Source organism: Rhizobium sp. 01L410, from assembly GCF_056400165.1.
In genome coordinates this window covers 115,344-478,991 of the sequence record NZ_JBFTST010000004.1, presented here as the reverse complement: position 1 = coordinate 478,991, position 363,648 = coordinate 115,344, and the positions used below count along the sequence as shown (strand labels likewise).

Sequence of the window (363,648 nt, the reverse complement as noted above, 5' to 3'; positions counted from 1 at the left end):
CCGAAAGCCTGGGAACAAATCAGCCTCAAAGGCCAACCTTCAAGAAATCCTAGAGCGAAAGACTTCGTCGCCTGCAGCGCCGCCGCCCTCGTTCAGTGACGCGGCTTATACGGCTATCACCGCTGAGCAGTCAACACTGACACGTAAAGAATTCCAATGTTTCGTGTAACTCATTGCAATTGTACGATAATTCGAAATGGATGGCGCGGAGCACGATGATGGACGTGCTGAAAGCAGCCAGAGCGCCCGGTATTTGCCCGCTTACCCCTTCAAAATTGTGGGGCGCCATCATTCTGCCGTGACAGGAGCACAATCGATACGGATAAGGACGCAGCATTCGAGCCAGTTTCAGGTCTTACAGTCATAAGGCACCTGATTTGACTCGCGTGCGCAAAATATGCACATCTTCAGGCCCAGCCGGTACGGCCCCGAAGAAGCCCATGAAAGGACGCGGACGCAGCTGCCATGATGACGGAGAAGATGATGATCCGCTCGTTGGGCAACGAGCCGCCGCTTCTCGCCGATGGCAGGCGTGCGCCCGACAAGCGCGAGGTTTCGCTCCGCTGGCTTTCCGGCACCTTTCTGACGGGTATCACCTCGAGCATCCTGATGGGCGTCGCCCTGTTCGCCGCCCTTGACGGCCGCCAGCAGCTGGCGATCCCGGCGGAAGCCTATGCCAACGTCAATGCAGACAGCCATGACGATGCCGCGGTAACCCGTGGCGGACGGCTGATCGCGCCGGCAATTGCCGCCAAGCCTTCCGACAAGGCGATCATGGAAGTCTCGACAGTCGTTCACGATGGCGACAAGGAAGTGGTGCGCCGCCAGCCTTTCTCGCATGTGAAGATGCGCCTCGCCGCGAACCATGTCGCAACCGAGGATTATCCCGATTTCGACGCGCTCTCGATTTTTTCCGCTGACGAGCCGCTACCGGCACCAGCACAACGCACCGGCGCCATCTACGGCTCCGATGTCGAATCCGAAGTCGCCCTTAAGTCCGTGCCCTTCCCGACCGGCAAGAGCGACCTCAAGGTTGCCGCCGGCATGTCTTTGGAAGAAGTCGAAGAAAATGTCCGTTCCAACGGTTCCGTTCTAACGGACGGCTCATCGCAGGTGGCTGCGCTCTACTACGTCGATCCGCAGCGCTTCTCCAACGAAGACAACGATGTCGATCTGACCGCCGGTCTTTCCGCCCGCGTGCTCGAGCAGAACATGACCGTCTCAGCGCCTGAAACGATCACCCCGCAAACCGAAGAATTTGCCGACGATATCATCCCGGCGCGCCAGGATGTTCCGATCGCCAAGGCGCTGATCGATGCCGGCTATCCCGAGCCGCAGGCCACGATGCTGTCGGGCTACCTCTCTCAGCCGCTCGGCAGCGAAGAGCTCTCGAAAGGCGACGTGCTGCGCATCGGCATCATCCAGAAGGGCGAACAGGCAAGGCTGATCCGCGCCAGCGTCTATCGTGGCGCAAGGCATCTGGTCACCATCGCGCTCGATGACAAGGGCCGTTTCGTCGTCGCCAGCGAACCGCCGCATCTCGACGCTGTGGCGACCGCCTTCAGCGACGACACGCTGTCGGTTCCATCGGGCCAGAATCTGCCGCGTGTCTATGACGGTATCTATCGGGCCGCTCTGTCCTACGGCATGACCAAGGACATGACGGCGCTGATCATCAAGCTTCTGGCCGCCAATGTCGATTTCCAGGCACAGCTGAAATCGAGCGATTTCCTCGAAGCGTTCTTCTCGGTCGCCGACTCGACAGGCAAGGCCACAGACGATTCCGAACTGCTCTATGTCAACGCCCGCTTCGGCGACACGGCGATCCGCTTCTACCGTTTCCAGGCCGATGACGGCAGCGTCGACTACTTCGACGAAGACGGCAAGAGCATCCGTCAGTTCCTGCTGCGCAATCCGGTTCCGAACGGCATCTTCAAATCCGGCTTCGGCATGCGCCGTCACCCGATCCTCGGCTTCGCCCGCATGCATACCGGCGTCGATTGGGCGGCACCCCGCGGCACGCCGATTATCGCCACCGGCAACGGCGTCGTCGAGAAGGCTGGCTGGGATTCCGGCGGTTACGGCAACCAGACGATCGTCCGTCATGCCAATGGCTATGAATCCTCCTATAACCACCAGAGCGCCATCGCCAAGGGCGTCGTTCCCGGCGCCAAGGTCCGCCAGGGTCAGGTGATCGGCTGGGTCGGCACGACAGGTGAATCGACCGGCCCGCATCTTCACTACGAAATGATCGTCAACGGCACCAAGGTCGATCCACTTCGCATCCGCCTACCCGGCGGAAAATCGCTGGATGGCGAGGCGTTGGCGAAGTTCCAGGACGAGCGCAAGCGTATCGATACGCTGCTCAACAACCAGCCGGTCGATCAGGTCGCAAGCAAGTAGCCTTTACTACTCCGGAGAGCGGCAATGCTCCTGATTGCGAGTAGAAATCACCCCAAAATTTTCGATTCAAGTAAAATCCGTTTGAAGTAGAATATTCGAAAGTGATTCGGCATCGGTTTAGCTAAATGATTTGGCGGGCGACATGGAATCGAGCGATACATTCGAAACGTGGGCATTGTGCAAGGCGCATGAAATCCTTTCGAAAGAAGGATTTCTCCTGATGGACGCGGCACAGGCCCTGGACAAGAAACGAACCAAATCCAACGCCTTTCTGCTGCGCAATGCCATTGCCCGCTCCCTGATGGAAGCGGCAAGCCTGCGCGGCGTTCAGGCGGCTGGCGAAACGGCCTGACACGTCGGAAGACCGCAAAATGACCGATCGGCGCGCATGAAAATGCCGTCCCGGATGTCTCGCGGGACGGCACATCATCTCATCATCAAGCGCGTGCGGTTTACGCCGCTTCGCTGACGGTCTGCCGGGTCCGGAACAGCAGCCGGTCGGAGCCATTCGTCACCTTGACCGTCGAACCATCGGGCACTTCACCCGACAGGATCTGTTCGGCCAGCGGATCCTGAACATATTTCTGGATCACGCGCTTCAGCGGACGGGCGCCATAAACCGGATCGTAGCCCTTGTTGGCCAGCCAGTTGCGCGCATCCTCGTCAAGATCGATGATGATCTTGCGCTCGGAGAGCAAAGCCACCAGCCGCTTCAGCTGGATATCGACGATTGCGCCCATTTCCTCACGCTTCAGGCGGTGGAACAGGATGATCTCGTCGATACGGTTCAGGAACTCCGGACGGAAGTGCGCCTTGACGACGTCCATCACCTGTTCGCGAACGTTTTCGCTGTCCTCGCCCTCGGAAAGCTGGGTCAGATAGTCGGCACCCAGGTTCGAGGTCATGATGATCATCGTGTTACGGAAATCGACCGTGCGGCCCTGACCATCGGTCAGGCGGCCATCATCGAGAACCTGCAGCAGGATGTTGAAGACATCGGGATGCGCCTTCTCGATCTCGTCGAACAGCACGACCTGATAGGGCCGGCGGCGAACGGCTTCGGTCAGCGCACCACCTTCATCATAGCCGACATAGCCGGGAGGGGCACCGATCAGCCGGGCCACGGAGTGCTTCTCCATGTACTCGGACATATCCATGCGCACCATCGCCGTCTCGTCGTCGAACAGGAAGCGGGCGAGCGCTTTCGTCAGCTCGGTCTTGCCGACGCCGGTCGGGCCGAGGAAGATGAACGAGCCGATCGGCCGGTTCGGATCCTGAAGACCCGCGCGGGCACGGCGCACCGCGCGCGACACGGCCTGTACCGCATCACCCTGACCGATCACCGACTTGGCCAGCTCGTCTTCCATCCGCAAGAGCTTGTCGCGTTCGCCTTCCAGCATCTTGTCGACGGGGATCCCGGTCCAGCGGGAAACGATATGGGCGATATTGTCGGGGGTCACGACCTCCTGCACCATCGCGCCACGATCGCCATCCTGCTTTTCCGCGTCGGTAAGCTGCTTCTCGAGCTCCGGGATCACCCCGTAGGTCAATTCGCCGGCGCGCTGGAACTCGCCCTTGCGCTGGGCGATCGCCAGCTCATTGCGGGCTTCGTCGAGCTGCTTCTTGATATCGGCGGCAAGGCCAAGCTTCTGCTTCTCCGACTGCCAGCGAGCGGTCAGGGCATCGGCTTCCTCTTCGAGATCGGTGAGTTCGGTCTCCAGCCGCTTCAGCCGGTCGGCGGAGGCGACGTCGGTTTCCTTCTTCAGCGCTTCGCGCTCGATCTTCAGCTGCATGATGCGGCGATCGAGTTCGTCGAGCTCTTCCGGCTTGGAATCGACCTGCATGCGCAGACGGGCAGCAGCCTCGTCCATGAGGTCAATCGCCTTGTCCGGCAGGAACCGGTCGGTGATGTAGCGGTTCGACAGCGTCGCAGCCGCGACCAGGGACGAATCCGAGATACGGACCTTGTGATGCTGTTCGTATTTTTCCTTCAGGCCGCGCAGGATCGAGATCGTATCCTCGACCGTCGGCTCATCGACGACGACGGGCTGGAAGCGGCGGGCAAGAGCCGGATCCTTCTCGACATGCTTGCGGTATTCGTCGAGCGTGGTCGCGCCGACGCAATGCAGCTCGCCGCGGGCAAGCGCTGGCTTCAGCAGATTGGAGGCATCCATGGCGCCATCGGCCTTGCCGGCGCCGACAAGCGTATGCATTTCGTCGATGAAGAGGATGATCTCGCCGTTTTCGGACTGAACTTCGTTCAGCACCGCCTTCAGGCGTTCCTCGAATTCACCGCGGAACTTAGCACCGGCAATCAGCGCGCCCATATCGAGCGCCATCAGCTTCTTGTCCTTGAGGCTTTCAGGGACGTCGCCATTGACGATGCGCAACGCCAGACCTTCGACGATGGCCGTCTTGCCAACGCCGGGTTCGCCGATCAGCACCGGGTTGTTCTTGGTGCGGCGCGACAGGACCTGGATGGTGCGGCGGATTTCGTCGTCGCGTCCGATCACGGGGTCGAGCCTGCCTTCGCGGGCCTCGGCAGTCAGATCGCGTGCGTATTTCTTCAGGGAATCGAAGCCCTGTTCGGCATTGGCAGAGTCTGCCGTGCGGCCCTTGCGGATTTCGTTGATGACCTGGTTGAGGCTCTGCGCCGAAACGCCGGCACTCTTCAGCGCTGCAGATGTCGAAGCCGAAGACTCGATCGCCAGCGCCTGCAGCAGCCGCTCGACGGTGACGAAGCTGTCGCCAGCCTTCTTCGCAGCTTCTTCGGCCGTCGAGAACACCTTCGCAAGCGGTGCCGCGAGATAGATGTTGCCACTACCGCCTGACACTTTGGGAAGCTTTGCAAGAGCGGCATCATTGGCGAGACGCGCGGCCTTGGCGTCGCCGCCGGCACGCTCGATCAGCGAGGCAGCCATGCCTTGATCGTCGTCGAGCAGCACTTTCAGCACATGCTCGGGCGTAAACTGCTGGTGACCCTGGGCCAAAGCGTAGGTCTGAGCGGACTGGACGAAGCCGCGAACGCGCTCGGAGTATTTTTCGATATTCATGCTGTACCTCCATGGATCGCCCTGCCCTGAAGAGGCACAGGCCGATGATTGAGATTGAGCTCCCTGAAAAGGCAAGCCCGGCTCCACCGCTATGGGATTTCGGCGAAGCAATCGGAGACGAATATGGTGGGATATCGCAGCAGTTTAAAGGGGGATTACATTGAAAAGCGGCAGCGATTGCTGCCGCTCGCTCAGGATTTTTCAAGAGCCGCGAAACGCATCGCGCAGAACGCCGAAGACCTATTGAAGCTGCGGCTTCTTGAGGAAGCTGTTGCGGTCGGCGGACTTGATGCGCAGCCAGGCTTCGCGCCCGTCGCGCAGCACGCGCATAGGGATTTCGGCACCGGCCGAACCGCTTTCCCAGACCTTGCGATAGAAATCCGCAAGTCCTTCCACTTCGCCGTCCCGGATTTCGGAGATAACGTCACCCCGCTTCAGCCCCGCCTTGGCAGCAGGACCATCCGGCGCCACGCTCATGACGATGACCTCGCCGTTGTTCTCCGCCGAAAAAGCGCCGAGCCAAGGCCGCGCAGGCTTGTTGATCTGGCCGCGATTGAGCAGGTCGTCGAGGATCGGGCGCAGAAGATCGATCGGCACCGTCATGTTGATATCCGCGACGTCACCATCCTTTGCCATTTGCAGCCGGAGCGAACCGATGCCGAGCAGCTTGCCCTCGGCATCGACAAGAGCAGCGCCGCCCGAGGAGGGATGGGCGGGCGCCGTGAAAATCGCCTCGTCGAGCAGATATTCCCAGTAGCCTGCGAACTCCTGTTTGGCGACGATATTGGCCCGGACGAATTGCCCAATACCATCAGCCAGCATCACCGGATCACCGACCCTGGCGTCCGATGAATTGCCGAGCGGCAGTGCAGGAAGGTCGAGCGCACCGAGCGCCTGGATCAGGCCGAAGCCGGTTTCCTGATCATAGGCAAGCGCGTGCCCGGCAACAACATGACCATCCTGGCGCGTCAGCCAGACCTCTTCGGCTTCAGTGATCAGGTAGCCGATGGTCAGCACAAGGCCGTTTTCGCGAATGACGACGCCGCTGCCCTCTCTGACTGTGCCGAGCGTGGCAGCGGTAAAGGCATCCTCGGCTATGGAGGAGCGAACGGCCACAATTGACCGCAAAATCTGATCTGTATTCATCTCTTTATCCTGACCGCAGATGCGCTGGCCGAAAGCGGGGCTGTCAGGACAGCGCACTGACATAAAGGTATGAACTGGGCGCCGCGAGCGCAAGCTTTGCAATCACAGATCCGTGCGGGGATGACACCCCGCCATGGCTAAGCCGGTGATTTTCCGTATCTATCAGCAGAAAATTCGGATATTCGCGATTCCGTGATCGCAATGAGGGGAAGCAGATGGAAACAAGCGACCGGGCCTCTGCCGTGCTCAAGCAGCATTTCGACCAGCATAGAACGCAGCTGAGCCGCTCGGAGCTTGCCGTTGCCGAATATCTGGTTGCGCTGCCGATCGACGTGCTGATCTTCAAGAGCGCCGAAGAGATTGCCTCCGATGCGGGCACCAGCGACGCCACCGTCATCCGCACGGCGCGCCGCCTCGGCTTCAGTGGCCTGCCGGAGCTGAAACGCGTCTGCAGCCGCACGATGGCGAAGACCATTCCGACCAGCGACCGCCTGGAACAGCGCTTTCGCGGCACCGGCAGCGAATTGCCGAAAGTGGCGCATCAGATGTTTGCGACAGCCCGCGAGGTTCTGACCTCAACCGAGGAGCAGCTCGATGAACACATGCTCTCCGCGGCCGTGTCGGTCCTGGAGGGGGCCGATACGGTCTGGTGTCTTGGAATGGGGACCGCCGAGATCGAAGCCCGCCATTGCGCCATGGCGCTCAGCCGCGCCGGATTGAGAACAAGATGGTCCGGCGCATCGGGCTTCACGCTTGCCAACGATCTGCTCGATCTCCGTGCAAGCGATGTCGTCGTGCTTTTCAATGCGGTGCATGAAACACCCGAATTTTCGATGGTTGCCAGCCAGATGAGCGAGATCGGCTGCAAGCTCATCCTCGTCTGCGGCGTTCAGCTGCGTGCGCTTTACAAAGATAAGGTCGATGCGCTGCTGACCTGCATCGGTTCGCCCTCCAAGCTCGCAAGCTGGACCCTCGGCGCCATCGTCACCGGCGACATGCTTGCCTACGGCGTTGCCGTCAGGAATCAGCCTCGTGCGATCGAGACAAAGCGCCGGCTTGCAGGCTTGCGGGCAAAGGTAGAGCGCAAGAACTGATGCGACAACCGCGGCAAATTTGTCAGCCACCCGCGGACATTCTTCCTCAATGCCTCGATCGCTTTCTAGAACGGGAAGACTCAACGAAAAAGGCCGCCCTCAAGGCGGCCTTTCTTATTCCGTTAGCAGAAATGCTTATTCCGAAGCGGCGTCAGCCAGTGCGGGAGCGTCGGCTGCGGCCTCGCCTTCACCCTCACCGCTGGCGCGGCGCGGACGACGGGGGCGGCTGCCGGTGCTGCGGCGGCGCGGCTGGCGCTCGCTCGACTGGCCGCCTTCCTCTTCCATCGAAACCTCGACAGGAATGCCCTCGATCTCAGGCTGCGGACCCGTGCCGTCGATAACCTCGGCAGCGACGGCCGGAGCCGGCGCTTCGCGGCGTGGCTCACGTTCGGCGCGCGGTTCCCGGGGCTCCCGCTGCTCGCGGGGTTCGCGTTGTTCACGGGGCTCGCGCTGTTCACGCTGCTGATGCTGTTCGCGCGGCTGCTGCTGATCGCGGGGCGGCTGAACAACGACGACATCGTCGTTATCGCCATCCGAATCGTCGCCATTCTCGGCGCCGTCCTGGTATTCGCCGCGCTCGTCGCGCTGGAAGCGCTCCTGCATCTGCGCCTGAGCACTCGCGATGATGCGGTTATAATGCTCGGCATGCTGAAGATAGTTTTCGGCCATGACGCGATCGCCGGAGCTCTGGGCATCACGGGCGAGCTGAGCATATTTTTCAGCAATGTTCTGGGCCGTACCGCGAACCTTTACGTCCGGACCCGAGCTGTCGTAGGTCCGTGTCAGCGGATTGCCACCCTTGCGGTTGAAGTTGTTGTTATTATTGCTTCCGCCGCCGCCATTGTTGTTGCTGCCACGCCCTCGACCGCGCTTGTTCTGCTGTCCTGGCCTCATCGATCGTTCACCTGAATTCTCTGTTTGTGTGGAGTTAAGGCACCGACCGCAATGCCGGAAACCGGTCAGAGCTTTCGTGCCGCAAGCATGATGCGCCTTCGCGCCGACCTGCCGCTTGTTCTCAAGTCATATTGACTGATTCACGCATTGGGTCGTGTTCAACCTTTGAAACTCTCGTTTAAAAGAGTGGACCCCCCGAGGCTGACCAAGTACCGAACGAATCTTCGTTCCTTCTTGGGTGCCCAACGCGTGAGCGCAACCTATCTTGCTTCCCGGGGAAATCCAAGCCTTTTCTTCGCAATAGCAATATCGTCCTGTTTAATGCTGCAATTTGTGGCTCAGACATTAAGTGCGAACACGAGCACCCGGTCATTCTGGCCGTAATCTTTGATGGACGCGAGACGCTGGAAGCCTGCAGCTTCGAAAACCGCAGTGACGTCGTCCCGCTGATCGTATCCGATCTCCAGTCCGACGATACCGTCTGGCCGCAAGAACCTCGCTGCATCCTTGGCTATCGCTCTGTAGGCGTCAAGCCCATCCGGACCGCCATCCAAAGCAGCCACAGGATCAAATTTCGTCACTTCGGGAGCGAGATCGTGAACGACCTTGGAAGCAATATAGGGCGGATTTGAGACGATCGCGTGAAAGCGCCCATCGATGTTCTCGAACCAGCTGGATTGCAAAGCCTCGAAGCGTCCCTGAAGCCCGTTTCTTGCGGCGTTTGCTTTCGCTGTTGCCAGTGCATCAGAAGAGATATCGCTGCCAATTCCCTTGGCTTGCGGGAATTCGCTCAAAAGCGCTAGGCATATCGCCCCCGTTCCCGTGCCGATATCAAGGATATGGAGATCGGCGCCCGAACTTGCAAGGCTCCTTAAATAGGGAAGCATCACGTCGACGAGGATTTCGGTATCGGGCCGCGGCTCTAACGTGCCTGCCGACAGCGACAGCGGCAGGCCGTAGAATTCACGCTCACCGAGAATACGATGAACGGGTTCGTGCTGCAGCCGCCGCTCGATGGCGGCGTCGATCGCCGCAATCCTGTCGTTCGCCGGAGCCTCGTTCGCCCGCGTCAGCATTTCCGTCGCCGAGAGGCCGAGCAATCCGGCCACGAGCAAACGGGCATCCGTTGCGGGATCGGCGATCCCGGCCTCCGTGAAGCGGCGGCGAGCTTCGGAAAGAACCGCCGAAACCGTTCGCCCGCTTTCCGTCATTGCTGTTCGCCGAGGCTGGCGAGCTGGCTTGCCTGATAGTCGGCCAGCAGCGCATCGACGACTTCATCGATCTCGCCGACCATCATCCGGTCGAGCTTGTAGAGCGTCAGGTTGATGCGGTGATCGGTGATGCGGCCCTGCGGGAAATTATAGGTTCGGATGCGTTCGGAGCGATCGCCGGAGCCCACCTGGCTCTTACGGTCGGCAGAACGCTCGCTGTCGGCCCTCTGGCGCTCCGCGTCGTAGAGACGCGACCGCAGAACCTGCATCGCTTTCGCCCGGTTCTGGTGCTGCGACTTCTCGGAGCTGGTGACGACGATACCGGTCGGCAGGTGCGTGATGCGCACAGCAGAGTCCGTCGTGTTGACGTGCTGGCCGCCGGCACCGGACGAGCGCATCGTATCGATGCGGATATCTTCCGCCCGGATTTCGATATCGATTTCTTCGGCTTCCGGCAAAACCGCCACCGTCGCGGCCGACGTGTGGATACGCCCGCCTGCTTCCGTCTCCGGCACGCGCTGAACACGGTGTACGCCGGATTCGAATTTCAGCTTGGCGAACACGCCGCGGCCAGTGATCGTCGCAATGATTTCCTTGAAGCCGCCGGCTTCCCCCTCGCTCGACGACAGGACCTCGACCTTCCAGCCATTGGCAGCCGCAAAGCGCTCGTACATGCGGAACAGATCACCGGCAAAAAGCGCGGCTTCGGAACCACCGGTTCCGGCACGGATTTCCAGGATGGCACTCTTTTCGTCGGCGGCATCTTTCGGCAGCAGCAGGATCTGGATTTCCTGCTCCAGCCCCTCGATCCGCTCCTTCACATCGGGATATTCAAGCTCCGCAAGCTCGCGCATATCGCGATCGACAGACTTGTCCTCCAGCAGCACTTCCAGATCGGCAAATTCATCCACGGCCTTCTGATAGGCGCGGATCTTGCCGACCACGGGCTGCAGCTCGGAATATTCGGAGGCGAGCTTCACATAGACGTCGGCCGCAGGACCGGCGGACATGCGCGCTTCGATCTCGCCGAAGCGGCGTTCCAGCTCGCGCATCTTTTCCAGGGGAAGCTTCGCCACCCTTCACTCCAATTCTTCTTATCGTTCTCTAAAGGGGAATATTGTGGCTGCTGGCGAAACGGACAAGAATGTCGCGCACGGATTCTGTGGCATGCGTATCGTCAAGCGCCTCGTCCATCAGCTTCGAAAGCGCCGAAACGTCAAGCCCGAGCAGCATCGCCTTCACCGGTCCGATCGAGGCCGGCGACATCGAGACCGAGCGGAAGCCGATCCCCAATAGCGCCATTGCCGAGATCGGCTTGCCGGCCAACTCGCCGCACAGCGTCACGGTCGTGTTGTTGCGTTCGCCGGCGCGGGTGATGTCGCGCAGGATACGCAGGAAGGGACGTCCGAGCGTATCGAAACGGTCGGAAACGCGCGCATTGCCGCGGTCGACGGCCATCGAGAACTGGAACAGGTCATTGGAGCCGACAGAAACGAAATCCGCCGCTTCCATCAGTTCATCCAGCTGCCAGAGCAGCGCCGGAACCTCTAGCATCGCGCCGAACTGCAGCTTGCGCGGCAAGCCGTGGCCGAAGCGAGAAAGATGCTGCACTTCCTTCTGCAACAACTCGCGGACTGCCTTCAGTTCCGAAACCTCGGTCACCATCGGCACCATGATCTTCAGCTCGGTTCCGGCGGCAGCCTTGAGCATCGCACGAAGCTGGGTGCGCAGAAGGCCAGGACGGTCGAGCGACAGGCGGATAGCCCGCCAGCCGAGTGCCGGGTTTTCTTCCTCGTGGCCACGGAAATAGGGAACGACCTTATCGCCGCCGATATCCAGCGTGCGAAACGTCACCGGACGCCCGGCCGCCTGTTTCAGGACGTTGCGGTAGAAGGTTTCCTGCTCATCCGCCTTCGGCATCGTCGAAGCGATCATGAACTGCAGCTCGGTGCGGAACAGGCCGATGCCCTCGGCACCGGATTCCGCCAGCTGCGGCAGATCCACCAGCAGACCGGCATTCATCTGCAGTGCGATGCGCTTGCCGTCCTTGGTAACGGGTTCGACAGCGCGCAAGGCGCGGAACTGCTCCTGCTTGCGGGCGCGGAAGCGCACCTTCTCCTCGTAAGAGCGCTGCAGGTCCTGCATCGGGCGCAGGTGAACATGACCTTCGTCACCATCGACGATCGCCGCATCGCCGTTTTCAGCGAGCGCAACGACGCCCGCTGCCTGGCCGATAACAGCAATGCCCATGGCGCGTGCAACGATGACCACGTGGCTCGTCACCGCACCTTCTTCCAGCACGAGGCCGCGAACATTCGCCCGCGGATAGTCGAGTAGTTCGGCAGCCCCCATAGCGCGGGCAAAAATGATTGCATCGTTCGGGAAGCCGTCGGCGGTGGTCCGGCCGCTATAGCCGGTCAGCTGCCTGAGAAGACGGTTGGCCAGATCCTCAAAATCATGCATCCGTTCGCGGAGGTAGGGATCTGTTAGGCGCATCATCCGCGCCTTGGTGTCCGACTGCACCTTCTCGACCGCCGCTTCCGCCGTCAGGCCGTTGCGGATCGCTTCTTCCAGCTTGCGCACCCAGCCCTGGTCATGCGCAAACATCCGGTACGTCTCGAGAACCTCTCGGTGCTCGCCTTCCATGGAGACGTCACGGCGCGACAGCATGTCGTCGATCGACAGCCTGAGCGAGCCCATTGACTCCGCGAGCCGCCGGATTTCTTTATCCGAATCCTCGTTGAGAAGATTGGTGACGACGATGCGCGGCTCGTGCAGCACGACGTAACCGAGACCGATGCCTTCATTATAGGTATCGCCGTCGATCGTCACGGCACGCGTCAGATCGAGTTCGAGGCCCGGCTTGGTAATTTTCTTGAGCTCGCCGGTGGCGATCATCTCGGCGAGCACCATCGCCGTCGTTTCCAGCGCTTCCAGCTCTTCGTCGCGATAATTGCGGCTGGCCTTGTTCTGCACGACGAGAACGCCGAGCGAGCGCCCGGTTCTCAGGATCGGCACACCAAGGAAGGAATGATAGATCTCTTCGCCGGTTTCCGGCAGGTAGCGGAAGGCCGGGTGCGACTGCGCATCGGAAAGATTGAGCGGCTGCGCGGAAGCGGCAATCGTACCGACGAGACCCTGTCCCATCTTCAATTGCGAAAGGTGAACGGCTTCCTTGTTCAGACCTTCGGTCGCATAGAGCTCGAGCACGCCGTCGGCGCGCAGCACGTAGACCGAGCAGACCTCGGCAACCATGTTGCCGGCAATCTGGCGAACGATCCGGTCGAGTCGCTCCTGCGGCTCCAGCGGTTCCGCCATCAACTCGCGCAACCGCTTGAGCAGTACGCGCGGACCACCGGACAGGTCTCTCATTGCGTCTCAAGCTCCCCGAAACAAACGCCTAATGCGGCCAGCAGAACCGGCCGCATCTCTTCATCTCGAAGGGGCGGCCCGCCCGCTGGGAATCAATTCTTATCCAGACCGTAGCAGGAATGCAAAGTTCTGACAGCGAGTTCCGCATACGGACCGTCGATCAGGATAGAAATCTTGATCTCCGACGTGGTGATCGCCTTGATGTTGATACCCTTTTCCGCGAGCGCGCGGAAGGCCGTTGCGGCAACGCCAGCGTGCGAACGCATGCCGATGCCGATGACGGATACCTTCACCAGACCGGATTCGTGCTGAACCACGTCATAACCGATAGCCGGCTTGTTGTCGGAGAGTACCTTGATCGCCTTGTCGACGTCACCCGACGGAACCGTAAAGGTCATGTCGGTCTTCGAGCCGTCCTCGGAAATATTCTGGACGATCATGTCGACATTGATATGGTTTTCGGCCAGCGGTCCGAAGATCGCGGCGGAAACACCCGGCCGGTCGGCAAGACGGCGAAGCGAGATCTGAGCTTCATCCTTGGCATAGGCGATGCCGGTGACTACTTCCTGTTCCACGATTTCATCCTCGTCACAAATCAGCGTTCCGGGCGGATTCAAGAAGTCACCCATGCCCGGAGCATCGGGATCTTCGAAAGAGGAGCGCACGAAGGTACGAACCTTGTGCACCATGGCAAGCTCGACCGAGCGAACCTGCAAAACCTTGGCGCCGAGCGATGCCATTTCGAGCATTTCCTCGAAGGCGATCTTCTTCAGGCGGCGCGCCTGCGGCACGATGCGCGGATCGGTCGTGTAGACGCCATCGACGTCTGTATAGATATCGCAGCGGTCAGCCTTCAACGCCGCGGCAACGGCAACGGCAGAGGTATCAGAACCGCCGCGGCCGAGCGTCGCGATGCGATTATCGGGGCCGATACCCTGGAAGCCGGCGATGACGGCAACCTGTCCCTCGCCCATGCGCTTGACGATATCGGCACCGTCGATTTCCTGAATACGGGCGGCGCCATGGGCATTATCCGTGCGGATGGCGATCTGCCAGCCCTGCCAGGAGCGCGCATTGATGTCCATCGCCTGCAGCGCGATTGCCAGCAGGCCGGCAGTCACCTGCTCACCCGAGGCAACAACGGCATCATATTCGCGCGCATCGTAGAACGGGGAGTTGGCGCCGACGACCTTCGGCATGTTCTGCACCCAGCCGACCAGCTCGTTGGTCTTGCCCGACATCGCCGAAACGACAACCGCGACCTCGTGGCCCGCGTCGACTTCGCGTTTCACATGGCGGGCAACGTTCTTGATGCGGTCCAGATCGGCGACGGATGTTCCGCCGAATTTCATAACGATGCGTGCCATAAGCCTCTACCACAGCCAGCGCCTGATACCGGATCGGGATTTTCCGGAAGCTCGCGCGCCATTGACAAACCACCGGGAGAGACGATCGCCAGACCCGGCATCCAGAGCCGTCAGGACCACCGGCCGGAGCGCTCGAATTGGGAGTTCTGGAACGCTTCTGAAGCCTTGGCGCCCAAGGGCTCAAGTTGGGGCGTCTCTTAGCGGCTTTGCAGGGGGGTGGCAAGGTCGCCTTCAGGCGATTGGCGGTACGGTGGCGCAAAGTTTTCGATCGTGAGCCGGACAGGCATTTGGAAAGGCCCGCAGGCATCTTTTACAGCCGTTCGTCATAACACCTTGGGGTTATGTTCGATCCCGTTCCGCTCATTCATCTTTTCTTCATAAATAAAAAATGCGGGCGGTGACCTGCGCGGAACAGCTATAAGAATTGCACTGCGCAGCTCCCGGGAAGATCAATCAACAACTCTTCGCGGAGGCGGAACATGAACAACACAGTAAAACTCGACCGCGCATTGGGCCTCTGGTCCGTTGTGCTCTTCGGTCTGGCCTATATGACGCCGATGATCGTCTTCGGCACCTTCGGCGCACTTGCCGCAGCAAGCCAGGGCACGACGGCGATGGCCTATCTCGTTGCCGCCGCCGCCATTCTGCTGACGGCAATCAGCTATGGCGTCATGGCCCGCGTCTACCCGGTTGCCGGCTCCGCCTACACCTATGCGCGCCGCTCGATCAGCCCCAGCATCGGTTTCCTCGTCGGCTGGGCGGTTCTGCTCGATTACTTCTTCCTGCCGATGGTCATCTGGCTGATCGGCGCCGCCTATCTGACCTCGGCATTCCCGACGATCCCGGCCTATGTCTGGATCATCGGATTCATCGTGCTCACCACGCTGGTCAATGTCGTCGGCATCGCCTTCGCAAACCGCGTCAATTTCATCCTGATGCTGGTGCAGCTCGCCGTTCTGATCGCCTTCGTGTTCCTGGCTGCCCGTTACGTCATGGCCGCCAGCGGTCCCGCAGGCCTCGTCTCGGCAACGCCGTTCTTCAAGACTGACGTGCCCTTCTCGGCATCGATCGCCGGCGCCGCGATCGCCGCCTATTCCTTCCTCGGCTTCGACGCCGTCTCGACGCTGACCGAGGAAACCAAGGATGCCAAGCGCACCATGCCGCGCGCCATCCTCATCACCGCCCTTGCCGGTGGCCTGATCTTCGTCGTGGCTGCCTACATCACGCAGCTCGCCCATCCCGGCATGGACTTCGTCTCGGTCGATGCCGCCGCCAGCGAAATCGCCAAGATGATCGGCGGCGACGTCTTCGTCACCATCTTCCTCGCAACGCTGGTCGTCGCCCAGTTCACATCGGGTCTCGCTGCCCAGGCAAGCGTCGGCCGTCTTTTGTTTGCCATGGGCCGCGACAACGTGCTGCCCTCATCGATCTTCGGCAGCCTGCATCCGAAGTGGCACACGCCCATCATCAACCTGATCCTCGTCGGCATCGTCGGCCTGCTGGCGCTGACCATGGACGTCACCACCTCGACCTCCTTCATCAACTTCGGCGCCTTCCTGGCCTTCACCGCCGTCAACATCTCGGTCATCGCGCTCTACATGAAGGGTGACCAGCAGGTGAAGCCGCTCGGCGCACTTGTCGGCCTCGTCATCCCGGCTCTGGCCGCCGTCTGCGACCTGTTCCTGCTCTGGAACCTCGACGAGCATGCCAAGGTTCTCGGCCTGATCTGGCTGGTAATCGGTATCGGTTATCTCGCCTACCTGACGCGCTTCTTCCAGTCCGCGCCTCCCGAAATGGATTTTGCCGAATAACTTCCGCCAAGCGTCAGCCCGGCCGGCAACGGCCGGGCTATGCCAGAAACAGCCTGAATAGCTCGGCCTGGCTGGAAATATTGAGTTTCGAGTAGATCTGCCGGCGGTGCACCTTGACGGTATTGGGCGAAAGCTCCAGCACGGCGGCAAGCGAGAGGTTGGAATGCCCCTTGAGGATCAGCGTCACGATCTCGAGTTCACGCTTGGTCAGCAGCGGATGCTCGATCCGCGCCGCCGGAGCCGCGTTCTTGATCTCCAGCGACAGGCCGGAGACATGGAACCAATGACGGCCAGCCAGAGAGCAAACCAGCGGCGCTGCCGACCGCAAGCGCTGCAAGTCCTCTTCCGAAAACAGCGCCGCATTGCCGGTCCGCGACAGGGAAAGCACGGCGATATAGCCATTCTCCAGCGTCAGGACGAAGCCGATCTCGTCGAGGATCTCGGTGGTCGCGTAATGAATGCGGAAATACTCGGTCTGCGCAAAGTCGTCTGGCGCGATCTCGCGCATCACGATCATCCGCGCACTACTGTCGGCACGCACCGCATCGTAGAAGGGATCGAGCACGAAGGCGCCGGCCAGATATCGGTCGACGATCAGCGCCCGCTCGGCCACGATCTTCTCGTTATAGAGGTCGAAGGCGTGGGCATCGGGCGAGTAGATGAAGCCGTTCATCATCTGGAACGGCGAAAGCAGCCTGAGCGCCGCGGCAAGCGCATCCGGAAAGGACCGCGACCCGATGGCATTCGCTGCCTGAGCGAGAGCAGCATTCCAGACGTCGAAGGCCGGCATCTGGGCAGTTGGTCTCGAAACGGAATTCATGGATCGTCCTGGAAATCACAGGCCCGATAGGCCTTTAAACACAGCAAGCACTCTTTCAAAGCGAAATGCAATGACCCCGATGGAACATGCTCACATGACGACGAAACCGGCAGAAGGCGCCGCTTCTCACCCGCTGGACCTTTCCGCAACCGAGATCGCCCGCGGTATTCGCGAAGGGCAGTTCAGCTCGGAATCAGTCGTTTCGGAATCAATCCGCCGCGCCAGGCTGGTGACCGCGAGGCTGAACGCCTTCACCGTCATTCGCGAGGATCAGGCGCTGGAAGCCGCCCGCGCCGCCGACCGCGTGATAACGCGTGGCGAAGCCACCGCGCCGCTTCACGGCGTACCCTTCGCAGCCAAGGACCTGACACCGACAGAAGGCGATCTGACGACACTCGGCTCCTGGACCAGGGGTGATTGGGTTCCCGGCGAAACGGCGCTCGTCGTCCGCCGCTTGCAGGAGGCCGGCGGCATCCTGATGGGCAAGACTGCTACCCCCGAATTTGCCTATGCAAGCTTCACCCACAGCCCGCGCTGGGGCGTGACCCGCAATCCCTGGAATTCCGAGCATACGCCCGGCGGTTCGTCCGGCGGCTCGGCCGTGGCTGTCGCAACCGGCGTCGTGCCCTTCGCCGAAGGCACGGATATGGGCGGCTCGGTCAGAATTCCGGCAGCGCTCAGCGGCACTGTCGGCCTGAAGCCCAGCCTCGGCCGCATCCCGATGACCATTCTTCCCAGCGTCTTCGACAACATCTCGCATTTCGGCCCGCTGGCCCGCACCGTCTCCGACGCCGTCTCCTTCATGGAAGCTGCCTCCGGCCCAAGCGACGAAGACATCTCCTCGTTGCCCATTGGCTTCGCTTCTGATGCGGCGAGAACAGGCAGCCTCAAGGGCAAACGCTTCGCGCTGTCGATCGATCTTGGCTACTACCAGATCGAGCCCGAGGTCGAACGTCTTGTCCGCAATGCCGCTGAGGAGCTTCGCCGTGCCGGCGCTGTTGTCGATGAGGTCCCTATGCAATGGACCCGCGCCGTCAATGACGAGTGGTTCGACATCTGGTGCGTCTTCATGTCGGGTTTCTTCGGCGATACGATCGAGAGCCACCGCGAAAGGATGGATCCGGCCGTCGTCTCGATGATCGAACGCGGTCTGGCGATGAACGCCACGGCCTACAAGCGCGTCGAGCTGCTGCGCACCCGCATGTGGCGGGACATGGCCGCCCTCTTCCAGACCTACGATGCCCTGCTCTGCCCGACCTGCGCCGTCACCGCACCGCTCGCCACCGAATGCGACGACGACTATGTCGCGACCGGCGCTGACGGACGCTTCATCGGTCTCGACATGACCTGTCCCTTCAACATGCTGCCGCAGCTGCCTGCCCTCTCGCTGCCTGTCGGCCTTGCGTCGAATGGCCTGCCTGTCGGCCTGCAGATTGTCGGGCGGCGCTTTGCGGATGAGAACGTGCTTTCGATGGCCGCGGGACTTGAGGCCCGGCTCGCCGTGCCGAGACTGCCCGCCCCTTGACTTATGCTGCCGATCGTCCGACTTCACTGCTGACGAATGCAAGGAGCAGACCGATGAGCGAAGCCGCGAAGAGCACGATCGACCAGAGCGAAGTTGACCGCTTCTCGGCGATGGCGGCTGAGTGGTGGAGCCCGACCGGCAAGTTCAAGCCGCTGCACAAGTTCAATCCGGTGCGGCTGACCTACATCCGCGACAAGGCGGCGGAGAACTTCGGGCTTGATCCGAAAAACCCGAAGCCGCTCGAAGGACTGCGCGTTCTCGATATCGGCTGCGGCGGCGGACTGCTGTCGGAGCCCGTAGCGCGGATGGGCGCCACAGTCGTCGGCGCCGACCCCTCTGAGAAGAACATCGGCATCGCCTCCACCCATGCCAAGGCATCGAGTGTTTCAGTCGACTACCGCGCTGTCACGGCCGAGCAGCTTGCGGAGGCCGGCGAGACCTTCGATATCGTCCTGAACATGGAAGTCGTCGAGCACGTAGCTGACGTTGAATTCTTCATGACGACCTGCGCCAGGATGGTCCGCCCCGGCGGGATGATGTTCGTCGCCACCATCAACAGAACAATGAAGGCCGCCGCACTGGCGATCTTTGCCGCTGAAAACATCCTGCGCTGGCTGCCGCGCGGCACACATCAATATGAGAAGCTGGTGCGTCCGGAAGAGCTGGAAAAGCCGATGACGGAAAACGGCCTCGAAATCATCGACCGCACGGGCGTGTTCTTCAATCCGCTTTCCAATCAATGGAACCTGTCGAAGGACATGGACGTCAATTACATGCTGCTGGCGAAACGCCAGCGGTAAGAGAGACGCCTTCAGACCTTCAGCTTGCCGACCCGTTCGAGCAGATCCTGCTGGCGTTCGGCGTTACGCGCTGCAAGCTCCTTGACCCGCTCCCGATCGATCGACAACTCGGCACCATCAGGCCCGAAAGGCTGCTTGAACGTGAATGCGTGCGGGCTTGGTCCGTGGTCGCCGAGATGCTCGAGCCGCTGAGCACCCTCCCCCCAATCCGGCCGATGCGTTGCGGAAACCCACCAGAGCACGAGCGGCGGCCATGCCGGCTTCACATTCCAGCTGCGGGCATTCTTGAGCGCCTCGGCATGCACGCCATTGTAGCTGAACGCCATCAGCGACTCGATATCAGCCCAGAGTGAGAGCGATGATGGCGCGGACGTGAAGCCGCTGCCCTCGATGTAACGCGGAAAGACTTGCCCACCCCAGCTTCTGGTGCCGGGCACGCCCGGATAACCCGAGCGGCCGAGGAAGCCGCTGGCACGCGTCGCCGCCTCGAAGTTCAGCGGCTCGCGCAGGACAAAGCCCTGGATGGTCTCGCTTTCCTGAGGAGCGACGTGGAGGCCAAAATTGTAGAAAGCCAGGCGCTCCGCCGTCATGTCAGTTCACATCATCTGGCAGAACCGGCAGCGCCGCTATCTCGATGCCTTCGTCAATCAGCTCTTGCGCCTCGTGCGCGGTGGCTTGACCGATGATACCGCGTGCATCCGCCTCGCCGTAATGGATCTTGCGCGCCTCTTCAGGAAACTTGGTGCCGACGTCTTCAGAGTTCGCCTTGACCTCGGCAACCGCCTGCTTGAGCTTCTGGAACGCTTCGCGGCGCATCGCATCCATGGCGACGGTCTTGATTTCATCCTTCTTCCGCGCCGTCGAAACCGAAGGCGCCATCAGCACCTTCGAGATCGTTGCCGACTGACAGACCGGACAGGTCAGAAAGCCGGAGGCGAGCTGACGATCGAAATCAGCACTCTCGGAGAACCAGCCTTCAAATTCGTGCGCATTCTCGCAACTGAGGGAATAGCGGATCAAGCGGCCGCGCCCCCGCTCATTGCTGCCGGTATTTTCTCGATCGAAAACTCACGGCCATTCTTCAGGTTAGGGATCTTGTCATGCGCCGCCTTGACGGCGGCCGGATCGATATCGGCGACGATGACGGCCTCGCCGGTTCCGCCTGCAGAAGCCAGCACGCAACCCCAGGGATCGATGATCATCGAATGCCCGAAGGTCTCGCGTCCATCCTCGTGAACGCCGGCTTGCGCCGCCGCAATGACGAAGACGCCATTTTCGATGGCCCGCGCCCGCAGCAGGATCTCCCAATGCGCCTCGCCGGTCTGCTTGGTGAAGGCGGCAGGCACCGTCATGACCTCAGCACCGGCAACGGCCTGTGCCCGGAAAAGCCCGGGGAAGCGGACGTCGTAGCAGATGGTGAAGCCCATTTCGGCAAACGGCAGCGACACGACGCGCGCCTCCGAGCCTGGCCGATAGGCCGCGCTCTCGCGCCAGCTCTCGCCGTTATCGAGATCGACATCGAACATGTGGATCTTGTCGTAGCGGTTCAGCACCTTGCCATCGGGCCCGAACAGGAAACCACGATTGGCCATCTTGCCGTCGTCGAGCGCAATCGCCGTCGAACCGACATGCATGTGGATGCCGAGTTCGGCAGCAAGCTCGGACGCCGTCTTGACGATGATATCATCAGCCTCGCCGCGTAGAACCGCCTTGGCGGCGGCTCGGTCCCGCTGCAGCATTCCGGTCATCTCGGGTGTCTGGATATAGGTCGCGCCCTGTGCGGCGCCCTCACGAACCAGCCGCGCCATCGACACGGCGTTTCGAGCCGGATCGACACCTGAACACATTTGAACGGCAGCAGCCTTGAAGACCATGGTTTCGGCTCAGGCTGCGAGCATCGGGTCGAGCTTGCCGGCCCGATCGAGTGCGAAGAGGTCGTCGCAACCGCCGACATGTTCGCTGCCGATGAAAATCTGCGGGAATGTCGACCGGCCATTCGACTTGCCGATCATCTCCTGACGGAGATCGGGAGAGAAGGTCGCGTCATGCTCGACATAATCGACACCCTTCTGTTCGAGAAGGGATTTTGCGCGTGCACAATAGCCGCAAGCCTGCCGCGTATAGATCGTTACCGGTGTCATCTTTGTCTCCAGACGGGTGCCTGTTTTCACTAGTCATATAGGTTCTGAAAGGGCCCTTGCAAAGGTCAAAACACTGATGTCGGCGGCCCCTCCCTTGCGCAAGGCGCGCGTTGCCGCAGCCACTGTCGCCCCTGTCGTATAAACGTCATCGACGAGCACGACACGTTTGCCGAAGACATCGTTTTCGTGGCCGCGCGCCAGCGCGAAGGCTCCCCGGACATTGTCCTCGCGGGCACGGGCGCCGAGACCAACCTGCTGCTCGGTCCGTTTGACGCGCAAAAGCGTTGCCGGAAGCAGCGGCTTGCCGGATAGGCTGGCAATATGCCGCGCCAGCTCGGCCGCCTGATTAAACTTGCGCGACAACAGTCGCGAGCGATGCAAGGGCACCGGAATGATTGCGTCGCAAATCTCGACTGTGCCGTCAGCCGCTCGCAGCATCCAGCCCGCTATCATCGGCGCCAGATCGACACGGTCGCGATATTTGAGGCCATGAACCAGATCGCGGACGGCCTCGTCATGAATGGCGGCAGAGCGCAGCCGGTCGAAGGGCGGCGGGTTTGCGATCGCTTCGGCACAGAGAATTCCGGCGCCAAGATCGTGCGAGAAGGGAAGTCCGAGAACCTCGCAATAGGGCCGCTCGATGAAGCGCACGCCAGACCAGCATTTGGCACAGAGCCCTCGATGCCCAGCGGTCAGCGCCCCGCAGGCCGAACAGGCCGGTGGATAAACCAGATCCGCAAGCATGCGAAAGGGCTGGAGGACAAGCGTCCGTCCGGATTCTCTCAGCCTGCCGAAATCGATCGCCCCCATAGACGAAAGCTAGCTGGTTTTCCAGCAAAGGAAAATCCGTCTTGCTGCTTGAGAATGACGGGACTATTCACGTCGCATGGATATCATTTTCGACAGGGCGGCGATCGCCGCACACCGCCACCGCGCCTTGCAGGCAGGCGATCCGAAGGCCGCGTTCCTTCTCGATATCGCCGCCGAGGAGCTGGCCGAGAGACTGTCGGTGGTCGAGCGCACCTTCGAGCACGCCGTCGAACTGCACGGCGCGACGGGCGCGGCGGCGCGCGCCGCATTGGCAACCGGCAAGATCGGCGATCTCAGGCGCATCGAAGTGCAGGATGTTTCCGGCGCTCCCGGCGAACTTCAGGTCGCGCCGCTGGAGGACGTTCCGCTCGAACCGCAATCCGCCAACCTCGTCATCGCGCCGCTCAGCCTGCATTTGACCAACGACACCCCCGGCGTCTTCATCCAGATCAAGCGTGCACTGCGGCCTGACGGCCTGTTCCTGGCAGCCATTCCCGGCGCTGGAACGCTGCAGGAACTTCGCGACGTTTTGTTGGCGACCGAGGCCGAAATGACCGGCGGCGCCAGCCCCCGCGTCATTCCCTTTGCCGATGTGCGCGATGTCGGCGGATTGTTGCAGCGCGCCGGCTTCTCGCTGCCTGTCATCGATGCCGAAACCTATACCGTTCGCTACGACTCGATCTTTCCCCTGATGAAGGATCTGCGGGCGATGGGGATGGCGAACCCGCTCGCCGCGCGCAGCCGCAAGCCACTGACCCGCGCCTTCTTTCTGCGCGCAGCCGAAATCTACGCCGAGCGCTACTCCGATCCGGATGGCCGGATCCGCGCGACATTCTCGATCATCTACGTCTCGGGATGGGCTCCTCATGAGAGCCAGCAGAAGCCGCTGCAGCCGGGATCGGCGAAGGCACGCCTCGCCGATGCTCTACGCGTCGAAGAGCACAAGCTGAAGCAATGAAGCGCTGATTTACGGGTTGTGGGCGGCTATCGTGTTGCTGACATTCGTCAGCATGGTCTGGAGATTGTTGCCGAAGGTACCGACACCGGCAATGATGCCGACGGAGATCAATGCCGCCAGCAAGCCATATTCGATGGCGGTAGCGCCGCGGATATCCGCGATCAAAGCCTTCAGAGAACGCATTACCCCCAACCTTTCCCGCATATGGCGGTGACCTTTTCCTCTGCGCCCGGCAGACGGTCGTCCCTCAGCAGCCGGCGCCCGAACCGTACCCCTGGACGACGCAGACGGAGCCAGGGCTTTCCTGGAGCACACTGCGGCGGATTGTGTAGCGCTTGCCGTTCTCGGTCTTGGGGATCGAGCCCGTCGTGATGTTGTCGAATTCCGTCGGCACGCTGGCAAAGACGCTGGACTTCGATTTATCGGCGAGCATCGGCGTGAGGATCAACGTCAGGGCGACCGCGGCTGTGCCGAACAGCAAGGCAAGATTAAGCGCACCCGTCCTGCGCGAGGCATTCGAGCTCTGCTGCTTCTCTCTGACTGCTTTCCAGAAATCGTCGTCCATCCGTCAAGCCTTTACACACACACGCCGGTTGCTTGATTGAGGCCGATCTTTGGCAGAAGGTGATAAACGATCGATTAATATCCGCGGACAAAAACCATCCGCGAAAGTAAATCGTGAGAAATCTCTAAAGTAGATCCTGCAGCATCGGTATCAGCGGCTCGTCGGCCGGTGGCATCGGATAATCGCGCAATGCCATGGGCTTAACCCATTTCAGCGCCTGGCCTTCGCGGCCCTGCGGAACGCCTTCGTAGCGGCGGCACACATAAAGCGGCATCAGCAAATGAAATGTGTCATAGCTGTGGCTGGCGAAAGTCAGCGGCGCCAGACAGGCGACCTTGGTCTTGATGCCGAGCTCTTCCTCGAGCTCCCGCACCAGCGTTTCCTCCGGCGTCTCGCCGGGCTCCAGCTTGCCGCCCGGAAATTCCCAGAGCCCTGCAAGCGATTTTCCCTCCGGGCGCTGCGCCAGAAGAATGCGCCCATCGGAATCGATCAGCGCGCAGGCGACGACCAGAAGGATCTTCTTGCCGGCCTCGCTCATCCGCAGCGATCCTTGCGCCAGTAGCTGTAGCGATAGGCTTCGCGAAAGCCGATCCGCCCGTAAAGAGCGAGCGCCGGCACATTATCCGCCTTTACCTGAAGCCAGGCGGAGCGCGCAGAGCGCATCCGTGCCCAGCGCAGCGCCGATGTCAGGATTTCGAGACCCAGCCCCTCGCGGCGGCGTTCCCGCGCGACCGAAAGCGACATGATGCCCGCGAGATCGTTGTCCTGAACGCAGAGCACCGTCGCCAGCGGACCGGTCTCCGGATCCTCGATCATGAACAAGCCGGATGGCGGCTTGATCGCATTGATGATTTCGGCAAGCGCCGGCTTCAGTTTCGCCGAGACCTGATCGGTCGCCAGATTGGCATCGACGAAGCGGCCGATATCATGGGTCGGGAGATGATCGAGTGTATCCGGAAGATCTGCCTGTGTCAGATCGCAGGTCATGACGATCGTCTCGTCGAAATGCGTCCAGTTCTGCGCTGCCACCAGATCCACCAGCAAGGGCGAGCAGAGCGGCGTTTGCCTCAAAACCGCCGGGCGGCCATAGGCCTCGAACTTGCGGCTCGCCTTTTCCACGCGGATTTCGATGTCGCGATGATCGGACGGATCGAGCGGCACGATGGAATTCAGACGGTTGGACGGATGACCGGCCGTCAAACGCACCTGCCAGCTGCCGTCATATTGCACGGACGAGGCCGGCCAGGCCCGGAACCCGACGGCCTCGAGCCTGCGCACCAGCGGCAGATTTGCACTTTTTGAAGAAGTCTCAGTCAATGAACGATCAGCTCCGGTAGTCGCCGTTGATCGCCACATACTCCTTAGTGAGGTCGCAGGTCCAGACCGTTGCGTGACCATTCCCGAGGCCGATATCGACTTTGACAGGAATATCCTGCTCCTTCATGACATTCGAGGCCGCCTCTTCGGAGTAGCCGGGGTCACGCTCGCCGTTGACGGCAACGCGCACGTCACCGAACCAGATCGCCAGCCTGTCGCGGTCCGCCATCTCGCCGGCCTTGCCGACAGCCATGACGATACGCCCCCAATTGGCGTCTTCGCCGGCAGCCGCCGTCTTCACCAGCGGTGAATTGGCGATCGAAAGCGCGATGCGCTTTGCGGCAGCGTCGCTCTCGGCGCCGGTCACGGTGATCTCCAGCATCTTCGTGGCGCCTTCGCCATCGCGACAAACCTGCAGGGCGAGATCCTTGAGCACTTCGTTGAGCGCTACGCGGAAAGTCGCGAGGCGGGCATCGTCGGCGCGCTCGACGCGGGCCTGACCGTCTGCCGTAGCCGCACCCGTTGCAAACAGCATCAGCGTATCGGATGTCGAGGTGTCGCTATCGACGGTCATCGAGTTGAAGGTCGGGCCGACGCCCTCGGACAGCATCGCCTGCAGGGCAGCCGGGGCGATATCGGCGTCGGTCACCACGAACGACAGCATCGTCGCCATGTCGGGCGCGATCATGCCGGCGCCCTTGGCGATGCCGTTAATGGTGACGGTCACGCCACCGATCTCGGCGCTGCGCGTGGCGACCTTCGGATAGGTATCGGTCGTCATGATCGCCTTGGCAGCTTCGAACCAGAAATCGCCGCTCGCATCGCGATGCATGGCATCCAGAACACCAGCAAACTTGGTCGCATCCAGCGGCTCACCGATAACGCCGGTCGATGCCAGGTAGATTTCATTCTCGCCGCAGCCGACGGCGGCGGCAGCCGACTTCGCCGTCAGCTCGGTCGCAGCGCGACCCTTGAGGCCAGTAAAGGCGTTGGCATTGCCGGAATTGACAACGACGGCGCGTGCAATGCCATGCGGCAGGTTGGCGCGGCAGAAATCGACAGGCGCCGAAGGGCACTTCGAACGCGTGAAAACGCCCGCAACCGAGGCAGGCTTGTCGAAGACCATCATCAGCACGTCGGTCCGGTTCTTGTATTTGATGCCTGCGGAAGCGGTCGCCATGCGCACACCGCGTAGCGCAGGCATGGATGCGAAGGTCTTCGGGGCGAGTGGAGAAACGGAACCGGACATTGTGATGGACCTGCCTGATAGTGAAGGGCCCGGAAGAACCGGGCCCGAATAGTGATGATTACTGCTGCGGCTGAACGACGGGCTCTTGACCCGGCGCCGGCTGCTTGTTCGCATCCTCGTAACCCTTGCGCAGGGTTTCGTCCATGATATCGACCTTGGACTTTTCCTTCGCGGAAGCGAGAAGAGCAAGATACTTGTCGCGCATGACGAGCTGACGAACCTGATCCTTGACCTGGTCGAACGGCGGCGGAGGTGCGTCGCGCTTATCTTCGACCTTGATGACGTGATAGCCGAAATCGGTCTTCACAGGGGTCTTCGAGTAGGTTCCCTTGTCGAGCGCGAAGGCTGCGTCTTCGAATTCCTTGACCATGCGGCCCTTGGTGAAATAGCCGAGATCGCCGCCGTCAGCCTTGTTCGGGTCGGTGGACTTTTCCTTGGCGAGCTCTGCGAAATCCTTGCCGGCGTCGAGCTGCTTGATGACGTCCTTGGCTTCGTCCTCGGTCTTCACCAGGATGTGGCGGGCGTGGACTTCTTCCTGCTTCGGAAGAGCGGCGACTTCCTTGTCGTAGCGCGCCTTCACTTCGTCATCGGTGACGGTGTCGACAACATGCTTCTTGAAGTAGGCGTTGTGCAGTTCGCGGTCCGTCAGATACTGAAGGCGCTTCTTGAACTCGTCGGTCTGATCTAGCTTTTCCGTGGCGGCATCGCCGGCGAGCAGCTTTACGTCGATGGCGGCGGACAGCGCTGCGACCTTCTTCTGATCGTCAGGCAGCTGGGCCAGCTGCGGATCGAGATTGGCGATCGCCAGATCCAGTTCCGACTGATGAATTTCCAGAGTGCCAACCTTGGCAATGACGGCATCCGGCTTGTCTTCAGCATAGACCGGCGCATGGAACGCAACGAAGGTCGCGACCGCCATCACGGCAAGTTTGTTGTAGCTCAACATCAAATAACCTTTCAGAGTTACACCGCCGGCTTCAGCATCATGTGTGAATCCAGCCCAAAACAGCGTTCAACACTGGAATGTGGCCTTTCTATATCAGCCAAATCCGTTGACATCATTCGACCCCCCTCTTATCTGTCACGCAACCTCGCGTCCAGAAAAGTTTCCTGGCGTTTCGAGACGCGTGCCTGATTTTCGGCTGGGCATTCGTATAAGAAAAGCCGGGGAAGAATATTGAGAAAGGACCAGTCATATGGTCAGCTTTGGCGGCCTTGCCCGCAAGATATTTGGCTCTGCCAATGACCGCCGCGTGCGGTCTTTCCAGCCGAAAGTCGCAGACATCAATGCGATTGAAGAAAAGACGCGGGCATTGAGCGACGAACAGCTCGCCGCTCAGACGGTCGAGTTCCGCAAGCTCCTCGCCGAAGGCAAGACGCTCGACGACATCCTGGTGCCCGCCTTCGCGGTCGTCCGCGAGGCCTCGCGCCGTGTACTCGGCATGCGACCTTTTGACGTACAGCTCGTCGGCGGCATGATCCTTCACTCCGGCGATATCGCAGAGATGAAGACTGGTGAAGGTAAGACACTGGTCGCAACCCTGCCGGTTTATCTGAACGCGCTTTCCGGCAAGGGCGTGCACGTCGTCACCGTCAACGACTATCTGGCGCAGCGCGACGCGGCGACCATGGGCAAGGTCTACGGCTTCCTCGGGCTGACCACGGGCGTCATCGTCCACGGCCTTTCCGACGAGGAACGCGCCGCCGCCTATGGCTGCGACATCACCTACGCGACCAACAACGAGCTCGGCTTCGATTATCTGCGCGATAACATGAAGTACGAGAAGAACCAGATGGTTCAGCGCGGCCATAACTTCGCGATCGTCGACGAAGTGGACTCGATCCTCGTCGATGAAGCGCGCACGCCGCTGATCATCTCCGGTCCGCTGGACGACCGCTCCGATCTCTACAACACGATCGATGCCTATATCCCGCTCCTCTCGGACGGCGACTATGAGATCGACGAAAAGCAGCGTTCTGCCAATTTTTCCGAAGAAGGCACCGAAAAGCTTGAGAACCTGCTGAAGCAGGCTGGCCTGCTCAAGGGCAACGCACTCTACGACATCGAAAACGTCGCGATCGTCCACCACGTCAACAACGCGCTGAAGGCCCACAAGCTGTTCCAGCGCGACAAGGACTATATCGTCCGCAACGACGAGATCGTTATCATCGACGAATTCACCGGCCGCATGATGCCGGGACGCCGTTATTCGGAAGGCCAGCACCAGGCGCTCGAAGCCAAGGAAAAGGTCAAGATCCAGCCTGAGAACCAGACACTGGCGCAGATCACGTTCCAGAATTATTTCCGCATGTACGGCAAGCTCGCCGGCATGACCGGTACGGCGCAGACGGAAGCGGAAGAATTCGGCAACATCTACGGCCTTGAAGTCGTCGAAGTACCGACCAACCTGCCGATCCAGCGTATCGACGAAGACGACGAGGTCTACCGGACCTTCGAAGAGAAGTTCAAGGCGATCATCGCCGAGATCGCCGAGGCGCAAAAGCGCAACCAGCCCGTTCTGGTCGGTACCACCTCGATCGAGAAGTCCGAACTGCTGGCCGACATGATGCGCAAGCAGGGCTTCAAGGACTTTCAGGTCCTCAACGCCCGCTATCATGAGCAGGAAGCCTATATCGTCGCACAGGCCGGCGTTCCCGGCGCCGTTACGATCGCCACCAACATGGCCGGCCGCGGTACCGACATTCAGCTCGGCGGCAATCTCGACATGCGTGTCGAGCGCGAGCTCGATGGCGTCGAGCCCGGCCCGGAATACGACGCGAAGGTCGAGGCGATCCGCGAAGAGATCAAGCAGCTCAAGGAAAAGGCGATTGCCGCAGGCGGTCTCTACGTCATCGCGACAGAGCGTCACGAAAGCCGCCGTATCGACAACCAGCTGCGTGGCCGTTCCGGCCGCCAGGGCGACCCTGGCCGTTCGAAGTTCTACCTGTCGCTTCAGGACGACCTGATGCGCATCTTCGGCTCCGACCGCATGGATTCGATGCTGACGAAGCTCGGCCTCAAGGAAGGCGAAGCGATCGTCCATCCCTGGATCAACAAGGCCCTCGAGCGCGCCCAGAAGAAGGTCGAAGCCCGCAACTTCGACATCCGCAAAAACCTGCTCAAGTATGACGACGTTCTGAACGACCAGCGCAAGGTCATTTTCGACCAGCGCCTGGAGCTGATGGAATCGGCCAATATCGCCGAGACCGTTTCGGACATGCGCCGCGAAGTCATCGAAGACCTCGTAGAAAAGCATATTCCGGAACGCGCCTATGCCGAACAGTGGGATGCTGCCGGCCTGAAGGAACAGGTCGTCAGCCTGCTGAACCTTGATCTGCCCGTCGAAGACTGGGTCAAGGAAGAAGGTATCGGCGAAGACGATATCCGCGAGCGCCTGACCGAAGCCTCCAACGCCGCCTTCACGGAAAAGGCCGAACGCTTCGGTGATGACATCATGCGCTATGTCGAGCGCTCGATCGTCATGCAGACGCTCGACCATCTCTGGCGCGAACACATCGTCAATCTCGATCACCTGCGCTCGGTCATCGGTTTCCGTGGCTATGCGCAGCGCGATCCGTTGCAGGAATACAAGTCGGAAGCCTTCGAGCTCTTCCAGTCGCTGCTGAACAACCTTCGCCAGGCGGTGACGGCTCAGCTGATGCGCGTCGAACTGGTCCAGCAGGCGCCTGCCGAACCGGAACTTCCGGTCATGCATGCACAGCACCTCGACCCGGCGACCGGCGAGAACGAATTTGCGACGGCCTACCAGGCTTCGGAAGTCATCGTCGCTCCCGAGAACCGCGACCCGAACGACCCCTCCACCTGGGGCAAGGTCGGCCGCAACGAAGCCTGCCCTTGCGGCTCGGGCAAGAAGTTCAAGCACTGCCACGGCGCATTTGCCGAAGCGTAAGAGCTTGGATAGACAATGAAGATGCCGCCTCCGGGCGGCATTTTCTTTTGCGGCACAGACAACCGCGATATTAAGCGCCGCGGACGCGCCACAACCGTTTCTTAACCCTGATCTGGCAAGACTGACGATACGATTTGCCTGAGTTCTGGGTTGTGCGTGTTCATTATGGCAGTCATTGAGACGGCGGAAAAAATGCTGCCCGCGAGCCTGCGTCCCGCCGGCAGCCGGGTTCTGCATATGCTTGCCGCCGTGCTGACCCAGCGGGATGGCAAGGCGACCGCCCAGCGTATGGCGCTGACGGCCTTCGCAATCCGCATCCTCAGCGCCGCCCTTGCTTTCGTTTCCCAGATCATTCTTGCGCGGCTGATGGGCGAGTGGGAATACGGCATCTACGTCTTCATCTGGGTACTGATCGTTCTTTTCGGTGATCTCTCCTGCCTCGGTTTCCACACCGCGATCGTTCGCTTTCTGCCGCAATACAAGGCATCGGGCGCTTTCGAGGAAATCCGCGGTCTGACTGGCACCGCCCGCATTTTCGCGATCCTTTCCGGTTCGCTGCTGATGGTGTTTGGCATGGCAGGCCTGCATTTCTTTGGCGACAGGATTGCGACCTACTATCTGATCCCCGGCTTCCTTGGCCTTCTCGCTCTGCCGATGATTGCGCTCGGCGACGTTCTGGAGGGCACTTCGCGCGCCAATCACTGGCCGGTCATGGCCCTGAGCCCGATCTATATCATCCGGCCGGTACTGATTATCGTCTTTATGCTCATCGCGAACGCGATGGGTGCCGATCACACCGCGGTCACGGCGATGCAGGCCGCCCTCGCCGCTACCTACGTCACGGCGCTTGGCCAATATGCCGCAACGCTGCTGCGCCTGCGCCACCACTACGACACCGGAGACCGCAAGGTTGATTTCATCGTTTGGCTGAGCGTCGCCTTCCCGATCTTTCTGATCGAGGGTGCCAGCTTCCTGCTAACCAACTCCGATGTCGTCATCGTCGGCATCTTCCTTGAGCCGCATGATGTCGCAATATATTTCGCTGCAGCCAAAACCATGGCGCTGGTGCAGTTCATCATGTTTTCGGTAAAGGCTGCCTCCGGCCCGCGTTTCTCCAGCATCATCGCCGACGGCACGAGGGGCGAGCTCGCCTCTGCCGCCGCCGACGCTGCGCGATGGACGTTCTGGCCGGCACTTGGCGTCGGCCTCGCGGTCCTTGCCGCTGGCCACCTGCTTCTATCGCTGTTCGGTGGAGCCTTCACCGCTGGCTATGTGCTGATGGCGATCCTGCTTGCCGGCATTCTTGCCAAGGCGCTGGTTGGTCCGGCCGAAATGCTGCTGATGATGGCAGGCAAGCAGAACCTCTGCGCTGCCCTCTATGCCGGCGCGCTGACGGCCAATATCACGCTGAACCTGACCCTTATCCCCCACCTCGGAACCATCGGCACCGCGATCGCCACGGCATCGGCGATGGCCGTCGAGGCAACACTTCTTCATATCGCTGTGCGGCGCACGCTTGGCATCGTACTTTTTGCATTCAGCCGCCCGGCGACTGCGCAGGCAGACAGGAAGGCCCCTTGATGGTGCGCACCCCTCCGAATACCGAGTCCACCGACGCTACCACCAACCGAATGGTTCACGAGCTCGCCTCGCTGAATTTCGAGGGACCGCAGGCCGAGGCCCGCGTCGAGATCGGCCGCCCGGGTCGCGAGCTTTGCGTCTATCCCGGCAAGCTCGGCTACGAGCTGCAGGATGAACTCGACTTCCTGTCGAACCGGGCGATCGAACCGAACGTCTTCTTCACCGGCCGCTTTCTGGCGCCCGCCATGCCGCGCCTCGACGACCGGCAGGTCAGCTTCGCTCTGATGCGCGATACCGGCGGCAACCGCAGCCGTATGCGCTTCCTGATGCCGTTCTCCGTCGAGAAGCCGGGCTTTGCCGTCGGCCCGTCGATCATCCGTGCGTGGTCGAACAGCTTCGCGCCGCTTGGAACACCGCTTGTCGATGCCGAGGATGCTGCCGAGACGCTCGACAATCTCTTCGAGGGCCTGACGATCCGCGATCTCAGGCTGCCCCCCATTCTGGTCCTGCCGGATCTGCGGCTGAACGGCATTTTCGCCCGGCTCGTCAAAGCCGTCGCGCTGAGCCGCAACCTGCCGATCACCATGACCAACCCCTTCGAGCGTCCGATGCTGCAGAGCGAGGAAGACGCCGCCGTCTATCTCACAAGCTCCGTATCCTCGTCGCACATGCGCGAGATGCGCCGGCAATGGCGGCTTCTCGAAGACAAGGGCACGGTGACCTACAGCGTCGCCCGCCAGCCGCGCGACGTGCATATGCGCTTCGAACAGTTTCTCGCCATGGAAGCCGGCGGATGGAAGGGCAAGAAGCGCAGCGCGCTCGCCACCGACCGCTACCACACCGCCTTCGCCCGCGAAGCCGTCTCCAATCTGGCAGCCATCGACGCGGTCCGTATTCACACCATCGATTTCAACGGCAAGGCGATTGCCGCCATCGTCGTGCTGATGATGGGCGGCGAAGCCTACACTTGGAAAACCGCCTATGACGAGGAGTTTGCCCGCTATTCGCCCGGCAAGCTGCTAGTGGGCGAGCTGACTGAATGGCATCTCGACGACGCCAACATCATCAGGTCCGATTCCTGCGCCATTCCGGGCCACCCGATCATGAGCCGCTTCTGGAAGGAGCGCGAAGAGATGGGAACGCTGGTCATCGGCCTGTCGCAGAACGGCGACCGGGATGTGCGTCAGGCAGCAACCCAGTTGCACATGTACAGCAACACCCGCAACATGGCGAAAATGCTGCGCGCCAAGATCATGTCGCTGGCCGGACGCGGCTAGGCGGTCTTTGCGGCGGCGCGCTCCCGCAGCGTCCGCCGGATCACCTTGCCAGTCGTCGTCAAGGGCAGCGCATCGACGAATTCCACTTCACGCGGATATTCGTGCATCGAGAGCCGCATCTTCACCCAGTCGCGGATTTCGGCGGCAAGTTCCGCGCTCGGCGCAAAACCCTGTGATAGCACGACATAGGCCTTGACGATCTCGGTGCGGACCGGGTCCGGCTTGCCGACCGCCGCCGCCAGCTGCACCGCGGGGTGGCCGGACAGACAATCCTCGATCTCCGCCGGCCCGATCCGGTATCCGGAGGAGGTGATGACATCGTCGTCGCGGCCCTCGAAGGCGATGAAGCCTTCTTCATCCTGATGCCCCAGATCTCCTGTCAGCAGCCAGCCGTTGGCGAACTTGCGCTCCGTCGCGTCCTCATCGTTCCAGTAGCCGAGAAACATCACCGGATCCGGCGCCTTGACACCGATCTGCCCGGTCTGCCCTACCGGCAGCTCGTTGCCTTTGTCATCGACGATGGCAACACGATGCCCCGGCGCTGGCCGCCCGATCGCCCCCGCCTTCGAAACGCCGGCGGCGGCACTCGAGGAGATGACGAAATTGCACTCGGTCTGACCGTAGAATTCGTTGACGGTCATTCCCAGCGCATCGCGCACCCAGTTATAGGTCTCGCGGCCGAGAGACTCGCCCGCCGAACCGATCGTGCGCAGATCAAGATGGTATTTCCGGTGCAGATCGCCGCCAGCCTTCAATAGCCTGAGCGCCGTCGGTGGGATGAAGGCGTTGCGCACATGCATCTCCGCCATGATCCGGTAGGCCGTATCCGCATCGAATTTCTGGGCCGGCGATGAAACCACGGGCACGCCGAGCAGCAGGCTTGGCAGCAGCGCATTCAGCAATCCGCCCGCCCAAGCCCAGTCGGATGGCGTCCACACCTTGTCTCCCGCCTGCGGGAACCCCTCATGGGCAAACTGCATGCCCGGAACATGGCCCGCGAGCACGCGATGGCCATGCAGTGCGCCTTTCGGCGGACCAGTCGTGCCCGAGGTGAAGATCATCAACGCCGGATCGTCAGGCCCGGTCTCGGCAACCTCGAAGACAGGCGAATGCGTTGCGACCAGATCCGAGAAGGACAGTGCTTCTCCGCCGTCGATCGAAATGACCGTCTTCAGTTCGGGAAGCCGGTCGCGGATTTCCGCGATCCGTGTCATCCCGAAGGCATTGGTGATTACAACCGATGCGCCTGCCGTCTTCAGCCGGTATTCCAGCGCCTCGACACCGAAAAGCAGCGCCAGTGGCAGCGCGATGGCGCCCATCTTGTAGATCGCGACATGCGAAATGACCGTCTCGAAAGATTGCGGCAGCAGCAATGCCACGCGATCGCCGCGCCGGATACCGAGCGAAACCAGCGCGTTGGCGAGTGACGCCGACCTCTGAGAAAGCTCACCATAGCTCATCGCTTGATGGCGGCCGTCAGGGTTGAAATGTTCGAGACAGGTCCTGCTAGGCTCTTTCGCAGCCCAATCGTCGCTGACCGCCCGGCCGATATTGAAATCACCTGGAATGTCCCACGCAAATTCACGGTAGAGATCGTCGTACCGATCGAAGTCGGGCAATTTCATAGGTCAGGTCCAGTCGATGCTGCACCAGCTAACACCCTGTAGCACCGAAGCGCAAGCGGGTGGCCGGGCACTGCGAATTTCTGCCCGCAGCCTGCTGACACTTCGCCCGGATTCGCCCTAGATTATCCGGCAGGCGGCGGCGTTTATTCAATCACGGAGTCATTTCAATGGATTATGTAAAACTCGGCAAGACCGGCCTCGAAGTGTCGAAAATATGCCTGGGATGCATGACCTTCGGCGATCCCGGCCGCGGCAACCACGCATGGACGCTCGGCGAAGAGGAGAGCCGCACGATCCTCAAGCAGGCGATCGATCTCGGCATCAACTTCCTCGACACCGCCAACACCTATTCCGACGGCTCATCCGAAGAAATCGTCGGCCGGGCGATCAAGAGCTTTTCCAAGCGTGAAGACATTGTGCTCGCCACCAAGGTCTTCAACCGCATGCGCCCCGGCCCGAACGGCGCCGGCCTGTCGCGCAAGGCGATCTTCGACGAGATCGACAACAGTCTCCGCCGCCTTGGCACCGACTATGTCGATCTCTACCAGATCCATCGCCTCGACTATTCGACGCCGATCGAGGAGACGCTCGAGGCACTGCATGACGTCGTCAAGGCAGGCAAGGCCCGCTATATCGGCGCCTCCTCGATGCATGCCTGGCAGTTCGCCAAGATGGTCTACACGTCGCGCCTCAAAGGCTGGACGGAGTTCGTCAGCATGCAGGACCACGTCAATCTTCTCTACCGGGAGGAAGAGCGGGAAATGCTGCCCTTCTGCGAGGACCAGAAGATCGCCGTCATCCCGTGGAGCCCGCTTGCCCGCGGCCGGCTGACGCGCGACTGGGATGAAAAGACGGCCCGTACCGAAAGCGACGAATTCGGAAAGACGCTCTACCGCCAGGCCGAAGAATCCGACCGCAAGATCATCGACACCGTCGGCCGGCTGGCCAAGGAACACGGCGTGCCGCGCGCGCAGATCGCAACGGCCTGGATCCTGCAGAAGAGCGCCATCACCGCTCCTATCATTGGCGCCTCGCGGCCGGGTCATTTGAGCGATGCCGTCGCCGCGTTGGCGGTCAAGCTCACGCCGGAAGAGATCGCAGCCCTCGAAGAGCCCTATATTCCCCACCGCGTCGAAGGCTTCAAGTAAGCAAACGGCCGGCGCCGTCTCAAACCTTGAGCGGCGCCGATTTCGGCGCCAGCTTTTCACGCATCGACGAGAGGAATTGCGCCGCCAGTTCGCGGCTCTGGACGGCCCGCGCCAGGCTGACCGCCCCCATCATCGACGACAGCGTGGTAAAGCCGTTCTTGCGCCGTTCTTCTGGCGTGTCGCCGGGGACGACTTCAGCCAGGATTGCCGCAAGCTTCTCGAAGCCATCGTTGAAAATTTCGCGTACCGCGCCAGTGCTTCGCCCGACCTCGTCCATCAGCGAGACGAAGACACAGCTGTTGCCGGGATCATCGACGGCCCGCCAGGAGACATAGTGCTCGACCAGCGCCTCCAGCGGCCGATCAGGAGACTGCGCGATCAGCTCCTTCCAGCGCACTTCAACCCGCGCGACCAGCGCGCGGCTGACCTCGATCTGCAATTCGTCCTTCGACTGAAAGTGGCCGTAGAAACCGCCATGCGTCAGCCCGCAGGCCTTCATGATGTCGGCAACACCAACGCCGTCGAAGCCGTTCTCGCGAAACATCACACCCGCCGCCTGGATGATCTTCTCACGGTTTTCGGCAAATTTTTCGCGGCTGACACGCATCAAAACAATTCCTGAAATTGGTCGCTTGACAATTTATATGATGCCGATCATCAATACGCAACAAATATGATGGTCATCATCTAAATCGGTGATGTATTGATCAGCTCGATAAATGGAACACGCCCCATGGTATCCACAGCGCTAGCCTCTACCCTCGCCCGGCGAAACATTCACTATGGATGGATCATCGTCGCCGCTACCTTCCTGACCATGCTGGTGACAGCAGGCGCCATGGGCGCACCCGGCGTTCTCATCAAGCCGCTACAGGACGAATTCGGCTGGGAGACCTCGCAGATTTCCTCTGCCCTAGCGATCCGCCTCATCCTCTTCGGCCTGATGGGTCCGTTCGCCGCCGCCTTCATGAATTACTTCGGCGTCCGCAAGGTCATCGTCTTCGCCCTCGGCCTGATCGGCGCGGGCTTTATCGGCTCGCTGTTCATGACCTCGCTCTGGCAGCTGCTGGTGCTCTGGGGCATCGTCGTCGGTTTCGGCACCGGCCTCACCGCCATGGTCCTTGCCGCGACGGTCTCGGCCCGCTGGTTCACCAAGCATCGCGGCCTCGTCGTGGGCATGCTCTCGGCCAGCTCGGCCACCGGCCAGCTCGTCTTCCTGCCGCTGATGGCGGAGCTGACCGAGCGCTTCGGCTGGCGCTCGACGGTCTTCTTCGTCTGCGCCATGATCATGGTCGCCGCCCTCGTCGTCCTTCTTTTCATGCGCGACCGGCCATCCGACCTGAACCTGCCGTCTGTCGGCGAGGCACACGTGACGGCGGCGCCCGCCCGCGGCACGCTGATCGACGCCCTGAAGATGCCGCTTGTCGTCCTCAAGGAGATTTCGGGAACCTCGACCTTCTGGATCCTGTTTGCCACTTTCTTCATCTGCGGCCTCAGCACCAACGGCTTGATCCAGACGCATTTCGTCACGCTCTGCGGTGATTTCGGTATCCTTCCGGTCGCAGCCGCCAGTGTTCTGGCCGTCATGGGCATCTTCGACTTCTTCGGCACGATCGGTTCCGGCTGGCTCTCCGACCGTTTTGACAATCGCTGGCTGCTGTTCTGGTACTATGGCCTCCGCGGCCTCTCGCTGCTCTTCCTGCCCTTCAGCAACTTCACCTTCTACGGCCTGTCGATCTTCGCCGTCTTCTACGGCCTCGACTGGATCGCCACGGTGCCGCCGACCGTCAAGATCGCCGCCGATCGCTTCGGCAAGGAGAAGGTCGGCCTGGTCTTCGGCTGGGTCTTCGCGGGCCATCAGCTGGGCGCAGCAACCGCCGCCTACGGCGCCGGCCTGTCGCGCACCGAGCTTCAGAGCTATCTTCCGGCCTTCTTCATCGCCGGCGCCTTCTGCCTGCTCGCCTCGATCCTGGCGATCACCCTGAAGAAGCCGGGCCTTGGCAGCGCCGGATCCGCCGTCGCCCATTAACGAAAATGGCTTCCGGCGCATTTGCGCCGGAAGCCATATCAAATCAGCCGGATAACCCGCCCGCCGTCTTGCATGCGCGGGCAATCGCATGTTAGACACCCGCCCGTCGGTATCCGTTGCCCCATTGGCGGAATTGGTAGACGCGCTCGACTCAAAATCGAGTTTCGAAAGAAGTGCTGGTTCGACTCCGGCATGGGGCACCACTTTACTTTGCGGCCTTTGATTTCACTGCGGAATTCACGATATTCCCCGCACTACAACTGAGCGAACGGAAAATTTTTCTTGTTCTGCTCTGCAGCCAGCTGAATTTTTGACGCCGACCCGCGAGGTTTACGCTGCAGGGAGCGGATAACCACCCGAACGGGTCGCCTTGCTATCTTGGAGGAGCGTTCTCGCGAAGGCGCCATGTTTCGCGTCAGGAGCACCCCTGCGTAGCGCGATCAAGTATGCGGATCAAGCCAACCGGTAATGCTGCGGGCATCATGCAGGCTGATACGGACACTCTCCCGCCATCTATCAGTTAGGAGCTCTGCATACTGGAAGGCTCGCCAAGGCGGCGAGTATTTAGAGCCTCTTTTTGACCCTGCAAATATTGGCAATGGAAGCAAGCCGCCTAGCAGCGCCAAAAGCACCTTCTGATTGATACGCCAGAGCCTACAATTAAAAGCGGGAAAAATTAACGCATAACACCAATAATAAAACGACTTTTGATTGCACTTATTCGGTTGCATCCCTATACGCGAAGGCATGCATTCTAGAAAGTTTTCAACTTTAAAGATTCTTTTTGCGGCGCTAGTTGTGACGCTTGCTTCTGCCGGGCTCAAGCCCACGGGTACCACGCTTGTCGTGGATATGCATTTCGGCGCCCTCTTGGGCGTCGGCTGGACCTCGAAAGATTTTGGAAAAGTCTCAAATCACGTGGCCACTGCGGACGTTCCTGCGGGAGCGACAGCCATACCGGTGGACGGGAACTTCGGTCTGAGCGATGGCATCCTCGCGGCTTACATGGCCGCAAACAATGAATGGTATTCTTTCCGCATTCGCTCTTCGAGCCCGACAAGCATCACAGCGGACCGGCCTCTTGAGGCCATTCGCGCTGGGGCGACAATAAGCAACGCCTACGTCAATGACGCTCACCCGAACGTCAATGGCGGCGCGGTTGTGGCGGATTACATCATTCGACAGTTGGCCGATCCTGTCTTCGGTCGAAAGCGCGAAATCGAGAAGGTTTACCGGGACACTGCGTCATGGGTTTCGATCGGTGGCGCAGCTATCGACTACACGCCCGTGGATAGCTATTCTTACCCAGATGGAAACGTCGCTAATAACGACAGATCTGCCAACCTCAGCGGCTCTCTAGCTGGAGGCGCCCGAGCTGCAGTCGCATATACCCCTGCAGGCGGCGACTATATCCTCAAGACAGTTTTGAACACGGGGGATCGCGCTGGCGGCATGAACACCGTCAAAATCTTCATCGATGAGATACAACCCGATGGCAGCGAAGTTGTTGTCGGATCCAAGACCATCGTGGGGTGTAGCGCAAACTACCTGATTGAAATTCCGTTCTCGTCAGCGGGCAGCAAACCGGTTAGACCTCGCATCGAGGTCGATGGTGGCGCAGCGTGGACATTCCGCGCGGGACAAATCGAATTCCATCGTGTTGTAGGAGCCCCGATCGACCTAAACAGTGGCAAGGTGGTCCTGTTTGGGGATAGTTGGGTTACTCCCAACTCGGCGATTGCCGCAAGGATCGCGGCTCGGTTGACCGGCGCCACTGTGATTGCCAAGGGTATCGGCGGCAACCGGACAGACCAGATGATTGCCCGGTTCGCGACTGATGTGGCGCCCGAAGCGCCCATAGTCGTCATCAACCTTGCGGGGACGAACGATTACTACGCGCCGGTCACGCCGGCGGCCTACGAGAGCAACATGAAGACGATTCGATCGAAAGAGATTGAGATCGGAGCTCAGCCAGTGACTGTGACCGCATCTGTTGGCGCTGCCGCCTATTCGCCTTCGCAATTGTTCCCGTCACGCCGATACGAGAACTCGGTTCAATACCTTGACCCCAATTCGGCGCCTGACCTTTCCGCGGAAGGGTGGAAGACATTGTCTTCCAACGCCAGCAAGATCAAGTCGCTCGCATATTAACCGGACAGCGTTTTCCGAGCGCCGAGCGAAACCAACGCGGATGGGCTTTTTTTCTTTTCCTCAGTGCGACAATGAGGATGTCTTTCCTCATGCCGACTTCAGCCAAAATGTGGACGGGAGCGGCATGACGAATTGTCCGGGATTTTATCGGACCGTCCTCGCAAGAATTCCAAAGCCGCGGCTCCATCTCCGTGGCCGTCAGGATCAACACGACAAACGATCTGGAATTTGCCTGTCGCCTGACATCGCCTCGAAGAGCGATATTTCCCCTCAGTTGTCGGGTACTGGACGTTAGTCAATCAGAAACTCGGCATCGAATAGCCGGTAGTGCTTATCGAGGGAGTTAACCTTCCAATCTTCCTTCCCGAACCCCTCGATAGAAAATGCCATGGAGGTCATCACATAATGCTGCGATGGGGGAGTACGTGTCTCGGCGTAAGGCGTAAAGTAATGCATCTCTCGATCGTTCCCGCCAAAGAAATCCTGAGCAAAAAGCAGGTTGTTAGAGTCGAGGAAATGCTCTCTGCCGTCGATCGTCACCTTTACTGCTTGGTGACCGGCATTGATAACGGCTTCAGTATCGAAATCGAGATGATCTAAGAACGAAGCGAGCATCAATGTGAAGTCGGTACAACAGCCGATATCGCTTTTCGTCATCGCCGTGAAGGAAAGGTCTCCAATAGATGTGAAGTTGGTTTCCTGGTTGATAGAAACACATCCGACTTTTGCATCATTAGGGGCCGGGTTGCCGAAATCATAAAAGCCAGCGACAACCAGCATAGCTCCGATTGCAAGATCTCTTCGGTCTCCATATCGGTGATAAGTGGCAGCCATCGGCTCAAGTCGAGACCACATAGCGTCCATGGAGGCCGACGACTTCTTAACGCGCCGGATTTCACTGATCTTCTCCAGGTACGGATTGTTCTCTGGAATGATTTCTATGCGTGCCGAGTCAATCTGAGATTGAGAACGGTAACGGTAGGCGTACAGTTTTTTCACCTCGGTCTTCAAGAGGGAAACTTCTTGCCTAGCCACAACAGCCCAAGCGCCGCTACCAGCGACCGCGGCTAAGAGACAGCCGATAACAATATAGCTCTTTTTCATGCAAGCCCGGTTACCACAGGAACCCAATTTCCGCAACGTTACGGCTCCCAGTGAAAACCGAGATCCACTTCTTTCCCCATGACCAGCTCACATCGACCGGCAACCTGTGGCATATCAAAGCGGGTCGCTCATTGGGCACAGAAGCAAGTCAAGACGCTCGGATCCGGCATCAGCAGCCTGCCAGACGAGCCATTCACAGGCCAACGCGGCCCGCCATGACGTGCTGGCAGATGGAAGTCATCACAACGGACGGCGAGAGTCATGCGACACAAGTCGTGATCGCATCTGAAAGCGGTTGCAATACCAAGGATGTTGCTGTAGCTGGAACTAAATCTCGCTAAGCGATAAAATTCCTACACAGTCAACGACGAGTTGCTCGGCGCCGTTTTTTTGCTGCTGGACAAGATGGAAATATGTTTTCAGCAAATCGAGGCGACGATGAGGCCTAGGCAGATCCCGTTCGCAATCTGGTGGAAATTGTGTGTACTGACGGTATTCCTAGCCATAGGGATCGCTAGCAAGTATGTTTCGGGCGGGGGAGTGCATCACAGGCTCGACGCCAGTGAGCGTGTCGGCAGCGCAACCTTCAATGCATCCTTGAGGTTCCGAAATGATGCGCTTTCGGAGCCACAGCTCGCAAATCTGAATTGGGCCTTACAGCGGCTACAAGGAAGCGACCTGCAGGCCAGATACGGCAGCCAGCCGACGATTAGAACCGTCGTGCTAGGCGAATTGATGCGAGCCGCCGACCCACTATATGTCACCTCGCGCTCTGCCCTTTCCACCCAAGAGGAGCGATCGGACGCAGCAAAAGCTATGAAGGCTGTGCTAGACAACAAGGCATGGTTCTAAGAGCCCAATTGCCCCGGCAATTGGGCGGCCGTTTGCCGAGTAGTGTGATTAGCGCTTTATACTTTATTGTCCTGCAGTAACCGGACGAACGAGTTCAGAGGACATCCAAACCCGCCTCGAGTGTCTAAGTATTTTGAAAATGCCGCAATATTCTGCAACGGCATGGGGCACCACCTCCCGGAAAAGCAGCCCTCAGGGCTGCGTCCCGTAGCGTGCCGGCGAAGCCTGCCGAACCGTCTGCGCCTACTTGTTCTTCAGCAGCCACATCTTACCGGCCATGGTGATGCCGTAGACATCCTTGGCGGCGTCGGTGTCGAGGTTGCGGCGCTCGATGAGGCCGGATCCGCTCAGTTCTTCGATCGACTTCGGCGTCACGGACTTGATCTTCTGCGGACGCTCTTTCCACCGGTCGTTCTTTGCGTAGGTCACGGTGGCGTTCTCATGAGTCCACTTGTTCGTGGCCTGGGGATGAAGGTCGCCGTCCTTGGCAAGCTTCAGCGCAGAGATGAGGGCGGGGGTAAGTTCGATCATAATTGTAAAAGGCCTGTTTTAAGTTTCTGAGGGGCCCTTAGCACATATTTGGCGAACACCCTCAAAAAAGCGGCCGGATTCGTATTTTTTGCAAAATTACACGGCAATTCGGTTACCGGCGCCTCATAACAGGCCAGCGGCAAAAACGCTGCACGGTGCCGTCTCTAGTGGATCAGCTGTATCCGTATCTCTTCCTTCGCAGCGAAGGAGCGGCATTCATCGAGATCATCGCCAACGAAGATGACGTCGCCGTCGGCGTCGAAGACGCCCCAGCAGGCCTCATCCTCGAGAAAGACCTCTCTGACATAGCCGAATTCGACAGTATCATCGCAGTAGTGGCTGGCGGCCGCCGCAACAGTTCCTAATTCTCGCATGGAATTCTCCAATGAGATGGCATCGACTGTTTTAGTGCGAGCTCATATTGAGCGCCGAAACTGGCTTCAGGCTGTTGCAACCTTGACGGAATGCTTGCGCGAGGGGTCACTCTAGATGCCGCGCAGGCACATTTCCCGCCAAAATTCCTGCGCGCCGCGGCCATGCCGTCCAAATCAAGTGTTTAATTTTGCTTGCCCTTCGTTCAAAGTGGCGCCGCAACGAACGGCAAGGGGACGACGTGCATCAGGAAGCAGGCCTTATCGCAACAGTCGCCGTAAGCTTCGTCTTTGCGGCGGTGCTCGGCTATGTCGCCGACCGGCTGCGGCTGCCGCCGCTGGTCGGATATCTGATGGCCGGGATCCTGATGGGGCCATTCACGCCCGGCTTCGTCGCCGACACAGGACTGGCAAGCCAGCTTGCGGAAATGGGCGTCATCCTGCTGATGTTCGGCGTCGGCCTGCATTTTTCGGCGAGCGACCTCCTGGCCGTGCGCGGCGTGGCGGTTCCGGGCGCCATCATCCAGATCCTGCTTGCGACACTGCTTGGCGTGGCGCTCTGCTCCTATTGGGGCTGGAGCCTGGGAGCCGGGATCGTTTTCGGCCTTAGTCTCTCGGTCGCCAGTACCGTCGTGCTTCTGAAAGCCCTGGAAGAGCGGAATCTCATCAACACGGCCAGCGGCCGCGTCGCGATCGGCTGGCTGATCGTCGAGGATCTGGCGATGGTGCTGGCGCTCGTGCTGCTTCCGGCGCTCGCCGAGCTGCTGGGCGGCCACGCGAGCGATGCGGTCGCTCATGGCGCGGGTCTGCCCCTGCCGCTGACGATCGCACTGACGTTGGTGAAAGTCGCCGCCTTCGCCATCATGGCCGTCGTGCTCGGCCCCAAGGTCGTGCCCTGGCTTCTGACCCTCGTGGCCCGCACCGGCTCGCGCGAACTCTTTACCCTGACGGTTCTGGCGATCGCTCTCGGCATCGCCTTCGGCTCGGCGGCGATCTTCGGCGTTTCCTTCGCGCTCGGCGCCTTCTTCGCCGGCGTCGTCATGAGCGAGTCCAACCTCAGCCATCGCGCCGCCGCAGATTCCCTGCCGCTCCAGAATGCCTTCTCGGTGCTGTTCTTCGTTTCGGTCGGCATGCTTTTCAATCCCTCGATCCTGTTGCAGGAGCCGATGGCAGTCTTCGGCGCGCTGGCGCTGATCATCATCGGCAAGGGGATCATTTCCTTCGGTATCGTCATGCTGCTGCGCTTCCCTGTCGGCATGGGCCTGACGGTGGCGGGCGGTCTGGCGCAGATCGGCGAATTCTCCTTCATTCTTGCAAGCCTCGGCGTCTCCCTCGGCCTCATGCCGAAAGAGGGACAAGATCTCATCCTCGCAGCCGCCATTCTGTCGATCACGCTCAATCCGCTGGTCTGCCTCGCAGCCGAGGTCGCGCACAAGCGCGTCCACAGGAAGTGGCCGCATCTCTACGACGGCTATGGCCGCAAGCGCCTTGATGTGCTGGGGCGCGAGCTCGAGAAGAACCGGCTGCTCGGCGAGGAGCGCGAGCGCGAGCACCAGCTGGAAATGCAGAAGCTGGTCGAGACCTTCCCGATGTTTGCGGAGGTCGACGAGCATTCGCAGGAAGAATTGCTGCTCCTCTTCCGGCCGAAATCGGCGCTCCCCGGCGAACGCGTGGTCCGCAAGGGCGATCGCGGCGACGGCATGTATTTCATCTCCTCGGGCGCCGTCGAAGTGCGCGTCAATGGCGGGCCTGTCCGGCTCGAGCCGGGCTCGTTCTTCGGCGAGATGGCGCTGCTCTCGGGCGGGCGCCGCACGGCCGATGTCATCGCCATCGACTTCTGCCAGTTCCTGGTTCTGGAACGCCGCGATTTCAACATGTTCACGGCACGCCACCCGGCTTTGAGGGCAGCGGTCAGCGATATGGCGCGCGAACGCACGGAAATGAACGTGATGCGCGCCAAACGCGCCGCCCATCCCGAACCGCGCGAGCCTTCGACCGAAACCTGAACAGGGTCATCTGTCGCCGGATCACGAAAAATTTCACCGCCGGCGCCACTATCATTGCCACAGTGAGCATTTACAGCGCCTAACCCGCCGCCTAATGCTCTTGCACCGCAGCACGAAAGGAATGGAATGCTCCGCAGACTTTACGACTGGACCATGTCTCTCGCCGCCCGCAAGTCGGCCGAAGTCTGGCTCGCCGTTATCGCCTTCGTCGAAAGCTCCGTCTTTCTCGTTCCGGCTGATGTCCTTTATCTGCCGATGGCGCTTGCCAAGCCGGAGCGCGCCTATCGCTACGCTTTGGTGGCCACCGTCGCCTCCGTGCTCGGCGGCATAGCCGGCTGGGCGCTCGGCTATTACGCCTATGATGCGCTCGCCCGTCCTGTGCTGGAATTTTACGGCAAGCTCGAAGCCTTTGAGCAGCTCAGGATGTATATCCATGACGAGTGGGAAATCCTGCTGCTACTCCTGGTGACATCGGGTTTGGCGCACCTGCCGCCGATCAAGATCGTCACCATTCTCGCCGGTGTCATCCACATGAACCTCGGCTTCTTCGTCATCTCGGCGATCGTTGCCCGCGGCGCGCGCTTCTTCTTCCTCGCCTGGCTGCTACGCCGCTACGGCGAGCCGATCCGCCATTTCATCGAGAAGCGTCTCGGCCAGATCGCCGCCATCGCGGCCGTGGTTCTGATCGCCCTCGGCGTTGCCTACAAGCTCATTGCCCACTGAAACTCCGCGGAGCCCCGCCATGACTGCCATTGCCCCATCCGTCAGCCGTCCGGTCTTCATCTATTCGCTGGTCCTCGCCGTCGCCATGGCGGTCGTGGTCGGCACTGCGCTCGGCTTCCAGTATATCGGCGGCTACATCCCCTGCGCGCTCTGCCTGATGCAGCGCCAGCCCTATTATTACGCCATTCCGATCGCGCTCCTTGGCGCGGTCGGTTCGCTCTTCGGCCTGCCGAACTGGATGTCGCGTGCGCTCCTCCTTGCAGCCGGTGCCCTGATGGTCGTCGGCGCCGGCATGGGCGTCTATCACTCAGGCGTCGAATGGCACTTCTGGGCTGGGCCCACCACCTGCTCGACGACGGCAGGCAGCATGACGCAGAATGCCGGCGATCTGCTGACCGAACTCAACACCATCAAGGGACCATCCTGCACCGACGCGGCTTTGCGCGTGCTCGGCCTGTCCTTTGCGGGCTGGAACGTGATTGCAAGCCTCGTGCTCGCGGCCTTCGCCTTTATCGGCGTCCGCAAGTCGGCCTGAGAAAGGCGGCTGCCGTTACGGCTGCAGTTCGGTATCCCAGTAGAGATAATCGAGCCAGCTGTCGTGCAGATAGTTGGGCGGGAAAAGGCGGCCGTTATTGTGCAGATCCTGCACGGTCGGCTGGTACGGCTTTTGGTGTGGGACCATGCCTGCCTGCTTCGGTAGCTTGCTGCCCTTCCTGAGATTGCAGGGAGAGCAGGCCGCCACGACATTCTCCCAGGTCGTCTCGCCGCCATGGGCGCGCGGGATGACATGGTCGAAGGTCAGGTCGTTGTGATCGCCGCAATACTGGCATTCGAACTTGTCCCGAAGGAACACGTTGAAGCGCGTGAATGCGGGATTGCGCGATGGCTGAACATAGGTCTTGAGGCAAACGACGCTGGGTAGCCGCATCGAAAAGCTCGGCGAAGAAACCGAGTGTTCGTACTCTGCGATGATATTCACACGGTCAAGGAAGACCGCCTTGATCGCGTCCTGCCAGGACCAGAGCGACAAGGGATAATAACTCAAGGGCCTGTAGTCAGCGTTCAGAACGAGCGCCGGCAGGGCCTGGGGGGAGACTGCAATCGTCAAGGGACTCTCCTGATCGATTCGGCATCTGCATCCTTATATTAGGCCGGTTGTGACAGCCTTGTGAAGTCCAATAAATTCAGTCAATAACGGCAATTCGATGAGTGTTGCCGATCAAGCCATCGGCACGAGCCCGCGGCCGAGTTTCTGCGCATAATACGCCCAGAAAAGCCTTGCGGCCACGGATCTCCACGGTGCCCAGACTTCCGCCATTGCCGCTAGCGCCTTGGCTTGCGGCCGTTCAGCGAGACCGAATGCCGCGGCGACCGCATTCTGCAGAGCAACGTCGCCGGATGGAAAGATATCGGCATGGCCACAGCAGAACATCAGATAGACCTCTGCCGTCCACGGACCGACGCCCTTCAACGCCGTCAACACATGCCGCGCCTCGTCAGGCGGCAGCACCGAAAGCACGGTCAGATCCAGATGTCCGGCGGCAACCGCGGTCGCGATTCCTGACAGCGTAGAAGCCTTGGCGCGGGAGAGCCCGAACTCCCGCCACGCCTCCTCATGCAGCATCACGTAGCTCTCGGCCGTCAGCTCGCCATCGGCAGGCAGCATTCGCCGCCAGATCGCTTCGGCGCTCGCCCGCGAGACCATTTGCGAAACGATGATATGCGCGAGACCGGAAAAACCCGGCTCGCGCAGCCGCAAGGGCAGCGGCCCGGCATCGGCGGCGACGGCTGAAAGACGCGGATCGAGCCGCAGCAATTCAGCCAGCCCCTGCTCGACATCGCCCTCGTTTCGAATGATCTGCACGTCGCCTCGCGGTGGTTTCGAATCCATGGCAGAAGAAAGCATGACCACGACTCAGCGTCAAAAGCCCGTCTTCCGTTTTGCCCCCAGCCCCAACGGGCCGCTGCATCTTGGCCATGCGCTGTCTGCGTTGATCAATCAGGACATGGCCGGGAAAGCTGATGGCCGGTTGCTGTTGCGCATCGAAGACATCGATCTGACGCGCTGCACACCCGATTTCGAAACCGGCATCTACCACGACATGGAATGGCTGGGCATTTCATGGGAGAGGCCGGCGCGCCGCCAATCGGAGCATTTCGGCGAGTATCAGGCAGCGCTCCAACAGCTGATCGGCCGCGGCCTCGTCTATCCGTCCTTCATGACCCGCGGCGAAGTGAAAACGAAGGTCGCATCCCATGAGGCAGCAGGCGTGCCATGGCCGCGCGATCCGGATGGTTCACCGCTCTATCCAGCTGAAGACCGCGAACTGAGCGAGGTGGAGCGAGCGGAAAGGCTGAGCGCAGGCCTCAAGCATGCATGGCGGCTCGACATGCACCGCGCGCTGGAGGCCGCCGGTTCAAACCTGAGCTGGACCGACACCGGAGACGGCGAACGCGGCATCGTTGAAGCCGACCCGGCCGCCTGGGGCGATGTCATCCTCTCCCGCTCCGATGCGCCTTCCAGCTACCATCTTTCCGTCGTTCTCGACGACGCGCTCCAGGGCGTCACCCATGTTGTGCGCGGGCTCGATCTTTTCCATGCGACGTCGGTCCACCGACTGCTGCAGGTTCTGCTCGGCCTGCCGGAGCCCGCGTATCACCACCACCGCCTCGTGACGGACCCATCCGGCCGCAAGCTCTCGAAAAGCGAGGGCGATAGCGGGCTTGCCGAACTACGGGCAAAGGGTCTTTCAGCCGCCGATATCCGGCAGCTTGTCGGCCTCTGAGCGCTTGTGGCCATTGCCACTGAGAAAATTGCGCTTGAAGATCGCCCGAACCCGAAACTTCAGCAGCGCCGCGTTCAGTTCAGCGCCGATAATGAAGATCACCCCGACCATATAAAGGAAGATCAGCACCACCATCACCGAGGCGAGACCGGCATAGGTCGCGGTGTAATTGGCGAAGGTTGCCAGATAATAGGCGAAGATCAGCGCGCCCGCGAGCCAGAGAAGCAGCGTCAGCAACACGCCCGGTATGACGTCGAACACCTTGCGTCGCCCGGACGGAAGCCAGAGATGCACGACCAGCAAGCCGAGCGTCAGCATCACCAGGGTGCCGTAGATACGCCAGCTGAAGACCACCTCCAGCGTATCGACGATAAGTGGCAGCCACTGGCGAACGGTCGGCGGTATCCACTCAAAAGCATCGTTGTGGAGCAGCCATTCGCGGGCATAGTCGAGGCCAACGGGCACCGCCACAAGCAGGATGCTGATGGCCGCAAAGATGATGACGGCGACGAGGACATATCCGAGACTGGCAAGGCGCGTGAAATACCAGGGCCTCGTCTCCTGCACGCGATAGGCGCGGTTCAGCGAGATGCGCAGCGCCTCCACGCCATTCGAGGCGAAGTAGGCGGCAGCGAGAACCGAAATGGTGAGCAGCCCGCCGCGCGGCACAGTCAGGACCTGCACAACCTGATCGGCCAGCGGCTTGGCGATCGCTTCCGGCCAGGTATCGAAGATGATGTGGATCGCCGTCATCGAAAACTGATCGGCGCCAAGGAAATTGGCGAGTGCCGTGCCGAAGATCAGGAAAGGAAAGACGGCAAGCAGGGTGGAAAGTGCCACATGGCTCGCCATCGCGAAGCCGTCGTCCTCGATGAGATGGCAGATCGCGTCGTAGACCACCTCATAGAGCATACGCAGTATCTTCGGCATTCCATCTCCGGCGCTGGCGATTGTAACCTCGGTGCGAATATGGGAAACGAGTCCCAGTTTGTACAGGAATCAATGAATGGCAGAGCCGCGCACCATCATCGTTACCGGATGTTCGTCCGGGATCGGTGCCTATTGCGCACGTGCTCTCAAGGCTGACGGCTGGCGTGTCTTCGCCACTGTACGCAAGCAGGAAGATCTCGGATCGCTTCAGGCGGACGGCATAGAAGCCTTCCGCATGGATTATGCCCATACCGATTCCATCGCCGATTTCATGCGCGAGATCGAAGCCGTCTCCGGCGGCCGCATCGACGCCCTCTTCAACAATGGCGCTTATGGCCAGCCGGGCGCCGTCGAGGATCTGACGACGGATGTGCTGCGGGAACAGTTCGAGACCAACTTTTTCGGCTGGCATGAGCTGACGCGCCGCGTGCTGCCACTGATGCGCAAGCAAGGCAGCGGCCGCATCGTCCAGTGCTCCTCGATCCTCGGCGTCGTACCCTACCGCTACCGCGGCGCCTACACCGCATCGAAATTCGCCCTCGAAGGGCTGAGCGTCACGCTGCGCATGGAGCTGCAAGGCAGCGGCATCCATGTCAGCCTGATCGAGCCCGGCCCCATCGCCTCGCGCTTCACGGCCAATGCGCTCTCCAAGATCAACGAGCACATCGATATCCGCGGCTCCGTGCATGCGGCAGATTATCGCCGACAGCTGGCGCGGCTTGACGGCACCGGCCCGGTCAGCCGACATAAACTTCAACCGGATGCGGTCTATGCGGTTCTAAAAGACGCATTGAACTCGAAAAATCCGAAGCCACATTATCCTGTAACGGTTCCGGCAAAGCAGGGCATGATGCTGAAGAGACTGCTGCCTGCAGATCTCTTCTATCGCCTGATGCGCTGGACCGACTGACCAAGAAAGCCGAATGCCATGTCCACGGCCACTTACATTCTCGCCATCATCGTCATGGGCCTCGTCGCGCTGGTGCTGATCCGCGGCCTCTTCAACATGATGAAGGGCGGCGATTCCAACCTGTCGAACAAGCTGATGCAGCTGCGCGTGCTGCTACAGGCGATCGCCGTCATCCTGATCATGCTGACACTGTGGCTGACCGGCGGCGGCCGCCCGACCTGACGCATTGAGAACTGGGGGATCGATTGGTCAAGCTCAACAAGATCTACACCAAGACCGGCGATGACGGCACGACCGCGCTGGTCTCCGGCCCCCGGCGGCAAAAGCATGATCTGCGTATAGAAGCCTATGGCACGATCGACGAGACGAATTCCGCGATCGGCGTCGTCAGACTCCACACCGGCGATCACCCAGAGCTCGACCGGATGCTGATGCTCATCCAGAACGACCTCTTCGATCTCGGCGCCGATCTTGCGACCCCCGACACCGGCAAGCCGCTCGATTATGAACCGCTTCGCATTGTAGTCGCGCAGGTGACCCGGCTGGAAGCCGATATCGACAGGCTGAACGCCGATCTCGAGCCTTTGAAATCCTTCGTGCTGCCTGCCGGCTCGCCGGCTGCCGCCCATCTGCATCTGGCGCGCACCATCTCGCGGCGCGCCGAGCGGCTGATGGTGGCGCTGTCGCGAATCGAAGGCGAGACCGTTGGCCAGGAGGCGCTGAAATACGTCAACCGCCTTTCCGATTTCCTCTTCGTTGCCGCCCGCCACGCCAATGACCAGGGCCGCGTGGATGTGCTTTGGGTTCCCGGAAAAAACAGATAGGTTCCCGGCAACGAAGATCGCCCGGGGGCAGGCTTTCATGTTCATTCCGCTGCACGACGCCAATACGCTGAAACATATCAAGGTGCAGTGGGTAACGCTGGCCCTGATCGCCGCGAATGTCGCGATCTGGCTGTTCACCGGCTTTGCTTCTCCCGATATCGCCAAGGCGGCAACCGTCGGCCTCGGTTATATCCCGGCCGTCGCCTTCGATCACGCTATCCTGCCGCCTGAGCTGGAACTGATCCCCGAACCGCTGACCTATATCAGCTACGCCTTCCTCCATGGCAGCTTCTGGCATCTGGCGGGAAACATGATCTTCCTCTGGGTCTTCGGCGACAATGTCGAGGACGCCATGGGGCATCTGCGCTTTCTCATCTTCTATCTGGCCTGTGCCGCATTCGGTGCACTCTGCCACGGCCTGCTGGCGACTGAATCCCAGGCGCCGCTGATCGGCGCGTCAGGCGCCATATCGGGCATCGTGGTGGCCTATCTCGTGCTGCATCCGCGCGTCAAAGTCTGGGTGCTGGTGTTCTTCCGTGTGCCCTTGCCGCTTCCCGCTTTCATTCCTTTGCTGCTCTGGGTCGGCCAGCAGTTCTTCATGCTGGTCATCAGTACGGATAGCGACGTCTCCTGGGGCGCGCATGTCGGCGGTATCCTCGCAGGCGCCATCCTCGTCCTGCTCCTGAAGCGCCGCGATGTGCCCCTCTTCGACCGGGAGATCGTCACGCCGCGCGCGGTGCGCAGCACGCCTGCCATCCGCCGTGCCGTCGCAGCCGAAGACAGCCACTCCTGACAGCGCACGCGCAATATTGACGTGAACGTAAACGTAATATATTTCCGGTCTTCAATTTGTCTGTCTGCGACTGGCGAGCGTTGTGTTTGGAGGAAAAACGCGTATCCATGTCGCCATTCGACAATCGGAGCAGCGCCGAAACGCGCATTTTCCTGGCGAAAGAGTTTGAAGGAAGGACCCCATGAAGATTCTCGTTCCTGTGAAGCGGGTGGTTGATTACAACGTGAAGATCCGCGTCAAGCCTGACGGCACGGGTGTTGAACTCGCCAACGTCAAGATGTCGATGAACCCGTTCGACGAGATCTCGGTGGAAGAGGCGCTGCGGCTGAAGGAAGCGGGCAAGGCCGAGGAAGTGGTCGTCGTGTCGATCGGTCCTGCCAAGGCCGAAGAGACGCTGCGCACCGCGCTCGCCATGGGTGCCGACCGCGCCATTCTCGTCGAGACCGATGATGCCGTCGAGCCGCTCACCGTTGCCAAGATCCTGAAGGGCGTTGCCGATGCCGAACAGCCGGGTCTCGTGATCGTCGGCAAGCAGGCGATCGATGACGACTCGAACCAGACCGGCCAGATGCTGGCAGCCCTGCTCGGCACGGCCCAGGCGACCTTCGCCTCGAAGATCGAGATCGGTGATGGCAAGGCGACCGTGACCCGTGAAGTCGACGGCGGCCTGCAGACGATCGACGTCAAACTCCCGGCTGTTGTCACCACGGATCTCCGCCTCAACGAGCCGCGCTATGCGTCGCTTCCGAACATCATGAAGGCAAAGAAGAAGCCGCTCGACAAGAAGAGCCCGGCTGATTTCGGCATCTCCACCGAGCCGCGTCTCAAGGTGCTGAAGACCGAAGAGCCCTCCGGCCGCAAGGCAGGCGTCAAGGTGAAGTCGGTCGCCGAGCTCGTCGAGAAGCTCAAGACCGAAGCCGGCGTCCTCTAAGGTTCGAGAAAGGAATAACGACCATGGCCATTCTTCTTCTGGCTGACCACGACAATGCCACTCTTTCCGACCAGACCGGCAAGGCACTGACGGCTGCCTCCAAGATCGGCGGCGACGTTCACGTACTGGTAGCCGGCAAGGGCGCCAAGGCGGCTGCCGATGCGGCTGCCAAGCTGTCAGGCGTCTCCAAGGTTCTGCTCGCCGAAAGCGACGAACTCGCCCATAATCTGGCCGAGCCGCTCTCCGATCTGATCGTCTCGCTCGCAGGCGGCTACGACACGATCATCGCGGCCGCTACCTCGACCGGCAAGAACGTCCTGCCGCGCGTTGCAGCCCTGCTCGATGTCGCGCAGATTTCGGAAATCATCGAAGTCGTCTCCGCCGACACCTTCAAGCGGCCGATCTATGCCGGCAATGCCATCCAGACGGTGCAGTCTGCTGACGCCAAGAAGGTGATCACGGTGCGCACCGCATCCTTCGCCTCGGCCGCTGACGGCGGTTCGGCATCCGTCGAGACGGTCTCCGCAACTTCCGGATCCGGCCTTTCGACCTTCGTCAAGGATGCACTCTCCTCCTCCGACCGTCCGGAACTCACCTCCGCCAAGATCATCATCTCCGGCGGCCGTGCGCTTGGCTCTGCCGAGAAGTTCCAGGAAGTCATCCTGCCGGTTGCCGACAAGCTCGGTGCGGCCGTCGGCGCCTCGCGCGCTGCAGTCGATGCCGGTTACGCGCCGAACGACTGGCAGGTCGGGCAAACGGGCAAGGTTGTCGCCCCGCAGCTCTACATCGCCTGCGGCATCTCCGGCGCCATCCAGCATCTGGCCGGCATGAAGGACTCGAAGGTGATCGTCGCCATCAACAAGGACGAGGAGGCACCGATCTTCCAGGTCGCCGACTACGGCCTCGTCGCCGATCTCTTCGAAGCACTGCCCGAATTGCAGAAAGCTCTTTGAGCGGTCACATGCCAGCTTTTCGCACTTGCGAATGACTGGAAAATTATCTCTTATGGGACTACTACTGCTGCCGGGCGATCATTTTGCCCGGCAATTTCATTAAAAAATACGGCTGCGCTCGCGGGGGCGACTGCCGCGGGGGTTTGGATATGAGCGCGTTGAAGACGATCGGTATTGTCGGTGCGGGCCAGATGGGTTGCGGCATCGCGCACGTTTCGGCCGCTGCAGGCTACAAGGTCCATATCTATGACCTCAGCCAGGACCGCATCGAGTCCGGGCTGGCAACCATCAACGGCAACCTCGCAAAGCAGGTGACCAACGGCAAGATGACCGAGGAAGAGCGCAAGACAGCCCTGTCGCTCATCACCGGCTCCGCCAATCTCAACGATCTGGCCCCATCCGATCTCGTCATCGAGGCCGCGACCGAAGAAGAAGCCGTCAAGCGCAAAATCTACGCCCAGGTCTGTCCGGTCCTGAAGCCGGAAGCGCTTCTTGCCACCAACACCTCGTCGCTTTCCATCACCCGTCTGGCATCGGCCACCGACCGCCCTGAACATTTCATGGGCATTCACTTCATGAACCCGGTACCGGTGATGAAGCTCGTCGAACTGGTGCGCGGTATCGCGACCGACGAGAAGACCTTCTCCACCGCCAAGGCATTCGTCGCTTCGCTGGAAAAGACCGTCACGGTCGCCGAAGACTTCCCGGCCTTCATCGTCAACCGCATCCTGCTGCCGATGATCAACGAGGCGATCTACACGCTCTATGAAGGCGTCGGCACCGTCGATGCCATCGACACCGCCATGAAGCTCGGCGCCAACCACCCGATGGGCCCGCTGCAGCTTGCCGATTTCATCGGCCTCGACACCTGCCTTTCGATCATGCAGGTCCTGCATGATGGGCTGGCCGACTCGAAGTACCGCCCCTGCCCGCTTCTGGTGAAGTATGTCGAAGCAGGCTGGCTCGGTCGCAAGTCCGGTCGCGGCTTCTACGATTACCGCGGCGAAGTGCCGGTCCCGACCCGCTAAGCGGCGTTAGAGGCCGACCGCACCCCTGATCAGCGTCTTCGCGTCCTCGCTGTCCCAGGCAGCCGGGCCGTTCATCGCCGAGACCAGGCATCCCTTGTCATCGATTAGCAGCGTAACCGGCAGGCCGAAGGCAAGGCCTTCCTTTTTCAGGCTGTTGAACACGCCGATCGTATTGTCGCGGTAGAGTTTCAGGGAATCGACGCCGGTCTCGCTGAGGAAGGCCTTCGGCTTCTCGTCGTCGCCCGTATCGATGTTGACGGCGACCACCTGGAACTTGTCGCTGCCCATTTCCTTCTCGAGCGCATTCAGCGCCGGCATCTCCTCGCGGCAGGGCACGCACCACGTTGCCCAAAGATTGAGAAGCACGGTCTTTCCGGCAAAATTGTCGAGCGTGACAGGCTTGTTGTCAGCATCGTTGAAGGCGACCGATGTCAGTTTGCGCGGCTCGTTGGCAGCGACCATTGCCGCAACCTGTCCCTTGGCAAGCGGCGTGATCTTCTGCGCCAGATCCTTTGCCGCGGCGCATTGGCCGGACGCCGTTTCGCCGCCGCCATTGCCAGACCCCGTCTCCTTAATGTAAACCGCTGCCGCACCGGCAATTATGCCCGCGACGGCAGCTATCGAGATCAATTTCAGGGATGGCAGCCCAAGCGGCTTTCTTGTCGTCATTTCATTCTCCAGGACATGCATCTTTCAAGGCAGGCAGCTTCGATGGCCGACGGCAACACGGACACCAAATCCTCCAACCAGATGTGGGGCGGACGCTTCGCTTCCGGCCCCGATGCGATCATGGAGGAGATAAATGCCTCGATCGGTTTCGACAAGAAGCTATTCGCGCAGGATATCCGCGGATCGATCGCCCACGCGACGATGCTTGCCCATCAGGACATCATATCAGCCGACGATAAGGACAAGATCGTTCACGGGCTAAACACGATCCTGTCAGAAATCGAAAGCGGCAATTTCGAATTCTCGCGCCAGCTCGAAGACATTCACATGAACGTCGAAGCCCGCCTGGCAACGCTGATCGGCCCCGCCGCCGGGCGCCTGCACACCGCCCGCTCGCGCAACGACCAGGTGGCGCTCGACTTCCGCCTCTGGGTCAAGGAAGAGCTGCAGAAGACCGAGGCGATGCTGACCGGCCTGATCGCAGCCTTCCTCGACCGCGCCGAAGAACATGCCGACAGCGTTATGCCCGGCTTCACCCATTTGCAGACTGCCCAGCCCGTCACCTTCGGTCACCACTGCATGGCCTATGTCGAAATGTTCGGCCGCGACCGCTCGCGCGTGCGCCACGCCATCGAGCATCTCGACGAGAGCCCGATCGGCGCCGCGGCACTGGCAGGCACCGGCTATCCGATCGACCGCCACATGACGGCAAAGGCGCTCGGCTTCCGTGAGCCGACCCGCAATTCGATCGACACCGTCTCCGACCGCGACTTCGCCATCGAATTCCTGTCGATCGCCGCGATCGCCGGCATGCATCTGTCACGCCTTGCCGAAGAAATCGTCATCTGGTCGACGCCGCAATTCGGCTTCGTGCGCCTGTCCGACGCCTTCTCCACTGGCTCCTCAATCATGCCGCAGAAGAAGAACCCGGATGCTGCCGAGCTGGTGCGCGCCAAGACCGGCCGCATCAACGGCTCGCTGGTGGCCCTACTGACCATCATGAAGGGCCTACCGCTCGCCTACTCCAAGGACATGCAGGAAGACAAGGAACAGGTCTTCGACGCCGCCGAAAGCCTGGAACTGGCGATCGCCGCCATGACCGGCATGGTCCGTGACATGACCATCAACACCGCGCGCATGAAGGCGGCCGCCGGTTCCGGCTACTCGACCGCGACCGATCTAGCCGACTGGCTGGTGCGCGAAGCGGGCCTTCCTTTCCGTGATGCCCATCATGTGACCGGCCGTGCCGTGGCGCTGGCGGAAAGCAAGGGCTGCGATCTCGCCGAGCTGCCGCTCGCCGATCTGCAGGCGATCAATTCTGCGATCACCGACGCAGTCTACGGCGTTTTGACGGTGGAAGCCTCGGTTGCCAGCCGCAAGAGCTTCGGCGGGACCGCCCCGTCGGAAGTGCGCAAGCAGATCGCCTACTGGCGCGGCCGCAACTGAGTTCGGACCGCCAGCAACAGCGCAACAATCAGGGTGCACAAGCTGGATAAACTTCGCTATGAAGATGTCCACCAGTGCCGCTCCAAGAGGATACCCATGCAGACCAGCTTGCCGCACCTCATCCGCCTGACGGTCGTTCTTGCCGTCGTCGGCCTTGCCGTTGCCGGATGTGGACGCAAAGGCGATCTCGATCCGCCGAGTGCGCAGGCAACGAAGGGCGGCGATTCCTCCAAGCCGACGAAACAGCCGGGCGTTGCCGACAAGCCTTTCCTTCTCGATCCCCTGCTCTGATAGGCTGAAGCCGTGAACCACTTCGAGTATCGCGACGGCATTCTTTACGCCGAGAACGTTCCTGTTCCCGAAATTGCCAAGGCCGTTGGCACCCCCTTCTATTGCTATTCCACGGCAACGCTGGAGCGCCATTACCGCGTCTTCGCCGAGGCCTTCAGCGATGTGGACTCGATGGTTTGCTACGCCATGAAGGCGAATTCGAACCAGGCAGTCCTCAAGACCCTCGGCAAACTCGGCGCCGGTATCGACGTCGTTTCCGAGGGCGAGCTGCGCCGCGCATTGGCCGCCGGTATACCGGCATCCCGCATCATGTTCTCCGGCGTCGGCAAGACGCCGCATGAGATGGATTTTGCGCTTGAAGCCGGCATCTACTGCTTCAACGTCGAGTCCGAACCCGAGCTCGAAATCCTCAACAGCCGCGCCGTCAAGGTCGGCAAGAAGGCGCCGGTTTCCTTCCGCATCAACCCCGATGTCGATGCCAAGACGCATTCGAAGATCTCGACCGGCAAGAAGGAAAACAAGTTCGGCATCTCCTGGGAGCGTGCCCGCGCCGTCTACGCACGCGCTGCGACACTTCCCGGCATCGAGGTGACCGGCATCGACATGCATATCGGTAGCCAGATCACCGAGCTGCAGCCCTTCGACGATGCCTTCAAGCTGCTGCATGATCTGGTCGCCACGCTGCGCGCCGACGGCCACGACATCCACCATGTCGATATCGGCGGCGGTCTCGGCATTCCCTACAAGGACGACAACAACCCGCCGCCGCTGCCCGATGCCTATGCGGCGATCGTCAAGAACCAGCTACGCAGCCTGAACTGCAAGATCGTCACCGAGCCCGGCCGCCTGATCGTCGGCAATGCCGGTATCCTGGTGACCGAAGTGATCTACGTGAAGGACGGCGGCGAAAAGACCTTCGTCATCGTCGATGGCGCGATGAACGATCTCATCCGCCCGACGCTTTACGAGGCCTATCACGAGATCAAGCCTGTGGTGATCTCGGCCGCCAACGCGCCGCGCATCAAGGCTGATATCGTCGGCCCGGTCTGCGAGACCGGCGACTATCTGGCGCTCGACCGCGAGATGGCAATGCCGAAGCCGTGCGATCTCTTCGCCGTCATGTCCGCCGGCGCCTATGGCGCAGTGCAGGCAGGGACCTACAACAGCCGCCTGCTGGTCCCGGAGGTGCTGGTCAAGGGTTCCGATTTCCACGTCATCCGGCCGCGCCGGACCTACGAGGAACTGATCGGCCTTGATTCCGTCCCGGCCTGGCTCGACTGATCCCGGCATCACTTTTTGGCGACCGGCCGTGAAAAACCGGCATTAACCGCCGGTCGCCCTCGCCTTCGCCACAAAGAGTGTTATCCTTTCCCGATGCGAGCGAATTGCTGAGCAATCGCCGGAAGCGCCCACTGTTACTCTAACACGCCATGGCGGAGACCGGATTGAAGAAGAGCCCGAGCAGGCAGGGACATGGTGCATTTGCCATCAGGCCATCTCTTGCGAGGCTGGTTGCGGTAAAGCGGCTGTTTGCGCGTGTTGTTCTTCTCTCTGAGCAAGTATTGCCGCCGCTGGTGCCCGTTCTCTCGGTCATCGCGCTTTATCTGGCGGCCTCCTGGTTTGGCCTCTTCCGTAGCGTTCCCGATGTCCTGCGCATCCTGCTGCTGATCGCGTTTGCGGCCGCCTTCGTTGCGTCGCTCATCCCGTTCCGCGGTCTGCGCTGGCCAAGCAACGCTGAAGCCGACCGGCTTCTCGAAGAACGCAACGGCCTGCCGCATCAGCCCGTCACCGTGCAGGAAGACGAACCGGCCTTCGACACGCCGTTTGCCCGCGCGCTCTGGCGCGAACACCAGACACGCATGGCCGAGAAGATCGCCGCGCTCGACGCCGGTTATCCACGCCCGGATATCGCCCGGCACGACCGCTTCGCCTTGCGCGCCATTCCGGCGCTGCTTGTCGTCATGGGTTTTGGCTATTCGCTGTCCACCAATGGCGGCTCGATCGCCGACGCCTTCCAGCCTCCCGTCGAGCAGGGCGAGACGAATCCCGCCGTCCGCATCGATGCCTGGGTCACGCCTCCCTCCTATACTGGCCGCGCCCCCGTCTATCTGACGGCGACAGGCACGGAACAGGCGCCGATCAACGTTCCGCAATTCTCCAGCCTGACCGTGCGCGTCAGTGGCGGCCAAGCGGACGAGAAGGTCGTCTTCAAGAAGGAGAACGGCGAGGCCAGGGAGATTGCCGCCGAAAAGCAGGCAGGTCAGCAGCCGGCAGGAGTTCCAGATCAGTCGGTGCAGCCGCAGCAGACGGCGGCCGGTGAAACGCCGGTGCCTACGGCACAGACGCACCTTATGAAGCTTGAGGAAAACGGTGCGCTGCAGGTCAACGGCCGCAGCTGGAGCTTCAATGTCATTCCCGACAAGGCGCCAGAGATCGCTTTCGATGGGCTGCCGAAGGCGAGCGTGAATGGTGCGCTCGAGATCAAGTTCACGGTCAAGGACGATTACGGCGTCCAAGAAGCCCATGCGGAAATTCTGCCCGTCGAATCCGATCCGTCTGCCAAGCCTCTCTACCCGCTTCCCGATTTCCGCCTCGATATCCCGCGCCGCAATGCCCGCGATGCCAAGGGCGTCAGCAGCAAGAACCTGACCGAGCATCCGCTGGCCGGCAAGCGCGTCCGCGTGACGCTGGTTGCCAAGGATGCGGCCGGTCAGATCGGCCGCAGCCCGCCGCACGAAATGGTTCTCCCCGCGCGGCCGTTCAACGAACCGCTGGCCGCAGCCGTTGCCGAGGAACGCCAGGTCTTTGCGCTCGATACCCGCAAGATGCCCGAGGCGATCGCGCTCAACGAAGCGCTGACGATCCGCCCGGAAGAGACGATCCCGAAACTCACCAATTACCTGCTGATCGAATCGGCGCTCGCCCGCATGAAGCTCGCCAGGACAGACGAGCAGCTGAAGGATACCGCCGATTATCTCTGGGACATCGCGCTTGGCATCGAGGATGGCGACCTGTCGCAGGCCGAGCGCAATCTGCGTAACGCCCAGCAGAACCTTGCCGACGCGCTGCAGCGCAATGCGCCGGACGCTGAAGTCAAGAAGCTGATGGACGAGCTTCGCAAGGCGATGAACGAATACATGAAGGAGCTCGCCCAGCGCATGCAGAATGCGCCGATGCAGCCCAACCAGAATGCTCAGATGCTGCGGCAGCAGGATCTGGAACGCATGATGGACCAGATCGAAAACCTTGCTCGCTCCGGCAACCGTGATGCCGCACAGCAGATGCTGTCGGAACTGCAGCGAATGATGAACAACCTGCAGGCGGGACGTCCGCAGCAGGGCCAGCAGCAGCAGGGCGACAACAGCCAGATGCGCCAGCAGATGGACAAGCTCGGCCAGATTTTGCGCGACCAGCAGAAGCTGATGGAGCAGACCTTCAAGCTCGATCAGCAGCTTCGTGACCGCATGCAGCGCGGCGACCCCGACATGGGCATGAACGATCCTCTGCTCGACAATATGATGCCCGACCAGGATGGCGAACAGCAGGATCAGGGCCAGCAGCAGCAGCAACAGCAGGGCCAGAACGGCCAGCAGGGTGACCAGCCGTCGAACGAGATGACCGAACAGCAGCTCCGCGACGCGCTGAAGAAACTGCGCGAGCAGCAGGACGCTCTCGGCAAGCAGCTCGGCGAACTGCAGAAGGGTCTGGGCGACATGGGCATGAAGCCAGGCCCGGGCTTCGGCCAGGCCCAGCGCGAGATGGAAGGCGCCGGACGCGAACTCGGCCAGGGCCGCGGCGATACCGCAGTCCAGGGACAGGGCCGCGCGCTGGAAGCGCTGCGCCAGGGCGCCCGCGACATGATGAACCAGATGATGCAGGCGCAACAGGGCCAGCAAGGTCAGCAAGGCCCGAACGGCCAGGTCGGCCAGGGCGATCAGAACGGCCGCGACCCGCTTGGCCGCCCGCGGCGCGCCGATGGGCCTGACTTCGGTGATACCGTGAAGGTGCCCGACGAAATCGACGTCCAGCGCGCCCGCGAGATTCTCGATGCCATCCGCGAAAAGCTCGGCAACAACCCGCCGCAAGAGATGGAGCGGCGCTATCTGGAGCGTCTGCTGGATATTCAGTGACGAAGTGCTGAAATCCTTCGCCTTTTCGCGTGAGCTTCGTAATGTCGATCTTGACGGTTGACGAACGACAGCGATTCGATGGCAATTCTCTTCAAGACTGCAATCAGCGAAAACTCGGCTTTCGAGATGATAGAAAAGGCGCTTTCGGGCGCCTACCAGTATGACGGCTATCTCAATGTCGTCAGCGATGCCGGAGAAACGGCATTGTCCTGGGGACCGGCGATGCATGCCGAGGAGTTCAAGGCCGAGGTCAGCGAGATCCTGAGAAAGACCTGGGACGCCGCCCGCTTCTGGATCATCTACGAGCGCCGTGACGATCGCCGCGATCCCGAAGCCACGGAAATCCGCAACGCCGCCTTCCGCATCACCCGCGGCTATAGCGGCGTCGTGGTCATCACGCTAAGCCTGCTCGGTAAGCGTGACAGCGACAACGATATCGAGCTGGTATTCGTCTGCTTCGAGCAGGATTTTCACAGGCGGAATTTCCGGGTGCGCTACGAAGGCAAGTTCGTCCCGGATGAATGAGGCTGCCTGATCAGGCAGCCAGTGCGCGGGCGACTGCCTTGCGGATATCGGGAAGCGCAAACGGCTTCGAGACCACATCGACGATCTTTTCAGCCAGATCGTCAGCGCGTTCGCGCTGTTCGGCATAGCCGGTCATCAGCAGGATTTTCAATGCCGGAAAGGCCGACTTTGCCTGGTGCGCCAGCTCGATGCCGTCCATAACGGGCATGCGGATATCCGACAGCAGCAGGTCGTAGACGCCGTCCTTCAGCTTCTCCAGCCCCTCGGCACCATCGGCCGCTTCATCGGTCTCATGACCGTCAAGGCGCAAGGCCCGGGCTACGAAAGAACGGAGGGAGTCCTCGTCTTCCGTGATCAGAATTTTTGCCATCGATGCATCGCTCCGTCTTCATGCCCCAAGACGGAAATCGCATGCCGTTCCTTTGCGATCGGTAAACGGCGGCGGACGATGGGCGGAATGGTTAACAACCCGTCTGTATAAGACGGGCTCAGGCGTCGCCGGTGACGACGCCGACGAAGGGAAGTTCGCGGAAAGCGTAGGCGACATCCATGCCGTAGCCGACGACGAAATAGTCGGGGCATTCGAAGCCGACATAATCAGCCTCCAGCTTTTCCTTGCGCTTGACGCTCTTGTCGAGCAGCACCGCGATCGTCACGTTGCGGGCGCCGCGTTCGAAGAGCAGCTCCTTGGCAAACAGCAGCGTGCGGCCGGATTCCAGAATGTCGTCGATCAGCAGGACATCGCGGTCCTTCACGTCGCTATCGATATCCTTGACGATACGAACGCCCTGCGAGACCGTTCCGGTGCCGTAGCTCGACAGCGTGATGAACTCGACTTCAGGCGCCAAGCCGTTGTTGTGCAGGGCACGGATCAGGTCGGCCGCGAAAATGAACGACCCCTTCAGGACGGCGATCACCAGCAGGTCCTTTGTCGGACCTTCGGCAATCTGCTTTGCCATCGCGTCGTTGCGCTCGGCAATCTGCTCGGCAGTGAAAAGAGGATCGATATTTTTTCCGCGCACGACAGGCATACGGCTTGCTCCGTGAAAATGAAGGGTAAGCCGTTAGCACATTAGACGCGGAGAAACACCCTTACGGCATGAATGACAGCCGGACTTCCGGCATTTTTCCACCAGAGTGCTGGACACGCGCCGAAAATCCGCGGCTCTCGCCGCCATAGATGACGTCGACGGGCGGGTTGATGACGATGCTTGCCATCAGCCGGCCATCGCTCACCAGATCGGCGCGGATGGGCCGAACCGTCTGTGTGGTGCCGCTCTCGTTTTCGAGAATGCCGTTGACCATCAGGATGCGCATGCCATTGGCATCGCGCGGCGTCAGCGTCACGTGGGTGAAATGCAGAGGCGATCCGGCAGCGGACTGATCCTCTGCCTGAAGGCTGGAGAAGCCGCCGGACAACCCGAAGACCAGAAGAAAAAGCAGAAGGACAAGCGCCGCAAAACTCTTGAACGATGCCTGCTGCAGATGTTCTTCCAGGGCGCGGAAGGCGGCCACAGCTCCGGTCACCGCTTTCGGTGTCTCCAGCTTCGGTACTGCTGCGGCCCGCTTGCGATTATCGTTGAAACTTTTCGCGCTGAAGCCCGGCGATGGGCTTCGCCCGCTGATGACGACGAACTCGGCATCGGAGATATCGGCCGGGCGCGTTCCGGCCCGCGGCTGGCGTGCCGCCTTGTCCGGCGGCAGGAAATCATAGGCGTGCCCCGGCGCGCGGCGGCTGAACGAAGATGCTTCCATGATGACGGCCTTTCAGCTCTTCACATGGTTTCGGTGCACGGACGATACCGGGCATTGAAACGAATCCAGCTCAGTCGTAAATTTTAATGGTTAATGCTTCGCTAAATCCGGTGCCGATAGGGCATCTTTCCGCCGAAATTTACCGGTTGTTAATCCACTTGGTTAACAAGTCGATGGTGTGAAACCTCGAACAATCTGAGTTGCCCGTTGATCCACTTCGAGAATGTCGGTTTGCGCTATGGCATGGGGCCGGAGATCCTCCGGGACCTGACCTTTGACATTCCGAAAAAGTCCTTCCAGTTTCTGACGGGTCCATCGGGTGCCGGCAAGACCACGCTGCTGCGCCTGCTCTTCATGTCGCTGCAGCCGACCCGCGGTCTGATCCGCATGTTCGGCCGCGATATCTCGGATATTCCGCGCCCGGAACTGCCGCTGCTGCGCCGCCGCGTCGGCATCGTCTTCCAGGACTTTCGCCTTCTCGACCACCTGACGACCTACGAGAACGTCGCGCTGCCGCTGCGCGTGCGCGGCAAGGACGAGAGCACCTACAAGACCGACGTTCTGGAACTGCTGAAATGGGTCGGGCTCGGCGAGCGCATCAACGTGCTGCCCCCGGTCCTCTCCGGCGGTGAGAAGCAGCGTGCCGCGATCGCCCGCGCCCTCATCGACCGCCCGGAAGTCCTGCTCGCCGACGAACCGACCGGCAATGTCGATCCGCCGATGGCGCGCCGCCTTCTCAATCTCTTCCTCGAGCTCAACCGGCTCGGCACTGCCGTCGTCATCGCCACCCACGATCTGGCCCTGATGGACCAGGTCGAAGCGCGGCGGATGATTCTGTCCGAGGGGCATCTCGACGTCTATGACTGAGCGATCCCCCAGCAAGAAGGTAGCGGAAGCGGCCACCCAGCAGCAGCGGCGCCCGGAAATGCGCGTTCGCCCGACAGCGCCGATCCTGCCGCCTTCCAACATCCAGGGCAACGCGCTGATGGTGGTGATCGCCATCATGGCCTTCCTTGCCTGCCTGACGCTCGGCGGCGTCAGCATGGTGCGCTCGACGGCCGCCAGCTGGGAAAGCCAGATCTCCCGCGAAATCACCATCCAGATCAAGCCGGATGACGGCCTCGACATGGAAAAGGCGCTGAACCAGGCGCGCGATATCGCCATGACCTTCGTCGGCACCAAGAGCGGCCAGATCGTCGATGAAGCCGCAACGGCGCGCCTGCTCGAGCCCTGGCTCGGCAGCGGCCTCGATCTCAAGGAACTCCCGGTTCCCCGGCTCGTTATCGTTACGATCGACGAAAACAATCCGCCGGATTTCGAGGCAATGCGCTCGCTGCTCAAGGACAGTATCCCGCAGGCGACGCTGGACGACCACAGAACGTGGGTCGACCGGCTGGTATCGATGGCGCATACGACCGTCATGATCGGCACCGGCATTCTGCTGCTGGTCTTCACCGCCATGGTACTTACCGTCGTCTTCGCAACGCGCGGCGCACTATCGGGCAACCGCCATATCGTCGAGGTGCTGCATTTCGTCGGCGCCGAAAGCTCCTTCGTTGCAACCGAATTCCAGAAGCACTTCCTGAAGATCAGCCTCAAGGGCTCGGCGATCGGCAGCGGTCTGGCAGCGCTGTTTTTTGCCGCTGCGGGCTTCCTGCAGAGCCGTACGATCGCCACACCGCAGACCGACCAGGCCACCGCGCTTTTCGGGACCTTTTCGGTCGGCGTGCTCGGCTATTTCGGCATCTTCGCCACGATGATCATCATCGCCCTGCTGACGACGCTGACGGCGCGCGTCACGGTCGTCCGCACGATATACGAGATCGATACACTTCGCTCCGATCCGACACGAACAGACGGGATAGCGAGCTGATGATAGCGATCACATATAGCACCGCCTTTGCCCGTTCGCTGCCGCAATCCCGATATATGCACGACTCATGACCATGGGCTACACGAGACGCAATCCGATTCGCCCCGACCCGGCGCTGGCTAGCTACCGGGTCGAGACGCCGCGTCGCGGGCCTCTGCGCCGCATGCTGCGCTGGTGCGGCTTTGCTGTCGTTCTCGCCATGGCGCTCATCTTCGGCGGCTTCCTGCGCTTTGCCGATTCCGTCACCACAATGAGGCCGCCAGCCGAACCGAAAGCCGACGCGATCGTCGTGCTGACAGGCGGCTACCAGCGCATCGACCAAGCGGTCGAACTCCTGCAGAAGGGCGCCGGCAAGCGGCTGCTGATTTCAGGCGTCCACCCCTCGACCACACCGGCGCAGATCCGCAAGACCACGACAGGGTCGGCCGATCTCTTCGATTGCTGCGTCGATATCGGCTATGACGCGATCGACACGATCGGCAATGCCCAGGAAGCATCGAACTGGATCCATGCCAAGGGCTACCGAAGCGTGCTCGTCGTCACCAACAACTATCACATGCCCCGCAGTCTCGCCGAACTTGCCTATGTCGACGACGACACCCAGTTCATTCCCTATCCGGTCGTGAATTCCGACCTGAAGACGCGCGCCTGGTTCATGGATCCGAATGCGCTGCGTGTCATGCTCGCCGAATATGGCAAGGTGCTGTTTGCCGGTGCGCGCAACATCACCGGCTTCGGCCGCCACCCCGGCCTGCGTTCGGCTGCCGCTGACGGCAACGACTGAAGCGAAGCGTCTTTTTCTGGCGGTGATAATCGTGTAGGCAGGTCGCGACCGCCCTGCTCGCGGATATAGGCTTTTCGGGAAACCTTATGCTCGCCCTGCGTTCCGTTCTCTTCAACACGATCTTTTACGCCAACCTCATCCTGCGGATGATCGTGCTTTCGCCCTATTATTTCGTCGTGCCCCGGCTGACCGCCTATCGCATTCCGAAGAACTGGGCGCTCTCGAACCATTGGTTGATGGAGAAGATCGTCGGCACGACTTTCGAGATCGAGGGCATGGAGAACCTGCCCGATGGCGGCTACATCCTGGCGCCGAAGCATCAGTCCTTCTGGGATACCTACGCGCTGCTGCCCTGGCTGAAGGACCCGGTCTATATCCTCAAGCGCGAGCTGATGTGGATCCCGCTGTTCGGCTGGTATGCCAAGAAACAGCGGATGATCCCGGTCGATCGCGGCGCCCGCGGCAAGGTGATGGTCGAAGTGCTGAAGCGCACCAAGGAAGAGCTGTCGACCGGCCGCCAGCTGATCATCTATCCTGAGGGCACCCGCCGCCCTCCGGGCGCCGAGCCGGTCTACAAGTACGGCATTGCCCGCATGTACCGGGATCTCAACATTCCCGTCGTGCCGATCGCCATGCATCCAGGCCTGTTCTGGCCGCGCCGCAGCACCATGCGTTATCCTGGCCATTTCAAGGTCCGCATCCTCGCCCCGATTATGCCGGGCATGGATCCGGATGCCTTTTTCGAGCATCTGGTCGAGGTTACGGAGCGAGCCAGCGACGAACTGCTTCTCGACACCGTCGCCCGCAATCCGCATCTCCCGCTGCCGCAGACGGCCATCGACCGGCTTGCCGTTCTGAACGAACCGAAGACCGCGTCGGCCTGAATTCAAGCGGCGCGCAGCCGCTCGACTTCGCCTACCACCTGCTCCAGCCAGTGATCGCGGATACCCATCTGCTTCAGATGGGACAAGGTGTTGAAAACATAAGCGTCGTTCGGACCAGATTGGCCCTCGGCCTCATTGACGACGCGCGCGGCCTCGCCGGTATCAAGGGCGCCCGCATATTGCACGTGGCTGCGGTCCACGACATAGGCGACCGCCTTCACGGTGCGGCCATCGGCCAGCAGCAGCGAGACGTGCTTTTCCAGATAGACATTGGTCACCAGTTCGCGAGCCCGCAGATAATCGATGACCTCGTCCCAATTTTCCGGCGCGACGGAGAAAGCCATGCCGCGGCATGAGCCACCGCGATCGAGACCGAGCACGAGACCGGGATTTTCCTGCGTTCCGCGATGAACCCAGGAGCGGACGCAGAGCGAACGCCGATAGCCATAAATCAGAGCCTGCGACCGTTCAGCAAACTCGAAGCCCGGGTTCCACATGAGGGATCCGTAGCCAAACACCCAAAATTCGTCCATATCGCAAGCCAGACCGAGATTCCTATTCGCGATTCACCATTGGAGAACATCATGGCAGCGTCAAGCCAATCCGGCAGCAGCAGAAAATTCTGGTGGCTCGGCTTGGGCATCGTACTGGTGGTCGCAATCTATACCGGCGGCTGGTTCTACGCCGCTTCACAGCTGAAGGACACGGTGCTGAAGGTTATCGCGCCGCATGACACTGCCGGTGTCAGCGGTGAATGCGCCGATATCGATTTCCGCGGCTATCCTTTCCGCATCGGCCTGTTCTGCTCGAAAGTCGATGTCGACGACAACAAGAACGGCGTGTCGGCGAGCTTCGGCCAGCTGCGCTCCGCCGCACAGGTCTATGCGCCCGGCCATATCGTCTGGGAACTGGATTCGCCTGCCGAAATCCGCACCGCAAACGGCCTGACCCTCTCGGCCCAATGGGCAAACCTGCAATCCAGCCTGATCACCAAGTTCAAGGGCATCGACCGGACGTCGACCGTCATCGAAGGGCTGAAGGCGACCGCGGTTTCCTCCTATAGCGGTCAGACGATCGACGTCGATGCCGCCCGTACGGAAATTCATCTCCGCCAGAATGAAGGCGATCTTGATGGCGCGATCTCGCTGCAGGATGCCAGCACCGTCATCAAGGATTGGCCGCAGGTCTTCCCGAAATTCTCGGCGAGCGCCGACGTGACGCTGGCTGGTAAGGCGGGAATGATCGATGGCAGCGACAAGCAGGGGCTCTACGGCGCCAGTGGCGAGCTGCGCAAGGTCGTGGCCGATATCGGCGACGGCAAGGTCATGACGCTGACCGGCCCCTTCTCCTTCGACGAACAGGGCTTTCTTTCGGGTAAGTTCAAGCTTGAGATCGAGCAGCTCGGCCCGTGGCGCGACAGCATCAAGCAGACTTTCCCGCAGATCGCCAAGACCGTCGATACCGCCGCCAAGCTTCTGAAAGCGTTGGCAGCCGGCAGCGATCGCGTGTCGGTGGATCTGGTGGTCAATCGCGGCGAGGCAACCGTCAGCGGCTTCATCCCGCTCGCCTCCATCCCGCCGATCTAAAGCGTTTTCTGAGAAACGCTCGCGTTTAGCTCTTCTTCGGTTCCTGGCCGTGATGGCGGCCGAAGTCCGGCGCATCGACGTCCTGACCAGCCTGGATGATCGAGCGTCGGATGGCGCGGGTGCGGGTGAAGAGCTCGAAAAGCTTGTCGCCCTCGCCCCAGCGGATCGCCCGCTGCAGATAGGCGAGATCTTCCGAGAAACGCGACAGCATCTCGAGGATCGCATCCTTGTTGTGCAGGCAGACGTCGCGCCACATGGTCGGATCGGATGCCGCAAGACGGGTAAAGTCGCGGAAACCCGAAGCCGAATACTTGATGACCTCGGATTCGGTCACCGCCTCCAGATCGTCGGCAGTGCCGACGATATTGTAGGCGATGATGTGGGGCAGATGCGAAACGATGGCCAGCACCTTGTCGTGGTGCTGCGGATCCATCTCATCGACCCGAGCGCCGAGCGCCTCCCAGAACTGGCGAAGCTTGGCAAGCGCTGCCGGATCGGTACCGGCCACCGGCGTGAAAATGCACCAGCGCTGTTCGAACAGTCCGGCGAAACCAGCATCCGGTCCGGACTTTTCGGTACCAGCCAGCGGGTGGCCCGGAATGAAGTGAACGCCTTCGGGAATATGCGGCTGCATCTGCGCGATAACAGAGGCCTTGGTCGAGCCCACGTCGGTGACAATCGCGCCCGGCATCAGCGTTGCGGCGATTTCCTTGGCGACGCTTCCAGACGCACCGACCGGCACCGAAACGATGACGAGATCCGCACCCTTGACGGCTTCAGCCGCAGACTGGAGATAACGGTCACCGAGACCGAGTTCTTCCGCCCGCTTCAGCGTGTCGGCGCTGCGGGTCGAGATCACCACTTCCTTGGCGATCCCCAGCCGCTTGACGTCGTGAGCAATCGACGAGCCGATGAGGCCGATACCGATAAGCGCGATGCGGTCGAACTGGATGGTCATGCCTTGCGTCCCATAAACTCGCCGAGCGACTCGATAACACCGCGGTTCGCCTCTTCCGGGCCAACGCTCATGCGCAGCGAGTTCGGGAAGCCATAGCCCTTGACCGCACGCAGGACGTAGCCGCGGCTGGTCAGGAACTCATCGGCATCGGCAGCGCGCTTGCCATCGGCATCGGGGAAATGGATGAGAATGAAATTGGTGACCGACGGCGTCACCGTCAGTCCAATTGTCTCAAGGGCACCCTTGAGCTTCTCGATCCACATCAGATTGAAGGCAACAGCCTCCTGCACATGTGCCTGATCGCGAACAGCGGCAGCGCCTGCGGAAATTGCCGGCGCATTCATGTTGAACGGCCCACGGATGCGATTGAGCGCGTCGATGATCTCCGCCGGCGCATACATCCAGCCGACGCGGAGCGCTGCCAGGCCATAGACCTTCGAAAAGGTGCGGGTCATGACGACATTGGCGTTGGACGAGACGATCTCGATACCGGATTCATAGTCGTTGCGGCGGACATATTCGGCATAGGCGGCATCGAGCACCAGCACGGCATCCTTCGGCAGCCCAGCCTGAAGACGGCGGATTTCGCTGACCGGCACATAGGTGCCTGTCGGGTTGCCCGGATTGGCGATGAACACCATCTTCGTCTTCGGCGTCACGGCTGCGAGGATCGCGTCGACATCGACCGCGTGATCCTTCTCCTTCACGGTGACGGGCGTGGCGCCCGCGCCCATGATCTGGATCTTGTAGACCAGGAAGCCGTGCTCGGTGATGATGGCTTCGTCGCCAGCGCCGAGATAGACGTGGCAGAGAAGGCCGAGCAGCTCGTCGGAACCGTTGCCGCACATGATGTTAGCCGGATTCAGACCATGAACCGCAGCGATCGCCTCGCGCAGCTCGTGTGCCTGCCCATCCGGATAGCGCTCCAGATTACCGGCAGCGTTCTTGAAGGCTTCGACCGCCTTCTGGCTGGCGCCGAGCGGCGTCTCATTGGAGGAGAGCTTGTAGACGCGGGCAACGCCCGGCGCATGTTCCTTGCCCGGCACATAGGCTGCGATATCAAGAATACCGGGACGAGGAACGGGCTTGCTCTTCTCAACGCTCATGGGATCAACCTTGGAAAAATGCCGGGAATTCCGGCTTAAATTGCCCTTTGGCAATAAAACGGAAAGCGGCTTTTGTCGAGTGACTTAGCGGTTGCGCGTGGTCGGAACGCCATGCGGCGCAAGAACCGGCACGAAGACGCGGCGCGAGGCGCGCGCTGCCACTGGCAGACCCTGATAGAGACGCTTCTGCGCCTCGACGATGATGACACCGGAGAAGGCCGGCCACAGTGTCCGTCCGATGCGCTCGAAGCCACGCCGCAGGCTCAGTACAGTGCGCAGCTTGGACGGCGGGAAGAACAGCGCCTCGGCGGAAGCTCCGGGCGTGAAATTGGTCTCTCGCAGCAGATGTGTCAGCTGACCACGCGAATAGGGCCGGCCGGAGCCGAAAGGCGTATGCTCCATTCGTGCCCAGACGCCACGCCGGTTCGGCACGACAATCACCAATCGCCCGCCCGGCGCAAGCACCCGCCAGAGCTCCTTCAGCGTCTCCCGCGGGCTTTCGGCAAATTCCAGCGAATGCACCATCAGCACGCGGTCTACGGATGAATCCGGTAGCGGCAACTCCTCGTCGAAGATCAGCGCCGTCGAGGACAGCGAGCCCATCGGCCAGTTCACTGCACCCTGCCCTGCTGGCATGAAGGCGAAGGTGCGCTCAGTATCGGCGCCGAAACGATCGAGAAACGGCACGGCATAGCCGAGACCGACCAATCGCTCCTGCGGCAGCCGCACCCAGAGCGATGACAGCGCCATGGCGATCGACTGCTCGGCCAGGCGGCCAAGCTCGGAATGATAAAACTGGCGTAGATCGACAATATCCGCGTGCATTGCAGTAAATGTTATCAGTGGGCGGTTGGACTTCAAGGCCGGAGCCTCTACATTCCGGACATGTCCGTAGGAAAGAGGCCGTTCAGACTATGAAACCTTTGGAATTAGAAGTTTTTCTCTGCCGCTCCGATAATTTTGGCGTTCTCGTGCATGATCCGGAAACCGGCCTGACGGCAACGATCGACGCGCCGGATGCGGCTGCGGTCGAAGCGGCAGCCAAGCGCCGCGGCTGGACCATCTCCCACATCTTCACCACCCATCACCACACCGACCATGTCGAAGGCAATCTGGCGCTGAAGGAGCAGTTCGGCTGCGAGATCATCGGCCCGGTGAACGAGGCCGTCGCCATCCCGGGCCTCGACAAGACGATGGCCGATGGCGACAGCTTCACCTTCGGCGATCATACGGTCAATGTGATCGAGACCCCCGGCCACACAGCCGGTCACATCTGCTACCACTTCGTGGACGACAAGCTGCTCTTTGCCGCCGATACGCTGTTTGCGCTCGGTTGCGGCCGCCTTTTCGAGCGCCCCGCCGCCGACATGTGGCATTCGCTGCAGAAGCTCGCGGTGCTACCGGATGAGACGGCCATCTATTTCGGCCACGAATATACGCTGTCGAACGCCCGCTTCGCCGTCACCATCGATCCAACAAATGAGCGGCTGAAGGCCCGCGCCGCGGAAATCGAGGCATTGCGCGCCGAGGGACGTTTCACAATCCCGACGACGTTGGCGCTTGAGAAGGAAACCAACCCCTTCCTGCGCGCAGCCGATCCGGCGATCCGCCGCAATCTGCTGATGGAGACGAAGACGAACGAAGAGGTCTTTGCGGAAATCCGCAAGCGCAAGGACAATTTCTGATGTCGCCCGATGAGATTATCGAGGCGCTTTCGATGCAGCCGCATCCGGAAGGCGGCTTCTATGTCCAGACCTTCCGCGACACGAATGGCGGCGAGCGCGGCCATTCGACGGCAATCTACTACCTGCTGAAATCAGGACAACGGTCGCATTGGCATCGCGTCCACGACGCCGCCGAGATCTGGCACTATTACGCCGGAGCACCGCTGGCCCTGCATCGCTCGGAAGATGGCAGCAGCAGCGAAACGTTGAAGCTCGGCATCGACCTGGCAGGCGGCGAGCGCCCGCAGGCGATCATTCCCGCCAACTGGTGGCAATCGGCCGAAACGCTGGGCGATTTCACGCTTGTCGGCTGCACCGTCTCACCCGGCTTCGAATTCTCGAAATTCGAGATGGCACCGCCGGACTGGGCACCGGCCGGCTGACCTACTCGGCTGCCGCAGGCTGTTTCGGCGCGACCTTGCGCCGGAACATTTCCTGCGCCGCCAGCACCGCACCACCGGTCACCAGCAGGCAGGCAAGAGCAATCCGCCAGCTCGGCTCGGCAAAGCCGAACAGCGTCAGAATGAGCGTCGAGAGCAGCGGAGCGGCATAGCTTGCAGCGCCGAGGATCTGGATATCGCCATTCTTGACGCCGTGATCCCAGGCATAGAAGGCGGCCCCCACCGGAAAGAGCCCGAGCCCGGCAACCGCCAGCCATTCGAATGCCGTTTCCGGCCAGACGGTGGTTTCCAATCCGAGATGGCAGACAAGCGACAGAATGGAGGTCGCGATGCAGAAGCCGGTCACCACATCGGTCGACACCGCATCGAAACGCCGCGTCAGCAGCGAATAGCAGGACCAGGTGAAGGCGCAGAGAAGCGCCGCGCCATAGCCGATGGCATAGGCGCCATCGAAATTGATGCCGTTGCGTCCGACGATCAGAAACGTGCCGCAGAGACCGGCAAGGGCACCGGCAATATGATACCAGCGAAGCTTCTCGCCCGGCAGCAGCGCCGAGCCGACGACGATCAGCAGCGGCCACAGATAGGCGATCAGCCCCGCCTCCACCGCCGGAGCGTTCCGGAGCGCCGTGAAATAGAGAAAATGATAGCCGAACAGACCGGCGATGCCGACGATCCAGACCTTCGCCGGCTGCTTCAAGAGCGCCAGCCGCGACGGGTTGAGAACGAGGACGGCGATGCCGGGGATACTGCCGATGGCAAAGCAGATCGCCGACAGCTGGAACGGCGGCATCTTGCCGGATGCAGCCGTGAACAGCGCGAGAAACGACCACATCAGAATGGCCGTGAACCCGATCAAAGTTGCCCGAAGCTTCATCATGTCTCCCGATTGCGGAGACAGGCTCCGTCAGCTGGCGCTGTATTTCACCGCCTTGATCGTCACCGTTCCGTATTGCGTCGGAATGCTGACGTAGACTGGAGCATATACATTTGCCGCATCCGCCTTGGCAAACCAGATTTCCATCCGGCCGCTCTTGCTGAGATAATCGATATCCTTGCGGCCCTTCTTATAGCCCGATCGCGGCACGAAGCGCACGCTGCAGACGGTCGCCTTGCCGGTGAACCCATCCGTCGCAAAATCTTCGGAGCCCTTCGGCGATAGCACCAGATCCATGCGCATCTCGCCGTCATAGATCGGCAGCTTCTGCGAGCAGAGCTTCACGTCAGCAGGAAAGATCAGGCCGGAAATCGGATCGAGAACCGATCGCATGTCGCCCGGCGATACATTGATCCAGTTGCTCGGCGGCTTGCGCTCCGGCTTCACCGTCGTCGAGACGATATTACCGTTGCTGTAGCGAACCTCGTAGGTCCGCGCCCGCTTGCCGCTCTTGTAATAGAGCGAATAGCGCTGCGCCTGCAGCCGATCATCGCGAATGACGCCGTCGACGCTGGTCTTAGCCGAAATCGTCGTCACCAAGTCGGCGAGACCGGCCGAACTGATGTCGCCGGATACTGTGTAGCTCTTGTCATCCTCGATCTGCGTGACGAAGGCCGCCCGCGCGATCGGCAGGACACCGAGGGCGACGCGATATTCCGTGCGGTGGCGGATCTCCTCCGCGCCGGCCGGAATCGCCATCGATGCCACGATTGCAGGGATCAAAATCCGTCTGCCCAGAAGAGCCATGAAGCGAGCCTTGTTTGACGGGCGAACGCCGCCCTGTTACGCGGTCTATACTCTGGCCGCTTGTCGAAGCAAACACGAGCTTTTTGACAGAATTGCGGGAAAGGCCAAGGTTTGGCTTGACGCGGCGAGCCGCTCTGACTATAGAACCGCAACTTTCCAATCATAGCCTTGGATTGCAAGCCCGGTTTTGCCGGTGCGTCGTAATTCGGCGGCTGAGAAAAACAAGAATAGGTGTCAAATGTCTCGCGTGTGCGAATTGACCGGCAAGGCCGTCCTCGTTGGCAACAATGTCAGCCATGCCAACAACAAGACCAAGCGCCGGTTCCTGCCGAACCTGTGCCAGGTTACCCTGATCTCCGACGCTCTCGGCCAGCGTTACCGCCTGCGCGTTTCGGCTCACGCCCTGCGCTCGGTCGAACATCGCGGTGGTCTCGACGCGTTCCTGATCAAGGCAAGCGAAAACGAACTGTCGATGCGCGCTCGTCTGCTGCGCCGCCAGATCGTCAAGAAGACTGCAGAAGCTGCTGCTGCCGCCTAAGCATCGGCGCGCTTTCTTCTCGAAAGTTTCAAAAGGCTTGCACGGTTGAAACCGGACAAGCCTTTTGCTTTGCCGGTATAGTACCGGCCAAAATTTGTTCACTCCAACTGGTGGCATCACCCAGGATAAAAAAATGCTGAAGACACGCTATCTGCTTATCTATGTGGCCCTGATGACGCTCGTCGTCGTCGCCTCAAACTTCCTCGTTCAGTTTCCGCTGAACGCCATGGTCGCCGGCATCAACCTTGCCGACATCCTGACCTGGGGCGCCTTCACCTATCCGATCGCCTTCCTGATCACCGATCTGACGAACCGCCAGTTCGGTCCGCAGACCGCCCGCAAAGTCGTCTTTGCAGGCTTCGTCGTCGGCGTCGGCCTTTCCTTCTACACGGCCGTTCCGCGCATCGCGATCGCCTCGGGTTCGGCCTATCTTGCCGGACAGCTGCTCGACATCGCCGTCTTCAACCGCCTTCGCCGTCAGGCCTGGTGGCGCGCGCCGCTGGTCGGCTCGTTGATCGGCTCGGCGCTGGATACGATCATCTTCTTCTCCTTCGCTTTTGCAGCCTTCTTCGTCTTCTTCGGCGCGAACGAACCCTTCGCGCTGGAATCGGCGCCGATCCTCGGCGTGTTCTCGATGGAAGCGCCGCGCTGGATCTCCTGGGCGCTCGGCGACTTCACCGTGAAGATGCTGGTTGGACTCGTCATGCTGCTGCCCTACGGCGCTCTGATGAACACCCTGCGCCCGATGCAGGCGACAGCCGCTCGCTAAAAGCAAATGAGGCCGTTGGCGCTATGCCGACGGCCCTTTCGTTCTGAGGGCAGGATGGCGCAATACTTCCGCGACGAGGCTATCGACCGGCTCTGAGGAATCGAGCCTGAGCAACGGCGTTGCCCTGCCCTTCAGCCATTCCTCATGCGAAGCGGCGCTTCGCCGCTCCGGCCCTGCCGTATCGTAGCTTTCGGCCCACTCCAGGAATTCCTGGCTCTTCTCTGCCATGTCGCCACCCGGCTTGATCCGCTCGCCGTATCGGGTCTCCTCGCGCCGCCGGATGCGTGCCATACGCAGTACGGGGTCGATCCTGAGGAAGACGATGAGATCGTAGAGCGGCTCGAACTCGGCCGCCCATTTCAACGCCGAACCGGAGAGCACCCAGCCATCGGCGCCTTGGATCGCCTCGCGCAGCATCGCCACCCGCGCCTCGACCGGTCGCTGTGTGGTGAATGGTGGATCGGTCGGCATCCAGAAGAAATGATCGGTATCGAGGTGCCGGATTCCAAGCTTCTCGGCGAGTGCTTGACCGAGCGTAGTGGTGCCGGAGCCTGACGCTCCCATGACATGAATATTCAGCATGGCTCTCTCGATTTGGATGAAGGGAGAGAGCAGATAGCGGAGAGTTGTGACAGTTGTTCGGCGACGCACTCACTCGGCGAGCCGGAACTCCAGCATCACGTTCCGCTGCAGGATGGAATGGTTATCATCCGAAACGAGAATGATATGGGTAGAGCCATCCTCGGCCTGAAAGGAATCGAGCCCTTCCATATTGTCGATCTGATAGCCGAAATCGGCGGTCATCAGCACCTTGCCCGTTGCAACGGCACCAGGCCGGATTTCGGCTGCGGCGATCCGGCGGATGCGCATGCCGATACCATCTGCCATGTTGAACCGCCGCTCCAGAAGCAGCAGATCGCCGTCAGGCAGAAACGCCCCGTCGGTCGGATCGAAATCGCCAGAGCGGCTGACAGTAAACCGACCCTTCAGCGGCCCTTCGAGAATCGCCGCATAGACGTTTCCATCATCATTGAGGCTCTCCTCCGCAACAATGACCGCAGAACCCCTCAGAGCGCTGTCTGCGGGCGCAATGGCCACCGTCTCAAGGCTACGGTTGCCGCGCAGTTCATCGCGCGGGATCAGGATGGGCAGCGTGCCCAAGGCGGGTGAACTCGCGAAACCCTGACGCGGATAGATATCGACCCGATGGTTACCCTCGAAGGAAACGAGTGCCCTGTTCGTGTCGAGCGCCAGGCCTTCGGCATCCATGCGGCCCTTGCCTTCGAAACTGCGCCCGGTCGCGTCCTTCATCGGAGTTATATCGACATCGGCAAGACCGGAAAGACGGCCCTGCGCATCGCGCATCAGCGCCCCGGTCAACCAATGGCCGGTATCGAGCACCCCCGCCACATGCCTGCGATCCGGATCGACCTTGATCGATGACCACGAGCCGAAGATCCGGTGGCTCGAAACCATTTCCAGACCACCGATGAATTCCAGCGGGCCGAACCTGGTTTCGTCTGAACCGATCTTGAAGGTGGTGATGACGCGGCTCTCGATCGGAGCGCGCTCGGCAAGCACGGCAGATGGCAATCCCGCGAGGCAGGCGGCAAGCATGGCCACGCGGGAAAAAGCGGTCATATGGGTCAGCTGGCGCGGCGTGTGCGGCCGCCACGCGGCTGCGCAGCCTGATCCTCGAAGAGCGAGGCCAGCTGTTCCGTCATCGCCCCTGCAAGCTCGTCGGCATCGACGATGGTGACGGCGCGGCGATAGTAGCGCGTGACGTCGTGACCGATACCGATGGCGAGCAGCTCGACCGGCGAACGCGTCTCGATCTGCTCGATGACGGCGCGCAGGTGGCGTTCCAGATAGTTGCCTGGATTGACCGACAGCGTCGAGTCATCGACCGGCGCGCCATCCGAGATCATCATCAGGATCTTGCGCTGCTCGCGCCGTGCGATCAGGCGGTTATGAGCCCACATCAGCGCTTCGCCGTCGATATTTTCCTTGAGCAGCCCCTCGCGCATCATCAGCCCGAGATTGCTTCGGGCGCGGCGCCAGGGAGCGTCGGCGGACTTGTAGATGATATGGCGGAGATCGTTGAGGCGGCCCGGCGTCTGCGGCTTGCCACCGGCCAGCCAGCTCTCGCGCGCCTGCCCACCCTTCCAGGCCTTGGTGGTGAAACCGAGGATCTCGACCTTGACGCCGCAACGCTCCAGCGTACGCGCCAGAATATCGGCGCAGGTGGCGGCAACGGTGATCGGGCGTCCGCGCATCGAGCCGGAATTGTCGATCAGCAGCGTCACGACGGTGTCGCGGAACTGCGTGTCGCGCTCCATCTTGAAGGACAGCGCCTGCATCGGATCGATGATCATGCGCGTCAGGCGCGCCGGATCGAGATAACCTTCTTCCAGGTCGAAATCCCAGGACCGGTTCTGCTGCGCCATCAGGCGGCGCTGCAGACGGTTTGCCAGACGGCCGACGGCACCCTGAAGATGCGCCAGCTGTTTGTCGAGGAAGGCGCGCAGCCGCTCGAGCTCCGTGGCGTCACAGAGTTCTTCGGCAGTGATGATCTCGTCGAATTCCTCGGTAAAGACCCGGTAATCGACCTTCTCGTTGAAATCGGCGAAAGGCGTATTCGGACGGCGGGTCTCGCCCGGCGTCTCGGAATCGTCCTCGCCTTCTTCCATCATGTCGTCGTCGGAGATTTCGGCGCCTTCAGTCTCGCCGTCCTCCATCTGCTCGTCGGCGACTTCGCTGTCTTCGACCGGTGCAGCATCCGAACCGGCGTCTTCATCGACCTCGTCCTGATCCTGCTCGTCGCCGCTCGGCTGGTCGTCCTGATCCGAATCCTCGTCTGTTTCCGGCTCGCTGTCATCGTCGCCATACTCCTCGGCCATTTCCATGGCCGACAGCATGTTACGGATGACCTTGGAAAAAGCCTGCTGGTCGTTGATGACATTGGACAGATTATCGAGCTCGGCGCCGGCCTTGTCCTCGATGAAAGGACGCCAGAGGTCGAGCACCTTACCTGCCGAGGCCGGCGGCTTCTGACCGGTGAGCTTTTCGCGCACCATCATCGCCACGGCTTCACCGATCGGTGCGTCTTCCTGACGCTCGATTCCGTTGAAATTCGCCTTGGCATATTTCTCGTCGGTCATGGAGCGCAGGTTCGCAGCCATGCCTTCCATCCGCAGCGCGCCGATCGATTCGACTCGTGCCTGCTCGACGGCATCGAAGACGGCACGGGCATCGGAACCCTGCGGCGCCATCGTCGTGTGGACCTTCTCGTCGTGGCAGGCAAGACGGAGCGCCATGGAATCGCCGAGACCGCGGGTCACCGCCAGCTCATGCGCCGTCGGCCGCTTGGAAAGCTCGGGCAGCCGGATACGCTCGGCCGTCATTCCCGGACGTTCGTTGGCGAAGGTCACCTCGACCTCGTCGTTGCCGGCGATTGCGCGGACGCAGCCGGTTATCGCGCGCCGCAACGGCTCGATATCGATAGGGCCGTTGGGCTTGGCTTTCGAATTGTCACCACGAGATGCCATGATCGACCGGCCTTAGGCCTCCAGCACGATGTTGGCAGCGCTTTCCTTCAGCTCGACGCCAAAGGCACGCTGGTAATGCTCGGCAACCAGCGCACGTTCAAGCTCGTCGCACTTGTTGAGGAAGGTGACGCGGAAGGCGAAGGCGAGATCACCGAAGATCTCGGCATTTTCGGCCCAGGTGATGACCGTACGCGGGCTCATGACGGTCGACAGGTCGCCGTTCATGAAGGACGCGCGCGTCAGATCGGCAACGCGAACCATCTTCGAGACGGTGTCGCGGCCATCCTTGTCCTTCCCAAAGCTCTTCACCTTGGCAGCGATGATGTTCACTTCATGCTCATGCGGCAGATAGTTCAGCGTCGTGACGATCGACCAGCGGTCCATCTGCGCCTGGTTGATCTGCTGCGTGCCGTGATAAAGGCCGGTCGTATCGCCGAGGCCGACCGTATTGGCGGTCGCGAACAGGCGGAAGGCCGGGTGCGGACGGATGACGCGGCTCTGATCGAGCAGCGTCAGACGGCCGGCCGATTCCAGTACGCGCTGGATGACGAACATCACATCCGGGCGGCCCGCATCGTATTCGTCGAAGACGAGCGCGACATTGTGCTGGTAGGCCCAGGGAAGGATGCCATCCTTGAATTCGGTGACCTGCAGCCCGTCCTTGACGACGATCGCGTCCTTGCCGATCAGGTCGATACGGCTGACATGGCTGTCGAGGTTGATACGCACGCACGGCCAGTTGAGACGCGCGGCGACCTGCTCGATATGCGAGGACTTGCCGGTACCGTGGTAGCCGGAGATCATGACGCGGCGGTTATGCGCAAAGCCTGCAAGAATGGCGAGCGTCGTCTCGCGGTCGAAAAGATAGTCTGGATCGAGATCCGGAACATAGGCGTCGCCCTTGCTGTAGGCGGGAACGCGAATATCGGAATCGATGCCGAAAACGTCTCTGACCGAAACGGTCGTGTCCGGCAGAGCGGGAATATCTAACTCAATCTTGCTCATAACGTCTCCAAGGCGGGCATAGCGCCCGGCCATATCTCTCAGGCCATTTCGCAACCGCGACGCCGCAGTTTTCTACCACGCCGTCCAGGGTGAGAACGTCGGCGATGCTTCTCCGGGACTGAAATGAAACCTCGGCGGGATGATGACCCCGAGCATTCTAGAACAAAGTCCCGGACAAGAAACGCCGCGTCCGGAAGGAAGGCAAAGGCGCCAGAAGCAAAACGCAATAATGCATGCCGCGATTGCCTGCGGCCCTAGCCGATTTGGACCATACCCGATTGAAGACGGAGAGCAAGGACGGGAATTAACAAAAACCGTTCTGCTTCAACAATTGATAGGCCTGGATCACGGCACGGAACCGCTCTTCGGATCCGCGGTCGCCGCCATTGGCGTCAGGGTGGTGCTTTTTCACCAGTTCCTTGTAGCGCGTCTTGATCTCGGCCGACGTCGCATCGGCGGCAAGGCCCATCGTATCGAACGCCTTGGCTTCGAGGCTTTTCAACTTGCGCTGTTCTGGAAAGCGCGGGCCGCTGCCCTTGCTGCCGCTGACGAAGCCGAACGGATCGCGCACCCGGTTATAGGAGCCTGAGCGGACGTCCGATTGCAGCGGGCTGTTCTTGGCGGCCTTGTTGACGCCGACCGTCCAGGTGGGGCGATGACCGGTGATCGCTTCCTTCTGGTAACGGGCGATCTCGCCATCAGACAGGCCGGAGAAGTAGTTATAGCCCTTGTTGTATTCCTTGACGTGCTCGAAGCAGAATAGAAAGAACTGCCCCTCGGCATTGCGGCCGACGGGCGCGCGATGCGCACCTTTCTTGTCACAGCCGTCCCACTGACAGGTCGGGGGAGCCTGTTCGGGTTCCTGCTCGCGTTTGCGGCGGGTGCGGATGCGATCGAAATATTTGGAATCAAGTCTCATGACGGCGCTAATTATGAAGCTGCCGCGGCGCGACAACAAGAATTGACAAATGGGAATGTTGCTGGCTTGGTGGGAACCCCTTTTTTCACCAGCAACTGGACGAAAACGTGACCCTTCAGGCCCGCATAGAAGAAAAACTGACCGAGGCTTTCGTGCCCGAACGTTTGAGCGTCATCAACGAAAGTCACCTCCACGCTGGCCACCAGCCTGACATAACAGGGACAGGCGAAACGCATATGCGTGTTCGCATCGTCTCTGAAAAATTTTCAGGAATGACGAGGCTCGCCCGCCACCGGGCCATTACCGAGCTCTTGAAACCAGAGCTCGATGCCGGGCTTCATGCCCTCGCCGTCGAACCCTCGGCACCAGGAGAAGCGACCCGCTGGTAGTGGATACCGGCCCCATATAAGTCTTCGCGGCGCGCAATCCAACAGTAAAAGCCGGTTAGACGGCCTTGGGCGCGTCTTCTTCGGCAGGACGAATGCGCAGCTTGGTGATGCGGTTCTTTTCGCGCTTCATGACGATGAAGCGCTTGCCGTAGAAGGTGAAGGCCTGCCGCTCTTCCGGGATGGTCATCGACTCGTGAATGACGAGGCCGGCAATCGTCGTCGCCTCCTCGTCGGGAAGCTGCCAGTCGAGCGCCCGGTTCAGGTCACGGATCGGAACGCCGCCATCGACGACGACGGAACCGTCGGCTTCCTGACGGACACCCTGCATCTCGATATCGTGTTCGTCGGAAATATCGCCGACGATCTCTTCTAGAATATCCTCGAGCGTGACGATGCCCTGCACCTCGCCATATTCGTCGACGACGACGGCGAAATGCTGCTTGCGGCGCAGGAAGGCGTTCAGCTGATCTTCGAGATTGGTGCTGTCCGGCACGAACCACGGCTTCTGCGCGATCCTGACGACGTCGAGATTCTCAGGCTCCACATTCGGCTCGGCCAGTGCCCGCAGCAGGTCCTTAGCATGCACGACGCCGATGATATTGTCGGTCGTGCCGCGCCACAACGGCATGCGCGTATAGGGGCTTTCGAGAATGGTACGGACCACCGCTTCCGGCGCGTCGTCGGCATTGATGGCCCGCATCGCCATGCGATGCACCATGATATCAGACAATTCGAGCTGGCTGAGATCAAGGACGCCGCCGAGGCGGTCACGGTCCGCCTTGACGACCGAGCCTTCCCGGTGAAGCAGATCGACCGCACCGCGCAGCTCTTCATGCGCCGTCAGCATCGATGTTTCGCGCGACAGCGTTATGCCGAAGACGCCAAGGATCTTGCGGACGATCGCGTTGATGAACGACGAGATCGGGCCGACGATGGCGACGAACAGCTTGACGGCAAAGGCAACCGTGAGAGCAAAACGGTCAGGCGTCGAGATCGCCCAGCTCTTCGGCAGAACTTCTGCAAAGATGACCAAGATGACGGTCATCGCCAGCGTTGCGAGCGCCACGCCGGAATTACCGAACAATCCGAGAAACAGGCTGGTCGCCAGCGCCGACGACAGGATGTTGGCGAGATTGTTGCCGATCAGCAGCGCACCGATCAGCCGGTCGCGCCGCTCGATCAGCTCCCGCACCACGCCGGCGCGCTCGTCGCCATTGGCCTCGAGCGTGTGGATGCGGCTGCGCGAGACGGCGGTCAGCGCCGTTTCCGATCCGGAGAAGAAAGCGGACATGAGAACGAGGGCCACGATGGAGACAATTTCTGGCCAGTAGACGGAAAGAAATGCCAGCGTGCCTTCGATGCTCATTGCGGGTGCTTTTCCTTGAGGAAGCTCAACACTTCGGATTGCGGCACGTCGTCGGCGATGAAGGATTGCCCGATCCCGCGCGTCAGGATGAAGGTGAACTGGCCGTTCTTGACCTTCTTGTCCTGCGCCATCGCTTCCATCAGCCTTTCGGCCGGCGGCAGCTCGCCCGGGATATCCGACATCCGCGTCGGCAGGCCAACCGCCTTCAGATGCGTCTCGACGCGTTTGGCGTCATCGGGGCTCGCAAGGTTCATGCGCGCCGAAAACTCATGCGCCAGCACCATGCCGATCGAAACGCCTTCACCATGCACCAGCCGGGCGCTGTCATAGGCAGTGGCCGCTTCCAGCGCGTGACCGAAAGTGTGGCCAAGGTTGAGCAAGGCGCGCGGGCCGTTTTCCCGCTCGTCGGCCACCACCACATCGGATTTCGCCTGACAGCTAGCGGCGATCGCCTGAATGCGGGCATCGCCGCCGGCAAACACGGCCTGCCAGTTCGTCTCCAGCCAGCCAAAGAAGTCAGGCTTGTCGATCAGGCCGTATTTGGCGACTTCGGCATAACCGGCCCGGAATTCGCGCTCCGTCAGCGTGTTCAGCACATCGGTATCGGCAAGCACCAGGTCCGGCTGATGGAAGACGCCGATGAGGTTCTTGCCATGGCGGCTGTTGATGCCGGTCTTGCCGCCGACAGATGAATCGACTTGCGACAGCAGCGAGGTCGGCACCTGCACGAAGCGCACGCCACGGCGCACGATACCGGCGGCAAAGCCTGCGAGGTCACCGATCACGCCACCGCCGAGCGCCACGACATAATCGTTCCGCTCGACCCGCGCTTCCAGCACCTTGTCGCAGACGGTCATCAGATGCTCGAAGCTTTTGGTCTTCTCGCCGGCCGGCAACACCAGCGTCGAACACGCAATGCCGGATGCCTCCAGGCTCGCGACCAGCGCATCGAGATAGATGGGCGCCACATTCGCGTCGGTGACAATTGCCGCCTTGCGGCCCTTGAGGCGGGCGGTGATTTCGGCACCGGCACGCGCAATCAGCCCCGGCCCGATCAGAATATCGTAGGCGCGGTCGCCAAGCGGCACATGCACCTTCTTTTCGGCGGCAACGGAAGCGATCGCATTCATGGCACTGCACTTTCACTTTGGTGTTCGACCACGGCCTTCAGCACTTCGTCGGCCATCAGTTCCTTGCGCACATCGCGCGACAGAACGGTCACGTCGGCCTGCGCATAGATCGGGTATCGCGCGTTCATCAGATTTTCGAGCGTCTGCATCGGGTTTTCGGTCTTCAGAAGCGGCCGCGTATCGCGCTTGTTGACGCGTTCCCAGAGCACATCCAGATCAGCCTTAAGCCACAGCGACAGGCCGCCCTTCTTGATATGCTTGCGGGTGCGGTCGTTGATGAAAGCGCCGCCACCGGTCGAGACCACGCGAGGCCCGTTCTTCAAAAGCCGCTTCATCACCCGCGTTTCGAGCGCCCTGAATTCTTCCTCACCGTATGATGCGAAGAGTTCGGTGATGGTCATGCGCGAAACGCGCTCGATCTCGACGTCGCTATCAATGAACGGAATTCCGAGCTGCTGGGCGACAAGCCGCCCGACGGAGGATTTTCCTGCACCCATGAGGCCGACGAGGATAAGATTGCGGGACCCGAGCGCGGCGCGAGCTCTGTCTTTCAGACTGTCTGCAACTGTCAGAACTGGGTCACTCATCGGTCCATTCACACTTTGTTTGCAAACGGTATCGACAAATGAAGGTGTAGCGTCAAGTCGCGGGCAAGGGAAACATGTTCCAAATGCGGCTTCTTGCACGCAATCGCGCTTCTTCCTAAAAAGAGGCCAAGCTCATGGAGTTCAAGAAATGCCGACCCTCTTCCGTTTCCTCGCTGTCTTGGCGGTTATCGCCGGGGCGATCTACGGAGGCATGGTGGCCCTGGTGACCTTCGTCGAGCCGCAGCCCCGCGACGTGACGATCCGCATTCCATCGGAACGGATCAATCCGCCGGCGACCGGCACCATCGCCCCGGCAAAGAAGTAGGCCGATGCGGGATCTCGGCCGCGCTCACGTGGAATCCTTTCTGGAGATGATGAGCGCCGAACGCGGCGCAGCCGAAAACACGCTGCAATCCTATGAGCGCGATCTCGACGACCTCCACTCCTTTCTGAACGGACGCAGCGTCCGCCTGACGGAAGCGGCCTCCGCCGACCTGACCGCCTATCTCTCGTCGCTTGCAGGCCAAGGCTTCAAGCCCTCATCGCAGGCCCGAAGATTGGCCTCGATGCGGCAGTTCTACAAGTTTCTCTACGCCGAAGGTCTGCGGACGGACGAACCGACGGGTGTGCTTGACTCGCCGAAGAAGGGCAGGCCGCTGCCGAAAACCATGGGCGTCGAAGACGTGACGAGGCTGCTGACACAAGCCGAGCACGAGGCCGGCGATCCCGCCGCCGGGCAACTGAACCGCCGTCGCATGCTGGCGCTTCTCGAATTGTTATATGCCACCGGCATGCGCGTCAGCGAACTTGTATCGCTGCCGGCCCGGGTGCTGGATCAGGAAGGCCGCTTCCTGATCATCCGCGGCAAGGGAAACAAGGAACGTCTGGTCCCGCTTTCGCAATCGGCGATCGCTGCGCTGAAGGCTTATGGTGGCGCGATGGCTGTGGAAAAAGCCAGCGCCAAGGAGCCCGCCGAGAGCCCCTGGCTATTCCCGGCAGCGTCGAAAGAGGGCCATCTGCCACGGCAGGTCTTCGCCCGCGACCTGAAGAACCTTGCGATCCGCGCCGGGCTGACCCCATCTATGATCTCGCCGCATGTCATGCGCCACGCCTTCGCCAGCCACCTGCTGGCCAACGGCGCGGACCTGCGTGTTGTCCAGGAACTTCTCGGACATTCGGACATTTCGACGACGCAGATCTACACCCACGTCCTGGAAGAACGCCTGCAACAACTGGTGCAAACGCATCACCCTCTTGCAAAACAGGCGAAAAAGCACGAATAGGACCGGCGACAAGGGGCAACGCCAGCAATTGCCCCGGGCACAAGGAACGGAAACGCACCTCATGCACAATTATCTCGACTTCGAAAAGCCGATCTCCGACCTCGAAGCTAAGATCATCGAACTGAAGAAGCTCGCGTCCGAGGACGAGAGCATCGACACGTCGGATGAAGTCGGCAGGCTCGAAGTTCGCGTTCGCGAAGCGATGGTCGATATCTATTCCAAGCTCAATGCCTGGCAGAAGACGCAGGTCGCGCGCCATCCGCAGCGTCCGCATTTCGTCGATTACGCCAAGGTATTGTTCCAGGAATTCACGCCGCTCGCCGGCGACCGCAAGTTTTCCGAGGATGCAGCCATCCAGGCGGGCCTCGCCCGCTTCCGCGGCCAGCCTGTCGCCGTCATCGGCCAGGAAAAGGGCAACGACACCAAGAGCCGCCTGAAGCACAATTTCGGCAGCGCCCGCCCTGAAGGTTACCGCAAAGCGATCCGCGTGCTCGAAATGGCCGACCGTTTCGGCCTGCCTGTAATCACGCTGGTCGATACGGCAGGCGCCTATCCGGGCGTCGGCGCCGAAGAGCGCGGCCAGGCGGAAGCCATCGCCCGTTCGACGGAAATGTGCCTTGGCGTCAAGGTCCCGATCGTTTCCGTCGTTATCGGCGAAGGCGGTTCGGGCGGCGCGATCGCCATTGCCACCGGCAACAAGGTCTTCATGCTCGAGCATTCGATCTACAGCGTGATTTCGCCGGAAGGTGCGGCCTCGATCCTCTGGCGCGATTCCACCCGCGCCAAGGAAGCGGCGACCAACATGAAGATCACCGCCGAAGACCTGAAGTCGCTCGGCATCATCGACGGCATCATCCCGGAACCGCTAGGCGGCGCCCATCGCGATCCGGACCATGTCATTGCCGCCGCAGGCGACGTGATTGCCAATTCGCTTGCCGAGCTTTCGCCGCGTTCCGGCGAGCAGCTGCGCAACGACCGGCGTCAGAAGTTCCTGTCGATGGGCCGTAACCTCTAAGGCAGCCACAGAAAAATTGGCCCGATTAGGGCCAAATCTTGGCCACAATAATGTTATCTACCAGTTTTCGCGCTTGCGGGGGCGCCGCGGGCCGGTCATATCCTCGTAAGGATTTGTAAAGTATAAGCCGCCTATGATTCTCGGTATTGCCCGGATTCTGCGGTGTGGAGCGGGCTGAATCTGGTAGTTGGGCTAACTGAATGCGCATTCGTCATTTCGCCTACGTTTCCTTGATGGCACTCGCCTTGGCGGGCTGCAACGACACACTGGAATCGGCAAGCAAGATCGACCTCTCCACCGTCAAGAACAAGGTGGAGCAGCCGCTGCCGCCGCGCATCCTGGCGCAGATGAGCGCCAAGAGCATGGATCGCAATTCGCCGATCCTGATCCGCATCTTCAAGGAAGAAGGCGCGCTCGAGATCTGGAAGGCGAAGACCGACAACCGTTTCGACAAGATCGCCGATTACAAGATCTGCGCCTGGTCCGGCCGTCTCGGCCCGAAGGTGAAGACTGGCGACCGGCAGGCTCCGGAAGGGTTCTACAACCTGACCCGTGCCAATCTGAACCCGAATTCGAAATATTATCTCGCCATCAACACAGGCTTTCCGAACAAGTATGACGCCGTCAATGGCCGCAGCGGTTCGGACCTGATGATCCACGGCGCCTGCTCGTCCTCGGGCTGCTACTCGATGACCGACGAACAGGTTCTCGAGATTTACGCCTTCGCACGCGACGCCTTCAAGGGCGGCCAGACCTCGGTGCAGCTGCAGGCCTTCCCGTTCCGTATGACCGCGGAGAACATGTACAAGCACCGGCTCGACCCGAGCTACGACTTCTGGAAGATGCTGAAGGTCGGCTACGACAATTTCGAAGTCACCAAGCGTCCGCCGGAGGTCAATGTCTGCGAGAAGAAATACGTCTTCAACCAGCAGACGGCTGACGGCGGCGGCTTCAATCCGGCAGGCAAGTGCCCGGCCATGTCGACGCCTCCGGCGCTCGCATCGGCTCTGGCGTCCTACGACAAGACCTATGCCATGGATTATGCCAAGGCCGAGAAGAAGTTCGACGGCCTCGCCTGGTATGACCCGACCGAAGCCGAACGCAAGGCCGTCGTCGCCAAGACCCGCAAGGGCCGCGATCTCGCCTACGCGCCCACCGGAACCTCGCTGGAAGCCGGCCGCATGGTCAAGGTTGCCGAGCTCGAAGGCATGATGTCGAAGCCAGCAGTGCCTGCCACGGTTCCGGCAACTGCGATCGCAGCGACGACCCCGGCGCCTGCTGCTGTAGCCGCACCGGCGACTGCGGCACCCGCTCAGTCGGCCGCCACGGCTGTTGCCGAGGCTTCGCCTGCAAACGTTCCGGTTCCGCAGCAGAACCCGCTCGCCTTCGCGCCGGAACCGCCGCAGGAAACAGCCGACGCTTCGAAGAAGCCGTTCTGGAAATTCTGGTCCAAGAATTGAGCGGTTCCGACGCCGTTGCCTATGACCTTCGCGGTCTGAAGTGTCCCCTGCCCGTGCTGAAAACGCGCCGCAAGATGTCCTCCATGGCGAGCGGCGCGCTCATCCGCGTCGAAACCACGGACCCGCTGGCAGGTATCGATATCCCGCATTTCTGCAACCAAGACGGCCATGAGCTGCTGGAAACGGTGAAGACCGAGAGCGGCCACCGCTTCCTGATCCGCAGGAAATAGGTCTCAGATCTTCATGCCGGGAATGGCAAGCGGATTGGATTCCAGCGCCGCGCGGTCGGGCGTGTCGATGCGCGGCTTGCCGAGGAAGGCATCGAACAGCGTCTTGACGAAGTCCTCGGGCAGATCCTTGGTGATCAACACCATGCGCGTGCGCCGGTCGTTTTCATCAGGCCAGGCGGACAGGCGTACCGGCGGATGGAAGATGTTCTGCACGCCATGCAGCACCAGCGGCTTGTCCGGCCGATCCGAAACCGCAACGATCGCCTTCATCCTGAGCAGCTTCTCGCCATGCGCCGAGCGCAGGAGATCAATAAACATCTCGAGCGCCATCGGATCGATTGGCTTGTCTTCGATGATCGAGAAAGACCGGATCGAGGCATCGTGACGGTTCACATCATGCGGATCCTGTCCATCGTGGTGATGGTCATGATGGTGGTGATGGTGGCCGTGACCATGATGGTGATGATGATCGTGGTGGTGATGATCATGCGCGTTTTCATCGCGCAGCCACCGGCCGACATCGGCAATCTTCGTCTCCGGATCGTAGAGGCCATTGACGAGCACGCCGGCGTTGCCGGTCTCTTCGTCATCGGCATCCATCAGAGCCGCCCGCGGATTGAGATCGCGCAGCCGCGCTTCAAGCGCGCCAAGACCTTCGCCACCAGCCATCGCCCGCTTCGAGACGATCAGCCGGTCGGCCACAGCCACCTGCTTGCGGGCTTCCTCGTGATTGTCGAGCGTCTGCAATCCGTTGACGGCATCGACGACGGTAACGACGCCATCGAGCTGAAAATTCGTGGCGATAACAGGATTGCCCATGATCGCCTGCATGACCGGCGCCGGATCGGCGAGCCCTGTCGTCTCGATGACGATGCGCTTCACCGACTTTACCTTGCCGGTCTGGATCGCATCCATCAGATTGGCAAGCGTATCGACCAACTCGCCGCGCACGGTGCAGCACAGGCAGCCGTCCGAAAGCTCGATGATCGCGTCGCCGGAGCTTTCGACCAGCAGGTGGTCGATGCCGACATCGCCGAATTCATTGATGATGACGGCCGCATCCTTCATCGCCGGATCCTTGAGGATCCGGTTCAGGAGCGTCGATTTTCCCGCACCGAGAAAACCGGTCAGGATGGTGACCGGGATCCGGTCTGCATGCAGGCTCATGGGATTTGCCCTTAGAACGACGTCGGACGCGGCAGCGGCACGGGGATATTGGCGGCATCGCCCATCGCGTCCGCCTTGGTACCCTTGTCAGGCTGGGTATCCTGCCCGGGGATCAGCCCGGCGAAGACGAAATTCGGCTCGTGGTCCATCTCGTGAATGTAAGGCGACTGCACCTTCATGCGGCCAACCTCATCGCGCGTTTCGCTGCGCACCTTGGCGCCCTTGGCGCTGCAGATTTCGGCGCTGATATCGCTCACGGCATCCTGCCCCGGCCCGTAAGGCTTCAGCGAGGCAAGCGTTGCACTTGATCCGGCGGGCATTGCAAAGCCCTTCTCCAGCAGATTGGCGGTCGCATCGGCGCGCGCCGCAAGGCTGTCCGTACCGAGCACGACCGAAACCACGGTGCGTCCGTTCCGGGTGGCAGAGCCGATCTGGTTGAAACCCGAAGCGCAGATGAACCCGGTCTTCATGCCATCCGCACCGGCAAAACGGCCGATCAGCAGATTGATGCTCGGCGTATTGGTCTTGCCGTTGGTAAAGCCTTCAAGCGCGAAATAGCCCGAATATTGCGGGAAATCGCGGCGCAGCGCGACGGTCAGGACCGCAAGATCGCGCGCCGTCGTGTACTGGCCCTTGCCCGGAAGTCCGTTCGGATTGACGAAATGAGAATCCGTCATGCCGAGCTTCAAGGCTTCCGCATTCATGCGCAGCACGAAGGCATCCTGCGTTCCGGCCACCGCTTCCGCGACGGCGACGGCGATATCATTGGCCGACTTGACCATCAGGATCTTCAGCGCGCTGTCGAGCGTCAGCTTCTGGCCCGGCTTGTAATACATCTTGGCGGCAGGCTGCGCTGCGGCCTGCTTGCTCATCACGATCGGCGTATCGAGACTGATCTGGCCGGAGCGGATGGCATCGAATGTCGTATAGACGGTCATCAGCTTGGTCAGCGAGGCCGGATACCATTTGCGGAAGGCCTCTTCATGTTCCAGCACGCGGCCGCTCTGGACATCGACGAGAATATGCGGATTGGCTTGCGCAAGCGGAACCGAAGAAAGCAGTGCGGCAGTGGCACTGACGGCGAAAGAGACCGGCCGCAGGGCGGCAAACAAACGATTCTGGCGCGTCGACACGTCTAGTCCTTAAGATGTCCGGAAAATCTCGAAACCTTCACTATTTAACGTATATGGCCATGACATGGCAAAGGCCATTGAATAAGTTCTTTTCGCGGCAGCCGCTATCTCTGCCGCAGAACAGCCCGTTACCGGTACAGGAATTTGAGCATGCCGATTTTGAACAGAGCCGCTGAATTGCAGGACGAAGTGACCGAATGGCGCCGTCACATCCACGCCCGTCCGGAGCTTCTTTTCGCGGTGGAGAACACGGCAGCCTTTGTCGCCGAAAAGCTGAAGGAGTTCGGCGTCGACGAAATCGTCACCGGCATCGGCCGCACCGGCGTCGTCGGCCTGATCAAGGGAAATGGCGGCGGCAGCCGCACTATTGGCCTGCGCGCCGATATGGACGCCCTGCCGCTGACCGAAATCTCGGGCAAGCCCTGGGCCTCGACCACGCCGGGCAAGATGCATGCCTGCGGTCATGACGGCCACACCGCCATGCTGCTCGGCGCCGCCAAATATCTGGCCGAGACGCGTAATTTCAACGGCAACGTCGCCGTCATCTTCCAGCCCGCCGAAGAAGGCGGCGGCGGCGGCAACCTGATGGTCAAGGACGGCATGATGGAGCGGTTCTCCATCGAGGAAGTCTATGGCATGCACAATCTGCCGGGCTTGCCCGTCGGCCAGTTCGCAATCCGCAAGGGCCCGATCATGGCGGCCACGGACGAGTTCACCGTCACCATCAAGGGCCGCGGCGGCCACGCGGCCCAGCCGAACCGCACGATCGACCCGATCGCCATCGGCGCCCAGATCGTCGCCAACCTGCAGATGATCGCCGCACGCACCGTCGATCCGCTGCGCTCGGTCGTCGTCTCCGTCACCAAATTCAATGCCGGCTTTGCCCATAACGTCATTCCGAACGATGCCCAGATCGCCGGCACGATCCGCACGCTCGACCCTGAAGTGCGCGACATCGCCGAAAGCCGCTTCAAGCAGGTCATCAACGGCCTTGCTGCAGCGCACGGCGCCGAAGCCGACATCGCCTTCCATCGCAACTATCCGGTGACCGTCAACCATGCGGCCGAGACCGGCCACGCGATCGCAACGGCAACCGACATCGCCGGTGCGGCCAACGTCAACCCGGAAATCGACCCGATGATGGGAGGCGAGGATTTCTCCTACATGCTGAACGCCCGCCCGGGCGCCTTCATCTTCATCGGCAATGGTGACACCGCAGGCCTCCACAACGCGGCCTACGATTTCAATGATGAGGTTATCACCCACGGCATCTCTTACTGGGTGCGCCTCGCCGAACAGCGCCTCGGCGCCTGATCTATACTGAAAACCGGACTGAAAAAGGCTTGGCTTCCCGCCAAGCCTTTTGTATGCATGAGCCCCAAGTGGTTCCGTAGCTCAGCAGGATAGAGCATCAGATTCCTAATCTGAGGGTCACGCGTTCGAATCGCGTCGGAATCACCACTACTAATGATTCATTTTGCATCAATCGCGCGCTTCGAAAGCCGACACCGGATAAATCTTTTCTAGTAGCCCTCTATACGCGCCTTTCGGTAGGTATTTCAGCAAGCGAAATTCAACAACAAACTTTCGAAAATCGTTCGACGCTTCTGTCAAAGCATTTGCAGCTATAAGAGCCACCTCAGGAGAACTCAGCTGACTTCGGACAAGATTGCCGTAGCGAATTTTCTCATGCTCACCCAACAATTGATTTTCGGAGATGCGTCGAAGGATGGTGTAGAGCACCCTAAAATAAGGCCCAAAAGAATTTTCTGCAAAGCGGTGAACGTCTTCTTCGTAGGTCCGTTTAATGAGTGCTTGGACATCACCTGCGTCATTGGGATACATATAGATTGAAGTCAGTAAACCTTGCATATGCTTTTCAGCTGCTTCGAAGGCAGACCGGCCGGACGCCGGCGACGCGCCCTTGACAGAAAAGCTGGCGTGATCCCTCAATTCCCTCGATAGTTGAAACAACTGGAAAAAAGTTGTTTCAAATTCTGCTCTTTCGAACCTATCATTTTGCTTGTCAATCTGACCTTGCTGGTCGCTAATTTCTTTGGATTGCATTCGAAGCGTTACGAGAACGCCTATAACTGCCGCAGCCGAAAACGCAGCGTTTAAGCCACCGAAGCTGTCACCCCATTGGGCGAGCGTTTCCATCTCAACTGGAAAGCCAACGCGCGACAAAAATCTGGGCAGCATTACCCAGAAACTCCATACAACCACGACAACAAATGTAAGCCCTACAGGAACCTTCATGCTCATCTCGCACGGATTGCTTTGCAACTGGAATGCGAAGCTATTCGACAGAGATATTCGGTTTCAATACGGCAAGGATAGATAGTTGGCGAAATTCTGTATTGAGCAATGCAGTCACACCCCTCCCGACAAAGCGGAAGGGGTGTCGGCGATTTGATCAGCCCGGAGTCAGCGTCATCGACGCGCTACCCGCCGCAACGTTCAGGCCAAGCTGGCCGGTCACGCTGAGTGCCTGCAGGTGGATCGAACCTGCCGTGCCGCCAATCAGCACGTTGGCGCCGACGCCGGCTCCGACGGTTGCTTCTGCAGAGGCGCCGACATAAAGGCCGCCGAGCGAGCCGCGGTGATAGCCGGCTGTCGGGGCGAAGACGGCCCAGACGAGACGACTGCGGGTGGTGAAGCCGAGGTCGATGCCGAGCTTGCGGATATCGCCGGTATAATGATCGGTCACTTCATTGCCGATCGTCGAGCTGAACACGCAATCGGCTTCCTTCGCGGAGCCGAGCACATAGCCGAGGCCCCCGCCGATATCGCACGTCAGCATGCCGATCTTGACGCCGCCGCGCGTATCCGGTTCCTCGTAGGTCCGGACCATATCGGCAGCGCTCGCCGCCGTGACGCAAGCCTGCGTAAGCGAAGCTGCTGCAATTACCATCGCAATGGTCTTTTTCATCATGGTCTCCTTCTCAAATGGCACCGGCAGCTTCTGATCGAAACCGCACCGGCAAGCAAACCCAGCCACAAATAACGTATGGGATCGCAGAACGATCCAAGCGGCCTTCATTGTTTCCATGCGCAATGAAGAACGTTCTTAACGTTCTGATCGCAAAGGGGACAATTCGAAGGCAGGACCGTTGCTTATTGGCCGCACTCGATGCCGGAATTGCTTTTCCGCATACCCCACGCAGAAATTGCGTAAGGCCGGACAATAGCCGCTCCAGGGCGAAAAACCTAAATATTTCGTAAGGTTGGAACCAGGCGTGTGATTGGCGAGTCGATCGTCCGGTTAATCGAAAGGCCAAAACCATGAAATCTCTTATTCTTGCATCCATGCTTGCAGCAGCCGCCATTGTTTCGACCACCGCGCCGTCACAGGCAGCAAACGTAACCGTAACCACCACCGAGCGCGCGCCGGCACACCGCTGGCACAAGCCGATGCACCACGTGGCGACGCATTGCTACGTGAAGACGGCCCGCTTCCACGAACACGGCCACTGGGTCGTCAAGAAGACCCGCGTCTGCCGCTAAGACTTATTTCTCAAGATTGGAGAACCGGCCGTCAGAGGCCGGTTTTTCTTTGCGCTTTGCCGGGCTGGAACTTTGCCGCTGGGGCGGCGTTAAGCTGGCAGAACAGGAGTTCCCGTCATGCGTCAAAAACTCACGCTACTTGCGATCGGCTATATCGCCATCAGCGCCGTCATCGTTGCCTTGGCCTACCAGCCGCACGGCACCACGACCACCCAGAAGACCGACCGCCTGGCCGGAGCGACCAGCAGTTCGCATTTCCTGGCGGAGCGCTTCGCCGGCTGATCAGCTGAGCGCCGGCTTGTAGGCAACGACGTGGAAATATTCTTCGTCCGGCAACGTCTCGCCGCGCAGCAACTGCCCATCGACTGAAAACAGCATCGGATCGCTGTCAAAGCCGCTCTCGCCGAGTTGAAACCGAAGCTGCTCCGGCGTCGTTGCGTAGACCATGATACCGAAATCGTGCGCGCGGTGCAGCAGAATGGCATGTTCGCCATCGCGCTGTTCCAGCGGCGCGAACCGACGCTCGCGCACCAGCCCGACGGCATGTTTCACCAGGCGAAAGCCGAGCTTCAGCGGATCGTTCGACCAGACGATCGACGAGCGCGCGCGCTTTTCCCCGAACCCATGCCAATTGCGGTTGAAGGTCGAGAACACGAAGGTGCCGCCAGCCTTCAGCACCCGGGATACTTCACCAAGAATTGCCTTGCGCCCATCCGCATCGACGGAATCGATGCCGTTATAGCTGAAGACCACGATGTCGAAGCTGCTCTTCGCAAAGCGTGAAAGATCGCGGGCGTCCATGTGCTCCAGCTGGGCTGAAGGGTAGTTGCGCTGCGCTAGCGCCACCATCTCGGGCGTATAGTCGATACCGACATAGTCAGCGGCCACCGGCTGAAACAATCCAGTGGTGCGGCCGCCGCCTATACCGATGTCGAGGATGCGCGCGCCCGCGCCGCGATTGCGAGCGATCTCGAAAACCACGCGTTCACCCTCATTGATGAAGCCAGTGCTCGACCGGTAGTCGCGCCGGGCGAGCGGGTTGCTCCATGTTCTGCGGTTGATCTCTTCCATGCGATGCATAGGCACCTCCGGTAAAACCAGGAAATTTGGCTTTAACCTATGCCGCTGCCCGTGGAGCGTCCAATTACAGAGCGTTAATCTTTTGTTAATGGTTAACGCCGGGCATCAACCGAGCAGGATCTGGTTGCGGACACCGTGGACACCTTTGACGGAGCTGACCACCGCAGTCGCCCGCTCGATCTCTTCGACTGTGCCGACAGTGCCCGTCAATACGATCTCTTCATTCTCGGCCGTCACCTGAACATCGGACGCATCGATGCTCCCGGCCACGGCCAACGCCTCGGCTGCCGCAATCTCCAGCGTCGCGTGATTGACAAACTCGGCTTCGATCTCCGGCTGTTTGCCGTGAAAAGTGGCTTCCTTGAAAACCATGACCCTTCCTCCTTTTGCAATGGCAGAGAAACGCCGGAGGCAGCGGTTGGTTCAGATCCTACCAGGTGACCCGGTAGTTGATATTCACATTTGCCGAGCGGCTTGAGGACAATGGATCATTGACGGCAGCGTTCAAATTGAGATTCGGCAGGATATTCTGGCTGACGCCGACGGAGCTCGAAAAATCCTGACCGAGGCCGGTAACGCTGCCATTGGCGGTCAGCGCTGTTCCCGTCCAGGGGTAAATCAGCTTCATCGCCTGGCTCGCAGTGACCGAGGTCTGACGCGCGGCCACCGGATCAAAGCCGACATTGACGAAGCGGCTGGTCTGGAGATCAAGCGAGTCGGAGAGAATGAAGTTTTTCGAACGGCTGAGCATCAGCGAGCCGCTGCCGCGCAGCGTATCGACGCGAATACCGGCAGATTGCTGCGCCGGTCCGGCCGGGGTCGCCCTCACCTTGCTGATCTTGCCCCAGAGTGTCGCCTGCTCCGATCCCTTGAGGATCGCATCGCCATCGGTTGCCGACAAGCCGAGATCGGCACCGGCGCTGGTTTCCCACTCGAACGGCAGACGAAACCCCATCGTTGCCTTGTAGGCCTGATCGGACACCTGCACCGGGTTCCAGATCAACAGATTGTCGGCCCGCGCCGGCAACGTTTGGGCAAGCCAGGCGGCGCATAGAATTGTCAGCTTCAGCAACGTCATCAAAGTCTGCCTTTTGGAGCGCCGAGACGCGGGAACCATGCGGAAGCATCGCGAAATGCGTCCGTTCATTCCTCCCAATTTTTGAAGTGGCAGGGCACCGCAGTGCCGTCTGCCGGGTGCGCCCAAGCGCTGGAATGCGGCTCTGGCCGTCCAGGCCACGCATCCCGTCATCCTCCATGGATGTTACAAGAGTCACATCCGAGCGCCGCTCTGTAAACCCCGTTGCGAGAGAAAACTGCTGCGTTGCACACTTGCCGCACCACCCAAAGCCCTGTAGAGCCGAAGGCAAATGACGGCTCTGGATAAGACACGCGCATGAAGACCGGCCTCACCGCGCCGCGGCGCCTCAGCATCTTTGGTTCGACAGGCTCGATCGGCGTCAACACGCTCGATGTGGTCAAGCAGCTTGGCGGCCGCGATGCTTTCGAGGTGGTCGCAATCACCGGCAATGCCAATGTAGCGCTGCTCGCCGAGCAGGCGATTGCCTGCGGCGCCGAACTCGCCGTCACTGCCGACGAAACAAGCTACGGCGCCCTCAAGGACGCGCTTGCAGGCAGCGGTATCGAGGTCGCTGCAGGCCGTGATGCGCTGATCGAAGCGGGCACGCGCAATGCCGGCCTGGTGATGGCGGCAATCGTCGGCACCGCGGGATTGGCGCCGACGCTGGAGGCCGCAAAGCGTGGCGCCGACATCGCGCTTGCCAACAAGGAATGCCTGGTCTCAGCAGGCGAGCTTTTCGTCAAGGCCGTTTCCGAAGGCGGCGGACGGCTGATCCCCGTCGATAGCGAACACAGCGCCATCTTCCAGTCGCTGGAAGATGACCAGCATCATGCCGTCGAGCGCATCGTTCTGACCGCTTCGGGCGGTCCGTTCCGCACCTGGACGCGCGAGCAGATGGCAGGCGTCACCGCCGATATCGCCCGCGCCCATCCGAACTGGTCGATGGGTCTGAAGATTTCGATCGGCAGCGCTTCGATGTTCAACAAGGCGCTGGAGATGATCGAGGCTAAGCACCTCTTCAACGTTCGTCCTGATCAGGTTGAGGTCATCGTCCACCCGCAGTCGGTCATCCATTCGATGGTCGGCTATGTCGATGGATCGGTGCTGGCGCAGCTCGGCTGCCCGGATATGCGCACCGCGATCGGCTATGCGCTGACCTATCCGAACCGCTCGAAGCTCGATGTCGAGCGGCTGGACTTCGCCAAGCTGGCGCGTCTGGATTTCGAGGCGCCGGATGAAGTGCGCTTCCCGGCACTGCGGCTGGCACGCACAGCGCTGGAACGCGGCGGCCTGCAGGGCGCCGTCATGAATGCTGCGGAAGAGATCGCCTTCCACGCCTTTTGCGATGGCCGGATTGGCTTCCTTGAGATGGCCGATATTGCCGAGCGCGTGATGGATATGATGATCAGCCACAAGGCGGCCACGACGATGGAGGACGTCTTCGCAGCTGATGACGAGGCACGACGCCGCGCCGGCGAAATCATCGCTCAAAAGGAAATGGCCGCTTAAGCGGCCATTTTTATTACGTTATTTCTTTTTTCTTAGGCGACATGCCTTGCCAGCGCACAGCGCGACCAGAGCGAATGCAGCGCGCCGACCAGATGTTCGATATCGGCATCAGAATGCTGCGGCGTCGGCGTGATGCGCAGGCGCTCGGTCTTCTTCGGCACCGTCGGATAATTGATCGGCTGAACATAGACGCCGAAATTGTCGAGCAGAAGATCCGAGATCCACTTGCACTTCGCGGCATCGCCAACCATCACCGGCACGATATGGCTCGGGTTCGGCATATGCGGAATGCCCTGCTGGTCGAGCAGCTGGCGCAGCTTGCGCACCCGGTCCTGATGGCGGGCACGCTCGAAGGGGCTGGCCTTCAGATGCTGGATCGAAGCGACCGCACCGGCAGCGAGCGCCGGCGGCAGCGAGGTCGTGAAGATAAAGCCCGAGGCGAAGGAGCGGATGAAGTCGCAAAGCGCCGTCGACGCAGCGATATAGCCGCCCATGACGCCGAAGGCCTTGGCAAGCGTGCCCTCGATCACGGTGATCCGGTCCATCAGGCCTTCGCGCTCGGCAATGCCGCCGCCGCGCGGGCCGTACATGCCGACGGCATGGACTTCGTCGAGATAGGTCATTGCGCCGTACTTGTCGGCGAGGTCGCAGATTTCCTTGATCGGCGCGATATCGCCATCCATCGAATAGACGCTTTCGAAAGCGATCAGCTTCGGCGCCTTGGGATCGGCGGCCGCCAGCTTGGCTTCGAGGTCATGGATGTCGTTATGCTTCCAGATCACCTTCTCGCACTTGGCGTAGCGAATGCCTTCGATCATCGAGGCGTGATTCAGCGCATCGGAGAAAATGATCATGCCGGGGATCTTGCCGCCGAGCGTGCCAAGGGCCGCCCAGTTAGAGACATAGCCCGACGTAAAGGTCAGCGCTGCTTCCTTGCCGTGCAGATCGGCAAGTTCGCGCTCGAGCAGAACGTGGTGGTGGTTGGTGCCAGAGATATTCCGGGTGCCTCCCGCACCCGCGCCACAGTGGTCGATGGCGGCTTTCATCGCCTCGATCACCTTGGGATTCTGGCCCATGCCGAGATAGTCGTTGGAGCACCAGACCGTTACGTCTTTCGGGCCGTCGGCCGTGTGACGCGTCGCACGCGGAAACTGTCCGCTGTGGCGCTCAAGGTCGGCAAAAACGCGATAGCGGCCTTCAGAATGAAGACCATCAAGCTCGCTTTTGAAAAACGCTTCGAAATCCATGCATATGCTCCAGTATCACGCGACCGTTTTGCTAAGCACACCGCCGCGCGTCAACCCATGGCGCCTCCTTTACCATCAACTGCGGCAAAAGGCGCATATTTTTGAATCATTCCAGACGAAAAAGCTTCAACCCAGCCTATAAAGCGGCTGGGTTGACACATCCGGAATGCCACTCGTTGCGACTAACCTACAGCAGCAACGGCCCGCTTCGTCATGACTTTTATCAAATTGGCGCGATATTCGGCGCTGGCATGCAGATCGGACAGCAGGCCGTTGGCATCGACCTGAACCCCCATCGCGGCATCGGGCGACCAGTTGGCGGTGAGAGCCGCTTCCAGGCCGCCATGCCGGAACGCACCGTTGCTGCCCGCCCCGGCGATTCCGACCCTGACAGTGCCGCCTGACCTGGTTACCAGCACGCTGGTGATCGCATAGCGCGAGGCCGGATTGCGGAACTTGGCATAGCCGGCCTTCTCCGGCGCATCGAAGCTGACGCCGGTGACGATCTCTCCGTCCTCCAACGCCGTCTCGAACAGCCCGGTAAAGAACTGATCCGCTGGCAGCTGGCGCTTGCTTGTCACGATCGTCGCGTTGAGCGCCAGCATTGCCGCCGGATAGTCGGCAGCCGGGTCATTGTTGGCGATCGAGCCGCCGATCGTCCCCATATGCCGGACATGCGGATCGCCGATCAGCCCCGCCAGTTCGCAAAAGGCCGGAAGCACGCTGCGAATCGCCGTGGACGAGGCGACTTCCGCATGCGTCGTCGCGCCGCCGATGGTGACTTTGCGGCCATCGACCTTGATACCCTTCATCGAATCGATATGCCGGAGATCGACAAGGTCGCTCGGCGCGGCGAGCCGCTGCTTCATGGTGGCAATCAGCGTCATACCGCCGGAAACGAACTTGCCCTCCGGCTTGCCCGCGATCAGCTTGACCGCCTCATCGACCGAAGAGGCGCGGTGATAGTTCAATTCGTACATGCCCGTTCCTCCTCAATTGGTCGCACGTGCCGCCATCCACACCTTCTGCGGTGTGGCAGGCATGGTCAGCATATTGTTGCCGATGGCATCGGTGATCGCATTCATCAGCGCCGGCGGAGACCCGATCGCCCCCGCCTCGCCACAACCCTTGATGCCGAGCGGGTTGCTCGGGCAGGGCGTGTTCTGATGCGACAGCTTGAAGGAGGGGAGGTCATCGGCGCGCGGCATGGCATAATCCATGTAGCTCGCCGTCAGCAGCTGCCCGTTCTCGTCATAGTGGACGCCTTCGAGCAGCGCCTGTCCAATACCCTGCGCGATGCCGCCATGCACCTGTCCCTCGACGATCATCGGGTTGACGATATTGCCGAAGTCATCGGCAGCAACGAACTGGATAATCTTGGTATGACCCGTTTCCGGATCAACCTCGACTTCGCAGATGTAGCATCCCGCCGGGAAGGTGAAGTTCGACGGATCGTAAAAGGCCGTTTCCTTCAGCCCCGGCTCCATGCCTGCCGGCAGATTGTGGGCGGTGTAGGAAGCAAGCGCCACCTGGAACCACGGCAGCACCTTGTCGGTACCGGCCACCTTCAGCTCACCGTTTTCGATGACGATGTCACTCTCGTCAGCTTCCATCAGATGCGCGGCAATTTTCTTCGCCTTGGCCTCGACCTTGTCGAGTGCCTTGACGACTGCCGACATGCCGACGGCACCCGAGCGCGAGCCGTAGGTGCCCATCCCCATCTGCACCTTGTCGGTATCGCCGTGGACGATGGAAACGCTGTCGATGGGAACACCGAGACGATCCGCCACCAGCTGGGCAAAGGTCGTCTCATGTCCCTGGCCATGGCTGTGCGAGCCGGTCAGCACCTCGATCGTGCCGACGGCGTTGACACGCACTTCCGCCGATTCCCACAGCCCGACACCGGCGCCGAGAGAGCCGACCGCCTGAGACGGCGCAATCCCGCAGGCTTCGATATAGCAACTCATGCCGATCCCGCGCTTCATGCCGCGGTTCGCTGCCTCCGCACGACGGCTTTCGAAGCCATTCCAGTCGGCAGCCTGCATCGCCACGTCTAGGGAGGCATCGTAATCGCCCGCATCATACATCATGATCACGGGCGTCTGATGCGGGAAGGAGCGGATGAAATTCTTCCGCCGGAGCTCGGCCGGAGAAATGCCGAGCTCGCGCGCTGCGGTCTCCATCGTCCGTTCCAGCAGATAGGTCGCCTCCGGCCGCCCGGCCCCGCGATAGGCATCGACGGGCGCCGTATTGGTGTAGACGGTGCGGACATTGGCGTGGATCGCCGGGATCGCATACTGCCCGGACAGCAGCGTCGCATAGAGATAGGTCGGCACGGCCGAGGAGAAGAGCGACATATAGGCGCCGAGATTGGCGATCGTATCGACCTTCAGCCCGATGATGCGATGATCCCCGTCGAAGGCCATCTTCACCTTGGAAACGTGGTCGCGGCCATGCGCATCGGTCAGGAAGGCTTCGGTGCGGTCGGAATTCCACTTCACCGGAACGCCGGTTTTCTTCGAGGCCCAGAGACAGACGATCTCTTCGGGATAGATATAGATTTTCGATCCGAAACCACCGCCGACATCGGGCGCAATAACCCTGAGCTTGTTCTCCGGCGCCACATTGTAGAAGGCGCTCATCACCAGACGGGCGACATGTGGATTCTGGCTCGTCGTGTAGCAGGTGTAGTGGTCTTCGGCGGAATCATAGATGCCGAGCGCCGCCCGCGGCTCCATCGGATTGGGCGACAGACGGTTGTTGGTGAGTTCGATCTCGGTGACATGCGCTGCCGCCGCAATTGCCTGATCGGTCGCGCCTTCATCGCCGATCACCCAATCGAAGATCAGATTGTCCGATGATTCAGGATGGATCTGCGGCGCGCCCGGCTTCAAGGCCTCGACGGCTTCAGTGACGACAGGAAGCTCCTCGTAGTCGATGCTGACGGCTTCGGCAGCATCCCGCGCTTCGCCGAGCGAATCGGCAACGACGATCGCCACGGCATCGCCGACATAGCGGACCGTATCCACCGCCAGTGGCCGCCACGCACCCATCTTCATCGGAGAACCATCGCGCGAATGGATCATCCAGCCGCAGATCAGATTGCCGATGCCATCGGCAAGCAGCTGCTTACCATCGAGCACGTCGATAACGCCGGGCATCGCCTTGGCAGCCGCGACGTCGATATTGGTGATCTTTGCATGAGCATGCGGGCTGCGGATGAAATAGCCATATTTCATGCCCGGAACGACCATGTCGTCGGTATAGCGGCCCTTGCCTGTCAGAAACCGCTTGTCTTCCTTGCGTGCGACGCGTGCACCAATTCCTTCAACACCCATGATGTCCTCCAATGGGGTTTCGGGCCTGGCATTCCGCCAAAGAGAATTGTGTTCGGCAGCTGCCAGACGAATTCAGGGGATGCTATTCGGCAGCCTGCTTGGCGCCGCCATGCATTTCGGCATTGGCGGATAGCACGGCCTTGACGATGTTATGATAGCCGGTGCAACGACAGATATTGCCTTCTAGCTCGTGGCGGACGGTTTCCTCGTCGAGATGGCCGCCGTGGCGGTTGATCATATCGACCGAGGCCATCACCATGCCGGGCGTACAGAAGCCGCATTGAAGGCCGTGATGTTCCTTGAAAGCCGCCTGAACGGGATGCAGCTCGCCATTTGCGGCAAGCCCCTCGATGGTCGTCACCGAAGAGCCGGAGGCCTGGACGGCCAGGATCGTGCAGCTCTTCACCGACTTACCGTCCAGATGGACGACACATGCACCGCATTGCGTTGTATCGCAGCCGACATGGGTGCCTGTCAGCCCCAGCTTTTCGCGAATGAAATGGACGAGAAGCGTTCTTTCTTCACAGTCGCCGCTCACCGCGCGGCCATTCACCGTCAGTTTGACTTTCGCCATGATGTCCTCCTCGTGCCTCCTCCAGGCACAAGCGGCATCATTTGACCTTTTCCCTTTAGGATCAACCGCTACTTTAGGGAGTTGTATCAATTTTGCTTCACTGCCGAAGTCCGATAGAACGGGGCTCTCCTGAAACGTTATGAAACGAAGCGTGACCACAAACTTTGTGGAGATTGCTGGACACGCTTTGTTTACGACATAGTTTGCAGCCTACGTGACAAAAACAAAAACACGTGAGGGACGGCTGCTGCCAGGGGGCAGCGAACCTTTTGGAGATGGAAATGAAGAAGATTATCGCATTCGTACTCGTCGGCCTCTCGATCGCGAGTTGCACGCCGACTCAGCAGGGTGCCGGCATTGGCGCCGCTTCCGGCGCTGTGATCGGTGGTGTTGCCACCGGCAATGTCCGTGGTGCCGCAGTCGGCGCAGCGATCGGCGGCGTCGCCGGTGCGCTGATCGGCCGTGTCGCCGAGCAGCCCGGCCAGTGCTATTATCGTGACAGAAACGGCAATCGCTACATCGACGACTGCCCGCGCGGCGGCTATTAAGCGTCAAATTCACCGACACAAAAATCCCGGCCAGCGCCGGGATTTTTCATTTTCTGTACTAAATTAGCCCGCCAACAACTTAAATTGGTACACGTTTCGCATTTTTGCCGCTAAGGTGCCCGCGGCTGGGCAACGCGAAGCTTCATTTTCCATGTAACCAAAAGCGGCGGATGCAGATCAGAGGGACGACACCGAAAGCGGGTTTCGCGTATCGGCGGACAGGCACCATGATGGTGATCGCGGCAACGGCCGCGTTTTCGCCTGCATTGGTCGATGAGGCATACGCCTTCAAGCTGTTTGGCATAACGATATTCGGCAAGGACGACAGCGAAGCGGAACAGGTTCCTGATCCGGTGCGCTACGACGTCGATCTGACAGCAGGCACGGCCGATCCTGATCTCACGGAGGCCCTGCAAAACAGCTCGCGCCTGGTCGGCGACAAGGACAAGCCGGTCTCCGGCGATCTCGGCGTCGTCGTCAAGGCGCGCGACGACCGCGAGCGGCTGATCGCCACCCTGTATGAAAAGGCACGTTATGGCGGCGTGGTGACCATCACCGTCGATGGCAAGAATATCGACAACCTGCCACCCAATCCTGTTTTCGACCGGTCGAAGCCGGTCACTGTCAACGTCAATGTCGATCCGGGGCCGGTTTTCCACGTACGCGACGTCCAGTTCGGCGGCGATGCAGCGATGCGCAATCCCGCAGACTACGATCTGGCGCCCGGCGAAGAGGCGGGCTCGCTCGTCATCATCAAGGCCGGCGACAAGATCGTCGAGCAGCTGAAGAGCGAAGGACGGCCGCTTGCCAAGCTGACGAAGCGCGAGGTCGTTGCCGATCATCGCACAAGCACAGTCGATATCGTCATCACCACGGATGGCGGCCCCGTTGCCCCTGTCGGTACCGTTGGCGTCACCGGTGAAAAGACCGTCAAACCCGATTTCATCCAGCGCTATTCGCGGCTCAACCGCGGCGAAGCCTATTCGCCCGAGGCCTTGAAGAAAGCCGGAGACCGTCTGCGTGCACTTGGCGTCTTCTCGAGCGTCACCATTCACGAAGCCAATGAGCTCGCTGCTGATGGTACGCTACCGATGACCATCGAGGTGTCGGAAGGCAAGCAGCGCTACTTCGGCTTCGGCGCCAACTACTCGACGATCGACGGCTTCGGCCTGCAGGGCTACTGGGGCCATCGCAATCTTTTCGGTGAGGCGGAATCGCTTCGTATCGAAGGAACAGTCGGCCGACTCGGCGAGAACGACATCAGCAATCTAGACTATTCGACCGGCATTTCCTTCACCAAACCGGGCGCCTTCTTCCCAGCGGGAACGCTCAAGGCATCGATCCTCGCCAAGACAGAGAATCCGGATGCCTACAATGCCTCTCTGATCACCGGCTCACTCGGTTACTCCTACGAACTCAGCGATCAGGATACCGTGTCGGCCGCGGCCGAGATCAGCTACGAAAAAGACGACGACGCCTTTGGCAACAACGAGTATCTGACCTTCGCTCTGCCACTGACCTACGAGCGCGACGCCCGCGACAACAAGTTCAATCCGACGGAAGGCTACCGCGCGACACTCGCGGCAACGCCGAGCTACGAAGCCTTCAACGGCACCATCTTCTCCTCCTTCGAGGGCTCGATCTCGGGCTATCAGGCGATCGGCCAGGAGGACAACGTGGTATTTGCCGGCAAGGTGGCTGCAGGTTTCCTGGTCGGGGGCGAGTCGCAGGACATTCCCGCCACCCGCCGTTTCTTTGCCGGCGGTGGTGGCTCGGTGCGCGGCTACGGCTATCAGGAGATCTCGCCCTACGACGCCGACAACGAGGCGACCGGCGGCAAGTCCTATGTGGCCGCATCGCTGGAGGCACGCGTCAGGATCACCGATACGATCGGCATCGTGCCTTTCATCGATGTCGGCACGGTTTCGGCAGACACCTTCCCCGATTTCGGCGATTTCCGTGCCGGCGCCGGTGTCGGTATCCGCTATGCCACGCCTTTCGGTCCGCTGCGGCTTGATTTTGCCGTACCGCTGAACAAGTACGAAAATGGCACGGCCTATGGGATCTACGCCGGCATAGGCCAATCATTCTAACGGCGGGAAACGCAGCGGATGAACCCGTTGCACCGCCATGCGAACGGGATAGTGTCCGCCTTCATGCAAGCACTGACGAAACTCATGAACTGGATTGTAAGGCTGCTGGGCTATGGCCTTGGCCTCGTGCTTGTCGTTGCCGCGATTGCGATCGTCATTTTCGGCTTCACTTCCTTCGGCTCACGCATCGTTACCGAAAAGGTCGCGGAGATCATCTCCAACCGGGACATGAACGTCTCGATCCGCGAGCCTGGCAGCCTGCTGACAGGCGGCCTCGATGCTGCACAGATCACGATATCGGACACCCGTGGTGTTTTCGCCGAAGCGAGAGGAATCTCCGTCAACTGGAATCCCTTGGCGCTGCTGACCGGCACGTTCCACGCCAAGCAGATCGGCATCCAGTCGATCACCGTCGTCCGCAAGCCGGTGCGCACATTGCCGTCGCCGCCGGATACCGGCGAGGAAGGCGGCTTCAAGCTGCCCATCAAGATCGATATCGACAACATCGCGCTGCCGCAGATCAATCTCAGTGAGCAGCTTGTGGGCCGCGCCTTCACGCTGGTCGCGGGCGGCAATCTCCAGGCCGATCAGAGCGGCGGCCACGCGGTTCTCAACGTCAATCGCCAGTCGGTGCCGGACGCCAAGCTGAACGCCGACGTTGCCTTCATGCCCGAGGAAAACCACCTTCGCCTCAAGGCTCAGCTTGCCGAACCGAAGGGCGGCGTGATGGCGACGTTGCTGTCGCTGCCGGGCGATCCATCCGTCAATCTGTCGATCGATGGCGACGGGCCGATTTCGAACTGGAAGGCCAAGCTGCTGGCGGCCCTCGATGGACAGCCCCGCGCTTCGATCGAAGGTCAGCATGTGCTGACGCCGGAGGGTCTTCACCAGATCAACCTGAAAGGCGGCGGCGATCTGAGCTCGCTCCTGCCCCCACCCTTCCGCCCGCTCTTTGCAGGGCAGACGAATATCGATCTGGCCGCCACTTTCGATAACAAGGGCAAGATCGACATCCAGACAGGCAATATCGCCACCGGAAGCGTCGTCATAGCCGCCTCCGGCACGCTCGATCCGGCAGGCAACAACAGCCTGAATGCCAATGTTCTTGGCACATCCGGCCCGGTCGACTTCCGCTGGCCGCTTGAAAAGGGTGAAGCGCGCCTGCTCGTTAGCGGCCTCAACGTCGCCCTGACCGGCGACGCCAAGGCCGCCCGGCTGAATGCCAGCGCATCCCTGGACGCGATCACCGTTCCTCAGGCCACGGCAAGCAACGTCAAGCTGACGGCCAAGAGCGATGCCTTCAACATCGCCAAGAAAAGCGGCGGCGTCCAGATCCGTCTTGTGGCCGGCGATACGGCCTTCATCAATCCCGACATCAACCGGGCGGTTCAGGGGCCAGTCACGCTGGCAGCCCCGCTGCAGGTCGCGCCCGATAGTATCGGCTTCAACGGCACGACATTCGAAAGCGCCAATGCCAGCGGCAGCGTCAACGGCACCTACAGACTCGAGAGCCAGGCGCTCACAGGCAACGCCAAGCTGACGATCGAACCGGCGGCCCTCCCGGTGGCGATCGCGCCGCGTTTCGACACGCCGATTTCGATCGAGACACAGGTTGCAGGCACGATCCCTTCGAAGATCAATCTGTCGAACCTCGTGGTGAAATCGGGCAGCCTGGAAACCAACGGGAACGTCACCCTCGACGGCGGTACGCTGGCGGCCGATCTCAGCGGACGGCTTCCCGATATCGGCAAGCTCGTTCAGGATACCGGCGGCGAATTGGCCTACACGGCCAATATCAGTGGCCCACTGACCGCGCTCGCCATCAAGGCGAACTTGAAATCTGCGGCGCTTCAGACCGCTGGCCGTACGCTCTCGGGTCTAGACGTCACTCTCTCCGGAACCGCCGATCCCGATGCGCCGCAGGCGACGGTCAGCGCCAAAGGTGCGATCGACGGCCAGCCGCTGGCGATCAATGCCAATGTCCAGTCGAAAGACGGGACGACCAGCATTCCGTCGATCTCCATCGATGCCGGCAGCAACAAGCTGAACGGCAATATCGAGCTGACGCCATCCTTCCTGCCGAGCGGCAAGCTGAATTTCGATTTTCCGGATGTCGGCCTGCTGGCAGCCTTGGCAGGACAACGTGCCGAGGGCGATCTGAAGGGGGCCTTCGACATCGCCAATGACGGTGGCAAAATCTCCATCAAGGCGAAGGCCAGCGGCAGCGGCGTCAGGCGCGACGGCCTGTCGCTGGTGAAGCCGGATATCGATATCACCGTCAGCGATCTGAAGGCCTTCGCGGCGAACGGGATCATCAAAGCCGACGAGATTTCTTCGGGCGCTAACACCATAAGCGGCCTGGCGGTCAATTTCACGCAGCAGCAGAACCGCACCAATTTCGATCTGACATCCGTCTACGATGCCAATCCGCTGGTCGCCGCCGGTGCCGTCGAGACCAACGACGGCAGCATGAAGATCGAGCTCGACCGGCTATCGGCAAAGCCGCGCAACATTGCCGTCGAGCTTTCTGCGCCGACCGCCGTAACGATCGCAGGTGGAGCAGCAAAGCTGGATGGCCTGACGATCCGCACCGGTGAGGGTTCGGTCAGCGTTTCGGGCTCGGCCGGAGAAACACTCGATATCGATGCGACGATCAAAGACCTGCCTGCCAGCCTCGCCAACACCTTCGTCCCGAAGCTGGAGGCAGCAGGCAGCATTTCCGGCACGGTCACGGTAACCGGCACTCCGGCAGCCCCCGTCGCGAATTTCAAGCTGAATTGGAAGGACGCATCGACAAGCCAGACCAAGGCCGCAAGTCTTTCCGGTTTCGCGATCGCCGCAGGCGGCAAGCTCGCTGACAACAGACTGGATTTCGAAACCACCGCAGATGGCGGCAAGGGACTATCCCTGAAGGCCTCGGGCAACTACATGGTCGCCGGCGCCAAAGCCCAGGCCCTGTCGGTCGATGCCGAAATCGCCAACGTGCCAGCGGGGCTCGCCAACGCCTTCGTTCCCGATCTCGGTGCCGCCGGCGTCATATCCGGCACCGCCAAAGCATCCGGCACGCTGCCCGACCCCACTGCTCAGTTCGACCTGTCGTGGAAAGACGCGGCAACCAGCCAGACGGTTAAGGCTGGCCTTGCCAAACTGGCCATCGGCGCGACCGGCACCTTCGCCGAAAACAAGCTCGCCTTCGACGTCGACGCCACCGGCGCAAAGAACCTGGCATTGAAAGCCAAGGGCAACTTCGTCGTTGCAGGGCTCGAAGCGAATACGTTGACAGTCGATGCCGACATGAGCAACGCCCCGGCTTCGCTGGCAAATGCCTTCGTTCCGGGCCTTGGCGCCGAAGGACTGATTTCAGGGACAGGCAAGGCTTCCGGCAGGCTGCCACGCCCTAGCGCCGAATTCGACCTGACCTGGACCGATGCCGCGACCGGCCAAACCAGGAAGGCGGGGCTTGCGAGTTTCGACGTTTCCGCCAAGGGCAAGTTTGCCGACAGCAAGCTCGATTTCGATACCGCAGCAAGCGGCAAGAACAGCCTATCGCTGAAGGCAGCGGGCAGCTTCACCGTTGCCGGTCCCGATGCAAACAGCCTCTCCGTCGATGCCACGATCGGCAATGTACCGGCCGGGCTGGCAAATCCCTTCGTTCCCGGCCTTGGCGCCGAGGGTCTGATATCGGGAACGGCCAAGGCCTCCGGCAAATTGCCGAGACCGAATGCCGACTTCGACCTCACATGGACGGATGCCGCGACGGATCAGACGAAGAAAGCCAAGCTCGCCAGCTTCGACGTCACCGCCAAGGGCAAGTTCGCTGACGACCGCATCAATTTCGACGCGGCGGCAAGCGGCAAGAACAGCCTGTCGCTGAAGGCAACCGGCAACTTTGCCATCTCCGGCCCCGATGCCAACGCGCTTTCGGTCGATGCCGACATCACCAACGTGCCAGCCGGCCTTGCCAACCCCTTCGTACCGGGCCTTGGGGCCGAAGGACTGATTTCGGGAACCGCCAGGGCTTACGGAAAGCTCCCCAATCCGGCGGCCGATTTCAAATTTGCCTGGAAGAACGCCGCGACCAGTCACACCAAGGCCGCCAATGTTACCGGTCTCGGCGTCACGGCCGATGGCCGACTTTCTGGTAATACGCTGAATTTCAACGTCAACGCCAACGGCAGCGGTTCGCTGTCGGTCAAGGCGAAGGGCAGCTTCGAGGTTGCCGGCCCTCAGGCGAATTCGCTGCGCGCCGACGCTGACATCAATAATCTGCCGGCCGGCATCGCCAACGCCTTCGTTCCCAATCTTGATGCCGAAGGGGCAATTTCGGGCAGCGCCAATGCCGCGGGCAAGCTTCCGATCCCCGATGTCGATTTCAAGCTCAACTGGAAGAATGCGCAGACCAGTCAGACAAAGAGCGCTGGCCTTGCGCCACTCGGCATCACCGCCAATGGAAAGCTCGCCAGCAACACGCTGACCATCGATACCGGCCTTTCCGGCGACGGCGGCCTGTCGATGAAGGGCGGCGGCAGTGTCGGTATCACCGGGCAGAAAGCGCTGAACCTGCAGTTCCGCGGCAACCTGCCCTTCGCCATTCTCGGCGCGCAGCTCGCCCAGCAAGGGTTCGTTGCAGAAGGCGCGGCGGATATCGATCTTCGCATTACCGGAAATGCCGGCGGTCCCGTTATCAACGGCAGCGTCAACACCAGCGGCGCCAAGCTGATCGACGTTCGCCGCAACCTGGCCCTCAGTAACCTGACTGCAAGCGTCACCATGAACGGCCAGCAGGCGACGATCTCGCGCTTCAGCGCCAATCTGGCGAGCGGCGGCGCGATCTCGGCTACCGGAACGATCGGCATTCAGCCGAATGGCGGTTATCCCGTCAATATCGACGTCAAGCTGGACAAGGCCGTCTATGTCGACGGCACGCTCGTCGTCGCAACAGTCGATGGCACCGTCGGTCTGCGTGGTCCGCTGCTGTCCAACCCGACCTTGAGCGGACGCCTCGATCTGGAGAAGGCCTCCGTCACGGTGCCGGAAAAGCTGCCGACCTCGCTGCGCGAAATCGACATCAGGCACATCCACGCGCCCGCCGCGGTGCTCAAGCAACTGCGCGACGAAAGCCCGCCGAAGCCCGGCGAAAAGTCTTCGACGATCACGCTCGATCTTCAGCTCAATGCGCCGTCGCAGATCTTCGTTCGTGGCCGCGGTATCGATTCCGAGCTTGGCGGCAGTCTGACCATCAAGGGGACGGCAGCAGCCCCGATCGTCTCCGGCGGCTTCACCATGCGGCGTGGGCGCCTGACGATCCTGAACCGCCGCATGAACTTCACCGACAAGAGCCGCATCACCTTCGCAGGTAACCTGACCCCTGCTTTGGATATGGAGGCAAGCTCGACCTCGGGCACGACGACGCTGACGGTCGATGTCGGTGGCCTGGCGACCGACCCGGCCATCACCTTCTCGTCGTCACCGGCCCTGCCGCAGGATGAAGTCCTGGCGCAGTTGATCTTCGGACAGTCGATGTCAAAGCTTTCGCCGGTGCAGATCGCTCAGCTTGCCGATGCAGTCAGCCAGCTCGCCGGTGGCCGGTCGACCTCGCTTTTCGAGGGCCTGCGCAACCAGCTTGGCGTGGATGATCTCGACATCAGTACCGATGAAAAGGGCCAGACCAGCGTCAGCGTCGGCCGCTATCTCAACGAGCGCACCTATTTTGAACTGCAGCAAGGCGGTGCGGCCGGTGCCAAGGCGATCATCAATCTCGATGTCGGCCGCGGTGTGAAGCTTCGCGGTGCTGCGGGCGGAAATGGCTCGGGTGAAGCGGGCGTCGTTTACGAGCACGAGTATTGACGCTCGCGCCCTAGAAGATGGTCTTGCTGGTTTTCAGCAGGATGTTGGTTTCCGTCACGTTGATTCCGTCTACCAGACGGATGCGCCGCAGCGTCTCGTCGAAGGACACGAGATCCCGGTCTTCGAGTTCGGCGATGAAATCCCATTTGCCATTGGTGCTGTGCAAGGCGCGCACCTGAGGCAACCCGCGCAGCTGGTCGGCAACCTTGTCGGCCAGTTTGCCGAGAACCTCGATGAGAATGATGGCCCGGACGCCCGCCGAGCGCACTTCATGCCCCGTCCGGATGGTGAAGGCTGCGATCGTGCCATTGGCAACAAGCCGGTCAATCCGCGCCGCGACAGTCGCCCGCGAGGCGCCCGTCATCGCCGCCAGTGACGATACCGGCGTTCTTGCATTGTGTCTGAGAGCGCTGAGCAGTTCCTGATCGAGGTCGTCCATGATTTTCACTTTGCTCGAATGGTGTAAGCAATTTGTACAATGTTGATTTTATTTTGGCAATTTTCCATCTTTTTGTCGCCGCGGCGATAGCCGAATATGCAGCTCGAAACTCGAAATCCGGAGCTTGGAATGGACGTTCAATCGCGCGCAGTCACCCTCATTGGCGTTCCGCTAGAAGAAGGCTCCGGCCGCAGGGGCGCCGCAATGGGCCCGGCAGCACTTCGCATCGCAGGGATCGACCAGACGCTCATCGAGCTCGGTCATGACGTCAAGGACGACGGCGACCTGCAGATCGTGCCGGCCCGCGACCTGCCCAATCATCCGAAAGCCCACAATCTGCGCATCATCGGCGCGTTCACCCGGGCGCTGGAAGCGAGCACATATGAAGCAGCCGCTGCCGGACGTCTTCCGCTGATCCTCGGCGGCGATCACGCCCTGTCGATGGGTAGCGTCTCCGGCATGGCACGCTATGCCGCCGAACAGGGCCGCCCGCTGTTTGTCATCTGGCTTGACGCCCACTCGGATTTCAACTCGCCGGAAACCTCGCCCTCCGGCAATATTCACGGCATGCCGGTCGCGTTCTTCACCGGTCAGGCTGACCTCGCCGAAGTTCTTCCAAAGGCCCGGCCCCTGGTCGATCCGCGCAACGTCTTTCAGGTCGGCATCCGTTCGGTCGATGCGCCGGAACGCGAGCTGATCAAGAAGCACGGCGTCAACGTCTTCGATATGCGCTCGATCGACGAACAGGGTATCGCGCCGATCATGCGGCAGATCCTCGCTGCGGTGGAAGAGGCCAACGGCCTCCTGCATGTCAGCCTTGATGTCGATTTCCTCGATCCCGATATTGCACCGGGCGTCGGAACGACTGTGCCGGGCGGAGCGACATTCCGCGAAGCGCACCTCGTCATGGAGATGCTCTGCGACAGCGGCCTCGTATCGTCGCTCGATCTCGTCGAACTCAATCCGTTTCTGGACGATCGCGGCAAGAGCGCCCGCGTTCTTGTCGAACTGACCGCCAGCCTTTTCGGCCGCCGTATCTTCGATCGTCCGACCCGCGCCGCCTAATCCGAGGGAACCAGCCATGAACGCATCTGAAAACCTGATCGCCACCGAACAGCGGCTTGGCGCCCACAACTACAAGCCGCTCGATGTCGTGCTGACCCGCGGCGAAGGCGTCTACCTCTGGGATACCGACGGCAACCGTTACCTCGATTGCCTCTCGGCCTACTCCGCCGTGAACCAGGGCCATTGCCATCCGAAGATACTGGCCGCGATGGTCGAACAGGCCGGCAAGCTGACACTCACCTCCCGCGCCTTCCGCAACGACCAGCTGGCCCATCTCTATGAAGAGCTCGCGGCACTGACCGGATCGCACAAGATCCTGCCGATGAATTCCGGTGCCGAAGCCGTCGAGACGGCGATCAAGGCCGTGCGCAAATGGGGCTACGAGGTGAAGGGCGTGCCGGAAGGCAAGGCAGAGATCATCGTCTGCTCCGACAATTTCCACGGCCGGACGCTCAGCATCATCAGCTTCTCGACCGACCCGGATGCACGCACGGGCTTCGGACCTTACACGCCGGGCTTCCGCACCATCCCTTTCGGCGATGCCGATGCCTTTGCCGCCGCGATCAACGAAAACACCGTCGGCGCGCTGATCGAGCCGATCCAGGGCGAGGCCGGCGTCATCATTCCTCCGGCCGGTTATTTCAAGCGCGTCCGCGAGCTCTGCACCACGCACAACGTCACGCTGATTCTCGACGAGATCCAGACCGGTCTCGGCCGCACCGGAAAGCTGCTTGCGGAAGAGCACGAAGGCATCGAAGCCGACGTGACGCTGATCGGCAAGGCGCTCTCCGGCGGTTTCTATCCGGTGTCCGCCGTTCTTTCGAACAGCGAGGTCCTTGGCGTCCTCAAGCCCGGTCAGCACGGCTCCACCTTCGGCGGCAATCCGCTCGCCTGCGCCGTTGCCCGCACCGCGCTCAAGGTGCTTACTGAGGAAGGCATGATCGAGAATGCCGAGAAGATGGGTAACTATTTCCTCGAAGGTCTGCGCTCCATCCGCTCGAACATCGTCAAGGACGTACGTGGCCGCGGTCTGATGCTGGCGATCGAGCTCGAGCCCGAAGCAGGTGGCGCGCGCCAGTATTGCTACGGTCTCAAGGAGCGCGGTCTGCTCGCCAAGGATACGCACGAGCACACAATCCGCCTCGCTCCGCCGCTGGTCATCACCAAGGACCAGGTCGAATGGGCTGTCTCCGAAATCGAGAAGACAATTACCTGAGGTGAGCGGCCTCTTCGGAGGCCGCAACCAACACGAAGTATGTTTGCGTGAACTCACGCATTAAACGCTAATATACATCAGTATATTCAGTCAGTTACTCATTTTTAATCTAACTAATCATATTATTTCAGCAGAAACACCCGGGCGTATTGTGGGGGCAGCGTCCGGGTTTTCAGCTTTATTTGAGATCTGACCTGCCGCATCGAATGCGCCGCAGGCGCGGCGATCTGTGTGCCTGTTTTTGGCAATCGCCCTCGCCCCGCACCGCTTTGGAGTGCTGCAGTCCTTAGGGACGACGATGCCGCTATTTTCAGTTATTTCAGGTTCCGACGCCAAGGCCATGTTCTCGGCGCTCAACAAATCGCAGGCCGTGATCGAATTCGACCTGCAGGGCAATATTCTGACGGCCAACGAAAACTTTTGCCGGACGCTCGGCTACGAGCTTTCGGAGATCGCCGGCAAACACCACCGCATATTCTGCGATCCTGACTATGTCGCGTCCGCGGCCTATAAGGATTTCTGGGCCAAGCTCGGCAAGGGCCAGTTCGATTCCGGCGAATACCGCCGCATCGGCAAGGGCGGCCGGGACGTCTGGATTCAGGCGACCTACAATCCCCTGCTCTCCAACGGCAAGCCTTACAAGATCGTCAAGTTCGCAACTGACGTGACCGCGGCCAAGCTCGATTCGGCAAATGCCATCGGTAAGATCGAAGCGATCTCCCGGGCACAGGCCGTCATCGAGTTTACCCCGTCCGGCGAGATCTTGACCGCAAACGGCAACTTCCTTTCCGTCCTCGGCTACAGCCTGGAGGAAATCCGCGGAAAGCATCACAGCATGTTCTGCGAAACGGCCTATACGGCCTCGCCTGCCTACCGCGAATTCTGGACCAAGCTTGCCGCCGGCCAGTTCGTTGCCGAAGAGTTCAAGCGGGTCGGCAAGGGCGGTAAAGTCGTCTGGATCCAGGCGTCCTACAACCCGATCTTCGACATGAATGGCCGCGTCTTCAAGGTTGTCAAGTTTGCGACCGATATCACCAGCCGCGTCCAGGCCGTCGATGAGCTCGGCGAAGGACTGACGCGCCTTGCCGCCGGCGACCTGACCGGCGCCATTGAGACACCATTCCTTCCGGCTCTCGACAAGGTCCGCGTCGATTTCAACAGCGCTGTCGAACGTCTGAGCGGCGCCATGCGCACTGTTGCCGAAAACACCGATGCCATCGCGCACGGCTCCCGCGAAATGACGACCGCTGCCGGCGAATTGTCCAGACGGACGGAGCGGCAGGCAGCAACCGTTGAGGAGACAGCCGCCGCCCTTGAGCAGATCACCCAGACAGTGGCCGACAGCGCCAAGCGCGCCGGTGAGGCTGGCGACCTGGTGGCCAAGACGAAGCTTGGCGCCGGCCATTCCGGCAGCATCGTCCGCAAGGCGATCGGCGCCATGGATCAGATCGCCAATTCGTCGCGCGAGATCAGCAACATCATCAGCGTCATCGACGAAATCGCGTTCCAGACCAATCTTTTGGCCTTGAATGCCGGTGTCGAGGCTGCCCGTGCCGGCGAAGCTGGCAAGGGGTTTGCTGTTGTCGCGCAGGAAGTCCGCGAACTCGCCCAACGCTCGGCAAACGCGGCAAAGGAGATCAAGACGCTGATCACCGCCTCGTCCGAACATGTCAAGAGCGGCGTAACGCTGGTCGGTGAAACCGGCAGCGCTCTGGAAGAGATCGTCTCGCAGGTCACCGAGATCGACGGCAATGTCGTGGCGATCGTTACAGCTGCACGCGAGCAGTCCACCGGGCTGACGGAGATCAACAAGGCTGTCAACGCGATGGATCAGGTCACGCAGGACAATGCCTCTATGGTCGAGGAGACCACGGCTGCCAGCGGCAAACTCTCGAAGGAAGCCGAAAACCTCCGGGTGCTGCTGTCGCAATTTAGATTTGCGCAACACTCTTTCGCTAAGCTCAACACCAAAGCCACAGAAGCGCCTGCCGCACGCGCAACGCCACGTGGTCAACGCGTAACGAATGTTCGCGCCAATGGCGGCGCAGCCGCTCTGGCTTACGAGAATTGGGAAGATTTCTAATGAGCACCATTAATTCCAATAGTTTCAGTGGCGACACGCTCGAGATCATTGCCTTCCGGCTGCACGATCAGGAATTCTGCGTGAAGACGACGACCATCCGCGAAATCCGTGGCTGGGCGCCCTCCACCCCGATCCCGCATGCACCGTCGGATGTCATCGGCGTGATGAACCTGCGCGGCTCTGTAATCCCGATCATCGACCTTGCCTACAAGCTCGGCATGAAGAGCACGGTCGCCAATGAACGCAGCGCCATCGTTGTTGCCGAAGTCCACAGCATGGTCATCGGCATGCTCGTCGACCGCGTCTCGGACATCCTGACGATCTCTTCCGGCCAGGTTCAGCCCGTTCCTGAGGTCACCGCCTCCTTCGATCGCGCCTATTGCGAAGGTATCATCGCCTCCGAAAACGGCATGATCTGCTTCCTGAACCTCGCGAAAATGTTCAAGGAAAGCGAAGCCGAAGAACTCGTTGCCGCCTAACGGAAGGCAGCGCCACACGAAATCAAAGCCGCCGTCGAGGCGGCTTTTTTGTGCCCAGTAGAAATCACCCATAAGAACTTGGCGTAAAAACAAATCTTATTAGCAATCTCTTTTATACCCTAAATTAACCTTCACACCATCATCATGGGTTGCGAACTGACAGTATTACGATTTCTGATAGTTGCGATTTTCGCGTATAGCGCGATTAATCCAGCCTCAAATCCAAAAGCTGTAAGTTCATCAACTTTGCCTGGCGAGAGCGTCGGCACATGATTGGGGAACGGGGATGCTGGGTTTATCTTCCGATGCAAAATACATTCTTGATGCCATTTCGAAATCTCAAGCCGTTATCGAATTTGATCTGAAAGGCAATGTCCTGAAGGCCAACGAGAACTTCTGCCGGGCGCTCGGCTACAGTCTCGATGAGATCACCGGCAAACATCACAGCATGTTCTGCGATCCGGCCTTGGTGGCAACCGCGGAATACCGCGATTTCTGGACCCGGCTTGGCCGCGGCGAACATGATGCTGGGGCTTACAAGCGGCTGGCAAAGGGCGGCCGTGAGATCTGGATCCAGGCAACCTATAATCCCGTGCTCAAGGGCGGAAAGCCCTTCAAGGTCGTCAAGTTTGCCACCGACATCACCGCGGCCAAGCGTCAGGCGATCGACGACGCCGGCAAGCTCGATGCGATCTCCCGGTCTCAGGCCGTCATCGAATTCAAGCCGAACGGCGAGATCCTGACGGCCAACGAAAATTTCTGTAAAGGCTTGGGCTACAGCCTCTCCGAAATCCCTGGAAAGCATCACAGCATGTTCTGCGATCCCGCCTATGCCCGCACCGAAGACTACGCAAATTTCTGGCGGCGGCTGGCGGGCGGGGAGTTCATCGCCAACGAGTTCGTTCGTTATGGCAAGGGCGGCAAGGAGATATGGATCCAGGCCGCCTACAACCCGATCATCGGCGCCGATGGCCGTGTCTACAAAGTCGTCAAGTTCGCCACCGACGTGACCGAGCGAATGAGCGCGATCAGCCAGCTCGGCAGCGCTTTGAAACATCTCGCGGAGGGCGACCTGACGCAGACGGTCAATACCGCCTTTGTCCCATCGATGGAGCAATTGCGCCACGATTTCAACACTGCGCTGGAAAAGCTGCGGGATACGATGGTGACGATCGGCGAGAACACGGCCGCGATCGCCGCCGGGTCTCACGAGATCGGTGCCGCAGCCGATTCCTTCTCGAAACGCACGGAACAGCAGGCCGCGTCCATTGAAGAGACGGCCGCCGCACTGGAGCAGATCACCACCACCGTCAACGACTCCAGCCACCGCGCTGGCGAGGCCGGTCAGCTCGTGGCCAAGACGAAGCATGGCGCCGAGCAATCCGGTATCGTCGTGCGCAATGCAGTCTCGGCGATGGGGCAGATCGAGCAGTCGTCCCGCGAGATCACCAACATCATCGGCGTCATCGACGATATCGCCTTCCAGACCAATCTGCTGGCGCTGAATGCCGGTGTCGAGGCCGCACGCGCCGGGGAAGCCGGCAAGGGCTTTGCCGTCGTCGCCCAGGAAGTGCGCGAACTCGCCCAGCGCTCGGCAAGTGCTGCAAAGGAAATCAAGGCGCTGATCAACCAGTCCAGCGAGTTCGTCAAGAATGGCGTCGATCTCGTCGGCCAGACTGGCCGGGCGCTCGAAGAGATCGTCAGCCAAGTCGCCGACATCAATACCAATGTCGCGGCCATCGTCGAAGGATCACGCGAACAGGCGACAGGCATCAAAGAAATCAATCAAGCCGTCAATTCGATGGACCAGGCGACGCAACAGAATGCCGCCATGGTCGAGGAAAGCACCGCAGCAAGCCACAAGCTGACCTCCGAGGCAGAGGTGCTCAGAGCCCTGCTCAACCAGTTCCGCCTCGGCAACGAGATGCAGCATCGTCCAGCTGCGAGACATACCTCTCCGGCCCTGCAGCTTGTCTCCCGTGTTTCCAGAGCGCACGGTTCAGCCGCACCGGCCGCCGACAACTGGGAAGAATTCTAATCTCCACCCAGGCACACCTGCTCTCCGGCCCTGCTTGCAGGGCCGGTTTTTCTTTACATCTCTGCAAGCAAGGCGTGCTGCCAAAACCGCCGTCGCCCCTAATTTTTGATTGCATTAGAATATCATCATAGACAAGTATCGATTTTACGTCTCGTCCTTCGCACCTATTCTACGAGAATAGTCACATATGCTTTCAGGCAAGGAAATTCCCAGAAATCATAATAAAAACAATCACTATAGAATTCGGCACTTTCCAGAAATTACGCAATAGAAAATATTATAGACGCAGTCTTGCCGATTCTGTTTACAGCTTCTTAGCTGTACAAATAGTCAAAACCAACCTTAGCGCGAAACTCCTACACAATATTAGAATATACGTATATTCTGATACTGTATCGATCGGAGACCTGACAACCACTTTTGGTTGCTGCTATCCGATACGGAAAGCGCGCGCTTCCGATTTTGATTTCCAAGCCTGGGCATGGGGTCCTGGCGGAATCGCTTTTGGAGGTTGGAAATGCAGTATCACAAATCGGCTATCGCTGTACTCGCCATCAGCTGTGCAGCGATGATCATGCCGTCCCAGGCTAGCGCCGAAGGCCTTCTCGGCGGCCTCGGAAACGCCCTCAGCGGCGGCTCCAAGAGCAGTACGAGCAGCGGGAGCACAAGCAGCGGCAGCAAAAGCAGTGGCGGCGGCCTTAGCATAGGCGGTAGCAACGGCATCAGCATCGGCAACAATGGTGGGCGCGGCCTCAGCGCGTCCATCGGTGGCTCCAGCGGCGTTAATGCCAGCGTCGGCGGCACATCGAAGGGTGGACTTGGCGTCAACGCATCCGTTGGCGGATCCGGCGGCATCAATAGCAAGACGAGCATCGGCGGCGGAACAAAGGGGCTCGGAGTCGGCACGACAGCAAGCGTCGGCGGCAGCAAAGGTCTGAATGCTGACGTCAAAGCCAATGTCGGCGGTAGTGGCCTCGTCAGCGCCAGGGCGAAAGCTGGATTGGGCGGCAACACGCTGGTCGATATCGCCCTCGGTGTGCCGGGCATCGATCCGGATGATCCGACCGGCCCTAATGGTCCTAATGGTCCTAATGGCCCCAACGGTCCCAATGGCCCGAACGGGCCGAAAGATCCCAATGGCTTGAATGGCCCTCGTGGTCTCAATGGGCCGGCCTACTCTTACAATGACATGTCGGCAGCCGAGCGCGCCAAGGTAAAGCTTCGCTGCCGGGACATTCTCGGTTCGGGCGGCTACGAGGCAAGCCTCGTCAAGCTCTGCCGCATGGTCATCGCGATGCGCTGACCTCCTCCCCCGGGACCGTGTCCGGCGCGAAAGGCCGGATGCGGCCTGGTGGTGAAAGCGCCCAACTCCAGAATTCGCGCCTCTCCCCGGAGGCGCCTTTTTTCATGAGAAAGGCACGCGCCTAGACGCGTGCCTTTCTTTAGATCAAGGTTCCGATCAGCCGAACAAGGCAAACGTCGCCTTCAACGTTACCCAGACGCCCCACAGCAGCGGAATGCCGACGACAGCCCAGGCCAGAGCTGCCTTGCCATCGAAGCCGCCTTTGCCGATGCCGAACGAGCCGCTCGGTCCAGCGCTTGCGGCAGCCGATTTCGCCTGCAGCGATGCCACTTCTGCGTCCGACATGAACCACTTGTCGGCAAGCGGCCGGACGAAGAGGTTGGCGATCAGGCCGAGTGCCAGCATACCAGCCAGGATATACATCGTTCCGGTATAGAGAGCCGGTCCAGGCGCCACGCCCGCCGAGATCTGCGCCTCGCGGATGTAGTTGACGACCACAGGGCCGACGATACCGGCAGTCGCCCATGCCGTCAGCAGACGGCCATGGATGGCGCCGACGAACTGCGTACCAAAGATATCGGCGAGATAGGCCGGGATCGTCGCGAAGCCGCCGCCATACATCGACAGGATGATGCCGAAGGCGAGAACGAAGAGTGCCTTATTGCCCATGTCGGCGAGCGTCGGCGCCACAGCGTAGAGCACAATACCAAGCAGGAAGAAGGTATAATAGGTGTTCTTGCGGCCGATCTTGTCCGACAAGGAAGCCCAGAAGAAGCGTCCACCAATATTGAAGAGCGAGAGCAGGCCGGCAAAGCCCGCCGCGATCGTTGCGATCGATGCTTTCTGGCCCGCATCGAGTTGCGCGAAGCCGACGTCAGGCAGACCGATCAGTGAACCTGCAAAGATTTCCTGCAGCATCGGCGATGCCATGCCGATGACGCCGATACCGGCGGAAACGTTGAGGCAGAGCACCGCCCAGATCAGCCAGAACTGCTTGGTCTTGTGCGCATCGCGCAGGTGTACGTGCTTGGTGGTGATCATGCTGCTCTTGGCAGCAGGGGCCGTCCAGCCCTCGGGACGCCAGCCGGCCGGCGGAATGCGGTAGCCGAAAGCGCCACCCATCATGAAGACGAAGTAGATGGCAGCCATGACCACGAAGGTCTGCCAGACGCCAACAGACGCGTCGGTCTTGAAGTAGTTCATCAGCAGGTTTGCGAGCGGAGCGCCGATCATCGCGCCGCCGCCGAAGCCCATGATCGCCATGCCGGTCGCCATGCCGCGACGGTCCGGGAACCACTTGATCAGCGTCGAAACCGGCGAGATATAGCCGAGACCGAGGCCGATACCGCCGATCACACCGGCACCGAGCCACATCAGCCACAGCTGATGGGTCATGACGCCGACGGCAGCGACGAGAATACCGCCGCACCAGCAGCAGGCGGAAACGAAACCGGCCTTGCGCGGACCGACCCGCTCAAGCCAGCCGCCCCAGATGGCCGCAGAGCAGCCGAGGAGCACGAAGAACAGCGTATAGATCCAGCCGAGATCGGCAACGCGCCAGTCGCAGGTCGTGGTGAAAAGAGCCGAAGCCAGCGTCAGATCCGGGCAGGCCGTCGATGCGCTGATCCCCAGCGATTTCGACAGCGGCAGCCAGAACACGCTGAAGCCGTATGCCATGCCGATGCACAAATGAATGGCGAGTGCGGCCGGTGGCACGAGCCAGCGGTTGAACCCCGGTTGCGCAATAATTCGCTCACGATCAAGCAGGCCAGCGCCCGCCAGTACCCCTGCTCCTGATGTATCCGCTGCGGTCATGAATGAGTTCCTCCTGGATCTGACCTTGCTGACATGAATCGCGCTCGAACAGGCAAAAACAACCTGCGTCCCCCCCCCCGCGCGAAACGATGTTTAGTGCCGGATAGGCTCCGCCGGCTCGGGCTTGCGGATCAGGGAAGAGGCCTCGATCACCAAGGGATCGAAGCCATTGTTTTCCTGTTCCAGAATTTCAAAAAACTGCCGCCGCATGCGCGGCTCCCAAAATTTATTGATGTGCGTTGCGACACCCTCGACAGCTTCGCTGGCCGGCTGGGTCTTGAAAAAAGTGGCGATCTGGTTGGCCATATAGACGAGCTTGGCACGCGTATCATGCGACATCGGCGATGCTTTCCGGCGAAATGCGGTGAGGATGGGTGAAAATCTCGAAATCATCGCCGCGAACCAGGGCGACGAGCGTCATGCCGGCTTCTTCGGCAGTGCGGATGGCAAGTGCCGTCGGCGCCGAAATCGCAATCAGGATCGATGCGCCGAGAATTGCCGTCTTCTGTACCATCTCGACGGATATGCGGCTGGTGACGACGACGGCACCGCCAATGCTGGTATTGCCTGAACGGATGACCGCACCGCAAAGCTTGTCCAGCGCATTGTGCCGCCCGACATCCTCGCGAACGGCCGAGAGCCCCTGCCCAGGAATATAGAAGCCTGCGCCATGGACGGCACGGGTTTCGCGATGCAGCGGCTGCGCCTCATTGAGCAGGTTTGCAGCCCGCACGATATCGCCTTGTGTCAGCGTCAAGGAAGAACCGGAAACGTCCGGCACTTTGCGAACGGCCTGCTCGATCGATTCGATACCACAAAGGCCGCACCCGACGGGTCCAGCCATGCTGCGGCGCCGGGCGCGCAGAGCATCTTCGACATCATCCGCGAGCATGATCTGCACATCGATGCCCATCTCGCTATCGACGGCCTCGATCGAGGAAATCTGCGCCATCGAACCGATGATCCCCTCCGTCAGGCTGAAGCCCACGGCGAAATCCTCAAGATCATCGGGCGTCGCCATCATGACTGCATGCGAACTGCCGCCATAGGAAAAGGCGATCGGCACTTCTTCCGGCACGATGCGCTCGCCCGGCATCACCACACCGCCCTTGCGGGCGATGCGGCTGACGGGGATGCGTGTGTGCCGTTCGGACATTACTCCGCGGCCTCCATCTTGCCGGAGATACGGCGGCTCTGGCGGGCCTGCTCGTCATATTCGAGCTGCCACTCGGTCGGCCCGTTGGAGGGCGAAACCTGCACCGCCGTCACCTTGTATTCCGGGCAGTTGGTCGCCCAATCGGAGAAGTCGGTGGTGATGACGTTGGCCTGCGTCGTCGGGTGATGGAAGGTCGTATAGACGACACCCGGCGCCACGCGCTCGGTGATCAGCGACCGGAGCGTCGTGTCGCCAGAGCGGCTCTGCAGCTTGATCCAGTCACCATCGCGGATGCCGCGCTGTTCGGCATCATGCGGATGGATTTCCAGCCGGTCTTCCGCGTGCCAGGCAACGTTCTCGGTGCGGCGCGTCTGCGCTCCCACATTATACTGGCTGAGAATACGGCCGGTGGTGAGCAGCAGCGGAAAGCGCGGGCCGGTGCGTTCGTCGGTCGCGACATATTCCGTGCGGATGAACTTGCCCTTGCCCCGAACGAAGCCATCGACATGCATGATCGGCGATCCCTCGGGATGCTTCTCGTTGCACGGCCACTGAACAGAACCCATCTTTTCCAGATAGTCGTAGGACACCAGCGCGAAGCTCGGCGTCGTCGCGGCAATCTCGTCCATGATCTCGGACGGATGCTTGTAGTTCCAGTTGAGCCCCATCGCCTGGGCGAGCTTCTGCGTCACTTCCCAGTCGGCATAGCCGTTCTTCGGGGTCATTACCTTGCGCACACGGTTGATGCGCCGCTCTGCATTGGTGAAGGTTCCGTCCTTCTCCAGGAAGGTCGATCCCGGCAGGAAGACATGTGCGTAGTTGGCAGTCTCATTGAGGAAGAGATCCTGGACAACGACGCATTCCATCGCCGCAAGACCGGCAGCGACATGCTTGGTGTCGGGGTCCGATTGCAGGATGTCCTCACCCTGGATGTAGAGCCCCTTGAAAGTGCCATCCACAGCCGCATCCAGCATGTTCGGAATGCGCAGGCCCGGCTCGTTGTTGAGCTTTACGCCCCACAGCCTTTCGAAGACATCGCGCGTCGCGTCGTCGGAGATATGGCGATAGCCCGGCAGCTCGTGCGGGAACGATCCCATGTCGCACGAACCTTGCACGTTGTTCTGGCCGCGCAGCGGGTTCACGCCAACGCCTTCGCGGCCGATATTGCCTGTTACCATCGCCAGGTTGGCGATCGCCATGACGGTCGTCGAACCCTGGCTGTGCTCGGTCACGCCGAGGCCGTAATAGATCGCGCCGTTGCCGCCGAGCGCATAGAGCCGGGCTGCGCCGCGCAGATCGGCAGCGGGAACGCCGGTGAACTTCTCGGTCTCCTCGGGGCTGTGCTGTTGCTCCGAAACGACGGCCGCCCAATCCTCGAATTCCGACCAGTCGCAGCGCTCGCGGATGAATCGCTCGTTGAACAGACCTTCGGTGACGATGACATGCGCCAGCGCCGTCATGACGGCAACGTTGGTGCCCGGTCTCAGCGGCAGATGATAGGCCGCCTCGACATGCGGCGTGCGCACCAGATCGATGCGGCGCGGATCGATGACGATCAGCTTGGCACCCTGACGCAGCCGCTTCTTGAGCCGCGAGCCGAAGACCGGATGACCATCGGTCGGGTTCGCACCAATGACGACCACGACGTCGGAATGCTCGACGCTGTCGAAATTCTGCGTACCGGCCGAGGTGCCGAAAGCCTGTCCCAGCCCATAGCCGGTTGGCGAATGGCAGACGCGGGCGCAGGTATCGACATTGTTATTGCCGAAGCCGGCACGGATCAGTTTCTGGACGAGGAACGTTTCCTCATTGGTGCAGCGCGACGACGTGATGCCGCCGACCGCTTCGCGGCCATACTGATACTGGATGCGCTTGAACTCGGAAGCGACATGCGCGTACGCCTCGTCCCAGGTGACTTCCCGCCAGGGATCCGAGACCTTCTCGCGGATCATCGGGTTGAGGATGCGATCCTTGTGGGTCGAATAGCCATAGGCGAAGCGGCCCTTGACGCAGGAATGCCCGCGGTTTGCCTGGCCGTCCTTCCACGGCACCATGCGCACCAGCTCCTCGCCGCGCATTTCCGCCTTGAACGAGCAGCCGACGCCGCAATAGGCGCAGGTGGTGACCGCCGAATGCTCCGGCTGGCCGATTGCAATCACCGACTTCTCGGTCAGCGTCGCCGTCGGGCAGGCCTGCACGCAAGCGCCGCAGGATACGCATTCGGAATCGAGGAAATGCTCGTGCATGCCGGGCGAAACGCGCGATCCGAAGCCACGGCCTTCGATCGTCAGCGCGAAGGTGCCCTGTACCTCTTCGCAGGCCCGCACACAGCGCGAGCAGACGATGCATTTCGACGGGTCATAGGTGAAATACGGGTTCGACTCGTCCTTCGGCATCCATTTCAGATTGATCTCGCCATTGCTGCGCGCCTTGACGTGATTGTCGCCTTCATAGCCATAGCGAACGTCGCGCAGGCCGACGGCACCCGCCATGTCCTGCAATTCGCAATCGCCATTGGCAGCGCAGGTGAGACAGTCGAGCGGGTGGTCGGAGATGTAGAGCTCCATCACCCCGCGGCGGATATCCTTGAGCCGCCCCGTCTGCGTATGAACCACGAGACCCGATGCAACCGGCGTCGTGCAGGAAGCCGGCGTGCCGTTGCGTCCTTCGATCTCGACAAGACAGAGACGGCAGGAACCGAAGGCATCGACCATATCGGTAGCGCAGAGCTTCGGAACCTGGATCCCGGCTTCCATCGACGCACGCATGATCGACGTACCCTCGGGCACGGTGATTTCTCGGCCGTCGATGGTCAGCGTGACCATGGCTTCGGATTTCGAAGCCGGCGTTCCGTAGTCAATTTCATGAACGAGAGACATGGGTCTTTACTCCGCCGCTTCGATAAGGGGTGTTGGAGCGAAATCGTCCGGGAAGTGCGTCATCGCACTCATGACCGGATATGGGGTGAAGCCGCCCAAGGCACAGAGCGAACCGAATTTCATGGTGTTGCATAGATCGGTGAGGAGCGCCCGGTTCTTCTCCGGTTCGATCCCTTGCGCAATCTTGTCCGCCGTCTCAACGCCGCGGGTCGAGCCGATGCGGCAGGGCGTGCATTTGCCGCAACTCTCGACGGCGCAGAATTCCATCGCGAACCGCGCCTGCTTCAGCATGTCGGCACTGTCGTCGAAGACGACGATACCCGCATGGCCGATCAGACCGTCCCTGGCGGCGAAGGCTTCGTAGTCGAACGGCGTATCGAACAGCGCCCGCGGAAAATAAGCCCCAAGGGGACCGCCAACCTGAACCGCCTTGACCGGGCGTTCGCTCGCGGTGCCGCCACCGATCTTGTCGATGATATCGCCGAGCGACAGGCCGAAGGCCGTCTCGTATAGACCGCCATGCTTGACGTTCCCGGCGATCTGTAGCGGGATTGTGCCGCGCGAACGGCCCATGCCGAAATCACGGTAGAAGGCTGCACCCTTGTCGAGAATGACGGGCACCGATGCCAGCGAGATCACATTGTTGATGACGGTCGGAGACGCAAACAGCCCCTTGTGAGCAGGCAGCGGCGGCTTGGCGCGTACGACACCGCGCTTGCCTTCCAGGCTGTTCAGCAGCGCCGTTTCCTCGCCACACACATAGGCACCGGCGCCCATGCGCACTTCGATATCGAAGGCCTTGCCCGAGCCCATGACCGACGGACCGAGCACCCCGGCCTTGCGGGCGATCTCGACCGCCTCTGTCATCGCCGCGATCGCATGCGGATATTCCGAGCGGGTATAGACAAAGCCCTTGGTGGCGCCTGTCGCAAGCCCGGCAATCGCCATCCCCTCGATCAGCACGAAGGGATCGCCTTCCATGATCATCCGGTCGGCAAAGGTACCGCTATCGCCTTCGTCAGCATTGCAGACGATGTATTTGCGCTGACCCGAAGCGTCGAGAACCGTCTTCCACTTGATGCCGGTCGGGAAGCCGGCGCCGCCTCGCCCGCGGAGCCCGGAATCGGTGACTTCCTTGACGATTTCCGCAGGCGCCATCTGAGCGGCACGCTTCAAGCCCGCCAGGCCACCATGCGCCTGATAATCCTCAAGCGACAGAGGATCGATGATACCGCAGCGGGCGAAGGTCAATCGGGTCTGTTCCTTGAGGAATGGGAGGCTTTCGACCTCCCCAAGACAGAGCGCGTGATCGCCGCCGGAGACCAGACCGGCCTCGAATAACCCGGCAACATCCTTTACCTTCACCGGACCATAGCCGATGCGCTTGCCTTCGATCTCGACTTCGACGAGCGGCTCCAGCCACAGCATGCCGCGCGAGCCGTTGCGCACCAGCTTCACGTCGAGACCGCGAGCCGCAATCTGCGCGGCCACCTCCCTCGCAACCTTGTCGGCGCCGAGAGAAAGCGCCGCCGCATCGCGGGGAACGAAAATCTTGACGGTCATCGCCGCACCTCCGCAACGAATTCGGCAACCGTCTCGTCATCGACGCGGCCGTAAAGCTCGCCGTCCAGCATCGCCGCCGGCGCGCAGGCGCAGAGCCCGAGACAGTAGACCGGCTCCAGCGTGACGCTGCCGTCGAGCGACGTCTGATGGAAATCGATACCCAAAAGCGTCTTGACCCGATCAGCCATGGCGTCTCCCCCCATCGACTGACAGGCCTCGGCCCGACAGAGTTTCAGAACATGGCGCCCGGCCGGATGATCCCGGTAGTCATGATAGAAGGTCATCACGCCATGCACTTCGGCGCGCGAAAGGTTCAATTCGTCAGCGATCACAGGAAGCGCTTCCTGCGGCACATAACCGAACTCATCCTGGACTTCATGCAAGATAGGAAGAAGCGGACCTTCGAGAGACCGAAGGCTCGAGACGATCGCGCGCGTACGCGCGGCAATATCGCCGGTGGCGACATGGGCATTCATTTTGGCAGGCCTCCCAGGGCTTCCCGTTTCAGCCGCCACACCAGCCTCCCCCAGCTTGGTATGACATTGTGACAGGAAGTGTCTCAGGGAACATGCAGGCGATCAATAAAGCTGTTCCGTCGATTGATAGGTTTTTCCTATCGAAGATCTTCGCTCTCCGCGAGTATCCTTGCCTCATGCAACAGCGCAGAGACGAGTGGCGTGAACGGCTCGCGATGTGTCGCGACCAGACCGACAAGATGATCGGCCTCCGGCTCGACAATCGGGATCATCCGGATTTCAGCCGGAAAACCGAAGGATTCGGCCACATTCCGCGGCATGATGCTTGCCCAGCGGCCGGTGCGCACGTGAGAAAACAGCACGATCATCGACCCTGACTCCAAAGTCGGATGCGCCGTCGCACCGGCCTCGGCCAGATGCCGATTGATGATCCGGCGGTTCTGCATGTCCGCAGTCAATAGACAAAGCCGAAGATGGCCCACCTCGCGCCACGTCACAGTTTCGCGATCGGAAAGCGGACTGCCGGCAGCGGTAATCAGGTTGTAGCGCTCGGCGTAAAGCGGAACCGTCGTCACCCGCCCGAGCGGTTCATTCTCCAGATAGGTGATCCCGGCATCGATCTCGAGATTTTCGAGCATGCTCAGAACCTGGAGCGAGTTGCGCGACACGATCGAAAACGTCACGTCGGGGTGCCGCTCCTGAAATGGCGTGGTGATCCGCGGCAGCATCGCAAGCGCAGTTGGAATGGAAGCGATCCGGAGATGACCGGAAAGCCCCTTGCGGGCGGTGCGCATCTCCTCGCGCATCGTGCGGGTATCGCCGACGATCCGGCGCGCCCACTCAAGCACACGCTGCCCCTCAGGTGTCAGCCCCTGGAAGCGCGAACCGCGCTGCACCAGCATGACGCCCAGCTGGTCCTCCAGCTGGCGGATCGCCGCCGAGAGCGTCGGCTGTGAAACGCCACATTCCTCGGCCGCGCGGCCGAAATGCTTTTCATTGGCAAGGGCTATGAAGAATTCCAGCTTATCGATCATCCGGTCTCCCGCCGAACTTCCTGTTCAGGCATCTTTGGCCGGAGAACACACGCTTAGCAAGAGCGGCTATCGGGCCGCTGCGGCTCCAGGAAACAGCGCGAAAAGCGAATCCAGGAAGGAGGCGACACTCTCGTTTCCGAGGCTGTAATAGACGAGACGTCCCTCACGACGGGTATTGACCAGACCTTCCATCCGCAGCCGCGCCAGCTGCTGCGAGACCATCGCCTGCTGCACACCGAGCAGCTCTTCGATCTCGCTGACGGTCTTTTCCTCTTCGGCAAGAATGCAGAGAATGAGGAGCCGCGTCTGGTGCGCCATTGCCTTGAGGAGGCTGCTTGCTTCATGAGCTTTCTCAGCAAGCTTCTTCAATTCCTGACCAGCTGTTCCCGGCGCAGTTGTAGGCAAAGGCATTCGGATTCTCTGATGGACGCGTTAGGACGGGCCCAAGCGATAGCATATTCGCACAGTTATACTGCGCAATTTTACTAAAATACCAAAAATAGTCCAAGTAAATCAGCAGATAAGCTGGCCGCCGTTGATTTCCAGGACTTGGCCGGTGATGTAGCCGGAGAGCGAAGGCGCAGCCAAAAACAGATACGCAGGGGCGCAGTCCGCAGCGGTTCCGAGCCGCTGCAGCGGAATGGTTTTGCGCGTCTGCTCCAGCTTTTCGCGCGACGAATAGCGCTCGTGGAAATCCGTCTCGATCGTCCCTGGCGACACGCAATTGACACGGATCGCATCGGGCGCAAGCTCGCGCGCCAACGCCTTGGAATAGGTGGAAACGAAGGCCTTCGAAGCCGAATAGATCGCCGAACCCGGACTGCCGCCGGTCAGCGCCGAAATCGACACGGTATTGACGATCGCCGCGCCGTTGGCGGCACGCAACGCCGGGAGAAGCGCACGCGTCACCTCGACGACGGATGTCTGATTGAGCCGGGTGATCGCTTCATATTCGCTGTCGGTAAGCTCGCCTGCCGGAAACCGGCCGACCATCGTGCCCGCATTGTTGACCAGCACGTGGACGCTGCCGAACGCCTGAAGAACCTGATCCGCAAATTTTGCGGTACCGCCGGAAGCGGTAAAATCGCCAGCGATCAGCACCGCACGGGCGTCCGCTTCCGCAGCCGTCAGGAAGTCTGGCAGCTGCCGTTTGGTGCCCCGGCCGGTATGAACGGCAACGCGCGCACCGCAATCAAGAAATTGCCGGACGACTTCGAGGCCGATGCCGCGGCCCGCGCCGGTGACAACAACATTGCGGTTTTCGAAAAGCTTTGGATCAAACACGCGATGGCCCTCCCGGCGTCGGCTTTCAGTCGCCGATTGCGCAATTTTCGCTTTAACATATGATCGCAAAAAACGAAAGAAAGGGAGGCGCAGCATGTTTCTGTCCGGACGGCAGACCGAGATCCTCGATATCGCCAAGTCCGAGGGCCGCGTGCTGGTAGAAGATCTGGCGGCCCGTTTCTCGGTGACCCCGCAGACCATCCGCAAGGATCTCAACGATCTCTGCGACAGTCGTGTGCTGACCCGCATCCATGGCGGCGCGATCTTTCCGGGTGGCACGGAGAACGTCAAATACGAGGCACGGCGCTCGATCGCCGCCAACGAGAAGACGGCGATCGGCCGGGCAACCGCAGCCCTCATCCCCAACAATGCCTCTCTGTTCATCAATATCGGCACGACGACCGAAGCCGTTGGCGAAGCACTGATCGAGCATCATGAGCTGATGGTCATCACCAATAACATCAACGTCGCCAGCCGTTTGCGGCTCTTCCCCTCGATTGAGGTGGTGATCGCTGGCGGTGTCGTGCGCCATTCCGATGGCGGCATCGTCGGCGAGGCGGCCGTCGATTTCATCCGCCAGTTCAAAGTGGATTATGCCGTCATCGGCGCATCCGCGATCGATCCCGATGGCGCGCTGCTTGATTTCGACTACCGCGAAGTCAAGGTTGCCCAGGCAATCATGGCCAACGCCCGGCACGTGGTCCTGGTCGCCGATTCCACCAAATTCGAACGCACCGCGCCCGTCCGTATTGGCCATCTGTCGCAGGTCCACACCTTTGTCACCGACGAATGCGCCCTGGATTCGCTGCGGCGGATCTGTTCCGAGGGCGGTATCAGCCTGGTTGAGACCAACAGGACGGACGGCGGGAAAGATTAAATCTGCATCGTCGCAAAAGGTTCGTTTGACATTCACTTTCTTTCGTTTTAGCGCTTAACAAATTTCACTTTTAAGCACTAAATCATTGGAGAACGTGTGTGAGCGGGCAGATCTTCGACCTATTCGTGATCGGCGGCGGTATCAACGGCTGCGGGATCGCCCGGGATGCGGCTGGCCGCGGCTATTCGGTAGCGCTGGCCGAGATGAACGACTTTGCCTCCGGCACGTCGTCGGGTGCCACCAAGCTGATCCATGGCGGTCTGCGCTATCTCGAACATTACGAATTCCGCCTGGTGCGTGAATCGCTGATGGAGCGCGAGGTGCTCTGGGCGATGGCGCCGCACATCATCTGGCCGATGCGCTTCGTGCTGCCCTATCACAAGGGCGGCATCCGCCCGGCCTGGCTGATCCGGCTGGGGCTGTTCCTTTATGATCACCTCGGTGGCCGCAAGCTCTTGCCGCCGACGGCAACGCTCGACATGCGAACCGATCCGGCCGGCAAGCCGCTGAAGGCGCTGTTTGCCAAAGCCTTCGAATATTCCGACGGCTGGGTCGACGATGCCCGCATGGTGGTGCTCAATGCCCGCGATGCCAGCGACCGCGGCGCGCTGATCATGCCGCGCACCAAGGTCGTCTCCGCACGGCGCGAGAATGGCCTCTGGACCATCGAGACGGTCGATACGCTGTCGGGCCGGGCTTCGACGCACCAGGCCCGCATGCTGGTCAATGCCGCCGGTCCCTGGGTCGATCATGTGATCCGCGCCGCCTTCGGCGAGAACGAGGCACGGCATGTCCGCCTCGTTCAGGGCAGCCACATCATCGTTCGGAAGAAGTTCGAGGGTCCGAAGGCCTATTTCTTCCAGAACCCCGACAACCGCATCATCTTCGCCATTCCCTATGAGACCGACTTCACGCTGATCGGCACCACCGACCGCGATTACACCGGCGATCCCAAGGATGTCAGAATCTCCGGCGAAGAGACCACCTATCTCTGCAATGCGGCCTCCGAGTATTTCAAGGAGCCGGTGAAGCCCGAGGATATCGTCTGGACCTATTCGGCCGTCCGTCCGCTGTTCGACGATGGTGCCTCGAAGGCGCAGGAAGCGACGCGCGACTATGTGCTGAAGCTCGAAGGGAAAGACGGGACCGAGGCGAATGCCGCGCCGCTGCTCAATGTCTTCGGCGGCAAGCTCACCACCTACCGGCGTCTGTCGGAACATGCGCTGGAAAAGATCGGCGAGGCGATCGGCGTCAAGGGCAGTCCGTGGACGGCAAAGAGCCATCTGCCCGGCGGAGACTTTCCGGTACAGGGCTATGAGGCCGAGGTTGGCAAGCTGAAGGCAGCCTATCCGTTCCTCGCCGACAGCCATGCCCGAAGGCTCATCCGCCGTTATGGCACCAGGGCGAATGCCCTGCTTGGCAAGGCCGCATCCATGGCCGATCTCGGCAGGCATTTCGGATCGGATCTCTACGAGGCCGAGGTGCGCTATCTCATGCAGAACGAATGGGCCTTCACCGCTGAGGATGTCCTCTGGCGGCGCAGCAAGAAGGGGCTCTATCTCAGTAAGGAAGAGGCAGCAGTTCTAGAGAGCTTCCTACAGGCCGAGCGACTCGCCGCCTAAGTGTCTGCAAGGGGGGCAGCGCCGGTCCTCATTGAGCCGGCGCAACCGCTTCCCGTTGGCTTCCACGTTTTACGGCAGTTGATAGCCGGCCGCCTTGAACATTCGGTACCATTCCTCGCGGCTCAGCTCGATGTCAGCTCCGATCGCGCTGTCACGCAGGCGTTGGGGGTTCGTCGTTCCCAGCACCGTCTGAATTTTGGCGGGATGACGCGCGATCCACGCGACAGCAATGGCAGCAGGCGTCGCGCCGTAAGTTTCCGCGAGTTGGTCCAGAACCTTGTTGAGCTCCGGATAGTTCTCGCGGTCGCCCAGGAAGATGCCTTCAAAGAAACCATGCTGGAACGGCGACCACGCCTGCAATGTGATGTTACTGATCCGGCTGTAGTTGACGAGCTCGCCATCCCGGTCGATCGACTGCTCAGATCCGCCCATATTGGCGGCAACGCCGAATGCGATAGACGGCGCGTGGGCAACACTCAGCTGGATCTGATTGGCTATGATCGGTTGGGCAACAGCTGTCTTCAGCAAATCGATCTGGCCTGGCGTATGGTTCGAAACACCGAAATGGCGAACCTTGCCCGATGCATGGAGCTTGTCGAATGCCTCTGCGACCTCTTCCGGCTCCACCAGCGCATCGGGCCGATGCAATAGAAGCACGTCCAGATAGTCGCTCCGCAGGGCCTTGAGGGACCGGTCGACGCTTGCGAGGATATGTTCCTTGGAGAAATCGAAATATCCCGGCCGGATCCCGCATTTGCTTTGAATGACGATCTTGTCCCGTTCGTCGGCTGTGAGGCGAAGAGCGTCACCAAACCGCGCTTCGCAGCGATGGGGCGCGCCGCCATAGATGTCAGCGTGATCGAAAATATTGATGCCGATTTCCCGGGCCGCCGAGTAGAGGGCTTTAATCCCGCTGTCATCCAGCGTGTTGATCCGCATCAGGCCAAGCACGACACTCGATACCGACACGCCCGAGGTCGAAAGCTGAATATTTTTCATGGGAACTCCCTGCAGCAATTGCGAATAGTTGAGGGACCCTATTCGGCGTAGAGGCCAAAATCTAGAGCCGATAGTGGGCCGCCCGCGACCGCCAGATACTCAAGATCCCATGTTCATTGCCAGTGGATCGGCACTCATGTGCCCAAAACGAAAAAAGCGGCCCTGAAGGCCGCTTTCGATCATTTGGGACTATTCCCGATCAGTCCTGTTCGACAACGCCACGCAGATGCGTGAGTTCGAGGATGAACTGCTCGAGCTTGGACTTGTGCTCGTGATGCTCGGCATCATCGAGATCCTTCTGCGCCGCTTCGATACGGCGGGTCAGCTCGTCCTTGTTGATTTCCTCGACCGGAACGGCCGATTCGGCGAGCAGCGTGCAGCCCGTCGGCAGGATGTCGGCGAAGCCGCCGAACACGACGTAGTCCTGCTTGCTGCCGGAGGCCGAGCGAACGCTGACGATGCCGGGCTTGATGGTCGTCATCGTCGGCGCATGGTGGGCCATGACCGTCATCTCGCCCTCGGTTGCCGGAATGACAACTTCCGTCACCATCTCCGACAGGAGCAGACGCTCCGGAGATACGAGTTCAAAATTGAAATTGTCAGCCATCAGTGACTTACCTTCTCGGCCTTTGCATCTTGCAGTTTGGTCCCGCAGAACGGGCAGTGCTGTATCGCCTGATCGAGATAGCCGAGGCCTTCTTCGGCCTGAACCAATCCGACAACCATCATCAGCGCACCGTTATCCGCCCTGTAGACGGTGGGCGCTGCGGGTTCCGGAAGATCTGCCACGACCACCCGAAGGGAGTCGCAGCAGAAAATCTCGTCTTGCGCGTCGCTCATCAAGCGGCTGCGGAGAGCTTCTTGGCCTTTTCGATGGCTTCTTCCATCGAGCCGACCATGTAGAAGGCTGCTTCCGGCATGTCGTCGTAGTCGCCGTTGACCAGGCCCTTGAAGCCCTTGATCGTGTCTTCGAGCGCGACGAGCTTGCCCGGCGAACCGGTGAAGACTTCGGCGACGAAGAACGGCTGGGACAGGAAGCGCTCGATCTTGCGGGCACGGGCAACGGCCAGACGGTCTTCTTCAGACAGTTCGTCCATACCCAGGATGGCGATGATGTCCTGCAGCGACTTGTAGCGCTGCAGCGTCGACTGAACCTTACGAGCCACTTCGTAGTGCTCTTCGCCGACAACCATCGGGTCGAGCATGCGCGACGTGGAGTCGAGCGGGTCAACGGCCGGATAGATGCCCTTTTCAGCGATCGAACGCGACAGAACGGTCGTTGCGTCCAAGTGGGCGAACGAAGTTGCCGGAGCCGGGTCGGTCAAGTCGTCGGCCGGAACGTAAATGGCCTGAACCGAGGTGATCGAACCGGTCGTCGTCGTGGTGATGCGTTCCTGCATCTGACCCATGTCCGTTGCGAGCGTCGGCTGATAACCAACGGCCGAAGGAATACGGCCGAGCAGAGCCGAAACTTCGGAACCTGCCTGCGTGAAGCGGAAGATGTTGTCGACGAAGAACAGAACGTCCTGGCCCTGGTCGCGGAAGTTTTCAGCGACAGTCAGACCGGTCAGAGCGACACGAGCGCGAGCGCCCGGCGGTTCGTTCATCTGGCCGTAAACGAGAGCTGCCTTGGAGCCTTCGCCGCCGCCGTGCTTGTTGACGCCGGACTCGATCATTTCGTGGTAGAGGTCGTTGCCTTCGCGGGTACGTTCACCCACGCCTGCGAACACCGAGTAACCACCGTGCGCCTTGGCGACGTTGTTGATCAGTTCCATGATGAGAACGGTCTTGCCGACGCCTGCGCCGCCGAAGAGGCCGATCTTGCCGCCCTTTGCGTAAGGCGCGAGAAGGTCGACGACCTTGATGCCGGTAACCAGGATCTGCGCTTCCGTCGACTGCTCGACGTAAGACGGTGCATCCTGGTGGATGGCGCGCTTGGAAGCGGTGACCAGCGGACCAGCTTCGTCAACCGGCTCGCCGATGACGTTCATGATACGGCCGAGGGTCTCAGGACCGACCGGAACCGAGATCGGCGCGCCGGTGTCGAAAACTTCCTGGCCGCGAACGAGACCTTCGGACGAGTCCATGGCGATCGTACGCACGACGTTTTCACCGAGGTGCTGCGCGACTTCAAGAACCAAGCGGTTGCCCATGTTCGTGGTTTCGAGCGCGTTCAAAATCGCCGGCAGTTCGCCTTCGAAAGCCACGTCGACGACGGCGCCGATAACCTGTGTGACCTTGCCGACAGAGCCTGTGGCGGTCTTCTTAGCGGCGGTCTTCGCTGCCGCCTTCGGGGTAGCTGCCCTAGCCATTCTAATACCCTCTTTCTCTAACCTCAGAGCGCTTCCGCGCCCGAAATGATTTCAATGAGTTCCTTGGTGATCTGCGCCTGACGCTGACGATTGTAGTTGAGCGTCAGCTTGTTGATCATCTCACCTGCGTTACGTGTCGCGTTGTCCATGGCGCTCATCTTCGCGCCCATCTCGCCAGCTGCGTTTTCAAGCAGCGCGCGGAAGATCTGGACAGAAATGTTGCGCGGAATCAGATCCTCGAGGATCGATGCCGGATCCGGCTCGTATTCATAGACAGCGCCGGCATGGGCAGCATCCTCGGTGACGCCTTCCGGCACCTTCGCGGGGATGATCTGCTGTGCCGTCGGGATCTGGCTGATGACCGACTTGAATTCGGAATAGAACAACGTGCAGACGTCGAACTCACCAGCTTCGAACATCTCGATAATGCGCTTGCCGATCTGGTCCGCATTTTCGAAGCCGACACGCTTGACGTCGCGCAGTTCCTTGCGCTCGGTGATGAGCGAAGAGAATTCGCGGCGCAGGCTGTCGTAGCCCTTCTTGCCAACGGTGAAGATCTTGACGGTCTTGCCCTGAGCAATGAGCTTGCGGGCATGATCACGTGCAAAACGCGAAATCTGCGAGTTGAAACCGCCGCAAAGACCGCGCTCTGCGGTGCAGACGACGAGCAGGTGAACCTGATCCTTGCCTGTACCGGTCATGAGCAACGGTGCACCGTCGGCGTCGGTAACCGCATGGGCGATGTTCGCAAGAACAGCCGCCATGCGCTCCGAGTAAGGCCGGGCGGCCTCGGCCGCCTCCTGCGCACGCCGAAGCTTAGCCGCGGCGACCATTTTCATCGCCTTGGTAATCTTCTGCGTCGCCTTGACGGAGGCGATCCGGTTTTTCAGATCCTTAAGTGAAGGCATCCGTTATCCGTCCTAACTGAGCCCGATCAGGCGAAAGACTTCGAGAACGAGTCGAGAGCAGCAACGAGCTTGCCCTTCGTATCGTCGCTGATGGCCTTTTCCGTGCGGATCGTATCGAGGATCGCCTTACCTTCCGAGCGGAGGTAAGAAAGCAGACCCTGTTCGAACTTGCCGATCTGATTGACGGCAATCTTGTCGAGATAGCCGTTCACGCCAGCGAAGATCACAGCAACCTGCTCTTCGGTCTTCAGCGGCGAGAACTGCGGCTGCTTCAGAAGTTCGGTCAGGCGTGCGCCGCGGTTCAGCAGGCGCTGCGTCGAGGCATCGAGGTCCGAACCGAACTGAGCGAAGGCGGCCATTTCGCGATACTGGGCGAGTTCGCCCTTGATCGAGCCGGCAACCTGCTTCATCGCCTTGATCTGCGCGGCAGAACCGACGCGCGAAACCGACAGACCGACGTTAACAGCCGGGCGGATACCCTGATAGAACAGGTCGGTTTCAAGGAAGATCTGGCCATCGGTGATCGAGATCACGTTGGTCGGAATGAACGCCGAAACGTCGTTACCCTGCGTTTCGATGACCGGCAGAGCGGTCAGCGAACCGGCGCCCTTTTCGTCGCTCATCTTTGCAGCGCGCTCGAGGAGACGCGAGTGAAGGTAGAAAACGTCGCCCGGATAAGCTTCGCGGCCCGGCGGGCGGCGCAGCAGGAGCGACATCTGGCGGTAGGAAACGGCCTGCTTGGAAAGGTCGTCGTAGCCGATGAGAGCGTGCTGACCGTTGTCACGAAAGTATTCGCCCATGGCGCAACCGGCAAACGGTGCCAGGAACTGCATCGGAGCCGGATCGGAAGCCGTCGCAGCAACGATGATCGAGTACTTCAGAGCGCCGCGTTCTTCGAGAACCTTGACGAACTGGGCAACCGTCGAGCGCTTCTGGCCGACAGCGACGTAGACGCAGAACAGCTTTTCGCCTTCCGGACCAGACTCATGAATAGCCTTCTGGTTCAGGATCGCGTCGAGAATGATGGCGGTCTTGCCGGTCTGGCGGTCACCGATGACGAGCTCGCGCTGGCCACGGCCGACCGGGATGAGCGCGTCGATAGCCTTGAGGCCGGTCGACATCGGCTCATGAACCGACTTACGCGGAATGATGCCAGGAGCCTTGACGTCAACACGAGAACGGCGTGTTGCGTTGATCGGGCCCTTGCCGTCGATCGGATTGCCGAGAGCGTCGACAACGCGGCCGAGAAGTTCCGGACCAACCGGAACGTCAACGATGGCACCCGTACGCTTGACGGTGTCGCCTTCCTTGATGTCACGGTCCGAGCCGAAGATAACCACGCCGACATTGTCGGATTCGAGGTTCAGGGCCATACCGCGGATGCCGCCGGGGAACTCGACCATTTCACCGGCCTGAACGTTGTCCAGACCGTAAACGCGAGCAATACCGTCGCCGACAGAGAGAACCTGGCCGACTTCCGAGACTTCAGCTTCTTTGCCGAAGTTTTTGATTTGATCTTTGAGAATTGCGGAAATTTCCGCGGCGCGGATATCCATCAGCCAACCTCTTTCAATGCAAGCTTGAGAGTAGAAAGTTTGGTACGAAGCGACGTATCAATTTGACGGGACCCGACCTTCACGATCAGACCACCAAGAATTGACGGATCAACCGTGACGGCAATCGCCACGTCTTTGCCGGTGGCGCTCTTCAGCGCCGCCTTCAATTCAGTTTCCTGCGCTGCGGTCAGCGCATGGGCCGAGGCAACCTCGGCAGAAATTTCGCCACGCTGACGGGCAGCGATGATGCGGAAGGCCTTGATCATGCCCGGGAGGGCGAACAGGCGGCGGTTACGCGCCACGACCTTCAGGAAGTTACCGACGAAACCGGAAATACCGGCCTTCTCGCTGATGGCGACGATAGCCTTCAGCTGATCGTCAGCCGAGAATACCGGGCTGGCGACGAAACGCTTCAGGTCGTCGCTCTCATCCAGCATCGCCTGGAAACGGTCGAGATCAGCGGTGACGCTCTCGACGGCACCTTCTTCAAGCGCCAGATCGAACAGCGAGGACGCATATCGCTCTGCAACACCAGAAGTAAGCTGGGACGTGTCTGCCACGGGCACAAATTTCCCTGATTTCAATTCAAGAATCCGGCCGTCGGCGGGCGCCTGACCTATGCTCTTGAATTCGTTTTGATTTCCCCCAGAAATCGCAAGAGAAGCCTCTTGCTTCTTCCGAAATTCGGGGTCCGTCTAACATAGGACGCAGGGACTCGCAACACGCGTAACGCCCGAATATGCCTTTCGAATGATTTTCTATCGGCAAAATCGTGAAATGGCGTGGAGGCAGGCGAGCAGGCGGTCCGCTGCCCGGTAATTCAGGTTGTGAGGAAGCCGAAAGAATAGGCCAGCGGAACAGCCGCGAGGATCGCCTGCACAACCAGAAGTAAATAGTTGATAATTGTGCTCCCCTTATCTGAAAGGAGCGAAATGATGCGTGCGAAAAACGCCATGGCGAAGGCGGCGCCGAGCGCCATATAGATGAAGTCCTGCGCCAGCATGATCGCCGCAAGGCCGAATCCGAGATAGAATCCGCCGACCGACCTCTGCTCCGCATAGCCGTCCCGCCGCTCGCCGCGCGGCGCAAGCCCAAAAAGCTTCATCGCATAACCGGGCGCGAACATCATGACGAAACCGGCAGCCGCCGTGAATGCCGCGCAGCAGAATGCCAGCTGCTCGCCAAAGGTTTCCGGAAAATAGAACTCCATGAATCGACCCCAAATCATGCCGCGTTTGGCAGTCCTTATGGCATGATTGCAGGCGGTGGAAAACGGCCAGCAGGCGCTGTTTTTAAAGGAAGCTCTGCGGATCGACGTCGAGCTGCACCTGAATGGAGCCGCGTTCTTTTGGCGCCTGCGACAGCATGGTCTTCAGAAAGGCCTGCATATCGGAATTGCGCCGCCCGTGGACGAGCAGCCGGAAGCGATGGCGGCCTCGAACGATGGCAAGCGGCGCCTCGGCCGGCCCTAGCACGGAAATGCCCGAGACCTGCGGCGCAGAACCGCGGATGCCGCGCGCATGGGCCTCCGCGTCCTGGCGGGTCTCCGCCGAAACGATGATCGAGGCAAGACGGCCGAACGGCGGGAGAATCGCGCGCTCGCGCTCGGTGATCTCGCGCTCGTAGAAGGCACCCGCATCGCCCGAGACGATCGCCTGCATGACGGGATGCTGCGGCTGATAGGTCTGCAACAGACCGTGGCTCTTGAGGCCGGTTCGCCCGGCGCGGCCGGTGACCTGCGACAGCAGCTGGAAGGTTCGCTCCGCCGCACGCGGATCGCCATTCGCCAGCCCGAGATCGGCATCGACGATACCAACCAGCGTCATCAGCGGGAAGTTATGCCCCTTGGCGACGAGCTGCGTTCCGATGACGATATCGGCCTCACCCTTGGCGATCGCATCAAGCTCCAGCCGCAGCCGCTTCACACCGCCGGTGATATCGGAAGAGAGCACGATGGTGCGCGCGTCGGGAAAATGCCGCTCGACTTCCTCGGCAATCCGCTCCACCCCGGGGCCACAGGCGACGAGATGATCGAGCGTGCCGCATTCCGGGCATGCCTCAGGCGTGCGCTCGGTATGGCCGCATTGATGGCATTGCAGCTGGCTTCGGAAGCGGTGCTCCACGAGCCAGCTTGAACATTGCGGGCATTGGAAGCGGTGACCGCAGACACGGCAGAGCGTCAGCGGTGCATAGCCACGTCGGTTGAGAAAGAGCAGCGCCTGCTCCTTCTTCTCCACCGTCTTGCCGATCGCCCGGATCAGCACCGGCGACAGGAAGCCGCCGCGCTCCGGCGCGTGACGCCGCATATCGACAAGGTGAAGATCAGGCATCGCCGCATCGCCGAAGCGCGTCGGCAGATGGATCGTCGTGTAGCGGCCGCTCTGGCCATTGACCTGGCTCTCCACCGATGGCGTGGCCGAAACCAGCACGACTGGAAAATCACCGATACGGCCGCGCACCACGGCCATGTCGCGCGCATTGTAGTAGACCCTGTCTTCCTGCTTGTAAGCCGGGTCATGCTCCTCATCGACGATGATGAGACCGAGATCCTCGAAGGGCAGGAACAGCGCCGAGCGCGCACCGGCAACGACGCGCACCTCGCCGGTCACCGCCTGCCGCCAGACCTTTTCTCGCATGCGCGGCGCGAGGTCCGAATGCCATTCGGCGGGCTTGGCCCCGAAGCGATCCTGAAAGCGTTCGAGGAAGCTCGCCGTCAGCGCGATCTCTGGCAGCAGGATCAGCACCTGCTTGCCACGCCTGAGCGTCTCGGCGATCGCCTCGAAATAGACTTCGGTCTTGCCGGACCCCGTTACCCCATCGATCAGCGACACCGCGAAGGCGCCGTTGCGCACCTCGGCCAGAATATCGTCGGCGGCTTCCTTCTGCGGTCCAGCGAGCCGCGACGGCGAAAAATCCGGATCGGGCTTCGCGACAACCGGCGGCGGCGGCAGAAAGATTGTTTCGAAAATCCCCTGGCTGATCAGGCCATCCACAACGCTAGTGGAAACACCCGCGGCATGGGCAAGCCCCGTCCGCGTCCACGAAACGCCATCGGAAGCCGTATCGAGCACGCGGGCACGTGCTGGCGTCATCCGCTCCGGTTCGCCGCCGACGAAGCGCAGGCCTTCCACCATCGGCTCCGGTTCGAAAGCATTCGGTGCGCGCAATGCCATGCGCGCCACGAGACCGGGCGGCGAGAGCGTATAGGCAGCGACCCAATCGATGAAATCGCGCATCTCCTTGGTCAGCGGCGGGCAATCGAAGACATGGGTGATCGGCCGCAGCTTCCTCGGATCGACGCCATCTTCGCCGCCATCCCAGACGACGCCGATCACCTGCCGCGGCCCAAGCGGCACCTGGACGACAGAACCGGGCTCGACCGCCATGCCCTCAGGCACGGCGTAGGAGTAGGGCCGCGGTGCAGGCAGCGGAACGAGCACCGGAACCGTGCGGGTTGCCGGTGGTGTCTCGAACAATGCGCCAAAGAGATCGGACGAATCTGTGCTCATCGCGGCAGACCATGCCCGCAACGCAACAGAAAGGAAACCCGCTGAAAACGGCTAGTCGTCGTCATCGTCACCAGCAATCGTGCCCGTCAGCCGCATGCCTTCGATCCATGTCGCGCCATTCTCACGGATCACCTTGCGCGGACGAACGCCGCATCGCTCACGCACCGCTTCCGCCAGCTTTTCGGAATGCGTCACGATCCAGACCTGACTGCTCTTCGAAGCCTCGGCAATCATGTCGGCAAGCGGCAACAGCATATCGGGATGCAGGCTCGCCTCGGGTTCGTTGAGCGCGATCAATGGCGGCAGCCGATAGGAAAGAAGTGCAGCCGCAAGACCGAGAAAACGAATCTGTCCATCCGAAAGCTCGCGGGGCTGAAACAGCCGATGCGGAAAATCGGGCAGAACAAGGCCAAACTCTGCCGTCTCTCCCGGATCAGGAACAACGAGCTTCGCCCCGCCGAGCGCCGATGCCAGAATACGGTCGAGCTCCACCGTATCCTGCCTTGTATGGACAAGCGTTGCGAACACAGCGGCCAGATTGGCACCATCCTCATCCAGCATCGGACCGGTGACGGCGAGGCAGGGGTGACGCAGAGGCGACGCCCGATCGGTGCGGAAGCCATGGAAAAAGCGCCAGTTGCTAACAATCCGCCGGAAGGCCGCGACCTCCGGAAAATGCCCGGCGTCACCGAGCAGCGCGATCGCCGTTTCCGAGGTCAGCGCCTCATCCGGATAGTTCTCCATCCGGCCGTCGCCGCCGCGCACCGAAATGGCGGGCCCGTCACGTTTCATCATCACCACCGCCCGGCGCCCGGTCTCGACCGAAAGCTCCTCGGCCTTCACCTGTGGCTCAAGCGCAAAGCCGGCCGCAGCGCTCGGAGGCCGGAGCCCGGCTTCGACATGGTAGCGGAACGTGATCGCCCGCTCCTCGTCGACGATCTCGACTTCGAGCCTGATACGCGCCGGTCCCTCGGATTGGCGCCGCGTCCCCGACCAGAGCGCCGAGAGCATCCCGCCTTCCGCTGCAAGCTCGTGCGCCAATCGTCCCCGCACCGCCGCCTGTACCAGCTGCAGCGCGCGGTAGAGATTGGATTTACCCGCACCGTTTTCGCCAAGGAACAGCGTCGTATCCGCCAGATCCATGCGGATCGAACGCAGCGAACGGTAATTCTGGGCAAACATCGAGCGAAGGCGCATGACATCGCTTTAACGCAAAGCGACGTCAAAAAGAATGGGCGGGACGCGGCTCCTGATTTGGCTTGGCTGATCTTAGCGATTCCATAATGTCCCTCGGTCAAGATCGGCAGCGAACACCAAAATCAAGGCCGCCGCCGTGAACGAACTTCTGATTATTGCCGATCCGCGGCTGATGGCCGAACGTAGCGCCTGGCTTATGAGCCTCGCGAACGAACGCCGCCTTTCGGCCCACACGCTGGATGCATACGAACGCGACAGCCGTCAGTTTCTGACCTTCCTCACCGGCCATCTTGGCGGCCCCACGACGCTGAAGGATATCCAGGCGTTGCGCCCCGCCGATTTCCGCGCCTTCCTGGCTGCCCGCCGCAAGGAAGGTTCCGGCGCCCGCTCGCTCGGCCGCAATCTCGCAGGCTTGCGCTCGCTGCTTCGCTATCTCGAAAAGAAGGGCCTGGTGAACGCTGCCGGTGCCAGCGCGGTGCGCTCACCCAAACAGCCGAAATCGCTGCCGAAGCCGCTTTCAGATCGACAGGCCGTCACCGTCGTCAGCGGCGAGGCGCAGATGCACGACGAGCCCTGGATCGCCGCCCGCGACGCCGCGGTCATGACACTGCTTTACGGCTGCGGCCTACGCATCTCCGAAGCGCTCGATCTGACACCCGGAGATTTCCACGCCGGCGCAACGTCACTGCGCATCACCGGTAAAGGCAACAAGACACGCCTGGTCCCCCTGCTTGCCATCGTCGGGGAGGCGATCGGTAGATACCGCGCGCTCTGCCCGTTTCATCTTGAGGCAACCGAGCCGCTCTTCCGCGGCGCCCGCGGCGGCAAGCTGCAGCCGGCGATCATCCAGCGCACGATGCAGACGATGCGCAGCGCCTTCGGCCTGCCGGAGACGGCAACGCCGCATGCGCTGCGTCACTCCTTCGCAACGCATCTCCTGGCAGGCGGCGGCGATCTGCGCACCATCCAGGAACTCCTCGGCCACGCCAGCCTTTCCACCACCCAGGTCTATACCGGCGTCGATTCGGCCCGGTTGCTCGAAGTCTATGACCGTGCCCACCCAAGGGCGTAATCATTCGTTAACGCATTCCCTTAAAGGAATATGCGCGAAGGCGGCGTAGAGCATGAGACTGATCAAGCACCGCGAGCGGAACCACCAATCATGACGATTTCCATCGGCCATCGCAGACTGCAGATCGCGCAGCCGGGCAACATCCTGCTCTGGCTGATCGCGGCCTTCCACATGCTGCTGGCCGCAGCGCTGCTGGCCGTTCTCTTCTCCGTTTCGCCCGCTGCCGCTGCCGATGACAGCTGCTCCGGCAAGGATCTGATGGCCGAGCTGAAGCAGAGCGACCCGGCCCGCTACGCCGAAGTCGTCAAGGAAGCCGATGCTGTTCCGAACGGCAAGGGCATCTTCTGGAAGATCGAGAAGCCCGGCTTGAAACCCTCCTGGCTACTCGGCAGCATGCACGTCACCGATCCCCGCGTCCTGAGCCTTCCTGCCTACGCCCAGGCAGCGCATGACAGCGCTGATACGATCGTCATCGAATCCGACGAAATCCTCGACGAGAAGAAGGCCGCCGCCGCCCTCCTCGCCCGCCCTGATCTCACCATGTTCACCGATGGCACCACCATCGACAAGCTTCTGTCGCCCGAAGACTATGCCCGTCTCGACGCCGGCCTGAAGCAGCGCGGCATTCCGCTTTCAGCCGTATCGCGCATGCGCCCGTGGATGATCGCCAGCGCCGTGGCGCTCCCCGCCTGCGAAATCGCCCGCAAGGCCAAGGGCGTACAGTTCCTCGACCAGAAGATCGCCGCCGACGCCATCAAGCAGGGCAAGCAGGTCAAGGGCCTCGAAACCCTTGCCGAACAGCTGCAGGCGATGGCCGAGCTGCCGATGGAATTCCACCTGAAATCACTGATCGAAACGCTGGAACTCGGCCCGAAGATGAACGACGTGGTCGAAACCATGACCGACCTCTATCTCTCGGGCGATGTCGGCATGACTATCCCGATGCTGAAGACCGTATCTCCCGAAGAGGGTGGCGACGGCGACTACGCCGCCTTCGAACAGCGCATCATCCTCGACCGCAACAAGGTGATGGCCGACCGCGCCGCACCGATCCTCGCCAACGGCAACGTATTCATGGCCGTCGGCGCCCTGCACCTGCCGGGCGATCAGGGCGTGATCGAACTGCTGCGTAAGCAGGGCTTTACGGTTACCGCGGTGAATTGAAGACCTAGGTCTTCGCGCGCCCCACAAACGCCCTCATCCCTGTGCTTGTCACAGGGATCCAGCCGGCCCAAGTCCTTGGGTCGAAGAGAGTCCTTTCACCGCGCAGACGCGCGGTGGCTAGATTCCTGTGACAAGCACAGGAATGAGGGAGTTTATGGGTCGCGCGAACAAAAAAGCCGCAGCCCTCTCGGACCGCGGCTTTCTGGTAAGCAATGACCAATCTTACATATGGATCGGCTTGAAAAACGCCGCCAGCGCCGCTTCCTTCACGGCTTCCGACATGGTCGGATGCGCGTGGCAGGTGCGGCCGAGGTCTTCCGCGGAGCCGCCGAATTCCATCAGAACGGCGATTTCGTGGATCATTTCACCGGCGCCGAAGCCGACGATGTGACCGCCGAGGACGCGGTCGGTTTCCTTGTCGGACAGGATCTTCACGAAACCGTCGGTCGCCAGCATCGCGCGGGCGCGTCCGTTGGCGGTGAACGGGAACTTGCCGGTCTTGTAGGCGATGCCTGCAGCCTTCAGCTCTTCCTCGGTCTTGCCGACGGAGGCGACTTCAGGCTGGGTGTAGACGACGCTCGGGATGACATCGTAATTCACATGGCCATGCTGGCCGGCGAGGATTTCGGCCAGTGCGACGCCCTCGTCTTCAGCCTTGTGTGCCAGCATCGGACCCTTAACCACGTCGCCGATCGCGTAGATGCCTTCGACATTGGTCTTGAAGTGGCCATCGATTTCGACGCGGCCGCGGTTATCGAGCTTGACGCCGGCTTCTTCGAGGCCGAGGCCAGCCGTGTAGGGAATGCGGCCGGTCGAGATCAGCACCACGTCGGCTTCGACGGTCTGCGCATCGCCACCCTTGACCGGCTCGAACGTGACCTTCGCGCCCTTGCCACCCTTCTCGACGCCGGTAACCTTGGCGCTGAGATTGATATCGATGCCCTGCTTGCCGAGCATGCGCTGGAACTGCTTGGAAACATCACCGTCCATCGCGCCGAGGATCTTGTCGAGATATTCGATGACGGTGACCTTGGCGCCGAGGCGCGACCAGACCGAGCCGAGCTCGAGGCCGATGACACCGCCACCGACGACGATCATGGTCTCCGGAACCTTCTCTAGCGCGATCGCACCCGTCGAGGAGACGATGATCTTCTCATCGATATCGACCTTGACGCCGGGAATGCCGGCAACGTCGGAGCCGGTGGCGATGACGATGTTCTTGGCTTCGAGTTCCTGCACCTTGCCGTCTTCGGCGGTGACGGAAACCTTGCCTGCCGAGACGATCTTGCCGGTGCCCTGGAAGGCATCGATCTTGTTCTTCTTGAACAGGAAGGCGACGCCATCGACATTCGACTTCACCGTCGCATCCTTATGCGCCAGCATCTTCTCAAGATTGAGCTTCGGCGCCGCAACCTCGATGCCGAGCGCGTCCATGCCGTGGGCGGCCTGATGGAACATCTCGGAGGCATGCAGCAGCGCCTTGGAGGGGATGCAGCCGACGTTGAGGCAGGTGCCGCCATAGGTCGCGCGCTTTTCGACGACCGCAACCTTCAGGCCGAGCTGAGCCGCCTTGATTGCCGCGACATAACCGCCAGGGCCGGTTCCGATAACGATCACATCGTAAGCCATTGTTCTTTTCCTTTTATTCGTTGGTCAGGAAATGGAAGCCTATCGCCCGCCGCTCACATTCATGATGGCGCCGGTCACATAGGATGAATTCGAAGACAGGAGATAAAGCACGGCATCCGCGACTTCCGCGGCCGTTCCCGGACGCTGCATCGGGATGGAAGAGGCCATGTCCCGGGCGCGGTCGGGCAGACCGCCGGATGCATGGATATCGGTATCGATGATACCGGGCCTGATGGCGTTGACCCGGACGCCCTCGGTCGCGACTTCGCGCGCTAGGCCGATGGTGAACGTATCGATCGCGGCCTTCGACGCGGCGTAGTCGACATATTGCGACGGCGAGCCAATGATCACCGCCATCGACGAAATATTGACGATCGAGCCACCCTTGCCGCCATGGCGGGTCGACATCCGGCGCACCGCTTCCGCAGCGCACAGGATGGAACCGGTGATGTTGATACGCATCATACGCTCGATGCGCTCGACGCTCATTTCATCGACGCGCTGCGGCTGATCGACGATGCCGGCATTGTTGACCATGCCATCGAGACGGCCGAAATGCCGGTCGACGGCCTGAAAAATGGCGGCGATATCAGCGGCATTTCCAACGTCGCCTTGAATGGCGATGGCATCGCCGCCCTTGTTTTTGATCTCGCTGACAACGCTTTCGGCAGCCGCAGCATTGGCGGCATAATTGACGGCAACGCGCCATCCTTGGCTCGCCGCAAGCCTGCAGACCGCAGCGCCGATGCCGCGGCTTCCGCCGGTGACGAGAAGAACGGGAGCATCGCTCACTTCACGCACTCCTTGAACGAAAACACATCCCAGGGTGCAACGGCCTGCTTGCCCTCGCCGAGGATCGATGAATCGCGCAGCGCCGGACCGATCGCAGGCAACACGATGCTGGCAACGGCATTCGATTTTTCGCCGGGAAGGTTGTCGATCGCGCCCTTGTCGTCGACGCCATAGACCGGACCTTGCCAGATCGTGCAGGCGTCGAGATCAGCCCCGGTCGCATCGCCTTCGGGGCAATTGAACATCACCATGCCGATCGTCCGGGCCGGGTCTTCGGAGGGCATGACGTAGCCATCAAGCACAGCCTTGCTGTCCTTGACCGTCATCTTGAACTGATTGCTGGCAGCCGCCGCATCGGAATTCAGCGGCGAGAATTTCAGCTGATAGGTGCCGTCACGATCCGTATAGACGGCGTTAGACAGCGGGCAATCTGCCGCCGCAGCAAAGCCGGGCAGGACCAGGACAGACGCTGCAATGAGTGCTGCAAGGCTCGATTTCTTGCTCATTGCGCCACCGGCTCCTTCCGCCCATCGGAATTTTCGATCACATAGAAGTCCGTCAACATCACCAGCGGATGACCGTCGTCTGCGAGACCCCAGAAGACCGGATAAAAACCATCACCCCAACCGCTCCAGAAGATCGCCACATTACCGGGCTTGCCTGATACCGGCGAATGCAGCGCGAAGCGGCCGCCATTGGCATTCAATTCAGGCGCGATGACGTCGTAATAATTCACATCTTCATCCGGCTTTGCCGCCTGCTCCGTTTCCGCCCGCTCCTCAAGAAGCTTTAGTGTATCGGCATCCATGTAGCTGCCGAGGCCGGCATCGACAGGATAGCCGAGGATCTCGTCATCCTTCAGCGCCGCCGGATCCTGACCGGGGATCGCCGCCATCTCCCAGCGCGCAGGCTTCCCCTCGCCAAAGCGCATGCTGGCGGCGGCGACACGGCCGAAGGCCTGGTAGAGGGTAACGGGGTAGTTGCCGGGTGGAACAGTCCGGATGAAGGCCGGGCGATCGGGTTGCGCCAGCGGATCAGCTGCAATGATATGGCCCGACGTCAGCTGCACGTCGCCCATCTTGACCACGGTGATCTTGCGTTCGGCAAGTGCGGCGTCATCCAGCGAAACCAGGTCGAAATTGCTGCTCGCCTTGCTGATATCCCAGGCGGCAGCGAAAACCGGAACCGGAAGATGCACTGCGGCTGCGCCCAAGAGCGCGAATGCCGCCTGCCTGATCCGGTTCCGCATCGGATTTGCTCCGCTTAGAGATCGAGAACCAGACGTTCCGGATCTTCCAGGCTTTCCTTGACGCGCACGAGGAAGGTGACTGCTTCCTTGCCGTCAACGATACGGTGGTCATAGGACAGCGCGAGATACATCATCGGACGGATGACGATCTGGCCGCCGACGACCACAGGACGGTCCTGGATCTTGTGCATGCCGAGGATACCCGACTGCGGAGCGTTCAGGATCGGCGAAGACATCAGCGAACCGTAGACGCCACCGTTGGTGATCGTGAATGTGCCACCCTGCATGTCAGCCATCGACAGCGAACCATCGCGGGCAGCCTTGGCAAGACGGCCGAGGTCCTTTTCGATTTCGGCAATCGACATCTGGTCAGCGTCACGGATGACCGGAACGACAAGACCCTTGTCCGTGCCGACAGCCATGCCGACGTGGCAGAAGTTCTTGTAGATGATGTCGGTGCCGTCGATCTCGGCGTTGACAGCCGGGAGTTCCTTCAGCGCATGCGTGACGGCTTTGGTGAAGAAGCCCATGAAGCCGAGCTTCACGCCATGCTTCTTTTCGAAGACGTCCTTGTACTTGGCGCGCAGATCCATGACCGCCTTCATATCCACCTCGTTATAGGTGGTCAGCATGGCAGCCGTGTTCTGGGCATCCTTGAGGCGCTTGGCGATCGTCTGGCGCAGGCGCGTCATCTTCACGCGCTCTTCGCGGCCGGCATCCTGAACGGTCGACGGCGCACGTGCAGCCACCGGAGCGGCGGCCGGTGCAGCAGCAGCCGGAGCGGAAATGCCCTTGGCGACGGCAGCGATGACATCGCCCTTCAGAACCTGACCGCGCTTGCCGGAACCATCGACCTGCTCGGCAGCGATGTTGTTTTCAGCCAGCATCTTGGCAGCAGCCGGTGCCGGCGGCATGGAGGACGGTGCAGCAGCGGCAGCCGGGGCTGCGGCAGCAACCGGCTCGGCAACCTTGGCCGGTGCGGCGGCGGCCGGAGCAGCAGCCGGGGCCGCGGCAGCAGCACCTGCGGCGATCTGGCCGAGCAGCGCGCCGAGGCCGACGGTCTCGCCAGCCTGGGCAACGATTTCGGACAGCGTGCCGGAGGCCGGCGCCGGGACTTCGATGGTCACCTTGTCGGTTTCAAGCTCGAGGATCGGCTCGTCCGCCTTAATGGCGTCGCCGACCTTCTTGAACCAGGTGCCGACTGTCGCCTCGCTGACGGATTCACCGAGAGTTGGAACGCGGATTTCTGTGGCCATGATTTTGGTTTCCGTTGATCAGTTTGTTTCGATCGTTGTTCGTTCGTTGGATCAGCCGCCCAACGCATCCTCAAGGAATGCGGCGAGCTGCGACAGGTGCTTGGACATCAGGCCCGTTGCCGGCGAAGCGGCGGCCGGGCGGCCCGTGTAGCGGACGCGCTGATACTTCGCATCGATATGGGCGAGAACCCATTCCAGATACGGGTCGATGAACGACCATGCACCCATGTTCTTCGGCTCTTCCTGGCACCAGACCATCTCGGCGTTCCGGAAGCGGCTGAGCTCGTTGATGAGCGCCTTGGCCGGGAACGGATAGAGCTGTTCGACGCGCAGCAGGTAGACATCGTCGATGCCGCGCTTTTCGCGCTCTTCGAGCAGGTCGTAGTACACCTTGCCGGTGCAGAGCACGACGCGGCGGATCTTGGCATCCTTCTGCAGCTTGATCGGGCCGTCCTTGATGACTTCGGCATCGTCCCAGAGGAGACGGTGGAAGGAGGATTCACCCGCCATTTCGGCCAGCGTCGAAACCGCGCGCTTGTGGCGCAGCAGCGACTTCGGCGTCATCAGCACGAGCGGCTTGCGGAAATCGCGCTTCAGCTGACGGCGAAGGATGTGGAAGTAGTTGGACGGCGTCGTGACGTTGGCGACCTGCATGTTGTCTTCGGCGCAGAGCTGGAGGAAGCGCTCCAGGCGAGCCGAGGAGTGCTCCGGACCCTGGCCTTCATAGCCGTGCGGCAGAAGGCAGACGAGACCGGACATGCGCAGCCACTTGCGTTCGCCCGACGAGATGAACTGGTCGAAGACGACCTGCGCACCGTTGGCGAAGTCGCCGAACTGAGCTTCCCACAGGGTCAGCGCATTCGGACGGGCCAGCGAGTAACCGTATTCGAAGCCGAGGACCGCCTCTTCCGAAAGCATCGAGTTGATGACTTCGTAACGGGCCTGGGTCGGCGACAGGTTGGCGAGCGGGATATAGCGCTCTTCCGTTTCCTGATCGTAGAGAACCGAGTGACGCTGCGAGAAGGTGCCGCGTTCGCAATCCTGACCGGAGAGGCGGATCTTGTGGCCTTCCGTCACCAGCGAACCGAAAGCCAGCGCTTCGGCCATCGCCCAGTCGATGTTTTCACCCGACTGAACCATGTTGGCGCGGTTTTCCATGAAGCGCTGGATCGTCCGGTGCGCATGGAAGCCCTCAGGAATTTCAGCCAGCTTGCGGCCGATTTCCTTCAGCTGCTTCATCGGAACGGCGGTCTTGCCGCGGCGCTGCTCGTCGGCATTGTCAGCCGTGCGCAGGCCCGACCACTCACCGTCAAGCCAGTCGGCCTTGTTCGGCTTGTAGCTCTGGCCGGCCTCGAACTCCTGCTCGAGATGGGCGCGCCAGTCGGCCTTCATCTTCTCGACTTCGCCTTCGGTCAGAAGGCCTTCGCCGACGAGACGCTCGGCATAGATCTGCAGCACGGTCTTGTGACCGCGGATGACCTTGTACATCTTCGGCTGCGTGAAGGACGGCTCGTCGCCTTCGTTATGGCCGTAGCGGCGGTAGCAGAACATGTCGAGGACGACAGGCTTGTGGAACTTCATGCGAAATTCCATGGCGATCTTGGCGGCGTAGACAACCGCTTCCGGATCGTCGCCGTTGACGTGCAGGATCGGCGCTTCGATCATCTTGGCGACGTCGGACGGATAGGGCGACGAACGCGAGAAGGCCGGGTTCGTGGTGAAGCCGATCTGGTTGTTGATGATGACGTGCATCGTACCGGCAACGCGGTGACCGCGCAGACCGGACAGGCCGAGGATTTCGGCAATGACGCCCTGGCCGGCGAAGGCCGCGTCGCCATGGATCAGCAGCGGCAGAACCTTGGCGCGCTCGGTCAACGGGATGGTGTCACCGTCCCAGACGGTGGCGCCCATATCCTGCTTGGCGCGGGCCTTGCCCATGACGACAGGGTCGACGATTTCGAGATGCGACGGGTTTGCCGTCAGCGAAACGTGGACCTTGTTGCCGTCGAATTCGCGGTCGGAGGAGGCACCGAGATGGTACTTCACGTCGCCCGAACCTTCGACCTCGTCAGGCGCGTAGGAGCCGCCCTTGAACTCGTGGAAGATGGCGCGGTGCGGCTTGCCCATGACCTGGGAGAGCACGTTCAGGCGTCCGCGGTGGGCCATGCCGAACACGGCTTCCTTGAGGCCGAGATTGCCGCCGCGCTTCAGGATCTGCTCAAGCGCCGGGATCAGCGATTCACCGCCGTCGAGACCGAAACGCTTGGTGCCCTTAAACTTGACGTCGAGGAACTGCTCGTAGCCTTCGGCTTCGATGACCTTCTGCAGGATCGCCTTCTTGCCCTCGGGCGTGAAAGCCACGCCCTTGTCCGGACCTTCGATGCGTTCCTGGATCCAGGACTTTTCTTCCGGGTTCGAGATATGCATGAACTCGACGCCGAGTGTCGAGCAATAGGTGCGCTCGAGGATCTCGATCATCTCGCGCAAAGTCGCGTATTCGAGGCCGAGAACGTTGTCGATGAAGATCTTGCGATCGTAATCGGCGGCGGTGAAGCCGTAATTTTCGGGCGAAAGCTCGTGATAGTCTTCGACCGGTGCGGCGATGCCGAGCGGATCGAGCTTGGCGTGCAGATGGCCGCGCATGCGGTAGGCACGGATCATCATGATGGCGCGGACGGAGTCGCGCGTCGCCTGGATGATGTCGGCGCCGTCGCTCGGCTTGCCGGATGCTTCGGCCTTCGCCTTGACCTTGGTCTCGATGACCTTCTCGACGATGCCCCAGTCGCCGTCGAGCGCCGAGACGAGATCGCCACCGGCCGGGATCGGCCAGTGCTTCTTGCGCCAGGATGCACCCTTGGCTGCCTTCTTCACGTCGCTTGGATCATCGTCCAGCGCCTTGAAAAAGGCCTGCCACTGTTCGTCGACCGACGACGGATCTTCTTCATAACGGGCGTAGAGCTGCTCGATATAGGCAGCGTTGGCGCCATCCAGAAACGAAGTGATCTGAAACTGCTCGTTGGCTTCTTGCCGTGCCATGGTGTTACGCGGGCGCTTCTGCCCGCCTCCTGACTAAGATGAGTTTGCCGGCCATCTCGCCGGCTGCCGCATTCCAATTTACCGCCTGTCCGCGGCACATCTGCATTCGAAAATCAGCCGGGCGGCAGCGGCAGATGCTATCCGCCGCCCGGGTCTATATGTCGGTTCAGCCCTTGAGGACTTCAACCAGCGTCTTGCCGAGGCGGGCCGGGGAAGGCGACACCTTGATGCCAGCTGCTTCCATGGCAGCGATCTTCGATTCCGCATCGCCCTTGCCGCCGGAAACAACTGCACCGGCATGGCCCATGGTGCGGCCCTTCGGAGCGGTACGGCCGGCGATGAAGCCTGCCATCGGCTTCTTGCGGCCCTTCTTGGCTTCGTCGATCAGGAATTGCGCTGCATCTTCTTCAGCAGCGCCGCCGATTTCGCCGATCATGATGATCGAGGTCGTGGCCGGGTCGGCCAGAAACATCTCGAGCACGTCGATGAACTCGGTGCCCTTGACCGGATCACCGCCGATGCCGACAGCAGTCGTCTGGCCGAGGCCTTCGTTCGACGTCTGGAAGACGGCTTCGTAGGTCAGCGTGCCGGAGCGCGAAACGATACCGACCGAACCCTTGCGGAAGATCGAGCCCGGCATGATGCCGATCTTGCATTCTTCCGGCGTCAGGATGCCCGGGCAGTTCGGGCCGAGCAGGCGCGACTTGGACTTGTCGAGGCGAGCCTTGACACGGACCATGTCCATGACCGGGATGCCTTCGGTGATGCAGGTGATGAACGGGATCTCGGCATCGATTGCCTCGATGATCGCGTCTGCTGCGCCTGCCGGCGGAACGTAGATGACCGATGCGTCGGCGCCCGTGCGTTCCTTGGCTTCGGCAACCGAAGCGAAGATCGGCAGGCTTTCGCCCTTCGAGCCGGTCCAGGTTTCGCCACCCTTCTTCGGGTGAATGCCGCCGACCATCTGCGTGCCATAGTAGGCAAGCGCCTGTTCGGTGTGGAAGGTGCCGGTCTTGCCGGTCAGGCCCTGAACGAGAACCTTGGTATTCTTGTTGACGAGAATAGACATGTATAGGTCCTCAAATTAGGCGTTGATCGCCGCGACGATCTTCTTGGCCGCATCGTCGAGATCGTCAGCAGCCGTGATCGCGAGACCGGATTCGTTGAGGATCTTCTTGCCGAGTTCGACATTGGTGCCTTCGAGGCGAACGACGAGCGGAACCTTCAGACCGACTTCCTGCACGGCAGCGACGACGCCTTCAGCAATGACATCGCACTTCATGATGCCGCCGAAGATGTTGACGAGGATGCCTTCGACCTTGGGGTCGGCAGTGATGATCTTGAACGCAGCTGCGACCTTCTCCTTGCCGGCGCCACCGCCGACGTCGCAAAAGTTTGCCGGCTCCTTGCCGTAAAGCTTGATGATGTCCATCGTCGCCATGGCGAGACCGGCACCATTGACCATGCAGCCGATATTGCCGTCGAGGGCAACGTAGGCGAGGTCCCACTTGGAGGCTTCGATTTCCTTGGCGTCTTCTTCGGTCTCGTCGCGCAGCGCCTTGACGTCGTCATGGCGGAACAGCGCGTTGCCATCGAAAGACATCTTGGCGTCGAGAACGCGCAGATGACCGTCCTTCATGACGATCAGCGGGTTGACCTCGAGGAGCGCCATGTCCTTTTCGTTGAACGCCTTGTAGAGCGCCGGGAACAGCGACTTGGCATCTTCGGCCGCAGCGCCGTCGAGCTCCAGAGCCTTGGCAATGGCAGCGACATCGGCAGCCGTCACACCGGCTTCCGGGTTGATGGCGATCGTGTGGATCTTCTCAGGCGTGTCGTGGGCAACGGCTTCGATGTCCATGCCGCCTTCGGTCGAAACGACGAAGGCAACCTGACCGACGGAGCGATCAACGAGCAGCGAGCAGTAGAGTTCGCGGGCAATGTCGGCGCCGTCTTCGATATAGAGACGGTTGACCTGCTTGCCGGCTTCGCCCGTCTGCGCCGTTACCAGCGTGTTGCCGAGCATTTCCTTGGCGTGAGCGACGACCTCTTCGATCGACTTGGCGAGGCGAACGCCGCCCTTTGCGTCGGGGCCGAGTTCCTTGAACTTGCCCTTGCCGCGGCCGCCAGCATGGATCTGGCTCTTGACGACGTAGAGCGGGCCCGGAAGCGACTTTGCAGCCGCCTCGGCTTCCTCGACCTTGAGGATCGGCACGCCGCTTGCGACCGGCGCGCCATAGCCCTTCAAGAGAGCCTTGGCCTGGTATTCATGAATATTCATGGATCTATTCCTGTTTGAATTGCGTGGGGGCGCGCGGGAATTACTTCAGCGCAGGCGCAATGTTGATGCAGGCTTCGCAAAGACCGGCGACAGCGGCGACCGACTTGTCGAAGGCTTCCTTTTCGGCCTTGTTGAGGTCGATCTCGATGACGCGCTCGACGCCACCGGCACCGATGACCGTGGGAACGCCGACATACATATCCTTGACGCCATACTGGCCGGTCAGCTGCGCCGCGCAAGGCAGAACGCGCTTCTTGTCCTTGAGGTAGGATTCAGCCATCTCGATCGCCGAAGCGGCCGGAGCGTAATAGGCCGAGCCGGTCTTCAGCAGGCCGACGATTTCTGCGCCGCCATCACGGGTGCGCTGGATGATTTCTTCGAGACGTTCCTTGGTGACCCAACCCATGGTGACGAGGTCGGTGAGCGGAATGCCGCCGACGGTCGAGTAGCGGGCGAGCGGCACCATCGTGTCGCCGTGGCCGCCGAGAACGAACGCTGTGACGTCCTGAACGGAAACGTTGAATTCCTTGGAGAGGAACAGGCGGAAGCGCGAGCTGTCCAGAACGCCGGCCATGCCGACGACCTTGTTGGCCGGGAGGCCGGAGAACTTCTGCAGGGCCCAGACCATCGCGTCGAGCGGGTTGGTGATGCAGATGACGAAAGCGTTCGGGGCATACTTCTTGATGCCGGCGCCGACCTGCTCCATGACCTTGAGGTTGATACCGAGAAGATCGTCGCGGCTCATGCCCGGCTTGCGGGCAACGCCTGCGGTGACGATGCAGACATCAGCACCTTCGATGGCGGAGTAATCGCTGGCACCCGTCAGATTGACGTCGAAGCCTTCGACCGGGGACGACTGGGAAATATCGAGGCCCTTGCCCTGCGGGATACCGTCGGCAATGTCGAACAGAACGATATCGCCGAGTTCCTTGAGACCGGCGAGATGCGCCAGCGTGCCACCAATCATGCCAGAACCAATGAGTGCGATCTTATTACGCGCCATTTCGCTTTTCCTTTGCGAATATAATCGGTCGGGCGGCGCGCCGCGGCGTCGTCCAATGCCGCAATCGCATAGACCCAAAGCCAAAAAATGGCAATCTGTTATTTTTGGTGTAGCATTTTCAATCGTTTAGATGCCAAAATTCTTACGTAAACGTAAATCAATTTGTCACCAAATTGTTACTCGGCGGCGGTCTTTTGATGATGCAGTGCAAGATATTCGGCACTGCGCATCTCGAAGAGACGCGACGCGGTACGATCGAACTCGAAGCCCTCGGTGCCGCGCCGCTCGGCGAGCAACTGTTCCGGCATGGCCGCCGCCGAGGCATGCAGACGCACGCCATGGTCATATAGAGTATCGACGAGAATGATGAAGCGTTTGGCCTGATCTCGCTTGTCCGCCGTCAGAAGCGGAATGCGATCGACGAAAACGGTATCGAAACGGCCTGCGATCGCCAGGAAATCGGCAGCGCCGAGCGGCTTGTCGCAGAGATCGGCAAAGCTGAAGCGCGCCATCCGGTCGACGGCGAGCGGCACATGGATCGAGCGCCCCTTCATCGGGATCTCCACCGGCTGCGCCTTGCGCCCATGCAGCATCTGCGTCCACGACGCATCCATTGCCATGTCAGTGCGCGCATCGATCGGCGTCAGATAGACCGGCTGGCTGTTCAGCTTCTCCATCCGGTAGTCGGTCGGCGAGTCGAGTGTGACGACATCGACATTCTTCTTCAGAAGCTCGACGAAAGGCAGGAAAAGCCCGCGATTGAGGCCATCCCTATAGAGATTGTCGGGTTCGACATTCGAGGTCGCGATCAGCACGCAGCCCTTGGCGAACAGCTCCGAAAACAGCCGCGACAGGATCATCGCATCGGCGATATCGGTGACGGTGAACTCGTCGAAGCAGAGGAGTTCGGCTTCCTCATAGAGCGAGGCAGCGACCGGCGGCATCGGATCGGCCTGCTTGGTCTCGCCGTCCTTGAGCTTCTGGCGATGCGAGGCGATGCGGTTGTGCACATCGGCCATGAATTCGTGAAAATGCGCCCGCCGCTTCTTCTTGCAGGGCGCCATGCCGAAGAACATGTCCATCAGCATCGTCTTGCCGCGGCCGACGCTGCCATGGATGTAGAGGCCCTTGATCCCGGGCTCCGATTTCTTCTTGGAGGCGAACAGCCAGCCGAGAGCGCTCGATTTGGCGGCAGGACGGCGTTGCTTCAGCTGCGACAGAACCCGGTCGAGGCTCTTGGCTACATCCATCTGCGCTGTATCGATCTGAAGAGAACCCGAGGCCGTCAGCGACTTCAACTGTTCGCTGACGCTCAGGGCGTAGTCTGGCATTGGCTGCATGAGGGCTGATCCGCCTATGCGTGACCGGCGGACGCGCCGCCGGCGCGATTACCGGCTGAGAGTGATCGGCTGGCCGCCATTGGTCTGGCCGGAGAAGCTGTTGTCAGCCGTCTTGTAGACGCTGCCGATCTGGTTGCCGCTGCGATCCTTCAGGAGAACCTGCTTGCCGGACACTTCCCAGGAGCCCATCGCCGTCAGCTCGCCCGTGCAACCGCGCGTGCCGCCACGCGAACCGCTGCCGAGATTTGTCAGCGTCAGGAACATGTCGCAGCCGCCGTTGACACGCCAGCTGCCGACCATCGATTCCTTGGTAACGTCGAGAGCGTTTGCAGCCATCGCGCCAGGTGCTGCCGGAGCGGCCGGTGCCGCGCTCGGAGCCGCCGGAAACTGCGAGGCACCGCCCGGAGGAGGCAGCTGCCCGCCCTGCACCGACGGTACAGGCTGCGCGGTCAGCGGCGCCGGCTGGCTGCTGTAGCTCGCATTGTCATAGGCCGTACGCTGGCAGCCAGCGAGTGACAGAACAACCGCCACACCTGTCATCGCATATCGCAACTGCATCTTGAGGCTCCCGAATATCCGCCTTGCCGCATCAAAAGTAGTCATCAGACTAATTTTCGAATTAACGTATTTCACTTTGGTTAATCAAGTGAGCACACCCGTAAATTGCCCGTGACAGCATCTGTGCCGGAACGAAGGCAATTCAAGCCGTGCGGCCGCACTTCTGAAGGGAGAATTTGTCAGCACGGTGATCAGCACAAATTCTCAAGCACTTTCCGGCCTTGCCTGGAGAGTGAAACGGCGCCCGAAGGCGCCGTTCGAAAAGCGATGCCGATCAAACCCGGCGCTCGACCATCATCTTCTTGATCTCGGCGATTGCCTTGGCGGGGTTCAGACCCTTCGGGCACGTCTGCGCGCAGTTCATGATCGTGTGGCAGCGGTAGAGGCGGAAGGGGTCCTCGAGGTTGTCGAGGCGCTCGCCCGTCGCTTCGTCTCTAGAGTCGATCAGCCAGCGATAGGCCTGCAGCAGAACAGCCGGACCGAGATAACGGTCGCCGTTCCACCAGTAGCTCGGACAGGAGGTCGAGCAGCAGGCACAAAGAATGCACTCGTAGAGACCGTCAAGCTTCTGGCGGTCCTCGTGGCTCTGCTTCCATTCCTTGGCCGGCGTCGGCGATACCGTCTTCAGCCAAGGCTCGATCGAGCGATGCTGGGCATAGAAGTTGGAGAGATCGGGAACCAGGTCCTTGACGACAGGCATATGCGGCAGCGGATAGATCTTCACCGTGCCCTTGATATCGTCGAGACCCTTGGTGCAGGCCAGCGTATTCGTGCCGTCGATGTTCATCGCGCAGGAACCGCAGATGCCTTCGCGGCAGGAGCGGCGTAGCGTCAGCGTCGGGTCGATCTTGTTCTTGATGTAGAGCAGACCGTCGAGAACCATCGGGCCGCAATCGTCGATATCGATGTAGAACGTATCGATCGACGGCGTTTGGCCGTCATCCGGGCTCCAGCGATAGACGCGGAATTCGCGGGTATTCTTGGCACCGGCAGGCTTCGGCCAAACCTTGCCTTCGCGCATCTGGGAATTCTTGGGGAGAGCGAGTTCTACCATGTCCGGTTCCTCTTAATACACACGAGCCTTGGGCGCGATCTTCTTGGGATCGATGCCCTCTGCGATCAGCTCGGTGTGAACCGGGCGGTAGTCGAGCTTGACGTCGCCTGCGTCGTTGACCCAGGCAAGCGTGTGCTTGCGCCAGTTGACGTCGTCGCGGCCGGCGAATGCGCCTTCGGTGTAGTCTTCGCGCGCATGCGAGCCGCGGCTCTCCTTGCGGGCCTCGGCGCCGTAGATCGTCGTGATGGCGTTTGCCATCAGGTTCTGCAGCTCCAGCGTTTCGACGAGGTCGGAGTTCCAGATCATCGAGCGGTCGGTAACCTTGATGTCCTTCATCTCGCCCCAGATCGCCGAAATGCGGCGGCAGCCGGATTCCAGCGATTCCTGTGTGCGGAACACGGCGGCGTCTTCCTGCATGGCGCGCTGCATCTTCTCGCGCAGAACGGCCGTCGGCGTGCCGCCGCTGGCGTTCCGCAGCGTGTCGAAGCGATCCATGATCTTGTCGCAGGCAGCAACGTTCAGATGCGGAACCGGCGATGCGCGGTCGATGACCTCGCCGGCGCGGATCGCCGCGGCACGGCCGAAGACCACGAGGTCGATCAGCGAGTTGGAACCGAGGCGGTTGGCGCCGTGCACAGAGGCGCAGCCGGCTTCACCGACGGCCATCAGGCCGGGGATGACGCGTTCCGGATTGCTGGAGTCGGCGTTAAGCACTTCGCCCCAATAGTTGGTGGGAATGCCGCCCATATTGTAGTGGACGGTCGGCAAAACCGGGATCGGCTCGCGGGTCACATCGACACCGGCGAAGATCTTGGCGCTCTCGGAAATCCCCGGCAGACGCTCGTGCAGAACCGCCGGATCGAGATGGTCGAGATGCAGGAAGATGTGGTCCTTGGCCTTGCCGACGCCGCGGCCTTCGCGAATTTCCAGCGTCATGCAGCGCGAGACGACGTCACGCGAGGCAAGGTCCTTCGCCGAAGGGGCGTAGCGTTCCATGAAGCGTTCGCCCTCGGAATTCACGAGGTAACCGCCTTCCCCGCGTGCGCCTTCGGTGATCAGACAGCCAGAGCCGTAGATGCCGGTCGGGTGGAACTGGACGAATTCCATGTCTTGCAGCGGCAGGCCTGCACGGGCAACCATGCCACCACCATCGCCGGTGCAGGTATGGGCCGATGTTGCCGAGAAATAGGCGCGGCCGTAGCCGCCGGTCGCCAGCACCACCATCTTGGCGGCGAAGCGATGGATTGTGCCGTCATCGAGATTCCAGGCAACGACGCCGGTGCAGCGGCTGCCATCCTCGGACATGATCAGGTCGAGCGCAAAATATTCGATGAAGAACTCGGCGTTGTTGCGCAGCGACTGGCCATAGAGCGTGTGCAGGATGGCGTGGCCGGTACGGTCGGCAACGGCGCAGGTGCGCTGTACCGGCGGGCCCTCACCGAAATTCTGCATGTGGCCGCCGAACGGCCGCTGGTAGATCTTGCCTTCCTCGTTACGCGAGAACGGCACACCATAATGCTCGAGCTCATAGACCGCCTTCGGCGCTTCCATGGTCAGATACTGCATGGCGTCGACGTCGCCGAGCCAGTCGGAGCCCTTGACGGTGTCGTAGAGGTGCCACTGCCAGCTATCAGGCGTCATGTTCTGCAGCGAGGCGGCAATGCCGCCCTGCGCCGCGACCGTGTGCGAGCGGGTCGGGAATACTTTGGTGATGCAGGCGGTGCGGAAACCTTGTTCGGCCATGCCGAGCGTGGCGCGAAGACCGGCGCCGCCGGCGCCGACGACGATCACATCATAAGAGTGATCGACGTACTTGTAGGCCTTCCCATTCTGAGCGGGTGAAGAGGGTGCCATGATACGGTTATCCTACGAATGCAATTTTCAGAATGGCGAAAAGACAGAGGCCGGCGATAAGGATCGAGAAGAAGGTGTTCAGCATCAGGCTGACGATCTTCAGCCATTCGGTGTGAACATAATCCTCGATGATGACCTGCATGCCGAGCTTCATGTGAATGACGCCCGAGATGATCATCAGACCCATGATGACGGCAACGAACGGGTTCGACAGCGCGTGAACCACTTCCGCATAGGGCTGGCCGGCATGAACCAGCATGAAGATGATGAAGAACAGAAACAGCGGCACGTTGGCGACCGCGGTGACGCGCTGGCGCCAGAAATGATCGGTGCCTTCCTTGGCGGAGCCGAGGCCGCGGACCTTACCGAGCGGGGTACGCATATCCATGAGAGCGACCTTTAACGAATGACGAAGCCGATCACCCAGACCAGCACGGTCAGACAGAGCGATCCGATCAGATTGGCGATGGCGAGCTTGGTCGAGAATTCTTTCCCGAAACCATGGCCGAGATCCCACATGAAGTGGCGGAAGCCACCGAGCATGTGATGGATCAGCGCCCAGGTGTAGCCGAGCAGTACTAGCTTGCCGATGATGCTGCCGAGCACCCAGTTGGCCCAGTCGTAATTCGACTGTCCCGTCGCAGCCGCGATCAGCCACCAGGCGATCAGCAGCGTGCCGACATAGAGAGCGCCACCGGTAATGCGGTGGACGATCGACATGATCATGGTGGGGATTGGTTTGTAAATTTGCAAATGCGGCGACAGGGGCCGGTTATTTGTCACATTCGCCATCAGAACCTCGCGGCGTCTTCTCTGCGCTTCCGGAATACGGAGCATTTCAAGGCAACCACAGGAATGACAAAATTGTCTGTGTGCGTTGCATCAATGGCGACGTTTAATCACCGAAGCCCCGGACGACAAGCACAATCGCCGTCCGCTTTTAATTTAATCGATTCGCGTTACCGGGAAGTTGCTGCAGAGCAAAACTGGCTTCCGGCACTCAGATTTTATCCTGATTTTTCATCGCTCAAGTGGACATACGGGAAGTTTTGACGCAAGCTGCCGTTAACGATTTGTTAACGATCGCATTTTGCGAGGAAGACAGCCGATGGTCACGCGTTTTTCGAAAGTCATTCCGCTTATGCTCGGCGCCCTGATGGCGCTGCCTGCCGCCGCCGGCGAACGCTTTCCGCATCACGGTCGCGGTATGGTCCATTTGACCAGCGGCTATCAATGGCATGGCGATCGCGACCGCCGTCACGGCCACAACCGCTTTGTCAGATTGCGACAGTTTTCGCCTGTCTATAACGGCTACACCATTCAGGGCAGCAACGCCGCCGCACCGGTGAAGAACGGTCTGGCCTATAACGGCACCTATGCTGGTTCTTATGCCTATGACGTCGATGGCGGCACCTATATCGGCGCCAGCGGCTACGCGATCTATGCGGCACCCAGAACCGCCACCCTCGCGCCGAAGGCCAAAGTGATCGATGTCGCGATCCAGGATGACCCTTGCGAATACGAGGCAAATGTCTGCGTGATCAGGCCCTGAAGCGCCAGACCGTCGTCTTCTTGATTTCGCTATCTTCGAGCGCCCGGGTGACCGGCACTTCGTAGACGGCGCAGAATTCCAGCCGGTCTTTCGGCAGGTAGGCGCGGCCGGGATCGCCGACCAGCACCGTCTTGCCCTCTTTCGCCAGCCGTCCGAACCACGGCAGCAGCGCATCGGCAAATCCGCGATCGTAAAACACGTCGCCTGCGAGCACGATATCCGCAGCGACGTCGGAGCCAACAAGGTCAGAGCCTTCGAAGCCGATCGCAACCTGGTTTGCCGCCGCATTAAGGCGCACGGCAGTCCGAGCCCAGGGATCGATATCGGCGGCGGCGAGGCCAGCCGCTCCCGCCATTTTAGCGGCGATCGCGACCAAGCCCGAGCCGGTCGCGAAATCAAGCACCTGCGCGCCACTGACCGTATGGGGATGGTCGAGAATGTATCGCGCCAGCCCCTGCCCGCCGGCCCAGGCGAAGGCCCAGAACGGCGGCGGCAGACCGATCTCCGCCAGCTCCTCTTCCGTCTTCAGCCACAGTTCATGCGCCTCGCTCGCCAGGTGCAGCCGGATCTCCGGCACATGCGGCGGGGCCATGAGGCTGGTATTGGCGCGGATGAAGATTTCGGGATCGGTTTTCAAGAGCGGTCAGCGCGGCGGGTTGTCGAGACCGCCCATGCGGCAGACTTCGAGCCACTCTTCGTCGGTGACCGGCTGCACGGAAAGGCGCATGGAGGTCACCAGCGACATCTTCGACAGCTTCTCGCTTGCCTTCACATCCTTCAGCGTCACCGGCTTCGGAACGTCCATGACGGCGCGAATGTCGACGCAATCCCATTTGGGGTCGCCCTTCGCCGAGGAATCCGGATGCGAGAGAGCGCAGACCTCGACGATCCCGACGATCTCCAACCCATCGTTCGAATGGTAGAAGAAGCCCTTGTCACCGATCTGCATGGCCCGCATGTTGTTGCGGGCAAGGTAGTTGCGGACGCCCGTCCACTCCGTTCCCTTCTCGCCTGCAGCCTTCTGCTGCTCCCAGGCCCAGGCAGCCGGCTCGGACTTGTAAAGCCAGTGCGCCATCTCAAGCCTCCGGATTGTTGAAGACCCAGTTATAGGGCTTCACCTCGACGCTCTCGAACAAACCGGCTTTGGCATAAGGGTCTGCTTCGCCAAGCGCCTTGGCGGCTTCCAGGCTGTCGGCCTTGACGATCACAAGGCTGCCGTTCGGTTTGCCATCGGCATCGAGGAACGGACCGGCAATCGCCAGCTTGCCTTCGGCATTCAGCTTGTTGAGATACTCGACATGAACAGGACGCGTTTCCATGCGCACGTTCAGATGGCCTGGCTTGTCCTTGCAGAGAAGGGCGAAAAGCATGTCAGTCTCCTATTCGGTGGTGATCGGACGTGTCATCAATTTTTCAATGGCCTCGGCAATCCCGAGCTTGCCCTCGATGATCGCCGAGACAGCGTCGGTGATCGGCATGTCAACGCCAAGCTCGCCAGCCAGCCGCGAGGCAACGGCAGCGGCAAAAGCGCCCTCGACCAGCTGGCCGCGTGCAGGATCGGCCTGTTCGCCGCGGCCGAGGGCGATGCCGAAGCGCAGGTTGCGCGATTGATGGCTGGTGGCTGTGAGTACCAGATCGCCGAGCCCCGAGAGCCCGCGAACCGTATCCGCCTGTCCGCCCTTGGCGGCAACCAGCCGCGACATTTCCGCAAGCCCGCGGGCAATCAGCGCCGCGCGGGCGGAATCGCCGATACCGCGGCCCTCGACGATGCCGCAGGCAATGGCGAGAACATTCTTCAGCGCGCCCCCGAGCTGCACGCCTGTGCGGTCGTCGGATGCATAAAGTCGGAAGGTGCGGCCTGAGATCGCCTGCGCCAGCCGCTCGGCAACATCCATATCCGCAGCCGCGATCGCCATCGCCGTCGGCAGGCCCTTGGCGATATCGGCCGCAAAACCGGGACCAGAGAGCACGGCGACACGATGAGCCGGAAGCTCCCGTTCCAGCATGTCGGTCAGCAACGCGCCGGTCGCGCGTTCGATGCCTTTGGCACAGGTGACGACGAGAGCATCCTTAGCCAGATAAGGACCATACTGGCGCGCGGCATCGGCCTGCGCTTGCGACGGCATAGCGAAGAGGACGATCGACGCGTCGCGGATGGCGTCCGCTTCTGCGGAAAATTCCAGCGCTTCGGGCAGCGCAATTCCCGGCAGTGCCGCATCGTGCAGCCGCTCGGCCGCCAGATCGGCCATCAGTGCCGGATCCCGGCCGACAAGCGTCACGGCGCTACGGCCAGTGAGCGCGATGACCGCGGCAAGCGCGGTTCCGAACGCACCGGCACCGATGACTGCAATCCGCTCGCTCATGCCTTGGCTCCGCGTTTTCCGTAATTGACCAATGCCTCGGCATTGGAATCGAGCGGCCAGCGCGACCGCGGCTGAACGTCGAGATCATCAGGCGCCACGCCGATCGCCATGCGCTCCAGTCCGGCCCAGGCGATCATCACGGCATTATCGGTGCAAAGTCTGAGCGGCGGCGCGATGAAGCGGAAGCCATGCGTGCCGCAGAGCGCCTGGAGTGTGCCGCGAACTTCCTGATTGGCCGCGACACCGCCCGCAACCACCAGCGCCGGCTGGCCCTCGATGTCGGGAAACTCGGTCTTGAAGCGCTGGAGGCCACGCCCGATCCTGTCCTTCAGCGTGCGCGAAATCGCCTTCTGGAAGGAAGCACAGATATCGGCAATATCCTGCGTCGAGACGGGCGCAATCTCGGTTGCCGCCTGTCGAACCGCGGTCTTCAGGCCGGAAAAGGAAAAGTCGAGCCGCGCTTCGCCGACCAGCGGGCGCGGAAACGAGAAGCGATCGGGATTACCCGATTTCGCCGCCTTCTCCACTTCGGGACCACCGGGATAGGGCAGCCCCAAGAGCTTCGCCGTCTTGTCGAAAGCTTCGCCGAGCGCGTCGTCGATCGTCGTGCCCCAGCGCTCGTATTGGCCGATGCCGCGCACCAGGATGAGCTGCGTGTGGCCGCCGGAAACGAGCAGCATCAGATAGGGGAAGGAAAGCCCATCGGTCAGCCGCGCCGTCAGCGCATGCCCCTCGAGATGGTTGACGGCATAGAGCGGCTTGCCCGCCGCGCGTGCGATTGCCTTACCGGTCATCAGCCCGACCAGAAGCCCGCCGATAAGCCCCGGACCCGACGTCGCAGCAATGGCATCGACATCGGCCAGCGACACATTGGCGCGCTGCAGCGCCTCTTCGATCAGCGTGTCCAGCGCTTCGACATGGGCGCGCGCCGCGATCTCCGGCACCACGCCGCCATAGGCGCTATGCTCGTCCAGCTGGCTGAGCACGACGTCCGAGAGGACGTTCGAGCGGCCGTCCGCATCGCGTTCGACGACCGCAGCCGCGGTCTCGTCGCAGCTTGTTTCGATGCCGAGGATGCGTAGAAAGGGAGCCATGAAACCTGATCGTTGATTGCGACGGGGCGGAAACCCGGATACGAGACTTCCGGTAACAACGGATCAAAGCGGATGCAAACAAAACCTTTCCGGATCGGTACGCGGGGCAGCCCGCTGGCGCTCGCCCAAGCACACGAAGCCCGGGACAGGCTGATGGCCGCGCATGGCCTGCCGGAAGAAATGTTCGAGATCGTGGTGCTGACCACGACCGGCGACCGCATCACCGATCGCTCTCTCTCCGAGATCGGCGGCAAGGGCCTTTTCACCCAGGAACTCGAAGAAAAGCTGGCGATCGGCGAGCTCGATTTCGCCGTGCATTCGGCGAAGGATATGGCAACCACGCTGCCGGAGGGGCTCTATCTCTCCGCCTTCATGCCGCGCGAAGACATCCGCGACGCGGTGATCGGCCGCACGGCTGCAAAGCTGATCGATCTGCCGCACGGCGCGACCGTCGGTTCCTCGTCGCTGCGCCGCCAGGCGCTGATCCGCCGCATGCGCCCGGATATCAATGTCATCACCTTCCGCGGCCTCGTCGATACCCGCCTGCGCAAGCTGGCCGAAGGTCAGGCCGACGCGACGCTGCTGGCTCTCGCCGGTCTGAAGCGCCTCGGCAAGGTCGACGTGCTGACGGATATTCTCGATCCCGATACGTTCCCGCCAGCCCCCGCGCAGGGCGCGATCGCCATCGAAAGCCGCATCGGCGACGAGCGGATGGACAACCTTCTCGCTGCCATCAACGATCCGGCGACCTTCGATGCCGTTTCCTGCGAGCGCGCCTTTCTCGGCGCCCTCGACGGCTCCTGTCGCACGCCGATCGGCGGCTACGCGATCTGCGAAGGCGATCAGATCAAGTTCTCCGGCCTGATCATCACCCCGGACGGACGCCACCAACATTCGATCACCATCGACGGCAACCGCCGCGATGCCGCGGCGCTCGGAACCCGGGCCGGGCAGGATGTCCGTGACCGTGCGGGAACCACGTTCTTCGACGACTGGAACTAGCCTCCATGCGCGTGCTCGTCACCCGCCCGCAACGTCAGGGGGAACGAACGGCACAGCGATTGCGGGGCATGGGCCATGAGCCCTTGCTTCTGCCTCTGTCAGAACCGCGTCACGACACTGACGCCGCGATCAAGGCATTGAATGTCCATCACGGCCCGATCGCGATCACCAGCGCAGAGGCCGTTCGGTCCCTGACCGCAAGATCCGGCGAACTGGCGCGCCACCTCGCGCGGCCGATATTCTGCGTCGGCCCGGCGAGCGCCGAAGCAGCCCGCGCGGCAGGCTTCACCTCGGTCTCCGCAAGCACCGGCGATGGCAGTGATCTGGCGGAGCTTATTGCTGGTCAGGCAAACGGTGTCATCACCTATCTGGCTGGCGTCCCGCGCGCCGAAACATTCGAAAAACGGGCGACCGAACTCGAACTACAGATCGATGTTGCCGTCTGCTATCGCATGCAACCGGTCACCATCGATCCAGCTCAGATCGAACAGCTGGCCAGGACACCAGCAGACGCCGTCCTCTTCTATTCCCGCGAGGCGGCGCTGGTATTCTTTGAGCTCGTCACAGCCGAATCCACAGCTGTCTGGCTCACAGATGCCAAGCTGCTTTGCCTTAGCGAAGCCGTGGCAACTGCCATCCCCGGCGGCCTCAGGAAAAATATCCGGACGGCCGCGATGCCGGATGAGCAAAGCCTTTTGTCGCTCCTTTGAAGGCATGCTCCGCCCAAATTTGATCTAACCTCTTTCCTTAACTGGCATCACTGACTAGTTTCGTTGCAATGCAGGAAAAAAGAGGACCTCATGGTTTCGGGAAACCCGCCACGCCATTCGAAGAGAACCGAACAGCCGGTCACCATCGATCTGGAGGCGCAGGAATTTGCCAAGCAGGAGGATGCTGCAGACAAGCCTGCGCAGGCAGCTGAGAGCCCTGACGACCAGGCGACCAGCGATCTGAACGCCTCGCTCCAGACGGCAAAGGAGCAAGCCGCCGAAGACCTGAATGCAAAGGCAGAAATCCCAGTCAAGAAAGAGCCCGCGGCCGCAGAAACACAGCCCGATGAAGCGCCCTACCGCGCCGAGGAACGGGTCTTTACCGCACCACCGCCGCAACAGCGTGGTGGATCGACCTCTGGCCTGATCGCCGCAGGCATTTTCGGTGGTCTTGTGGCGCTCGTGGGTGCCGGTGCCATCCAGTATGCCGGATATCTCCCCGGTTCTGCGCCGCAGCAGGCCCAGTCCGATCAGAGCGCAGAATTTTCTGCCGAACTTGATGGCCTGAAGCAGTCGATCGCCAATCTGGCGGCCGCGCCGAACCCGGATGACGACGCCCTCGACAAGCGGATTGCCGCCCTGGAAACAGCGGCAAAAGCACCGTCGCAAACCGTAGCGGGCGACCCGGCAGCAGTCGAAGCCCTAAACCAGAAGGTCGCCGATCTCACCGCACAGCTGGAACAGCTCCGCGCGTCGATGACACAGACATCCGAGCAGCAGGCCTCCAGCGGCGCCGATCTGACCAAGCGTCTCGACGAAGCCGAGAAAAAGCTCAACGAGCCGCGCCAGGACGTTGCCGTCGCCAAGGCGATCGCCGCCGCTGCGCTGAAGGCAGCGATCGACCGCGGTGGCCCGTTTACGGCCGAACTCGATACATTCGCAGGCGTTTCACCTGACGATCCGGCGGCCAAGGATCTCAGAAGCTTTGCCCAAACCGGCGTGCCCTCGCGTGCCGAACTGATCAATCAGGTTTCCGATGTGGCAAGCGCCGCCGTCGAATCCGCGAACCAGCCGAGCCCTGATCAGAGCTGGTCGGACCGGTTGATGAACAGCGCCAAGTCGCTGGTCAGCGTCCGTCCGGTCGGCAACATCGAGGGTGAAAGCGTGGAGGCGATCGCTGCCCGCATGGAAAACAAAGTTCGAAACGGCGACCTTCCGGGCGCCGCCAACGAATGGAACGATCTGCCCCCGGCAGCCAAGCAGGCGTCGGCAGCCTTCAAGCAATCTCTTGAGGCCCGTATCCGGGTCGAGGATCTTGTCAGCGGAGCCCTGTCCAAAGCCGTCTCCGGCACCGGCAAGGAGGGCTGAACCGATGGTCAAGCTCGTCATTTTTGCGCTCGTGGTTCTCGTTCTCGGCTACGGTTTCTCCTGGCTCGCCGACCGGCCTGGTGACCTGTCGCTCATTTGGGAAGGCCAGCTCTATCAGACCAAGCTGATCGTCGCCGCCAGCGGCCTGATCGCCTTGATCGCCCTCGTCATGATCGCCTGGTGGCTGGTCCGGATGATCTGGACCTCGCCGCATTCCGTCACCCGCTATTTCCGCGCCCGCAAGCGCGATCGTGGTTATCAGGCGCTCTCGACCGGCCTGATCGCCGCCGGCGCCGGGAACGCGCTTCTCGCCCGTAAGATGGCTGCCCGCTCGCGCGGCCTGATCCGCGCCGACCAGGAACCGCTGATCAATCTTCTGGAAGCGCAGGCCGCGCTGATCGAAGGCCGCCACGATGAGGCACGCGCCAAGTTCGAGGCCATGGCCAACGATCCGGAGACCCGCGAACTCGGTCTGCGGGGGCTGTATCTCGAAGCCAAGCGCCTCGGCGCCAACGAGGCAGCCCGCCAATATGCCGAGAAGGCTGCAGATAACGCGCCCTATCTTCCCTGGGCCGCACAGGCGACCCTGGAATATCGCAGCCAGGCTGGACGCTGGGACGACGCCATCCGCCTGCTCGATCAGCAGAAGGCAGCCCGTGTCGTCGACAAGCAGGACGGCCAGCGTCTGCGTGGCGTGCTGCTGACGGCGCGCGCCGATGACAAGCTGGAGAAAGACCCTGCCGGCGCCCGCGACGATGCCCTTCAGGCATTGAAGCTGATCCCTGACTTCGAGCCTGCCGCAACCGTCGCAGCAAAGGCGCTGTTTCGCGAAGACAAGCTGCGCAAGGCTGCCGCCATTCTCGAACAGGCGTGGAAGGCCAGGCCACATCCGGATGTCGGCCGCATCTATGTGCAAGCACGCAGCGGCGATTCCGTCACCGACAGATTGAAGCGCGCCGAAAAGCTGGAGGCTCTTCGCCCCAACAACGTCGAATCGCTTCTCGTCGTCGCCCAGGCCGCCCTTGCCGCTCAGGATTTTGCCAAGGCGAGAGCCAAGGCGGAGGCCGCCGCCCGCATGCAGTCGCGTGAAGCAGCATTCTTGCTGCTTGCCGATATCGAAGAGTCCGAGACCGGCGATCAGGGCCGTGTCCGCCACTGGCTGGCCCAGGCGCTGAAGGCGCCGCGCGATCCGGCCTGGGTCGCAGACGGCTTCGTCTCCGACAAATGGCTGCCTGTGTCGCCCGTCACCGGCCGTCTCGATGCTTTCGAATGGAAGGCGCCTTTCGGTCAGCTCGAAGGCCCGGTCGAGGAAGGTACCGTGACATCGATCGATGCCGCCCTAAAGACATTGCCACCGGTGCGCCAGCAGCGTGCCGAAGCACCTGCCAACGACCACCGCATCATCGAACTGGAGCGCGCCGCAACCATCGCCGAGGCCGTGCGCCCGGCGCCTGCACCAGCGCCCACTCCAGCTCCAAAGCCGGCGGAAGCAATTACCCCTGTCAGACAGCTTGAACCCAAACCATATTATGGAATGCCTGACGACCCAGGCGTTCGCGACAACAAGGCGGCCCCGGAACCCAAGACGCGGCTCCGCCTTTTCTGAGATGGAACGACAACCGCATGTTCGAACGCTTTCAGGCATTCTTCCACAATCTCACCGCAGACGATGGCAGGAAGGGTTTCAGCCCTGATGACCCGCGCATCGCCGTGGCCGCTCTCTGCATGCAGGTCATGGAGGCGGACGGCCAGATCAAGGACAGCGAGAAGAAGCGGCTGCGCAAGCTGCTGAAGGAGCAATACGGACTCGACGGTAAGCAGCTTGATGCGGTGATCGCCGCCGGTCTCGAAGCCGAAAGCAGCGCCGTTGACTACTACCGCTTCACGTCGGATCTCAAGCGCCACCTGAATACCGAGCAGCGGCTGGAGCTGATCGGCATTCTCTGGGACATCGTCTATGCCGATGGCGAGCGCAGCGAGATGGAAGACCACGTCATCTGGCGCATCGCCGATCTGCTCGGCGTCTCCTCGCGCGAGCGTATCCAAAAGCGCCAGGAAGCGGCTGCGCGCGTGACGGATGCGGTCGTGGTGCAAGACGATGCAGATTGAGCGGCCGGTCAATCGCGACAAGCGCCCGATCCTGATCGTTCTCCATCAGGAGCAGTCGAGCCCCGGCCGGGTCGGCCAGCTTCTCGTCGAGAAGGGCTACAGGCTCGACATGCGCCGCCCGGTTCTCGGCGACACACTGCCTGGAACACTCGACGACCACGCCGGCGTTGTCGTCTTCGGCGGCCCCATGAGCGCCAACGATCCCGACGATTTCGTGAAATCCGAAATCAACTGGCTGGACATCCCACTCAAAGAGAACCGGCCATTCCTCGGCATCTGCCTTGGCGCGCAGATGCTGGTCCGCCATCTCGGCGGCAAGGTGCAGGCGAATGCCGATGGCTCGACGGAAATTGGCTGGTACCCGCTGCATCCGACCGAAAAGGGCCGGCTGCTGATGCACTGGCCGAAGATGGTCTACCATTTCCATCGCGAGGGCTTCGACCTTCCCCGCGGCGCCGAGCTGCTCGCCGAGGGTGACGCCTATCCGAACCAGGCCTTCCGCTACAACAAGAATGCCTGGGCGCTGCAGTTCCATGCAGAGCTGACGCGGGTGATGATGCACCGCTGGGTCGTTCATGGCGCCCATCGCTTTATTCTTCCTAATGCGCAGCAGGGCCGCGAGCATCTGGAAGGGCGCATGCTATTTGACGCGCCGCTAAAAGCCTGGCTGAACGAATTCCTCGATATCGTCTTCGAGGGAAAGGCGGCAAAGAGCGCGCCTGTCTCTATGCCGGCGTCGCTGAGCGCATAGGCGCATCCAGCGTATCGATCTGCCGCAGCTGCCGGAAGCTCATGGCCCATATCACCGAGACCGCAAGCGTACCGATCCCGCCGATAACCACGGCTGGAACCGCACCGAACGCATGCGCCATGGTTCCAGCCCGGAACTCGCCGAGCTCGTTCGACGCGCCGACAAAGACCATGTTGACGGCGTTCACACGGCCGCGCAGCTCATCCGGCGTCCAGAGCGCGATCAGGCTTTCGCGCACATAGACCGAAATCATGTCGGCGGCGCCCATGATTGCCAGCGCGGCAATCGAGGTCCAGGTATGCGTCGAGACGCCGAATACAATGGTTGCGATGCCGAACAGACCGACGCCCATGAACATATAGAAGCCGGCGCGATGCTTCATCGGGCGGGCGGCGAGGAACAGCGCCATCACGATCGCACCGACGCCTGGCGCCGACCGTAGCAAACCGAGCCCCCAGGGGCCAAGCGTCAGGATATCGCGGGCATAGATCGGCATCAGCGCCGTGGCACCGCCGAGCAGCACCGCGAAGAGATCGAGAGAGATCGCGCCGAGCACCACCTTGTCCGCCTTGATGAAACGGAAACCGCCGAGGATCATGTCCCAGCTCTTTGCCTCGCCGGAACTGCGCTGCGCAGGCTTCGGGATCATGAAGAGCAGGATGGCGCCGAGTATCGCGAACACCACCGAGACTGTGTAGGCCGTTGTCGCACTGACGCCATAGAGCAGACCGCCGAGTACGGGACCGGTAATCGCCGCCAGCTGCCAGGACGACGAATTCCAGGCGATCGCGTTCGAAAGATCCTTCTCCGGCACGAGGTTCGGCGCCAGCGACTGGATGGCAGGCGCAGCGAAGGCGCGCTCGATGCCGAAAATCAGCAGCACGATGAAGACAGGGATCGGCGAGAACGTGCCGGTCACCGTCATGATCAGTAGCGCCAGCGTGCAGAGCGCGCTGACGAGCGAGCAGATCGAGGCGACGGCGCGGCGGTTGTAGCGGTCGGCGACTGAGCCGGTCACCAGCATCAGAACCAGCGACGGTAGGAACTGCACCAGGCCGATCAGGCCGAGATAGATTGCGCTCCGCGTCTGGTCGTACATCTGCCAACCCACCGCAACGCTGAGAATCTGCTGCGAGAAGGACAGCAGGAACTTCGCGAAGAAGAACCGGGTGTAGGAAGAATGCCGGAACGCCGCAAAACGGTCTCCGGTGGACGAGAAAGACATGGGGGCAACCAATGAAACCGGGCCGCGCGGGACAGTTCAAACGCGCCCATTAAACATGATTCACCGCGCGTTAAGACACGGCACTTGCCCGTTTAGTCGCCAATAGCTACATGTCTGTCAACAACGAACTGGAGACGACGATGATTGCCCTCTTTCAAACCATTGATTTGGCTTTGAATCTTTACACCTGGGTGCTGATTGGGAGTGCCATTTTCTCGTGGCTCTATGCCTTCAACGTCATCAATTCCAGCAACCAGTTCGTCAACTCGGTGGGGATGTTCCTCTATAACGTCACCGAACCGGTGCTGCGGCCGATCCGCCGCGTGCTGCCGAATCTGGGCGGTATCGACATCTCTCCGATCATCCTGCTGCTGATCATCTTCTTCCTGCGCTCCTTCATGTGGAACACGATCTTCCCGCTGGTGGCGTGAATTCTGCCTGGACGATCTTCGACGGCTATCTCCGCCTGACGGTGCGTTTGACGCCGAACGGCGGACGTGACGCCATTGACCGACTGGAAACAGATGCCGAAGGCGACGCGCACCTGAGGGCCCGCGTCAGCGCCGTGCCGGAAACCGGAAACCGGAAAGGCGAACAAGGCGCTCGTCGCCCTTCTCGCAAAATCGCTTCGCGTTCCGAAGTCTGCGATAGCTCTCGTCTCCGGCGAAACGTCGCGCAAAAAAATCCTCCGCATCGAGGGCGATACGGAGGATCTGGTGGAAAGGCTGAAAGCTTTCGTTCGGGCCTGAGCTTACTTCGCCTTCTTGGCGCGCTCGACGGCTTCGAGGATCAGTTCACCGGCTTCCTTGGAGCCCTTCCAGCCAAAGATCTTTACCCACTTGCCGGGCTCCAGATCCTTGTAATGCTCGAAGAAGTGCTCGATCTGCTTGACGGTGATATCGGGAAGATCGGTATATTCCTTGACCTTCTCGTAGCGCAGCGTCAGCTTCGGCGATGGAACGGCGATGATCTTCTCGTCCTTGCCGGAATTGTCTTCCATCATCAGCACGCCGATCGGGCGCACATTGATGACGCAGCCCGGAACCAGCGGACGGGTGCTGGCGATCAGCACGTCGATCGGGTCGCCGTCTTCCGAAAGCGTATGCGGCACGAAGCCGTAATTGCCCGGATAGGTCATCGGCGTGTAGAGGAAACGGTCAACGACGAGCGTGCCGGCTTCCTTGTCCATTTCGTACTTGATGGGATGGCCGCCGACCGGCACCTCAACGATGACGTTGATATCTTCCGGTGGATTGTTGCCGATGGAAATGGCGTCGATGCGCATCAGTGTCCCCTAATATAGGATGGTATCCGGCTGCCAGATAATCAGAATCTCTTCGCAACGCAACATGTCAGGCTCATCTTCCGTCGTTTTGGCTAATAGAGTTTGGCCTTGAAGCAAAAGTTCGGGGATCGGCGCAATAATGGGAAACGGCGCCACAAACAGGTCGCAATATCCAAGTTGGCTGCGCTTTTCAGATTCCCCATTGCGATAGACGGTCATGCATCTTTACGAACAGAAAGACTTTTTCGAACTCCTGTGTGGCAGCTATCGCCGCATCGTCGGCAAGGATCTCGTGCCCCGGGTGCTGACGCAGAGAGAAGCCCTTCGCTGGCTTTACGAAGACGCACCGTTTGGCCTCCTGGCACACGACACGGCCACAGATCCCGTCTTCATCTATGGAAACAAGAGCGCTCAGCGGCGCTTTGAATATAGCTGGAACGAGCTCACGGCACTGCCCTCGAGGCTGTCTGCCGAAGCGCCGGAACGCCAGGCGCGCGAGAACTTCCTGCGGCAGGTCGCCGAGCGCGGATATGTCGACGACTACGAGGGCATAAGGATCAGCAAATCGGGAAAGCGCTTTCCGATTGCGGATGTCACGGTCTGGCAATTGATCGATGTGGATGGGACGATCCGCGGCCAAGCCGCAAGGCTGCCATAAAAGACAGCCGTCAGTTCCAGATGAAGCCGATCTTCTTCAGCTGCTTGTGGTCGAAATTCTCCATGCCTTCGCAGAAATCGACGCCGCCATGGCCGCGATAGAAGCGGCTGGCATTATCGTTGTCCTCAAGGCACCAGACGACGAGACCATTGCAGCCAAGCGATTTCAGCAGGCGGCGGGCTTCGCCGAAGAGCATGCGGCCAAGGCCGATACCCTGATATTCCGGGCGAAGATAGAGTTCGTAGATTTCGCCTTCCTGCGGCAGAGCGCGGGCGCGGTTAAGACCGAGCGTTGCGTAGCCCGCAACAGTACCAGCGACATCGAGAACCAGAAGCGTTGCCGGACCCCGGGTGGCCTTACGCCACCAGCCTTCGCCGCGCCGTTCGATCATCTGCGTCAGTGCGCGATGGGGGATGATGCCGGCATAGGTGTGTTGCCACGCAAGGCGATGCGCCTCCGATATGGCGCGGGCATCTTGCGGCTCGGCCCGCCGAACATCGATCGACAACGTCTTCATAACGCTACTCTGGTCCTTCAGCGGACAATTAACCATGCGCGATCATGCGCCGTCGCCAATTGCCCACAGACTTAACATGTGGACGATGGGCAAAATTTAACGCTTTTTTAACTATTGCGACAAGAAGGATTCGACACGGCGCACAAATAAAAACCCCGGCTGCAAGGCCGGGGTTTCAACTATTCAGGAATGGCAGCCGCTATCAGGCCGACTTCGCCTTGGCGAAACGCTTGCGGTCGTTCGCGTCGAGATACATCTTGCGCAGACGGATCGACTTCGGAGTCACTTCCATCAGTTCGTCGTCCTGGATCCAGGAGAGAGCGCGGTCGAGCGTCATACGGATCGGCGGCGTCAGCTTGACGGCTTCGTCCTTGCCGGCAGCGCGGATGTTGGTCAGCTGCTTGCCCTTGAGAACGTTGACTTCAAGGTCGTTGTCGCGGCTGTGGATGCCGATGATCATGCCCATATAGACCTTTTCGCCCGGCTCGATCATCATCGGGCCGCGGTCTTCCAGGTTGAACATGGCGTAGGCGACGGCTTCGCCGGCTGCGTTTGCCAGCAGAACGCCGTTGGTACGGCCGCCGATTTCACCCTTGTAAGGCTGATAGTCCTTGAACAGGCGGTTCATCACAGCCGTGCCGCGCGTGTCGGTCAAGAGTTCCGACTGGTAGCCGATCAGGCCGCGGGTCGGCGCGTTGAACACCAGGCGAACGCGATTGCCGCCCGAAGGACGCAGCTCGGTCATTTCGGCCTTGCGCTCGGACATCTTCTGCACGACGACACCGGAATGCTCTTCATCGACGTCGATGACGACTTCTTCGATCGGCTCCATCAGCTGATCGTTCTCGTCGCGGTGCATGACAACGCGCGGACGCGACACGGCCAGCTCGAAGCCTTCGCGGCGCATGGTTTCGATCAGAACGGCAAGCTGCAATTCGCCACGGCCAGACACGAAGAACGAATCCTTGCCTTCGGCTTCTTCGATCTTCAGCGCGACGTTGCCTTCGGCTTCCTTGTAGAGACGGTCGCGAATGACGCGCGAGGTGACCTTGTCGCCTTCGGTACCGGCCAGCGGACTATCATTGACGATGAAGGACATGGTGACTGTCGGCGGATCGATCGGCTGCGCGGTCAATGCCTCGGTGACGGCTGGATCGCAGAACGTGTCGGCAACCGTACCCTTGGAAAGGCCGGCGATCGCGACGATGTCGCCTGCGTGAGCCTCTTCGATCGACGTGCGTTCGATACCGCGGAACGCGAGGATCTTCGAGATACGACCATTTTCGATCAGTTTGCCGTCCTGGCTCAGAACCTTGACGGCCTGGTTCGGCTTGATCGAACCGGAATTGATGCGGCCGGTAATGATACGGCCGAGGAAGGGGTTGGCTTCCAGGATCGTGCCGATCATCGTGAACGGGCCTTCGTGGACCGTCGGCTCCGGAACGTGCTTGAGCACGAGGTCGAGCAGCGGTGCGAGACCCTGGTCCTTCGGGCCTTCAGGATTGACGTTCATCCAGCCATCGCGGCCCGAACCGTAGAGGATCGGGAAGTCGAGCTGCTCGTCGGTAGCGTCGAGGTTGGCAAAGAGATCGAAGACTTCGTTGATGACTTCTTCGTGGCGGCCATCCGGGCGGTCGATCTTGTTGATCGCGACGATCGGGCGAAGGCCGACCTTCAGCGCCTTCGAGACGACGAACTTCGTCTGCGGCATCGGGCCTTCCGACGAGTCGACCAGAACGATCGCGCCATCCACCATCGACAGGATACGCTCGACTTCGCCGCCGAAGTCGGCGTGGCCGGGGGTGTCGACGATGTTGATGCGAACGCCCTTCCACTCGACCGAGGTCGCCTTGGCAAGAATCGTGATGCCGCGCTCTTTTTCCAGATCGTTGCTGTCCATGACGCGTTCTGCAACGCGCTGGTTTTCGCGGAACGAGCCGGACTGTTTCAGGAGCTCGTCCACCAGGGTCGTCTTGCCATGGTCAACGTGCGCGATGATCGCGATGTTGCGAAGTGCCATTATATCAAATCTCTGAGGCTGGGGCGCTACGTCGGGAGGAGGCGCCTATTACGTTTGGCGCGCTCATACAGTGTTTTTTGCGATTGCGAAAGGGGGGAGAGGCGAGAGCGGCCATAGACAGGGTTAACTCGTACGTTGCGGGTCGATGACGGTTCGCCACAACTCGTTGTCATCGCGATCCATCAGGCGCACGGTCATCTGCTCCGTTGCTCCGTCGATATCGACTAGGCCGAAGAACTGCATCCCGGCACTTGGCGGCAGATTGGATTCGATCCCTCCCGGTGCCGCCTTGATGAAGCGCACCTCGGGGCCGAACGTGCCGTCCAGCTCCTGCGGCCCATAAGTGCCCGAATGAAGCGGGCCGGAAACGAACTCCCAGAAGGGCAGAAAATCCTGAAACTTCGCCTTGCCGGGATCGTAGTAATGAGCCGCCGTATAGTGCACGTCGGCTGTCAGCCAGACGATATTGCCGATCGCCGCGTCACGGATGAAGCGCAGCAGATCGGCGAACTCAAGTTCCCGGCCAAGCGGCGCGCCGTTATCGCCGTTGGAGACGGATTCGCTGCCGCTGCGCTTTCCATAATCGTCCCAGATCACCAGCCCGACCGGCAGATCACACGCGATCACCTTCCAGGTTGCCGTCGAACGGACAAGTTCGCGCTTCAGCCACGCCACCTGCGCCTCACCGAAAAGCCGCGACTGCGGCGTGAGATCGCCGTCGAGACCATTTGTGTTGGGACCGCGGTAGGAGCGAAGGTCGACGAAGAAGATATCGAGCAGCGGGCCGTAGGAAACCTTGCGATAGATCCGCCCCGGTTCCTCCGCCACGTAGCGGATCGGCGTCATCTCGTGAAAAGCCCGGCTGGCGCGTGCAGCGAGCGTCGAGACGGACTTTTCCTTGTAGCGATCGTCGGCACTCAGATCGGTGGAAGGATACCAGTTGTTCAGCACCTCGTGATCGTCCCATTGGTAGAAAACCGGGCAGACGGCGTTGAAATCGGTGACATGCTGGTCGAGAAGATTGTATTTCCACTGGCCGCGAAATTCGGACAGCGTCTGCGCGATCGTCCGTTTCTCGTCGGTGACCACGCGGTTTTTCCAGATCCCGCCGTCTCGCAGACGGATCTCGTCGGGGATCGGATTGTCGGCGTAAATCGTGTCGCCGGAATGGATCATGAAATCCGGACGATGATAGGCGATCGTCCGATAGGTCCGCATGCCCTCGTCATCGATCCCCCATCCCTGTCCTGCGGTATCGCCGGACCAGACGAAGCGGATATCCCGTTTTAGCGACGGCGCCGTGCGGAACTGACCGCGAATGGGCTCGGAGCGGCTGTTGATATCCTGCTGGTCTGCAGCCACGAAACGGTAGAAGATCTCCTGATCCGGCGGCAATCCCTCAAGCAGCACCTTGCCCGTCAGATCGGTCTCGGGCGTGACATCGAAAGATGCAAGCCGAACCGCGTTCGCAAATTTATCGGTGGTGGAATATTCGACGAACAATCGCGAGGGCCGGTCGACGCGCGCCCAGATCACGCCGGAATCCACATCGACATCGCCGGATTGCACGCCCGAGGTAAAGACCGGCCGGCTTGACGAGCCACGCGCATAGAAGGGCATCGCAAGGCCCGCCGCCGCAAACCCACCGACCGCGCCGACCGAGGATAAAAACCGGCGGCGCGTCGTTTCTTTCAAGATCATGCCAAAGCCCCGGCTGCTTCAGGAGCGGGAACGAATCGTCCCGCCCCAGCCTTGGGCAACCGTCATGTCAGTCTCTTGAAGACCGCATGACGGTTTGCCGAAACTTCGGCGACAGTTTTGTTACGGCACGCGCTCAGGCATCGCTGCCCGAGAGCTCCTTGAAGGTTGCCAGTCCCTTCTTGACCAGCATCGCGTCCGGGCTCGGCAGCTTGCCGCGGAAACCTCTGTAGGCATCTTCGGGATCGAGCGAGCCGCCGGTCGAATAGATGTTGTCCTTCAGCTTCGCCGCCATTTCGCGGTTGAAGGCATCGCCGGTTTCCTCGAAAGCCGCGAACGCATCGGCATCAAGCACTTCCGACCACATGTAGGAATAGTAGCCGGCCGAATAGCCGCCGGAGAATATATGCTGGAAGTGCGGCGAAGCATGACGCATGACCAGCGACTTCGGCATGCCGAGCTCGGCCAGAACCTCCGCCTGAACCGCCATCGGATCATCGACGGCATCGCGCGTATGGAATTCCATGTCGACGATCGCCGAGGAAGTGAATTCCACCGTATTGAAGCCCGCATTGAAAGTCCGCGCCGCGAGAACCTTGTCGAGCAGCGCCTGCGGCATCGGCTCGCCTGTTTCGAAATGCACCGCATATTGCCTGAGGATCGCGGGCACGGTCAGCCAATGCTCGTAAAGCTGCGACGGCAATTCGACGAAATCGCGCGAGACGCCGGTGCCGGAAACGGATGGATAGGTGACGTTCGACAGCATCCCATGCAGCGCGTGACCGAATTCGTGGAACAGCGTTCGGGCGTCGTCAAGCGACAGCAGCGCAGGCTTGCCTTCCGCAGGCTTGGCGAAATTGCAGACGTTATAGATGATCGGCAGCTCGCCGGTGTTGCCGTTCTTCAGCTTCAGCTTGTGCTGCGACTGGAAGGAACTCATCCAGGCACCCGAGCGCTTGGAGCTGCGGGCAAAATAATCGCCGAGGAACAGCGCCACGAGCTTGTCGTTGGCGTCGCGGATTTCGAAGACGCGCACATCGGGATGGTAGGCAGCAATGCCTTTTTTCTCGACAGCCCGGATGCCGAACAGGCGGTTGGCCACGTCGAAGCAGGCTTCGATGATCTTTTCGAGCTGCAGATAGGGCTTCAGCTCGGTTTCCGAGAAATTGAACTTCTGCGCCCGGATCTTCTCGGCATAGAAACGCCAATCCCAGGGCATCACCTCGTGGTTGTTGCCGTCTTCGGCGATCAGCTTGGCGATATCGGCTTCTTCCTCGCGGGCGCGGGAAACGGCTTTCGCCCAGACTGCCCGCAGCAGCTCGTCGACAGCAACAGGCTTCTTCGCCATCGTGTTGTCGAGCTTCAGCTCGGCGAAATTGCTATAACCGAGAAGACCGGCCATTTCCTTGCGCAGCGCCAGCGTTTCCTTGATGATGCCGCGGTTATCGGTTGCGCCCGCATTCGCGCCACGGGCAGTCCAGGCCTTGAAGGCCTGTTCGCGTAGATCGCGGCGTTCTGAAAATGTCAGGAACGGCTCGATGATCGAGCGCGACAGAGTGACGGCAAACTTGCCGTCTTCCCCGCGTTCGCGGGCCGCCGCCGCCATTGCATCCTTCAGGAAATCCGGAAGACCTGCGAGCTCCGGTCCTTCGGACAGCAGCAGCGACCAGCTCTTTTCGTCGGCGAGAACATTCTGTCCGAAATTGGTCCCGAGACCGGCCAGCTTCTCGTTGATGCCGGCGAGCTTTTCTTGCTCCGGCTTCGGCAGCTTGGCGCCGGATTTCACGAAGCCCTTCCAGTGGCGTTCCAGCACCCGCGTCTGCTCCAGGGTCAGCCCCAGTTCCGCGCGCTTTTCCCACAGCGTGTCGATGCGCGCAAAGAGACCGGCATTCATGCCGATCTTCGAATAGTGCCGCGACATCTTCGGCGAGATCTCGCGCTCCAGCGCCTGAATGACATCGTTGGTATGCGCACCTGCCCGGTTCCAGAACAGCGCCGAGACGCGCGACAGCTCATCGCCGGCGATTTCCAGCGCGACGATGGTGTTTTCGAAGGTCGGCGCTTCGGCATTGGCGGCAATCGCATCGATCTCCGTTTCGTGAGACGCAAGCGCAGCATCGAAGGCGGCTGCGAAGTCGCCATCGTTGAGCGCCTCGAAGCGCGGCAGGCCGTGATGCCCGTTCCAGTTGACGAGCGCCGGATTGAATTCTGGTGTGGAAGGCATGCTGACATCCTTTTACGCAAGCAAGTGAAACGGCAATATAGGTGACGCTTCGCGGCAATGGTATGTTGCTGATCAAATTCGTCTTTTGCCGATACATGGAAGATTTGATCCATGAAAACTGATAGACGAAAATTAACTATTTGTTAACGATTGACGCCCGGCGGTCCTAGACGCTAGTTTTCGCTTACTCTTTTCGTAAGGGGACATGCGCCATGGAAATTTTTTCTGTGCGGTCTTCTCAAAGTTTGCTTTTTAAAAACAGTCACAATAACGCAAAATCTTCGAAGACCTCCGATATTGAAATTGATACTGGACCGGCAGTCCAACCCGGCTTCAGGGTAGACGACGTAACAGCTTCCGGCGGCCCGGATTTCACCGCAGTCAGCCCGGGCGAGTTGCGAAGCTATGCCCGGCAGAGCTACGATTCCGGAGAGCTCGACCAGGACACGTTTGCGGCGATCTCAGAGCCTCTGCCGATGCATGCGATCGATGCGCAGGGCAATCTGCTGGACCTGCGCGGCGTCACCGACGGCACAGCGTTCAATTTCCGCGATTACTACGAAAACCAGCTGCAGATCGCCAAGTCCCTCGGCGACACCGATGGCGAGAAGACACTGAAATCGATCGTCGATTTCATCAGCGCCTGACGTTCAGGCTTTGCGCCAGCCAAGCAGCCCGGGCGTCGCATGCCATAGGGCCTGAACGGCAAAGCCCATGAACAGCACGCCGGAGCAGCGCACGATCAGACGCTCGTGGGCGCGATAGAAGCGGCGCACGGCGCCCGCACCGATGATGGTGACGAGTATGATATCGGCAGTCACAAAGCCGACGAAAGAGACGCTGAGCATCAGGGGCAAAGCTGCGAAATCCAGCGCATTTGCCGAACCGGCGACAAGCGCCGTGAATGTTGCAAGCGCCACCGGATATCCCTTGGGATTGGTAACGCCGAAGATCAGGCCGCGGCGGAAAGGGCGTTCGACGACGACGAGCGCCTGACCATCGGCCTTCGGTTTGGCGCTCACGGCGTTCCAGCCGATCCAGGCAAGGTAGAAGCCGCAAAGCAGGCCGAGCAGGTCGAACACGAAGGTGCCGATGATCTTCGCACCAACGATCGCGATCAAGGCCAGCGCGGACCAGATGATGTCGCCGACCAGGTGCCCCATGAGGAAAAACGCTCCCGCCTTGCGTCCCTGCCCGGCACCGATACCGAGCAGTTGCAGGAAAGCGGGACCGGGGATGAGGACATAGAAAAGTGCGGCCAGAAAGGCGCCAAGAAGCAGCGATTGCGTCATGAAATGCTCCGCAGATGATCCGCGCAGACTATGCCAATGCAAGGGGCCGTCAAGGCCATCCGCGATGCAAAGAAAAGGCCCGCGCAATGGCGGGCCTTTCATATTTCGATGGCAGAGGGATCAGCCCTTCAGATTGCGCTTGCCGAGCGTGCGCAAGCGCAGCGCGTTGAGCTTGATGAAGCCGGCTGCGTCCTTCTGGTCGTAGGCGCCCTGATCGTCCTCGAAGGTGACCAGCTTGTCGGAATAGAGCGACTTGGGGCTCTCGCGGCCGGTGACCATGACATTGCCCTTGTAGAGCTTCAGCGTCACTTCGCCCTCGACATGCTCCTGGCTCTTGTCGATGAGGGCCTGCAGCATCTCGCGCTCCGGGGAGAACCAGAAGCCGTAATAGATGAGCTCGGCATATTTCGGCATCAGCTCATCCTTCAGGTGAGCTGCGCCACGGTCGAGCGTGATCGACTCGATGGCGCGGTGAGCCGCGAGCAGGATCGTGCCGCCGGGCGTTTCGTAGACGCCGCGCGACTTCATACCGACATAGCGGTTCTCGACGAGGTCGAGACGGCCGATACCGTTGTCACGGCCGTAATTGTTGAGCGCTGCGAGCAGGGTCGCCGGGCTCATGCGAACGCCGTTGATCGAGACGGCATCACCCTTTTCGAAGCCGACCTTGATGACGGTGGCCTTGTCAGGTGCAGCTTCCGGCGAGATGGTGCGCATGTGCACATATTCGGGCGCTTCCTGCGCCGGATCTTCCAGAACCTTGCCCTCGGACGAGGAGTGCAGAAGATTGGCGTCGACGGAGAACGGCGCCTCGCCCTTCTTGTCCTTGGCAACCGGGATCTGATGCTGTTCGGCAAAGGCCAGCAGATCGGTACGGCTCTTGAAGTCCCAGTCGCGCCACGGCGCGATGATCTTGATATCCGGGTTCAGTGCATAGGCAGACAACTCGAAGCGAACCTGGTCGTTGCCCTTGCCGGTCGCGCCATGCGCGATCGCATCGGCGCCGGTCTTGCGGGCGATGTCGATCAGGTGCTTGGAGATCAGCGGGCGGGCAATCGAGGTGCCGAGCAGATAGACGCCTTCATAGACGGCATTGGCACGGAACATCGGGAAGACGAAGTCGCGCACGAATTCTTCGCGCACGTCCTCGATATAGATTTCCTTGATGCCGAGCATCTCGGCCTTCTTGCGCGCCGGCTCGAGCTCTTCGCCCTGGCCAAGGTCGGCCGTGAAGGTCACGACTTCGGCGCCGAGCTCGGTCTGCAGCCACTTCAGGATGATCGAGGTGTCGAGGCCGCCCGAATAGGCAAGCACGACTTTCTTCACGTCTTTTTTAGGTGCCATGATGATGAGGTCCGTTGCAAAGGGGCAGCGGCAAACCGCAAAGCCCGGTGTCGCGGGCACTTTTAGCGAGATTGTCACACGACGCAAGGGCGGGAAGCGCCGCTTTTCGGTCGCGGATAGTGTTTGACAGCGTCAAATGCCAACCCATATCTGGCTTCGTCCGCACAACGCTTCGAGGAGAGCCGGTCCCGTGACGAATATTCAAGAGATTTTCAAACCATCCAACGTGGCCGTCATTACCGGCGGCGCCTCCGGCATCGGCCTTGCTGCGGCGAAGCATTTTGCCAAGGCAGGCATGAGCGTCGTCATCGCCGATCTCGGCCAGGAGAAGCTCGCCAAGGCACGTGCCGAGCTCGAGGCCATCGTTGGCGCAGAACACGTTCTTGCAGCCGAAACCGATGTCTCCGACAAGGCGGCGCTCGAGGCATTGGAGCGGACGGTCATCCAGCGCTTCGGCCGTGTTCACGTGCTGATGAACAATGCCGGCATCGGGCCGGAAACCTCGATATTCAGCCCGCAGGCCGATTGGGACAACATTCTCGGCGTCAATCTGCTGGGCGTCATCAACGGCACTCGTGCCTTTGGCGCCGCGATGACCAAGCATGGCGAGCCCGGCCTGATCATCAACACCGGTTCCAAGCAGGGTATCACCACCCCGCCGGGCAACCCCGCCTACAACGTTTCGAAAGCCGGCGTGAAGGTCTTCACGGAGGCGCTAGAACACGAGCTGCGCAACACCGAAGGCTCGAAGATTTCCGCTCATCTGCTGATCCCCGGCTTCGTCTTCACTGGACTGACCAAGGGCGATCGGGCCGAAAAGCCGGCTGCGGCCTGGACTCCGGAGCAGACCGTTGATTTCATGGTCGAGAGCCTGGCCAAGGGCGACTTCTACATCCTCTGCCCCGACAACGACGTCGCGCGTCCCGTCGATGAGCGACGCATGGCCTGGGCGGCCGGCGACATCATTGAAAACCGCCCGCCGCTGTCGCGCTGGCACAAGGACTACGCCGACAAGTTCAAGGCGTTCCTGGAACGCCAAATCACGACCGGAAACGATCGGCCACATCAGAAGGTTTGATTGGTAATTTTTCGAAAGCCGGATATGAGAAATAACATCTCCTTCCGGCTTTCAGAGTGCACCATGGACTTTCTTCCGACCCTGCCAACGCTCCTCGCCTTTGCCGCTGCAAGCCTGCTGCTCGCAGCAACGCCAGGGCCGGACATGACGCTCTCGATCAGCCGCGCCCTGTCGCAGGGCAAGAAGCCGGCACTCTATGTCGTGCTCGGCACAAGTCTCGGCATCGTCGTCCACACCATGCTGGTTGCCTTCGGCATCTCGGCGCTAATCACAGCCTCGCCGACCGCATTCCTGATCCTCAAGACCGGCGGCGCCGCCTATCTGTTGTGGCTCGCCGTACAGGCGATCCGCTTCGGCTCGAAGCTCTCTGTCGAAAAGGTCGATGAGGTCAAGGGCACGCCGCTCTCCAACATCTCCAGCGGCTTCTGGGTCAATCTTCTGAACCCCAAGGTCATCATCTTCTTCATGACTTTCCTGCCGCAGTTCGTCACCGCGGGCGATCCCGCCGTCACGCACAAGCTGCTCTTCCTCGGCTTCTTCTTCATTCTAATCGGCATGCCGGTGAATGCGGCCGTTGTCTTCGCCTCCGACTGGCTCGCCAGCTGGCTGCAGAAGAACAGAAAGGTGCTGCGCGGCATGGACTACACTTTCGCAGGCGTCTTCTCGATCTTCGCGGCGAAGATTTTCTTCACGCAGGCCCGTTAAGCTTAGCTGTCCCAAGCGCCTCGAGCCGCTGCGCCAGAAACAGCTTCTCAGCCTCGGACATCGAGAGCTCGATCGCTCTGCCATAGGCGAGCTTTGCCTGATCAACCTGGCCGTCGCGCACCAGAAGATCGGCCTGAACCGCGTAAAACGGCTGATACTGCGTAAGCGCCATGGCGATCGGCTTGAGCCGGGCAAGCGCTGCGGCCACACCCTCGACATAGGACAGCGCGACGATCCGGTTCAGTTCATAGACCGGGTTGTCGGCAGTGCGGGCAAGCTCGCCGTAGAGCAGCGCAATCTGTTGCCAATCCGTCTCGGCAAAGTCTTGCGCCTCCGCATGCACGGCAATGATCGCCGCCTGCAGCTGATATGCACCTGGGCAGCCACGCTTCAGCGCCTGTTCAATCAGCGCCACGCCCTCGGCTATCGCCGTGCGATCCCAGAGTCTGCGGTCCTGCATTTCGAGAGTGAGGATCGCGCCGCCCTCGCCGATCCGCGCCGCCCTGCGCGCATGATGCAGCAGCATCAGCGATAGCAGCCCCTCGATCTCCGGCTCATCAGGACGCAGCGCCATCAGCACCCGCCCGAGCCGGATCGCCTCTTCGCAAAGATCGACGCGGATATGGCTGCCGCTGCCCGAAGCATAGCCTTCGTTGAAAATCAGATAGATGACGGCAAGCACGCTTTCGAGCCGCGCCGTCCATCCCTCCGGCCCCGGCACCTCGTAGGCGATGCCGGCCTTGGCGATCTTGTCGCGGGCGCGCACCAGCCGCTGCGCCATCGCGTCGTGCCGATCAAGGAAGGCATCGGCGATCTCCTCGGTCTTCAGCCCGCAGACAGATCGCAGCGTCAGTGCCACGCAAGTCTTCCTGTCGATCGCCGGGTGGCAGCAGGCAAAGATCAGCTTCAGCCGCTCATCGCCGATCGGATCAGGCTCTTCCGCTACGGGCGATGCGCTCTCCAGTTCGGCAAGATGGGCGATCTCGGCAGATTTCGCCCGGAAATTGGCCGAGCGCCGCAGCCTGTCGATTGCCTTGCGGCGGGCAACCTGCATCAGCCATGCATTCGGCGCGGCGGGAAGGCCATTGCGGCTCCAGTGGACGAGTGCCGATTCCAGCGCGTCCTGCAGGCTGTCTTCGGCCAGCTGGAAATCCCGCAGCGACCCCACCAGACTGGACAGCAGACGACCGCCGTCCTGCCTGGCGATCCTGTCGATCGCCTCGGCTACAGGACTGGCGGCCGGAACCTCGTTCATCAGCGGTCGAAGACCATGATCGGCCGCACCTCGACGCAGCCCATAGCCGCATGCGGGATCATCGCTGCGTATTTGATGGCGTCATCGAGATTGTCGCAATCGAGAATGTAGAAGCCGCCAAGCTGCTCCTTGGTATCGGCGAAGGGGCCGTCCATCGTCTCGGTCCGGCCGTTGCGCACCCTGACGGTGGTCGCGGTGGTCACCGGCTGCAGCGCATCGCCCGCAACCCAGATCCCATCCTTCTTGTAGGTCTCGGTCGCGGTGGCATAGCCGCTCATCATCTTGCCGAATTCAGGGGAATCCGCGGGCGTGCGCGTGCTCGGGTCCATGTAGATCAGCGCTATATATTTCATCATCCGTCTCCTCAGCTCACCACCGCTCCATGCGATGGTGACGGATAACGAATGCGACGCAAGCGGATCGACATCGCCGCAAAAATATTTCGATCAGCCGATCAGCAGCGCATCATCGTCAAGCGTCTGCCCGCGCATCTTGCGGAACATCGCGATCAGGTCCTCGACCTGCAGATCCTTGCGATTGTCGCCGCTGACATCCAGCACGATCTCGCCGCCATGCAGCATGATCGTCCGATGGCCATAGTCGAGCGCCTGGCGCATCGAATGGGTGACCATCAGCGTCGTCAGCTTGCGCTCAGAAACGATCTTGTCAGTCAGCCCCATGACGAACTCGGCCATCCCAGGGTCGAGCGCTGCCGTATGCTCGTCGAGCAGCAGCACCTCCGAACCGGCAAGCGTTGCCATGACCAGCGAAACCGCCTGCCGCTGACCGCCGGAGAGCAGATCCATACGGTCGGCCATGCGGTTTTCGAGATCGAGATTGAGTTCGCCGATGCGTTCGCGGAAATGCTCGCGGCGCTTTGGCCCGAGCGCCGACACCAGGCCGCGCCGCTCGCCGCGGCGGGCGGCCAGCGCCAGATTTTCCTCGATCGACAGGGCACCACAGCTTCCGGTCAACGGATCCTGGAACACGCGTGCCACAAGACCGGCCCGCGCCGCCGTCTGCTTGCGCGTGACGTCGGTCGTGCCGATCGTCACCTTGCCTTCGCTTGCCAGCACGTCGCCGGCGAGCACGCCGAGCAGGGTCGATTTGCCGGCACCATTCGAGCCGATAACGGTGACGAAGGAGCCCTGCTCGATTGTCAGGCTGATGCCGTTCAACGCCTTCTTTTCAAGCGGCGTGCCCTTGCCGAAGACGACCTTGATATCCTGAACGCTGATCACGATGCAGCTCCTCCACGGCGAAGACGGGGAAGGATCAGTGCGATCGTCACGAGTACCGCCGTGACGAAATTGAGGTCCGAGGCCTGCAGGCCGATGAAATCGGTCGACAGCGCAAGCTGGATGGCGATGCGATAGATAATCGAGCCGAGCACGCAGCCGATCAACGCGATCAGCAGGCCGCGGCGCCCAAGCAGCGTTTCACCGACGATGACGGCAGCGAGGCCGACGACGATCGTACCCACACCCGATGTGACATCGGCAAAGCCATTGGTCTGCGCAAACAGCGAGCCGCCAAGCGCCACCAGCGCATTCGAGATCGCCATGCCGAGATAGATCTGCCGGTTGGTATCGACGCCCTGGGCGCGGGCCATGCGGGCGTTGGCGCCAGTGGCGCGCATCGCAAGTCCCGCATCGCTCTCAAGGAAACGCCAGACGACGATGACGGCGATGACGACGAGAACGCCGACGAAAAGCGGGCGGACATAGAAATCACGCAGGCCATGGCCGAAGAACGGGCTGATCATCGTATCGGCATTGATCAGTGCCACGTTCGGCTTGCCCATGACGCGCAGGTTCACAGAGAACAGCGCGATCATCGTCAGGATGGATGCGAGCAGATTGAGAATCTTGAACCGCACGTTCAGCATCGCCGTGACGATGCCGGCAGCCGAACCCGCAATCATCGCCACCAGCGCGGCAAGCCATGGATTGACGCCCGCGATGATCAGCACCGCCGTGACGGCGGCACCGAGCGGAAACGACCCGTCGACGGTCAGATCCGGAAAATCGAGAACGCGGAAGGCGAGATAGACGCCGAGCGCAACGAAGGCATAGACCAGCCCCAGTTCCACGGCTCCCCAAAATGCAATCTGGCTCAAGGCCTCCCGCCTTTCTGTTCTTCTGTGCCCGTGCTTTCGCGGGTCTTAAAATAGCAAACCGCCCCCGTTTAGAAACAGGGGCGGCTAAACGCAATATCGAAAGCGACGGTTTCGGTTTACTCGACGACGCGGTTGGCGCGCTTCAGCACGCTTTCCGGCAGCGTCACGCCCATTTTTTCGGCAGCCTTCTTGTTGACGACGAGGTCGCTACCGGCAGCAACCTTGACCGCGATGTCGCCCGGGTTCTCACCCTTGAGAATGCGAACGACGATATCGCCGGTCTGCTTGCCGACGTCATAGTAGTTGAAGCCGAGGGCTGCGATCGAGCCGCGCGAGACGGAATCGGTGTCGGCGGTGAAGAGCGGCAGCTTCGCTTCCTCGGCAACAGCAACCGCTCCCTCGAGAGCCGAGATGATCGTGTTGTCGGTCGGCACGTAGATCACGTCGGCACGGCCAACGAGAGCGCGGGCAGCACCCTGGACTTCGGCCGACTTGGTCGCGGCGGATTCAACGACCTTGAGGCCGGCCTTCTCGGCTTCCGTCTTCAGCACGGCCAACAGCGATACGGAGTTGGCTTCGCCCGAATTGTAGAGATAGCCGATCGACTTCACGTTCGGCAGGATTTCCTTGATAAGCGCGATATGCTCGGCAACCGGCGACATGTCGGACAGACCGGTAACGTTGCCGCCCGGCTTGTCCATGTCCTTCACCAGCTGTGCGCCGAGCGGATCGGAAACCGCGGTGAAGACGACAGGAATATCGCGCGTCGAGGAAACGACGGCCTGCGCCGACGGCGTGGAGATCGGTACGATGACGTTCGGATCTTCGCCGGCGAACTGGCGGGCGATCTGCGCTGCCGTTGCCGGGTTGCCCTGTGCGGATTCGAACAGGAACTTGAGGTTCTCGCCTTCCTTGTAGCCGGCAGCCGCCAGCGTGTCCTGCACGCCCTTGCGAACGGCATCGAGTGCCGGATGCTCGACGATCGCCGTCACGGCAACCGTGACGTCTTCAGCCTTTGCAGGCAGGGTAAGGGCAAGGGTCGCCGCAACGGCGAGCAAGATCGAACGCATAGAGTCCTCCATCGATTATCAGGCGCTTCTAGAAAAAGACGAAGGCCCGATCAATCGCAAAGAACTGTTGGAAGGATCAAACTTGCTGATCAGTCGTCCGCGCCGTGATTGGCAATCATCATCGCTTCGAAGGCGAGACGCTCGGTCTTGCGCATGCGCTCGGATTCCGACTTCAGCTGGCCACAGGCGGCGAGAATATCGCGGCCGCGCGGCGTGCGGATCGGCGAGGCATAGCCGGCCGAGTTGATGAAATCTGCAAACTTCTCGATCTGCGCCCAATCGGAACACTGATAATTGGTGCCAGGCCACGGGTTGAACGGGATCAGGTTGATCTTCGCCGGAACACCCTTCAGCAGCTGGATCAACCCCTTCGCGTCTTCCAGGCTGTCATTGACGTCCTTCAGCATCACATATTCGAAGGTGATGCGGCGGGCGTTGGAAAGACCCGGATACTTCCGGCAGGCATCGATCAGTTCCTTCAACGGATACTTCTTGTTGATCGGCACCAGGATGTCGCGCAGGTCGTCACGAACGGCATGCAGCGAGATCGCCAGCATGACACCGATCTCGTCGCCGGTGCGGAAGATCTCAGGCACGACGCCTGAGGTGGACAGCGTGACGCGGCGCTTCGAGAGTGACAGCCCATCGCCATCCGTCGCGATCAGCAACGCCTGCTTGACGGCATCGAAATTGTAGAGCGGTTCGCCCATACCCATCATCACGATATTGCTGACCTTGCGGCCCTCGGCCGGCATGATCGTGCCCTGCGGCGCTTCGCGATCCGGGAAGTCGCCCAGCCGGTCGCGGGCAAGCAGCAGCTGCGACAGGATTTCCTCAGCCGTCAGGTTGCGCACCAGGCGCTGCGTCCCGGTGTGACAGAAGGAACAGGTGAGCGTGCAGCCAACCTGGCTGGAAATGCAGAGCGTGCCGCGGCCTTCTTCGGGAATATAGACGGCCTCGATCTCGACCGGACGCCCGGCGCCGCGCGGCGGAAAGCGCAGCAGCCACTTGCGGGTACCGTCGTTGGAAACCTGCTCCTCGACGATTTCAGGACGGGCGATCGTGAAATGCTGCTTCAGCGTTTCACGCATATCCTTGGAGATATTCGCCATATGATCGAAATCGGAGACGCCGCGCACATAGATCCAGTTCCAGAGCTGGCTGACGCGCATCTTGATCTGCTTTTCCGGCACGCCCTTTTCGCGCAGTGCCTCAGCCATCTGCTCGCGCGACAGACCGATCAGCGAGGGCTTATCGTCGCTGAACTGGGGGCGCGGCGCCTGCGGTTTGGTAACGGCCATAGCATCCATGACGGACATAGTTTCTCGATCCCGAAATCAAAACTGGACGCATCCCGGTAAGCCGGAAGACTTGGCGGGTGACATCGGCAGTTCGCAGAAAATTGAGTGCGGAGCTACGGGCAAAGCCGCAATCGTTCCGCTGTTGCGCGGGGCTTTATCATCATTTTCCCCGCACGTCACTATAGATGGAAACGGCAAAGGCCGGCGCAAGGCCGGCCTTCGAATTCTTCGATCGAGCGCAAGAGCTTACTTGCAGCTTTCGATCTGCTTCAGCGCCGCCGAAATGCCGGACAGCGAATAGGCGTAGGACGTGCCGGTGCCCTTGCGCGAGACGGCTGTGACCGTCATCGAGTGACCGCCCTTCATCGCGGCCACGAGAGCGGGCTCCTGAGCTGCATTCTCGACCCAGCCTGCCTTGTCCTTGGTGAACATGACGAAGGTCTTGTTGTCGATGACGACGTTGATCTTGGAATTTTCCTTGACCGTGTAACCCATCATCGCCTGCGGCTCGTAGGAAATGTTCTGGCCCGGGCGCTGCGATACGATGAAGAAGTTGTCACCGTGATCGACGCTTGCCGGCTGCTTCGTCGTCGGAACGGACAGTACGTAGCAGACGGTGCTGTTGCCCTGCTTGTAGGAATAGGCGCCCCAAGCCTGGAACTGCTGGATTCGGGTCGGCGCCGAGGCTCCGCCCTGCTGCGCTCCTGCGACTCCGGCCGTGATGAGAACGAGAGCGAGAGCGGGTGCGATACTTTTTACAAACATTGATTTCCTGCCGGTTCTTGCGATTCAGCGCCCGATCAGAGCGGGCAGCGCTTTCGTCACGATCTGCTTTATTTTGACTTAATTCAGGTTACCAAAGCGTCAACGGAGACCGTGATTTGTCTCCACCTGTGTCATTTAGGCCTGTGTGTCAACGTTCGGCTTGGTGCGGCTGCCTGCGGTGATGTTATGCGTCGATGACATCGCGTCATCCCTTCGAGAGCAATTTAAGACATAAAGATTCAGGCAAGAGTTTGACCTTTCGAAAATCCGTTGTACCTCATTAAGGTATTGGAAATTCGTCCAAGAATTGCCTGAGCCAGGGGGAACGTGACCGGACATGGATGCTGAGGAAAAACAGCGTTTCGCTGCCCTCGCAAAAGCTGTCGCCGATCAGCGGGACCAGCAGGCTTTCTCCGTCCTGTTCGATTATTTCGCGCCGAGGCTGAAATCTTGGCTGCTTCGCCAACGCATGCCCGCAACCGAGGCAGAAGAGTTGGTCCAGGAAGTGATGATCGTGCTCTGGCACAAGGCCGGTCTCTACGATCCGGCGCGCTCTTCGCTATCCACCTGGCTGTTCCGCATCGCCCGCAACCGCCGCATCGACCTGCAGCGGCGCGCCAGGGCTCGCGTCCTTGATGAAGACGACCCGACACTGCAACCGGCTGCCGAAATCGGTGCCGACGAGGCGGTCGCCAATGATGACCGCGATGCCCACGTGCGCGCCGCGGTCAGCCAGCTGCCGGAAGAGCAGCGTGAGATGCTGCGCGCCGCCTTCTTCCTTGGGCAATCGCATTCGGAAATTGCCGAAGCCACGGGACTGCCGCTCGGAACGGTGAAATCGAGGATCAGGCTCGCCTTCGGCAAGCTCAAGAAGGTTCTGGACGCGGAAACCGCCTAGACGGTCTTCATGCCCTCGGGCTGATCGGCAAGGGCGCGATCGGCAGCCTCATAGTGCTTGGGCTTCATATGGCCGCTGACAAGCGCAAAGGCGGCCGACAGCACGGCAATGTCGTCGGAGAAGCCGACAACCGCGAAAATATCCGGGATCATGTCGAACGGCAGAACGAAATAGGCGAGTGCTGCCAGCAGGATGCCGCGGACGCGCGCAGGCGTCGCCGGGTCGGTGGCGCAATAGAAAGCAGCAACGACATCGCGCGAGAACGGGATCTGCCGGACGGCGCGCTTGAAGGTCGGCCAGAATTTCTTGCGCACGGCCTTTTCCCGGCGGCTCTGGGTTTCCTCATCGCCGGGCAGCAGGATCTCACCGTATTTGACGTCGTCCATTCCGATCTCCTCAAAATGCATGGCCTGATATGGTGACTGCCGGACGCGATTCAATTGCTTGTGTTCAGACCGGCCGCCTTGTCCATTGCCTTGGCCAGTTTGAAATCAAGCTCGGTCAGCCCGCCGGCATCATGCGTGTTAAGCGTCACGTCGACCCGCGAATAGACATTGAACCATTCCGGATGGTGATTGAGCTTCTCGGCCGAAAGCGACGACTGCGCCATGAAGCCGAATGCTTCGACGAAGCTGCCGAACTTGAAGGTTTTGGAGATCGACTTGCCGTCCTCGGCAAGCGCCCATCCTGCGACTGCTGCCAGATGCTCGTCGATTGCGCGGCGTTCCAGTTTTTCCATCTTCATGTCATTGTCCTCCGATCACCCTTCATAGGTCTCTTCATGAAACGCGTCAGCATCCTGTTTGTTTGCATGGGCAATATCTGCCGGTCGCCCCTGGCGGAAGGAATCTTCCGCCATGCCGCGGCGGAGGCCGGTCTCTCGGACGCGTTTGCCATCGATTCGGCCGGAACGGGCGGCTGGCACGAAGGCGACCCGCCAGACCGGCGATCGGCCGCAACAGCCAGACAGCACGGGATCGACATATCCGCACAGAGGGCACGCCGCATCCGCAGCGAAGACGTCGCGGCATTCGATCTGGTTATCGCGATGGACCGGAACAACGTGGCCGAGCTTCGACGCGCATCACCGAACGCCCGCAACATCCACCTTTTCGGCGACATCGCCCTCGGCACCGGCGAGGATATTCCGGACCCCTATTACGGTGGTCCGGAAGGCTTCGAGAATGTCTATGCCAGGCTCTTGGCCGGCTGCATGAAGTTGCTCGGCGAACTCGGCGCCGACAGCGCTTCATGGAGCGGGAAGACCTCTTCCGTCAGATAAGGCCCGCCGCCGACCGAATCCCGCGAAGAGAGCAGGACGAAGCGCGGCACGGTGAAGGTCGAAGTCTGGAAATTGCCGCGGCCCGACAGGTAGTGAACCACGTCATCGACGCGTGACGACTTCAGGCGGGCAAGCGTCACATGCGGCGTAAACTTGCGGGGATCGGGCGGAAGGCCGATCCTCTGGCAGATGCGCTCGATCTCGCCCTGAAGAGCATACATCTCGGGTGAAGGCGATACACCCGCCCAAACCGAGTGCGGCTTCTTGGAACCGAAAGCGCCGATACCATCGAGCCTGATCTGGAATTCCGGGCGGTCGATCCTGTCCAGCCGCTCGACGATCTCGTCAGCGGTGCGGCCATCGACATCGCCGATAAAGCGCAAAGTGACGTGGTAATTCTCCACATCGATCCATCGGGCACCGGGAAGACCACCGCGCAGCAATGAAAGGCTCATCGCCGCATTGCGCGGAATTTCGAGGGCGGTAAAAAGTCTCGGCATAACGAGCACTCCCCGAATCTTTTGCAGGTGCTAACACGGAATCACGCAATGGTGAGCCGCGCAAGCCCCTATTTCTTCACAGTAGAAATCGTCCCGATGAAATTTGTGACAGCCGGTTCCATCTTCTGAACCATGACATCCACTCCCTTGGAATTAGGGTGCATACCGTCCTCAAGCTTAAGGCTGGGGTCTAGCACAACGCCATCGAGGAAAAAGGCGTAGAGCGGAACCTGATGTTTTTGCGCCAGTTTCTCGAAGATGGGATTGAACCGAGCAGCATAGTCCGCCCCCATGTTCGGCGGCGCGATCATGCCGGCAAGCAGGACCGGAATACCTCTGTTCTTTAGCCGGGCAATGATTTCATCAAGGTTTCGCTCGGTTTCCTCGGGCGCGATCCCCCGAAGCGCATCATTGGCGCCAAGCTCGAGGATGACGCCGCTCGTTCCGTCGGGAACCGACCAGTCGACCCGCGCAAGCCCGCCGGTGGAGGTGTCGCCGGAAACGCCGGCATTGGTGATCGCGACATCGACGCCCTTCGCTTTGAGTGCGGCCTGCAGCTTCTCTGGAAAGCCGTCTCCCGGCGGCAGCTGGAACCCGGCCATGAGGCTATCACCGAAGCCAACGAGGTTGATTGTCGCGGCATTTGCCAGTGTCGCGGCAAGCAGAGAGCCCGCAATGACAGCGATGTGAAGCAGGCCAACTTTAAATCTCATTCCGCTTTCCCTAAATTGTCGAAGTCTTTGGGATTTATATAGGGCTATTTTCTTTGGCAAAAACCATCATAGAGCTGAAGCACGCGGATTTGACATTGGGCAACGCCGCGGCGTCGGTCCACGTGCTGAAAGGCATCGACCTGACGATCGAGGCCGGCGAATCCGTCGGCATCGTCGGGCCATCGGGATCCGGCAAGTCGACGCTGCTGATGGTTCTTGCCGGTCTGGAAAGGCTCGATAGCGGCGAAATCCACATTCAGGACACGCCGCTCCACGCCATGAGCGAGGATCAGCTTGCCGATTTCCGTGGTCGGAACATCGGCATCGTTTTCCAGTCGTTCCACCTGATCGCCAACATGACGGCGCTCGAGAATGTCGCAGTGCCCCTCGAGCTTGCCAACGTGGCCAACCCGTTCGAGATCGCCCAGCGCGAATTGCGCTCCGTTGGTCTCGGCGAACGGCTGAACCACTATCCGGGCCAGCTCTCCGGCGGCGAGCAGCAGCGCGTGGCGATCGCCCGGGCGCTGGCGCCGTCTCCAGCCCTCCTGATCGCCGACGAACCGACCGGCAACCTCGACACCGAGACCGGCCGCCAGATCGCCGATCTGCTGTTCGCCAAGCAGGCCGAGCGCGGCATGACCCTGCTACTCGTCACCCATGACAATGCGCTCGCCAGCCGCTGCTCGCGGCAGATCCGGGTGCGCTCCGGCAAGATCGAAAGCGACAGCCCGGCGCGCCAGTCTGCGGCAGTCCTCGCATGACCCTGATCACGCCGCGCGCGTCACTCGCCTTCCGCCTGGCGCTTCGCGAGCTGCGCGGCGGCCTCAGGGGCTTCTACATCTTCCTCGCCTGTATCGCGCTCGGCACCGGCGCAATCGCCGCCGTCAATTCCGTCTCGACCTCGATTACCGACACCATCGCGTCACAAGGGCAGGAACTTCTTGCCGGCGACGTCCGCTTCGAGCTCAACAATCGCGAGGCATCGCCGGATGAGATGAATTTCCTGCGCGGCTTCGGCAAGGTCTCGGTTTCGACCGGCCTGCGCTCGATGGCAAGAAAACCTGACGGCTCCGACCAGGCGCTGGTCGAGGTCAAGGCCGTCGATGACGCCTATCCGCTCTATGGCACGTTCCAGTCGGAGCCCGATTATCCGCTGGCAGCCCTGCTCTCCGACCAGAGCGGCACCTACGGCGCGGTCGCGGCTCCACTTCTGCTTCAGCGCCTTGGCCTTGTCGTCGGCGACGAAATTCTGCTCGGCAACGCAACGCTCAGCATCACGGGAACCGTCAAGACAGAGCCGGACGCGCTCTCCGAGGGCTTCGGCTTCGCGCCACGGCTGATCGTCAGCCGCGCCGCGCTGCAGGCTTCGGGACTGATCCAGACCGGCAGCCTCGTCGAGCACGCCTACAAGATCAAGCTGGATGATCCCCGCGACCTTGGTGCGGTGCGCGACCGCGCCGCCAAGGAGTTTCCTTCCGCCGGCTGGTCGATCCGCACCAGCGACCGCGCTGCGCCATCGCTGACGGAGAACATCACCCGTTTCTCGCAGTTCCTGACGCTGGTCGGCCTTACCGCGCTGATCGTCGGCGGCGTCGGCGTTGCCAACGCGGTCCGGGCCTTTCTCGACTCCAAGCGGACGACGATCGCCACCTTCAAATGCCTTGGCGCGCCCGCGTCGGTCGTGGTGCTCGTTTATCTGTTCCAGATCGCCATCATCGCCTTCGCTGGCATCCTGATCGGTCTGGCGCTCGGCGCCATCTCGCCTGTGATCGCCGCCCAATTCCTGGCACAGTTCCTGCCGGTCTCGACGGCACCGGCGCTCTATCCGGGCGCGCTGCTGCTGGCCGCTGTCTTCGGCATCCTGACGACGCTGGCCTTTGCCATCCTGCCGCTGGGGCATGCCCGCGAAGTTCCCGCAACGGCTCTGTTCCGCGAACAGGGCTTCGAAGCCCGTGCCCTTCCCTCCTGGCCCTATATCCTGCTGGCCGGCGTCTTCATGGCAGCACTTGCGGGGCTGGCGATCGTCACCGCCTACGACCGCTTCATCGCCGTCGTCTTTGTCGGCGCCATCGTCTTCGCCTTCGTGATTCTGCGCGCCGTGGCCGCCCTGATCGCCTGGCTGGCAAAACGCAGCCCGCGCGTCAGTTCGCCGGCGCTGCGTCTGGCAATCGGCAATATCCACCGCCCCGGCGCCTTGACGCCCTCTGTCGTGCTCTCGCTGGGCCTTGGGCTGGCGCTCCTGGTAACGCTGACGCTGATCGACGGCAATCTGCGCCAGCAGCTGACTGGCCGCATGGCAGGCGGCGCGCCGAATTTCTTCTTCGTCGACATCCAGAGTGCCCAGGTGGAGAGCTTCCGCAACCTGATCAAGCAGCAGGCGCCTGATGGCAAGCTGGTGGAAGTGCCGATGCTGCGGGGCCGCATCCTGGCCTTCAACGGCGAAGACGTCACCAAGCGCAAGGTGCCGCCGGCAGGGCAATGGGTCCTGCGCGGCGACCGCGGCATCACCTATTCCGAAAACATCCCCGAGAATGCTGCACTCACAGAGGGCAGCTGGTGGCCAAAGGATTACAGCGGCGAGCCGCAGGTTTCCTTTTCCGCCGAAGAGGCAGGCGAACTCGGCCTCAAGATTGGCGATACCGTCACTGTCAACGTGCTGGGCAGAAACATCACCGCGCGGATCACCAACCTGCGCAAGGTCCAGTGGGAATCACTGTCGCTGAACTTCGTGATGGTCTTTTCGCCGAATACGTTCCGTGGCGCCCCGCATGCCTGGCTGGCAACGCTGACCGATCCCTCGGCAAGCGCGACCGAAGAGACAGCGATCCTGAAGACTGTCACCAACACCTATCCGACGGTGACAAGCGTCCGCGTCAAGGATGCGATCGATATCGTCAACCAGCTGGTCGGACAGCTTGCGACCGCGATCCGCGCGGCGGCTTCGGTCGCACTCATTGCCTCTATCCTGGTGCTGGCAGGCGCGCTCGCCGCAGGAAACCGGGCCCGGACGCACGATGCGGTGGTGTTGAAAACGCTGGGTGCAACGCGCGCCATGCTCATCCGCGCCTTCAGTTACGAGTATCTGATGCTCGGTGCGGCCACCGCCATCTTCGCCCTTCTGGCAGGCGGCGTGGCAGCATGGTTCATCGTCAGCCGTATCATGCGGCTACCCTCCGCCTTCCTCCCGGATGTCGCGGGTCTGACGATCGTCACCGCCCTGGTGCTGACCGTGGGGATCGGCCTCATCGGAACCTGGCGCATCCTCGGCCAGAAGGCGGCACCCGTTCTGCGCGAGCTCTAGGGCTGGCACTGGTAATGCAGCGCCCAATAAAATAGCTTCACCTTACGGCGATTTAACCCCGCCGCCGGTTGCAAGGGCCTTGTTTGCAAAGGGCGAAAGCCTCATATTGACCGCAGGCATGCTGGAGCTCCGCAGCGGCGCCCGGGTCGCAAAGCCCGACACCGTATTCACATCGGAGCTTGTAAGAGGAAACTATGGCTGACCTTCGTAACTACCAAAGCCGGACGCAGACTGGCGAGATGATCGACCAGGGGCTGCGCTCCTATATGCTCAAGGTCTACAACCTGATGGCGCTGGGTCTGGCGATAACGGGTGTAGCCGCATTTCTGTCATTCCAATTCGCCTTTGCCGACGGTCAGCTGACCGCCTTTGGCCAGGCCATCTATCTGAGCCCGCTGAAGTGGGTCGTCATCCTGGCTCCATTGGCCATGGTGTTCTTCCTGAGCTTCCGGATCAACCGCATGAGCGTTTCGGCCGCGCAGACCACCTTCTGGATCTACGCCGCGCTGGTGGGTCTGTCGCTCTCGTCTCTGCTGCTGATCTACACCGGCCAGAGCGTGGTGCAGACATTCTTCATCACCGCCGCCTCGTTCGGTGCACTGTCGCTCTACGGTTATTCGACCAAGCGTGATCTCTCGGCCATGGGCTCGTTCCTAGTGATGGGTCTGTTTGGCCTGATCATCGCGTCGGTCGTGAACATCTTCCTGGGCTCGTCTGCCCTTCAGTTCGCGATCTCCGTGATCGGCGTCCTGATCTTCGCCGGCCTGACGGCCTACGATACGCAGCGGATCAAGGAAATGTACTACGAAGCCGATGGTGCCGAGGTCATGGGCCGCAAGGCGATCATGGGCGCGCTGACGCTCTATCTCGACTTCATCAACCTGTTCATGTTCCTTCTGCAGTTCATGGGTAACCGCAAGTAAGACGGAACTGTTGACGGCCAGACCGTCTGGCCGAATGCGAGACAACCGAGCCGCCTGCAACAGAGATGTTGCGGGCGGTTTTGTTTTTCGGAGTGTGGATTGGGCGCTGTGGTCACGCAGCTGGCAAATAACGGCCAGCCTTGCGCGTCTTAAAGCTTGCGTGCCGCCAGGCGCCGACGGTCGAGCGCAACATGGTCGGAGCCGCGCTTCGTCAGGCGGAATTGCCGCTTCTGGAACTCGCCGCGAATCTCGATAAAGCCCTTCTCCTCGGCTTCGTTCAAGGTCTTCAGGCTGGTGCCCTCAGGGAGAGACTGCCAATCAATGCCGACGGCGGCGTGCAGCAAAACCAGAATCTTGATAATGGCGTTTCTCCATGGCTGACGCATGCGGCCGATCTGCCGCCTGACGCAAAGGCCTGTTCCGCGAAAGCTGTTCTCTAGAAGCTCCGGCGGGTTCGGTCAACTCGCCGGCCTTGGCCGCCACACGGCTGTCATCTCCGGCTTACCGGAACAGAAGGCAGCGGCACAATCACGACGGCGGCAGGCAAGTGCCCTGCATGGTCCCGATATCCTTATTCGCTTTTCCTGTTGCCAAATCTCGCGCCGGATGGTTTTCAGCCTGAATCCCATTCCAGACATCGGCCGCCCAATGACCGTTAATCTCCGCGATATCGCCATCTCCGACCTCGATGCCATCACCGCGATTTACCGTGAGGCGGTGCTGTCAGGCGTCGCCAGCTACGAGATTGCCCCGCCGGAACGCCAGGAGATGGCCACGCGGCTGGCTGCCATAACGGGCCAGGGCTACCCATATCTCGCCGCCATTGACGAAGACGGCGTGCTGCTGGGCTATGCCTATGCATCCGCGTTCCGCACCCGCCCGGCTTACCGATGGATGGTCGAGGATTCGATCTATCTGGCGCCGGAGGCCCGGGGAAAGGGCGTTGGCAAGGCGTTGCTCGGGGAACTGATTGCCCGCTGCACGGCGCTTGGCTTCCGGCAGATGGTCGCCGTGATCGGCGGAGCCCATCCGGCATCGATCGCGCTGCATCGTTCATTGGGTTTCGAGGAAACCGGCCTGCTCAAGGGTACCGGCTACAAGCACGGCCGCTGGCTGGACACCATGCTCATGCAGCGGCAGCTGGGCGAGGGAACGGATACCGATCCGGACCCCTCGGTCTATCCAGGCACCCTTTACAAGGGCTGACGGCTATTTGTCGACGAGCTTCAGCACCTTGTCGAACACCTTCAGCACCTGCTGCAGCTCGTGGCCGCGCTTCAGGATCATGCCGTTGGTGTTGACGACGGAATAGGCGCCCTGCTTGTTGGCAAGCTTGGGGTCTTTCTCGATGGTGAAGAGCGGCATTTCGCCGGAGCGCTTGAAGACGGAGAACACCGCCTTGTCCTTCATGTGGTCGATTGCGTAGTCTTTCCACTCGCCCTCGCCGACCATGCGGCCGTAGATCCACAGGATCGCATCCAACTCTCGCCGGTGAAAGGTCACCGGCAACGGATCCTTATTCTGCTTGTATTCTTTAAGATCGACGACGACTGAGGAACTATTGTCGGCGGAACGGTGATCGCCATGCCGCAAATCCGGCTGATCTGTCATCAGTCTCCCAAGGCCTCTCGCTTATGACAGGAGAGTGACAGTTTGCCCGACCCGCCGCAAATTGCAAGTGCGGCCAGTCATCACATTAAGCATATGCTATGCAATCTCCTGAGCGCCGCAATTCAGTCAAAACAGCGCCTCATTTGCAGGGGAAATTCCGCTCACCGATTTGGCGCCAGCGCGCCAAAGGGCCCGGCTGAGCGTATCGACCTTAACCCCAGCCCCGAATACGATTAGCCGGGCCGCCCCGTTTTCCATCCTGAACGGATGAAACTTTCAGATATTTTTCCCGGCCATGACGACGGTTGCGCCCAGGATCGCGGCCGGATCACCGTCAGCCGTAGCAGCCTGTAACAGGATTGCACAGCCTTCAAGGTCGGCCTTTTGCAGAACCGTTGCAGGTAAAGTCAGGCTTGTTGCCTTTCCGTCCCACATTCCGACAGTTTCAATGTCGCTTACGCTGTTGATATAGGAAATCTTCTGGCCGCTGTTTTCGCCCTTCTCGACGTCGATGGTCTTTTCCTTGTCGAAATAGACCATCACCACATTGGCCTTCCCCTGGCCGGCGCCAATCTTGATCTCCAGCTCATCGCCCCGCATCTGCGCATCGATAGGGACATTCAGTCCCTTGCCGTCGGTCGAAAAACCATCAATCTTGCCGTTGATCGCCGAGAGATCGGAGCCGGTCATATGATCACGGCCGTTGACGACAACCTGTGGCGTGTAAACGTTGCTGCGGCCGAGCATGCGGGCATAGCCGTACTGACGCTCGGTGTTCTGCTTGGAACTCAGCGTGTCGGTCCAGCCGAGATAGTTCCAGTAATCGACATGATAGGCGAGCGCGATCACATTGCCCTGGCCAACGATCTTGCGAAATGCGGCATCGGCAGGCGGACAGGATGAGCAGCCCTGCGAGGTAAACAGTTCAACGACGCCCTTCGGCTTGCCGTCTTCGGCTTGAAGTGGTGCTGCGAGCACCAGACCGGCAATCAGCGAAATCAAAAAACGCGGCGACATTGCAACCTCTTTATCCAGGACATCGGGCGAACGAAGGCCGCGCGGCCTGATTGACGACCGTAGAGATAATCCTTCCGGTTCCAAACGGGAAGTAACGAAGGGGTGAGACATCCCCGCCCGCCGCCACGCCGGGAACACATCGCCGTGAGCCCCGTCCCCGCAAAGAAAAACCGCCGGAGATTGCTCCCCGGCGGCGATTATCATGTGCTTGTCTTAAGAATTAAGCAGCGAGGTCGCGCAGAACCGTCTGCAGGATGCCGCCGTTGTTGAGGTAGATGACCTCATCGAGCGTATCGACACGCGACAGCAGCGGGACGTCCTTCACCGAGCCGTCGCCGTAGGTGATCTTGGCGATCTTCTTTTCGCGCGGCTTGATGTTCTCGAGACCTTCGATCGTGACGATTTCATCGCCCTTGAGGCCGAGGCTTGCCCAGGTCGTGCCTTCTTCGAAGACGAACGGGATGATGCCCATGCCGACCAGGTTCGAGCGATGGATACGCTCGAAGGACTGGGCGATGACGGCCTTGACGCCGAGCAGGTTGGTGCCCTTCGCAGCCCAGTCACGCGACGAGCCGTTGCCGTATTCGACACCCGCGAAGATGACGAGCGGAACGCCCTCTGACTTGTACTGCATGGCCGCGTCGTAGATCGATTCCTCTTCCTTCGACGGGTAATGGATGGTGTAGCCACCTTCCTTGCCGTTCGGGCCGAGCATGTGGTTGCGGATGCGGATGTTGGCGAAGGTGCCGCGCATCATGACTTCATGGTTGCCGCGGCGCGTGCCGTACTGGTTGAAGTCAGCAACACCGACATTGTGCTCGATGAGGTAGGCACCGGCAGGAGACGCCGCCTTGATCGAACCGGCCGGGGAAATGTGGTCGGTGGTGATCTTGTCGCCGAAGAGACCGAGAACGCGCGCACCCTTGATGTCGGAGATGCCCGTGCCGGTCTTGCCCATACCGACGAAATACGGCGGGTTCTGAACGTAGGTCGAGTTGTCGTCCCAGGCATAGGTCTGGCCCGGAGGGACCTGAACGGCCTGCCAGTTGACGTCGCCCTTGAATACGTCGGCGTACTTTGTCTCGTAAAGTTCGCGGGTGACGTATTTCTGGATGAACCCCTGGATCTCGTGCGAGGTCGGCCAGATATCCTTCAGATAGACCGGGTTGCCGTTCTGATCTTCACCGATCGGCTCCTTGGTCAGGTCCTTCTGGACCGTGCCGGCAAGCGCATAGGCGACGACGAGCGGCGGGGAAGCGAGGTAGTTCGCCTGAACGTCAGGAGAAATACGGCCTTCGAAGTTGCGGTTGCCCGAAAGCACACCCGAAACGATCAGACCCTTGTCGTTGATCGTCTTCGAGACCGGCGCCGGCAGCGGGCCGGAATTGCCGATGCAGGTCGTGCAGCCGAAGCCGACGAGGTTGAAGCCGAGCTTGTCGAGATCAGCCTGAAGGCCCGACTTTGCCAGGTATTCGCCAACGACCTGCGAGCCAGGTGCGAGCGAAGTCTTGACCCACGGCTTGGTCTTCAGACCCTTGGCAACGGCGTTGCGGGCGAGAAGGCCGGCAGCGATCAGAACCGACGGGTTGGAGGTGTTGGTGCAGGAGGTGATCGCCGCAATGGCGACGTCGCCATGACCAAGATCGAAATCGGTGCCTTCGACCGGGTAGCGGTTCGAGAGCTGGCCCGGCTTCTTGTAGTCGGCGTCCATCGAACCGGCGAAACCGGCAGCGATGTTTTCGAGCGGGATGCGGCCTTCCGGACGCTTCGGGCCGGCCATGGCAGGCACGACGTCGCCGAGGTCGAGTTCGAGCGTATCGGTGAAGACGAGGTCGGAACCATCGCCATCGCGCCACATGCCCTGAGCCTTGGAATAGGCTTCGACGAGCGCGATACGCTCCTTGGTGCGGCCGGAAACGTTGAGATAGTTGATGGTTTCGCCGTCAACCGGGAAGAAGCCGCAGGTCGCGCCATATTCCGGACCCATGTTGCCGATCGTCGCGCGGTCGGCGAGCGGCATGTTGTCCATGCCCGGGCCGAAGAATTCGACGAACTTGGAAACGACGCCCTTCTTGCGCAGCATCTGCACGACCATCAGCACGAGGTCGGTCGCGGTAACGCCTTCCTTGAGCTTGCCGGTGAGTTTGAAGCCGATGACTTCAGGCAGGAGCATCGAGACTGGCTGGCCGAGCATGGCCGCTTCGGCTTCGATACCGCCAACGCCCCAGCCGAGAACGCCGAGACCGTTGATCATCGTCGTGTGGCTGTCGGTGCCGACGCAGGTATCCGGATAAGCGATTGTTTCGCCATCCTCTTCCTTCGTCCAGACGGTCTGGCCAAGATATTCGAGATTGACCTGGTGACAGATGCCGGTGCCCGGAGGAACGACGCGGAAATTCTTGAATGCCTGCTGGCCCCACTTCAGGAAACGGTAGCGCTCGCCGTTGCGCTGGTATTCCAGCTCGACGTTCTTGGCAAAAGCCTGCGGCGTGCCGAATTCGTCGACGATGACGGAGTGATCGATGACGAGATCGACGGGAACCAGCGGGTTGATCTTCTCGGGGTCGCCACCGAGCGAAACCATCGCGTCGCGCATTGCCGCGAGGTCGACGACGGCGGGAACGCCGGTGAAGTCCTGCATCAGCACGCGCGCCGGGCGATAGGCGATTTCGTTTTCGACGGTGCCCTTGTTGTTCAACCACTCGGCAACGCCGAGGATGTGCTCCTTGGTGACCGACTGGCCATCTTCGAAGCGCAGCAGGTTCTCCAGCAGAACCTTCATCGAATAGGGAAGCTTCGAAACGCCCGGAAGACCATTCGCCTCAGCCTTGGGAAGGCTGTAATAGACGTAGTCCTTACCATCGACAGTGAGGGTGGAGCGACAATTGAAGCTGTCAAGAGACTTAGACACGAGATACCCCGTTTCTGATAGCCAACACAGTCGTGCGAACGCCTATGCACTTAATGCACATCAGGATGCGGGTACGGCCATTTCCGCTGTCCGCACGTGGAAAGAATATTCCATGTTCGGCGCAAGGATGAAGTTCACGCCGACCGCTGGCGTGGTTGCGGGTCTTATAGATAATTTCTAAGAAGGGTGCCAGATACTGCGTGGCCCATTTCGGACATTTTTTGCGTCGCGATGACTAAAATCTTAATCAACGGAAACGCCATGCATCTGACTGCCGAAAATCTCTCAGCACGCCGCGGCGAAGACCTGATTTTCAAGGATATCTCGTTCCGCATCGAAGCCGGCGAAGCACTGGTTTTGACAGGGAAAAATGGATCAGGAAAATCCACTTTGCTGCGTGTCATGGCGGGACTTCTGCGGCCCGAAACCGGCAGCGTCCGCTTCACTGATTCGCAAGGCTCTTCAGAACATCGCGCCAGCGAAATCAGCCACTATCTTGGCCACCGCAACGCGATGAAAAGCGAGCTCACGGTCGCCGAAAATCTCGCCTTCTGGCAGGACTTTCTCGGCAACGCTTCCGGTGGCGAGGGACTGCCGATCATGGAGGCCGCGGAGGCCGTCGGCCTCCCCGGCATCACCCACCTCCCCTTCGGCTATCTCTCCGCCGGCCAGCAACGCCGCTTCGCCTTCGCCAAACTGTTGGTCGCCCACCGCCCTGTGTGGATCCTGGATGAACCGACTGCAGCACTCGATGCGAGTGCGGACAGGATGTTTGCGGCGCTGATTGCAGCGCATCAGAAGAAGGGCGGGATCGTGCTGGCCGCGACGCATCAGCCGCTGGGGTTGGAGAATGCAAGGGAATTGCGGATGAGCGGGTTTGCCGCGGTGGATCAGGGGGTGTGGGGATGAGGTTTTACCGTGTGTCCACCCCCCTCTGCCCTGCCGGGCATCTCCCCCTCAAGGGTGGAGATCGACCTGTTGCGGCGGCCCAACAAAATAGTGACAAGAGAGCGAGCGGTCACGCCCAGCCAATCTCCCCCCTTGAGGGGGAGATGTCCAGCAGGACAGAGGGGGGTACTCCACGCTCAACCGGCAACGAGAACCACCTCAAATGACCGCCCTCTTCCTCCGCGACCTGAAGCTCTCGATCCGCGCCGGCGGCGGCGCGCTCATCGGCGTCTTGTTTTTTCTCACCGTCGTCGCCGTCATCCCCTTCGGCGTCGGCCCCGATCTCAACCTGCTTTCCCGCATCGGCCCAGCCATTGTCTGGATCGGCGCACTGCTATCGGCGCTTCTCGGCCTCGACCGCCTGTTCCAGGCCGAGCGCGACGACGGATCGCTGGATCTTCTGCTGATGCAGGAAACGCCGCTGGTGCTCACCGTCCTCGTCAAATGCCTCGCCCACTGGACCGCCACCAGCCTGCCGCTGGTCATCGCCTCGCCGCTGCTCGGCCTCTTCATGAACATGAACGAGACGGCGATCGGCGCCACGATGCTGACGCTGCTGGTCGGCTCGCCCGCCATCACCTTCATCGGTGCCGTCGGCGCAGCCGTCGCGGTTGCCCTGCCGCGCGGCGGGCTGCTGGTCTCGATCCTCGTGTTGCCGCTCGCCATTCCAGTGCTGATCTTCGGCGTCAGCGCCAGCTATGCGGCCGTCGAGGATCCGGCACCCTTCCTGCCGCCCTTCCTTATTCTCATCGCATTGACGCTGTTCTTTGCGGTCATCGGCCCGGCAGCGGCAGCGCTGGCACTCAGAAACACGTCGGATTGATCATGGCGTTGACCGGCATCAATTGCGGGAAGTACCCGTTCAAGGTAAAGAACCGCTCATGAGCGAAACAAGCCTTGCCATCAGCAAATTCAGCGACCTCGCGAACCCCACGCGGTTCCTGGCGCTGGCACAACGCATCATTCCCTGGATGGCTGGCATCACGGCTCTCTGTCTGGCCGTGGGGCTGTATCTCAGCTTCGCGACCGAGGGCGACTACCAGCAGGGCGAAACCGTCCGCATCATGTATATCCATGTGCCCTCGGCCTGGCTGGCGATGATGTGCTATACCGTCATGAGCATCTCGGCGATCGGCACACTCGTCTGGCGCCACCCGCTGGCCGATGTCGCTGCGAAATCCGCAGCACCTCTGGGCGCCGCCTTCACCCTGCTCGCGCTCGTCACCGGCTCGCTCTGGGGCAAGCCGATGTGGGGAACCTGGTGGGTCTGGGACGCGCGCCTGACATCCGTCTTCGTGCTCTTTCTGATGTATCTCGGCCTGATCGCGCTGAACCGCGCCATCGATGATCCGTCGAAGGCTGCACGTGTCGTCGCGGTGCTGATCCTCGTCGGCTTCGTCAACATTCCGATCATCAAATTCTCGGTCGAATGGTGGAACACGCTGCACCAGCCGGCAAGCGTCATGCGCCTCGACGGCCCAGCAATCGATCCGGAATTCCTGCGCCCGCTCTTCGTCATGGCCATCGGATTCACGCTGCTGTTCTTCACGCTGCACATCATGGCGATGCGCAACGAGATCTGGCGCCGCCGTGTTGCCGCCCAGCGCCGCCTTGCCGCCCGTCTGGCGAGCCGCGAGGACTAATCGATGTCTCACGCTTTCTACGTCTATAGCGCCTACGGCTTCGCTGCCCTCATCACCATAGCCGTCACGCTCTGGATCTGGGCCGATGGCCGCGCACGCCAGAAGGAACTCGCCGCTCTGGAAGAATCCGGCATCCGCCGCCGCTCGGCACGGCCGAAGGGTAGCGAATGAGCGCGCCCGAAACCCAGCCGGCCGCCCGCCGCGGCGTCAGTCGCTATGTCGTGGCATTGATTCCGCTCGCCGTCTTCGGCGGCATCGCCGCCACCGCCGGGAAAATGCTCTACGACCAGGATTTCCACGGCAAGGACATTTCCGAAATCCCCTCGGCGCTGCTCGGCACCAAGGCACCATCGCTGAACCTCGCCCCGCTTGAAGGCTCGAACCTTCCGGCGCTCACCGATGCGGCCGTGAAGGGCAAGCTGACGCTCGTCAACGTCTTTGCCTCCTGGTGCATCCCCTGCCGCCAGGAGCATCCGATCCTGAAGCAACTGGCCGCCGACGGCAGACTGAACATCGTCGCCATCAACTACAAGGACAAGAGTGCGAACGCGCTCCAGTTTCTGAACGAGCTCGGCAACCCCTTCAACGCCATCGGCGTCGATCCGAACGGCAAGGCAGCGATCGATTGGGGTGTCTATGGCGTACCGGAAAGCTATCTCGTCGGCCCCGACGGCACGATCCTCTATAAGCGCGTCGGCCCCTTCGATGAGATCAGCATGAAGGAAGGACTGTTTCCGGCAATGGAGAAGGTGCTGGGAAAACCGGCGTCCTAAACCGCACTCTGCCAGGCCTTTACGGCTTCGACCGGCCAGACCAGCATCAAGACATTGAGCGTCAGGTTGTCCCGGATCATGTAGCCGGTGAAAATCTCAAAGAAGATGGCGATCGCCACCGTCAGGGCCACCGGCGCACGCGCGGCGAAGAAGAAACCGACGACCATGAAGACCGCGTCCATCGCCGAATTCAGAATGCTGTCGCCGTAGTAATCGAGCGAGATCGTCGCGGCCCGATAGCGGTCGATGATGATCGGCGAATTCTCGAGCAGTTCCCAGCTGGATTCGATCACCAGCGCCAGCAGCAGTTTCGCGCCGATAGGCTTGTTGCGCAGCACGAGATGCGCAAGCCCGTAAAACAGGAAGCCGTGAATGATGTGGGACGGGGTGTACCAGTCGGACAGATGCTGGGAATTGCCGCTGGAATTGACGGTACCTTCCCAGAGCTTGACGTAGCCGCAGGTGCAGATCGGCGTGCGGCCCATGAAATATTCGGCGACGATCTGCGCCAGAAGCACGCCCGCGCAGGCGATGAACCAGAAGTTCTGATATTTCGTCCGCTCAGCCGTGCCGTCGAAGCTCACTTGTCGGTCTCTCCGGCAGGCTGCACCGTATGTTTCAGGATCAGCGGCATTTGCGCCATGGTAAAGATGATCGTGATCGGCATCGTGCCCCAGACCTTGAAGGCGATCCAGAAGTCATCGGAGAAATTCCGCCATACGACTTCGTTGAGCACGGCCAGAAACAGGAAGAAGATGCCCCAGCGCAGCGTCAGCTTGCGCCAGCCCTCAGCATCGAGCTGGAAGGCGGCGTTGAACACATAGCCGAGCAGGGACTTGCCGAAGGCAAGGCCGCCCAGCAGCGCTACACCGAACAGCGCGTTGACGATCGTCGGCTTCATCTTGATGAAGGTTTCGTTCTGCAGATAGATCGACAGCGAGCCGAAGATCAGCACGACGATGCCCGAGACGAAGGGCATGATCGGCAGATGGCCGAGGATGATCTTCGAGGCAACCAGCGAAATGACGGTCGCCGCCATGAACAGGCCGGTGGCGACGAAGAGCGGGCCGCCAAGCTCGCTCAGAGCCGGAAACCGGTCGACCAGCCACTGGCCGCGAAGGTTGGCGAAGAAGAAGATCAGCAGCGGGCCGAGCTCGAGCGCCAGCTTCAGCATCGGGTGATGCCGGTCGGCGGAAGAGGGCGTGATATCGCTTTCGGTGGTCATGCGTGCGTCGAACCTATTCGTTTGTCAGGCGCGGCATGCGCGCCCTTCTCGTCATATCTGTGGCATCATTGCCCGAGACCGGCAATGGCATGGGCAAAATCCTCGGCCTCGAACGGCTCCAGATCGTCCACACCCTCGCCGACGCCGATGAAATAGACCGGCAGCTTGTGCTTGGCGGAGATCGCCACGAGGATACCGCCGCGCGCCGTGCCGTCGAGCTTGGTCATGATCAACCCGTTGACGCCCGCGACATTGCGGAAGATTTCCACCTGGTTGAGGGCGTTCTGCCCGGTCGTTGCGTCCAGCGTCTGCAAAACGGTATGCGGCGCATCGGGATCGAGCTTGCCGAGCACGCGCACGATCTTTTCCAGCTCCGCCATCAGCTCGGCCTTGTTCTGCAGGCGTCCGGCGGTATCGATGATCAGCACGTCGCATTTCTTCGCCTTGGCCTGCTCGAAGGCATCATAGGCAAGACCGGCGGCATCGGCGCCAAGCTTGGTGCCGATGAATTCCGACTTGGTGCGATCGGCCCAGATCTTCAACTGCTCGATCGCCGCAGCGCGGAACGTATCGCCAGCGGCAACCATCACCTTCAGTCCGGCGCCGGAGAGCTTCGCGGCCAGCTTGCCGATCGTCGTCGTCTTTCCGGTGCCATTGACGCCGACGACGAGGATGACATGCGGCTTGTGGCTGAGATCGAGCTGCAGCGGCTTGGCGACGGGCTTCAGCACCTTGGCGATCTCGTTCGCCATGATGCGGCTGACGTCTTCGCCTGTTACATCCTTGCCGTAGCGCTCGGAGGCCAGCGTATCGGTGACGCGCAGCGCCGTCTCGACGCCAAGGTCGGCCTGGATCAGCAGGTCTTCAAGGTCCTGCAGCGTTTCGTCATCGAGCTTGCGCTTGGTGAAGAGCGCGGCGATCTGGCCGGTGAGCTGTGAGGAGGTCCGGGCAAGGCCGGCTCGCAGGCGCTGGAACCAGGTGAGCTTGGGTTGCGAGACGAGCGGTTCGGGTTCGGAGGCGGCAGCGCCGGTGGCGAAGCCCTTGGGTAGGATGAGCGGCTCGGATGCCTCGGTTGTCGTAGGTGACGATTCTTCGAGGTCGGCGGGAGCGATACCCCCCTCTGCCCTGCCGGGCATCTCCCCCTCAAGGGGGGAGATCGGCTGGGGGCGCTCGCTCGCTTCTGGAGCTATTTCGTCCTCAACGGAAGCCGCTGCAGTTTCTGCCTGGACTTCAACAGGCTCTTCGTCCGCTATTACTGAATCAGCAGCCGCCTCGACCTCCACCCGATCTCCCCCCTTGAGGGGGAGATGTCCCGGAGGGACAGAGGGGGGCGTATCCGCAGGTATTGCGCTTTGGTCTTCAGTTTGGGCCTCAGCTTCCGCCTGCAACAGCGACAACGGCACGACACCGATGTCACCCAGCTGCTCGGCATCCGGCAGGATCGCCGGCTCCTCTTCCGCTGGGGCTACGGGCTCAGCAGCATCCGCAACCGGCCCACCGCCCGTATCCACCTCTTCCGCCAGCACCGGATCGGCAGCAACCGGCAGCTCGTCCTTCACCGGCTCGACGGCGGGCGCAGCCTCCTGCGGCTTTGCCTCCTCGAGCGGCTTGCCGAAGGTGAAGACCTTTTTGATGAAACTGAACGCCATTTGAATTCCGTAAACTCAGGCGGCTTCCGCCGCCGTCAATTGCATGTCGAGGTGCTTGCCGTTGTGGCCGGTGATCTCGGCCTGCAGCAGAGAGCGCGGGCGAAGGCCGGGAGCGGCGGCAAGCGTGAAATTTTCCGTATGCGCCAGACCGTTGTTTTCCACCAGCAGCCACTGCCGCGTTCCAACCATTCTGTCCAAATGGGAGCGATGCAGCGTCTGTCCAGTGGCGCGCAGCCGTGCGGCGCGGTCCTTGATCAGCGAACGATCGAGCTGCGGCATGCGGGCAGCGGGCGTTCCGGGACGCAGGCTGTAAGGGAAAACGTGCAGATGCGTGATATCAGCCTCTTCCGCGAGGCTGGCGGCATTGGCGAACATCTCCTCGGTTTCCGTCGGGAAACCGGCGATCATGTCCGCCCCGAAAGCCATGTCCGGGCGCAGGCGCCGCACCTGAGCGACAAAATCGAGCGCATCGGCGCGGCCGTGCCGCCGCTTCATGCGCTTCAGGATCATGTCGTCGCCATGCTGCAGCGACAGATGCAGATGCGGCATGAAGCGCGGCTCGTCGGCGATCAGATCGAAGAGGTGGCTATCCGCCTCGATACTGTCGATGGAGGAAAGCCTGAGACGGCGGATTTCCGGGATCTGCTTCAACAGCGTCTTGGCCAGCATTCCAAGCGTCGGTTCACCCGGAAGGTCGGCGCCATAGCTGGTCGCATCGACACCGGTCAGCACGATCTCGCTGTAGCCGCCCTCGACCAGATTGCGAGCCTGATCGACGACCGCGCCCATCGGTACCGAGCGCGAATTACCACGGCCATAGGGGATGATGCAGAAGGTACAGCGGTGATCACAGCCATTCTGCACCTGGATGAAGGCGCGCACATGCCCGTCGATATGCTTGACCATCTGCGGCGCCGTCGCCTTGACGCTCATGATGTCGTTGACGCGCAGCTTCTCTTCCGCCGAGACGCCGAAATCCGGCAGCGCGCGATAGGAGGCGCTCTTCAGCTTCTCTTCATTGCCGAGGACAGCATCGACCTCGGCCATTTCGGCAAAAACCTGCTTTTCCGTCTGCGCCGCGCAGCCGGTCACGATGATGCGGGCATGAGGATTATCGCGCCGCGCGCGGCGGATCGCCTGGCGTGCCTGTCGCACGGCCTCGCCGGTGACGGCGCAGGTATTGATGAGGATGGCATTGTTGAGCCCGGCCTTCTCGGCCTCCGCCCGCATCACTTCGGATTCGTAGGTATTGAGACGGCAGCCGAAGGTGATGACCTCGACGCCGCTCACCGCGCCTCGGCTCCCTGCTCCGCATCGCGTGCCCAGCTGCCGGTCTTGGGATCGACCATGCCGGACCATTCCCATTCGGCCGGACCGGTCATGATGACGTGATCGTCGCGCTCGCGCCACTCGATCGAGAGCGAACCCGCATTCGGGCTGCTCGCAACCTTGATGGTCACATCGCGGCCGGTGCGGCCGGTGCGGGCGGCGGAAACGGCAGTGGCGCAGGCCGCCGAACCGCAGGCAAGCGTCAGGCCGGCGCCGCGTTCCCACGTCCGCGTGGTGATCGAAGACGGCGAGGTGACCTCAGCCAGTGTAATATTCGCCTTTTCAGGGAACATCGGGTGGTTTTCGAGCAGCGGCCCGAAACGGCCGAGATCGAAGGACATCACGTCCCTGTCGACCCAGAAGATCGCATGCGGATTGCCCATCGAGGCAACCGACGGCGAATGCAGCACCGGATTGTCGATCGGCCCGATTTGCAGTTCGATGCGGCTCGTATCGTAGAATTCTTCGGCAAGCGGGATCTTGTCCCATTCGAAAACGGGCTTGCCCATATCGACCGAAATCGTCCCATCCGCCTGCTCGACGGCATTGAGGATCCCGGCGACGGTCTGGAAGGTGAAGGCCTTCTTGCCGGTCTCGGCAGCGAGTGCCTGCACGACACAGCGCGTGCCGTTGCCGCAGGCCTGCGCCTTCGAGCCGTCGGAATTCAGGATATCGATCCAGGCATCAGTACCCTGAGCCTTCGGATCATGGATCGCCATGATCTGATCGAACTGTGTTGCCGGATCGGCGTTCAGCGCAATCGCCGCAGCGAGCGTCACGGCATCCGGACGTCCACGCATATCGACAACCAGGATCTTGTTTCCAAGCCCGTTCATCTTCGCGAATTCGACCGTTGTGCTCATTGCTGCTGCTTCCATTGCTTTCGGCCTGTATATGGCGGAAATGCGGGGGAATTACCAGTAGGCCGCCGATAGCTCAAGCCTTGGGAACGTCGAACGCTTCCCCTGCCCTCAGCGGCCGGAAACGGCCAGGCGCCATGCCGCGCGCCGCAAGCGCGGTCTCCAGCGCCTCGACTGGCGCATCGATTGCCTCGTTCGTCAGCTGGAACGTCGCGAAGTGGTGCCCCGCCACATAGGCGGCATTGGCGAGCTCCATGCCCTCCACCGCCTCCTCCGGATTTTGATGCTGCCCCTTCATGAACCAGCGCGGCTCGTAAGCGCCGAACGGCAGGATCGCCAGCCGGAAGCCACCATGTTTCTCGCGGACAGCACGGTAGTTGATGCCATCGTGAAAGCCGGTATCGCCGACATGGTAGATTTTGCCTGCCGGCGTCGAGATGACGAAGGCTGCCCAGAGCGCCATGCGCCGGTCGCGCGTGCCGCGCGCCGACCAGTGATGGCAGGGCTCGGCATCGATGGTGACCCCATCCCAATAGGAAAGCCGGTCGCCCCAATCCATATCGGAGATCTTCGTCTCGGGGATCGCACGATGGATGATCGTATCATTGCCGAGCGGCGTCACGAAATGCGGGCCATGCTCCTCATGCAGCCGCCTCAGCGTCCTGACATCGAGATGATCATAGTGATTGTGCGAGACGAGCACGATATCGATCGGCGGCAGATCCTCGAAGCGAATGCCGGGTGGCGAAACGCGGCGCGGGCCGGCGAAGGAGAAGGGGCTGGCGCGATCCGACCAGACAGGATCCGTCAATATATTCAGCCCGGAAACCTGGATCAGCATCGTCGCGTGGCCAACCATGGTCACCCGCAAATCCTCGCCGCTGACGCGTTCTACGGGCTTGGCGGACGGAAACGGGCTCTGCACCGCCTTCGGCCAGCGAAAACGCCCGCCGCCGAACTGCCAGCGCATCAATTCGCGAAAACCGAGCGGCTCGATCCCATCGGGATTGAAAAAATGGACGCCATCGAAATGGTCGGAGACCGGCCCCTGGTAATAGGCATTGCGCATCTTGGCGTCGGGCATGAACGGATGGACTCTCGTGTCGGGAGGATGCATTTGGGAAGGCGCTGACGGTTTGAGAAGGACCGGAAGCGTGAATTTGCCCGCTCTGGCTTGACTTTCCGGCCGCTTTCCTGTTTACCGCGCCTCAATTCTGCGACGAGCGACATGACTCCGAGCCGCCGACCGGGACCTGATCCCGGAGGTCCACACCAGACAGCGCGATGCGCCCTCGGGTGCTTTTTGGCTTTGCGTCTTGTTTTCGTCAAGGAAAAGCACGAGGTTTCCGGCATATCCGGAAACACAAGGAAGAGCCTATGTTTGAAAACCTCCAGGACCGTCTTGGATCCATTCTCAATGGACTGACAGGCCGTGGCGCGCTTTCGGAAGCCGATGTTTCCGCTGCGCTGCGCGAGGTTCGCCGTGCCCTTCTGGAAGCCGACGTTTCGCTCGAAGTCGTCCGTGGCTTCACCGACCGTGTTCGCGAAAAGGCCGTCGGCGCCGAAATTCTGAAGTCGATCAAGCCCGGCCAGATGGTCGTCAAGATCGTCCATGACGAGCTGATCGAGATGCTCGGCGGCGAAGGCGTGGGCGTCGATCTTCATGCCGTTGCACCCGTCGTCATCATGATGGTGGGCCTGCAGGGCTCCGGCAAGACCACGACCTCGGCCAAGATTGCCAAGCGGCTCACCGACCGCGACAAGAAAAAGGTGCTGATGGCGTCGCTCGATACGCGCCGTCCCGCCGCCCAGGAACAGCTGCGCCAGCTCGGCGTCCAGACCGGCGTCGATACGCTGCCTGTGATCGCTGGCCAGTCGCCGACCGATATTGCCGCCCGCGCCGTTCAGGCCGCAAAGCTTGGCGGCCACGACGTCGTCATTCTCGATACCGCCGGCCGCACGCATATCGACGAACCCTTGATGGTCGAAATGGCCGACATCAAGAAGAAGTCGAACCCGCACGAAATCCTCCTGGTCGCGGATTCGCTGACCGGTCAGGACGCCGTCAATCTTGCCCGCAATTTCGATGAGCGCGTCGGCATTACTGGCCTCGTCCTGACCCGCATGGACGGCGATGGCCGTGGCGGCGCAGCGCTTTCGATGCGCGCCGTCACCGGCAAGCCGATCAAACTGATCGGTGTCGGCGAGCGCATGGGCGAGCTGGAAGAATTCCATCCCCGCCGTATCGCCGACCGCATTCTCGGCATGGGCGACATCATCTCGCTGGTCGAGCGCGCTGCCGAAAACATCGACGCCGAAAAGGCAGCCGCCATGGCTGCCAAGATGGCCAAGGGCAAGTTCGACCTCAACGACCTCGCCGACCAGCTGCGCCAGATGCAGAAGATGGGCGGCATGGGCGGCATCATGTCGATGATGCCCGGCATGTCGGGCATGAAAGACAAGATGGCTTCGGCCGGCCTCAACGACAGCCTGTTCGGCCGCCAGCTCGCGATCATCTCCTCGATGACCAAGGCCGAGCGCGCCAATCCCGATATGCTGAAGCATTCGCGCAAGAAGCGTATCGCCGCCGGCTCCGGCACCGATGCCTCCGACATCAACAAGCTTCTGAAAATGCACCGCCAGATGGCGGACATGATGAAGATGATGGGCGGCAAGGGCAAAGGCGGCCTGATGAAGCAGATGATGGGCGGCCTCGCCGGCAAGATGGGTCTTGGCGGCATGGGTGGCGGAATGGGCGGAATGCCCGACCTCTCGAACATCGACCCGAAGCAGCTGGAAGCGCTACAGAAGCAGGCTGAAGCGGCGGGTCTTGGAAAGCCGGGCGGCGGCATGCCGGGCCTCGGCGGACTTCCGGGCCTGGGTGGCGCCAAGCTGCCGGGTCTCGGTGGTGGTTTCCCGGGGCTTCCCGGTTTGCCCAAGAAGAAGTGAAAGGGTCGCCTGAACGATGATTGATCCTGAAATCAAAGCTCAGCTTTCGAGCTACCGCCAGTCGATCGACAATATCGACGCGGCACTCGTCCACATTCTGGCCGAACGCTTCCGCTGCACCAAAGAGGTCGGCGTTCTAAAGGCCAAGTACCAGCTGCCGCCGGCCGATCCGGCGCGCGAAGAATACCAGATCGAACGCCTTCGCCGCCTGGCCAAGGATGCCAATCTGGATCCGGATTTCGCCGAGAAGTTCCTGAACTTCATCATCAAGGAAGTCATCCGGCATCATGAGCAGATCGCTGCGGACCACGCCGCAGCAAAATGAACCTGCCGCCCTACGAAGCGGTCAAGAAAAGCCTAAGGAGTAAATGACATGGCACTGAAAATTCGTCTCGCACGCGGTGGTTCCAAGAAGCGCCCGTACTACCACATCGTTCTCGCTGACGCCCGTTCGCCGCGCGACGGCCGCTTCCTGGAGAACCTCGGTTCCTGGAACCCGATGCTCGCCAAGGACAACGACGCGCGCATCAAGCTCGACAACGACCGCATCAAGCATTGGCTCGATCAGGGCGCACAGCCGACCGACCGCGTTCTGCGCTTCCTGAACGAAGCTGGTCTCGCCAAGCGCGACACCAAGAACAACCCGGAAAAGGCAAAGCCGGGCAAGAAGGCTCAGGAGCGCGCTGCTGAGAAGGCTCAGAAGATTGCTGACGCCGCCGAAGCTGCAGCTTCCGCAGAATAATCCGCAAGGATTTCGTTTCGAACGGGCGGCATGGCGACATGCCGCCCGTTTTCGTTTTCATTCCGGCGCACTTCGTTTATGAGAGGCTTGAACGCGGATCGATGCAGACTTCGGATGAAGGACACCATGACAAAGCTTGAGAACCCCGTGCTGATGGGCACCATAGGCGGCGCGCAGGGCATCCGCGGGGAAGTTCGTGTCAAGCCTTATACGGCCGACCCGACGGCACTCGGCGATTACGGCCACCTGCACAGCCTCGATGGCCGCGTCTTCGAAATTCTTGAGTTGCGCGAGATGAAGAACATGGTCGTCGTCCGCTTCCGCGGCATCAACGACCGCAACGCCGCCGAGGCGCTGAAGGGTCTCGAACTCTATATGGAACGCGACAATCTTCCCGACGACGAGCTGGAGGAGGACGAGTTCTACTATGCCGATCTCGAAGGCCTTGAGGCGCTCGACGACAAGGGCGTCAGCTACGGAACGATCACGGGCGTTTTCGATTTCGGCGCCGGCGACCTGCTGGAACTGAAAGGCCCGGGCAAGCGTCCGGTGCTGATCCCCTTCTCCGAAGCTTCGGTGCTGGAGATCGACCTCGAAGGCGGCACGATCCGTATCGACCCGATGGCAGCCGGCCTGATCGACGATCCGGAAGACATCTCCAAGCTCGCCACCGGCAAGCCGAAGAAAAAGAAGTAAGCCATGGCCTTCCGGGCAAGCGTGCTCACCCTCTATCCGGAGATGTTTCCGGGCCATCTTCGCTTCTCGCTGTCAGGCAAGGCGATGGAGCGCGGGCAGTGGTCGCTCGATGCCGTGCAGATCCGCGATTTCACCGCCGACAAGCACCGTACCGTCGACGACACCCCCGCTGGCGGCGGCGCCGGAATGGTGCTGAAGCCGGATGTGCTCGCCCGCGCCATCGATCAGACCTCCGAAAACGACAATCGCCCGCGCCTGCTGATGAGCCCGCGCGGCAAGCCCCTGACGCAGCAGCGCGTGCGCGAACTCGCCGCTGGCGAAGGCGTGATCATCGTCTGCGGACGTTTCGAAGGCGTGGACCAACGGGTGATCGAGGCGCGCCAGCTCGAGGAAGTCTCGATCGGCGACTATGTGCTCTCAGGCGGCGAACCGGCGGCGCTGACGCTTCTCGACGCCATCATCCGTATCCTGCCCGGCGTCATGGGCAACGATCTCTCGGGCCTGCATGAAAGCTTCGAAGGCGGTCTGCTGGAGCATCCGCATTATACCCGTCCCCAGGAATGGGAAGGCCGCGAGATCCCCGCGATCCTGACCTCGGGCAATCACGGCGCCATCGAGAAGTGGCGGCATGAACAGGCCGTCGCCCTGACCAGGAAACGACGGCCCGACCTCTTGGAAGAATAGGCGCCCGGAAGACCAGGCGCCTTTTTTGTCAGGTGGCGGCGCCGACGGCAGAGCCGCGCGTGCTCATCCTCAGCACGTAGTAAACCAGGCCGCCGATGCCGACGCCGAAGAACCAGCCATAGGTACCCCACCAATCCGGCAGGATCGATGTGAAGGTCGGCAGGATCGACGAGAACACCACGCCGACGATGAATGCGATGAAGGCGTTCGCATGCCAGCCGTTCTGGAAGCGGAATTCGCCGTCTTCCCGGTAAAGGGCCGCGACATTCAGTTCGCCCTTCCGGATCAGGTAGTAATCCACCATCATCACCCCGAAGATCGGCCCCATCGTCGAGCCGATGAAGTTGACGAAATGCGCCGCACCCGTCTCCCAGGGCGCGAATGGATAGAGTACCAGCGCGATCAGGGCCGCGATATAGCCGCCCCGCTTGAAGCTGATCTGCCGCGGGAAGACGTTGGAGAAGTCGAAGGCCGGAGACACGAAGTTGGCAACGACATTGATGCCAAGCGTCGCAACCGCAAAGGTCAAAGCCGCCAGCAGCGCCAGGAACCAGCTGTCGAACTTCGCCGAAATCGCTTCCGGATGCAGCAGCACCTCGCCATAGACCGTGAAAGCCGCCGTCGTCGTCACGCCCGCCACGAGGCAGAAGGCGAGGAGATTGATCGGCAGACCCCAGAGGTTGCCCTTGCGCAGGGTCTTCGTGTCCTTGGCGTAGCGCGAGAAGTCGCAGAAGTTCAGATAGAGCGCGGCGAAATAGGTGATCCATGTCGCGGCAACGGCCGCCAGCGCCGGGAACGAGCCGGGTTCGCCGGGTACACCGGCATCCTTGGTCTTCTCAAGCAGAACATCGCGCGGGATCTCGCTGCCGAAGGAGAAGGTCCCCGCCTTGACGACGAGATAGACCGCAAGCACCAGCATCATGATCCAGACCGCAGGCCCGGCCCAATCCTGAAACTTGCGGACGGTTTCCATGCCGCGCTGGATGATCAGCAGCTGCAGCGCCCAGATGATCACGTAGCAGATAAGCTCCAGCGTCGAATGACCGAGCATGTGGCTGTTTTGGTGGAAGGCCAGAATGCTGTCGTTGCGGATAAGGAGCGCAACGATCGCACCCGAAGCAGCCGCCGTTTGCGCGCCATACCAAAAGCAGGCAACGACGGCGCGCACCAGCGCCGGGAGGTTGGCGCCGAAGGTGCCGAAGGAAGCGCGGGCGAGAACTGGGAAGGGTACGCCCGTCTTCACGCCGGCATTGCCGACAAGGCTCATCAGGCAGAAGATGACCAGCGAACCGATACCGATCGCAATCACGAAATTGATGAAGCTGCCGCACAGCAGGAAAAGACTTGCGGCGAGGTAATAACCCCAAAGACTATGGACGTCTGAGGTCCAGACGTTGAAGATGCTGAAGGCGCCCCATTTCCTCTCTTCTGCAGGCGCCAAGTCCTCGTTATACAACGAAGGCGATGGATTGCTTATCGACATTCATTCCCCTCCAAATTCCCACGGGTCATGATTTGGCCCGAATCAGAATCTGCTCCTAAATTAGGCATTCGACAAATATTTAATCAGGGAACTCGCTGCCTTGATTGCGTGCAGCATCCGGCGCCAGGCATACGACACCGATAATCATTGCGGTTTTTCAGAGCGGGAGGGGTGACAAAGCCTGCGCGATAGGGTATGCGCACGCCCGGAATGGGAAAAAATCCCATCAACCACGTAAAGAAAAGCAGACGAATTCGCTCCTGCCTTGACGGGCATATATCCGAGGCTTGGCCAAAGATAGATCGTAGAGCGCTCTGGCTGTTGAACCAACAAAGAGGTTGAGTCATGAACATCATTCAGCAGCTTGAGGCCGAACAGGTCGCCAAGATCGAAGCCAAGCGCACCCTGCCTGAATTCTCCCCGGGCGACACCGTCCGCGTCAACGTGAAGGTCACGGAAGGCACGCGTACCCGCGTTCAGGCCTACGAAGGCGTTTGCATCGCCCGCTCCGGCGGCGGCCTGCAGGAAAACTTCACGGTCCGCAAGATCTCCTACGGCGAAGGCGTCGAGCGCGTATTCCCGGTCTACTCGCCGATGATCGAAAGCGTCGAAATCGTTCGCCGCGGTAAGGTCCGTCGCGCCAAGCTCTACTACCTGCGCGACCGTCGCGGTAAGTCTGCCCGTATCGTTGAAGACACCGGCGTTCGCGCCCGCAAGCTCAACGACGCCGAGCGCGCCGCTGTTGCCGAAGAAAAGGCACGTCTGGAAGCTGAAAAGGTTGCAGCAGCACAGGCTCTCGCCGCCGAAAAGGCAGCAGCCGAAGCCGCTGAAGCAAAGGCAGCTGCAGAAGCAGCAGCCGCTGCTGAGCCTGCAGCAGAATAAGTTCTGCCCAGCGCAAAATTCTTGCATGAAAAGGCGGTCTTCGGGCCGCCTTTTCTGTTTTAGACCCGCAGCCGCGCACTTGCCGCTCTTGCCATCGCCTTCTCTTCTATGACAGTTTCCGCCAGCCACATTTCACCGGGGATTTTCAGCATGCTTTTCCGCCGCGCCATTCTCGCGGGCCTCGCGGCCCTTTCTCTTGCACCGCTCGCCGCTGCTGCGGAAAGCCTGCCCGATCTCGGCGGCAAGTCGGTCGTGGTCGTCACCGAAAACGCCTATCCCCCGCTGCAGTTCGTCGATCCGAAATCCGGCAAGCAGATCGGCTGGGAATATGATGCGATGAACGAGATCGCCAAGCGGCTGAATTTCAAGGTCGAGTACCAGAACACCAGCTGGGACGCGATGATCCAGGCGGTCTCCGACAACCAGTACAACATCGGCATGACCGGCATCACCATCAAGGACGACCGCAAGGCGAAGGTCGATTTCTCCGCCCCCTACATGCGCTCGCAGCAGTTCATGCTTGTTCGCGCCGATGAAAACCGCTTCACCGACGGCAAGACCTTCGGCGCCTTCAAGGATGGCCTGGTCGGCGCCCAGCCGGGCACCTCGCCCTTCTACACCGCCGTCTACGAGATCCTCGACGGCAACGAGCAGAACCCGCGTATCAAGCTCTTCGAAACCTTCGGCGCCACCGTTCAGGCCCTGAAGACCGGAGACGTCGATACGGTGCTGACCGACGGTGTCGCCGCCAAGGGCTATGTCGACGCGTCGAACGGCACGCTCAAGGTCATCGGCGGCCCGCTCGGCACCGAGGACTTCGGCTTCATCTTCCCGAAGGGCTCGGATCTCGTTGCCCCGGTGAACGCCGCCATTGCCAGCCTCAAGGCCGACGGCACGCTCGACGCGCTGAACAAGAAGTGGTTCCTCGACTACAAAATGGGCCAGTAATACTGGATCATCGCAGATGGCGCCACACCCATCCCCGCGATCCGAGAAGGGCGACTATCCCTGGTGGCTGGTCGCCCTTGCCGTTATCGGCATCATCCTCGCCATCGTCATCGTCACCAACGGCATCTATGCGCAGGTATTCCAGACCGTCTTCAATGGCGTCTGGATCACTGTTTTCGTCACCATCGTCGCCTTCGTCCTGGCAACGATCCTTGGCCTCGGCATAGCGCTCCTCGGCCTGTCCGACAGCAAGGTGCTGCGGCAGATCTCGCGTTTCTATATCGAGATCATCCGCGGTATCCCCATGCTGGTGCTGCTGTTCTATGTCGCCTTCGTCGGCGCGCCCGGCATTGTCGCTGCCTATAATTTCCTGATCACGCCACTGGTGAAATCGGGCATCGCCGAACCCATTCTCGTTCGCGACCTGTCGCTGATGTGGCGAGCCATCATCGCACTGATGATCGGCTACTCCTCCTTCATCGCCGAGGTCTTCCGCGCCGGCATCCAGTCCGTCGATCACGGCCAGATCGAAGCCGCCAAGGCCCTCGGCCTGTCGCGCTATCACCGCTTCCGGCTCGTCATCTTTCCGCAGGCGATCCGCGTCATCTTCCCGCCACTCTCCAACGACTTCGTCTCGATGGTGAAGGATAGTTCCCTGGTCTCCGTGCTCGGCGTCTCCGACATCACGCAGATGGGCAAGGTCTACGCCTCCGGCTCCTTCCGCTTCTTCGAGACCTACTCGATCGTCACCTATATCTACCTGATCCTGACGATCGGCCTGTCGCTGGGGCTGAGACAGGTGGAGCAGCGGATGCGCCGCAGGCACGGGCGATAGTCCTGACGATTCGAATTGCCGTTTATGAGAAAAATCGCTATATCCAGCCTCATGGAAAGCAAGTTCAAGTGCACAGGCGCGCATATTTTCGTGCTGCAGGACCATTATCGCCTGCCGGCGCGGTTCTTTGCGTGCGTTTCGGGCGCTCTCAACAGCCGACTTCGTTGATCGAATGACGGCCGGCGGGCCTTGCCGCCATTTCCTTTTTTTCCATTGCATCCAAAAACGGACATACCGCTATGAGCGCACCGCGTACCCTTTACGACAAGATCTGGGACGATCACCTGGTTGACGAACAGGCCGACGGCACCTGTCTTCTCTACATCGACCGCCATCTGGTCCACGAAGTCACCTCCCCGCAGGCGTTCGAAGGCCTGCGCATGACGAACCGCAAGGTTCGTGCGCCGGAGAAGACGCTGGCGGTGGTCGATCACAACGTTCCGACCTCTCCCGATCGCCACCTCGGCATCAAGAACGAGGAAAGCCGCATCCAGGTCGAGCAGCTGGCGATCAACGCCGCCGAGTTCAACGTCGAGTATTACTCGGAGAACGACAAGCGCCAGGGCATCGTCCACATCATCGGACCGGAACAGGGCTTCACCCTGCCGGGCATGACGATCGTTTGCGGCGACAGCCACACTTCGACCCACGGCGCCTTCGGCTCGCTCGCCCACGGCATCGGCACCTCTGAAGTCGAGCACGTTCTCGCCACCCAGACGCTGATCCAGAAGAAGGCGAAGAACATGCTGGTGCAGGTCGACGGTCAGCTGCCGCCGGGCGTCACCGCCAAGGACATCGTTCTTGCGATCATCGGCGAAATCGGCACGGCCGGCGGAACCGGCTACGTCATCGAATATGCCGGTGAAGCCATCCGCGCGCTGTCGATGGAAGGCCGCATGACGATCTGCAACATGTCGATCGAAGGCGGCGCCCGCGCCGGCCTGATCGCGCCTGACGAGATCACCTTCGAATACCTGAAGGACAAGCCGCGTGCGCCGAAGGGCGCCGAGCGCGAACAGGCGATCGCCTATTGGAAGACGCTGAAAACCGACGAAGGCGCCCATTTCGACCGCATCGTCAAGCTCAACGCCGCCGAACTGCCGCCGATCGTCTCCTGGGGCTCCTCGCCTGAGGACGTTATCTCGGTTCAGGGCATCGTTCCGAACCCCGACGATATCAAGGACGAAACCAAGCGCACCTCCAAGTGGCGCGCGCTCGACTATATGGGCCTGAAGCCCGGTACGCCGATCACCGACATCAACATCGACCGTGTCTTCATCGGCTCCTGCACCAACGGCCGCATCGAAGACCTGCGCGAAGTTGCCAAGGTCGTCGAAGGCAAGACCGTTGCCTCCACCGTCAGCGCCATGATCGTCCCGGGCTCCGGCCTGGTGAAGGAACAGGCGGAGAAGGAAGGCCTCGACAAGATCTTCAAGGCGGCCGGCTTCGACTGGCGCGAGCCGGGCTGCTCGATGTGCCTCGCGATGAACGACGACCGCCTGAAGCCGGGCGAGCGTTGCGCCTCGACCTCCAACCGCAACTTTGAGGGCCGCCAGGGCTTCAAGGGCCGCACCCATCTCGTCTCGCCCGCTATGGCTGCTGCTGCGGCGATTGCCGGCCACTTCGTCGATATCCGCGAGTGGAACTGAGCGTCTAACTGCATAAAATGAAAAGGGCGGCCTCGGGCCGCCCTTCTTGTTTCTGCCGATATCAGAATGTCGCCGTGTACGGATCCGGTCCCATCCGGGCACCCTTGTCATCCAGCTTGGTAATCGCAGCTATATCGTCGGCATCCAGCTTGAAATCGAAGACATTGAAATTCTCTTCGATGCGTGACGGCGTTACCGATTTTGGAATTACCACCAGCCCGGTATCGATATGCCAGCGGATGATCACCTGCGCCGGCGTCTTGCCATGCTTCTTGGCGATCTCACCGATGACGGCATTGGCGATGAATTTGCCCTGCCCGAGCGGGCTCCAGGATTCCGTCACGATGTTGAGCTTCTTGTGCGCCTCCTGCGCCGCCTTCTGCTGGAAGTCGGGGTGCAGCTCGATCTGGTTGATGACGGGCACGACGCCGGTATCGCCGATAATGTGCTCCAGATGATCGGGATAGAAGTTCGACACGCCGATCGAGCGCGCCCGGCCCTCTTCCTTGATCTTCACGAAGGCTTTCCAGGTCTCGCGGTAGAGACCGCGATGTGGCGACGGCCAGTGGACGAGATAGAGATCGACATAGTCCATGCCGAGCTTCTTCAGGCTGCCGTCGAAGGCACGAAGCGTATTGTCATAGCCCTGATCGGGGTTGCGCAGCTTGGTGGTGATGAAAACGTCCTTGCGGTCGAGACCGGAGGAGCGGAAGCCCTCGCCGACGCCCTGCTCGTTGTCGTAGCCGGATGCTGTGTCGATATGGCGATAACCGGCTTCCAGCGCCTTCAGCACTGTTGGCGCGGCGATATCCTGCGGCGTTTGCCAGACGCCGAGCCCGACCTGCGGAATGGAATGTCCGTCGTGGAAAGTGATGATGGGTTGATTGACCACAATATGTCTCCGTCAGTTTGAATGAAGGCACGCCGGGGCAGCGTGACGTCGAAAAGCCATATAGGACTGTCGCAGGCAATTATCATCCCTAGGAGCTAGAGAACCCTGATGACAATGCCCTTGCGCATGAAGGGAAGAATGCGGCGCATGTCCTGCGGTTTCACCGCAATGCAGCCTTCCGTCGGCTGATAGCCGGGACGGATCAGGTGGAAGAAGATCGCCGAGCCGCGGTTGCGGGCCCGCGAGGAGACATTCCAATCCATGACGAGGCAGACGTCGTAGAGGCCATCCTTGCGTTTCATCTCTTCATGGCTCGCCCTGAAGGGAGCCTTGACCAGACGATTGTAGCTGGCGTGCTCAGGCTGGTCGCACCAGAGCATGTCAGCACGGATGCGCGAAAGCGCAAGCGGCGTCGCGATCCGGTGCGGACTTTCGCCGCGCCTGAAGCCGTAAAGCAGCTTCATCGCGGCGACAGGCGTGGCCCCGTCACCCTCGCGCTTCAGGACACTGCGGCCCGACCGTCCGATGGCGGCAGGCACGACGAAAGGCCCGCATTGGACCAACGCACGGCTCTTTTTGCCCGGTTGAGGCCTGACAACGATTGTGGAGATACGCTTTGCCGCTCTCTGCCTTGTTTTTTCCATTATTGTCACATGTTTTTGTTTTGCTTGGATGTTCGATGAAATCATATCGATCCGGGCGCTGCAACCGCGTGTCTTGCGCTCTTTGCCAATCATCGAATTTGGCGTAGGACTTGTAAGACGGAACCTGAGGAACAAAGCCGCATGACCGCACGCACCATTCTACTGGTGGATGACGATGACGACCTCCGCGAAACCCTGACGGAGCAGCTCGCGCTCTATGAGGAATTCACGGTTCTCCAGGAATCGACCGCCGGCAAGGGCGTGCAGGCTGCCCGCGGGGCGCCGATCGATCTTCTGATCATGGATGTCGGCCTGCCTGACATGGACGGCCGCGAAGCCGTCAAGCTGCTGCGGAAGGGCGGCTTCAAGGCGCCGATCATCATGCTGACCGGCCACGACACCGATTCCGACACCATTCTCGGTCTTGAGGCCGGCGCCAACGACTACGTGACGAAGCCCTTCCGCTTCGCCGTCCTGCTTGCCCGCATCCGCGTGCAGCTGCGCCAGCACGAGCAGAGCGAAGACGCGACCTTTACGGTCGGTCCCTATCTCTTCAAGCCCAGCCAGAAGCTGCTGACCGCCGAAAACGGCCAGAAGATCCGGCTGACGGAAAAGGAAGCGGCGATCATCCGCTATCTCTATCGCGCCGAACAGAAGGTCGTGACCCGCGACGTGCTGCTCGAAGAGGTCTGGGGCTACAATTCCGGCGTCACCACGCATACGCTGGAAACCCACGTCTATCGCCTGCGCCAGAAGATCGAGCGCGACCCGTCCAATGCCGAAATCCTCGTGACCGAGAACGGCGGATACAAGATCATACCGTGAGGCAGATGCGCAGATGGCGCTGACAGACGACATCCACACGCTCTCGCAGTTGCCGCTCTTCAACGGCATGTCCGACGACCAGCTGCGCCTGGTCGCCTTCGGCGCCGATCGCCGCGTCATCTCCACCGGCCAGATGCTGTTCCGCGAGGGCTCTCCAGCGGAGAGCGCCTATGTGGTCACCAGCGGCGCTTTGGAGCTGACCGTGATGGACAAGGATGGGCATCATCGGGTGGAGCGTGTCGCGGGACCCGGAACACTGCTTTCCGAACTTGCGCTGGTGACGCTGGTGGAGCGCAAATATACCGCGGTCGCCCGCGAGGATACCGGCATCATCCGCATCACCCGCTCGCTCTTCCATCGCCTCATCGAGGAATATCCGGAAGCCGCCAAACTCATCGAAAACCGCATCCGCGACAATATCGCGGAGCTCGCTGCGCGCGCCACCGCCCAGCTCCACCGCTTTTCCTGATCAGAGATTGAAGTACGCCGTCACGGGAACGTGGTCGGATGGCTTTTCCCATCCGCGCGCTTCCTTGAGTATCTCGACACGCTGCAGCAGCGGCCCGAGATCGGATGAAGACCAGATGTGGTCGAGGCGGCGGCCCTTGTCGGCCGCTTCCCAATCCTTGGCGCGGTAGCTCCACCACGTATAGAGCTTCTCATTGGCAGGCACATGCTGGCGCATCAGATCGAGCCAGGCGCCGCGCTTGATGACCTCGAGCAGACCTTCGGTCTCAACAGGCGTATGGCTGACGATCTTCAGCAACTGCTTGTGCGACCAGACGTCGTGCTCCAGCGGCGCGATGTTGAGATCGCCGACCAGGATCGAGGACGTGTTGGGCTCGGCATTGGCCTTCAGCAGCTTCATCTCATCGACGAAATTGAGCTTGTGAGCGAATTTCGGGTTGATTGTGATGTCAGGCTCGTCGCCGCCTGCCGGCACATAGAAATTATGCAACCGGATCCGGCGCCCGCCACGTTCGAAGATACCCGAGATATGCCGCGCATGGCCGACATCGCCGTAGTCGAAGCGGTGATCCTCGACGATCGGCAGCCGCGATGCGATCGCCACGCCATGATAGCCCTTCTGGCCGTGAAACAGGATGTGCTCGTAGCCCATCGCCTTCAGCGGCGCCAAAGGGAACAGTTCGTTCGGAACCTTGGTTTCCTGCAGGCAGAGAATATCGGGCTGATGCTTGAGCAGGAATTTCTCGACGATCGGCATCCGGAGACGGACGGAATTGATGTTCCAGGTCGTGATCGAGAAGCTCATGCCAATGCCTTTCATCGAGGGGTGAAAAGGCTTTAGAGCAAAGCCGCGCCGGAGGAAACGGGCGACAAAAGAAAACGCCCGGACAAAGCCGGGCGTCGCCTCAATGAGATGAGATCGGCAGGATCAGTCGCGCGAGGCGGCCGTCCCAGGAATGCTTTCGTAAGGCACCCGGAACACCTTGTCGTCGAACTGCACGCCGGTCTTGACGTTGAACACCATCACGGAGGTGTCCTTGCCCTGGTTGTCGGTGATCGTCCACTGGCGCAGGTCATAGGTCTTCGGATCGAACATCATGGTGATCGTCGAATTGCCGAAAACGGTATTGTTGCCAAGCGCGATCGTCGTCAGGTCCGACTCTTCCTTGACGCTCTTCACCGAACCATCGCTGAGATTGATCTTCTGTGCCAGCAGCAGGCTGAGCGGCGTCTTCGACAGCGGATAGAGGTTCCAGGTCTTGAGCTTCAGATTGCCGATCGCGACATTCTTGCCGTCGGCGATCACCCGGATCGGCGACGGGTCGTCGTAGTTGAAGCGCAGCTTGCCGGGCCGTTCGATGAAGAACTTGCCGCCTGTCTGTTCGCCACGCGGACCGAACTGCACGAACTCGCCCTGCATGGTGCCGACGCTCGAAAAATGGTCGGCGATCGCCTGTGCCGTCGAAGAGCCCGCGGCTGCCGCCTGAGCAAAAGCATTGAACGGTAATGCGGCCGACAAGGCGCCGAGCGCCATCGCGCCCAGCATATGGCGGCGCGTCAGCGAAAAGCCGTTCAGGAATGAATCGGAGTTGTTCATCTAGGTCTCCTTTATGCGACCTGCTTGCTGCCGAAAGGCGGCGTCTTCATGGCGCAGACGCATAGCTGCGAGAGGTAACGTTTTCGAGGCGATCAGGTTTCCGTGAAGCCGTTGCCTCGAAAGATTTTTTCACGTGTCAGCGATCGAGTATATCACCTTCGGTCGGAACAAGGATCTCGCGCTTGCCGGCATGGTTGGCGGGGCCGATGATCCCTTCCTGCTCCATACGCTCGATCAGCGATGCAGCGCGGTTATAACCGATGCCGAGGCGGCGCTGGACATAGGACGTCGATGCCTTGCCATCGCGCAGCACGATGGCCACCGCCTGGTCGTAGGGATCGTCGGAATCGGCAAGATTGGAGGTGCCGGCCGGGCCGCCACCGTAGTCACCATCTTCGTCGTCATCGGCTGTGATCGCATCGAGATACTGAGGCGCGCCCTGCGTCTTCAGGAATGAAACGATCTCCTCGACTTCCATATCGGCCACGAACGGGCCGTGGACACGCTGGATGCGGCCGCCGCCAGCCATGTAGAGCATGTCGCCCATGCCGAGCAGCTGTTCTGCACCCTGCTCGCCAAGGATGGTGCGGCTATCGATCTTCGACGTCACCTGGAAGGAGATACGGGTCGGGAAGTTCGCCTTGATCGTGCCGGTAATGACGTCGACAGACGGACGCTGCGTCGCCATGATGACATGGATACCAGCGGCACGCGCCATCTGCGCCAGACGCTGCACCGCGCCTTCGATATCCTTGCCCGCGACCATCATCAGGTCGGCCATTTCGTCGATGATGACGACGATATATGGCATCGGCTGCAGATCGAATTCTTCCGTCTCGTACATCGCCTCGCCGGTATGGCGGTCGAAGCCGGTCTGCACGGTACGCGAGATCTGCTCGCCCTTGGCAAGCGCCTGCTCGACGCGGGCATTGAAGCCATCGATATTGCGGACGCCGATCTTCGACATCTTCTTGTAGCGCTCTTCCATCTCGCGGACGGTCCACTTGAGCGCAACGACGGCCTTCTTCGGATCGGTAACGACGGGCGACAGCAGGTGCGGGATGCCGTCATAGACGGAGAGTTCCAGCATCTTCGGATCGATCATGATCAGGCGGCACTGTTCCGGCGTCATCCGGTAGAGCAGCGACAGGATCATCGTGTTGATGGCGACCGATTTACCGGAACCGGTGGTACCGGCGACCAGCAGATGCGGCATCTTGGCGAGGTCAGCGATGACGGCTTCGCCGCCGATCGTCTTGCCGAGCGCCATCGCGAGCTTCGCCTTGGATCCCTCGAAATCACGCGAGGCGATCAGCTCGCGCAGATAAACGGTCTCACGCGTTGAATTCGGCAGTTCGATGCCGATGGCGTTGCGGCCCGGCACGACGGCGACGCGGGCAGCGATCGCGCTCATCGAGCGGGCAATATCGTCGGCAAGGCCGATGACGCGGGACGACTTGATACCCGGAGCAGGCTCCAGTTCGTAGAGCGTGACGACCGGGCCCGGACGCACGTGGATGATCTCGCCCTTGACCCCGAAATCTTCGAGAACGCCTTCGAGCATCCGCGCATTCTGTTCCAGCGCATCCGCGGACAGCGTGCTGTCGCGGACGACATTCTTCGGCTCGGCCAGAAGATGCATCGGCGGCAGCTGGAAGCCTTCCGGACGGATGAAGCTGCCCTGCGATTCGCGGTCAAGACGCGCACCTGGCTTCGGGCGGGAGGCTGCCGGCGTTACCCGCGGCTCATGCTTGCCGCCGGAATGCGCCGGGGCACGCATCATCCAGCCATCCTCGTCGTCATCGGGAAGGATATCGGCCGGGCGCGGCGGCATGTCGGAGTCGAAAGACGCATCATCGTCGTCATCGTCATCGAGCGAAATCGACGGCGCGGAAACGATCCGGCGCTGCGAGGTCGCACCCACATCCATCGACGGGTCCATACGCTCGCCGCGGCCGGCAGGGGCCTTGGCACGCACCGGCTCGTTGAGCTTGCCGAATTCGTCATCGTTGAAATCGTAGGGCGATTCGAAGTCGCTCTGGCGGCGCTTGCGCGGACCCATGCCGAAGAGCCGGCGCATACGCGCCTGGCTCATGTACCAGGCATGCGTCAGCGCGCCGAAGGCAAGCCAGCCGCCTTCATCATCGCCATCATCCTCATCGGCTTCGCCAACCGAACGCGCCTTGGAGCGCGTTTCGGTAAAGTCCTCGGCAATATCGTCATCTTCTTCGGTGCGGCCAACCAGACCGGCCGCAAACAGCATCATCCAGACGGTCGGCACCGCGAAGACGCAGCCGACGGCAGTTGCGAATGTTCCGGTCGGATAGGCGCCGACGAACAGCGCCGGGAAGCGCAGAATCATGTCGCCGATGACGCCGCCGATACCGTTCGGGATCGGCCAGGTCAGTGGTGGCGGAAAGCAGCCGATGACGGCAGAGGAAAGCACCGAGCCGAGCGCCCACGCACCGCCGCGCGCCGGGATGCGGCTGATATGACGGCCGGAGATCATCGCCAAAGCCCAGGCAACGACTGGCAGAAGTGCAATGACGCTAGCAAGTCCGAAGAACTGCATCGCCAGATCGGCAAAGGCAGCGCCGCTATAGCCGAGGATATTGCTCGGCGCATTGCCGGTTGCGTAGGAATAGCTCGGGTCGGCGACGTTCCATGTGGCCAGCGCCGCAACGGCGAGCGCCAGCATCAGGAAGATCGCAAAGCCCAGTAGAGCCTGCGCCTGCCTGAACAGGAACCCTGAAAGGGAGAAACGGTCCGGCCGGCTATCGATCGCCGGCGACGTGCTTCTTGCCATATGTCCTACCGTCCATGTGCTGCGGCGCGAATCGCTCGCGCAATTCACGCAGAATGCGTCTCTTCCACCTAACCAGAGGACGGTTAAAGCGGTGTTAACCATGACATCAGGGTATTAGCATGTTGAAAATAAAAGGGCCCGAACCTTGGAAGGTCCGGGCCAAAATGCGGTCTATGTTTTCGATAGGCCGCGACGGGCTGTTCAGCGGCCCCCTTTTTGCCGGGCGCCGCAATCCCCTGATTACGAGTGGTAGGCAGCTTCGCCATGGGTCGCGAGGTCGAGACCTTCGCGTTCGGCTTCGACAGCAACACGCAGGCCGACGATGAGATCGACAACCTTGTAGAGGATCGCCGAACCAACGCCGCACCATACGATGGTGGTGGCGATAGCCGTCAGCTGGGTGACGACCTGGCCGCCCATCGTTACACCTTCGGCATAACCGACGCCACCGAGCGACGCGCTGGCGAAGATGCCGGTGGCGATAGCACCGAACATGCCGCCGACGCCGTGAACGCCGAAGACGTCAGCCGTGTCGTCATAGCCGAACTTGTTCTTCACGACCGAGACGAAGAAGTAGCAAAGCGGAGAAACGATCAGACCCATGACGATCGCGCCCATCGGGCCGACGATACCGGCAGCAGGCGTGATGGCAACGAGACCAGCAACCATGCCCGAAGCGCCACCGAGCATCGATGCCTTGCCGCGTGTCAGGGTTTCGACGATCGCCCAGGAGATGACGGCAGCAGCGGTGGCAACGAAGGTGTTGACCGTTGCGAGCATGGCGCCACCCGAAGCTTCGAGGTTGGAGCCGGCGTTGAAGCCGAACCAGCCGAACCAGAGCATCGAAGCACCGACCATGGTCAGCGTCATCGAATGGGGAGCCATCATGTCCTTGCCGTAGCCGGTACGCTTGCCGACCATGATCGCGCCGATCAGACCGGCAACGCCGGCGTTGATGTGAACGACCGTGCCGCCTGCGAAGTCCAGCGCGCCCATCTTGAAGAGCAGGCCGTTGGCGTCCCAGACCATGTGAGCGATCGGGAAGTAGACGAAGGTTGCCCAGAGCGCGCAGAACAGAACGACTGCCGAGAACTTGATGCGTTCGGCAAAGGCGCCGACGATCAGGGCAGGCGTGATGGCAGCGAAGGTCATCTGGAACATCGCGAAGATGAACTCAGGAATGACAACGCCCTGCGAGAAGGTCGCAGCCGTCGTATCTTTGGTGACGCCGGCAAAGAACATCTTGGCCGTGCCGCCCCAATACGGGCTTTCCGAGCCGCCGAAGGCGAAGGAGTAGCCATAGATGACCCAGATCAGCATCAGAACCGCAGCAACCATCGTGCACTGCATCAGAACCGAAAGCATGTTCTTGGCGCGAACGAGGCCGCCGTAGAACAGTGCCAGGCCAGGCAGGATCATGAAGAGAACCAGCAGCGTGGAGATGAACATGAAGGCGGTGTCGCCCTTGTCAGCGACCGGAGCAACAGCAGCGGCAGCGGCCGGAGCGGCCGTCGTCGCGGCGTCCTGAGCAAAAGCAGCGACCGGCGCCAGAAGCGCAGCCGATGCAGCGCCGAACCGCGCAAATGTGGAAGAAAACTTCGAAATTGACATTGGTAAAAAGCTCCTTGCTCAGCGGTTCTTAGAGCGCTTCGGTATCGGTTTCGCCCGTGCGGATGCGGACGGCGTGGTCGATGGAGTAGACGAAGATCTTGCCGTCGCCGATCTGGCCGGTCTTGGCCGACGATGCGATGGCTTCGACCGCCTTGTCGACGATCTCGGTGGCGACTGCGATTTCGATCTTGAGCTTCGGCAGGAAGCTGACCGCATATTCGGTGCCGCGATAAATTTCAGTATGTCCCTTTTGGCGCCCGTAGCCCTTAACTTCGGTCACGGTCAGGCCTTGGATGCCGATCGCGGTGAGGGCTTCGCGGACCTCATCGAGCTTGAACGGCTTGATAATGGCCATCACAATTTTCATCTGGTTTCCCATCCTTCGTTATCCTCGGCACGGAGCCGACTCTCCTTGCCGCTGACGTTTGCGAGCAGCGACCGGGGATATACATTCAAGGGGCGTGCCAGATTCGAGGCGCGTTATAAGCTATTGAAAAGTAAAGACGATATCGAGGGATGCCAATTTTGAGGCATTTGACGGCGCAATAAAAGCTTAAATAATGCGCAAAACTGCAAATATGCACATTATTTATTCATCTGCCTTTTTCCGAATCAACCCCTCTTGGGCGACCGACGCAATCAGAACACCCGAGCGCGTAAACAGGCTACCGCGGGTCAGCCCGCGCGCGCCCGAGGCAGAGGGGCTAACCTGGGTGTAGAGAAGCCAGTCGTCGAGTTTGTCCGGCCGGTGAAACCACATGGAATGGTCGAGGCTTGCGACTTGCAGCGTCTGATCGAAAATCGACGTCCCATGCGCATAAAGCGATGTGTCGAGCAGCGTCATGTCGGAGAGGTAGGCAAGCACCGCTGCCTGATACAGCCTGTCATCCGGCACCGGGCCTGTGGCGCGCACCCAGACGTCCTGACGCGGCTCCAGCTTCTCGCTGGAGAAATAATGCGTCAGCGAAACCGGCCGGATCTCGATAGGCCGCTCGCGCTCCCAGTATTTGCGGATCGCAGCTGGCGCATGCGCGAGGTACTGGTCCTTGATCTGTTGCTCGCCGAGAAGCTTTTCCGGCGGCGGCACATCCGGCATTCCGGCCTGGTGGTCGAAGCCCGGCTCCTCGATCTGAAACGAGCAGGAAAGCGCGAAGATCGCCTTGCCGTGCTGGATGGCAACGACGCGGCGGGTATTGAAGCTCGATCCGTCGCGAATGCGCTCGACCTGATAGATGATCGGCACCGAAGGATCGCCTGGACGCATGAAATAGGCGTGCAGCGAATGCACGATCCGCCCGGGCTCGATTGTCCGCTGCGCCGCCATCAGCGCCTGGCCGATCACCTGCCCGCCGAAGACTCGCTGCCAACCGACCTGCGGACTGCGGCCGCGAAAGATGTCGATTTCGATCGGCTCGAGGTCGAGCGTCGCGAGAAGGGTTTCCATGGCGGTCGGTTTTGCCGCAGCTGCGGTCATTTGCTTGCCCCCGGCAGTAGGAAGTAAGGGAGCGATGATCTATATAGATCGCGATTGTATTCACAAGGCTGAGGAGTGCGCGATGCTTGATATGCTGGTTGTTGGCGGAGGCTATGTGGGCCTGTCCGCGGCGGTGGCGGTCAAGCAGGCGGCGCCGCATCTTGATGTTGCCGTCGTCGAGGCAGCACCCGAGCATGTCTGGCAGAAGGACATGCGGGCGTCCGCCATCATCGCCGCCGCCGCAAAGATGCTGGAGGTTTTCGGCATCTGGGAGAATATCCGCGGCGAGGCCCAGCCGATCATTAAGATGATCGTCACCGATTCCAAGACATCGGATCCCGTTCGTCCGGTGTTCCTGACCTTCGACGGCGAGATCGAAGATGGCCGCCCCTTCGCGCATATGATCCCCAATGCGGTGATGGTCCGCGAGTTGCGCGGCGTCTGCGAGCGGCTCGGCATCGAGATCCGCCACGGGCTGAGTGCCACGGGGCTGAAGACCGGCGAAAATAACGCGACGGTGGAGCTGTCGGATGGCAGCAGCATCGAGGCGCGCCTCGTGGTCGCATGCGACGGCGTGCGTTCCAAACTGCGCGACCTCGCCGGCATCAAGACCGTCAGCTGGGATTACGGACAATCCGGCATTGTCGCCACCGTCGAGCACGAGCGGCCGCACAATGGCTGCGCCGAGGAGCATTTCCTGCCCTCCGGACCCTTCGCCATTCTGCCGCTGACCAACAATCGCTCGTCCCTCGTCTGGACCGAGCGCACCAGCGATGCGAACCGCCTGGTTGCCGGCGACGATCTGATTTTCGAGGAAGAGCTGGAGCGCCGCTTCGGTCATAAGCTCGGCGCGCTGAAGGTGATCGGCGTCAAGCGCGCCTTCCCGCTCGGACTGACGCTTGCGCGGTCTTTTGTGGCACCGCGCTTTGCGCTTGCCGGCGATGCCGCCCACGGCATTCACCCGATATCGGGCCAGGGCCTCAATCTCGGCTTCAAGGATGTCGCCGCACTTGCCGAAACCATCGTCGAAGCCGACCGCCTCGGCCTCGATATCGGCTCGATCAACATTCTGGAGCGCTACCAGACCTGGCGCCGCTTCGACACGTTCCGCATGGGGGTAACGACGGATGTTCTGAACCGGCTGTTTTCGAATGATGTGACGCCGATCCGCATCGCCCGCGATGTCGGCCTCGGCATCGTCGATCGGCTGCCCGGCCTGAAGTCGTTCTTCATCGGTCAGGCGGCGGGAACGACCACCAGGACCAATCCGCGCCTTCTCGCCGGTGAAGCGATCTAGTCGTCCAGCCTTCGGGCCTCGGAAACCAGCATGATCGGGATCCCGTCGCGGATCGGATAGGCGAGCCTCGCCTTTTCCGAGACCAGCTCATTGAGCTCCCGGTCATAGCTCAGCCTGCCCTTCGTCAACGGGCATACAAGCAGCTCCAGAAGCTTCGGATCGACGCGGCTGAGTTTTTCGTCCATTCCGGTTGCTTACTGCAAAACCGTGTCGGAGTCACCGAAGACCCGCGCCAGCACGATCTCGGTAATGGCGATCAGTGTTTCCGCCCGCGTTTTCAGGTCGGGCGCCTCCAGCAGCGCCTGCTTTTCGGCCGGGCCGAAGGGCGACATCATGGCCAGCGAATTGACGAGCGTCAGATTGCTCGCGCGCTCGACGCTGTCCCAATCCGCTTCCAGCTTGTTGGCATCGAGATAGGCCCTGAAGGCCGAAAGAAGCGCCGAGCGATCGACGGCATCCTCCTCGTCACGCGCCGAAAGATCGGAAATGAACGGTGCGATCCGGAAGGTGCGAAACGGCTCGTGCGTCACCTTCTCGCCAATCAGCCGGAAGCGGCAGATGCCGGTCAGCGAGACGATATAGCGGCCATCGCCGGTCTCTGCGAAAGAGGTGATCCGGCCGACACAGCCGACGGGTGCGAGATTGCACTCGCCGCTCTTGTCATCGGTCTCGACGAGCGCCGGCTGCACCATGCCGATCAGCCGGTTTCCGGCCATCGCCGCATCGAACATGGCGAGATAACGCGGCTCGAAAATGTTTAAGGGGAGTTGCCCGGTCGGCAGGAGGAGAGCGCCGGTCAGGGGGAAAACAGCGACGGTTTCCGGCAGATCACCGGGTTTCAAATATCTCGCATTCCCGACTTGCATGAAATTTCGTCCCGCATTCTTCAGGCAGGAAAAATCGTAGCCCTTGCCATCCCTTTTGAATGTGGTGCCCCTGCTCAAAAACGCAAGGGCACCCGCATCAAGTTAGGAGAACAGCACCGCCGAAAGCTTGCGGCGGGCGGCAACCGTGGCCGGATCCTTGAAACCCCAGACCTCGAAGAACTGCAGCAGCTGGCGCCGCGCGCCGTCGTCGTCGAAAGTGCGGTCCTTGCGCATGACCGTCAGCAGATGCTCGGCCGCCTCGTCGCGGCGTCCCTCGACGTTGCGGATCTTGGCGAGCTTCACCCGCGCTTCGTGGTCATCGGGATTACCGGCAAGCTGCTGCTCCAGCGCAAAGGGGTCGCCGAGCTTGCGGGCCTCCTCGATCTGATCGAGCTTCTTGAGAATGGCCTGGATGCCGGCATCTTTGGCAAGCTCCTCAGGCAGATCGGTCAGCGCCTCGCGGGCGCGCTCATGCTGGTTGGCAGCAATCATGCATTCCGCCATGCCGGCAAGCGCCTTGGCATTTTCCGGATCGGCCTGCATGACCGCGCCATAGAGCTGCGCCGCGCCGTTGACATCGCCCGAAGCCAGAAGACCGGCTGCCTCTTCGAGCACAGCTTCGATCTCGGCGGCCTGATCGGCACCGGCAGGACCGGCAAGACGATCGATGAACTGGCGAACCTGGCTCTCCGGCACAGCGCCCATGAAGCCGTCAGCCGGACGGCCGCCGACGAAGGCGATGACGGCGGGAATCGACTGGATGCCGAGCTGACCGGCGATCGACGGATGATCGTCGATATTCATCTTCACCAGCTTCACGCGGCCCTGGGCCTCGTTGACGACCTTTTCCAGAACAGGTGTCAGCTGCTTGCACGGGCCGCACCACGGCGCCCAGAAATCGACGAGAACCGGCTGGTTGCGCGAATCCTCGATGACGTCTTTCGTGAAATTCGCCGTCGTCGTGTCCTTGATATAGCTGCCCGCTGCCGCCGGCGCGGAAGCAGCCTGCGGCGCACCGCCGCCATAGGTCGCCGTTGCCGACATCGTGCCATAGGACGTGCTGTAGGGGTTGTCGTTGCCGCTCATAGGTATCTCCCGCCAATGCCGGTCGCGCCCGGCTTATTTCTAGCGCTAAAATCGTATGTCAGGCCGTGACTTTCAAGACAAGCGGCTTGTGACCCGTCGCTTCCATGAAGCGGATGAGATCGGCGCTGGCAATCGAGGTCGTCGCATCGTTGGAAAGTGGATGGCAGTTGACGATCTCTTCCTTCATCAGATCGGCATCGAGAATGAAGGTGACGTTGCTGCCGGTATCGTTGATCGCCCCGAATGCGGTGACCGATCCCGGGATCACACCCAGATATTCCATCAGCTTTTCAGGCTTGCCGAACGAGACTTTGCTGGCCGCACCGATCAGCGTGTGCACTGTCTTCAGATCGACGCTCGCATGCTCCTCCACGGTCAGCAGAAAGAACTGGTCCTTCTTGTCCTTCACGAACAGGTTCTTCGTATGGCCGCCTGGAATCTCGTCGCGCAGCGACACCGATTCTGCAACCGTGAACACCGGAGCATGATCCTTCGTGGCATGCTGGATGCCGAGCTCGTCGAGAAAGGCAAAAAGCTCGTCGCGGGTCTTCGGCTTCGTATCGGTCATTGCGCCATCCATCTCACAAAAATTGCGGGCAGGCGCTTTGATTAAGTCCGGGCCTCAGCTTTTGCAATGCGCGCGATCGACGCTTTCGCCCGGATTTGCGGCATTTTCGGAAGTTTTTCCAAAGGCTTACAATTTTTCTTCGCCTCGCCGTCATTTCCCTGTTGCATTTGAAAATCGTTTGGGCGATATAGCGCCCGTCGCCGCAAGGTGGCGCCCACGGTCCTCACAACTACCACAGGCCATGGGATTATGAGCGGGTGTAGCTCAGTGGTAGAGCACAACCTTGCCAAGGTTGGGGTCGAGGGTTCGAACCCCTTCGCCCGCTCCAAACTTCCTCCAGGACACGAAATTGAAGACAAAGCGCTCCAGCGCGCAGCCGGTCTTCGCCCTGTTCCCAGACGACGATCCATTCAAGCCGCACACCGTCTTTCAAAAAGGTTTGATTTGCGCGCAACGCGTTGCCATGTTGAAGCAGGGGCGAAAACAAACGGTTTGAGTATGCTGCAACAACTCGACGATACGGATGCTGCGCTGATCGACAGGCTGCAACAATCCGCCTTCAACTACTTCCTGAAACACACGAACCCTGACAACGGGCTCGTCGCCGACACGTCGGTCGATGGTGTGCCGTGCAGCATCGCTGCCGTCGGCTTCGCGCTATCGTCCTATACGGTCGCCGCCGAACGCGGCTGGCTCACCCGGGCGGCAGCAGTTGAGCGGACACTGGCGACCGTGCGGTTCTTTGCCGGAAGCCATCAGGGCCGGGAACGCCACGCGACGGGCTATCGCGGCTTCTATTACCACTTCCTGCACATGGACACTGGCCACCGCGCCTGGAACAGCGAGCTGTCGACCATCGACACGACGTTGCTGGTCGCCGGCATGCTGACGGCCGCCGCCTATTTCGACCGCTCCGATGACAGCGAGCGGGAAATCCGCGATCTCGTCAAAACCATCTACGAGCGCATCGACTGGACCTGGGCGCTGAACAAGGGCCAGACCATCTCGATGGGCTGGAAGCCCGCCAGCGGCTTCCTGCGCTGGCGCTGGCAGGGATATGACGAGGCCGTCTTACTCTATACGCTGGCGCTCGCCTCGCCCACCCACCCGATCCCGCAGTCAAGTTACGACGCCTTTACCTCAAGCTATTCCTGGATGCTCCACAAGGATCAGGCCTATCTTTATGCCGGTCCGCTGTTCATCCATTTCTTCTCGCACGCCTGGATCGATTTCCGCGGCATCCAGGACCGCCCGATGGCGGCGCGCGATTGGGACTATTTCCGCAACACGCAGGTTTCGATTGCCGTGCAGCGCGATTATGCCGTGCGCAATCCCGGACATTTCGTCGGCTACAACAAGGATGTCTGGGGACTCTCGGCCTCCGATGGCCCGCCGCCGAGCCGCCATATGCGCGGCGGACGCCACCCGAAGGTGCTGGGCTACGCGGCGCGCGGCGCGCCCCTCGGGCCTGATGACGGCACGATTGCGCCCTGGGCAGCACTCGCATCGCTTCCCTATGACCGTCAGGCTGCGATAGACGGCACCAAGGTCCTGCTCGAGACTTATCCCGACCTCATTTACGAAGGCCGCTTTCCTGGCGGCTTCAATCCGACCGTGAAGACCAAGCGGCCCGAAGGATGGGTGGACGACCGCTGCGTCGGCATCGACCAGGGCCTGCTGGTGATGACGATCGAAAACGACCGCTCGGACTTCATCTGGAGCCTGATGCGGCAATCGCCGGTCATTCGCCTCGGCCTCAAGCGCGCCGGCTTCACCGGGGGCTGGCTGGAACAGAGCGATGAAAGAGATGCCGGCAGGAAGACGGCTTAGCGGACGCTGAGAACGTGGGCCTTGCCGGCAATATCGAGACGGACGCGATCACCGGTTTCCGGCAGGGCAACGCTCGATGTCTTGATGAGAATGGGCGGCAGCGCCACGCCTTCCAGCGAGACGGCGACCGTGCAGGTCGCGCCGCCGAATTCCACTTCGACCACCCGCCCGTGATAGGCGGGCTGGCTGTCATCGGGAACGACGCGGATTTGCTCGGGCCGCAGCATGATCTCGGCCTTGCCCTGATGGTCGCCATCGACGGCAACCTTGCCCAGCGCGCAATCGGCAAATCCGTTGCGAACGATGGCGGGCAGCATGACGGCATCGCCCAGAAACAGCGCTGTCTCGCGATCCTTCGGCTGCAGATAAAGCTTCTGCGGCGAACCCGCCTGCACCAGCTTGCCATCGCGTAGCACCGCCACCTGATCGGCAAAGGACAGCGCCTCGCCCTGATCGTGGGTGACCAGGATCGTGGTGATCCCGGCGGCCTGCAGCACGCGGGCAACGGCCTTGCGCATGTTTTCGCGAAGACCGGTATCCAGCGCCGAGAACGGTTCGTCGAGCAGCATCAGCCGCGGCTTGCGGCCAAGCGCACGCGCAAGAGCGACACGCTGCTGCTGGCCGCCTGAGAGCTGATGCGGGCGGCGCGTCAGCATATTGCGGTCAAGCTCGACCATATCGAGCAATTCGAGGATCCGCTTGTCGCGATCGGCGGCACCCCGCTCGAAGCCGAAGCCGATATTGTCGGAGACGCTCAGATGCGGAAATAGCGCGCCGTCCTGCGAGACGATGCCGATGCCGCGCTTGTGGGCGGGCACGGCCGACGGGCCATTGGCAAGCACTTCGCCATCAAGGCAAACCTTGCCCTGATCCGGGCGCTCGAAACCGGCAATCAGCCGCAAAAGCGTGGTCTTTCCGGAACCGGACGGTCCTACGACCGCGGTGCGGCTGCCGGCCGGCACATCCAGCGACACATTGTCGAGCGCCGTCACCGGGCCATAGCGCTTGCTGGCGGATTGGATCGAGAGCAGCGTCATTGTCCGGCAGTCCGTTTCGATTGAACGTAGAGAAGCAGTGTCAGCGGCAGCGACAGGATGATCATCATCACAGCATAGGGTGCTGCGGAGACATAATCGATCTCGCTGGTCAGCGACCAGAATTTCGTCGACAGCGTTTCGACGCCGTTGGGCGACAGCATCAGCGTTGCGGTCAGCTCGTTGGTGATGCCGAGTGCGACAAGCGCGATGCTGGCGGCGAAGCCGGGTGCGGCGAGCCGCATGGTGATCTGGCGAACGGCCTGGGCCGGCGTGCGGCCAAGGCCCATCGCCGCCCGTTCCAGCTCCACCGGCGCCTGTGCGATGCTGGCGCGCAGGCCAACCATGGCACGCGGCAGGAACAACAGAACATAGGCAACGGTCAGCGTCGCGAACGTCTGGTAGAGCGGCAGCACGAGGCGGACGGTAATCGTCACCAGCGCCAGCGCCACGACGACGCCGGGCAGCGAGCCGACATAATAGTGGCAGGCTTCGAGGAAGCGCTGGAAGCGCCCGGGCGCTCTAACCGAAAGCCATGCCATCGGCACGGCAGCGATCGTCGTCAGAATGCCGCCGGCGACCGCAAGCACGATCGTCTGCAGAAAAGCATTGCCGACGGTATCGATGCGCCAGATCTCCGCACCGCCGAGATAGAGCCAGCGTCCGAGCGTCACCAGGGGAACACCGAGCGTCAGGACGGCAACGACGACGGGGAGCAGAATGGCCGGAACCACGAACCATCCGAGCCTGCGCCGGTCGGCCGGCCGCGCCGAACCGGACCCGACCCGGGCATAACGCTCGTTGCCGCGAACCAGAATTTCGAGACCGAGCAGGAACAGGCAGCAGCCAACCAGCACGCCACCCAGCATATTGGCGGCCGGGCTGTTATAGGCCGACTGGAACTGATCGACGATCGCCGTCGCGAACGTGTCGAAACGGATCATCACATAGAGCCCGTATTCCGACAGCAGATGGAGCGCGATCAGCAGCGAGCCGCCGCAGATTGCCAGCCGCAGCTGCGGCAGCACGGTCCGGAAAAACACCCGCCAGGGGTTGAGCCCAAGAGAAGCCGCCGCGTCCTCGATCGCCGGATCGAGCCGCCGGAGAGCGGCTGCCACGGGCAGATAGAGAAACGGATAGTAAGCGAGAACCGAAACGAAGACGCCGCTTTCCAGCCCGCGCATGCCCGGCACCAAGCTGATCCAGGCATAGCTGTGCACGAAGGCGGGAACTGCAAGCGGCGCGACCGCAAGCCACGACCACAGACGAGAAAACGGGATATCCGTCCGTTCGGTCAACCAGGCGAGCGTCACCGCAAGCGCAATCGATAGCGGGATCGTCAGTGCTTCGAGAAGCACCGTATTGACCATCAGCTCGCCGACGCGCGGACGGAAGACCAGCGCCTTCACCGTGTCCCAGCCGACGTCATAGGTGATCCAGGCGATGAAGCCGAGCGGCACGAGGCTGAAGGCAGCGACGACCGTTGCGAAGACAACGACGGAAGCGTGCGGCATGCGCCCGCGAAGAGAAGCGATTGTGCTGACCGGCGCTTCATTGCCGGCAAGGCCGGTCACGAGCGATCTGTTGTCTTGCAGCAAGGCCGACGCCTTTGTGACGCTGAAAAAGGAAGGCAACCGCCTCGTCAGGAAGCGGTTGCCATGATTGATCATGCCCTAGGGTTTTCTTGAGCCAAAAGCAATAGTTTTGACTCCCTAGCCCTGCGGCAGATGGGCTTAGATGAGGCCGGCGGCCGTCATCATCTCAACGACCTTCTTGCTGTTCAGCTCGGAGGCTTCGACCTTCGGCGCGTTCAGCTCCTTGAGCGGAACGAGCTTGGGGTTGGATTCGCCGCTGACGGCATATTCATAGGAGGTGCCGTCCTTGAGGATGGCCTGGCCTGCCTTGCCGGCGATGAACTTCAGGAACGCCTGGGCTTCCTTCATGTGCTGCGTCGACTTCAGGATACCGCCGCCGGAGATCGAGACGAAAGCGCCCGGATCCTGGTTCTTGAAGTAATGCAGGCCGACATTGGCGCTGTTTTCAGCGGTCTTCGCCTGATCACCGAACCAGTAATAGTGATAGATGATCGCGCCTTCGACTTCACCAGCATTGACTGCCTTCAGCGCAACGCTGTTGCCCTTGTAGGGCGTTGCGTTGTCCTTGAGGCCCTTCAGCCAGGTAGCGGTCGCTTCCTCGCCCTTCAGCTGCAGCAGCGCGCTGACGATTGCCTGGAAATCGGCACCGGCAGGAGCAGCACCCCAGCGGCCCTTCCAGGCCGGGTCGGCGAGGTCGAGCATCGACTTCGGCAGCTTGTCTTCGGTCAGCTTGCGCTTGTCATAGGCAAATACCGTCGAGCGGGCGGCAATACCCGTCCACATGCCGTCTGCCGGGCGGTATTCGGCCGGAACCTGATCCAGCGTGTCCTTGTCGACGGGTGCGAAGAGGCCAGCGCCATCGACCAGCGTCATGGCAGGAGAATTTTCGGTCAGGAACACGTCAGCCGGCGAGGCGTCGCCTTCCTGGATGATCTGGTTGGCGAACTGCATGTCGCTACCCTGGCGCATGGTGACCTTGATGCCGGTCTCCTTGGTGAAGGCATCGATCCACTCGCGACCGAGGCTTTCGTGCTGCGCGTTATAGACGACGATACCCTCGTCCTGAGCGTAGGCGCCGGAAGCGAGCGAGGTTGCGGCCAGAAGCGACGCGGCAAGCGCCAGCGCAGAACGGCGCGTGATGGAATTGGTCATGATGCCCTCCATGGCATTGGCACCCTGCTGGGGGTGAGGGGTGCTGCGCGGCACCCTATATTTTTCCTGACTTCAATTTTCAAGTTTGCTTCACGAAACCGCGATCACAAATACTTGAAATTATTGATCAAGTTTAGAACGATTCTATGCCGCAGCGATGTCCGCGATCACGTCATCATCGACATCGATACCGTTTTCGATCGCGGCCCGGCGTGCATTCTGCCCACGCCGTCCCGGCAGACGGACGCCTGGATCGGACGAGATTTCGTTGGCAAGCTCCGTCAGCCGCGCTGCCGCAAATGCGCCGCCGCCGGCTTTCGGATTGATGACGATGATCATCTGGCCGAGACCCGGCGCCGCACCCTTGTCGTCGAAAAGCGATGTCGATTCATAGGAGAAGTTGGAGCCGGTCAGCGGCGCAGCCAGGATCTCGACCATCATCGCCAGCGCAGCCCCCTTGGCTTCGCCAGACGGCACCATCGTGCCATCCAGAGCTGCCACGGCATCCGTGGTCGGCTGGCCATCGCGGTCGAAAGCCCAGTCGGCCGGGATCGGCACACCCTTCTGGCGCGCAGCCATGATCTTGCCGCGGGCAACGCGCGAAAGCGCCAGATCGATAACAACCGGGTCCTGCCCGGTCACCGGCGCCGCGAAGGCAATCGGATTGGTGCCGAACAGCGGCTTACGCCCGCCCCATGCGGCCATCGCTGCGGTCGCGTTGGCAACCATGATGGCGACAAGACCCGCTTCGGCGAAACGCTCGACCGTCAGCGCCAGAACGCCGGCGTGATGCGAGCGCCGGATGGCCGCCATGGCAATTCCCTGCACCTTCGCCGTGTCCGTAAGAACCGGCACGGCAAGATCGAGGGCCGGATAGGCATATCCATGGCAGGCATCGACCTGGATGACCGAAGGATAGGGCTGATAGAGGATCGGCCTGGCGATGCCATCGACCTTGCCGGACTTAGCCTGAGCTGCATAGGCGGCAACACGCCGGAGCCCGTGCCCGCTCTGTCCGGCTGCCTCTGCGGCGACTAGCGCACGCGCCACGGATCGCGCATTGCCCTCCTCTACCCCGCTTCGTTTCAACGCCTCGATGACCAGCGTTTCGGCAGCGGCGAGCGTCAGATGCATGGAAAAAACCTTGGCGAAAACAAAAGGGCGACGACGGTGTTACGTCATCGCCCCCGGTGCTGCAATGCGGCTGCCTTATTCGACGTCGAACTTCACGCCCTGCGCCAGCGGCAGTGTCTTGCCATAGTTGATGGTGTTGGTGGCGCGGCGCATATAGGCCCGCCATGCGTCCGAACCGGACTCGCGGCCGCCGCCGGTTTCCTTTTCGCCGCCGAAGGCGCCACCGATTTCCGCACCCGACGGGCCGAGATTGACGTTGGCAATGCCGCAATCCGAACCACGGGCCGAAACGAAGGTTTCCGCCTCGCGCATATCATTGGTGAAGATCGACGAAGAGAGGCCCTGCGGCACGGCATTATGCAGTTCGAGAACCTCATCAAAGTCGCTGTATTTCATGACGTAGAGGATCGGCGCAAATGTTTCATCGACAACGGGACCCGTCTGCGACGGCATCTCGACCAGAGCCGGGCGAACGTAGAAGGCTTCGCCAGCGCCGTTTTCGACCCGTTCGCCACCGGTGATCTTGCCACCCGCTGCATTGGCAGCAGAGAGAGCCGACTGCATTTTCTCGTAGGCAGCTTTGTCGATCAGCGGCCCAACCAGTGTACCGTTCTCCAGCGGATTGCCGATGGTGACCGAACCATAGGCCTTCTGCAGGCGCGGAACGAGTTTGTCATAGACGCTGTCATGCACGAAGAGACGGCGCAGCGTCGTGCAACGCTGACCGGCCGTGCCCATCGCTGAGAAGGCGACACCGCGCAGCGTCAGGTCGAGATCGGCAGTCGGGCAGATGATGGCCGCGTTGTTGCCGCCGAGCTCCAGGATGGCGCGGGCAAAGCGCTGCGACAGGCGCGGACCGACAGCGCGGCCCATGGCCGTCGAGCCGGTTGCCGAAACGAGCGGAACCTTGGGGTGATCGACAAGGACTTCGCCGACATCACGGCCGCCGATCAGCAGCGTCGAAAGATTGGCCGGTGCCTTGCCGCCTTCGGCGACGAAGCGCTTCAGCGCCTTCTCGAACAGCGCCTGTGTCGCCAGCGCCGTCAGCGGCGTCTTTTCCGACGGTTTCCAGACGACCGAATTGCCGCAGACGAGCGCAAGAGCCGCATTCCACGACCAGACGGCGACCGGGAAGTTGAAGGCCGAGATGATGCCGACGACGCCGAGCGGGTGCCAGCTTTCCATCATCCGGTGCTCGGAGCGCTCGGTGGCGATCGTAAGGCCGTAAAGCTGACGGGACAGACCGACGGCGAAATCGCAGATGTCGATCATTTCCTGAACTTCGCCGAGACCTTCGGAAGTGATCTTCCCGACTTCGATCGAAACGAGGCGGCCGAGCGCGCCCTTGGCCGCGCGCAGCTCCTCGCCGAGCAGACGGACAAGCTCGCCGCGCTTCGGCGCCGGAACGGCGCGCCATTCGGCGAAAGTCTTGTGGGCGGCATCGATCGCCTGCTTGGCGCCGGCAACACTATCTTCTTTCAGGGCGCCGATTTCCTTGCCGGTGACCGGCGAGGTGACGCGCAACGTTCCGCCGGTATAGCGGGCCGCATCGACGCCGAGTTCGGACAGCAGCTTTTTGGTTTCGGCTGCGAGATCGAGGCTAGCGATGGTCATGTGTTTCCAACCTTCTTGTTCTTAAAAACGCGCATCGGCGAAGTGGGCGACCTGGGCGCCGGCTTCGTACCACATTTCCTTCAGCGCCCGGAACCCCGGCTCGCGCGGATCCGTCAGCGGCAAGGGCAGTTCAGCCTCGCTGATGCGGCCAAGAATATGTTCGGCGAGCGTCCGGCCGAAAACCGTGCCAGGGGCAATGCCGCGGCCATTATAGCCCGAGAACCCGACGACGTTATCGGCAAACTTGTGAAACCTGGGCAAGGCATTGTCGGTCATGCCGATCTTGCCATACCACTCGCATTCGAACTCGACCTCGCCGATCTGCGGGAAGAGCTTGCGCAGAGAACGCTGCGCCCAGCCCTTGTGGACGGCAGTACCGGTATTGCGCAGCGCCCCGACGCTGCCGAAGACGAGACGGCCTGCCTGATCCATCCGGAAGGACGACAGGATTTCCTTGGTATCCCAAACGCCTTCGCGACCGGGCAGGATCGACTTGCGCAGATTGTCGCCAAGCGGCGTGGTCGCGAGATTGAAATAGGGGAGATGCACCTGTTCGGTGCGCACCTGTTCCCAGGGGCCGGTGCTATAGGCATCCGTCGCAACGATGATCCAGTCAGCGGTAACGGTCCCCCGTTCGGTGCGGACGACCCATTTCCGACCCTGACGCTCCGTCGCAATCACCGGGCTTGCCGTGTGCAGGGAAACGCCGGCTTGCACGGCAGCCCGCGCCAGCCCACGGGCATAGGCGAGCGGCTGCAGCGTTCCGGCTCGCATATCCAGAAGCGCTCCGGCATAGGCATCGCTACCGACCCGGCGCGCCGTCTCCGCTGCATCCAGCACGGTCACAGGCGCACCACGCTTGCCCCACTGCGCCGCCCGGTTCTCGATCTCCTTTAGCCCCTCAGAGCCGACGGCGCAGTGCAGAGTTCCATTCGTTTCGAGCTCGCAGGAAATGTCGTGCTTGGCAATCAGCTCCATCACCAGGCGCGGCGCATTGCCCAGCATGTCGAGCAGCCGCTCGCCATGAACCGGCCCGAGCACACCTGGAAGATCATCAGGCATCACCCACATGCCGGCATTGATCAGACCGACATTGCGCCCGGCGCCGCCAAAGCCGATTTCATTGGCTTCGAGAAGAACGACCTTGCTGCCGGCCTCCGCCAGATGCAGTGCCGAAGAAATCCCGGTATAGCCGCCGCCGACGACCACCACATCGGCCTGTACTGATCCGGTCAGCGGTGCCGTTGCAGGCGGCTGGGGCGCAGTCTTTTCCCAAAGTCCATGCGAGCGCGGATCATTCAGCATCGGTCAATCCATCCAAAGGCGAAACCGCCGTTAATCTAGCGCCGCGACGGCAACCGCGAAAGCACTCTCCGATGCCTTCATAGCAGGCATCTCACCGCGAATGGATGGTTTCCATCAGGCCACGAGTTCATTCCGAATATGCGCGACAGATTTCTTTACAAACCGGTTTTCACCGTGAATATCGACGTTTCGGAAACAGGTCATTCTGAAATGGACTGAACCATGCTCGCATCCCGCCGATTCCTGCCCTCGATATCGCTGCTCGCGGCCTTCGAGGCCACTGCCAGAACCGGCAGCGTCACTGCCGCCGCCCGCGAACTCGATTTGACACAGAGTGCCGTCAGCCGGCAGATCAAGGCTCTGGAAGAGCAGCTGGGCGTCGAACTCTTCCTGCGCGAACGCCAGACCGTCCGGCTGACGCTGGCAGGCGACGGCTATGCGAGGGAGATCCGCGAGGCGCTGCGCCGCATCTCGAGTGCCTCGCTGAACCTGCGCGCCAACCCCTATGGCGGAACGCTGAACCTCGCCATTCTACCAACTTTCGGGACCCGCTGGCTGGCGCCAAGGCTCGGCCGCTTTCTCAGGCAGAATCCCGGCGTCACCATCAATCTCGTCACCCGGCTCTCGCCCTTCGACTTTCGCCTCGATTCGATCGACGCCGCCATCCATTTCGGCCATCCCCATTGGCCGGGTGCCGAACTGACGTTGCTGATGTCGGAGAAGACAGTTCCGGCCTGCAGTCCGCAATTTCTGAAGGATCACGGCATCAGCAAGGCCCATGATTTGCTGGACGTGCCGCTAATGCATCTGACAACCCGGCCGGATGCCTGGGAGGCATGGTTTGCCGAAAACGGCGTTGCCTTCCAGAGCCTTCACGGCATGCTCTTCGACCAGTTCGCCACCGCCGCCCAGGCGGCCGTCGCCGGGCTTGGCGTCGCGCTGCTGCCGACCTTCCTCATCCAGGACGAGCTGAAGCGCGGCGATCTCGTCGCTGCCATCGATGGAGAAATCGAAAGCCGCGAGCGCTACTATCTCGCCCACCCTTCCGAACGCGCCGACTATCCGCCGCTTGCGGCCTTTCGTTCGTGGATCGAGACTGAGGCGAAGTCTTGAGCTTGCATCCGGGGAGCGGTTTCGCGCATTATGCGCGCAAACATTCACTCCGCAGGAAATCCCCATGAAGCCCATTTTCGTCCAACTCCAGTGCGCACCCGGCAAGACCTACGAGGTTGCCGACGCCATCTACCAGACGGAACGTGTTTCTGAGCTCTACTCAACCAGCGGCGACTACGACCTGCTGATGAAGGTCTATATCGAAGAAGGCCAGGACATCGGCAAGTTCATCAACGATAACATCGCCAATATCCCCGGCATCGTCCGCTCCCTGACGACGCTGACCTTCAAGGCATTCTGATCTCCAGGATTAACTCTCTTCCGGAAGATTTCCGGCTGCCGGGCGCTCTGTAAACTGGGCCTTAAGGCGATCCGGTATCTCGTCCGGCACTATGGCGCGGCCCGTTCCGGGATCAGGGAGCATGGCATTGGAAGCAACGGCAGAGCAGGCAAATGCAGCACCGCTGATCGTGCATGTCGTGCGCCAGTTTCTGCCGAACCGCGGCGGGCTCGAAGATGTCGTTGCTAACCTGGCCCGCGAGACCGTCAAGCGCAGCTACCGCGTCCGGGTCGTCACACTCGACACGCTGTTCACGGCGCGCGACCGCAAGCTTCCGTCGCATGAGATCATCGACGGTATCGACGTCGTGCGTATCCCCTGGTCCGGCAGCACCCGCTATCCGATCGCACCGCAGGTCCTTCGCCATCTCGCCGACGCCGATCTTGTCCACGTCCACGCGATCGATTTCTTTTTCGACGCGCTGGCACTCAGCCGCGTCCTGCACCGGAAGCCGATGATCGCGACGACGCATGGCGGCTTCTTTCACACGCAGAAGCATGCGGCCCTCAAGAAGATATGGTTCCAGACGCTGACACGGTTCTCGGCGATGAACTACAAGCGTGTCATCGGCTGCAGCGCCTCCGATATCGCCCAGTTCTCGCAGATCGCCGGCAATACCGTGCTGATTGAGAACGGCGTCGATATCGGCAAGTTCGCAGACAGCGCATCACGCCAGCCGCGCCGCCGGATCGTCACCATCGGCCGCTTCTCGGTCAACAAGCGGCTCGACCATCTCCTCGATGTCATGCAGGTTCTGGCCGCCCGTGATCCGGAATGGCATCTGGATATCGTCGGCTCGGAATCGGATCTGAAAGGCGCCGATCTCAGGCGCGAGATCGCGGCCCGCGGCCTCGATCGTGCGGTCGGCCTTCATGTCGGCATCGCCAATCCGGAGATACGGTCTCTGATCTCGGCGGCATCGCTCTTCGCCTCAGCATCCGAATACGAAGGCTTCGGCCTCGTTGCGCTGGAAGCGATGAGTGCCGGCCTCTATCCGGTTCTGAACCGCAATGCTGCCTATGTGGCACTAGCCGAACGCAAGATGCCGCTGTCGATTGCCGACTTCAGCGATCCGGAAAATGCGGCGGCCGCAATCGAACAGGCCTTCGCGACGATTGCAGCCGAACCGGCGGCAATGCGCGATACGCTGATCGCTGCCGCCAGACCCTATTCATGGGATCACGTCGCCGGACTCTATATCGATCTCTACAGATCGCTCGGCATTCCGGCTTTCCAGCGGATTGCCGCTTAAGCTTTCGCCAGCTTGGCGATCTCATCCAGCACGATCCGGCGCGATTCCAGCGGCGTCAGATTGTGGTCGGCATCCTCAAGCATCACGAGACGCACATTCGGATAGCGCGACAGTTTGCGACCACCAGGACCGAAGTGGAAATACATGTGGTCGAGGCCGACATCCGCTTCGCTGTAGATCAGCGTCAGCGGCACGTTACGCTTGCCGAACGATGCGAAGGCCTGTTTCACCTCGCGCGCCACATGCCCCTTGTGCGGCAGCAGCTCGATAAGTGGCGCGAAGCGATGCGAAACCCGGCGGCCGAGGGCGATGAAGATGTTCTGGAAGGCCGCCTTCACATCGACCTGACCACGGAAAAGCCGCTTCACGGTCTCGATGTTCATCAGCCGCTGGCTGTAATCATCGACGCTGCGCGGCACCGAGACGACATGCTCCTTGGCGACCTGAACGGCGGGGTCCCAATAATAGACGAAGGGATTGATCGAGACGACCGCCTTCAGACGCTCATCGGCAATACCGGCACGGAAGGCCACATAGCCCCCGCTGCAGCGCCCGGCGACCATCACGGGGCCAGGAACATGGGTCTCCAGGAGATCGAGCGCCGAGACGGCGTCATCGATCTGCGTCTGCGAATAAAGAATCTGATCCGGTGCATCAGGACGCGGAACGCTGTCGCCGACATTGGCGGAATCGAAGCGCAGAGACGTCACGCCTTGGCGTGCAAGTTCGCGCGCCATGTCGACGATCGCCCGGCCCCAGCCGGCGTGGCGGTCATAGGCAGTGGTGAGGAACATCACCGAATTGCCCTTGGAAGCCCCAACCGGCCGGCTGATGACGCCGACGAGATGGTGATGCGCACCGAAACGCACCGGCACTTCTTCAAAGCCATCGCCGTGCAGGATCTGGTTTTCGGCGGGAACCACCGAATTTGCCGCCGTGGCATCCGGCACCGTGTTCGTCTCGATCCAGCGCGTCAGTTCGGCAACGACACGCATCGGCGTCTTCGCAAACAGCGGATTGGTCGCCAGCTCGTCATACCCCTCGAACACAGTCTCATCGACGGTCGCGCCGAGTGATTTGAGGGCAGTGGCAAAGCTGGAATCGCCGACGCGCGACGGGTGCTCGAAGATCACATAATGCGATGCAGCCAGGCTCTCGGGCGCCGTCAGATTGAGCTTGCGGATTTCCGCGGCAATCGCTTCAGGCATGAACAGACCGGCGATCGTTACCTGATCGGCCGGAGCGTGCTCCTTGCTAAGGCCGAGGTCGGCGTGAATGATCTTCGCCCACATGTTCAATTCGCGCAGATAGCCGCGTCCGCTGAGAACCGGCGCCAGCATCGCGACGCCGCTCACACCCGGAATCGTCGCGCCGATACGCTGCACCAGCGCGGCGCCGATCCCCTGGGCGATCAGGATGATCTGGTCGCAACCGCTCAGCGATTTCAGCTCTTCGGCCGCAGCACGAACCGATGCTTCCCAGCTGGAGAGCGTTGCCGGCTGATTGCCGAAATCAAGCGCGTCGCCGGTGCCTAGATAATCGAAGCGAAGGCTGGGAACGCCAATATCCGAAAAATGCTCGGCAGCGACGCGATAGAACTTGCGGCTGCACATCTCCTCGAAGCCCCAGGGGCTGACGAAGAGGACGGCGGAGGACCGCTTGGTGACGGCAGGATTTCCGGGCATGAACAGCCCGATCGTGCCATCGAAGGCAACCGGGAAGGCGGCGCTGCGGCCGGCACCTTCTGCCGGCTCGTGAACGGCCTCGGCTGGTTTTTTATGATCATTCTCCGGCTGCAGCGGCGCGATGAATTGCGCGGCCTTCAACGCCGGACCGCGCAACGCAGACGGCACCTTGCTAAGGATCGAGCGAATGACAATTGCGTCTTGTCTCGGAATGACCTTGAGAAGTTTGAGTGCGAGCAGATAGGCGACACCGCCTGCGATGATCGCCAGCACCAGGCCAACAGGATTGTGGACGAGCTCAAGGACCGCGAGAGCCGCCAATGCACAAAGCACGGCCGCCAACGTCACCTTCGCGAGGCTGACGTAGAGGGTCGAAAGCTGACTTCCAAAGCCGGTCTGTTTGATCATGATCACGCACATCACGACAAAAACAGCGATGCGAACGACCGCAGCGCCTTCCGCCGCAAAAGTAGGCACCAGGAGTAAACAACCGCCTACCATGACAAGGCCACCAATCACACTGGTCTTCAGGCGATCGCCCACCCGGTCCATGGACAGCAGGTAGAGGCTGAGGATCTGCATGAAGGTGTAGGCAGGGGCGGCCAACGCCAGAAGCATGACGACGGGACCGCTCGGGCGGAAGGCTTCGCCGAACACGCTGACAACGAGAACACCCGAGATCGCCGCCAGTCCAAAGCTCATCGGCATGATGATATAGGCCATGCTGCGGGTGACCGCGGCAAAGACCTCGACGGGCAGCGTCGAATCCTTGCTGTTGTGCCGCTGCTCCGAATAATAGGGCAGCAGGCTGCCGGTCATCTGGATCGGCAGCTGCAGGGCGATATTGGCGACCGACAGACCGATCGCGTAGTAACCGACCATCTCGACCGACCAGAATTGCTGCAGGAACAGCAGTTCGAGGCGATTGATGAAAACGGAATCGATCAGGAATTGCGTCGATATGATCACCGACGACGAGGCGAGAACGCTAAGTGAAATATCGCATCTGTCCCGCTTGGTGAGCAGGATCGGCATCGTCGCGACGAAAAACACCAATTGGCCGAGCGCATAGCCGATCAGCACGCCCTCTACGCCGTAAAGCACCGCGCCGATCGCGACGCCACCGAGCTGCAGAATCGAAACGCCAACGGTGAGCTTGAAGAAATCACCGAGGCGCTTTTCGCCGATCAGGTAGAATTTGACGAAAGAGCCGATCGCCTGAATGAAGAACAGCGCGCCTGTCACCATTGCCACCGACGGCGCCGTTTCGGCCCAATGCATCTCTTCCGACGACAGGAAGAAGATGCCGTAGAGCCCGAGCAGCACCACCGTCGAAAACAGCATGAAGGTGACGAGGATAGAGGCAAAGCCCATGCGGCGCTTGCTGTCGTAGCCTTGCACATTCAATTGCGGCAGGGTCTTCAGAAGCGTGATGCTGGAGCCCAGTTCGGCAATTGACGCGCCGGTGACCACAAGCCAGAGCGAAAAGGCAACGATGCCATTTGCCTCCGGGCCAAGCAGGCGGGCGGTGATGATCGACGATGCAAAACCGGTAGCCAGCAGCAGCATACCCGCAGCCGCGTTCATCACCGAATTCGCTATGATCCCGTTCGACATCCGTCTCTTTCCATTGGCTTCTCAGCCATTCCTAATGTGAAACCGTTAAATAAGGACCGAGGAGTTCGGTTAACGGCCCGCACCGACAAGCGCTTGCAGCGCTTTCTCGTAGGTGTTTGCCTCCAGATAGGCGATCAGGAAGCGTTTGGCGCGCGCGGCCTTTTCCTTCGCCGCCTGCGGGTCGGAATAAATCTGATCGAGGTAGCCCGCCGCCACTTCAGGCGATGGATCAGCCCAGACTGCACCCTTCAGCGCCGCAAATTCCGGATGCGTATCGACAACTGGGATCAGCGATGGCGCGACGTTCCAGGTATTTTCAGGGTCGCAGAAATCGACGGTGCCGGACCATCCCGTGGTCACGACAGGGGTATTGTGAATGATCGCTTCGGCAACGGTCAGGCCGAAACCTTCCGAACGGTGGAGCGAGATATAGGCGTCGGAATCGCGGATCAGCCCGTTGATCTCGCTGCTTGCCAGCTTGTCCGTGACGATGCGAATCCGGCTATTGCCCTCGGCCGAACGGTAAAGGGCGGCAAGGCCGGGATCCTTCGCTGGATCACCGCTTCCCTTCATCAGCAGGAAAGCCTTGGGGCACCGCTGCTGAAGGATCTTGAAGGCGTCGATGACAGCCTGCGGATTTTTGCGGTTGATCGACGATCCGGCGCTAAAGATGAAACTGACGAGAAACGCATCGTCCTCGACGCCGAACTTCGCCCTCATCCCGTCGGCAGCCGGCTTCTCCGTCACCGGATGCGGCACAACGACGACAGGCGCGCTGGTCAGCGGCGCAATCGCCTTGCGGGTAAATTCGGAGGGGACAAAAACCGCGTTGACATAGCGCGCGCCGTTCCGCCACTCGGGTGGCACGGTCTCCAGCTCCCAGGCCCAATAGCCGATGTTGTAGGCGCGGGCGAATTCCCGCAGTCCGGTACTGAGCACCGCCCGCGGCAGCATTGGCGGATTGAGGTGCCAGATGCGCGTTCCCGGTTGAGCGGCATTGACTGCCGCAGCCTTCCATTCGACGGACGCGCCTTCATCGGCATGGGTACTGACATCCCGCAGCGAAATCCGGCGGCCGCCCGCCGCCAGCGCGTCGGCGCAAAGCCGCGCGGATTCGCCGACACCGGCCATCATCGACAGATAACCAGCGACTTCGATCGGCCGTGCCGGATCGAAAGCCACCCGGGATTTCGGGATCAGCCGCTGCAGGACATGGGAGCGGAAGGCACGGTAGAGAGATCGGATAGGCATCTGTTTTTCAACCACCCGCGCCGAAAGCAAAGCGGCGCATACTGCCGGCGCAGAGCACCTCGCCCTGAGGCTCTCCCGCCTCAGTACCGACAGGCGTCAACCGGATACGGCGCTGGATACCCGGCGCCAAATGAAACCAGTCGTCAGCTGGGCGGTAACCAGCAGTATCGATGTGAAGCGACTGGGCAAGGCAGTTGGCGGACACATCGAGTGCCCATGCGCCGCCGTCATCCACCAATGTCACGGCAACATCGGCATCGTGAAACGCCTTTGCCCGACCAAGCGGAAAGTGGAACGCCTCGGCCAGCAGGTCACCTTCCACCGAGCGCAGCCGCGCCACCGTAACGTCATGCGACGGCGGGCCGAAACGGAAGGCGTAAGTGGTATCGAAGAAGGCGCCGAAAAGTTCGGTCGCCGCGATCCTCTGCTTGCTCCGCGCTGCGATCGTCAGGCTCTGGCTGGCGCTCGCCGCCTGCTGCCGGCCGTCACGGAAGCAGATAAGCTCAAGTTCCACGGCAAGGTCAGCAGACGTCTCATTGACCACATGCACGTCCAGACCATTGGTCCCTTCGTCCGTCAGCACCACCTGCAACGGCCGGAAGGCCCGGCGCATTGCATGCCAGGCGGGCTTGGGTTCGCCGGTGGAATCGATCACCCCCCAGCCCGGTCCGGGCAGCAGATCCTGTAGCGTCCAGACCAGCGCGCCGTCGCAACGAGATCCGGTGCGGCGCCATTCGGCAAAGGTCTCGGTCAGCACTTCGCCTGTGACGGCACGGGAAAGATCGAGATAGCGTTCCGGATTTTCGCGGCGAAGCCTCGCCGGATCTGTATCGTAGAGCAGCCCAAGATAGTGATCCCTGATATCCTCGAAATCCCAGGACGCGCCGCGGTCGCGCGGCACCCGGGCCTTCCAGAGAGGGCTGTGAACGGAGGGCACATCGAGATGCCGCTGCAACGTTCTCTGCTGCGGGACATGCGCGAAGGCAAGGCTTTCGGCCGCGAAACGCACATCGGCCCGCCGCGCATCATCAAGCGGCCGCATATAGGCGCCGACGCCGTAGTAATGCGTGACTCCTGCATTCGGTGAAAACGGCATGGCACCGCCATAGGGCGAATTCGGAACGTAGGGCACATCCGGCCGCAGCCGCGACGCGATCGCCGGGATGACTTCGTCGGTCACCGGACCGCCCCAGAACTCCCGCGGCAGCCCAAGCATTGCCGCCTGCTGATGAACCTCGCTGCCACCGCAGAGCACCGCAAGCGAAGGCGAGGCCTGAACCCCATGCAGGAACCCTTCGACTTCGGCATGCACATGACCGATAAATGTCTTGTCGTTGCGCGGATAGTCGAAATTGGCGAACATGAAGTCCTGCCAGACGAGCAGGCCGAGCTCATCGCAGAGCGCGAAGAAATCGGGCGTCTCGTACGCCATCGTGCCGCCGATGCGGATCATGTTCATGCCAGCTTCGGCAGCCAGCCGCAGGAATGGCTCGTAATCGGTCCGCGCGCCAGGAAGCCGCACGATATCGGCGGTGGTCCAGACGGCACCCCGGCAAAAGACGCGCTCACCGTTGACGCAAAGCCCGAAGCCGTCGCCATCGGCCCCGCGATCGAGGGCGATCGTGCGGAAACCGGTCTTACCGAGCGGGTACTCTACATCGTCGGAAACCAGCGTCAGATCGTAGAGATCAGGCGCGCCGTGCGTGTGCGGCCACCACGGCTTCACATTGGCAAGCTTGAGGATAGCCGAGTAGTGATTCTCGCCGATCTTCTCAAAGGCCGCCTCTTCCCCCCCGCAGCGCAGCTGAAGGATCGGATCCTCCGCGGCGGAATAAAGCGAAACGCTGACCCGTCCGCTGCCATCCTCATCCAGAACGCTGCGGATCGAGATATTGTCGATCGAAACAGGGCCGCTGCGCACCAGCGATATCGCCCGCCATGGTCCGATGGCGTGGATCTCCGGGCACCAGCCCGGCATATGGCCGAGCACTGTGGTGCGGACGTTCTTGAGGCCCGGCGGCGTGATCATCTGCGGGCGCCAGCGGGCGCGCGGCCCGGGCTCGGTAAGCTTCGGCGCAAGTGCCCGGAAACACAGAGCAAGCTCGTCGCCGCCTGCAAGCGTCACCGGAATTTCGTGAGCGGTGAACATGCTTTCCGAAAACAGCAGCTCTTGGCCGTTGACGAACACGTGGCAAAGCGTTGCCAGTCCCTCCAGCCGCAGAATCCAGTCTCCCGGTTCCGTGTCGAACAGGCGGCAGACATACCAGGCATCCCGGGTGTTCAGAGGCTCCGGATTTTCCCTGTCGAACAGGCCGGCTCTCTCGAGGGCTTCGGCAACGGTTCCGGGCACCGGTGCGGCGATGAACTGCGACGTCGGGGGGATATCATGCGGCACGGCATAGGCATCGGGTTCCGTGAGAACGAGGTTCCAGCCTTCCGAAAGCAGCACCTCTTCTGCGCCGACGCTCGCCAACCTGCCCCGCATGATCAAGCCTCCGGTGTCACAGCTGCTCGGAAATCGAAGCCATCATGGAATCCCATGCATCGGCGGCCGGATCAAGCGCGGTCCGCAGCGGCTCGAATTTCTTGCGGGTCACGGCCCGCGCCAATTGGAACTGCACGGATTTGGCCGTCTCAGAAATCTGCCGGGCATCAGCCTCGGCGCTGCCGAACTGCCCCGGCGCAAGCCAGGCGAGATGATCCGCCGCCAACTCGAAATTGGCGCCGAACTGGCGAAGCGTGTTGAAGGCATATTTGTGGAAGAAGCCGAAGGGCCGCTCGGCAATTTCCTCGACCTGCTGCGGGAAAACCGCGGCAAAGGCGCGGATCGGATTGCGGGCCGGACGGCGGGCGAAATGCTTTCTGAAGATTGTTTGGGAGGCCGCCCGCATCTCCGCATCGCCTGGAAGCATCACCGGAAACTTGGCAAATTCGGTGTAGGGCAGAAACAACGCCCCGTCCGCGCCTGAATTCAGCTGAAACAGACCGTCAAAATCCTCGCCATCCAGCGCGAAGAACCCTGCATTGTGGAAATACTCGACGCGCTTCGCATCGAAATCCAGCCGGTTGATCGCCACGGTCGTCTTGCCGTGCTCGGTGCGGTAGGCAGTGCCCTGGGTGTCGGGCATGTAATAGGAATCCATCTCGATCAGACAGAGCCGCCCGCGGCCGATCTGCATTTCGATATGGCGCTCGACGCGATCGAAGATCGCCAGTTCGCTGACGCGAATGCCGTAGAGCGTTTCCAGATCTTCCAGCGGCACCTTGAAGAAGGTGAACTGGTCGCCCTCGAAATCCTGCGTCATGGTAAAGCCGAGCATCGCTTCCGGCGGCAAGCCGAGCGTGTTCAGTACCTCGATCCAGAGATCGATATAGCAATTGGTTTCCGGCCACATACGCTCGCTGGAATGGAGCGCATGCCTGACGTAGCCATCCGGAGCGATAGCCGGGAAAACAGCCTTCATCAAACGTCTCAGCCCCAGAGCGCCTTGCGAACGTTTTCCGGCCATTCCTTCACGTCGAGACCGTGATGGTGGAACAGTGCAAGCGCGATACGTTCCAGACCGAAGCCGACGCAGGCGGTATGCGCCACGCTGCCATCCTCGAGGTTCAGGCCCCACTTCAAGCCAAACGAGTCCTGATGGTAGTTGAAGCTCATGCAGGCGGTCGGATTGGCGGTCGAGGTGATCGGGATCAGCAGCTCGAACTTGAGATTCTGGTCACGCTGATTGTTGACCATCATCTTGCCGGCGCGACCGAAGAACGGATCGTTCGCTACGTCGATGACCACATCGAGGCCAACCAGCTTCATCATCTCGACACCGCGATCCATCCAGCGCTGGCGAAAATCCGTCACGTGGCTCTCGGTTCCCATGCAGACATATTCGCGCATGCGGAACAGCTGCTGACGGGCCGGATCCTTGGAAGGCTCATGGCGGAAGCAGTAGGACTGCAGATCGTAAAGACCGCCCTTTGCCGGCAGGTTGCCGCGCTTGGCGACCGTCGGGTAGAGCGGATAGCAGGCCGCCGGCGTCAGCACGATCTCGGTCGCTTCCTGGCCCTTGGTCCAGTCGTCGCCGACTTCCATGCATTGCAGCAGGTTCATGTGATCGAGCTCGGCGCCGCAGAAGCTATGCACCGTACCCGCAAGCTGCGGGAAGCTCTTCATGTAACCGCTCTTTTCGAAGATCGCCCGGTTCATGCCCGGCGGGAAGCGCATGGCTTCGGCACCATCGGCACCACCGAACTTGTCGATCAGCCGCTCGAAAGCAGTGATCACGTCTTCGAACTGGCCGCTGCGGCCGTAAAGGCCGTCAACACCGGTATCGATCAGCAGGCCGGATTCGAAAAGCCGGTCCAGAAACGAGGTCTGCATATCCATGTGAGTCACCCCAGTAGGCTAGTGTCCTGCTTGTGGACGAGAAGCATGCTCGACGTGTTGCCGAGGATGCGGTCATTGGAAATCATCAGCTGCGCGGAATGCGCATCGCGAAGGTGACGGCCGACGCTGAAAGGCGTGCCGTTCTTGTAGCCCATGATGCCGCAGATCAGCATGACGTGGTTGACGATCTCGAGGATCGTTTCCGACGAGGCGATCTTCACGTTGTTCATGGCAACGGCAAAACCCATCGACGACAGCTTGTCGGGATCGGCCTTAGCGTCTTCGTAGGCTTTCAGACCCGCAACGACATTGGACTTGACCATCTGCAGGAGGTTCGAAACCTCGGCAAGGCGTAGCGCACCGGGCGGCGGAGCGCCGGGCGATTTGCGTGCGGCAGCGCGCACGAACGCCTGGGCGCGGCAGACGGCATCGACGGCAATGCCGTACCAGACGCCGCTCCAGAGGAGATGCGAGGAGGCAAGCATCGACTGTGCTGCGATTTCGGCAAACGGCTTCGGCAGGATCTGCGCTGCCGGCGCTTCGCCCTTGAAGAGGAAGCCGTCGGAGCAGGTGCCGCGCATGCCGAGCGTATTCCATACATGGGTTCGCTCGAGCGTATACTGGTCCTTGAGGAATGCCGTCAGCACCTGATCCGAAGACGCGGCCTCCGGGCCGCTGCGCGACGTGATCAGGATAGCATCGGCGTGTGAGCCGTAGGAGATGACAGTCGCGTCCTTTTCGAGACGGCAAGTATCGCTGGTAATCTCGATGGCGCAGATGCTGTTGCGCAGATTGCCGCCAATGCCGCCTTCGGTCGTCGCCGAAGCGATCAGCAGCTGTTCGGCCGCGATAAGCCGCATGAAGTCTGCATGCCATTCGCTTTCCGCGCCGTGCTCGACAAGGCTCGAAAGCTTGATGTGGTGCATGGCGAAAACCATGGCACTTGCGGCGCAGGCCTGGCCAAGAACGGAGCAGAGTTCGGCGATTTCGGTCGTCGTCGCGCCCTCGCCGCCGAGGTGGCGGGGGATCTGAATGCCGAGCAGACGTTCGGCCTTCATCGCATCGGCAGCTTCCCGCGGGAAACGGCCTTCGGCATCGACGGTGTCGGCGTGCTTAGCCGCAATCTCGGCGACGCGCGCGGCCCGTGCCGCAAAGCTCTCTTCCGTGATCTTGACCGGGAAGTTCATCAGGCGACCTTCCGGCTGTCCTTGATCATATCGACGGTCTTCTCGATCGCCGAGATGCTGGCGAAGGACTTGCGGTTGAGAAGATTGTCGGGGAACTCGATATCGAAGGCTTCTTCGATCGCCAGCATCAGCTGGACCGATGCAAAGGATGTCAGACCCGCCGCGTAGAGATCGGCGTCGTCGGCGACCTGGTCGATCGACGCGGGAAGCTTGCCGAATTTGGCTATAATATCGCGGATTGTCTTGTTCATCCGAACATCTCCAAGATTGTCATGATCCAGAGCAGGCGTTCATCGCCTTCATCATGAGCGCTCTTTTAGGCCGGAAAACCCAATATTCCGCTAATTTGTCTGGTTAAAGATGAGCAAGATTCACACTTAAAGTTTTATCGAGTATCGCGCCTTGGTTGAATTTTGCTGTTTCTACTCAAATACTTGCCTCGGCGGCTTGGCGTAATACAGGAGCGGCGCGAAGGACTTCCCAGTGCAGAAATGGAACGGAAATTTTCTATCCCGCCGGTGGATAGCTGTGCTCGCCGCCCCTGTAATCGGAGACCGAGAAGCAACCGTCGGCGGTTTTGCGAACGCCGCTTTCGGCGATCACGGTCTTTCCGTAGCCGCCCGGAATATCCAGAATATAGGCTGGCTGGCAGAGGCCGGATATGCGTCCACGCAATGCTGCGACGATCGCCTGCCCCTCTTCGATCGTCAGCCGGAAATGGCTGGTGCCGGGCGCAAGGTCGGGATGATGCAGGTAATAGGGCTTGATACGGTTCTCGACGAACGTCTTCATCAACGACGCAAGCACGTCCGCGTCATTGTTGACACCCTTCAGCAGCACCGATTGGCTGATCATGACGATACCGGCATCGACGATCCGGGCGCAGGCCGCCCGCGCTTCGGCCGTAAACTCACGCGGATGATTGGCGTGCAGTGCGATGTAAACGGTCTTGCCGCTCGCCTTCAGCGCGTCGATGAGCGCCGCATCGATCTTGCGCGGATCGACCACAGGCACGCGGGTATGAAACCTGACGATCTTGACGTGGTCGATCGCCGAGAGCTCCCGCATGATATCTTCCAGCCGCCGCGGCGACAGGATCAGCGGATCGCCACCGGTGAGAATGACCTCCCATATTTCGTCATGCTGGCGGATATAGTCGAAGGCTGCCTTCATCGCCTCCGGCTCCAGCGTACCCAAGCCTTGTGGGCCAACCATTTCGCGGCGGAAGCAGAAGCGGCAGTAGACCGGGCAGACATGCACGGCCTTCAGCAGCACGCGATCCGGATAGCGATGCACGATACCTTCGACCGGACTATGCGGGAGATCGCCGATCGGATCGGCGCGTTCTTCCGGGGTAATCTGCAATTCGTTGCCCGTCGGCACGAACTGCCGTGCGATAGGATCATCAGGATCAGCGCGATCGATCAGCGCCGCAACCGAGGGCGTCAGCGCGATCGAATAACGGGCCGCAACCTCTTCGAGGGCCAGCCGGTCGCCCTCGGCAATCAGACCGGCGCTCGACAAGTCATCGACGCTTTTGATCGGCCTGACGATATTCATCGGCCATACTCCGCGACGGGCGCCCACAGCACCTGATCGATGCGCGAAGCACCGGTCGCCAGCATCACCAGCCGGTCGAAACCAAGCGCAATGCCGCTCGCCTCCGGCATGATCTGCAACGCCTCGAGAAAATCCTCGTCCAGCGGATAGCGCTCGCCATAGATGCGTGCCTTCTCGGCCATCTCGATCTCGAAACGGCGCCGCTGTTCGGCAGCATTCGTCAGCTCGCCGAAGCCATTGGCAAGCTCGACGCCGCAGGCATAGACCTCGAAGCGCTCGGCAACCCGGGGATCCCGGCCTGACGGCCGCGCCAGAGCAGCTTCCGAAACAGGATATTCGTCGAGAATGGTAATGCGGCCGAAACCGAGATGCGGCTCGATTTTCTCGACCAGCGCGCGGCTGAAGAGATCGGCCCAGCCATCGTCTTCGGCGACACGCAGGCCGTTGCGGCGCAGTTCGGCCGCCAGATGCTCGCGATCGGTCGAGCCATCGGCAGCGACCGAGCCGAGCAGATCTATCCTGGCATAACGATCGAAGGCTTCAGCAACCGAAATCCGCTCCGGGCCGGCAAAAGGATCGGCCTCGGCACCGCGATAGACCAGCTTGGATGCCTTGGCGGTCTCTGCAGCGAGCGCAGCTATCCGCACGCAATCCATCATCAGCGTCTCGTAACTCTCGCCCGCCCGATACCATTCCAGCATCGTGAACTCGGGATGATGCAGTGGCCCGCGCTCGCGGTTGCGATAGACATGCGCGAAACAGGCGATGCGCTGTTCGCCTGCCGACAGCAGCTTCTTGCAGGCGAACTCCGGCGAGGTGTGAAGATAGAACGGGGCCGGCTGGCCATCCGTCGTCAGCGCTTCTGTTGCGAAGGCGTGCAGATGCGCCTCGTTGCCCGGTGACACCTGCAGTGCGGCCGTATCGACCTCGACAAAATCTTCGCCGGCGAAATAAAGACGCAGTGCCGCCTGGATCGCGTTGCGCCCAATCAGGAACGGGCGGCGATCCGCGTGGACGTCAGGCGTCCACCAGGGCGAGGCTTTGGCGCTCGTCAGGCTCATTCTCCGCTTTCTTCACCGTGACGGCCAACGCTGGGCTGGCTTTTCGCCGGATTTTACGTTAGTTGCCGCCCCAAAGGAAAATTAATCGCGTCTAGAGGGCTATTGCGACAGTCCTCTACGACGCCGAAGGCTGAGTTACAAGGAAGTCTTATGGTCAAGATCATCGCCTCCTCCGTCCGCAAGGGCAACGTTCTCGAAGTGGATGGCAAGCTGTATGTCGTTCTTACGGCCAACAACTTCCATCCTGGCAAGGGCACGCCGGTGACCCAGGTCGACATGCGCCGCATCGTCGATGGCGTGAAGGTGTCCGAGCGCTGGCGCACGACCGAGCAGGTCGAGCGCGCATTCGTCGAGGACGTCAACTTCCAGTTCCTTTACGAGGACGGCGAAGGCTTCCACTTCATGAATCCGGAAAGCTACGATCAGGTCGTCGTCGACAACGAGACGATGGGCGATCAGAAGGCCTATCTTCAGGAAGGGATGACCTGCATCCTGTCGATGCACGAAGGCATTGCGCTGGCTCTCCAGCTGCCGCGCCATGTGACGCTCGAAATCACCGAGACCGAGCCCGTCGTCAAGGGTCAGACGGCATCGTCCTCCTACAAGCCGGCAATCCTTTCGAACGGCATCAGAACGCTGGTTCCGCCGCATATCGATGCCGGCATCCGCGTTGTCATCGCGACGGAAGATAACTCCTACGTCGAGCGCGCCAAGAACTGATTGTCCGCAGGGGCAAAGAAAAAGGCCGGCGTCTCCGCCGGCCTTTTTCGTTTCAGAGATGCGGGTTGCGCGGCCGGTAGCGTTTGACTAGCTGCTGGTTGACCGATGCAGCACCCGGCATGTTGGCGCTGAGATAAACCGGCGCATCGCCTGACTTGGCGAGCTCCGAGGCCACCTCGGCAAAGATCGCATTGAGCACGGTCGCCCCGACTGCCGTCGAGACCGGTCCGACCCTCAGCCCGCTCCCCTCGATTTCGATGACGGCATCCCCCGGCGGAAGGCCGTTGTCGAGGACGATGTCGGCAACCTCTTCCAGCCTGCGGCGGCCGTTGGCGATCGCCTTGGAATATTCGATCGAGGTGATGGCGATCACCTTGGCGCCGATCTCATGGCCGTAATCGGCAGCCTCGATCGGCGCGGCGTTTACGCCGGAATTGGACGCGATGATGATGACGTCGCCCGGCTGCATGCCATAGCGCTCGAGCACGGGACGAACGAGACCTTCCGTCCGTTCATAGACCGAACTGATCACCGCACCCTCGTGCAGCATCGCAGAACCGACAAGCACGGGAACAGTGAAGGCAAGCCCGCCAGCCCGGTAATGCACTTCTTCGGCCAGCATATGGGAATGGCCGGTGCCGAAGACATAGACGCGCTTGTCGCTGCGGGCCGCTTCGAGGATCACCGCGGCGGCCTGCTGCATCGGGACATCGAGAGCCGATTTCAGCTGGCCGAGCCGCTCGATCAGGTTCGAGAAATAAGCATCGGTGATCGCAGTCATCGCTACTTCCTCTCCCCGCCGATCCAGGCCGCGGTGACCTCGATCTTATCGGTCAGGTGCACGAAGTCGGCGCGATACCCGGGAGACAGGCGGCCGTAGCCATCAAGCTGCAGGAAGCGTGCCGGATAAAGCGTCGCCATCCTCAGCGCTTCGGCCAACGTCAGGTCGAGATAGGTCACGCAATAACGGATGCTGGAAGCCATATCGACATCGGACCCCGCCAGCGTGCCGTCATCCAGAACTACCTTGGAGCAGAAACTGCCGCTCTCGCGATGAACGGTGCGGCCATTCAGCGTGAAGCTGTCCTTGTCGGATCCGACAAGCGACATCGCATCGCTGACGAGGAAAAGCTTTCCTTCGCCGCGCTTCGCACGCAGCGCCGTGCGCAGTGCCTTCGGATCGACATGGTGGCCGTCGGCGATCACGCCGCACCAGGTCGAGGGGTGATCGATCGCCGCACCGACGAGACCGGGAGCGCGATGCCCCATCTGGCTCATCGCGTTGAAGAGATGCGTGACGCCACGGGCGCCGGCGTCGAAACGCTCTTCCGCCTGCTCGCTGCTGCAATCGGAATGCCCGATGCTGATGGTAACACCCGCGCCCGCAAGTTCGCGGACCTGCTTCACCGTCACCTGCTCGGCAGCCATCGTCACCAGAAGCGTACCGATCGCTTCACGCGCCGCAATGAACGCCTTGACGTCTGCGTCTTCGACCGGACGCATCAGCGACGCGAGATGCGCGCCTTTGCGCGCCGGTGCCAGATGCGGCCCTTCGAGATGCAGACCGGCAACACCGCGGTTGGTCTTGACCGCTTCCTTGGCAGCTTCGATCGCCGCCTTGGTGGCATCGGCCGTGTCGGTGATCAGCGTCGGCAGCAGCGCTGTCGTGCCATAGCGGCGATGGCCGTCGGCGATGATGTACATCGAGTCCGGCGATGGCTCGTCGTTCAGCATCCGTCCGCCGCCGCCGTTCACCTGCGCGTCGATGAAACCGGCGGAGAGAACTCCACCGTCAAGTACCACGGTCTCGCCTTCGGGTAGATCGTTGAGTGCCGCGATGGTCTCGACGCGTCCGTTCGAAACGACCAGCGCCCTTTCGTCGTGGAAGCGCTCGCCGTCGAAGATCCGGGCGCCGGTGAAGATCTTGCGGGACATCAGACGGTCTCCGTAACCTTGAGCAGGTTTGCCGGCTTGTCGGGATCGAAGCCCTTGCGGCGCGTGACCGACTCGATGAGGCGGTAGTAGACGAGCAGCGAAACCAGCGGATCGAGAAGACCGTTGCCGGTCGATGGAACGCGCAGGTTGACCCCGGAAAGCGGCTGTGTCGAGAAGGGAACGGTCGTCGCGCCGAGCTTCTGCAGGCGTTCGAGCGCCTGAACGTTGTTGGCGTATGCCGCATCGTCAGGCGCGAAAGCGACAATCGGGAAGCCCGGCTGAACCAGACGCATCGGGCCGTGCATCAATTCGGCCAGCGAGAAGGCTTCGGCATGCAGGCCCGACGTTTCCTTTGCCTTGAGCGCGGCTTCGAGCGCAATCGCGAAGGCCGGGCCGCGGCCGGCGGTGTAAAGCGAGCTCGCGTTGAAGAGAACGTCTTCAGCGGCAGTTGTATCGATACCCGACGTGGCAGAGAGCGCCTCGGGAAGCTTCTGCAGGGCGGCCTGCAGATCAGCCTTGCCGCCGATCGCTGCCGTTACGCCGGCAAGTGCTGCAACCGAAGCGATGAAGGATTTCGTCGCGGCAACGCTCTTTTCCGGTCCGGCATTGAGGCCGAGCACGATATCGGCCTGATTGCCGAGTGGGCTGTCGGTAACATTGACAACGGCGATCGTCGTCGCCCCACCCTTCTTCGCGGCTTCCTGCAGGGCAACGATGTCAGGGCTGGCGCCGGACTGCGAAACGGTGAAGTGAATGCCGCCCTTTAGATGCAGCGGTGCGCCATAGACTGACGCGATCGACGGGCCGACGGAAGCGACCGGAACGCCGCAGGTGATCTCGAACAGATATTTGAAGAAGGTTGCCGCATGGTCAGACGAGCCGCGGGCCGCCGTCGTCACCACGCTCGGCCGCGCCGAGGAGAAAAGCTTGGCAATTTCGGCAAAGGCGGGTTTTTCCTTTTCGAGCAGGGTCGCCACGACCTCCGGCGACTGGCCGGCTTCCTGCAGCATCAGCGACTTGTTCTCAGTCATAGTTCATCTCCAATTCTCAATTCTGCAACGAAATCATAAGCATCGCCACGATAGTGCGAGCGGGTATATTCAACGACGCGCTGGTCTTCGAGGCGGGATATCCGCTCGATCAGCAGGGCCGGCGCGCCGGCCTTGACGTTCAGCATCGCGGCCGAGGATGGGTCGAGCGTCACGGCCGTCAGCCGCTGCAGCGCCCGCACCGGCTTGTGGCCGTTGGCAGCCAGGGCGTCATAGAGCGAACCTTCGCCACCCGCCTGTTCGCCGACGAACTTGACCGGAACGACCGCGCGCTCGATCGCCAGCGGCAAACCATCGGCAAGACGAAGACGATCAAGCCGCAACACCGGCTCGTCCTGACCGAGCCCCAGCAGGAAGCTTTCTTCCGGCGATGGCTGATTGATCTGCCGGGAGAGGATTTTCGCCGCCGGAGAGCGGCCGCGCGAACGCATGTCGGCCGAGAAAGACGAGAGCCGCCAGAGCGATTGCTCCATGCGCTCGACACGCGCCGAAACGAAGGTACCGCTGCCGTGTCGCGATTCAAGCGCGCCTGAAGACATCAGCTCGCGATAGGCGGTGCGTACCGTGACGCGCCCAAGCTTCAGGGCTTCAGCAAGATCGCGCTCACCGGGAAGCGCAGCGCCGGGCTTCAGCAACCCCTCCTGGACGAGACCGGTCAATGCCAGGGCCAGCCGCTTGTAGAGCGGTCCGGTCGAGGCCTCGTCGCGCAGTCCGCGCGCATTCAGCTCTGCTATCAGACTGGTTCTATCCATAGGCGCACATTAGAACCTATTTAGAACCAGTCTTCAAGCTGAATCTACGCCGCAAAAAAGAAACCCTCGTGACGGATCACGAGGGTTCGCAAAACCGGCGATCAAATCGATCGCATCAGTTCTTGGTGAAGATGTAATCCGTTTCCTGGCGCAGGACCTCGCCCGGCCGCAGCACGGCATTCGGGAAGCCCTCGTGATTGATCGCATCCGGCCAGACCTGGGTCTCCAGGCAGAACCCGGCGAACGGTCCGTACTTGCGGCCATCGAGACCTGGCACGGCGACATTCAGCTTGAAACCGGCATAGAACTGCACGCCAGGTTCGGTCGTGCGCACTTCCATCGACACGCCGGAATTGAGGCTGCGGGCCAGCACGGCGGTGCGCTTGGCGACACGCTCCTTCGACAGGCAGAAATTATGATCGTAGAGCGCCTGTTCCGAACCTTCGAAACGCTTCATCGGCGCCATTTCGCGGAAATCGAAAGCCGTGCCGTCGACCGGGCGCAGTTCCCCGGTCGGGATCTGCCGCTCGTCGGTCGGCAGATAGTGATCGGCCGCGATCATGATATCGTGGCCAAGCGCGTCATCGCGGCCGTCCAGATTGAAATAGGCGTGCTGGCAGACATTGGCGAGCGTCGGCTGGTCGGACGTCGATTCATAGACGATCGAGAACTCGCCGTTGCCGTGAACCCGGTAGGTGGCCTGGATCGTGCAATTGCCCGGATAGCCGGCGCGGCCATCGGGATCGACGATCTTCAGGACAACGCGATCGACGGCATGCTCGACGATCGTCCAGTTGCGCTTGGCAATGTTGTCGCTGCCGCCATGCAGATGCGAAACGCCCTTTTCGTTGAGCTCCAGCTGGTAGTCCTTGCCGTCGAGCGTGAACTTGCCGCCGCCGATGCGGTTGGCGCAGCGCCCGGGCGTCGCACCGAAATAGGAGGAGTAGGCCGGATATTCGGAAAACTTGTCGAAGCCGAGCAGCAGCGGGGCATCGTGGCCGTCGAGCCTGAGATCCTGGATGACAGCGCCCCAGCTCATGATCTTGGCTGTCAGACCGCCGCCTTTGATCTCGACGCGATAGACGGTTTCTCCGTCTTTCGTCGTTCCGAAAACTTCCCGCTTGAGCTCTTCCGCCATTATACCATCGTCCTGAAATCTGTTCGCATCCGGCAGCGAAACTGCCCCCATTTGCCGCGAACCGCAACTGCCAATGCCAAAAAAGAAATGCCGCTGCGGCAAAGGCAGCAGCATAGCATCAACAGTTTGATAAGCCGTCAGATTTTCGTGCCGATCTCGTTGAGGTCGTAGGACGTCGTCTGATAGATTTCATTGATCCAGTTGCCGAAGAGCAGATGTGCATGACTGCGCCAGCGATTTTGCGGCGGCAGCGCCGGGTCGTTGTGCGGGAAGTAGTTGTGCGGCATCTTGATCGGCACGCCGGCATTCACGTCGCGGAAATATTCGTCCGACAGCGACGTCGAATCGTATTCGACATGGTTGAAGATGTAGAGGCGTTTGCTGGCCTCTTCCTGAACCAGACAGACGCCCATCTCGTTTGATTCCATCAGGATCTCGAGACCCTGCGCCTTTTCGATGTCGCCGCGGCGCACTTCCGTCCAGCGCGACACCGGAATCTCGAAATTGTCCGAGAAGCCGTTGAGATAGACCGAGGACGGCTTCAGGTTCTTGTGGCGATAAACGCCGAATGCCTTCTCCTTCAGCTCATGCTTGGGAACGCCGTGGAAGTGGTAGATCGCCGCCATCGCGCCCCAGCAGACGTTCATCGTCGAATGCACGTTGGTGCGCGTCCACTCGAAGATTTCCTGCATCTCGCTCCAATAGTTGACGTCCTCGAAGGGCATCAGCTCGATCGGCGCGCCGGTGATGATGAAGCCGTCGAACTTGCGATGCTTCACCTCTTCCCAGGTCTGGTAGAAGGCCAGCAGATGGTCTTCCGACGTGTTCTTGGCCTTATGGTTGCCGACCCTGATCAGCGACAGCTCGACCTGCAGCGGCGAGGCGCCGACAAGGCGCGCCATCTGCACTTCAGTCTTGATCTTGTTCGGCATGAGGTTGAGAAGCCCGATCTGAAGCGGGCGGATATCCTGGCGGATAGCCACTGTCTCAGTCATCACCCGCACACCCTCCTGAACGAGGGTTTCGAAAGCGGGCAGCGTGTCAGGAATCTTGATGGGCATTGCATTCACTCGATCGAACAGGACAACCGGCAAATAAAAAAACCGGTGGCGAAAAAAGAATCGCTACCGGTCCGCACGCGGCCCTTTAGCGACTTATTTAACGTGGCTGCAAGCCGGCCGGCCAAATCACCACGATCCTCTAGATAGCGCTGACAGCGCCGCGAATCAATCGTGATTCGCAACCTGCACTTTGAGCTAGGTAACTCACGCATTAATGACTGGTAGAATCTGTTGATGGACAGCACGCGCTACCATGTTAATCAGGGATGATGCTGTACAGGAATGCATGATGACGGACGACGCCAAAGGCGGGGCTGTCGGCCAGCGGCAAGATAGGGTCGGATACGATCTCAGCCTCGGCTATCGCCTCAAATTGATGTTTCTAGCCTTCTGGGCTTCGAAAGTGCGCGGCAAGATCCTGTCTCTCGCCGCCATCCTTATGTTCGTCATCTTGGCGACGGCCTACGGTCAGGTCGTTCTCAACCGCTGGAACGCGCCGTTCTATGATTCGCTGCAGCGGCGCGATGTCGGCGAGTTCTTCCATCAGCTTCAGATTTTCGGTCTGATCGCCGGCTCTCTGCTACTTCTCAATGTCGGCCAGGCCTGGCTTAACCAGATGACGGCGCTCTATATGCGCGAGGGCCTGACCCGCGATCTCGTCGATCAATGGCTGAAGCACAAGCGGGCCCTGCGGCTGGCCTCGAGCGGGCTGATCGGCGTCAATCCGGACCAGCGCCTGCATGAGGACGCCCGCAACCTTGCCGAAAGCACCACCGGCCTCGTTCTCGGCCTCATCCAGTCGACGATCCTGCTCGTCAGCTTCATCGGCGTGCTCTGGGAGCTGTCGAGCGGCTTCGTCTTCCACTTCCGCACCTATTCCTTCGCCATCCCCGGCTACATGGTCTGGGCCGCCGTCTTCTACGCCGCGTCGGCATCGATCCTCAGCCAAATCGTCGGCCGAAAGCTGGTGCCGATCAACGCCGAGCGCTTCTCCAAGGAAGCCGAACTCCGCTTCTCGCTGATGCACGCCAACGAGAATATGCCGGCGATTACCGTCGCCAGAGGCGAGGAAAACGAGCGCCAGCGCATCAACACCGATATCAGCACGGTTCTCGCCGTCCTCAAGCGCCTGACTATGGCCAACACCAACCTCACCTGGGTTTCCGCCGGTTACGGCTGGCTGGTCATCGTCATCCCGATCATCGTCGCCGCGCCCGCCTATTTCTCCGGCGGCCTGACCTTCGGTGAGCTGATGATGTCGGTCGGCGCCTTCAACCAGGTCAATACGGCGCTGCGCTGGTATGTCGCCAATTTCGGCCCGATCGCCGAATGGCGCGCGACGCTGAACCGCGTGACCGATTTCCGCCATGCGCTTGAGCATATGGATGAGCCGCTCAATCCGAAGAATGTCATCGCCTACGAGGATACGGCTGCAGACAGGCTTGTGATGAAGAACGTCACCATCGCCGCCAAGCTCGGCGAAGAAGTCGATCAGTGCGGCGGCTTCCGCCTGCACGAGCCCGATGTGACGCTGAAGGCCGGCGAGAAGGTGATGATCAACGGCGATCACAACGTCAATCGGAAGCTTCTCTTCCAGGCGATGGCCGGCCTCTGGCCCTGCGGCAGCGGCACGATGGGCCTGCCGCCCTCAGACGACATCCTGTTCGTCCCCCAGGTCGCCTATATCCCCGGCGGTACGCTGCGCGAGGCGCTCTCCTTCCCCGAACCGGCCGGTTCCTACAAGAACGAGGATATCGAGGCCGCTCTGGAGAAAGCCGGGCTGCGTCAGTTGATCAGCCGCCTCGACACGCGGGCGCGCTGGGACAAGGTTCTAGATTCCGACGAACAGAAGGCCATCGGCTTTGCCCGGCTTCTGCTCGTGCGGCCGCGCTGGGTGGTGTTCGACGAAGTGCTTGAAGGCCTGGAGCCGGAATGGCAGGCGACGCTTACCAACCTGCTGACGGCGCTGCCGGAAACATCGATGATCTATATCGGCCGTTCGGAGATCTACATGGAGATCCTGAAGCCGAAGGTCCTGCATCTGGAAGCGATCGCCTCCAAGACCGATGAACCGCCGCCACCGCCGAAGACCGGCACCGGCCGCCCCGCGGCGGCACCGGTTATCTAGCGAATTACATCGGCTGAACGCCGCTGAGACCGACCGAGACCTGTTTCGAGGAGACGCTGCCGTCGGCAGCCTTTTCGGCGTTGACGATCACCGCCGCGCCTGGCTTCAGATCATCCTTAGTCGCCGTAGCGATGGTGACGACCTGTGTGCCGTCAGGGATGGCGATGGTCTTTTCCTTGCCCTGATAGGTCAGCGTGATCGTCTTGCCGTTGACCGCCTTGACGGCAGTGCTGACGGTCGCATTGGTCATCTCGGTATTCGGCTTGGCATCCCAGGGGCGGTTACCCTCGCCGGTGCCTTTCATAGATGCCGGGAAGATCATCACCTGCAGCGCGTCATTCGGCCCGCTGCCCTTCGGCATCGAGCCGACGCCAACGAAATCACCCGGCTTGATGTCATCGACAGCCGCCCGCTGGATGCCGCCAACCCGGAAGCCGGATTGCATGGCGATCGACTGGTCGGTTCCATCGCGGGTCTTGATGGTCAGCACATCGCCGTTGAGGCTCTCGACGATGCCGCGAATGCGGACACGTTGCGTATCGTCGGCCTGGCTGGACTGAACGGCTGAAAAGCTGATGGCTGCGGCGGCGAGCGCCGTCAGAAATGCGGAAGAAAGCTTGCGAGACATATGACTATTCCTTGTCGCCACGATAGCAGGCATATCCCCGGCTGCCGGAGCGGACTCTAGAGCCGCACCGGGACACCGGCGAATCAAGGAAACGTGAGACTCAGCCTTCGATCTCTTCGCGGAGCATTTCCAGCTCAAGCCATTCTTCTTCCATCTTCGTCACGCTGTCGCGCAGCTTTTCCATCTCGGCGGCAAGCTTGTTGAAGGTCGCCGGATCCTTGGTGAAGAGGTTCGGGTCGGCCATCTTCGCTTCGCGCTTGGCGATCTCGGCCTCAGCCTTGGCCATTTCTTTCGGCAGGTTCTCGAGTGCGAACTTCTGCTTGAACGAAAGCTTACCCTTACCCTTCGGCGCCTCGGCAGAGGGCGAAGCCTCCGCCTTTACCTTTTCGGCAGCCTTATCTGCCCTCCGCCGCTCATCCAGCGCGCCTTTCCGCTGCGCCATCATGTCGGAATAGCCGCCGGCATATTCGATCCAGCGGCCATCGGGCGCATCCGGAACGGCGGGCGCAATCGTCGAGGTCACGGTACGGTCGAGGAAGTCACGGTCGTGGCTGACGAGAATAACCGTGCCCGGAAAGCCGGCAACGATTTCCTGCAGCAGGTCGAGCGTTTCGATATCGAGGTCGTTGGTCGGCTCGTCGAGGATCAAAAGGTTGGTCGGCCGCGACAGGATCCGCGCCAGCATCAGCCGCGCGCGCTCACCGCCGGAGAGGTTCTTGATCGGCGTGCGCGCTTGCTCAGGCTGGAACAGGAATTCCTTCATGTAGCCGGTCACATGGCGCTGCTCGCCGTTGACGAGCAGGTTCTCGCCGCGGCCATCGGTCAGGTAATTGGCCAGCGTGTCGTCGAGGTTGAGTTCCTCGCGCTTCTGGTCGAGCGTTGCGATTTCGAGATTGGTGCCGAGCTTCACGGTGCCGCTGTCGGGCGCCAGCTGGCCGGTCAGCATCTTCAGCAGCGTCGTCTTGCCGGCACCGTTCGGGCCGACGAGACCGATGCAATCACCGCGATGCACGCGAATAGAAAACGGCGTGACGATGGGCCGCTCGCCATATGTCTTGGTGATCTTGTCTGCCTCGATCACCAGCTTGCCGGATTCCTGCGCATCCGAAACGCTCGCCTGGACGCTGCCCTGCGGACCCTTGTGGCCGCGATATTGCGAGCGCATGGTCTGCAGCTCACCGAGACGGCGCATGTTGCGCTTGCGGCGCGCGGTAACGCCATAGCGCAGCCAATGCTCTTCACGCTCGATCGCCTTGCCGAGCTTGTGCTGTTCCAGCTCCTCGGCCTCCAGCACCTGATCGCGCCAGACTTCGAAATGCCCGAAGCCACGATCCAGACGCCGCGACGTGCCGCGATCGAGCCAAACGGTGGCCGTCGAGACCTTTTCGAGGAAGCGGCGGTCATGCGAGATCAGCACGAGGGCGCTGCGCGTCTTCTGCAGCTCGCCTTCCAGCCATTCGATGGTCGGCAGGTCGAGATGGTTGGTCGGCTCGTCGAGCAGCAGGATATCCGGCTCCGGCGCCATGACGCGGGCAAGTGCTGCGCGGCGGGCTTCGCCGCCAGAAAGGTTCTTCGGGTCTTCCTCGCCGGTGAGGCCCAGATGCGACAGAAGATAGGTGACGCGATAGGGATCGTCGCCCGGCCCAAGCCCGGCCTCGGCATAGGCCTGCACCGTTGTAAAACTTCCGAAATCAGGAGCTTGCTCAAGATATCGGACCGTCGAGGAGGGATGCCGGAACACCTCGCCGGACTGCGCCTCGGCAATGCCGGCAGCGATCTTCAGCAGCGTCGACTTGCCGGAACCGTTGCGGCCGACGAGGCAGATCTTGTCGCCCGGCTCGACCTGCAGGCTTGCGCCCGCCAGCAACGGCGCGCCGCCGAAGCTCAGAAAGATGTCGTCCAGTTTGAGAATGGGAGGCGCCAAGGATCAGACTCCGGAAAGGTCATAGGGGCGGGCAAGGACGATCGCGCGGCCACTGCCGAGCGTGAACCGAACCTTGCCTTCTGCCACATTGGAAATGGTACGCGACGAGCCGAACGGCAAATGGAAATCCGAGAGCGGATAGCGCGCGTTTTCGATGAAGAGACCGCGCAATTCGCTGAAACCGGGAACCGAGAACAGGCTGTTCTTCGGCAGGTCGAGCTCGAGGGAACCTGAAAGAAGCGGAACCGCTTCCTCCAACCCCGAAGTGAGCAACAGGTCGATACCCTGTTCGGCGAGGCTGACGGCATAGAGGAGGTGCTGAAGCGCATGGTCGGACCGTTCCCCCGCCAGCGCACCGGCAAGGATCAGCCGTCTTGCGCCGCGGGCTATCGCTTCCGAAACGGCGATCTCACCATCCGTCGAGGCTTTGGCCGCGGGATAGGGCTGCTTCGGCACGCCCGGAAACGCACCTTCGAGATCCGGTGCGGTGGAATCGAAATCGCCCACCCAGAGCTCCGGCACGACACCGAGCTCTGCCGCATGCCGCATGCCGCCATCGGCCGCGATGAACCGGCTGCCGGCAATCGCATTGCGCAGCCGCTCTGTCGGCGTCAGCTCGCCGCCGAGCAGGATCGTGAAGGTCGTCTGGGTCATGGGCATTGCCCATAGCGCAAAGCAGGGGTCGAGGGAAAGGGGCAGGGCTTAGGGCGTGCCCTTATCGCGCCGTTCGAAGGCTTTTTCATAGCCATCGATGAAGCGCTCATAGAGCGCCGCAAAGGCATCGACGTCCGTGTCGCTCCAGCCGTCGAGGATTTCGGTGATCAGCGACAGCTTCTGCGCCCGGATTTCCGACAGCAGCCGCTGGCCGATCGGCGTCATCACCACGACGATGCGCCGCGCATCGGCTTGCGATGCTTCCCGGCGAAGAATGTTGCGGCTGACCATGTCGGCCACCACGCGGCTGGCGCGGGACGGGTCGATCCGCAGCATCTCGGCAATCATCCCGACAGTCACTTCATCGGCCGGCTGCGCACGGCGCACGGCGTCAAGAACATCGAGATGCGAGAGCTCGAGATCCGGCGCGACGCTCTGGATTGCCTGACGTCCGATCAGCCGGCGCCCTGTCATCAGCTTCATCCGGGTCATGCTCTGGCCGATGCTGGAAACGCTTTCGTTCTCCAGTGACAGCGGATCAAGCTCGTGAATGCGGGCGGGTTTCTCGTTCATGCGCCGAGCATAACAGAAGGCTTGCGCGAAGGAAATATGCCTGCGTCATTCTGGTGTCATTGACATTTATATGCTTTTGTCACATAAATTGGCAATCATGATTGGAACTGTCTTCATGGATATGCAGCTTGCCTCCCAGCCGCTCGTGACGGATCCCCGCCACAGGCTTATTCTCTTCCTGTTCCTGATGACCGCGATGTTCATGGCAACGCTGGACAATCAGATCGTCTCGACGGCGCTGCCGACCATCGTCGGCGAATTCGGTCACCTCGAACGCTTCGGCTGGATCGGCTCCGCCTATCTGCTGTCGCTGAGCGCAGTCATGCCTGTCTATGGCAAGCTCGGTGACCTCTTTGGCCGCAAATACGTCATGATGACCGCAATCGCGATCTTCACCGCCGGCTCCGCCGTTTGTGGTCTCGCCGTCTCGATGAACACGCTGATCGCCGCCCGCGTGCTCCAGGGTCTCGGCGGCGGCGGCATCATGGTATCGATCTTCGCCGTCAATGCCGATCTCTTCGAGCCGCGCGAACGTGCCCGCTACCAGAGCTATTCCAGCCTGGTGCTGATGGCATCGAGCGCCATCGGCCCCGTTCTCGGCGGCATGATGAGCGATCTCTTCGGCTGGCGCTCGATCTTCCTCGTCAACGTGCCGATCGGTTTCATTGTCTTGATCGGCCTCGCGCTGATGCTGCCCTATCGCAAGCCGCACCGCCGCCCGAAGATCGATTATGCCGGCGCCCTACTGCTGGCGATGACGACGACGAGCATCGTGCTGATGGCCGATGGCAGCGAGCTGTTCGGCTCGATCCTGGCGCCGCAGAGCCTTGGGATCATCGGTATCGGCGCGCTTTGCGCCATCGCCTGGGTCTTCGTCGAGCGCCGCGCCGCCGAACCGATCGTGCCGCTATCGCTGTTCCGCAACCCGACCTTCCCGCTTCTCCTGATCATGTCGATCACCGGCGGCGGCATCGCTATCGGCATGGCCAATTACTTCGCGCTGTTCCTGCAGACGACCACGGGCCTGTCGCCCTCGCATGCCGGCCTGCTCTTCGTCATGTTGACCGGCGGCCTCGTCTGCGGCTCGCTCTTTGCCGGGCGCATGATCTCGCGCACCGGACGCTACAAGCCCTTCGCCATTGCCAGCCTCTCCTGCAGCGCGGTGGCCTTCGCGCTCCTGACCCAGGTCCATGCTGGTACGCCGCTGCCGATCATCGGCCTGCTGATGATGCTGCACGGCATCGGCATCGGCTTGTCGCAGCAGGTGCCCGTCATCGGCGTCCAGAACGCCGCTCCGGCGCGTGATGTCGGCGCCGCCACCGGTTCCGTCACGCTGTCGCGCATGGGCGGCGCCTCGATCGCCATCTCCATCTACGGCGCCATCATCGGCTCGCAGCTGGCAAAGGTCGGCGTTTCCATCCCCGGCGTTACCGATATCGAGCAGCTGACGCCGAAGATGATGGCGGCCCTCCCGGAAGCCAGCCGCCAGGCTGTCGCCGATGCCTATGCCAGCGCCTTCACGCCGCTGTTCATGACCTCCTGCGCCTTTGCTCTGATTGGATTGATTGCAGCGCTTTCGCTGAAACCGGTCCAGTTGCCGCGCCACGGCGAGACCAAGAACGCGGCCGCGGCGGCCGAAGCCGCCGAGTAGCGGCAAGGGCGCGCTGCGCCCTTGTCATAAAGCCTGCATCGCTATACATCTGCCAACGCTCTAACGGGGTGCCCTGTATCCGCAAGGATATCTGGCTGAGAGGCTTTCAAGCCAACCCGCGGAACCTGATCCGGCTAACACCGGCGGAGGGATTAGACGCGTGACACCAGGCACCGCCCTTTTCCCCATGAAACAACTTTTTTAGGAGGAGGCGCGCCATGCCCGGCCGCAAACCATTGATCGCATCATTCGTCACGGCTTTCCTTGCCGCAACCGTCACTCTGTCTCCGGCGCAGGCCGCCGACAAGACGCTGACCATTTACACCTACGAGAGCTTCACCTCGGAATGGGGCCCGGGGCCCAAGGTCAAGGAAGCCTTCGAGAAGACCTGCGCCTGCACGGTCAATTTCGTCAGCGTCGCCGATGGCGTGGCGCTTCTCTCACGCCTGAAGCTCGAAGGCGCCTCGACCAAGGCCGACATCGTTCTCGGCATCGATACCAACCTGATCACCGAAGCCAAGGACACCGGCCTGTTCGACGCCAGCGGCGTCGATACCAGCGCCCTCAAGGTGCCGGGCGACTTCAAGGACGATGTCTTCGTTCCCTATGACTACGGCCACTTCGCCATCATCTACGACACGCAGACCATCAAGAACCCGCCGAAAAGCATGCAGGAACTGGTCGATGGCGACCCATCGCAAAAGATCGTCATCGAGGATCCACGCACCTCGACACCGGGTCTCGGCCTGCTGCTCTGGGTGAAGTCCGTCTATGGCGACAAGGCGCAGGAAGCATGGGCGAAGCTCAAGAGCCGCATCCTGACAGTGACGCCTGGCTGGTCGGAGGCCTATGGCCTGTTCACCAAGGGCGAAGCGCCGATGGTGCTCTCCTACACGACCTCACCGGCCTATCACATGGTCGCCGAGAACACCGACCGCTATCAGGCCGCCGCGTTCTCCGAAGGTCACTACATCCAGATCGAAGTCGCCGGCCTTCTCAAGAACGCGCCGGATAAAGAACTCGCCCGCGACTTCCTGAAGTTCATGGTGACGCCGGGTTTCCAGGACACGATCCCGACCAACAATTGGATGATGCCTGTTGCGGCCACCTCCACGCCGCTGCCGGATGCCTTCGGCAAGCTGGTCAATCCGTCCAAGACCTTCCTGATGAGCCCGGATGACGTCGCCAAGAACCGCAAGGCGTGGATCGACGAGTGGCTTGCGGCCATGAGCATGAACTGATGCTGCAGACGGCGGCGGAGCGGCGAAATGCGCTGGCGGGCGGGGCAATCGGTCTCGCCGCCATCCTGCTTTTCATCAGCATCGCCGCCATCTCGCTTGCTGCCTCCGGCGGCAGCAATGCGTTCGCTGGCATCATCTCGGATCCCTACATTCTCCGCGTCCTTCGCTTCACGCTGCTGCAGGCGGTCCTTTCGACCTTGCTCTCCGTTCTCCTGGCTCTGCCCGTCGCGCGGGCACTTGCCCGGCAGCCTAACTTTCCCGGCCGTATCTGGATCATCCGGCTGATGGCCGTGCCGATGGGATTGCCCGTTCTGATCGGCGCGCTCGGGCTGATCGGCATCTGGGGCCGGCAGGGCGTGCTCAATACCGCATTGCTCAAGCTCGGCCTGTCCGAACCCGTCAGCATCTACGGACTGACCGGCATCCTGCTCGCCCACGTCTTCTTCAACCTGCCTTTGGCATGTCGGCTGATGCTTGCAGGACTGGAGCGCCTGCCCTCCGAATACTGGCTGATGGCAAGCAATCTCGGCATGCGCCCCCGCGCCGTTTTCCGCTTCATCGAATGGCCGGCGATCCGTGGCCTGATCCCCGGCATTTCAGGGCTCATCTTCATGCTCTGCGCCACCAGCTTCACGCTGGTGCTGACGCTTGGCGGCGGACCGGCGGCAACGACGATCGAGGTGGCGATCTACCAGTCGCTGCGTTTCGACTTCGACCCAGGCCGTGCGGTAGCTCTGTCCTTGCTGCAGATCACCCTGACCGGCCTCATCCTCGGCGCCATGTCATTTCTCCCCACCAGCCGTGACGAAGGACTGACCGCCGGACGCCATTCCATGCGTTTCGATGGCAGAATGCCGATGGCAAAACTGTCGGATGGCCTGCTTCTCGTCTTCGCCACGGCTTTTCTGCTTTCGCCATTGCTTTCCGTGTTGGTAGCGGGCCTGAGAGCCGACCTCCCGAAGCTGGTCGGCGAGCCGGTCTTCTGGCGGGCCGCAGCGATGAGCTTCGGCATATCCCTTTCCGCCGCCACATTGGCCCTTGTCGTATCAGCTGCCCTGATCCGCGCCCGCCAGACCATCAGCGGGGATAAGCGTTTCACACGCAGCAGCCGCACCCTCAACGCAGCGATGGGCGGAGCCTCGTCAATGGTGCTGCTGGCGCCCCCCGTAGTTCTTGCGACCGGCTGGTTCATGGCGCTCAGGCCATTCGGCGACGCCTCTGTTTTTGCGCCTGTCCTTGTGGTCCTGATCAATATGCTGATGGCCCTGCCCTTCGTCATGCGCGTGCTTGAACCGGCCTATCTCGTCCATCAGCGCCGCACCGCGCGCCTCTCGGCAAGTCTCGGGATAACCGGCGCGGCGCGGCTGCGGCTCATCGACTGGCCGGGGCTGCGCAAGCCGTTGCTAACAGCCCTGTCTTTCGCCATGGCGCTGTCGCTCGGCGATCTCGGCGCCGTCGCCCTGTTCGGATCCGACGGTTTTGTCACGCTTCCATGGCTGGTCTACAGCCGCATGGGAAGCTACAGAACCAACGATGCCGACGGCTTGGCGCTGATCCTCGGCGTCATTTGCCTATTGCTGACGATCGCCGGAACATCCGGCCAGGTGCGAGGACATGGTGCCGATGACGGCCGCTGATATCACCATGCAGAACGTCCGCCTGACGCTCGGCAGCCACGCCTTCCATTTCGATTGCACGCTGCCCGGCGGCCGGATCATTGCCGTGACGGGCCCGTCGGGCGCCGGCAAATCGACCTTCCTTAATCTGCTAGCAGGCTTCGAGATGCCGGAGAGCGGCCGCGTTCTGCTCGCCGGACACGATGTCACCGGCAGTCACCCGGCCGGGCGGCCCGTCTCGCTTGTCTTTCAGGACAACAATCTCTTCGCTCATCTCGATATCTTCACCAATGTCGGGCTGGGCATTAATCCAGCCCTGAAGCTCACACCGGCGGATCGCAGCCGCATCTCGGCTGCGCTGGCGCAGGTCGGTCTGGAAGGCTTCGAGAAACGGCTTCCGGCGACGCTCTCCGGCGGCGAGCGTCAGCGCGCCGCCTTTGCCCGCGCCCTCGTCCGCAAGCGGCCGATCCTGCTTCTCGACGAACCCTTTGCCGCCCTCGACCCCAGCCTGCGCAACGACATGGCAGAGCTTCTGACGGCGATGCAGCGCGAGACCGGAGCGACCGTCATCATCGTTTCGCATGACCCGGATGAGGTTCGCCGCATTGCACAATATGGCGTTTTCATCGACCATGGCGCGATTGCGCTCGCCGCGCCGTTGGGCGAGTATCTGGCTGATCAGAGCACGCCCGCATTGCGGCAATTTCTGCAGGGCTGACGAATATCCACGCCACGATGGCACTTTCGCCACAATTTCATCGGAGCGAAAGAACTCCTTAACCACGCTAAGCTTGCTAAATTACAACGGCGCCATAATTACGCAGAGTCTCGCTATGCAACCGATGCGGAAATCAGCTACAGCAATGACGTCTGTTCCCCCGTTGTGCAATGCGAGAAGCGGGATGGACGCCTGTTGAACCCCGTTGGAAGTGGCCGGATCGAACATTTGGCGAGCCGGCCGAAAAGCAAGATGACTCGGAGAGCCAGACTGGACAGCATGACGACGTGGACGAGACCCGCGCCTTCCAGGAACGTGCTATCCGCTTTGCGTCAACGGGGACGGCATGCGCTGCTTTTGACGGCAGCGGCCATGGCCCTCAACGGCTGTCAGTCAATCATCGAACAGTCCTACCAGCCGACGGTTTCCCCCTCGTCTAATCCGCAGATCGTCGATGAAGTCCAGAAGAACGACCCGCGCGCTGCCATGGGTGCGCGCGAGCATCCTCGCATCGTTGCGAGCTACGGCGGCGAATACAAGGATGCCAAGACAGAGCGGCTTGTTGCCCGCATCGCCGGCGCCCTGACAGCCGTATCCGAAAACCCGAGCCAGTCCTACCGTATCACCATCCTGAATTCGCCGGCGATCAACGCCTTCGCGCTTCCGGGCGGCTACCTCTACGTCACCCGCGGCCTGCTGGCACTCGCCAACGACGCTTCGGAAGTCGCTGCCGTGCTATCGCATGAAATGGGCCACGTGACCGCGAACCACGGCATCGAGCGCCAGAAGCGCGAAGAGGCCGAAGTCATCGCCAGTCGCGTGGTCGCCGAGGTCCTGTCGAGCGATATCGCCGGCAAGCAGGCGCTCGCCCGCGGCAAACTGCGTCTCGCCGCCTTCTCCCGCCAGCAGGAACTGCAGGCCGACGTGATCGGCGTGCGCATGCTGGGTGAGGCAGGATACGATCCCTACTCGGCGGCGCGCTTCCTTGACAGCATGGCCGCTTACAGCCGCTTCATGTCGGCCGATCCCGACGCCGACCAGAGCCTCGACTTCCTGTCGAGCCATCCGAACTCGGCACAGCGCATCGAACTCGCACGTGACCACGCCCGCGCCTTCGGCCAGGAAGGCAAGGTCGGCGACAAGGGCCGTGACTATTATCTCGATGGCATCGACGGTCTGCTCTACGGCGACAGCCCCGAAGAGGGCTATGTGCGCGGCCAGACCTTCCTGCATGGCGGCCTCGGCATCCGCTTCGACGTACCGCCCGATTTCACCATCGACAACAAGGTCGAAGCTGTCATGGCGACCGGCCCCGGCGATGTCGCGATCCGCTTCGATGGCGTGGCCGATAGCAACAACCAGAGCCTGACGAACTACATTTCGAGCGGCTGGGTGACCGGCCTCGACCCGTCGACCATCCAGCCGACGACAATCAACGGCATGGAAGCGGCAACCGCCCGCGCCAGCGCGGATCGCTGGGATTTCGACGTGACCGTCATCCGCAACAACCAGCAGATTTTCCGCTTCCTCACGGCCGTGCCGAAGGGCAGCACAGCGCTGCAGCAGACGGCCGACGTGCTGAGAGCAAGCTTCCGCCGCATGACGCCGGACGAGATGTCGTCGCTGAAGCCGCTGCGCATCCGCGTCGTCACGGTACGTGCCGGCGACAACATTACCACGCTCGCGGCCCGGATGATGGGCACCGATCGCAAGCTCGACCTTTTCAAGCTGATCAACGCCCTGCCGATGGGCGCGTCCGTTGCACCCGGCGACCGCGTGAAAATCATCGCCGAATAAAAAAGGCCCGGTGCGAACCGGGCCAGTCTGTGCTTCTGGGAGTAAAGACTACTTTCAGGCGTAGGCGGCCATATGCGGATCGGCGCTGACAAGCGCGCTGCGCAACTTTTCCATCGCCCGGCTCTCGATCTGGCGCACGCGTTCCTTCGAAATTCCGAGATCGGCGCCAAGCTCTTCGAGAGTCGCTCCGTCTTCGGCCAGGCGCCGTGCACTGATGATCTTCATCTCGCGCTCGTTGAGATGCGTCAGCGCCGAGGCCAGCCAGACGCGGCGGCGCTCGCCGTCGATCATGTTCGTCACCTGCTCGTCCGGCAGTGGCTCGTTGCTGACGAGGAAATCCATCTTCTCGGCACTGTCGGCATCCCCGGAGACCGAAGGCGCCTGCAACGACGCATCATTGCTGGAGAGCCGCGCATCCATCGTCTGGACGTCCGCAAGGCTGACGCCGAGCGCAGCAGCGATTTCCTGATGGATCGACTGCACGGTCAGCTGGGTGTCGCCACGCGCCAGCTTGGCACGCAGCCGGCGAAGATTGAAGAACAGCGCCTTCTGCGCTGAGCTTGTGCCGCCGCGAACGATCGACCAGTTTCGCAGGATATAATCCTGAATGGAGGCACGGATCCACCAGCTGGCATAGGTCGAAAACCGCACTTCGCGTTCGGGCTCGAACCGCGCTGCAGCTTCAAGCAGACCGACATACCCTTCCTGCACGAGATCGCTCATCGGCAGGCCGAAATTGCGGAACTTGCCGGCCATCGAGATGACAAGACGCATATGAGCCATGGCGATCTGGTTGCGCGCGCCGCGGTCGTCATTGTCCTTCCAGCGGATCGCCAGCTGATGCTCTTCCTCGCGGGCAAGATAGGGAGCCGCCATCGCAATTTTGATCATGCGCCGGTCTGCAGACATGTTCCTCATATCGGTCTCCTAAAATCAGGCCTCGCGCCCAAACAAAAAACAACGAAGGTTCGTTTCCGGAACGTGACCGCCCGGATCAAATTCAGCTCTCGAATGCAAAAGGCCTCTCTCCTGGACTTTTCAGGAGGAGGCCCTATCTCTTCAACAAGTACCGGTCAGACGGTCAGGCAGGATCTGATTCTTCAAGTTGCCGTTCCGGCAAAATGTGGAAGCCATGACCCACTCCTCGTCCAGCGTTCAAACCAGCGGACGAACGGTGGGCTCCACCGGTTTTTTGTCCGCACTTACGAGATTTAAACGCGTCAGCGCGGAAAAAGTTCCAATAAAAAACCCGGCTCGAAGGCCGGGTTTTTTGCAAGGAAAAACAAAGTGCTATTATGCGGCTTCGTCCTGGGAGTCGTCTTCTTCGATTGCCTTGCCGCGCTTCGGACCCTTGTTGAGGTTGGTCTCGACGAGACGGACGGCTTCCGTTTCCGACATCTTGTTCACGGCAGCGATTTCTCGAGCCATACGGTCGAGGGCAGCTTCATAGAGCTGACGCTCGGAATAGGACTGCTCCGGCTGGTTTTCGGCACGATAGAGATCGCGCACGACCTCTGCGATGGAAATCAGGTCGCCGGAATTGATCTTGGCATCATATTCCTGCGCACGGCGGGACCACATGGTACGCTTGACACGAGCCTTGCCCTGCACAACCTTGAGCGCGCGCTCAACGAAGTCGGTTTCCGACAGCTTGCGCATGCCGATGCTCATCGCCTTTGCGACCGGAACCTTCAGACGCATCTTGTCCTTTTCGAAATCGATAACGAAAAGTTCGAGCTTCATGCCGGCAACTTCTTGCTCTTCGATAGCGGTGATGGTACCGACGCCATGAGCGGGGTACACGATCGATTCACCGGTCTTGAAGCCGTGGCGAGCTGCTGAAGGTTTTTTCTGCTGGGTCGTCATACTAATCAAAAACTCCCTGTTACGCTTCCGGCGGCGGCCGGAGCCGGGTCAGTCAGGCCCGGATGAGACGGTAGAATTCCCGTCGGGTGACTTCACTCTGCTCCCACCAGACATAAGCAAAGAAATTCGTGCACGCGACTAACGATCGGACAGCTCAACTCGTTGATATGTCACGGAAACCGCGTACGGATTTAATTTGCTTTCGTGATGGTTTTGGGCACGCCTCGTGCCTCAAATGGGTCAGTCTCTAGAACTTATCACAAAAATATGAGGAAATCAATAATTTGGTGCTTGTGAGTCATGCGGGTAACACATGGCTCACATATTAGTGAAGCATCACTTGAAACGTTTAAGCGCCTTCTGAACCCGATTTCAGGCAGATTTCAGCAGCTTGAACTCAATCGCCCGCGCCGGGCTTCTCGGAGAAATACTTCTCGAATTTGCCGGTCTCGCCGTCCATTTCCTTGGCCTCGGGCATCGAGTCCTTTTTGACGGTAATATTGGGCCAGACGCTCGCATATTCAGCGTTGATCTTGAGCCATTTGTCGAGACCCGGCTCGGTATCCGGCTTGATCGCCTCGGCAGGACATTCGGGTTCGCAAACGCCGCAGTCGATGCATTCGTCGGGATGGATGACGAGGAAATTCTCGCCTTCATAGAAGCAATCGACCGGGCAGACTTCCACGCAGTCGGTATATTTGCAGCGAATGCAATTGTCGGTCACGACATAGGTCATGAAGAACTCCAGGATTTCACGCGAGCGGGGAGACGAACCTGGAACGTCGCGTCTTTCCCTGTGCCGGAGGAGCAGCGTTGACTGGCTTGGGAGGCAAGAACGCAGTCCGGCGAGTTGATTGTGACGTATCGGCTTTACAGCCTGATTTCAAGGATTATCCATCTTCAAAAACCGGCGGCGCAGACAGAGTTTTCTAATCCTCGCCCGACTGGAGCCTGTCGATTGCCCGCCGCTCTTTCTTTGTCGGCCGTCCTGCCCCCGCGCCGCGGATCGCCTGCTCGTAGGCGGTGAGACGTTTCGTCTCATCTTCAGGCGGCGTGATGTTCTCGTAAAGGCGCTGCGCCTCTTCGAAAGGCCCCCGCCGCTCGCCCGGCAGTTTGACAAGGAGGACGACGTCCCGGCGATCGAGTTGCAGCTCGACGCGATCGCCCGCCTTGACTGTCTGGCTGGGCTGGATGGCACGTTCGCCATTGATGCGAACGTGCCCTGATTGCACATGGCTTTGCGCCAGGGAGCGGGATTTCACCATGCGCGTGAAGAACAGCCACTTGTCGATGCGCTGGCGCGAACCGCTTGCTGGCTGTGTCTCCCCGCCCATCGATTACTTCTTCATCTGCTCCTTCAAGGCAGCGAGCTTGGCGAAGGGCGAATCCGGATCGATCGGCTTCTCCTTGCGCGGCGGCTTGGCCTCGAAGCGCAGCGGCTGGGCGCCGCCACGGTTGTTGTTGCGGTCGTTGCGATCCTTCCGGTCGCCACGATCCTGACGGTCGCCACGCTGTTCGTTGCGATCGCCACGGCCCTGATGCGGCTTGCCGCCATCGCGGCCGCGCTGCTGGCGGTTGCCATCGCGGCCTTCGCGATTGCCTTCGCCGCGGTTGTTGCCTTCAGCGCCTTCGGTCGCGCCGCCCTGACGACGGTTGCCCTGCTGGCGCTCGCCGCCGCGGCGTTCGCCGTGGTTGCGCACCGGGCGCTGGTTGTCGTTGCGGCCGCCGAGGCGCCACAGCAGAACCGGCTTCGGCTCCTGCGGCTCGCCGCTTTCGGCTGTCACTTCGGCTGCTTCAGCAGGCGCTTCGGCAGCAACAGGTGCAGCCTCGGCAGCGGGTGCTTCTGCAGGTGCTTCCTCAGCACCATCCGCATCGTCGTGATCGGCCTTGTCGGATGCTTCTTCGGCTGGTGCCTCGCTCGCGGCCGGTGCAGCCGACGCATCTTGCGTGGCAAGATGGGCGGCAGCCTCTTCGGCCTTCACGGCATCCGCACGGTAACCGAGACCCTTGAGGATCTCTTCCATATCCTCAAGCGTCGCGCCGAGGATGGAGAGCATTGCGGTCGTCGTCGTAAAGCGGCGGCCGTCATAGGCACCCTCGGGACGGTTTGCCTGACCCGGCTTCCACTGCAGCAGCGGACGGATGATATCGGCAAGCCGCTCGAGAATATCGATACGAACAGCCCGCTTTCCGAGGAAACGGAAACCGGCAAGCTTGTAGAAGGTGCGCTCGAAGCTCGGATCGGTGACGACAGACGTACGCCCAGCGGCCAGAACCGGAATGAGGTCGCCGTAACCTGGCTTGTCGAGGCCGTCGTTCTTCAGCGCCCAGAGGAGCGTGATCAATTCGGCAGGCGCCGGCTTCAGAAGTGCCGGAACGAAGATGTGGTAAGCGCCAAACCGCACGCCGTAGCGGCGCATTGAGGCACGGCCATCCTGATCCAGCGACTTGACGTCGTCGGCGACGTCGCGGCGGAACAGTACGCCGAGATTCTCGACGAGCTGGAACGCCAGACCCTTTGCCAGGCCCTGCAGGTCTTCAGCGCGCGACAGATCGTCGAGCGGCTTCAGCACCGTGCTGATGTGATGATTGACGAAGCGCTCGACGCGGGCTGCGACATGATCGCGCGCATTTCCGGTCAACTGCTCGTCGGCAAGCAGGATCACCCGCGGCCGCATGATGTGGTCGCTGCCCGAAAGCCGCGCCACGGGATCGCCGAGCCAGCGCACTAGGCCATCGGCGCTGATCGCCAGATCGCCATTGCCGGCAGCATGCATGCGCGCAGCGCGCGCTTCGAATTCCAGAGCAAGCGCCTTTTGTGAAGCAGCCTGTACGGCCTTGGCGTCCGGTCCATCCGTTCCACCGATGGGCGTGAAGCGGAAACCGCTCAACTGACCCACATGATGTCCCTCCACGAAGACATCACCATTCACACTGATTTCAGCTTCCAGCATCGCATTCTCTCTCAGGCGCTTCATGAGCACAGATGTCCTGCGATCAACAAAGCGTTTCGTCAACCTTTCATGTAACGCATCGGACAATCGATCTTCGATTTCCCGCGTCTTTTCCTGCCAGTGTGTCGGATCGGCAAGCCAACCGGGCCGGTTCGACACATAGGTCCAGGTTCTTATCTGCGCGATTCGCGCCGAAAGCGTGTCGATTTCACCGTCCGTCCGGTCCGCACGATGCACCTGCTCCGCGAGGAAATCTTCGTTCACCGTGCCACGGCGGACGAGATCAGAAAAGAGGGTCGAGATCAGATCGGCATGCTGGGCCGGTGCAATACGCCGGTAATCGGGCAGCGCACAAGCTTCCCAGAGCTTTTCAACCCTTTCCGGCTTGGTCGCAAGATCAATAATTTCCGGATATCGTGAAAGATGTTCCAGCGCCTGCTGATCGACCGAAGGCAGGGATCGCGTCAGCCCCTGGACGCTCGGCGGCTTTTCCAGGCTTGCGCGCAGCGATTGTATCGAGGCGAAGTCGAATTCCTTGGTCCGCCACTGCAGAACCTTGACGTTGTCGAACTCGTGCGCCTCGATCCGCTGCACCAGTTCATCATCGAACGGCGCAACCTGCCCGGTCACGCCGAAGATGCCATCGCGAACATGGCGGCCGGCACGCCCGGCGATCTGGCCAAGTTCTGCGGGATTGAGATTGCGGAACTGGTAGCCGTCGAATTTCCGGTCCTGCGCGAAGGCGACATGATCGACGTCGAGATTGAGCCCCATGCCGATCGCATCGGTGGCGACCAGATATTCGACATCGCCCGCCTGATAGAGCGCCACTTGCGCATTGCGCGTCCGCGGGCTGAGCGCGCCAAGAACGACGGCCGCGCCGCCGCGTTGGCGCCGGATCAGCTCGGCGATGGCGTAAACTTCGTCAGCCGAGAAGGCGACGATCGCCGAGCGCTGCGGCAACCGGGTAATCTTCTTCTGCCCGGCATAGAGCAGCTGCGACAGTCTCGGCCTCTCGATGACGGTGATTCCGGGCAGTAGCTGCTGGAGAATGGGGCGCATCGTGCCGGCGCCGAGCAGCAGCGTCTCGTCGCGGCCGCGCAGATGCAGGATGCGATCGGTGAAGATGTGCCCGCGCTCGAGATCTCCGGCGAGCTGCACTTCGTCGATCGCGACGAAGGCCGCCTTGGTTTCGCGCGGCATCGCCTCGACGGTGCAGACCGAAAAGCGCGCATTGGGCGGAGAAATCTTTTCCTCGCCCGTGACCAGCGCGACATTGTGCACACCGACCTTTTCGACGACCCGGCTATAGACCTCTCGCGCCAGAAGGCGCAGCGGCAGCCCGATCACGCCGGTGCCATGCGCGACCATGCGCTCGATTGCGTAATGCGTCTTGCCGGTATTGGTCGGCCCGAGCACCGCGGTCACACCGCGTCCACTCAGTATCATCGGCTGCGAATTCAGTGTCATGGTCCATGCAAGTGAGGCGGGGAGCCCCGGGGTCAAGTCAGCAGACAACACATGGACAGGGCAACCGGCAAACGCAAGAGCCGGATGATGCGAATGCGCTGCTAATTTGATTCAACAAGCGGCGCTAAGCCTCTGTTTTGAGATTCGGAACAGCTTGAGAACGAATCAGAGACGAATCGCAGACTCGCGGTGATTCAGCTTTTGTTCACGGCTAAGTATTGGTTTTGAATCAGCTTTTCCCACTAGATGCTGAATCACCGGAATCCGGCAATTTGCAGCAGGCGGCCTTGGACGGCCTCTTTTCATCCGGCGTCAACCGCAAAGACGGAAAACCCGAAAACCACTGAATTGACCTTCGGGTCAAAGCCGGAACGAATCACAGACGAATCGCCGACAGCCGCAAATTCCGCTTTTGTTCGCCACTGCATATTGATGAACTGCGCGAACGGGCGCTATATGCAGCCTCCTTGATTGCAGGACCAGCATTGAACATCGGTCGCCATTAACACTTTCCGCCCTGAGTGTAATGTTTCGTTAAAATTTTCTGCGGAACAGCGGAACCTTTTCGAGCCTGACGCGTTTATACCGTCCCGTAGAATATAAGTTCCGGCACCAGCAAGAAAACTCCATCTTGAAATTGCACGCACATAAGTTTAGCCGGGAACAAAAACCCGGCTACCGTGTTTATTGTCCATTCGTAACTCGCGGTGAGTTGAAGGACAGAAAACATGCTCAGTACGATACTTCTTATTATCCTTATTCTGCTTTTGATCGGCGCTCTGCCGAATTGGGGTTACAGCCGCGCTTGGGGCTATGGACCTTCTGGCGGTTTGGGGCTAGTTCTCGTCATTATCATTATCCTTGTCCTGATGGGCCGCATCTAAAGGCCATGTAACTGGGGAGTTGTAAGTCATGATGAAGAAGGTTGTTCTCGTTGCAGCACTCGTGGGTGCGCTTGCATCGTGCACGGCAACTGAGCAGGGCACCGCAATCGGCGCTGGCTCTGGCGCCCTTATTGGCGGTGCGGTTTCCAACAGCTGGGGCGGCGCAGCCGTCGGCGCCGTTGCAGGCGGCCTGGTTGGCGCTGCAGTCGGTAACTCGGTCGATCAGCGCAATGGCCGCTATTCGGGCCAGCGCGTCTATCGTGACCGCTACGGTTGCTACGTAGCCTACTCGAACGGCTCAACGCGCCGCGTTCGCTGCTAACAATAGACTGATCTTTTGAAAACGGGCGCCTTGGCGCCCGTTTTTGTTTCAACCGTTTGCGCTGGATCTCTGTGAGTAAACTCCCGGGACCTCAGGCCGTATCAGACGAAAAACTGACCGCCATTCGCCGTGAGCGTCGAGCCGGTGATGAACCCAGCGTCATCCGAGGCCAGGAACACCACACAGCGCGCGATCTCTTCAGGTTCGCCAAGACGGCCAACCGGGATCTGCGGGATGATCCGCTCGTTCAGCACCTTTTCCGGAACCGCAAGAACCATCTCCGTGCCGATATAACCGGGGCAGACGGCGTTAACCGTGATGTTCTTCGCCGCACCCTCTTGCGCCAGCGCCTTGGTGAAGCCGAGATCGCCGGCCTTGGCAGCGGAATAGTTGACCTGCCCCATCTGGCCTTTCTGGCCATTGATCGACGAGATATTGACTATACGGCCGAAGCTGCGGTCACGCATGCCGCCCCAGACCTGATGGGTCATGTTAAAGAGGCCGGTGAGGTTGGTGTTGACGACCTCATGCCACTGCTGCGGGGTCATCTTGTGAAACATCGCGTCGCGGGTGATACCGGCGTTGTTGATCAGCACGTCGATGGGGCCGAGCTCGGCCTCCACCTTGGCGATGCCCTCGCCGCAAGCGGCATAGTCGGAAACATCCCACTTGAAGACCGGGACACCGGTGAGGTCATGAAAGGCCTTGGCCTTCTCTTCGTTGCCGGCGTAGTTCGCCGCCACCTTGTAACCGGCGTTCTTGAGCGCCACCGAAATTGCTGCACCGATGCCACGTGTGCCACCGGTGACCAAAGCCACTCTGCTCATGTTTCGCTCCCCTTGTTATCGCCTTCGATCCCGTCATTAAGACATGGATCGCATGCTATTTAAAGTGCTTCGAGGCACATCGCGACGCCCATGCCGCCGCCGATGCAGAGTGTTGCCAATCCCTTCTTCGCGCCGCGGCGCTTCATTTCGAAAACCAGCGTATTCAGAACGCGGGCACCGGACGCACCGATCGGATGGCCGATGGCGATCGCGCCGCCATTGACGTTGACGATCGCCGGATCCCAGCCGAGATCACGGTTGACGGCACAAGCCTGTGCCGCGAAGGCCTCGTTAGCCTCCACCAGATCGAGATCGCCGACCGACCAGCCTGCTTTCTCAAGCGCCTTGCGCGATGCCGGGATCGGGCCTGTGCCCATGACCTGCGGGTCGACACCCGCGGTTGCCCAGGAAACGATGCGCACGAGAGGTTGGATACCGCGGCGCGAAGCTTCAGCTTCAGTCATCAGAACCGTTGCGGCGGCACCGTCGTTGAGGCCTGAGGCGTTGGCGGCGGTTACCGTCCCGTCCTTGTCGAAGGCCGGGCGAAGCTTGGTCATCGCCTCGATCGTTGCACCGTGGCGGATATACTCGTCGGCATCGACGGTCACGTCACCCTTACGGCCCTGGATGACGAAAGGAACAATCTCATCCTTGAAACGGCCGGCCTTCTGCGCGGCCTCCGCCTTGTTCTGCGAGGAAACCGCGAACTGGTCCTGCTCGTCCCGCGTAAGCTGCCACTGGCGGGCGATATTCTCGGCCGTGATCCCCATGTGATAGCCGTAGAAGGCGTCGGTGAGGCCGTCCTTGATCATCGTGTCGATCATCTTCATGTCGCCCATCTTGGTGCCGCCGCGAAGATGCGCGGCATGCGGCGCCATCGACATCGATTCCTGGCCGCCGGCAACGATGATCTTTGCATCTCCGGTTGCGATCTGCTGCATGCCGAGCGCAACGGCGCGCAATCCGGAACCGCACAGCTGATTGACACTCCAGGCCGTCGCTTCCTTGGGAACACCCGCCTTCATCGCTGCCTGACGCGCCGGGTTCTGACCCTCACCAGCCTGCAGGACCTGGCCGAGAATGACCTCGTCCACCTCTGCGGCATCGACGCCGGCGCGCTCGAGCGCACCCTTGATGGCCGTTGCTCCGAGTTCGTGTGCAGGGACTGTGGCAAAGGCGCCGTTGAAAGAGCCGACCGCTGTGCGGGCTGCGCTGGCGATGACGATGGACGTGTTGCTCATGGAAAGCCTCCTCGCGTTTCAGCACTTTATATAGATCGAAACTGGCAAAGCTTTTAGCCCGAGTCAAACGCCAAGACCGTCATATGGCAATTTTAGCCCGTACTTACGAAGACGCGAAATATGACGGGAATAAAAGGGGTTGCCGCATCGCACAAAGAGATTGTCACCGGCGTTCTTTTGCGTCTACATTCGATATTGGAGGAATTTCCACATCATCAGACGGGGTTCAGGAGACTGATATGGCGAAGAATGAGGGTCAAATAGTCATCAAGAAATACGCCAATCGCCGACTCTATAACACAGGCACCAGCACCTATGTGACGCTGGAAGACCTGGCGGAGATGGTGAAGAAGGGCGAGGACTTCACGGTCCAGGATGCCAAGTCCGGCGATGACATCACCCACTCGGTATTGACCCAGATTATTTTCGAGCAGGAATCGAAGACCGGCAACACGCTGCTGCCGATTTCCTTCCTTCGACAGCTGATCACCTATTATGGCGATCAGATGCAGATGGTCGTTCCGAGCTTTCTCGAACACTCTATGAAGGCCTTCACCGAGCAGCAATCGCAGATGCGCGAGCAGGTGACCCGCGCCTTCGGCGAAACGCCGATCGGCAAGAACCTGCAACTTCCGATGCAGATGGTCGAGGAGCAGGTGCGCCGCAACACCGAGATGTTCCAGCAGGCGATGCAGATGTTTTCGCCCTTCATGACCCCTCCTGCCAAGGAGACCAAGAAGGCTGAAGCCAAGGACATCGACGAGCTGAAGGAACAGCTGAGGGCTCTTCAGAACAAGCTGGACAATCTCTGATCTCCGAGCGTTTCGAGGAAACGCTCTAAAGCCCGATCGAGACGTCTCGCCCCGCGGTGCGGATCGAGACGGCAAAGCCGCCGATCACATCGATCAGCGCAATCGTCATCAAGATGAAGAACACCTGGGTTGCCGCATCCTGGACGAGCAGAAACTCGACCAGGAAGGCGATGAAGACAAGCATCGACAGCATGTGATTGATCAGGCTGCCGGAGCCGTTGCGCGTCGCCTTCAATATCTCGAAGAACAGCACCACGAGCGCGATGACGATGAAGAGATCGCCGAGCGACATGCTCCAGATCGCGCCTGAGATCATCGACAAAACGATGATGTCGTGCTGAAGCGCGGGAATACCGCCGCTTCCCATCAGGCCGAGCATTGCCATGTTGTAAAGAATAAATGGAATGATCATCAGCGGCATTGCACCAAGCATCTCGGTCTGTTCTCCCTCTATTCAGGGAATACTGCCGTAGATCGCCGTCTCACTTCAAGACAATTGCGAATATCGTGGTGCGCAAACGCAAAAAGACCGGCTAAAAGCCGGTCTTTCAATCTGGAAAACCAGAAACAGGAAAGCTTATGCGCTTTCCTTCGGCGTCAGAACCTGACGGCCGCGATACATACCGGTCTTCAGATCGATATGGTGCGGACGGCGCAGCTCGCCGGAGTTCTTGTCTTCAACATAGGTCGAAGCCTTCAGTGCGTCTGCAGAACGGCGCATACCGCGCTTGGACGGGCTCGTTTTTCTCTTCGGTACAGCCATTTCTCGTACTCCACTTCACGGGCAACACATTTCCGGCCAGACTGGCGGCCGAAACGACATGTCGCGATTTCGGAAATTTTGCGCGCTTATACATGCGATAAACGGCCTTGACCAGTCCCTAAACAGATTTTTTGAGAATCCTTTGATTCCCGTTCAAACCTCATCGTGCGGCACGATCCACGGTTCGGCGCGCGCAGCCTCTTCCCACTTCCGCCAGGCGGGATGCGCCTTGACGGCCGCCATATAGCTCAGCGTATCGCCGGATGTCACGAGGTCATAGACATCGAAGCGATTGACGACAGGCGCAAACATTGCATCGGCAGCCGAAAAACTCCCAAACAAGAACGGTCCACCGGATTGCTCCCGCAACTCCCGAAAGATCGTCTCGATACGCAGGACGTCGGCCATCACGCCATCGGCAAGCGCAATCTTGCCTTTCGGACGGCGAATGTTCATCGGGCAGGCATTCCGAATGGCCCGGAACCCGGAGAGCATCTCCATCGAAACGGAGCGGGCGGCAGCCCGCTTCGCACGATCCTTCGGCCACAGCCCGGCTTCGGGATAGAGTTCGGCAACATACTCGATGATCGAAAGCGATTCCCAGACGCGGACGTCACCATGATGCAGCGCCGGAACGTGGCCGGTTGGCGAAAATTCCTTGAAGCGCGGATTGCCTGCTTCGAAATCGAAGGGAGTGAGAACTTCCTCGAAGGGAATGCCCGCTGCCTCCATGGCGATCCACGGCCGGAAGGACCAGGAGGAATAGTTCTTGTTGCCGATATAGAGCGTGAGCTTGTCCATGAGCCGATCCGTGCTGTTTCAGCTCTATCTACCGGCCACTGCGGCGGCTCACCAATGAATTATTCGCAGTTCAGTTATAAATGCATCTGATGTAATCGCCGGCACCCTGGGCTCGGCGCTCGATCACCGCTGCAAGCCGCCTCAGGCCGCGGCCAGGCTTGCCAGCGTTGCGGTCTATCGGGTTAGGCAGCGAGACGGCCAGCAGCGCCGCCTGGCGGCGTGACAGCTTGGACGCCGGAACCTTGAAATGATAGCGCGCCGCGGCCTCGATGCCGTAGATACCCGGCCCCCATTCAGCAATGTTCAGATAGATTTCCATCAGCCGCCGCTTGGTCCAGACGAAATCGGAGGCGACCGCCAGGGGCAGCTCAAGACCTTTGCGCACAAAGGAGCGGCTGTTCCAGAGAAACAGGTTCTTTGCCGTCTGCATCGGGATCGTGCTGCCGCCGCGCGTCGAGGCGCCATCCAGCGTATCCTCGATCAGCATTCGCATCTCACCCCAATCGACACCGCCGTGGAAGCAATACTGCCCGTCCTCGGACATCATCACCGACTGCACTAGCGCCGGTGAGATATCGTCCAGCGATACCCATTGGCGATCGTAGCCGCGCAAAAGCACAAGATCGCGCAGCATCAGCGTCGAGACCGGATGAATGAAGGGAATGAGATAGAGGATGATCAGCGCATAAGGCAGGACGCATAGAGCCAGGATGCCAAGCACGATGCGGGCAGGCAGCGAGCGGCCGCGCAGCCATGCATACATCCGCCGATGAGCCGGCATGGCGATGCTTTCCTCTCTCTCCGGCGTTATATCCAACGTCTAGCCCAGACCTGTTCCCTGCGTCCTCCATACCGTCTGAGAAAGGCCAAGGCCAGAGCACAACGGAAATCTTGATCTCTCCATCTACAATTCCGTTGCGCCGCGGGCTTTGCTCATGCCAAACAGCGGCCATGAACGCCAGTCCAGACCCATTTTCCGAACGGTTGAAAAGCAACGCCAGAGAGATCGAAGCGCTGCTGGAAGCGCTGCTTTCGAAAAACGTTCTGTCCGACGAGATCGCCCGGCCGGAAAGCCTGCGCGCCGCCATGCATTACGCCGTGCTGAACGGCGGCAAGCGGCTGCGTCCGTTCCTGGTGATCGAAAGCGCTCTGCTGCTCGGTGGCGACAGAGAGACTGCACTGCGCGTCGGCGCAGCACTTGAATGCGTTCATTGCTATTCGCTTGTTCACGACGATCTCCCGGCCATGGACGACGACGATCTGCGCCGCGGCAAGCCGACGGTGCACATCGCCTTCGACGAAGCGACCGCCATTCTGGCCGGCGACAGCCTCCTGACTTACGCTTTCGACATCATCGCAGCGCCCGAGACCGCGCTTTCCGACGCCCGCAAGACCGCACTGATCCTGGCGCTCGCCCGCGGGTCTGGCCTCGGCGGCATGGCCGGCGGCCAGGCACTTGATCTGGCGGCGGAAAAGCAGGCGCCCTCCGCCGATGGCATTATTACATTGCAGGCTATGAAAACCGGCGCCCTGATCCGCTTCGCCTGCGAGGCCGGCGCGATCGTTGCTGGCGCCGCAGACGGCGAGCGCTATCGTCTCCGGGCGTTCGGCGAGAAGATCGGCCTTGCCTTCCAGCTCGCCGACGATCTGCTGGACATCACCTCGGACGCCGAGACCATGGGCAAGGCAACCGGCAAGGACGCATGCCGCGGCAAGGGTACGCTGGTCGCGCTCAACGGCATCGCTTGGGCTGAAGCTGAACTCCGTCGCCATGTAAATGACGCTGTGGAGCTTCTGGCCCCTTACGGCGAGAAGGCAGACACGCTGATCGCCACCGCCCATTTCATCGCCGACCGCAAGAGCTGAAAAGGAGAGGGGGACCGCAGACCGGCAACATCATGCTTGCTGAAGACGCGTGGCGGCTGATGACGGCGCGTGCGTTTTATGACAGTGTCCGTGCGTCAAATCTTACGAGCGCCCTATCATGCACGAGACCCTTTCTTACCTGCCGCAGATCCTTCCGGCCTACATCGCCTATGTGATCGCCGTCATCAGCCCCGGCCCGGCAATCATGGCGATCGTCGCCACGTCGATGACGCAGGGGCGCAAGGCGGGGATGACGATCGGCGTTGGCATTTTTGGCGGCTCGTTCACCTGGGCCTGCGCGGCGGCCCTCGGGCTGGCGACGCTGCTTCATACCTATGCGATCGCGCTAGAGATTTTGAAGGTCTTCGGCGGGCTTTATCTGCTCTACCTCGCATACAAGGCCTTCAAGGCGATGCGTGCTGGAAATGACCTTCAGCAAGCGCAGGAAGTGAAGCCGCTATCGGCGCGGGCGCTTCTGCTCAAGGGTTACGGTATCCACGTCACCAATCCGAAGGCGATCTTTGCCTGGCTCGCCATCATCGCGCTCGGCATGCCGCAGGGCGCACCGGGTTCGGTAGCGGTCCTCATCGTCGCCATCTGCCTGACGACAGGCTTTGCGATCTTCATGGGATATGCGGTGCTGTTTTCGACCCCGCATGCGCTGAAGGTCTACCAGAGCCTGCGCCGCTGGATTGAAGGCGCAATGTCCGCCTTCTATTGCTTCGCCGGGCTGAAGCTCCTCACCAGCCGCATCTAGCGGCTGTCTTCTTACTCGGCCGCGGTCTTCTGGCCGAAACGCTTCTCGATATAGTCGGCAACCAGCGCCTCGAAATCGCCCGCGATATTGGGACCGCGCAATGTCAGCGCTTTCTCACCGTCAATGAAGACGGGCGCGGCTGGCGTCTCGCCGGTGCCCGGAAGCGAGATGCCGATATCGGCATGCTTGCTCTCGCCCGGGCCGTTGACGATACAGCCCATGACAGCAACGTTCAGCGCCTCGACACCCGGATATTTCTCGCGCCAGACCGGCATGTTCTTGCGGATGTCGTTCTGAATATTCTGCGCCAGTTCCTGGAAGACGGTCGACGTCGTGCGGCCACAGCCGGGGCAGGCGGCAACGACAGGAATGAACTGCCGAAAGCCCATGACCTGCAAGAGCTCCTGCGCCACCTGCACTTCGCGCGTCCGGTCGCCATTCGGCTCCGGCGTCAGCGACACACGGATCGTATCGCCGATACCGTGCTGCAGCACATAGCCCATGGCAGCCGAGGAGGCGACGATACCCTTCGAGCCCATGCCGGCTTCCGTGAGGCCGAGATGCAGGGCATGGTCGGAGCGCTCCGACAGCATCGAATAAACGGCAATCAGATCCTGCACCTGGCTGACCTTGGCAGACAGGATGATCCGGTTGCGCGGCAGGCCGATCTCTTCGGCGAGATTGGCGGAGATCAGCGCCGACTGAACGATGGCCTCTCTGGTCACCTGGCGTGCCGAAAGCGGTGAGCCCGCCTCGGCGTTCTGGTCCATCAGCGCCGTCAGCAGATCCTGATCGAGCGAACCCCAGTTGACGCCGATGCGGACCGGCTTGTCGTAGCGGATCGCCATCTCGATGATCTCGGCGAACTGCTTGTCCTTCTTGTCCTTGAAGCCGACATTGCCGGGGTTGATGCGGTATTTCGCCAGAGCCTCGGCACAGGCGGGATGATCGGCAAGCAGCTTGTGGCCGATATAATGAAAGTCGCCGATCAGCGGCACGTCCATACCAAGACGCAGCAGGCGCTCGCGGATCTTCGGAACAGCGGCGGCGCTTTCGTCGCGATCGACGGTGATGCGGACCATCTCCGAACCCGCCTTGAACAGCGCGGCGACCTGCGCCACCGTTCCATCGATATCGGCCGTATCGGTATTGGTCATCGACTGTACGACAACAGGCGCGCCGCCTCCGACAATCACTCCGCCGACATCGACGGCAACGGAAGAGCGGCGCGGTTTCGGATCAAAATCCGTGGCTGAAGACATGAAGAGAGCTCTTGGACCCTTTGAAAATCGTGCCTTTCAGGTGGATCATGCCTGCCTGCTTGTCAACCGCCCCGCGCTTCACTTTTCTTGGCGGCCTAGTGGCCGCCACCCGAGGCGCCGTCGGCATAGCGCGCCAGTCTCGAGAAGATGAGAACGACGACGAGAAGGGCCGGCAGCGCCATGAACACCGTCGAGAAGCCGATATGCTCGGCAACGAAACCGATGGCCGAAGGCGCAACCAGCATTCCGGAATAGCCCATGGTCGTCACCACCGAGATGCCAATCCCCGGCCTCAGGCCCGGCACGTTGCCGGCCGCCGAAAAGGCGATCGGCACCATGTTGGAAATGCCGATCCCGCAGAAGGCGAAGCCGACGATCGCAAGCTCCGCAGTCGGGGCAAGGGCTGCAATCAGCATGCCGACGATCGCAAACAGCGTGCAGACACGCAGCGTCTTCACGCCGCCGAACCTGTCGCGCACAATATCGCCGGCAAAGCGCATGATCGCCATCGTCAGCGAGAAGGCAGCGAAACCGAAGCCCGACAGAGCGACAGATGCGCCCATTTCCTGGCGCAGATACAGTGCGCCCCAATCCAGCACCGCGCCTTCCGGAACCATGGAGAACAGCGCCATCAGGCCGAGCAGCCACGGCAGCGGTACCATCGGCAGGCGGGTCTTTTCCTTCTTCTCATCCGGATGCGGCGGGTCCGAAAGCATCATTGGCCACGCGACGGCAAGAAAGGCAGCGGCAAGCACCGTCGCAAGTCCGGCGTGACCGAGCACGCCGATCTTGGAAATCAGCAATCCGCCGAGCCCGGAACCGATCAACCCGCCAAGGCTCCAGAAAGCGTGGCAGGACGACATAATCGCCCGGCGCATCGACTTCTCGACAACTACCGCATTGGCATTCATGGCAACGTCCATGGCGCCGACGAAGCCACCGAAGAGGAAGAGCGCGATGCTACCGGTGATGACATTGGGCGCAACGGTCAGCGCCAGAAGGATAGGCAGCAGGCAGACGGCCGTCGCCAACGAGACAACGCGCGAGCCGTGCTTTGCGATCTTCGCGCCGGCAATCGGCATCATCGTCAGCGAGCCGACGCCGAAGACCAGGATCATCAGGCCAAGCTCGAATTTGCTGATGCCGAGCCGTTCGGCGAATTCCGGAATTTTCGGTGCCCAGCAGCCGACCAAGAAGCCGTTCATCAGAAACAGCAGCGAAACCGCGACTCGGCTCTTCGGCATGAACCCGCGCTGCACGCCCGGCATCGCATGTAATTGATTATCCATTGTCCCGTCTCATTCACTATCGCCTGCCTCTTTGGCAGGTCATTTCAATTCAATTCGCTGCCACGGCCTGCACCGTGCGGCACCCGCGCTCGCGATAGGCCGCGAGCAATGTTTCATCGGCGTCATGCTCAACCACAAGGCATTCGCAATGCGCCACCGGCAGCACGCTATGGGGTGCTGCCGTGCCGAATTTCTCCGATGTCGCGGCAACCAGAACCTGGCGGCTCTTGGAGGCTGCGAACCGCTTGAACTCGGCATCCTCGAAGCCGAAGGTCGTGACCCCCGCTTCCAGATCGACGCCGCAGGCACCGAGCACGCAGAGATCCGGAGACAATTGCTCCATGTCGCGCAGCGCCTTGGCACCGAGCGCGCCGCCGACCTGCCGGTCGATCAGCCCGCCGATAAGGATGACGTTGATATCCGTCTTGTCGAGAAGCGCTGCGGCAATGGCCGGCGCATTGGTGGCTGCCGTCAGCAGCATCTCCTGAGGAAGGGCGTTGGCGATCGCGAGATTGGTGCTGCCAGCGTCAAAGAAAACGGTCGATCCCGCCTTGATCTGCGAGACTGCCGCTTGTGCCAGCGACTGCTTGCGCTCGAAGGCGACGCTCATCCGCTGCTTTAGACTGCCGCCCGCCGGCGAAATCGGCAAAGCGCCGCCATAGACGCGCTCGCAGAGTCCGGCCGCCGCCATCTCGCGAAGATCGCGGCGAACGGTATCTTCGGATACGCCAAATTCGGCTGCAAGCTCCGCTGCCAGCACGCGGCCATGCGTCTGCAGCTTCAGCGAGATGATGCCTTGCCGCTCCCGCAGCAACATTTCGTTCACATTCATCCTCGATCCCGACATGAACAGGCACAAACAAACACAAACGTGCATAAACATATAATCGCACGCATGCAATGGGGTCACCGGCACACGTTTATTGACGCCCTGAAACAAGCCGCGCTAAAAGAGCAGCAAATGAGAAAAATATTCGCAGTTGCCAATTTTCTTTGCAGTTTTCTACGCTTCGCACCGCCTTGTTTTCTGCGATCAATGCGGCATTGAATTTCCTCCTTTACGGAACAGAAAAATGAAAATCCTGAAGACCATCGCCACCGCAGCCCTGATCTCCGCCGCAGCCTTTGCTGCCCATGCTGGCGAAAACCTCGCCGCCATCAAGTCCGCTGGCGTTCTCAAGATCGGCACGGAAGGCACTTACGCGCCCTTCACCTATCACGACGACAGCAACGAGCTCGTTGGCTTCGACGTCGAGATCGGCGAAGCCGTCGCGGCCAAGCTCGGCGTCAAGGCCGAGTTCGTCGAAGGCAAGTGGGACGGCCTGATCGCCGGTATCGACGCGAAGCGTTACGACACCGTCATCAACCAGGTCGGCATCACCGACGCCCGCAAGCAGAAGTACGACTTCTCCGAGCCCTACATTGCCTCGAAGGCCGTGCTAATCGCCCGCACCGACGACGACAGCATCAAGTCCTTCGCCGATCTGAAGGGCAAGAAGGCCGCTCAGTCCCTGACCAGCAACTTCGGCAAGCTTGCCGAGCAGTCGGGCGCCGAGCTCGTCGGCACCGATGGTTTCGACCAGTCGATCCAGCTCGTGCTGACGAAGCGTGCAGACGCAACCGTCAACGACAGCCTCTCCTTCCTCGACTTCAAGAAGCACAAGCCTGATGCGCCAGTGAAGATCGTCGCCCAGCAGGAAAATGCCGATTATTCCGGTATCATCATCCGCAAGGGCGAGCCGGAACTGCTTGAAGCGATCAACAAGGCTCTCGTCGACATCAAGGCCGACGGCACCTACAAGAAGATCGCTGACAAGTATTTCGGTCAGGACGTTTCCAAGTAACTCCGTTGCGCCGGTTTTCCCGCGCATCGACATGATCTATAGAGTATAGAGCGTCCGGCGATTTCGCCGGACGTATCTTTTTCAGAGGGTCGTCCCGTGCCTCATTGGCTTCAACTGATGGCGGAATCGCTGCCTACCCTTTTGTGGGGCGGCATCAAGTTCACCATCCCGCTTACGCTGCTCTCCTTCTCCTTCGGACTGATCCTCGGATTGGCAACGGCCGTCGCCCGGCTGTTCGGCCCGGCACCCTTTGCGGCAATTGCCCGCTTCTATGTCTGGATCATCAGAGGCACGCCGCTGCTCGTCCAGCTTTTCGTCATCTTCTACGGCCTGCCCAGCATCGGCATCCTGCTCGACGCCTTCCCGGCTGCCCTGATCGGCTTCACGCTCAATATCGGCGCCTACAGCTCCGAGATCATCCGCGCCGTCATCTCATCGGTGCCAAAGGGTCAGTGGGAAGCCGCATATTCCATCGGCATGAACTGGCGCCAGGCGATGACCCGCACTGTCCTCCCACAGGCAGCCCGTGTCGCGGTGCCGCCGCTCTCGAATACGTTCATTTCTCTGGTCAAGGATACCTCGCTCGCCGCCGCCATCACCGTGCCGGAACTCTTCCAGGCCGCGCAGCGCATCGTGGCAACGACCTATGAGCCGCTGATCCTCTACATCGAAGCCGCTCTCATCTACCTCGTCCTCAGTTCCGTCCTGTCGACGCTGCAGGTGCGACTGGAACGCCGTTTTGCCCGCTATGGCGGCATGCTGGAGGCAAACGCATGATCGAGCTCTCCAATATCGAAAAACGCTTTGGTGACGCCGTCATCCTGAAGGATATCAGCATCCGCATTCCCGAAGGCAGCGTCACCGCTCTCGTCGGCCCCTCGGGTGGTGGCAAGAGCACGCTGCTGCGCTGCATCAACCTGCTGGAAATCCCCACGGCCGGCTCGGTCCGCATCGGCGAGGAAACGCTGGATTTCGCGCCCGGCAAGCGCACCGGCTGGCAATCGATCCAGAAGATCCGCCGCCAGACCGGCATGGTCTTCCAGAACTTCCAGCTTTTCCCGCATCAGACCGCGATCGAAAACGTCATGGAAGGACTGGTCACCGTTCTCAGATGGCCGAAGGAAAAGGCGCGCGCGCGTGCCATGGAGCTGATGACCAAGGTCGGCATGGCCCACAAGGCGGATGCCTGGCCCTCGACGCTGTCAGGCGGCCAGCAGCAGCGCGTGGCAATTGCCCGCGCGCTCGCCCCGTCGCCGCGCGTGCTGCTCTGCGATGAGCCGACCTCGGCGCTCGACCCGGAACTCTCGGCCGAGGTGGTCGATGTTCTCGGCAAGCTCGCAAACGAAGGAACCACGATGGTGATGGCGACGCATGACTTGCGTCTCGCCTCGAAGATCGCCAATAACGTCGTCTTCCTGGAAGCGGGTAGCGTCGTCGAAACCGGCAGCGCCAAGGCAATCTTCACCGCACCCGAACGCGAGCGTACAAAGCGCTTCATCTCGACGATCAACGCCGCCCATACCTACGATATCTAGGCACGGGCGGCGCAAGCTCCGGTCTCAGCCAGCGCGCGCAGCCTTTAGCGCCTTGCCCCACCAGATCAGCTGGTCGAGCTGGTTCTTGCCGGCCTCGGCAAGATGCGGATAGTCGTTCAGGCTCTTCCCATCCTTGGCGACGGAAAGATATTCCGGGAAGCTGATGTGGACGCCGGTCCTCACCGACGCGGCGCTCATTTCCACGAAGACCAGCCGCAGATGCTCGACCGCACGGGCACCGCCGACGCCGCCATAGCCGACGAAGGCAACCGGTTTCTGGATGAAATCGCCAAGATCGATGGCGTTTTTCAGCACTGCCGTCGGGGCGTGATTGTACTCGGCGACCGTGAAGATGTAGCCGTCGAATTCACGCAGCTTCTTTTTCCAGCGCTCGGCCGTCTCGCTTTCGGCCTCGCTCGCCGATGCTTCACCAAAGAAGGCCATCGGATAATCGAGAAGATCGAGCACTTCGACATCCAGCTCCGGACGCTCGGCGGCGATCGCGGAGATCCACTTCGCAGGATGATCGGCAAAACGCCCGATACGCGTGCTTCCAACGATAACGGCGATTTTGAGCTTGCTCATTGTGACCCTTTCCTGATCCGCAAATGATTGGAAAGGTCTGGATACTAGGCCAAGGTTGAAACCCGGCAAGCCCAAAGGCGTCAAAGACGGCGTCGCCACGATAGTTTATTGCAGCAATACGAGCTCGGGAGGCGGGCGACAGGCCCGCCTCCCGTAAGACTTAGGCAGAGTAGGATACCAGCAGGTCCTTGGCATCGATCTGGTCGCCGGCCTTGACGAGAACTTCGGCGATGGTGCCGTCCTTCTCGGCGTGGATCGCCGTTTCCATCTTCATCGCTTCGATCGATACCAGCACATCGCCGGCATTGATCGCCTGACCTGGCGACACGAAGACGCGCGAGATGACACCCGGCATCGGCGCCCCGACATGAGCGGCATTGCCCGGCTCCGCCTTGCGGCGGGCAGCGGCACCTAATGCGCCATGGGCACGATCCGGCACCTTGATGCGGCGCGGCTGGCCGTTGAGCTCGAAGAACACGGTGACCATGCCCTGGCTGTCGGTGCCGCTCATCGCCTGATTGACGACGACGAGCGTCTTGCCCTTCTCGATATCGGCAAACAGCTCCTCGCCATCGCCAAGACCGTAGAAATAGGCAGGTGTCGGCAGCACCGAAACCGGGCCGTAAGTGTCCGATGCCAGCGCGAAGTCGGTGAAGACCTTCGGATACATCAGATAGGAGGCGAATTCGAAGTCGGTGACCTCGCGCTCGAGCTTGGTCTCGATCGTCTTGCGCTCGGCATCGAGATCGGCCTCTGCAAGCAGCGAGCCCGGGCGGACCGTATACGGCTTGTCGCCCTTCAGCGCCTTCTTCTGCAGCGCTTCAGGCCAACCGGACGGCGGCTGGCCGAGATCGCCCTTCAGCATCGAGACAACAGATTCCGGGAAGGAGACTTCCTTGTCCGGGCTGATGACATCGGCGACCGTCAGGTCCTGCGACACCATCATCAGCGCCATGTCGCCGACGACCTTGGAGGATGGCGTTACCTTGACGATATCGCCGAACATCTGGTTGGCGTCGGCATAGGCCTGCGCCACGCGATGCCAGCGGGTCTCAAGCCCGAGCGAGCGGGCCTGTTCCTTGAGATTGGTGAACTGGCCACCCGGCATCTCGTGGAGATAGACTTCCGAAGCCGGCCCCTTGAGATCGCTCTCGAAGGCCGCGTACTGGTGACGCACCGCTTCCCAGTAGAAGGAGATACGGCGGATCCATTCGGGATCGAGGCCCGGATCGCGCTCGGAGCCACGCAGCGCTTCGACGATCGAACCGAGGCAGGGCTGCGATGTATTGCCCGAGAGCGCGTCCATTGCCGCATCGACGGCATCGACACCGGCGTCGACGGCTGCAAGAACGGTCGCGGCAGCGATGCCCGAGGTATCATGCGTGTGGAAATGGATCGGCAGGCTGGTCGCCTCGCGCAGCGCCTTGAACAGCACCTTGGCGGCAGCAGGCTTGAGCAGGCCTGCCATGTCCTTCAACGCGATGATATGCGCGCCGGCCTTTTCGAGCTCGACGGCCAGATCCGTATAATATTTCAGATCATATTTCGGGCGCGCCGAATTGAGGATGTCACCCGTATAGCAGATCGCCGCTTCGCAGAGCTTATTCTCTTCGGCAATGGCATCCATCGAGACGCGCATGTTCTCGACCCAGTTCAGGCAGTCGAAGACGCGGAACAGATCGATGCCGCCCTTTGCCGCCTGACGGACGAAGTATTTGACGACATTGTCAGGGTAGTTCGTGTAGCCGACGCCGTTGGCGCCGCGCAGCAGCATCTGCAACAACAGGTTCGGCGCCGCTTCGCGGACCTGCGAAAGACGCTCCCAGGGATCTTCGGTCAGGAAGCGCATGGACACGTCGAAGGTCGCACCACCCCAGCATTCCAGCGACAGCAGATTCGGCAGAGCGTGCGCATAGGTGCCGGCAATACGGGCGATATCGTAGGTGCGCATACGGGTCGCCAGCAGCGACTGATGGCCGTCGCGCATCGTCGTATCGGTCATCAGCACGCGCTTTTCATTGCGCATCCATTCGCCGAACTTCTTCGGCCCGAGCTTGTCGAGCAGCTGCTTGGTGCCGTCAGGGATACCACCGCCATTCGTGTAGGGCACGACGGGCTCGGCAATGTCGGCTGATGGCTTCGGCCGGTCCTTGGCCTCAGGATGGCCGTTGACCGTCACATCAGCCAGATAGGTGAGCAGCTTGGTGGCGCGGTCCTGACGCTTGACCTGCTGGAAGAGCTCCGGGGTCGAGTCGATGAAGCGCGTCGTGTAGCTGTTATCCTTGAAGCTCGGATGCGTGATGATCGCTTCGAGGAAGGTCAGGTTGGTGGCGACGCCGCGGATACGGAACTCGCGCAGCGCGCGGTCCATGCGGGAAATCGCTTCCGACGGGTTCGGCGCCCAGGCCGTGACCTTCACCAGCAGCGGATCGTAAAAGCGGGTGATGATGGCGCCCGAATAGGACGTGCCGCCATCGAGGCGAATACCGAAGCCCGATGCCGAACGGTAGGCAGTGATGCGGCCGTAATCCGGGATGAAGTTATGCTCCGGATCCTCGGTGGTGATGCGGCACTGCAGCGCGTGGCCGTTGAGCTTGATGTCTTCCTGCTTCGGAACGCCAGACTCCGGCGTGCCGATCGCGAAGCCATCGAGGATATGGATCTGCGCCTTGACGATATCGATGCCGGTGACGACTTCGGTGACCGTGTGCTCGACCTGGATACGCGGGTTGACTTCGATGAAGTAGAATTTGCCGGTATCGGCATCCATAAGATATTCGACAGTACCGGCACCGATATAGTTGGTGGCCTTGGCGATCTTCAGCGAATAGGCGGCCAGTTCCTGGCGCTGCGCTTCGGAGAGATAAGGCGCCGGCGCCCGCTCGACGACCTTCTGGTTACGGCGCTGGATGGAGCAGTCGCGCTCGAAGAGATGAACGACATTGCCATGGGTATCGCCGAGAATCTGGCTTTCGACATGGCGGGCGCGCTCGACGAGCTTTTCGAGATAGACCTCGTCCTTGCCGAAGGCGGCCATCGCCTCGCGCTTGGCTTCCGTCACTTCACGGGCAAGATCCTTCGGATCGCGAATGGCGCGCATGCCGCGCCCGCCACCGCCCCAGGAGGCCTTGAGCATCACGGGATAGCCGATCTCTTCGGCCATCTTGGCGACGATTTTCATGTCGTCTGGCAGCGGCTCGGTTGCCGGGACGACGGGAACACCGACGGAGATCGCAAGATTGCGGGCCGCGACCTTGTTGCCGAGCTGGCGCATCGTATCCGGCTTCGGCCCGATGAAAATGATGCCGGCGGCGTTACAGGCATCAACGAATTCGGGGCTCTCGGACAGCAGGCCGTAACCCGGATGAATGGCATCGGCGCCGGACAGCTTGGCAACACGGATCACTTCGTCGATCGACAGATAGCTCTCGATCGGCCCGAGATCGCGGGCAAGATGCGGCCCACGGCCGACCTGATAGCTTTCGTCGGCCTTGAAGCGGTGCAGCGCGAGTTTGTCTTCCTCTGCCCATATCGCGACCGTTTTTATTCCGAGCTCATTGGCCGCGCGGAAAACGCGAATGGCAATTTCGGAACGGTTGGCGACAAGAATCTTGGAAATGGGCAATGCACTCTCCTCAAAGCACGGATCACGCGGGCAATGCTGCACCCGCGAAGAGAATTCTTAACGTGCTGTTACAGAAAGTTCAATTTCCCTTGCCGCCACGAAATAGAATTTCTCCGTCATTAGGTAATTAAGCCGTACCTAAAAGCCAGAGCGACGGCCTGTTGACGGTTTTTGGCCTTCAGCTTGTCCTGAATGCCGTTCATGTACCAGTCGACGGTGTGGTTGGAGATGCTGAGCAGCTTGCTGATTTCGATCGAGGTCATGCCGTCGGCGAGATAATGCAGGATCTCCAGCTCGCGCCGCGTCAGCGGTGTCTCCATCAGAGTCGGGCTATCGAGTGCATCGGCGTCGCCACGCAATTCGAGCAGCCGCCAGAACGACTTGTGGGTCACGCCGCAGAACAGCGACATCTCCACCGGCGACAGATCGACCGGGACGCCGCCGATGCTGAGGCTCCCCAGCAGACCACTACGGCCGTGAACCGGGAAGACGTAGCCGTCGCCCAGGCCATGCTGTGCCGCGTCGGCCATCATCTGCTCCATGCGGCGCTGATGCGGATCGCGCCGGTAGGCAGCAAGTCCTTCGCGCCATCGAAACGGCCTGTGCGTCTGGCCGAGATAACGCATGGTCGGGTCGATGAGGAAATATTTCTTGGTTGCATAGACCTGTGTCCAGGTCTCCGGCCAATCGCCGGCCAGCACCGTGCCCCAGGGATCGACGCTGCGTTTCGGATGGCGCAGAAGCACATAATATTGGAAGCCGTAGGAATGCAGGACATTCTCCAGCTTCTCGACGACACGCTCGACCTTCTTGCATTCCTCTAGAACGACAAGCAATTGAATCAACGAATGAATATTCACAAATGCCCCCTGCCCGAAAAGGGCGTGCGGTTGAGGGCCGTCGACCGGCACTAACGCAGCCGGCATCCCAACGGTCTTCGGTTCAATGATTTAACCCGTATGAGTTTAAGGTGCGACGTACCGCCTTACAAATGCAAGCGAAAATTGTCACAACCGTTCTCGGGTGAACAACTTTCGGCCCATGTCATCTCGTCGCACCCTGCTTTTGACGCCTCCTGAAAAGTCCCGGGTGAATACGGTGTTAATCGCCGGTTCAGGTAGATTTTAGTAGCGTCGCAACATCCCGTTTTGCAGATGCACAAAAGAGGTACTGCCGTGTCGCTATTCAAGGTCTATGCAAGAGCCTTGCGCTACCTTGGCGCATACAAGCTCCGCGTATCCCTGGTGGTCGTTGCCAACATTGTTCTGGCTGCCATCACCATCGCGGAACCGATCCTCTTCGGCCGTATCATCGATGCCATCTCCGGCAAGGGTGACGTGAAGCCGATCCTCTTCATGTGGGCAGGCTTTGCCGTCTTCAACACCATCGCCTTCGTGCTTGTCGCCCGCGAGGCCGACAGGCTGGCGCATGGCCGCCGGGCCACGCTTCTGACCGAAGCCTTCGGCCGCATCATCTCCATGCCGCTCTCCTGGCACCACCAGCGTGGTACATCGAATGCGCTGCATACGCTGCTGCGCGCCTGTGAAACGCTGTTCGGCCTCTGGCTCGAATTCATGCGCAATCACTTGGCAACTGCCGTCGCCATCATGCTTTTGGTTCCGACCGCGATGATGATGGACCTGCGTCTGTCTGCCGTACTCGTCGTGCTCGGCGTTGCCTACTGGCTGATCGGACGCCTCGTCATGAGCCGCACCAAGGATGGTCAGGCCTCTGTCGAAAACCACTACCACACCGTTTTTTCGCATGTCAGCGACTCGATCAGCAACGTCTCGGTCCTGCATAGCTATAACCGTATCGACGCCGAGACCCGCGCCCTGAAGGGCTTCACCGACCGCCTGCTGCAGGCGCAGTATCCGGTTCTCGACTGGTGGGCGATCGCCGGTGCGCTGAACCGCATGGCTTCCACCATCGCAATGATGATCATTCTGGTCATCGGCACGCTGCTGGTACAGGCCGGCGAACTGAAGATCGGTGATGTCATTGCCTTTATCGGCTTTGCCAACCTGCTGATCTCGCGCCTCGACCAGATGCGCCAGTTCGCAACGCAGATCTTTGAGGCCCGCTCGAAGCTCGAAGACTTCTATGTCCTCGAAGACTCCGTCCGTGACCGCGAAGAGCCTGCCGGCAATGTGGATATCAAGGACGTCAAGGGCGAAGTCGAATTCCGCGACGTCTCCTTCGGCTTCGGCAATTCCTCGCAGGGTCTGCACAGCGTCAACTTCAGGGCCAAGGCCGGCCAGACGATCGCGATCGTCGGCCCGACCGGCGCCGGCAAGACAACGCTCGTCAATCTGCTGCAGCGCGTCTACGACCCTGACAGCGGCGAGATCCTGGTCGACGGCCAGGACATCACCAAGGTCACCCGCAAGTCGCTGCGCCGCTATATCGCGACCGTCTTCCAGGATGCCGGCCTGTTGAACCGTTCGATCAGCGACAACATCCGCCTTGGCCGCGAGGGCGCCAGCGAGGAAGAGATGCGTCAAGCGGCAGAGGCCGCCGCCGCAGCCGACTTCATCGAGACGCGCGAAGACCAGTATGACACCCATGTCGGCGAGCGCGGCAACCGTCTCTCCGGTGGTGAGCGTCAGCGCATCGCGATCGCCCGCGCCATCCTGAAGGATGCGCCGATCCTGGTGCTCGACGAAGCGACCAGCGCGCTCGACGTAGAAACGGAAAACCGCGTGAAGGCTGCTATCGACAACCTGCGCCAGAACCGCACCACCTTCATCATCGCCCACCGTCTCTCGACGGTCCGCGAGGCCGACAAGGTGCTGTTCCTGGACAACGGCCGCATCGTCGAGCAGGGCAGCTTCGACGAACTGAGCCAGAGCAATGGCCGCTTCGCCGCCCTGCTCCGCGCCAGCGGCATCCTGACGGATGAAGAAGTGCGCAAAGCACATGCGACTGAAGCCGCATAAACTAGCGGCTGCAGGGAACTGGATATCAGGCCGGAGGGTTCGCCCCCCGGCCTTTTTCTTATGTGTCGCGCATTGGCGCATGACCTGCCTGCACTCTCAATACAGGACTCTGGCAAGTCATCGCTCAAACGAAGTTTGTCGTCCTCAGCTTAGTGCCAGATCGATTATCAGGTGGAGCCAGATGGCAGCAGTAGTGTGTGGCTAATCGCCGATCACAGATGACAGCTTCAATCTCCCAATAGAAGGCTCTAGCATCGCGCCCTGAGAACCAGGGAGGATCACCATGGCCGTACGCCGCATCATTGCCAATCTGCCGGCAGCCGATCAGGCACGGACGCAGCGCTTCTATGGTGAAGTGCTTGCGTTGGATATCCTGATGGACCATGGCTGGATCATTACCTACGGCAACGCCACCGCAATGCAGGTTCAACTCAGCATCGCCAGCGAGGGTGGCTCAGGTACGCCTGTTCCGGATATCTCCATCGAAGTGGATGATGTCGATGCCGTTCTCTCGGCGATGCGGCAGGCAAAGTTCGAGATCGTCTATGGCCCCGCCGAGGAGCCATGGGGCGTCCGGCGCTTCTATGTCCGCGATCCCGCAGGCAAGCTCGTCAACATCCTGCAACATATAAAATAAGCCGGCGGGCTCGTGAGCCGCCGGCTTGATGTCTTAGACCTGTAAAGTGCCGTTACTTTCGCCCGTCATTGATCCGCACGGGAACCGGCATGGCGCCGCGTCCGATCGCCGGCTTGGCCTTCCCATCCAGCCGCTTGCGCTCCAGATGATAAGCATAGGCAAACTGCGCGGCGATGCCGGCAACCACGAACATCGGTCCGATAAACTGATCGCGGTTGGTGACATAGAGCAGGACTTGACCCGCCATCGCCAGGATCGTACCGGCGACGAAGATGTTCAGCGAATGCCGGCCAAGGATCGTCAACGGATGATCCGCCGGGCGGCGCAGCATGCGCGACAGCGCCGGGATGTTGATGACGAGATAGGTCAGGGCCAGCACATGCAACAGACGCGGCAGCGACAGGAAGGTCTTGTCGAACCCGGTCAGAACGCTTGGGAGACCCAGTGCCGCCAGCGCATTGCCGAGATCCCAGAGGTGACCGACAACCCAGGCGAAGGACAGGGCCACATAGCCGGATGCCAGCACGAACAGGATCGGGTGCCGCGGCAGCGAGCCGCCGCGCTTGACGTGCATCATCCCGACGATGCCGATGGTGAAGATGAACTGCCAGGACAGCGGGTTCAGAAACCAGTAGTCGGCAATGATCATGTTGTGCGGGGCGATCTGATAGATGCCGGCGATCAGCCACACAGCGCCCGATACGCTGAGCGCCAGCAGTGGGTGCCAAGAATTCAGCAGCAGGATGATCGGCACCATCAGCATGAGGGCGCCATACATCGGGAGGATATTGTTGTAGCCAATCTGGTGGCCGAGCAGCAGCAGCGCCGGAATGCCCTCTTTCAGATTTGTCAGCACGGCAAGAATATTGATTTCCACCAGCAATCCAGGCCGGTGGAAGAGCCAGGCGCCGCAAATGAACAGCGCCAAAGTCATGAAGGTGGTGATCATGTGGGCAAGGTAGAGCGTGAAGGCGCGCTTCACCGCTTTCTTCGCCATCTCCAGCCTGCGGCCGAACTTGAAGCCCGATCCATAGGCCAGACCGACAGCGATACCCGAGATCAGAACGAAGGCCTCGGCAGCATCGGAGAAGCCGAAATTCTTCGTCGTCACATATTCGAAAATCTGCCCGGGGACGTGATTGATGAAGATCGTGATCAGGGCCAGCCCACGCAACACGTCTAGTCTTGTGTCACGTTGCGGCCGGGCCGCGGATCGGGAAACGCGCTCAGCGCCGATGGCTTTTTCCGGCGTAGTCGCCATTATTCTCTCCTGGTTCCGATTTGCAAACGCGGTTGCGGCCAAAAGGTTTCCCTTTTGGCCGCAACGAATCGCCGGAGTGTGAGCTTAGGAAATGCTGCTATCCGACCGGATATCCCTCAGAGGGATTGGCGATGTCGTTGCCATTGATAACAAGACTGTAGCCGCCGGGTTGGGACGATTTTGAGACCGAAATGCGGTATTTCACACCGGAATGTTCGACCTCCGCCGAGAAGCCATCCCAGGCACTCGGCAGTGCCGGACGGACGAACAGACGCCCGTCCTTCAGCCGGATTCCGAGGATTCCCTCGACGGCCGCACGGTATAGCCAGCCGGCCGATCCCGTGTACCAGGTCCAGCCGCCGCGGCCCTTGAGAGCGCCTTCGCCATAAACGTCAGCAGCAATCGTATAGGGCTCGACACGATAAAGCTCGGCCGATCCCTTGTCTCTCGAATGGGTGATCGGGTTCAGCAGTTCGAAGCAGGCGAACGCATCGTCACCCCGGTTCATCTCGGCAAGCGCCATGACCACCCAGGTCGCCGCATGCGTATACTGGCCGCCGTTCTCGCGAACGCCCGGAGGATAGGCCTTGATATAGCCCGGGTCCTTGGCCGAGGTGGCGAAAGGCGGCGTGAACAGGCGGATGATCCGGGTATCGCGATCGACGAGGCGGTTCAGCACCGCATCCATCGCTGTCTTCGCATGCTCGGGATCGCCTTCGCCCGAAAGGACGCTCCAGGACTGCGCGATCGAATCGATCTGGCATTCCAAGCTTTCCTTGGAACCCAGCAGGCTGCCGTCGTCGAACGTGCCGCGGCGATAGTAGCCACCGTCCCAGCCTGCACTCTCGAGTGCCGCCTTCAGCTCGCCGAGATGCTTGGTCCAGCGCTCGACGCGAGCCGTATCGCCACGCTCCTGCGCATAGGGCGTGAACGAGCGAAGCGCACCGGCAAGGAACCAGCCGAGCCAGACGCTGGTGCCCTGGCCATGGATGCCGACGCGGTTCATGCCATCGTTCCAGTCGCCACCGAGGATCAGCGGCATGCCGTTCGAGCCGGTCCGCTTGATCGCCAGATCGAGGGCGAGAGCGGCATGTTCGTAGATGCTCGCCTTGTCCTCTGAAATCTCCGGCTTGTAGAACGAGTCGTGCTGTCCTTCGAGAAGCGCCGGCCCTTCGAGGAACGGCAGCTGCTCGTCGAGCACGGACTTGTCGCCGGTGACGCTGCAATAGTGATGGATGCCATAGGCAAGCCAGACGACGTCGTCGGAGATCAGCGTGCGGACGCCCGCACCCGTTCCCGGCAGCCACCAATGCTGCACGTCACCCTCACGGAACTGACGCGAAGCGGCGTTGACGATCTGGTTGCGCGCCAGCGACGGATCCTGCAGCACGAAGGCCAGAGTATCCTGCAGCTGGTCACGGAAGCCGAAGGCACCGCTGGCCTGATAGAAGGCCGAACGCGCCATGATGCGGCAACCAAGGCTCTGATAGGGCAGCCAGGCATTGATCAGGTTGTTCATGCCCTGATCAGGTGTCGAGATCTGCACCTTGCCGGTGAAGCCCTGCCAGAAATCGCGGTTTGCCTGGACGGCATCGTCGATGCTCGCGGAACGGATATCCTTGACCAGAGCAGCCGCCTCGTCCTTCGAGCCGGTATCACCCAGGAAGAACGTGACGTCGCGGCTTTCGCCGGGCGAAAGCGTGATATCGATCGCGAGCACCGCGGCCGGATCGCCGTCGAGTTCCTTTGCGCCCGAAAGCGGAACCGATGGCTTCAACGCCTCCGGCGACTGGATCGTACCCGCCTTGCCGATGAATTCGCGGCGGCTGGTCGCGAAGCTCGATGGCTTCTCGCTCGCCGCAAAGAACGATACGCGCTTCGAAAAGTCGATGCTGTACTGGTTGGCGGCGAAGAGAGCGCCCGTCTCCTCATCTGCCGATGACAGGATGAAGGGTGTGGTACGCTGCGGATTGTTGCCAAGCACCCACTCGACATAACCGTAGAGCCGGAGCTTACGGGCGCCGGATCCGTTGTTGCGCAGGCGCACGCGCTGCATTTTCACTGGCTTTTCGCGATGGACCGTCTGGGTGACCTCCATGGCGATATCGTTCTGCTCGCTGGAGAAGACCGAGTAACCGAGACCGTGGCGGGTTTCGAAACGCGCGTCGGCGCGCTGCGACAGACCGGCGTAGGGCGTCAAGATGGCGTTGTTGTCGAGGTCGGCGACATAGATCGCCTCGCCTGAGCGATTGACCACGGCATCGTTCGACCAGCTGGTCAGCTGATAGTCACGCGAGTTCACCGACCAGGTGAAACCGGCGCCTTCAGCGGAAACATGGAAGCCGAACTTGTCGTTCGAGATTACGTTGATCCACGGCTGCGGCGTTGCGGTGCCGCCGGCAAGGCGGACGACATATTCGCGGCCGTCGCGGGCAAAGCCACCAAAGCCGTTCCAGAAGTCGAGATCGCCCTGCTCCTCGATGTCAGCAGCAACCGGACGCGGCTTGATGACAGGCGCGATGCGCTTCGGCGCTGCCGCCTTGGCGCGTTCGGCCGCCTTCTGCATCTCTTCCTGCTCTTCCTTCGAAGGCGAGGTCAGAGCAATGGCGCGATTGATCTGATCGATCACCTTGCCATTCTTCGCGTGGAAGGTGACGCGGGCAGCGGCCAGCAGCGCGTGATAGGTCGTCTCCTCCATCAGATCCTTGCGGACGGCAAAGATATGCTGGCGTAGACCATCGGCCTGGCCCATCCGGCGAACGTTTTCGCACATCTGGTCGACAGCGTGCTGCATGTCCTGCGCATAGGAAGAGGCGCGCTCGTTCATGATCACCAGATCGGCAGTGACGCCACGCGAGCGCAGATATTCCTGCGTCAGCAGCGCTTCACGCACGATATCGAGATCCAGATCATCGTTGATGCGCAGCATGAAGATCGGGAAGTCGCCCGAGATCGCCAGCGGCCAGAGCGACGACTGCGAGGCCATGCCCGCCTGAACGGCAGCGGCATCGGCTCTCAGATCCATATCGGGATAGACCAGATAGCGGCCGAGATGCTGGAAGGCGGCAGCCTGCTGCGAGGTCACGCCGACATGGCGCATCTGCACTTGCGTGCGCGTCCAGGCCTGAACCAGCTCGTGCTGGAAAGCATCGGCGTGGCGATAGCGCTCGACGGCCTTGTCCACTTCGTCGCGACTTGGCGCAGCGATGGTCCAGAAGATCACGCTGACCTTCTTGCCTGCCGGCACGCGAACCGTACGGCGCAGCGACAGGATCGGATCGAGCGTGAAGCCGTCGGTACCCGACAGCGTCGCGCCCGGATCGAAGGCAGCAGCGTCAGAAAGGCTGCGGCCGCGGCCGAGGAACTTGCGGCGATCGGTTTCGAACTCTGTCTGACGCTGCGGACCGGCGCTGTCGACGATCAGATGGGCGATGCTCATGTTCGCTTCGTTCGGATCGCGCTTGTTGCGCTCGGCGCGGATCACGTCGCCGCGCTTGCCGAAGTCGGTCTTGACGAACATACGGGCAAAGGCTGGATGAGCATTGTCCGTGTCGTCGCTCGTGAGCACGGGTTCCATATAGGAGGTCACTTCGATGAAGCGATCTTCCGAGCCCATGTTGAGCAGCGTCAGGCGGCGGCCGTCGGCATCATGCTCGGTGGCGACGATGCATTCGACTTCGCTGGTCAGATCGCCGACGACCTTGGTGAACTCGGCCTTCTCATCGGCAAAGAGTACGTTGACCTTTTCGCCTTCGACGCTCTTCGGCTCCGCGGTCGCCGACCACCATTCGTTGGTGACGGTATCGCGCAGGAAGATGAAGCTGCCCCAGCGGTCTTCGGTCGGATCGGGTTTCCAGCGGGTTACGGACTGGCCGTTCCAGCGGGCGTAACCGGCGCCGGTTGCCGTCAGCATCATCGAGTAATGGCCATTCGACAGGAAGACGAGTTCGCGGTCGCGAGACAACGGATCGGCAATCTTGCGCAGTTCCGGACGCAGAAGATCGTCCTGGATGCTGGCAGGCGTGTCGGACTCGTGCTTGCCGCTCATCACGGGGATATCGCGCGGCGCCTTTTCCTGCAGCAGCAGTTCGGCCGCTTCGATCACCGGATCGGAGTGGAAGAGTTCGCGCAGGTGGCCGTTGAAGGCGACGTTGGCGACGGCTGCGATCGACATGCCATGGTGGTGGGCATAGTAGTTGTAGACCACCGCACACTTCTTGCCCTCAGGCACACGGGTCGGCGTGAAGTCGACGGCATCATGATAGCCGTATTTACCGAGTGCGCCGAGCGCACGCAGGCGGTCGAGGTTCTCGAGCGCAGCCTTCGGATCGTACTGGCTGGCCAGGATCGAAGCGTAAGGCGCGATAACAGCATTGTGGCCGAGACCACGCTTCAGGCCAAGCGTCGGCACACCGAAGTTGGTGTACTGATAGTTCATGTTATGGTCGCGGGCATTGAAGGCCGCTTCCGAGATGCCCCACGGAATGCCAAGCTTGCGGCCATAGTTCATCTGCTCGACGATAACGAGATTGTTGGTCTGGTTGAGAATACCGCCACCGCGCTCCTGCATGACCAGAGGCGGCATCAGATATTCGAACATAGAGCCGGACCAGGAGACCAGTGCGCCCCGCGAGCCGACCGGAACGACCTGACGTCCCAAGCGGTACCAGTGCTCGGTCGGCAGATCGCCCTTGGCGATACCGAACAGCGAGGTCAGGCGGCATTCCGATGCCAGGAGGTCGTAGCAGGCCTGATCGAGTTCGCCGCTTTCGACGCGGTAACCGATCGACAGCAGGCGGCGCTCCGGACGGAACAGAAACGAGAAGTCCATCGAGAAGGCGAGATCGCGGGCCTTGTCGCGCAGCGCAATCAGGCGCGGACGCAGCGGATCGATATTCGACAGATCGTAGGTGCTGTCGGAAATATGCGCTTCGCAGACCTTGACCAGCTGCTCGGCCCAGCGGGTCAGCTCGCCGCTCAGCGACGACTTGACTTCGTGGTCGAGATTAGCAGCCAGCTTCTGGATGTCGCGGGCAAGAACCGCGAGGTTGATAACGCGGATCGAAGCGAACTCGTGCTCGCGCTTCACGGCGGCCAGTGCGTTCTGGAAACCGATGATGCGCTCTTCCAGGCGGCGGCGCAGCGGGCGGACGGTCTTGCGATCGTCAGGCAGGTCGGCAAGCACTTCGCCGAGAATGCCGGCGGTGTCGCCGACGCCATCGAGATTGCCCTGCATATGCGCCGACGGCGCTTCCGCCCAGTTGCGGCAGGCCGACGACACGGCGATCAGGTGGCCGGCAAGGTTGCCGCTATCGACGGCCGAAACATAGCGCGGGCCGAGCGTCTGTAGCGTATCGGTATGGTACCAGTTGAACAGGTGGCCGCGATACTTCTCCATCTTGTCGATGGTGGCGATCGTCTTTTCCAGCCGGTCGATCGTCTCCTCGAAGGAGAACCAGCCGAACTGGCGGCCGGAGACGACAGAGAGAAGGTAGACGCCGATATTGGTCGGCGACGTCCGGGTTGCCACGATCACGTGCGGCGTTTCCTGCACGTTGTCAGGCGGCAGATGGTTCTGCTCGGCCGTCGTGAACGTGTCGAAATAACGCCAGGTGCGGCGTGCGATCTTACGCAGTTCGGTGGAGTCGGACTCTGCCACTTCGAGCCGGTCTTCGGTTTCCGCCGACTGGCTCACATAATAGGCAACGAGCGGCGAAAGGATCCAAAGGACGGCGAAGGGAATGCCGACGAGGAAGGCCTTGTCGCCCGAAAGCGCCGCGAAGGCGAGGGCAAGCAGCGCCAGCACCGGCGCATGCCACATGGCCTTGTAATAGGAGGCAATCGTTCCCTGTTTGCCAGCCTGAACGCTGGCGGCGGTGCGCCATTGCAGCATCAGCTTGTGGCTGAAGAACAGACGGTACAGCGAGCGGCCGATGGCATCGGCCATCATGCAGGCGGTATCGGCAATGAAGACGATCCGCAGTGCCACCTGGGCGTTCGCCGCGCGGATATCCGACCAGACCGTATAGAGATGGGCACGCGCGACGATATCGCTGGTGCGCGGAATGATGCCGTTGATCAGCGACAGCGTCGGAGCGACGAAAAGGCAGAAGATCAGCAGGATCTGCCAGACCAGCGCGCCGAGCGGACCCATGAAATACCAGCCGAGCACGGACGCGAAGAACCAGGCGATTGGGGTCAGCGAACGGCGCAGGTTGTCGAACATCTTCCAGCGGCCGAGCGCGGTGACGCCGTATTTCGGATTGAACATGTAAGGCAGGAGCTGCCAGTCGCCGCGCGCCCAGCGATGCTGTCGCGAGGTTTCGACTTCGTAGCGGATCGGGAAGTCTTCGACGAGCTCCAGATCGGTGACCAGCGCGCAGCGCGCCATGGAGCCTTCGAGAAGGTCGTGGCTGAGAACGGAGTTCTCGTCGATACGACCCTTCAGCGACGCCTCGAAGGCATCGACATGATAGAGGCCCTTGCCGGTGAACGTACCTTCGCCGGCCAGATCCTGGTAGACGTCGGAGACGGTGAAGACATAGGGGTCGAGACCGCGGTTGATCGAGAACACGCGCTGGAAGACCGACGCATCCTTGCCGGTCGTCAGCGACGGGGTGACGCGCGGCTGCAGAACGCCGTAGCCGCTTTCGACGCGGCCGGTCTTCGGGTTGAGCACCGGGCGGTTGATCGGATGATAGAGCTTGCCGACGAGCTTGGTCACCGCATCGCGCATCAGGCGTGTGTCGGCATCGAGCGTCATCACATACTGGACATTCTCCGGCACGATGTTGGCGCCCGGCAGATAGGTGGTGTCGGCATCGCCGCGCAGCAGCATGTTCAGCTCATGCAGCTTGCCGCGCTTGCGCTCCCAGCCCATCCACGCGCCTTCAGAAGGATTGTAGAGGCGACGGCGGTGCAGCAGGTAGAAGCGGGTCTTGCCATCGGACGCGTAGCGCGCCGAGAGGTTCGCGACCTCGCGGCGGGCATAGTCCAGCACTTCGAGATCGTTGGCGGTTTCCTCGACCTGGCTGTCCGGCCAGTCGCTGAGCAGCGAATAGTAGATCTCACCCCGCGGGTTCGCGAGATAGTGAACCTCGAGATTGCGGACGAGCTCATCGACGCTATCGCGGTTGGAAATCAGGCAGGGCACGACAACGAGCGTGCGCGCGTCCTCCGGAATGCCTTCCTTGAACTCGTAGCCAACGAGACGCGATGGCGTCACGAAGAACGACAGCACGGTGTTGAATAGCCCCGTCGCGCCTTCCGAGGCCGGCAGCGAGAACATGATCAGGAGAACGATGATCTCTGCAGGGCTCATGCCGGCATTCGCCATGAACTTGCCGACAATCACCATCGCCAGGATCGTCAACAGAGCGACGGGTACGGCGATCGACAGCCAGTTGAACTTGCGGACGGTGCGAACGAAATGCTGCACGAGCGTCGGGCGATAGTTCGCGCGCGCCTCGAACTTCGGGCGATGCATGCCCGCGAGGAAGCCGCCGACATTCGGCTCGTGCGGCTGCGGCTCATCGGAGGACTTGGCTTCCTCCGTCATATCCAGCGCCAGCTGCGCGACTTCCATTTCACTGAGCGGCGAACGCTTGGCGAGCTTTTCGATCTGCTTGCGGTATTTGTTGCGTGAGCCGGAATCGAGAATGCCGTAATCCGATTTGTCCCAGAGCAGCTGGTCGACATGGCTCACCTGCTCGACCCAGACCGACCATTCGGTGTCGTCGATCTCGCGCAGGCTGCGGATGATGTTGCCCATCGTCACGTTGCCGGAGGACAGACGGCTGTGCTCTGCCATCGTCGCTTCTTCGGTATCGCGGCCGAGCGAAGCGAGACGGTCGTCCAGCCAGGCAATCGCCAGGCTCGACGATTGCGAGCCGTCGCGCATGCGGTAAAGGAACTGCGTCGAGAACGTATTGTCCTCGGCAAGCGTCTCCAGCGTCTTCAGATATTCGGCAGCCTTCGCCGGATCGGCGAGGCGCACCAGCTCGTCGGCGGCCTCGTTGGCGCGGCGGCGCATCCGGCGGCTGCGTTCGACACGGCTCGAAATGCGGCGCAGGTTTTCAACGAGCACATAGCGGACCAGCGACGGAACAGCCCAGAGCTCGCCAATCTTCAGCGTCTCTGTCTGCTGGAAGCCATCGACGAGCGCCGTCAGGCTTTCCTGCGAGACGGTGCTGTGCGTATGCGCCACGTAGAGCCAGGCCAGAACCAGCGTCCGCGGGATCTGCGTGCCGCCAACATTGACGGTCGGCAATTCGCGATAGAAGCGGCGCGGAAAGTCGCGGCGGACTTCCTGGATCGCCTCTTCGACGATGTAGTGGTTGTCGAGCAGCCACTCCGCGGCAGGCGTGATGGTCTCGCCCGATTCCACGTCTGCGGCGGTCGTGCGATAGACGCGCAGGATTTCCTTTTCGTTTTCCTTGTGCCGCGCGAAGAAATCAAAAGGCGCAAAGGCGGGAAGCGATTCCGCGCCGCTGCGGGCGACCATTTCGCCCATCGCCTTGATGTCTTCGATGGAGAGGTATGTCGAACGGATCGAGTCGTTATGATCGATCTGCTTCGTTTCGGAATCGCGCGACGGGGTCGGAGACGGATTGGAAATTGACATGGGTTCGGTTCTGGATCCAAACAAAGTTATGGTAATTTTGGCTGGCCTTTTGCACCGGCAAATATGACTGCCGCATGAACGGCAGAGCACTGTTGCTCAAAGATACTATGGCAGCCGATTTTTAGATGCGAAACGGTTTAAGCCCTGCTTTATCGCACAGCTATGACCATGATGGCAGTGCTTCTTGTCCCTCCCGCAAAGCCATTTCCTCAAAGTTGGACACTAAGCGGATAATTCAAGTCAAGAGCGAAGAATTGGCACTGGAGACATGAAAAATCCGGCGCCGCGCCGGCACCGGATTTTCATCATCGCAACGATGCTTTCAGCGCCGTCAGCGCCGCATCAGACGCATGAACAGCGAGACGACGAACAGCACCAGGAACAGGAAGAACAGTACCTGTGCGATAGAGGCCGAAGCGCCGGCAATACCACCGAAACCGAGAAGGCCGGCGATCAGGGCGACGACGAGAAATACCAGAGCGTAATAAAGCATGCCCATCTCCTTGTTTGCTGGCAGGTAAACGAAGATATGCGGCCAAGGTTCCGCGAGATTGAGAAAATCTTTCGATATCAATGAATTATGAAAAAGGGCGCATGGAAATGAGCATGCGCCCTCGCGGCGGCGGTAAGGCGCAGAGCGCCCACGCCTACTTTGCAATGATGGCTTTCAGCATCCAGAGCGCCTTCTCGTGAAAAGTCAGGCGGTCGGTCAGCATGTCGGTGGTGACAAGATCTTTGTTGTCGTCGGCAGCGGTGCCGGCTTCGCGCATCGCCCTGCAGGCCGCCTCATGATCGGCGATCAGGTCGCGCACCATGTCTTCCGCCGTCAGTTGGCTGAAGTCGCCATTATCAGGCGCGAATTTCGCAGCGTCTCCGACGCGGGCCGGCGCCAGGTGACCAAGGGCGCGAATACGCTCGGCGATGATATCGGTCGCCTTGAAAAGCGTATTGTAGTGCTCTTCGGTCAGCTCGTGCAGCGGCTTGAACAGCGGGCCGACGACATTCCAGTGATAGATGTGGCTCTTGATCACCAGATGATAGGTGTTCGCCAAGATCGCCGACAGGCTCTTTGCCATGTCGGCGCAATATTTGTCGGTCAGTCCGGTTTTCACCGAGACGTCACGCGATTTCGGTTTCAGTACCGCTGTATTTGCCATCGTCCTCAACTCCTGACTGGGAACGCCAGACAGCGTGGAACGGCAGGAGAAGGATAATGACCGGGGTCCGGTACACTATGCCTTTTACGTCCATTCCCGGCACGCTGAATGCGTAAGCAGAGAATGCCGCGGACGGCACATTGTTCCGAAGGAATGGCACTGGCAGAGCGCCGGTGCGAAGATCAGCCGATCAGGCCGAATACGAACGCAGCGACGAATGCGAAAGCTGCGGTGAGCAGCACGGCATGAACGCCAAGCTGCAGCTTGCCGCGCACGGAGAGCGGCTTCTTTGCCGGCACGGAACCATAATGGTTCGCGTGAGTATGCGATATACCCAGGTCTGCCATGTGTTGCCTCCGTCTGTTCTCTTTGGTGCGGCTTTATGCCTGCACCTTTATTCTTATATTCTCTATCAGGTAGGTAGAGATAAAATTCCTTCCAGAGGCAACCGGGTAGAAAATCCAACCGGTGCTGGAAGAAAGCTCAGCAGAGAGTGCGCCAGGCCCAGATCAACGACCGTTCGATCGCATTTTCCTCGCGCTGCGCAGCAGCGGAGACATCGATGAAGCGGCGGTCCTTTTCGGCAGGAATAGAAACGACTGGCTGCTCGCTCCGCTCGGCCTTCACCGGCGGCTCGAGATATCCCATGGTCATGCCACCGAGAAAGAACATCCTTACCTCCATGATCACGAAAACTAACAATCGTTAACGGGATCATGACAGATGAAACGGGCCTGTCAATAGTCTAGTCGAATGGTCGTCTTTAACGCTACGTTAACCTTAACCGCGCGCATGGATCAGCCTTTTCAAACACTTGAAAAACCTGCATTTCAGCTTTTGACGAAGCCTTTGCTCGCGACCATGAGATTGCGGGTGTATTCTTCCTGGACATCGGCGCGGGCAAGTTCGGCCGAGCTCAATCGCTCGACAACGGCGCCATTGCGCATCACAGCAAGCTGCTCGCACATATGGGTGACGACGCCGAGATCATGGCTGACCATCACGAAAGTCAGCCTTCGATCGCGCCGGATCTGCTCCAGCAGGTTCAGCACTTCGGCCTGAACCGAGGCATCGAGCGCCGAGGTCGGCTCGTCGAGCAACAGTACAGACGGCTCGACGATCAGCGCCCGGGCGATCGCCACGCGCTGACGCTGGCCGCCGGAAAGCTGATGCGGATAGCGGAAGCGGAAACCATTTCCGAGGCCGACTTCGTCAAGCGCGCGGGCAATACGCGTTTCACCATCGCTGATGCCGTGGATCGCCAGAGGCTCAAGCAGCAGCCGGTCAATCGTCTGGCGCGGGTGAAGCGAACCATAGGGGTCCTGAAACACCATCTGGACGCTGCGATAGAAAGCCTTGCTGCGCTTGGCGCCCTGCAGCGCCTCGCCATGAATGCGGATCGTGCCGGAGCTGACCGGCGCAAGCCCCGCCACGGCCCGCAGCAGCGTCGACTTCCCCGACCCGGACTCACCAACGAGCCCGAAGGACTCGCCCGTTCCGACTTCGATGCTCACATCCTTCAAGGCGTGAAAATCGTCGTAGATGACGCCGAGTTTTTCGACAGAGAGTGCTGCGCTCATGCGGCCCACTCCGGCTTGCGGTCAAGAACCGGCAGCGGATGACGGCTCTGGCCAATCTCCGGCATGCAGTTCAGCAGGCCCTGTGTATAGGGATGCTGGGCATTCTTCAGGTCGGATGCCTTCAATTCCTCGACGATCCTGCCGGCATACATGACGATGACACGGTCACAGAAGGACGAGACGAGGCGCAGATCGTGCGACACGAAGATCAGCCCCATGCCGCGCTCGGAAACCAGCTTGTCCATGATCTTCAGCACATCGAGCTGAACGGTCACGTCGAGCGCCGATGTCGGCTCGTCGGCAATCAACAGCTCCGGCCCGGCGATCAGCATCATCGCGATCATCGCCCGCTGCCCCATGCCGCCGGAAACTTCATGCGGATAGAGGTCGAAGACGCGCTTGGGATCGCGGATCTGCACCGCCTCCAGCATGGCAAGTGCCCGTTCCTTGGCCTCCGCCCGGCCAACCTTTTCATGGGTCTTCAGTGTCTCGCAGATCTGCCGGCCGATCGACATGACCGGATCCAGCGAATATTTCGGATCCTGCAGCACCATGGCGATCCGCTTGCCGCGCAGAAGACGCCGCTGCTTGGCGGAGGCGGACAGGAGATCGATACCGTTGAAGTCGAGCCTGTCGGCGCTGACGACGGCGTGCTTCGGGGTGAGGCCCATGATGGCGCGGCCGGTCTGAGACTTGCCGGAGCCGGATTCACCGACGATACCGAGGCGCTCCTTGCCGAGCGTGAACGACACGCCGCGCACCGCCTCGATCACGCCTGTGCGCGTCGGATAGCTGACGCGCAGATTGTTGACGTCGAGCAGCTCGGTCATTGGCCGCTCTCCTTGGGATCGAGGGCATCGCGCAGACCGTCGCCGAGCAGGTTGAAGCCGAGGCTGACGATCAGGATGGCGATACCGGGCATGGCGGCAACCCACCATTGATCGAGAATGAAGCGGCGGCCCGAGGCGATCATAGCGCCCCATTCCGGCAGCGGCGGCTGGGCGCCGAGGCCGAGAAAGCCGAGACCGGCCGCCGTCAGGATGATGCCCGCCATATCGAGCGTCACCCGGACGATCAGCGACGAGATGCAGAGTGGCATGACATGGCGGATGATGATGCGGATGGGCGAGGCGCCCATCAGCTTCACGGCCGAAATATAATCCGACCGCCGCACCGTCAGCGTCTCGGCGCGAGCGATACGGGCGTAGGGCGGCCAGGAGGTGATGGCGATGGCGATGACCGCGTTCTGGATCCCCGGCCCCAATGCGGCGACGAAGGCAAGCGCCAGCACCAGCTTCGGAAAGGCCAGAAAGATATCGGTGATCCGCATCAGGGTGGCATCGACCCAGCCGCCGGCATAACCGGATACGGTGCCGACGATCAGCCCGATCGGCGCCGAGATGATCGCCACGAGAACGACGACGAATAGGGTCAACCGCGAGCCATAGATCAGCCGCGAATAGATATCCCTGCCCTGATCGTCGGTGCCGAGAAAATAACCGGCAGTGCCCGGCGGCATCAGCCGCGCGTTCTTGAGATCGCCGATGACAGGGGAATGCGTTGCCAGGAGATCGGCAAAGGCCGCGACGAACAGCAGCCCGATGATGATCACCAAGCCGACGACGGCGAGCTTGTTGGCGGTGAACTGCCGCCAAGTGACATAGGCGCGCCCGAGACGCGCCTGCGTGCGTGATTGCGGCCGGTCGGAAAGCAGCCATTCGCGGCGGCTCATCGGAGGTGTCTGGTTGACCGGAACCGTCATCGGCTTCGCGTCCTTGGATCGAGGGTCCGGTAGAGAAGGTCGGACAGGAGGTTGATGCCGATGAAGACAGTGCCGATGACGATCGTGCCGCCGAGCACGGCGTTCATATCGGCGCTCTGCAGCGAGTTGGTGATATAGAGACCGATGCCCGGCCAGGAGAACACCGTCTCCGTCAGCACCGATCCCTCCAGCAACCCGGCATAGGAAAGCGCGATGACGGTGATCAGCGGAACGCCGGCGTTGCGCAGCGCATGGCCCCAGATCACCCGTGTTTCGGACAGCCCCTTGGCGCGCGCCGCAACGATATATTCTTGGCTGAGCTCGTTCAGCATGAAGCTGCGGGTCATGCGGCTGATATAGGCGAGCGAAAAGTAGCCGAGCAGCGAGGCAGGCAGGATGATGTGGCGGAAGACATCGTAGAAGACGTCCCACTGTCCCTGCCAGGCACTGTCGAGCAGATAGAAGCCGGTTATCGGTGTGAAGGTATATTCGTAGACGATATCGATACGGCCGGGGAACGCCACCCAGCGCAGCTTCGCATAGAAAACGACGAGTGAGATCAGGGCCAGCCAGAAGATCGGCACTGAATAGCCGATAAGCCCGATGACACGTACCACTTGGTCCGCCAGGCTGCCGCGGCGCACCGCAGCCAGCACGCCGAGCGGAATGCCGATCACGGCGCCGATGATCGTGCCGCAGGTGGCCAGTTCGATCGTCGCGGGAAATGCACGGCGAATATCGGTCATAACAGGGTTGGTCGTCAGCACCGAATTGCCGAAATCCCCGGAGAGAATGCCCTTCAGATAGATATAGAACTGCTCGTAGAGCGGCAGGTCGAAGCCCATTTCCCGGCGCACACGCTCGACCACATGGGTCGGCGCCCGGTCGCCGAGAATGGCAAGGACCGGATCGATCGGCACCACGCGGCCGATGAAGAAGGTGACGGCTAGCAGGCCGAGATAGGTCGTGACCGCGGCAATCAGAAAGCGTCCGAGTGCCTTGGCGAGCGGAAGTGCGCGGCCCTTTGCGGGCCGCGCCTCCACCTTTGTTTCAACGATGCTCAATGAACCAATCCTACCGGATTATTCCTTGGCGATCGGACCGACATAGTTGGTATCGAAGCTCGGGCCGAGCTTGAAGTCTTTCAGGCTCTTGCGGTAACCGGCCACTTCGATCTGCTGGAAGATGAAGACGAAGGGGCTGTTTTCCAGATATTTCTTCTGGATGTCCTGGTACATGGCGGCGCGCTTGGCACCATCACGCTCCAGCAGAGCAGCCTTGGCTTCCTTGTCGAGATCCGGCGCCTCGAACGTGTTGCGCCAGGCGAGCGTCTTGTTGGTGCCGGCATCCGAATTGTCGGGGTTCGAGGTGAACGTATCGGCATTCGAATTCGGATCGAAATAGTCCGAGCCCCACTGGCCGATGTAGATATCGTGCGTGCGGGCGCGATATTTCGTCAGCGTCTGCTTGCCGTCACCCGGAACGATTTCGAGCTTGATACCGGCCTGTCCAAGCGTCTGCTGCATGGATTCGGCAATGCCCGTGACCGGCTGCGTGTTGCGCACGTCCATGGTGACGGAGAAGCCATCCGGCAGGCCTGCCTTTGCCAGCAGCTCCTTGGCCTTGGCCACGTCGAGCTTGAACGGATTTTCGTCAAGCGCGCCAAGCTGGCCCTTCGGCAGGAAGGTCTGGTGAACTTCGCCGATACCCTTGATGAGCGTCGAGCTGATCGCGTCGTAATCGACCAGATACTTGAAGGCCTGCTGAACTTCAGGCTTCTTCAGGTTCTCGTTCTTCAGGTTAAGGCTGACGTAGTAGATCGTGCTCTTCGGCGCGTCTGTCGTCGCCAGATCGGCATTCTTCGCGACGGCGTCGAGATCGCCCGGCTCGAGGTTACGCGCGATATCGATATCACCTGCCTCAAGCGCCAGGCGCTGTGCCGAGCTTTCCTTCATGTAGCGGTAGATGACGCGGTTCATCTTCGGCTTGTCGCCGTAGTAATTGTCGTTGCGCTCGAGAACGACGACTTCGTTGGCGCGCCATTCGCGTAGCTTGAAGGCGCCCGAACCGGCATAGCCGGTCTTCAGCCAATCGTTGCCGAAGTCGTTGTCATACTTGTGGTCGGCATCGACGGTGACGGGCTTGACGTGATCGAGCACCAGCTTCTTGTCGACGACGGAAGCAACCGTTGCCGTGAGGCAGTTCAGCACGAAGCTCGGCGCATAGGCCTTGTCGACGGTGAAGACGAACGTATTCGGATCCGCAGCCTTTGCCTTTTCCGTGACGTTGTCGCCGGTGAGGCCGAACTGGGTGAGAATGAAGGCCGGGCTCTTGTCGAGCTTGACGGCGCGCTCGAAGGACCAGGCAACGTCTTCTGCGGTGATCGGGTTGCCGGAGGCAAACTTCAGGCCCGGCTTCAGCTTGAACGTATAGGTCAGGCCATCATCGGAAACGGTCCAGCTTTCGGCAAGGTCACCCTTGACCTTCGAGGTGTCGGCCATATCGAGGCGCACCAGCAGGCTGTAGCTGTTGCTGGTCACTTCCGCGGTCGAGAGCTCGAAAGCTTCGCCTGGATCCATGGTGATGATGTCGTCGATGGCAAAGCCTTCGACCAGCGTATCCTTCGGCGTTTCAGCAAAGGCGGCAGGCGCTGCCATCATGAGAAGCGAAAGAGCAGCACCGGCAGAAAGGGCACGGAAGCTGCGGTTCAGTTTGGTAATCATCATTGGTTCTGTTCCCCTGTTTTTGATTGATTACAAAGCAGTTCTCAGGCTCAGACGTCCTTCTCCCTCCACGCCGAAGCCAGGATTCTCAGCCAGTTCTCGCTGGCAAGTTTCTTGAGATCGTCCTCACCATATCCACTGTCCCGAAGGGCGGCAATCAGCTTCTGGTTGCCTGCAGCGTCACCGATTTCGTCGGGAATCGTCGCCCCGTCGAAGTCCGATCCGAGCGCGACGCAATCGATGCCGACGCGCTCGACGAGATGGTCGATATGCCGGATCATATCGGAAAGCGGCGTCTCGCCATCGGAGCGTCCATCCGGGCGCAGCATGGCGGTCGCATAGTTCAGACCGACGAGCCCCTTGCACTCCCTGATGGCATCGAGCTGCTTGTCGGTCAGGTTGCGGGCAACGGGCGTCAATGTATGGGCATTGGAATGGGTGGCCACCAGCGGCTGATCGCTGGTCTTGGCAACATCCCAGAAGCCCTTCTCGGTGATATGCGACAGATCGATCATGATACCGAGGCGATTGCACTCACGCACCAGCTCGAAGCCGGCATCCGTGAGGCCGGGCGCCGTATCCGGGTTTTTCGGGAAAGCGAACGGCACGCCATGCCCGAAGACATTGTGGCGGCTCCAGACGGGGCCGAGCGAGCGCAATCCGGCGGCGTAGAAGACTTCGAGCGCAGCCAGATCCGGCCCGATCGCCTCGCAGCCCTCTATGTGCATGACGGCGGCAAAGATCCCGCTCGCCATGGCCGCGCGGATGTCCTTGACGCTGCGGCAAAGGCGCCAGGCACCGGCGGTGTCGAGACGCAGCGCAATCGCCGCCATCTCGGTCGCGATCCCCAGCGAAGGGAGACGGTCGAGCGGTGCGGAAAGCGGGGTTTCGTAGTGACCGTTTTCATCCGGATCGGCAAAGACAAGATCGCCGGACGGGATGTAGATGGCGCAGAGGCCGCCGGCCAGACCGCCCTTGCGGGCGCGGGGCGCATCGATATGGCCCTGGGTCGTTCCGTTCAGAAATTCGGCGACCGGATCGTTGCCGTCTCTTTCATGTGTCCAAAGCCTGAGGAGAACGTCGTTATGGCCATCGAATACGAGCTGCATCTGTCTTCCTGCTCTACCCTTCCGGGCAAATATCAAGTGACAACAATAGAAAGGCTGGAAAAATAGGCCAGCCCCTTTTTTAGAAATTTGCGGCGCCGCTGAAATAGACGCCAAACGTGAAAACGGGGCCATCCGGCCCCGTCATTTTTTCATGTTTCAGTGCTTTGCACGTTTCTTCTGCCGGTAGACGTCGACGACGACGGCGGCAACGATGATCACGCCCTTGACGATTTCCTGGTAGTAGGCATCCACCCTGAGGAAGGTGAAGCCTGAGGTCATGACGCCGAGAATGACCGTGCCGATCACGGTACCGGTGATGCGCCCGACACCGCCCGTCAGCGACGTGCCGCCGATGACGGCCGCAGCGATCGCATCGAGTTCGTACATCACGCCCATGCCGGCCTGCGCCGTCTGCGCACGGGCCGCGGTCACGACGCCGGCGAGACCGGCGAGCAGACCCGCAATCGCATAGACCTTGATCAGATGCGCTTCGATATTGATGCCCGAAACGCGCGCCGCCTGCATGTTTGCGCCGATCGCATAGGTGAACTTGCCGTAGCGGGTATAGCGCAGCGCGATGTGGAAGATCAGGGCGACGACGAGGAAGACGATAACAGGCCAGATACCGGTGCCGATGAAGTTGAACTGGTCCGTCAGGCCGGAGACCGGCTGGCCCTTCGTGTACCACTTCGAGATGCCGCGCGCCGACACCATCATGCCGAGCGTGGCGATGAAGGGGGGTATCTTGGTCTTGGCGATGAGCTGGCCATTGATATAGCCGGCCAGAAGGCCGATCAGCAGGCCGACGCCGATCGGCACGAAGAACGGCATGTCAGTCAGCGATGGATAGAGCGCACGTGGCCAGGTGGAGGCCTGGGCAAAGCTCGCCGCGATCATCGCCGTCATGCCGACGACCGAACCCGAGGACAGATCGATACCGCCGGTGATGATGACCTGCGTCACCCCGACCGAAATGATACCGATCACCGAGACCTGCAGAATCATGATCGTCAGGCGCTGCGGGTTCATCAGGAAGCTCTGGCCGATGAAGATCCAGCCGAGAATCTCATAGACGAGGGCGATGCCGATCAGCACCAGGAAGATGCTGAGTTCCGGCGGTATCCGGCGGCGGCGGACCCGGGCTGCGAGCGGCGCATGGCCTTCTGCTGCATCTGTGTTCATGTTCAAACCTCCCTTTGGCAATCGAGCGGCGCGTTTACTGCGCGGCGAGCTCCATTACCTTCACCTGTGTTGCTTCGGCGCGATCGAGGAAACCGGTCACCCGCCCTTCATGCATGACCATGATGCGGTCGCTCATGCCGAGCACTTCCGGCATTTCCGACGAAATCATGATCACCGCGACGCCGTTTCTGGCCATCTCGGTCACCAGCCTGTGGATCTCGGCCTTAGCGCCGACGTCGATGCCACGCGTGGGTTCATCGAGGATCAGGATCTTCGGATTGGTGAGCAGCCAGCGGCCGATCAGCACCTTCTGCTGGTTTCCGCCCGAGAGATTTTCGACGCGCTCGTCGAGATTGGGTGTCTTGACCCTGAGCCTGCGCGCCATGTCTTCGCAGGTCTTCTCCAGCGCCCGCTCCTGCACGAAGCCGCCCTTGACGAACTTGTCCTGCAGCACGGCGATCTGCATGTTTTCGAGCACGTTGAGGATCAGAAGACAGCCCGTGTCCTTCCGGTCTTCGGTGAGGAAAGCCATGTGGTTCTGGATGGCAACGGTGGGCGAGTTGATGTCGACCTTCTTGCCGAACAGCTCGATCGTGCCGGCGCTGGCCGGCGTCACACCGAACAGCGTTTCTGCGACATTCGAACGTCCGGAGCCGACCAGACCGGCCACACCTAGAATTTCGCCGGCGCGCACATCGAAGGAGACATCGCGAAAGACGTTGTTGAGCGTCAGATCCTTGACCGACAAGACGACGTCGCCGATCGGAACCTCTTCCTTCGGAAACATCTGGGTAATCTCGCGGCCGACCATCATCTTGATGATGTCGTCGCGTGTCACATCGGTAGACGCATGCGTGCCGATATACTTGCCGTCGCGGAACACCGAAAACTCGTCGGCGATCGCAAACAGCTCGTTCATCTTGTGGGTGATGTAGACGATGCCGATGCCCTGGGCTCTCAGGGCGCGAATGATATCGAACAGGTGAGCGACTTCACGCTCGGTCAGTGCCGAGGTGGGCTCGTCCATGATCAGAACGTCCGAATTGTAGGAAACCGCCTTGGCGATCTCGACCATCTGGCGGCTGGCAACCGAGAGATGACGCACTTCGATATCCGGATCGATATCGATGTTGAGCCGCTGAAACAGCTCCTCGGTCATGCGATACATCTCGCCATGATCGACGAAACCGAAGCGGCTCTTCGGCTCGCGGCGAATCCAGATATTTTCAGCAACCGTCATGAACGGCATCAGGTTCAGTTCCTGATGGATCATGGCGATGCCGTTTTCCAGCGCATCGAGCGGCGACTTCAGCTGGATGTGAACGCCCTTGAGACGCACCTCGCCCTTGTCGGGCGTGTAGATGCCGGCAAGGATCTTCATAAGCGTCGATTTTCCGGCGCCATTCTCGCCCATCAGCGCATGCACCGAGCCGCGCTTCAAGCGGAACTGAACGTCGTCGAGTGCGACGACACCTGGAAATTCCTTGCGAACGCCCTCGGCACTCAGCAGGAATTCCGCATTCGGAACGGCCCCGCTGGCGCGCACGGCAGCCATGGTGGACGGGCTGATAGCCATCTTCTTCTCTCCGGATACGGCAGGAACTGGATGCGGGCATGACGCCCGCATCCGTGACGCGGCGCCTTAGTTCTTGGCGACGAAGTCCTTGACGTTTTCAGGTGTGACGCGCTGGAAGGGAATGTAGACCTTCTTGTCGATCTTTTCACCCTTGGCGAGCTTCAGAGCCGCATCGAGCGAGCCCTTGCCCTGACCTGCGGCGTCCTGGAACACGGTCACGTCGAGATCGCCGGCCTGCATGGCGGCAAGCGCATCCTGCGTGGCGTCAACACCGCCAACGACATAGTCCTTCATGTCCTTGCCGGCGGCCTTGAGGGCCTGGATCGCGCCGATCGCCATTTCGTCGTTGTTCGAGATGACAGCATTGAACTCGAGGCCGCTGGAGAGCCAGTTGGTCACCAGGTCGGAGCCCTGGGTACGATCCCAGTTTGCCGTCTGTTCTTCGACGATCTCGATTCCCTTGCATTCGTCGGTCTTGATGACGTCATGAACGTCCTGGGTGCGCATGCGGGCAGCCTGGTTCGACAGTTCGCCCATGATGACCACGGCCTTGCCCTTGCCACCGAGGAGACGGCAGACTTCCTTGGTTTCCAGCGTACCGGATTCCAGTTCGTTGGAAGCGACGAATGCCTGATTGTCAGGCAGCGTGTCGACGTTGACGGGCTGACGGTTGACGTAAACCAGCGGAATGCCGGCATCGGCGGCGAGCTTCGACATCGCAGCCGTTGCGTCAGTGTCGACGGGGTTGACGATGATCGCATCGACCTTGGAGGCGATGAAATTCTGGATCTGGCTCTGCTGCTTCGACACGTCGTTCTGCGCGTCTTCGACCTGCAGCGTCACGCCGCTCAGCGTCTTCGAGTAATCGATCATGCCGTTGCGCAGAACGGTCAGGAAGTTGTCGTCGAACTTGGCCATGGAAACGCCGACCGTTTCCGCATGCGCGGCCGTCGACATGACAAGCGCCATCGCAGTGCCCAGGATAAACTTCTTCATTTTATTTCCTCCACAAAGCGGTGTCCGGCAGCACCCTCCTCACGCCGGAACTTCGGGCCCAGCCCAAAAGCCTTAATCCCAGTCGACCGCCACTCCCGTGAGGCGGCTCCGTCAAAACGGAACAAACAAACCGTAAAATTTGCCTGACGGAATATTCATTCCATTTTCCTGCGACGGCGTCAACTCTTTTTAAAGCAATGCCGAACGCAGCTGCTGGCCGGAAAAATCTGCGATGGCATGAGACGTGCTGATGCAATCGTCATCAGCCGCGCCTAGATATGCGGCCTCAGCATCAAGCTGATCCCTTTGCCCCAGGAGGTTTCCATGTCCGTTTCCATGTACACGCTCACCGTTCCGATCTTTCAGCGCGGCCTGAAAACGCTGAGCACCTATCTCGACAAGGCCGAAGCCTACGCGAAGGAAAAAGGGATCGATTCCAGTATCTTGGTGAACGCGCGGCTGGCACCGGACATGCTGCCGCTGTCAGGCCAGTTTCAGCGCGCCACGGATAGCGCCAAATTCGGCATTACCCGTCTGACATCGACGGACGCACCGAAATTCGAAGACAACGAAACGACGATTGCCGAGCTGCGCGAACGCCTGGCAAAAGCCGAAGCCTACCTCGCCACGGTCACGCCCGAGATGCTTGAAGGCACGGAGAAGAGCGAAGTGACGCGCTCACTCGGCGGCAAGACGATAACGCTGAGCGGCCAAGAATATCTTGCTGCTTTCGCACTGCCGAACTTCTATTTCCACATTGCCATGGCGCACGCCATCCTGCGCAACCAGGGCGCCCCGGTCGGCAAGATGGATTATCTCGGCAGCTTCGGCTGAGGCACTCAGGGCCGGTAGGACACCGGCCCTTTTTCCGTGAGCTCGGTATAGGCGAGCGTCTGGTCGAGGTGGCTCGCCCGCAGCGACAGCAGGCGCTCGGCATAGGCGAGCTGCACCTGCGCGTAAGCCGGATCGCCGGCAAGATTGCGAAGCTCCCTCGGATCGGCCTTCAGATCGAAGAGCAGCGGCGGCAGGGCGGTAAAGTGCACATACTTGAAATGATCGTCGCGGATCACAGCAAGATTGCACCGGTTGGGCGCCAAGCCGAAATGCGCCTGCGCATCGCCGCTGGCAATCTCCCGGAAATCGAACTCCCAGAAAGCCGCATCGCGCCAGTGTGAGACCGGTTTCCCATCAAGAAATCGGCGAAGCGACCTGCCGTCGAGGCTGTTTTTCGCGGACGCGCCGAGCGTCTCGCACAGTGTCGGGAAAATATCGGCCGCACTGGTGAAATGATCGACCGACATGCCTTTCGCAGCCGCCCGCGGATCGCGGATGACGAGCGGGATACGATAGCTGCCGTCGAAGAAGCCACCCTTCCCCAGCGTCCAGTGATCGCCCATCATCTCGGCATGATCGGAGGTGAAGAAGATGACGGCATCGTCCCACGTTCCGGCGTCTTTCAGAGATTGAAAGATACGTCCAAGCTGCGCGTCGACCTCTGAAATCATGCCGTAATAGATCGCCCGGATGGCATCGAAATCCTCAGCACCCCAGTCATTCACCGAGCCTTCGGCACCGGAAATGAAACTGCCTTTCGAGGCCCGCGGCATTGCGTAGTCGAGGTAGGGATGCGCGTGCATCTCATCCTGCGCCGACGGTCCGCGCGAAAAGACCGGCCCCTCCCCGGGCTTGTACATCGCGCCATAAGGTTCCGGCACTGAAAAGGGCGGATGCGGCCGGAGGAAGGAAACATGCGCGAACCACGGACTATCCTGCTCGCCCAGCCAGCGGATGAATTCACCGACTAAAAACGCTGTCTGGGTCTCATCCTTCGAATAGGACGTGCCCGCAGCCGAAATATCCCCTGCCCCCGCGCCAACTGGAATATGAATGTCGCGGCTGACGGCATCGGCATGGCCGCGCGACCGCAGCCAGGACAACCACTGCTTCTCATGCTCCGGCAGCAGCTGGCGCGCGGTAAATCCCGGCAGCAGCCCTTCGTAGCTGGTCAGATGCGGATCGCCGGCCTCGAGCGCTCGCGGGTCAGGAGCCGTATCGGTATAGCCGAACAGCGTGGGGTCGTAGCCCGCGCGCCGCGCCGCCAGCGCCAGATTGTCGAACCGCCGGTCGAGCGGCGAGCCGTTCCGGCACACCCGGTGGTTCATCTGGTAGAGACCGGTATAGAGTGTCGCCCGCGCCGGCGAACATGGCGCGGCCCCCGCAAAGTGATTGCGAAACAAAACGCCCTCAGCGGCGAGCGCATCAACGTTCGGCGTCCTGACCACAGGATGACCGGCCGCCGAAAGGCAATCGCCACGCCATTGGTCAGCTGTGATCAGCAGGATATTCTGACGTTTCGGCAAGGCACGCCTCAGTGCTGATTGGTTCGGGAATGCCAGCGCCAGGCTGACTGGATGATCTCGGACAGATCATATTGCGGCACCCATCCGAGCACATCCCGCGCCTTGTCGTTATTGGCGACCAGCGTGTGCGAATCGCCCTCGCGGCGGCCGATATACTCGACCGGGAAAGGCCGTTTCGAGACATCCTCGATCGCCCCAAGCAGCTCCTTCACCGTCGTGCCGGTCCCCGTTCCGAGATTGAGCGCCACGGAATCGCCGCCACGCAGCAGATATTCGACAGCGCGCACATGGGCGTCTGCAAGGTCGAGTACATGGACGTAATCGCGTACACAGGTACCGTCGCGGGTCTCGTAGTCGCTGCCGAACACCTTGAACCCCTGGCGGCGGCCGAGTGCCGCATCGATCGCCAGCGGGATCGCATGGGTTTCCGGATCGTGCCATTCGCCGATCCGACCGTCGAAATCAGCACCTGCCGCATTGAAATAGCGCAGAATGACGGAGCGCAGGCTCTTGTACTGGTCATAATCCGCCAAGGCCTGCTCGACGATATATTTGGTGCGCCCGTAGGGATTGATTGGCACCTGCCGGTGCGTCTCATCCAGCGGCACGCTCTGTGGCAGGCCATAGGTCGCACAGGTCGAGGAAAAGACGAAGGCATTGATGCCTGCCGCCTGCGCGGCCGACAGCAGCGTCAGCGTACCGATTACATTATTCTCATAGAAGGCGACTGGATCTTTGACCGATTCACCCACCTCGATCAGTGCCGCAAAATGCAGGATCGCCGAAGGTTTGTGCTTGGCAAGCACCTCGTCCAGCCGGGCCCGGTCGCGAATATCGCCCTCCTCAGCCGGCCCCCATTTGACGAACTCCCGATGCCCGTTCGAGAAATTGTCGAAGACAACGGGCTTGTAGCCCTTGTTGGCCAGATCCAGGCACGTATGCGAGCCGATATAGCCGGCGCCGCCGACCACCAGAACAGTTTCACCTGCCATTCACCACCTCTATTGCCGTCTCGGATGAGGGAACCCTAGAGGAGATAAACGGCGAGAAAAAGGGGAATTGCAAAACCGATGCTGCAGGGCAGCAAAACACGCATAACAAAGCTCTGCGCAGGCGCGTCGTGCGGTAACGTTTTGGGATTTTAGCGGAGGAGCGAGCTCGCTCTGAGCGATTCCAGAGCGAAAATTGGTGGCGCGCACGGCGTTGAAAGGCAATCCGAATACAGCCGAGATTATAGTGCTTTCCGGCGCGGAGTTATTGCAGCGTTTTGCAGCAGCGACGTAATGGCGGAAACCGGCTGCGGCCTGCCGAAGGCATAGCTTGCAGGATGTCGGCACCGAGTTTCGCCAGCACTTCTGCATGGGCGATCGTCTCGACACCCTCGGCAACGATCTCGACATCCAGCGACCGGGCGATATCGATCAGCGAGCCGATCAGCCGCCTCTGGGTCTCGTTTTCCAGAACCGGAAGCACCAGCTGGCGATCAATCTTCACCCGGTTGGGACGCAGTTCGACCAGACCGAGCAGCGAGGCGTGGCCAGAGCCCAGATCGTCGATCTCGATGTCGATGCCGCACTCCCGGATCTTGTCGATATTGCGCTTCACCTGGCCGCTCAGGCTATCGAAGAAGATCGTTTCGATGAGCTCGAAACTGATGCGTCCTGGCGGGATCTGCAGCTGCTTGACCTTGGCAGGCAGGTTTGGATCGGCGAGGCGCTCTGCCGACAGATTGACGGAAACCCGCGGCACGTCGAGGTCCGCCAGCGACCAGCGGTTAATGTCGAACAGCGCGCGCTGCAGAATCGCGTCGTCGATTGCCTCCATCAGGCCATGAGCGGCCGCCAGTGGCAGAAACTCCGCCGGGCTTCTGACACCCTTGGCGCTTTCCCAGCGGGCGAGCGCTTCCAGGCCGCAGATCTCATAGCTGCGCGCATCGACCTGGACCTGATAGAAAGGAACGATCTCGCCGGCCCTGAGGCCCGTCTTCAACTCCTGCAGCAGCTGCTTTTCAGCGTTTATTTTGTTGGCAAGTGACGGCGAGAACAGCTCATCGCGATTGCGGCCGCCGCGCTTGGCCTCATAGAGCGCGAGGTCCGAGGAGGCGAGCAGCGATGCCAGCTGATCCGAAGGGGCACTGGCCAGGCCGATCGAACATTCGATGACAAAGGGCTCGCCGTCTATGTCGAGCGGACGCCGCAGAGCCTGGCGCAGATCCCGGACGATCCCGGCATCCCTGCCTGGCGAAAGATGATGCGAAACGATGACGAACTCGTCGCCGCCAAGCCGGGCGGCGATCTCGCCGTCTCCCACACAGGCCGTCAGCAGCGAACCCACATGGCGAAGAACCTGGTCCCCGCCGGCATGACCGAAACGGTCGTTGATATCCTTGAAGCGATCGATATCGATATGACAGACGGACACGATCCGGCCCGCCTCCCGCCCAAGAGCTGCAAAAGCCTCGTCGAATGCCCGCCGGTTCAAAAGGCCGGTCAGATAGTCGTGATCGGCGGCATAGCGCGCATCGGCGCGGCTGCTGTCGGCGGCCTCACGCTCGCGCGCAAGCTGCTCGTTTCGCAGAACATCTTCAGTGACGTCCCATTCCGCCCCTATGAAACACGGCTCTCCCTGGCCATCGACGAAATACTTTGCGCGCGACCGTATATGCCGCACGGCGCCATTCGGACGGATGATGCGAAATTCGGAAGCATAGTCGCTCCTATTCCTGATCGCTTCCTCGAACAGTGCGCTGGCACGGCTACAATCGTCGGGATGAACGCTTTCGAGCCAGATGACGTCGAGTAAACCCTTGCTGATGCCATAGATACGCTGCAGCTGCTCGTCCCAGCGCGTCTGGTTTTTCAACAGGTTATGCTGCCAGATGCCGATGCCGGAGGCTTCGAGCGCAATATTGAGCTGCCGAACCAGATCTTCCAGTTCGTTGTTCGTCCAGGTTAGTTTCGTTTCCACTGCGTTCCGGCCTCTTTTGCAGCACTATGCCGGTTATTGCTTAGGAAATACTGAAGCCATTCTCCCGAGTTCCACCCTCGATTTTTTTGCAACCGTCTGCAATTCTTGAGCGAGTGATCGCAAGGATTTCGAAGATTACGAGATGGGATGGGTTCGTCCGGAGAGGCAATTGGAATGTTGCCTTGCAAGGCAAAATGCCCTCGTCGCAGCGAACAGTAAGTTCACGCGTGTAATCGCAAGGCCAAAACTGAGTGTAGAGAAATGATGGCGGAGAGGGTGGGATTTGAACCCACGGTGCCCTTGCAGGCACGCCGCATTTCGAGTGCGGTACATTCAACCACTCTGCCACCTCTCCGCGGTCTGGTTGACGCCGTTAAGCGCGGGCTGTCTCTTAGCGATAGAATCACGGGCTGGCAAGACGAAATTGCGACGCTTTTTCATCCTTCTGCCTTGACAGATTTTTGACACTCGTCTATCCCGCCTCCGCAATAGGCGTGGAAAAGTCCGTGCCTTGCCCGCCTCGCGCTCGCGTGAGGTTTCACCGGCAGACAGAATTTGGGGTTCAGCCCCGAAATCCCTGCTTAACACAGACTGATAAGAAGACAGCCACCTGCGGTTTGCAGGGAGAGCTGGATCGAACATGAAAGGATTAAAAAATGTTCGCAGTCATCAAGACCGGCGGTAAGCAGTACCGTGTGGCAGCAAACGACGTGCTGACCATCGAGAAGCTTGAAGCATCCGCTGGCGACTCCATTGAATTCACCGAAGTACTCGTCATCGGCGAAGGCGCCGATGCAGCGATCGGCGCACCCTTCGTCAAGGGCGCATCCGTCAAGGCCGAAGTGGTCGAGCAGAACCGTGGCAAGAAGGTCATCGCCTTCAAGAAACGCCGCCGTCAGAACTCGAAGCGCTCGCGCGGTCATCGCCAGCATCACACGGTTGTCCGCATCACGGACATCCTGGCAGCCAAGTAATCGGTTTCGGGCAACTAAGGTTTAAAGGAGAAATCCAATGGCACACAAAAAAGCTGGCGGTTCGTCGCGCAACGGTCGTGACTCTCAGTCCAAGCGCCTTGGCGTGAAGAAGTTCGGCGGCGAAGCCGTCATCGCAGGCAACATCATCGTGCGTCAGCGCGGTACGCAGTGGCATCCGGGCGCCAATGTCGGCCTCGGCAAGGACCACACCATTTTTGCGCTTACGAACGGCAATGTAGACTACCGAACGAAGGCCAATGGTCGCGTGTACGTATCTGTAATGCCGAAAGCGGAAGCAGCGGAATAAGCCGGTAGCGCTCTAAAACAGCCGGCGTCTCATCGACCCGGCTGAGCGTATCAGGTTCAGTCCAGAAAACAGGGGAGATGGGGCGCCATCTCCCCTTTTTCTTTGTCCATAAGGAGGACTGAACATGCAAGGCGAACTGATCAGGGTCGACCAATCAAGGTCACCCCGGGAAGACCAGAGGTCTCCCAAGGAGCGGCTGAGGCCGGAGCGGTTAAGGACCGATTGCCCTGTCTTGTTATCGGAAAGGCTCGTCATGCGCGCGCCTCACGCGGAAGACATTGACGCCCTTTCCCATCTCGCCAACAACGCCAAAGTCGCCACAATGGTATCGCGCATGCCGCACCCGTATACCGCCAATGATGCCGCCGACTTTGTACGTCGAACGGCGAATGGCGAGATCGGCAAGTGCGTCTATGCGATTACCAAAGCCGAAAACGGCGCGTTTATGGGCTGCTGCGGCGTGGAACCGCATGCCGATGGACGCACTGTCGAGATCGGTTACTGGCTCGGCGAACCCTTCTGGGGGCAGGGCTACACCACGGAGGCCTGCCACGCGCTGGTCGATATGGTGTTCCGCACCCGCGAAAGCGTCGACCAGATCGACGCCCGTTGCCGGGTGACCAACGTCGCGTCGCGCCGCGTCATCCAGAAGTGCGGATTCCAGTTTCAGGGATCCGGTCTTGCCGCATCGCTGGCACTCGGCTCCAACGTCCCGGTCGAATGGTACAGGCTCGACCGCAAGACCTGGATGTCGCTGAGAAGCTGGGGGGCACTGTCATGAGCGCAGCTCTTCTCGACCGCCAAAAGGTCCAGCCGATGACACCGGGCGCTGTTCCCGTCATCGGCACCGCCAGGCTTTCGCTTCGCCCGCACCGGCTGAGCGATGCCGATGCCATCGCCGGATCGCTCAGCGATTTCGCGGTAACCAGGATGCTGGCCCGCGTGCCGGCACCCTACCACCGGCAGGACGCCCTGGATTGGCTGGTTCCAGTCACCTCGGGGCGGCTGCAGGATTGGCATCTGGCGATCACCAGCGGAGACGATACCCATATCGGCATGGTCTCCGTCGAGCTTCGCCACGGGCGCTGGCACCTCGGCTACTGGCTGAACCGCTACTACTGGCGGCGCGGCTATATGAGCGAAGCGGTCGCCGCCGTGCTGGAGCGGTTTTCGCGCCGGATGCCGGAGATGCCCGTTCATTCCGGCGTCTTTGCCGATAACCCCGCCTCGCTGCGGCTGCAGGAAAAGCTCGGCTTCCGCATGAGCGGGTGCTCGGAGATCTACAGTTTCGCTCGCAACACCATGGTGTCGCATGTCGAAACCGTCCTCCATCCCGGTGCGCTGCAAAGCGTCAAGGCCGCCTGACTGAGACTGAAACGCCGCGGCAGAGATGCCGCGGCGTTTTTCTAGACCTCGATCTCGACCCAGACCGGGAAGTGATCCGAACCGACCGAATCCGTATCGACATGGGCGGCCTTGAGGCTGCCTGTCAACCCGCCGCTGACGAAGCAGTAATCGAGATGCATCCGCTTTCCGTGATCCTTGGGATCCATCCAGCTGTAGCTTTTGGGGTGATAGCCATCGAGCGCCGCCAGCGCATCTACAGGCGTGCCGATGCGCGGAACACGCCCGTAATATCCGTCCTTTGCGCCCGCAAGCGCGCAATATTCAGGCGATTCCGGCACCATGTTGAAATCACCCATGACGACGTAATCCTCCGGCAGCGGCAGCTCCTCGAAATCGAGCTCGCCTGCACCGCTGACGGCACCGCCTTCAAGGCAGAAACCATTGATCCGGTCGTTGAGATGGCGGATCTGGGCAATGCGCTCATCAATCGAAACATGGTCGAGATGCACCGAATAGACGCGCAGCGGCCGGTTGGGAATGTCGATCAGCGCCTCCGTCGCCCCCCGCTGCAGATTGAGCTTCGACACCGTGCGGCTGCGCGGCAGGAGATGCGTGCGCGAGGACAGGATTGGAAAGCGCGACAGGATCATGTTGCCGAACTGGAAGCGCGTGCCGCGGGGCGGAAAGCCGCTTTCATCAGCCGCGACATGCAGATCAAAGGGCGCGCCATAGACCCAGAAATAGTCGGGAAACAGCGCCGCGAGATCGGCGACCATGTCGGCGAAATCGTTCGATTCCGAGCCTCTGGTCACTTCCTGCAGCGCGATGACGTCGGCCCCTTCGAGACTATCCGCAATGCGGCCAAGGTCGTAAATCCCATCAAGACCGAAGCCGTACTGTATGTTATAGCTCGCAAACTTCACGATATTCTTTGACCTCCGCATGAACCGCCTATATCGAAAGCGGCGAATAAGGCGCGTTAATAGCCACCGGTACTGGAAGTAAAATGAAATTTCTCGACGAAGCAAAGGTCTATATCAAGTCCGGAGACGGCGGTGGCGGCAGCGTGTCGTTCCGTCGCGAGAAGTTCATCGAGTTCGGCGGTCCCGATGGCGGCGACGGCGGACGCGGCGGCGATGTCTGGGCCGAAGCGGTCAACGGATTGAACACGCTGATCGACTTCCGCTTCCAGCAGCATTTCAAGGCGCAGATCGGTACCCATGGCATGGGCCGCAACCGCACCGGCGCCAACGGCAGCGACGTCACGCTCAAGGTACCCGTCGGAACGCAGATCTTCGAGGAAGACCGCGAGACACTGATCTGCGACCTCACCGAAGAGGGGCAGCGCTTCCGCATCGCTGCGGGCGGCAATGGCGGCTTCGGCAACGCGCATTTCAAGTCTTCGACCAACCAGGCGCCCGACTGGGCCAATCCTGGCCTTGAAGGCGAGGAAAAAACCATCTGGATGCGGCTGAAGCTGATTGCTGACGCCGGTCTGGTCGGCATGCCGAATGCCGGCAAGTCCACCTTCCTGGCGTCTGTCACCCGCGCACGCCCGAAGATCGCCAACTATCCTTTCACCACGCTGCACCCGAATCTCGGCGTCGCGACGGTCGATGGACAGGAATTCATCCTCGCCGACATCCCGGGCCTGATCGAAGGCGCCCATGAGGGCGTCGGCATCGGCGACCGTTTCCTCGGCCATGTCGAGCGCACCCGCGTTCTCTTGCATCTTGTCTCCGCGCAGGAAGAGAAGGTCGGCAAGGCTTACAAGACCGTGCGCCATGAGCTCGAAGCCTATGGCCAGGAGCTCGGCGAGAAGGTCGAGATCGTCGCGCTGTCGCAGATCGACGTGCTTGATGACGAGACGCTGAAGAAGAAGACCAAGGAACTCGCCAAGGCCTGTGGCCGCACGCCGTTCCAGATTTCGGCGGCGACCGGCAAGGGCATGACCGAGGTGCTGCGCGCCCTGCGCGAAATCATTACCGAGGCCAATGCCGGATCGGCTGAAAAGATCGCAAAGGCACCGAAGCTTCGTCACCGCGATATGGCCTCCGACGAGGAAAGCGAAACGGATGACAACGCGTAAGTCTCTGGATCGCCATCGCCGCATTGTCATCAAGATCGGCTCGGCACTGCTCGTCGATCGCAAGACGGGTTTGAAGAAGGCTTGGCTGGACGCGATGTGCGCCGATATCGCGGCGCTGAAGAAAAAGGGCGCCGATGTTCTCGTCGTCTCGTCTGGCGCTATCGCCCTTGGCCGGTCGGTTCTCGATCTTCCCTCCGGCGCCCTGAAGCTCGAAGAGAGCCAGGCAGCCGCAGCAGTCGGCCAGATTGCGCTGGCCCGCGCCTGGTCCGAGAGCCTCTCGCATGATGAGATCGTCGCCGGGCAGATCCTGCTGACGCTTGGCGATACCGAAGAGCGCCGCCGCTATCTGAATGCGCGTGCCACCATCAATCAGCTGCTGAAGATCGGCGCCGTTCCGATCATTAACGAAAACGACACAGTCGCCACCAGCGAAATCCGCTATGGCGACAACGACCGGCTCGCCGCGCGCGTCGCGACCATGACCGGGGCCGACCTGCTGATCCTGCTCTCTGATATCGATGGCCTCTATACGGCGCCGCCGCATCTCGATCGGGAGGCGAAATTCCTGGAAACGATAGCCGAGATCACCCCGGAGATCGAAGCCATGGCGGGTGGGGCGGCTTCCGAGCTGTCGCGTGGCGGCATGCGAACCAAGATCGACGCCGGCAAGATCGCGACGACCTCGGGCTGCGCCATGATCATCGCATCGGGCAAGACCGATAGCCCGCTATCCGCCATCGAAAACGGCGCGCGCTCCTCCTGGTTCGCGCCTTCAGGAACGCCCGTCACCGCCCGCAAAACTTGGATCGCCGGCCAGCTGCAGCCAGCCGGCGAACTGCATGTCGATGAAGGCGCCATGACCGCGCTTGGCGCCGGCAAGAGCCTGCTGCCTGCCGGTGTCCGCAAGATCAACGGCATTTTCAGCCGCGGCGATACCGTGGCGATCATCGGCCCCTCCGGACGCGAGATTGCCCGCGGCCTCGTCAGCTACGATGCCGACGAAGCCCGCCAGATCGCCGGGCGCAAATCGGCTGAGATCGAGAAGATCCTCGGTTATCCCGGCCGCGCCGCCATGATCCACCGTGACGACATGGTGATGACGGCGCAGATAAGTTCGAAATCCGAAAGGCAGAAGAAGGACGCAAGCTATGCTTGATACGGTTGCGCAGAGCCCTAACATTGACGTGCTGATGAACGACATCGGCCGCAAGGCAAAGGGTGCAGCGCGACCGTTGGGCTTTGCCTCCACCGAAAGCAAGAACAAGGCGTTGAACGCCATGGCCGATGCGATCCTCAAGAACAAGGCGCATATCCTTGCGGAGAACGCCAAGGACCTGAAGGATGTCGAAGGCGGGGCTCTGCTGGCTTCCTTCGTCGATCGCCTGACGCTCAATGACAAGCGCGTCACCGAGATGGCTGAAGGCATCCGCACCATTGCCGCACTCAAGGATCCCGTCGGCGAAATCATCGCCGCCTGGGACCGGCCGAACGGCCTGAAGATCGAGCGCACCCGCACGCCTCTCGGCGTTATCGGTGTGATCTTCGAAAGCCGCCCGAACGTGACCGCCGATGCCGGCGCGCTGTGCCTCAAGGCTGGTAACGCCGTCATCCTGCGTTGCGGTTCGGATTCGCGCCGCTCCTCGCAGGCAATCCACGTCTGCCTGGTCGAGGGATTGAAGGAAGCCGGGCTGCCCGAACACGCCATCCAGCTGGTCCCGGTCACCGACCGGGCGGCCGTCGGCGCCATGCTGCGCGGCCTGGAAGGCGCGATCGACGTCATCGTTCCGCGCGGGGGCAAAAGTCTTGTCGCTCGCGTCCAGAACGAGGCCCGCGTGCCGGTTTTCGCCCATCTCGAAGGGCTCTGCCACGTCTATGTCGATAAATCCGCCGATCTCGCCATGGCGAAAGACATTATCGTCAACGCCAAGATGCGCCGAACCGGCGTGTGCGGCGCTGCGGAAACCCTGCTGATCGATAAAGCGGTGGCAGGTACCCACCTGAAGCCGTTGCTGGAAGCGCTGGCTGCCGCCGGATGCGAGATTCGCGGCTCCGCGGCAGTGGTTGATGCTATCCCCGGCACCAAACCGGCAACGGAAGAGGACTGGTCAACGGAATATCTCGACGCGGTGATCTCGGTTGCCATCGTCGACGGCATATCGGGCGCGATCGACCACATCCAGACATACTCCTCGAGCCACACCGAGGCAGTGCTTGCCGAAGACTCTGATGTCGTCGAGCGCTTCTTCACCGAGATCGATTCCGCCATCCTCCTGCACAATGCCTCGACCCAGTTTGCCGATGGCGGCGAGTTCGGCATGGGCGCGGAGATCGGCATCGCCACCGGCAAGATGCATGCCCGCGGCCCTGTCGGCGTCGAACAGCTGACCTCCTTCAAATACCGCGTTCGCGGCACCGGACAGACGCGGCCCTGACGTGATTCCAGAAGGACTAGACCGGCACTATCTTCGCATGCCGCACACCGAGCGCGGCATGGTTGTCGGTCTTTTCGGAGGGTCCTTCAATCCGCCGCACCAGGGCCATGCGCTGGTGGCCGAGATCGCCATCCGCCGTCTCGGGCTTGATCAGCTATGGTGGATGGTTACGCCCGGCAATCCATTGAAGAGCCGCAATCACCTGGCACCGCTGGCCGAACGCATCGCCCTCAGCGAAGCGATCGCGCCGGATCCGCATATCAAGGTCACGGCTTTCGAACAGGCGCTGGGGATCAGCTATACGGCCAACACGCTGGCGAAGGTGAAAGCCCGCAATCCGCATGTTCACTTCGTCTGGATCATGGGTGCCGACAGCCTGCAGACATTCCACAAGTGGCAGAAATGGCAGGATATCGCAAAGACCTTCCCGATCGCCGTCATCGACCGCCCGGGATCGACGCTGTCCTTCCTGTCGTCGAAGATGGCGAAGACCTTCGACTACGCGCGTGTCGATGAAGACGATGCAAGAGCGCTCTGGAAAAAACCGGCGCCTGCCTGGACCTTCATTCATGGGCCACGTTCGGCGCTGAGTTCGACCGCGATCCGCAAGGCCGCCGAATAATCCGAGTTGTGAGAAGAGCAGAAATGAAAAGCCCGACGGGGGAGGATCCGTCGGGCTTCATAAACTTGATCGACAACTGGGAGGAGGAGTGTTGCCGATCCATATCGAACGGCCTTGGGAGGAGGAGTGGCCGTTTCGATGCTTAAGTTCTATCATAATCGATTGAAAAATGAACATCGTATATCGCAATGCAGCAATGCGCGGTATGCAAGGCTAGGCTAAGCATTCCGGATGATCCTGCTCGTTTTTCGGGCAATCCAAACGGGCTATCGGTAGACCCGCTCGGAAAAGGCGCTCATTCCAGACCTGATCATCAGTTCGTAGACCATTCGCCTGCTGATTGGATTATGGAGCCTTGCAACTTTGGATCCGAGAAACTCCGTCTCCGTGTGGTCGAAGGCGGTCAGATCCGCCGCATTGGCGATGGTGTCATAGTAGAACTGATGGTGATCCCGGCGGCAGACGTAGGTCTTGTATTTGGTCATGCAGAAAGCAGAGAACTCCGCACCGTTTTCCCGCAGGAAATCGGCAACGCCGACAGTAACCTCCGGCCAGGCCGGATTGAACGTGTCGTCGAAGGCGATGATGCCGTGTGGCGCGAGGCTATCCTTCGCCAACCGGCTATCGGCGACGATATGCGGCAACATGTGGCCGCCATCGATGCTGAAGAAACGGACTTCTCCGATCTTGTCCTTTATCTCGCTTGCCGAGAGCCGGGTACTGTCGCCGGTGACGACCAACGCCTCGTCAACGGCAAGCCCAAGCCGCCGTCCGTTATCCAGGAAACGCCCGTATTGCGGCGAAGCGCCGTCGCCGGTCTGGCCGATGTCGAACAGATCGATCGCCAGCAGTTTCTGATCCGGCCCGCAGATCTTCCGGAACAGATAATAGGAGCGTCCGTAGAAGACGCCGATCTCGGCTATGCCACCGTCAAGGTTGTCGCTGTTTTGTCTTTGCAATAGAGAGAGGAACACAAGTGCGTCGGGCGGATCGATATATCCTTCGATCGTCTGTAAATCGTGGAAGATGAATTTCCGTGTCGCCGAGTTCATCAAACCTGCAGATCCTCTTCGCCTGTGATTTCATAGCGTTTTTCGCATCTATAGGCACGAAGTAAACAGCATATCAGGCAGGATTATCAAGCTTAACGTAGCGAATTTCGGATTTTACTTGGAATTGCAGCACGATAGGCAAGAATATCTGCAATTTATACGCGATAAATGTCAAGTTTATCGATTCATTTGTGGCAATACTTAGGCAGAAAATGTGGCCACGCATCAATATGTTTGTGAAAATATATCCCTAGCCAAGGCGAGGCAGATCGATATATTCGCTTCGATATTTCGAACCGGGGAGTGAATTTTATGCAGAACCGCCGTCATTGGATGAAACTGGCTATTGCCGCTATTTCCGCCGGCTTTATCGGCCTCGGCACCCTGCCGCAGCCGGCTGCGGCCGCCGAAAAGGTGACCGTCTTCGCCGCTGCGAGCCTGAAGGACGCCCTCGATGCCGCAAACGCCGCCTGGGCCAAGGAAAGCGGCAAGGAAGCCGTGGTCTCCTATGCTGCCAGCGGCGCGCTTGCCAAGCAGATTGAAAACGCCGCACCGGCAGACGTCTTCATTTCCGCCGATCTGAACTGGATGGATTATGTCGCCGGCAAGAAGCTGATCAAGGACGACACCCGCTCCAACCTTCTCGGCAACCGTCTGGTGCTGGTCGCCGCCAAGGACAAGGCGAAGCCTGTCGATATCAAGCAGGGCTTCGACCTTGCGGGCCTGATCGGCGACGGCAAGCTGGCAATGGGCGAGCCGAAATCCGTTCCGGCCGGCAAATACGGCCAGGCCGCCCTCGACAAGCTGGGCATCTGGAAGTCGGTTGAGCCGAAGGCCGCCTTCGCCGAGAGTGTTCGCGCCGCACTGGCACTCGTTTCGCGCGGTGAAGCGCCTTACGGCATCGTCTACCAGACCGACGCAGCGGCCGATAAGGGCGTTGCGATCGTCGGCACCTTCCCGGCCGATTCCCACCCACCGATCATCTATCCGGTGGCGCTGCTCGCCGAAAGCAAGAATGCCGATGCCGCCGCTTATCTCGACTTCCTGAAATCCGACAAGGCCGCACCGTTCTTCACCGCGCAGGGTTTCACGATCCTGAAGTGATCGAACTGAAATGATTGCAGAATTTCTTTCTGCAGCTTAGCGTGAAGGCTCGCATTTCTGCGAGCCTTCTATTTTTGGAGAAGACGGATCTTGGATGCCCTTGGCCTGAGCGCGGAAGAATGGACGGCGATCATGCTCAGCCTTCGCGTCTCCATCGTGGCGATGATCGCCAGCCTGCCTTTCGGTATCGGCGCAGCGCTGCTGCTCGCCCGCGGCCGCTTCTACGGTAAGTCGATTCTGAACGGCATCATCCATCTTCCGCTCATCCTGCCGCCTGTCGTCACAGGCTTCATTCTTCTCGTCCTGTTCGGCCGCCGCGGGCCGGTCGGCAGCCTGCTCGACCAATATCTCGGCATCGTCCTCTCCTTCCGCTGGACGGGCGCTGCACTGGCCTGCGCCGTGATGGGCTTCCCGCTGATGGTGCGCAGCATTCGCCTCTCCATCGAAGCGGTCGACCGCAAGCTCGAAGAGGCGGCAGGCACTCTCGGCGCAAGTCCGCTCTGGGTATTCCTGACTGTCACCCTGCCGCTGACATTGCCTGGCATCATCGCGGGAATGATCCTGTCTTTTGCAAAGGCCATGGGCGAGTTCGGCGCCACGATCACCTTCGTCTCGAACATCCCCGGCGAGACCCAAACGCTGTCCGCCGCGATCTACACGTTCACGCAGGTGCCGGGCGGCGATGCCGGCGCCTTCAGGCTGACGCTGGTGGCCGTCGCGATCTCCATGGCGGCGCTACTGGCATCCGAATACATGGCCTATCTCGCCGGCCGGAAAGTGGATCCGGCATGACGCTGACCGTTGACGCCCGCCACCACCTCGGCGCCTTCAGGCTCGAAGGCGCCTTCAGCTCCGAGAACGGCGTGACTGCGCTCTTCGGGCGTTCCGGATCCGGCAAGACCTCGATGATCCGTATCATCGCCGGTCTGACACGCCCGGAAGAGGGCAGGGTGCTTCTCGATGGCGAACCGTTGACCGATACCGCCAAGGGCATCTTCGTTCCGCGCCACCGCCGCCGCTTCGGCTATGTCTTTCAGGAGGCGCGGCTTTTTCCGCATCTGAGCGTCCGCAGCAACCTCACCTATGGCCGCTGGTTCGCGCCGAAAGCCGGACGCACTGATAATTTCGATCGCATCGTCGACATGTTGGGGATCGAGCCTCTGCTGACCCGCGCACCGGCAAAACTCTCCGGCGGCGAAAGGCAGCGTGTGGCAATCGGTCGGGCGCTGCTGTCTTCCCCGCGCCTGCTTCTGATGGACGAGCCGTTGGCAGCGCTCGATGAAGCACGCAAAGCCGAAATCTTGCCTTACCTCGAGCGTTTGCGCGATGGGACGCAGATCCCGATCGTCTATGTCAGCCACTCGATCGCCGAAGTCGCCCGCCTGGCGAACCAGGTCGTCGTCATGCGCGACGGCAGGGTGGAAGCGATCGGCAGCGCCGCCGACATTCTGAGCCGGCCATCGGGAAGCGAGGGACGTCGGGAAGCCGGCGCGCTTCTGGAGGGGACGGTCGCAAGTGTCGACCCGAAACACCAGCTGGCGACGGTGACACTGAAGACAGGCGCGCTGCAGGTACCGGGTGCCGCGGCGGAGCCGGGCAAACGGGTCCGCATCCTGATCCCGGCCCGCGACGTCATGCTGGCGACGGTGAAGCCCGAGGGCTTGAGCGCCCTCAACATCATTGGCGGAACCATCCGTGAAATGGCGCCTGCCGACGATGGCACGGTCGAGGTTCAGGTCGATTGCGGCGGCGATGTCATCCTGTCGCGCATCACGGCGCTATCGGTAGAAAAGCTCGCGCTGGCGCCCGGAAAGTCTGTTTTTGCCGTGATCAAGACGGTTGCGCTGCAGCCCTGATCATTCCGTTGCGCCGTCGGTGGGGCTGCGGTTTCCCTCAAGCCAGGCAAGGTCGCTCGCCAGCGTTGCGCGAACCGTCTCTTCCATTCGGCGGAAACGGGCGAGCAGCTCTTCTCCGAACGGCGTCAGTGCAGCACCGCCACCCTTCTGCCCGCCGCGCTGCGATTCGACCACCGGCTGCTTGAACATCCGGTTCATGTCGCTGACCAGCAGCCAGGCGCGCCGGTAGGACATATCCATCGCCCGGCCGGCGGCCGAAATAGAGCCGGTCTCACGGATATGCTCCAGAAGCTCCATCTTGCCGCGCCCGAGCCGGTCCTCGTGCGGAAAGCTGATGCGCAGCACTGGAATGAGATTGGGTCTCGCGGGATCAGGCATGAAGTCAGTATTTTCCGAATGAACCGCTGCACTTTACGCGTGGCCTTGGCCGCTGTACACAGCCGCCGGAAATACCGGCCTGTCATAATTTTTGATCGCGCAGACAAGTCTTCGCGCCATGAAACCACGGCCGTGTCTTGAAAGATTAATTGTTTGATGCCTATCTTAACTATGATTTGGAACGCCCAAATCAGTTGATGTGCATGTCTGTTATTCCAGGAAAGGGAAAGCACTGACAACAGTACACGCCAAGGGAAGAACGCTCGCCGTTATCCCGAAGAGCCCGGAACGTGGCGCCGATGCCGCTGCCCGCGCCCTGCAAGCCGTCCTCGTGAGCCTCGAGGACTCGAAAGCTGAAGATATCGTCACCATCGACATTGCTGGGAAATCTGCGCTGGGCGACCATATGGTCGTTGTCTCAGGGCGATCGACCCGTCATGTCATGGCGATCGCAGACCATCTCCTCTCCGACCTCAAGGACGACGGCTTCGGTGCCGCGCGTGTCGAAGGCCAGGATGCAGGCGATTGGATCCTGATCGACACCGGCGATATCATCGTGCACGTTTTCCGCCCCGAAATCCGTGAGTTCTACAACATCGAAAAGATGTGGGCTGCTCCGGACCTCGACGAGGAAACGCTGCACTAACAGGCGCCACGCCTTCACCGGCGCCTGAGACGCGGCATGCAAGCAAGGCCGGAAACATTGGACACCGGCCAGCAGGCCGGTTTTGCGTTCTTCGGAATGCTGAACAGGAGCGGGTGAGATGCGTATTGGTCTTTTTGCCGTGGGGCGGCTCAAATCCGGCCCGGAGAAGGATCTTGCGGCCCGTTATTTCGACCGTTTTTCCAAGGCGGGCCCGGCGGTCGGCCTCGAATTCTCCCGTGTTGCCGAAGTGGCCGAAAGCCGCGCCTCAAATGCCGAAACGCGCAAGCGCGAGGAGGCGGCGATGCTTTTGAAGACCCTTCCCGAAGGCGGCATCCTCATTCTGCTCGACGAGCGCGGCAAGGCGCTCGACAGCGAGGCTTTCGCCAACACCCTCGGCACCTATCGCGACAATGGCAAACGCGATCTGACGATCGCCATCGGCGGCGCCGACGGGCTGGATCCGGCGCTCTACGACAGGGCCGACATGACGCTCTGTCTCGGCAAGATGACATGGCCTCACCAGATCGTCCGCACCCTGATTGCCGAGCAGCTCTACCGCGCCGTTACCATTCTTTCCGGGCATCCCTATCACCGCGTCTGAGGGTCACGCAGCCGTGTTATCAGGCATGCCGATCTTTCTGGTCAAAGCCGCCAAATCAGCTTAGTCTCCGCGCGATTTTGAGAGTTGCCCCGAACACGCATGACAAGAAGCGCCCGCAAGCGAACGAGCCTGATTTTGCCTCTGCTTGCGGCCGGCATTGTTGCGGCAAATCCGCCTTCCGGCTCGGTGATCGAAGCGCAGGCGCAGGACGCCCCTGTCCAGAATGTGCAGGACGTCGCTCCCGCTGCCGCAGCACCGTCTCCGCAGGCCATCACGCCACCGCCTGACCCCGCCGCCGAGCTGGCGAGGAAGCGCGATGAGACGCGCGCAGAGCTCGATGCGCTATCGAAGACGATCAATCTTTCGTCAGATAAAGTGAACGAGCTTGAGAAGAGCATCGCCGATCTCGACAAGAGCAGTTCGAGCATCCGTCAGGCACTGATCGATTCCGCCGCCCGCCGCAAGATGCTGGAAAAGCAGATCCTCAACAGCGAGAAGAAGCTCGCCGATCTGGGCGTCAAGGAAGACGGCATCCGCCGCTCGCTGCACGACCGCCGCGGACTGCTTGCGGAAGTACTGGCAGCCCTCCAGCGCATGGGCCGCAATCCGCCACCGGCGCTGCTGGTCACTCCCGACGACGCCCTCGCTTCGGTTCGCAGCGCCATCCTGCTCGGTGCTGTCGTGCCGGGAATGCGCAAGGAAACCGATAGGTTGACGGCCGATCTCAACAATCTCGCAGCCCTGCAGACCGCAAGCGCCAAGGAGCGCGCCGGTCTGACGGCGACGATGACCAACAGCATCGAAGAGGAGCGCCGTATGGATCTCCTGCTCGCAGAAAACGACAAGCACAGCCGCAGCAGCGCTGCCGAACTCGACGCCGAAAAGAGGCGCTCGGAGGAGTTGGCAGGAAAGGCGACGACGCTGGAAGGCCTCGTCGCCTCGATGGAATCGGAAATCTCTTCCGTGCGCGAAGCTGCCCAAGCGGCCCGGCGCGAAGAGGAAAATCGCAAGCTCCTGACCGACGAGCAGCGGGCCCAGGCGAAGGCCCTGGCGGACAGCGGAGTGCCCGATAAAAACCGCATTGCGCCCGCATATCCGTTCGGAGAATTGAAGGCGAAATTGGAGCTGCCCGTAGCGGGCGATATTCTGCGTCAGTTTGGCGATGCCGACGGTACCGGCCACGAGGCGATGGGCATGACGCTGGCGACCAATCCGGATTCCGTGGTCACGGCACCTGCTGACGGACTGGTGGTTTTTGCTGGCGCTTTCCGCAGTTACGGCCAGATGATCATTCTCGATACAGGCGACGGATACCACCTCGTTCTATCCGGCATGGACACGATCAGCACCCGCCAGGGCAAGTTCGTTTTTGCCGGTGAGCCGCTTGCGGCAATGGGCGCGAAAAGAGTGGCAAGCGCGACAGCATTGGCGCTGGAAACAAACCGGCCAACGCTTTACATTGAATTTCGAAAGGACGGTAAACCGGTCGATTCCCGGCCGTGGTGGACCGCCAAAGACACTGGAAAGGCACGCAATGATTCGTAGGGCTTCTCTTGTTCTGGTCGGCGCATTGATGGGTGCGACCGCGATGAGCGTCATTTATTCGGCCGGCGTGCCTGCCGAGGCGGCCGGTGCTTCCACCTACAAGGAGCTCTCGGTCTTCGGCGATGTCTTCGAACGTGTCCGCGCCCAATACGTGACGCCGCCGGCTGAAGACAAGCTGATCGAGAATGCGATCAACGGCATGCTCTCCTCGCTCGACCCGCATTCCAGCTACATGAATGCCAAGGACGCCGAGGATATGAGCACCCAGACGAAGGGTGAGTTCGGCGGTCTCGGCATCGAAGTCACGATGGAAGACGAGCTCGTCAAGGTCATCACCCCGATCGACGATACGCCTGCGGCCAAGGCCGGCGTTCTCGCCGGTGACTATATTTCCGAGATCGATGGCCAGTCCGTTCGAGGCCTCAAGCTTGAGGACGCCGTCGAAAAGATGCGCGGCGCCATCAACACCCCTATCAAGCTGACATTGATCCGCAAGGGCGCCGACAAGCCGATCGAACTGACGATCGTTCGCGATGTCGTTGCCGTCCAGGCCGTAAAGTCCCGCGTCGAGGATGATGTTGGTTATCTGCGCATCATCTCCTTCACCGAGAAGACCTATCCGGATCTCGAGAAGGCGATCACCAAGATCAAGGAAACCGTTCCTGCCGACAAGCTCAAGGGTTATGTCCTCGACCTGCGTCTTAACCCGGGCGGTCTGCTCGATCAGGCGATCAAGGTATCGGACGCCCTGCTGCAGCGCGGCGAGGTGGTGTCCACCCGCGGCCGCAATCCGGATGAAACCCGCCGCTTCAATGCCGGCCCGGGCGATCTGACGGATGGCAAGCCAGTTGTCGTGCTGATCAACGGCGGTTCGGCCTCGGCTTCGGAAATCGTAGCCGGCGCCCTGCAGGATCTGCGCCGCGCAACCATCCTCGGCACCCGCTCATTCGGCAAGGGCTCCGTCCAGACGATCATCCCGCTGGGCGAAAACGGCGCGCTGCGTCTGACGACGGCACTCTACTATACGCCGTCGGGCCGCTCGATCCAGGGCACCGGCATCACGCCTGATATCAAGGTCGAAGAGCCGCTGCCTGATGATCTGAAGGGCAAGATGGTGACCGAGGGCGAATCCAGCCTGCGCGGCCACATCAAGGGCCAGAGCGAGACGGATGAAGGCTCGGGCTCGGTCGCCTATGTGCCGCCGGATCCGAAGGACGACGTCCAGCTGAACTACGCACTTGATCTGCTCCGCGGCAAGAAGACCGATCCGGCCTTCCCACCGAACCCGGACAAGGCGGTTTCCGCAAAGTAATTGAGAAAATGCATCAGGCCGGAGTAACATCCGGCCTGATGATTCTGACTGTTTCCCGGTTTTGGGGCGGGCGAGGAAATTGGGAACGGATTTGCATGCACCACTCGGCCAGAACCGTAAACCTGGCCCGAAGCGGCCAGGTATCCTGCGGATAGGCCGGATAGCCGCCAGCCTTTGCCTGATCGGCATAGGCGGCTTTTCTCTTTATACAGCAATGCGCGATGACGGCCTGCAACAACCGAAACCGGCGCCCGAAACGCAAGCGGCTTCACCCGCCACAGATGCGGTCCCGACACCAGCGACACCGGATCAATCGACCGCCAACGGCATGACGCGTTCCGATCCGCATTCCGGCGCCAATGTCGAGAAAATGGTGACGGGTGACGGCTCTATCGTCACCAAATACAGCCCACGCCCGCGTGACGGCGACGGCCCGGCTCTGATCGACGCGACCGAGGTCGGTCAGGATCCGCGCATGGCCGCCATGCCGAATGACAGCCTTCTGGAAGACTCGCCCTTCGGCCGTCTGCCCATCGTCGGCCCCGATGGCCGCAGGCCGATGGATCAGTATGCCCGGCCCTGGTCCGGCGCCCGCGGTACTCGTATTGCCATTGTCGTCAGCGGCCTTGGTCTCAGCCAGACCGGCACGCAGCGCGCCATCAAGGAATTGCCCGAGGAAATCACCTTCGCCTTCGCAGCCAGCGGCAACAGTCTGCAGCGCTGGATGCAGGACGCACGGCGAGGCGGGCACGAAATCCTCATGCAGGTGCCGCTCGAACCATTTGATTACCCGGCGAATGATCCCGGTCCGGAAACGCTGCTGACTTCGAAATCGCCAGCCAAGAATGTCGAGAACCTGCATCGCGCCATGGGCGAGATCACCAATTACACCGGCATCATGAATTATCAGGGCGGCCGCTTCCTCTCCAATCCGGATGCGATGGAGCCCGTGATGCGTGATATCGGCAAGCGCGGCCTGCTGTTCCTCGACGACGGTTCCTCAGCGCAATCGAAGACCGAAGCCGTCGCCAGGGGAACCGAGCTCCCCTATGCATTTGCCGATCTGCAGCTTGACGGCCAGCTCGATGTCAACGCCATCATGCAGAAACTTGACGAGCTCGAACGCATCGCCAAGCGCAATGGCCACGCGATCGGCGTTGCCTCTGCCTTCGACGAAAGCATTGACGCCATCTCCAAGTGGAGCGAAGAAGCCGCCATGCGCGGCATCGAGATCGTCGGTGTCGCCGCGCTGGCAAACGACCCGAAAAAGCCCTGAGGAAACCGGATGACCAAGGCGCCGATCACCGCAGACGACCTGCCCTACCGCCCCTGCGTGGGCGTGATGATCCTCAATCGCGAGGGCCTGGTTTGGGCCGGGCGGCGCATTCCAATCGGCAATTCAGAATATGACGGCTCGGCGCAGCTCTGGCAGATGCCGCAGGGTGGCATCGACAAGGGCGAGGACCCGCTGGAGGCTGCCTATCGCGAGCTTTATGAAGAGACCGGTATGAAAACCGTCTCCCTTCTCGGCGAGGCGAAGGATTGGATTAATTACGACCTGCCGCCGCACCTGATCGGCATCGGCCTGAAGGGCAAGTTTCGCGGCCAGACCCAGCGCTGGTTTGCCTTCCGCTTCGAAGGCGACGACAGCGAAATCGCCATCAACCCGCCGCCGGGCGGCCATGAGCCGGAATTCGATGCCTGGGAATGGAAGCCGATGGCCGACCTGCCGGATCTGATCGTAACCTTCAAGCGTAAGGTCTATGAACAGGTCGTTGCCGAATTCTCGCGTCTCGCAGGATTGAAGGCCGCGGAATAGGCAGCTCATGCCGCGCAATGCCTTTCAGGTGAATTCGCTTGTTCTGGCAGGGTGCAATCCACCGCGCTCATTGCGAGGATCGCAACGGCGCCGAAGAATGCTTGAAACGACCTGCCGCGGCGCCTTATCGACACGGTCTGAAAAGGCAAGTTTCGCGGCCAGACGCAGCGCTGGCTTGCCTTCCGCGTCGAGGGTGACGACAAAGAAATCCCCATCGAGCCGCCGGCGGGTGCCATGAGGCGGAATTCGATGCCGGGGAATGAAAGCCGATGACCGGCCTGCCGGATCTGATCGGGCCTTCAAGCGCAAGGCTGCGAACGGGTCGTAGCCGAATTCTCGCATCTGGCAGGATTGGTCGCGTAATAGGGAGCACAGGCCGCGCAATGCTTCTCAGGAGGATTCGCCTGTGCCGGCAGCGGTGCGACACACCGCGCTCATCGCCAAGATCGCAGCGGCGTGGAAGCGTGAAGGCGCCGATAATCTGATGGAAAGCCGTTGCAGCTCCCACAAGGCCTATGAGTATCCCCGCCGGGAAATAGCAAACCCCGGCAGAAACCGGCGGGGCTCGTCATTATCCGGACAGCCGCTTTCGCGGCCATTCCTGAGCTCAGTGACCTTCCGCGTCGTTGGCGGAATCGGCGTTCAGCTGGCCATACTTGGCTTCGCCGATCTTTCCGAGCAGTTCGAGCTGGGTTTCGAGGAAATCGATATGACCTTCCTCGTCCATCAGCAGCTCTTCGAACAGCTTCATGGAAACGTAATCGCCGGCGTCATGACAGATGTCGCGGGATTTCTTGTAGGCCGTGCGAGCGTCGTATTCGCCGGCAAGATCGGCTTCCAGCACTTCCTTGACATTCTGGCCGATGCGAAGCGGCGCCAGTGTCTGGAGGTTGGGATGGCCTTCGAGAAAGATGATACGTGCGACGAGACGGTCGGCATGATGCATCTCTTCGATGGATTCGGCCCGTTCCTTCTTGGCAAGCTTGGTGTAGCCCCAATCTTCGAGAAGGCGGTAGTGAACCCAATATTGGTTGACTGCACCGAGTTCGAGGAACAGTGCCTCGTTAAGCCGCTCGATGACTTTTTTGTCGCCTTTCAATGTCCGCTCTCCTGTTTTCTTCATGGAAATTCTTCAGGCGGGACATGAAATCAAATATTTCGTCTTCCGTCGAGTGGCGACGGGCGTGATAGTCCTCGGTGGTCTGGATGATGATATCGACGACATTGGGGAAGCAACCGCAGCAGCGGCCGCGTTTCTCCATGGCGTGATAGACTTTCGCAGGCACGATCAGCTGCCAACAGTCCTCATCGAGAAGGCTGTTGATAACCTCCCGGATTTCTTTGTCGGCTATGTAATTGCAGCTGCAGACGAGCACGTCATCATTCCAAACATGACATTCACTATCGTGTTTTCTGCTAAAGAAGATGGTGGCTGTCAAGAAAAAATCGACACCCATAAACCTTCGTCGAAGACCCAAAATGTCGCATCGGCGTGAGCGAAAGGCGGCGCTCCGGCATATCGATTTGTTCTTGCAGGATTTTCCGGCTTCAATGGAAATTGCGGCCCCGCGGCATCACTTTTGCAGTTTCTCCGGTGGCTGGCTCCCGCGTCCGGTCGAGCATCCGTTTTTCCAAGGCCGCCCGTTCGAGATTTGTCATGATCTTCTTCTGCCGCTGATCGACAGTGGGCCGTAACGCTTCATCCGAGCGGTCGCTGGCGCCGAAACGCCGCGCTTCCTGCTGCAGAATACCGAGAGCCGGCGTCATGTCCTCGATATGCTCGACCACGGTATGGATGACACCGCTCTGGCATTGCAGCTTCCCGCGGATTTTTACCAGCCGCGCACCCATGACGATGGCACGATACTTCTCGAAAACCGCTGGCCAGACGATGGCATTGGCCACCCCCGTCTCATCCTCCAGCGTCATGAAGACGACGCCCTTGGCCGAGCCCGGACGCTGACGGACAAGGACGAGGCCGGCAATCGTCACCCGCCTGCCATTCTCGACCTGCAGCAGGTCGACATTGCGCCAGATGCTAGCCTTGCTGAATTCCTCGCGCAGGAACGAGACGGGATGCGCCTTCAGCGACAGGGACAGATAGCGGTAATCCTCGATGACCTGCTCTCCAGGCAGCATTTCAGGCAGGTTTGTCTCCGGCTCGATCTGAAGATCATCTTCAGCAGCGCGCTCGAACAGCGGCAACCTCTCCGCCGCGCTCTGCGCATCCAGAGCCCGAACAGCCCAGAGCGCCTCACGCCGCGAAAGCCCGATGGATCCGAAGGCATCAGCATCGGCAAGCCGCTCGATATCGGTTTTCTTCAAGCCCGATCGCCGCCAGAGATCGTGGATCGAACGATAGCCCCCGTCGCGCTGCGCCACCAGCCTCCGCATCGCATCTTCAGAAAGGCCTTTTATCTGCCGGAATCCGAGGCGGACGGCCCGCTTGGATCGAATGACGCTGCGCATCTCGGCATGACGAAAATCGATTCGCCGCCGGTCAAAAACCGCCTCCTCCAAGAGACAATCCCAATCCGAGCGATTGATATCGGCTTCGCGGATCTCGACACCATGCTCCCGCGCATCGCGCACCAGCTGTGCCGGTGCATAGAACCCCATCGGCTGAGAGTTCAGCATCGCCGCGCAGAAAACGTCAGGATAGTAAGCCTTCATCCACGAGGAGGCGTAAACGAGCAGGGCAAAGGACGCCGCATGGCTTTCGGGGAAGCCGTACTCCCCAAAACCCTTGATCTGGTTGAAGCACTGCTCTGCAAATTCCTTGGGATAAGTCTTGGCAACCATTCCCTCGATGAACCGGCTTTCGAAGTTCCCGATCGTTCCTGTGCGCTTGAACGTCGCCATGGCTCGCCGCAGCTTGTCGGCTTCAGCCGGTTTGAAGCCCGCCGCGGTGATGGCGATCTGCATCGCCTGTTCCTGAAACAGCGGAACGCCGAGCGTCCTCTCCAGCACCGGTTTCAGCTCTTCGCTTGGATACTCGATCTTGACACCGCTTTTGAACTGCTCGCGCCGCTTGAGATAGGGATGCACCATATTGCCCTGGATCGGCCCCGGCCGGACGATCGCCACTTCGATGACCAGATCATAGAACCGATCCGGCTTCAGTCGTGGCAGCATGCTCATCTGCGCCCGGCTCTCGATCTGGAAGACACCAAGCGTATCGGCCCGGCACATCATCTCATAGACGGGCCTGCCCTCATCGCCATGTTCCCTGTTGCCGAGATCGGCAAGGGTCTTCCTGACCTCATAGTGATCCTCAAGAAGCGTGAAAGCCTTGCGCAGGCATGTCAGCATGCCGAGCGCCAGGACATCCACTTTCAGTATCCGGACATTGTCGAGATCATCCTTGTCCCACTCTATCATGTAGCGGCCGGGCATCGCCGTTTTCATGATCGGCACGATTTCGTCGAGCCGGTCACGCGTGATGACGAAGCCGCCGACATGCTGGGTCAGGTGCCGCGGAAAGGACAGAAGCTCGGAGGCATATTGCAGCACATTCCGGGTCATCGGATCGAACATGTCGAGACCAGCAGCCTTCGCCTCGCGCTCGGAGAGGCTATCGTCCGACCATCCCCAGACCAGGCTACCAATTGCCGACTGCACGTCTTCGGAAAGCCCGAAAGCCTTCGCCACCTCGCGCCCTGCCGAGCGCGTCCGGTAGGTGGTCACTCCTGCCGTCAACCCGGCATGATTTCGTCCATAGGCCTCGTAGATGAACTGGATGACCTCTTCGCGCCTGTCATGCTCGAAGTCGACATCGATATCAGGTGGTTCGTCACGATCCATGGAAATGAACCGGTCGAAGAGCAGGGTACTTTTTTTAGGATCGACTTCCGTGATCTCCAGACAATAGCAGATGACCGAATTGGCCGCCGAGCCTCGTCCCTGGCAGAGGATACTCTTCTCGTAGCGTGCGTAATGAACGATCCTGTGAACCGTCAGAAAGTAGGCCGCATAGTCTTTCTGTCTGACCAGATCGAGCTCGTAGTCGATCTGTTCCTGGATTTTTTCCGGCACCGCTTCTGGATGATACCGCTTGATCGCGCCCGCCCGCGTCAGCCGGTCCAGCGTCTCATATGCCGTTTCCCCAGGCGCATTTTCTGCCGGATAGTTATGGCTGATCTCGTCTAGGGAAAATTCCAACCCGGCAAAGAACCTGCCGGTATTCTCGATCGCCTCGGGATAGTTTCTGAAGAGCCGCGACATCTCCCTGTTGTCTTTGAGATAACGCTCGGCGTTCTGAGCCAGAAGAAAGCCAGCCTTGGGGATCGCCACATGCTCGCGAATGGCCGTCACGACATCGGACAGGGGTCTGCGGGTTCTGTCGTGATAGAGAGGCTGGTTGGTTGCGATCAACGGGACGCGATTTTCCGCCGCCACATTCGCGAAGGTCGCAAATGTCAGCGCATCATGGCCGTTATAGGCAGGGGTCAGGGCCAGAAACAGATTTGCACCAAACCGTTCCTTGAGGCGCCCGAGGCAATCCGAAAACTGATCCCTGCGGGCAGAGGCATTGAGAATGGTGGGGGAAGGAACGGCAGCCAGCATCATGCAGTCGCCCCATTCCATCATATCCGCCTCCTCCAGCAGACACGTCCCTTTGACCGCGCCGTCCTTCAGGTTTCCGGCGCTCAGAAGCCGGCAGAGATGCGCCCAGCCCTGCCGGTTCTTGGGATAGGCCAGGATGTCAGGCGTCTGATCACAAAAGACCAGACGAGCGCCTGGCTGGAACGGAACGGGCTGCAAAATGTCTTCCGCCTTCTCATCCTTTTCCAGCTTGCCCGCCAGCTTCCGCTCATACTTGCCGCGGAAAACCTTCGTCTGGGCATAGGCGCGCACGACACCCGCGACTGAATTCCGGTCAGCAATCCCGATGCCGGAAAGGCCGAGAATGGCTGCCTGAGTGACGATCTC

Annotated in this window: 341 protein-coding genes, 4 tRNA genes, 1 pseudogene and 2 riboswitches (1 of these 348 cut by a window edge); of the genes and pseudogenes, 140 read left to right on the top strand and 206 right to left on the bottom strand. The window is 60.9% G+C overall.

All coding sequences use genetic code 11. From position 1 onward, the window contains the following. Positions 1 to 465 precede the first annotated feature (465 nt). Complete coding sequence (locus AC1DV9_RS12010) at positions 466 to 2,403, top strand: M23 family metallopeptidase (RefSeq protein ID WP_477947970.1); 1,938 nt, start codon at positions 466 to 468, stop codon at positions 2,401 to 2,403. 220 nt (positions 2,404 to 2,623) lie between these two features. Next, a complete protein-coding gene (locus tag AC1DV9_RS12005) occupies positions 2,624 to 2,755 on the top strand; it encodes a hypothetical protein (RefSeq protein ID WP_310296048.1) in 132 nt (43 codons plus the stop codon). 100 nt (positions 2,756 to 2,855) lie between these two features. Here the strand turns inward: AC1DV9_RS12005 and clpB are convergent, their stop codons facing one another. After that, positions 2,856 to 5,456, bottom strand: a complete 2,601-nt coding sequence (gene clpB / locus AC1DV9_RS12000; protein WP_112517657.1) for an ATP-dependent chaperone ClpB — start codon at positions 5,454 to 5,456, stop codon at positions 2,856 to 2,858. Positions 5,457 to 5,696: 240 nt separating this feature from the next. Then, positions 5,697 to 6,602, bottom strand: coding sequence for a S1C family serine protease (locus AC1DV9_RS11995; RefSeq protein ID WP_477947967.1), 906 nt, complete (start codon positions 6,600 to 6,602; stop codon positions 5,697 to 5,699). A gap of 215 nt (positions 6,603 to 6,817) precedes the next feature. Between AC1DV9_RS11995 and AC1DV9_RS11990 the strand changes: the two genes are divergently transcribed. Next, positions 6,818 to 7,696, top strand: coding sequence for a MurR/RpiR family transcriptional regulator (locus AC1DV9_RS11990; protein ID WP_477947965.1), 879 nt, complete (start codon positions 6,818 to 6,820; stop codon positions 7,694 to 7,696). Between the two features lie 135 nt (positions 7,697 to 7,831). Here the strand turns inward: AC1DV9_RS11990 and AC1DV9_RS11985 are convergent, their stop codons facing one another. The 5 genes from AC1DV9_RS11985 to AC1DV9_RS11965 all read right to left on the bottom strand — a co-directional run bounded on the left by AC1DV9_RS11985 (position 7,832) and on the right by AC1DV9_RS11965 (position 14,540). Next, on the bottom strand, positions 7,832 to 8,590 hold the full coding sequence (locus AC1DV9_RS11985; protein WP_477947963.1) for a DUF4167 domain-containing protein: 759 nt from the start codon (positions 8,588 to 8,590) through the stop codon (positions 7,832 to 7,834). Between the two features lie 338 nt (positions 8,591 to 8,928). After that, positions 8,929 to 9,801 carry a peptide chain release factor N(5)-glutamine methyltransferase gene (gene prmC / locus AC1DV9_RS11980; RefSeq protein WP_477947961.1) on the bottom strand — a complete coding sequence of 291 codons (873 nt, stop codon included), beginning with the start codon at positions 9,799 to 9,801 and terminating at the stop codon, positions 8,929 to 8,931. After that, positions 9,798 to 10,877 carry a peptide chain release factor 1 gene (gene prfA, locus AC1DV9_RS11975; protein WP_112386083.1) on the bottom strand — a complete coding sequence of 360 codons (1,080 nt, stop codon included), beginning with the start codon at positions 10,875 to 10,877 and terminating at the stop codon, positions 9,798 to 9,800. Before prfA ends, prmC begins: the two co-directional genes overlap by 4 nt. 28 nt (positions 10,878 to 10,905) lie before the next feature. Then, the gene (gene ptsP, locus AC1DV9_RS11970) at positions 10,906 to 13,173 is read right to left on the bottom strand and encodes a phosphoenolpyruvate--protein phosphotransferase (protein ID WP_112386084.1); all 2,268 of its coding nucleotides are present in this window, start codon (positions 13,171 to 13,173) and stop codon (positions 10,906 to 10,908) included. 92 nt (positions 13,174 to 13,265) lie between these two features. Next, positions 13,266 to 14,540, bottom strand: coding sequence for an aspartate kinase (locus AC1DV9_RS11965; RefSeq protein WP_112386085.1), 1,275 nt, complete (start codon positions 14,538 to 14,540; stop codon positions 13,266 to 13,268). Positions 14,541 to 15,019: 479 nt separating this feature from the next. Here AC1DV9_RS11965 and AC1DV9_RS11960 point away from each other — a divergent pair, with 479 nt between their 5' ends. Beyond that, a complete protein-coding gene (locus tag AC1DV9_RS11960) occupies positions 15,020 to 16,351 on the top strand; it encodes an APC family permease (RefSeq protein WP_112386086.1) in 1,332 nt (443 codons plus the stop codon). 37 nt (positions 16,352 to 16,388) lie between these two features. Here the strand turns inward: AC1DV9_RS11960 and AC1DV9_RS11955 are convergent, their stop codons facing one another. Next, positions 16,389 to 17,171 (bottom strand): helix-turn-helix transcriptional regulator, encoded by a 783-nt coding sequence (locus tag AC1DV9_RS11955; protein WP_477947959.1) that lies wholly within the window; start codon positions 17,169 to 17,171, stop codon positions 16,389 to 16,391. A 94-nt stretch (positions 17,172 to 17,265) separates the two neighbouring features. Here AC1DV9_RS11955 and AC1DV9_RS11950 point away from each other — a divergent pair, with 94 nt between their 5' ends. Beyond that, a complete protein-coding gene (locus AC1DV9_RS11950; protein WP_477947957.1) occupies positions 17,266 to 18,696 on the top strand; it encodes an amidase in 1,431 nt (476 codons plus the stop codon). A 53-nt stretch (positions 18,697 to 18,749) separates the two neighbouring features. After that, entirely contained in the window at positions 18,750 to 19,496 is a 747-nt protein-coding gene (ubiG, locus tag AC1DV9_RS11945; RefSeq protein ID WP_477947955.1) for a bifunctional 2-polyprenyl-6-hydroxyphenol methylase/3-demethylubiquinol 3-O-methyltransferase UbiG, read from the top strand. An 11-nt stretch (positions 19,497 to 19,507) separates the two neighbouring features. On the opposite strand, the gene AC1DV9_RS11940 is transcribed toward ubiG, so the two are convergent. The 5 genes from AC1DV9_RS11940 to AC1DV9_RS11920 are packed head-to-tail and all read right to left on the bottom strand — an operon-like array spanning position 19,508 to position 22,447. Next, the gene (locus AC1DV9_RS11940; protein WP_477947953.1) at positions 19,508 to 20,086 is read right to left on the bottom strand and encodes a DUF3291 domain-containing protein; all 579 of its coding nucleotides are present in this window, start codon (positions 20,084 to 20,086) and stop codon (positions 19,508 to 19,510) included. Position 20,087: 1 nt separating this feature from the next. Next, on the bottom strand, positions 20,088 to 20,516 hold the full coding sequence (locus AC1DV9_RS11935) for a DUF1178 family protein (protein WP_477947951.1): 429 nt from the start codon (positions 20,514 to 20,516) through the stop codon (positions 20,088 to 20,090). Then, entirely contained in the window at positions 20,513 to 21,370 is an 858-nt protein-coding gene (locus AC1DV9_RS11930; protein ID WP_477947950.1) for a carbon-nitrogen hydrolase family protein, read from the bottom strand. The genes AC1DV9_RS11935 and AC1DV9_RS11930 overlap by 4 nt, the downstream gene beginning before the upstream one ends. 9 nt (positions 21,371 to 21,379) lie before the next feature. Continuing rightward, positions 21,380 to 21,637, bottom strand: a complete 258-nt coding sequence (gene grxC, locus AC1DV9_RS11925) for a glutaredoxin 3 (RefSeq protein ID WP_477947948.1) — start codon at positions 21,635 to 21,637, stop codon at positions 21,380 to 21,382. Positions 21,638 to 21,670: 33 nt separating this feature from the next. Next, positions 21,671 to 22,447 (bottom strand): ComF family protein, encoded by a 777-nt coding sequence (locus AC1DV9_RS11920; RefSeq protein WP_477947946.1) that lies wholly within the window; start codon positions 22,445 to 22,447, stop codon positions 21,671 to 21,673. A 76-nt stretch (positions 22,448 to 22,523) separates the two neighbouring features. Here AC1DV9_RS11920 and AC1DV9_RS11915 point away from each other — a divergent pair, with 76 nt between their 5' ends. Continuing rightward, a complete protein-coding gene (locus AC1DV9_RS11915) occupies positions 22,524 to 23,405 on the top strand; it encodes a class I SAM-dependent methyltransferase (protein WP_477941372.1) in 882 nt (293 codons plus the stop codon). A gap of 9 nt (positions 23,406 to 23,414) precedes the next feature. Here the strand turns inward: AC1DV9_RS11915 and AC1DV9_RS11910 are convergent, their stop codons facing one another. From AC1DV9_RS11910 to AC1DV9_RS11885, 6 genes are all read right to left on the bottom strand, one after another. After that, positions 23,415 to 23,588, bottom strand: coding sequence for a Flp family type IVb pilin (locus AC1DV9_RS11910; RefSeq protein WP_112386096.1), 174 nt, complete (start codon positions 23,586 to 23,588; stop codon positions 23,415 to 23,417). Between the two features lie 64 nt (positions 23,589 to 23,652). Continuing rightward, entirely contained in the window at positions 23,653 to 23,970 is a 318-nt protein-coding gene (locus AC1DV9_RS11905) for a hypothetical protein (protein WP_112386097.1), read from the bottom strand. Between the two features lie 124 nt (positions 23,971 to 24,094). Continuing rightward, a complete protein-coding gene (gene mutT, locus AC1DV9_RS11900) occupies positions 24,095 to 24,508 on the bottom strand; it encodes an 8-oxo-dGTP diphosphatase MutT (RefSeq protein WP_112539013.1) in 414 nt (137 codons plus the stop codon). Beyond that, positions 24,505 to 25,326: a GNAT family N-acetyltransferase gene (locus AC1DV9_RS11895; RefSeq protein WP_310296081.1), complete on the bottom strand. Its 822-nt coding sequence runs from the start codon at positions 25,324 to 25,326 to the stop codon at positions 24,505 to 24,507. Before AC1DV9_RS11895 ends, mutT begins: the two co-directional genes overlap by 4 nt. Beyond that, positions 25,295 to 26,536 carry a bifunctional glutamate N-acetyltransferase/amino-acid acetyltransferase ArgJ gene (gene argJ / locus AC1DV9_RS11890; protein ID WP_477947944.1) on the bottom strand — a complete coding sequence of 414 codons (1,242 nt, stop codon included), beginning with the start codon at positions 26,534 to 26,536 and terminating at the stop codon, positions 25,295 to 25,297. The genes AC1DV9_RS11895 and argJ overlap by 32 nt, the downstream gene beginning before the upstream one ends. A 58-nt stretch (positions 26,537 to 26,594) precedes the next feature. After that, entirely contained in the window at positions 26,595 to 27,482 is an 888-nt protein-coding gene (locus AC1DV9_RS11885; protein ID WP_112386101.1) for a peptidylprolyl isomerase, read from the bottom strand. Between the two features lie 250 nt (positions 27,483 to 27,732). Between AC1DV9_RS11885 and secA the strand changes: the two genes are divergently transcribed. The 3 genes from secA to AC1DV9_RS11870 all read left to right on the top strand — a co-directional run bounded on the left by secA (position 27,733) and on the right by AC1DV9_RS11870 (position 33,305). Beyond that, complete coding sequence (secA, locus tag AC1DV9_RS11880; protein ID WP_477947942.1) at positions 27,733 to 30,447, top strand: preprotein translocase subunit SecA; 2,715 nt, start codon at positions 27,733 to 27,735, stop codon at positions 30,445 to 30,447. 165 nt (positions 30,448 to 30,612) lie between these two features. Further along, positions 30,613 to 32,028: a lipopolysaccharide biosynthesis protein gene (locus tag AC1DV9_RS11875; protein ID WP_112539017.1), complete on the top strand. Its 1,416-nt coding sequence runs from the start codon at positions 30,613 to 30,615 to the stop codon at positions 32,026 to 32,028. After that, the gene (locus AC1DV9_RS11870) at positions 32,028 to 33,305 is read left to right on the top strand and encodes a GNAT family N-acetyltransferase (RefSeq protein WP_477947940.1); all 1,278 of its coding nucleotides are present in this window, start codon (positions 32,028 to 32,030) and stop codon (positions 33,303 to 33,305) included. The genes AC1DV9_RS11875 and AC1DV9_RS11870 overlap by 1 nt, the downstream gene beginning before the upstream one ends. Here AC1DV9_RS11870 and AC1DV9_RS11865 read toward each other — a convergent pair. Beyond that, positions 33,302 to 34,930 (bottom strand): AMP-binding protein, encoded by a 1,629-nt coding sequence (locus AC1DV9_RS11865; protein WP_477947938.1) that lies wholly within the window; start codon positions 34,928 to 34,930, stop codon positions 33,302 to 33,304. The two genes, AC1DV9_RS11870 and AC1DV9_RS11865, sit on opposite strands and share 4 nt — an antisense overlap. A gap of 167 nt (positions 34,931 to 35,097) precedes the next feature. Between AC1DV9_RS11865 and AC1DV9_RS11860 the strand changes: the two genes are divergently transcribed. Beyond that, positions 35,098 to 36,078 (top strand): aldo/keto reductase, encoded by a 981-nt coding sequence (locus tag AC1DV9_RS11860; protein WP_477947936.1) that lies wholly within the window; start codon positions 35,098 to 35,100, stop codon positions 36,076 to 36,078. Positions 36,079 to 36,097: 19 nt separating this feature from the next. On the opposite strand, the gene AC1DV9_RS11855 is transcribed toward AC1DV9_RS11860, so the two are convergent. Further along, positions 36,098 to 36,685, bottom strand: coding sequence for a TetR/AcrR family transcriptional regulator (locus tag AC1DV9_RS11855; RefSeq protein ID WP_112386107.1), 588 nt, complete (start codon positions 36,683 to 36,685; stop codon positions 36,098 to 36,100). 126 nt (positions 36,686 to 36,811) lie between these two features. On the opposite strand from AC1DV9_RS11855, the gene AC1DV9_RS11850 reads away from it, so the two are divergent. The 3 genes from AC1DV9_RS11850 to AC1DV9_RS11840 all read left to right on the top strand — a co-directional run bounded on the left by AC1DV9_RS11850 (position 36,812) and on the right by AC1DV9_RS11840 (position 40,258). After that, a complete protein-coding gene (locus AC1DV9_RS11850) occupies positions 36,812 to 38,107 on the top strand; it encodes an MFS transporter (protein ID WP_112517680.1) in 1,296 nt (431 codons plus the stop codon). A 118-nt stretch (positions 38,108 to 38,225) separates the two neighbouring features. Further along, positions 38,226 to 38,310: transfer RNA gene (locus AC1DV9_RS11845), tRNA-Leu, on the top strand. 544 nt (positions 38,311 to 38,854) lie between these two features. After that, positions 38,855 to 40,258 (top strand): GDSL-type esterase/lipase family protein, encoded by a 1,404-nt coding sequence (locus AC1DV9_RS11840; RefSeq protein WP_477947934.1) that lies wholly within the window; start codon positions 38,855 to 38,857, stop codon positions 40,256 to 40,258. A 291-nt stretch (positions 40,259 to 40,549) separates the two neighbouring features. Here the strand turns inward: AC1DV9_RS11840 and AC1DV9_RS11835 are convergent, their stop codons facing one another. The 3 genes from AC1DV9_RS11835 to AC1DV9_RS11825 all read right to left on the bottom strand — a co-directional run bounded on the left by AC1DV9_RS11835 (position 40,550) and on the right by AC1DV9_RS11825 (position 43,119). Then, on the bottom strand, positions 40,550 to 41,362 hold the full coding sequence (locus AC1DV9_RS11835; RefSeq protein ID WP_477947932.1) for a hypothetical protein: 813 nt from the start codon (positions 41,360 to 41,362) through the stop codon (positions 40,550 to 40,552). A gap of 1,095 nt (positions 41,363 to 42,457) precedes the next feature. Continuing rightward, the gene (locus AC1DV9_RS11830) at positions 42,458 to 42,745 is read right to left on the bottom strand and encodes a hypothetical protein (protein WP_112386109.1); all 288 of its coding nucleotides are present in this window, start codon (positions 42,743 to 42,745) and stop codon (positions 42,458 to 42,460) included. A 164-nt stretch (positions 42,746 to 42,909) separates the two neighbouring features. Beyond that, positions 42,910 to 43,119, bottom strand: a complete 210-nt coding sequence (locus AC1DV9_RS11825; RefSeq protein ID WP_112386110.1) for a hypothetical protein — start codon at positions 43,117 to 43,119, stop codon at positions 42,910 to 42,912. Positions 43,120 to 43,358: 239 nt separating this feature from the next. Here AC1DV9_RS11825 and AC1DV9_RS11820 point away from each other — a divergent pair, with 239 nt between their 5' ends. From AC1DV9_RS11820 to AC1DV9_RS11810, 3 genes are all read left to right on the top strand, one after another. Next, positions 43,359 to 45,122: a cation:proton antiporter domain-containing protein gene (locus AC1DV9_RS11820; protein ID WP_477947930.1), complete on the top strand. Its 1,764-nt coding sequence runs from the start codon at positions 43,359 to 43,361 to the stop codon at positions 45,120 to 45,122. Between the two features lie 126 nt (positions 45,123 to 45,248). Continuing rightward, positions 45,249 to 45,845 carry a YqaA family protein gene (locus AC1DV9_RS11815; RefSeq protein WP_477947928.1) on the top strand — a complete coding sequence of 199 codons (597 nt, stop codon included), beginning with the start codon at positions 45,249 to 45,251 and terminating at the stop codon, positions 45,843 to 45,845. A gap of 19 nt (positions 45,846 to 45,864) precedes the next feature. Then, complete coding sequence (locus tag AC1DV9_RS11810) at positions 45,865 to 46,380, top strand: disulfide bond formation protein B (protein ID WP_112386113.1); 516 nt, start codon at positions 45,865 to 45,867, stop codon at positions 46,378 to 46,380. Between the two features lie 15 nt (positions 46,381 to 46,395). Here the strand turns inward: AC1DV9_RS11810 and AC1DV9_RS11805 are convergent, their stop codons facing one another. Both AC1DV9_RS11805 and AC1DV9_RS11800 read right to left on the bottom strand, forming a co-directional pair. After that, on the bottom strand, positions 46,396 to 46,953 hold the full coding sequence (locus AC1DV9_RS11805) for an HNH endonuclease (RefSeq protein ID WP_112386114.1): 558 nt from the start codon (positions 46,951 to 46,953) through the stop codon (positions 46,396 to 46,398). 111 nt (positions 46,954 to 47,064) lie between these two features. Further along, complete coding sequence (locus AC1DV9_RS11800; RefSeq protein WP_112517683.1) at positions 47,065 to 47,751, bottom strand: DNA-3-methyladenine glycosylase family protein; 687 nt, start codon at positions 47,749 to 47,751, stop codon at positions 47,065 to 47,067. Here AC1DV9_RS11800 and gluQRS point away from each other — a divergent pair. Next, on the top strand, positions 47,750 to 48,631 hold the full coding sequence (gluQRS, locus tag AC1DV9_RS11795; RefSeq protein ID WP_477947926.1) for a tRNA glutamyl-Q(34) synthetase GluQRS: 882 nt from the start codon (positions 47,750 to 47,752) through the stop codon (positions 48,629 to 48,631). The two genes, AC1DV9_RS11800 and gluQRS, sit on opposite strands and share 2 nt — an antisense overlap. Here gluQRS and AC1DV9_RS11790 read toward each other — a convergent pair. After that, positions 48,596 to 49,561, bottom strand: coding sequence for a YihY/virulence factor BrkB family protein (locus AC1DV9_RS11790; RefSeq protein WP_477941356.1), 966 nt, complete (start codon positions 49,559 to 49,561; stop codon positions 48,596 to 48,598). The two genes, gluQRS and AC1DV9_RS11790, sit on opposite strands and share 36 nt — an antisense overlap. A gap of 76 nt (positions 49,562 to 49,637) precedes the next feature. Between AC1DV9_RS11790 and AC1DV9_RS11785 the strand changes: the two genes are divergently transcribed. The 7 genes from AC1DV9_RS11785 to AC1DV9_RS11755 all read left to right on the top strand — a co-directional run bounded on the left by AC1DV9_RS11785 (position 49,638) and on the right by AC1DV9_RS11755 (position 55,000). Next, complete coding sequence (locus AC1DV9_RS11785) at positions 49,638 to 50,471, top strand: SDR family oxidoreductase (protein ID WP_112517685.1); 834 nt, start codon at positions 49,638 to 49,640, stop codon at positions 50,469 to 50,471. A gap of 18 nt (positions 50,472 to 50,489) precedes the next feature. After that, the gene (locus AC1DV9_RS11780) at positions 50,490 to 50,693 is read left to right on the top strand and encodes a twin transmembrane helix small protein (RefSeq protein WP_112386119.1); all 204 of its coding nucleotides are present in this window, start codon (positions 50,490 to 50,492) and stop codon (positions 50,691 to 50,693) included. A 23-nt stretch (positions 50,694 to 50,716) separates the two neighbouring features. Next, a complete protein-coding gene (locus tag AC1DV9_RS11775; protein ID WP_477947923.1) occupies positions 50,717 to 51,295 on the top strand; it encodes a cob(I)yrinic acid a,c-diamide adenosyltransferase in 579 nt (192 codons plus the stop codon). A gap of 37 nt (positions 51,296 to 51,332) precedes the next feature. Continuing rightward, positions 51,333 to 52,088, top strand: a complete 756-nt coding sequence (locus AC1DV9_RS11770; RefSeq protein ID WP_477947921.1) for a rhomboid family intramembrane serine protease — start codon at positions 51,333 to 51,335, stop codon at positions 52,086 to 52,088. A 181-nt stretch (positions 52,089 to 52,269) separates the two neighbouring features. After that, positions 52,270 to 53,019, top strand: coding sequence for an electron transfer flavoprotein subunit beta/FixA family protein (locus AC1DV9_RS11765; RefSeq protein WP_477947919.1), 750 nt, complete (start codon positions 52,270 to 52,272; stop codon positions 53,017 to 53,019). A gap of 23 nt (positions 53,020 to 53,042) precedes the next feature. Beyond that, positions 53,043 to 53,972 carry an electron transfer flavoprotein subunit alpha/FixB family protein gene (locus AC1DV9_RS11760; protein ID WP_477947918.1) on the top strand — a complete coding sequence of 310 codons (930 nt, stop codon included), beginning with the start codon at positions 53,043 to 53,045 and terminating at the stop codon, positions 53,970 to 53,972. Positions 53,973 to 54,121: 149 nt separating this feature from the next. Next, positions 54,122 to 55,000 (top strand): 3-hydroxybutyryl-CoA dehydrogenase, encoded by an 879-nt coding sequence (locus AC1DV9_RS11755; RefSeq protein ID WP_112386124.1) that lies wholly within the window; start codon positions 54,122 to 54,124, stop codon positions 54,998 to 55,000. A gap of 6 nt (positions 55,001 to 55,006) precedes the next feature. Here AC1DV9_RS11755 and tlpA read toward each other — a convergent pair whose 3' ends face one another. Further along, positions 55,007 to 55,669: a thiol:disulfide interchange protein TlpA gene (gene tlpA, locus AC1DV9_RS11750; RefSeq protein WP_477947916.1), complete on the bottom strand. Its 663-nt coding sequence runs from the start codon at positions 55,667 to 55,669 to the stop codon at positions 55,007 to 55,009. Between the two features lie 42 nt (positions 55,670 to 55,711). Between tlpA and argH the strand changes: the two genes are divergently transcribed. The 5 genes from argH (at position 55,712) to AC1DV9_RS11725 (ending at position 62,061) form a co-directional block, all read left to right on the top strand. Then, positions 55,712 to 57,115, top strand: a complete 1,404-nt coding sequence (gene argH / locus AC1DV9_RS11745) for an argininosuccinate lyase (protein WP_477947914.1) — start codon at positions 55,712 to 55,714, stop codon at positions 57,113 to 57,115. Positions 57,116 to 57,211: 96 nt separating this feature from the next. Further along, positions 57,212 to 57,406: an LPS translocon maturation chaperone LptM gene (lptM, locus tag AC1DV9_RS11740; RefSeq protein ID WP_112386127.1), complete on the top strand. Its 195-nt coding sequence runs from the start codon at positions 57,212 to 57,214 to the stop codon at positions 57,404 to 57,406. 12 nt (positions 57,407 to 57,418) lie between these two features. Continuing rightward, the gene (gene lysA, locus AC1DV9_RS11735) at positions 57,419 to 58,687 is read left to right on the top strand and encodes a diaminopimelate decarboxylase (protein ID WP_477947912.1); all 1,269 of its coding nucleotides are present in this window, start codon (positions 57,419 to 57,421) and stop codon (positions 58,685 to 58,687) included. Between the two features lie 164 nt (positions 58,688 to 58,851). After that, complete coding sequence (locus tag AC1DV9_RS11730) at positions 58,852 to 61,536, top strand: TIGR02302 family protein (RefSeq protein WP_477947910.1); 2,685 nt, start codon at positions 58,852 to 58,854, stop codon at positions 61,534 to 61,536. 78 nt (positions 61,537 to 61,614) lie between these two features. Beyond that, the gene (locus AC1DV9_RS11725) at positions 61,615 to 62,061 is read left to right on the top strand and encodes a hypothetical protein (RefSeq protein ID WP_112517946.1); all 447 of its coding nucleotides are present in this window, start codon (positions 61,615 to 61,617) and stop codon (positions 62,059 to 62,061) included. 10 nt (positions 62,062 to 62,071) lie between these two features. Here the strand turns inward: AC1DV9_RS11725 and AC1DV9_RS11720 are convergent, their stop codons facing one another. The 3 genes from AC1DV9_RS11720 to AC1DV9_RS11710 all read right to left on the bottom strand — a co-directional run bounded on the left by AC1DV9_RS11720 (position 62,072) and on the right by AC1DV9_RS11710 (position 63,816). Further along, positions 62,072 to 62,431 carry a response regulator gene (locus AC1DV9_RS11720; RefSeq protein WP_027512336.1) on the bottom strand — a complete coding sequence of 120 codons (360 nt, stop codon included), beginning with the start codon at positions 62,429 to 62,431 and terminating at the stop codon, positions 62,072 to 62,074. Between the two features lie 118 nt (positions 62,432 to 62,549). Continuing rightward, entirely contained in the window at positions 62,550 to 63,092 is a 543-nt protein-coding gene (gene hpt, locus AC1DV9_RS11715; protein ID WP_112386130.1) for a hypoxanthine phosphoribosyltransferase, read from the bottom strand. A gap of 61 nt (positions 63,093 to 63,153) precedes the next feature. Further along, on the bottom strand, positions 63,154 to 63,816 hold the full coding sequence (locus AC1DV9_RS11710; RefSeq protein ID WP_477947908.1) for a hypothetical protein: 663 nt from the start codon (positions 63,814 to 63,816) through the stop codon (positions 63,154 to 63,156). A 207-nt stretch (positions 63,817 to 64,023) separates the two neighbouring features. Here AC1DV9_RS11710 and ftsE point away from each other — a divergent pair, with 207 nt between their 5' ends. The 4 genes from ftsE to AC1DV9_RS11690 all read left to right on the top strand — a co-directional run bounded on the left by ftsE (position 64,024) and on the right by AC1DV9_RS11690 (position 67,357). After that, positions 64,024 to 64,683 carry a cell division ATP-binding protein FtsE gene (ftsE, locus tag AC1DV9_RS11705; protein WP_112386132.1) on the top strand — a complete coding sequence of 220 codons (660 nt, stop codon included), beginning with the start codon at positions 64,024 to 64,026 and terminating at the stop codon, positions 64,681 to 64,683. A gap of 58 nt (positions 64,684 to 64,741) precedes the next feature. Continuing rightward, on the top strand, positions 64,742 to 65,689 hold the full coding sequence (locus tag AC1DV9_RS11700) for a cell division protein FtsX (protein WP_405049624.1): 948 nt from the start codon (positions 64,742 to 64,744) through the stop codon (positions 65,687 to 65,689). 67 nt (positions 65,690 to 65,756) lie between these two features. After that, complete coding sequence (locus AC1DV9_RS11695; RefSeq protein WP_477947907.1) at positions 65,757 to 66,473, top strand: YdcF family protein; 717 nt, start codon at positions 65,757 to 65,759, stop codon at positions 66,471 to 66,473. Positions 66,474 to 66,559: 86 nt separating this feature from the next. Next, positions 66,560 to 67,357 carry a lysophospholipid acyltransferase family protein gene (locus tag AC1DV9_RS11690; protein WP_477947906.1) on the top strand — a complete coding sequence of 266 codons (798 nt, stop codon included), beginning with the start codon at positions 66,560 to 66,562 and terminating at the stop codon, positions 67,355 to 67,357. Positions 67,358 to 67,359: 2 nt separating this feature from the next. Here the strand turns inward: AC1DV9_RS11690 and AC1DV9_RS11685 are convergent, their stop codons facing one another. Beyond that, positions 67,360 to 67,890: a gamma-glutamylcyclotransferase gene (locus AC1DV9_RS11685; RefSeq protein ID WP_477947905.1), complete on the bottom strand. Its 531-nt coding sequence runs from the start codon at positions 67,888 to 67,890 to the stop codon at positions 67,360 to 67,362. Between the two features lie 51 nt (positions 67,891 to 67,941). On the opposite strand from AC1DV9_RS11685, the gene AC1DV9_RS11680 reads away from it, so the two are divergent. After that, positions 67,942 to 68,943 carry a DUF2125 domain-containing protein gene (locus AC1DV9_RS11680; protein WP_477947903.1) on the top strand — a complete coding sequence of 334 codons (1,002 nt, stop codon included), beginning with the start codon at positions 67,942 to 67,944 and terminating at the stop codon, positions 68,941 to 68,943. Positions 68,944 to 68,968: 25 nt separating this feature from the next. Here AC1DV9_RS11680 and AC1DV9_RS11675 read toward each other — a convergent pair whose 3' ends face one another. From AC1DV9_RS11675 to AC1DV9_RS11665, 3 genes are all read right to left on the bottom strand, one after another. Continuing rightward, the gene (locus AC1DV9_RS11675; RefSeq protein WP_112539043.1) at positions 68,969 to 69,901 is read right to left on the bottom strand and encodes a prephenate/arogenate dehydrogenase family protein; all 933 of its coding nucleotides are present in this window, start codon (positions 69,899 to 69,901) and stop codon (positions 68,969 to 68,971) included. Further along, positions 69,898 to 71,007 carry a histidinol-phosphate transaminase gene (gene hisC, locus AC1DV9_RS11670; protein ID WP_477947901.1) on the bottom strand — a complete coding sequence of 370 codons (1,110 nt, stop codon included), beginning with the start codon at positions 71,005 to 71,007 and terminating at the stop codon, positions 69,898 to 69,900. The genes AC1DV9_RS11675 and hisC overlap by 4 nt, the downstream gene beginning before the upstream one ends. 84 nt (positions 71,008 to 71,091) lie before the next feature. Continuing rightward, positions 71,092 to 71,868 carry a class I SAM-dependent methyltransferase gene (locus tag AC1DV9_RS11665; protein WP_112386139.1) on the bottom strand — a complete coding sequence of 259 codons (777 nt, stop codon included), beginning with the start codon at positions 71,866 to 71,868 and terminating at the stop codon, positions 71,092 to 71,094. Between the two features lie 53 nt (positions 71,869 to 71,921). Here AC1DV9_RS11665 and gloB point away from each other — a divergent pair, with 53 nt between their 5' ends. Then, positions 71,922 to 72,692 carry a hydroxyacylglutathione hydrolase gene (gene gloB, locus AC1DV9_RS11660; protein WP_112517699.1) on the top strand — a complete coding sequence of 257 codons (771 nt, stop codon included), beginning with the start codon at positions 71,922 to 71,924 and terminating at the stop codon, positions 72,690 to 72,692. Beyond that, positions 72,692 to 73,114 (top strand): cupin domain-containing protein, encoded by a 423-nt coding sequence (locus tag AC1DV9_RS11655; RefSeq protein WP_112517700.1) that lies wholly within the window; start codon positions 72,692 to 72,694, stop codon positions 73,112 to 73,114. Before gloB ends, AC1DV9_RS11655 begins: the two co-directional genes overlap by 1 nt. Before the next feature lies 1 nt (position 73,115). Here the strand turns inward: AC1DV9_RS11655 and yddG are convergent, their stop codons facing one another. Continuing rightward, positions 73,116 to 74,009, bottom strand: coding sequence for an aromatic amino acid exporter YddG (gene yddG / locus AC1DV9_RS11650; protein ID WP_112517949.1), 894 nt, complete (start codon positions 74,007 to 74,009; stop codon positions 73,116 to 73,118). A 30-nt stretch (positions 74,010 to 74,039) separates the two neighbouring features. Then, positions 74,040 to 74,816, bottom strand: coding sequence for a DUF3108 domain-containing protein (locus AC1DV9_RS11645; protein WP_112386142.1), 777 nt, complete (start codon positions 74,814 to 74,816; stop codon positions 74,040 to 74,042). A 238-nt stretch (positions 74,817 to 75,054) separates the two neighbouring features. Here AC1DV9_RS11645 and rpmB point away from each other — a divergent pair, with 238 nt between their 5' ends. Beyond that, on the top strand, positions 75,055 to 75,354 hold the full coding sequence (gene rpmB / locus AC1DV9_RS11640; protein ID WP_112386143.1) for a 50S ribosomal protein L28: 300 nt from the start codon (positions 75,055 to 75,057) through the stop codon (positions 75,352 to 75,354). Positions 75,355 to 75,487: 133 nt separating this feature from the next. Beyond that, on the top strand, positions 75,488 to 76,123 hold the full coding sequence (locus AC1DV9_RS11635) for a VUT family protein (RefSeq protein ID WP_112539047.1): 636 nt from the start codon (positions 75,488 to 75,490) through the stop codon (positions 76,121 to 76,123). Positions 76,124 to 76,144: 21 nt separating this feature from the next. On the opposite strand, the gene AC1DV9_RS11630 is transcribed toward AC1DV9_RS11635, so the two are convergent. The 5 genes from AC1DV9_RS11630 to AC1DV9_RS11610 form a co-directional block, all read right to left on the bottom strand. Next, positions 76,145 to 76,705, bottom strand: a complete 561-nt coding sequence (locus AC1DV9_RS11630) for an ATP-binding protein (protein ID WP_477947899.1) — start codon at positions 76,703 to 76,705, stop codon at positions 76,145 to 76,147. Positions 76,706 to 76,774: 69 nt separating this feature from the next. Further along, positions 76,775 to 77,764 carry an esterase-like activity of phytase family protein gene (locus tag AC1DV9_RS11625; protein WP_477947897.1) on the bottom strand — a complete coding sequence of 330 codons (990 nt, stop codon included), beginning with the start codon at positions 77,762 to 77,764 and terminating at the stop codon, positions 76,775 to 76,777. Positions 77,765 to 77,769: 5 nt separating this feature from the next. Beyond that, complete coding sequence (gene cobT / locus AC1DV9_RS11620; RefSeq protein ID WP_477947896.1) at positions 77,770 to 79,671, bottom strand: cobaltochelatase subunit CobT; 1,902 nt, start codon at positions 79,669 to 79,671, stop codon at positions 77,770 to 77,772. Between the two features lie 12 nt (positions 79,672 to 79,683). Then, positions 79,684 to 80,676, bottom strand: a complete 993-nt coding sequence (gene cobS / locus AC1DV9_RS11615) for a cobaltochelatase subunit CobS (RefSeq protein ID WP_112517950.1) — start codon at positions 80,674 to 80,676, stop codon at positions 79,684 to 79,686. A gap of 304 nt (positions 80,677 to 80,980) precedes the next feature. Next, positions 80,981 to 81,595 carry a J domain-containing protein gene (locus tag AC1DV9_RS11610; protein WP_112386147.1) on the bottom strand — a complete coding sequence of 205 codons (615 nt, stop codon included), beginning with the start codon at positions 81,593 to 81,595 and terminating at the stop codon, positions 80,981 to 80,983. 107 nt (positions 81,596 to 81,702) lie between these two features. Here AC1DV9_RS11610 and AC1DV9_RS11605 point away from each other — a divergent pair, with 107 nt between their 5' ends. Beyond that, positions 81,703 to 81,984 carry a BolA family protein gene (locus AC1DV9_RS11605; protein WP_112386148.1) on the top strand — a complete coding sequence of 94 codons (282 nt, stop codon included), beginning with the start codon at positions 81,703 to 81,705 and terminating at the stop codon, positions 81,982 to 81,984. Between the two features lie 55 nt (positions 81,985 to 82,039). On the opposite strand, the gene AC1DV9_RS11600 is transcribed toward AC1DV9_RS11605, so the two are convergent. From AC1DV9_RS11600 to AC1DV9_RS11590, 3 genes are read right to left on the bottom strand one after another with little or no spacing between them, the layout of a single operon-like run. Then, positions 82,040 to 83,350 (bottom strand): HlyC/CorC family transporter, encoded by a 1,311-nt coding sequence (locus AC1DV9_RS11600; protein ID WP_477947894.1) that lies wholly within the window; start codon positions 83,348 to 83,350, stop codon positions 82,040 to 82,042. Then, a complete protein-coding gene (aroB, locus tag AC1DV9_RS11595; protein WP_477947892.1) occupies positions 83,347 to 84,480 on the bottom strand; it encodes a 3-dehydroquinate synthase in 1,134 nt (377 codons plus the stop codon). The genes AC1DV9_RS11600 and aroB overlap by 4 nt, the downstream gene beginning before the upstream one ends. After that, positions 84,477 to 85,067 carry a shikimate kinase gene (locus tag AC1DV9_RS11590; RefSeq protein ID WP_112386151.1) on the bottom strand — a complete coding sequence of 197 codons (591 nt, stop codon included), beginning with the start codon at positions 85,065 to 85,067 and terminating at the stop codon, positions 84,477 to 84,479. The genes aroB and AC1DV9_RS11590 overlap by 4 nt, the downstream gene beginning before the upstream one ends. A 148-nt stretch (positions 85,068 to 85,215) precedes the next feature. Between AC1DV9_RS11590 and AC1DV9_RS11585 the strand changes: the two genes are divergently transcribed. The 5 genes from AC1DV9_RS11585 to AC1DV9_RS11565 all read left to right on the top strand — a co-directional run bounded on the left by AC1DV9_RS11585 (position 85,216) and on the right by AC1DV9_RS11565 (position 89,055). Next, a complete protein-coding gene (locus AC1DV9_RS11585) occupies positions 85,216 to 85,392 on the top strand; it encodes a hypothetical protein (protein ID WP_310296189.1) in 177 nt (58 codons plus the stop codon). A gap of 4 nt (positions 85,393 to 85,396) precedes the next feature. Next, positions 85,397 to 86,350 (top strand): site-specific tyrosine recombinase XerD, encoded by a 954-nt coding sequence (xerD, locus tag AC1DV9_RS11580; RefSeq protein WP_477947890.1) that lies wholly within the window; start codon positions 85,397 to 85,399, stop codon positions 86,348 to 86,350. Between the two features lie 61 nt (positions 86,351 to 86,411). Beyond that, complete coding sequence (locus tag AC1DV9_RS11575) at positions 86,412 to 87,365, top strand: acetyl-CoA carboxylase carboxyltransferase subunit alpha (RefSeq protein ID WP_112539054.1); 954 nt, start codon at positions 86,412 to 86,414, stop codon at positions 87,363 to 87,365. Between the two features lie 200 nt (positions 87,366 to 87,565). Then, positions 87,566 to 88,825, top strand: coding sequence for a L,D-transpeptidase family protein (locus tag AC1DV9_RS11570; protein ID WP_477947888.1), 1,260 nt, complete (start codon positions 87,566 to 87,568; stop codon positions 88,823 to 88,825). After that, positions 88,822 to 89,055, top strand: coding sequence for a sulfurtransferase TusA family protein (locus AC1DV9_RS11565; RefSeq protein WP_477947886.1), 234 nt, complete (start codon positions 88,822 to 88,824; stop codon positions 89,053 to 89,055). The genes AC1DV9_RS11570 and AC1DV9_RS11565 overlap by 4 nt, the downstream gene beginning before the upstream one ends. A 3-nt stretch (positions 89,056 to 89,058) precedes the next feature. Here AC1DV9_RS11565 and AC1DV9_RS11560 read toward each other — a convergent pair whose 3' ends face one another. Both AC1DV9_RS11560 and AC1DV9_RS11555 read right to left on the bottom strand, forming a co-directional pair. Further along, positions 89,059 to 90,222 carry a CobW family GTP-binding protein gene (locus tag AC1DV9_RS11560; protein ID WP_477947885.1) on the bottom strand — a complete coding sequence of 388 codons (1,164 nt, stop codon included), beginning with the start codon at positions 90,220 to 90,222 and terminating at the stop codon, positions 89,059 to 89,061. A gap of 11 nt (positions 90,223 to 90,233) precedes the next feature. After that, on the bottom strand, positions 90,234 to 91,355 hold the full coding sequence (locus AC1DV9_RS11555; RefSeq protein ID WP_477947883.1) for a D-alanyl-D-alanine carboxypeptidase family protein: 1,122 nt from the start codon (positions 91,353 to 91,355) through the stop codon (positions 90,234 to 90,236). A gap of 150 nt (positions 91,356 to 91,505) precedes the next feature. Here AC1DV9_RS11555 and AC1DV9_RS11550 point away from each other — a divergent pair, with 150 nt between their 5' ends. Together AC1DV9_RS11550 and AC1DV9_RS11545 are read left to right on the top strand one after the other, a co-directional pair. Next, a complete protein-coding gene (locus tag AC1DV9_RS11550) occupies positions 91,506 to 92,669 on the top strand; it encodes a M20 aminoacylase family protein (RefSeq protein ID WP_477947881.1) in 1,164 nt (387 codons plus the stop codon). 70 nt (positions 92,670 to 92,739) lie between these two features. After that, positions 92,740 to 92,816: transfer RNA gene (locus tag AC1DV9_RS11545), tRNA-Arg, on the top strand. Between the two features lie 21 nt (positions 92,817 to 92,837). Here the strand turns inward: AC1DV9_RS11545 and AC1DV9_RS11540 are convergent. Together AC1DV9_RS11540 and AC1DV9_RS11535 are read right to left on the bottom strand one after the other, a co-directional pair. Then, on the bottom strand, positions 92,838 to 93,614 hold the full coding sequence (locus AC1DV9_RS11540; protein WP_477947879.1) for a putative phage abortive infection protein: 777 nt from the start codon (positions 93,612 to 93,614) through the stop codon (positions 92,838 to 92,840). A gap of 157 nt (positions 93,615 to 93,771) precedes the next feature. Continuing rightward, the gene (locus AC1DV9_RS11535) at positions 93,772 to 94,287 is read right to left on the bottom strand and encodes a DUF992 domain-containing protein (RefSeq protein WP_477947991.1); all 516 of its coding nucleotides are present in this window, start codon (positions 94,285 to 94,287) and stop codon (positions 93,772 to 93,774) included. A 353-nt stretch (positions 94,288 to 94,640) separates the two neighbouring features. On the opposite strand from AC1DV9_RS11535, the gene AC1DV9_RS11530 reads away from it, so the two are divergent. Both AC1DV9_RS11530 and AC1DV9_RS11525 read left to right on the top strand, forming a co-directional pair. Continuing rightward, positions 94,641 to 94,862, top strand: coding sequence for a hypothetical protein (locus tag AC1DV9_RS11530; RefSeq protein WP_112386159.1), 222 nt, complete (start codon positions 94,641 to 94,643; stop codon positions 94,860 to 94,862). A gap of 117 nt (positions 94,863 to 94,979) precedes the next feature. Beyond that, positions 94,980 to 95,144: a hypothetical protein gene (locus AC1DV9_RS11525; RefSeq protein ID WP_310296205.1), complete on the top strand. Its 165-nt coding sequence runs from the start codon at positions 94,980 to 94,982 to the stop codon at positions 95,142 to 95,144. On the opposite strand, the gene AC1DV9_RS11520 is transcribed toward AC1DV9_RS11525, so the two are convergent. The 3 genes from AC1DV9_RS11520 to AC1DV9_RS11510 all read right to left on the bottom strand — a co-directional run bounded on the left by AC1DV9_RS11520 (position 95,145) and on the right by AC1DV9_RS11510 (position 97,020). After that, a complete protein-coding gene (locus AC1DV9_RS11520; RefSeq protein ID WP_477947877.1) occupies positions 95,145 to 95,942 on the bottom strand; it encodes a class I SAM-dependent methyltransferase in 798 nt (265 codons plus the stop codon). A gap of 105 nt (positions 95,943 to 96,047) precedes the next feature. Continuing rightward, positions 96,048 to 96,314 (bottom strand): BON domain-containing protein, encoded by a 267-nt coding sequence (locus tag AC1DV9_RS11515; protein WP_112386161.1) that lies wholly within the window; start codon positions 96,312 to 96,314, stop codon positions 96,048 to 96,050. Positions 96,315 to 96,372: 58 nt separating this feature from the next. Further along, positions 96,373 to 97,020, bottom strand: coding sequence for a hypothetical protein (locus AC1DV9_RS11510; RefSeq protein WP_477947876.1), 648 nt, complete (start codon positions 97,018 to 97,020; stop codon positions 96,373 to 96,375). 315 nt (positions 97,021 to 97,335) lie between these two features. Here AC1DV9_RS11510 and dxr point away from each other — a divergent pair, with 315 nt between their 5' ends. Further along, entirely contained in the window at positions 97,336 to 98,529 is a 1,194-nt protein-coding gene (gene dxr, locus AC1DV9_RS11505) for a 1-deoxy-D-xylulose-5-phosphate reductoisomerase (RefSeq protein WP_477947874.1), read from the top strand. A 32-nt stretch (positions 98,530 to 98,561) separates the two neighbouring features. On the opposite strand, the gene hemA is transcribed toward dxr, so the two are convergent. The 4 genes from hemA to AC1DV9_RS11485 all read right to left on the bottom strand — a co-directional run bounded on the left by hemA (position 98,562) and on the right by AC1DV9_RS11485 (position 103,688). Beyond that, positions 98,562 to 99,776, bottom strand: coding sequence for a 5-aminolevulinate synthase (hemA, locus tag AC1DV9_RS11500; protein WP_112444569.1), 1,215 nt, complete (start codon positions 99,774 to 99,776; stop codon positions 98,562 to 98,564). A gap of 182 nt (positions 99,777 to 99,958) precedes the next feature. Continuing rightward, positions 99,959 to 100,756: an FAD binding domain-containing protein gene (locus AC1DV9_RS11495; RefSeq protein WP_477947872.1), complete on the bottom strand. Its 798-nt coding sequence runs from the start codon at positions 100,754 to 100,756 to the stop codon at positions 99,959 to 99,961. Between the two features lie 12 nt (positions 100,757 to 100,768). Next, positions 100,769 to 103,114 carry a xanthine dehydrogenase family protein molybdopterin-binding subunit gene (locus tag AC1DV9_RS11490; RefSeq protein WP_477947870.1) on the bottom strand — a complete coding sequence of 782 codons (2,346 nt, stop codon included), beginning with the start codon at positions 103,112 to 103,114 and terminating at the stop codon, positions 100,769 to 100,771. Between the two features lie 82 nt (positions 103,115 to 103,196). Continuing rightward, positions 103,197 to 103,688, bottom strand: coding sequence for a (2Fe-2S)-binding protein (locus AC1DV9_RS11485; protein ID WP_310296221.1), 492 nt, complete (start codon positions 103,686 to 103,688; stop codon positions 103,197 to 103,199). 281 nt (positions 103,689 to 103,969) lie between these two features. Between AC1DV9_RS11485 and AC1DV9_RS11480 the strand changes: the two genes are divergently transcribed. From AC1DV9_RS11480 to AC1DV9_RS11470, 3 genes are all read left to right on the top strand, one after another. Next, positions 103,970 to 104,236: a YMGG-like glycine zipper-containing protein gene (locus AC1DV9_RS11480; RefSeq protein ID WP_112385738.1), complete on the top strand. Its 267-nt coding sequence runs from the start codon at positions 103,970 to 103,972 to the stop codon at positions 104,234 to 104,236. Between the two features lie 170 nt (positions 104,237 to 104,406). Then, the gene (locus AC1DV9_RS11475) at positions 104,407 to 106,329 is read left to right on the top strand and encodes an autotransporter assembly complex protein TamA (RefSeq protein WP_477947868.1); all 1,923 of its coding nucleotides are present in this window, start codon (positions 104,407 to 104,409) and stop codon (positions 106,327 to 106,329) included. A gap of 63 nt (positions 106,330 to 106,392) precedes the next feature. Continuing rightward, on the top strand, positions 106,393 to 112,176 hold the full coding sequence (locus AC1DV9_RS11470; protein ID WP_477947866.1) for a translocation/assembly module TamB domain-containing protein: 5,784 nt from the start codon (positions 106,393 to 106,395) through the stop codon (positions 112,174 to 112,176). Between the two features lie 10 nt (positions 112,177 to 112,186). On the opposite strand, the gene AC1DV9_RS11465 is transcribed toward AC1DV9_RS11470, so the two are convergent. Next, positions 112,187 to 112,615, bottom strand: a complete 429-nt coding sequence (locus tag AC1DV9_RS11465; protein WP_112385740.1) for an Lrp/AsnC family transcriptional regulator — start codon at positions 112,613 to 112,615, stop codon at positions 112,187 to 112,189. Between the two features lie 129 nt (positions 112,616 to 112,744). On the opposite strand from AC1DV9_RS11465, the gene rocF reads away from it, so the two are divergent. From rocF to AC1DV9_RS11435, 6 genes are all read left to right on the top strand, one after another. Further along, entirely contained in the window at positions 112,745 to 113,680 is a 936-nt protein-coding gene (rocF, locus tag AC1DV9_RS11460; protein WP_310296231.1) for an arginase, read from the top strand. A gap of 16 nt (positions 113,681 to 113,696) precedes the next feature. Continuing rightward, positions 113,697 to 114,896 carry an ornithine--oxo-acid transaminase gene (rocD, locus tag AC1DV9_RS11455; RefSeq protein WP_477947865.1) on the top strand — a complete coding sequence of 400 codons (1,200 nt, stop codon included), beginning with the start codon at positions 113,697 to 113,699 and terminating at the stop codon, positions 114,894 to 114,896. A gap of 298 nt (positions 114,897 to 115,194) precedes the next feature. Next, positions 115,195 to 116,979: a methyl-accepting chemotaxis protein gene (locus AC1DV9_RS11450; RefSeq protein ID WP_112385743.1), complete on the top strand. Its 1,785-nt coding sequence runs from the start codon at positions 115,195 to 115,197 to the stop codon at positions 116,977 to 116,979. After that, positions 116,979 to 117,458, top strand: coding sequence for a chemotaxis protein CheW (locus AC1DV9_RS11445; RefSeq protein WP_112385744.1), 480 nt, complete (start codon positions 116,979 to 116,981; stop codon positions 117,456 to 117,458). Before AC1DV9_RS11450 ends, AC1DV9_RS11445 begins: the two co-directional genes overlap by 1 nt. 286 nt (positions 117,459 to 117,744) lie before the next feature. After that, positions 117,745 to 119,496: a methyl-accepting chemotaxis protein gene (locus AC1DV9_RS11440; protein WP_477947863.1), complete on the top strand. Its 1,752-nt coding sequence runs from the start codon at positions 117,745 to 117,747 to the stop codon at positions 119,494 to 119,496. A 517-nt stretch (positions 119,497 to 120,013) separates the two neighbouring features. Continuing rightward, positions 120,014 to 120,799 (top strand): hypothetical protein, encoded by a 786-nt coding sequence (locus AC1DV9_RS11435; protein ID WP_477947861.1) that lies wholly within the window; start codon positions 120,014 to 120,016, stop codon positions 120,797 to 120,799. Positions 120,800 to 120,955: 156 nt separating this feature from the next. Here AC1DV9_RS11435 and AC1DV9_RS11430 read toward each other — a convergent pair whose 3' ends face one another. The 9 genes from AC1DV9_RS11430 to AC1DV9_RS11390 all read right to left on the bottom strand — a co-directional run bounded on the left by AC1DV9_RS11430 (position 120,956) and on the right by AC1DV9_RS11390 (position 131,006). After that, positions 120,956 to 122,614, bottom strand: a complete 1,659-nt coding sequence (locus AC1DV9_RS11430) for an OFA family MFS transporter (RefSeq protein WP_477947859.1) — start codon at positions 122,612 to 122,614, stop codon at positions 120,956 to 120,958. 93 nt (positions 122,615 to 122,707) lie between these two features. Then, positions 122,708 to 122,953, bottom strand: coding sequence for a formate dehydrogenase subunit delta (locus tag AC1DV9_RS11425; protein ID WP_477947858.1), 246 nt, complete (start codon positions 122,951 to 122,953; stop codon positions 122,708 to 122,710). Beyond that, a complete protein-coding gene (fdhD, locus tag AC1DV9_RS11420; RefSeq protein WP_477947989.1) occupies positions 122,943 to 123,710 on the bottom strand; it encodes a formate dehydrogenase accessory sulfurtransferase FdhD in 768 nt (255 codons plus the stop codon). Before fdhD ends, AC1DV9_RS11425 begins: the two co-directional genes overlap by 11 nt. A 59-nt stretch (positions 123,711 to 123,769) precedes the next feature. Continuing rightward, positions 123,770 to 126,649, bottom strand: coding sequence for a formate dehydrogenase subunit alpha (gene fdhF, locus AC1DV9_RS11415; RefSeq protein WP_477947856.1), 2,880 nt, complete (start codon positions 126,647 to 126,649; stop codon positions 123,770 to 123,772). Positions 126,650 to 126,655: 6 nt separating this feature from the next. Beyond that, entirely contained in the window at positions 126,656 to 128,212 is a 1,557-nt protein-coding gene (locus tag AC1DV9_RS11410) for a formate dehydrogenase beta subunit (RefSeq protein ID WP_477947854.1), read from the bottom strand. Beyond that, on the bottom strand, positions 128,209 to 128,688 hold the full coding sequence (locus AC1DV9_RS11405; RefSeq protein WP_310296252.1) for a formate dehydrogenase subunit gamma: 480 nt from the start codon (positions 128,686 to 128,688) through the stop codon (positions 128,209 to 128,211). The genes AC1DV9_RS11410 and AC1DV9_RS11405 overlap by 4 nt, the downstream gene beginning before the upstream one ends. Positions 128,689 to 128,825: 137 nt before the next feature. Continuing rightward, positions 128,826 to 129,722 (bottom strand): LysR family transcriptional regulator, encoded by an 897-nt coding sequence (locus AC1DV9_RS11400; protein ID WP_112385753.1) that lies wholly within the window; start codon positions 129,720 to 129,722, stop codon positions 128,826 to 128,828. A 66-nt stretch (positions 129,723 to 129,788) separates the two neighbouring features. Next, on the bottom strand, positions 129,789 to 130,133 hold the full coding sequence (locus tag AC1DV9_RS11395) for an ArsR/SmtB family transcription factor (protein ID WP_112385754.1): 345 nt from the start codon (positions 130,131 to 130,133) through the stop codon (positions 129,789 to 129,791). Between the two features lie 102 nt (positions 130,134 to 130,235). Beyond that, on the bottom strand, positions 130,236 to 131,006 hold the full coding sequence (locus AC1DV9_RS11390) for an SDR family NAD(P)-dependent oxidoreductase (protein ID WP_477947852.1): 771 nt from the start codon (positions 131,004 to 131,006) through the stop codon (positions 130,236 to 130,238). Positions 131,007 to 131,100: 94 nt separating this feature from the next. Here AC1DV9_RS11390 and AC1DV9_RS11385 point away from each other — a divergent pair, with 94 nt between their 5' ends. Both AC1DV9_RS11385 and glpD read left to right on the top strand, forming a co-directional pair. Beyond that, entirely contained in the window at positions 131,101 to 131,883 is a 783-nt protein-coding gene (locus AC1DV9_RS11385) for a DeoR/GlpR family DNA-binding transcription regulator (RefSeq protein WP_112385756.1), read from the top strand. Between the two features lie 98 nt (positions 131,884 to 131,981). Beyond that, positions 131,982 to 133,505, top strand: a complete 1,524-nt coding sequence (glpD, locus tag AC1DV9_RS11380; RefSeq protein WP_477947850.1) for a glycerol-3-phosphate dehydrogenase — start codon at positions 131,982 to 131,984, stop codon at positions 133,503 to 133,505. A 69-nt stretch (positions 133,506 to 133,574) separates the two neighbouring features. Here glpD and AC1DV9_RS11375 read toward each other — a convergent pair whose 3' ends face one another. From AC1DV9_RS11375 to AC1DV9_RS11330, 10 genes are all read right to left on the bottom strand, one after another. Next, a complete protein-coding gene (locus AC1DV9_RS11375; protein WP_477947848.1) occupies positions 133,575 to 134,504 on the bottom strand; it encodes an aldo/keto reductase in 930 nt (309 codons plus the stop codon). 199 nt (positions 134,505 to 134,703) lie between these two features. Further along, entirely contained in the window at positions 134,704 to 135,111 is a 408-nt protein-coding gene (locus tag AC1DV9_RS11370) for a F0F1 ATP synthase subunit epsilon (protein WP_112385759.1), read from the bottom strand. Next, complete coding sequence (locus AC1DV9_RS11365) at positions 135,111 to 135,344, bottom strand: hypothetical protein (protein WP_112385760.1); 234 nt, start codon at positions 135,342 to 135,344, stop codon at positions 135,111 to 135,113. The genes AC1DV9_RS11370 and AC1DV9_RS11365 overlap by 1 nt, the downstream gene beginning before the upstream one ends. Next, the gene (atpD, locus tag AC1DV9_RS11360; protein WP_112385761.1) at positions 135,344 to 136,816 is read right to left on the bottom strand and encodes a F0F1 ATP synthase subunit beta; all 1,473 of its coding nucleotides are present in this window, start codon (positions 136,814 to 136,816) and stop codon (positions 135,344 to 135,346) included. Before atpD ends, AC1DV9_RS11365 begins: the two co-directional genes overlap by 1 nt. Before the next feature lie 23 nt (positions 136,817 to 136,839). Then, a complete protein-coding gene (locus AC1DV9_RS11355) occupies positions 136,840 to 137,724 on the bottom strand; it encodes a F0F1 ATP synthase subunit gamma (protein ID WP_112385762.1) in 885 nt (294 codons plus the stop codon). Positions 137,725 to 137,750: 26 nt separating this feature from the next. Beyond that, positions 137,751 to 139,280, bottom strand: a complete 1,530-nt coding sequence (atpA, locus tag AC1DV9_RS11350; protein WP_112385763.1) for a F0F1 ATP synthase subunit alpha — start codon at positions 139,278 to 139,280, stop codon at positions 137,751 to 137,753. Continuing rightward, on the bottom strand, positions 139,280 to 139,846 hold the full coding sequence (locus tag AC1DV9_RS11345; protein WP_112385764.1) for a F0F1 ATP synthase subunit delta: 567 nt from the start codon (positions 139,844 to 139,846) through the stop codon (positions 139,280 to 139,282). The genes atpA and AC1DV9_RS11345 overlap by 1 nt, the downstream gene beginning before the upstream one ends. Positions 139,847 to 140,100: 254 nt before the next feature. Then, positions 140,101 to 140,490, bottom strand: coding sequence for an AGROH133_08824 family phage infection protein (locus AC1DV9_RS11340; RefSeq protein WP_112385765.1), 390 nt, complete (start codon positions 140,488 to 140,490; stop codon positions 140,101 to 140,103). 82 nt (positions 140,491 to 140,572) lie between these two features. Further along, on the bottom strand, positions 140,573 to 142,789 hold the full coding sequence (locus AC1DV9_RS11335; protein WP_477947846.1) for a primosomal protein N': 2,217 nt from the start codon (positions 142,787 to 142,789) through the stop codon (positions 140,573 to 140,575). Between the two features lie 51 nt (positions 142,790 to 142,840). Then, positions 142,841 to 143,986: an AAA family ATPase gene (locus AC1DV9_RS11330; RefSeq protein WP_477947844.1), complete on the bottom strand. Its 1,146-nt coding sequence runs from the start codon at positions 143,984 to 143,986 to the stop codon at positions 142,841 to 142,843. 136 nt (positions 143,987 to 144,122) lie between these two features. On the opposite strand from AC1DV9_RS11330, the gene AC1DV9_RS11325 reads away from it, so the two are divergent. Continuing rightward, complete coding sequence (locus tag AC1DV9_RS11325) at positions 144,123 to 145,058, top strand: tyrosine recombinase XerC (protein ID WP_477947842.1); 936 nt, start codon at positions 144,123 to 144,125, stop codon at positions 145,056 to 145,058. 90 nt (positions 145,059 to 145,148) lie between these two features. Beyond that, positions 145,149 to 146,222 carry a TraB/GumN family protein gene (locus tag AC1DV9_RS11320; protein ID WP_477947840.1) on the top strand — a complete coding sequence of 358 codons (1,074 nt, stop codon included), beginning with the start codon at positions 145,149 to 145,151 and terminating at the stop codon, positions 146,220 to 146,222. A gap of 222 nt (positions 146,223 to 146,444) precedes the next feature. On the opposite strand, the gene lpdA is transcribed toward AC1DV9_RS11320, so the two are convergent. The 15 genes from lpdA to sdhC form a co-directional block, all read right to left on the bottom strand. After that, entirely contained in the window at positions 146,445 to 147,851 is a 1,407-nt protein-coding gene (gene lpdA, locus AC1DV9_RS11315; RefSeq protein ID WP_477947838.1) for a dihydrolipoyl dehydrogenase, read from the bottom strand. 39 nt (positions 147,852 to 147,890) lie between these two features. Then, entirely contained in the window at positions 147,891 to 148,643 is a 753-nt protein-coding gene (locus AC1DV9_RS11310) for an SDR family oxidoreductase (RefSeq protein ID WP_477947836.1), read from the bottom strand. Further along, positions 148,640 to 149,149: a hypothetical protein gene (locus AC1DV9_RS11305; protein WP_477947835.1), complete on the bottom strand. Its 510-nt coding sequence runs from the start codon at positions 149,147 to 149,149 to the stop codon at positions 148,640 to 148,642. Before AC1DV9_RS11305 ends, AC1DV9_RS11310 begins: the two co-directional genes overlap by 4 nt. Continuing rightward, the gene (locus tag AC1DV9_RS11300; RefSeq protein WP_477947833.1) at positions 149,146 to 149,892 is read right to left on the bottom strand and encodes a DUF4241 domain-containing protein; all 747 of its coding nucleotides are present in this window, start codon (positions 149,890 to 149,892) and stop codon (positions 149,146 to 149,148) included. The genes AC1DV9_RS11305 and AC1DV9_RS11300 overlap by 4 nt, the downstream gene beginning before the upstream one ends. A gap of 14 nt (positions 149,893 to 149,906) precedes the next feature. After that, complete coding sequence (odhB, locus tag AC1DV9_RS11295; protein WP_112517745.1) at positions 149,907 to 151,148, bottom strand: 2-oxoglutarate dehydrogenase complex dihydrolipoyllysine-residue succinyltransferase; 1,242 nt, start codon at positions 151,146 to 151,148, stop codon at positions 149,907 to 149,909. A gap of 51 nt (positions 151,149 to 151,199) precedes the next feature. Next, positions 151,200 to 154,184: a 2-oxoglutarate dehydrogenase E1 component gene (locus AC1DV9_RS11290; protein WP_112444581.1), complete on the bottom strand. Its 2,985-nt coding sequence runs from the start codon at positions 154,182 to 154,184 to the stop codon at positions 151,200 to 151,202. A 166-nt stretch (positions 154,185 to 154,350) separates the two neighbouring features. Beyond that, positions 154,351 to 155,253, bottom strand: a complete 903-nt coding sequence (gene sucD, locus AC1DV9_RS11285; protein WP_112385776.1) for a succinate--CoA ligase subunit alpha — start codon at positions 155,251 to 155,253, stop codon at positions 154,351 to 154,353. Positions 155,254 to 155,268: 15 nt separating this feature from the next. Beyond that, complete coding sequence (sucC, locus tag AC1DV9_RS11280; protein WP_112385777.1) at positions 155,269 to 156,462, bottom strand: ADP-forming succinate--CoA ligase subunit beta; 1,194 nt, start codon at positions 156,460 to 156,462, stop codon at positions 155,269 to 155,271. Positions 156,463 to 156,502: 40 nt separating this feature from the next. After that, entirely contained in the window at positions 156,503 to 157,465 is a 963-nt protein-coding gene (gene mdh, locus AC1DV9_RS11275; protein ID WP_112385778.1) for a malate dehydrogenase, read from the bottom strand. Between the two features lie 176 nt (positions 157,466 to 157,641). Next, positions 157,642 to 158,805 carry a cell division protein ZapE gene (gene zapE, locus AC1DV9_RS11270; RefSeq protein ID WP_477947831.1) on the bottom strand — a complete coding sequence of 388 codons (1,164 nt, stop codon included), beginning with the start codon at positions 158,803 to 158,805 and terminating at the stop codon, positions 157,642 to 157,644. Positions 158,806 to 158,853: 48 nt separating this feature from the next. Further along, complete coding sequence (locus tag AC1DV9_RS11265) at positions 158,854 to 159,363, bottom strand: protease inhibitor Inh/omp19 family protein (protein ID WP_112385780.1); 510 nt, start codon at positions 159,361 to 159,363, stop codon at positions 158,854 to 158,856. A gap of 274 nt (positions 159,364 to 159,637) precedes the next feature. Continuing rightward, positions 159,638 to 160,417 (bottom strand): succinate dehydrogenase iron-sulfur subunit, encoded by a 780-nt coding sequence (locus AC1DV9_RS11260; protein ID WP_112517747.1) that lies wholly within the window; start codon positions 160,415 to 160,417, stop codon positions 159,638 to 159,640. Positions 160,418 to 160,429: 12 nt separating this feature from the next. Next, positions 160,430 to 162,271, bottom strand: a complete 1,842-nt coding sequence (gene sdhA / locus AC1DV9_RS11255) for a succinate dehydrogenase flavoprotein subunit (protein WP_112517748.1) — start codon at positions 162,269 to 162,271, stop codon at positions 160,430 to 160,432. 7 nt (positions 162,272 to 162,278) lie between these two features. After that, positions 162,279 to 162,659 (bottom strand): succinate dehydrogenase, hydrophobic membrane anchor protein, encoded by a 381-nt coding sequence (gene sdhD / locus AC1DV9_RS11250; RefSeq protein ID WP_112385783.1) that lies wholly within the window; start codon positions 162,657 to 162,659, stop codon positions 162,279 to 162,281. A gap of 11 nt (positions 162,660 to 162,670) precedes the next feature. Continuing rightward, entirely contained in the window at positions 162,671 to 163,063 is a 393-nt protein-coding gene (sdhC, locus tag AC1DV9_RS11245; protein WP_112517952.1) for a succinate dehydrogenase, cytochrome b556 subunit, read from the bottom strand. A gap of 316 nt (positions 163,064 to 163,379) precedes the next feature. On the opposite strand from sdhC, the gene AC1DV9_RS11240 reads away from it, so the two are divergent. Continuing rightward, complete coding sequence (locus AC1DV9_RS11240; protein WP_477947829.1) at positions 163,380 to 163,823, top strand: hypothetical protein; 444 nt, start codon at positions 163,380 to 163,382, stop codon at positions 163,821 to 163,823. Here AC1DV9_RS11240 and AC1DV9_RS11235 read toward each other — a convergent pair. From AC1DV9_RS11235 to tsaD, 5 genes are read right to left on the bottom strand one after another with little or no spacing between them, the layout of a single operon-like run. After that, positions 163,813 to 164,460 (bottom strand): class I SAM-dependent methyltransferase, encoded by a 648-nt coding sequence (locus tag AC1DV9_RS11235; protein WP_477947827.1) that lies wholly within the window; start codon positions 164,458 to 164,460, stop codon positions 163,813 to 163,815. The genes AC1DV9_RS11240 and AC1DV9_RS11235 overlap by 11 nt on opposite strands. Positions 164,461 to 164,466: 6 nt before the next feature. After that, on the bottom strand, positions 164,467 to 164,898 hold the full coding sequence (locus tag AC1DV9_RS11230; RefSeq protein WP_477947826.1) for an EVE domain-containing protein: 432 nt from the start codon (positions 164,896 to 164,898) through the stop codon (positions 164,467 to 164,469). Between the two features lies 1 nt (position 164,899). Beyond that, entirely contained in the window at positions 164,900 to 165,193 is a 294-nt protein-coding gene (locus AC1DV9_RS11225; protein ID WP_112517751.1) for a YciI-like protein, read from the bottom strand. A 9-nt stretch (positions 165,194 to 165,202) separates the two neighbouring features. Further along, positions 165,203 to 166,186 (bottom strand): NAD(P)H-dependent glycerol-3-phosphate dehydrogenase, encoded by a 984-nt coding sequence (locus AC1DV9_RS11220; protein ID WP_112517752.1) that lies wholly within the window; start codon positions 166,184 to 166,186, stop codon positions 165,203 to 165,205. After that, a complete protein-coding gene (tsaD, locus tag AC1DV9_RS11215; protein WP_477947823.1) occupies positions 166,183 to 167,280 on the bottom strand; it encodes a tRNA (adenosine(37)-N6)-threonylcarbamoyltransferase complex transferase subunit TsaD in 1,098 nt (365 codons plus the stop codon). The genes AC1DV9_RS11220 and tsaD overlap by 4 nt, the downstream gene beginning before the upstream one ends. Before the next feature lie 72 nt (positions 167,281 to 167,352). On the opposite strand from tsaD, the gene hemC reads away from it, so the two are divergent. The 6 genes from hemC to AC1DV9_RS11185 all read left to right on the top strand — a co-directional run bounded on the left by hemC (position 167,353) and on the right by AC1DV9_RS11185 (position 173,220). After that, a complete protein-coding gene (gene hemC / locus AC1DV9_RS11210; RefSeq protein ID WP_112385791.1) occupies positions 167,353 to 168,282 on the top strand; it encodes a hydroxymethylbilane synthase in 930 nt (309 codons plus the stop codon). Positions 168,283 to 168,287: 5 nt separating this feature from the next. Then, positions 168,288 to 168,992: a uroporphyrinogen-III synthase gene (locus AC1DV9_RS11205; protein WP_477947821.1), complete on the top strand. Its 705-nt coding sequence runs from the start codon at positions 168,288 to 168,290 to the stop codon at positions 168,990 to 168,992. A gap of 90 nt (positions 168,993 to 169,082) precedes the next feature. Then, complete coding sequence (locus AC1DV9_RS11200) at positions 169,083 to 170,360, top strand: COG4223 family protein (RefSeq protein WP_477947820.1); 1,278 nt, start codon at positions 169,083 to 169,085, stop codon at positions 170,358 to 170,360. A 4-nt stretch (positions 170,361 to 170,364) separates the two neighbouring features. Further along, positions 170,365 to 171,966, top strand: a complete 1,602-nt coding sequence (locus tag AC1DV9_RS11195; protein ID WP_477947818.1) for a heme biosynthesis HemY N-terminal domain-containing protein — start codon at positions 170,365 to 170,367, stop codon at positions 171,964 to 171,966. A gap of 17 nt (positions 171,967 to 171,983) precedes the next feature. Then, on the top strand, positions 171,984 to 172,469 hold the full coding sequence (locus tag AC1DV9_RS11190) for a tellurite resistance TerB family protein (protein ID WP_112385795.1): 486 nt from the start codon (positions 171,984 to 171,986) through the stop codon (positions 172,467 to 172,469). Beyond that, entirely contained in the window at positions 172,459 to 173,220 is a 762-nt protein-coding gene (locus AC1DV9_RS11185) for a glutamine amidotransferase (protein ID WP_112385796.1), read from the top strand. Before AC1DV9_RS11190 ends, AC1DV9_RS11185 begins: the two co-directional genes overlap by 11 nt. On the opposite strand, the gene AC1DV9_RS11180 is transcribed toward AC1DV9_RS11185, so the two are convergent. After that, a complete protein-coding gene (locus AC1DV9_RS11180) occupies positions 173,195 to 174,445 on the bottom strand; it encodes an MFS transporter (RefSeq protein ID WP_477947816.1) in 1,251 nt (416 codons plus the stop codon). The two genes, AC1DV9_RS11185 and AC1DV9_RS11180, sit on opposite strands and share 26 nt — an antisense overlap. 140 nt (positions 174,446 to 174,585) lie before the next feature. Between AC1DV9_RS11180 and AC1DV9_RS11175 the strand changes: the two genes are divergently transcribed. Together AC1DV9_RS11175 and AC1DV9_RS11170 are read left to right on the top strand one after the other, a co-directional pair. Further along, complete coding sequence (locus AC1DV9_RS11175) at positions 174,586 to 174,876, top strand: YggT family protein (RefSeq protein WP_112386055.1); 291 nt, start codon at positions 174,586 to 174,588, stop codon at positions 174,874 to 174,876. Then, positions 174,873 to 175,194, top strand: a pseudogene (locus AC1DV9_RS11170) (DUF167 domain-containing protein). Before AC1DV9_RS11175 ends, AC1DV9_RS11170 begins: the two are co-directional and overlap by 4 nt. A 2-nt stretch (positions 175,195 to 175,196) precedes the next feature. Here the strand turns inward: AC1DV9_RS11170 and ppa are convergent. Then, positions 175,197 to 175,730, bottom strand: a complete 534-nt coding sequence (ppa, locus tag AC1DV9_RS11165) for an inorganic diphosphatase (protein ID WP_112517760.1) — start codon at positions 175,728 to 175,730, stop codon at positions 175,197 to 175,199. Between the two features lie 9 nt (positions 175,731 to 175,739). After that, a complete protein-coding gene (locus AC1DV9_RS11160) occupies positions 175,740 to 175,949 on the bottom strand; it encodes a hypothetical protein (protein ID WP_477947814.1) in 210 nt (69 codons plus the stop codon). On the opposite strand from AC1DV9_RS11160, the gene AC1DV9_RS11155 reads away from it, so the two are divergent. After that, a complete protein-coding gene (locus AC1DV9_RS11155; protein WP_477947812.1) occupies positions 175,948 to 176,388 on the top strand; it encodes an MEKHLA domain-containing protein in 441 nt (146 codons plus the stop codon). The genes AC1DV9_RS11160 and AC1DV9_RS11155 overlap by 2 nt on opposite strands. A gap of 10 nt (positions 176,389 to 176,398) precedes the next feature. Here the strand turns inward: AC1DV9_RS11155 and AC1DV9_RS11150 are convergent, their stop codons facing one another. The 4 genes from AC1DV9_RS11150 to AC1DV9_RS11135 form a co-directional block, all read right to left on the bottom strand. After that, positions 176,399 to 176,905 carry a GNAT family N-acetyltransferase gene (locus AC1DV9_RS11150; protein ID WP_112385801.1) on the bottom strand — a complete coding sequence of 169 codons (507 nt, stop codon included), beginning with the start codon at positions 176,903 to 176,905 and terminating at the stop codon, positions 176,399 to 176,401. A gap of 202 nt (positions 176,906 to 177,107) precedes the next feature. Further along, on the bottom strand, positions 177,108 to 178,925 hold the full coding sequence (gene typA / locus AC1DV9_RS11145) for a translational GTPase TypA (protein WP_112385802.1): 1,818 nt from the start codon (positions 178,923 to 178,925) through the stop codon (positions 177,108 to 177,110). Between the two features lie 123 nt (positions 178,926 to 179,048). Next, positions 179,049 to 180,626 (bottom strand): alkaline phosphatase D family protein, encoded by a 1,578-nt coding sequence (locus AC1DV9_RS11140; RefSeq protein WP_477947810.1) that lies wholly within the window; start codon positions 180,624 to 180,626, stop codon positions 179,049 to 179,051. A 133-nt stretch (positions 180,627 to 180,759) separates the two neighbouring features. Next, positions 180,760 to 182,847: a M3 family metallopeptidase gene (locus AC1DV9_RS11135; protein ID WP_477947808.1), complete on the bottom strand. Its 2,088-nt coding sequence runs from the start codon at positions 182,845 to 182,847 to the stop codon at positions 180,760 to 180,762. Positions 182,848 to 183,059: 212 nt separating this feature from the next. Here AC1DV9_RS11135 and AC1DV9_RS11130 point away from each other — a divergent pair, with 212 nt between their 5' ends. Next, the gene (locus tag AC1DV9_RS11130; RefSeq protein ID WP_477947806.1) at positions 183,060 to 183,494 is read left to right on the top strand and encodes a hypothetical protein; all 435 of its coding nucleotides are present in this window, start codon (positions 183,060 to 183,062) and stop codon (positions 183,492 to 183,494) included. A gap of 3 nt (positions 183,495 to 183,497) precedes the next feature. On the opposite strand, the gene AC1DV9_RS11125 is transcribed toward AC1DV9_RS11130, so the two are convergent. Then, the gene (locus tag AC1DV9_RS11125; RefSeq protein ID WP_477947804.1) at positions 183,498 to 184,139 is read right to left on the bottom strand and encodes a LysE family translocator; all 642 of its coding nucleotides are present in this window, start codon (positions 184,137 to 184,139) and stop codon (positions 183,498 to 183,500) included. A 120-nt stretch (positions 184,140 to 184,259) separates the two neighbouring features. Beyond that, complete coding sequence (locus AC1DV9_RS11120) at positions 184,260 to 185,483, bottom strand: argininosuccinate synthase (RefSeq protein ID WP_112385807.1); 1,224 nt, start codon at positions 185,481 to 185,483, stop codon at positions 184,260 to 184,262. 190 nt (positions 185,484 to 185,673) lie between these two features. On the opposite strand from AC1DV9_RS11120, the gene AC1DV9_RS11115 reads away from it, so the two are divergent. Continuing rightward, entirely contained in the window at positions 185,674 to 186,561 is an 888-nt protein-coding gene (locus AC1DV9_RS11115) for an SDR family NAD(P)-dependent oxidoreductase (RefSeq protein ID WP_477947803.1), read from the top strand. Positions 186,562 to 186,624: 63 nt separating this feature from the next. After that, on the top strand, positions 186,625 to 187,266 hold the full coding sequence (locus AC1DV9_RS11110) for a LysE family translocator (RefSeq protein WP_477947801.1): 642 nt from the start codon (positions 186,625 to 186,627) through the stop codon (positions 187,264 to 187,266). On the opposite strand, the gene AC1DV9_RS11105 is transcribed toward AC1DV9_RS11110, so the two are convergent. From AC1DV9_RS11105 to AC1DV9_RS11075, 7 genes are all read right to left on the bottom strand, one after another. Beyond that, a complete protein-coding gene (locus AC1DV9_RS11105) occupies positions 187,250 to 188,521 on the bottom strand; it encodes an RNA polymerase sigma factor (RefSeq protein WP_477947799.1) in 1,272 nt (423 codons plus the stop codon). The genes AC1DV9_RS11110 and AC1DV9_RS11105 overlap by 17 nt on opposite strands. After that, on the bottom strand, positions 188,521 to 188,877 hold the full coding sequence (locus tag AC1DV9_RS11100; RefSeq protein WP_477947798.1) for a YciI family protein: 357 nt from the start codon (positions 188,875 to 188,877) through the stop codon (positions 188,521 to 188,523). Before AC1DV9_RS11100 ends, AC1DV9_RS11105 begins: the two co-directional genes overlap by 1 nt. A gap of 90 nt (positions 188,878 to 188,967) precedes the next feature. After that, positions 188,968 to 189,762, bottom strand: a complete 795-nt coding sequence (locus tag AC1DV9_RS11095; protein WP_477947796.1) for an ABC transporter ATP-binding protein — start codon at positions 189,760 to 189,762, stop codon at positions 188,968 to 188,970. Beyond that, positions 189,759 to 190,640, bottom strand: a complete 882-nt coding sequence (locus AC1DV9_RS11090; protein ID WP_112385813.1) for an ABC transporter permease — start codon at positions 190,638 to 190,640, stop codon at positions 189,759 to 189,761. The genes AC1DV9_RS11095 and AC1DV9_RS11090 overlap by 4 nt, the downstream gene beginning before the upstream one ends. A 116-nt stretch (positions 190,641 to 190,756) precedes the next feature. Further along, the gene (locus tag AC1DV9_RS11085; protein WP_112385814.1) at positions 190,757 to 191,710 is read right to left on the bottom strand and encodes an ABC transporter substrate-binding protein; all 954 of its coding nucleotides are present in this window, start codon (positions 191,708 to 191,710) and stop codon (positions 190,757 to 190,759) included. An 89-nt stretch (positions 191,711 to 191,799) separates the two neighbouring features. Continuing rightward, positions 191,800 to 193,029 (bottom strand): dual-specificity RNA methyltransferase RlmN, encoded by a 1,230-nt coding sequence (rlmN, locus tag AC1DV9_RS11080; RefSeq protein ID WP_477947794.1) that lies wholly within the window; start codon positions 193,027 to 193,029, stop codon positions 191,800 to 191,802. A gap of 228 nt (positions 193,030 to 193,257) precedes the next feature. Continuing rightward, positions 193,258 to 193,776, bottom strand: coding sequence for an invasion associated locus B family protein (locus AC1DV9_RS11075; protein ID WP_112385816.1), 519 nt, complete (start codon positions 193,774 to 193,776; stop codon positions 193,258 to 193,260). Between the two features lie 337 nt (positions 193,777 to 194,113). Between AC1DV9_RS11075 and AC1DV9_RS11070 the strand changes: the two genes are divergently transcribed. Further along, on the top strand, positions 194,114 to 194,674 hold the full coding sequence (locus AC1DV9_RS11070; protein ID WP_112540482.1) for a sigma-70 family RNA polymerase sigma factor: 561 nt from the start codon (positions 194,114 to 194,116) through the stop codon (positions 194,672 to 194,674). Here the strand turns inward: AC1DV9_RS11070 and AC1DV9_RS11065 are convergent. Together AC1DV9_RS11065 and AC1DV9_RS11060 are read right to left on the bottom strand one after the other, a co-directional pair. Continuing rightward, the gene (locus AC1DV9_RS11065) at positions 194,671 to 195,060 is read right to left on the bottom strand and encodes a YkvA family protein (protein ID WP_112385818.1); all 390 of its coding nucleotides are present in this window, start codon (positions 195,058 to 195,060) and stop codon (positions 194,671 to 194,673) included. The genes AC1DV9_RS11070 and AC1DV9_RS11065 overlap by 4 nt on opposite strands. Before the next feature lie 50 nt (positions 195,061 to 195,110). Further along, positions 195,111 to 195,419: a 4a-hydroxytetrahydrobiopterin dehydratase gene (locus tag AC1DV9_RS11060; protein ID WP_477947793.1), complete on the bottom strand. Its 309-nt coding sequence runs from the start codon at positions 195,417 to 195,419 to the stop codon at positions 195,111 to 195,113. Positions 195,420 to 195,455: 36 nt separating this feature from the next. On the opposite strand from AC1DV9_RS11060, the gene AC1DV9_RS11055 reads away from it, so the two are divergent. After that, positions 195,456 to 195,956, top strand: coding sequence for a low molecular weight protein-tyrosine-phosphatase (locus AC1DV9_RS11055; RefSeq protein WP_477947791.1), 501 nt, complete (start codon positions 195,456 to 195,458; stop codon positions 195,954 to 195,956). Here AC1DV9_RS11055 and thpR read toward each other — a convergent pair. Together thpR and AC1DV9_RS11045 are read right to left on the bottom strand one after the other, a co-directional pair. Beyond that, positions 195,863 to 196,456 carry an RNA 2',3'-cyclic phosphodiesterase gene (gene thpR / locus AC1DV9_RS11050; RefSeq protein ID WP_112517775.1) on the bottom strand — a complete coding sequence of 198 codons (594 nt, stop codon included), beginning with the start codon at positions 196,454 to 196,456 and terminating at the stop codon, positions 195,863 to 195,865. The genes AC1DV9_RS11055 and thpR overlap by 94 nt on opposite strands. Before the next feature lie 68 nt (positions 196,457 to 196,524). Then, positions 196,525 to 197,169: an arylesterase gene (locus AC1DV9_RS11045; protein WP_112385822.1), complete on the bottom strand. Its 645-nt coding sequence runs from the start codon at positions 197,167 to 197,169 to the stop codon at positions 196,525 to 196,527. 53 nt (positions 197,170 to 197,222) lie between these two features. Between AC1DV9_RS11045 and AC1DV9_RS11040 the strand changes: the two genes are divergently transcribed. From AC1DV9_RS11040 to AC1DV9_RS11030, 3 genes are all read left to right on the top strand, one after another. Continuing rightward, positions 197,223 to 197,930, top strand: a complete 708-nt coding sequence (locus AC1DV9_RS11040; RefSeq protein ID WP_310296354.1) for an ABC transporter ATP-binding protein — start codon at positions 197,223 to 197,225, stop codon at positions 197,928 to 197,930. After that, positions 197,927 to 200,470, top strand: a complete 2,544-nt coding sequence (locus AC1DV9_RS11035; protein ID WP_477947788.1) for an ABC transporter permease — start codon at positions 197,927 to 197,929, stop codon at positions 200,468 to 200,470. The genes AC1DV9_RS11040 and AC1DV9_RS11035 overlap by 4 nt, the downstream gene beginning before the upstream one ends. 194 nt (positions 200,471 to 200,664) lie before the next feature. Continuing rightward, a complete protein-coding gene (locus AC1DV9_RS11030) occupies positions 200,665 to 201,393 on the top strand; it encodes a Bax inhibitor-1/YccA family protein (RefSeq protein ID WP_112385825.1) in 729 nt (242 codons plus the stop codon). 149 nt (positions 201,394 to 201,542) lie between these two features. On the opposite strand, the gene AC1DV9_RS11025 is transcribed toward AC1DV9_RS11030, so the two are convergent. Beyond that, a complete protein-coding gene (locus tag AC1DV9_RS11025; RefSeq protein WP_477947787.1) occupies positions 201,543 to 201,779 on the bottom strand; it encodes a hypothetical protein in 237 nt (78 codons plus the stop codon). Positions 201,780 to 202,041: 262 nt separating this feature from the next. On the opposite strand from AC1DV9_RS11025, the gene AC1DV9_RS11020 reads away from it, so the two are divergent. After that, a complete protein-coding gene (locus AC1DV9_RS11020) occupies positions 202,042 to 202,599 on the top strand; it encodes an N-acetyltransferase family protein (RefSeq protein ID WP_477947988.1) in 558 nt (185 codons plus the stop codon). A 3-nt stretch (positions 202,600 to 202,602) separates the two neighbouring features. Here the strand turns inward: AC1DV9_RS11020 and AC1DV9_RS11015 are convergent, their stop codons facing one another. The 3 genes from AC1DV9_RS11015 to acnA all read right to left on the bottom strand — a co-directional run bounded on the left by AC1DV9_RS11015 (position 202,603) and on the right by acnA (position 206,932). Further along, entirely contained in the window at positions 202,603 to 203,004 is a 402-nt protein-coding gene (locus tag AC1DV9_RS11015) for a DUF2794 domain-containing protein (RefSeq protein WP_112517780.1), read from the bottom strand. Positions 203,005 to 203,280: 276 nt separating this feature from the next. Beyond that, positions 203,281 to 204,021 (bottom strand): DUF1223 domain-containing protein, encoded by a 741-nt coding sequence (locus AC1DV9_RS11010; RefSeq protein WP_112385827.1) that lies wholly within the window; start codon positions 204,019 to 204,021, stop codon positions 203,281 to 203,283. Between the two features lie 220 nt (positions 204,022 to 204,241). Further along, a complete protein-coding gene (gene acnA, locus AC1DV9_RS11005; protein WP_477947786.1) occupies positions 204,242 to 206,932 on the bottom strand; it encodes an aconitate hydratase AcnA in 2,691 nt (896 codons plus the stop codon). 261 nt (positions 206,933 to 207,193) lie between these two features. Here acnA and ccmA point away from each other — a divergent pair, with 261 nt between their 5' ends. The 5 genes from ccmA (at position 207,194) to AC1DV9_RS10980 (ending at position 210,296) form a co-directional block, all read left to right on the top strand. Continuing rightward, positions 207,194 to 207,841, top strand: coding sequence for a heme ABC exporter ATP-binding protein CcmA (gene ccmA / locus AC1DV9_RS11000; RefSeq protein WP_477947986.1), 648 nt, complete (start codon positions 207,194 to 207,196; stop codon positions 207,839 to 207,841). 202 nt (positions 207,842 to 208,043) lie between these two features. Next, complete coding sequence (ccmB, locus tag AC1DV9_RS10995) at positions 208,044 to 208,703, top strand: heme exporter protein CcmB (RefSeq protein WP_112385831.1); 660 nt, start codon at positions 208,044 to 208,046, stop codon at positions 208,701 to 208,703. A gap of 58 nt (positions 208,704 to 208,761) precedes the next feature. Next, entirely contained in the window at positions 208,762 to 209,523 is a 762-nt protein-coding gene (locus tag AC1DV9_RS10990) for a heme ABC transporter permease (RefSeq protein WP_112517784.1), read from the top strand. Positions 209,524 to 209,526: 3 nt separating this feature from the next. Continuing rightward, positions 209,527 to 209,694, top strand: coding sequence for a heme exporter protein CcmD (ccmD, locus tag AC1DV9_RS10985; protein WP_477947785.1), 168 nt, complete (start codon positions 209,527 to 209,529; stop codon positions 209,692 to 209,694). Continuing rightward, positions 209,691 to 210,296 carry a DsbE family thiol:disulfide interchange protein gene (locus tag AC1DV9_RS10980; protein WP_477947784.1) on the top strand — a complete coding sequence of 202 codons (606 nt, stop codon included), beginning with the start codon at positions 209,691 to 209,693 and terminating at the stop codon, positions 210,294 to 210,296. Before ccmD ends, AC1DV9_RS10980 begins: the two co-directional genes overlap by 4 nt. Here the strand turns inward: AC1DV9_RS10980 and AC1DV9_RS10975 are convergent. From AC1DV9_RS10975 to AC1DV9_RS10950, 6 genes are all read right to left on the bottom strand, one after another. Then, on the bottom strand, positions 210,293 to 210,880 hold the full coding sequence (locus AC1DV9_RS10975) for a DUF2585 domain-containing protein (protein ID WP_477947783.1): 588 nt from the start codon (positions 210,878 to 210,880) through the stop codon (positions 210,293 to 210,295). The genes AC1DV9_RS10980 and AC1DV9_RS10975 overlap by 4 nt on opposite strands. After that, positions 210,877 to 211,521, bottom strand: coding sequence for a septation protein A (locus AC1DV9_RS10970; protein WP_310296374.1), 645 nt, complete (start codon positions 211,519 to 211,521; stop codon positions 210,877 to 210,879). The genes AC1DV9_RS10975 and AC1DV9_RS10970 overlap by 4 nt, the downstream gene beginning before the upstream one ends. Before the next feature lie 65 nt (positions 211,522 to 211,586). Continuing rightward, entirely contained in the window at positions 211,587 to 213,170 is a 1,584-nt protein-coding gene (gene ftsY, locus AC1DV9_RS10965) for a signal recognition particle-docking protein FtsY (RefSeq protein WP_477947780.1), read from the bottom strand. 15 nt (positions 213,171 to 213,185) lie between these two features. Next, a complete protein-coding gene (mtaB, locus tag AC1DV9_RS10960) occupies positions 213,186 to 214,460 on the bottom strand; it encodes a tRNA (N(6)-L-threonylcarbamoyladenosine(37)-C(2))-methylthiotransferase MtaB (protein ID WP_477947778.1) in 1,275 nt (424 codons plus the stop codon). Beyond that, positions 214,457 to 215,362 carry a diaminopimelate epimerase gene (dapF, locus tag AC1DV9_RS10955; RefSeq protein WP_477947776.1) on the bottom strand — a complete coding sequence of 302 codons (906 nt, stop codon included), beginning with the start codon at positions 215,360 to 215,362 and terminating at the stop codon, positions 214,457 to 214,459. The genes mtaB and dapF overlap by 4 nt, the downstream gene beginning before the upstream one ends. Positions 215,363 to 215,435: 73 nt before the next feature. Beyond that, positions 215,436 to 216,443 (bottom strand): MBL fold metallo-hydrolase, encoded by a 1,008-nt coding sequence (locus AC1DV9_RS10950; protein ID WP_477947774.1) that lies wholly within the window; start codon positions 216,441 to 216,443, stop codon positions 215,436 to 215,438. Between the two features lie 293 nt (positions 216,444 to 216,736). On the opposite strand from AC1DV9_RS10950, the gene ffh reads away from it, so the two are divergent. The 5 genes from ffh to trmD all read left to right on the top strand — a co-directional run bounded on the left by ffh (position 216,737) and on the right by trmD (position 220,430). Continuing rightward, entirely contained in the window at positions 216,737 to 218,308 is a 1,572-nt protein-coding gene (gene ffh / locus AC1DV9_RS10945) for a signal recognition particle protein (RefSeq protein WP_112517792.1), read from the top strand. Positions 218,309 to 218,324: 16 nt separating this feature from the next. Next, on the top strand, positions 218,325 to 218,633 hold the full coding sequence (locus tag AC1DV9_RS10940) for a chorismate mutase (protein WP_112385841.1): 309 nt from the start codon (positions 218,325 to 218,327) through the stop codon (positions 218,631 to 218,633). 48 nt (positions 218,634 to 218,681) lie between these two features. Then, positions 218,682 to 219,050, top strand: a complete 369-nt coding sequence (gene rpsP, locus AC1DV9_RS10935; protein ID WP_112385842.1) for a 30S ribosomal protein S16 — start codon at positions 218,682 to 218,684, stop codon at positions 219,048 to 219,050. A gap of 126 nt (positions 219,051 to 219,176) precedes the next feature. Beyond that, positions 219,177 to 219,746 (top strand): ribosome maturation factor RimM, encoded by a 570-nt coding sequence (gene rimM / locus AC1DV9_RS10930; protein WP_477947772.1) that lies wholly within the window; start codon positions 219,177 to 219,179, stop codon positions 219,744 to 219,746. A gap of 3 nt (positions 219,747 to 219,749) precedes the next feature. Further along, positions 219,750 to 220,430, top strand: a complete 681-nt coding sequence (gene trmD, locus AC1DV9_RS10925; RefSeq protein WP_477947770.1) for a tRNA (guanosine(37)-N1)-methyltransferase TrmD — start codon at positions 219,750 to 219,752, stop codon at positions 220,428 to 220,430. Between the two features lie 28 nt (positions 220,431 to 220,458). Here the strand turns inward: trmD and AC1DV9_RS10920 are convergent, their stop codons facing one another. Next, a complete protein-coding gene (locus AC1DV9_RS10920; RefSeq protein ID WP_112385844.1) occupies positions 220,459 to 221,913 on the bottom strand; it encodes an NCS1 family nucleobase:cation symporter-1 in 1,455 nt (484 codons plus the stop codon). Positions 221,914 to 222,258: 345 nt separating this feature from the next. Between AC1DV9_RS10920 and rplS the strand changes: the two genes are divergently transcribed. From rplS to leuC, 4 genes are all read left to right on the top strand, one after another. Beyond that, positions 222,259 to 222,795, top strand: coding sequence for a 50S ribosomal protein L19 (rplS, locus tag AC1DV9_RS10915; protein ID WP_112385845.1), 537 nt, complete (start codon positions 222,259 to 222,261; stop codon positions 222,793 to 222,795). Positions 222,796 to 222,945: 150 nt separating this feature from the next. Continuing rightward, positions 222,946 to 223,743, top strand: a complete 798-nt coding sequence (locus AC1DV9_RS10910; RefSeq protein ID WP_477947768.1) for a transporter substrate-binding domain-containing protein — start codon at positions 222,946 to 222,948, stop codon at positions 223,741 to 223,743. 16 nt (positions 223,744 to 223,759) lie between these two features. Next, complete coding sequence (locus AC1DV9_RS10905; RefSeq protein ID WP_477941185.1) at positions 223,760 to 224,578, top strand: amino acid ABC transporter permease; 819 nt, start codon at positions 223,760 to 223,762, stop codon at positions 224,576 to 224,578. A 239-nt stretch (positions 224,579 to 224,817) separates the two neighbouring features. After that, positions 224,818 to 226,227 (top strand): 3-isopropylmalate dehydratase large subunit, encoded by a 1,410-nt coding sequence (gene leuC, locus AC1DV9_RS10900; RefSeq protein ID WP_112385849.1) that lies wholly within the window; start codon positions 224,818 to 224,820, stop codon positions 226,225 to 226,227. Positions 226,228 to 226,288: 61 nt separating this feature from the next. Here leuC and AC1DV9_RS10895 read toward each other — a convergent pair whose 3' ends face one another. Then, positions 226,289 to 227,119, bottom strand: a complete 831-nt coding sequence (locus tag AC1DV9_RS10895) for an aldo/keto reductase (RefSeq protein WP_477947766.1) — start codon at positions 227,117 to 227,119, stop codon at positions 226,289 to 226,291. A 95-nt stretch (positions 227,120 to 227,214) separates the two neighbouring features. Continuing rightward, a complete protein-coding gene (locus AC1DV9_RS10890; protein WP_477947764.1) occupies positions 227,215 to 227,763 on the bottom strand; it encodes a L,D-transpeptidase family protein in 549 nt (182 codons plus the stop codon). Between the two features lie 141 nt (positions 227,764 to 227,904). Between AC1DV9_RS10890 and AC1DV9_RS10885 the strand changes: the two genes are divergently transcribed. Continuing rightward, positions 227,905 to 228,588: a response regulator transcription factor gene (locus AC1DV9_RS10885; RefSeq protein WP_112385851.1), complete on the top strand. Its 684-nt coding sequence runs from the start codon at positions 227,905 to 227,907 to the stop codon at positions 228,586 to 228,588. A 13-nt stretch (positions 228,589 to 228,601) separates the two neighbouring features. After that, the gene (locus AC1DV9_RS10880) at positions 228,602 to 229,057 is read left to right on the top strand and encodes a cyclic nucleotide-binding domain-containing protein (protein ID WP_477947763.1); all 456 of its coding nucleotides are present in this window, start codon (positions 228,602 to 228,604) and stop codon (positions 229,055 to 229,057) included. Here AC1DV9_RS10880 and AC1DV9_RS10875 read toward each other — a convergent pair whose 3' ends face one another. The 6 genes from AC1DV9_RS10875 to tesB form a co-directional block, all read right to left on the bottom strand. Then, the gene (locus AC1DV9_RS10875) at positions 229,058 to 229,861 is read right to left on the bottom strand and encodes an exodeoxyribonuclease III (protein WP_477941178.1); all 804 of its coding nucleotides are present in this window, start codon (positions 229,859 to 229,861) and stop codon (positions 229,058 to 229,060) included. Positions 229,862 to 229,984: 123 nt separating this feature from the next. Beyond that, a complete protein-coding gene (locus AC1DV9_RS10870) occupies positions 229,985 to 230,653 on the bottom strand; it encodes an outer membrane lipoprotein carrier protein LolA (RefSeq protein WP_112385854.1) in 669 nt (222 codons plus the stop codon). 136 nt (positions 230,654 to 230,789) lie between these two features. After that, positions 230,790 to 233,459 carry an FtsK/SpoIIIE family DNA translocase gene (locus tag AC1DV9_RS10865; RefSeq protein ID WP_477947761.1) on the bottom strand — a complete coding sequence of 890 codons (2,670 nt, stop codon included), beginning with the start codon at positions 233,457 to 233,459 and terminating at the stop codon, positions 230,790 to 230,792. 240 nt (positions 233,460 to 233,699) lie between these two features. Continuing rightward, a complete protein-coding gene (locus tag AC1DV9_RS10860; RefSeq protein ID WP_477947759.1) occupies positions 233,700 to 235,070 on the bottom strand; it encodes an ammonium transporter in 1,371 nt (456 codons plus the stop codon). 28 nt (positions 235,071 to 235,098) lie between these two features. Beyond that, on the bottom strand, positions 235,099 to 235,449 hold the full coding sequence (locus tag AC1DV9_RS10855) for a P-II family nitrogen regulator (RefSeq protein WP_162698828.1): 351 nt from the start codon (positions 235,447 to 235,449) through the stop codon (positions 235,099 to 235,101). 210 nt (positions 235,450 to 235,659) lie between these two features. Beyond that, on the bottom strand, positions 235,660 to 236,544 hold the full coding sequence (tesB, locus tag AC1DV9_RS10850; protein ID WP_477947757.1) for an acyl-CoA thioesterase II: 885 nt from the start codon (positions 236,542 to 236,544) through the stop codon (positions 235,660 to 235,662). Between the two features lie 34 nt (positions 236,545 to 236,578). Between tesB and AC1DV9_RS10845 the strand changes: the two genes are divergently transcribed. After that, positions 236,579 to 237,841 (top strand): ubiquinone biosynthesis hydroxylase, encoded by a 1,263-nt coding sequence (locus AC1DV9_RS10845; protein ID WP_477947756.1) that lies wholly within the window; start codon positions 236,579 to 236,581, stop codon positions 237,839 to 237,841. Here AC1DV9_RS10845 and AC1DV9_RS10840 read toward each other — a convergent pair. From AC1DV9_RS10840 to AC1DV9_RS10825, 4 genes are all read right to left on the bottom strand, one after another. Next, positions 237,838 to 238,026 carry a Trm112 family protein gene (locus AC1DV9_RS10840; RefSeq protein WP_112385859.1) on the bottom strand — a complete coding sequence of 63 codons (189 nt, stop codon included), beginning with the start codon at positions 238,024 to 238,026 and terminating at the stop codon, positions 237,838 to 237,840. The two genes, AC1DV9_RS10845 and AC1DV9_RS10840, sit on opposite strands and share 4 nt — an antisense overlap. 9 nt (positions 238,027 to 238,035) lie before the next feature. Next, positions 238,036 to 238,707, bottom strand: coding sequence for an LON peptidase substrate-binding domain-containing protein (locus AC1DV9_RS10835; protein ID WP_112385860.1), 672 nt, complete (start codon positions 238,705 to 238,707; stop codon positions 238,036 to 238,038). A 102-nt stretch (positions 238,708 to 238,809) separates the two neighbouring features. After that, positions 238,810 to 239,793, bottom strand: coding sequence for a thioredoxin (trxA, locus tag AC1DV9_RS10830; protein WP_477947754.1), 984 nt, complete (start codon positions 239,791 to 239,793; stop codon positions 238,810 to 238,812). A gap of 58 nt (positions 239,794 to 239,851) precedes the next feature. Continuing rightward, on the bottom strand, positions 239,852 to 240,361 hold the full coding sequence (locus AC1DV9_RS10825) for a prolyl-tRNA synthetase associated domain-containing protein (protein ID WP_477947752.1): 510 nt from the start codon (positions 240,359 to 240,361) through the stop codon (positions 239,852 to 239,854). A 253-nt stretch (positions 240,362 to 240,614) separates the two neighbouring features. Between AC1DV9_RS10825 and AC1DV9_RS10820 the strand changes: the two genes are divergently transcribed. From AC1DV9_RS10820 to AC1DV9_RS10810, 3 genes are all read left to right on the top strand, one after another. After that, positions 240,615 to 240,689, top strand: a tRNA-Gly gene (locus tag AC1DV9_RS10820). 21 nt (positions 240,690 to 240,710) lie between these two features. Beyond that, the gene (locus tag AC1DV9_RS10815) at positions 240,711 to 240,857 is read left to right on the top strand and encodes a hypothetical protein (RefSeq protein ID WP_477947750.1); all 147 of its coding nucleotides are present in this window, start codon (positions 240,711 to 240,713) and stop codon (positions 240,855 to 240,857) included. A 2-nt stretch (positions 240,858 to 240,859) separates the two neighbouring features. After that, positions 240,860 to 242,191 (top strand): glucoamylase family protein, encoded by a 1,332-nt coding sequence (locus AC1DV9_RS10810; protein ID WP_477947748.1) that lies wholly within the window; start codon positions 240,860 to 240,862, stop codon positions 242,189 to 242,191. On the opposite strand, the gene AC1DV9_RS10805 is transcribed toward AC1DV9_RS10810, so the two are convergent. From AC1DV9_RS10805 to AC1DV9_RS10780, 6 genes are all read right to left on the bottom strand, one after another. Next, on the bottom strand, positions 242,188 to 243,228 hold the full coding sequence (locus AC1DV9_RS10805; protein WP_477947746.1) for an ABC transporter ATP-binding protein: 1,041 nt from the start codon (positions 243,226 to 243,228) through the stop codon (positions 242,188 to 242,190). The genes AC1DV9_RS10810 and AC1DV9_RS10805 overlap by 4 nt on opposite strands. Beyond that, positions 243,225 to 244,895: an ABC transporter permease gene (locus AC1DV9_RS10800; protein ID WP_112385865.1), complete on the bottom strand. Its 1,671-nt coding sequence runs from the start codon at positions 244,893 to 244,895 to the stop codon at positions 243,225 to 243,227. Before AC1DV9_RS10800 ends, AC1DV9_RS10805 begins: the two co-directional genes overlap by 4 nt. Positions 244,896 to 244,958: 63 nt before the next feature. Then, positions 244,959 to 245,972, bottom strand: a complete 1,014-nt coding sequence (locus tag AC1DV9_RS10795) for an iron ABC transporter substrate-binding protein (RefSeq protein ID WP_477947744.1) — start codon at positions 245,970 to 245,972, stop codon at positions 244,959 to 244,961. Between the two features lie 144 nt (positions 245,973 to 246,116). Further along, the gene (locus AC1DV9_RS10790; protein ID WP_477947742.1) at positions 246,117 to 247,106 is read right to left on the bottom strand and encodes an Ldh family oxidoreductase; all 990 of its coding nucleotides are present in this window, start codon (positions 247,104 to 247,106) and stop codon (positions 246,117 to 246,119) included. 75 nt (positions 247,107 to 247,181) lie between these two features. Next, entirely contained in the window at positions 247,182 to 248,720 is a 1,539-nt protein-coding gene (gene amaB, locus AC1DV9_RS10785; RefSeq protein ID WP_477947741.1) for an L-piperidine-6-carboxylate dehydrogenase, read from the bottom strand. A 21-nt stretch (positions 248,721 to 248,741) separates the two neighbouring features. Continuing rightward, complete coding sequence (locus tag AC1DV9_RS10780; RefSeq protein ID WP_477947739.1) at positions 248,742 to 250,025, bottom strand: NAD(P)/FAD-dependent oxidoreductase; 1,284 nt, start codon at positions 250,023 to 250,025, stop codon at positions 248,742 to 248,744. Between the two features lie 222 nt (positions 250,026 to 250,247). Here AC1DV9_RS10780 and AC1DV9_RS10775 point away from each other — a divergent pair, with 222 nt between their 5' ends. The 3 genes from AC1DV9_RS10775 to AC1DV9_RS10765 all read left to right on the top strand — a co-directional run bounded on the left by AC1DV9_RS10775 (position 250,248) and on the right by AC1DV9_RS10765 (position 252,730). Then, a complete protein-coding gene (locus tag AC1DV9_RS10775) occupies positions 250,248 to 251,138 on the top strand; it encodes a LysR family transcriptional regulator (RefSeq protein WP_477947737.1) in 891 nt (296 codons plus the stop codon). Between the two features lie 64 nt (positions 251,139 to 251,202). Continuing rightward, positions 251,203 to 251,439 (top strand): Lrp/AsnC ligand binding domain-containing protein, encoded by a 237-nt coding sequence (locus tag AC1DV9_RS10770; protein WP_112385869.1) that lies wholly within the window; start codon positions 251,203 to 251,205, stop codon positions 251,437 to 251,439. A gap of 121 nt (positions 251,440 to 251,560) precedes the next feature. Beyond that, positions 251,561 to 252,730 (top strand): glycosyltransferase family 4 protein, encoded by a 1,170-nt coding sequence (locus AC1DV9_RS10765; protein WP_477947736.1) that lies wholly within the window; start codon positions 251,561 to 251,563, stop codon positions 252,728 to 252,730. Here the strand turns inward: AC1DV9_RS10765 and AC1DV9_RS10760 are convergent. The 9 genes from AC1DV9_RS10760 to epmA form a co-directional block, all read right to left on the bottom strand. Continuing rightward, a complete protein-coding gene (locus AC1DV9_RS10760; RefSeq protein WP_477947734.1) occupies positions 252,727 to 256,032 on the bottom strand; it encodes an alpha/beta fold hydrolase in 3,306 nt (1,101 codons plus the stop codon). The two genes, AC1DV9_RS10765 and AC1DV9_RS10760, sit on opposite strands and share 4 nt — an antisense overlap. A gap of 69 nt (positions 256,033 to 256,101) precedes the next feature. Then, positions 256,102 to 257,277 carry a glycosyltransferase gene (locus AC1DV9_RS10755; RefSeq protein ID WP_477947984.1) on the bottom strand — a complete coding sequence of 392 codons (1,176 nt, stop codon included), beginning with the start codon at positions 257,275 to 257,277 and terminating at the stop codon, positions 256,102 to 256,104. 13 nt (positions 257,278 to 257,290) lie between these two features. Next, the gene (locus AC1DV9_RS10750) at positions 257,291 to 259,768 is read right to left on the bottom strand and encodes a glycoside hydrolase family 2 protein (RefSeq protein ID WP_477947732.1); all 2,478 of its coding nucleotides are present in this window, start codon (positions 259,766 to 259,768) and stop codon (positions 257,291 to 257,293) included. A 16-nt stretch (positions 259,769 to 259,784) separates the two neighbouring features. Next, complete coding sequence (locus AC1DV9_RS10745) at positions 259,785 to 260,747, bottom strand: DUF1839 family protein (protein WP_477947730.1); 963 nt, start codon at positions 260,745 to 260,747, stop codon at positions 259,785 to 259,787. A gap of 8 nt (positions 260,748 to 260,755) precedes the next feature. Then, positions 260,756 to 261,664, bottom strand: coding sequence for an amino acid--[acyl-carrier-protein] ligase (locus tag AC1DV9_RS10740; RefSeq protein ID WP_477947729.1), 909 nt, complete (start codon positions 261,662 to 261,664; stop codon positions 260,756 to 260,758). Between the two features lie 5 nt (positions 261,665 to 261,669). Next, entirely contained in the window at positions 261,670 to 262,851 is a 1,182-nt protein-coding gene (locus AC1DV9_RS10735) for an acyl-CoA dehydrogenase family protein (RefSeq protein WP_477947727.1), read from the bottom strand. Beyond that, entirely contained in the window at positions 262,851 to 263,102 is a 252-nt protein-coding gene (locus AC1DV9_RS10730; protein WP_112385876.1) for an acyl carrier protein, read from the bottom strand. The genes AC1DV9_RS10735 and AC1DV9_RS10730 overlap by 1 nt, the downstream gene beginning before the upstream one ends. A gap of 256 nt (positions 263,103 to 263,358) precedes the next feature. Further along, positions 263,359 to 264,411 (bottom strand): lysine-2,3-aminomutase-like protein, encoded by a 1,053-nt coding sequence (locus AC1DV9_RS10725; RefSeq protein WP_477947725.1) that lies wholly within the window; start codon positions 264,409 to 264,411, stop codon positions 263,359 to 263,361. Next, complete coding sequence (gene epmA, locus AC1DV9_RS10720; RefSeq protein ID WP_477947723.1) at positions 264,408 to 265,472, bottom strand: EF-P lysine aminoacylase EpmA; 1,065 nt, start codon at positions 265,470 to 265,472, stop codon at positions 264,408 to 264,410. The genes AC1DV9_RS10725 and epmA overlap by 4 nt, the downstream gene beginning before the upstream one ends. A 150-nt stretch (positions 265,473 to 265,622) precedes the next feature. On the opposite strand from epmA, the gene efp reads away from it, so the two are divergent. Then, positions 265,623 to 266,192, top strand: coding sequence for an elongation factor P (efp, locus tag AC1DV9_RS10715; RefSeq protein ID WP_112385879.1), 570 nt, complete (start codon positions 265,623 to 265,625; stop codon positions 266,190 to 266,192). Positions 266,193 to 266,244: 52 nt separating this feature from the next. Here efp and AC1DV9_RS10710 read toward each other — a convergent pair whose 3' ends face one another. From AC1DV9_RS10710 to metA, 6 genes are all read right to left on the bottom strand, one after another. Further along, the gene (locus AC1DV9_RS10710) at positions 266,245 to 266,973 is read right to left on the bottom strand and encodes an SIS domain-containing protein (protein WP_477947721.1); all 729 of its coding nucleotides are present in this window, start codon (positions 266,971 to 266,973) and stop codon (positions 266,245 to 266,247) included. A gap of 2 nt (positions 266,974 to 266,975) precedes the next feature. After that, a complete protein-coding gene (nagA, locus tag AC1DV9_RS10705) occupies positions 266,976 to 268,127 on the bottom strand; it encodes an N-acetylglucosamine-6-phosphate deacetylase (RefSeq protein WP_112517817.1) in 1,152 nt (383 codons plus the stop codon). After that, the gene (locus tag AC1DV9_RS10700) at positions 268,127 to 269,158 is read right to left on the bottom strand and encodes an SIS domain-containing protein (protein ID WP_477947719.1); all 1,032 of its coding nucleotides are present in this window, start codon (positions 269,156 to 269,158) and stop codon (positions 268,127 to 268,129) included. Before AC1DV9_RS10700 ends, nagA begins: the two co-directional genes overlap by 1 nt. Beyond that, on the bottom strand, positions 269,155 to 269,928 hold the full coding sequence (locus AC1DV9_RS10695) for a GntR family transcriptional regulator (RefSeq protein ID WP_112517819.1): 774 nt from the start codon (positions 269,926 to 269,928) through the stop codon (positions 269,155 to 269,157). Before AC1DV9_RS10695 ends, AC1DV9_RS10700 begins: the two co-directional genes overlap by 4 nt. Positions 269,929 to 270,043: 115 nt before the next feature. Next, positions 270,044 to 271,066: an aldose epimerase family protein gene (locus AC1DV9_RS10690; RefSeq protein ID WP_477947717.1), complete on the bottom strand. Its 1,023-nt coding sequence runs from the start codon at positions 271,064 to 271,066 to the stop codon at positions 270,044 to 270,046. Between the two features lie 137 nt (positions 271,067 to 271,203). After that, positions 271,204 to 272,127 (bottom strand): homoserine O-acetyltransferase MetA, encoded by a 924-nt coding sequence (metA, locus tag AC1DV9_RS10685; RefSeq protein ID WP_477947715.1) that lies wholly within the window; start codon positions 272,125 to 272,127, stop codon positions 271,204 to 271,206. A gap of 65 nt (positions 272,128 to 272,192) precedes the next feature. Beyond that, positions 272,193 to 272,270: riboswitch (SAM riboswitch) on the bottom strand. Positions 272,271 to 272,416: 146 nt separating this feature from the next. Between metA and AC1DV9_RS10680 the strand changes: the two genes are divergently transcribed. Further along, entirely contained in the window at positions 272,417 to 274,255 is a 1,839-nt protein-coding gene (locus AC1DV9_RS10680; protein ID WP_477947982.1) for an ABC transporter ATP-binding protein/permease, read from the top strand. A gap of 4 nt (positions 274,256 to 274,259) precedes the next feature. On the opposite strand, the gene AC1DV9_RS10675 is transcribed toward AC1DV9_RS10680, so the two are convergent. The 4 genes from AC1DV9_RS10675 to AC1DV9_RS10660 all read right to left on the bottom strand — a co-directional run bounded on the left by AC1DV9_RS10675 (position 274,260) and on the right by AC1DV9_RS10660 (position 278,034). Then, positions 274,260 to 274,883 (bottom strand): hypothetical protein, encoded by a 624-nt coding sequence (locus AC1DV9_RS10675; RefSeq protein WP_477947714.1) that lies wholly within the window; start codon positions 274,881 to 274,883, stop codon positions 274,260 to 274,262. Positions 274,884 to 274,983: 100 nt separating this feature from the next. Then, positions 274,984 to 276,807, bottom strand: a complete 1,824-nt coding sequence (locus AC1DV9_RS10670) for an ABC-F family ATP-binding cassette domain-containing protein (protein ID WP_477947712.1) — start codon at positions 276,805 to 276,807, stop codon at positions 274,984 to 274,986. A 3-nt stretch (positions 276,808 to 276,810) separates the two neighbouring features. Continuing rightward, positions 276,811 to 277,467 (bottom strand): thiamine diphosphokinase, encoded by a 657-nt coding sequence (locus tag AC1DV9_RS10665; RefSeq protein ID WP_477947710.1) that lies wholly within the window; start codon positions 277,465 to 277,467, stop codon positions 276,811 to 276,813. 42 nt (positions 277,468 to 277,509) lie between these two features. Then, a complete protein-coding gene (locus AC1DV9_RS10660; protein WP_477947708.1) occupies positions 277,510 to 278,034 on the bottom strand; it encodes a MarR family winged helix-turn-helix transcriptional regulator in 525 nt (174 codons plus the stop codon). A gap of 115 nt (positions 278,035 to 278,149) precedes the next feature. Here AC1DV9_RS10660 and AC1DV9_RS10655 point away from each other — a divergent pair, with 115 nt between their 5' ends. From AC1DV9_RS10655 to AC1DV9_RS10635, 5 genes are all read left to right on the top strand, one after another. Further along, positions 278,150 to 279,685, top strand: a complete 1,536-nt coding sequence (locus AC1DV9_RS10655; RefSeq protein WP_477947707.1) for an MDR family MFS transporter — start codon at positions 278,150 to 278,152, stop codon at positions 279,683 to 279,685. Between the two features lie 54 nt (positions 279,686 to 279,739). Next, positions 279,740 to 279,854, top strand: a riboswitch (TPP riboswitch). 49 nt (positions 279,855 to 279,903) lie between these two features. Continuing rightward, a complete protein-coding gene (thiB, locus tag AC1DV9_RS10650; protein ID WP_477947705.1) occupies positions 279,904 to 280,926 on the top strand; it encodes a thiamine ABC transporter substrate binding subunit in 1,023 nt (340 codons plus the stop codon). Then, entirely contained in the window at positions 280,926 to 282,563 is a 1,638-nt protein-coding gene (gene thiP, locus AC1DV9_RS10645; RefSeq protein ID WP_477947703.1) for a thiamine/thiamine pyrophosphate ABC transporter permease ThiP, read from the top strand. The genes thiB and thiP overlap by 1 nt, the downstream gene beginning before the upstream one ends. Further along, entirely contained in the window at positions 282,550 to 283,260 is a 711-nt protein-coding gene (locus AC1DV9_RS10640) for a thiamine ABC transporter ATP-binding protein (RefSeq protein WP_477947701.1), read from the top strand. Before thiP ends, AC1DV9_RS10640 begins: the two co-directional genes overlap by 14 nt. A 252-nt stretch (positions 283,261 to 283,512) precedes the next feature. Beyond that, complete coding sequence (locus tag AC1DV9_RS10635; RefSeq protein WP_310296464.1) at positions 283,513 to 285,057, top strand: M48 family metalloprotease; 1,545 nt, start codon at positions 283,513 to 283,515, stop codon at positions 285,055 to 285,057. Between the two features lie 54 nt (positions 285,058 to 285,111). Here AC1DV9_RS10635 and AC1DV9_RS10630 read toward each other — a convergent pair whose 3' ends face one another. The 5 genes from AC1DV9_RS10630 to AC1DV9_RS10610 all read right to left on the bottom strand — a co-directional run bounded on the left by AC1DV9_RS10630 (position 285,112) and on the right by AC1DV9_RS10610 (position 291,347). Next, positions 285,112 to 285,975, bottom strand: a complete 864-nt coding sequence (locus AC1DV9_RS10630; RefSeq protein ID WP_112385893.1) for an RNA polymerase factor sigma-32 — start codon at positions 285,973 to 285,975, stop codon at positions 285,112 to 285,114. Positions 285,976 to 286,350: 375 nt separating this feature from the next. Next, positions 286,351 to 286,923 carry a CarD family transcriptional regulator gene (locus tag AC1DV9_RS10625; RefSeq protein WP_112385894.1) on the bottom strand — a complete coding sequence of 191 codons (573 nt, stop codon included), beginning with the start codon at positions 286,921 to 286,923 and terminating at the stop codon, positions 286,351 to 286,353. A 397-nt stretch (positions 286,924 to 287,320) separates the two neighbouring features. Next, the gene (fdxA, locus tag AC1DV9_RS10620; RefSeq protein WP_310296467.1) at positions 287,321 to 287,659 is read right to left on the bottom strand and encodes a ferredoxin FdxA; all 339 of its coding nucleotides are present in this window, start codon (positions 287,657 to 287,659) and stop codon (positions 287,321 to 287,323) included. 193 nt (positions 287,660 to 287,852) lie between these two features. After that, positions 287,853 to 288,257, bottom strand: coding sequence for an RNA-binding S4 domain-containing protein (locus AC1DV9_RS10615; RefSeq protein ID WP_112540431.1), 405 nt, complete (start codon positions 288,255 to 288,257; stop codon positions 287,853 to 287,855). A 3-nt stretch (positions 288,258 to 288,260) separates the two neighbouring features. Then, on the bottom strand, positions 288,261 to 291,347 hold the full coding sequence (locus tag AC1DV9_RS10610) for a helicase-related protein (RefSeq protein ID WP_477947698.1): 3,087 nt from the start codon (positions 291,345 to 291,347) through the stop codon (positions 288,261 to 288,263). Between the two features lie 728 nt (positions 291,348 to 292,075). On the opposite strand from AC1DV9_RS10610, the gene AC1DV9_RS10605 reads away from it, so the two are divergent. Continuing rightward, entirely contained in the window at positions 292,076 to 292,231 is a 156-nt protein-coding gene (locus tag AC1DV9_RS10605; RefSeq protein ID WP_112385898.1) for a DUF3309 family protein, read from the top strand. A 28-nt stretch (positions 292,232 to 292,259) separates the two neighbouring features. After that, positions 292,260 to 292,553: a YMGG-like glycine zipper-containing protein gene (locus AC1DV9_RS10600; RefSeq protein ID WP_112385899.1), complete on the top strand. Its 294-nt coding sequence runs from the start codon at positions 292,260 to 292,262 to the stop codon at positions 292,551 to 292,553. Positions 292,554 to 292,654: 101 nt separating this feature from the next. Here AC1DV9_RS10600 and phbB read toward each other — a convergent pair whose 3' ends face one another. Both phbB and AC1DV9_RS10590 read right to left on the bottom strand, forming a co-directional pair. Beyond that, positions 292,655 to 293,380 (bottom strand): beta-ketoacyl-ACP reductase, encoded by a 726-nt coding sequence (phbB, locus tag AC1DV9_RS10595; protein ID WP_310296470.1) that lies wholly within the window; start codon positions 293,378 to 293,380, stop codon positions 292,655 to 292,657. A 59-nt stretch (positions 293,381 to 293,439) separates the two neighbouring features. Further along, entirely contained in the window at positions 293,440 to 294,621 is a 1,182-nt protein-coding gene (locus tag AC1DV9_RS10590) for an acetyl-CoA C-acetyltransferase (protein ID WP_477947696.1), read from the bottom strand. Between the two features lie 239 nt (positions 294,622 to 294,860). Between AC1DV9_RS10590 and phaR the strand changes: the two genes are divergently transcribed. Continuing rightward, positions 294,861 to 295,433 (top strand): polyhydroxyalkanoate synthesis repressor PhaR, encoded by a 573-nt coding sequence (gene phaR / locus AC1DV9_RS10585; RefSeq protein WP_112385902.1) that lies wholly within the window; start codon positions 294,861 to 294,863, stop codon positions 295,431 to 295,433. 25 nt (positions 295,434 to 295,458) lie between these two features. Here phaR and AC1DV9_RS10580 read toward each other — a convergent pair whose 3' ends face one another. The 4 genes from AC1DV9_RS10580 to mtgA form a co-directional block, all read right to left on the bottom strand. Beyond that, positions 295,459 to 295,866 carry a hypothetical protein gene (locus tag AC1DV9_RS10580; RefSeq protein ID WP_112385903.1) on the bottom strand — a complete coding sequence of 136 codons (408 nt, stop codon included), beginning with the start codon at positions 295,864 to 295,866 and terminating at the stop codon, positions 295,459 to 295,461. Positions 295,867 to 296,010: 144 nt separating this feature from the next. Beyond that, positions 296,011 to 296,196: a 50S ribosomal protein L32 gene (rpmF, locus tag AC1DV9_RS10575; protein ID WP_006724402.1), complete on the bottom strand. Its 186-nt coding sequence runs from the start codon at positions 296,194 to 296,196 to the stop codon at positions 296,011 to 296,013. Positions 296,197 to 296,349: 153 nt separating this feature from the next. Continuing rightward, on the bottom strand, positions 296,350 to 296,997 hold the full coding sequence (locus AC1DV9_RS10570) for a glutathione S-transferase family protein (protein ID WP_477947694.1): 648 nt from the start codon (positions 296,995 to 296,997) through the stop codon (positions 296,350 to 296,352). A gap of 70 nt (positions 296,998 to 297,067) precedes the next feature. Then, positions 297,068 to 297,814 carry a monofunctional biosynthetic peptidoglycan transglycosylase gene (mtgA, locus tag AC1DV9_RS10565; protein WP_477947692.1) on the bottom strand — a complete coding sequence of 249 codons (747 nt, stop codon included), beginning with the start codon at positions 297,812 to 297,814 and terminating at the stop codon, positions 297,068 to 297,070. Between the two features lie 134 nt (positions 297,815 to 297,948). On the opposite strand from mtgA, the gene AC1DV9_RS10560 reads away from it, so the two are divergent. Both AC1DV9_RS10560 and AC1DV9_RS10555 read left to right on the top strand, forming a co-directional pair. Beyond that, positions 297,949 to 298,863 (top strand): polyprenyl synthetase family protein, encoded by a 915-nt coding sequence (locus tag AC1DV9_RS10560; RefSeq protein ID WP_477947690.1) that lies wholly within the window; start codon positions 297,949 to 297,951, stop codon positions 298,861 to 298,863. 118 nt (positions 298,864 to 298,981) lie between these two features. After that, positions 298,982 to 299,620, top strand: coding sequence for a LysE family translocator (locus tag AC1DV9_RS10555; RefSeq protein WP_477947688.1), 639 nt, complete (start codon positions 298,982 to 298,984; stop codon positions 299,618 to 299,620). 11 nt (positions 299,621 to 299,631) lie between these two features. Here the strand turns inward: AC1DV9_RS10555 and ispG are convergent, their stop codons facing one another. The 3 genes from ispG to AC1DV9_RS10540 form a co-directional block, all read right to left on the bottom strand. Continuing rightward, positions 299,632 to 300,882: a flavodoxin-dependent (E)-4-hydroxy-3-methylbut-2-enyl-diphosphate synthase gene (gene ispG, locus AC1DV9_RS10550; RefSeq protein ID WP_477947686.1), complete on the bottom strand. Its 1,251-nt coding sequence runs from the start codon at positions 300,880 to 300,882 to the stop codon at positions 299,632 to 299,634. Between the two features lie 95 nt (positions 300,883 to 300,977). After that, positions 300,978 to 302,171, bottom strand: a complete 1,194-nt coding sequence (locus AC1DV9_RS10545; protein WP_477947684.1) for an MFS transporter — start codon at positions 302,169 to 302,171, stop codon at positions 300,978 to 300,980. Positions 302,172 to 302,220: 49 nt separating this feature from the next. Then, a complete protein-coding gene (locus AC1DV9_RS10540) occupies positions 302,221 to 302,997 on the bottom strand; it encodes a DeoR/GlpR family DNA-binding transcription regulator (protein ID WP_477947980.1) in 777 nt (258 codons plus the stop codon). 247 nt (positions 302,998 to 303,244) lie between these two features. Between AC1DV9_RS10540 and AC1DV9_RS10535 the strand changes: the two genes are divergently transcribed. The 3 genes from AC1DV9_RS10535 (at position 303,245) to AC1DV9_RS10525 (ending at position 305,550) form a co-directional block, all read left to right on the top strand. Next, complete coding sequence (locus tag AC1DV9_RS10535) at positions 303,245 to 304,015, top strand: amino acid ABC transporter substrate-binding protein (protein ID WP_477947682.1); 771 nt, start codon at positions 303,245 to 303,247, stop codon at positions 304,013 to 304,015. A 96-nt stretch (positions 304,016 to 304,111) separates the two neighbouring features. Then, positions 304,112 to 304,792: an amino acid ABC transporter permease gene (locus AC1DV9_RS10530; protein WP_112385913.1), complete on the top strand. Its 681-nt coding sequence runs from the start codon at positions 304,112 to 304,114 to the stop codon at positions 304,790 to 304,792. Then, positions 304,789 to 305,550 carry an amino acid ABC transporter ATP-binding protein gene (locus AC1DV9_RS10525; protein ID WP_477947680.1) on the top strand — a complete coding sequence of 254 codons (762 nt, stop codon included), beginning with the start codon at positions 304,789 to 304,791 and terminating at the stop codon, positions 305,548 to 305,550. The genes AC1DV9_RS10530 and AC1DV9_RS10525 overlap by 4 nt, the downstream gene beginning before the upstream one ends. 24 nt (positions 305,551 to 305,574) lie before the next feature. On the opposite strand, the gene AC1DV9_RS10520 is transcribed toward AC1DV9_RS10525, so the two are convergent. The 3 genes from AC1DV9_RS10520 to AC1DV9_RS10510 all read right to left on the bottom strand — a co-directional run bounded on the left by AC1DV9_RS10520 (position 305,575) and on the right by AC1DV9_RS10510 (position 310,620). Further along, the gene (locus AC1DV9_RS10520; RefSeq protein WP_477947678.1) at positions 305,575 to 306,135 is read right to left on the bottom strand and encodes an NADPH-dependent FMN reductase; all 561 of its coding nucleotides are present in this window, start codon (positions 306,133 to 306,135) and stop codon (positions 305,575 to 305,577) included. A gap of 160 nt (positions 306,136 to 306,295) precedes the next feature. Next, a complete protein-coding gene (gene pyc, locus AC1DV9_RS10515; RefSeq protein WP_477947676.1) occupies positions 306,296 to 309,760 on the bottom strand; it encodes a pyruvate carboxylase in 3,465 nt (1,154 codons plus the stop codon). Between the two features lie 119 nt (positions 309,761 to 309,879). Then, on the bottom strand, positions 309,880 to 310,620 hold the full coding sequence (locus AC1DV9_RS10510) for a LuxR family transcriptional regulator (RefSeq protein ID WP_477947674.1): 741 nt from the start codon (positions 310,618 to 310,620) through the stop codon (positions 309,880 to 309,882). 315 nt (positions 310,621 to 310,935) lie between these two features. On the opposite strand from AC1DV9_RS10510, the gene AC1DV9_RS10505 reads away from it, so the two are divergent. Together AC1DV9_RS10505 and AC1DV9_RS10500 are read left to right on the top strand one after the other, a co-directional pair. After that, on the top strand, positions 310,936 to 312,699 hold the full coding sequence (locus AC1DV9_RS10505; protein WP_477947672.1) for a glucan ABC transporter ATP-binding protein/ permease: 1,764 nt from the start codon (positions 310,936 to 310,938) through the stop codon (positions 312,697 to 312,699). Between the two features lie 283 nt (positions 312,700 to 312,982). After that, entirely contained in the window at positions 312,983 to 313,336 is a 354-nt protein-coding gene (locus AC1DV9_RS10500; protein ID WP_477947670.1) for a VOC family protein, read from the top strand. A 52-nt stretch (positions 313,337 to 313,388) separates the two neighbouring features. Here the strand turns inward: AC1DV9_RS10500 and AC1DV9_RS10495 are convergent, their stop codons facing one another. The 15 genes from AC1DV9_RS10495 to AC1DV9_RS10425 form a co-directional block, all read right to left on the bottom strand. Next, positions 313,389 to 314,597 (bottom strand): OpgC family protein, encoded by a 1,209-nt coding sequence (locus AC1DV9_RS10495; protein WP_477947669.1) that lies wholly within the window; start codon positions 314,595 to 314,597, stop codon positions 313,389 to 313,391. 97 nt (positions 314,598 to 314,694) lie between these two features. Then, on the bottom strand, positions 314,695 to 323,220 hold the full coding sequence (locus AC1DV9_RS10490; RefSeq protein ID WP_477947667.1) for a glycoside hydrolase family 94 protein: 8,526 nt from the start codon (positions 323,218 to 323,220) through the stop codon (positions 314,695 to 314,697). 331 nt (positions 323,221 to 323,551) lie between these two features. Next, positions 323,552 to 323,713 carry a DUF1328 domain-containing protein gene (locus AC1DV9_RS10485; RefSeq protein ID WP_112386069.1) on the bottom strand — a complete coding sequence of 54 codons (162 nt, stop codon included), beginning with the start codon at positions 323,711 to 323,713 and terminating at the stop codon, positions 323,552 to 323,554. Positions 323,714 to 323,867: 154 nt separating this feature from the next. Then, positions 323,868 to 324,377 (bottom strand): Dps family protein, encoded by a 510-nt coding sequence (locus tag AC1DV9_RS10480; RefSeq protein ID WP_112385922.1) that lies wholly within the window; start codon positions 324,375 to 324,377, stop codon positions 323,868 to 323,870. Positions 324,378 to 324,559: 182 nt separating this feature from the next. Further along, the gene (locus tag AC1DV9_RS10475; RefSeq protein WP_310296505.1) at positions 324,560 to 324,724 is read right to left on the bottom strand and encodes a hypothetical protein; all 165 of its coding nucleotides are present in this window, start codon (positions 324,722 to 324,724) and stop codon (positions 324,560 to 324,562) included. A gap of 136 nt (positions 324,725 to 324,860) precedes the next feature. After that, on the bottom strand, positions 324,861 to 325,049 hold the full coding sequence (locus tag AC1DV9_RS10470; protein ID WP_112385923.1) for a hypothetical protein: 189 nt from the start codon (positions 325,047 to 325,049) through the stop codon (positions 324,861 to 324,863). Positions 325,050 to 325,207: 158 nt separating this feature from the next. Next, complete coding sequence (locus AC1DV9_RS10465; protein WP_477947666.1) at positions 325,208 to 325,957, bottom strand: ABC transporter ATP-binding protein; 750 nt, start codon at positions 325,955 to 325,957, stop codon at positions 325,208 to 325,210. Next, positions 325,954 to 326,787, bottom strand: a complete 834-nt coding sequence (locus AC1DV9_RS10460; protein ID WP_477947665.1) for an ABC transporter ATP-binding protein — start codon at positions 326,785 to 326,787, stop codon at positions 325,954 to 325,956. The genes AC1DV9_RS10465 and AC1DV9_RS10460 overlap by 4 nt, the downstream gene beginning before the upstream one ends. After that, on the bottom strand, positions 326,784 to 327,719 hold the full coding sequence (locus AC1DV9_RS10455; RefSeq protein ID WP_477947663.1) for an ABC transporter permease: 936 nt from the start codon (positions 327,717 to 327,719) through the stop codon (positions 326,784 to 326,786). The genes AC1DV9_RS10460 and AC1DV9_RS10455 overlap by 4 nt, the downstream gene beginning before the upstream one ends. Then, entirely contained in the window at positions 327,716 to 328,783 is a 1,068-nt protein-coding gene (locus AC1DV9_RS10450) for an ABC transporter permease (RefSeq protein ID WP_112385927.1), read from the bottom strand. Before AC1DV9_RS10450 ends, AC1DV9_RS10455 begins: the two co-directional genes overlap by 4 nt. Positions 328,784 to 328,801: 18 nt before the next feature. Then, a complete protein-coding gene (locus AC1DV9_RS10445; protein ID WP_477947661.1) occupies positions 328,802 to 330,445 on the bottom strand; it encodes an ABC transporter substrate-binding protein in 1,644 nt (547 codons plus the stop codon). Between the two features lie 47 nt (positions 330,446 to 330,492). Next, entirely contained in the window at positions 330,493 to 331,551 is a 1,059-nt protein-coding gene (locus AC1DV9_RS10440) for a dipeptidase (protein ID WP_477947659.1), read from the bottom strand. A 156-nt stretch (positions 331,552 to 331,707) separates the two neighbouring features. Further along, positions 331,708 to 332,733 carry an ABC transporter permease gene (locus AC1DV9_RS10435; RefSeq protein ID WP_112385930.1) on the bottom strand — a complete coding sequence of 342 codons (1,026 nt, stop codon included), beginning with the start codon at positions 332,731 to 332,733 and terminating at the stop codon, positions 331,708 to 331,710. A 34-nt stretch (positions 332,734 to 332,767) separates the two neighbouring features. Next, positions 332,768 to 334,309 (bottom strand): sugar ABC transporter ATP-binding protein, encoded by a 1,542-nt coding sequence (locus AC1DV9_RS10430; protein WP_310296516.1) that lies wholly within the window; start codon positions 334,307 to 334,309, stop codon positions 332,768 to 332,770. Positions 334,310 to 334,375: 66 nt separating this feature from the next. Then, positions 334,376 to 335,305: a sugar ABC transporter substrate-binding protein gene (locus AC1DV9_RS10425; protein WP_477947657.1), complete on the bottom strand. Its 930-nt coding sequence runs from the start codon at positions 335,303 to 335,305 to the stop codon at positions 334,376 to 334,378. A gap of 324 nt (positions 335,306 to 335,629) precedes the next feature. On the opposite strand from AC1DV9_RS10425, the gene AC1DV9_RS10420 reads away from it, so the two are divergent. Next, positions 335,630 to 336,139 (top strand): DUF1993 domain-containing protein, encoded by a 510-nt coding sequence (locus tag AC1DV9_RS10420; RefSeq protein WP_477947655.1) that lies wholly within the window; start codon positions 335,630 to 335,632, stop codon positions 336,137 to 336,139. A gap of 5 nt (positions 336,140 to 336,144) precedes the next feature. On the opposite strand, the gene AC1DV9_RS10415 is transcribed toward AC1DV9_RS10420, so the two are convergent. The 4 genes from AC1DV9_RS10415 to AC1DV9_RS10400 all read right to left on the bottom strand — a co-directional run bounded on the left by AC1DV9_RS10415 (position 336,145) and on the right by AC1DV9_RS10400 (position 340,987). Beyond that, entirely contained in the window at positions 336,145 to 337,665 is a 1,521-nt protein-coding gene (locus AC1DV9_RS10415; protein WP_477947653.1) for an alkaline phosphatase family protein, read from the bottom strand. Between the two features lie 8 nt (positions 337,666 to 337,673). Continuing rightward, positions 337,674 to 338,657 carry a UDP-glucose 4-epimerase GalE gene (gene galE / locus AC1DV9_RS10410; protein ID WP_477947652.1) on the bottom strand — a complete coding sequence of 328 codons (984 nt, stop codon included), beginning with the start codon at positions 338,655 to 338,657 and terminating at the stop codon, positions 337,674 to 337,676. A 262-nt stretch (positions 338,658 to 338,919) separates the two neighbouring features. Then, complete coding sequence (locus AC1DV9_RS10405; RefSeq protein WP_477947650.1) at positions 338,920 to 340,632, bottom strand: putative bifunctional diguanylate cyclase/phosphodiesterase; 1,713 nt, start codon at positions 340,630 to 340,632, stop codon at positions 338,920 to 338,922. 265 nt (positions 340,633 to 340,897) lie between these two features. Further along, positions 340,898 to 340,987, bottom strand: a tRNA-Ser gene (locus AC1DV9_RS10400). A 301-nt stretch (positions 340,988 to 341,288) separates the two neighbouring features. On the opposite strand from AC1DV9_RS10400, the gene rplU reads away from it, so the two are divergent. The 4 genes from rplU to AC1DV9_RS10380 all read left to right on the top strand — a co-directional run bounded on the left by rplU (position 341,289) and on the right by AC1DV9_RS10380 (position 343,278). After that, entirely contained in the window at positions 341,289 to 341,606 is a 318-nt protein-coding gene (gene rplU / locus AC1DV9_RS10395) for a 50S ribosomal protein L21 (RefSeq protein ID WP_112385937.1), read from the top strand. Positions 341,607 to 341,643: 37 nt separating this feature from the next. After that, positions 341,644 to 341,913: a 50S ribosomal protein L27 gene (gene rpmA, locus AC1DV9_RS10390; protein ID WP_112385938.1), complete on the top strand. Its 270-nt coding sequence runs from the start codon at positions 341,644 to 341,646 to the stop codon at positions 341,911 to 341,913. Between the two features lie 124 nt (positions 341,914 to 342,037). Next, positions 342,038 to 342,694, top strand: a complete 657-nt coding sequence (locus tag AC1DV9_RS10385) for a GNAT family N-acetyltransferase (RefSeq protein WP_477947649.1) — start codon at positions 342,038 to 342,040, stop codon at positions 342,692 to 342,694. 35 nt (positions 342,695 to 342,729) lie between these two features. Continuing rightward, complete coding sequence (locus tag AC1DV9_RS10380) at positions 342,730 to 343,278, top strand: GNAT family N-acetyltransferase (RefSeq protein ID WP_477947979.1); 549 nt, start codon at positions 342,730 to 342,732, stop codon at positions 343,276 to 343,278. Positions 343,279 to 343,319: 41 nt separating this feature from the next. Here the strand turns inward: AC1DV9_RS10380 and AC1DV9_RS10375 are convergent, their stop codons facing one another. After that, positions 343,320 to 344,183, bottom strand: a complete 864-nt coding sequence (locus AC1DV9_RS10375; RefSeq protein ID WP_477947648.1) for an endonuclease/exonuclease/phosphatase family protein — start codon at positions 344,181 to 344,183, stop codon at positions 343,320 to 343,322. A gap of 83 nt (positions 344,184 to 344,266) precedes the next feature. Between AC1DV9_RS10375 and obgE the strand changes: the two genes are divergently transcribed. Genes obgE through AC1DV9_RS10355 form a run of 4 tightly spaced genes read left to right on the top strand, consistent with a single transcriptional unit; the run spans position 344,267 to position 348,403 of the window. Beyond that, a complete protein-coding gene (obgE, locus tag AC1DV9_RS10370; protein ID WP_112385941.1) occupies positions 344,267 to 345,349 on the top strand; it encodes a GTPase ObgE in 1,083 nt (360 codons plus the stop codon). Continuing rightward, positions 345,336 to 346,505 carry a glutamate 5-kinase gene (gene proB / locus AC1DV9_RS10365; RefSeq protein ID WP_477947647.1) on the top strand — a complete coding sequence of 390 codons (1,170 nt, stop codon included), beginning with the start codon at positions 345,336 to 345,338 and terminating at the stop codon, positions 346,503 to 346,505. The genes obgE and proB overlap by 14 nt, the downstream gene beginning before the upstream one ends. Beyond that, the gene (locus tag AC1DV9_RS10360; protein ID WP_477947645.1) at positions 346,498 to 347,781 is read left to right on the top strand and encodes a glutamate-5-semialdehyde dehydrogenase; all 1,284 of its coding nucleotides are present in this window, start codon (positions 346,498 to 346,500) and stop codon (positions 347,779 to 347,781) included. Before proB ends, AC1DV9_RS10360 begins: the two co-directional genes overlap by 8 nt. Before the next feature lie 37 nt (positions 347,782 to 347,818). Continuing rightward, the gene (locus AC1DV9_RS10355; protein WP_310296530.1) at positions 347,819 to 348,403 is read left to right on the top strand and encodes a nicotinate-nucleotide adenylyltransferase; all 585 of its coding nucleotides are present in this window, start codon (positions 347,819 to 347,821) and stop codon (positions 348,401 to 348,403) included. A 266-nt stretch (positions 348,404 to 348,669) separates the two neighbouring features. Here AC1DV9_RS10355 and AC1DV9_RS10350 read toward each other — a convergent pair whose 3' ends face one another. Then, a complete protein-coding gene (locus tag AC1DV9_RS10350; RefSeq protein ID WP_112385945.1) occupies positions 348,670 to 349,455 on the bottom strand; it encodes a class I SAM-dependent methyltransferase in 786 nt (261 codons plus the stop codon). A 312-nt stretch (positions 349,456 to 349,767) separates the two neighbouring features. On the opposite strand from AC1DV9_RS10350, the gene modA reads away from it, so the two are divergent. The 3 genes from modA to modC all read left to right on the top strand — a co-directional run bounded on the left by modA (position 349,768) and on the right by modC (position 352,415). Then, positions 349,768 to 350,559, top strand: a complete 792-nt coding sequence (gene modA / locus AC1DV9_RS10345; RefSeq protein WP_112517857.1) for a molybdate ABC transporter substrate-binding protein — start codon at positions 349,768 to 349,770, stop codon at positions 350,557 to 350,559. 90 nt (positions 350,560 to 350,649) lie between these two features. Then, entirely contained in the window at positions 350,650 to 351,351 is a 702-nt protein-coding gene (gene modB / locus AC1DV9_RS10340) for a molybdate ABC transporter permease subunit (RefSeq protein WP_112540398.1), read from the top strand. Then, positions 351,348 to 352,415 carry a molybdenum ABC transporter ATP-binding protein gene (gene modC, locus AC1DV9_RS10335; RefSeq protein ID WP_477947644.1) on the top strand — a complete coding sequence of 356 codons (1,068 nt, stop codon included), beginning with the start codon at positions 351,348 to 351,350 and terminating at the stop codon, positions 352,413 to 352,415. Before modB ends, modC begins: the two co-directional genes overlap by 4 nt. Here the strand turns inward: modC and AC1DV9_RS10330 are convergent, their stop codons facing one another. Further along, positions 352,416 to 352,793, bottom strand: a complete 378-nt coding sequence (locus tag AC1DV9_RS10330) for a winged helix-turn-helix domain-containing protein (protein WP_310296539.1) — start codon at positions 352,791 to 352,793, stop codon at positions 352,416 to 352,418. A gap of 199 nt (positions 352,794 to 352,992) precedes the next feature. On the opposite strand from AC1DV9_RS10330, the gene rsfS reads away from it, so the two are divergent. The 6 genes from rsfS (at position 352,993) to AC1DV9_RS10300 (ending at position 358,716) form a co-directional block, all read left to right on the top strand. After that, the gene (gene rsfS, locus AC1DV9_RS10325) at positions 352,993 to 353,439 is read left to right on the top strand and encodes a ribosome silencing factor (protein WP_112385950.1); all 447 of its coding nucleotides are present in this window, start codon (positions 352,993 to 352,995) and stop codon (positions 353,437 to 353,439) included. Positions 353,440 to 353,557: 118 nt separating this feature from the next. After that, positions 353,558 to 354,040, top strand: a complete 483-nt coding sequence (gene rlmH / locus AC1DV9_RS10320) for a 23S rRNA (pseudouridine(1915)-N(3))-methyltransferase RlmH (protein ID WP_310296541.1) — start codon at positions 353,558 to 353,560, stop codon at positions 354,038 to 354,040. Positions 354,041 to 354,169: 129 nt separating this feature from the next. Further along, the gene (locus tag AC1DV9_RS10315; RefSeq protein WP_477947977.1) at positions 354,170 to 355,585 is read left to right on the top strand and encodes a murein hydrolase activator EnvC family protein; all 1,416 of its coding nucleotides are present in this window, start codon (positions 354,170 to 354,172) and stop codon (positions 355,583 to 355,585) included. Next, a complete protein-coding gene (locus AC1DV9_RS10310) occupies positions 355,575 to 356,897 on the top strand; it encodes a S41 family peptidase (RefSeq protein ID WP_112385952.1) in 1,323 nt (440 codons plus the stop codon). The genes AC1DV9_RS10315 and AC1DV9_RS10310 overlap by 11 nt, the downstream gene beginning before the upstream one ends. 79 nt (positions 356,898 to 356,976) lie before the next feature. After that, complete coding sequence (locus AC1DV9_RS10305) at positions 356,977 to 358,173, top strand: divergent polysaccharide deacetylase family protein (protein WP_477947642.1); 1,197 nt, start codon at positions 356,977 to 356,979, stop codon at positions 358,171 to 358,173. Between the two features lie 9 nt (positions 358,174 to 358,182). Beyond that, positions 358,183 to 358,716: an RNA pyrophosphohydrolase gene (locus AC1DV9_RS10300; protein WP_477947641.1), complete on the top strand. Its 534-nt coding sequence runs from the start codon at positions 358,183 to 358,185 to the stop codon at positions 358,714 to 358,716. Positions 358,717 to 359,323: 607 nt separating this feature from the next. Here the strand turns inward: AC1DV9_RS10300 and bfr are convergent. The 3 genes from bfr to AC1DV9_RS10285 all read right to left on the bottom strand — a co-directional run. Continuing rightward, the gene (gene bfr / locus AC1DV9_RS10295; protein WP_148194370.1) at positions 359,324 to 359,815 is read right to left on the bottom strand and encodes a bacterioferritin; all 492 of its coding nucleotides are present in this window, start codon (positions 359,813 to 359,815) and stop codon (positions 359,324 to 359,326) included. Beyond that, positions 359,781 to 360,173, bottom strand: coding sequence for a (2Fe-2S)-binding protein (locus AC1DV9_RS10290; RefSeq protein ID WP_477947640.1), 393 nt, complete (start codon positions 360,171 to 360,173; stop codon positions 359,781 to 359,783). The genes bfr and AC1DV9_RS10290 overlap by 35 nt, the downstream gene beginning before the upstream one ends. Before the next feature lie 91 nt (positions 360,174 to 360,264). Further along, positions 360,265 to 363,648 carry the 3' portion of an error-prone DNA polymerase gene (locus AC1DV9_RS10285; RefSeq protein ID WP_477947639.1) on the bottom strand. Its footprint extends 72 nt past the window's final position, so the window shows 3,384 of its 3,456 coding nt (coding positions 73-3,456); its start codon lies beyond the right edge, outside the window; the stop codon is at positions 360,265 to 360,267.

What these genes read in the sequence shown, in the direction of transcription:
- AC1DV9_RS11790 (WP_477941356.1), bottom strand. Translation starts at nt 49,561, where the DNA reads ATGCCGAAGATACTGCGTATGCTCTATGAGGTGGTCTACGACGCGATC.
- hisC (WP_477947901.1), bottom strand. Translation starts at nt 71,007, where the DNA reads ATGAGCGTTGAGAAGAGCAAGCCCGTTCCTCGTCCCGGTATTCTTGAT.
- AC1DV9_RS10990 (WP_112517784.1), top strand. Translation starts at nt 208,762, where the DNA reads ATGAGCGAAACAAGCCTTGCCATCAGCAAATTCAGCGACCTCGCGAAC.
- AC1DV9_RS10845 (WP_477947756.1), top strand. Translation starts at nt 236,579, where the DNA reads ATGATCTATATAGATCGCGATTGTATTCACAAGGCTGAGGAGTGCGCG.
- AC1DV9_RS10330 (WP_310296539.1), bottom strand. Translation starts at nt 352,793, where the DNA reads ATGCCTGATCCCGCGAGACCCAATCTCATTCCAGTGCTGCGCATCAGC.
- tlpA (WP_477947916.1), bottom strand. Translation starts at nt 55,669, where the DNA reads ATGACGACAAGAAAGCCGCTTGGGCTGCCATCCCTGAAATTGATCTCG.
- rplU (WP_112385937.1), top strand. Translation starts at nt 341,289, where the DNA reads ATGTTCGCAGTCATCAAGACCGGCGGTAAGCAGTACCGTGTGGCAGCA.
- AC1DV9_RS11450 (WP_112385743.1), top strand. Translation starts at nt 115,195, where the DNA reads ATGCCGCTATTTTCAGTTATTTCAGGTTCCGACGCCAAGGCCATGTTC.
- AC1DV9_RS10570 (WP_477947694.1), bottom strand. Translation starts at nt 296,997, where the DNA reads ATGGACAAGCTCACGCTCTATATCGGCAACAAGAACTATTCCTCCTGG.
- AC1DV9_RS11690 (WP_477947906.1), top strand. Translation starts at nt 66,560, where the DNA reads ATGCTCGCCCTGCGTTCCGTTCTCTTCAACACGATCTTTTACGCCAAC.
- AC1DV9_RS11110 (WP_477947801.1), top strand. Translation starts at nt 186,625, where the DNA reads ATGGACTTTCTTCCGACCCTGCCAACGCTCCTCGCCTTTGCCGCTGCA.
- AC1DV9_RS11990 (WP_477947965.1), top strand. Translation starts at nt 6,818, where the DNA reads ATGGAAACAAGCGACCGGGCCTCTGCCGTGCTCAAGCAGCATTTCGAC.
- AC1DV9_RS10580 (WP_112385903.1), bottom strand. Translation starts at nt 295,866, where the DNA reads ATGCTTGGTGCAATGCCGCTGATGATCATTCCATTTATTCTTTACAAC.
- gloB (WP_112517699.1), top strand. Translation starts at nt 71,922, where the DNA reads ATGAAACCTTTGGAATTAGAAGTTTTTCTCTGCCGCTCCGATAATTTT.
- leuC (WP_112385849.1), top strand. Translation starts at nt 224,818, where the DNA reads ATGAGCGCACCGCGTACCCTTTACGACAAGATCTGGGACGATCACCTG.
- AC1DV9_RS10870 (WP_112385854.1), bottom strand. Translation starts at nt 230,653, where the DNA reads ATGAACAACTCCGATTCATTCCTGAACGGCTTTTCGCTGACGCGCCGC.
- AC1DV9_RS10380 (WP_477947979.1), top strand. Translation starts at nt 342,730, where the DNA reads ATGACACCGGGCGCTGTTCCCGTCATCGGCACCGCCAGGCTTTCGCTT.
- AC1DV9_RS11520 (WP_477947877.1), bottom strand. Translation starts at nt 95,942, where the DNA reads ATGCATCGCATGGAAGAGATCAACCGCAGAACATGGAGCAACCCGCTC.
- AC1DV9_RS10855 (WP_162698828.1), bottom strand. Translation starts at nt 235,449, where the DNA reads ATGGGAAACCAGATGAAAATTGTGATGGCCATTATCAAGCCGTTCAAG.
- AC1DV9_RS10490 (WP_477947667.1), bottom strand. Translation starts at nt 323,220, where the DNA reads ATGTCAATTTCCAATCCGTCTCCGACCCCGTCGCGCGATTCCGAAACG.
- AC1DV9_RS10480 (WP_112385922.1), bottom strand. Translation starts at nt 324,377, where the DNA reads ATGGCAAATACAGCGGTACTGAAACCGAAATCGCGTGACGTCTCGGTG.
- atpD (WP_112385761.1), bottom strand. Translation starts at nt 136,816, where the DNA reads ATGGCTAGGGCAGCTACCCCGAAGGCGGCAGCGAAGACCGCCGCTAAG.
- AC1DV9_RS11300 (WP_477947833.1), bottom strand. Translation starts at nt 149,892, where the DNA reads ATGCGGAACCGGATCAGGCAGGCGGCATTCGCGCTCTTGGGCGCAGCC.
- sucC (WP_112385777.1), bottom strand. Translation starts at nt 156,462, where the DNA reads ATGAATATTCATGAATACCAGGCCAAGGCTCTCTTGAAGGGCTATGGC.
- AC1DV9_RS11120 (WP_112385807.1), bottom strand. Translation starts at nt 185,483, where the DNA reads ATGGCACCTAAAAAAGACGTGAAGAAAGTCGTGCTTGCCTATTCGGGC.
- AC1DV9_RS11470 (WP_477947866.1), top strand. Translation starts at nt 106,393, where the DNA reads ATGCAAGCACTGACGAAACTCATGAACTGGATTGTAAGGCTGCTGGGC.
- AC1DV9_RS11655 (WP_112517700.1), top strand. Translation starts at nt 72,692, where the DNA reads ATGTCGCCCGATGAGATTATCGAGGCGCTTTCGATGCAGCCGCATCCG.
- AC1DV9_RS11375 (WP_477947848.1), bottom strand. Translation starts at nt 134,504, where the DNA reads ATGAAAAATATTCAGCTTTCGACCTCGGGCGTGTCGGTATCGAGTGTC.
- AC1DV9_RS10310 (WP_112385952.1), top strand. Translation starts at nt 355,575, where the DNA reads ATGATTCGTAGGGCTTCTCTTGTTCTGGTCGGCGCATTGATGGGTGCG.
- AC1DV9_RS10940 (WP_112385841.1), top strand. Translation starts at nt 218,325, where the DNA reads ATGATTGATCCTGAAATCAAAGCTCAGCTTTCGAGCTACCGCCAGTCG.
- sucD (WP_112385776.1), bottom strand. Translation starts at nt 155,253, where the DNA reads ATGTCTATTCTCGTCAACAAGAATACCAAGGTTCTCGTTCAGGGCCTG.
- AC1DV9_RS10860 (WP_477947759.1), bottom strand. Translation starts at nt 235,070, where the DNA reads ATGTCAATTTCGAAGTTTTCTTCCACATTTGCGCGGTTCGGCGCTGCA.
- AC1DV9_RS11020 (WP_477947988.1), top strand. Translation starts at nt 202,042, where the DNA reads ATGACCGTTAATCTCCGCGATATCGCCATCTCCGACCTCGATGCCATC.
- AC1DV9_RS11630 (WP_477947899.1), bottom strand. Translation starts at nt 76,705, where the DNA reads ATGCTGAATATTCATGTCATGGGAGCGTCAGGCTCCGGCACCACTACG.
- AC1DV9_RS11015 (WP_112517780.1), bottom strand. Translation starts at nt 203,004, where the DNA reads ATGACAGATCAGCCGGATTTGCGGCATGGCGATCACCGTTCCGCCGAC.
- AC1DV9_RS10420 (WP_477947655.1), top strand. Translation starts at nt 335,630, where the DNA reads ATGTCCGTTTCCATGTACACGCTCACCGTTCCGATCTTTCAGCGCGGC.
- AC1DV9_RS10655 (WP_477947707.1), top strand. Translation starts at nt 278,150, where the DNA reads ATGGATATGCAGCTTGCCTCCCAGCCGCTCGTGACGGATCCCCGCCAC.
- AC1DV9_RS10470 (WP_112385923.1), bottom strand. Translation starts at nt 325,049, where the DNA reads ATGTTCTTTCTCGGTGGCATGACCATGGGATATCTCGAGCCGCCGGTG.
- ppa (WP_112517760.1), bottom strand. Translation starts at nt 175,730, where the DNA reads ATGCGCATCGACGCCATTTCCATCGGCAACAATCCACCGGAAGATATC.
- AC1DV9_RS10635 (WP_310296464.1), top strand. Translation starts at nt 283,513, where the DNA reads ATGACTCGGAGAGCCAGACTGGACAGCATGACGACGTGGACGAGACCC.
- AC1DV9_RS11365 (WP_112385760.1), bottom strand. Translation starts at nt 135,344, where the DNA reads ATGAGCGACGCGCAAGACGAGATTTTCTGCTGCGACTCCCTTCGGGTG.
- AC1DV9_RS10780 (WP_477947739.1), bottom strand. Translation starts at nt 250,025, where the DNA reads ATGCTGAATGATCCGCGCTCGCATGGACTTTGGGAAAAGACTGCGCCC.
- AC1DV9_RS10835 (WP_112385860.1), bottom strand. Translation starts at nt 238,707, where the DNA reads ATGCAAGTCGGGAATGCGAGATATTTGAAACCCGGTGATCTGCCGGAA.
- atpA (WP_112385763.1), bottom strand. Translation starts at nt 139,280, where the DNA reads ATGGATATCCGCGCCGCGGAAATTTCCGCAATTCTCAAAGATCAAATC.
- AC1DV9_RS11045 (WP_112385822.1), bottom strand. Translation starts at nt 197,169, where the DNA reads ATGAGATTTAAAGTTGGCCTGCTTCACATCGCTGTCATTGCGGGCTCT.
- AC1DV9_RS11840 (WP_477947934.1), top strand. Translation starts at nt 38,855, where the DNA reads ATGCATTCTAGAAAGTTTTCAACTTTAAAGATTCTTTTTGCGGCGCTA.
- AC1DV9_RS11385 (WP_112385756.1), top strand. Translation starts at nt 131,101, where the DNA reads ATGTTTCTGTCCGGACGGCAGACCGAGATCCTCGATATCGCCAAGTCC.
- AC1DV9_RS11985 (WP_477947963.1), bottom strand. Translation starts at nt 8,590, where the DNA reads ATGAGGCCAGGACAGCAGAACAAGCGCGGTCGAGGGCGTGGCAGCAAC.
- AC1DV9_RS11190 (WP_112385795.1), top strand. Translation starts at nt 171,984, where the DNA reads ATGTTCGAACGCTTTCAGGCATTCTTCCACAATCTCACCGCAGACGAT.
- AC1DV9_RS11155 (WP_477947812.1), top strand. Translation starts at nt 175,948, where the DNA reads ATGCATCTTTACGAACAGAAAGACTTTTTCGAACTCCTGTGTGGCAGC.
- AC1DV9_RS11905 (WP_112386097.1), bottom strand. Translation starts at nt 23,970, where the DNA reads ATGGACGACGATTTCTGGAAAGCAGTCAGAGAGAAGCAGCAGAGCTCG.
- xerD (WP_477947890.1), top strand. Translation starts at nt 85,397, where the DNA reads ATGCGGGATCTCGGCCGCGCTCACGTGGAATCCTTTCTGGAGATGATG.
- AC1DV9_RS10745 (WP_477947730.1), bottom strand. Translation starts at nt 260,747, where the DNA reads ATGAAGGCTGTTTTCCCGGCTATCGCTCCGGATGGCTACGTCAGGCAT.
- ccmB (WP_112385831.1), top strand. Translation starts at nt 208,044, where the DNA reads ATGACCGCCCTCTTCCTCCGCGACCTGAAGCTCTCGATCCGCGCCGGC.
- AC1DV9_RS11695 (WP_477947907.1), top strand. Translation starts at nt 65,757, where the DNA reads ATGACCATGGGCTACACGAGACGCAATCCGATTCGCCCCGACCCGGCG.
- grxC (WP_477947948.1), bottom strand. Translation starts at nt 21,637, where the DNA reads ATGACACCGGTAACGATCTATACGCGGCAGGCTTGCGGCTATTGTGCA.
- AC1DV9_RS11430 (WP_477947859.1), bottom strand. Translation starts at nt 122,614, where the DNA reads ATGACCGCAGCGGATACATCAGGAGCAGGGGTACTGGCGGGCGCTGGC.
- AC1DV9_RS11635 (WP_112539047.1), top strand. Translation starts at nt 75,488, where the DNA reads ATGCTGAAGACACGCTATCTGCTTATCTATGTGGCCCTGATGACGCTC.
- AC1DV9_RS10485 (WP_112386069.1), bottom strand. Translation starts at nt 323,713, where the DNA reads ATGCTTTATTACGCTCTGGTATTTCTCGTCGTCGCCCTGATCGCCGGC.
- AC1DV9_RS10555 (WP_477947688.1), top strand. Translation starts at nt 298,982, where the DNA reads ATGCACGAGACCCTTTCTTACCTGCCGCAGATCCTTCCGGCCTACATC.
- rimM (WP_477947772.1), top strand. Translation starts at nt 219,177, where the DNA reads ATGACAAAGCTTGAGAACCCCGTGCTGATGGGCACCATAGGCGGCGCG.
- AC1DV9_RS10865 (WP_477947761.1), bottom strand. Translation starts at nt 233,459, where the DNA reads ATGGCAAGAAGCACGTCGCCGGCGATCGATAGCCGGCCGGACCGTTTC.
- AC1DV9_RS11685 (WP_477947905.1), bottom strand. Translation starts at nt 67,890, where the DNA reads ATGGACGAATTTTGGGTGTTTGGCTACGGATCCCTCATGTGGAACCCG.
- AC1DV9_RS11465 (WP_112385740.1), bottom strand. Translation starts at nt 112,615, where the DNA reads ATGGACGACCTCGATCAGGAACTGCTCAGCGCTCTCAGACACAATGCA.
- AC1DV9_RS11800 (WP_112517683.1), bottom strand. Translation starts at nt 47,751, where the DNA reads ATGCTTTCTTCTGCCATGGATTCGAAACCACCGCGAGGCGACGTGCAG.
- lpdA (WP_477947838.1), bottom strand. Translation starts at nt 147,851, where the DNA reads ATGGCTTACGATGTGATCGTTATCGGAACCGGCCCTGGCGGTTATGTC.
- AC1DV9_RS11870 (WP_477947940.1), top strand. Translation starts at nt 32,028, where the DNA reads ATGGTGCGCACCCCTCCGAATACCGAGTCCACCGACGCTACCACCAAC.
- rpmB (WP_112386143.1), top strand. Translation starts at nt 75,055, where the DNA reads ATGTCTCGCGTGTGCGAATTGACCGGCAAGGCCGTCCTCGTTGGCAAC.
- efp (WP_112385879.1), top strand. Translation starts at nt 265,623, where the DNA reads ATGGTCAAGATCATCGCCTCCTCCGTCCGCAAGGGCAACGTTCTCGAA.
- AC1DV9_RS11780 (WP_112386119.1), top strand. Translation starts at nt 50,490, where the DNA reads ATGTCCACGGCCACTTACATTCTCGCCATCATCGTCATGGGCCTCGTC.
- AC1DV9_RS11515 (WP_112386161.1), bottom strand. Translation starts at nt 96,314, where the DNA reads ATGGTTTTCAAGGAAGCCACTTTTCACGGCAAACAGCCGGAGATCGAA.
- AC1DV9_RS11480 (WP_112385738.1), top strand. Translation starts at nt 103,970, where the DNA reads ATGAAGAAGATTATCGCATTCGTACTCGTCGGCCTCTCGATCGCGAGT.
- AC1DV9_RS11860 (WP_477947936.1), top strand. Translation starts at nt 35,098, where the DNA reads ATGGATTATGTAAAACTCGGCAAGACCGGCCTCGAAGTGTCGAAAATA.
- AC1DV9_RS10300 (WP_477947641.1), top strand. Translation starts at nt 358,183, where the DNA reads ATGACCAAGGCGCCGATCACCGCAGACGACCTGCCCTACCGCCCCTGC.
- rplS (WP_112385845.1), top strand. Translation starts at nt 222,259, where the DNA reads ATGAACATCATTCAGCAGCTTGAGGCCGAACAGGTCGCCAAGATCGAA.
- thiP (WP_477947703.1), top strand. Translation starts at nt 280,926, where the DNA reads ATGCTGCAGACGGCGGCGGAGCGGCGAAATGCGCTGGCGGGCGGGGCA.
- AC1DV9_RS11830 (WP_112386109.1), bottom strand. Translation starts at nt 42,745, where the DNA reads ATGATCGAACTTACCCCCGCCCTCATCTCTGCGCTGAAGCTTGCCAAG.
- AC1DV9_RS10500 (WP_477947670.1), top strand. Translation starts at nt 312,983, where the DNA reads ATGGCCGTACGCCGCATCATTGCCAATCTGCCGGCAGCCGATCAGGCA.
- AC1DV9_RS10495 (WP_477947669.1), bottom strand. Translation starts at nt 314,597, where the DNA reads ATGGCGACTACGCCGGAAAAAGCCATCGGCGCTGAGCGCGTTTCCCGA.
- AC1DV9_RS11305 (WP_477947835.1), bottom strand. Translation starts at nt 149,149, where the DNA reads ATGAGCAAGAAATCGAGCCTTGCAGCACTCATTGCAGCGTCTGTCCTG.
- AC1DV9_RS11425 (WP_477947858.1), bottom strand. Translation starts at nt 122,953, where the DNA reads ATGTCGCATGATACGCGTGCCAAGCTCGTCTATATGGCCAACCAGATC.
- AC1DV9_RS11815 (WP_477947928.1), top strand. Translation starts at nt 45,249, where the DNA reads ATGCTCCGCAGACTTTACGACTGGACCATGTCTCTCGCCGCCCGCAAG.
- fdxA (WP_310296467.1), bottom strand. Translation starts at nt 287,659, where the DNA reads ATGACCTATGTCGTGACCGACAATTGCATTCGCTGCAAATATACCGAC.
- AC1DV9_RS11065 (WP_112385818.1), bottom strand. Translation starts at nt 195,060, where the DNA reads ATGGACGACGTCAAATACGGTGAGATCCTGCTGCCCGGCGATGAGGAA.
- AC1DV9_RS11320 (WP_477947840.1), top strand. Translation starts at nt 145,149, where the DNA reads ATGACGATTTCCATCGGCCATCGCAGACTGCAGATCGCGCAGCCGGGC.
- AC1DV9_RS10760 (WP_477947734.1), bottom strand. Translation starts at nt 256,032, where the DNA reads ATGTCGAACGGGATCATAGCGAATTCGGTGATGAACGCGGCTGCGGGT.
- lptM (WP_112386127.1), top strand. Translation starts at nt 57,212, where the DNA reads ATGCAGACCAGCTTGCCGCACCTCATCCGCCTGACGGTCGTTCTTGCC.
- AC1DV9_RS10790 (WP_477947742.1), bottom strand. Translation starts at nt 247,106, where the DNA reads ATGCATCTGACGCTCGCCGCTGCCGAAACGCTGGTCATCGAGGCGTTG.
- AC1DV9_RS11570 (WP_477947888.1), top strand. Translation starts at nt 87,566, where the DNA reads ATGCGCATTCGTCATTTCGCCTACGTTTCCTTGATGGCACTCGCCTTG.
- clpB (WP_112517657.1), bottom strand. Translation starts at nt 5,456, where the DNA reads ATGAATATCGAAAAATACTCCGAGCGCGTTCGCGGCTTCGTCCAGTCC.
- AC1DV9_RS10805 (WP_477947746.1), bottom strand. Translation starts at nt 243,228, where the DNA reads ATGACGCTGCTCTCGATCCAATCCGCCAGCAAGCGCTATGGCCCGGTG.
- AC1DV9_RS11400 (WP_112385753.1), bottom strand. Translation starts at nt 129,722, where the DNA reads ATGATCGATAAGCTGGAATTCTTCATAGCCCTTGCCAATGAAAAGCAT.
- AC1DV9_RS11475 (WP_477947868.1), top strand. Translation starts at nt 104,407, where the DNA reads ATGCAGATCAGAGGGACGACACCGAAAGCGGGTTTCGCGTATCGGCGG.
- zapE (WP_477947831.1), bottom strand. Translation starts at nt 158,805, where the DNA reads ATGCAGCCAATGCCAGACTACGCCCTGAGCGTCAGCGAACAGTTGAAG.
- epmA (WP_477947723.1), bottom strand. Translation starts at nt 265,472, where the DNA reads ATGAGCCTGACGAGCGCCAAAGCCTCGCCCTGGTGGACGCCTGACGTC.
- AC1DV9_RS11445 (WP_112385744.1), top strand. Translation starts at nt 116,979, where the DNA reads ATGAGCACCATTAATTCCAATAGTTTCAGTGGCGACACGCTCGAGATC.
- AC1DV9_RS11550 (WP_477947881.1), top strand. Translation starts at nt 91,506, where the DNA reads ATGCCGATTTTGAACAGAGCCGCTGAATTGCAGGACGAAGTGACCGAA.
- AC1DV9_RS11200 (WP_477947820.1), top strand. Translation starts at nt 169,083, where the DNA reads ATGGTTTCGGGAAACCCGCCACGCCATTCGAAGAGAACCGAACAGCCG.
- fdhF (WP_477947856.1), bottom strand. Translation starts at nt 126,649, where the DNA reads ATGTCTCTCGTTCATGAAATTGACTACGGAACGCCGGCTTCGAAATCC.
- hpt (WP_112386130.1), bottom strand. Translation starts at nt 63,092, where the DNA reads ATGCCTGTCGTGCGCGGAAAAAATATCGATCCTCTTTTCACTGCCGAG.
- argJ (WP_477947944.1), bottom strand. Translation starts at nt 26,536, where the DNA reads ATGTCCGGTTCCGTTTCTCCACTCGCCCCGAAGACCTTCGCATCCATG.
- modC (WP_477947644.1), top strand. Translation starts at nt 351,348, where the DNA reads ATGACGCTGACCGTTGACGCCCGCCACCACCTCGGCGCCTTCAGGCTC.
- AC1DV9_RS11060 (WP_477947793.1), bottom strand. Translation starts at nt 195,419, where the DNA reads ATGAAGATGGAAAAACTGGAACGCCGCGCAATCGACGAGCATCTGGCA.
- AC1DV9_RS10435 (WP_112385930.1), bottom strand. Translation starts at nt 332,733, where the DNA reads ATGAACACAGATGCAGCAGAAGGCCATGCGCCGCTCGCAGCCCGGGTC.
- AC1DV9_RS11010 (WP_112385827.1), bottom strand. Translation starts at nt 204,021, where the DNA reads ATGTCGCCGCGTTTTTTGATTTCGCTGATTGCCGGTCTGGTGCTCGCA.
- AC1DV9_RS11490 (WP_477947870.1), bottom strand. Translation starts at nt 103,114, where the DNA reads ATGGGTGTTGAAGGAATTGGTGCACGCGTCGCACGCAAGGAAGACAAG.
- AC1DV9_RS11105 (WP_477947799.1), bottom strand. Translation starts at nt 188,521, where the DNA reads ATGAACGAGGTTCCGGCCGCCAGTCCTGTAGCCGAGGCGATCGACAGG.
- AC1DV9_RS10590 (WP_477947696.1), bottom strand. Translation starts at nt 294,621, where the DNA reads ATGAGCAACACGTCCATCGTCATCGCCAGCGCAGCCCGCACAGCGGTC.
- AC1DV9_RS10525 (WP_477947680.1), top strand. Translation starts at nt 304,789, where the DNA reads ATGATCGAGCTCTCCAATATCGAAAAACGCTTTGGTGACGCCGTCATC.
- AC1DV9_RS11100 (WP_477947798.1), bottom strand. Translation starts at nt 188,877, where the DNA reads ATGATGAAATATATAGCGCTGATCTACATGGACCCGAGCACGCGCACG.
- thpR (WP_112517775.1), bottom strand. Translation starts at nt 196,456, where the DNA reads ATGCCGAGACTTTTTACCGCCCTCGAAATTCCGCGCAATGCGGCGATG.
- AC1DV9_RS10535 (WP_477947682.1), top strand. Translation starts at nt 303,245, where the DNA reads ATGAAAATCCTGAAGACCATCGCCACCGCAGCCCTGATCTCCGCCGCA.
- AC1DV9_RS11485 (WP_310296221.1), bottom strand. Translation starts at nt 103,688, where the DNA reads ATGGCGAAAGTCAAACTGACGGTGAATGGCCGCGCGGTGAGCGGCGAC.
- ubiG (WP_477947955.1), top strand. Translation starts at nt 18,750, where the DNA reads ATGAGCGAAGCCGCGAAGAGCACGATCGACCAGAGCGAAGTTGACCGC.
- proB (WP_477947647.1), top strand. Translation starts at nt 345,336, where the DNA reads ATGACAACGCGTAAGTCTCTGGATCGCCATCGCCGCATTGTCATCAAG.
- galE (WP_477947652.1), bottom strand. Translation starts at nt 338,657, where the DNA reads ATGGCAGGTGAAACTGTTCTGGTGGTCGGCGGCGCCGGCTATATCGGC.
- AC1DV9_RS10890 (WP_477947764.1), bottom strand. Translation starts at nt 227,763, where the DNA reads ATGGAAAAAACAAGGCAGAGAGCGGCAAAGCGTATCTCCACAATCGTT.
- AC1DV9_RS10615 (WP_112540431.1), bottom strand. Translation starts at nt 288,257, where the DNA reads ATGGGCGGGGAGACACAGCCAGCAAGCGGTTCGCGCCAGCGCATCGAC.
- mdh (WP_112385778.1), bottom strand. Translation starts at nt 157,465, where the DNA reads ATGGCGCGTAATAAGATCGCACTCATTGGTTCTGGCATGATTGGTGGC.
- typA (WP_112385802.1), bottom strand. Translation starts at nt 178,925, where the DNA reads ATGGCACTTCGCAACATCGCGATCATCGCGCACGTTGACCATGGCAAG.
- AC1DV9_RS10730 (WP_112385876.1), bottom strand. Translation starts at nt 263,102, where the DNA reads ATGAACAAGACAATCCGCGATATTATAGCCAAATTCGGCAAGCTTCCC.
- ccmD (WP_477947785.1), top strand. Translation starts at nt 209,527, where the DNA reads ATGTCTCACGCTTTCTACGTCTATAGCGCCTACGGCTTCGCTGCCCTC.
- sdhC (WP_112517952.1), bottom strand. Translation starts at nt 163,063, where the DNA reads ATGGCGAATGTGACAAATAACCGGCCCCTGTCGCCGCATTTGCAAATT.
- AC1DV9_RS10350 (WP_112385945.1), bottom strand. Translation starts at nt 349,455, where the DNA reads ATGAACTCGGCGACACGGAAATTCATCTTCCACGATTTACAGACGATC.
- AC1DV9_RS10725 (WP_477947725.1), bottom strand. Translation starts at nt 264,411, where the DNA reads ATGAATATCGTCAGGCCGATCAAAAGCGTCGATGACTTGTCGAGCGCC.
- AC1DV9_RS10545 (WP_477947684.1), bottom strand. Translation starts at nt 302,171, where the DNA reads ATGGATAATCAATTACATGCGATGCCGGGCGTGCAGCGCGGGTTCATG.
- AC1DV9_RS11680 (WP_477947903.1), top strand. Translation starts at nt 67,942, where the DNA reads ATGGCAGCGTCAAGCCAATCCGGCAGCAGCAGAAAATTCTGGTGGCTC.
- trxA (WP_477947754.1), bottom strand. Translation starts at nt 239,793, where the DNA reads ATGAGCGGCAACGACAACCCCTACAGCACGTCCTATGGCACGATGTCG.
- rocF (WP_310296231.1), top strand. Translation starts at nt 112,745, where the DNA reads ATGGACGTTCAATCGCGCGCAGTCACCCTCATTGGCGTTCCGCTAGAA.
- AC1DV9_RS11855 (WP_112386107.1), bottom strand. Translation starts at nt 36,685, where the DNA reads ATGCGTGTCAGCCGCGAAAAATTTGCCGAAAACCGTGAGAAGATCATC.
- AC1DV9_RS11140 (WP_477947810.1), bottom strand. Translation starts at nt 180,626, where the DNA reads ATGATCTTGAAAGAAACGACGCGCCGCCGGTTTTTATCCTCGGTCGGC.
- AC1DV9_RS10520 (WP_477947678.1), bottom strand. Translation starts at nt 306,135, where the DNA reads ATGAGCAAGCTCAAAATCGCCGTTATCGTTGGAAGCACGCGTATCGGG.
- AC1DV9_RS11530 (WP_112386159.1), top strand. Translation starts at nt 94,641, where the DNA reads ATGAAATCTCTTATTCTTGCATCCATGCTTGCAGCAGCCGCCATTGTT.
- AC1DV9_RS11895 (WP_310296081.1), bottom strand. Translation starts at nt 25,326, where the DNA reads ATGTGGCGATCAACGGCGACTACCGGAGCTGATCGTTCATTGACTGAG.
- AC1DV9_RS10355 (WP_310296530.1), top strand. Translation starts at nt 347,819, where the DNA reads ATGCCGCACACCGAGCGCGGCATGGTTGTCGGTCTTTTCGGAGGGTCC.
- amaB (WP_477947741.1), bottom strand. Translation starts at nt 248,720, where the DNA reads ATGACCATCGCTAGCCTCGATCTCGCAGCCGAAACCAAAAAGCTGCTG.
- rlmN (WP_477947794.1), bottom strand. Translation starts at nt 193,029, where the DNA reads ATGTCCGTCATGGATGCTATGGCCGTTACCAAACCGCAGGCGCCGCGC.
- AC1DV9_RS11700 (WP_405049624.1), top strand. Translation starts at nt 64,742, where the DNA reads ATGCGCGTTCGCCCGACAGCGCCGATCCTGCCGCCTTCCAACATCCAG.
- AC1DV9_RS10475 (WP_310296505.1), bottom strand. Translation starts at nt 324,724, where the DNA reads ATGGCAGACCTGGGTATATCGCATACTCACGCGAACCATTATGGTTCC.
- AC1DV9_RS11070 (WP_112540482.1), top strand. Translation starts at nt 194,114, where the DNA reads ATGGATGCTGAGGAAAAACAGCGTTTCGCTGCCCTCGCAAAAGCTGTC.
- AC1DV9_RS11085 (WP_112385814.1), bottom strand. Translation starts at nt 191,710, where the DNA reads ATGCGTTCGATCTTGCTCGCCGTTGCGGCGACCCTTGCCCTTACCCTG.
- AC1DV9_RS11290 (WP_112444581.1), bottom strand. Translation starts at nt 154,184, where the DNA reads ATGGCACGGCAAGAAGCCAACGAGCAGTTTCAGATCACTTCGTTTCTG.
- rocD (WP_477947865.1), top strand. Translation starts at nt 113,697, where the DNA reads ATGAACGCATCTGAAAACCTGATCGCCACCGAACAGCGGCTTGGCGCC.
- AC1DV9_RS10455 (WP_477947663.1), bottom strand. Translation starts at nt 327,719, where the DNA reads ATGACGGTTCCGGTCAACCAGACACCTCCGATGAGCCGCCGCGAATGG.
- AC1DV9_RS11965 (WP_112386085.1), bottom strand. Translation starts at nt 14,540, where the DNA reads ATGGCACGCATCGTTATGAAATTCGGCGGAACATCCGTCGCCGATCTG.
- phbB (WP_310296470.1), bottom strand. Translation starts at nt 293,380, where the DNA reads ATGAGCAGAGTGGCTTTGGTCACCGGTGGCACACGTGGCATCGGTGCA.
- AC1DV9_RS11875 (WP_112539017.1), top strand. Translation starts at nt 30,613, where the DNA reads ATGGCAGTCATTGAGACGGCGGAAAAAATGCTGCCCGCGAGCCTGCGT.
- AC1DV9_RS10440 (WP_477947659.1), bottom strand. Translation starts at nt 331,551, where the DNA reads ATGCAGCTCGTATTCGATGGCCATAACGACGTTCTCCTCAGGCTTTGG.
- AC1DV9_RS10460 (WP_477947665.1), bottom strand. Translation starts at nt 326,787, where the DNA reads ATGACCGAGCTGCTCGACGTCAACAATCTGCGCGTCAGCTATCCGACG.
- AC1DV9_RS11405 (WP_310296252.1), bottom strand. Translation starts at nt 128,688, where the DNA reads ATGAATGCCCATGTCGCCACCGGCGATATTGCCGCGCGTACGCGCGCG.
- tesB (WP_477947757.1), bottom strand. Translation starts at nt 236,544, where the DNA reads ATGACCGCAGCTGCGGCAAAACCGACCGCCATGGAAACCCTTCTCGCG.
- AC1DV9_RS11825 (WP_112386110.1), bottom strand. Translation starts at nt 43,119, where the DNA reads ATGCGAGAATTAGGAACTGTTGCGGCGGCCGCCAGCCACTACTGCGAT.
- AC1DV9_RS11330 (WP_477947844.1), bottom strand. Translation starts at nt 143,986, where the DNA reads ATGCGCCTTCGCTCGATGTTTGCCCAGAATTACCGTTCGCTGCGTTCG.
- AC1DV9_RS11940 (WP_477947953.1), bottom strand. Translation starts at nt 20,086, where the DNA reads ATGACGGCGGAGCGCCTGGCTTTCTACAATTTTGGCCTCCACGTCGCT.
- AC1DV9_RS11130 (WP_477947806.1), top strand. Translation starts at nt 183,060, where the DNA reads ATGGAAATTTTTTCTGTGCGGTCTTCTCAAAGTTTGCTTTTTAAAAAC.
- AC1DV9_RS10750 (WP_477947732.1), bottom strand. Translation starts at nt 259,768, where the DNA reads ATGCGGGGCAGGTTGGCGAGCGTCGGCGCAGAAGAGGTGCTGCTTTCG.
- metA (WP_477947715.1), bottom strand. Translation starts at nt 272,127, where the DNA reads ATGCCCATCAAGATTCCTGACACGCTGCCCGCTTTCGAAACCCTCGTT.
- AC1DV9_RS10880 (WP_477947763.1), top strand. Translation starts at nt 228,602, where the DNA reads ATGGCGCTGACAGACGACATCCACACGCTCTCGCAGTTGCCGCTCTTC.
- AC1DV9_RS10825 (WP_477947752.1), bottom strand. Translation starts at nt 240,361, where the DNA reads ATGACCGATACGAAGCCGAAGACCCGCGACGAGCTTTTTGCCTTTCTC.
- ccmA (WP_477947986.1), top strand. Translation starts at nt 207,194, where the DNA reads ATGCATCTGACTGCCGAAAATCTCTCAGCACGCCGCGGCGAAGACCTG.
- AC1DV9_RS10905 (WP_477941185.1), top strand. Translation starts at nt 223,760, where the DNA reads ATGGCGCCACACCCATCCCCGCGATCCGAGAAGGGCGACTATCCCTGG.
- sdhD (WP_112385783.1), bottom strand. Translation starts at nt 162,659, where the DNA reads ATGGATATGCGTACCCCGCTCGGTAAGGTCCGCGGCCTCGGCTCCGCC.
- AC1DV9_RS11075 (WP_112385816.1), bottom strand. Translation starts at nt 193,776, where the DNA reads ATGTTTGTAAAAAGTATCGCACCCGCTCTCGCTCTCGTTCTCATCACG.
- AC1DV9_RS11335 (WP_477947846.1), bottom strand. Translation starts at nt 142,789, where the DNA reads ATGAGCACAGATTCGTCCGATCTCTTTGGCGCATTGTTCGAGACACCA.
- AC1DV9_RS10740 (WP_477947729.1), bottom strand. Translation starts at nt 261,664, where the DNA reads ATGGATATGCAGACCTCGTTTCTGGACCGGCTTTTCGAATCCGGCCTG.
- AC1DV9_RS11720 (WP_027512336.1), bottom strand. Translation starts at nt 62,431, where the DNA reads ATGGCAAAAATTCTGATCACGGAAGACGAGGACTCCCTCCGTTCTTTC.
- AC1DV9_RS11600 (WP_477947894.1), bottom strand. Translation starts at nt 83,350, where the DNA reads ATGAGCATCGAAGGCACGCTGGCATTTCTTTCCGTCTACTGGCCAGAA.
- AC1DV9_RS10690 (WP_477947717.1), bottom strand. Translation starts at nt 271,066, where the DNA reads ATGGCGGAAGAGCTCAAGCGGGAAGTTTTCGGAACGACGAAAGACGGA.
- AC1DV9_RS11755 (WP_112386124.1), top strand. Translation starts at nt 54,122, where the DNA reads ATGAGCGCGTTGAAGACGATCGGTATTGTCGGTGCGGGCCAGATGGGT.
- rpsP (WP_112385842.1), top strand. Translation starts at nt 218,682, where the DNA reads ATGGCACTGAAAATTCGTCTCGCACGCGGTGGTTCCAAGAAGCGCCCG.
- ftsY (WP_477947780.1), bottom strand. Translation starts at nt 213,170, where the DNA reads ATGGCGTTCAGTTTCATCAAAAAGGTCTTCACCTTCGGCAAGCCGCTC.
- obgE (WP_112385941.1), top strand. Translation starts at nt 344,267, where the DNA reads ATGAAATTTCTCGACGAAGCAAAGGTCTATATCAAGTCCGGAGACGGC.
- AC1DV9_RS10970 (WP_310296374.1), bottom strand. Translation starts at nt 211,521, where the DNA reads ATGACCACCGAAAGCGATATCACGCCCTCTTCCGCCGACCGGCATCAC.
- AC1DV9_RS11675 (WP_112539043.1), bottom strand. Translation starts at nt 69,901, where the DNA reads ATGACCATCCAGTTCGACCGCATCGCGCTTATCGGTATCGGCCTCATC.
- AC1DV9_RS10920 (WP_112385844.1), bottom strand. Translation starts at nt 221,913, where the DNA reads ATGTCGATAAGCAATCCATCGCCTTCGTTGTATAACGAGGACTTGGCG.
- AC1DV9_RS11760 (WP_477947918.1), top strand. Translation starts at nt 53,043, where the DNA reads ATGGCCATTCTTCTTCTGGCTGACCACGACAATGCCACTCTTTCCGAC.
- AC1DV9_RS11765 (WP_477947919.1), top strand. Translation starts at nt 52,270, where the DNA reads ATGAAGATTCTCGTTCCTGTGAAGCGGGTGGTTGATTACAACGTGAAG.
- AC1DV9_RS11810 (WP_112386113.1), top strand. Translation starts at nt 45,865, where the DNA reads ATGACTGCCATTGCCCCATCCGTCAGCCGTCCGGTCTTCATCTATTCG.
- dapF (WP_477947776.1), bottom strand. Translation starts at nt 215,362, where the DNA reads ATGAGCACAACGGTCGAATTCGCGAAGATGAACGGGCTTGGAAACAAG.
- AC1DV9_RS11625 (WP_477947897.1), bottom strand. Translation starts at nt 77,764, where the DNA reads ATGACCGCTTTTTCCCGCGTGGCCATGCTTGCCGCCTGCCTCGCGGGA.
- AC1DV9_RS11265 (WP_112385780.1), bottom strand. Translation starts at nt 159,363, where the DNA reads ATGCAGTTGCGATATGCGATGACAGGTGTGGCGGTTGTTCTGTCACTC.
- AC1DV9_RS11885 (WP_112386101.1), bottom strand. Translation starts at nt 27,482, where the DNA reads ATGTTGAGCTACAACAAACTTGCCGTGATGGCGGTCGCGACCTTCGTT.
- AC1DV9_RS11850 (WP_112517680.1), top strand. Translation starts at nt 36,812, where the DNA reads ATGGTATCCACAGCGCTAGCCTCTACCCTCGCCCGGCGAAACATTCAC.
- AC1DV9_RS11370 (WP_112385759.1), bottom strand. Translation starts at nt 135,111, where the DNA reads ATGGCTGACAATTTCAATTTTGAACTCGTATCTCCGGAGCGTCTGCTC.
- AC1DV9_RS11915 (WP_477941372.1), top strand. Translation starts at nt 22,524, where the DNA reads ATGGATATCATTTTCGACAGGGCGGCGATCGCCGCACACCGCCACCGC.
- cobT (WP_477947896.1), bottom strand. Translation starts at nt 79,671, where the DNA reads ATGGCATCTCGTGGTGACAATTCGAAAGCCAAGCCCAACGGCCCTATC.
- AC1DV9_RS11610 (WP_112386147.1), bottom strand. Translation starts at nt 81,595, where the DNA reads ATGAGACTTGATTCCAAATATTTCGATCGCATCCGCACCCGCCGCAAA.
- AC1DV9_RS10840 (WP_112385859.1), bottom strand. Translation starts at nt 238,026, where the DNA reads ATGGACGAAAAACTCAGCCGCGTCGATCCGAAGCTTCTGGAGCTGCTT.
- AC1DV9_RS11590 (WP_112386151.1), bottom strand. Translation starts at nt 85,067, where the DNA reads ATGAGTGACCCAGTTCTGACAGTTGCAGACAGTCTGAAAGACAGAGCT.
- AC1DV9_RS11150 (WP_112385801.1), bottom strand. Translation starts at nt 176,905, where the DNA reads ATGAAGACGTTGTCGATCGATGTTCGGCGGGCCGAGCCGCAAGATGCC.
- sdhA (WP_112517748.1), bottom strand. Translation starts at nt 162,271, where the DNA reads ATGGCACCCTCTTCACCCGCTCAGAATGGGAAGGCCTACAAGTACGTC.
- AC1DV9_RS11865 (WP_477947938.1), bottom strand. Translation starts at nt 34,930, where the DNA reads ATGAAATTGCCCGACTTCGATCGGTACGACGATCTCTACCGTGAATTT.
- AC1DV9_RS11055 (WP_477947791.1), top strand. Translation starts at nt 195,456, where the DNA reads ATGAAACGCGTCAGCATCCTGTTTGTTTGCATGGGCAATATCTGCCGG.
- AC1DV9_RS11495 (WP_477947872.1), bottom strand. Translation starts at nt 100,756, where the DNA reads ATGTACGAATTGAACTATCACCGCGCCTCTTCGGTCGATGAGGCGGTC.
- AC1DV9_RS11395 (WP_112385754.1), bottom strand. Translation starts at nt 130,133, where the DNA reads ATGCCTTTGCCTACAACTGCGCCGGGAACAGCTGGTCAGGAATTGAAG.
- AC1DV9_RS11225 (WP_112517751.1), bottom strand. Translation starts at nt 165,193, where the DNA reads ATGCTTTTCGCCCTTCTCTGCAAGGACAAGCCAGGCCATCTGAACGTG.
- AC1DV9_RS10675 (WP_477947714.1), bottom strand. Translation starts at nt 274,883, where the DNA reads ATGTCTCGCAAGCTTTCTTCCGCATTTCTGACGGCGCTCGCCGCCGCA.
- AC1DV9_RS10710 (WP_477947721.1), bottom strand. Translation starts at nt 266,973, where the DNA reads ATGACTGCGATCACCGATGCTTATTTCTCGAACCTGATCGAGCGGCTC.
- AC1DV9_RS10770 (WP_112385869.1), top strand. Translation starts at nt 251,203, where the DNA reads ATGAAGCCCATTTTCGTCCAACTCCAGTGCGCACCCGGCAAGACCTAC.
- AC1DV9_RS10695 (WP_112517819.1), bottom strand. Translation starts at nt 269,928, where the DNA reads ATGGATAGAACCAGTCTGATAGCAGAGCTGAATGCGCGCGGACTGCGC.
- AC1DV9_RS11510 (WP_477947876.1), bottom strand. Translation starts at nt 97,020, where the DNA reads ATGACGTTGCTGAAGCTGACAATTCTATGCGCCGCCTGGCTTGCCCAA.
- AC1DV9_RS10445 (WP_477947661.1), bottom strand. Translation starts at nt 330,445, where the DNA reads ATGATGATTACCAAACTGAACCGCAGCTTCCGTGCCCTTTCTGCCGGT.
- AC1DV9_RS11560 (WP_477947885.1), bottom strand. Translation starts at nt 90,222, where the DNA reads ATGAGCCTGCATGCAGACCGGATCCCGGTCACCATCCTGACCGGTTTT.
- cobS (WP_112517950.1), bottom strand. Translation starts at nt 80,676, where the DNA reads ATGAGCAAGATTGAGTTAGATATTCCCGCTCTGCCGGACACGACCGTT.
- AC1DV9_RS11710 (WP_477947908.1), bottom strand. Translation starts at nt 63,816, where the DNA reads ATGGAAGCATCTTCGTTCAGCCGCCGCGCGCCGGGGCACGCCTATGAT.
- AC1DV9_RS10910 (WP_477947768.1), top strand. Translation starts at nt 222,946, where the DNA reads ATGCTTTTCCGCCGCGCCATTCTCGCGGGCCTCGCGGCCCTTTCTCTT.
- ptsP (WP_112386084.1), bottom strand. Translation starts at nt 13,173, where the DNA reads ATGAGAGACCTGTCCGGTGGTCCGCGCGTACTGCTCAAGCGGTTGCGC.
- prmC (WP_477947961.1), bottom strand. Translation starts at nt 9,801, where the DNA reads ATGACGGAAAGCGGGCGAACGGTTTCGGCGGTTCTTTCCGAAGCTCGC.
- AC1DV9_RS10765 (WP_477947736.1), top strand. Translation starts at nt 251,561, where the DNA reads ATGGCATTGGAAGCAACGGCAGAGCAGGCAAATGCAGCACCGCTGATC.
- AC1DV9_RS11160 (WP_477947814.1), bottom strand. Translation starts at nt 175,949, where the DNA reads ATGACCGTCTATCGCAATGGGGAATCTGAAAAGCGCAGCCAACTTGGA.
- rpmF (WP_006724402.1), bottom strand. Translation starts at nt 296,196, where the DNA reads ATGGCTGTACCGAAGAGAAAAACGAGCCCGTCCAAGCGCGGTATGCGC.
- ispG (WP_477947686.1), bottom strand. Translation starts at nt 300,882, where the DNA reads ATGTCTTCAGCCACGGATTTTGATCCGAAACCGCGCCGCTCTTCCGTT.
- AC1DV9_RS11575 (WP_112539054.1), top strand. Translation starts at nt 86,412, where the DNA reads ATGCACAATTATCTCGACTTCGAAAAGCCGATCTCCGACCTCGAAGCT.
- tsaD (WP_477947823.1), bottom strand. Translation starts at nt 167,280, where the DNA reads ATGGCTCCCTTTCTACGCATCCTCGGCATCGAAACAAGCTGCGACGAG.
- AC1DV9_RS11920 (WP_477947946.1), bottom strand. Translation starts at nt 22,447, where the DNA reads ATGGGGGCGATCGATTTCGGCAGGCTGAGAGAATCCGGACGGACGCTT.
- AC1DV9_RS11910 (WP_112386096.1), bottom strand. Translation starts at nt 23,588, where the DNA reads ATGCGTTCTCTGAAGGCTTTGATCGCGGATATCCGCGGCGCTACCGCC.
- AC1DV9_RS10795 (WP_477947744.1), bottom strand. Translation starts at nt 245,972, where the DNA reads ATGACCAATTCCATCACGCGCCGTTCTGCGCTGGCGCTTGCCGCGTCG.
- AC1DV9_RS10700 (WP_477947719.1), bottom strand. Translation starts at nt 269,158, where the DNA reads ATGACTGAGAACAAGTCGCTGATGCTGCAGGAAGCCGGCCAGTCGCCG.
- AC1DV9_RS11770 (WP_477947921.1), top strand. Translation starts at nt 51,333, where the DNA reads ATGTTCATTCCGCTGCACGACGCCAATACGCTGAAACATATCAAGGTG.
- AC1DV9_RS10660 (WP_477947708.1), bottom strand. Translation starts at nt 278,034, where the DNA reads ATGAACGAGAAACCCGCCCGCATTCACGAGCTTGATCCGCTGTCACTG.
- AC1DV9_RS10605 (WP_112385898.1), top strand. Translation starts at nt 292,076, where the DNA reads ATGCTCAGTACGATACTTCTTATTATCCTTATTCTGCTTTTGATCGGC.
- AC1DV9_RS11410 (WP_477947854.1), bottom strand. Translation starts at nt 128,212, where the DNA reads ATGACCGTCAAGATTTTCGTTCCCCGCGATGCGGCGGCGCTTTCTCTC.
- yddG (WP_112517949.1), bottom strand. Translation starts at nt 74,009, where the DNA reads ATGAAGCTTCGGGCAACTTTGATCGGGTTCACGGCCATTCTGATGTGG.
- AC1DV9_RS11930 (WP_477947950.1), bottom strand. Translation starts at nt 21,370, where the DNA reads ATGGTCTTCAAGGCTGCTGCCGTTCAAATGTGTTCAGGTGTCGATCCG.
- modA (WP_112517857.1), top strand. Translation starts at nt 349,768, where the DNA reads ATGCAGAACCGCCGTCATTGGATGAAACTGGCTATTGCCGCTATTTCC.
- AC1DV9_RS11180 (WP_477947816.1), bottom strand. Translation starts at nt 174,445, where the DNA reads ATGTCTTTCTCGTCCACCGGAGACCGTTTTGCGGCGTTCCGGCATTCT.
- AC1DV9_RS10600 (WP_112385899.1), top strand. Translation starts at nt 292,260, where the DNA reads ATGATGAAGAAGGTTGTTCTCGTTGCAGCACTCGTGGGTGCGCTTGCA.
- phaR (WP_112385902.1), top strand. Translation starts at nt 294,861, where the DNA reads ATGGCGAAGAATGAGGGTCAAATAGTCATCAAGAAATACGCCAATCGC.
- AC1DV9_RS11205 (WP_477947821.1), top strand. Translation starts at nt 168,288, where the DNA reads ATGCGCGTGCTCGTCACCCGCCCGCAACGTCAGGGGGAACGAACGGCA.
- AC1DV9_RS11540 (WP_477947879.1), bottom strand. Translation starts at nt 93,614, where the DNA reads ATGAAGGTTCCTGTAGGGCTTACATTTGTTGTCGTGGTTGTATGGAGT.
- AC1DV9_RS10465 (WP_477947666.1), bottom strand. Translation starts at nt 325,957, where the DNA reads ATGAGCGCAGCACTCTCTGTCGAAAAACTCGGCGTCATCTACGACGAT.
- AC1DV9_RS11340 (WP_112385765.1), bottom strand. Translation starts at nt 140,490, where the DNA reads ATGGAGTTCTATTTTCCGGAAACCTTTGGCGAGCAGCTGGCATTCTGC.
- AC1DV9_RS10610 (WP_477947698.1), bottom strand. Translation starts at nt 291,347, where the DNA reads ATGACACTGAATTCGCAGCCGATGATACTGAGTGGACGCGGTGTGACC.
- AC1DV9_RS11240 (WP_477947829.1), top strand. Translation starts at nt 163,380, where the DNA reads ATGGTCACGCGTTTTTCGAAAGTCATTCCGCTTATGCTCGGCGCCCTG.
- AC1DV9_RS11835 (WP_477947932.1), bottom strand. Translation starts at nt 41,362, where the DNA reads ATGAAAAAGAGCTATATTGTTATCGGCTGTCTCTTAGCCGCGGTCGCT.
- mutT (WP_112539013.1), bottom strand. Translation starts at nt 24,508, where the DNA reads ATGAGCGAGGCCGGCAAGAAGATCCTTCTGGTCGTCGCCTGCGCGCTG.
- nagA (WP_112517817.1), bottom strand. Translation starts at nt 268,127, where the DNA reads ATGTCCCGCAAGATCTTCACCGGCGCCCGGATCTTCGACGGCGAGCGC.
- AC1DV9_RS10385 (WP_477947649.1), top strand. Translation starts at nt 342,038, where the DNA reads ATGCAAGGCGAACTGATCAGGGTCGACCAATCAAGGTCACCCCGGGAA.
- AC1DV9_RS10775 (WP_477947737.1), top strand. Translation starts at nt 250,248, where the DNA reads ATGCTCGCATCCCGCCGATTCCTGCCCTCGATATCGCTGCTCGCGGCC.
- AC1DV9_RS11195 (WP_477947818.1), top strand. Translation starts at nt 170,365, where the DNA reads ATGGTCAAGCTCGTCATTTTTGCGCTCGTGGTTCTCGTTCTCGGCTAC.
- AC1DV9_RS11955 (WP_477947959.1), bottom strand. Translation starts at nt 17,171, where the DNA reads ATGAATTCCGTTTCGAGACCAACTGCCCAGATGCCGGCCTTCGACGTC.
- AC1DV9_RS11995 (WP_477947967.1), bottom strand. Translation starts at nt 6,602, where the DNA reads ATGAATACAGATCAGATTTTGCGGTCAATTGTGGCCGTTCGCTCCTCC.
- ffh (WP_112517792.1), top strand. Translation starts at nt 216,737, where the DNA reads ATGTTTGAAAACCTCCAGGACCGTCTTGGATCCATTCTCAATGGACTG.
- AC1DV9_RS10885 (WP_112385851.1), top strand. Translation starts at nt 227,905, where the DNA reads ATGACCGCACGCACCATTCTACTGGTGGATGACGATGACGACCTCCGC.
- AC1DV9_RS10290 (WP_477947640.1), bottom strand. Translation starts at nt 360,173, where the DNA reads ATGGGTGTCGATTTTTTCTTGACAGCCACCATCTTCTTTAGCAGAAAA.
- AC1DV9_RS11030 (WP_112385825.1), top strand. Translation starts at nt 200,665, where the DNA reads ATGGCTGACCTTCGTAACTACCAAAGCCGGACGCAGACTGGCGAGATG.
- AC1DV9_RS10560 (WP_477947690.1), top strand. Translation starts at nt 297,949, where the DNA reads ATGAACGCCAGTCCAGACCCATTTTCCGAACGGTTGAAAAGCAACGCC.
- AC1DV9_RS10800 (WP_112385865.1), bottom strand. Translation starts at nt 244,895, where the DNA reads ATGATCAATCATGGCAACCGCTTCCTGACGAGGCGGTTGCCTTCCTTT.
- AC1DV9_RS10735 (WP_477947727.1), bottom strand. Translation starts at nt 262,851, where the DNA reads ATGAACTTCCCGGTCAAGATCACGGAAGAGAGCTTTGCGGCACGGGCC.
- AC1DV9_RS10980 (WP_477947784.1), top strand. Translation starts at nt 209,691, where the DNA reads ATGAGCGCGCCCGAAACCCAGCCGGCCGCCCGCCGCGGCGTCAGTCGC.
- aroB (WP_477947892.1), bottom strand. Translation starts at nt 84,480, where the DNA reads ATGAATGCGATCGCTTCCGTTGCCGCCGAAAAGAAGGTGCATGTGCCG.
- AC1DV9_RS11960 (WP_112386086.1), top strand. Translation starts at nt 15,020, where the DNA reads ATGAACAACACAGTAAAACTCGACCGCGCATTGGGCCTCTGGTCCGTT.
- AC1DV9_RS10665 (WP_477947710.1), bottom strand. Translation starts at nt 277,467, where the DNA reads ATGCCCATGACCCAGACGACCTTCACGATCCTGCTCGGCGGCGAGCTG.
- AC1DV9_RS11355 (WP_112385762.1), bottom strand. Translation starts at nt 137,724, where the DNA reads ATGCCTTCACTTAAGGATCTGAAAAACCGGATCGCCTCCGTCAAGGCG.
- secA (WP_477947942.1), top strand. Translation starts at nt 27,733, where the DNA reads ATGGTCAGCTTTGGCGGCCTTGCCCGCAAGATATTTGGCTCTGCCAAT.
- AC1DV9_RS11535 (WP_477947991.1), bottom strand. Translation starts at nt 94,287, where the DNA reads ATGAAAAAGACCATTGCGATGGTAATTGCAGCAGCTTCGCTTACGCAG.
- fdhD (WP_477947989.1), bottom strand. Translation starts at nt 123,710, where the DNA reads ATGCCGGGCGAGCGCATCGTGCCGGAAGAAGTGCCGATCGCCTTTTCC.
- AC1DV9_RS11175 (WP_112386055.1), top strand. Translation starts at nt 174,586, where the DNA reads ATGATTGCCCTCTTTCAAACCATTGATTTGGCTTTGAATCTTTACACC.
- AC1DV9_RS11585 (WP_310296189.1), top strand. Translation starts at nt 85,216, where the DNA reads ATGCCGACCCTCTTCCGTTTCCTCGCTGTCTTGGCGGTTATCGCCGGG.
- AC1DV9_RS11645 (WP_112386142.1), bottom strand. Translation starts at nt 74,816, where the DNA reads ATGGCTCTTCTGGGCAGACGGATTTTGATCCCTGCAATCGTGGCATCG.
- AC1DV9_RS10950 (WP_477947774.1), bottom strand. Translation starts at nt 216,443, where the DNA reads ATGCCCGACGCCAAGATGCGCAATGCCTATTACCAGGGGCCGGTCTCC.
- AC1DV9_RS11230 (WP_477947826.1), bottom strand. Translation starts at nt 164,898, where the DNA reads ATGGCGCACTGGCTTTACAAGTCCGAGCCGGCTGCCTGGGCCTGGGAG.
- thiB (WP_477947705.1), top strand. Translation starts at nt 279,904, where the DNA reads ATGCCCGGCCGCAAACCATTGATCGCATCATTCGTCACGGCTTTCCTT.
- odhB (WP_112517745.1), bottom strand. Translation starts at nt 151,148, where the DNA reads ATGGCCACAGAAATCCGCGTTCCAACTCTCGGTGAATCCGTCAGCGAG.
- AC1DV9_RS11725 (WP_112517946.1), top strand. Translation starts at nt 61,615, where the DNA reads ATGGCAATTCTCTTCAAGACTGCAATCAGCGAAAACTCGGCTTTCGAG.
- AC1DV9_RS10640 (WP_477947701.1), top strand. Translation starts at nt 282,550, where the DNA reads ATGACGGCCGCTGATATCACCATGCAGAACGTCCGCCTGACGCTCGGC.
- AC1DV9_RS11950 (WP_477947957.1), top strand. Translation starts at nt 17,266, where the DNA reads ATGACGACGAAACCGGCAGAAGGCGCCGCTTCTCACCCGCTGGACCTT.
- AC1DV9_RS10810 (WP_477947748.1), top strand. Translation starts at nt 240,860, where the DNA reads ATGCTGCAACAACTCGACGATACGGATGCTGCGCTGATCGACAGGCTG.
- AC1DV9_RS11785 (WP_112517685.1), top strand. Translation starts at nt 49,638, where the DNA reads ATGGCAGAGCCGCGCACCATCATCGTTACCGGATGTTCGTCCGGGATC.
- hemC (WP_112385791.1), top strand. Translation starts at nt 167,353, where the DNA reads ATGCAAACAAAACCTTTCCGGATCGGTACGCGGGGCAGCCCGCTGGCG.
- AC1DV9_RS11125 (WP_477947804.1), bottom strand. Translation starts at nt 184,139, where the DNA reads ATGACGCAATCGCTGCTTCTTGGCGCCTTTCTGGCCGCACTTTTCTAT.
- argH (WP_477947914.1), top strand. Translation starts at nt 55,712, where the DNA reads ATGGCCGACGGCAACACGGACACCAAATCCTCCAACCAGATGTGGGGC.
- AC1DV9_RS10875 (WP_477941178.1), bottom strand. Translation starts at nt 229,861, where the DNA reads ATGAGCTTCTCGATCACGACCTGGAACATCAATTCCGTCCGTCTCCGG.
- AC1DV9_RS11260 (WP_112517747.1), bottom strand. Translation starts at nt 160,417, where the DNA reads ATGGTAGAACTCGCTCTCCCCAAGAATTCCCAGATGCGCGAAGGCAAG.
- rlmH (WP_310296541.1), top strand. Translation starts at nt 353,558, where the DNA reads ATGCGTATTGGTCTTTTTGCCGTGGGGCGGCTCAAATCCGGCCCGGAG.
- AC1DV9_RS11525 (WP_310296205.1), top strand. Translation starts at nt 94,980, where the DNA reads ATGCGTCAAAAACTCACGCTACTTGCGATCGGCTATATCGCCATCAGC.
- AC1DV9_RS10430 (WP_310296516.1), bottom strand. Translation starts at nt 334,309, where the DNA reads ATGGCTATCAGCCCGTCCACCATGGCTGCCGTGCGCGCCAGCGGGGCC.
- gluQRS (WP_477947926.1), top strand. Translation starts at nt 47,750, where the DNA reads ATGACCACGACTCAGCGTCAAAAGCCCGTCTTCCGTTTTGCCCCCAGC.
- AC1DV9_RS12010 (WP_477947970.1), top strand. Translation starts at nt 466, where the DNA reads ATGATGACGGAGAAGATGATGATCCGCTCGTTGGGCAACGAGCCGCCG.
- AC1DV9_RS10630 (WP_112385893.1), bottom strand. Translation starts at nt 285,975, where the DNA reads ATGAGGAACATGTCTGCAGACCGGCGCATGATCAAAATTGCGATGGCG.
- AC1DV9_RS10680 (WP_477947982.1), top strand. Translation starts at nt 272,417, where the DNA reads ATGACGGACGACGCCAAAGGCGGGGCTGTCGGCCAGCGGCAAGATAGG.
- AC1DV9_RS11220 (WP_112517752.1), bottom strand. Translation starts at nt 166,186, where the DNA reads ATGAGCGAGCGGATTGCAGTCATCGGTGCCGGTGCGTTCGGAACCGCG.
- AC1DV9_RS11035 (WP_477947788.1), top strand. Translation starts at nt 197,927, where the DNA reads ATGACCCTGATCACGCCGCGCGCGTCACTCGCCTTCCGCCTGGCGCTT.
- AC1DV9_RS12005 (WP_310296048.1), top strand. Translation starts at nt 2,624, where the DNA reads ATGGACGCGGCACAGGCCCTGGACAAGAAACGAACCAAATCCAACGCC.
- AC1DV9_RS11440 (WP_477947863.1), top strand. Translation starts at nt 117,745, where the DNA reads ATGCTGGGTTTATCTTCCGATGCAAAATACATTCTTGATGCCATTTCG.
- AC1DV9_RS10425 (WP_477947657.1), bottom strand. Translation starts at nt 335,305, where the DNA reads ATGAAGAAGTTTATCCTGGGCACTGCGATGGCGCTTGTCATGTCGACG.
- AC1DV9_RS11025 (WP_477947787.1), bottom strand. Translation starts at nt 201,779, where the DNA reads ATGCGTCAGCCATGGAGAAACGCCATTATCAAGATTCTGGTTTTGCTG.
- AC1DV9_RS10625 (WP_112385894.1), bottom strand. Translation starts at nt 286,923, where the DNA reads ATGACGACCCAGCAGAAAAAACCTTCAGCAGCTCGCCACGGCTTCAAG.
- AC1DV9_RS11135 (WP_477947808.1), bottom strand. Translation starts at nt 182,847, where the DNA reads ATGCCTTCCACACCAGAATTCAATCCGGCGCTCGTCAACTGGAACGGG.
- AC1DV9_RS10360 (WP_477947645.1), top strand. Translation starts at nt 346,498, where the DNA reads ATGCTTGATACGGTTGCGCAGAGCCCTAACATTGACGTGCTGATGAAC.
- rpmA (WP_112385938.1), top strand. Translation starts at nt 341,644, where the DNA reads ATGGCACACAAAAAAGCTGGCGGTTCGTCGCGCAACGGTCGTGACTCT.
- AC1DV9_RS11185 (WP_112385796.1), top strand. Translation starts at nt 172,459, where the DNA reads ATGCAGATTGAGCGGCCGGTCAATCGCGACAAGCGCCCGATCCTGATC.
- AC1DV9_RS11435 (WP_477947861.1), top strand. Translation starts at nt 120,014, where the DNA reads ATGCAGTATCACAAATCGGCTATCGCTGTACTCGCCATCAGCTGTGCA.
- dxr (WP_477947874.1), top strand. Translation starts at nt 97,336, where the DNA reads ATGAAGACCGGCCTCACCGCGCCGCGGCGCCTCAGCATCTTTGGTTCG.
- hemA (WP_112444569.1), bottom strand. Translation starts at nt 99,776, where the DNA reads ATGGATTTCGAAGCGTTTTTCAAAAGCGAGCTTGATGGTCTTCATTCT.
- trmD (WP_477947770.1), top strand. Translation starts at nt 219,750, where the DNA reads ATGGCCTTCCGGGCAAGCGTGCTCACCCTCTATCCGGAGATGTTTCCG.